The sequence below is a fragment of the Bradyrhizobium sp. B039 genome (assembly GCF_038965675.1).
Taxonomy (GTDB): Bacteria; Pseudomonadota; Alphaproteobacteria; order Rhizobiales; family Xanthobacteraceae; genus Bradyrhizobium; species Bradyrhizobium diazoefficiens.
This window is the reverse complement of sequence record NZ_CP152416.1, coordinates 7103498-7564870: the sequence shown is the minus strand read 5'-3', so window position 1 is coordinate 7564870 and position 461373 is coordinate 7103498. Positions and strand designations below refer to the sequence as shown.

The following is a 461373-nucleotide window of genomic DNA, read 5'->3' as shown; positions in this document are numbered from 1 at the left end:
AGCGTCAATTGCCAAGTATCTGGCCTTCTACAATCAGGGACGCCCTCACTCGAGCCTTGACGGGCGCACGCCCGACGAGGCTTACTTCGGCACGCAAGCTATGGTGATGGCCGCATGACCGTCGCCGACGATTTTGTCGTCGCTCTGGTCGGGCTACGCCCTCCCGACGCAACGACAAAATCGTAAAGCCCCGCGTTCAGCATAACCCGGCAGGAATCCACTTAAATCCAGCGGGGCGCTGTCCAAACAACCGGGGCCAGCTCTTCTACTTCACCATCTAGCCGCGTCAGATTCGGAAGGCATGCTGCGGTTGGGTAGGAGACTGCAAGCACATGAGCAGCCACCGAACCGCTTGTATCAGCGATAGGAACGAGATGACGGGCCGCCTCGACTCGCCCTTCGCGCCGCCGCACATTGCCCACGACGCGGATGTTGAATGCCTCCAACAGAGGCCGCGGCGCTTCCAACCGACCAGCTGCATCATGGTTGCCAGCAGCGATCACCATAGCCATGCGCGGATTCGCGCGGCTCAGCCGCATGAGCGTATTGTAGAAGAGCTGTTGCGCTTCCCCAGAGGGGTTTTGGCTGTCAAACACGTCGCCAGCGATGATGAGGGCATCGACATCCCGCTCCACAACGATCTCTTCGAGCCGCTCAAACACCTTGCGGTGCTCGTGCTCCCGAGAGAACCCGCGTAAAGTTTGACCGATATGCCAATCGGCCGTGTGAAGGATACGGATCATTGTGTTTATTATTCCTCCGGATCATGCACCGGAGGAGCGCCCGACCATTCTTCGGAGATTGCGCCCCAATCGACGCCACGCTCTTCGGTAAGCGTCCACACCTTCCAGAAATCCGGGTCCGCCGACTGCGGCCGCTGCGCATCGGGCAATTCATCGACCTCAACCAGCACCGGGATCGGCGCTGCCCAGCCCAAAAGAACCGCTTGGCGGGACGGAAGACTCGGCAGTTCACGCAAGAGTCCACCTACATTGTCTGGGACAAGGCGTGCGACGAGGTTCTGGTCCGCGTCATTGACGATACGGTGCAGCACAAACGTGTTGCATTGGGCGAGAACCGTTGGAGAGAGCTCCGATGGTCGCTGCGACGAAAGGACGAGCCCGAGCCCGAACTTGCGCCCCTCTCGAGCGATACGCTCGAACACCTCGCGACAAAGTTGGGTTGGAGATGACGCAGGACCATCATCATCTTTACCGCGTCGAACGAATGTGTGGGCTTCCTCCAACACGAGTACGGTCGGCAAGGTCTGGCCCTTCGGATGGCCACGGCGATATCGCTGAAGCGATTCGAAGACCAGCCGCGCCAAAACTGAAACGACGATGTGGACGATTTCGGACGGAACAAGAGACAGATCGACAACCGCGATCTGGCCGTTACTCGCCCCGTCGTCGCCGATATAGTCCTTTAGCCAGGATTCAAAGGAAGTCGGTGGATCGCGACCGATCACGGCGCCGAGCCGCTGATCAGCGAGCATACCGCGAATCCGCAGCCCGAGCGTCGAGATAAACCCCGCGAGATTACCTCCTTGCTCGGTTGCCACCCGGTCAAGATGCTCGGCGAGAATATTTACGTCGAAGAACTGTGGGGCGTCCTCACTGATAAGGGTTGCGTGACCGATATCCGGCAGCGTTTGAGCCAATGTGTCCAGCGCACTGCGGATCGTTTCGAGGTCGGAAATCGTAAAATCGTTGAAGAAATTACCTGATCGCCGGCCATCTACAATTCCCGTGATCGTCGTGGAAATCGCTGCAAGAGCGCCACTAGCGGTACCGAGGGTCTCCCCGCCAAACTGCGAACAATCTGACGCGATCGTTTCAAGGAGCCGTGCGCACTCGAATCTTGCTTTTGCTGCGCCCCCGAAAGCCTGTGTGCCAGTGTTCAGCATCGCCGAGATCCGAATCGAATAAGAACCAAGGTAGCGCCGAATCATCGCCTCTCTGGGAACTCCCTCCGTTTGGCCGGCCTTCAGCTCCCTCAGCCCCTGCATCAGCAACGGGCGTTGTGCCCCTGGCTGGGCGTGAGCGACTGCGGTCCACTCGTGCCCGCTCCAGAGCCACGCAGGGACATCGAGCGGCCGCTCTCCTCCCGTCACGGGCGGAACACGAAACAACCGCAGCTCGTCTCCGCGATCAGCGAAAGCTCTGGCATATTCGCCATTGGGATCGAGAACGATGAACCGCGCGTTGGGCACCCCCGTCTTGCCAGCCTCCTTGAGGGACTTCTCTGCGGCCTCCATAGACCATCGAATCAGACCCGCCACCGTGCATGATTTACCGCTACCGGTGTTTCCCAATACGGCCAGATGCCGACCGAAAAGCTTGTCAGGGTCCACCATGATGGCCGCGCTCGACGCCATCGGCGACGATCCTATTCTGACTCTCTTATCGTCGTCCCTCGCGCCCACGATGGCTTCGATCTGCGGGGCGGTCGGGATAAGAACTTGGTCCCCCACTGACGGAAACGCGACCACGCCACGGGAGAGTTCGTATCTGGTCATACCCGAGGCGCGGTCGCGCCGAGAGGTCAGCGTTCCCACCGGCGATAGCGACATCTTTCGGAGCGGGAATGGAAGATCAATCAGGCCGAAGTCTTTCAGGCCAGAGCGCTTTGGATAAGGAGAGCGTTCGATCCCAATCCAGGTTATGTAGGCGACTGTCGCGCCCGCTTCATTTGGGATGAGCACATACCCATTGAGACGCGGAAACCCCGCCGGAACTCCAGTATTCAATGCCGTGGAGTGCGGAGCGTCCAGTTCAAGAAGCGCCCGAACTTCGTCAGGCGCAACCGATTCGACGACACCGACAACAAGGCCCGACAATCGTTCGATTGGAGTTGTCATGATCGCCTCATATCGGCCCGGTTGCAGTCGCTGAAAGCGGCACAGTAGCCAGATCGTTGAGTTTCGGATCGCCTGGGCGATGCTTCAACAATTCCGTCACTCGACCCGATATGTAGTCGAGCGCCGGTTTTGGCAGGTAGTTTGCGACCAACGTTGCAAGATCCGAGAAATGCGGCCCGATCAGCAGCGAGACCTGTGCATCGCGCGTCTTTTCAACAAATGCTTTGAGGCGATCGTCCGCCGCATAGGCCATGATCACCAAATGGGTCGACGGAATCGTGAGCATATCGAATAGCACCCGATTCACGTGATCGTCGCCGAACCCATATCCGTAGGTCACGACAACGGCGTTAGGTCGGCAAGCTGCGGCCGCAAAATCGCGAAAGAGCTCCGCATACGGATATTGCGTTGTTTCGACGTCCTTCGCAGGATTGGGGTAGATCATGACCGTATCGACGGGTTCTTTGGGAATGTCGGTATGATCCGCAGGCGCTCCGAATGGGATGCCCTTGCGATAGATCCGCCGTTCGTCCTTATCAAAAAACCAGTCCAGTGAACCATGGAGCTTAGTGAGGCGAATGACGCCCTCCATGAACCGCGGCTCACCCCGAATGCCGGGTGGATTGTAGTGGACATCAACTTCAACGCGCGACGCCCGGAAGACCGGGTTCAGGGCACCGACAAATCTATCGATGATCCGAAGACCTGCAAAATCGCAACCATGTTCGATCAGGCGGTCGTAGTTTGTTGTGAAGACGTGCAAACGTTCACGAGATGCAGCGCGGCTCGCAAAACTCAGCAGGAATGATTGCAGAGCACCTAGGGCAGCATCTTTTGAAGCGGGATCCTTTCCAGCAACAATCCCGCTTTCCGTCTTCAACAATGAAGTGAGAAAGCCAGACATCTGGGCGTCGATGCCCTTCTTGAGGGTGTTTTCTGCTCCCTTGTCGATGACCCCCAACCCCTCGAGCAGAGCAAGCGCACTTCGAAACTGATCTTCGATGTTTGCCGCACCTCTTTTCATCGCCGTCGCTCCGGCCTGGGCGTGCGCGTCGATCGCGGCGTCATATGACGTGCCAAATGTAACCTTGGCCATGCCTGTGGCCCCTACGCCCCCCAGGTAACCAACCGCTGTGGTGAACCCACTGCCGAGCAGCAGGTTGAGGTGCTCTGCTTGGAAAACAGCAGAGAGCCACGGCTCGATATGCTTTCGAGCGCTATTGGTCAGGGAATCCAATTCATCTGGGTCAGTGGGTAGATCGTCCCAGGCGCCTGAGTGACTGCCTACGCGATAAAAGTGCTTCTTATCCATACTTACCCCCAAACCGCGATCGCGGCTCTTTTCTTCGTCAATCGCGCCATGCGGAACGGAGTAAATTTATGATCCCGCTATGCCTCATCGATTGCTGCTCCCGGCGACCATGGCCCGCTCGGCGGCCAAATTCGTTCTTCTTTCAATCCGACGACCAGGGGCATCAAGAAGAGGCGGAGATCGGCGACGGTAACGGCAAAAGCATCCGGTGCGGCTGCCATCCGATCGCGCTCCAGGAAGGCGCGCCACTGGGCGGCCCATGTTTCCGCGAATTCATCGGTCAGACCGACCGGGACAACGGATGGGAGGACCGTTCCGCGTCGCTCGAAGGTCCGCTGAATTGCCTCGGCAAGAGCGGCCCGGCGAAGCTCGAATGTTCGGGAGATTACCCAGAGATCATAGAAATCCTTGAGCCGACTGTTGGCCACGCCGAGCGTCACGAGCGCTGCGAATTTCTCAGCTACCACTGTTTCGACCGGATATGCGCGAAGGTGCGGCGTTGGGGCGTCCAGCAGGGTGGGATAGTCGATCTCGACCGCCGCGGGTGTAATGGCGTCGCCGAAACCGATGTCGACCTGGATCGGAATACGCGCCCCGGCGATAGTTGCCGTTGTGCGGACCCGCACGCCACCATATTCCAGCTCCTCACGAATCGGGGTCGCCATCAGCGCTGCGACATCAAACGTCACACCGTCATCGACGACCGGCTGCGCACAAATGGCCCGGAAGGTTTCGGCAATGGCTTCGGTGTCGCGGTCGCCGTGGCCAAGCAGATCCAGATCGCGCGTAGGCCGAAACGGATCGGCTATCCAGGTCACGAAGAGCATCGCACCTTTGAGGATGAAGCGGTCGCGGTGCGGCGACGCGCTTAGCCGGTAGAGCAGACGCTCGAGCGCATATCGCGTCAGGAGAATCTGGAAGTCCGATCGCTCGGCACGTGCCCGATCGAGGAGCCGCGCTCGCACTGATGCGCCGATGTTGCGAGGCTCACGCGCCATCGGACACCATTGCTTCGACGTAGGGACGCATGACCGACCAGACCCGCGCCTTGCGAGCGTAATGCCAGAGTTGATCCGGCTTGCATCGGCGACGGCGGAGGCCTTCGCGCAGCCCCTCCATCGCGACGTCAAGGCCGATCTTGGTTCGGTAGCGAAAGCAATCGACAATTGTCCTCGCCGGATCCGTGATAGGAACGTCGACATTCTCAATGCGGTGACGCTCGATCCCTTCGGTAAGCGCCGATCCGGTGAATCGCACGAACCGGATAGGTGGATAATCGATCTTGGGTCGCCAGGCGGAGCGATCGATCGCCATCCATACAGCCGACGGCATCTGCAGCGTCAGTTCGTGGTATTGGAGGGCCGAGGTAAGACAGACCACACCCTTTGGAACCAGAACTGCTGCCTCGGCGAGGGTATGGGCAGCCTCGAGGTGGGCGTCGGGGAGTTGATAGAGCCCACGTGCTGGGCGGACGACTGCCTCCTCCCGAACAAGACGGGCAAGCGTCTCCGGGCCGATGCCTTCGGCGATGAAATCCTTCAGCCGGAGCATTCCTCGGGTCTTCAGGAGGTCGAGCGCGCGAAGTCGCTGGGCGCTGGTGGACGGCATGGAGTGTGACGTTTCCTCTGATCTGGAAAGATATAGCAGATGTTTTATCACAAGGTCGTTGGCTTGAAAATCCCCGAATCATCGCCCATCCCCATCCTTCCTCGAAGCTTGACCGAGTGGTGTCGGACGACGACGGCATCGTCGCCGACTTAATATTTTCCTAGTGCCCGGTGAGACGGGAACGCGCGGCGAAACGCTCATGACCGGCAGTGGCTATCCTGTCAGCGTAATCCGGCCGTCCTTCAGCCGATGCCGACTGGCTTGTGCCAGATTGACCGTATTCCGCACGAAATCGAGCCGCGCAATCCCAGCGTGGTAGGCTCGAAACGCCTCGCTCAGGGCATTATCCGTCACCTCAGGCGAGACTTGATCATCCTTGCCTGTCGTGAGCGGCACATTGTCGAGTGATAGCCCGCGCCCGCAAAGAAACGTCGTCACGATGACCTCGAAGGTCATCGGTGGACGGTGATCCATATGCCCCTCGTCCTGCGCGATGCGTTCGCCCGTCACGGCGCAGGAAACCAGACCGTCAGAACCGCTGTGGGTGGCGAAGAGATTATCGCGGGCCTTGTAGAGATCGAAGCGCACCGCGCGTCGAAAGGCTTGGGCGACCTCCTGCTTACGGCTGGGTGGTCGCTGGGAGATGCAGTGCGGATAGGAGAAATCCGTGCCGCTGCCGTCGGTGCGGATGATCCGGAAGCATTGCGTCCCATGCTCGGTCATCATAACCTGAAAATGGCTGACGCCACAGCCCACCTTGGCAACATATTCGGTGTGGCGTTCGAGAAGAGCGGCAACGTCGAGGCCATCCTCGTCGCTCACTCGCTCACCGGGCTGGTGGCGGTTCAGCATGGCCTTGAAGAACGCCGTTGCGTCGCCTTGCTTCTCGAAGCTGCGTGTCGCCAGCTCGACGGGTCTCGAACGCCCCCCCCATTCAAGCCGCCCCTGCTGCTGCCGCAAACTCGAACTGCGCCTCGCAGCCATTATGCGCACATACCGGCTTTTTGAGAGTAAAGGGCCGCTGGAATTTCGTTCGACTGCACTTCTTGCAGGCAAACTGGCTGCGGAAGGTCTTGAACTCCTCCCAGCGCGCTTTCTCGTCACCAATCGAACTGTCGCCATAGGGCCCGTCCTGGAAGTGGCTGCCGAAATTCTCGATCTCGCCCTTCACCAGACTGTCGAGGAAGCGGTTGTTGACGCCCGGCACCAGCGCCGGCACTAGCTTGGCATCCTTGAGCAGGCCGGCGAGCGCAGAGGCCAATTCGCTGCGTTCGTAGGAATAGGCCCTCTCCAGCGGTCGGATGCGGACGCTGACCCCGAAATCCCGACAGATGCCGAGAAGCCACTCCTCCTCCGCCTGGCGCATCTCGTTGGCCGCCGACTGGCCCGCCGCCCAACGCGCCTCGATCATCTCATCGCTGACCTTGTGATCAGCGAAACGCGGCCCGTAGGCCGGATCGAGGCCAATGATCCGGGTGAAGTGCCACGCTTTCGCCTCGAGCTGATCCTTCAAATAATTGAAGAACCGCTCGTCGTGCGTGGTGATCAGGATCTGGCAGTCTCCGAACATGGTGGCGATGAGTCCGGCAATAGTGCGCCTATGATCCGCATCGTAGGAGGTCACGATGTCGTCGAGCGCGATGATGGGCGCGCCTGCATTAAATTGCTTGATTGCAGCCATGCGCAACGCCAGCGCCACCGAATGGATCTGGGAGTCGCTCAAATAGCCACCCGGCTGCACGCCCGTGCGGTTCTTGGCGAAATCGATCAGGAGGTTGAGCCGCTGCTGGTTCGTGTCGTCTTCCGCCGGCAACTCCAACCGGATTGGCGCGGCGCCAGCGCCCTGGATCCGCTTGTAGATGTCGTTCATCGGCGTCTGAAGCTTGTCGAGCAGAGTCTGCACCTTCTTGCGGATCTCGGCCGAGATTATCGTCGCCTGCGCCGTCAACGCGTCGGAGAGTTTCCCCAGCTGTGTTCGCGTCCGTAGGGCGAGGTCCCGCTCGCTCTGTAGCTCCAGCAGCCGATCGATCTTCGTCTTGGCTTTGATATAGGTGTGGTCGCCTTGCTTCGACTCGATGTCGACGATGGCCTGATCGAGCATAGCGAGCAGCTTGGCGATCGAGGCAACGATATCGGCCGAAGCCGGCACGGCAGCCTGAGGCCAGCCGGCGATGCCAGTTTGATATGCGATGAGATCGGCTTTCAGTTTCGCTTCATCGTCGCCGAGGAGGCCAATAAGCCCCGGTAACGCCGCCACCAATTGGGTATGAGCTTTGGTCGCCGCGGTCTTGGCTGCGTCGAGCACCTTCTTGGCGGCGGCATAATCGGCCAGCTCTTCCAGATGCTTGGCGATATGTTCTCGGATGGCCCCGGCACTGCCCGCCGCCGAGTCGGTTACGGGCGTTTCACAGACTGGGCATACAGCAGGCGCCGGTACACCTTCGGCGAAAAGCGGCTCTGCGGCTTTCCACAAAGCCTGAAACATAGTGCTCGCCGCCTTGCCGCGCTCCTCCGCTTCCTCCGCGACGGCGGCCGACAGCGCCCCCAAGGCCGCATCAAAGGTCGGAATAGCGCCGCCGACGACGGTCTTGCCGCTCTCCGCGTCCGTTACCTCAGACCACAAAGCGGCCGCCGCATTGCTGATCTGACGCAGGCCTGCAAGCCCTATCTTGTTCTCTTCGGCCTTGGCTCGCACTTCCAGCTCGATATAGGCCGGATCACCAGCCGTCAGCGCCATCAGCACTAGCACCGCGTCGAGCGGAGCCAAGACCGACGTGTTGGCGTAAGCGAGGATCGCCACCGAATCCCAGGCTTTCACCACCTGGGCCGTCTTCCGAGCAAGCTGGGTGTCTGCGCGCTGCAGTGCCGTGCCGTCCTCTGAGGCAGCCTTCACCTGCGTGCGCAGCGCGCGAATATTCTTCTGCACCTCGACCAGCGGGCCAAGCTGCAGCCAATTGGCGACATCCGTGTAGCGCTGTTCGGGCGTGTGGATTTCGACGAACGTGCGCAGCGCATGCCCGCGGATGATCGGCGGCACCGCGAAGCAGGCGTTCAAAGTCGTGGCCACCGCCGGTATCGGTCGCTTCGTCCCCGTCGCCGGTCGGCTGCCGTTGGTGGCATCCTTGCCCGAAACGACGCCAATCGTGACCGCCGGAGCGATCTTCGCCTCCTCCGACAGATTGTGCGCCATTGCGACGGGGCCGGCCTGATTGTTGATAGTGCGCTGCCCGAGCCTTTCGAGTGTGCCATCCTTGGAGAACATGAATTCCAGCGCATCGATGACACTGGACTTGCCGCTGCCATTCGGCGCGAAGATCGCCAGACAGCGTTTTTTGCTGAAATCGAACGTCTTTGGTTGGAGATACGCGCGGAACCCGGAAAGTCCCAAGGATTGGAGGAAGTAAGGGTCAGCCATTGGCCACCTCCGGTTTTGGAGGATTGGCACGTTCGCCTGCGAGTTTCAGGATGGCATCCTTGGCCTGAGCGACGGGGTTCTGAGCGGGCGCCGCCTTCAGGATGTACGTCTTCAGGATCTCCGCTAGGCCGGCATCGACACCTTCTCTTTGCTTCAGGCTTTCTCCCAATGTCGTAAGAAATGCCTCCGGCGAATCTGCCGGCTCTGCTTCACCTTCCACGCATTTAGCCCCCAGTTGTTTGCTTCTGACAATACACCGCGACTAACCAAAGGAGAATGACGCTTCCTTGAAACTACGTGCCTTTATGGGGAAAGCTTTCCCCTGCGGCCGAGCCGAGGTCTCGGCCGACCCCTTCTGCGGGGAAACCCCGCAATGCCCCATTAGAGTGAGAGGGCGGACCGGCTTCGCCATGACGGGTTGAAGAACGGAGGAGAGGCCTCCGGCGCCTGTCGTGGAGATGAACCATGATCCAAGTCGAAGTTCTGAGCGCTGGCCGCGACCACGTCGGCGGCTACAAGGTGGACGTGACCCGCGGCGAGCGCGTCGGCCGCGTATCGTCGGAGTGGTTCTCGCGACCAGCGGATGAGCGTTATCTCTCGCTGTCAGACCTCTACGCCGCCGTGCACCGCCGGACCGAGCGTAGCCGGATCCGAACGGTCGACAGCGCTGCGATTCGGGTTGATGCCAACCGCGGCAACCCCGAGCGCCTGACGCTGACTCTGCCCGGCTCCGACGCGCCGATCGCACCGACGCACTGGAGCTTCGGCCAACTTGCCAGCCTGGTTGGAGCGCCGGCGGCTTACCTCCGTCAGCTGCCGGCGCCGCTGGCCGGCATTAACCTGCAATACGGCTTGACCTCTCGTTCCGCCGAGCAGATGAAGACGCTCGAGATCGAAGAGGGTCGAGTCGAGCTACGTGCAGTCACCGGGCCCACCTACGGGCGCATCTTTGACCACGAACTCGTGGCAGCCGTTCAGCGCATCGCCGGCAATGGCACGGGCGACACACGCTGGAAGGTGCCTGGCGTGCTCGACTGGTCGACTGGCGTCTACAATCCGAACGTTGATATCAGCCAGGATACGACGACGCTCTACGCGTCCGATCGTGATGTCTTCCTGTTCCTGGTCGACGATCTCAATCCGATCGAGGCCGGCCGGCTGCGCGACGGTTCGCCCGACCTCTATTTCCGCGGGTTCTACTGCTGGAATTCCGAGGTGGGAGCGAAGACGCTCGGCATGGCGAGCTTCTATCTCCGCGCCGTCTGCCAGAACCGCAATTTATGGGGCGTGGAAGATTTCGAGGAGATCACCATCCGCCACTCCAAATACGCCGCTTCGCGGTTTGCCCACGAGGCGGCCCCGGCGCTGGCCAGCTTTGCCAATTCCTCACCGATGCCCTTCGTCAACGGCATCAAGGCCGCACGGGAGAAGATCGTCGCGCGCACTGACGACGACCGCAACGAGTTCCTGCGCAAGCGCGGCTTCTCGAAGGCCGAGACGGCGAAGATCATCGAGAGGGTGTTAACGGAGGAAGGCCGCAAGCCCGAAAGCGTGTTCGATTTCGTGCAAGGCATCACAGCGGTTGCGCGGGGCAAGACCCATCAGGATGCACGACTCGATATGGAGGCGCGCGCGAAGACGCTGCTCGACCGCGCAGCCTGATACCCGGAAAGCCGAAAGATGCGGAAAGGCGTGTCTCCGGCTTCGTGCCTTTCCGTTTGTCCTGATCGTCGGTTTGCGACGCTGCCCTTGAGAGGAAGAGGGCGGCGCCGCGCTTCATGACGGGTTGGAGATCCAGAGAGAGACTTTGGGTTGCCCGTCGCGGAGTATCACCCATGGCTACTGCCGTTCAGAAGATCACCCTGTCGTCCTCGCGCGACATTCCCTTCAATAAGCTGGTGCTCAGCCAGTCAAACGTCCGGCGTGTGAAGGCCGGCGTCTCCATCGAGGAGCTGGCCGAGGACATCGCCCGGCGTACCCTGCTCCAAAGCCTCAATGTCCGGCCGGTCCTCGACGCGGAGGGCGAGACCGGCATGTTCGAGATCCCGGCCGGCGGACGCCGCTATCGGGCGCTGCAGCTGCTGGTGAAACAGAAGCGCCTGGCCAAGACCGCGCCGGTGCCCTGTGTCGTGCGCGATCCGGCGACCGGCATTCTCGGCGAGGACGACTCGCTCGCCGAGAACGTCCAGCGCGAGCCGCTGCACCCGCTCGACCAATTCCGCGCCTTCCTGACTCAGCGTGAGAAGGGCCGGACCGAGGAGGACATCGCGGCTGCCTTCTTCACCTCGGTCAACGTCGTGAAGCAGCGCCTGCGTCTCGCCTCGGTCTCGCCCGCGCTGCTCGACGTCTATGCCGACGACGGCATGTCGCTCGAGCAGTTGATGGCCTTCACCGTCACCGCGGATCACGGCCGCCAGGAGCAGGTCTGGCAGGCCATCTCTAGCTCTTGGCAGAAGGAGCCCTATCAAATCCGCCGCATGTTGACGGAGAAAACGGTGCGCGCCTCCGACCGGCGCGCCGTGTTTGTCGGCCTCGACGCCTACGAGGCGGCCGGTGGCGTGGTGCTGCGCGACTTGTTCCAGTCCGACGATGGCGGTTGGCTTGAGGACATCGCTCTGCTCGACCGTCTGGTCGCTGAGAAGTTGAAGGCGGAGGCGGAAACGATCGCCGCCGAAGGCTGGAAGTGGATCGAGGTCGCGATCGACTTCCCCTACGGCCATGCTCGCGGCTTGCGCGAGCTGGACGGCGTACTTGCCGATCTCACCACCGAAGAGCAGGCGGCCATCGAGGCGCTCGAGGCCGAATATGTCAGGCTCCAAGCCGAGCATGACGGCGCGGATGAGCTACCCGACGAGGTAGACCAGCGACTTGGCGAAATCGAGACGGCCCTCGGCGCCTTCAATGATCGACCCGTCATCTATCAGCCTGCCGACATCGCCCGCGCGGGCGTGTTCGTCGGCATCGACGCCGAAGGCAAGCTCTTGGTTGATCGGGGCTACGTCCGACCCGAGGACGAAGTGCCCGTGACGGAGCCAGAGCAGGGCAGGGGCAGTGAACCCGATGCCGCGGCCCTGGACGGTGCTGAACCATCAGCGCCGGCTATCCAGCGCGCCGTCATCACCATCGGCGGGCAGGATGAGGAGCCCGAGGACGAGGATGATGATGCGGTGAAACCGCTGCCGGACCGCCTGCTCACCGAGCTCACGGCGGAGCGGACTTTGGCGCTGCGCGACAAGTTGGCGATCACGCCTTCGGTCGCTTTCCAATCGGTGCTGCACAAATTCTGCCTCGACGTCTTCATCCGCTATTCCTCCTACGGAACGGCAATGGAGGTCTCAGTGCGCAACGCTAGCTTCCCGGTGCAGGCGCCGGGTTTAAAGGACAGCTCGGCGGCCAAGGCAATCGACGCGCGCCACAAGACCTGGGACGAGCGCCTGCCCAGGGACAAGGCCAATCTCTGGGACTGGCTCAGCGGCCTCACCGCCGACGAGCAGGCGGCGCTCTTCGCGCACTGCGCCTCATTCGGCGTCAACGCGCTCTACGAGAAGGGCGACCGCTACGGCGGCGGCATCACGCCGCACACCGTCGAGCACCGGATCACTGAGGCCGATCGCATCGCCCGGGCCGTCGATCTCGACATGGTGGAGTCCGGTTGGCGCCCGACCGTCGAGAACTATCTCGGCCGCGTCCCGAAGCTCCGCATCCTGGAGGCGGTGCGGGAGGGGGCCGGCGAGCAGGCCGCGCAGCTCATCGATCATCTGAAGAAGGGCGACATGGCCAAGGAGGCCGAGCGCCTCCTGGCCGAGGCCGGCTGGCTGCCCGAGCCCCTGCGGATGCCCGACGCCCAACTGGCGGCGGCTGTCGATGCCGCTGAGCCCGAGGGCGATGGCGAGGCGCTGCCGGAATTCCTCGCCGGCGACGACGAAGCGGACGAGTCGCGCATGATCGCGGCCGAATAGCTCGAGCACGCGGGGCGGCTTCGGCCGTCCCGCGTCTTTTCACTGCCATTCTCACCAAAGCCTGGCGCGAGCCGGGCTTTTGCATTCTGGAGGCTATCGTGCCCTTCTTCACCATCGAGACGACCTATCATTTGCCGATCTATCGGCAGCGAACCTACGAAGCCGAAACGCTCGACCAAGCCTGCGATCTCGCGATCGCCGACGAGGGCTGGGACGACAACAGGTCGGACGTTGAAACGTCTGGCGATACCTATGTTACCGGTGCCTGGGAAGGCCGCGACGCTGCCTTTAGCGGCCGGCGCCTGGCGTTTCCCTCACGTTTCGGCGAGCAGGTCCAGCGCAAGGCCGGCCATTTCGAGGTGCTGCTCGGTCTGCTCAAGATACTCATCCACGCTCCGGAGGAAGGCTCAGTGGATGTCGAGCTTTGGCGCCGACGCGCGGACGTCGCCATCGCAAAGGCCGAGGCCATTCTGGCGGGCGAAAATGATCCGATCGAGGGAGCTGCGTCGTGACGAAATACATCGTCATCTTCGTCGAAGGCGACGAAAACTACCGCGCGGAAGCGGTCGCCGTCGCTGATGACGGCCAAGCCTCGCCATCTTGGCTGCTCGGATACTGATGAATGCTCCGTACACGGCGCGCCGCCATCCGGGGGGCGCCGTTTCTCATGTCGGGCACCGCCTTGATGCTGAGAGGGAGAGGACGGCCGGGACGGGTTTGAGCCGGCGCGGTCAGAGAGAGCGCCGATCGGCTCGCCCGTTCCCGCTCTCCTGAAGGCTTCCTCCATGACTGACCTTTCCCCGATCGCGGCCGATCAGGCCGCGCCGATCTCGCCTGTTCGCGCTCCCGAGGGCGCCAGTGTCATCATCGCTGCCGCGAGTCATCTCCTTCCGCATCTCGAGCGTGGTCGGCGCATCGACGCCGCGATTCTCCGCGCAGCAATGGAAGCGGCCTCCGGCGCATCCGATGCGACGGGCGCGTGGGACTGGAAGATGACCTATGACGCTTGCGAGGTCGCCACCGTCTTGTTCCTACGCAAATACGGAAAGGCGCTCTTCCGCAAAGCCGCTTCTCCGGCTTCTCGACTTTCCGCCTTGGACAAGATCGCGGGGCTCCTGCCGACCCACACGCGCCGCTCTGTCGAAAGCGAGACTTTCCAGCAATTCTCGACACCGCTCCAGCTCGGCCTGACCGCGCTGACCGCGGCCGCCATGACGGCGGCCGATCGCGTGCTCGAGCCGTCCGCAGGCACGGGGCTACTCGCCATTCTTGCCGAGATCGCCGGCGGCGGCCTCGTTTTGAACGAACTGGCCGAGACTCGGGCCGCGTTACTTTCTTCCCTCTTTCCGGCCATTTCCGTCACGCGCTTCGACGCGGCCCAGATCGACGATCACCTCGATCCCCTGGTCGTCCCAGGTGTCGTGCTGATGAACCCGCCGTTCTCGGCGATGGCGAACGTTTCCGGCCGCATGCCCGATACCGCGTACCGTCACATCGCCTCGGCCCTGGCGCGTCTTGCCGATGGCGGCCGGCTCACGATATCAGGCGCAAACTTCTCACCCGACGCTTCAGCCTGGCGCGACGCCCTCGTCCGATTGCAGGAACGCAGCCGCGTGGTGTTCACCGCCGCGATCGCCGGCGCGGTCTATGCCAAGCACGGCACCACCATCGAAACACGTCTCACCGTTATCGACAAGGCGCCGGCCGATGACCCGAACGTGTTCCCTGAATCGCCGGGAGTGGCGCCCGATGTCGCGACGCTGCTCCGCTGGATCGGCGAACGCGTTCCACCTCGCCTGAGCGTCGCATCAACCGGCGCGCTTCCCATGTCAGTCTCGTCAGCGCCTCGCACCGTGCGCGGCTATCTCGCGCCGGCCACCACGCAGTCGGTCAGCGCGTCGGTCGCGGATCCCGAGGCCGTCGACCTCGCGTATGAGACATTCGACTGGATCCCGCCCGAGGGGGCGTGCCTCAGCGATGCCATCTACGAAGAGTACCGGCTCCAATCGATCCGGATCCCCGGCGCGCAGGCGCACCCGACCAAGCTGGTGCAGTCGGCTGCGATGGCCTCGGTCGTGCCGCCGAAGCCGAGCTACAGGCCCCGGCTGCCGGCCAGCCTCGTCAGTGATGGCATCCTCTCCGACGCCCAGCTTGAGACGGTCATCTATGCTGGCGAGGCGCATGTTGACTATCTTGCCGGCTCTTGGACGGTTGACGAGACCTTCGACCTGGTCGCGGCCGCCCGCGACGACGCGCCGAACGCGGTCCGTTTCCGTCGAGGCTTCATGCTCGGGGACGGCACCGGCGCCGGCAAGGGTCGCCAGTCCGCCGGCATCATTCTCGACAATTGGCTGCAAGGCCGGCGCAAGGCGGTCTGGATCTCGAAGTCCGACAAGCTGCTCGAGGACGCGCAGCGCGACTGGTCGGCGCTGGGCATGGAGCGTCTGCTGGTCACGCCGCTCTCGCGCTTCCCTCAAGGCTGCGAGATCCGGTTGGCCGAAGGCGTCCTATTTTTAACCTACACTACGGTCCGACGACCGCGGCGAGAAGCTTTCGCGCGTCCGGCAGATTGTTCAATGGTTGAGCTCCGACTTCGACGGCGTCATCATTTTCGACGAGAGCCATGCCATGCAGAATGCCGGTGGGGGCAAGGGCGAGCGGGGCGATGTCGCGCCCTCGCAGCAGGGTCGTGCGGGCTTGCGACTTCAGCACGCGCTGCCCAATGCCCGCGTTGTCTATGTCTCGGCCACCGGCGCCACCACCGTCCACAACCTCGCCTACGCCCAGCGGCTCGGCCTGTGGGGCGGCGAGGATTTTCCGTTCGCCACCCGCGCTGAATTCGTCGAGGCGATCGAGGAGGGCGGCGTCGCGGCGATGGAGGTGCTCTCCCGCGACCTTCGCTCGCTCGGTCTCTACACCGCCCGCTCGCTTTCCTACGATGGCGTCGAATACGAGCTCGTCGAGCACCAGCTCACCGACGAGCAGCGGCGCATCTACGACGCCTACGCCGGCGCCTTCAGCGTCATCCACAATCACCTCGACGCGGCAATGCAGGCCGCCAACATCACTGGCGAGACTGGCACGCTCAACCGCCAGGCGAAGTCGGCCGCGCGCTCGGCCTTCGAGTCAGCCAAGCAGCGTTTTTTCGGCCATCTGCTCACCAGCATGAAGACGCCGACCCTGGTCCGCTCGATCGAACGGGATCTGGCCGAGGGCCATGCCGCTGTGATCCAGATCGTGTCGACCGGCGAGGCGCTGATGGAACGCCGGCTTGCCGAAATCCCACCTGCGGAATGGAACGACGTGCGCGTGGACATCACGCCGCGCGAGTACTTGCTGGATTACCTCGCCCATTCCTTCCCGGTGCAGCTCTATGAGCCCTTCACCGACGCCGAGGGCAATCTCTCGTCGCGGCCGGTCTTCCGTGATGGCCAGCCGGTCGAGAGCCGCGAGGCCGTCGCCCGCCGTAATGAGCTGATCGAGCGGCTCGCTTCGCTTCCGCCCGTTCCCGGCGCGCTCGACCAGATCGTGCAGCGTTTCGGCACCGACCTCGTGGCGGAAGTGACCGGACGTTCGCGACGCGTGGTGCGCAGGGGTGACCGCCTTGCCGTCGAGAGCCGTGCCGCCTCCGCCAATCTCGCAGAGACCGCCGCCTTCATGGATGACCTGAAGCGCGTGCTTGTCTTCTCCGAGGCTGGCGGCACGGGCCGCAGCTACCACGCCGAACTCTCGGCGCGGAATCGCCGGCTTCGGGTCCATTATTTGCTCGAGCCGGGCTGGAAGGCTGACGCCGCGATCCAGGGTCTCGGTCATACGAACCGCACCAACCAGGCACAGCCGCCGCTCTTCCGGCCGATCGCGACCGACGTGAAGGCGGAGAAGCGCTTCCTGTCGACCATTGCGCGCCGGCTCGACACGCTGGGTGCGATCACGCGCGGCCAGCGCCAGACCGGCGGCCAGGGCCTGTTCCGGCCCGAGGACAATCTTGAGAGCCACTACGCCCGCGATGCGCTGCGCCAGCTCTATCTGCTGCTGGTGCGCGGCAAGGTCGAAGGCTGCTCGCTCCAGACCTTCGAGGACGCCACGGGCCTGAAGCTCATGGACGCGAACGGCATCAAGGACGAGCTGCCGCCGATCACGACGTTCCTGAACCGGCTGCTCGCGCTCACCATCGATCTGCAAGGTGTGCTGTTCACGGCGTTCGAGGAGCTCCTCAATGCCAAGGTTGAGGGCGCCATCGCCAGCGGCGTCTACGATGTCGGGCTGGAGACCCTGCAGGCCGAGAGCTTCATCATCACCGATCGGCGCCCGATCTACACGCACCCCCCGACCGGCGCGGAAACCCGGCTGCTCACCATCATCGAACGCCGGCGCAATCGCCCCATGACGCTGGATCAAGCGTTCGATTATCTCGCCGATGCTCGCGCGGTGCTACTCGTCAACGAGCGCTCGGGGCGCGCCGCGGTGCAGATTCCGGCGCCAAGCCTCATGCTCGATGACGGCGAGATCGAGAGCCGCGTGCGGCTGATCCGCCCGATGGAGCACCATCATGCTTCGATGAAGATGATGGACGAAAGCCACTGGCAGCCTGCAGAGCGCGAGACGTTCGCCGCAGCATGGAACGGCGAAGTCGTCGACGTCCCCGAGTTCGCCGAGAGCACCCTTCACATCGTCGCCGGCTTGCTGTTGCCGATCTGGAAGCGGCTGCCGAACGAGTCGACACGAGTCTATCGGCTCCAGACCGACGAGGGTGAGCGCATCATCGGTCGCAGGGTCTCACCAGCCTGGGCGGCGAACGCTTGCGCGACCGCTACCTGCAGCTTGACCCCACCCGAAGCCTTCGCAGCGCTGATGGAGGGGCGCACTGTCCTCGACCTCGCCGAGGATCTGCAGCTTCGCCGTGTCCGCGTGATGGGCGTCCATCGCATCGAGCTGTCCGGCTTCACTGATGCAATGCGTGACCGGCTGCGCGCCTACGGCCTCTTCAGCGAGATCATCTCGTGGAAGCTGCGCATGTTCGTGCCATCAGATGCGACGGGCGCCGCGGCGTTGGCAAAAGTGCTCGACCACTATCAGGTCGTGCGCATCGGCGAGCGGGAGGCCGCCTGATGGCCCGCGACAACGCATCTGAGCTGGCCCGCCGTCTCGCGCGTGACGCCGAGGCGGTGTGCCGCCATTATCTGTCCAACGGAAGGCGCCAGGGCCGCTACTGGACAGTGGGCGACGTCCGTAATACGCCCGGCCGGTCGATGTTCGTCCGGCTCAGCGGACCGGAATCCGCTCCTGGCGCCGCCGGCCATTGGCGAGATGCCGCCTCGGCCGAACATGGCGATCTCCTCGATGTGATCCGCGAGAGCTGCGGTTTCACTAGCTTTCGCGATGTCGCCAATGAGGCACGACGCTTTCTGAGCTTGCCGCGTCCAGAACTGGAGAATGAGCCAGATCGCATCCGGTCGAGAACATCGCCCGCGCCCCTCGGATCGCCGGAGGCGGCGCGGCGACTCTTCGGCATGTCGCAGTCGATCGCAGGCACACTTGTAGAAGCGTATCTCCGCAATCGTGGCATCACCGCTTTGCACGAAACCGGAAGCCTGCGCTTTCACCCACGTTGTTACTACCGGCCCGACGACCACAGCCCGACCGAGACCTGGCCGGCGATGATCGCCGCCGTCACCGATCTGAACGGCCACCTGACCGGCGCGCATCGCACCTGGCTTGACCCCGGAGGCTTCAGCGAGACGACGCTCGGCAAGGCGCTGATCGACACGCCGAAGCGGGCGATGGGTGACCTGCTTGGCCAAGCCGTTCGATTTGGCATAGCGGGTGAGGTCATGGCGGCCGGCGAGGGCATCGAGACAATGCTGTCGCTTCGCTGTGCTCTGCCGACCATGCCGATGGTCGCAGCCCTCTCGGCGGCGCATCTCTCTGCCATCCTTCTCCCGGACACGCTCCGCCGGCTCTACATCGCCCGCGACAACGATCCTGCCGGTGACGGCGCCATGGCAACCTTGATCGATCGGGCGCAGGAGGTCGGGATCGAGCCGATCGTGATCTCGCCACGGCTTGGCGACTTCAACGAGGATCTTCGCCTGCTCGGATTTGACGCCCTTCGAGCCGCGAGCCGCGTGCAGATCGCGGCGCGGGACGTCGCGCGCTTTATGGAACTGGCGGCATAGCCGGAACGGGGATGAGGTGCGACGCAGCCGCTTCGTTATCGCGAGGCCGGTGATCGTGTTCCCCTCAGCGCCGGAGAGGACCTCCCCACGGCCTTCTGAGAGGGCGATCGGGCGGCAAGCGGCCCGGACCGGCAACCTCCGTGGACCGACTATTTTCCGTCGGCGGCGGAGCCGCCTTTACATCGCGAGGCAAAATAGTCGGCCCCCTTCGGCCCTCCGCTAAGGCTGCGGCCCTCCGCTCGCGCTGCGGGTGCAAGTCCGTTCCGCCCGCCGCTTTCGTCGCCATGAAGGCCGCGATGGGCGCGGTCGATCCGACGAGGGAAAGCCGCAATGACCACCGACCGCGACAACAACTTCGAGCACCACGGCTCATCCCCAACCGACCACGTCCTCCAGGAGCTCCAGCTCTATGGCTACCGCCCCTTCCAGGACGAACCCGATCCGAGGCCGCTCCCCGAAACGCACATCCTCGCCGGCAGCATCGCCGACATCTTCGGTGCCCTGGTGGTGGCGCTGTCCGATACTCGCCTGGAGCCCGACCTTGAAGACCTGCTCTGGTCGACGGTGAACGTCTTCCATCGCGCTATCGACAGGATCGAGCGCGAGCTCGACGATAACGAGCTGGCGCAGCAGCGCTCGCAGCAGGAGCAGGACGGCAGCGAGATCAAATCCGTCGAGCTGGAGCGACTGACGGCGGAAGGGCAGACGCTGATCGAGCGACGAGGCGCCTTCGAGCTGATGCGCGACCACGCCGCCGACGAATTCGAACGCCACACCCACTCCGCTTGGCGGCCGCGCAACGGATCGAGGGTCAATCACCGCAATCTGACCTCAGCGATGATCGACAGCCGCGATTTCCTGGCCGCGAAGAAGCGCGCCGACAACCAGGTGCTCATGCCGCCCGGCCCGAAAGTCGCGTTGACAGGCGGTCTCGAATTCAACGATTACCGGCTAATCTGGGCTAAGCTTGACCAGGTGCACGCCAAGCATCCGGACATGGTGCTGCTGCACGGCGGATCGTCCAAGGGCGCTGAACTGATCGCCGCCAAATGGGCCGATAGCCGCAAGGTCCCGCAGATCGCCTTCAAGCCCGACTGGACGAAGCATGCCAAGCCTGCTCCCTTTAGGCGCAACGATGCGATGCTGGAGACGCTGCCGATCGGCGTGATGCACTTCCCCGGCACCGGCATCCAGGACAACCTCGCGGACAAGGCAAAGAAGCTCGGGATTCCGGTCTGGAAATTCGGCGACGCGTGAGCGCTGCCGCAAATTCTAGCGGTCAAGAGCCTCCGGCTCGCTCGATGCCGCTGATCGTGCGACCAGCGGCGGGCCCACATGCGTTCGCCGCAGCCTTGCACCGGGTTCGCTCGGATCACACGAAAAACCTGGCATGAAAGCCAGGGCTCGTGATGAAACGGCGCCTATCCGGCCGCGACGATCGACTGCTAGTTGGCATGAGGTTTTTTGAACAAAATATGACTCTGCGGCGTCCATTCTTGAGTGTCGCGCTGATATACGTCGCCACCATCGATCGTTGGCCTTGCGATGTAGGTTAAAGTTCTATGGGACTTTCTAGTCCCGCAATGAACCGTTGTTGGCTGCACGAGAGGCAGGCGCTTCGCAATAATTACCATAGGTCGGTGGGAGATTCTAGTTTGTTGAGTGCCACGAACACGCGATCGCCCGCAGCTTCTCATTTCCGAGCCAACCTGAAACGTTGCCGCGTTTCCTCAACTTGAGGACGCTTGCATTGAAACTAGAGCTGGCCCCGCAAATTCGGACAGTAGCTTGAGTGGATTTTCTGCCTGACAGTGGCGAGGCTTCTTGCCGCGAATCAGGAGCGAAGATTGCCAAACGCCATCCGGAACTGCCCCCTTTGCGTTATGAAGAACTGCCCCCACCATCTGGGTTATTATCTCGGTTGAAGGTTGTTTCCGCCGGTGACGGGCCGGAGGAGGCAGAGCCGACCGGAGGGCCGTCACCAGCGGGCGGCGGCTGGATGAGGCCGCTCTTGCGCTTGGCGCGGAGCCGGTAACTGTCGCCGCGGATCGTCAGCACGCGGCTGTGGTGCAAAAGCCGGTCGAGGATCGCGGTGGCGACCACGGGATCGGCGAACACAGTGCCCCATTCGGCAACGCTGCGGTTCGACTTGATCAGCATCGCGCCGGTTTCGTATCGGCGGCTGACCAGTTGGAAGGGCCGCGTCAGGTTCCAGCGGCAGGTAGCCGAGTTCGTCGACAATCAGCAGCTTCGGCTTGGCCAGCGCGAGCAGTTTCGCGTCCAGACGCCGTTCGCCATGCGCCTTGGCAAGACCCGCGACTAGCGTCGTCGCCGTGGTGAACTGCACCGTGTATCCGGCCAGGATCGCGTCTCGTCCGAGCGCGATCGACAAGTGCGTCTTACCTCAGCCTGGCGGGCCGAGCAGCAGCACGTTCTTTCCGTTGGCTATCCAACGTGATGCGGCAAGATCACGGATCTGCTTTGGATCGATTGACGGCTGCGCCTGCGCCTCGAAGTCGAAGCCAGCAAGCTCCTTCACGGCCGAGAAGTGTGCGAGCTTCAGCGCCATCTCTATGCGGCGATGGTCCTTGGGTGCGATCTCGCGCTCGGATAGCAGGATCAGCGTCTCACGCGCCGACAGTTTCGCGCGCGCCGCCTCGTCGAGCAGGCTGTCGAGCTGATCGCGGATACAGAGAGCTGCAGTCGCACCAGCATGGCATCGAGCGGATCGGTCGTTGCTTCCATTATCTTCTTTGCCCGCGCCATCAGAAGCTTCCTCCCACCACGGCTTCGTGTTCGGCAAGAGGGCGCAACAACGACAGCGATGAGGACGGCGTCAGGACCGCCGCCGCGATCTCAGCCCAGCGGACCGCGCTATTGCGACCAGCAACACCATCGAGATGGGGGCGGTGTCGATGATCCGCAGCCGGCGTCCATCCGATTGCTTGTGGATCGCAACCTGGTGCATGCCATGGCGGATGCGGACCTCGCCGGCCGCGACCGTCACCGCCACGCGCTCGCCGATCAGCCGCCACGGCACCGAGTAGCCGTTCGTGTCGATCTCGACGGCGCAATCATGGCCGACGACGCGGGTCAGTTCGCGCAACGATCCGAACGACGGCTGCCCGCAGAGCGGTTTCAACCGGTGTGCCTCGTCACGCGCGAAGCGGACGATCGGCGCCTCGCCGGTCGTGCCGTGGATACGCACGTTCGCTACCTCACGCTCCCACTCGACGAGATGCGCCTCGAATGCCTCCCAGCTCGCGAAGGAATGCCCCGCAATCGCGTTCTTCTTCACGTAGCCGACGCCGTTCTCCGTCTTGCCCTTCGTGCGCGCCCGATACGGCGCGCAAGCGCGAGGACGGAAGCCCCAATGCTTCGCGAACGCGATGAGCCTGTCGTTAAACTGAACCAACCGGCTCACCGCGTCATGGCGCACCACGAGCGCGCGGGGATTGTCCATCAGCACTTCCTCCGGCACGCCGCCGAAGATCGCGAATGCGCTCTCGAGCCCGGCGAACCAGTGCTCTTGCTTCTCGGCCCGGAACGCACGGACATGCAGCAGCCGCGAATGCCCGAGCGTCGCCACGAACACAAACGCCTTGATCTTCACCCCGCCGATCTCGACCAGACGCTCGCCGAAGTCGATCTGCAGCTGCCGGCCCGGGGCGTCTCGAAGCGCGTCGTCGCCAGCGCTTCGGCCTTCAGCGCCTGGCGATAGGGCTGCGCGGCGCGTTGCAGCGTCCGCCGGCTGACTGCCACGCCTCGCTCGGCCAACAAGTCCTGGCGCCCACGTCGGCATTGCCGCGATGCCGAATGAGCCTCTCGCGCAGCCAACCTTCAAGGCCGTCGAGCTGCTTCGGCCGCTCAGGCGACTTGAACGGCTTCACCCCGCCCGCCGCCACGTAGTCCTTCACCGTGTGATGGCTGCAGCCCAGATGCCGCGCAATCGGCTTCACACCCCACCCGCACGCCTCAGGCGCAACATCTCCGCCACGTCATCCGGCGTCTTCATCACCTGCCCCCGTGGATCGCTCCATGGCGAGCCTTCAGCTCGTTCTTGCTTCATTCACTCTCTCCTCAGCTATCCGAGGAGGGGGCAATTGCTCGTGACGCTGAGGAGGCAGCTTTCCATGGCGCGCGACACGAAGATGACGAAGAAAAGCCGGCGGGCGCACTCTCCGGCATTCAAGGCGAAGGTTGCCTTGGCTAACTAGCTCCTGGAAGGCGCCGCCGGCATGTTTGGGGATGACAATCATCACCGACGATCCCGACCTGTTGCCGGGAGTCCGCCTTCGCCGCAAGACTGAACCGGCTGGTGCTGCAGGGGCTCGGCAGCTAGTCCAAACACGTGCCACGCTCCACTGCCCGCCCTTGCGGGTAGCCACGAGGTCGGCGGCGCGCTGTAACCGCTGCTCGGCCTCGATCATGGCGCGGTTGGTAAATCGTGCCTCGCCCCGTTCGTCATTGCCGAGGTCCACGAGATCAGGCGAGGCAGTCACCGCATTCATCACCTGGTTGAATGGTCCAGTCCGTCCGAATGACGATGCGCGAACATCGCAAGGTCACGCCCGGTGAAGGGCGCCTGCTGGTGGGTGATGGCGTCCAGTGCAACATGAGGGTCCGCGATAATCCGCTCGCCATTCTCCCGCGCAATTCGTCGATAGTCCTCGGCGCCCTTGGCCTAAAGACCTTCCGTCTCCATCCGCTGCCGGGGCTGCCAATCTTGTGCTGCGGCTCAAGCGCGATGCCCTGGGCCTCAAGGCTGCGGTGATCGATCCGTGCCATCGATCGAGTTCAGCCAATCGCTCGTTAACATGCTCGGCCCATTGCTCGCGCCCCCGCTCGACAAGCTCCGTGCGATTCCACTCCCACAGCTCGGGACCGAACCTAGGCTCGCCATCCTCGCCAATACTCACGCCGCGCATGGTGAGTATGACATGGGCGTGGGGTTTCGCCATGCCGTCCGTGCCGATATATCCCAATGCAAAATGAGATCAGCGGTCATGCCGGCCTCCACGAACTCGGCCACTACGAAGTCGCGGGCCAGTGTGATGCCCTGTTGCTGGTTCATCTCCTGCGAAATGGCAAACTCCACCTCGCGGGCAAGCTGCGCATCCTTTCTGATCTCACGAGCTTCAACCTCGTTCCAAAGCTGTTCACGGTCGCGCCAAGCTTCCGGCGCGTGCTCTGGCAGCATCACTTCGGAATGGACAATGCCGCTCTTGTTGGAAAAGTGCTGATCGCGGTCGATACGCGCGTCATGCAACCGCGAGCCTGAGCGGTAGGCGGCCGACGCAATCGCGCGCTGTCCTTTCGCGCGGCTGATGACTTCGACGCTGAGGTGATAGATTGCCATGACGGCAATCCAGCTACTATCAACAAGCGCACGTCGGAACGACGTATAAGCGCCCCTTGAAAAAAATTCTCGGGACGGCTCACCATAGTTCGCAATCCACCGGCTGCCTCTCCACAGGCGCGTGGCTATTCTCAGGTGCATCATCAATCGATGGAGACCGAAGATGCGCAAACGACAGGACGTTGATGCGGAGTTGAAAGCATTCGCCAACAGGACGAAACAACTGAGGGAATTGCGCGTGCGGCTGCTCGGAGAACTCGTCGTGCCGGAGCGTCGGCCAGCAAACAAGAAGGCCCAGCCGTGAGGCCGAGCCTTCTTGCGTCAGTATCTCCCGACTCTTACCTCGCTCCAAGTATCGGCAGCTTGTAGTTCACGCCAAGGCTAACGGTCTGTACGGTCGTGCTGTTGGGTGAAAGCGGTACGCTGCCAAGCCCGGCGGTGGTAAAGACGGGCGACTTGCCGAAGTCGTAGTACTTGTACTCCAGCGCCATCGACCAGTTGGGCAGCAGCGCGTATTCAAGACCGCCGCCGACCGTCCAGCCCCAGTTCGTGTTGCCATTCGTCAGTATGGTGCCGGAAATACCGCCGGTGTTGAACTGGTTAGTCTGACGATCCCAGGCGGAGCCGCCCTTGACGTACAGCAACGTGCGGTCAAACGCGTACCCGACGCGCCCGGTCAGAGCGCCAAGAGCGTCGATCTGGCTGCCGCAGTTGAAGCCGGCAATCTGCGGGCTCGGGAATGCACCAAAGCAGGTGTTGGTGCCTTGGACGTTGGCCCAGTAACCCGAAGCCTCAAGACCCAGGACCCAAGAGCCCGTCTGGTAGTTGATGCCGATCTGACCGCCGAACATGGCACCACCCAGATCAGCGTAGTCGCCCGACACCGGCGTCGGGAACGGATCCGCATAGTGGCTTCTGCCCTTGCCCGCGCCGATCGTGCCGCCGAGATAGACGCCGGCCCAGTTCGTGGGCATCACTGGTGGGGGCTCCTTATCGATCCCGTTTGCCTTGGCCTGGGCGGTGTCGAGTTCGCCGGACTTGTAGGAGGCCTGCAGGAAGCCGCCATAGCGCTCCGAATAGAACTTCGTTGTCTGTGGTGAGCCACCGGGAAACTGGGAGTAAGCGCTATCGGTTGTAAAGAACCAGTAGCGGCCGCCCACACCAACGCTGAAGCGGTCGGAGACGGCATAGGACAGCACGGCCTCGAACTGTGTGCCCCAGCCGTGGCCCGGATCAGGCGTGGGATTGATATCGGCACGGAGCCAGTGGTTGTCGAAGCCGGAGCGGCTAGCGTAAGGCAGGTAGGCAGCATCGACTTCAAGCTTGAGCCTGTCGGACAGCCTCGCCTGTGCATTGATGCCGATAGCAGCCGCCCGCCAAGTCTCGGTTTCGCTTAGGACCAGGAAACTCTTCGAAGCCTCTAGCGGGGGCCCGTTGGTCGCCTGTTGTTGGATACCAAAGCCGTTGGCGCGCTCATAGAACGAGTGATAGCCGACGTACGCACCAAGCCTGCGGCCGTCGTCGTTGATGAAGTTGTAACCGACGTCCGCGGTGCCATACGTGAACCTACCACTCTTCATGTCCGAGTTCGTGTTGGAGTAGTTGATGTAAGGGAAATCCTCATCGTTCAGCTTGCCGTCGACGAGAGGCCCGAGGCCAAGATTGCCCCTGGCGAAAAACCCGCTCTTGTGATCGAAGCGGAAGAAGGTTTCCGCGGCATGTCCGGTCTGATCGCCATAGATCAGGCGAGAGACCAGGTGTGTGGGCCGCAAGCCGTACAGGTCCTTCTGCATGCGGCCCGTGCTGCCAAAATAGCGACTCCCGGCTTCAATCGTCCAGCCGCCAAGCAGCACTGGCGTCGTCGCCGCATCGGCCCTGGCATTCAGGATCGGCCCGCCAAGGCCATAATTGACGCCTGCCTTGATCATATCAAACCGTTGCCTGAAGCCGACGGTCGAGGCGTTGTTGAACTGGTCGACGTAGTTGGAGTCCTTGCTGCCGAAATCAAAATGATCGTATTCGACAAACGCTGACAGATTCGGGCTGAATGCGTACTCAAGTCCCAATCCTCCCATCCAACCCCAACGCGTGCCGCTCTGGTTGAACTTGTTGATGTAGTGACTGGTCCGGGCATCGCTCTCGTCGGTCGCCCACGCCGCGCCGGCCTTGCCGTAAATCAGCAGATTGCCCCAGGTCTGTCCTAGCCGGCCAGCAATCGTGCCGAGCGAGGTGACGCGATTGTCGCAGGTAAAGCTGATCACGCCGTAGCGGTTGTCCGCACGATTCGCGCATTTCGCAAAGCCGTCGACATCGGCGGCGCTTGCCGCGATCTCCAGTCCGGTCACCCAAGTGCCAAACTGATAGTTAACGCCGATCTGGCCGCCGCCAAGCAGACCTTCGGCGTTGCCGCTTCCGGGGAAACCTCTGTTGGAGAAATCCGCCTGCAGCCCGGTGGCGGTCTGCCAATCGCTTGAACCGAATGCGCCCCCGAGATGCGCGCCGACGTAAATGCCGGTCCAATTCCACAGGGTCGACGGCGCTGCCGTAATCGGCGGCGCGGTCTTGACCGGCAGGTCCGCCGCGTGAGCCGGACCGTAAAGGCCCGCCATCCAGCAAATTGAGTTGCTGGCAAGCAATGCCTTCAACCAGCACGGACGAGAAAAACGAAACCGATCATGCCCCATGGTTATTGGTACGTCCCTGGTAGACTGGAAAAGTGTGAAATGGATCCGCGGAGCGGGACCGGCCCTGTACGCTGCCGGCTGATTTCGCATACAGCGGCCCGTCGGACCATTGCGCGGCCTCTTGGTCCGCACCAAAGCGGTAGTTCAGGCCAAACTTTCCGATGTGATAGTTGCTGGTCAGGCTGGTTGTGTCCGCCGGCAGAATCGCAAACGGAAGTAACTGCACTGTCGAAGCCGTCGCGACACTCGTGCCGCCAAAATGCCTTGGCTGCGCTGCTCGCGACGAGCGCAATTGGTGTCGCTCCACAAAAGATAATTCTAGATCGCATCAAAGTTTGTCCTGCACTTCCCAGTTCACGACGCGCCTCCTTAAGTATCGCCGCACGACAAATCGTCGGAGCAGACCAGACCCGCGGCAACGCGCGCCAGGTCCGTCCAGAAGACCACCGCACTGCGATTGGTGATGGTGCGCGAATGAAGCAATGCATGTGCCAAACTGAATTCGCATGTTTTGCAGGGGCTTCGGAAGAGTTTGTCGTCAACTTGCCGACTGTTGTCTCAAATTCGACAATGTGAGCTTTCGGCAGTCTCTCCATAGCCCGACATTTGCGAGGGCAGATCCAATAGGCAACGTTTATAGTTGCGTGGAATAGTTGCGCGCCGCCAAAACGGAAAACAATCAGGGCTTTGGAGTGAGTGGCGATTGTGATCCCGGATGCTCAAAAGCAACCCATACGATGGGGTGGCCGCCGAAATGGAGAAGAACACAGGACTTCCTGAAACTGATTGCGCTAGGTGATTTCAACCGGTAGGCGCCCAGTTGAAGATCACAAAGGGTCAAACGCCGATTCCACGAGCCTTTTGGGCGCAAGCTCGCGCTAATGACAAAAAATGCGCAACTTGATCTGTGACGATTCCGTCGCCGCCGTTTGCTGCTATACTGCGTTCGCGCCGCGGTGGTGGTGGAAGGCGCGACCGTCAGACCTTTATCTCACGGAGCCCACCACCATGATCACCTTGGGACCACTGCTTGTTTTCCTCGTCATAGGGTTCTTCGCCTGGCTGCTCTTCACGCTTGCAGTCTTCGCGTTGCCCGTCTTCGCCGGGGTAACGATTGGTCTTTGGGCCTTCCACACGGGAGCCGGCGCTCTGGGCGGCATCGCTGTCGGCCCCGTGGCTGGCGCCGCAACCTTCGGCATCGGCCAGCTCGCACTCGCCCTCGTGACTTGGACTTGGCTCCGGCTCTTCGTCATCATCTTCTACGTCGCACCAGCCACCGTCGCCGGTTACAGCGCTACGCATGGAATTGCCCAGATGGCGATGTCTTCACCCACGTGGCAGACGGTTTTCGCGGTCGTCGGAGCCGTTGCCATCAGCATCACAGCTTTCATCCGCTTCACTGGAATAGCCGCGGACGGACCAGCAAGACAGCGCTTGCCGCGGGGCTGATATGTGTACTGGGGCGGCGGCCTAGTACGACCCAGTCACGACGGTATCGCTTCGCCGGCGATCGATGTGGACGCGGACACGATCAGCATCATGGGCCGTTCGAGTTCTTCGGCCAATTGCGGCATCTGCTGGATCTGCTCGTGTGTCGGGGCAAACTCCTCGACCCGCCGAACTTGAACCAATCCGTCCGACGTTCACCCTCGACGGAATTCGATTGACAGGCCAAGTCTTGCGGCCCTCCTCATCAGAAATCCAGTGCGGATGTGCCGCTGCCATGAAGATCGGATGCTCAATTGTAAAGACGAAATGCCGTCAGGAACCAGCGCCTTGCGGATCAAGCGCACGAGGCGGCCTAAATCCTGAACATAGTGAAAGGTCAGTGCGCTGTAGGCGAGGTCGAAAGCCGTCTCAGGTAGGTCCAGTGTGTCGAGATCGGCGATGCGATACTCGATGGCAGTGTCCGCTGTGTGCGCCCTGGCACGCTCGATCATGTTCCGCGACAGATCGAGACCAAGAACCGAGGCCGCGCCCTGCTCGCGCATCCAGCGCGAGGCCCAGCCGAAGCCACATCTTAGACCGACGACGCGTTTCCCGCCCAGATCGGGCAGCATAGCCCGGATCGCGGGCCATTCAGGAGCGCCGTCGCGTCCATACATCTGCCGGGGCAACTGGCTGTAGCCAGCGAAGAAATCGGGATTGTCGTAAATATTCTGCGCCATGTCTGCCTGCTATTCGGCTTTTCGCCTTGCCCGGGACGTTCCTGCTGATCCAAGCAGAATTGTCGCAGTGGGCTGCGACGCGTCATGATCCGAAATCAAGCTGCACAAAAAGACATCTTAAATCTTAAATCGGGCTTCTCGCGCCGAAAACGAAAAACCCCGGCATGAAAGCCGGGGCCACGTGATGCCACGGCGTACATCCGGCTGCGACAACCAGGCGACAGTTAGCACGCGGTTTTCGAAGAAAATGTGACCTTGCGTCGTCGTTCCTGAAGTCGGCCGATTTCAAGGTGCTTGAACTTCGCACGACCATCACGTGGGGCCTTCTGTCCAAGACCTGCGATCGAGCGAGACAACGGATTCCTTTCCACTTCGCGCAGAGACTTGCCGCCGGTTCGTTGATTGATTTAGATGAGAAGGTGGTTTTTCTTTTTGGAGCAAATGACGTGGCGTTAGGTACCGTTAAGTGGTTCAACCCGACGAAAGGCTATGGATTCGTTGCGCCGGACGATGGTGGCAAAGATGTTTTCGTGCACATCTCTGCGGTAGAGAAGGCCGGCTATACCTCGCTTGTTGAAGGCGCGAAGGTCGGCTACGAGCTGGTGACGAACCGCAGCGGCAAACAAGCCGCAGAAAATCTCCGCCTAGGATGAGGCGGAGCTCGAATGCTGGCATTCTTTGAGCTAGTCCGAATCTCGCGCTTTTGAGACATTTGGAATATATCTCAGTTGGCACTCGAGGGCGGCCAAAGTCGAACGGGCTGAATCCAAAGGTGCAGTCGCCTCGCTTAGGTTGGCCCACGATTCGTCCCGCCGCGAGACAGCTACCAAGCCAATCTCAATGCTATCCTTGAGAGACCTCGGGTCTTCGCTGCATAAGGCGCGCCCCAACTCAAGCAGTGTCCTGGTCAGTGCTCGATGCGCGGAACGTTCCTTTCGCTCCAGGCCGTCGACCACGGCGAGGGCCCCGCGATAGTGCCGTATCGCTTCGATGGTTCTGTTTTCGAGGTTGCTATTGTCGCTCATCCGGTTCTCTTCTCCCTCGAGCTCTAGCGGGCATCGTCCTGCGCGAGATCCTCCTTTTGGGCTGCGCGGCTAATATGTCGTAACCGCTGCAGGGCCGGCCGGGGAAAGGCCTGGCGACGGCTGATAGCGTCACATTGAAAGGGGTTGACCGGATCAGGCATTCAGCGTGCTCGCGATTCTTCCTTGAGATACAGTGAGAGCGGCCCAGGCGTCGAGGCTCGACCGATCATCGCAGAGTGGCAGTTTCGTGGCAGTCCTTGGGCGGCGTCGACCAAATGGCGACGGATCACAGATACGGCCAGCCGCTCTCGTCAACGGGGCGTCCAGCCGATCCGAGATCGCGGAAGCGGAGATCCGTCTACCTGCAATAAAGAGAGCTCATCACCATTAGATTCGGTTGCGCCAACTCTTTCAGTGGACTCGCAGATCGCCACGTTCTCTTTGATGTCAGCTCTGTTCGGACCGAGCGCACCAAACGGCCTCTTCGATGGATTGATCTGGCCGAAGGACGGCTGACGCCTCGACCGCCTATGGCGCAACGGCGCCGATCGACTTTCTTCCCCTGCCGGCTGCGCCGTCATTCCTCGCGAAACAAGAAAGTCGCTTGGCTGCCATCCTCCGCTGACGCTTCGGCCCCTTCGGGGTGCGCCGTCGATCGCCTCCGGCCTGTCGATCACCATCGAGGCCGCAAGGTGCGGGCTCGGAAAACAGAGATCAAGGAGAACTACCATGGCGACCATCGGCACCTTCAAGAAGACCGGCAACAACGAGTTCAACGGCGAAATCGTCACCCTCTCGCTGCAGGCGAGGAACGTCCGCATCGTCCCCGAAACCAGCCGCTCGGGCGACAACGCCCCCAGCCACCGGATCTATGTCGGCCGGGTTGAGATCGGGGCCGCCTGGTCCAAGCGCTCCAATGAGGGCCGCGACTATCTCGGCCTCAAGCTCGACGACCCGAGCTTCACCGCACCGATCTTCGCGAACCTCTTCGCCGATGAGGAGGGCGAGGGCTTCAGCTTGATCTGGTCTCGTCCAAACCGTCGGAACGGCGACTGATCCGATCCGCAATGCCTCGCCCGGCTGGCCCGGGCGGGGCATCGCTAAGCTCAAGAGCTGGCCCGTGCAGAGCTTGGCGAGCCGATACACATGCCGGATCAATCCCGATCAGCGAGCGCGAGTTTGCCCCGCCTTGATCGGCCGTCTTTGATTGGCCTCTAATACGGTATCGACGATGTCCTCCCAGTCGGGGCAAATTGCGACCAACTGATCCAGCACAGTGGGATCGCGCTCGATCTGGCCGAGCGCCTGAGCGCGCCATTGGTCGTTGAAGCTGATGCTCATCAACCCCAAACATTCGACGACCGAACTGTCAGGCGGCAAGTGTTCCAAGATTGCCGTCACTATGCCGGTCCATTGTTGAAGTAGACGCCGATACTCAGCGGCGGGTCCGCTCTCCAACTTCTCTTGAAGGAGATCAATCAGCAAGAGGAAGCGAATCCGCCAAGGTTGGGGCCTGAGGTCCCCGACGTAAGCGTCCATGACTTCGCGGATGTCGGCTGGCAAGTGCTCGGACAAGGTCATAAAGCTCACTCCATCTCACTCAGCACGCCCTTCCGTCCCTGGACAGGTATGCGTCTCTGAAGACAGACCAGATTTACATAAGTCGCCTATCAACTAGGGTCTGTACCTAAATAGCGCCACGTGATTCTCTTGCCTACGTGTTGATTCGGGGGCGAGAGAATGCGCGCTGGTTTGTTTTGGCTGAACGACAGGCAATGGGCGCGTATCGAACCGCATCTGCCGAGGGGACTGACGGGGCCGGATCGGGACGACGACCGACGCATCGTCAGCGGCATCATTCACATGCTGCAATCGGGTGCACGATGGCGTGATTGTCCACGTGAATACGGCCCTTACACGACGATCTACAATCGCTTCAATCGCTGGGCCAAGCGAGGACGATGGTGCGCAATCTTCGAAGCGCTGGCCAAGCCTGGCGAAGACGGCGTCGTACTGTCGCTCGACTCGACCTCGATTAAAGCTCACCGGTGTGCCTCCGGCGGAAAAGGGGGGAGCACAATCAAGCAATCGGCCGCTCGCGCGGAGGCCGCACGACAAAAATCCATGCGCTGAGCGATCCGCTCTGCCGGCCGGTCGTCCTGCATCTGACTCCAGGCCAGGATGCCGATATCGCTGCGGCTCCCGATGTCCTGGCGCTCGCGCCACCCATGAGCGTGCTCCTCGCCGACAAAGGGTATGATGGCGACAAGCTTCGCGGCGAAATCATTCGTCGTGGCGCCAAGCCCGTAATCCCCAATAAATCTAACCGTGTCGCATCCATCGCTTCAACAAACGCGCCTACAAAGGACGAAATGTCATCGAACGCTGCTTTGGCAGGCTCAAGGACTTCCGGCGCATCGCCACGCGATATGACAAGCTCGCCCGTAATTTTTTGGCCGCTGTTCATCTCGCCGCTCTCGTCGCATATTGGCTCAATTGAGTCTGGACCCTAGTGCAATCGTGCGTTCCACCAACTACCGATATCACTGCCAAGGACTCGATTGTCTGGTTCGGACCAATGTCCACAACCGGACGCATGTACCATGAACAAACCCGCTTGAGGATCTCCATCTTCGAGCAGCACGCAGCTTGCTTCGTTTGCGCAGGCGCTCGTTATTGGACAGGAAGGGGCAGCGGAGTGCATGATGCGATCTGGAGTTCGTCTTTGGGAAGCCACAACCATTGCGCTTCTAGCCCGCGGCAGGCCGGCCCGGCCGACTTTGGGCCAGCAGTGAAGCTGTGTCTGATCCTCTGGCACCAATCCGCAAACGGCGGAGCAGAACACAACATTGGCCTCTGGCCCCGACGGTTGCGTTATTCGCGGCTTCGGCCTGAGCCTTCCCATTCTGCACATCAACGGTTTCACCCGCTCGCGCTTCACCGCATGGCTCCCGGCCCGCATAATGGCCGTCATGCGCCGGGGGGCGTGAAACGGCCGATTAGCAAGCAGCTGGCATATTCGCCGCAACAACAACAGATCAGCATCCTTCGGAGTAGGTCGCAGCTGACAGATATCGGAACGACCCACGCGAACCAAGTGGCATGGTCGGCGGACCGACAGTTCGTCAAAGCTTTGGCCAATGAGCGCGGACTGCTCGTGTTCCTGATCCCTTTGCTGAAAAAGCTGCCGCCCAAGATCGCCTATCGGAGACGCGGAGTTTCTCCGCGATCGGCATTTCGCGCTCCGCCCATCGCGCTGCTGCTGCTCCTGGGCTCTCGCAGCTTGCTCCAGTAGCTGTGCTTCCAGGCATAGTTCGGTTCGGATGAACCTGATAACCCGTCAGATCAGCCATCACATGCTTCCGCAAACCTTCCAGCGCGACGCCTTCAGCACGAATTCCCTGGGCCGAAGCGAGGCCGACTTGAAGAGATTTCAGCGTAGCGGTTCGCGTCGATTGCCGAGGGTTTCTGCGCAACCGCAAGAGGGCTGGAGCCAGTGCCACGGCTCGATGCCGAGAATTTAAGGTAACGTGTTCACCATTTTCCTGCTCGCTGTTGTGGCTAGTTGTATCAGGACGTCAAGTAAGTGTGAGTTCATGCAACTGGAGACTTCGGTCTGGCCGCCAGTCTGCGTTGGCCGCTTCATCAGATTGTTGGCCTTGCTGACCCGACGGAAAGGTTAGTGGCTGTGGCTGCGCATCGTCACAAACTGACTGCGGTTGCGCCAGGGCACGATCCGTGGCTCTTCACGTCGCTAGTCTGCGACTGCTTGCTTGCCATAGCCGTTGTCATCGCGACTGGTTTCGGCCCCGTCGTAAAGGCATCGGCGCAGAACGTCTCCTACAATACGCAGCCGCCGCGTCCGAAGCCGCCGAAGGCCGCCAACGACAACCAGATGCTGGTTCAGGCGACCGAGGTCGTCTACGACTACAATAATTCGCGGATCTCGGCGGTCGGTAACGTCCAGCTGTTCTACAACGGCACCAGCGTCGAGGCTAACAAGGTCGCCTACGACCAGAAGACCAAGCGGCTCCATGCCGAAGGCAACATCCGCATGACGGATGCCGAGGGCAAGATCACCTATGCCGAGACGATCGATCTGTCCGACGACTATCGCGACGGATTCGTCGGTTCGCTCCGGGTCGATACCGCCGACCGGACACGGATGGCCGCAACGCGCGCCGACCGTTCCAGCGGCAACTACACCGTGTTCGAGAACGGCGTCTACACGGCCTGCGCTCCGTGCAAGGACGATCCGAAGAAGCCACCGCTCTGGCAGGTCAAGGGTGCCCGCATCATCCACGACCAGCAGGAGAAGATGCTGTACTTCGAGACGGCGCAGCTCGAGTTCTTCGGCGTGCCGCTCGCTTACATGCCCTACTTCTCGACGCCCGACCCGACCGTGAAGCGCAAGTCCGGCTTCCTGATGCCGGGCTTCACCTCGAACACGGGCTACGGCTACGGCGTGGAGGTCCCGTTCTACTGGGCGATCGCGCCCGATATGGACGTGACCTTCAACCCGCGCATCACCTCCAGGCAGGGCGTGCTGTTCCAGGCGGAGTTCCGCCAGCGCCTGATGGGCGGCGCCTACCAGATCCGTGCTTACGGCATCGACCAGCTCGATCGCGGCGCCTTCGCCGGGCAGCCCGGCGACCGCCAGTGGCGCGGCGCCGTCGAGACCAAGGGTCAGTTCGCGCTGAACGACAAATGGGTCTGGGGTTGGGACGGCGTCGTGATGTCCGACTACTATTTCTTCTCGGACTACCGCCTGTCGCAGTACCGTGACCCGCTCGGTTCGTTCCTGAACCTGCCGACCGACGCGGTCTCGCAGCTCTATCTGACCGGCGCCGGCAATCGCAGCTTCTTCGACGCACGCACGATGTACTGGCGGAGCTTCTCGGGCAACCAGGACAAGGTCCCGATCGTCTACCCCGTGATCGACTACTCGAACGTGCTCAACTATCCGGTGTTCGGCGGCGAGTTCAGCTACAAGACCAACTCCGTCAACCTGTCGCGTGACAGCGCCGTGTTCGATCCGATCACCACGCTCGCCAACACCAACAGCCTGTGCACGACGGCGTCGGCCGATCCGCTCGCGCGCACGCCATCGCAGTGCCTGCTGCGCGGCTTCCCCGGCACCTATACCCGCCTGTCGGCGGAAGCGCAGTGGCGCAAATCCTTCACCGACCCGCTCGGCCAGATCTGGACGCCGTTCGCCGGCCTGCGCGCCGATGCAATCAACTCCTCGGTCTCGAACCAGCCGGGCGTGTCGAACTACCTACCGGTCGGCGACACCCAGGCATTCCGCCTGATGCCGACGGTCGGCCTCGAATACCGCTATCCCTTCATCAACGTTCAGCCCTGGGGCTCGACCACCGTCGAGCCGATCGCGCAGATCATCATCCGCCCGAACGAGACTTATGCCGGCAAGTTTCCCAACGAGGATGCGCAGAGTTTTGTATTCGAAACGTCGAACCTGTTCAGCGTCGACAAGTTCTCCGGTTACGACCGCGTCGAGGGCGGCGGCCGCGCCAATGTCGGCGTGCAGGCCACCACGCAGTTCGACAAGGGCGGCGCGGCCAAGGTGCTGTTCGGCCAGTCCTACCAGCTGTTCGGCATGAACTCCTACGCGGTCCGGGACTCCATCAACACGGGCCTCGATTCCGGTCTCGACAAGCCCCGCTCCGACTACGTGGCGAGTATCGACTACTCGCCCAACCGCACCTACACCTTCAGCGTCCGCTCCCGCATGGACGAGCAGACCTGGAACGTCCAGCGTTTCGAGGCCGAAGGCCGCGCCAACTTCGATCGCTGGTCGATCAGCGTGATGTACGGCAACTACGCGGCACAGCCGGAGCTCGGCTATCTGACCCGCCGCGAAGGCATCCTCACCACCGGCTCGCTGAAGGTCGCGACCAACTGGGTGGTCACGGGCTCGGCGCGCTGGGACCTCGAGGCCAACGAGATCAACCAGTATGTGGTCGGTGCCGGCTATGTCGACGATTGCTTGGTGCTGGGATTGAACTATCTGAAATCCTACAATTATACGGTAGGCGGCGTGCCCCCCGTCTTGAATGAGACCTACATGCTAAGTATAGGTCTACGAACATTCGGGACGATCGCAATCGGCTTCTGAGGCACGGATAGCGGCGCATGCGGGTCACGTCGGGGGACGTCACCACCACGACCGAGGCGCGCAATAGCGGGCAGGCGGTCACGGCTGTGCTGGGAAAGCTCGAGTTCGACGAACGCGCAGAACTGTTCCACTTCAGCCATGTCGGTTTTGGGCGCGCGAGATCGCGGCTTTGGGTCATGACGTCAAACTGCTGCTACCTCAATATGTGAAGCCATTCGGTCCGCCCCGACGGCGCGTATTACCAGTGGAGGAAGGATCCACCCAGAGAGTTGTCGATTGATCTGGTAGCTGACGAGCGGTTTGGACGAGCAATCGGACGGATCGAAGCCTCGTGACAAAGGTCGCTTTAGGCGGCCGAGCAATCCAGCGGGCCGTAACGTGAGTGAAGCCTGAGCACGCCTCGAAAGTTACGATGTGAATGCCGACCCGATCGTATGGCGGGGAAGGCCGTGCGGACAGGGAAGCAATCGACGCACGCACCTGTCTGGTTCACCGGGGTAATGGGCACGGCACGTTGGAAAGGTAGTACGGGTAATCGGGGGAGACCCGTCTTGGTCGAAGGTCGCGCCTTCAGCATTGAGTAGTCGATGGACCGGACGGGAGTCGGACAGGGTCAAAGGTACCGATGAAACCGGGTAATTCCGGCGGAGGAAAGGACCCTGACTTCAGGTGCGCTTTTGAAGATGGCGAGGGAAAGGGTAGATTGGCGATGAGCCTTGAAACGCCCGATAAGATCAGGAGCCTTCAGAGAAAGAAAGCTTTATTGTAAGGCGAAGGCGGAGCCTGCCTTCCGCTTCTACGTGCTGTACGACAAGATCTGCCGCGAGGACATTCTGAGCCATGCCTACAAGCTGGCCCGCGCCAACGCGGGTGCGCCGGGAGTGGACGGAATAACTTTCGAACAGATCGACGCGTCGGGACTCGAAGCATGGTTGGCTGGCCTGCGCGATGAACTCGTCACGAAGACCTATCGGCCCGATCCGGTGCGGCGGGTGATGATCCCGAAGCCCGGCGGCGGCGAACGTCCGCTCGGTATCCCAACAATCCGGGACCGGGTCGTCCAAGCTGCTGCAAAGATCGTGCTGGAACCGATCTTCGAGGCGGATTTTGAGGACGGAGCTTATGGATATCGCCCGCGCCGCAACGCGGTCGATGCCGTCAAGGAAGTGCACCGGCTTATGTGCCGGGGCTACACAGATGTTGTTGACGCCGATTTGTCGAAATACTTCGACACGATACCGCACTCGGACCTCCTCAAATCGGTGGCCCGACGCATCGTCGACCGGAATGTGCTGCGGCTGATTAAGTTATGGCTGCGAGTACCGGTCGAGGAGCGGGATAGCAACGGGAAACGGCGCATGAGCGGCGGTAAGAGCAACAAGTGTGGCACGCCACAGGGGGGTGTCATCAGTCCGCTGCTCTCCGTCATCTACATGAACCGGTTCCTGAAGCATTGGCGTCTCAGCGGTCGGTGTGAAGCATTCCATGGCCAGATTATCTCCTATGCCGACGACTTCGTCATTCTCAGCCGCGGCCACGCGGAAGACGCATTGACGTGGACGAAAGCGGTGATGACCAAGCTTGGGCTGACACTCAACGAGACTAAAACCTCGGTGAAGAATGCCCGATTGGAAAGCTTTGACTTCCTTGGGTACACGCTCGGACCCCGCCACTTCCGCAATGGGGGGCGGTGGTATCTTGGCGCGGCTCCGTCGAAGAAAAGCGTGCTGCGGATCAAGAGGAAGGTCAGCGAACTGCTGACGCCGGGCAACAAGGGCGCTTGGCCCGAAGTACAAGCACGACTGAACCGCCTTCTGCGCGGCTGGTCCGCTTACTTCAGCTATGGCTCGCTTGCTACGGCTCATCAGGCCGTTGATCGACACGTCTTTGACCGCGTGCTCGCCTTTCTGCGCAGACGACATAAGACGCCAGGACGTGGCGTCAGACGGTTCTCTGATCAGATCTATGGGAACCCTGGCGTACTTGTGCTGAACCGCGTGCGCAAAGTGTCGCCGACGTGCGCCTTGTGACGAAACCTGTCGGAAAGCCGGATGCGGGAAAACCGCACGTCCGGTTTGATGAGCGGGGAGAGGAAACGGAACGCGCAACAAGCGCATCACCGCGCCTCTCCTCGACTCTACTCAAGCGCGGGAAGACTGATGCTGCCGACGCAGAGGCGATCAGCGAAGCTGTCGCGCGCAATACCATGCGCTTCGTCCCGGTTCGTCGAACACTGCAATCACGTCCGCTATCATGAGAGCATCGACAACCTCACTCCTGTCGATGTCTACTTCGGCAGGGCTGAGGCGATCCTTGCAAGCCCGCAGCAATTGGCTCTTCCATTCGGTCGTCCCCCATCGCGGGTGTCAAGCCGCGCACGCGGGACCGCGATTTTAATCGACCCGAAGCTACCGGTCAGCGACCGCGGCTGGCTGCCGTGTCGATGCCCGTAACGGGGCGTTCCCTCATGGCCGGCCTTCATGCCGCGTCCGTAGCGCGGCCGCGCAAGGGCCGCATCGAGCTCGCTGCGGAGCAATTCCTCTAATGAGTTCCCGCGTTGGTTTCCGCACCGCCGTTTCAACCGGATCGAACCAATTTCGAAAAGCTGCGGAGCCGTCTCTCTTTCACACGGCGGGGAAATGCATCTTTGTGACATTGCTGGTCATGGCATGGTCTCCGATCCGGCGCTCCAAACGGCGGATGATTCGAGGTTGATCACCTCAGAGACTACGCCGCTTTCAATTCCAACCAATCCTGCGGCGGGACCCTGTCTGAAATCCGCCAGCCTGTCGGGAACGCAACCCGGAGCGCGAGAAAAATAGCACGTCTGGCTCTGCGCATAATGGCCCAACTCTTGCGAGGGGCGAGCGGGCAAAGGTCAGGTTGGAGATTGAGAATGGCGAGCGTGTCAAAGCTAAAGGTGTTTGCGGCCCTGAGTGCGGCCAGTGTTGCGCTTGTGCCAATATCGGCAAAAGCTCCGATATGGAGTTCGAGCGCTCAATACGGGAGCTTTTCAATCGATGGCTACAGTTGGAACAACGACGTATGGGGCAGGGGCGCAGGACCCCAGACTATCTCGGTGAGTGCTGTCAACCAGTGGGGGGTGTGGTCGAACCAGCCTGATACTGGTGGCATCAAGAGCTATCCCCACGAGGGTTTCAATGTCGGCAAACCGCTCAGTTCGATCAACACTCTGATCTCGAACTTCAATCAGGAAGTTCCGACTAGCGGCGCCTGGGACGTCGCCTACGATATCTGGGATAGCTCAAATCAGTATGAGATAATGCTCTGGACGAATTACACCGGCAATCCCGATGGTGGCGGCAACGTCAAGCCCATTTCTTACAAGTACGCTTCTTCCGGGGCGGCGATACCGATCTACACAAATGTCGATGTAGGCGGAGCGACTTGGAACGTGTTTCAAGGAGAAAATCACCATAAGGTCATCTCATTCCTGCGCACTTCGAAGACCAACAGTGGGACGGTGGATATCAAGAGTGTCCTGCAGTGGATCAAGTCTAAAGGGTACTTTGGGGAGATAAACGTCGGCAACGTCCAATACGGCGTTGAGATCACCTCCTCTCCAGGTGGGATGAACTTCAACTTCAATAATTGGACCCTGACATCGAGGTGAGTACCCACGGTCGGTGAGGTGAAGTGGCCTCGGATTTTGGACCGGCGGCTCAGATGGTGCGGATGCCGTTTTGTTTTGATAAACGGAGACCATGAAGAAGAACGAGACGGAAAATCGAAGCAGCGCTGAAGGCAAAGATCGCCTTGGAGCCGCTGCGAGAACAATCAAAGGTGACGGATCTGGCGCTACCAGCGGTGGAGAGAAAATTACGTGAGGCAACAACTCAGTTCAGGAACATTTTCGGCCAGGCAATGCGACAGCTCCCTAGCAAACATGTGGAGCTGATCGCACCGGACGAAAATCGATTCGCACAATGCTCACGCTGCGTGGGCAGCCCGTCGGGGGCTGGGTGGTTTGTTGCGGGGGCGACGTCGAGAAGTGGACTCTTCGCCTAGTCGCCCTCGATCTTCGTTCGCAATCCCCCGAGGAGAGAAACATGTCGTGGGACGACCAGCAATTCTAACGGACGAAAGCTGTGCCGCCGCTCCTACCTTGCAGTGCGCCCGTTTTTCACAAGCTCAAAGAAATAGCGAGCGAAATACGCAATTTTGGATTTTCGCATCACCACCGAACTTTCGGCACTGTTCTTGAAACGGGCCATTCCGCACCTCGCCGAGTTGGGTGAGAACGATCAATGCCCGCTGCGCGACCTTTCGTGAGCGAAGGTAGCGGGAGATGTCCCGATCGCTGTTGAGCGCCGCGCTCGTGACGTGGGCAACGGGCTTGATCGTCATGCGATCGTGGTGAGCTTGAAGGGCCGCACGCAGAACCGACGATTTCTTATGCGCCTTCAATCATCGGAAACCCTTGTTGGCCTCGATCATGCCGGCCGCGACCCATCGCAAGGTCATACCGGCATCCCGCCGGCGTTTGACGTTGCGCGTGACCCGGCGAATGGTGCCCTGAAATGGACCCCGGTTTTGGGACGAGAGGCCAGGTTGGAAAAGGGCCGCTCCGTTTGATCGACGGAGGGCATGATGACGAAGAAGACGCGACGGAAGATCGACGCGGTGTTGAAGGCAAAGATCGCACTGGAAGCGGTGCGGGAGCAGGCGACGGCTGCCGATCTGGCCCAGCGCTATGAGGTTCACCGAACCAGATCTATGCTTGGAAGAAGCAGCTGCTGGACCAGGCGGCCCGGCTTTTGACGTGGGTGTCGGGCGCGAGAGCGAAGGAAACGCGCGAACGCGAGATCGAGAAGCTGCACGCCAAGATCGGACAAACTGACGGTCGAGCGCGAGTTTTTAGCGCGGAGGTCCGGAAGATGAGCACGCCGGACCGTCGAGGAATGCTCGAGCGCGTCGACCAGGCGCTGTCGATCCGTCGGCAATGCATGTTGCTCGGCATCGCCCGTTCTAGCGTCTACCGGCCGCTACAGCCGGCCAATTCAACGACCTTGCCCTGATGCAGCGGATCGACGAGCTGATCACCGCCTGGCCATTCCTGGGCTCGCGGCGAATGACCGCGATGCTGAGGCTGAGGGGCTTGCGGTCAATCGCAAGCGCGTGCAACAGTTGATGCGCAAGATGGGCATCGCCGCGCTGGGACCGAAGCCGAACACGACAAAGCCGGCGCCGGGCCACAAGATCTCTGTCCCGATCTGCTGCGCAACATGAACGATCGACCGGCCGAACCAGGTGTGGGCGGCCGACATCACGTATCTGCCCATCGGCCGCGGCTTTCTCTATCTCGTCGCCATCATCGACTGAGCGAGCCGTGCGGTTCTGGCGTGGCGGCTGTCGAATACGATGGACGTCTCGTTCTGCGTGGCGGCTCTGGACGAGGCGCGGCGACGTACGGCACGCCGGAGATTTACAACACCGACCATGGCAAAGGCGTTCTCCGATCGCATCCGCCAGCGCGCTTCCGCTCGCGGTTACAAATGGCATCTGGACGAGGTCGTTATTTCGATCGCGGGCGAACAACATTGGCTCTGGCGCGCTGTCGACCAGAATGGCTTCGTTCTCGACGTCTTGATCCAGCCCCGAAGAGACTCGCGCGCTGCGCAGCGGCTCATGAAGAAGCGCTTGAATCCGCCGGCACGCCGCTGCGCGTGATGATCACGGACAAGCTCCGTTCGTACGGCGCTGCGAGGGCGAGCATGGGCTTTCACGTCGGACATCGCCCGCACAAAACTCTCAACAATCGCGCCGAGAATTCTCATCGGCAGACGCGGCGACGCGAGCGGATCATGAAGCGTTTCAAAGCGCCCCATCAGGCTCAACGGTTTTAGTCAGTTCACGATCAGGTCGCGAACGTTTCCGCATCCCCTATCTCGGAGCTGTCGCCGCCGACCTCCGTCGTGCTTCGCGCGAACGAGCCTTTGCGACTTGGCGCGAAATCTCCGCGACAAGCGCTATCGCCGAATCTCGGACCTTTGAAAATCGCCTCCTTCGTCTCGGCGGTCGATTAAGTTGACGATGCCATCCATGCGTCGCCCACACGTTCTTCCTTGGCCTTCTTGCATCATGGCCGACGAAGACCGAGATGCAGCCCGCAAAGCTGATCGGCCGCTACGGCAGGACGTTCTGGTGTGTTCGAGGTCAGACATACGGCTTGCCTCAACAATCGCTAGCCTTGTCGCGTAAGCGACATAGCTATCGGAAGCCGTCGGGAATGCGCATCGCTTCGCTGGCATGGAGTCTGCTCACCACCAGGGGCGTAGAAGCGACGCCACGACATCGAACGTCGTTGCGGATGGCGCGCACATGTGTTGTTCGTGAGGTGATATGCGACCTGGAGTTCTTATACGGGGCGCGGCAGCAGTTACGCTTGCCGCTTGCGGTGGCGCGAATTCGGCGGATCTCGATCCAGCGGTGAAGGTTTCATCCGACACTGTGGAGCTGGACCGGGAATTATATTGGCGTGCACGGCGGTGGCGGCTATGCCGGACATCTTCAGTGACCCCTAGGCCCATCTATCTATGGCGACGTCGTCCATACCCCTGCATCCCTGGCCGGGGGCCAGAGCGGTGATCACAGCTTTAGACCGTGCCGCCCAGTCGCCCACTCAGGTGTCTGGGAGATCGGAGCCTGATTCTGGCCCAAGACTTGCGTGCAACGTTTAGGACGCTTTGTGCGCAAGGGTCAGTGCTGGGCTTTGGAGGAGACACTGAACGCAGCTGCGCCAATTTCGTGAGGTCAACCCCAGCCTCCGTTATCCCCACACAACGAGGACGAGTGAACGATCATGTACAAGCTCGGCGCTTTCATGCTTGCGCTGCTGGGTCAGCAGGGATTGGCAGCCGCGCAGGCTCCGGCCGACAACATTGCAAAGCCGCTGCTGGTGCCGTCCGATTACGAGCGAGCGCTAACGATCGGCGCTCAATATAACCAGCTCACTGTCAATATGCCCGACGTTCCGTTCTGGCTCGCAGAGGGCGAAGCGTTCGTCTACCGACGGACGACTCAAGGCAAGCACCAGTTCATGCAGGTCGATGCTGCCACTGGCGGAAAGCAGCCGGCTTTTGATCATACCCGCCTCGCGGCGGCGCTGGCCAGGGCAAGCCTCGAGAACTATAAGGCCGACAATCTGCCGTTCGACCGTTTCGAGCTGGCCGACGATGCTCGCATGATCACCTTCAACATCGACAACACCCGGTGGACATGCGACCTCGTAAGCTATGGCTGCACAGCCAATGCCATGCACCCGGACGTCCATCAACAGATGGGCTATGACCCCACTCCGCCCGCGGAGAACGATCCGGAGAACACAAGCATATCCCCTGACGGCAAATGGTTGGCCTATACTACAAAATACAATATCTTCCTGCGCAGCGAGGACGGCTTGCAGGACATCCCTTTGACCTGGGACGGATCGGAAGGCAACTACTATGCTTTCTCGACGCTAAGATGGTCTCCAGATTCGCGTCACCTCGCGGCTTACCGCATCCGTCCAGGCCACAAACGTCAGATCCACTACATCGAATCGTCCCCGACGGACGAGCTTCAACCTAGATATTCGACGATGACGTATCCGAAGCCGGGTGATGCCTTGCCGCTGCTCCAGCCGGTGCTGTTTGACATCATCATGCAGAGCAAGATTGAAATCGACAATGCTTCCTTTCCAAATCCCTACCACCTTTCGCCGATCAAGTGGTGGAAGGATGGTCGCGGGTTCACCTTCGAGTATAATCAGCGCGGGCACCAACTCTATCGACTTGTCGAGGTGGAAGCTGCTGCGGGTAAGGTGCGCTCTCTGATTGATGAGCGCAGCATTACCTTCATCGATTACCAGCCTCTGGTGATGGACCAGCAGAAAACTGGAAAGTTCTTCCGCTACGACGTTGAGGACGGAAAGGAGATCATCTGGGCGTCCGAGCGCGATGGATACGAGCATCTGTACCTCTTCGATGGCCGAACCGGCGAGCTCAAAAACCAGATCACTAGAGGAGATTGGGTGGTTCGCGCGGTCTACTACGTCGATCCGGTCAAGCGCCAGATTTGGTTTGGTGCGAGCGGGAGGGACAAAGGGGAAGATCCCTATTTTGTCCATGCTTACCGTGTCGACTTCGATGGGAACGGACTGACCGCGCTCACTCCTGAACCGGCCAACCATCACATTGAGTTTTCGCCTAACGGCCGCTACTATGTCGACCTGTGGTCACGCATCGATGTCCCGCCGCGCTTGGCGCTGTATCGCGCCAGTGATAATGCCGAGCTGATGCAGGTTGAGAGCGCCGATATCTCGGAACTCATCGCCTCCGGCTGGCAGCCGCCCCTCAGCTTCCATGCCAAGGGCCGGGACGGCGAGACCGATATATGGGGGGTTATTCACAAGCCCCTCAACTTCGATCGAAACAAGAGATACCCGGTGGTGGAAAACATCTATGCCGGCCCTACGGGTTCTTTCGTTCCGAAGTCGTTCTCGGCCTTGGTTGAGCCGCTCACCCAAATGGGGTTTATCGTCGTTCAGATCGATGGAATGGGTACGAACAATCGCTCGCGCGCGTTCCACGACATTGCCTGGAAGAATTTAAAGGACGCCGGCTTTCCCGATCGGATTCTATGGCATAAGGCGGCGAGCGCGAAGTATTCATGGTACGATATTTCGAACGTCGGCATTTTTGGCGGGTCCGCCGGCGGGCAGAACGCGGTGAGCGCGCTGCTCTTCCATTCTGATTTTTACAAGGTGGCGGTGGCTAACAGCGGCTGTTACGACAACCGGATGGACAAGATATGGTGGAATGAACAGTGGATGGGTTGGCCGGTTGGTATCGAATATTCGCTGTCCTCCGCCATCGACAACGCCCACAGACTACAGGGTAAGTTGATGCTCGTTGTCGGCGAAATGGACCGCAATGTCGATCCGTCCTCTACCTTCCAGATGGCTGATCGGCTCATCAAGGCAGGAAAATACTTCGACATGCTTGTGGTACCCAGTGCAGATCACGGAGCGCCCGGCAATTATAGCGAGCTCAAGCTTCTGGACTTCTTCGTTCGCAATATTCTTGGGCAGATACCACCTAACTGGAACGCCCTACCGATTGAGCTGCTGAAACCCAATTAAGGGCCATGATTGCGCGAAGAGCTATCATCATTTAGGTCCAACGCCGTGGCGACTCGAACGAGCGCCCTCCGATTTCGCTTGTCTCTCAGCATTAGTAAGCAAAAGCACAGTCATCTATGACTCTTTGGGAGTTTTGGGACAGGCGCTGAACCTCCTCCGAATGAGTGGACACCTGTAGTAGGCTCATTGAGCCCGGAGGTGTCGAATGGAACGTCAACGTCGGTCATTTACCGAGGAGTACAAGCGCCAGGCCGTCGAGTTGGTGGTGTCCAGCCGTCGCACGGTCACGTCGGTGGCCAAGGAGCTCGGTCTGCGCGACTCGGTGCTGCGGCGCTGGGTCGACAAGCTCCGGCAGGAGCCGGCATCGGCGAGGTGGCGCCCCACCACGCAGGTGACGCCGATGTCGGCGGACCAGGCTTCGGAGATCGCCCGGCTGCGCCAGGAGACCGAACGAGCGCGACATTTTAAAAAACTGTCCAGAGCCGTTGCACGCTGCGCGGGTTAGAAACAGCCTTGTGCTATTCTCTGCGGCCGGGAGGGCAGCGGCCGTCAGCTTATTGGAGGCGCAATAGCTTCTTCCATACCTTGAAGACCGAACTCGTTCATCATCGCAACTACAAGACCCGCGCCGACGCCCAGCGTGATATCTTCGCCTTCATCGAGGGCTTCTATAACCGAACAAGGCTCCATTCCGCCGTGGGATATATCGCCCCGATCGAGATGGAGCTAAACGTCGCCTAAACCCGTCTAATTTTTTGGGGGAAGATCATACGGGACATTCACCGTTCAGCTGTTGCTGCCGCTAGCACCCCTGCCGGTTAAAACTCGACGGCGTTCTCAACATCGAACCAAGCATTGGGCCGAGGCTCGTCAGCTTCTCGGAAGCTAGCGCCCCATTCTGAGATCTCTGGACACTTGACCAACGCAATGCCTTCGAAGCGGCTCTTGGCTCGGCCGGTAAATTGCAAAGGTGAGTGTCGATTTCGCCGGGCTGTTGTTTTCGAGCGCGTCAATCAGCTTCTCGAACTGAACCCTCCGTAGCTCGCGCGGAGGATCCGAGCTTAGCTCGGAGGTTGAGAAACCTCTACGTTCTCCAATGAGCGTGGTGAGTCGATCGTTAATAAGCCGAATTGGGCTGAACTGGACAGTTGAGCGTTGGCCAGAGTGAGAGCAGGAAGAGGGACAAAAGGTCTCTGAGCCAAGCCAGGACACGGCGGAGGTTGTGGCCAACGGCCGAGAGGAGAACGTTAGCGGCATCTCCGGCGCGGCCTTTGAGATAGCAGCGGCCAAGGTGACCTTCGTTCTTCATGTGTCCGATGATGGGCTCGATGGCGGAACGGCGGCGTAGCTCGCGCTTGATGACGCCGAAGACGCCGCGCTTCTGGCCCGAGATGAAGACGCGGCGGGGATTTTGTGTGTCGTGGCCGCGATATCCCTTGTCGACATAGGCCCGTTCGATCGGGCAGCCGGTGAGGCTCTCGGTGCGCTCGATGACGTTGCGAAGGGTGTGACCGTCGTAGGGGTTGTCCGGCAGCGAGCAGGCGTGGAGCACGAACAAGCCGCCCGGAGCTCTTTGGTTGTTGGTGACGATGGAGGCCTTCACGCCGAACTCATAGGGCGGCGGCCTTGCCCTTGCCGATGCACTCGACCTCCGGAGCATGGAAGGAATACAACTTCCAGCCGCGCTGGCGCTGCTGCTGCGAGCCGATCTGGGTGGCTCGGCTCAGCGGCAGGGCGAATGCCCCCTCCAATGCGGCCTGGCCCTCGGTCTTGCGGCGAATGTCGCGGATGATCCGGCCCAGCCGGCTGCGCAGGATGCGCAGCTGTCGCTGATGCCGGTTGAATTGTTTGGCATGAGCGTAGCGGCCCGCCATCATCGCCGCGCTTTTGGCCACGCGAACATAGGATTGCCGGAGCCTGACCCCGTGCTTCCTCGCCAGGCGGTTCAACCCGCGGATCGCTGCATGCAGCAGCTTGGCGTCGGTCGGGAAGCTGATGGCCTTCGGTTGGACGGTCGTGTCGACCGTGACCCGCTTGAGGTCCTGGCTGCGCAACGCACCGCTCGCGTGCGCCACGCGAAGGCTCTCGGCCAACAACCGCTCCAGCTTGTCGCCGAGCCGCTTGCGCCAGTGGCTCAGGTCTGAGCGCTCATGCGGGAAAACGTGCTGGAAAAACTCTTCGCCGGTGAAGAACTGGAAGTACGGATCGTGGACCCAGCGCTCGCACACCCCCTCGTAGATGTGCTTGAGCAGCAGCAATCCGATCATGAAGCGGGTCGCGATACCCGGCCTGCCGTTGTCGCTGTAGAGCGGCGCGATCTCGCCGTCGATCCAGTCCCAATCGACCCTGCCGGCGAGCAGAACCAGCTCGTGTCGCATGTTGATGATCTGGTCCAGCCGGGACCGGAACAGATCGTTCGAGCCTGTCGTCCTGTGCTTCTTTGGTCGCATCGGTCCCTCCGATGCAGCACAGAATCACGGTTCGCAGCGGCAGGGAAATCCAAAATCGAAATTGCAGGTTTTTGCTGTGAAGCCCCAATCCCCTGCAATCTCAAATGCCGCCGCAACCGGAAAACAGACTCTCAATCAAGTGCTTGGAGGCTTGTTCACGGACAACTGGTGAGGATCAGAACAATCGAGCCATGGAACCTGACAGGCACTCCAAATCCAGCGTTGACCAGCCCGACGAGAAGCTTCGCGGCCGAGCGAGGCCCTGACCCTACGCGTCGGCATAGCAATCGTGGACCGGTTCATCATATCGTTTTACAGCTTAAGGGAGATGCAGTGAATCGTGAGGGGCTCTATTCTTCGATGTCCGCCGGATAAATTTGGAAATGCGGCAAATGATGATCGAGGACGATAAGGGGATTCGCCCCGGCATCGAAACGATGCGCGGGTTGCCTGCATTTTATGATGGTGCAGTCGTGACGACATCGTCGCTCACGAATGTAAGTCTATGTGTCGATCTGGACGCGGCGAAGCAGTTGGATCGATTACAGCCGATGATCGAACCGATAAACTACACGACGCTTTGGCAGCTGCAACCTGTGTCAAACAGTTGAAGTTCGATGCGGTTTCTCCTTTTCGCCCGATGAAGTAGTCTACGAAAATCGAGCGATGCAGTTCGTAGCGCATATTTAAGCTATCTAATGCGGAACGAACGCCGCATAAACTTCATCGGCTCCACTAGGGTTGGCGCGATTATCGCCGCCGCTTCGGCCAAATATCTCAAACCATATATGTTGGAGCTTTGGGCTCGACGCCGTTGATTGTGCTCAACGACGCGGGCGAAAAAAATGACAAGGCTGGCGCGAGCGCCAAGCAAAGGAGACAGGCGAGGGGTGTGGCCCTGCGAAGTGCACACCGCAGTTTTCCTTATTCGCGCGGGAGGGCCACTGGCGTGGAGCGTCGGTCGAGATAGCCACCAGGGAACGCAGTCAGGGGAAGGATTGGCGTATATGGATGCCATAACGCGAGCCCAACCAGCCGCGCGTCAAGCCGTACGATCAGTTTGCGGGCGATCATGTTAGCTATCGCCTCATCAATCTCGCCCTGCATTACATTCGCCGCGCCCGGCCGATCGCACAGGCGAGTTTCAGGCGAGCCTTCGTCCGCGGCCAGAAGAATTTCTCGCTCGAGGCCTCTGACGCGGTGTTCGCGCTCGATTGCTATGGCTCGCGTGTCCTCGACTATGATTTCGTCGCCGTTGTCCTGCATCGACAGCATAGAGAAAGTCGGCCCCCTCCAGGCTTTCAGCCAGGCATCGATGCCCTTGGCGACGGCATTTAGCCCCGGGCGGTTTTCGTCGCGCGGTGTGAAATGGCCGCCGACATCGTGGTCTTCGCTGTCTTCGAAGTAGTATACCTGTTCCGAGAGATCGCGCTCCGACAGCGGATACACGTAGCGATAGGGGGCGGCCGGGAGCAGCTTCAGTCCATGTTTCTCAGCTGTGTAATGATAGGGGCTGTAGCGCTGGTATCGCAAGCGTACCGCAGGTCCCGGCTGCAGATGATGCAGCAACGGCAACCAAGAGGCCATTTCCGCATACCATGCATCACACTCGCCGGGAAAGCCCCACAATAAACTCCAACTGACCCGCACGCCGTACTGACGGCACCACTTCAACAGCTGAACATTGTGCGCTGAGGTCGTTCCTTTGCGCATCAGCTTCAAAACACGAGTATCCAGGCTCTCAATACCCGGTTGAATCCAGCGGACGCCGGCGGCAGCCAGCTTTTCCACTTCGTGGCGCTTCAGGTTGGCTTTGACCTCAAAGAAGATCGCGAGCTTCTCGGGTAGCGCGGTGAGGTGAGGGAGCGCCTTTTCAAGGTAGTCAATGGCCATAATATTGTCTACAGCTTCGATGCGCGACGAGCCGTAGCGCGCCGACATCTCAATCATCTCCGCTGCGGCCTGCCCCGCGGGCTTCTGGCGGTAGGTCATCGATCCGCCGTTCAGCCCGCAAAACAGGCAATGACTGCGCTCGCCCCACCAGCAGCCGCGAGAGAACTCCATCGGCAGCCCAGCATGGATGCGGTCGGCGTAGAGCGACGCCTCAACCTCCGCAAAATAGTCCGAGAAATCCGGCAGCGGCAGGTCACGCATGTTCTCGATCACGGCGCGGGGCACTAAGTCGCGCGTCGACGCCGCGGGATAGCCGGCCTCGCGATGCGTCGGGCCGAAAACGCCAAATGGCAGGTCAGCAGGCGGGATGTCTCTGCCGCGATTTAGGATGTCCCAACACAGCGGGCCGATCAGTGCGTCGGCCTCGCCCGACACGACATAGTCGACCCATGGGAAACGCGCGTGAGTGCTGCGCCCCATTACCGACTCGCAGTTCGCTCCACCCATGAGGGTGACAAGATCAAGTGAGCGCTCGCTCAGCCGGCGCAGCAACGCGAGCGAGGGGACATGCTGGGTGAAGGTCGAGCTGCACCCGACCATAGCCGGCCGCTTCGCCAATATCTTGTCAGCCGTCCAGTCGATAAACCCGCCGATGAGCGAGCGCAGCCTAAGGAAATTCGCGCGACGCTCGGCCATACCTTTGCCTGCGTGTATCGGGTTGCGCTCGAAATAGAGGTCGAGGAAGGCGTTTTGTTCGGGTTCGAAGCCGGGAAAAGCAATGCCCGCGAACAGCCAATCAACCAGTGCCTCCTCTGGCGGGCAATTCTCAAGAGGTCCATAGTCGGCGATGCCTATGTATTCTAGAAACCAGATGTTGGCATATGCTATGGTGGATTGCAGTCCAGCCTGGGTCAGCGCTGATTTCAGCAGACCAAGCGCCAGTGACGGCCTTTCGACTGCCGACACAGGCATGTTGACTAGTACCCACTTTTCTTGGAACGTGAGTCGTGATTCAAGGTCGGGATGATACCCGAAGCAAGAGAAGTCCACCTTTCGAGGAAAGATCGCAAGGTGCTTGAGGCGTGCTGTCGCTCACCGGTGACGTTGCAGCGCGATTTGAAGCGGGCGCGGATAGTTCTGTTGGCGGCGGATGGGCGCAGCACCCGGTCGATCGCCAAGGAAGTTGGGGTCCAGCCGCGGATTGTCAGCCTTTGGCGGCATCGCTATGCCGACCATGGCCTTGAAGGGCTGCAAGACAAGCCGCGGCCTGGCAAGCAGCCGATCTATACGAAGACGACCGACAAGCGGATTCTGAAGCTGCTGGATAAGCCGCCACCGCAAGGGTTTGCGCGCTGGACCGGCCCCCTGCTGGCCGAGGCGCTGGGCGATGTCGATGTCCAATATGTCTGGCGGTTCCTGCGCAGCCACAAGATTGACCTGGTGGCTCGCAAGTCCTGGTGCGAGAGCAACGACCCGAACTTTACGGCCAAAGCCGCCGATGTTGTCGGCCTCTATGTCGCGCCGCCGGCGAAGGCCATTGTGCTGTGCGTGGACGAGAAGCCCTCGATCCAGGCTTTGGAGCGAGCGCAGGGTTATCTGAAGTTGCCCAATGGCCGCGCCTTAACCGGCCAAAGCCACGATTACAAGCGGCATGGCACCACAACATTGTTTGCGGCGCTCGAAGTCGCCACCGGAAAGATCATCGCGACCCATTCAAAACGCCGGCGCCGCGTCGAGTTTCTCGATTTCATGAACAGCGTCACCGCGACTTTTCCGAACCGCAAGCTTCACGTCATCCTCGACAACCTCAACACCCATAAAAAGAACGAGGACTGGCTCAAGGCCCACCCCAACGTGCAATTTCATTTCACGCCGACAAGTGCGTCATGGCTCAATCAGGTCGAAGTATGGTTTTCCATCTTGCAGGGGCAGTCGCTCAGCGGCACCTCCTTCACGAGCCTCAAGCAGCTTCAGGAACACATCGATGCCTACGTCAACGCATACAACGACAGAGCCGAGCCCTTCGTCTGGACCAAGAAAAAGGTCCGTCAACGCCGTTTCAAAGGCCGCCGTATCACTCAGCTCTGATTCCGGGTACTAGGACGATTGGCACAGCGATACTCATAATCATTCCACGTTATTCATGATGTGCGCACAGGTGCGTTCGCCATGCCATAGTCTCATGCGCCGGACGGCAAAGTGAATTCTGCGCGACTCCTGACCGGAGCCGTGAACATGAAGTCGCTAATTCGGCTAGTGGGCAGCCCGCTTCGAGCCACGATTTCCGCGTCACGTTCGTTGCCCGGCGACTGGACGGCATGAGCAAGCAGAGAGTGCTGGAGCCGAACGGGGAATAATTGCCTGCACGCGGCTCCGCTCTGGTATTTAGCGGCGCCACCCTCGAGTGAGACTCGCTGTTTTTCATCATTGATGAACGGACTGACGTCGTCATTCACATGGACCTATCAAAGTTTCAGGCGCGTCGTCGTCCGCTAGCAGGGATCACCGCCAGTGCAAGTTGCAGTGGCGCGCCACGAAAAGCCACGACCTCTCCGGAACCAGCGGCACCGTCGTCTGGCAGAACCATTTGATTGACCACTGGGCGGGGCAAGCCATTCTCGACTTAACCGCGTGCGTCCCAGTCGTGCACCGCTGATGCCCGAAATGAGGGCTTGGCTCGAAGCCGCAAGCGCGGAACCCCGCTGGTCTTCTTTTGTCACGCCGGTTGTGCACGCCACGAAGCCAGGGACCGTGGATGCGGAGCGGCATGTCATCGCGCTCAGCACTGCTGGATGGTGGGATGCTGCTGTCGCTTGAGGCTAAGTAGTGCCTCAATGCGAATCGGCACAATCTGCACCCGTATGGGAGGACGCGTGTTTGACTCCTTCGATGCGCCTCGTCGTCCAGTCACCGGTCTGCCAGATGAAGCAGTCGTCGAGGTCTTCTTCGATCAGCCCGGTCATGTACAACTGATCGAGCAAGTCGGCGACCCCAAGGAGGGTTGTTCCGTCAGCTGCGACCCGAATAACCAGCTCCGACATTGTGCAGTTGCCGTCCGCGATCAAAGGGCCAACGGAAATCGGGGCGATGTCGTCGAGCACGCGGTGTTCCATGTTGCGTGAGCGAAGATGAAAGCACCGGTTCCCTGCCTTATATTGCAGGTCCCTGCGGAAGCGGATCGGCAGGTCATGGGCTGGGCTCTCGAGCATATACTGTTCGATCATGCTCTGCAGCCCGCCCCGGAAACCGTCAGGCGTGCTGAAGAAGCGTTCACCCAGAATGCGGGTACCCGAGAGGCCAGCGATCGCTACCCGGCACCGGCGTCACCAGTCGTAAACGCCCCTGCCGCATATTTACGAGGAAGCCGGAAACGCAGGCGATCGTCGTGTGATTGCGTTCCAGAAAGGCGATTGCACCGTCCTTGTTAGCGCCCCTGCGCTTCTCCTTCCGCTCGCGCGCGCGCCCGACCATGGCCTTTGCTGTCTGCGCCTCCTTGCCCTGCAGGATGAGTTCGACTCCTAGCAACTCCTCAGGCGAAAAGGCCGTGTGAACCTGATTAAGATGGGCCCTGCTCAGCACGGAGAAACGATTCGTCGTCGTGCGATATAGATTGAAGAGCCCGAGCACGTGCCTGGTGAGTGCCGGATCCTTGAGTGGGGCTGCGGTTGTTGTTTGCGGTAACGCGCCCGTAATCTGATAGTAGTCGAACAGAAAGCGATCGTAGTGTGGGTTGTCCATAGGATCTGTGGCCCAGTAGCAGAAGCCCGTGCGGACTGCAGAACCAAACATTTCGCTCGCGACACCAACCACGCCCCGCCAAAGCGCTGCATGCTCTTTGCTATGTCGTAATAGCCTGTAAAGCGATCGGCCGAGAGGCCACAGAACCAACAACCGACGCTGCAGCCTTCGCTTAGCTCGAAAGCGATTATGGGGTGCGTGAGCGACGCCGCCGACACGCCCAATTGGTCATTGCAGCGCCGGATTTGCCGCTCGCGCCAAGCATGAAAGCGAGGATTGATCGTCGACATCTCGCCTTCGTCGCGCAAGAGGTCGCGATGACGCATCATCTCGCGGAGATACTCATCCCACATCACAGCCAGCGGCCACGGCGCAGACTCCGGCTTGAAGCGGTATTGTTGGTAGCCACCGCGCCAGAGCGGCAGCACCTCCATTGGATCCACATTGATGCCGTACCGCTCTGTTACCGCTCGAGGGGTGGCGATTGCCTCCGCAAGCGCCCTGCGGAACTCCTCGTCACCGACTAACCGCTCCATGAAGCGTTTGAGATGCGATAGCGTGCGCAGTTGCTCCGGGGTACGCCGGTCAAAAATCTGTCGGTAGTGCTCGGCGGCAGCGTGTGTCATTGACGAAGCTTACTTCATGTTTTCATCGCACTTCATCGCACTTCATCGCCTCCTCGAGCAACCACCCGATGCGGTCAGAGCGAAGGCATGTCAGACCTCGGCCACGACCGCTACAATAACAACCACAACAACTGCAACGGGCTCAACTGCTGTGGCGTGGTCAGAGGCCGCTTCCGCGGCTTGCGCGCCGCTCGTGGCCACCTCTGCAAGGGCCTGAACAGCGCCGGTCGAGATCGTATCACTCGAATTAAAAGTGCCACCGGCGAGCGGTTTAGTCGTCAACTTCTGTCGAGCTCGAATGCAACTTTTAGCTTCATCAGGTGTGAAGCTGTAGCCGAGGCTCTTTCCGATCGCGACAATCGATGCAAGGCCGGTAGCAATTGGTTTTACGCGTTCAAGCAGACCACCGTCGTTCCCCAGATCGTTGACGAATCGCTCTACGTCAGTTCGCGACACAGCCAGTCTCCGTGCCTTTGCTCAAAGTCGCCAAATCATCCATCTCGGGCTCACAAGCGATTGGTGCCGACGCCGTTAACAGGGCAAGAGGCGTGCCGAATTGAAGATTGCTGATTTTTCGTTTTTCTGACCCTGCGTATCGTCCACTTGGTGACACTTTGTTGCCGAACTGACAATCGGCCCGCTACGCGGGACGAGGTTTTCGTTGACAGTATCCAAACGGAGCAGGTTCTTCACGGCTGCGCCACAACGACGGAGGCAATCCGTCGAACAATACAAAATAGTCAAGAGAGCCTGGGGGCGCTGTCCAAGCGTTATGGATCAATCCGAAGACCGTCGCAAAATGGAAGAAGCGCGGTTCGGTGGCCGATCTTCCGACCGGCCCGAGAGAGCCAAAATCCACCAGTTTGTCGCTTGAGAAGGAGGCCATCATCGTCGCCTTTTGCAAGCATGCGCTGCTGCCGCTGGATGACTATGACTGCCTTTATGCTCTCCAGGCGACAATCCCGCATCTGACACGCTCATCGCTTTATCGCTGTCTTCAGCGCCATGGCATCTCACGGCTTCCGACGTGGAGGATGGCAAGGGCGTAAGGCGCAAGTTCAAAAGCTATCTCGGATACTTCCACATCGACATCGCCGAGGTTCGCACCGCGATGGGAGGGCTTTATCTCTTCGTCGCAATCGATCGAACCTCGAAGTGCGCCTTCACCGAGTTGCACGAAAAGCCACGAGTGTCACAGCCGACTTCTTGCGGAACTTGATCAAGGCAGTCCCTTACAAGATCCACACCGTTCTGACGGACAACGGCACCCACTCACCGACCCAAGCGGTGGGAGTTGGACTGTGGCCGATATCAAAGCCATGATCGAACGAAAGCAACCATTTTGGGCTCATGCCTTCGAGGTGGCCTGCGCCCGCAATGATATCGATCGTTGCCTGACCAAGCCTAAGCATCCCTGGACCAACGGCCAGGTCGAGCGGATGAACCGCACCATCAAGGAGGCCACAGTCAAGCGCTTCCACTACGACACGCATGACGAGTTGCGCAGCCACCTCGCCGACTTCGTCCGCGCCTACAACTTCGCTCGCCGGCTGAAGACCCTGAAGGGCCTCACGCCCTACGAATACATCTGCAAATGCTGGACTTCCCAGCCAGAACGATTCAAACTTAATCCGCTCCAGCAAATGCCGGGACTAAACACCTAGTTTGGAAACGCAGTCGCTGTTGGAGCTTGCATACGGACGGCGCGGGCCGCTCGCCGTCGAAGGAGAGCGGCAATCGCCGTTCTTGAACCGGGCCCGTTTCTTGAGCCGCTGGTTGGCTGCTTTCGGGCAACGCTCCCTGTTGCTGATCGCGCTGCTGCTCCTCTGGTAGGCAGCTTCCAGGTTTGGTTTGGTAGATCCGGTCTTCCTGCCACCGTTCACGGAGGTCATCGTACGCTTGCGCAAACCGGCGATCATTCACTACTCTTGAGCACAGCCAGCGAATTCACACGGCGCTTTGCGCCATCAGCAATCGATATGGCCATCTTCTCCGGAAATCCTTTTGGAAGCGCATTCAGCACCTGATCTATGGCCTTTGCGGCTGTATCGCCGAGCTGCTGGATGACAACCTTGACTGTTTTGTCGGGTAGACCGCAGCTTTTCGCAGTCTGCACGAAATGTCGGCCGAGAACCGTGTGGACGATGTAATGCCGGTTGCTGCCGATCGCCATGGCCAGCTTCATTTGGTTTTGGCTGATCTGTCCAGCGTCCAAGCTCGGTTGGGTCGAAATGATGTCGTAAAGCGGTGCAAGATGAAAACGACCGCCCGGCGCCAAATGAATGCTAAAATTCTTCGCGTGGCCATCGGTGGCGGCAAGCAGCCAGAACACGATCTGCGCCTTGAAGAAAATGGCCTGGTCGTCCTCAGGCGTATCGCTGCCCTTGAGGAAATCCGAGATTTTGCGGATGCCGGGTCCGCCATCGGATTCATACTTTCGCGCGGGTGGAACGGACAGCGCCTGGCAGCAGTCTTCCTGCGGCAGCCGCAACAGGCGGCCGTCGCGCGTCCAGATGCGATCGAACCGCTCAACTGCGAGCACGCGGCGCCCGGCGAAATCGATGATGCTTGATTTGGCGACAGGCAAGCCGAGTGCCGCAACCAGCTCAAGGCACAGATGCTCGTTTTCAACGCTGCCGGTCAGGTCGATTCCGTTCGGCAACTTCCCGATCTGCGGCTTGATAATGTGCGTAGTTGCGGTCGTGCCATGAGGCACGTGCCACTTGTCTTTCCAGTAAAGCAGCGCTGTCTTTTCCTGCGCGCCCGCGAGAGAAATGCGGAAGTCCTGGTCGGGGCCGATGCCGAGCGGATTGCTGGCAAGGTTGCCGAGAATGGCGGCGATCTCCTGATCGCTAGCGGCGCGGCCATCAATGGCGCCGGCGCCCCCGGGTGCGGCACTGTCGGGAAGGAATTGCAGCGCCCCGATGCAATCGCGGCCGATGGCGGAGAGCAGGCTGTAAGCATCGGCGCCATCAGCATGCGCGCGTTCGGCGACGCGTCGGCGGATGTCGTCATTATCGGGCAGAAGATTGTCAAAAACAGCGACGACGGGATCGCCGATATAACGATCCTCCCGCAATGGCAGCGACACGGAAACGGGGATGGCATTTTCCCACGCGAGCCACTGCTTGTCATACTGGAAATCGATTGCGCCACTGCTCTCGCGCCGCAGCCGCCCGACCAGCCGTGCGTTGAGGTAGACGTTGAGCGGCGCGCGGGCAGGGCGACGCGCCATCAGAACAGATCCTCAATCGCTTCAGCCGTCAATTTGGTGCGCGGCCGGATGACCAGCTCGAGGTCGAGCGCGGCCAGCGCATCCATCAAGATGCGCAGCTGCGTTGCAGGTTCACCGGCCTCCAGCTTCGAGACCGTCGCTTGACGCGCATGCATCTTCTCACCGAGGTCCCCCTGGGTGAGCTTCTTCTGCCGCCGGTAGCGCCTGATCCCGGCGCCGATTTGCTGGGGGGTGCGGGCAATCGTATCCATAAAGGCATGATACGCAAACGCGTATAATTTGTCAATATACGCGACCGCGAATATCTACAGATCATACGCTTTCGCGTATACTAGGCATATTGAAATTACTAAAAAGCTAAAGCTGATGATCGATGTAGAGCTGGGCTCGAATCTGCCGGTGGGCGAGAGAGCCTCCTCGACATGTCGAACGTTCGTATCACTATCGTGCCAAGCAACTCCTTGTATCCATTTTGCCGCAATAGTAACAACAACAAATTCAATGACTTGAGGCCGGATTGTTCCCGATCTGAGACCGGACACTAGCTCCGATCGGACCTTTGGAGTCTCGACAGCGATTGAGCTGGAAAGCTATATTAGAACATACTAAGAACTGATCTTCCGGTTGTGTTTTCAAGACCCACTCTCACTAACATTTTGCCCGGCAGGCCGTGCATTTAGTGCCGCCAACTCAGGATGAGGTCGGGCCCAGGAGCCGCGTCATTGACCTTGTTCCGCCATTTGCATGACGACGCCTTTTTAGCTTTTTCGCGCGATCACAAGCACCTGTACGCAGCGTGTCTGCTGGATCTGCACGAACGCTTCTTTTCAGGCGCGCCGTCGTTCCCGACGCCGCAGCAGGTGGTCCACGCCATCTACGACGTCATGCGCGCCAACCCCGTCCTCTGGAACGAGGGCGATGATTTCGGCAGCCTGCCGGAAATGATCTCCGCGAGACGCCGCCGGATCCGGAAGGCCGACGTCGCGCTCGCTTCCGAGAAGGGCGACAAGGCGCTCGGTCTTGCCCGACAACTATACGCCCGGCTGCTCGTCTGGGGATGGCTTGAAGAGGAGGAATACGGGCTTCGCGTCACTGTGGACATGGCTATGGGACCGCTGCTCGTGCTGCAACGGCTCGCGAGCCTCAACAAGGATCTCTCGCAGCGATTCGGCGGCTTGATCGTGCAAATCCGCCTCAACCTGGAGGCCGTCGAAAAACTGAGGCCTGAGATCACCGACCGCAAGCAGCGCGAAGCCGCGCTCGCCGTCCGCGAGGCGCGCAATCAGGCCGACCAGTTCACTAAGAGTCTGCGGGCCATTCTGGCCGACCTGAAGCGCGTCCGACGGACCGTCATGGAGTCGAAAACAGTCGCTACCCGGCTCGAAGCCTTTTTCGAGGAGTTCATCGAACAGCTCCTGCTGAAGGATTTCGAGTCCATCCTCACCGTCAACCATCCATACCGCTTCCGCGACGCCATCGTCGATCTCGCGCGGAGGATCTCCTACAGCCCGGAAACCATGCAGGTCCTCGCCGAGGAGTACATAGCTTCCAGCATGGCAGCCGACATCGAGGACGGTCGAATGGCCGCGGCCGACGACCTGCTGGCTATCGAAAGCATCTTCGATCAGATCGGGGAGATGTTCGACAGGATCGAGGCCTTCCGCAGGCAGCTCGAAGCCCGGGTCCGCAACACCATTAAGTACGCCGAGCGGGGCGGGCAGGGACTCGTCGGCCGGGCCGGCGGCCTGGTGCGGCGCCTGGATGCCTTACTGCGCGACGGCAGGCACCACAAGGCGACAATCGAATGGAGCATCGAGCCGCTGCGGTCGCCCTGGTCGGAGCACCATCAGGCGCCGGCCAGGCAGCCGCGCCGTCCCGTCGAAGCAAGGGAGCTCGCCGAGCCGCCGTCGGATCCGTTGTATGAACTGCGCAAGAAGCTCCGCCTCGAGTACATCGCTCGCATCGCGCCCCGCCCCGAGGATGTCAGACGATTCCTCGAGGGCCAGGTGCCGCCATTCGCGACCAGGGAAGCCCGCTTCATGGAAATCGATACCGTGGACGACTTTCTCGCCTTCGATTGCGCCCGCCGATATGCGCTGACAGGCGAGGTTCCGGCGCAGGTCGCGGCCGGGTTCGAACTCGAACCGTGCCCCGACACGCCCCCACACGACAGCGAATGGCTCCGTTGCGCCAACTTCCTGGTCAAGCGATCGGGCGCACTCCGGAAGGCGAGGCGGCTCATGCTCAGTGAGTTCGAAAACGTCGAGCGCTCCTTCGGCGCGGAAAAGGCAGCCGACCTCCGCAAAGCGCAGCACTTCCTGCTACGGCGGCAGTTCGTGTTCGCGGGAGACCCCCGGACCGGGACAGTCTACAACACGATCATGGACGGCCGCTTCCGCGACGTGGTCGACGGCTTCTTCGATAGTTGCGGATACCGCGTCCACCGCGATCCGGAGGCGCAGTGGGCCGGCATCGTCGCCATGGACGAGGACGTGCCGCTGCCCCGGATGAAGCTCGACGAAACCATCGTCATGCTGGTGCTGGCGGCATACTGGCAGCAGGAGGTGAACGTCGGAGCAGTCGAGGACCGGGCCGTCGTAGTGGCCACTTTGAACGACCTGTTCGATCGCTACCGCGAGATGGCGCAACACGGCGGCGGTGGCGCGATCTCGGCCGCCCGGTTCCGGGACATCCTGCGCGAGGTCGCCCAACGCAGTTTGGTCGAGATCGGTGATTTTGACGACGAGCAGCAGGACTGCGAGATCAGGATCCGTCCGATGATTAAGCTGATCAGTGGCGGCGATGCCCTCCAACGGCTCGAGCGCTACGTCCGTAGCGAGGAGGCGCGGTTTCCGCAGCCCGCAGGAGACGAGGCATGATGGAGCTACGCCACCTGACGATGGTGAACTGGCACCTATTCGACGTCGCCGACATCGACGTGAGGGGACACGTCGGGGTCCTGGGCGAGAACCGGTCCGGCAAATCCACAATCCTCGACATGGCACAGGTCGTTCTCACCGGCGGGAGCCGGCGGTTCTTGCGCCTGAACGCGGTCGCCGGCGATAGCGGAAAATCGCGCAGCGGCTCGAAGCGCAGCGTCGTCGATTACTGCCTTGGGACGCTCGGCGAAGATCAGCGCCGGCGCGACGAGGCGCGCACCTACATCGCGCTCGGTTTCGAAGACACGGAAGGCGCCCGGTCACCGGTCACGATCGGCATGGCGCTCGAGGCGCGCAAGTCCGACAGCAGGGAGACCGTGCTGGCACTCTTCGTAGCCGTCGGGACCGTTCTGAGCTCCAAGGACTTCATCGAGCAGCGAGGAAAGTCGCAATTCCCGGCGCAGTGGGAGGACGTGCGCGCCCGGATCGTCGCAGCGGTCGGCGAAGGCAACTTCGTCAATCATCGCGACCGGGCGAGCGACTATGTCCGCGAGTACATGCGCCATCTTCTGCCGCATTCGTCCTTTGGCGAACAGAACGCCAGCGCCCTGCAGAAATCAATCGTCAACGCGATGACGCTCGATCACAACCAGACGGCGACGCAGTTCGTGCGGAACTACATCCTCGAGGACAGTCCGATCGGCATCAAGGAGCTGCGCGAGTCGATCCAGACATACCGCAACATCAGCGAGACCATCCGGAAAATGCGCCTCAGGCTCGAAGCCCTAAGGGCGCTTCGGGGCGTCCTCGCCGCGCTTGAAGAGGCGCTCGAGACCAAGTTCAGGGAGGAATGGGTCGCAAAACGCGCGACTTGGCTCGCGGCGCGCGCGACAAACCTGGACTTCAAGACCAAGCGGCGTACCGAGATGGCGCGCCGGGACGCCGCAGCAAAAGAACTCGAATTCATCGACGACGACGTCAAGGCCATCGATAAGGAGATCGAACGCCTCACGGCCGCGATCGCCGAGCACGATGCCAAGACCGGCAGAAAGTCCCTGCAGCAGACCGCCGATGTGGCCGGGCAGGCGGCGCACCGCGCCTCGGCGGACTTCAAGGCTCGCATGGAGAACATCCGTCGCCTGGAGCCGCTACGCGCGATGTGCGCGGACGGTTTCGAGGACTTCGTTCCTGCGCTTGAGCGTCTTCTGACCGCCACCGCCGGGGCCGACATCGGGGGCGTCTCCGACGAGGTCACCGCGGCCGAGAAGTCCTTCGCGGCAAGCGGCGCCAAATGGCTGCCGAAGATCGACGAAGCGCGTCAAAGGATCATCGCGGAGCTTTCCGGCCTCCGCGGCAGGCGCGACGAGGTGCTCGAACGGATCCGACAGCACGCCGCCGGAGGGGCGCGCGCCTATCTCGGCGACGACACTGAACTCCTCTGCCGCAGGCTGCGGCAGGGTGGAATGGTCCCGCGCGTACTCTGCGACATCATCGAAGTCGCCGAACCCGAGTGGGTAGGAGCCGCCGAGGCGCTCCTCGGTCGCGACCGGGAAGCCGTGTTCGTGGACAGAGCGGATATCAGCGCCGCCACGTCAATCTTCAAGGAAGGTCGCCGCGAGTTTCGCCATGCATCGCTCGTGAGCCTAAACAAGCTCGAGCAGTTCAGGGCCAAGCCGGAGCGCGGCACTTTCCCCTCGATCTTCCGGAGCCAGGATCCGGACGCGATGGCCTTCATCATGCGCCGCTACGGCAACGTCCGTCTCGCCGACACGCTCGACCAGTTCAACAGGCCCGGCCGGGCGATAATGAAGGACGGCCTCTACGACGACGGACTCGTCCGGAGCCATCGCTGGATCGAATCCTCGCAGTATAAGATCGGAAAGGCAGCCCAGGCGAACGCCCTGCGATCCCTGCAGGATCAGGCCGAGGAGCTGGGTCGGATCCTGATCGACAAGGGGAAGGAGGCCCATGCCGCGGAGCAGGCTTTTGCCGCTCTGAAGAACATCTGCGAGGGACGTAATGATCTGGGGGCTTGCGCGGCCGCCTTCGCGGCCGCGCAGACTGAGGTCGCTGAAGCTCAGGCCAGGCTCGATGCCCTCGACGGCGCGGGGGACGGCGGGCTTCGCGACAAAAAGAGGGCGCAGCAAAAGCTGAAGGAGAAGAGGCTGGAGGAGAGAAAGACACAGCAGAAGGCGTTCGGCGAGCATGACGGCGAGGTCAGGTCGGCGGAGAGGAGGCTCGGAGAGGGCGAGAACGTGCCCGGCTCCGAACTCAACCTCAGGGTCGCCCGGTCGATATACCGCAAGTTCTTCCCACTCTACTCCACCGCGAAAGGCAGGGCCGTCTACCGCGACCGCCTCGATGCCGCAGCCCAAAAGGGCTTCGCTGAGAAACACCGGGCCATCGCCGAGAAGGCCTTGAAGGATGCGAATGTGTCCGACAACGAGCGCGCCCGGATCGAGCGACGGGTCCGCGAGCTTCTTTACGATTACTTCGACCAGTTCGGGATGAGTTCGCAGGTCGGTGCGGAAAGCGAGCCGCTGCGGGAGGTGAAGCCATGGATGGAGCAGCTGATCTCGGATATCGAATCCAATGAGCTGCGCCAGTACGAAAGGCAGGCGCGGGATGCGGCGGAAAAGGCCTCTACCCTGCTGCGCGGCGAGTTCATCAACGCGCTCACGGCCCGGATCGGAAAGATGGAGCGGGAGCTGCAATCGTTGAACCGTAGCCTCTACGCACATCCGTTCCATAACGAGCGATATTCATTCCATCGCACCCAGATGGTGGAATTCCAGCCCATCCTGAAGATCATCGAGATCGCCAAAACCTCTCCGGAGGCGCTCGATATGCTGTTCCGGGGCGACGTGCCCGATGACTTCCCGCACAAGGATACGATCGTCGCACTCGAGGCGCTGCTCGAGGACCCCGACAAGGATTTCACCCAGTTCGAGGACTACCGCAACTTCTACACCTTCGAGATCCACATGGAGGATGTTGCCACCGGCCGCTCGACCCGCTGGGAGCAGCGGCGCGGCACCGGGTCTGGCGCCGAACAACAGGTGCCTATCTACGTTGCCATCGGCGCTTCGCTGGCCGCCGTCTACGGCAGCGCGGAGCGTCGTGCCGGCAAGCCCGCCGGTTTCGCGCTCGCCATGTTCGATGAGGCCTTCTCCAAGATGGACGGCAAGAACCAGCGGCAGATGATGAGCTTTTACAAAAACCTCGGCCTGCAGTTCGTGATCGCGGCGCCGTTCGAGAAGCGCGTCGCCGTGCTCGAGCACATGGACACCATCGTGGAGGTGGACCGCATCGGCGAGCAGTCCAGGGCCACTGTGGTGGAACTGAAAGAGAAGGCCAAGCGCGAGCTGATGGCCATCGATCCGGACCTGATGTCCGAAGATGAGCTCGCCACCCGTCTGGCCGCCGAGTAGCCATGGCTCGGCGTTTCACGGATGCGATCGGCCTGCTGAACGACCTGCTCAACCGCTTCGAGGCGGGGGCCGCAAGCCCGATCGCCCACCCGGACTACCCCGCTTTCCCATCAGTAGTCGCGGCGGACGCCTTCCTGAAACAGATCAGGGAAGCCGAAAGCGCCGGCGCGGTCTCCCTTGGTTGGGGGCGGGGCCCCATGCGCGACCAAGTGGCACATGTGCGGCTGGCCTCGGCGGAGATCCTATACCGATATCTCCGCCGTACCCCCGCGTCGCGCATCGCGGAGGATGCCGCTGTGCGGCTTGTCGCCGGGGCGGCGATGCACGACTCTCTGAAGAACAGCGCTTCCCAAGTCGCCGAGGTATGGGGGCGGGGGAAAACGTGGCACGGGGTTGCTTCGTCCGATGTCGAGACACTGCGCGACGCGTTCGTTCTCGCCCAGGCCATCCTGGCTAACAAACATCTTGGCGTCGACTACAAGACCTTCTCGAGACGAACGGTGGGGCACAGCAAAACGCTCGAACGGATCGAAGGCGCGGTCGTGCGGCTCCTGAGCGGCATCCTGGAGTTTCCCCCCGGCGCGCGGCCACGCGAGGCGCTCCGGGCAATCGGCCTTGAGCGCTTCGCGCCACCGCTGCTGATCGCGGGCAAGATCGACCTCGATGGAGCCGACCTCTCCGGAATCTCTCCGCTGTATCTCGGAATCACTCCCAAGGAAGCAGATCGCGTCCGCTTCCGGGAGCCGCCGGCCTACGTGCTAACGATCGAAAATTTCGCAAGCTTCAACCGGCACATCGCCGAGGCGGACCCCGGCCGATTAGGAACGACCATGTATGTCGGAGGGTACCCCTCGCTTGCCACCCAGCAGGCGCTGCGGACGATCGCAGGATTGGTATCCGAACAGACGCCGATCTTTCATTGGTCGGACATCGATCCGGACGGCACCTGGATCTTCCACACCATCGAGCGCGCCGTCGACCGGCCGATCCGTGCCCACCTCATGAGTGTCGAAGTTGCCGAGCGTTTGGGACAAGTGCCGTTCAAAAAATCCGCACCCGCTCGATGTCCACCGGACTCCGGTATCGCAGCTCTGGCAGCGTACCTGGCGAAAGATGGAGCCAAGACGCTCGAGCAGGAAGAACTCGATCCAGTCCTGCCAGAGTTTCATTAGAAAATGCGCGCGGACGCTCGTGGTTGCTGCTTTGGCTGTCTCGCTCAGGACGTCATTTGTTTCAAGCGCGACAACAGCACCGCCCGCAACTACGTGCTGCGGGCAAACCGACATCGTTTCTTCATAAAAACGCTCAACCAGCATTGGCATGCCAGTTGCTTGAAGATGGGACGAAACCACCTGTGACTATGATGCTCGTTCAGCATCCGGTTGAAGTATTGAGATGAAATATGCCCGCTTGATCGATGGCAGAGGTCCCCCGATGCGCTTTCCAAACCGGGCGCCTGCCTCGCGAACTCTGCCATCTTGGGATCGCGCTCCGGTTTGCCGGGCAGAAGCCGATTGTCTTGGGGGCTCGCAACGAATGGTGGTTCTCAGCAAGAACGCCAGCGTAAAGGCGTCCTCAGGACGATCGTTTGGCATCGGATTAGCCCATGGTTCGGGGTGGGGCATCTGCGACATGCAGAGCCTGCGCTCTTGAAGCTAGGTGTCGGCCTTGCATCGGGGCTTGCAGATGGTCAATGAGCTAATGCAGAACGATTGGGATCTTGAGAACATACTCAGGCAACAGGACGAGCTCAAGGTCAAGCTGCTTCGCGCCCAATCGGTTGTCGCCGAATGTAAGGCAGGATTGGCGGATCTGGAGCGGAGGCTTGAGTGTCGAGCGGTCTCGATCGATGAACGCCAGCGCAACTCTGCGGCAAACAATTCAATACGCAACGCACGGCCGCCTAAATCGCGAAGCCTCGATAATCCTGTTAACCCGGATGCTGCCGTGGCGTTTTCGCCTCGATGGGACCGCTGAAAGCTGCCGCCGCGCACGTTAACGGCGACAGGTTTTGGGACGGACCTGGCGAAGATCTCGAGACGCATGGTGTTGCGAACCCGGCGGGCGAACTGGACAATTAGGTGCGGCCTTGCCGATAGGCTCGGCTTTTTGGCTGATCGCGGTGCGTCCGCCAGGGATGCGCGCAGAGCAGCACCAGATAGGGGACGTATCGCCGCGTCTTTGGCTAGAGCCTCCTGTTTCGGGGCTGCTCACGTAGATGTCCTGAATCGAGTGTCAAGAGCTCTCCACTTCCAGCCAGTTCGGTCGTCTTGTCCGTCTTTAAGTCGTTGAAATTTCCGATTAGGCGTCCATGGAGGGGGCGCGAGCGGGCGCGTTCAATGACCACGATGGTCCGCTATGGCCGTTGGGCAGGCGACGTGCCGAGCGGTGCTGACCGCGGAAGCCGACCATGCCTCCGGCATCGCATGGATGATGACGGAACTCACTGACTATGTCCCGCAAGCGATCACTCCGGAACAGGGCGGGTAACGGCAGTCATCTAAAAATTCGTGAGACACCAGGAAGAGGGGATCCGGTGCGAATGCGATCCGGTGCCGGCCGTAGCCTCGTCAGCTTCTCGAAAGCTTTCCCGAATACTCACTGCCCACCGATCCTGGACGAGAGGCTGCGTGGACTCACGCGCAATTGGAGTTGCACAAATGAAATCGGGGACCGGTTGGGAGCTCAATCAGTGTGAGCAGGCTGACGTTACGAAGTTGTTGGATTTTCGTACTATCGCAAAACGCTTCATCTTTTTCGCGCATAGGCAAGGTGCTGCTGCGCGATCTCAAGTCCAGGCGTCTACTGCGTCGGATAAATGTCATCTTGTGCGCGCCAGTGACGCACGCGGCGACTCGATCAAGCCAGCGCTCAATACCAGAAAAGGCACGCGACAATGATGCGCGTGACAAAAGCACGAGCAGGTCAATGACAAAGCGTTTTCGCAACTGGGCCCTATTGTCCATACTCGCCTCCATGGTTGTCGGCCCCGCCGCAAAAGCGCAAGACCGCCGGACTATCGCCGAACCTGTTGCACCTGATACGGTCTGTGATCGCCCTGTGCCTTCCGGCAAGAACGATACAGTTAGCCTACAGGAGGCCATTGAACATTGCCCCGATGGCGCTGCAGTTTATCTCGGGCGCGGCGAGTTTCACTCAGGTCCACTCGAGATGAAATCGGGCGTGACCTTATGGGTCGGACGCGGTGCGACACTGATCGCCATCCCCGAACCTGCCGCTTACGACAAGGGCCTCGGACAATGTGGTCGCATTGCGGAAAAGGGCGACGGTTGCCGGCCATTCATCAGCTTTTCTAAAACGCGCGGCGGCGGTATCTACGGAGAGGGCATCATCGATGGTCAGGGCGGCGCGCTGATCGGCGGCGGCGCGGAAACCTGGTGGCAGCTAGCCCGCCGCGCCCAAGCCCAGGGCGGCAATCAGAACGCCCCACGCTTGATCCAGGTCGATCATGCGCAGGATATCACGTTCTCTGGTGTCACCTTGCGCAACGCTGCCAATTTTCATGTCGCGATGAACCGGGTTGAAGGTGCCACGTTTTGGGCCCTCACGATCGATTCGCCGGCGGATGCCCGCAACACCGATGGCATCGATCTTGGCGCCAGTCAGGATGTGACCATCACCCACAGCTGGATCCGTACGGGTGACGACAACGTCGCAATCAAGGCCGGCGACAATGGTTCAAGCAGCCATATCTCGATCATTGATAATTATTTCGGCTGGGGGCATGGCATGTCGATCGGCAGCGAGGTGAATTCCGGGGCCAGAGACATATTGGTGCGTAATCTGACACTGGATGGTACGACGTCGGGCCTGCGCATCAAGAGCGATGTTGGTCGAGGCGGTCTGGTCGAGAACGTGACTTATGAGTACGTGTGCCTGAGGGGCAACCGGTGGCCGCTGGCTTTCGATGCAAAATATGATCCGCGCGCTCAAGGCACGAGGATTCCGGTCTATCGGCAAATCGTTCTCCGTCATGTGCATGGCGACACTGGTGTGCTGCTGATGCGCGGCATAGACGAGCGGCATGCCCTGGACGTGACACTCGAAGATGTTCGATTTGCCAATTCCGCGACTTGGCAACTTGAACATGCGAACGTCAGCGCAAATCACTCTGACGTATGGCCCCCGCTGCCCGGACGAGCTACACAACCGCCGCTGCGCGGATCGGAGGTATGTTCCAAGGCATTCCGCGACGGCAATCGGTAAGCACTACACGCGGCGCCGAACTCAGGTGGTGAGTTCCGCATCTGGGGCCAAGATTACTGGTGTGACGAAGGTCGGGCTCATGTCCCGAGTTGGTTGCTATTGGCCGACAGTTTTGCAGGGCCGGAAATGTCAAGGTGACGCAGGTTCTGATTTGGCGATGAAAATCTTGTGTCGATGCGCGACGGCTATCCCGCTGAGAAACGAAGTGTAAGATCACATGCGAATTTTCGTTTCCTCCGCTGCACTTCTGGCGGGATGTTTCTGCATCGCCGCGGCGTACGCTCATCCACTGTTGGTGTCGCATGCCGGAAATGCAGACTATCACTCCGTGCAGCAAGCCATCGACGCATTGCCGGCGGAAGGCGGAAACGTCCGGATCGCGCCAGGCATCTATCGCGAGAAGGTTAAAATCACGAAATCCGGTGTTCATCTCGCAGGGACTGGCAACAAGCCGGAGGATACGGTCATTGTGTATGGCGACGGCGCGGTCAATGTAGGAGGAACGGCCCGTTCGGCGACGCTGGATGCCCCTAGCGATGACTTCCGGCTCGAGAATCTGACCATTCAGAACGACTATGCCCTCAATCCGGCCAATCCACCTTCGCAGGCGGTAGCGCTGTCCGTTACCGGAGATAGGGACGTCATTACGCGCGTCCGCCTGCTCGGCGCCCAGGACACGCTGTTTGCCGGCAAGGGACCAAACGGTAGAATGTCACGACAATACTTCTCGAACTGCTACATCGAAGGGCATGTCGATTTCATATTTGGCAACGCCAAGGTCTGGTTCCGGCAATGTGAATTGCACGGCATCGCCAATCAAGCGGTCATCTATACCGCTCAGAGCAAGGCAACGCCGGATGAGGACAGTGGCTATGTTTTTGATCATTGCAGGCTAAGTGCCGACCCTGCTGCGCGCTATATCGCGCTTGGCCGCCCCTGGCGCTCCTACGCCACAGTGGTCTTCCTGTCGACAAAGATAGATGCACGAGTGATTGCGGAAGGCTGGCGCGAATGGGCTCCCGGCGAGACCAACAAGTTGAGCACGAGCTATTATGCCGAATATAGATCCTTCGGCATCGGTGCTAACCCATCAGGCCGCGAGCCTCATTCCCATCAACTGAAAGATGGCGAAGCTGCGAGATGGTCGCTGAGAGTGTTCTTCGCGGGTGTCACAGATTGGCTGCCCACGAACCATCAGGTTCGAACAAAGAGCAATGTTCACGGTGAAGGGGTTCCACGGCGATCCTCGGATGAATGAGGGGAGCGAGCCTGATTGTGATGGAGAGTCTTGTACAGCAACCCAACCGCCGCCGGAGCCAAACCGACGGAAAGGGGGGCCGGCGCGACGATCTCATCTGTTCGCCGTCCACCCACATGCGCCCGCTTCAGCTCGCAGATCATCTTGTCCGTTTTGGCGGATCAGTGTCGGCAAGCTCTACGGACCGTCACGTCAGCACGTCGTCATCGCTCGGGAACGGCTGATTTGCCTGTTCAGCGCCTTGCGCAGATCTCCGGAGAGCGAAGTGGGCTGATGCTTCGCGGCTATATTCGTTCGGTCGGTGAGCGACGAAAATTCCCGTGCGCGAGGCGAGGGCGCCTATCTGCGCCCCGTCGAAAGTTGCTTCGGAACGAGAGCTCAGTCGGTCGAAAAGTTGTTGAGGAGACCAAGGCGCGCCGCGGCGAAATCATCGGTTACGGAGGCGCTGCCTCAGCCAACCAACTCGGTTGACGAGGCCGCAGACTGTTCGGCAGGTTTATTTGACTTCGGGGGCGTTCCGCGAGCTCCATCTTGGCAAGCAAGTTGTGGAGTTCAAGCATGCACCGCGTTGGCAGCTTACGATGGCCAAGCCGTCGTGCAGGTGAGGTCGTGCGCGCTCGAGCGGGGCGGTCCCGAGACTGCAAGAGAAGCCTTGCGGTCCCTCAGTCAAAGACTGAGCCCGATTGAAGTGAGCGAATCGAAGTCTGCCGGATCTTCATTGCCAACTTGGCTTGCCAGGCACCGTTACTGCTGCGAACTCAGGACGCCCTGCACATCTTCTCGAAAAAGAATGTTTGGGGTCGTTTTGATGCCTGAACGCGCTCGTCGCCACTGGGCGAGAATCTCGTCTCCGAGCGGAACGTCCCTTTCGAAGGCTTACGGCGCAATTCGCCGTTTCTCGTACGACGTGGATCTCACATACGGCATTCGAGCAACAGCTCCGGACCCGGTGGACAATTTGGTCCCTCAGAACCGCAGTCAAAGCAAAAGTGCTAACGCGCGAGAACGCCTCCGGTCTGCGTCAAGGAAAAGACGTTGTGCGTCATCAATGAACGCCTGCAATAGGACAAGCTCAAGGACGACAAGATGCACGTCACGTATGATCCATTGGAGACGGTAGCGGCTATGTAAGTCCCGCCGTGATGCTTGAATTCGGCGCACGATCGACCGGCGATCCATTGTTAGATCGGTCGACCAATTTCGTCAGCTCGAACACGAAACCGGCGAAGAGGTGCGATAAAATTGGAGCAACTCCGTCCGTCGTCAGGCGGGTGCCGATGCGACGCCGGTCTCGCGCGCAGCAATATCCTGATCTCGTCAGCTTCTTGAAAGGTTGCGGCTACAACAATCGAGAATCTGAAGAGCTGCAATCTCGCCGTAATCCAGGCCGTACGGATTGCTGCAGGGTCTCTACAAACATGAGGAGAGCAGGATGGATCCGATTGACCCATTCTTCGATTCAGGAGCCTGGATGCGGGAGTACGCCGCGCTGCCGGGGCGGGCGGGTCAGCGACGGGGCGACTCAAGCGAGCAAGGCGACTTTGAGAAGCGTATGGAGGATTTGCATCTCGATCCGTCTGATCAAAGCAAGTCAACTTCACCTGATCGGCCTCCCGCAGGAGGTGGTCGAGCAGTCCGGCGGGACGATTTCGGCGGTTCGATGCGGGCGCCGCCGCACTCCACTTTTAGGGAGAGTGCGCTAGGCGACACGCGCCGGAGCGTAGACATTCCCAGCTTTCAGCTTACCGCTGCGACGCAAGTGCCGCAGTCTAGTTTGCGAGATGATCTGTTCAGCAGCGCGCGCTAAAGCTTTCCGGACGCAGAGTCTGCCGCGTCGGCCAAAAGCGGAAAAAGCCGCAGATTATGGTCACGCTTCAAGTCGGGAATCGGCAAGGCGCTTGGCCGGAGCAGCAGTGAAAATTCGTCGCGCGACGCTGGGCAATCTGACGTCTTTTCGACGAATTTACGAATTGATTATGCGAGGCAGCCGGGCCGGACGCGCGGGGTCCCTGCGGCCGATGAGGAGCTCATTAAAGATTTCCGAAACAAGGCGGCGGGTAACCTCACCGACGGCACGATCAAGAATGCGGCAACCGATTTGCGCCATTTGAGCGTGCTCCTGAGCGAGCACGGCAGGCCCTCAATTGCGGATCGAATAGCCGGGAATTGGAAAACGCGCAGCAGGACAATCCGGAGGTGGAAAACCACCAGCTGGAAGCTGAGCTCGATGAGGAGGTCGACAGGTACGCAGGCCGCCGCGGCACGCGCATCAAGGCGGCCTTGAAGAAGCTCCGTGAGGTCGGTGCCGGAAACGCCCTGGCGCCTGATCTCCGCCGACTGGCTCCTCACGGCGCGGACGCAACCCTCATCCACATGTGGGCGGCGGCGGAAAAGGCAACACACAGGATCGAGCCGAAGACGATCGACAGGCAAGCTCGCCGCATGTCTAAGCTGAGTGAGTGGCTGCGGACCCATGATAGGCCACCGATGGCCGGCCGACTTTCCACCCCCGCGTTTGTCCGGGATCTCGAGGAGTACAGGCGCGAAACCAACGACAAGAAGATCAATGCTGATCTGGTCAAACTTGGCGGATACGAGCAAATCCTGGAGGCGAACAGGGCGCTTGGATTGAGGCCTCCTGAGGATCCGGGCCAGCCTTCTTGGGAAGCTGCTCGACAGCCGCATGCACTGCAGGGTCCTCCCGCAACGCCAGCTAGCCCGAGCGCGGGCGCCTGGGATTGGCTTGGCGAGCAGATCCACGGGCCCAACATATCGATGCCAGCGCCGCCCAGCCATTGGCAGGCCGGTTCGTCGCAGCAGCTTCCCGCAACCCCGGCGACGCCGAGCGCCGGAGCCTGGAACTGGCTTGGCGAGCAGATCCAAGGACCCGCCTCACCAGAGCCAGCGCCGCACTGGGGCGCGCAAGCTCATCCGCCGCTCGAGCTTCCTGCTACACCGGCCACCCCCAGCCAGGGAGCCTGGGCCTGGCTCGGGCAACAGATGCAAGACTCCGCATCGCCGTCGTGCGTGAGGCCTCGATCGTCAAACATCTACGGCGGTCTCGACTCCTTCGTTGATCTGGATCCACCCCACACCCCACGACTTGCGTGACGATGCGCGCTCTGCGCCAGCATCTGAATTTGCAGCCGCCTCGTCGTTCGCAGGACCGCCGGGGGCGGCTCCGGAGCTGCGGGATATAGGAGCGATCGTTGGCGCCGGCTGGCGCCACGGCTCCCAGGCGGCTTCAGTCGTGTTGATCGATGTATTGGGAAATATGCATCTGCTGCCAAACCAGTTCGGGCCAAGTCAGTTTGTGATCAATGGGGAGCGCTATTTTCGGCTACGGTGGACCAGGAGGCCGCAGGGATGTTCGCCTGATCCATCATCCCCGCGTGAGCCAGCCGGATGAACCAGGCCCGTCTCAGTCGCTCTATCGTCCCCGGCCGATCGTGCCAGCCGTGCAATCCGGTGAGGGGCCCGTTGATCTTGGGTATCTGATCCGCGGGGATGGGAGCACCGAGATCGATTCCTTCCGCCCTACCTCGTCCGCGCCCTGGAAGGCCAAGGCATCTTGCCGCGGGCGGGCCAACCAACCTATTTCGAGATCCGCGGAGTGCCTTACAGGGGTGAATTGGTGGAGAGCGAAGGCCGCCAGCGCGTACGCATTTATCCTGAACGTGGCTGAAGAGGCAGCAGGGCCTGCAATCGAGCTTTCGGCGGGGCAGCTCGCGTAAGGCGTTCTATAGCGAGGCTGTTGGCAGGCGATGGATCCGTTGCAGGGGCACGGCCTGAACCGTCCAGCCTCCTCTTTGTAGAATCTGCCAAGCGATTCTACCAATTTGGTGCGTGCCCGGACATGCTTTCTGCATCCCTGATCCTTTCACATAGTCCGCCAATTCTTGTCTTGAAAACCGCAGCTACCACAGATCGAACGCATTCCTGATCGAGGGAGCACCGGCGCCGAGCGCAGGCGATGGCCAAGCGCCAAGAACTTGGCCACCAAACGAAAGTTTGCTGACAAAGGCTTTTCCTGATGGCCGCCCAAATTCCTCGGCGGGCGCGGTATTTCGCAACCTGCATAGCTTAAGGCCTCATGCCCAGTTCAGTTATTGCGCTATGCAAAGGCCCCTCGCGCTGCGTTGCAAACACCTGGTCCGCTCGGGAGCAGAGTGCAAGTGCCCACTGGACCTGGGAAGCCGATGACAGCGAGCTTGGTGCGATAAAAATCGCTAAGGTCAGCTTCCTCCCAGCGCTTTTCCCAAATAATCTCGAAAAGGATCAATGAGGACAGAGTGTGCGGGCGGCCGCCGGCGCTCAGGCTCACCGCCCGCAGCAAGCCAGCGTTCGATAGTCCTCACGCTCATGGCGATCTGCGGCGCGATCCCGCGCGGCGACAGACCGGTGGCGCGCAAGTCGAGGATTTCGGCATGAAGTTGCGCGACGATTGAGAGCCGCGGGCGACGGCTCGTCAGATTCTCGAAAGTTTGTTCATAGTAGGACTAGCTCAATTGATTGCATGACGAGAGGCTAATGTGGAACCGCACAATTTTGACGTAACTGCCGGGCCGCGGTACAGGTCTCGCAAGAGCATCAACCCGACCGATCCGGGCAAGACGACTTTGAGCAGCAATTAAACGAGGTGCGCGAAGCCGATAACGCGATCCCTGACGGTGGGCCACGCGGTAGGCCCTCTACCAATGTGTCTAGCTACACCAGCAGTCCCCGGCCGAGCCGATGAGTGCACTTGCCAGGAGCAACCTCTTGCCAAGCGAGGTCCTCATCAACGATGAGCGTAACACAGCTGAGTTGAGAGCAGCGAAGAGGCCAAGGGCCCTAAAAAGTCCGCAAGGCGTTGCCATTGAGCAGCAGCTGAGCGAGTTCGCCAATTCAGGCGGTGGTGGAGCAATGTCAGCAGCCTCCGCGATGCAGCCGGCTCAATCAACTGGGATTGTGGTACGGGGGCATCAGTTGGACAAGCGGCCTGTTTATCCGAGGATGCTCCCGAAATCTTGAGGCTTGAGGAGGCTCTCATCAAAGGCGGGATGGTCGCCGGTGGGGCGAAGCAACATGCAGGCGCTCTTCTTAGCTTTAGCCGTTGGCTCTTCGCAAAACGCAGACCGAGCATTGTTGCTCGGCAGGACAATAAGTCGCTGAGCAATGGCGGTGACGTATACGAGTTCGTCGGAAAGGGAAATCCCAAAATCCTCCTTGTAGCATTAGACCATCTCCGCACCTTTCGGTCGACGGGCGAAGTCATCGTACGCCAACGGAGCGGTCGCGCCCGCCCCCCGAACGTGGCCCCCATCCATCCCGAAAGCGCGGCACTGATGGAACCGACGCTCATCGGCGACGCCGCTGCACAGCACAGGGCCTCGTACGAAGCTAGCAGTCGGCGAGAGGAGCTTCGGGACGGGCAGGAGGATCAACCCGCCCCGTCGGCTTTCGTCCAAGGGCACGTCGCGATCAATCCCGAGCAGCTTCATCAGTGGGAGCTTTTGCAAGTGCTGGATCATCTTGATCATCAACCCATTCCGTCACCAGCCTCCGTCCCTTCGGACAAGCTTCAGCGACTGGAAAAGGACTTACAGGGCGAGTTGCACCGACACCCTGCCGCGTCGTTCTCCGCCGATCCAGAAGAGTTTAGTTTCGATCTAAAGCAATTCTCTCTAGGTGCCGCGCGGCGAACAGGATGGAAGTGGAGCGTCGACCATGATGAGAGGGCTACGCCGGGCTCGTGACGCAGGGAGGGCGTAGCCCGACCGGAGTTACGAGCCCGGCGTCGGCGCGATCCACAGCGGACCGCGCCGACTGGTGATCGCGGCCGGCTGGTTATGCAAGTGGTTCTTCCGCCAAGAGGAATCACTCGCGTGCCAGGCCGACACATTACCGATCACCAAATGAGGCTCTACATGAAGTACCGTCAGACCGATAGCCCACCCGTGGCCGCCGCCAAGGCTTCGTTCAGCACCTCGACCGCTTACCGGATCGAGAAGGATCGACGCCTTCCGTCGCAGAAGAAGGCTCCCCGCGGCCGTCGCCGGCCAGATCCCTTGGCCCGCGTATTTGAGACAGATATCGCGCCGATGCTGAAGGCCGCCCCCGGTGTGCGGCCGGTCACGATCTTCGAGGAGTTGCTCCGACGCCATCCCGAGCTCGGCGCCGGCATCCGTCGCACGCTGGAGCGCCGGATCCGGGCCTGGCGGGCGATCCACGGCGAGGAGCAGGAGGTCATCTTCCGCCAGACCCACGAACCCGGTCAGCGCGGCCTGTCCGACTTCACCGACATGGGCGAATTGGGTGTCACGATCGCGGGCGTACCGCTCGACCATCGTCTCTATCACTTCCGGCTGGCCTATTCCGGTTTGAGCACGCCCATGTCGTGCTCGGCGGTGAGAGCTTCGTCGCTCTGGCCGAAGGCCTGCAGAATGCCTTGTGGTCACTCGGTGGGGCGCCACGGGAGCATCGCACCGACAGCCTGTCGGCCGCCTTTTGCAATCTCGACCGCGACGCCAAAGACGATCTGACGCGGCGATACGAAGACCTCTGTGCCCATTACGGCATGCGGCCTTCCCGCAACAATCGTGGCATCGCCCACGAGAACGGGGCGATCGAGAGTTCGCATGGTCATCTCAAGCGAGCGATCGGCGACGCGCTGTTGCTGCGTGGCACCGCCGACTTCGACGATCTAGCTGCCTATCGTGGCTTCATCGATGAGATCGCCAGCCGCCGCAATGCCCGCAACGCCAAGCGGATCGACAGTGAACGTAGCGCACTTCAGGATCTGCCGGACCGCCGCACGTCGGACTATGAAGAGGTGATCGTCCACGTGACGTCGTCCGGCGGCTTCACCTTGCGCAAGGTGTTCTACACGGTGCCGTCGCGCTTGATCGGCCATCGGCTGCGGGTGCGCCTGTATGACGATCACCTCGACGTGTTTGTCGGCGGCACGCATCTCCTCACCTTGCCGCGCGGGCGGCCGCATCCCAATGGCAAGCACGATCAGGTCGTCGATTATCGGCACGTGATCCATTCCTTGCGGCGCAAGCCGATGGCGCTCCTCAACCTGGTCTACCGCGACCAGCTGTTCCCCCGGGAAGCTTACCGCCGAGCCTTCGACGTCTTGCGCAAACGCTTACCGGACAAGAAGGCCTGCCGGATCATGGTCGATCTCCTCGCACTCGCCCATGAGCGCGGTTGCGAGGCCGAACTCGCCAATCAGCTCACGGCTGACCTGAACGACGGCCGGCTGCCCGACCTCAACCGGCTACGTACTCACTTCGCCCCGGATCCCGCCCAGGTGCCGAACGTCGTGGTACGCCTCGCACCGCTCGCCACCTATGAATGCCTCATCGGTACCGCCGAGATCGGAGGCGCCGCATGAGCACAACCAACGTAGTCGACACCGCGCGCCTCAATCTGTTGCTCAACGAGCTGCGGCTGCCCGCCATCAAGGCGCTGTGGCCGCAATTTGCCGAGCAATCCGATATAGAAGGCTGGCCGGCGGCGCGCTTCCTCGCCACCATTGCCGAGCACGAGATCGCTGAGCGCGGCCGCCGCCGCATCGAGCGCCATCTCGTCGAGGCGCGGCTGCCTACCGGAAAGACCTTTGACAGCTTCGACTTCGAGGCCGTGCCGATGATCTCCAAGGCGCAAATGACCGCACTCGCCGCCGGCGACGGCTGGCTCGGCAAGGGCGCCAATCTGCTGCTGTTTGGTCCGCCCGGTGGAGGCAAGAGCCACTTGGCGGCAGCAATCGGCTTGGCCCTCATCGAGAACGGATGGCGCGTCCTGTTCACCCGCACCACCGATCTCGTGCAGAAGCTCCAGGTGGCTCGCCGCGAGCTCAACCTCGAGGGCGCCATCAACCGCCTCGATCGCTTCGATCTCGTCATCTTGGACGATCTTGCCTATGTCACCAAGGACCAGGCCGAGACCAGTGTGCTGTTCGAGCTCATCAGCGCACGCTACGAGCGACGCTCTTTGCTGATCACCGCCAATCAGCCCTTTGGAGAATGGAACAAGGTCTTTCCGGACCCAGCTATGACCCTCGCGGCGATCGATCGCCTTGTTCACCACGCCACCATCGTCGAGATGAACGTCGAGAGCTATCGCAGGCGGACTGCCCTCGAGCGAAAGCGTGGTCCAGGGCGGCCACCGGAGCACGCGACACAAAAAACGCTCGCTTGATTGACGCTCCGCGACAATCAAAGCAAACAAAACTCTTGCGCGCGACAATCATCGCGGCGATCATCATCGCGCCGCGACACTGACTCGCCATCCTGATCGCCGCGCTCTTCCGACCCAGATCGTCGCGCTATACTAGGGGAGCTTCGGCGATTGCTTGATAATCAATCCATGCCGTCCCCCGTCTCCGTCCCCTCAGAGGAGCTTCAGCGACTAGAAAAGGACTTGCAGGATGACTTGCGCCAACACCCTGCCCCGTCGTTCTCCGCCGGTCCAGAAGGGCTTAGTTTCGATCTAGAGCAATTCTCTCCAGGGGAGCTTTGGCGATTGCTCGATGATCAATCCATACCGTCGCCAGTATCCGTCGATCCAGATGACTCGGCTCTAAATTTAGGGCAGTCTGATCTTCCCCGAAAGAGTGGAGGGGTTTAAGCGGCTTTTAGCTCCATCTCGATCGGGCGATATATCGATTGCGGAATGGAGCCGGGTTCGGCTCGTAGAAGCCCTCGATGAAAGCAAAGATAATGCGCTGGGCGTCGGCGCGGTTATGGTTGCGATGACGAACCAGTGTATGGAGGAAGCTCTCCATCGGGGCATTGTCGTAGCAAACGGCCTCGCGGCTCATCAACGCGGTGATGCCGGCGCCCGCGAGACCGCCTCGTCTCATGCAATTGGGTTCTTTGGTGAAGGTTGCGGAATTCACGGGCGCGAATAAGGTCATAAGATCAGAATCGCAATCGATGCCCGCGATTCGCCCTTGCTCCATGCCTTCCGCTCGCTGGTTTCCCCCGAGCTTACGATCGTCCAGGTCCTTCCCCATGCCGATAAAGTGGTGCTCGTTGCTCGGTCGAAGGTCGCGCTCTCGTTTCTGTCACGCTTAGCCGACTTGCCGTGGTAGGGTTCGGTCCCATGCGTCACGATAACGTCGGAGCAGAACGGCGCTTGCGATGATCAGAAGAATATCAACGTAGATATCAACAGATTGAGCGCGTGTTCCGTTTGGGGCGTGTGTGTGATGATTGTCGGGTAATGAATGTATGACAGTCCGACGCTTGCATATATCCCCGGAGCGAGATGCGCGATGTATGTTCCCGTGACTGCTGTGCTATCGCGGTGCGCAAGCTGGCCTTTTGCCAGAGCAGCATCCACTGCAAGCTTACTCCAGGCCGTGTTGGTCGCCACGAGAGCAATCAGATCACTGGGCCGGCTATCAAAAGGTCCCTTTGCATAAAGACGAAGCTCGTAATACCGGCTGATCCTGTTGCGCTCAGGTGGAGCTCCCATGACGGAGAAGCCGCCGTAGATGCCGCGAGACGGCGACCCAAGGGCGTCACTCTGCCAGAGCTGCCTGTCCGCAGCGATGTAGTGAAAATTATTTCCGCTCTCCCTTTGTTGCTTGGGATCCGCCAAATTCGTGTAGCGGCTCCTGTTCAAACCAACGCCCGCCCGCAGCCACGTGTCGGGTACGCCGGGAGCAGCCTTGCTCTTGTAGCCGGCTTCTTCGACAAGAAGGATGCCTGCATTGGCCGTGCTCCATTTCAAGCCGGTGGGATTCTCGGTTATATGGGCATAGGCACCATCTGGACTGATTGAGCGCTGGACGGAGACCTTGTTGTACAAGCGAGCGTCAAAATTGTACTTCAAGTTGGCCGCTGGCGTGGGCGCGGCATTGGTGCTCATCCCAGCCTGGAACAAGGCAGACATGTTCGATCCTGTGATTCCTCCGAACAATGTGCCGGTGAATTCATTCTGGTTTCTGAGGTAGCCAAGTTTGAGTTCTAGTGTCCTGTTGAAGAAAGTCTGGTAGTAGGCGAGCGTATTGAGTCCCACCCGATCTGGCCCTGGGCGATCCCACGTCCAGTATTGCTGCTCGGCCCCTACGACAATCTGTCCGTCGGCAATGCCAAACCGGCTCAGATCGTAGGTGACGATCATGAAGTTCGCCGACGCGAAAGTCGGATTCTGGCCCATATAGAGCTGGTTTGCGATAGTGCTTCTGGCTGCATGCGGTAGCTGGTTGCTTGCAAAGGAGTTATGTGTCCACCCGATATAGCCGATGCCGACGTCCGCCAGCGCAGATCTAACGCCCCCCTTGTCCTGATCAATCGTATCTGCAGGACCAGGGATGGGGAACCACAACCCTTTTTCCCGCAGATTGTCGTACCTTTGGAAGGGATCGATCGTTTTTTGCGGTCTCGTCTGAGCAGCCCTGTCCGCATTGCCGCGCTTCTCCAAAGGCACTCCGGGACCTGCTGCTCGCGCCGGGGCAGGAGGGCGGATTGCCTGACAGATCAGGTCGATCGGGAGCTTTGCGGCCCGGTCGGAAGTCTTTCCTCTTTTGCTGGCCTGATCCACAGGGTGGTTACTAGGATCAAGTCCGCTCGCGGTTTGTGCCAGTACGGGATTGCCGACCAGACAAGCCGCTAGCGAAAGTGCGATAGCAAGCCCAGATTGCTTGCCCCTTGGTCTTAAATTGAAAGAAAGTGCTGCCGTAGCCGAGTATGTCCGGGGCGAGGTCGTCGCAAGAAGGCAATCACGCATGGCGTAGTTCGGGTCCATGTCTGCCGGCCATGAATATGCGGCCTGATTGGCCCGAAGTGAGCTCGCGGCGGCGTGTGGCACGCGCCTGCTTCCACATCGTCATTGCAAGCGCAGCCAAGCAATCCAGACCCCCCCGCAGTGGCAGTCTGGATCGCTTCGTCGCCAGCGCTCCTCGCAATGACGAGCAAGCGGCATCGCGGCTGTCGTTTCGCGTCCGTGGGGGAGGGGGACGAGCCAGAACTCGATCTATCCGAACAGAGCCACTCAGGCTTCCTGAACCTCTCAGCTCGCGGCGCGAGGATGATCTGGTCCGAAACTTTGGTTGTGCGTGACGCCGGTGCGCCCAGAGCCAGCGGAGAGCGCTGGCTCGGCAAATGCTCACGAGCGCGCGGAGCGTTCTGTCCTGGCCGCCAAAGCGTTGCGAATGTCCACCTTGCTCACTGTGCGTCAGGCGAGTCTGGCGGTGGTGCGCATCTGCATCGAAGGCGGCTTTCTGGACCAAACGGCAGCCACCCGAAAGCAAGGCTAGCCGTGCAAGAGGCTTGGCTTCACGAAGCGTTTCATTGGTATCGTTGTCACCGAAACACGAGACGATCGGCGGGCTTGAAGGCCGAAGAGCTTTTGGATTTGCGCGCGCGGCAACCACACCACAACATCCAACGTGATAGCCCAGGGGACCGGAGGAATCAGCCATCGAGCAGCTTTGGCGGATATCGGCGAGCAGTTGCTTTCTGCCGTCGGCGCGGCAAAACCTGTCTTGCATCCAAAACCTTGATGTGCGCGGCGTTCGTTGGTTACGCTTGCCACGTGCCCGTCATCTCGAACAACCTGCCGGAACTGGTAGTTGATCAGGTGCAATGTTTGCCGGTCCAATCGCGCCATTGCGGCTCGGCCGATCAGCCGTGGCGCTTACGTGGCGCGTCCCAGACGAGGTTGCTGGTCTGGGCAATGCGTGAGGCGGGGCTCCATCGAACACTTGCAGGAATCAGTGGACGGTTTGCATTCGTGCCGGGGCACGGTAAAAAATCTGCAAGGTTCTTCTGAATGATGAGAGAATGCTGCGCCATCGCCGACTACGACGAGAACCATTGCTCGCTGGTGGCGCTATCATTGAGAACGCGCGCAAATTGTCGCGTTGCTCAAGAAGGAGCGTTTCATAGGAGTAGGCGCAGCCGATCGGGAAGCTCACCATAGATTGATTATTGTCGACGCTGGCAGCTCCTGGAACGCGGGAGCATCGCGAGCTATCGCGTCGACAAAATAAGCCTGCTGGAACGAGATCTTGAGCGAGGGACAATGGACTTGATTGATCAAGCGGCCGCTTCAGACTTGCGGCCGCTCTTGCACGGGCCGTCAAGACGGATTCTCCCGGTTTTGGTGCTCCCGCTTATCCTCGTCGGCTCGTGTGCTGCTAGCGCCTGGCTTTGGGCTAACCTTGAAGAGCCTGTCGAGACGCCGGAAAGCAGCGAAGTCGCTTCAACGATGAGCCTGCCACCGGAGGACAGGGCATCCTTGTCCGAGATAAAGTGGGCACAGCAGAAAAATGGTGATGAGATCGCAGAACTCAACCGCCGGATCGATGCCCAGCGGGATGTCCTCAAAGGGGTCCTGGATCAGATCACCATACTGACTTCGCGGATCGATGCGCTGCAGAGTTCAACACCTGTCCCTTCTGCTGCTTCCGAGCCTCCTTTGTCGCCAGCCCGGGCTGTTTCGAGCGCCGCCAGGAAACGCTTCGGGCGGTCCAAACCACAGGGACCTGTTTCCGTCGGAGGCGCGCCAGTGATCGCCGGACCGAAGACAGCCGAGCCTTGAGTCTGGGACGCTGCAGGCGTCGTCGAGTGTCCAACTGTGCTCGAGGAGGTGGACCGTAGCTTCGCAAAGCTGCCTCCAGCCGTAAATTTCCCGAAGCTGGTGCGGGCGCCGGCGTCTCCAGCGGCACGTCGCTGAGGCCGTCACCATCATCAAGAGCAGTCAAGGGGAGGTGGGGCAGAGCCCTTTCGGCATGATCGAGCCGTGGCCCTGAACGGCGGAATCCGCTGCGCTTCTCCTTCAAATCAGCTTCCCTTTAGTCAGCCCTCCCGGTTTGAGGCCATATCTGAAAGATCGTTGTCATGACACCGCCGCTGCATCCTCGAAATCTGGCCTGTCTGCCGGAGGTGCCTCTTCAGATCATTCCGTCGCGAAGAGCTTAAATGTTTGAGATCTGCTCACATGCGCGGCTTAGTTAATAGGGATACGGTCGAGATAGGTGTCGAATGCGGCAGCAACAGCACGAACGAGAAACCTGTGTTCCTGCTTGACCCGAATGAATCCCTCTTCAATGTCCACTATCCCGTCTTCGGCGAGCATTCCCAGCCGGTCGGCCGAATTGAGAAGAGGAATTGGATCAAATCCGTGAGCAGCACAGATCGCTGGTACGTCGGCCTGCAAATCGCACATCAGACGCTCGATAATTGCGGCGCGGAGGCGATCTTCGGGGGAGAGGCAGTAGCCTTTTGAGGTTGCCGGACGACCAGCCTGAATGTGTTGGTGATAGGAAGCGGTTGCGCTCTCGTTCTGAACGTAACCCTCACGCAGACGGCCGATGGCTGACGGACCTAAGCCGATCACGGTTTTGCAGGTATCAGCCGAATAGCCCAGGGAGTTGCGGCGAAGCTGACCGGCTTTCTGCGCCAGCGCGAGCTCGTCGTTGGGCAGGGCGAAATGGTCGAGCCCGATCTGGCGGTAGCCAGCCGAGACCAGCGTATCTGCGATAGCCGCGGCTTGCTCGGCGCGGGCGAGATTATCCGGCAGCGCCGTCTCATCGATCTGGCGCTGACGTTTCATATAGGAGGGGACGTGAGCATAGCCGAAAACTGCAAGCCGGTCTGGCCGCATGGCCAGAGCCGTCCGTGTAGAGTCCACGCAAGATCGCACCGTCTGATGCGGCAGTCCGAAGAGGAGGTCGAAATTGATGCGGCTTATCCCATGCTGGCGAAGGCTTTCGACGACAGACGCCGTCTGCACCTCGCTCTGGACGCGGTTGACCGACCTCTGAACCACCCCGTCGAAGCTTTGCACGCCGATGCTCGCGCGATTGACGCCGGCCACTTGTAATGTTTCAACCATCTCGGCCGTGAACGCACGTGGGTCGATTTCTATGGCGATGGTAGCTGATTTGCTGAACGCGAAGCAGCGTCGCAGGAGTGCCATCAAGGCGAGAAAATCGGCCGGTGCAATAGTAGTCGGCGTCCCGCCGCCGAAATGCACGTCGCTTACCGGCAGCGCGCGAGGCGCTTGCTCTGCGACCAAACGTATCTCGGCATGCAGCGTCGCCAAGTACTTGCGGATCGGTCGCTCGCTGCGAGTGAGGCTTGTAGGGAAGCCGCAATACCAACAGATAGCACGACAGAACGGAACCTGGATGTATAGCGACACGGGATCGTCGGGCGGCAGCCGCCTCAACCATGTCTCACAAGTCTTGGCACCGACGGTCGCGGAGAAATCCGGCACGGTCGGGTATATGGTGTACCAAGGCAGGCGAGCGTCGCAATACTTGTTCAGGAGAGACGTCTGCAAAGCCTAACTTTCTCATGGTCGAGCGGCATAAAGCTGACCGATGCCCACTGTTATGTCTTTGCGTTATGTCAAACGCGTCTAACGGTTCCTGAGATCTGGCCTGCTCTCGACGTCACGGCCAAACGCAGCGTTGGGGTTCATGCCTGGAAGTGAGCGCCGCTCGTCCGCAATTATTCGGACGTTTATGGTGGCATATGAATTTCTACGAGGACGCTCGAATTAGCGCGGTGTACCGCGACTAGCCGTGCGCAGTATCAATCGCTCATCGGGCAGCGTCGTTTCCGCATTCCCCCTGGCGTGCTGCCTTTTTGCGACGGAAACAGGGATCTTAAAACCTCAGCAGGGCAGCTGAGCTTGTTGCTGGACTTCCGAGGAAAGGCCGACGTGGTTGCTCCGCAATCGACGGATGCCTCCCGTTCAAGGCCGGAGCGTCACGGAGATAAGTGACTTGCTAGAGCAGAGCGCGATGTGCGATGTGCGATTGCAGCACGTGACGCTGCGTGCGATTCAAGTCTTTTGTAGCAGCTCACGAAAAACTTTTTTGGTTTCCAGCATAAAATCAATGAGCCTCAATTCCGCCACGCTGCTTGTCTCATTGCCGCAAGCATCATCACGGATGTACTGATGATGTTGGGGTGGCCCCGGCGCACTTCACGCCCCCGGCAAAGTGCGTCGGGACGCCTTGGTTCGCCGGCGTCTCGTTCAGATCCAAATACATGTCACTAACTCACAACGAGTTGGACGTCGTGCTGATGGCAAACGCGAGCTCGGAACGATTTGCTGTACTTTCTATTCTGCTTCATCGGTTGAGGCGTTTTGTTTCTGATAACGCCGTTGCAGCTGTTGATCGGCCAGATCGCATATCTATGCAGCGAGTCTTCATTGGCGTCGCATCAATGCGATGGACCTCCAGATTCGGTTCCACATAAGTCGCCTGGTGAGGCGTCGATCATCCCGTCACAAAACATTCCTACGCTGCGAGCTGGAGGCCATGTATGCAGGAGCCGGGGTGTAAGGTTGTGCCTCATGATTACAGAAAATGGGATTCGCATCCTGGCGTTCCAGTCCATTCACACTGGATCGATAAAGTGTCTGTTTCGAAAACCAATCGAGCGTGGACATCATCTTCGTAATATTCTCCATGAGGACGCAGCCCACACGCGCGCGAGAAAGGAGATTGCGCGGCCTTGCAGAAATACTATATTGAGAGTTCATCGCCCTATCGCTCCTAACCAAGTCGAATGCGCACCCTGGCGCGGTCCTCAGGGTAGTGAGAGCTTGCCGGATCGCCATCGATCAGGTGCTCTTCGTCCGGCACGCTTGATTGAAGCGTCGCGCCAGGCCATAGCCGAGATCGGCGTACGCCTCGTTTGCTCGCCCGGCCTGCCCGACGTTGATCCTGCAGGTCGATTGGAAGCGCGAATCGGATGCGATCTAGTACTGACCGTCCGCCTCAGGACGATGCGGAGCGCGCTCGGATCCGCCTCACCCTCGCTCGACCCTACGGCTTTTCGCGATCGTGTTGGCGGCTTTCAGTGTTGGGCAAGGCGCTCGGACCAGGCTTGAGCCGCGGCTCGCAGAAACCTTGTACTTCGATCTGACCGCGCTGGGATCGCCCGCATGAAAGATGCGCGTTTCCACTTTAAGCGCGAACCAATTGAATGCCGGCAACGAGCAGAACGGCCGCCAGTATGAATCTGATGGCTGTCTGGCTCAACCATTTCAGGCCGATTACTGCTCCAGCGACCGCCCCCGCCAGCGTGAAGATAGCGTATAGAGCCAAATCCGGAGAGGGAAATTGCCCGGTGAAAAGAGCTCCGACGAAGCCGACTGTGGAATTGGCCAGGATAAAAGGGGGTGATAGCGCGACGGTCTGCCTCGGTGATGCCCAATTCAGTGCGATGAGCGTCGGGGCGAGGAACACACCGCCGCCCACCCCAGTCAGGCCAGAAACGAGGCCAAGGACCGCGCCAATGCTCACGCTTTCCCGGAGCGGAATTTCGCCGACGCGATCGACAGCTCGTCCCCGCTGCATGATCATCACTGCGCTCGCCAGAAGAAGAACGAGTCCGGTTAGTGTTTTGTACATGTGCTCCTCGAGCACAATCAAGCCACCGGCAAGCGACGCTGGCATTGACGAAAAGAGAAGAGGGCGCAGGATTGTCCAGTCAACGACCTTGTTGCGGTTGAACAGCCAAGTAGAATAAGCCGCGACGACAATGTTGAGACCAAGCGCCGTGGGGCGCGTCTCTGTCGATGACATACCAAAAAAAGCCATTAGCGAGAGGAATGCAGTCCCGCCAGCCTGGCCAACGCTCGCATATAGCAGGGAGATGATCGCGAAGAGCAGGGAAGTCATGCTTCACATATCTTGGCGACGATCTTCGCCCGTTTTATTAGCAAGCCCATCATGATTCGTGCATCTGGTGCGGCCTAATTGTATTTCCGCTCGGGGCGGATCTAAGCGGTTCGCCGGAATCGTGCGGCCGGAGGTGTAGTCAGTTCAAGTTCCTTAGCGAGTGCCATGTGTGGACCCTCCCATCAATTGCCGAGGTTGGTAGTTGACTGGGCCCCAATAGGGGGCGTTTGAGGCCCTGAGAGGACGGCACTCGAGGGGGCGGCCGAGGTGAGCTGCCGAGGTGAGCTGCATTTGTTGCTGTAGCTTACCCCGTGCCGCAGCTCGCAATGGTACTGTCGCCTTCCCTCCCCATGTCATGAATGCTTCGAGGCACCTACCTCGCAACCAACCGTCCGCATTCGAAGTCCTTTTGCGACGATTGATTTTGGCGAAATCAACAGTTGGTATGGCACTTGCTAGTCCGATCCGGGGGCCTCTCCTTCTGGAATGCGCATGCAAAGTGTCTTCCGCATCAAACAGGTTTCGCGACTGCGCCTATCGCTTGTTGCGTTTTTGACGTGGCCCATTTCTGTCCGTTCGGTTCGTTTGTACCGGGCCTGCCGGACGGGCCCGATGAAATGCCGGACAACGATGCGGGGAGTATGGCGTCTGCATCGGATCTTCCGTTCAGCTCATCGATCGCGTCACCGACGCTGTCACACGCCGAGAATCAGCGACAGGTTAGCGATGGATGATTCGCAAGATTGGGAAAAAAGATGACACTTCTGTTGTCTTCATCTCAAAGCAGGGAATTGGTACTGACAAGACGCAGATCGAGTCTCGCACTGAAAGGTGCGTGCTCTACCTTACGTGTAGTTCAGAGCCCAAGATCTCCTCGTGCTCGCCCGAGAGACAAAGCGAAGCACCGTTCGGACGCGACTGCGTTTTCTCGCCATGCAAGCTAAACCGACCCAAGCATCTAGCCGTGCGTGCGCTCGGTTCTTGTCGCCAGCACAGTCCCGGGGCCCTCGGCCCTTCTATCACTGCCGGCATGAGTAAGATGGAGCATCCTTGTGTTCGCATGGAGTCGATCCGCACGGACGACAGGCGATGATCTCCGAGTTCGCCAGCTCGCCATCAGCGAGCACTTTGTCGATCGCCTCGGAGCAAGGATGATGACGCTATTCGGTTGTTTGACGATGCGATCATCCTGGCGCAGTCGCCGGCAGAGCAACGAATGCGGCCAATGGCGTCAGAGAAGGAAAATCGTTATGGGAAATTGGGATGATCCTGGAAATCAGCGAGAATGCAGTCAATTTTCATGTCAAGAATACGATGGGAAAGCTGGGTGCGACCAGCCGGATTCAAGCAGTCGCGATAGCTATTCGCCTCGATGTTCTTTGAATTCAATTGAGGAACGACCGCCAACTGTCACATCTTTGGCTTCCAGCTTCTGGCAAGTTGAGCACGGTGCTTTCGGTGAACTCGCAGATATAACCCTCCTTTGGGCAAGTCTGCATCTCGCGCTGGGTGAGGTTCTGGGGCTTCGTAAGGTCGGTAAGATGTGGAATCGGCCGATCTAATGCTCACTGGTCGGAGCATGGCTCTCTCCACCAGCGGGTGATTCTTTGCTCAGATGAGCCCGCACCGCTTGCTCGGGACGTCGGACAGGGGTCTAGGGAGAGGAACAGCTGAGGAAAGAACCCCGACCGCGGGCCGGGGTCCCGATTCATCCAAACGCGTGGAGATCTTTATCTGGCGAACGGCCAGCCAAACTTGTAGTTGAGCCGTGCCGTGATGAGATCGACGTCCTGGTGCGCGCGATCCGCGCCAAGGGCCGCTGGGAAGCTTATGTTGCTGCGCTGCATGAACAAGTGGTTATACTCGACGCCCGCTGACCAGTTCGGCGTGAGGCTGACTTCGGCACCGGCGCCCAGCACGCCACCCCAACGCACATCATTGTTTTTGCCAAGCTCGGTGCCGGTTGCCACCGAGTTGACGTAATAGGTGTTGCTGGTCACCGCAGCACCGCCCTTGCCATAAAGGAGCACAGCATTGAACGCGTATCCGATATGGCCCGTGAGTAGGCCGAATGCATCTGTCGTGGTGCCAACGGTGTCTGTCGGGAAGGCGGTGCTGACATTGGAGCCGCGGAAGTCGGCCCAGTTGCCCTGGCCTTCGAGGCCGTACACCATGTTGAAGATTTGCCAACGATAGCCGATCTGGCCGCCAACGGTACCGCCAGTCGAATTATGGCAGCCCTCGGAAGTGATGCCATTGAAATCCCAGCAATTGTGGCTCGTTCCCCAGCCACCGTTTGCGCCCATATAGTAGCCGGACCAATCGATAATCGGGGCCGCGACCGGCAGCGGTGCCGCCTTGACCTTGACGGGCTGCCCGGCCAGATCCGTGCCGAATGAGGGGGCGGCCGCACAGAGTGCGCCGATGCATGCAGTCAGAATAAGAATCTTTTTCATTCGCGTGTTGTTTCCTTTAGGTGCCCCAGGCACCGTGCCGTTTAACAACATGAACGCGAATTGCTGTAACTGGCGCACAACATGTCTTGGAAAGAAACGTGCCCAATCGCCCGCGGCGTCAGATTGCGGAGCTCGCGGTTTCCGCTGCTTTGCTTCTACCGAGACGCTGTGGCTCGGCAGTGGTCGCCTCGCGCGGATCATCCTCTTTGAAAATGATCGTTCATGATCACCTGCGACGCGGAGCAAAGCCAAAAGGTGTTCGGCTCCTTCCGTCGCTAAGCTGCGGCAACGCCCAGCCGCACTTACAGTACTGGATCGATGGCACGCCTCAGGCGCTTAAGGTCATTCTTCCGGCAACACGGACGTGCTATCGCTTGCAATCGCGAGCAACGCGATGCCGATCGATTGCAGGCTCGATCGCTTTGGCTCTGGAACGACCACAAGTCTAGCTCGATGGTCCGTCAACTTCGACCTTGATTGATGGGTCGGGAAGCCCACTGCGTGCTAGACAGTGCTCTTGCTTGAAGTTGCGCAAGATCGTGCCGAGCTCAAGGTCACCGTGGTCGGTTTCCTGGCGCGAGCGAATACCAGCGCGGCCGCCCCGTCTCGCCGCCGTCTGGGCCTGGTGTTCAGCTTCCTGGTCTCGGCCGCCAGAGGAGCTGCAGAGGCAACAGCTTTCTCGAGCGCTCTCGTTTCAGCGGGGCCGCACATGATTAGAGAAAAGTCTGCTCGACCACGCACTGGCCCGAATTTTCCACCGTATGAGGCGCCCTAAATGCCTTAACGGCGCCGGATGCTCTCGCCGCAATAGGCACAAGCGAGTCATTGCCCGGTCGACGGTGCCAGTTCAGCCCGCAAGTTGCGTATCGCCTCGTTGGCCAGATTCAAAGCATTCCGTTCGCCGTTTCTTATCGAGCACTCGAGGTAAGTGCGCAATCGGCTATGAAGGACGGCCTTCAGATTATGTGCCAGCAGCGGATCCTTCTCGACAAAGCTCCAAGCCTTGTCAAATGCGACGCTCACAACGGCATCTGGCACCTGCACCTGCTCGGAAAAGATCTGATCCATCTCTAACGCTCCTCGACATCCTGATACAAGGAAGTACCTTCTCAAAAGCAACCGGATTGTGTTGCGTGTCTCAGCACGAAAGACATCTGCTCTTCAACCTCTTCCACGCTACTCCCGGGACTTCAGGAGAGGATATAGATGCTTGTTGAAGTTGCGATGACCGAACGCCGTAATGCCCGCGCAATTCGAAGAAATTCTGAAAAGAGTGAAGCGAGTACGAGTTGTCGTGCCCTTCATTGCCGTCGTGGGCCTCTTGGTCGGTCACCAAATTGTGGCTTTTCCTTCATTCGGAAGATCGGCCCCCACGGGTTGCGGTTAAAGCCCAGCATGATGAAAAAGGCCGCCTACTCTTTTCCCACTCTCAAGAAGCGTTCAAACCGCAATGGCGCTTGTGACGTCGGATTTGGGGTGATGTAGCCTGTTCCGGATGAGACTTGTCTGCTTTGCGACAAGTCTCGACGCCTATTGCCGTGTGATATTCACCTGCGCGTGGCTTTCTGCTCCGGCCGTGGTGTTTGTTACCGGTCAGGCGCCTAAGAGAGGGAACGAGATGCAAGGGCAATTGCACTTTCCCCACGGCGGATTCTTAGTCGTTTGGCAAAGAAGGGCCGGGCGCCGTCGGTGTGGGTTCAATACGGAGTTGCGTAGGAAAGCCGGCGCAGCGTGGGATCGGCGGCGCGCTTCCGAGCTTTGGATACTTGCAGCTCGTGAAAGGCGTCGAGGGACAGCAAGGCCCAGCTAGATCGAATGCGTCGCCGGCGGCGTGAGATAGAGCAAGCCTGATTTCGAAAGTGGTGGCGAACTGTTGCCATATGAAAGGCCAGCGGAAGCGGCGCGCTTACGGACGGTGAGCCCATAAACAGCAAATGTCGATCCCTGGTGTGTGCGGCCTAAGTGTAACTGTCAGCCCAGCCATAAACGTCCGCTCAACGCCATCAATCTCCAAAAAGCGCAAATGAAATCTCAGTCCGCTGCCGCACGTGAAAGAATGAGCTTGGCGATCGTCAATCGATTGGCGGAAGTCCGCAGCGCGGCCGGTAATGCCGCCACAGTCTGATCAAAAAGGCGTCCCAGAATCTGAAGGTCCTCGGGGTGGTAAACGCCACGGTCTTGCGACAATCGCATTCGTCCGTGGCCGGTTCTTGTATCGCCAAGCTGGCCGAGCTCCAGTTCCGCGGTGATCATTTGGCCTATGAGGGCATTAAGTAATCGGATCGCTTCCAGCTCGTTGCCTTCTTCGCGCATGAGCCCAGCCACGATGTCGAGTTGCAGGTCGACGCGATCCTCGAGGTTTTGTATGCGTGAATTGGAAGGGTCAAGTTCCACGGTATTTCTCCAAAGTGGTGAAATGCAAGACAGGCGGAGTAGAGGTATCGTTTCCCGTTCGCCAAACGGCGGACGCTTCGCTGGACAAATGACTGCTGCACAGGAGGCGCTTCCGGTCCCCTGGAAGAGGGGGCACATATGTGCCGCGAAAGGATTGCAAAAGTGCAATGAGCGTCTAGGGAAAAACGAAAAGCGTTGCCGATGGCGCGGGATTTGAATGGATTCTCGAGCCGCCCAGTGCGTTCGGCAACAGCGGTGACTCTGTTCGGGGCCACACAGCTGATTGTACTGCTCTGCTTGGAGCCGCGGCAACAGCGCCGGACTGTTGAGGCGACCCGCCTGGTCAGAGCGAAAGGTCCAGCCCGCACCCCTGCGAAGGCCAACTCACCTGCCCGAGTTCTACGCTGCGGAGGCATTTACCATCGCCGAGTGTGCGTGATAGCTGTCTTCTTAGAGCAATCAAGTATCATGCCCAAAGGGGCAGGCAACGTCGTGTAGATTGCGCGCCAACTGCGACTGGTCACCGCACTGCATTCGTGCCCCCACGTGTCTTGCCGTCAAACATTGCTCGAAGCAGCCAAGAAGCACGTGATTTGCTCTGCGACCAAGTGATCCATTATCACGCGACATTCGTGAACACTGCCTTCCGTAAGCCGGCGATCGACTTATGCGGTGTTTGGCTTCAATTAGTAAAATAGAAAGTGTTGATGGGATGCATCCAGTTCGTTGATAGCGCAGGCGAGCAATCTCACCGCCTTCATCGGAGCCGGTTGATTGGTTCTCCTGCTATCCGGGCTAGGAAGCATAGGGAATGCCCGGGCAGGCGGCTGAGCCGCTGATGACCCGCCATGCTTGAGAGCGCACGAAGTAGCGGAACGAGTAGCGTTGACTTGGACGCCAAAACCTTGGTGCCCCCGCGGCCAAGAGAGACATGCATCCCGGCGCCGGCTATCCACCAGCTCTCGCTACCCGTATACTCGGCTATAGTCTAGGTAGTGGGCCTGATTGCTTCGTGCCGTCCCGCTGTCTCTTCCATTCGTGGATCTGAGATTGCGCGATATAATCCAGGCTAGAGAATGCGTAGATGCTGGTCGGGCACGAATCTGACAGAAGGCGAACGCCTCCAACAAAATCCGTGCTTGTCCATAAAGAATCGTTAGCTTCGCTTTCCTAGTCCTCAACCTTCGATCACTGGCTGCATAAGGGGCATGCCTTCAAACCTAGCAGAACGGTAAATGGCCGCCTCCGAGGCCAGTGCTGCAGACGGGATCAGACAAGGGGGCTGCTATTTGTCTATCATCGGGCGTAGCACCTTCGGCAGGGCGGCGCTCGGTAGCTCTGCGAGCGCCGCAGCGAGCGCGAAAAACGCTGCAAAAGCAGCGAATATAAAAGCGCTAGCGAGCATTGCTGCGACAACGTTCTGAGGGCGTCTCATCATTCGAGATACTTCGCGTGGGGAATGCTGCGTTGCATGAAAATCAGTACTTCTTGACACGCTCGACATGACCGTCGCGCCAGCGATAAACCAAAAATCCAGAAGCCGAGTTGTCCCTCCTTTTGTCGAACCGGTCGATCGGTCGGGAACGAAGCGCGCTGGCGACCCGGTCAGCATTGAAGGAGCCGCTCCGGTTCACCGCCTCTGCCCAGGCTTGCACAGCGGCACAAGCGTATAGTGTGTAGCCTTCACCGGGCAGCCCGGAAGCTTTGAGTCCGGCGACCGCACTGGCAGCATTGGCGTTCCCAGCGGGGTTGGGCATGAAGGTAAACAATGTGCCATTCCCAGCGCTGCCGGTAATGGCCCAGAATTCGGAGGTCATCAGCGGATCGTTCGCCATGACCGTGAGGTCTGCTTTTGCTTCTGCTGCCTGGGCGTACCAACAATCCGACTTCGGTGTGGTAGCCGCCGATATAGGCGACGCGCAGCCGGTCCTTCTCCATTCTTGAGAGCAAGGCTCTGAAGCCCCTTTCACCGGCAACATAGCTTTGCCGGCTCACCTGCCGTCCCAATCGATGAAGCCGGGCTTCAACCACGTCGACAATCCCCCTGCCAGCAGTCCTCTTGTCGTCCAGCACCGCGATTTTCTCGAGGCGATAATTCGTGTGAATGTACTCGGCGGCAACGGCTCCCTGTTGGTCGTCGGGCCGCAGATCCGAAAGACAGTCTCAAGGCCGTGCTCTGTTAGTTGAGGAGTTGACGAGCCTGGTAACACCTGGACGATGCCAGCTTCGCGTAGATGTCGGAGGCCGGGATCGACGAAGAGGAACAAAAATGGCCAACCACCAACAGGATCCGCTCTGTCGTGAGCTTATTCGCGACTGCGACAGCTTGCCTAGGGTCGCAGGCGTCGTCAGCGACGCTCAATATAGTTTTGGCATTATCGGGAAGCTGGCCTGAGGCGTTCAGGACCTCGACCGCCGCAGCCGCACCATCGCGCATTTGCGCGCCGAATGCAGCGCTGCTTCCGGTCATTGGGCCAGCCACGGCGATCTTTATTTCAGAGCCGCGCGCAGACGGAGCGACGAGAGCGCAGAAGAGAAGCGCCGCAGGCGCAAGAGAGGCATGCCGCTTATTTACCATTGTAGAGCTTCCAATGCTCACCTGAAGTGAACCGCAACTGGTTGTAGTCAACCACGCCTGTAGACAGGCGTTGCTTGCTGGGCAAACCTGCGTTGGCCGGGCGAGCCGCCAACTACGGTAAGATCTACAACTTGACGTTACGTGCGGATCAAGCCCTTTTGGGAAGAGCGATGGAGGCGTCAGGGACGCGGATCGACCGGCGGTGACAATCCTTCCGTTTGATTCCGTAAAACTCCAAGCCGCGTCGGAGAGCGGCCGGTTCACCTAGCGTTTCTTAGCTTGCCCTAACCGGCGTGTGGAACCCGCCATGAATGCGTCAGTAAGGCTGATCCTCCAATCCGCCAAGGGCAAGATCGAGATATTGCATTAGACAGGGATCCCAACCAGCCAGACTGCGGGGCGCGCTTAATCGTGCAAGTACCTTCAGGATCATCGAAACACGTGAATCGTCGCCGGCGATTTCGCTGATCAGCAAGCGTGCTGCAACCGCGACAGCCTTTGCGCGCTCTCCGCAAGGGTGCTCGCCCCCATCCATGCAGTCGCGAAGATCATCACGGATTCGCCGCCAGCGGTCCTCTCGCTCCGCAGCTAAATTGCAGGTGCACCGGGACGTCTGACTCCGCGTCTCGGCGCGCGACATGGCGTTCAGGGTGGCAGGCAGCTCATCCACACTTACCTGCGCCTCGCTGTCGATGGTCATGTTGCGCAAACGGTCGCGCAACAGAGTTGTGCGCGCGACTTGGACTTCTATGCGCTCTAGATGTTTGCGCAGCAAGTCCGTGAGTGAGGTCGTCCCCTCCATAGCTTTACGGATCTCCACGAGCGAGAAGCCAAGCTCACGCAGCGCGCGAATCTGATGAACCCGTTGCCCGCTTTCGCGGTCATACATCCGGTGACCGCCCTCAGTGCGCTCTGTCGCTGCTAGCAGTCCAGTGTGCTCATAATGGTGCAGCGTGCGCACCGTTACTCCGGTCGCCTCTGCAAGTTCGCCAATGCGCCATCGACGCCGTCTTGGTGTAGCTCTGTTCATGTTGTTCAATTTCAAAGCCTACAACCTGACGTCACGTATGATTCAAGCGGATTTCTAAGCTCCAGTTGAATCGCCTTTAATTCATGCGCGCGAGTGGTGACTATCCTTAGAATGGCGGCTGATCAACCCTCAGGAGAAAGGGTGATCAACAAGTTCGCCAGGCGTGCCAGTTCAGCCTCGCCAGCCGCCGTACGCTCCAGGATAAGTTTGGCGATTGCTGCGCAGTTTTCTGGACTCCGCATCGACGGAGGTAGCGCGTCGACGGCGCCGTCATAAAGCCGTCCGAGGGCAGATAGCTCTTCTGGATCGAACACCCCGCTGCAAAGCTTCAACGTTCAGCTCCTTGTTTGAAATTGAGTCAAGCGCAGCGCACGTCGTCAAGACGTTTGGCTGCGGTAGGGCCAAAAGAAGTCATACCTGCGGCGCAAAGCGATGAGGATGTGATGTGCTGCTGTGTGATGCGTTCAGGCCACACGCGTTCGCGATGCTAGCTTCGACGGCACGGCAAGTCCGACGATCTCTATGCTCACAATGAACGGTGGTAGGAATCCGAATAAGCTGATCATCTCCGTTCATCGGGAGCAACTACCGACCCAGGGAGTTGACGGCAAGAGCTCCGTGCCTGGCCTACCTTCTTGAGAGAGCTGCGCCCTGCCGCGGCCGTTGCAACGTAAACGCCTAGCTTCAGTGCGAAGGCATTGCTCCGTCGCTCGCCGGCCCCGTTCCGTTCCCGTCCCTAAAAGCATCAAGTCGGCAGTCTGCCGTTTCTCGCCCCCGAGGCGGAGGTGCGAAGAGCGAAAGCGCCTCTTGCCTGCCGCAAGGATCCTTTCCCCCGGCAATAAGAGCAAGCCAGGCGAGCAGGAATTGTGTGTTGAGACAAGTGTTGGAATGTGAGGTTCGTAGACTTCGCGAATGTGCTTACGGCAACGGTGAGACGGATCGCACGAAATGTCCCGGGGGCTCCGCGTCTTCCGGGCTGCTGGTCACACGGAGCTCTTGTGTAGTTGCCATGCGGGTGGCCTCCTGAAACAAAATGTCCCTCATCCACAGACTTCCCGGGTCGCTGTTGTGAAGTGAGGGCCATTGGACCGCCTCGGTGAAGGCGGGGAATGGATGCGGAAGCTCAACGATCCGAAGGGGCATCGTTCTTTGGAAATGCCTCACGAGCCCTAATGGCATCGTGCCTATGCGGTTCGTCCCAACTATGAGAGGCGGGATCATGCTGAAGCTCTGCACGAGGATGTCGATGCGCCGCGTGGGTCCGAGATCAGTCAAAAAGGAATGCTCAACTGGCGTCCGGGGCGCACCTCCGTGCTTAACTGCAACGTGACCCATCGACATATATCGATCGAATGTAAGCCGGGGTTGTAATTCCCTATTGGTGCAGCAGCCTACGCAGACGAGTCGCTCCTCGAATAGGGCCGCTCTGGGGTGCGTGCTGGACATGAAAAAATCTGGCCGGATAACAAAATCGACTTCACCGCGGCGGAGGAGCAGCTCGTGTTCATCGGTCGGCGCAGCCAATTCGAAGCTGACGGCGGGGGCTTCTCGCGTGACGCGTGCTACGACATTTCGGAAGAGCACAACTGTTACGAAGTCAGAAAGGACGATCCTGAATCGGCGGTTCAATCGAGCTGGGTCGAACGGATGTCGGGCCATAATCGAGAGTTCAATGTGCATCAGAGCCTCGCGCACAGGAGCCGCGAGCCCTTCCGCGCGTGAGCTCAAGACAAGTTCGCGCCCCCTCATTCCAAACAGTTCATCACGGAAATGCTTGCGCAGCCGGGCAACGGCTGCGCTCATTGCCGGCTGACTAAGATTGATCTTGCGTGCGGCTGACGAGAGGTTGCGCTCAGTTATTAGAGCATCCAGCGCGACCAGAAGATTTAGATCCAGACCTTTGAAACGCATCTCTTCCTATCCGGCACAAACGTCGTTGCTGCGCAATAGCGTGCGGTGGCGCCAGCGCCTGGAGCAATCGTCTTGGCCCGCCCCAATGGACATCGGCTCATTCCTGCGCCCGGGAAAGGAAGCTTGCGAGATGACCGCAACAATGGAGAGCAGGCGGAAAGCCGATCGGCAGCGGCGGGAAAGCGTCGGGAGCTCCAAGCTAATTGGTCTTGCCGGTTCCGGCCGGCCACGCAGCAGGGTCGTTCAGTCCGCTGATGGCAGATCAGCCCAGTGTTCGTCAGCGTGCCAAAGCGCGGTGTCGACAGCTGGGTCGTGCAGCGCTTGTCACGAGAGCAACCTACAACCTGACGCAATGTGCGGTTCAAGACATTTTAGTGATAGAGCCAAACATTTGCACGGCAGGCATATTCTTCTGCGATGGTTGCCGGACGTAGCCTGAATGCGTCGTGAGCGCATCAAACCGCACCTTCGAGGTCACCACGCGCACAACTGGAAAAGGCTTCGCGACCGATCGTCGCATTGCGCGTCTGTGGCTCCTTCTCACCTCCATACCCTGGAGAGACGAAAGAAAACGGGGCACGTCGAAGGTTCTACAGTGTGCCGGGGATGTTCAGAGCGCAGCTTAAGGTAAGCCTAACAGCGCCTGCGAGTTGGAGGCTCCTGGTCCCCAGATGCCATGTTGGATGCTTCCTCGAGCAATATCCGACGCATCCAGATGCTCGCGGGGTCGGTATTGTGGAATGAGGGCCACTGCAGGGCCTCTGTGAATGTGGGCAGGGGGAGGGGCGGTTGGATGATCCGCAACGGCATCCGCTTTTCGAAGTGCCTGGCCAGTCGTAAGGGCATCGTGCCGATACGGCTCGTGTCTAGCAACAGGGGCGGAATCAGGCTAAAGCCCTGCACGACGACCTCAATTCGTCTCCTCAGGCCGTGCTCAAGCAAAAACCATTCTTCGAGGTTCGGTCTCAGTGCGCGTCCGAACTTGGCAGTAACGTGCCCCATCGAGATGTATTGTTCGAACGTAAGCTGCCGGGATAGCTGCTTGTTCGCGCGGCATCCGACGCATACGAGGCTCTCGTCGAACAGCGTCGCCTTAGGGTGCGCGCTCGACATGAAAAGTTCCGGCAGAATGAGAAAGTCGACCTCGCCCCGCCGCAGCAGCTCATCCGGTTCATCAGAAAATGGCAGCAGTTCGAAGCGCACCGCGGGGGCTTCTTGCGCCATGCGGTCCACAATTCTGCGGAAAAAAACGATCGTCATGAAATCTGAGAGAATGACCCTGAAGCGTCGGCTCGATTGAGCAGGGTCGAGCGCGTCCCGCGATATGATTGAGAGTTGGATGTGCAGCAGAGCCTCGCGAACCGGACCTGCAAGCGCTTCCGCGCCAGGTGTCGGGACGAGTTCGCGACCTCTCATAGTAAAGAGTTCATCGCGGAAATAGGTGCGCAGCCGTGCGATCGCAGCGCTCATAGCAGGCTGGCTCAGATTGATTTTGCGAGCCGCCGCTGTGAGGTTGCGCGCCGTCATCACGGCGTCGAGCGCAACGAGAAGATTTAGATCAAGTCCCTTGAACCGCATGTGATGAGTCTATCCATCGTGTGGATGTGTTCTATCGAAACAATCGATTTTACCAAACTGGGGGAGGTTGGATAGCAAACTGAAGTTTGGAAAAAGCAATTAGACGCGCCACGATGGTTTCCGGTCGTTCACGTGAGCTAAGAGAAGAGCTCCCAGACGTGGGAGCGCACCATGGGCGCGCGTTGTTGTTTCTCCTTAAGCGTGGCCGTTCGAACGCCAAGCGCGTCCCGATAAACGTTGGTATGCGGATATCATCCGTTTCCATATTTCAGGTTTACCCGCGTACAATTGAGGGCGCGTTCAGCCTCATTCTAGTGTCGAAGAATAGAGGCAGACGCAGGTTGCGGATGCCAAGAATTCCAGGCGCCGTTCCAAATGGCTCGCCTGTCCAGTGCATGTGGGGCGTGTCGAAGATGTATAAAAGCCAGTGTGATCTGATGCCGCTCCGATGCGCCATCGATGAGGCTTGCGCGCCGATGGCCGGCCCTCAGACGTCAAAGCGCCGGAGGGCGATGCGACTGCAGGCACAAAAGCTCGCTGGTGCAGACAGGTTCTGGCTAGCCCAACCGCCTCGTCGGCAGCTTCCGAGTTATCGTGAGCGCGGCATCAACCGCACGAGGGTGCAATCAAGCGATCGCTCCGTCGCGCAAAGGCCAGCGGCGCGGAGTAGGCGAGCAGTGCCGAGCTCCGACAGAGCATGGCGGCGCATCTCAGCATTCATCGGCGGTTCGGCGAATAGCGAATTGACGTGACCATCCCCGCTCTTCATTCCACCGGCGCAAGGAAGCTCGCCATGAACATTGCCGTCTCCCCGACTGCGGAAGGATCTTCTGGGCGCGCTCAAGTGCAGTGGAGCCTTCGTTGGGAAAGTGAACTGCAGCTCGCCGATCATGCCGAGCTCGCGGAGTTCTTCCGCAAGAGTTACGGACCGACGGGTGCGTTCAATGCGCAGCCGTTTGAGCGGAGCCGAAGTTGGGCTGGAGCAAGACCCGAGCTCCGCGTAATTGGTTACGACGCGCGCGGGGTAGCGGCTCACATCGGGCTACTGCGCCGCTTCATCAAAGTTGGTGAAGTCGATCTCCCTGTGGCCGAACTGGGGTTGTATGCGGTGCGCCCCGATCTCGAGGGGCACGGGATAGGCCACGCAATGCGCGTGATGTATCCCGCACTCCAGGAGCTCGGCGTTCCATTCGGATTTGGCGCGGTTCGCTCGGCCCTCGAAAAACATTTGACCCGACTGGTCGAAAGGCAGGGGCTCGCCACCCTGATGCGTGGCATTCGCGTCCGCTCCACCTTGCCGGATGTCTATCCAAATTTATCGCCGACGCGCATCGAAGACGTGATCGTCGTGGTGTTTCCGGTCGGACGCTCGATAAGCGAATGGCCGGCCGGGACTGTCATCGATCGTAACGGGCCTGAGTTGTGACAGAGCGTTCCACCCTATCTACTGTCCGCTGCGACTACGCTGACGCGGGCGGAAGTCGAGCTGTCCATTTGACCTTTGACGATGGGCCAAATCCATTTTGTACGCCAGAGGTGCTCGATGTCCTGGCGCAACATCGGGTCCCCGCGACATTCTTCGTCATCGGGACGTACGCGACGGAGCATCCTGAACTCATCCGACGAATGATTGCGGAAGGGCATGAGGTTGCGAACCATACGATGACCCATCCTGATCTATCCAGATGCGGACCTACGGAGCTACACGACGAGGTGCTGACGGCGAGCGAAGCCATCCGTCTGGCGTGCCCGCTGGCCTCGCCCAGGCATATGCGAGCGCCTTACGGCATATGGACGCGAGATGTGCTCGCAGTGGCGGCGAGCGCTGGTCTCACGGCTCTGCACTGGTCGGTCGACCCTAGAGATTGGTCCCGCCCCGGGGTTGATGCAATTGTGAATTCCGTACTGGCGAACGTACGCCCGGGTGCAATTGTGCTCCTGCACGACGGATATCCTCCCGATGAGGAGGGATTGCCCAGTGGCTCTACGCTGCGCGATCAGACCAGGACGGCGCTGGCATATCTCATTCCAGCACTACAACGGCGCGGGTTTGTAATCCGTCCACTCCCTCAACTCCACTGAAAAAACGACACCCCATGGACCTGCTCGCGACGACCAGTGCTGCCGCCGTTTCATCTTATGCGCTCCTATCGACGATCTATAAGAGCGTGCAAGCGCTTTATGCTCAGCCGGCGATCAACTCATCGCTGGACAACCTTGGACAAGCCGAGGTGGTCGTTCCTGCTGTGGACGTGATCGTGCCGTGCTTCAACGAGAATCCGAACACACTCGCCGAATGTCTGGAGTCGATTGCCAGTCAAGACTACGCCGGAAAGATGCAGGTATATGTGGTCGATGACGGATCGGCAAACCGCGACGTTGTCGCGCCTGTACACCGGATATATGCGAGCGATCCGAGATTCAGTTTTATCTTGTTGGCGAACAATGTGGGAAAGCGCAAGGCGCAGATCGCAGCGATACGCAGCTCATCCGGTGATCTGGTTCTCAACGTCGATTCCGATACGATACTTGCTGCCGACGTCGTCACGAAGCTTGTATTGAAGATGCATGACCCGGGAATCGGTGCGGCCATGGGTCAGCTGATCGCGAGCAATCGCAACCAGACCTGGCTGACCAGGCTGATCGACATGGAATATTGGCTCGCGTGCAACGAAGAGCGCGCGGCACAGGCGCGCTTCGGTGCCGTCATGTGTTGCTGCGGCCCATGTGCCATGTATCGGCGTTCCGCGCTCGCCTTGCTTCTTGATCAATATGAAGCCCAATTCTTTCGTGGGAAGCCGAGCGATTTCGGCGAGGACCGCCACCTAACGATACTCATGCTCAAGGCGGGGTTTCGAACCGAATACGTTCCGGACGCCATAGCAGCCACAGTCGTCCCGCACAGTCTTCGGCCATATCTACGACAGCAACTCCGCTGGGCGCGAAGTACCTTTCGAGATACGTTTCTTGCTTGGCGCCTGCTGCCAGAGCTCGATGGTTATTTGACGCTAGACGTTATCGGGCAAAATCTCGGCCCATTGCTCCTCGCCATTTCATCACTTGCTGCGCTCGCACAGCTCCTGATCGATGGCTCTATACCCTGGTGGACGGGATTGACGATTGCTGCAATGACTACGGTCCGGTGCTGTGTGGCAGCGCTTCGTGCCCGCGAGCTGCGGTTTATCGGCTTCTCGCTCCACACGCCGATCAATATCTGTCTCTTACTGCCTTTGAAGGCCTATGCGCTTTGTACATTGAGCAATAGCGATTGGCTATCTCGGAAAGTCACCGATATGCCGACGGAAGAGGGGAAACAGCCTGTCATCCTGCACCCGAATGCCGGACGAAGTCCTGCTGGTGTAGGGGGGCGCCTGCTCCTATTCGTAAGGCGGCGTTATCGCAGCCTCCATCGAGCCTGGCGGCGACGGAGAGTGTTTCCGGTCGCGATCGTTCGACTGTCTACAAATAAGTGGTCGGCTGATGACTCAGGACGAAAACCATCAGTTATTAGAGCGAGAGTTGGCTGTCGACGACCCGTGGCGCCTCGACACTAGTGCGTTCGAGCAGCAGCGATACGCGCAAATGCTCCGGATGTCGCGCCGCGACGGAGATGCGGCGTCTGCGCTCGAAGTAGGATGTGCAGCCGGTGCATTCACGGAGATGCTGGCGCCGCTATGCGAGCGACTTACGGTCGTGGATGTCATGCCGCAGGCAATCGAGCGAACGCGACTGCGGACCGGGAAATGGTCACATATTAGTTGGGTGACCTGCGACATTCAGCGGTTCTCGACCACTGAGCAATTCGATTTGATTGTCGTGGCTGAGGTTCTTTACTACCTCAGGGACGTCGTCGAGATGCATGCGGCTATCCGCAACCTGGTGAGTATGCTTGCGCCAGATGAGACTCTCATTTTCGGGTCTGCGCGTGATGAAATATGTCAACGCTGGGGGCATGCTGCCGGTGCTGAGACGGTGATCGCTCTCTTCAATGAGAGCCTATCAGAGATCGAGCGCCGGCACTGCTGCACCGGGTCGGCGAGCGAAGACTGCTTGATCGTCCGGTTTCTGAAGCCGGGCGGCGCGTCGGCACAATCAAACGCCGGTCATTAGGCCAGGAGGACGTATGCGCATCTGCGGAATAAAGTTGACACATGACGGAGCAATTGCTGTCGTCGAGGACGGTCGGCGTCTTTTTTGCGTCGAGCAAGAGAAGCGCGGCAATGGTCCTCGCTATCAGTCCGTCGACAATCTCGATGCAGTCGTCTTCGCCTTGGCGGAGCATGGCCTGAATCCGCGCGACATCGATCAGTTCGTGATTGATGGCTGGGACGGGGAGAATGAATCGCAGTTCCAGCTCCTAAGCGGAGCGGTGCCGGTCGCGCTAAAAGGCGCGCCATATGTCGAGCGTCATGCTGAGGGCCTCCTTGATTCCGTCGACGGCTATGGCCTCCTCCTCGGAGGCGAGGAGTTTCCATATAAGAGCTACCCGCATGTCACGGGCCATGTCGCCTCAGCATATAGCACCAGTCCTTTCGCCAGCGCGGGGAAACCCGCGTTGTGTCTGGTATGGGACGGCTGTATCTTTCCACGCCTTTACTATGTCGAGCCCCAGGGCGCGCGGCTCATCGGATCGCTGTTTCCGATGATTGGCCATGCCTATGCCGCCGCGGGCCTTCACTTCGGCCCATACCGGCAGCCGAACCGCTCCAGTTGGGATTTGGGCATTGCTGGCAAGCTGATGGCCTACATCGAGCTTGGTTCCGTGGACGAACGCATCGTGGAAGTGTTCCAGGAGCTTTATGAAACGCGCTCAGCGGCTGACACGGAGCAGGCTCGTCGCTACCGCGAAAACATCAACAATGCGGAAGCGTCTCTCGCAGTTATTCACGACTTCTTCGAGTCAAGCGCATTGCGCCTGAAGGCCAAGCGCGCGGAGGACGTCCTCGCGTCGTTTCATGTGTTTCTGGAACGTCTTCTCGTTAAGGAGATCGCGATGGTTCTGCTACGGCACTCGTCGCTTCCGGGAGCGCGAAATCTATGCATCGCCGGAGGTTGCGGTCTCAACATCAAATGGAACAGCGCGCTTCGCGCGACCGGATTATTCGATGATGTCTGGGTGCCGCCGTTTCCAAATGACAGTGGCTCGGCAATCGGCGCGGCGTGCGGCGCTATGGCAGCGCAAGATGGCTTCGAGCCGTTGGAATGGTCAGTTTACAGTGGCCCCGCCCTGCAGGAGAGCGAGGTTCCGCCGGACTGGGAGGCGGCGCCGTGCAGTCTGCCTGAACTTGCCTCGATTCTTGCTGACAACAAGCCCGTCATCTTTCTTTCCGGGTGTGCCGGGCTCGGGCCGCGGGCGTTGGGCGGTAGAAGCATTCTTGCGGCCCCAACGTCCCCGGAGATGAAGGATCATCTCAACGACATCAAACGGCGCGAACACTTCCGGCCGGTGGTGCCGATCTGTCTGGAAGATCGTGCGCCGGAGATCTTCAGCCCGGGTACGCCAGATCCTTACATGCTATTCGATCACCAAACCCGGGCGAATTGGCGCGACAAGATCCCGGCAGTGGTACATCTCGACGGCTCGGCGCGGCTGCAGACAATTTCCCGCAACTCTCCTCACAAAATTGCTGCGCTTCTCATCGAATTTGAGCAACTCACCGGCATTCCGCTGCTCTGCACCACGAGCGCCAACCTCCATGGACGGGGATTCTTTCCCGATGCTGCGGCGGCATGCCAATGGGGGCGCGTCGAGCATGTGTGGTGCGAGGGCATGCTCTGGAGCAAAACGGTCATCAAGAAGTCATCGCCTACGGAACGACTTCTGTCAGCCTAAGATGAACATGTCCAATATGGCGATCGACCTTGTCGGCGTGAGAAAGTCATTCGGGGACAAGGTTATCGTCAATGACCTGTCGTTCTCGGTTGCGCGCGGAGAGTGCTTCGGGCTGCTTGGGCCAAATGGAGCTGGCAAAAGTACGATTGCACGCATGCTCCTCGGCATGATTTCCCCCGATCGAGGCAAGATTACGGTCCTCGATGAGCCTGTGCCTTCCCGCGCTCGTGCGGCGCGCGTGCGCGTAGGCGTGGTGCCGCAGTTCGATAACCTTGAGCCCGAGTTCACCGTGCGGGAGAACCTGCTTGTGTTTGGCCGCTATTTCGGCATGAGCGCTCGCACGATCGAAGCGGTTGTGCCCTCGTTGCTTGAGTTTGCGCGGCTTGAAAGCAAGGCGGACGTGCGCGTCTCCCTTTTGTCCGGTGGTATGAAGCGGCGGCTGACGCTGGCGCGCGCTCTGATCAATGATCCACATCTACTCGTGATGGACGAGCCGACGACGGGGCTCGATCCGCATGCTCGCCACCTGATCTGGGAACGCCTGCGGGCTCTTCTTGCGCGCGGCAAGACGATCCTCTTGACCACTCACTTCATGGAAGAGGCCGAACGCCTTTGCGATCGGCTATGCGTGCTTGAGAGTGGATGCAAAATCGCCGAAGGCAAGCCAGACGCCTTGATCGACGAGCATATCGGCTGCAACGTGATCGAGATCTATGGCGGTGATCTAGATCAACTCCGGGAGCTGATCAGGCCGTATGCGCGGCATATCGAAGTGAGTGGAGAGACGCTTTTTTGTTACGCGCGATGTCCGGACGAAATCAGCGTGCACCTGCGCGGGCGAACGGACCTTCGCGTTCTGCAGCGCCCCCCGAATCTCGAAGACGTGTTTTTGCGGTTGACCGGGCGCGAGATGGAGAAATGAGCGATGGATGATGGTTATGCGTCGGTCATGCCGGCTAATGCGTACAATTGGACCGCGGTATGGCGTCGAAATTACTTGGCATGGAGGAAAGTCGCGCTTGCATCGCTTCTCGGCAACCTCGCAGATCCCATAACCAATCTGTTTGGCCTTGGCTTTGGGCTCGGACTCATTGTGGGACGGGTTGAGGGGACTTCGTACATTGCGTTTTTGGCGGCGGGTATGGTCGCGATTAGCGCTATGACATCCGCGACCTTTGAAACTCTGTACGCAGCCTTTGCTCGGATGGATGTCAAGCGCACCTGGGAGGGAATTTTGTTCACACAGCTCACGCTTGGCGATATCGTTCTAGGTGAGTTGGTGTGGGCGGCCAGTAAGTCCGTTCTAGCCGGGACAGCAATCGGGATTGTCGCTGCCACCCTGGGTTATGCATCCTGGACGTCGGTTCTTTGTGCGATACCGACAATCGCCCTTACGGGCCTTGTCTTCGCCAGCCTGGCAATGGTCGTCATATCTCTTGCGCCAACTTACGATTACTTCGTGTTTTACCAGTCGCTCGTCCTTACGCCCATGGTGTTCTTGTGTGGCGCGGTCTTTCCGACGAGCCAAATGCCCGACTCATTTCAGCACTTTGCCGGCTTGTTGCCGCTGGCACATTCGGTCGACCTTATTCGCCCAGTGATGCTTGAGCGCGGCGCCGACAATGCCGCCCTACACGTAGGCGCGCTCTGCGTTTACGCGGTCTTGCCCTTTTTCGCGTCGATCGCGTTATTTCGGCGCCGCCTGCTGCGTTGACGTGAGTTCAGCGAAACGGAGAAGTCAAAGCGATGCAGTGTCATGATGCGTTCCGCGGTAGCTCGCGAGTGACCTGGTCTGTCAGAGCAGCTTGTGAAACGGCCTTGAGAAGCCGCGATCGAGCCAGCTCTACGGCCGCCTGTTCGGCCGATCGGACCTTGCAAAGTCGTGTTGTGCTGCCTGGCACGCGCACCGGCTGCGCGTGACTGTACAGATTAGATCGGTGGGACGGCATGGCCTTCCATGGAGAACGGGATGTTGAGCATAGGACTGAGTGGCGGCCTTGACAGAATCTATGAAAGCTCTCCGGAGCTGCCGAATACATTTCTTCACGATGGCGCTGCGGTACTTGTGCAGGACGGCCGCGTAATTGCTGCTGTCGAAGAGGAGCGCCTCAACCGCGTCAAGCACTCCAACAAGTTCCCCAGCAATTCGATCCGATACTGCCTTTCTACCGCAGGAGTCGAGCTCGGCGACATCGACCGTATCGCGTTCTACGCGACTGAAGCTTACTGCAAAGCCATGCTCGAGCGCCTTTCTGTTTCTCAGCCCGTTCCGTTGGACCCCAAACTGTTGCTGCGGCAGCTGTTGGCACGGGAATTCGGGGCCGAGATCGATCCGTCCGGGTTTCCTTCGTGAATCACCACGAAGTACATGCCGTGAGCGCGTTTGCCATGTCCGGGTTCGAGCAAAGTCTGGTGTTTGCGATCGACGGCGGGGGCGATTTTCTCTCAGGCTTAATGGCGGTAGGGTCCGGGACCGTAATTGCGCAGCTTGTAAGTTTCCCGGAACACAACTCTCTTGGGCTGTTCTATCTCGAGACGATCCGATATCTCGGCTGCGGGATGTTCGACGAATACAAAGTGATGGGGCTTGCACCGTATGGTGATCCCGATCGCTATCGCGAGCTCTTCGCGCAGTTCTACGAGTTGTTGGACAGCGGTGGCTATCGCGTTCACCTGGATCGAATCGGACCAGCCCTTTTGCGCAACATCCAGGTTCGGCGAAAGGGAATGCCATTCACCCAACAGCATCGAGATGTCAGCGCGTCGCTGCAGGAAGCGCTGGAGCGGATCGTGTTTCACACCCTGCGGCACCATCGTAAAGCGACGGGCATGACACGCCTGTGCCTAGCTGGCGGGGTGGCCCATAATTGCACGCTGAACGGTAAGCTGCTTTATTCCGGGCTATTTGACGACATCTTTGTTCAACCCGCGGCGCACGACGCCGGTTGCGCACTCGGCGCTGCATTAATGGTATCAAGCGAGCTAGGCAGGCCAGCGCCGCGCGAGCGACTGCCGGACGTTTATTGGGGGCCCGATCTTGGGAACGAGCAAGCCACAGAGCTTGAGCTCAACGCATGGTCAGGCCACCTCGACATTCAACGAAGTGATGACATAGCATCCAGTGCGGCGGACTGGATGGCAAATGGCGCTGTAATCGGCTGGGTTCAGGGGCGCTCTGAGTTCGGCCCACGTGCGCTTGGTAACCGCAGCATTCTAGCGGACCCGCGGCCTGCGGAAAACAAGGATCGCATCAACGCGGTGGTCAAGAAGCGCGAGAGCTATCGCCCCTTTGCGCCATCTGCATTAGAGGAGGATGCGAGCGAGTTCTTTGAGCTCCCCGACGGCACGCGGCAGCTCCCCTTCATGAACTTCGTAGTTCGCGTGCGTGAAGCCAAGGGTAACGTGCTCGGTGCGATCACGCACGTTGATGGGACGGCTCGGCTGCAGACCGTATCGCGCAAGACAAACCCCGCCTACTGGGACGTCATTAATGCGTTCAAGAAGCGAACGAGCCTTCCGATTCTTCTAAATACCTCATTTAACAACAATGCCGAGCCGATCGTGCAGTCCGTGTCAGATGCGATCACCACGTTTTTGACGACTGATCTGGACGGACTTGTTGTTGGGCCGTTCCTCGTCAGGAAGCGGCCAGCATCACTGCAGGATTGGAGTGCGCTGGCTGCGTCATTGCCGCCGTACGCATCCCTTCATCGTGTTCGCTCCCACATAGCGCCAGATCGGCAGGAAACGGTCTGCGAGATCCGCATGGGACATTCCGCCCACTCTAGTATGCGTATCTCACCTGAGCTTTTCGAGATCTTGATGCGAATCGAGGGCGAGGCGTCGCTCGGGTCGCTTTTCGACACAGCCCTGCTGGACCAGGCCAAGCGTGAAGATCTTGTGAAGGAATTGCGGCTCGTATGGGAGCTTCGGGGCGTTCGCCTGCATCCGCTGCACGCGGCTTGCCGTCACGATAATGTACAAAGCGGAACATAGCCATGACTCATGCGCATGGCCACGCCCATGCGTGCATGTGAGGGGACCAGGCCATCCGATGCAGAGCGGGGCATCGGGCATCGGGCTTCGGGCAGGTCGATGCAACACCGTTGAAGAAAGGACGATCGTATTGAGAGAACGCGGCCCGTCACGGATAGCCCTGCTATGAAGTTCTACCGATGCAGCTCGCCGGCACCGCGATTTCAGGCCGTGACGCCGGGCGAGAAGATACGCGAGACGTCTGTACTGACGTCTCTTGTCCAACCAGGAGCGCGCGAAAAGGCAAGGCAGATGGTTAGCGGTTCGAGCAATGATCGGTTCGTAGTGTCCCGGCGACGTACGGGGTTTGGCGACTGTCTGTGGTCACTCGCGGCAGCCTGGCGATTTGCAAAGCAGACAGGACGGACGCTAGCCATTGATTGGCGGGGATCTTGTTATCTTGATGAACCATTCACCAATGCCTTTCCAGTCTTCTTCGAACCGGTTGAAGACATTGGCGGAGTGCGAGTAATTTGCGATGACGACATCAATACGCGTTCGTTTCCAGGACCATTCTTTCCAACATGGTGGAACAAGCCATCTTTCGATTGCATCTATCGACCGGACGAGCAGATTTTCAGGGAACGCGATCAACTCGATCAACTGTTCCAAAGTCAGAGAGATAGTGACGCTAACACGGTTGTGTGTGATGCCTGCCTGATGTGGCGCTGCGATCAGGAAGCGGAACGCGAAATCTTCCGGAGTATTAAGCCGCGGCCTGAAATTCAGGCCCGGATTGATGCTATCTACCGCGAGCACTTTGAGCCGTACAGCGTAATCGGCATTCATGTCCGGCATGGCAATGGCGAAGATATTATGGGGCATGCCCCTTACTGGGCGGACACGGAGCGCGCCTTGCGGCAGATCTACAATGCCATTGATGAGGCCAGGAGTTTATCCCACGCAAAACCTGTGAGGGCGTTCCTGTGCACGGACAGTGCGCTCGTCCTCGAGCAGGTTTCGGTTAAATTTCCCGATGTCTTCGCGATTCCAAAGCAGTTCCAGGCGCCTCAAGCGGGCCCATTGCACCATCCCGCCCTCGGAGCTGAAGGCGGCTTTTCTGCCCTCACCGAGATGTATCTCCTTGCCCGCTGCGACACGGTGATCCGTTTTCCGCCAACGAGCGCTTTTACGCGCTATGCGCGTCTTTTCGCCCCACGCGTTATAGAATTCGATTTGAACGATCCGGGCCGGTTGATCCTGATTGAAGACAACTCGCAAGCGCTTATGGCTTCGTGAAAGTCGCAAACCCGCGTGATCGATCTCACCGCCGCTCTTTACGTCCGATAGCCGTGGAAGTTCTTCTCCGGGCGACGATTTTCTGGCCCGCGGGCTGTCATTGCCGCAACGTTCCAGGGGCGAAGAGAACGAAGCCGCGGCCGAATGCGTTCGGCTAAGGCGCGGCTTCGACAACAACGGCCCTAAAGTGCCGCTGCGTTTTACAGAAGGAGCACGCCTTCGTCTTCGCTTCGGGCGGGCCGCAGACGGAAGCTAAACAACGCTCAATCACGGATGAACATTTCAGCTCGCCAGCTCATGCTTGGAACTAGCGCCGCGAAATCCAGTGCCGCTCAGAGCATGGCGCGATAGATCAAAAGTGGCCGCCGACGAATCTAACGTGCAAGCTTGGTACATCAGTTTTATGTTGGGGCGGCTAATGGCCGTGGCCGTTATCCCCGGGCATTTTTCGACTTCGACGAGAGGCGCCGGCCAGCCGCAGGCTCGTACGGTTGTGCGATCGTGAAAGCGAACGCGGGCTGGGTAGCCCTTTCATGAAGCGGGCGAGTGCTCGCGAACTTACGTAGCAGAGTCACCATCGCTGTCAGAAAGCTCACCTCCGCTGTCTTGAATGCGCCAAGCATTCCGCGTGCGCGACATTAGGACGCAAAACGGAAGCGCATTTACGTACATCGCAGTGACGCAAATCCTGCTACGCGTGCGCGGGCGCAAAAGTAGAGGAGGCGGCCGTGGGTCTCGATCTGCCAAATGACAATCTGATCCGAGGTCCGCTGCCCGAAGCACATTTGGATCGCCTCGTTGACGCCGTTAATGCGCGCGTTGATCGTGGAGAACTGAAGGTGATGTTACTCACCGGCGCATCGCGCGGAATTGGCCATGCCACTGCCAAGCTATTCTCGGAGGCAGGCTGGCGCATCATTTCTTGCGCACGCCAACCGTTCGACGGCGAGCGATGCCCCTGGGAGGCTGGGAATGACGATCATTTCCAGGTCGACCTCGGCGATCATCGAATGCTGCCGCGCGCAATCACCGAGGTTAAGAAACGCTTGGCCGGTGCGCCCTTGCACGCGCTGGTGAATAATGCGGGTGTGTCGCCGAAAACGCCCACAGGCGATCGGATGACATCGTTGACCACCTCAACCGATACCTGGATGAGGGTCTTTCATCTTAATCTGGTGGCTCCGATCCTGCTGGCGCAGGGTTTGTTTGATGAGCTAAGAGCCGCGTCAGGATCGATCGTGAATGTGACTTCAATCGCGGGCTCGCGGGTGCACCCATTCGCCGGTAGCGCCTATGCGACCTCGAAAGCTGCGCTTGCGAGCCTCACACGCGAATTGGCCCACGACTATGCGCCGCATGGCATTCGCGTCAATGCGATCGCGCCCGGCGAAATCAGGACCGACATGCTGTCGCCCGACGCGGAAGCGCGCGTCGTGGCAAGTATCCCGCTGCGCAGAGTGGGTACTCCGGACGAAGTGGCCAAGGTCATCTTCTTCCTATGCTCGGATGCGGCGAGCTATGTTACGGGTGCCGAGGTGCCGATCAACGGTGGCCAGCATCTGTGAAGCGGCCGGCCCGGCGGCGAAGCTGACTTGAGCTTCCCAACGGACTCACGTTCTCCGCTGACCACGCGCATACAATCAACAGAAAATGAATCGAAGGCACACGGCAAGTTTACTGTCGTGCCATGAAAAAGTGTCACGGTTCGATGTCATCTCGTCAACACTTGGCGCTAGATCGAGAGTGACATGCAAAACGAACCTCGCCAATCCGGACATGGGTCCAGGGAGGATGATCAAGGAAACGGAGACAGGCTTATGCTGCATATCCCCTCCTCGAGCGAAAGACCTGCCTCGCAGCCGGAACCGGAGCGTGCCCCCCCGGGGGAGCCGTCGCATGAGAGCGCGCTGGCCGGCATCTACGAAATATCGAAAATACTAAATGCTCCCGGCCGGCTCGAAGTCACCTTGGCCAACGTTCTCGGTCTTCTGCAATCGTTTGTGCAGATGCGACACGGCCTCGTCTCGCTGTTCAACGATGACGGCGTTCCAGAACTTACAGTTGGCGCCGGCTGGAGCGAAGGCACTGACGAACGTTACCGGACGTGCGTGCCGCAGAAAGCAATCCACGAGATCGTAGCGACAGGCAGGTCTCTTATGGTCGAGAATGTAGCCGCCGAGACGGCCTTCAGCGCTGCCGACCGGGAGGTTCTCGGCGCCTCTGATAGTATACCGGTAGCGTTCATCGGGGTCCCGATTCGCGTTGATTCGACGGTCGTTGGTACGCTGACGATCGACCGTATCCCGGAAGGCAGTTCAAGTCTTCTCGAGTACGATGCGCGGCTGCTCGCCATGGTCGCGAACGTGATAGGACAAACGATCAAGTTACATCGCTTGTTCGCCGGCGATCGCGAACAATCGTTGGTGGACAAGGACCGGCTAGAGAAACAGACAGTTGATCGTGGGCCGCCCGCTCGCGAGCGCAAGCAGCTTCAGGCACACGGGATCATTGGCGACAGCCCGGCGCTGAGCGCACTGCTTGAGAAGATTGTCGTTGTAGCCAGATCAAACAGCACGGTTCTGCTGCGTGGCGAATCCGGTACCGGGAAGGAGCTGGTAGCCAAGGCCATTCACGAGTCGTCCGTTCGTGCTAAGCGGCCGTTCGTTAAGCTGAATTGCGCGGCGCTCCCCGAGACGGTCCTGGAATCGGAATTGTTTGGCCATGAGAAAGGTGCCTTTACCGGTGCTGTCAGCGCCCGCAAGGGGCGCTTCGAGCTTGCTGACAAAGGGACGCTATTTCTTGACGAGATCGGAGAGATCTCACCTCCGTTCCAGGCGAAGTTGCTGCGAGTTCTGCAAGAGCAGGAGTTCGAGCGCGTCGGCAGCAATCACACGATTAAAGTCGATGTTCGGGTGATAGCTGCGACCAACAGGAACCTTGAAGAGGCTGTGGCAAGGAGCGAATTCCGCGCGGACCTCTACTATCGTATTAGCGTAGTTCCCTTGTTGTTGCCGCCGCTTCGCGAAAGACGCAGTGATATTCCGCTGCTCGCAAGAGAGTTCCTCAGAAAGTTTAACAGCGAGAACGGCCGCTCTCTTACTCTGGAGGCGAGTGCGATCGATGTACTGATGAGCTGTAAATTTCCGGGAAATGTCCGCGAACTCGAGAACTGCATCGAGCGGACCGCGACACTCAGTGCCGGAACATCGATTGTAAGAAGTGACTTTGCATGCAGCCAAGGCCAATGCCTTTCCACGACGCTTTGGAAAAGCACATCGTATGGCAAGACAGACCCGGCGGCACCGATGCAACCGGTGCCTGCAAAGTCCATCATCCCGCTGGCTGAAACGGCCCCTCCGCCGCAGGCTGTCTGCGAACCGGGCTCATTGGCACCTTCCGGCACAGTTCTCGTTAGTGGTGCGAGAATGGCTGATCGCGAGCGGGTCGTTGCGGCTATGGAAAAGTCTGGCTGGGTGCAGGCCAAGGCAGCGCGCCTACTCGGGCTAACCCCGCGCCAAGTCGGCTACGCGCTGAGGAAATACGGAATCGAGATAAAGCGGTTCTGAGCGCCCCGCATCGGCCTGGACTGATTCCGCCAAATCGATAAGTGAAGACGGTCCGCGTAGTTAATCTAGCAATCTGAGGGGAATGGACCGCCGGGGGCGTCGGCTTGCCACGACCCCGAGAAGGGCTCAACTATTCAGCGACAGATGGGGCGGAGAGCCTCACTTGCGAGTCGCACAATCGCGAACCGCCGGTTGCTCGAAATGCAAAGAGCTATCATCCTTATCTCAATCAAGCCGGATTGGCGAACGCAATGCTTAATGACCCTCGACCGGTCCGGGCCTGCAGGGGATTAGCGGCAGTCAATCCGCAAGCAGTCCCGCCGCCACTTGCCAGCGTGGTGCTGCGAAACAGCGCTGTCCGAGCCTGCTTTGTGCCGGCATCCCTTTCAGGAAGCGCGGGGTAGAGAGGGCGCACTACCCGGTGTTAAGCCTTGTGACAGCGAGCGGTCCCAAGCGGCGGGGATGGTACAAGACTTGCTGTTCTCTTCCCAACTGACGTAACTTTAGGAGCAACACCTTGCATAATATTGTCTGCATCAAGCAAGTTCCGGACTCGGCGCAGATCCGCGTGCACCCCGTGACCAATACAATCATGCGTCAGGGAGTGCCGACCATCATCAACCCGTATGACCTATTCGCGCTCGAGGCCGCGCTGGGGCTGCGCGATCGGTTCGGTGGCGAAATTACCGTGCTTACCATGGGGCCGCCATCGGCAGAGGAGTCGTTGCGAAAGGCGCTGACTTATGGTGCTGATCGCGCCGTCCTACTTACTGATCGCTGCTTTGCGGGCTCGGATACGCTGGCCACTACGTATGCGCTTGCAACAGCGATCCGGAAAATTGGCAAGGAATATGGTCCGGCAAACCTCATCTTCACGGGAAAGCAGACCATCGACGGCGATACAGCGCAGGTTGGTCCTGGCATCGCGAAGCGACTGGGCGTAGGGCAGCTAACTTACGTTGCGAAGGTCAGATCCGTGGACGTCGCCAATGAAACAATTGAAGCGGAGCGGCGCTCGGAAGGCGGTGTGCAGGTTCTGCACACTAGGTTGCCCTGCCTCATCACCATGCTTGAGGCGACGAATCAGATTCGGCGAGGCGCGATGGCGGATGCCTTGCGTGCCGCGCGAGCCAAAATCGTGAAATGGAGCGCGCAAGATGCAGGTGTCGAAGACATCTCCAAATGTGGGCTCAAGGGCTCGCCGACTGTCGTCAAACGTGTGTTCGCTCCCCCTGCGCGGGCCGAGAGGGCGGCGCTGGTTGAGTCCGCCGAGCAGCCGGCGCAGGCGCTAATAGACGCAATCTTCTTGAATCAACCGAAGCTCGAAACCGATCTGGCGACACTTGCTCGTGACGCCCGATCTGGACTGTCCGGGCAATGTTAGCAACGCGCTCCAAGAAATGTATCAACGCTCGCACCCGAGTCGATGAGAGCGCAACATGTCGTTGTGCAACGCGGTAAGCTACCATAAGAGTTTGCTATGCCATCCGTCGATCTCGCCATCGGCTGAGGCCGCATGTTCCGTAGAGCACGTTATCGCTACGATCGAGTCCGGAGCCGCCCAGGATTGCCGGGGCACGGCCAAACAGGCCTGCGCATATTTCAGATCTTCCGTTTTGTCGTGTTCGACCGTGGAAGACCATTGCGTCCTCCGTACCGGTCGCGAGCAAAGACGGAATACGTCAGCAACCCGGGTCACCATGCTAGCGCTGCCGTCTGCACGTCCAAAGCCCTGTCGCTGGCTTTAAGGAGCAAAGCCAACCTATGCGGCGCCTTTGAAGCAATCCGCCAATTCAGCAGCCGTGTGTATGTGAACAGCCGCTGTTTCGTTCCTGACGGCGGTGCGCAGCCTCTCAAGTGCTATGCACTTGCTATGAGGATAGGTCACAAGTGTTATACCAGCTTCTTCGGAATCTGACGGAGCAAATTCAAGAGTTGGCATGATGGTTGCTGTTAGCCAGTAAAAATTAAGAGGGGGTAACCGCGAATGCGAAGAACAGGCGAGCGGCATGCCACGAACGACCTGAGGCCCTGTGAGGTCGGTAGGCACGAATTGGATTTTACAATGCTGTACCAAGTTGACAGCGGTTCGATGAAATGGCGGCAGCAGCAACCGCGAGGGCTTCATTCATTTGCTCAGGCAGCCAAAGCTGCACCGCGCGACTAGGCGTGTCATTCGCGCATGCGGCATTAGCATCAGAATGGCATGCGCGGCGAAGTATCCAAGACGATTCTCCGCGCGCATGCTCGCCGTGGCTGCCATTGCGGCATCGGATTGCTGCTGGACTGGAAGCCAACCGGATCCTCGCCGCTCCCTCAATGAACGAAGTCCCTTCGATGCGCATGACCAGGACAGAGAAGACCGCAATCTGCCGTGGCCAGGAGAACGACGAAAGTTTGCGTGAAAGGTGAACGCAACATTAGGCCCTTTGAAGCCAATGAACTCAGCGCGGTCAATAGTCGGCCCGGACATGAAGGTAGCTTCGTCAAGGACCGTTTCGCTTCTCATCTGCAGGGAGTCAAATGATATCTCAAGCGTCTCGATTTGCACCGGATCAGCCTCCGAAGTTATCCTGCGAGTACTTGACTGAGCGAGTGCGAGCCTTGTTCGGCCCGCATCCGTTCGCCTCCCAGATGTCCGGAGACCAGGTCGCCAGCCTGCTGCCTGAATACCTAGCGATGTCACAGGCGTTCCCGTACCTGCAGGCAGGGTCGCAAAGGGACCTCATATTCGATGCAATGCATCAAAATCGGGACATTGGGAGGGACATTGAACTGACCAGCGTGGTCGCGAATTTTATCTGCTGGGATGAGACCGGTGGCCATGGCGGGATTCTCCGGGGCGGCAAGGCGGCGTTGCCCGATATTCTTTTGACAGAAAACTTTCACTCCAACCTCTTGAGAAAGGATGCTGCACGACTACTCGGCAGAGCGATAAGGCCCAACTATAGCGACAGGACGAAGCAGTACCTGCATTCTCTCTATGCCGGATTGTCATCGAAAGACCCCCTGGTTCGTTGCGCCTACATGGTCGCCTTTGAGCTCCATGCTGCAGACATGATCCAGTCGCTGTGGACCACTCTGGTCAAAACCTTCAAGGCGCGGCCGGACGATCTTGAGTATTTTCGCGGCCATGTCGGCGGAGAAGATCCCGCGGAGAAGTACCACGGAGAAATGACAGGCCGGCTGATTGGTGAACTTGTGCAGCCTGGCCTTAATGATCGCTTTTTGAATGAATTCGGCCGAGCCTATCGGCTCAGCGTCCAGTGGTGTCGCGATCTGCTCGGAACGGCGGCGCGTACGGGAGATGATCACTCCGAGATGCAACATCATGGCCGTTGTCATTGCGGCGCTATCAAATTCTACGTCAATGCACCTCGAGAGCTCTCTGCAGTTCGATGCAATTGCTCAATTTGTCAAATGTCTGGATTTGTCCACTTGCTCGTACCTGGCGATAAGCTGCGCATCGAGTGCGGCGAAGAGTTCCTCACGACATACCAGTTCAACAAGAATATTGCGCGGCACACGTTTTGCCGGCTTTGTGGCGTAAAGCCATTCTATAGGCCGAGGTCGAATCCCTCCGGGTACAGCGTAAATATCCGATGTCTGGATAGAAAGACCATCGAGCACTTAAGAATATCTGAGTTCGATGGCGCGCATTGGGAGCAAGCATTCCTGTCAATGCAGCAGGACCCGGAGTCATGCTTCGAAGATCAAAGGAGTGAGCTCGAATGGCGCGCGCAATGAAAGATAAATCCTGTCTTCTTTCAGAAGAAGTCCTGACAAAGTACCGGATTGAGCTGCTAGTAAAGGGGTCCGTCGTAATCGCCCCGCAAATGTTATTCACTCAAGACGACATAGCCAGGATCGATCAGCTGCAGGCTGAGATTCCGGAAGAAGAAGTGCGGGAGGGAGATGCGGGCGACTTGCACAGCGTCTTTGTCCAGCGCGTGAGGGTAGACCCGCCCGGCCACGCGCCTAGCAACGTGAGTGGTACTGCTTCGGGTCAGATCATGGAGCTGCTCGAAAGTAGAGATCGCAGCTTCGCGCTAAGAAAGATCTTCGGAGCATCCGCAGATTACGTGGTTCGCCGATGCCAGATGCATCGTATGCCGCCGGGGTCCTTTATCGGCATTCATTTGGATGCGGCGAGTGATCCGGATTTCGAGTACTCGGTGATTGTGCAGCTAGCGAGAGACTTCGACGGCGGTGAATTCGTGGTATATCCAACCGGGTACGAACAACACGTATTCCGGCCGCCATTTGGCGCTGTGCTTGTCACAACCTGTAAGGTCCGGCATGAGGTAAAGCCGGTATCAAGCGGGGAGCGCCGATCCCTCGTATACTTCTGTTCAAAACGCAGCGGCGTGAACCGCCGGATCATCGAGGGTTCTAACGCTCGGCCCTAGCGTGCCGCGCCTGATATGGGTCTCTGCAAATCGTGGGCTGAGCGAGCTCTCCGGGGAATTGATGGCTTTCCCATCTTGCGGGTCCTTCGTGAGGTCCGACACGAGTCTGGTCGCAAGCGATGGCTTACATTGATCGTACGCGTCCGGTGACGGCCCCTAGTTGGGCGTCTTGAGCGGATGGCCGACCTCGCTCATGGGGCATGAGCGACGTTCTGAGGTTACCAATTCCGGGCGTGAGTTCGTGGACGCGCTTGGCGAGATGATCCAGCAGGCAGGCCAGCACAAGCCTGTGGATCTAGGGCTTGGCTGTGGCGATGAAGTGATCGCTTTGGTCGTGTCATTGTTACTCCAAGCTCTGCGCCCCGATCCGGGCCTTTTCCTCGCCCGTCCATCGTCGGCGACGATCCCAGTGATCACCTCGACGCGACGATCACCTTGCTACTGGCTCGAGCATGGTATTTGCCATCGTTCCTCCTCCACGGATCCGCTCATGCCGAGCTGTATCGCGGGCGCCGAAAGGGGAGCGGTTGGGGCCTCACGCCGTTACAATGGGCCGAATATTTCCACCACAATCACCACAATCACGAGGAGAGTGGTCGCAAAGGCCATGATGACCATTCCGCTGCCCGCAGGTAGGAGGCTGAGAGGCGAGGCGATAGGATTGCAGATCGACGGCATCACACGGGGCGGGAGATTGAGCCTCTCAGTGCTATCGAAGATATAGCTAGTCGGGCGTCGGGACTCACGGACCACACATCCAAAGCTGGGTTGCATCCCCGCGGAATTGTCAGCCAGCTGGTCCCGACCGGGGTTGTCCGGCGGCTGCCCGGGAACGAGCGGCGTTTGGCTGTAGTAGGGACCACCATGCTTGGAGCTCGGTGCCACCTCGCGCAGAGCAGTCTGCCTGACAAATGCGGAACTTGCGCCAGCGGCCACATTCATGGCTTTTGCAACTCCAGATGCAAGCAGAATCAAAGCCAAGTCGAACAAGATCAATCGGATCAGCCTCATTGGGGCTCCGAAGATAGCTGCTGCGGCCGCGTTCTTTGCGGCAACTCCTGCTCCTATGCAGCAATTTACGTGCCGGCAAAGTGCGGTCTTTTGGGGCCGCTTATTTCATAGTGAAACTCGCATAAACCCAAGCCAGCGAGTGCAATCGCGCATCGTATTGTCGAGTTTCAACGTAGGCGTCGCAAATCGGCCAAGCAGGACGTGCAATGCGATTAGCTTTTGGGGTCGGCAACTGCGCTGGCAGCCTTACGCCATGACGCTCGTCGCTGTACAAGCTTCGGCGCACCGCTGGTCTCGTCCGGGACGAACAAGAGCACTCTCATAGGGCCACCATTCATCGTCCGACCAAAGCTTGCTCGGTGATTGGGGCACCTTCGTCGCCACGTGAAGGAAGGGAGGCGCGCGTTCCCGGTGCGCGATGGTGTATCCCAGGCTTCGAAGCGATGAATTGAGCGGCTGACGATGTTTGCTACGACTTCAATAGTCGGTGTTGCTGATCGTGGGCCGCGGGCCTGTTCGGCGCAATCACAACGCACTCCACAGTGCCAGCCTTTTCATCGGCAGCAAGCGGGATCACGCCCTCCTTACGTGTGTGGTCGAATATAAGTCCATCCTTGACGAGACGATCATGCGCCGCCCGGAAGGATGCTGATCGCACATTTCTCACAGATAAAATAACGTTACAGCCGAAATAGTCGACGCCTAGCAGCCGGACGGCAATGTCGTGTAACACCGAGCCGCCACCCCAGCGGCCGTTCGCTTCATTGAACAGCAACCGCCCGTCTTGTGCGAAAATGGCGTCGATGTTGATCATTCCGCGATACCCCAGGTCTCGCGCGAGTGCCACAAAACGGTAGGCATGGGCCTGGGCAGCTAACAATTGCTCTTCCTCCAAGTCGCTTGGAAGCTCAAGTCCCGTCCGGATCAGAGCTCTTTCGGATCGGTCTGCGCTTTTACGCAGACGTATGCTTCCACTATTGACAAAAGCGATTGATGCATCATCCTGGATTGTATACTCGAGATAGAATAAAGATCGGGCCAAGTGGTACGATTCCACGACCAGCGTCTTACACGAGGCTGTTGTCATCTCAGACCACAATGCTTCGGGATCAAACGACGGCCACGAAACCCACCGAGTATCTCTGGCTCCAGGTAGCGGATCGCTCTTATTGCTGGTCAGGATGACGTTTCCAACTCCACCAGCTCCATTATCCAACTTTACAATGACCGTGCCGGTCTCGGATTTGAGGGAGGTGACGGCTTTGAACAGTCCATTTGGGTCTGTCGCGACTGATCCATGGGGGAGCGGAAGTGCAACGCTTGTTGCCAATTGACGGAAGTGGCTCTTGCGATTCAACAGATCAGGCCCGCGCTGCAAAGCGAAGTCGTCACCGGTCTTCGGTATGCCTAGAATGGCCGCCAAGCGTGCGACGCCTTCAGTAGAGTAGCAGGGATACAATTGCCAGTCTGATTTCTGGCGAATATGTCTTTTGAGCCGCTCGACAACAGTTTTGGACAGTAACGTACAATCATCGAGGATTGTCGATTGGCGGCTCGCAGGTACAAGCAGGCGAAGAGCCGATGAATGGAAATTGAGCGTTCCGCCAATGAAGGATAACAGATCGGCCGGGATCACTACCGGAGAGACTATCAGGTCGCCCTCCTGAGCAAACCACGCTGAACGAAATGCCGAGTTGGCGGCCAGCGAAAGTTGAGCTTTTGTTAGGTGGGCGCCCGACATCTGAGGCGTACCGGCATTCATAATCAGGATTCGCGGCATTCTCGACCTCCGGACATCTGGTCGTGATCAGGATGGGATCGTCATGGCAACCACGAAGTCGTTGCCATGCCGTGGCAAGGCTCTGGGAGAGGGGAGAATTTGCGCCATCTCGATGTCACCTGCGATGCAGCGGGAGAGAACGGCCCGCCTCGAATCTGCCGATCTCAATTTATGGCTCGGCCGCGTATGAAATGATCTCGCAGAGCCCGATAAACGGGCTCTGACCAAACATGGGCGATCAGCGCTTGCGCCTCGATCCGGCAGTCGCCGCCGCTTGGTCACATAAGCGGCGGGTGCGTCTTCCCATCGAGCAACGGCTCGACCGACCAGCATTCGGCTACATTTGGATGTTCCGTAAGCACTCGCTCTATTCTTGCTGGAAAGATATTCTCGCTTGAAATAATCGAGAGTTGTTTTGCCGCGGTGAAGCGGAATAGATCCATCGGCCTCGCAGTGTCCATTGTCGCCGGCGAGGCTGGGGATCTCGAGTCGGGCTCCTCTCATGGCTCTCCAAGGCGCGAGCGATCCGCTCAATGTATCGATTGAGGATGACATAGCTGGACGGCTTCCGTTCGAAATGAATCGCGGTCTTGTCAAAGGTATAGGTAGCGCTTCCCTCGGCCGGGGTGGAAAAATTCAGCTTGCTATTCATGCGTGTCAGGTCCGCGCATTCTGTTTGCGCCACCCGCAACGGCCCCCCAAATCCTGACGAGGCCCCGGTCATATGCTTCGGCTGGCGCTTGTACAGGCTGTGCTCACACGGTCTTGGCGGAAGCCTTCTTTTAATGGCTGTCATGGGGTGCGAACGATGGATATCGCTCGAGGGAAATCTGCCGATCGATCGATCACTCCGCTCTGCTCAGCTGCGGTGTGCATCTTCCGGTAATGATCGGCACACCACGAAGAGGTCTTCTTGCCGCGTTTTTGATATACAGGCTCGCCGCACATATAGGCCGCTCTCATATCTCCATCTTTGAAATCGATGATGCAACGGCACTGGCCTTCAACATGATGAACTAACAGGACCTTCTTAAGGCCATCGCGGTCTTTCAACTTGCTGCTCCAGCCTGCCAAACAATTTCTTCCGATGCCGCGCTGGTCACGCGGAGTCGCCCGCGCGGGCCACTCGTCGAAACCCGCGCGGGCTCACCATCTGCCAAACCTTGCACGGTCGAAACGCCTTGCCAGGTGCGGAAAGGAGCTTGAAGGTGGCGGGTTCGGCGAACTGAGTTTTGTGCGTTGCTGCGCGAGACGAGCAGCTTCAGGAAGCGGGCGCCACCTAAGCGCTTCCGATAGACTTCCACGTCGATCAATTCTGACCTTATCGGCTCCCGTGGCGAAGTGGCCGCCGGCGGCCATATTGTCAGGATCAGAAATGCCGAACCATTTAGAGCTACGTGCGAGCTCTGGCGCCGCGATCGGAACTCGCTGCACAGCCCTCCCGAGCGAGGGACTATAGACAATGAGGAGCATGACCGGCCATCGGTCAGCGGATATGACCAGCTGAGGCATTCGCAGTCCCTCACACGATAGGTGCCACGCCCGAGAGCGTACGATTTAACGTTACGTCAGATTCAAGCCCCTTTTTTGCGGCCTATGAAAACGTGACCAAGGTAATGCTGGCCCAAGCAGTCCCCCAAGGGGCTATCGCGAACATGTAGCGCCGCCGTGAGGGGGGCGAGCCCCAGTTAATGAGGGCCATTGAGGAGAGATCCAGCGAACGCGTCGGCGGCGTACCCAACGCACGTCGCCGCTCGCTTCCGGCGAAATTTGGAGTTGCTCAGGGGGCGTATGCGGGAATCACCATCGGCGGTCAGTCTGAGAAGGCGAGATATCGAAGCCAAGCTTGGCAAGTGTTTTTGGCGTTTGCGTAAAGCGCCACGCTGGCCTGCCAGTCTCTCGGCATGTAGGCGGCAACGGCGCACCTAATGCGCTCTCAGCAGAACACGTCGTTTTGCCTCGAAAAGATGCTCATCCAGGGTATCGTGCAGCGCACGCCGCAGCTCTGGCGGGATGGAGCTATCTGTATCGATCAATTCCCGAAACTTCCGGATGATGTGTTCTATTGTTGCGATCGTTCCCAGTGTTTCCATCCTCTGCCAGGGCATCATCCATTGTCTCCTTTGGCGCGTAACGCACGTTGCGCCGCGGGTCCTCACCTCAGCAACCGGGCCGAGAACAGCCTCTAGTCGGCAAAGGGGTGGCTGTCGGACACCTGCTCAGCGCGAGTTGTTTCGTCAGCGGCGCTCACTCAAATTCCGCAGAAGTGGCGCGCATTTGCAGCTGCAATATTCTTGCGCACGTAAGCTGCACTCTTGATCGCATTAGTCGAGCCTCAGCCAGCTCAGCTTTAGGCGTTTGAAACCGCAATCAAGCGAGTCAGCCGGGCGGCTGCAGCGCCGTGATCAAGTGATTCTTGGCCAAGTGCCACGCCTTGCTGTAGGTTCGAGGCACGACCGGCCACCACCAGTGCCGCCGCCGCGTTCAAAAGTGCGGCATCACGAAAAGGGCCTGGGAGGCCGTCGAGCACTTTCTCTAACGCAATGGCATGAGACTCGCAATCACAGCTCTCCAGCGCATCGGCGCGGTAGCGGGGGAGCCCGGCTTCTTCCGGCGTCACTTCGAACGTGCGGACTGTACCGGCCTCGACCGCAGCAACAAAGCTTGTCCCGGCGAGGGATATTTCATCGAGCCCGTCCGAGCCATGAACAACCCATACCGAATCGGCACCCAGGTTCTTCAAGACGTACGCCAATGGCTGCACCCATTTGCGAGCGAAAACTCCAAGGATCTGCCGCTTGACGCCGGCCGGATTAGACAAAGCCTCGATTAGATTGAACATTGTGTGGGTTCCAAGCACGCTTCGGATCTGGCTGATGCGCTGCATCGCAGGATAGCCGGCTGACGCAAACATGAAGCCAATGCCGGCTTCGTGCACACAACGTGCGATCGCATCAGGCTTGAGATCGACCTTTACGCCTAGACTCGCCAACACGTCTGCGGTGCTTGAACGCAAAGTCGCAGCGCGGTTAACATACTTGGCGACAGGAACGCCGGCCCCGGCGACGATGAAGGAAGCGCACGTCGATACGTTGAGCGGACGCATCGCCCCGTCGCTCGCACCAGTGATATTGATGGGGTCGCATTGCATTTCCACCTTGGGCATTAAATTCCGCATTGCGGACGCGGCGCCGGTGACTTCTTCGACTGTTTCGCCGCGGACTCTCATCCCAATCAACAAGCCACCGATCTGCGAGGGAGTTGCGTCACCCGACATCATGCTGTCGAACGCTGACGCAGCCTCCTCGCGCGTCAGTATGGCGCCCGTGGCAACTTTCGCGATGATCGACTTGAGCGGTTCCATCGAACTGTGCACGTCCCTTGTCCAATCTGAGCTGCGACCGTTCAGCCAGACGTCTTTGCAGCCGAGTGCCTTGTTGCAGCTGCCTGTCTATTCGCACTCGCTATGCCGCACTTGTCCAACAGGCGGCCGACAGATGAAACGTGAGCATCTGTGGCGACGCTACAACCTGACGCTACGTGAGGGTCAAGCCCTCTCCATTCGATGGTGCCCTAGATAGGACGCCGGCGGCTGGTCAGAGGACTGCAGTCGCTTGATACCAGAACAATAGCGTCGTCTCGAGCCTGCTTGCCGGCGATATTAGGAGGGTCACAAGGCTTTTGGCTTCCGGCGCCGCCGTGGCGGGGGCCGCCGGTTAACCTTCGTGCGATGTGCTGCACGTGAGCTGGGACGACTTCTGGTAAGGAGCCGGGCGGACAAGTCGTAGCACCTTCACTTCGATCTGCTGCTCTGATTGCCGATGTCCCGCCCGGAGATCACGTATCGGCATTGCTGACTGAGGCGATCTTGCTTGGATCTGAGGCAGACAGTGATAGCAAAGCGATCTGGTATATGACTACTACAAAGGCGTAACACGTCTTCCATACAGGCCTCTTTCTCCTCTGCGGTCGGCGCTTGATCAAGCGCGTTGGCTGGCGCGAGCATGACCGTTGTCATTGCCAGGCCAAGAGCGATGGCGCCGTAGCGAAGTCCGAGGTCCGAAGCCAACTTAGTTCGTTGTTTCTGAATCATAACATTCCTTCAATTCGGGTGGGGTGACGTTTTGTTCTTGCTGTGTGCGGAGCGCATCATCTGCCAACCGGAAAGCTGCGGATCTGCTTAGCTGGCTGTCGGCAAGCTCGTTATTCTACTTTGCGGTTCTCATTGTACGGAGCCCGTCATCCGCCGGGAATGACATTCGATGAATCGGGGGTAGGCCTGCACCGGATGGTGTTAGGCTCTCTATTTCGTCGTCCTGGGCTAGCGTACATATTTGAAGCATTCGCAAATGTCGTGATGTCAGGAATCCCCTGGCTCTCAGTGGTGATCCCCACTTGTCCCAACTCGTACAATCTAACGATGCATGCGATTCAAAGTCTCTTCATAAGACCGATGGTCTAAAGCTGTCGGGGGCTGTGGACTAGGGATCGACCGCTTCGGCAGCCGAGCCACGAGCGTCGCTCCTACGTGATGATACGGAGCGTAGGTGTCGCAATTGTTTGATCTACGAATTGCATGCTCTCGGCATGAATCCGAAAAGCAAACTCTACCAACCCGATCACTGGCGAGGCCGCGCGCAAGCAACGCGAAAGAAGGCGGCAGCGCTCGTTGACGGGAAAGCAAAAGACAGGTTGCTTAAGATTGCCTTCGAATACGACAAGTTAGCGCAGCGCGCCCTCGTGTGGCGGATGCGCAAAAATGAGGACGATACGTGGCCTGAGCAAGAGCTGTAAGCGCTGCTACGGCCAATCAAGGCTTCAGCCTTTTGAACTATACCCAACCCAAGGGCGAGGCTGATATCGCTCAACAAGCAAGTCAATCCCGCCTGCTCCGAGCGTTGCGGGAGCGAGGAGCGAGGCGGCCGGGCCGTCCTATGCCATAGGACGTGAGGGCGGAGCCGGCCGCTTGCCCAACGTTCCTTCAGGTCTCTTTGCTTCGTCAGCTTCTCGAAAGCTAGCTTTCACATAACGGTAATGCGGAGTACCAGTTCTCACTTGCAGTCAATCCGTTGCGCCTAACGAGGAAGCCCGGATGCCACCTGCGCGGTACGTCGAGCTGCTACTGGTCATTTTTGGCACTTAGCCGCGGCCGCAACGGCATATCAGTGTCTTTCATTTCAGACATCTGGGTTATGCGTCGGAATTCCTATTGCGGTCGCCGGAACAGCGCACTCTAAATCCAGGTCGCAGCGCGAATTGCGCGCCGGCATCAGGTTATTCGCAGCCGTGGCGGCTGCAGCATGCGATAGGCCCTAGAAGCCTCGCGCGGTCGCCATGCACGGGAGGCTGTCAGAAGAAGGCTGTGATGACCAAGTAGATTCCAGCCCAAAGCACCGCATTTATGAGAAGTGCGACGAGGAGCTCCCAGTTCCACCTTCTCTGCGGTTGCAAGGAGGGACGATCGGCGCCGAAATGCTTGATCATTGGGGGCTTTGTTGCGCGCGAATGTACGTCTCATTGCGCTGAGCGCCGGCCAACAGAAATATGCCAAGCTTTGCATGCCTCCTATCACTCATAAGCTAGCAGTCCTCTCTTCATAGGGCGGTAGGAGAAACGATGTTCGTTGCGTCGCGACCACTCGGCCGATTGATTGCTCGTGTATCTTCGGAACGGCAAGGTCGCGTTCGGCCCACGCAGCAAGCTACATGCCAGAAGGTAGAACTGTCGGCAGCGCCTTTCATTTGATGGGTTGGTCAAACGGAGCCGCTGCGCGACGTCGGAGTCGCGACATTCCTGTCGGAAACAAAACCCGCATTACCGTGTGCAACGAACACCGGCGGCGACGCCGGTGATGCTGTGTTGAAGATGGGAGTTTGGCCTCCCGGAGCCGGCCTTCAGGGGCAGGCTTCAAACCACCTCATGCTGCCGCGTTCAAAAGGCGCGGTGGTGAGCGATGAGGAAAAAGGCGGTGAATGAAACCGTCAGGTAAGTGACAAGAAGATGAGTGCAAGCGAACCGCCGATGACGTATCGAAATGGGTTCAAGATGCTGTCAAGACGGGCGTGGGGTAGTAGCGCTCGGAGGAGTGTGGGCGGAGCCTGTTTACGGCCCACGCGGCAGCCGGTGCATAGGCGGCATGATCTCGTCACAGGCTTCAACACGGAACGTCGGAACCTGACGCAATGCGTCAGGGGCGGAGCAACCCGTAATAGTGAGGAAGCGGCTGTAATGGCCGTGGAGCAAAGGGGTTGCGTTATCCTGCCGGCGTCACTGCGCCAACCGGGAAGACCGGGAGGAGCACGGTGAACTCCGGCAAACCGTTGCCCATCACCAAGCGGATGGTGTGGGAAGCCTATAAGCTTGTGAAGAAGGGAAAGGCGGCGGGCGTCGATGGCCAGAGTCTCGAAGACTTTGCCGGCGATCTTGAGAACCACCGCTACCGGCTGTGGAATCGGTTGGTGTCAGGAAGTTACTTCCCGCCACCAGTGCGGCGGGTCGAGATTCCTAAGGCCGGCGGTGGGATTCGTCCTCTTGGCATACCGACGGTCGCGGACCGTATCGCCCAGATGGTGGTCAAACGGTGTCTGGAGCCGGTGTTGGATGGAGAATTTGATCCGGACTCCTACGGCTACAGGCCCGGAAAATCGGCCCATCAGGCCATAGAGCAGGCGCGTAAGCGGTGCTGGCAGCACGACTGGGTCGTAGATCTCGACATCAAGAGCTTTTTCGACACGATCGATCATGAACTCTTGATGCGCGCGGTCTATCGACACACGAAAGCTGACTGGATCCGGCTCTACATTGAGCGGTGGCTTAAGGCTCCGGTCGAGATGCCCGATGGATCGGTTCGGGCGAGGACGACAGGCAGGTCTCAAGGGGGTGTGGTCAGTCCAATCCTGGCAAACTTGTTCCTGCACTACGTGTTCGATGTTTGGATGAAGGGGTCTTATCCCCACATTCCGTTCGAACGCTACGCCGACGACATCATCTGCCATTGCCGCACGCGGCAGGAAGCGGAGGAACTCAAATCGGCGCTGGAACGACGGTTTGCTGACTGCCATTTATTGCTGCATCCGGAGAAGACTAAAGTGGTCTACTGCGCTGACAGCAATCGACGGCGGTCCTACCCGCAGATCCATTTTGACTTCCTGGGCTTTAGCTTCCGCCCCCGTATGGCGAAGAACCGGTGGGGCAGGATCTTCACCTGCTTCCTTCCGGGCGTGAGTCCGAACTCTCTCAAGGAGATGAGGGCTCGCATTCGAGGATGGCGCTTGCCTCAGCACTCGCCGCTTCCGCTTGAAGACATCGCGCGTAGTCTCAGCCCCGTCCTTCGGGGCTGGGATCAATACTACGGGCGATTCTACCCGACGGAACTGCGTAGGCTCTATGAGTACTTCGATGAGCGCCTCGGCGCGTGGCTTCGGTGCAAGTACAAGCAACTGAAGGGCCATCGGGGACGGTCGTTGCGGAAACTCAACGAGATGGCGAAGCAAAATCCAAAGCTCTTTGTCCATTGGCAAAAGCTTGGACGGGCTACGGTTGGATAACAGGAGCCGGATGATGCGAGAGTATCACGTCCGGATCTGTGAGCGGCCGAGGGTGAAACTCCCTCGGCCTACTCGACAGCAAAAGGTGAGCGCCTCGCGAGCGTCATGCCGTATGACCTTGCCCCGTGGACTTAATCCAGATTGAAGTTCGCTCTGGCCGATATGAGGACCAGAGCATGAAGCGCAGCCGCTTTACGGAAGAGCAGATCATCGGGATTTTGAAGGAGTACGAAGCTGGCGTGTCGGTTGCCGATCTGTGCCGGAAGCACGGCGTCAGCGATGCCAGCATCTACAAATGGAAAGCCAAGTTTGGCGGGATGGAGGTCTCGGAGGCCAAGCGGCTGAGGACGCTGGAGGATGAGAACACGCGGCTGAAGCGGCTTTTGGCCGATCGTGGACGCCCACGGGATGAGCGAACGGCGGGCGTGTAAAGCCATCGGCTGTTGCCGCATGACCATCAGATATCGGACGACCCGGGCGGACGACGCGGCCCTACGCCAACGCATGAGAGCGATTGCCGAGGTGCGCCGTCGCTTCGGCTATCGGCGCCTGCATGTTCTGCTCAGGCGGGAGGGCTATCTGGTCAACCACAAGAAACTGTTCCGGCTCTACCGGGAAGAGAGGCTCGCGGTCCGTCGCCGTGGTGGCCGCAAGCGGGCGCTCGGGACCAGGGCGCCGATGGTGGTGCCGATAGCGCCGAATGACCGCTGGTCGCTCGACTTCGTCTCGGACCAGCTCACCGATGGCCGCCGCTTCCGCATCCTGACCGTGGTCGACGAGTGCACGCGCGAATGCCTGGCGTTGGTGGCCGACACCTCACTCTCCGGCACCCGTGTGGCGCGGGAGCTGGACCGGCTGATGATTGAGCGCGGCAAGCCCAAAATGGTGGTCAGCGACAACGGCATCGAATTGACCAGCAACGCCATCCTGACATGGGCCGACCAGAGCCGTGTCGACTGGCATTACATCGCGCCCCGCAAGCCGACGCAGAATGCCTTCATCGAAAGCTTCAATGGCTGTCTCCGAGACGAATTGTTGAACGAGACGCTGTTCACGTCGCTGGCCCAGGCCCGCGTCGAACTCGGACATTGGCGGGCCGACTACAACGATACGCGACCTCACTCGCAACTCGGATGGAAAACACCATCGGAGTTTGCCTTCACCTGCAACCCGCGACGGGATCTGGCGCTGCGCTATGCCGATGGCTCCGCGCCAGCTCCCGCCGCTGCCACCGCCCAACCGAGCAAATCCAACAGCCGGGGCGAACTCAGGACCGGATAAAACTTGATGTGGTGGAACGGCCCGCTCCAACAGCATCAAAGTGCTAGAACGTGGTCGTTGTTCGAACGCCACAAAGGAGGGACCGTTCCGTGAAACAGGTTATCACCATCGGGCTGGATCTGGCCAAGCACGTTTTCCAGGTTCACGGGGCGGATGCCGAGGGCTCACCCGTGTTCAACCGGAAGCTACGGCGCAGCGAAGTTCTGCGTTTCTTTGAGAAGCTGCCAGCATGCCTGGTGGGGATGGAAGCATGCGGTAGCGCCCACTATTGGGCGCGCGAGATCGCAGCTCTCGGTCATGAGGTCCGGCTCATTCCGCCGGCTTATGTCAAACCCTTCGTCAAGCGTGGCAAGACGGATTCGGCGGACGCTGAGGCCATCAGCGAAGCGGTGACCCGAAAGACCATGCGCTTCGTGCCGATTAAGACGGCTGAGCAACAGGCTGCCGCGATGGTGCTGAAGACCCCGCGCTCTTCTAGTGCGGCAGCGAACGCAATCGGTCAACGCGTTGCGCGCGCATCTGGCAGAATTGGGGATCATCGCCACCGCCGGCCTGGCAAAGGTTGAGGCGCTGGTCGCAATCATACGGGATGAGACAGATGCACGCCTGCCCGCAGCAGCGCGCTTCGCGCTGATGGCTATTGCCGACGAGATTGAAGCTTCAGCCGACCAGATCGAGAGGCTCGAGCGCGCAATCGTCGCGGAGGCCAAGCACGACGAAGGACATGCGTCGGTTGACCACGATCCCTGGCGTCGGCGCCATTACGGCGGCGACCATCAAAGCGCTTGTGCCGGATCCCGGCGGGTTCAAGTCGGCTCGCCACTTTGCCGCCTGGCTGGGATTGACGCCGCGGCCTCATTCAAGCGGAGGCAAAGAGCGGTTGGGACGAATATCGAAGATGGGAAATCCAGAACTCCGCTCTATCCTCGTTGTCGGGGCAACGGCCGTCTTGCGGCTTGTCCGAAACGACGTTCGGGCGCGGCCGTGGCTGAAGGCGCTTCTCGCCAGACGCCCCTTCAAGGTTGCCGCCGTCGCGCAGGCCAATAAGACGGCGCGGATCATCTGGGCGCTCCTGGACAAGGGTGAAATTTATCGGCGTCCCGACCCATTGGCGATTGCCGCGGTGACGCAGTGACCGCCAAAACGATCTGACCGGCGCAGGCCGGCAGAGGGCGAGGTGCAACAACAGGCGATGAACCCATGGGACGAAATCCCGAAACGAGTGAAGCTACTGCCCCCAATGCGCTCAAGCGCGTAAACTTGATTTAGCTCCTCGTTCCGCGGATCTCATCGAGGCCAGCGGCCATATTGTGCCGCGCGCAAAGGCCGGACATATGACCGCACCGTTCCAATGTGTGAAATCGACTGAAAAAGCTCTTGCCTCGCGGGCCGTTCCACATATGGGGGCAAGGTCACGTAGCCAACGCGTTAAGGGCCGCATCTTAGTGAGGCCTATAAATCGAGCGATATTTGCAGTGGCAGCCAATGAGATCGGTTAATCATTGTTCCTGACCGTTAGCTGACGATCGAGGTCGCAGCGGTCCGCTGGATGTGCCAGCTAAGAAGTGCATTCCAGACGTCTGCGGCTATGTACGAGCCGATTTGGACGCCATAAAACTGAATGGTTTTCACATAATTGACGCATTAGGACTGTTCAGCCTTTGCGAGAAGGCCGCAAGGGATCAAGTACACTCCCGCAGAAGCAGCAATGTCGCCCGGAGCTATCTGGTGCGGCAACTGCGAGCATCATGAAGTCTGGATTCCGCCGCCAATAGGAGAGCATGGCATGATGAGGGACAATTCATTGAAGACGAGATGAGGCCTCAAGAGCCGCCGACTTCGCATGCTCAAGCGTGATGTGCGCTCTGCCGGCGATGAGCAGTGAATGCCTGGCACCGATCAAGACTGCTTCGCCGCGGAGAGGCTCAATGGCGGACTTACATAAGTAGCGGGAAGATTCGATCGGCGGGTCGCCTAACTCAACGTACAGATCGTGCCGCCGCCCGTCCTCAGGCAACCGGCGGCACCGAGCGCAATTCGAGCACCAGAGGCATAACTAGAGGAGCGTGAGTGATGATAGACATCTACCGCTTTTGCGGATGGTGCGTTGTAGAGTGGTTCAGGAAAGCTGGGCCGAGAATCGCGGAGGTTGACTTGTTGCGCGACAACGTCCTCTACGTAGAGTTCAGGGCTATCCGAGAGGCAAAGGAGCGGGCGTGCGAGCGCAGGTGGTAGACAAGCTGGAGGCGGGCCGGGTGCAGCATGGCCGGTTCGCGACTGCTCCGGGATCAGGCCCTTGCGGTCTCTTCTTTGTGCAGGGGCCTTGCGGGTGTGAACTAAAGATAAGTGCATTTGTCCGTCCTGGGTGGGAGCATGTCGCTGTTTCGACACCGCGGCGTTGTCCAAACTGGGAGGAGATGTGCTTTGTCAAAGACATGTTCTGGGATGAAGAAGAGTGCGTCATGCAACTGCATCCGCCACATTCGCGTTATGTGAATAACAGCCGATATTGCCTTCATTTGTGGAGACCCATTTATCGAGACATTCCGATGCCGTCTCCGAGCTTCGTAGGCGTCGTTGGATTGAGTCCCTCAGATGCGGCAACGTTGTTCGCGCGGATGAGCGCGACAGCATGACGGACTGAGTTTACAATATCCGAGCACAAGGTGAGGCCGAGCGGGTGCACAAGCACCGGTTCGGCGTCCCGATGAGAAGCGGGTGTATGTCAGGCTCGCTCGGCCGTTGCGGCGTGCAAGGCGGGCTGAGATGAAATGCCGCTGTCAAACAGGAGCAGCCTCAGAGCGAACAACAGCATCTCGCTCGCTGATAGCCGATCACGGGGCGAACTGGGGACGCGAATTGCGCGCTCTTTGGAGGCGAAGTTTTGGGCGCCGGGCGGCGCGGCACGATGAGGGTGAGATCGATCTCAAGCCCACGACCGAGCCTGGTTTGGTGAAGGCATCGTCTAACGCAGCCATCATCCTGACTGAAGCTGAAATTACACGAGCGCGACCTCTTTCACTGTGCAAGAGTCACTAGCTGGTCGGCCACCGCCTCACACCTGCAGCAGCGCCCGGAAGCTGGGACTGTCGCACAGCCAATTTGCCATGACGGCGATAGCTTCCCTAAGCTTGTGTGGTGGCCAGCTCCTCGTCAGTTTGCCGCGATATCGGTCGCAGGCAAGATGTGAGCAGCGCGCCCTCTGAGGAGACGCACGCGGAAGAAGCCGGTGAACCAGCATGTATAATCGAGTCGATGGCGAATACGCACATACTGAGCAAGCTGAGGAATCGAGTTGGCCCGCAGACGGTAGCGAATGTGCCCAAACACTCACCGAAATCGCGCGGCTGGAGAGCCTGGCGCCCGGCGAATTGTTCGATAGAATGGGGCTCTGCTTCAGCAAGCCGCATACCTCAGATGCAATCGATGATAGTTCAAACACCTCGGGCCTCAGCACATCCTCTCTGTCCTCCAGCTCCGAGTTATCCGTTGCCACTAGCCCTGTCCGTCCTCTGTTCGATTACAGGACGGCGGAATTGCCCCAAGCCAATGTCAGTGGAATCTGTGTTGGATTGGCCGCGGAGTGGCTCCTTGATCTCCCAAGCAGCGCTTCCTCCCGAATGGGGGTTCTGCTCCCGGGCACGGAAAATCACCGCTCGGCGGCAAGACGGCAGGAACAGTCTGAAAAGCTTAAGACTCAATTGAAAGAGGATAAGGCGGAAGGGTCTCACAATTTCCAAGCAAAAAGCACAATCTTGCGTGACGCCGGCCTAGAACCATCTGCTGAAGAGACGCGATATAGGTTTGGTACATCTTCGTGCATCGACAAGATCGTAAACGAGCTTGCGCAGGATCCATCCGTCCATTTGGTCAGCTTGAAATTCGTCCAACCTGGCGCCGGCACCCACACGATTGCAACGGCAACGTCGAATGGAACGACGATCCTCTCTGATCCTAACTATGGCGAATTTACTGTTCCGTCAGATCGGGTCGGAGGGTTGTTTAAGAGTCTTGCCGAGCGCTATAGCACCCTGAACAAACGTGATATTTCGGCGGTCGTCACACAAAGGATCAGGTATGGGCATCCCAATGCAACGGACCTTGCCCTATTCCCGCGCGCGGAACCTCATCGGTAGACACGAGGCAGCCGCATCGCCCGCCTTGTTTCACCCGCCGCGGTTTCTGTGGATGTTCAATCGATGCTCTCGATGGAAGTTCTCTGGAAGTAGTGCAGAGAGGGGAATGTTTAGCGACATAGGTTCGCCGGTCACTGAGGTTTGTGAGCCCCGCGCCATCGCGTGTCAGAGCAATCGCCTGCGCTTCCTCTCAGGCCGGACCGGCGGCCCGTTAGGCTAACCTCCTCGTAGGGTTGCGTTACCCGACGCCCAATCGCGCTCAGGGGGCCGGTCGGCAACCAAGCATCCACAGAGTCGGCACTAGCTGGAGCCGATCTGCTTCGGAATCACCGCCAGCCGCTTTTATAGTGAGCTCACCAACCAAATAGCTGCTGCCGGGGGCATCGGCTTGCCGTCGCACCGGCGCCTCAAAGCCAGTCATCGCTCGCCACGAGCTCCGCGACAATCCGCCTTCTCTCGTCGCTGGACTTGATTGACGGCTTCGGTGAGGACCTCATCCGCGATCTGACTCAGTGATATTGCAGCGCTGTGTTGTTCCAAGCTTCTCAATGGAATTGTGCGCCGAGCTGGAGCACTCTTTCACGGATTAAAGTGCCGAATAGTGCGAGTGACATCGCGAAGTTTGGACGAGGAGTTCCTGCGCGGAGCGCTCGCATGGGGGGTATTTAGCTAATTCGGATGACCGGCGCCCGGTAGCGTGGATCCGATTACGCGGGAAGCAGCGGGGGCGCTGGTCGGGTGGATGGATCAGACGCTGTCTCTGCCGCGCATGCGCGACTGGTTGAAGTTAGCAGGAGCGTGACTCGGCGCCGAAATCCCCACGCATACTCGGGGCGAGCGCTGTCCCTACCACGCGCCGCTAACTTCAAGAGTCATTGTACACCGAATAGCTGTCCAAAAGCTGACGAACCCGACGGCATGCATCCGGCGAGAGCGCCTGCGCGGGTTCATGCCCTGCTGCCTAGCACCCAGCCATCTGCCTAGTGGACGACCAACGTAAAATATCGTTAGCATAGACACATTCCATCCCCTCAGCGCGTCGTGCCGGACGCGGTCCTGTCGCCGCCAAGGAACGGTCACAAGCAAGTTGAGCCGGGGCCTGCCGCCGCGCACATGGATAGGCCGATAGGCCCATGGGCTGTATTCTTCGTCGACTGGCAGGCTACAGACCGCTCGCTGCAAAAAACCCTGACATTATCGCCAGGGTTTTGCATGCCATCGAGAATTTAAGGAGGCCGATCAGAAGTCCATACCGCCCATGCCGGGGGCCGCAGGCATTGCTGGACCAGCCGTAGCCTTCTTCGGCAGCTCGGCAACCATCGCTTCCGTCGTGATCAGCAGCCCGGCCACCGAAGAGGCGTTCTGGACCGCGATGCGCACGACCTTGGCCGGGTCAATGATACCCTTGGAAACGAGGTTGCTGTACTCGCCTGTCTGGGCGTCGAAACCAAAAGAGTACTGCTCGTTGTCGAGGACCTTGCCGACTACGATCGAACCGTCCTCGCCGGCGTTGATTGCGATCTGGCGGGCCGGCCAGGACAGCGCCTTACGCACAATCTCGACGCCGGTCTTCTGGTCGTCGTTCTCGGTGCGCAGACCCTTGAGCTGCTCGGAGGCACGGAGCAGGGCGACGCCGCCACCCGGGACGATGCCTTCCTCGACTGCCGCGCGGGTCGCATGCATCGCGTCATCGACGCGATCCTTGCGCTCCTTCACCTCGACCTCGGTCGCGCCGCCGACGCGGATCACCGCGACGCCGCCTGCGAGCTTGGCGAGACGCTCCTGGAGCTTCTCACGGTCGTAGTCCGAGGTGGTCTCCTCGATCTGCGCCTTGATCTGGGCCACGCGCGCCTCGATGTCGGCCTTCTTGCCGGCGCCGTTGACGATCGTGGTGTTCTCCTTGTCGATCATCACCTTCTTGGCGCGACCGAGCATGTTGAGCGTGACGTTCTCGAGCTTGATGCCGAGATCTTCCGAGATCGCCTGGCCGCCGGTCAGGATCGCGATGTCCTGCAGCATGGCCTTGCGGCGATCGCCGAAGCCCGGAGCCTTGACGGCCGCGACCTTCAAGCCGCCACGGAGACGGTTCACGACCAGGGTCGCGAGCGCTTCGCCTTCGACGTCCTCGGCGACGATGACCAGCGGCTTGCCGGTCTGCACCACGGCCTCGAGCAGCGGCAGCAGCTCGTTCAGCGAGGAGAGCTTCTTCTCGTTGATGAGGATGTAGGCGTCGTCCATCTCAACGCGCATCTTGTCGGCGTTGGTGACGAAGTAGGGCGAGATGTAGCCGCGGTCGAACTGCATGCCCTCGACGACGTCGAGCTCGGTCTCGAGCGATTTGGCTTCCTCGACGGTGATGACACCCTCGTTGCCGACCTTCTTCACCGCGTCGGCGAGGAATTTGCCGATCTCCTGGTCGCCGTTAGCCGAAATTGCGCCGACCTGGGCGATCTCCTCATTCGAGGTGACCTTCTTGGAGTTCTTCTGAAGGTCCGCAACCACAGCCTCGACCGCAAGGTCGATACCGCGCTTGAGGTCCATCGGGTTCATGCCGGCGGCAACCGACTTGGCGCCTTCTCGCACAATCGCAGCGGCCAGGACGGTCGCGGTGGTGGTACCGTCGCCAGCAGCATCCGCAGCCTTCGAAGCGACCTCACGCACCATCTGGGCACCCATGTTCTCGAACTTGTCGTCGAGCTCGATCTCCTTGGCGACTGCAACGCCGTCCTTGGTAATTCGAGGTGCGCCGAACGACTTGTCGAGCACGACGTTGCGGCCTTTTGGACCGAGCGTGACCTGCACGGCGTTGGCGAGAATGTCGACACCGCGCAGCATACGGTCCCGCGCGTCTACTCCGAACTTCACTTCTTTGGCTGACATACAAAATTCCTTCAGTCCCTATTAATTCATCCTTTGGCGCGCCCGATGGGCTCTCCTCAGGAGGGGTGAGCTGCGAGCTGTGAATTAGGCGGCTTTCTTCTTGGAGAAGACATCGGTGAGAACACCCATCACGTCGCTCTCCTTCATAATCAACAGGTCTTGCCCATCGATCTTGACCTCGGTGCCGGACCACTTGCCAAACAGCACGCGATCACCGACTTCGATGTCGATCGGAATTAGCTTGCCGCTATCATCGCGGCCTCCCGGGCCAACTGCAACGACTTCGCCCTGCGATGGCTTTTCCTTGGCAGTGTCGGGGATGATGATGCCGCCGGCGGTCTTCTCTTCTGCGTCGATGCGCTTGACCACGACGCGGTCGTGAAGCGGACGGAATTTCATAGAGGTCTCCTGAGCGTGTGAACAAGTTGAAGTTAGGCACAATGTGACAAGCAGCCCGTAGCAAGAGTCAGGCCAGAAATGCGCTAAGCGATCTGCCCTTCCAGTACTGCTGAAGCATTCAGCGGCTGCGATTGTGTTGTCCAGAAGCAAACGCGCAGAGGTGCACCAGCCCGCCCGGCTGTCGTGAAAATGACATTGCGTTTCTTCGAATACTGCATTGATCCCGGGAAGACTTCAACGTTGCTCCGGTGGTCGTTGAACAGGTCGAAAGGCCTCGCGTGTTGGCGGCGGTGCTGGCATTGCACATGATTGCCTGACGGCACCATCTAGCAGCTGTGGCGGGCAAAGCGTGCGGTCCACAAACGGTGTCCAGCGGCGGTGCTCAAACCCTACTGACTTCACCCTGGTCATCGTGCCGGCAGCACTTGAAGAAATTTGCGCGCGCCGCGAAAGCTTGATTGCGCCGGACATCGCGCACCGCGGTGCTTTCACCGGCCGCGTTCCTCGCCGGCGATTCCGCGGAAGAGATTGACGGGAGCTACTATCTGAGATGGCGGCCATCAGCCGACAGCGCACATTTTTGCGCAATTGTCATCGAGATGAGGGGCTGTTGCTATGCATAAGGGGCCACTCTGCTCGGCACGTGCCATAGATCATATCCGGCAGGTGGCGCTTGAACGAAAGCGTTCTTTCGGCCGGCGAAAAGCCAGGACGGCGATCTAACTCACTGAGGCCGCATTTTCCGGCGATAGGGTCGAGATTGCATCGCGAGGTGCTCGATAGATTCCCTCTACTTGATGTCGATGGCATCCAAACAGCTGTCGAGGATCGAAGGGATTGGCGGATATAAGAGCAATATACCTTGATATACGTTGTGCAGCTGCTTCCGGCGTGTGATCGGCTTCCAAGTCGAAATTCATCCGATCTCCGCGCACCATGGAAGAGCATCTGTGTCATCCGTAGAAGTACATCAGCACATCGTCTCACTTCTGCAGAAGCCGAATCCCGTCATCCTGGATATTGGCTGCAATGATGGGACTGATACGCAAAAGTTCCTCGAGCTGTGCCCGCAACCCGAGCTTTACTGCTTTGAGCCCGACCCCCGAGCGATCGCGCGCTTCAAGAAGAAGCTCGGTCCATCCCTCAATAAGGTGAAGCTGCTAGAAATCGCCATCAGCGACCGAAACGGGACGATCGACTTCCATCCGAGTAATGCAGATGGGGATGCGAAAGATTGGGACCTGTCCGGCTCAATACGCCGCCCAAAGAACCATCTTACCGAGTATGATTGGGTCCGGTTTGATCGGCCTGTCTCGGTTGAAACACGGCGGCTGGACGACTGGTGCAGCGAAGCCAAATTGGACGGAGTCGATTTCATCTGGATGGACGTTCAGGGAGCCGAAGCCGACGTTATCGCCGGCGGCATGCGGACCTTGAGCAACACGCGCTTCATCTACACCGAATATAGTGATCGCGAGCTCTACGAAGGGCAGTTGAGCCTGCAAGCCATTCTTAGCTCATTGCCATCATTTGAAGTGGCGGCTCACTATCCGCGCGCAGTGGAAGGTGATGTATTGCTCAGGAATACGCGTGTCTAGCAGCTACTCAGATCTAGCGTCTCATTCATGCAGCGCCTGATCAGCGTACTCTGTGATGGCCGTAGCTGCACAACGGTGATCGTCAAGGCGGGCGGCTATCGTTAGCCCGATTGGTGTGCGGTTTCGAGCCGGCGTGAACGCCAGCCGGTCCATAGGGAGCGGCCAGCGCCATGGTAGTCAGCGGGTCCATCCGATCCTGAGGAGCTAAGGCCGTGGTGCCGTGGCGATCGAACAGCCGATGTAGCAGCAAGGCGTTCGCACATTCATGACGTCGCTTCGTCGGTTCCGCTCTACCGGCAGTCGCCAGGATCTACTGCCGATCACGCCAAACCATCGCGCGGCCTCATCGGCGCGCCCCAAACCGGTCTAGCTTGCTAATGTCACTCCATCCCAACGGCAGAGGGCTGGCTGTATTGGAGGGCTGACATGGGTCTCTTCAGCCGGAAGATGGCCGGTTAGGCGATGCGCGATCTCATGCGGCCGCAGCGTCTCTTCCGCGCCGTCGATGCCGATCCGCCAGCCGCGGCCAAGAGCCAGATTGATCCATCATTCCGATGGAGGTGCACGGTACGCTTCACATCAATGTCGTACTGCCCTTGCCAGTGTCGGCGTGCCGCATCGATAAGCGCAAGGTTGAGTGCCAGGATATTGCGCCGTGCAGTGCTGCACGGTGCGCCCAGGCGGCACAGCCCGTGAGAGTCGAGCCCCGTCGCTCGGTGATTTGGAAAGTTCGTGGGTTGCCGTTGCGCAGAAATTCAGGTCGATCCCGCTCGGCAATCCATTCGCGTGGCCTGTGGTTTGCCCGCGCCTGATCCCTTTACTTCATGGAAAGCCGGGCTGTATTGCAGTTCCGAGCAGGGCGAGGCCAGCACTCTGAAGCGTTCCCTCGTTTAAAGCTGCGTGCTGGGCAACCACGAAGCTGTCGCACATGGCGCGTGCTAGGTTGCTGCTGGTATAGAGCGCCTCAGTTCCAGCAAGACCGCTCGAGATCCTGCAGACCTCAGCGCCCTGCCGCGCGGCGTTCGTCGCGGCGAGCCGCACTTGCATCGTGGTGCTCAGATTTACCCCGCCCGTGAGCGCTTGCTTCCACAGCTCTTCCGTGGCCTCGTAAAAGAAGGAACGAGCGGAACGTAGCATAGATTCGGCTTTGGCGATTTCAAGTTGGACATAGCCGCGCTCAGCCATCACGGGCGCTCCAGTGATCGAGGCGCGGCTTCCGGCCATGGCGATCACCTCGTCTATTGCGGCTCGCGCAATCCCGATGCCGACGACCGCATGCGCCTGCGCAGCGAAAGCGACGGACGGATAACGATAGATCGGCCCATCAAGTGTTGCCGGACCGCCGCGGATCAAGGTCCATTGCTCTGGCACAATGACGTCGCTGACGACAACGTCGTGGCTTCCGGTGCCTCGTAGTCCGATGACGTCCCAATTGGGCCGGATTGTCACCTTCTCTGCCGGAATCACCGCTACACGCGGGAGGTCTCCGGCCGGATCGTCTTCCAGTTTTATACCAACTCCTATCAAATCCGCCCCGGGCGAGCCGCTAGCGAATGGCCACACGCCGTTCACGACAAATCCGCCGGCGCATCGCCTGGCGGGCTGGAGCGGGAAGAGCGCACCCGCCAATACGACGTCAGGTCCATTGGCGTACACTTTTCGAAGCGTGTCGTCCGGAAGAGCAGCGAGGTAGCGAGCTCCATCCCCGAAGCTGGCGACCCAACCGGCGGATCCGTCGGCCTCGGAGATGCGCTCGATCTGGCGGCAAAATTCGGCTGGTGTTCGCTCCTCGCCGCCGAATCGCTTCGCGACCATAGCCCGATAGATACCGATGCGCCTGAAGCCGTCGATGATCTCTTTTGGAATTTCCTGCGCGGGGCCAAACTCGTTGCGACGCGCACGGATCTCGACAAGTAGCGGCGACAGATTATCCCAGGTCGCAGCCGCGGTGTGGGATACAGGACATTGCTTTTCGGGTGAAGCGTTCATAGATCGTCCTCCGCGTCTTGTGCCGACCATGGTCGTGCGTCAGCCATTGACTGCGCACGGGGCGAAGCTGGGTGATACGATACCGGCTGGAGGACATTCTCAGAGCTGTCGCAGTTGATATCGCTTGCATGAGATTGCGCACGGTAGCTTCCCAATTTAAGGGCCGGGAAGCCAGACTGAGATGTAGCTGTTGCCGTTGCATGGAGGCTGGCCGGCAAAACAGCCGGTAGACGGCGGCGCGACATCGGCCCGTGGTTGCCGGGCTGGATCTCCGGCGGCTGGTCGGGGGGGCATGCGATGTCATGTCTTCTCCATGGACGTGTGCTCATACGTCGGACAAGCCGGGTCGAGCCAAGTTTGGAGTTCCTGAGCTATGCTCGGGAGGGCGCTCAAGCCTGCGACTTAGTTTTCCATCGTCTCAGCAATCGGCGTGCCATTAAGCATGTCTGCCGGCCTTGTCCGAATCTCGCGAGATCATTCCGCCGCGCCGTGCCACACATGCTCGTGTCTTCGTGTATACTTTCCGCCAATGTCATTGACTCAACAAGCCGCAAGCAAACCGACAGAAGCGGACCTCGATCGCCGACCGGCCAGATTCAACGTTAGTGCCAAAATTAAGACCCGCTCCGATCTCCCGATGCTACCAACAGCCCAATAGCTGTTCGTGCGACTGCGGGGAGCGCCTGGTTAGAAGCGGACCTCCAGACAGCTGGTGTTCAGCAAACGCACGGAGCTCAAGACGCTGAATTACGCGATCAAATCTGTTCGAGGCACTGCAAGAGTACCCGGCTCATGCAAGCAAAGACAAGGCGCGCTTCGAAGAGGCCCCGGGGAGCTTAGGAGGCTCGTTGCAGCACACGAGCCGTCTACCTTCTGTCCTACAGGACGCAAGAAATTCGGGCAGAATTCTGACCTGTCGACCTCTTTTGCAGCCGCCGGCGCCTCCCTCTTCGGCGGTTTTCCAATGCTGAGATTTTGGCCGAGCTTGCCAAATTCGCGCAGCATGCCTGCGCCACGAGCGTTACGACTGATGAGGGATCCACGTTCTGAAGCTAGTCTTCTGTTTCCTACTGAGCGACGCCGTGGTTGAAGAGCTTGCTTGCCAAATCTATCGGGTGTTAGATGATTTCTGGCTGGCAGACGCGGTGCGCAACATTTGAATCATTGTTCTGGTATTCGCCTGGGCGGACAAATCTGGCACAACTTACTGTGTCCGCAGCGACTAACAACCTGATGGGTTTCGCGTACACGCTATGCAATTTGCGAGCTGCCAGTTTCGTCTCGTGTCGAACTCGTTATGGAGGACGGATAGTAAATTGTCCAAAGCGGGCGGGTCGCGCGACTGTGTGCAATATCAGGCAGCGCATGCGAGATCGTGGTGAAAACAACCATGCTTTCAACGGCCTTATCATTGCGGGCCGGGTCCTTGGCGGCGAACGAGACTATCATAACGAATGATGGCAGTCCTGCTGGTTGTTCTATGTGATCTGCAGCCCTGGCTGAGCTTGGTGATAAAGCAACACCATTCATGGCGTGCTCGATCGGAGCTAGAAGATCTCAGGATCGTCGCCGGCTCTGGAGTTCACAGCCAGGCAATGCGCTTCATCGCTATCTGCTACCGGAACCACGCTATTGGGTTTGCAACTCAATATGGAGGCATGAACGCTGTCGGACGCGTTAGGTGCGTTTCTTGATGCTCGCCGCGTGTTGCTAACATGAGTAGGTAGAACATGAGGAGAATCAAGACGCCACGCATACCGAAGGACTTCCCGAAGTGATCATTATTATGGAGCGGATGGTATCCGGGGCATTTGTCGCAGACGGTGGACCAAACAGCGGAACGGAAGGGCCGTATCACACGGCAGATGATTCGCCTCGGGTGTGAATGTGCTAGCGTCAGCTGACAATATCGACCTTACCGGTGCCGATCCGATACAGGCCTCCGACGACTTTCAGCCGGTTCTGCTCAACTGCAGCCGTCAGAATCGGGCCCGTCGATCTGAGTTTGTTCACATTGTCGATCACATTTTTTCGGGTTGCGTGGGCGGATATATCGCCGGCTTGCCCTAGAGATGCGTTCACCGCGGGAGCAAGTGCGGTCACCAGGGATGAAATGTGCCCTGGCGGCGGCTTATCTTGATGGAGCGACTTGATCGTAGCGTCTATCGCGCCGCAATGATCGTGGCCTAGTACGAGGATTAGCGGCGTGTTCAGTACTGCGACCGCATATTCCATACTGGCGAGCGTATCATCATTAGCGAAGTTGCCGGCGACGCGGCAGACAAACAGATCACCGAGCCCGCTGTCGAACACAAGTTCGGGCGCCACGCGAGAGTCGGCGCAGCTCAAAACCGCCGCATATGGATTTTGGCCTTCGACCAAAGCCGAACGCTCGCGCCTGAAATCGTCGGCTCGCGATGTACCCTGGACATAACGATCGTTTCCCATCAGCAGCCGCTTCAGGGCAGCATCTGGCGACAGCAGGTTATCTGGCTTGGGCGTGCCTTTTGCTTCCCTTGCATCGGCAATTTTATTGCCGAATCGTAGGAAAACTGTCGAAGCAGCAAACAACAACAGCGAACGGCGCGAACGCGCAGTGCTGGTTAAATGGTTCATATTTGGAGAATTGGCTGCATGCATGTGTCGCCTCATCGCACGGCCTTACGCCACCCGGTGGCTTCGGCTTCCGCTTCGCTACAAAGCCAGCGTTCGCTGCGCTTCTTCGTCATATCGATTAGTTCGTAGCTGGCTTGCCCTGGCAGGTGATAAATCCGCTCGCCGCTGCGCTCGACAGTGCCTTTTATCAGGCACTCGGGGGACGGTGGTTCCGACAGCAGGACTGATCCGAGCAGTACTTCCTGCGCGTCGATCGGAACCGACCACGCGCCGATGATCATCGTGCCCTTATTGCGGCGAGGCCAGTCCCACGGAGCGATGAACGCTCCCGACCACAGTCCGGCATGGGCTGTGCTTGCCGACAACTCATAGACAGCGTGAGATGCAGCAGCCGATAGTGCCCAGCCCGAGCGTACCATCCAGACATTCACATTCTCGCCTTCGATGAAGCAGTTACCGAGGGCTCGTCTGTACTCATCGACTCTCTGGGTGTGACAATCCCAGGTTCGCCCATTTGAATGCTTGATAAGCTCGTCGCGAGCAGCTACGCCGCAGGCCCATTTGCGACCGTTGGTGTCGAGACAAATCTGGTCCGTCTCAGGAGCTTCGATGCCTGAGAGCCGAACGTTGGTTTTCTCGATCTCGATCGTATTGCCGTCGAGGATGCGCGGAGCACCGCTGAGCGTCGCGGCGCAGACCGGAGATGTGACGAGAGCGAGCAATGCGAACATAATTCCGCGGTTCACCGACAATAACCTTTCGCTCCTGATCCACGTTTCACGCACGATACGGTGCCGATACATTCGACTGCTTGACAGCATTATGTGCGTTATTCCGCCGGCATTTCCGAGCGCTCTATGAGCGCTTCGCCGGAACGCGAACCTACGGCCTGACGCTGCGTAAGGATCAAGTGATTTCTTCGGGGCGGGCGGCGGTATTCTTCGAGCATCGGCTCTCTCACTAGGACCGCGCTGTACCCTCCACCTGAGGGGGAAATCCTCGCGGGCGGGCCGAACGGGCGATGCTGAACAAACCCGAACCCCGGAATGTTGTGTTTTGCAAAAAAGGAGACCGACTATGAAGCGCCGGCGCTCGCGGTGGAGTCAGGCGTTGAGGAGCAACCTTGTTCTGGTCGGCCACGGCTCCCAGCGGCAATCTTGCCGCTGCCGACGGTTCTGCGATGAAATTTCGCATTTCACACGAAAAGATGTGAAAAATCTTGTCTGGCTCGCTCTGACCGATTTAGAAGAAGACGCAATGGAGTTCAGCGTAGACGCCCGCGCATAACTTAGCTCCTTGCGCGAGCAAACCGCGCAAATCCGATGCCTTTTCCGCCCGGCAGGATGATCGTTGATGTCGACCAGGGCAGGTGGAGCACAGTTATAGAAGTGTTTTCCATGCTTCGAAATCCGGATCTATGACGTGCAGACGAATGGGTGCCAGATAAGCTAGGGCCGAGCCAGTCTGGTCCTCGACGTTCTTGCGTACGGCTCTGAGCTTCCCGGTCTGCACGCTCCGAAATGCGCAAGCGCCCAGCGGTATGCTGGGTTGCTACCGGTGAACGGTTTCCGGTAACTTCCTCGCCGGCTTCGTCTCAGCACTCATTTCCTGGTGCCTTCGACGTTGCTACGCAAACTGATGTCCTCACACCGGGTGGAGTGAAGGCGGGAAAACCACATCTCGCAAGCTCGTGCGCGCCGCTGACACTAGGCGGAACAAACGGAATCGCGCGGCCCGACCTTCTTGCGACGGGACGGACTGCTGCGAGAAAGGCACCCGGACCGTTGCGGATGCTAAAACAAAGCAAGTGTAGAGCGCGTATGTCTTGCAATAGGTTCGAGGCGCTCCGCCACTGCGGCAAGATGTTGCTCTGCGGCGGTTTACTCAGGCCTTGGCTCTCCTAAGTCTTCCTCTTCTTTTGGCTCGGTGCGTTGGAACCAGGAGCCAGGGGGAAATTTCGCGATGCGTTTGGCAAAGGAGGATTGTGGCTCCCAATCCTGTCCTTCTCTCTTCTCGAAAGTGATGACCCCGTTGTGTGTAAAATAACGTGGTCCTTGGATACTACAATTCACCAAGAGCAGAACGCGCCACACGCCACCCTTCTCGGCCGGTTTATCATTCCGCTTCGGTAAGTAGTCCACTCCAACTGGTTCAATGATAGTGCAGCGGCCCTGCCGCAGAAGATCGCCGAGCCGGCCTTGCGGGGTAGTCACAAAGTTGAAGTTGGCCGGATCATGCAGAAAGCGAAGATTTGCGTCCCTTTCGCCATCTGCGACTTCACTGGCGATTAGGGAGAGCGCCAGGGCGCGCCAGCCCAATTCCATCGGCTTCGCATAAGTCGACGCAAGTTCAAGCGTGCCGTCGAGGGCGATCTTCCAGGCGATAACGTACTGTTCGTCCGATTTGTTGTCCCGGTGTCTGGTCCACGAAACGAAAATAAAGTCGTTTTGGCCAAGTTCAACAACGCCCCACATTTGAGGCACGAACTGTGCCACCTTCGAGACATTGGAGATAATTTGTTCTATCGTCTCACCATCTTGCGCTCGCCAAGTTGACTTCAGTCGTTCGACCAGGGGACTGTCGCTGGCCCGAATATTATTGCTCATGGCAGCCGGCCAGGCGAGGCAGATTAAAAATCCGACCACGCTAAGCCATAGCGCGGGTCTTCCAGGCATTCTCTTCATAACCCTCGGCCTATCGCGTTTCATCCAAATATCTTGTGAAGCAGGCAACCTCGAACCTGCTATGCCATCGCAAGAAGTTTACGGGGATGCACCCGCTAGCTGTCCCGCGCGAGCAGGCGCTCCCCTCTATGTCATGCGCAGCTAACTTCCCCGGCAGCGACTGCGTCAATTGGCTGAGCTGGACCTGCCCAGAGGAGGAGACTGGGCATTCCGAGGGTCTGCATTCTTCGTGCCAGGCAATAGGCGGAAAATTTCACGGAGTTTGTGTCACTCTTGTCGACTTTCCGACCTTTGCATGTTTTCGATGTTTCTGTTTGGCGTATCCGCCGCAGCTTGTGCATCCATGTCCCGCACCGGATATTTAGCAGAAGAGTTGAACGCCTCGATGCCGGATGCCTGTGGACGGAAGTGGGTTTGCCGCCATTGAGCTGTGTGGTTCGCTATCGTGCCGCCCGCGTTCGAGCTGCGTGATTGCCAAGCACCAAGCCGGCTTGATCCCAGCTCTGAAGTCTGGGTGGCACGCAAATCAACCCCTCGCCAGTTGCTAAATTTCGCCACGTGCCTTGGCCTATTCGCCGCAGATCCTTTAGTTGAGCGAAGAGCTGGCTAGCTGAGGTGCTGGGCGAACCTCTGGAAATCGCAAAGCCGCATTGAAAGCGCTCTGATATAACGTCGGTACTCCCGCCGGCAGGCTGCTTCTGTCCCTTTCATCAATTTAGCGTGCGGCTCCGCCTCAAGGCAGCTCCGATGCTTATCCGGCATCTGAGAAGGATATGTCTGATTATGGCATCTCTGATGAGAGAATGTTTCTAGATGGTGAAGTCACAGAGATGCACGGTCATTCGGCTAGCGGATGTCGCAGATTAGCTTGCACATAATCTGAGAGGTTGACGGAAGAGTTCTCCTGCCGATAATCCAAGTCGTCGAGGTTCTCCGGTTCCCATTGATCCGGAGCTAAGAGGGAAGCCGGTGCAAATGCCGGCTCTGCCCCCGCAACTGTGAGCGGCGAGCCGCTGTCCGACGATGTCGCTGAAGCCTGCACGGCTTCGGGAAGGCCGGACAGCAGCGATGACCAGCAAGCCAGGAGACCGGCCCCGACAATATATTGGTCCACGGGCGGGGTGTCTCGGTGGTGCGCCAAGCAGCCGTCGCACGCGCGACTTCTCCTGCCTGCGTCCGCCATGGCCTTTGTCCCCAACAGGGGTTAACGCTATGTCTCCTCTCTCTCTTCCAGTTGCTACGCTCGGAACGCCACGCATCGGCCCAAGGCGTGAGCTCAAGCTCGCTCTAGAAAGCTACTGGGCTGGAAAGATTAGTGAACAGCAGTTGCACGAAGACGCATTCGGCCTACGCGCAGCGAACTGGGCTCGTCAAAAATCGCTCGGCGTCACGATCATTCCGTCAAACGACTTCTCGCTGTATGATCAGGTGCTCGATACAAGCGTCATGGTTGGCGCAATCCCGGAGATCTACGCCGCGAACGGAGAATCCGTTTCGCTCCAAACGTACTTCGCCATGGCCCGCGGATCGCAATGCGGCGAGCAGGATGCGAGTTGCGCCCAGAGCCCGCGGGGATCTGGCGTGCCCGCGCAGGAAATGACCAAGTGGTTCGATACCAACTACCACTACATGGTTCCTGAGTTTTACCGGGGACAGGCGTTCAGACTGTGCTCTCGCAAACCCGTCGAAGAGTATGAGGAAGCGAGGGCTCTTGGCTTTCAGACCCGCCCTGTCCTGATCGGGCCGGTCACATTTTTAAAGCTCGGCAAGAGTACCGATAGTGCGTTCCAGCCCCTCTCTCTCCTCGATGATCTGATACCCGTCTATATCGACCTTCTGCATGAATTAGCCAAACGAGGGGCAAGTTGGGTCCAGTTTGACGAGCCCTGCCTGGTCCTTGATCTGGATGAGGCGGCGCGAAATTCGTTGCTGCACGCCTATAACCGGTTCGCAAAGGAGGGACCCGCTATCAAGATCATGCTTGCGAGCTATTTCGGCGCCCTAGGCGACAATCTGGATACTGCCTTGAGCCTGCCAATTTCCGGTCTGCACGTCGATTTGGTTCGAGCGCCAGAACTATTGGATCAGATCGTTGCTGACGGCCGAAGTGATCTCGTCATGTCGCTCGGTGTCATCGACGGCCGGAATGTGTGGCGGTCGAACTTGCCGTCGCTCCGTCAGCGGCTGAAGCCCTCGATTGCGAAGCTTGGCAGGCACCGTGTACAGCTCGCTCCATCCTGCTCGCTGCTTCACGTGCCGGTCGATGTTGAACTCGAGACCGGGCTCGCGTCCGACGTCAAGAGCTGGCTTGCTTTCTCGGTTCAGAAGATGCGTGAGCTTGCGATCCTGGCGCGGGTACTCGCAGGCGACCAGAATGTTGGGCTAGCTCTTGCCGAGTCGGAATGCGCTGCGACTGCCCGCCGGACCTCGCCGAAGATCCATAATGCCAACGTCGCTGTCCGAATGAGGGCGATCGATCAGACGATGCGCCAGCGCGCCACCCCGTTTGCCCGTCGTTCCGAGATCCAAAGGGAACGCTTTGGACTACCGGCTTTTCCCACCACGACGATAGGATCGTTTCCGCAGACCACAGCGGTGCGAAATGCTCGCGCGGCGCATGCGCGAGGTGCGATGAGCGAGGAGCAATACGACAGGTTCCTCAAAGAGGAGATAGCCCGCGCCGTACGTTGGCAGGAGGACATCGGTCTTGACGTCCTCGTTCATGGCGAATTCGAGCGTAATGACATGGTGCAGTACTTCAGCGAGCAACTCGCCGGCTTCGCATTTACAAGGAATGGATGGGTTCAGTCCTATGGTTCGCGCTGCGTTAGGCCCCCGATCCTGTTTGGCGATGTAGTGCGGCCGAAGCCGATCACCGTGGAATGGTGGCGCTACGCGCAATCACTAACTAGTAAGCCGATGAAGGCGATGTTGACCGGACCGGTGACGATCCTGAACTGGTCGTTTGTTCGCGATGATATTCCTAGAAGCGAGGTCTGCCGTCAGCTTGCGCTCGCGATGCGCGATGAAGTCCGCGATCTCGAGAATGCCGGTGCGGCGATGATACAGATCGACGAAGCTGCACTTCGCGAAGGATTGCCATTGCGCCGGTCGGACTGGAAGGCATATCTCGATTGGGCCGGAGATTGCTTCCGCATCTGCTCATCGGGCGTTACCGATCAAACGCAAATCCATACACATATGTGCTACTCAGAGTTTAACGACATCATCGGTGCGATCGCTGCAATGGATGCGGATGTCATTTCAATCGAGACGTCGCGATCGAAAATGGAGCTGCTGGATGCGTTCAGGAGGTACGAATATCCAAATCAAATCGGACCGGGCGTGTACGACATTCACTCTCCGCGCGTTCCCGAGACGGACGAAATGAAGGAGCTGATCGTGCTAGCTCGGACGCGCTTGCAGGATTCTCAGCTCTGGGTCAATCCGGACTGCGGCCTAAAAACGCGCAAATGGGAGGAGGTTCGGCCTGCGCTCGCCAACATGGTCGCTGCCGCGCGCGAACTGCGCGCTGCATCCGATCCGCAAATCCGTTGATCCCGAGCTCCGGTCTGTTCTCGACAAAGCTAATTGGGTTATGGTGATTTACGCTTTCCACATTATCGAGGCTATCCTTGCCGCTGACAAAATGCCCGGTCCACTTCGTGGACCGGGGAAGGTACGGTCTCGGAGAAAAGATGGTGACGCGTTACGCTAGTTTCGTCGGCCGCGGGAGAATTGCCGGCTGCTCGATCAAGGCGACGACATTCGCCGAAAATCTGCGACCCATTCAAGCAGAAGTGCCGCAGCTCAATCATGCCATGGTACGCGGCCGTCTAGGCTGTGATTTGTCGCTCATGGGCACGTTGGCAACGGCCGCGACAGCAATGAGAAAACTAATGCTTGACGGACACCGCAAGGCACCGGCGCGGATTCGGTCCGCTCGGAGATGCCGTCAGGCTCCCTCAATCAATCCACGCTAGATAGTTTCCGAAGAGAGGACGTCAAAGGCACTCCGTACCCCAACTCACGCCAATCCATTTGGAATAACGGCTATCCGGGCCAGATACGCCAATGCGTCGGCCGCACAGCGATTTGCTCTCCGGTATTCGCGTTGATCCATCCGCCGAAGATCCGGCGGCAAGGAAAGACCACCCGGTGAATTGAATTACCCTCGATCACGGCAATCTCCAGATCCTGATCGAAGGGCGGCGCCTTTCCAAGCTGCTCCCATGTCAGATCATTAGATGCTGGGCGGTGTTCATAGCTGCGGGGTGACAAATTCAGATAACCTTGTTAACACCGCGCACATCGCTTGGGTTCTGCGCGGACGGGCCCAAGCCGATAACGTTCGGATGGCCCGCGTTCTCGATCGCGTCAGCCGCGGCGGAGGGCTATCGGCCATGCGCTGTTGTGACGAAACATGATCCGCTCGCGAACTGAAATATTTAGATCTGCGCCACGAAACGACATCTGAGCTTTGGTCGAATTGATTTGGATCAGCTCAAGGCCTCGGCCGTTGATATTTGTAGCTGTGCTGCACAAGTTAGACTGGACTCCAGCTCCAGTAATCCGGCCCGGAGCAGGGTAAATGGTCCGGCCGTCTGTCATATCACGTCCCTTGTTGGTGAGACACATCTCCTTATCCTCCGGCGTCATCGTGTTGGTTGTGTGTGGGGGGCCTCCCTCACGCGCGCATTTTCTTAACACCGTTAGATGGGCGGCATCGCTCTGAGCCCATAGCAGGGCCGTCCCGCAGGCCGATAAAGTAGATGCCGTCGCAAGTCGGCGCAATTTATCATGTGGCCGGTCATTGGCCGCCGCGCGGCTGCGGCTGCGTCTGGTAGCAGTCCTAGGAACGGCAGCGGGTACCCGGGCAAGAAAGCATCATGGGCGTCAAGCATTTCGGTCCGCCGTGCGTCTGACCTTACTAGAAGACCACTTCTATCAGAGGCAGCCGCTGCAGCATTGATGCTTGTCAAAAAGTTGTGCGCGTCCGGGATCGGAGGCTCGTGACCGCTACCAGCCGCAGACGCTCGTCGACATGTTCCGAACTCGCGCTTCAGCCAGCGCCTCGCGTTCTCTGCAACAGACCAACGCGTTGAATTGAGGTGCAACCCACGCCCATGGCTAGGACAACTTTTCGCCATTGCTCCGTGCACGCCGACGGTCAATTGATGCTTCGCCTTTCACTCGGTGGCCTTGCCGGGCGCTGATAGACCTTAAGCTCCGGCGCTGAAGTCCTGGACCGGGCTTATCGAAACGTGGGCTAGGACAAGCGTGATGAGCGGCTTCTGCAATCGCGTCTTCAGGTGGACCGCCGATGCAAGTTCGGGGTTCTTGGTGCCCAGCGATCGCTTGCGCGCATAGCCGCCGGCGCATGGCAGAAATCAGCCCGCGATAAGCCTGCACTTGCGGCAGTCGTTCACAAGACTATCGCGGACAACTCGTAAAGTTCACGGCGGACTTTCTTGGCCTATCTTCGGAGGATCAGACAGACCTCTTGGGATGCTCCTTGAGGCAAATCAAATACTCCCCGCGCGAATGGCAGAATAGTGGATAAGCAAACCACACAAAGAGAGGGGGCATGCCTTCATTTAGCGTCCGGTTTATGAAGATCGTTTGCGACGATGCCGGCGGCGAGCATCGTGCGTGCCAGGCAGCATTCAAGGTCGATGCCGCCTCGCTGAGTGCTGCTGCTCAGCAGGCGGAGACCGATTTCTGCCGGCAAAGGCGGGTCCGCGATTGGACAATCTTCGCCGATGTACTGGAGCTTCGAACACCGCCTGCATGAGCCAATCCGTCCACATCATCTTCGAGCATTCCGCGAGGACGAGCTCTCCTGAGTTGCAAGGGCGTCGCACTTTCCGGGTTTCCAAGGAAGTTTAAGGTCTTCAACTCCGGCCAATGCTCTCAGTTCACGCCCGTGACATTCACCGGCGTCCTCGCCAGTCATGGTATTCTTCGGCTATGGCATCCGGCGCGACGACGTGTTCGTCGAGCATGCCTACGACATTGTGTCCGGCTCCGCGTTTCAATCGGATGAGACTTTGCCCTTTTACAGTGACCGGCGTCCACTTCGAACCTTGGCAGCGGTGCTCCGCATCAGCCTTACTTCCGCCCGCTGCCATTCCGTGCGGTAGCCTTACTGTGGCAAACGTTCCAATTATACAATTTGAACCACGCCGGCAGCCGTATATGGAATCCCGAAGGGACGGCAAATACGTCATCCGCCGGCGAACCTGCCAGGTCAGATAGGTTGAATTCGTGGTGTAGAGCACGTATCCGGCAATGGTGTAGAGCGCATCTGACCAGCCGGCCAAGGCGGGATCATCCCAGTGGGTAGAGAACAGACGATCGCGCTGCTCCGCGTCTGTCCTCTGCGGCAGCGGGCACACAAGCTGGCACGCGGGTCCGCCATCGGATCAAGGACCGCTACCTGGACGAACTGAATGAGGACGTCGAAGGAATTGTGAACACGTTGCGGAAGCTTAACGTGACCGTGCATCGACCGATGACACTCGATGCGTCCACCGTGGAGGTTCGCACCCTTGCTTGGTTGGCCGCAGTCGTGCCGCCGCTCAATGTCCGCGACATAGCGTTAGTGGTTGGAGACGAATTGATCGAGACCCCTCCTATGCTCCGCTCACGATACTTCGAGACGCAATTTCTCAAGCCAATCTTCGCGTCCTATTTCGACCGAGGCGCGCGATGGTCAGTGATGCCGCGCCCGTTGATGACTAACCGTTCATTTGACCGCTCCTACGCCCTGTCAACGACCGGTGGTCCAACGGAACCGATCCACCATCCCGGAACACATCCCTATGACGTTGGCCTCGAGATGATGTGGGACGGTGCGCAGTGTTTGCGTGTTGGACGCGACCTCGTCGTAAATATCGCTACCAAGAATCACGCGATGCCATGTGATTGGCTTGAGCGCCATTTGCAAGGACGATTTCGGATCCACCGTGCCTACAAGCTCTGCGATAGCCATATTGATAGTATGGTCATAGCGCTTGCGCCGGGGCCGCTGCTCGTGCGGTCTCGCGAGGTGGCGGACTATTTGCCAGAAGCAATGCGCAACTGGGACATGATAGTAGCGCCCGAGCCAACCAAAAATAGCTTTCCGGCTTACAACGACGACGATCTGCTGTTGTCCAGTCTTTACATTGATGTCAACGTCCTCTCGGTCGCTCCTGACGTCGTCTTAGTCAACGACGCCTGCCCCGAGCTGGCTCGGATCCTTGAACAGTACAGCTTTCAGGTTGTCCCGGTTCGGCGCCGCCATAGACGGATCTTCGGCGGTGGGTTCGTTCCATTGCGTTACTCTCGACACGGTTCGCGAAGGCGGGCCGGAGGATTACTTCAGCTAGTACCGACGATCGTCTGCTTTCCGGGCAACGATCTGCTAAGCCGCTGCTTTGGGAGCCTCATACCTGGCGAAGCTTATGCTGCATCAGCTAGTTGGGAGAAAAATCGTAGCGTAGGCTGGCATTGCCGTAGTTGAGCCACCTAGATAGACTCTCCGCCGCGTTTGAGGTCGACATTGACGGGTGCCTCTCCGGGCGCCGTAAGTCGGGACGTGCACACGCTCACATCTTGCGGCACCATTGTGCGCGTGACCGTCTTCCCTTATCAGGACGGGAGCTTTTGAATGTCATTTGATCGTCCAGTGACTTAAAGGAAACTGTTGCTTCGATGTCACCAGATCGGTGAACAGCCGATCTACGCTTGTGCGAAAAAGAGCCACCACATGTTCGATATCTATTTGAACCAAAGAAACGATCTTTTGGTCGTGCCGAGAGGCTTTGCGATCCCCGCGGGATTGGGCGGGAATTGGAAACGAAAGAAGCGGGCGGTTCGTTTCGTGAGCGACGTCATTCGTCAGGATGTACAACGGCGTGGCTACTACCGACGTCGTTTGATCTCAAGTCGGTCGAAGTCGGCAGTCGAGACCACCTCACGCTCCTAGTCAACGCAGCTATCTAATGCTGAACCGTTCTTCGGAAGAGTCCTGGCAAGATGCAGTCGAAAAGCGTTGCTTACCGCGGCGACGGCAGGCGGGTGTCGTGCAATCGGCTTTAGGAGGAAGCTCTCTTTTGAAAAGCGGCTCGCAGCTCTGGAGCTTACCTCAAAATATGTAATATGGGCTTTTCCTTAAGTCGATGGCGTGCGCGAGTTTTCAGTTGTCGATACTGAAGATACTCGCCTGCAGCCGCACGGTCTGGCGAGTATCGAAGTCGTTAAGCAGCATTTGGCTATCTATTTTAGCAGCGGCCCGGAGTGGACGGACCGTATGAAGCGGATTGCGAGCCGCGCGACCCCACTCGATGTTTTCGGCCAAAAGCTGATCGAGCGGAAGGCCGGGTGCTGGATTATCACCGAAGAGGGAAGAGAGTACTTGAGGCGCTCGAAAACTTAGATCGGGGTACTATGCAGGCGCAGGTTGAGCGAGAGATCGCGCAAGAGCCGAAAGCTGAGCTGCCGCTCCCTTTGGTTTCTCGGCTGGAAGCGAACACGGGCAGAAAGCGTCCCACGGCATGCGATTGAGCCGACGTAAACCGATGTCGACGTGGAGGAAAGCCGCTTGAACCCTTGCTGGTGGTGATGCAGTTCGACTGGATTGCGAAGTTCAATCTAGAAACAGTGTCGTTGTAATCAGTGTTGTGGAGTCGTTGAACGCGACCAAAGATATTGACCTGAGGGACGAAGGATTTGGCCTCTTCGTGCACATCAGTGTCATCGAGACGGTCGGCTAAACTGATTTCCCGGAAGGCATCCGGGTCAAATACGAGAAGGGGACCAAGAACCCCATGTATTGGTTGGCGAAGGCAGCCGACGAAGGTCTCTGCTCGTCTTTAAGCGGTCTACGCCTGTGGTGTCCTGATCGGCGGTGGACGCCAGTCGTGCTGGATTTTCAGCAAATTTCTTATCCCGAAAATTGGGCATGATGATCTTGCACTGGAATTGAGGGCATCACTGGCAGCGGGCTGCACTCGGAGAACGAGCTCGACATATGAGCATTTTGGATGTGAGGCGCGGCGCGCGTGAACTTCACCAATAACCTACCACTTCAGTCGAGGCCATCAAGCGGCGGCGCTCTTTGCGCGAGTTGAATACGACCAAAAGCGAACTTGACAAAGAGCGCGTGATCAAAGGTGAGTGTGCCTTTAATCATTCTCGTCAGCCACCTCTCTAAGCAATATCGCGGAGACACAACATCTTTCCGTTCTCTGGGCGCACCTCCTTATTTGGACCTGTTGATCTCTATCGCGATTTGGCTCTCGCTTATTCGAGAGCGTGTCGGTTGTTTAGCTCCGGATATAAAGGCGTCGATTGGAACGCTATCAGAACGCGACGTGCGTATGAAGTTTACAATTGCGCAGCTGCAACAGTGCAGACACCTCGCTTCGGAAGACATGCCAAAGCTTACACTTGGCGCGATGTCCTATAATATTGTCTATTTTTTTACCGTCGTCGCGCCGAGAAAACTATGTTACAAGCCGCTCCGCTAAAAAGGAGCATTCATCGTGAAGAAAGCAACTAAGAAAAGCGTTAAGCGGCGCGAATGGACGAAGGCAGATATCAAGGAGCTCAAAGTCCACTCGAAGGCCAGGACCCCGGTGATAAAAATAGCAAAGATGACCAAACGCAGTGTCGGTGCGCTCCGCCAGAAGGCCTTAAATCTTGGAATCGGACTCGGACATCAGCGGTAGCTTGGGCCGCGCTGGTACTTGCACGGTAGGGCGGCTCGCAGGCTGTCATTCGGCCTGCAATATTGACCCCCTAAGCCGGGGGATCGGCGTCCAAAATTGACCCCCTATAGGTTGGTCTGTTGCGCTGCCTGCTTTGGAATGAAGCAGGTGGTCGAGGATGCTGATCGTGGAGACGATTGCGCGGATTCGGCGCGAGCACTTCATCAAGGGCAAGACGATCAAGGAGATTGCCCGTGACCTGAAGGTGTCGCGGAACACGGTCCGGAAGGTGCTGAGGTCAGGAGAGACCTCCTTCGAGTACGAGCGGCAAGTGCAGCCGCGGCCAAAGCTGGGACGATGGGCAGTAGAGCTCGACGGACTGCTGGCGGCGAACGCGGCCAAACCGGCTCGTGAACAGCTGACGTTAATCCGGATCTTCGAAGAGCTGCGCAGCCGTGGCTATGACGGCGGCTACGATGCGGTGCGGCGTTACGCCAGGCGGTGGAGCAAGGAACGCGGGCAATCGACCGCGGCTGCTTATGTCCCGCTAAGCTTTGCCCCAGGCGAAGCCTACCAGTTCGACTGGAGCCACGAGGTGGTCTTGCTGAGCGGCACCACGGTGATGGTGAAGGCCGCCCATGTCCGGCTCTGTCACAGCCGCATGCTGTTCGTGCGGGCCTATCCGCGGGAGACGCAGGAGATGGTGTTCGACGCCCACGACCGGGCGTTCGCCCTGTTCAAAGGCACCTGCACCCGCGGCATCTACGACAACATGAAGACCGCCGTAGAGACGATCTTCGTCGGTAAAGGGCGTCTCTACAATCGCCGCTTCCTGCAGATGTGCAGCCACTATCTGGTCGATCCGGTCGCCTGCACGCCAGCGTCGGGCTGGGAGAAGGGGCAGGTCGAGAACCAGGTCGGGCTGGTCAGGGAACGCTTCTTCACGCCGCGGCTGCGGTTCAAAAACCTCGACGAGTTAAACGCCTGGCTGCTCGACAAATGCATCGCCTACGCCAAGGTTCATCGCCATCCGGAGCTGGTCGATCAGACGATCTGGGAAGTGTTCGAAGCCGAACGCCCCAAACTCGTTCCCTATGCCGGCCGCTTCGACGGCTTCCATGCGGTGACGGCATCGGTCTCGAAGACCTGCCTGGTGCGCTTCGACAACAACAAGTACTCGGTCGCAGCCAGCGCAGTCGGGCGACCGGTCGAGGTTCAAGCCTATGCCGATCGCATCGTGATCCGTCAGGATGGACGCATCGTTGCCGAGCACCCGCGATCCTTTGGCCGCGGCGATACCGTCTACGACCCCTGGCATTATGTGCCGGTGCTCGCCCGCAAACCCGGCGCCTTGCGCAACGGTGCTCCCTTCAAAGACTGGGTGCTGCCAGCCGCGATCGAGCGGATCCGGCGCAAGCTTGCCAGCACCGACGACGGCAATCGACAGATGGTCGACATCCTCAACGCGGTGCTGACTGACGGTCTGCCCGCGGTGGAAGCGGCCTGTGCCGAAGCGCTCAGTCACAGCGTCCATTCGGCCGATGTCGTTCTCAATATCCTGGCCCGTCAACGTGAACCCGCCCCACCGGCCAACATCATGACGCCGGCCGCACTGACGCTCCGTCATGCACCGATCGCCGATTGTGCCCGCTACGACAACCTCCGGAGGACCATCTGATGGAACGAACCCAAATCTTCGACCTCATGGGCGAACTCAAGCTCTACGGCATGAAGGCTGCCTTCGACGAGATCATGGCAACTGCCGTCAAGCGCCAGCACGAACCTCAGCGCATTGTCGGCGACCTGCTCAACGCCGAGATCAACGAGAAGCAAGCCAGGTCGATCAAATACCAGCTCACCATTGCCAAGCTTCCGCTTGCCAAGGACATCGCCGACTTCCAGTTCGACGGCACGCCGATCAATCAGACACTCGTCAATGATCTTGCTGGCGGCGGCTTCATCGCCCAACAACGCAACGTCGTGCTGGTTGGCGGCACCGGCACAGGCAAAACCCACCTGGCCATTGCCATCGCCAGAAGCTGCATCCGATCCGGTGCCCGCGGCCGCTTCTTCAACGTAGTCGACCTCGTCAATCGCCTCGAGACCGAGACCCGCAACGGACGGCAAGGACGGCTCGCCGAGCATCTGACCCGGATGGACTTCATTGTGCTGGATGAACTCGGCTATTTGCCCTTCGCCCAGTCCGGTGGCCAGCTTCTCTTCCACCTCGTCAGCCGGCTCTATGAGCGCGCCTCCGTCATCGTGACCACCAATCTCGCCTTCGGCGAATGGCCGAGCGTGTTCGGCGACGCCAAAATGACCACCGCGCTGCTCGATCGGTTGACCCATCACTGTGACATCGTCGAGACCGGCAATGACAGCTGGCGCTTCAAAAGCCGCGACGACGATCACGCCACCCGCGCTCGTCTCGTCTCCGCTATCCCGGCCAGCTCCAACGAGCCGAGCGCTACCGTCAAACCGCGGCGCACGAAGGGGTCAAAATTGGACGCCGATGAGGGGTCAAATTTACAGGCCGATTGACAGCTGTCCGTGATGTCGATGACTTCCTTGCGCTTTCTCCCGTCATCGTACCGCAATTCGAACGACACTCCCGATCCAGATGGGGCAAAGGGCTCAGGCGTAAGGCTGATCCACCCCGCCCCCAAATTCAGAATGATCGGTCGATCCGCCCGGAATCGCGCGTCGAGCAGCACCAAGTCCAATCGAAGAGACTGGAGCCGCACGTTGAGCCGTCGCCGCACGCCATCACGTGGCCAGATACGCAGTGTGTGAGCGAACGTCTCCATGATGCCACCGTGACAAACCTGCCCAAAGATGGGATCGTCGGCAACGATCGTCGCAGCAGCGCGGACCGCCCCACAAAATCCCAGGTCGATCTCGCACGAGTAATACCACGTTCCACGGTGATGCGGCTGACCGAGCCATGTGGTGCCGCTCGGCGCCGGCTCGAAGCCGCCACCGGCCGCGCCGTCATTCTCCTCGCCCGGATACCAATAGCCATGACCCGCCGACGCAGGGCCGCTGTTCAGCAAAGCCCACGCGCTGAGTTGTGAGGCATAGCCGAGACGAAGGAGCGGATGCGGGTCGTCTGCATCGTTCAGCGCATGATCAAGCAGCGCCCAGCCACCCATCTGCGCCATGTAAGTCAGCGTATAGGCGTCGCCCGCAGTGTGGCGATAATCGCTGCCCAGATAGTAATAAGCAGGTTCCAGCCAGCCACGGCAGAACAGATTTGCAGCGATCTGACGCTCCGAGAAGGCACGCGCCGCCGCCTTCGAAACCCCCATGGCGACAGGGTCGTCAAGGGCCGAGCGCGCCAGTGCCTGCGTTGATTCGAAGGCTGTGGAATCGAACGGATATTCAGACTTGAACAGGTCCGCCTTCGGATCGACGAAGGCGCGCACCTTACGCGCCCAGTGCGCCTCCAACGTCGCCGCCCCGCGTGTCAAGCCCGCCGTCGTGAGCGCCGAAACCAGTTCGGGGATCACACATTCGTTGTAGAAGCCGGTGCGGTAGGCAGACCACATCACCACGCGCATCGGCACCGTGAACATGGCCAGCGCCGTACCGTAGGCGCGTACCAAATAATCTCGTGCGCTCTGGCGGGTGGGTATCGCGGGATGGTCACGCGCGATGCGGTGCATGGCCAAATACATCGCGAAGATGTGCGGATAGACATAAGGCCGCCAGATATGCAGGCGACCCTTCGGGCCGGGATCGCTGCTTTCCCTGTTCTGCTTCCAATCGGGTATGCCGTAGAGGCCGTAGGCGTATGCCTCCTGTGTGGTACGTTGCAGCCCGCCCCAGACGAACGTGTCTATATACCGATCCAGCGCCGCCACTTCCGCCACATCAGGATGCTCGGCATTCTTGGTCGCGAGGTAAGCGGGCTTGCTCAGCCCGGGATCATCACACGTCACCTCGTAGATGCGCCAACCCTTGATCCGGTCGTAATTGTCCGGGCCAAGCAGGACCTGCGTCTCCATATTCCACTCGCCAAACAAACCGTCGTACCATTTGGACGGGTCACGATGCTGCCGCTTCACGATGAAGGTTGCGCGCTTCTTCATCATCGTCTCGACGGGCTCGGTAGCGGAGAATTCAAGAAATGTCTGGCGCGCACCCGGCTGGTGCAGGGTCAGCCGGTTCTCGCCCAATCGCGAAAAGCGAACCCGCCACAGGCGCCTGCCAGCCCGATCCGGCAACCGTTGCACCACCGTGTCGCCGGTAAATTCCGCTTCGATTCGCTCCACCGGAATGGAGGACGCGAGCGCGATGTCGACATGCAGGTCATTGGGAACCGTCATGCCCGGCATCACTTCCACGTCCACCAGACCGGCGTCCGCGATAGCCCTGCGCGCCGCCTCGTAATTGGCAACCCATTGGAAGCGGAGACGGTAACGCCGTTGCTCGGCCGGCGACAGGGACAGGGAATGCGTCGGCTGTCGCCAGCGAGTCCCCGCCGCCACTGCCTCGCCGGCGGCCGCTCCGCCCAAGATGTAGGCGCACCACGTCCCACTGGCTTCGGCCGAATCCTTGTGGACATCCCAATATTCCAGTGACGTGTCCGCTTCCGGTAAGAGCATGAGGAAGGGGCCGGTGCTGTTGCCGCGAATCCAGAAGATGTGCGATCCATGCCCCGAGACGAAGCTGTGCTTCAAAACAGCCACCGATGCCGGTTGCCCTGCCGGAAATTCGGTGTTCATCGGCATGGGAAAATAGAGGTCGCCAACCTCCACGCTCGCCATGCCGTCGTTCCGCAGCATGATCTCCCACGTCAATCCAGCCTCGTCGACTGCGAGGCGGGTCGTGAGAAGGACGCCGGCATCGCGGGCTGCTAGTTCAAGGGCCGCGCTATGCATCGGCTTCGTTGCATCAACGCCGGTTCGAAGCGTATGCCACTCGGATCCGGCACGCCGAACTCTAGCGTGAGCCGTCCCCAGCACGGCTCCAGGCAGAACATAATCCGTGTCATACGCATCGTTACGATAACGCAAGGAGGTAATGCCGTCTTGTGTGCACCCAACGACGAAGGGAGAGTCGACCGCCTTCAACACCATGGCAACCTTGCGCTGCGGCCGATTGGGTGTAGGCAGCGTAACGCCCCCGAAAAACGCGCTACCCAAGAAGCTACTGCCCAACAGCATCGTACGACGCGTATACGTCCAGGCTTTAGACATGGCTTTAGACTTCGTCATCAACCGTATCCGGTATCGCTCCATACGGATGATCAAGGCGTGCCGTTTCCCGCCGTAAACGTCAACGCGACAAAGCGACATACGTTCTCAAGTACCCAGCGTTCGGTTGCCACCGCTTCGTCACCATCGGTCCTCACGGTGCCCTTGGACACCAGAGCTTGCTCGCAAGGAGGCCAAGCTGCTCTTGGGCCTAGTTGCCAATGGCAAAGACCCGGTCGATGACAAAGTTCACGGCGCGCCTGAGGCATTCGGCCGAGCGCCGCCCCTCGACATTGCGCGGCTTCCACTGCCTGCTCACTACTGCGTAGTCTTACTTAATCAGAGTGTCGCGGCTTTTACCGAGAAGATTCCTATTTTTGAGAAGACTCATCTATTCGGCGTGCGGAGAGGCTGAGATGGGTCGGGTAAAATGGGGGACGTCGCGTCGAGGTTTTCGGCGTATGTTGAGGGTTTTACGAGCGTGATCGGGGACGGAGGCTGAGCCAAACCGCTTCGCGATTACTCCGCCGGTCTGATGATGCCTTGCGATCGCAAGAGTGTCGAGCCGATGGCCGCCATCACGGCTCCTGAACGGAGAGCAGCGCAACACCAGTCGTTGTTACATTTTGCCGGTCAAGGCGACTGGTTGGGTCAGCAAGTAAATTTTGTGATTTGTAGTGCGTCGGAAGGACTGGATGTAGGCCAGCTTGGGACATGAGGAACATTAATCGTGAGCTCCGCGCTCGCGAGGGCGCCATTCCGGCACCAGCGCGAGGCAGGCTGAGCGTCGACGACTTCTGTGCCCTCAAGGAAATCACCAAATATTGCCGATGCGGTTGCGGAGGCAGCGCGCGCTCTCTGCCGCGCAATCGTCTGATGCTTTGCGACGTCACCACGACTTTCACGAGATGGGCCTGCCGACATTTCGATGTCGTCGAAATCAACACTCTCTTGGGCCGAAATCTTCCGGACCTGGAAGCTCTCGCCGTTGCACAAGTGCAACGACATTTCGCTGCGATCGGCGAGGCAGACGAACGCTGGGTGGGCGATGGTATGCATCGCATCGAGGGCGAAGAGACTGAGATCTGTCCCTTCTGCGCTCAGGACCATGCGAATTCGCCGCGCATCGAGACTACCGCGCGTACTTCAGTGAGGGCTAAAGACGGCGGAGCAGAGCAATATTGTTGAAAGATACAAAAAGAGAAGGAAGGTTTATCGCGAAATGACAAGAACGCGTAGTCAAATAGCGGACCAAAGTAATGTGTTTAGTGAATGAGTGAAGGACTTGATTCCCTTTCCAGAAAGAACAAATGTTGCCGAGAAAATACAAGAGATTCTAACAAGCGCGGCGAACCGGGCGCCGGAGGAGCCTATTTTTTGACGAATATCGAAACGTTTGCGAGGCGCCGCCGGCGCACGAAGTCGTGCCTCGCGCGCTTTGCTTGTCACCTGAGCATAGGGACGTCCTTTTATGGATCCAATCAGGGCAGCAGAAGACAGCCGATGAAATTGCCGAGCTCAATCGCAACGTCGATGCGCAGCAAGCCGAGCTAAGGCGGATCTCGGATCAGATCGCAACCCTGACCCAAAGAATCGAGGGGCTGCAGAATCCGGCGCCTGTTGCTTCTCCTGCTCCTGCTGCTTCTTTGCCCCCCGCGCGCACCACATCCAAGCCGGCCAAGAGAGACGTCCGGCCCTCGAAACCGCAGGGGCTGGTTTCCGTCGGAGGCGGGCCGCTGACTGCAGAGCCAAGCACGGAACAGCGCTGATGACCACAAAATGCCTGCCATATGAGGCTTCGCCTTCCAACCACGTCGAAAACCGACGGTCCACCATCTTGATTGGCAGGCCGAGCCTCTCATTGCGCCGCGCGGTTTCGGAAATCTTCTGCGAGTCGCAAGAAGTTCATGAGCAGGACGTGCCCCTGTGAGGTAAGTATCGACTCGGGATGGAACTGGACCCCATAGGTGGGATAATAGCCGTGCGTGAGGGCCATGATCTCGCCTTCCTCCGAACGCGCTGTCACTATGAGGTTCTGCGCACATGATTGATCAAGCTCGACGATAAGTGAATGGTAGCGTCCGACCTCAAGCGGGGTTGGCAGCCCCTTGAATAACCCTCGGCCGTCATGCGCAACGTATGAGCGCCGACCGTGCATGGGCCGACGCGCACGCCCCACCCGTCCTCCGAAAACACTCGCAATACACTGATGTCCAAGGCAGATGCCGAGAATTGGTACGCGTCCTGAAAGTTCGCGAACTACTGCTGTCGATATTCCTGCCTCAGTGGGGGTGCAGGGGCCGGGCGATATGACCACCGCGCGCGGGTTGAGACCAACGAGCTCGCTGATGCTGATAGCGTCGTTTCGGATCACTTCCGTTACTTCACTGAGCTTGTGGAAATAGCGGGCAATGTTGAACACGAAGGAATCGTAATTATCGACGATGACAATCAAAATGCACCAGCTGGTTCAGAACCAAATGCATCAAAGATTCGCGCTGCCTTGGCGAGCGTTTCCTCGTATTCGCCCTCGGGCTCCGACAAGGCCGTTATACCGCTGCCCGCATGAAACACAGCCAGGCCGCCGTCGATGGTGACAGTGCGGATCGCAATACTGGTGTCCATGTGCCCGTTGAAGCCGATGAAGCCGATCGCCCCACAATAGACCTCTCGCGCTATGCGCTCGATTTCTGTAATAATTTCCATCGACCGCGGCTTTGGCGCTCCCGTAATGGAGCCGCCGGGAAAGCAAGCACGGAGCAGGCTAACAGCGTCTTCGTCTCCGGCAAGTGTCCCCGTAACGATCGACACGAGATGGTGCACTGAAGCATAGGACTCGAGATTGCACAGGGCCGGAACCCCGACCGAATGCGCGGTGCAAACGCGTGACAGATCGTTGCGCAAAAGGTCGACAATCATCGTGTTCTCGGCATGATCCTTTTCGGAAGCGAGGAGAACAGCCGCACGGCGCTGGTCTTCCTTGAAATCAGGAGAACGCGCGATTGTGCCCTTGATAGGTCGTGTCTCGACTTGTCGCCCCTCAAGTTTCAGGAATCGTTCCGGCGAACTTGATGCGATGGTCAGCTTTCCCCATCGCAGCAGGGCCGCAAAGGGCGCTGGATTCAATGATCGTAGCTGGCAATAGAAGGCGAGCGGATCAAACGAGGTCGACAGGCGGGTGCTGAAACGCTGCGCAATATTCGTCTGGAACACGTCACCCGCGAGGATCAAGTCGATCACGTGTTGTACCGCCGCGATGTACCCCTCGCGGCTGAAGTTCGAGTGCCATGCGCCCGCTTTGCTGGGACAACCCTTCTGTGGCGCCTTTGCACCGGCAAGCAATGCTGCAAACTCGTCGGCTCGACGAAGCGCTCGTTCGCTCCGTCGCACGCTATCCTGCTCCGGCCATCCGGTCGAGACGATCCAGCATTTGTTATCCCGGTGGTCGAAGCTGATGACCACGTCATAGAAATGCAAGATAGATTGGGGCAAACCCAGACCGGCAATTGCCGGCGCAGACAATCGCTCCAATGTCCTGTTCATGTCGTAGGCAAGGTAGCCTGCCGCTCCTCCCTGGAATGGCGGGAGATCGGGACGATGCTCTTGCGGGTACTTCGCGAGTAGCGTGCGAAGGACCTTCCATGGTTCGGCCTCGAAAGTCAGTCCGTTCCAACTGGCTCGGCCGTTCGTGACCCTGTAGGTGCTGAACGGGTCGCACGTTAGATATGAGTAGCGCCCAAGCAGCTCGTGCCTTGCCGCGCTATCGAGAAACGTGAGATGCGATCGATGCCCGAGACGTCGCATCGCCGTGACAGGTTCAACCCACTGCAACTCGCGAACGTACATCGGGTTATCGGTCACAGGGGGCTGACGTCGTGAAGGTGCCGTTCCATCTGTTGCCCCACCGATGAGAATGACGCTTGTCTGCGATGGGCCGAAACATGAGGCCCATTGCCAAGTTAACCCGGCGGCGGACTTTTTGCTGCGACAGCACCAGGATCATCCTGCCGTGGAGGCGAAAGGGGTATCTGTTGATACATCGAAGTCGGCCGCGAACCGCAGCTCGCGGAGCGGTCGGACCCGTTTAATCGACTCCTGGTAGAGCTCGTGCGCTTTGTACGCTGCGAGCTCCGTCTCGCTGTCGAACTCACCATAGACCACGATGTCGATATCGTTGCCGAGCTGATCGGTCTTGCGGTTGCGGGCAACCTCAAGCCGGCGCGCATGTGGTATCGTGGTGAGAAGCGAAAGACCTTCGATGATCTGGTCGATATGCGCCTCGTCCTTGGCGCTGAAGAAGACGATGTGACGAATCATGGCGGTCCGTGGAGATGTCGCTAGCGGGTGCCATAACTATCTGGGAATAGAGCCGGTTGCAATGAGGCTAGTCGCTTGCCGCATGATCGTCGCTTGCAATCGTCGGCGATCCGGCAATGAAGCTTGCCAGATTTGCTCAGGGCGCCGGAAGGGCAAGGCGCTCAATGGTTTGAATGTGCCGCGTGAGCAGGTTACAGGCGTGATCGACGTTGCGCGTTCGCAAGGCTTGCAGAATCAGGCGGTGATCTTGATTGGAGCGCGGTCGCCAGCCCGCCGATCGCGCCATCGCGAACACCAATCGAGAATTGGCAAGCTGCAATCCATCGAGGCTCGCGAGCAGACGCGGCATTCCGCACGGCGCGACCAAGGCTTGGTGAAAGGCGCGGTTGGCCATCTCAAACTCCTCGATCGTCTTTGCATTGTCTCCTTCGATTAGGGCGAGCTCGATTTGAGCCAAATGAGATGTTGTCAGCCTTGGCCCCGAATGGCGCAATGCCACCACCTCGAGCGCGGCGCGCATTTCGGCGATCTCTTTCACTGAACGGGTATCGAGCGGGGCAACCCGAACACCGCGACGCGGCACAGCGACAACAAGATGTTGTGCCTGCAGGTGCCGAAAGGCCTCGCGCACGGGGACGTGGCTGGAATTGAATTCTCGTGCAACGTGATCCTGACGGAGTGGTGCGCCTGGCGCTAAGGCGCCGCTGATAATGCGCTCAGCGATTGAGTCCGCGATGCGCGCGACCATCGTCATGTTGTCAGCAGTGATCATAGATTATCTACCGCAATAATCGGTGCATTTGCGAGGCAGCTCGATTAGCATCTCTTCGAGAGCGATGACTATAGATAATTCACGCGATTATCTACAATTGAGCGGGATTGGGTTATGGATGCTGCTGTGCAAGTCCAACGGAAGGAAGCTAGCAACGGGGCGCGGGTTCGTAATCATTGGAACGTCGAAGAGGTTAAGGCGCTCTACGACCTTCCTTTTGCCGACCTGATGCTTCAGGCGCAGCGCGCTCATCGCAAGAACTTCGATCCAAACCACGTCGAAACTGCGAGCCTGCTCAGCATCAAGACCGGCGGCTGTCCGGAGGACTGCGGCTACTGCTCGCAAAGCGCGCATTATGCGACCGGCCTGAAAGCGACCCGCCTGATGCGTTGCGCCGATGTGGTTGCGACCGCACAGCGCGCGAAGGATGCCGGCGCCACGCGCTTCTGTATGGCCGCGGCCTGGCGCACGCCAAAAGATCGCGATCTTGATTCTGTCTGCGACATGGTCAACGCGGTCAAAGGTCTCGGCATGGAAACGTGTGTCACGCTCGGCATGCTGACACAGAAGCAGGCCGCGCGCCTCGCCGAGGCCGGCCTTGACTTCTACAATCACAACGTCGACACATCGCCCGAGTTTTACAGCAAGATCATCACCACCCGCAGCCTGCAGGACCGCATCGATACGCTGGCGCATGTGCGCGATGCCGGCATCAAGATCTGCTGCGGCGGGATTATCGGCATGGGCGAGCGCGTCGAGGACCGCCTAGGTATGCTCGTGTTGCTCGCCAATCTTCCCAACCATCCCGAAAGCGTGCCGATCAACCTGTGGAACAAGATTGGCGGCGTGCCGGTGGAAGACACCGCGGAGCCTCCCGATTCGATCGCGCTGGTCCGGCTGCTGGCGACCGCGCGGGTCATTATGCCGAGGAGTGTGGTTCGCTTGTCCGCCGGGCGGCAATACATGACCGATGAATTGCAGGCGCTTTGCTTCTTGGCCGGCGCAAATTCAATCTTTGTCGGCGACGTGCTCTTGACCACCAAAAACCCGAAAGTTGATCGCGACGCGGATTTGCTGGCCCGGCTCGGCATCACGTCCGGGCTCGCCTGACGGAAGCAGTGCGCGCAATATGTTGCCCCTACATCCAGCCTAGGTGAGAAATGCAGATAACTTTGATGAAGGGCGAGATCCATCGCGCCTCATTGACCGAAGCCGATCTGCACTATGAAGGCTCGATCTCGATAGATCGTACGCTCCTGGAGGCAGCAGGAATGGTGATCAACGAGCGCGCCGAAATCTACAATGTCGAAACGGGGACGCGCTTTGCCACCTACGTGATCGAGGCGCCGCCGATGTCTGGCACGATAAGCCTGAACAGTGCGGCCGCCCGACTGGTGATGCCCGGAGACAAGATCATTATCGTTGAATATGCCTCATTCGACGAGGCCGAAGCAAAGATGTTCAAGCCGCGCATTGTGCGTGTGGACCGAGACAATCGCATCCTGGCAAGTTGAACCTAACGGGCCATCCTTCCTTCTTAAACGGCCAACGCATTTTTGCGCGATTTGATGCGATCCTCGGAGTGATGAATGCGGTCGATCCAAATAGCTAGACTTAGTCCCTACGTCGCAGCGTTGAATGCCTTGAATGAAGATGAACGGCTGCGCTGCCTCAAGCCGCGCGTGGGGATCGATTTCGCATCGAACGACTATCTGGCGCTCGGGAACGCCTCGCGCATCAAAAAGGCGATGGTCGCCGCGCTCGAGGCGGGCACTCCGGTTGGAGCCGGCGGGTCGCGGCTTCTGCGCGGCAATTGCGAGGAGCATGAACGGCTCGAAACAGAAGCGGCTCAGTTCTTTGGCGCGGAGGCAGCGCTTTTCTTTGGAGGCGGCTACATCGCAAATTTTGCCCTCCTGACAACGCTCCCGCAGCGCGGCGATCTGCTCGTTCTCGATTCGCTCGTGCACGCCAGTATTCACGAGGGGGCGCGGGCCGGTCGCGCAGAGTGTCGAATTCACGCGCACAATGATCCCCAGTCAGTCGAAGACGCAATTCGCGCCTGGCGAAACAAAGGTGGAGCGGGCCGCGTGTGGATTGTGGCCGAAAGTCTCTACAGTATGGATGGCGACTTCGCTCCACTCGAAGAGCTAGTGGCAATCGCCGATCGCCAAGACGCGTTTCTGATCGTGGACGAGGCACATGCCACAGGCGCTTACGGGCATCAAGGACGAGGGCTCACGGCCCCTTATGACAAGCGCGAAAATCTCATCGTCGTTCATACCTGCGGCAAAGCGCTCGGTGCGGCGGGTGCACTTGTTACGGCCTCCGGCATCTTGCGCGATTTCATGGTCAACCGCTGCCGTCCGTTTATTTTTGCCACCGCCCCATCACCATTGATGGCCGTTGCCGTTCGAGAGGCACTCCTCACCCTGCAGAAAGAGCCGGAGCGGCAGCAACGGCTGGCCAAACTCGTTGCGTTCGCGCATCGGCAGATCACCTCGCTTGGTTTGCGCACACCATCGACCTCTCAGATCGTGCCCTACATCGTAGGTGACAATGCTCATGCAATGCGACTTGCCTCTGCTCTGCAGGCGCGCGGCTTCGATATCCGCGGAATTCGGCCGCCAACCGTCCCTGCAGGCACCGCCCGCTTGCGAATTTCGTTGACACTCAATGTTGGCGAAGCGGACGTGCGCGCGATGCTCGATGCGCTGGTTGAGGTGACGAGGGGCTCGTTTCGATGAATAAACGGATCGTCGTGACTGGTACGGACACCGGCGTCGGCAAAACGGTATTCTCCGCAGGGCTCGCCGGGCTTCTCGGCGCGAATTACTGGAAGCCGGTCCAGGCTGGACTCGAACAAGAGATCGACTCCGAGTGCATCCGCCGCCTCGGTGGCCTCTCGTCCGATCGGATTGTCCCGGAGCTCTATCGACTTCGGACGCCCGCGTCGCCCCATCACTCAGCGGAGATCGACGGCGTTCGCATAGATACAGAGACGCTTGGACTGCCGGACAGCGGCGAGCGGCGACTCGTGATCGAAGGCGCCGGCGGACTCATGGTGCCGCTGACAGCGCGCACGCTTTACATCGACATCTTCGAGCGCTGGCAGCTTCCCGTCGTGCTTTGCGCAAGGACGGGACTGGGCACAATCAATCACTCCCTGCTCTCCATAGAGGCTCTGCGGAAGCGTCAGATTCGAATCCTTGGGATTGCGTTCATTGGCGAAAGAAACGCCGAAACTGAAAGCGCGGTTTGCGAGATCGGGAGAGTGCGTTGGTTGGGACGGCTCCCGTGGCTTGTTCCCCTCACAAACGATAGGCTGCAGGCCGCTTTCAAAGACTCCTTTGTTAGCAGCGATTTCCTGAACCTATGAAGACAGCTAAGAGGTCGCCGATCTGGCATCCGTTCACGCAGCATGCTCTACAGCGGGACATGACGAAGGTGGTCCGGGGAGAAGGGGCCTATCTCTACACCGAAGATGGCCGACGCCTTATCGATGCAATCTCCTCCTGGTGGGTCGTGACCCACGGCCATTGCCATCCATGCATCGTGAACGCGATCCGAGAACAGGCAGGCAAGCTCAACCAGGTCATCTTCGCCGGATACACTCACGACCCGGCTGAGCAGGTTGCGACGGAACTATTGAAGGTCACCTCCGCAGCGCTCGAACATGTGTTCTTCTCCGATAGCGGGTCCACCAGCGTCGAAGTCGCGCTGAAAATGGCGCTCGGCTACTGGCGCAATACCGGAAGAGAGCGAACCAAAATTGTGGTGATGCAGCACTCGTACCATGGCGACACGATCGGGGCGATGTCGGTAGGTAGCCGAGGCATCTTCAATGCGGCCTACGGGGCGCTGATGTTCGAGGTGACCTCGATTCCGTTCCCGGCAAGAGATTGTGAGCAAAGAGCTCTCGATGCGCTTGAAAACGCGTGTCGAAACGAACATCCCGCAGCCTTTATCGTGGAGCCCCTGATATTGGGTGCCGGTGGAATGCTGATGTATTCGCCCTCGGTGCTAAGAGAGATGAAGCGGATTTGCGAAGCCTTTGACGTCCTGTTCATTGCGGACGAGGTCATGACAGGCTGGGGCCGGACGGGTACCTTGTTTGCGTGTGAGCAGGCCGATGTCACGCCCGATATTGCTTGCTATTCGAAAGGCCTCACGGCTGGGGCGCTGCCGCTCGCCGTCACACTGTGTCGTGCCGATATTTTCGATGCGCATTATTCTGAAGATCGCACGCGTACGTTTTTTCATTCGAGCTCATATACGGCCAATCCAGTGGCCTGTGCCGCCGCCAAGGCTAATCTGGACCTATGGCAGGATCAGGAGTATCGCTGGCGGCTGGCATCCTTGGCGAGGATGCAAGAACAGGCACTCGCGCCGTTCCGCCTCGATTCACGGTTCGCAAACGTGCGGCGCACAGGAACAGTCACAGCGGTTGAACTCAACACGCGCGATGCCGGCTATCTGGCGGACATCGGTCCGAGGCTTTTGGCTTTCTTCCAAGCGCGGGATCTGCTGTTACGCCCACTCGGTAACACGATCTACGTGATGCCGCCTTACTGCGTTACGGCGGCCGATCTTGATGAAATCTATACTGCCATCCGCGACGCTGCTGACTTGCTGATGTGAGATGCACGAGACTGTGCGATCGTCTGCAGTGACAGGATCTTGGAAGGGAAAGTGCCCGTATTGCTGCTTTTGATAGTGCAACGAGGATGCAGCCCCCAACTTAAGCGCTCCCGATCCAACTGCCGCAGTAATTCTGCGGGCTAGTCATGCAAGGCGCAGCATTTGACCGAAATGTCGAGCGAATTGCGTAAATCACGATAGAGAAATCAATTATCTTGACCAAATTCTCGGCGAGGCTATCTGCGGAAAGTACTGCTTCGCGAGGCAGCCGCACATCAGAGTCAAGGCTCTTGATGGCTGCAACAACCAGGAAGACGGACCGCCGGGCGGGCCGCACCTTCGGTGCGCGCGTGGTGCTGTGGTCAGAGGGCAGCGGGGCTTCCCAGGTAAATGTCTGACAGGAGGCGAGAATGCACATTGGCTTCCGTAATTCCCTCGACCATTCAGCCACTTGCTGCGCGATATGCGGCGGAAAGTTTGGGCTGATCCGCCATTACTGCTGGCGAACGGCTCTTTGCTCGAAGAGATGCGTCAACCGCTTCAAGGCGCGGCGGGAGGCCGATCAGAAATGGCTTCGTTGGCTTCGAGCGGCTTAGGAATGGACTGAGTTGTGCCGGTACGGCCCTGGTCAGAGAATTCGAGTGGCCCTCTAGAGCACGTGGAAATCAAGTGACAGAAACATCGGCGAAAATAATCGACTTCACGGCCTACAGGGCCAGCAGGCTGGCGCGGTCTGAGCGCGTTCGCGACGACATCTACTCGACCGCGACTCTCGCTGCGCTTACGGCGGCCTGTCACCTTTGGACGTTCCTGGCCTGCCATCCGTTTGCTTTGCTCGGTGCGCAGGCGCCGAAGGAGGAGTCTCACGAGTCCCCCTAGCGGGCAGACACGGAGATGTGCCCTAAAGACGAAGTCCCCACTGCGCGCATCTGCGCTCGGTCCGGTCGCCGTCACCGTTTGGAGAGACTGCAATCAGCCCAGAAACGCGTGCAGATGGTGGCTCGTCGCGAGCGCCGCTCCTCGATTGAGGGCGCGGCTGGCATAGCCGCTGAAACTGCACGTGAAGACGAGCCATCGGGTGGTGAAATGGATGAGGAAGGTCTTGTCTCATGGTTGCGCGACCATTGGACTGTTTTTGCGCTGTTCCCCAGTTCTAGACAACTGGGATCTCCATCCTCCATGCCATTGACAGGTTTCTCCCGCGTTCTCTAGGAAGCGCCGACGGTGTGTGCGGAGCGGATTCAATATGAGCCACAGTTCAGAGCAGCCTCTAGAGCGTGTCACGATTCCGGCACTGCAGCATTGGAAGGATAAAGGACGGCGTGTCGTGATGACCACCGCCTACGATGCGGTTGCGGCGCGCATCGCGGATCCCATTGTCGATATCATCCTGGTCGGCGATAGCGTTGGAAACGTCTGCCTGGGATTCGACAACACGCTGCCCGTCAGCGTGGCCATGATGAATCATCACCTGGAGGCTGTTGCGCGCACGAGGCCTCATGCCTTGCTTGTGGCCGACATGCCCTTTCTCAGCTTTCATGTCGGTTCTGAGGATACGATTCGCAATGCAGGAGGTTTTTTACAGCGTGGCGCCGATGCTGTGAAACTCGAGGGTGGTGCCAAACGCATCGAGATGGTACGCGCCTTGGTCGATTGCGACATTCCTGTGATGGGACATCTCGGTCTGACCCCGCAGAGCGTCAACGTCATGGGTGGATTCAAAGTGCAGGGAAGGACAACAGATACCGCCTTGCGGTTGCTCGATGACGCGCACCGTCTGCAGGAAGCCGGTTGCTTCGCGCTTGTCCTGGAGGGCATTCCTGCCGAGCTCGCGGCGCGAGCGACCGAATCTCTCACGATACCCACCATCGGGATCGGAGCAGGACCCGATTGCTCGGGCCAAGTGCTCGTGTTTCATGATGTCTTGGGGCTAACCGAAGGCCATCGCCCCAAATTCGTTCGTGCCTATACAAATGGATTCCAGTTGTTCCAGGAGGCGCTGTCGCGCTGGGCTGCCGATATCCGCAAAGGGGCGTTCCCGGGCTCAGAGGAGTGCTATCGGCTTCCTGATCAGCTTCGGCATGCCGTCGCCAACTGGGTGCCCTCCAGTTCAACCTCAAGGTAAGAAATGAAAGTAATTACGAAGGTGGCTGAGCTGCGTCGCGCCCTTGCAGACGTTCGCAATGCCGAAAAGCGCATCGGATTCGTTCCGACGATGGGATACTTGCACGACGGCCACCTGGCCTTGATCTCGGCCAGCCGGGAACACTGCGACGTCACTGTCGTTAGCATCTTCGTCAACCCCACTCAGTTCGGCCCAAATGAGGATCTCAGCAGGTACCCCCGCGACTTCGCGCGCGATGAAGCGTTATGCGGCAGTGCCGGGGTCTCCATCATCTTCGCGCCAAGTGCAGAGGAGATCTATCCGGCTCAATTTGAGAGCTTTGTCGAGCCGGGCGAACTCGCAAAGCCGCTCTGCGGAGCTTTCAGGCCTGGACATTTTCGTGGTGTAGCGACCGTCGTCTGCAAGCTATTCAACATGGTGCAGCCGGACGTCGCGTACTTTGGACAGAAGGATTTTCAGCAATGCGCGGTAATACGCCGCATGACGGTTGATCTGAATCTTCCGATCGAGATTGTCACTGTGCCAACCGTGCGGGAGCCAGATGGGCTGGCAATGAGCAGTCGCAACCGTTATCTCTGCCCGGAAGAACGTGATCGGAGCTTGGCGATCAGCCGTGGCTTGTTCGCCGCAGCGCATGAGTTTGCCTCAGGGGAACGCGACGCCGCAACGCTGATTGCGCTTGCAAGAAGGCATTTGGAAAGGGTCGATCGACTACAGTACCTTGAGCTTGTCGACCCTGGGACTCTAAGGATTGCTGACAGCCCTCTGCGCTATCCGGCGGTGCTCTGTGTCGCAGCGTACGTCGGCTCCACGCGGTTGATCGACAATGTAGTCCTGTCCTGGTCGCCATCGTAGCGAGATCCGCAAGTGATTGCGCTCAGGAGCAGTCGAACCGGATGGGCTGGCCCTGAAATCCTCAACATCCTGGAAGAACTCTCGAAGACGATCCGGAACTGCCCTTTGCGTGCTGAACAACTCCCCCACGCTCGAGCTCATGATGTCGGTTGGAGATTGGCTCTGCCGCTGACGGGGTGGAGCGAGGCGGGGCCGCTCCACGCTGCCGAGATCATCCGCCTGCAAGCGGGCATCGCCAAAGGAGATTCGCTCAAAATCGTGTGCTGCCAATACGTGCGATTATGGATCAACAACCACGCGCCCATGACCATGAAATTACTTCACGATGGCGCAGACGACCTCGTCAAGCTGCAAAAAGCCGAAGCTCCCTAAGAGCGGCCAGGGGCGAGTCAAGGGGGCAGTGAAGCGCGGGCGCCGGATCCTGGCCCGATTTCGTCGCCAGACGTCGGGCGGGCGCTGGTTTTTGACGCAAAGATATGCTTCACCGCAAGAATTGGTCGCGATGTCCCTCTACAGTGTAGGATGCCAGGCGCTCGGGTTTGGAGCCGATAGGTGCCGTCTTGTGAAACGACATCGGAGCAGTGGCAAGCTATTTCTACCAACTCCATCGGGGCAGGTATGCCGAAGCGCAGCAGGCGCGATAAACGGCAAATCCTCTGGCCGCAATTGAACCTGATGAGGCTCGGCAACGAGCTAGCACCGTGCGAGCATTGGCCTGCGGCAGCCGCCCAGTCAGTCCGGCGCGCAATAGATGGCCGAGCATGCTGTACATCATCGCAGAGCATGATCGCAGGGAGCTCACATTGGCCTCTGAGCTCTAGCAAGCTTGTCTGCTAGGCCCAGACGGCCGACGAGAAGACAAACGCAGGCCGATCAAGCGAGCTGCCGCAATGGATCAGCGATCGCAGAGGTGCTGGACATTGCACCGCGCTGGAAATCGGCCGACCGGCAGTCGCGGAGGCTCATGCGATCCGATGTACTTGAGTTGCGGTCCAGCAAATGCCCATTATCTTCCCCGATGGTATGAGGGAGATCTCTCAATGCTGGACGTTGGCACGATCACGCTTCTGCGCACGATCCTGGATGAGGTTTGCGTGAGCGTCCCACCGTATGACGCCGGCGTCCGCGCCTACGTTGCCTCCAGAATCCTGGAGGCCGCCACCAGAGGTGAGACGCGCCCCGATCTGCTTAAACAGATCGGTCAGGAAGCTCTTTCCAGAGCACCAACGATGTGGCGATAGATCTAGGACATGGCTTGTCATTGAGGTGAATTTCCAAGTCACAGTGCTGAAGATCCAGCTCGCAGAGTGTATCGTGGTCGCAAATCGATGGTGGCCTAACGTCATCCAAGACGCGGCGTTATCTGATGTGAATCGGTTGGCGCGCTGCTCGGTGCCCGGCCGATCCTTGAAACGAGAGAGCAGCTCGCACAGCAGACGCCGCATCCAAGCCTTGGCGCACGCACCCTTGCGCGCCACGATGCCGGTGAGGCGACGCTCCAATAACCTTCGTCCGGAAACGGGGGCGAAGTCAGTGTTCGGCGCCGGAGCGCCGTCAACTCACGCGAGCCGGTGCGCCGTTGCTGTTTACTCCTGTGTGAGCGCCGCAAGTGCCCTTTCGATCACTGTGATGTCTTGACTGACCTGAGCGATCGCTGGCTTCGGATCAATGCCGGTAACGCAGTTCAACTGCTGCAGCAACTCCCGCCGATGCGCCAGAAGGTTCTCCAGCGCGCTGCGGTTGTTTAGTTTCACATAGCCGTCGACAATCAGTCCAATCGAAAGAGACATCGAAACTCTCAAACAAAGCTGTTCTCAACGAAGATGCGTATAGCACATCGGCAAACGATGTTCAGCTCCTCGGAAGAGAATACTGACGGGCGAGCTTGTTAGCGACAAGCGTCCGGCGCCGGGAGCGTGACCGACTATTCCTTGCGCCTTCCAAGCGCCCAGCTCTGTTTGAGCGACTAGCCGAGCAGAAAGACGGCGTATGGTGAGCCAAGAACGCTGCGGGTCGTGGCGATGGAAATGCTACGCTAGCGGAAGGAGTGTTGTCACGAACTGCCATTGTCCTTATCTGCCCGCCGAACGGCTTCCGAGATGCGATGGCGGGTGGCGCGTTGATCGACGACATGCTCGCCTGAATATCTCTTCGTAGAGATTGCGACGACCTCAGGAGCGTCCAGGATGCTCGATGAATATTTGGCCCGCATTCGTGCTCACCGCACAAACATCCACCGCTATCGTCGCCTGCTGAAGTCGAACCTGTCGGATGTCGAACGTCAGTTCATCGAAAAACGCCTCACCGAAGAGCAGACCGCGCTGGAGTTGCTTTCAGCCGAGACCTTCCCGCTCGCGTTTAGCCTCCGGAAGGGGCGGACATGCCGGCAAACTAGTCGCGGAGCCGCGAACGACGCGCGCGTTCCGGGCGGCCTGATCCGAGGCGCGGTGGGACCCCACGGCTGACCCTCCCAGCTGCGCATCCTCAAAAACCGCTCTGTACCGCGGGCTGTACCTAATTTGCGGGTTCTGATCGCGGCGGGCTTTGTCGAGTCCGATCGCCAAACACTTTCGAGCAGCATCACTGACTTCAATCCGGGACCTCTTCACCAGCGGATTAAAAAGCACCACTGTTCGACCGGTTCTCGCTCAGGACTTGTTTGTACTCGGCCATATCTCGGCAGTTTGTTAGATTGGCTACACGCCTAGCCAAATCGTTCTCACTAGCCAGCTGAGACAGCCACAACTTCATCGTTCATCGGTCTGCGACCACGGCATGAGATTTGCTCTGCTGGCTGAAACGCTGCGGAACCGTATTCGCGGCGAGAGGCACAGCAAGGAAGGAAACGACTTGCCAAATCTGCGAGTGGAGACAGTTTATGTCGGCGGCAGTATCTCCAGCAGCATTCTGGTGAATACACAGGCAAGCGGCGGTACCGCCCGAGACGTGGTACATCAAGTTGGTACGCGCCGATCGGCTGCGAAATACCCTCGTACCGATATTTTTACTAGTCGCCGTCGGGCAAATGGCAGGCCTTTTGCGTGTAGCCGATCCCGTAGGACTACTGCCCAGGTTCTCCGCGGCCGACGGTCGGTTGTTTCGACGGAGACCGCAGTCGGCCGCGCGACAGGGAAGGCGCCGTTCCGGAGCAGAACAACGGCCTCCAGCTTTTGGATCAATCAGAATCGGGCAACACCATGATTGTGCGTAGTCTGCACGACATTGAAGCAACCGATCACTTCGTCGATTGGGGGCAATGGTACGAGCCACCGCCTTCTGACGGATAAGGACGGCATGGGTTTTAGCATCTGCCACACCATCGTGCGCGCTAACACCGTTTCTCTTCTGCAATACCGGAATCATCTCGAAGCCTGCTTCTGCATCGGTGGAGAGGGCGAGGTCGAGGACATGGACGGCAATGTCTTTCCTATTCGCCGGGGCGACATGTATGTGCTTGACAAGCATGACAAGCATCTCCTGCGCGGGGGACCGGACAAGGACATGATCCTCGTTAGCATCTTCAACCCGCCCCTCACCGGAACCGAGCGCCACAAGCTGGACGACCCGGCAGGCTCCACATATTGAGCGATGCGAAGAAACGCCAATCCAATATGAACTGCCGCTAATTGCGAGAAACATTTACTCGAGCGATCCAGCACTGGCTCGTACCGCACGCGCGGACTTTTTACGAAATGCCCACGCGATGCGGTTAGGTTGAGCTGACAAATTTACTTTGGCATTCCAGGTCCCTTTTTTTCTTGTCCGGAATACCCGGCGGGCGGGGTCTTGTGCGATTGATAGCGCGCTCAGTTGTACGATGTCTGGCGACGCTGTTGGACAGCTGACACAGCACCGCTGTGGCTATCGCATTGATTGCACTCGATTTCACCTTTGGCCCGATACATGCGTAATCGTCTAAAGGGCGCCATAGAGGAGAAGTCGTTCGATGAGAACGCTTACCAGAAACGCTGACGCGCTTGAGTAGCAGCTGCGATACCGCCGCCACCATATTTGGTGGTGCGGAACGTTGGCGGAAGATTGAGTGATCCGCTTTGGCGAAGGGTTTCGTCACATCAATGCAGGCCAGCCAAAGCCCGAAAACAGATCCGAACCGATGTGAGCGATTTGCGTGAATCAAGGAAGACGCCTTCCGATCTTGAGCGATGATCAGGTGCAGAGCATATCTGCCGCGGATGAACTGCGGGCGCGTGGGGAGGAGTTTTGGCGACGGCGGCTCGAGCAGTTTAGCAGATTGCATCCTCCTTTCGTGTCATCGTCCGTGGCTGCGGCGCCGTCCCGATGGCAGTCGAGTTCATGGTTTAGCCCAAGCGGTTTGGCTATTTCCCCACAAGATCGCTCGGAATATTTGGTAGCAGCTTGGCTGATCTATCTCGCTCGGATCATGGGGCAAAAAGAGTTTCAACTGGGATGGAAGACTGCATGGGACCGATTGCAAACTGGCTCCAAACTCGTGATGGCCTCCGTCGTGCCGATGGATGTTCGCATTGAGCTTGCTCATGATTTTGAAGAAGTGCGCAAAACCGTAGCGGCCGAAGTCGCTCAGCTGAGGGCGCACGCAAGCTTTGCCCGAGATCTTATCGCGCGCTACCCGACATTGCGAGGAGTGGAGGCACTACGGGCGCGCCAGCCTTGGCCGATTGGCATTGCAATCACGACAGAGAGCTGTCCCGTCGCTGATGCTCTGACGACGAACCGCAAAGCTGGTCATGCCTTGTGCGGCGATTTGCTGACCTTTGAGGTTTGCGCTCTGGATGGGACGTTCCGCTGGCATTTTGATGCCGCTCGATTAGCTCCGAAGCAGATCGACCGCATGACGCAGCATTTGCAAACTTTGCTACGCGGCGTGATGGCCGATGCTGGTCAGCCTGTCGGCCGAATAGACATTCTGGCCGCCGACGAACGCACGTATCTACTTGAGGATTTGAATCGGACGGCGGCGCCTTATCCGTTTGAGCTATGTATCCATGAGCTGTTCGAGGCGCAGGTGCAAAAGGCACCGGAAGCGGTGGCGGTGGTCTATGAGAAGGAGAGACTGAGCTATGGCGAGCTCAATGCGCGGGCCAACCGGCTGGCGCATCATTTGATCGAGCTCGGGGTCAAGCCGGACCAGCCGGTGGCGATCTGCCTCGAACGCAGCCTGGCGATGGTAGTTGGTCTCTTGGCGATCCTGAAAGCGGGCGGCGCGTATCTGCCGCTAGATCCGGCTTATCCGTCGGCGCGGCTGCGGCAGATTGTTGGCGATGCAGAACCGAAACTGCTGCTTTGCGATGTCGCCGGTCGAACCGCATTGGGTGCCGAAGCCGTGGCCGGTGTGACGGTGGTCGATCTGGAGACGGCGACCCCGACTTGGGACGAGCGGCCGCCTTCGAACCCGGACCCGGGCGCGCTTGGCCTCACATCGCGCCATCTCGCCTATGTCATCTATACCTCCGGCTCAACCGGAATCCCCAAGGGCGTGGAAATGTCCCATGGCGCGCTTGTGAATTCGCTTGCGGGGATTGGCACGTCAAAACTGCGCACACTTCAATTCGCGACCCTGAACTTCGATGTGTCCTGTCAGGAATTGTTCATCTGTTGGAAGGACGGCGGAGCGCTTGTGCTCGTGCGGGAAGAGACCCGGAGGCACTTCTCCGACCTGCTGGAGTTTATAGAGCGGGAGGCGATAGAGCGGCTTTTCCTCCCGTTCGTGGCATTGAATCATTTTGCGGAAGTCTGGAGCGCGCAGCGCGTGCAGCTGCCCTCTTTAAGAGAGCTTTATACAGCCGGCGAGCGATTGCAGGCCACTCCACTGCTTAGGACGTTCTTCGAAGCACATCCGAACGCGAGATTGATCAATCAATATGGGTCCACGGAAATCAGCGTCATTTCCGAGCACCACCTTGCAGCTGATCCGTCATGTTGGCCCCAGATGCCTCACGTCGGGCGTCCAATCGTCAACACGCGGGTGTACCTGCTGGATGGCCATGGCGCGCCCGTGCCGTTCGGTGCGGTCGGCGAGCTTTACATTGGCGGGGCGGGGGTGGCACGGGGCTACCTGAACCGCCCTGAGCTGACCGCCGAGCGGTTCATCGCCAGTCCCTTTGTCGAGGGCGATCGGCTGTACCGGACCGGCGACCTTGCCCGTTATCTGCCGGACGGCAATCTTGAGTTCCTGGGCCGCAACGACGATCAGGTGAAGATTCGCGGCTACCGCATCGAGCCGGGTGAGATCGTCGCGCGGCTTTGCGAGCACGCCTGGGTGCGCGAGGCGGTGGTGCTGGCGCGCCAGAACGGCGGCGGCCACAAGCATCTGATCGCCTATGTGGTCTGCGCGCCCGAGGCCGGCTCGGATGAGGGCGGTGGAGGCGCGCTTGCGGGCGCCTTGCGCGCGCACTTAAGTGCGCGACTGCCGGACTACATGGTGCCGAGTGCGTTCGTGCGGCTGGCCGCGCTTCCGCTGACGGTGAACGGCAAGCTCGATCGGAACGCACTGCCGGCGCCGTCCGATCAGGCCTATGCGCTGGCGGCCTACCAGTTACCGCAAGGTGAGGTCGAGACGGCGCTGGCGCAGATCTGGGCCGAGCTCCTTGGTGTCGAGCGCATCGGGCGCAACGACCACTTCTTCGAACTGGGCGGCCACTCGCTCTTGGCCGTGCAGATGTCGAGCCGGCTGTCACAGGCTGTCGGGGTCGAACTGCCACTGTCGACGCTGTTCGCAAGGCCAGTGTTGAGTGACCTGGCGGCAAGCATCGTCGAGCTGTTGAGCTGCTCGGGTCCGCAAGAGCTGCCGTCGATTGCAGCCGTGTCGCGGCATGAGCCGCTTGTGCTGTCGTTTGCGCAGCAGCGGCTATGGTTTTTGGCTCAGCTGAACGAAGGCAGCACCAACTATCACATTCCGCTGGCCTTGCGATTGCGCGGGATGCTCGACCGCAGCGCCTGGCAGCGCAGCCTTAACCGTCTGTTTGCACGTCATGAGGCGCTGCGCAGTGTGTTTGTCGCGACCCAGGGCAAGCCCCGGGTTGAGGTTTTGCCGCCGGACGCGGGTCTGCCAATAGTTGAGCATGATCTGCGGGAGAGATCGGATGCGGAAGCGGCATTTTTGGATCTGTGCCATGAAGAGGGGCGCACGCCGTTCGATCTTGCGCGCGGTCCGCTGATCCGCGGTCGGCTGATCCGCACCGCCGACGAGGAACACGTCTTCCTGCTGACCCAGCATCACATCGTCTCGGACGGTTGGTCGATGGGCGTGCTGCTGCGTGAACTTAGCCAGCTCTACCGGGCATTCCAGGCCGGGCAGGACGATCCTCTGCCGCCGCTTGCGATCCAATATCCGGATTACGCCGCCTGGCAACGCCAATGGCTGTCGGGGGAACGGTTGCAGCAGCAGGCGCAGTATTGGCGCAGCGCGCTGGCGGGCACAGCCCGTCTTGTCTTGCCGACGGACCATGCGCGGCCTGCCCAGCAGTCGTTTGCCGCGGCCGCGGTCCCGATCACCGTCGATGCGGATTTGACGCGGGAGCTGAAGCGGCTGAGCCTGCAGCATGGCTCGACGTTGTTCATGACGGTGCTGGCGGCCTGGGCGGCGGTGCTGTCGCGTCTGTCCGGGCAGGACGATCTTGTGATTGGCGTGCCGAGCGCCAATCGGGGGCACCGCGAGATCGAAGAGCTGATCGGCTTCTTCGTCAACACTCTGGCGCTTCGGCTGGACCTGTCGGGCAAGCCGCGCGTGTCGGAGCTTCTGGAGCGGACGCGGCGCACGGTGCTGGCTGCGCAGGAGCATCAGGACCTGCCGTTCGAGCAGGTGGTGGAGATCGTGCAGCCGCCCCGGGCTCTTGATCACACACCGTTGTTCCAGGTGATGCTGGCCTGGGAGAACAATGCGGTTGGGCCATTGGACCTGCCGGGGCTGAGTGTCGAAGCTGCCGGGGAGGAGATTGATCAGGCCAAGTACGATCTGGAGCTGAGCCTTGGCGAGCATGGCGAGGAGATCGCCGGAACGCTGGGTTATGCCACGGCGCTGTTTGATCAGGCGACGATCGAGCGGCAGCGTGGTTATCTGCTGGCGCTGCTGCGGGCGATGGCAGCCGATGCGCAGCAAGAGGTCCACCGGATTGAGCTGCTCTCGACTGCCGAGCGCACGTATCTGCTGGAGGAGCTGAACCGGACGGCGGCGCCGTATCCTGCGGAGCGGTGCATCCACGAGCTGTTTGAAGTGCAGGTGCACAAGGCGCCGGATGCGGTGGCGGTGGTCTGCGAAGATGAGCAACTGAGCTATGCCGAGCTCAATGTGCGGGCCAACCGCCTGGCGCATCACTTGATCGCCCTCGGGGTCAGGCCGGACCAGCCGGTTGCGATCTGCGTCGAGCGCAGTCCGATGATGGTGGTGGGGCTTTTGGCGATCCTCGAGGCCGGCGGGTCGTATATGCCGCTGGATCCGGCCTATCCGTCGGCGCGGCTGCATCAGGTGCTCGACGATGCGGCGCCGCCGCTGCTGCTGGCCGATGTGGCCGGCCGTGCCGCCTTCGGCGCGGATGTGCCGGCCAAGGTGAGCGTGGTGGAGCTCGATGCTGCGGCGCCGGCCTGGGCCAGCCTGCCGGAAGCGGATCCTGATCGGCGCGCGCTCAGCCTGACCTCCCGCAATCTCGCCTATGTGATCTACACCTCGGGATCCACCGGCAGGCCAAAAGGGGCACAGAATGAGCATCGGGCTATCGTTAATCGCCTGATCTGGATGCAGGACGCCTATGGTCTGAAACCAACAGACGTCGTGTTGCAGAAGACGCCATTTAGCTTCGATGTCTCGGCCTGGGAGTTCTTTTGGACTTTGCTTGAAGGGGCAACGCTGGTACTGGCGCCGCCCGGTGCGCACAGAGATCCCGATACGTTGGTCGACTTGATCGTCAGCCAGCGCATCACGACGGTTCACTTCGTGCCATCCATGCTGGTCAGCTTTTTGGATGCGAAGAGTGTTGACCGCTGCACATCGCTGCGGCAGGTTTTATGCAGCGGCGAGGCGCTCCCTGCCGCCAGTGTGTATAGGGTTCGGCGCGTATTGCCCTGGACGCCCTGCACAATCTTTACGGTCCGACTGAAGCCGCGATCGACGTGACATCCTGGAGCTGCCCGGCTGAGTTTGATGAGGCCATCGTCCCGATTGGCCGCCCTATTGCCAACACGCGGGTCTACTTGCTGGATGGTCATGGCGCGCCTGTGCCGTTCGGTGCGGTGGCCGAGCTCTGCATTGGCGGGGCGGGGGTGGCGCGGGGCTACCTGAACCGCCCTGAGCTGACCGCGGAGCGGTTCATCCCCAGTCCCTTTGTCGAGGGCGACCGGCTGTACCGGACCGGCGACCTGGCGCGCTACCTGCCGGACGGCAATCTGGAGTTTTTAGGGCGCAACGACGACCAGGTAAAGATTCGCGGCTTCCGCATCGAACCGGGCGAGATTGCGGCGCGGCTTTGCGAGCATGCCTCCGTGCGCGAGGCGGTGGTGGTGGCGCGCGAGGATGGTGGCGGCGAGCAGCGGCTCGTTGCGTATGTCGTTGCCGCCGGAGCTGAGGAATCTGATCTTGCCGGCGGTTTGCGGGCGCATGTGAGTGCGGGGCTGCCGGACTACATGGTCCCGAGTGCGTTCGTGCGGCTGGCGGCGCTTCCGCTGACGCTGAACGGCAAGCTCGATCGAAAAGCGCTACCGGCCCCGGGCGACGAGGCATATGCGCGGCGGACCTACGCGCCGCCTCAGGGCGAGATGGAGACGGTGCTGGCGCAGATCTGGGCCGAGCTGCTGGGGCTGGAGCGGGTCGGACGGCACGACAACTTCTTCGAACTGGGAGGGCACTCGCTCTTGGCGGTGCAGATGATGGAGCATCTGCGGCGGCGGTCACTGCGCATCGAGGTGCGCACCTTGTTCGTCAAGCCAGTGCTCGCGGATCTGGCCGCACGCCTGGGCCGCCATCACGAGGTGGCAGTCCCGGCCAACCTGATCACCGAGCGGAGCGTGGCGATAACGCCGGAGATGTTGCCGCTGATCGAGCTCGCGCAGGACGAGATCGACCGGATCATCGCCACGGTACCCGGCTGCAACATCCAGGACATTTACGGTCTGTCGCCGCTGCAGGACGGCATCCTGTTCCATCATTTGCTAGCGGCAAAGGGCGATCCATACCTCCTGGTGTCGCAGATGGCGTTTGCCGAGCGTGGGCTGCTCGCGCGCTATCTTGCCGCGATCCAGCGGGTGGTAGATCGGCATGACATCCTGCGTACCTCGTTTGTCTGGGAGGGGTTGTCGCGGCCGGTCCAGGTGGTGTGGCGGAAGGCGCGACTGGAGGTGATCGAGGTCCAGCTGGATGGCGCTGATGGCGCTGGCGCTGAGCAGCTCAGGAACCGGTTTGATCCGCGCCGGCACCGCATCGAGCTCGGCCGGGCGCCACTGCTGCGGTTTGTGATTGCGCGCGAGCCCGGCAGCGCGCGCTGGCTGTTGCTGGAGCTGCAGCATCATCTGATCGGGGATCACGCAACCCGGGACGTGATGCATGCTGAAGTCCGGGCCAAGCTGGAGGGGCGCGAGCATGAGCTGACGGCGCCGCAGCCATTCCGCAATCTGGTGGCGCAGGCGCATCTACGCGGTGATGCCAAGGCGGATGAAGCGTTCTTCCGGGAGCTGCTGGCCGGCATCGACGAGCCGACCACGCCCTTCAACTTGAGCGAGGTGCGCGGCGACGGCGGCGGGGTTCGTGAGGCGTATCGGATGCTGCCGCCAGCGCTCCATGCGCGGCTGGCGGAACAGGCGCGGCGGCTGGGCGTGAGTCTGGCGAGCCTGTGCCATCTGGCGTGGGGGCAGGTGGTGGCGCGCAGCAGCGGCCGCGAGCAGGTGGTGTTCGGCACGGTGCTGCTGGGCCGCCTGCAGGGCAGCGCCGGCGCCGACCGCGCCATGGGACTGTTCATCAACACCCTGCCGCTGCGGCTTGATCTTGATGGGACCGCCGTCGAGGCGAGCGTGCGGACCACGCACGCCCGGCTGGCCGAGCTGCTGACACATGAGCATGCCTCGCTGGCGCTGGCGCAGCGCTGCAGCGCTATTGCGGCGTCGGCGCCGCTGTTCAGCACGCTGTTGAACTATCGTCACAACAAGGCGCCGGCTGTGCCCGGCTCCGGGACGGATGATGTCTTGTCGGGTATGGAATGGCTGGGCGGGGAGGAACGCACTAACTATCCGCTGACCCTGTCGGTTGAGGATTTTGGCGAGGCGCTGGGCCTCACTGTGCAGGTGGCGGAGCCAATCTCGGCGGATCGGATCTGCGGCTACATGCAGCGGTCGCTCGAGCAGCTGGCAGAGGCGCTGGAGCATGCCCCGGATACGCCGGTACGCGAGCTCGACATCTTGCCGGCTGAGGAGCGCACCTATCTGCTGGAGGATCTGAACCGGACGGAAGAGGCCTATCCAACAGAGCAGTGCGTCCATGAGCTGTTCGAGGCGCAGGTGCAAAAGGCGCCGGAGGCGGTGGCGCTGGTCTGCGAAAACGAGCGGCTGAGCTATGGCGAGCTCAACGCGCGGGCCAACCGGCTGGCGCATCTTCTGATCGAGCTTGGGGTCAAGCCGGACCAGCCGGTGGCAATCTGCCTCGAACGCAGCCTGATGATGATGGTTGGCATCTTGGCGATCCTGAAGGCGGGCGGTGCCTATCTGCCGCTGGACCCAGCCTATCCCAGCGAGCGGCTGCGTCAGGTTGTCAACGATGCCGCGCCGCGGCTGCTGCTATGCGACGTCGTCGGTCGCGCAGCACTCGGCCCCGAAGTGCTGACCGAGGTGACGGTCATTGATCTGGAGACGGCCACGCCCGCCTGGGCCGAACGGCCGGCTTCGAACCCAGACCGGCACACGCTTGGCCTCACATCCGGCCATCTCGCTTATGTGATCTACACCTCAGGCTCAACCGGAACCCCAAAGGGGGTCATGGTCCAGCATCGGGGGTTGGTCAATCTGCTGTCGGCTCAGGTCGGCCTCTTTGGCGCTTCTTCCAACAGCCGAGTCGTGCAGTTCGCCTCCATCGCTTTTGATGCAAGCGCTTGGGAGCTTCTTATGGCGTTTGGCTCCGGAGCGGCTTTGCACTTGCCTGCGGAAGAGATCCGTCAAGCGAGGAACAAGCTATCGGATTATCTCCGAAGCGAAGCCATCACCCACGCGACACTACCCCCAGCGTTGCTTCAGACGAGCAAGGATCCGGAACGTTTGGCTGCGCAAGTTCTCATTCTTGCCGGAGAGCTGCCTAAGCCTGAACTCATCCGAAGTCTGGCCCCAGCATCAATGGTCAATGCTTATGGCCCGACCGAGGCAACAGTCTGCGCGACGATCTGGACTTGCCCGGCTGATTTCAATGGGTCGGTGGTCCCGATCGGGCGCCCAATTGCCAACACGCGGGTGTACCTGCTGGATGGCCATGGCGCGCCCGTGCCGTTCGGTGCGGTGGGCGAGCTTTACATTGGCGGGGCGGGGGTGGCACGGGGCTACCTGAACCGCCCTGAGCTGACCGCCGAGCGGTTCATCGCCAGTCCCTTTGTCGAGGGCGATCGGCTGTACCGGACCGGCGACCTTGCCCGTTATCTGCCGGACGGCAATCTTGAGTTCCTGGGCCGCAACGACGATCAGGTGAAGATTCGCGGCTACCGCATCGAGCCGGGTGAGATCGTCGCGCGGCTTTGCGAGCACGCCTGGGTGCGCGAGGCGGTGGTGCTGGCGCGCCAGAACGGCGGCGGCCACAAGCATCTGATCGCCTATGTGGTCTGCGCGCCCGAGGCCGGCTCGGATGAGGGCGGTGGAGGCGCGCTTGCGGGCGCCTTGCGCGCGCACTTAAGTGCGCGACTGCCGGACTACATGGTGCCGAGTGCGTTCGTGCGGCTGGCCGCGCTTCCGCTGACGGTGAACGGCAAGCTCGATCGGAACGCACTGCCGGCGCCGTCCGATCAGGCCTATGCGCTGGCGGCCTACCAGTTACCGCAAGGTGAGGTCGAGACGGCGCTGGCGCAGATCTGGGCCGAGCTCCTTGGTGTGTCTACCTGGGGCTTCTTCGAACGCATCACTGAAGAATTTGGCGCGAGAGTTTGTTTTGGATCGTTGTGGAACCTTGCGCGATGAATATCGCGAGGTTTTAGAACGCGACACGGAACAATGTTCCATCTCTGAGTTGCTCGAAAAGGCGCAGCAAACAGGAGCGTTAGCTCCAGATCACGATCTTCACAGTGACGTCTCGATGTATCAAAGGGCCGCGGCATTTCAACGGGCGCTACAATCGTATCGCATTCCGTCGCTCCCAATTGAAATATACCAGTTTTATGCCAGTGAGCCTCTTAGTCGTTGGGTACCGCCTGACAAGCAATCTGGTCGCGATGCAAACCTGCCAAAGCTTGGCTGGGACCTGGTCGTCGATGCGGGGGCCATTCATGCGGTACCTGTTCCAGGCAACCACGCGACAATGGTGAGCAACCCAGAAAACCGCCAAGTTCTCGCTCATGCTATTTCAACGGCCCTAATCGGCACTCTTGAATAGGCTCAAAGAATTTCTCCGAAGGCTCAGGTTCGAAGTTTCGTTTCTAGACTAGCCCCAAATATCCATCCCACAAGACAGACCGGGAGTAGATGTTGCGGGTAATCGTACCCGACGATGTTCCATTCAGCGACGCTGACGACGACACGTGCCCGAATGTGTTGATAGTCCCGTTCGTGGTGGAGGGACCTGAATACGGGCCACTCAAGATCGGTCCAGCATACTGCTGCTGGACCGCAGTGTCACCGACGTTCAGGACTAGCACGCCATCAATGTTGTTGGTCGCAAGCCCCTGACGAATTTCTGCATGGTGTACGTCCGCATTGGTGGAAACAACACCAACCCATCTTCAGCAACGACGCCGGCTTTCTTCCTTCCTCTGAGATAGTCGCCTGAATGCTAGAAACTAGAGCGGGGGCCCGCGACGTAAGCGGCTATCCGATTGACCGGTTCGGAGGGAAGGTCCCGGCCTGCATACCTTTTGTATGGATGTTGTGATGCATCCTGCTAGTGTCGTCGCCGCAACGGCTAAGGCGAGGAGCGCAACCCCCCAGTGAAGAAATCGCTGAACTGAACCAGCCCCGCCCCACAACAACTATCGAGTTATCTTTTTTCGATACTCGTCTATCATTGCTGTCGTAACATCACCCAGGTAGCACAGCGGTGCCGCGCCGCCCGGCCGCGAATAGGCGCTTCTGCTGCCGCATGCCCGGCCATTGCGCATCGTGTCATCCGGGCAGGCGCAGGGTCTGCCGGTTGCGTGATATTGATCCCGGCTGGCCTTAATCAGGATCGCGGCGATGGCCGCGGCGGTCAGCGCAACTTCGATCTTGCGTTTTGTGTCGGTTTGCTGTGGGGCGGGATCTTGCAGTGTCTTGGGTATTGCGGTGGCGCCACGCGGGCCGGGCGGAGCAGTCTTGGAAGCTTGCGGCTGCGAAGGGCTGCCCGGCACCGCCGTTAGCGCGAGCGGACTTGCTGGGGGGCTGGTTAGCTGCGCTACCATTGCAGGCGCAGAAGTAGAGGGTCGCCCGTCCTGACGGCCGACGGAATAAGCTCCTATGGCTGTAAGGCCCAGAAGCACGATCACAGTCCAGCCCCGCATGAGGACATTCAAGCGAAGCCGGAGCGATCGGGCAAGTTGCAAATTGTAAATCGAAGGCAAGCCCCCGTATTTTCCCGGAAGTGGCCTTGATGGAGGATTAATTGGGCACGGCCCGTCCGGCCAAAAGCGCATGCTTAGACGTTCGTCGTGTTGTTTCGAATGAGCTTCGGACACGAAAACGTACCGGCGTTTATGCTGTACAAATGAACAGGCGTGCCGACCTTCTGGGTGATTTCGCCTTTGAGACGTTGCGGCGCGCGTGAAACCCGAATGCATTCCATTCGAGATCGAAACGGCGGTCGAGTCTATTGCAATGGTTTGCCGTCGTCACCGGCGTTGGCTCAAGGGCCTGTATGATCCGGCGGTGTTTACCGGCACCGCCCGAAGGTACATCGCAGCGTTCGGGAAATAGCACTCGATAGCTGATTGGTTGCGCCTCGGAGGTGAGATCAATTTTCCTGAAAGTGCGGTAGTTGCTGCGGGCGATCCTAACCGCGACCGAAGCTTTTCACGCCGTCCGCATGTTAGCTTTGCAGGTCAAGGCTCGCGAGCCGCTGCCGGTCCAGAATCACGATCTCGCGTTGGGTATTGCCGATGAAATCGAGGACACCATCAGTGTGCAATTGCGACACTGCACGCGAAACGGTTTCGACGGTCAAACCAAGGTAATCGGCGATGTCGCGCCGAGACATTGGGAGCGAGATCACGTCAGCAGCCGTGAGTCGTTCATCCATCTCGTGCAAGAACGCGGCAACGCGCTCCAGAGCAGTTTTACGTCCGAGCAGCAGCATATGGTCTTCGGCGTGTTGCAAGTTATTCGTCGTCAAGCTGAGCAAGGTGCGCCAGACAACCGCGTCATTCTCGGCGACCGTCTCAAGGTGTTGCCGCCTGATCAGGCGAACAGCGGTTTGGATGATCGCTTCCGCCCTAAATCGGTGGACTCCGCCGTTCTCGAGTCCAAAAATATCACCCGGCAAATGAAATGCGCCAATCTGGCGCCGCCCATCGGAGAGTAATTTGCAGGTCCGTACCGCGCCTTTCCTGACCTGGTAGACGTACTCGGCTGGCTCACTCTCGATGTAGATGGTTTTACCTTTCTTGTAAGTGAATTCACTCAAGCTGACGATCGGATTCGAGCCGCTCGATATGCCGAGCTCACTGAGCGAATTGATTAGGGATCTATGGTCTGTGGTGATGCTCACGAACATGGTCCGACACTCCTGAACCAGAATATACGAAGGGGAGCCTCGCGAATTGATCCGGCGCAATCTATGGATGTCATTGTAACAAGCGGCCATGAAGAGGAGAAGTCGTGTCATTGTGACGCAGTGCGCGCGCAGCAGTTGAGGTGACGCAATGTGTTGTCATCCGGTCGAGGGGGGGCCCGCAACGCGCGTCGGAGCGAACGAAGCGATCATGGATTGAGTGCCATACGAGTGTTCTGCTGCGCGAAGGCGACAAGTCGCGCTTAAAAGATGCGTTTCACTGCGGAGTATCTTTGAAAGGCGGCTTCGGATCGCGAGCGAGTGTGTCCAAGACCAAGGACGGGTGCGGATAATCGGCTCCGGCCCTCTTAAGCCCACCCTGATATCCAACGTCTGCTCAAGAGCCCCCGTCGAGGCTCTGCCACGGGTGATTGTCTCGCTGACGATGGTCCAACTGGACCCGACACCGGCAATTGACTAAGATCAAACCTCTAATACGGATGCTCTATCCTTCAGCGAATTAAGGAGGCAAGAGATCTCATGCCTTACCTTCTCGCTACCGGAATCCTAGCACTTCCTATCCTCGTCAGCTTTGGATCAGATTTGACCGCTGCTTCACGGGTTCATTCGTACACCCCACCGGCTCGCCAAGACGTTTATTGCCTGCAGGGCCGAGCCTGGGGATATCCGGGCAACTGCCAGTTCTCGACCTACAGTCAGTGCATGGCTACCGCATCCGGCACCTACGCTTATTGCGGTATCAATCCGATGTACGCCTTCGAGCGACAGGGAAGGCAATTGCGCTGAGGCGAACGTCGTCAGGTCAGCCAAGCAGCGTTGGATGACGGACGGACCGTTCAGACTCGTGTCGCGGTTCGCTCGACCCCAGCCGCTGAATCGGCTGATTGGTCCGTTCGTTCGACTGCGCCCGGTGCCATCCTTGCATCTGGACGGCGATATCCGCTCCTGGGGCGGGGCGACACTATTCGAAACGGATCTTCTGGCTCAGATCTCTCGGAAGATAGCAGAAGGCCCGCGCTCTTCCCAGTACTGTCTCAATCTGTCTCAGAGTTCAGCGCGGCGTGCAGCCGAGCCTTCTCCAACCGAGACCTGAGTCCATTCAAACAGGCGGCCAGTTTGGCGAACTCCTGAATGCTGACATAATCAAAGACGAACTGCTCAACCTCTTTCTGCTGCTCGTAAGGATCTTGCGAGCGATGCCCGTGAGCGACAAAAGGACGTACCTGGCATCATTCATGTCGGATTTCCGGCGCACGAACTGCTTACCTCAAGCTCCCTCGATTGCTTGGTGATGAAACCCGACTCGACTCTCATCAGCTTCGCGACAGCATTGACGGGAACACCATCTTCTTCCAGCTCCGTCAGAGCCATCAAGATCATCATTTGCGGACCAGTAATGCCAAGCGCATTCGCGTGGTAGGACCGAAGATCGCAAGACATACGTCGATTGATCTGATCTACCATGTAAAGCGCCTGAGTAGATCCTGACTGACGCGCGGCGCCTTCCGGGAGCGTGTTGCCAATGCAGGCAGCTTGGGTGGCATCTGATCTCAGGAGCTCCAGCCTCAAAATATTGCTTGCTGGCTGGCTGGCTTCAGCAAAGAGGACCGGTCCTCGCTGATCACTTTGACGCGCCCAAAGCGCCCCGATCAATCAGTCGCCACAGCTAGACCATTCGTTCCGGTTCGATTTATGAGGATATTGCCCCCTCCCCAGTGGCGATCACCATAGCTTCAACCCAAGATCGAGGCCATCAAAAGTACGCCTAGCGACGTTGATGGACAGGATCGGAGAGGTCGTCGACGGGCAGTGGCGGAAATTCGCCATTTATAAGCCCGTCAGGAAACCCTTGCAAAATTATAGCAGTAGTGCTATAAGAGAAGGGCGAATGACCACACAGAAGCCCGTAGTTTGGATCGGATCGTCAAAGGACGATCTACGAGCTTTCCCGGACGAGGTTCGCCGCGTCATGGGGTTTGCGATCAATGATGCACAAAACGGCGACGAGCATCCTCGTGCCAAGGCCTTAAAGGGCTTTGGTGGCCGGAGTGTACTGGAGGTCATCGACGATGAAGATGGCGATACGTTCCGTGCCGTCTACACCGTACGCTTCGCTGGCGTTATCTATGTCCTTCATGCCTTCCAAAAGAAGTCGAAGAAGGGGATTGAGACTCCGGAGCACGACATCTTGGTAATTCAGGCCCGGTTGAAGGCAGCCGAGGCTCATTACCAAGAGAACTACGGAAAAGGAGGCAAGAAATGAGTAAGGCAATTAAAGCAACCGCAGGCAGCGATAATATTTTCGCTGACCTTGGCTTTGCCAATCCTGAGGAAGAACTCCTCAAAGCCAAACTTATTCGTGAGCTTCGTGCGATCATCAAACGTCGCAAGTTGACTCAGACAAAGGCTGCCGAACTGCTAGGCCTTAAACAGCCTGATGTATCTGCCCTAGTGACCGGCCGCGTAGGGAAGTTCTCGATCGACAGGATTGTTCGATGCCTAGATCGGCTTAATTATCGTGTGGACGTCGTTATCCGTCATAAGCCCGTTCGTCGCGCATCCTCGCGAGCTGCGGCCTAAGAGTGGGAATGGATGGATATTGACGAACTTCGGGATGCTGAAATCCAGCTACATGGTTTGACCAAGGCCGACGGCGTCTATACGTTTTATCACGATGAGACCAACAATATCCGCAAGTTGTATATTGACGATGGACGTTTGAACGTTGCTGAGCTGAAGGTATTCGTCCTCGGCGGCATTGTGCATGAAGGAGCACCGCGACCGATTGAGATTCAATCGCTTCGAGAAGCGATGCGTATCCAGAAGACGGCTCCGGAAATCAAACTGGAGCATGTCGCCAAGGGTAACTTTCTTGACGTTCTTCGCTCCCGAAAGCTGACCACGTTCCTTCGATGGCTTATCGATAACGGGTTGATGATCCACTATCACGAGCTGGATCCATTCTACTGGTCAGTTGCAGATATCATCGATTCGATCGTGCCTGAACTTGGCAATCCGATGCTCTTGCAATACCACGTCTTGCTGAAAAGCGACCTCGTCGCAGTGCTGCGCTGCGAACTGGCCGCAACCATCCAGCTATTTCACGATTTCGGCTATCCGGGGTTATCACCCGAGGGGCGGAGACCCTTCCTCGACAGGCTCATTGAGATTCTCGAACGTAACAGTGATGTCCTCCGGCATTTCAATGCAATGATGTTGAAAGGTGTACTGCAGGCCGGACGGGCGCTGGAGAGTCTGGAGTTCATTGAAGGTTATTACCCGAACCTGCTCATCGATGAGTTCAGTACCTTTTACCAGGGACGTATCGCGATCTTCAAGAATTCGACCCACATCTTCGACATGGAGAAGGTCATCCACGACCGCCTGCTGGAAACACCTCTGACCAGCCAGGGGAAACCGGTTGCGAACTTCCGATTTGCGGATTCCAAAGCCGAGCTAGGGCTTCAGATCTCAGACGTTATTGTGGGCGTCTTAGGAAAGATGCACACCTACTTTACGAACACGGGTCATGAGGACGTCGCTGCGGATCGAGAGGCTCTGGCCGGGACGAGCCTGGAGAACGCAAAACTCTTGTCGGACCTCATCTCAGCTTCGCATGCAGCCAATGTCACGTTCCTTCATCATGTCGCCAGTGTGCACGACATAGATAAGCTTGATCTGTTTCTTCGCTTTCCAGATGGGGCTCACGTTGCATGAACGAGGCGATCAATAATCGGCATTCGCGAGGGTGGGATACTTCGAACTTCTCAGCTGAACGTCGGGAGTATTTAGATGGTGATCTTGCCTTTGAAGCAATTGCAAGATCTATAGCGTCAGAGCTGGCCCCGGTTGTTTGGACAGCGCCCCGCTGGATTTAAGTGGATTCCTGCCGGGTTATGCTGAACGCGGGGCTTTACGATTTTGTCGTTGCGTCGGGAGGGCGTAGCCCGACCAGAGCGATGACAAAATCGTCGGCGACGGTCATGCGGCCATCACCATAGCTTGCGTGCCGAAGTAAGCCTCGTCGGGCGTGCGCCCGTCAAGGCTCGAGTGAGGGCGTCCCTGATTGTAGAAGGCCAGATACTTGGCAATTGACGCTCGCGCCTCGGACACGCTGTCGTAGGCGCGGAGATAAACTTCTTCGTATTTGACCGTGCGCCAGAGCCGCTCGACAAACACGTTGTCGCGCCAGGCGCCCTTGCCGTCCATGCTGATGGCGATCTTCGCGTCCAGCAGCACATCGGTGAACTCGAGGCTGGTGAACTGGCTGCCCTGATCCGTGTTGAAAATCTCGGGCCTGCCGTGCTTCGCCAACGCCTCCTGGACCGCTTGGACGCAGAAGGCCGCCTCCATTGTGATCGAGACGCGATGGGCCAGGACCCGTCGGCTGAACACATCGACGACCGCCGCGAGATAGACGAAGCCACGCCGCATCGGAATGTAGGTGATGTCCATTGCCCACGCATGGTCGGGCCGCTCGATCTTCAATCCGCGCAACAGGTACGGGTAGATCTTGTGACCCGGAGCCGGCTTGCTCGTGTTCGGGCGACGATAGACCGCCTCGATCCCCATGCGCTTCATCAGCGTCGCGATGTGGCGGCGACCGGCGTATACCCCCTCCCGCCGCAGCAACGATCGCAGCATACGCGCTCCCGCGAAGGGATAATCGAGATGCAGCTCATCGAGCCGACGCATCAAGGCAAGGTCCTCGGCCGAAACTGGCCGAGGTTCATAGTAGACCGTGCTGCGAGCCAGCTTCAGGACCTTCGCCTGGCGCACGATAGAAAGATCATGACCGCGGTCGATCATCGCTTTGCGCTCAGCAGGCCCGCCTTGGTGAGCGCGCCGGACAAAAAATCGTTTTCCAACGCCAGCTCGCCGATCTTGGCATGTAACGCCTTCAAATCGACCGGCGTCTCGGCCGATGTCTTGTCATGCCCAAACACGCCGGCGGCGCCTTCCAGGAGCTGGTTTTTCCAGATCGTGATCTGGTTCGGATGAACATCAAACAGTTGCGCCAGCTCCGCCAGTGTCTTGTCTCCTTTGACCGCAGCCAAAGCAACCTTCGCCTTGAATGCCGGAGAATGCGTCCGGCGGCTCTTCTTCGTCATCTTCGCTCCTGATTCGCAGCAAGAATCCTCGCCGCTGTCAGGCAGAAAATCCACTCAACTACTGTCCGAATTTGCGGGGCCAGCTCTATATCGCGAGTAAGCTAGGTCACATTGTCCGCGTACGGAAAGAACACTACCGATCCGGCGACACTCTGTGAGTTGGGTCTTCATCGATATTTCTGCTCGGTCTCTCTTGGATAGCGCCGGATAACATTTTGGCGTTCCTGACTACGTCCGCGAAAACTCTTCGTAGATATCGAGTTCTTCATTGATTTTGCCCCGAGCTTGCGGCCGGCCTCGTCGAGGTAGAGCTGATTGATCAGGCCGCCGTTGTGGGTCAGAAAATCACGCGAAGCCTTCATTTCAACGTCGGTCGCGACAAGATCGGGCTTGAGCTGGATCGAAAGCACTTCCGCCGTCTTCGCCAGATACTCGGATGGATTACCGAACATCAGATCCTGGCACCGCAGGGCGATATAGGCTTCTTCTCCAAATAGCGGTACAGCGCCAAGGCGTCTTCTTCGACGACGCCAATGTGGCCGCGGAGAAGCACTTGCTCGAAAACCATTTCCACAACCAGCTCAGGGCCAGGCTACTTGGCTGCGAGGCGATCACCCAGCTCGTGCGCAGACCGCCATTGCCCCGCGCGAATACCTCAACAGCAAGGGCGAGCTTTCCCGCAAGATGCAGGATGACGCACCGTCGCGTGGAATCTCACGACTGGTGTCTATTACAAAGCGGGCGAGAAGCCGTGGTCTCTTGCCGACATCCGGGATGGCGTCTGCTACACAGTCCTCGTCTTCAAGCGTACAAACAACCCGGTCGAAGCGAAGGAGGCGTGCTGTGGCGCGCAGATGTTCCCTCATACCGGCGAAGGCATCGAACGCCGCGGCTGCGAAGACCGCCCCCGTCAATGGCCCGAACCTCGGCCGGCGTTCTCCGGACGCTGCCGTTCTATCGACGTTTTGCGGCGAGGAACGGGCAGCTCTTAGGGGACCTCTTATCGCTTCGGTGTCAGTGACCGTGCATTCGAACAGATTCCTATTCATCGGGCAGCGGACGCAAGAGCAAACGCTCAGCGAAATACAACGCTTTCGCCGCGGTCAACTACCACTGCTAGCAATTGATCGAACTAGGGATTTGTTCAATATTCGATGAAGCGGATGCTGCGGTAACCTTTTCGAAGTCGCGTGAGTTCAAACGGGAGCCACTCGCTACCCATAGATGATGACGGATCCAGCTAGCGGTCGCCGCTCGCGCTGGTCTGCCTGGTCGAGCGGATAGTGTGGCCTAGGGGCTACGCAAGATGGGACCATGACTGCAATGATCTTGTCGGACAATGTCATTCCTCGCGCCGATGTCATTAAACGCGCAGTGCGCATCGGCGCAGAAATCCGAAATGTCAAACTGTCAGGCGATTTACCGGAGCAGACGATTGCCTCGATCAATGGGCTGCTTTTGGAGCACAAGGTCATCTTCTTTCGCGGCCAGCTCCACCTCGATGATGCGGAGCAGGAGAGCTTTGCCATTCGTTTCGGAGAGTTGACACCTCATCCAACGCTCGGTGCGATCAAGGGAACAGCGTCGATCATCGAGCTTGATTCCACCCGTGCAGGTAGCCGGGCGGATCTCTGGCACACTGATGGAACCTTCGTCGATGCCTACCCTAAGATCGCCGTGCTGCGAGGCATTGTGATGCCACCTTTCGGTGGCGATACGGTCTGGTCAAACACCGCCTCGGCCTACCTCGACCTAGCGCCGCCGCTCCAAGGGCTTGCAGACAGGCTATGGGCCGTTCACAGTAATGCCTTTGACTACGCAATACTTGCCCGCGTCAGCGAGCTCGACAAGAAGCACTTGGACGAAGTCTTCACTAAAACAATCTATCGGACTGAGCATCCCGTTGTGCGCGTGCACCCGGAGACTGGCGAACGCACGCTCGTGCTCGGCGCTCTGGTGCAAAACTTCGTTGGCCTGCCGAAATACGATGGCCAGAAGCTGTTCGATTTGTTTCAGTCTCATATCACTGCGCTCGAAAACACTGTGCGTTGGAGTTGGAGGGATGGTGATGTAGCGATCTGGGACAATCGCGCTACACAACATTATGCAGTGAATGACTACGGCGACCAACATCGCCTCGTTCATCGCGCAACCGTCGCCGGTGAGGTGCCAGTCAGCATCGATGGTCGGAGTAGCGTAACGCGCATAACGGGCGACCACCAAGCTGTCTAGATAAGCGACAACATTGGCTACGACACGCACAATGGAAACTCTGCGGTTGTGCGCTCAATCGCTCTCTGCAATATTCGGCAGCTAGGTTCCCGTCGCAGTCAAAATATGAACCCGATGCGGCGCCTCTCAACTTGAAAAGCAACAACTGTTCTTCACAGGCCGCAAGAGGTTCAGCAGCTGCTCGTAGCGGTACAATAATCATTAGAGCGGCCGGGGAGTGTTCTCGTCGGCAGATGCTGAGTCTCGATCGGCCACATGGCCGGGGGCCTTTCCAGGAATGCTCCGCTCGTACGTTTTTGAGCAATCCCATACGATCTGTCCTTTCTTGGGGTAATGGCCGCGACATTATAGCTGGTTAGCACCGCGCTTTATCGTGCCTTACAACGCTAAGGAAGTTGGGATGCAATATGGATCTGCCTGCACCAGCATGCGTGAGGGATCTACCGTCTCGCCATCCGCAACAGTTTACTCTTACACCGATCGGTTCCTCCTCATGAACGCGGCTGGCGCACTTTCCCGCGCATCCTCAAAGCCGCAGCCCAAGGTCTCAGCGCCCAGTGACCACCCATCGTCTCGGAAGAGTTCTGGCGCAGACGCGCCTGCTTCCCTCGGCTCGGTCGGAGGAACGTCTAGCTGGTTATTGCCCGTTACGACCGTATCTGAGAGAGGCGGCTCAATTTATCGAAGATGAGGTCATCCACCTCTACAAGCACCACAGTGGCCGCCTCGCGTCTTATGGCGGTCCGCAAATGGCGTGCAGTGTTAAGCGTGAATTGCGGTTCCTCGATCAATAAGACTGACTTGTTGACCACAACGTCGGACCCGGTAGTGCTCTTGTCGGGAGGTGCCTCCTCGCTCGCCTCGCCGGCGGTGGGCCGCCACGTCCGATAACCATGATAGCGCCGAAAATCATGGTAATAGCCGGGGTCGTAGCGATAGCCATATCCCCTGAACGCGCTCACATGTTTCTGTGGTGCTTTGTGGATATGCGGCTTCGCCGGCTGCGAAGCAGGACCCTGGTGGGCGCAACCGGCCGCAAGCGCGCAGAAGAGGACAACGAGTATCGCCTGAACCTGCCGGAAAGCGGGGCCGAGCCGATGCAGCCCGTTGGAAGCGCAGGCCGGTAAGGAAAGCATGACCATCGATCGGCACCTGCGTCGCAAGGATCTGGGAAACGTTGACAGTGGCGCCGAGCCATCCGCGGTATCTGTCGACGGCAGGTCCGCTCGTGAGCTTGTAGGTGAAGCGAGCCTGCGCGCCGGTATCGTTGACCGCACAAGCGATATTGCTGGCGCCGTTTCCGGTCTCGACGTGCCACGTGCACCCTGCAATGCGATAGCCGGGCTCTGCAGGGAACGTCTCGGCATAGTCTGCAGTATGCTCTGCAAAGACGACGGGGTGGTCGTCCTTGGTTTTATCCACCGTATAGGAGCGCTCGATCTGCTTCGGTTCGTCAAGCTGTGATACCGGCACGTTCACGATAAGGCGGCGGTCTTCGGGCAGTATCGTGTGGATCGCTCCGGCAAGAATTTCGGGGATCTTCACCCCAGCGTTGGCTTGGGTCTGCACATGCGTGGAGTTCAGCTTGCTCCAGTTCTCAAAGAAGATCGTCGTGTCAACCCATTTCGTCCAGCAGACAGAGGGTTGTGGTAGGGCTGCGATCATGCTGTAGAGCGGGCTTGCGGTGATCACGGTCGCTGGAATGATGAAGTTGACACCGGAAACCTGCGCCTCGTTCCACTTGACGATGCCGCCACGCCGAACTCGTTGAATGCAGGTCCGCCGCTGTTGCCGACATTCATGATTGTGTCGGTCTGCCGTCGGCCGTTCGGGCTCGTCTGGCTGCTGATCAGACCGCTCGAAATGCTCAGATCCAGATCGAGAGGATAACCTAGCAAATAGATCGGGGCCTGCTGGTTGTCGTTGATCACAGGCATCGGGCAACGAGAGGCGCCACGGCTATTGCCGGCGGACTGCGACAGCTCCAAAGAGCCAGGTCCCTGGCATCGTCGCGATGAACCGCAGTGACCTTGATGGGATTCGCATTGCGCGACCCGAGGCGGGCATTGACGTCGAAGCTCTTGTAGTTCTCCTCGCGTCCGATCACATGGCTGTTGGTCAGCACGAGGCTGTCGCCGATGAGCAGCCCGGAGCCGCCGCCGACTTCCTGCTTGTCGTTGTACATCACGCCAACGTACTGGACGTGAACCGTCCTGACATTGTAGCGCGCAGCAATCTGCACCGCCGCGCGATCGGCCAGCGCGGGCGCGCCCATGGATAGTAAGAGACCGAGTGTCGGGAGGGATAGAATTTCCTGACGGCGGCGATATCGAGTGGGCTGAGTTGTCCTTTCCGTTCCATGCTGGATTACAATAGTTCATTATTGAATCGAGATCGTATTGGGTGACCTTATAATCGCCGACCGAGCCGGAAGCTTTTTCGTTACGGCACGCCTCCGGCGCATCGTCGCGGTTCTGTTCATGCGTAAAACCGAGGGCATGTCCGAATTCGTGGACAGCGACAACGCGAATGCAGAACTCGCGCCGATCTCGGAGCCTTTGCTCCAATGATTGAAGCTGAAATTGAGAGTCATGCCTGACGGCTTGCGGTCGAGATACTCCACCCTCCTGTATACTGGCACCAAAACCAACCTTTGGACCCCCAGTATGGGTTGCTGGCAGTGCGTGGACGCGGGCAGACCGGGATCAGACGCACAGCCGACAAGCTTCAGGCGGAATTGGTTGAGGCGGAGATCCCCCAAGCGCTTCCGTCAATGCTGGCCAGATCCTGGCTCAGGGATCAGCGGCGCGCCGCCAACGGAAATTGGCCCTTCTGGCTTAGAGGGCTGGACCGCTCTTTTCGCCAGCTTCGAAGCTGATTGGGCTGCAGGCGGAGAAGAGACTGGCGGCGCAGACGCAGCAGCGAGTGAACTCTGCAAGGATTCGATCTTCGCGGTCAACGCTTCGATTTGGTCCGTCATCCGCTTCAAATCGGCTTGCTGCGCACCGATATTGCGATTGAGTTCTGCGATTACATCGCTCGCCCGTTGTTGCTCGGATCGAACCTCCAGCAGAGCTTCCCTAACCTCAGGTGACAAGCCATGCATCGGCGCGGGCCCAAGCACTTGCGACCTCGCCAAAATTGTCTCCATGTTAGTCCAAACACAGGCTGCCGCGGCACACAAACCAAAGAAGACCAAGAGGACGAGAATCCAAGACGAGCGCCGGGAGGATTTGTGCAAAATGCGCGGTAACTCCGAGGCGTTCGCCTCAGCAACCACATCCATCATTCTCAGCTGCCATTCCCAAATTTTGACGCCTCTCGTTCACGCAATAATGGGCATCAGTCAAGAGCTGCGGGCGAGGTACGATACTGAGCGCAAGCTCGCCGGAAGTCCCGCTATCGCTGTCGGCAATCGCCTTTCGCGTTTTTAGATCGGACTTTCGACCGAGCAGCTTACCGACCGATCATGGCTCGGGTCCGGCTGCTTAGGCCGACAGGCTAGCGGATGCAGGGCCGTGAAGCTGAAGCGGCGTCGAGATCCAGCATGAACTCGCCCATATGCGCCGCAATCCTTTGCTAAACGGGGGATAAGAGCAGGCAACGTCACCTCAGATTGTACCAGGCTCGACATCCGAATTACGATTTTGGCGAACACCTTTGGGGCATCCATTCGCGTTCGTATGGACGCGGCGACACTAGATCGAACACTCGTCCTCGAAACCTGTCTCTTTGAGAGGCGCAAACTCCGTTTTGCCAAGCTTTGGGCTGTCCATGATCAGGCCGGTTCGACGCTTGACAGCCCGACAGCCTTGCAGGAACGAGCGAGGAATAGAATCAAAGGGCCTCCCCAGCTCGACAAGGACGGTCTACATTTGCGTCCCAATCTGCCGGATCCGCATCAGCATTTGTTTTGAGGTTCTTGTTTTAAAGTGGAGCGCGGGGTCCGGCAGGTGCCGCTAAGATTTGCGGCTTTGGTGCTACCGCGTTTGGTTGGAGAAAGTGAGTTTTCAGGTCTCGATACTTAGGATTCTCGCCGGCCAACCGGAGGGCCGGGCGAGCCTTGCCGTCCTCAAGGATTACCTGGCGGTGTTCTACACCAGCGGTCCGGAGTGGACGGATCGTACGAAGCGATTGGCGGCGCAGACGCCGGATCTCAATATTTTCGGACAAGGGCTGGTTACGCGGGAACCCGGACAATGGATCATAACGGACAAAGGGCGGGCCTTTCTTGCTCTTCTGGAACAGAAGAGCGTACCTGACTCTCAGGAGCGAACGCTCGAAGGCATGGTTGAGAAACCCCTTGCAAGTAGGCTTCCCGCGCTTGCGCCGGGCCGACAAGACCACAGTGCCAGTCGCCGGCACCTCCGCCGGAAGCCGCTGAGGGCGCGCGATGGGCGTTCCAGCTAGCCCCTCCCTAAGCTCACGCCCGGCGACGATGTTGCTCCATATCGTGCCGGAGCAACATTGCATACCCCGCGCACCGGCTTGATGCCCTTCGCAAACCATACTTAGATCGCTGTTGTTTGAGATGGAGACATTGTAGTGGCAACCGGTATTGTGAAGTGGTTCAGCGCGACAAAGGGTTATGGATTTATCAAGCCCGATGATGGCGAAGCCGACGTATTCGTGCACATCAGGTCAGTCGAGAAGGCCGGATACACCTCCCTTGCTGAGGGGGCCCGGATCAGCTTCGAGCGCAAGACCGGCAGCTCCGGCAAAGTGTCCGCAGACAATCTGCGTATAGGATAGCCTTCTTTCGCGACGAGGGGAGACATGGTTCTCTAAGGACCAAGCCACCACGATTCGAGACGGATGGTAATCGACGCAAGCAATTGAGATATCGTCACTAAATCAACGTAGAAATATTTCTGTGCTAGCATTTGTGCTAAATCAGCGACTTAGACCTGCCTGAATGTGATAGATGTCACACTTTGAGGCAGCATTCTTGACGAGGCCCCAGCCGGGACGGATGGTCTGCTATCGCCTCGCTACCGAGCTCATCTGCCGGAGCTATACCCTCTCCCATACCCTCAAAGGCAAATCCTAGCCCCGGAGAGCCTGCACTGCTTGCCATAGCTCGGTAACGGCCGGATCGTCTAAACCCACATCGTGCAGGCCTTCAAAATTCCTCCTCACATAATCCAGTGCACTGCCACTAGTGCCTCGGGCCTTGAGGATCATCTCTGCCTTCTTGGCAGTGCTTATCGTCGAACCGAGCGGGTTTACTCCCTCATAGATGTATACCTTGGCGTCTACCGAGCGCCCGTCGGCCAACAGCACCTGCAGATCTGTCGGATCACACGCTTCTCTTTTTCGCAGAGCACGTAAGAGGACCGGTATTTTGTCATTGTCCGGAAACTCAAAAGCGGCTCCCTCACAGCTGGCCCCATCAAACGGCTCCAGATTCAGCGTGATGCCAGGGTTCTCTTTGGTCCCCCAGTTAACCACTGACTTCTTATTGAAGGTTCGACGATAGCCACGAAGCGTTGCGCGCTGAGACCCCGCGCAGCCGAACTCGGACTGCCATCCATCAAAGGTGAGAGACCCGAAGCCAAAGACCCAGACCACGATCACGCCTCCATCTGGGCCAAGGTTTGCTCGAACAGCATACTCACCAGTCTAGTCCCGATAGGGCGTGCAAAGGTCGGAGGCTAGCTGATCAGACACGCCTGTAACCCGCTTCTGGATAAACTCCGGAGTGAAATCCTGAAACCTATCGCTATTCGCTCGCAGCTTAATGATCGCCTCAGGGTCAATCTTCAGAAGTTCCTCCACATAGCCCAACACCTTCACATAAGAAGGGGCGTTCACGTGCCTTGGCCCAACCAGGTTTGCAAACAGGGTGGCAATTCCCTCCTCAATGTTAAGGGCGGCGCCACCCCCGTTCGGGGTAAGGAGGTGCACTATTTCCTGAGACAGTTCGAAACGCGCTTGCTCTTCATTCGACTGACAAGTGTCGCTCAGATGAATCACCACGCATCTGCTTTCCTGCGAGTACTGCGGAAACCAAACACCAGGGCGAGGGCCTCCCACCTCAATTCCAAGGATCGTCCAGCTCCGATCACGCGTGCCGAATTGCCTCTCTGCCTGATTCAACCAATCCCCCAGTAAAGTTGTGAGGGTGTATGTCCAGCGCTTAGACTCCTCCTGCCAAGTCCTAACGAATCCAACCGTCGGCGACGTAAGCATCTATTCAGCCTCCCTTTTAGGGAACCCTACGCTAAAGCTCCGCAGCGGCCAACAGAGATACCCCTCAATCTGCGCACGCACTTGGGACGAAAGGCCGGACTTTACCCACTCGCTCAAACCGAAGCCCCACTCGTAACTCCCGATGCCTTCCTCTTCGCTTTCGCCCTTAGGATGGGAACAGGCGACACGATGGTTAGAGCTGGCCCCGCAAATTCGGACAGTAGCTTGAGTGGGTTTTCTGCCTGACAGCGGCGAGGATTCTTGCTGCGAATCAGGAGCGAAGATGACGAAGAAGAGCCGCCGGACGCATTCTCCGGCATTCAAGGCGAAGGTTGCTTTGGCTGCGGTCAAAGGAGACAAGACACTGGCGGAGCTGGCGCAACTGTTTGATGTTCATCCGAACCAGATCACGATCTGGAAAAACCAGCTCCTGGAAGGCGCCGCCGGCGTGTTTGGGCATGACAAGACATCGGCCGAGACGCCGGTCGATTTGAAGGCGTTACATGCCAAGATCGGCGAGCTGGCGTTGGAAAACGATTTTTTGTCCGGCGCGCTCACCAAGGCGGGCCTGCTGAGCGCAAAGCGATGATCGACCGCGGTCATGATCTTTCTATCGTGCGCCAGGCGAAGGTCCTGAAGCTGGCTCGCAGCACGGTCTACTATGAACCTCGGCCAGTTTCGGCCGAGGACCTTGCCTTGATGCGTCGGCTCGATGAGCTGCATCTCGATTATCCCTTCGCGGGAGCGCGTATGCTGCGATCGTTGCTGCGGCGGGAGGGGGTATACGCCGGTCGCCGCCACATCGCGACGCTGATGAAGCGCATGGGGATCGAGGCGGTCTATCGTCGCCCGAACACGAGCAAGCCGGCTCCGGGTCACAAGATCTACCCGTACCTGTTGCGCGGATTGAAGATCGAGCGGCCCGACCATGCGTGGGCAATGGACATCACCTACATTCCGATGCGGCGTGGCTTCGTCTATCTCGCGGCGGTCGTCGATGTGTTCAGCCGACGGGTCCTGGCCCATCGCGTCTCGATCACAATGGAGGCGGCCTTCTGCGTCGAAGCGGTCCAGGAGGCGTTGGCGAAGCACGGCAGGCCCGCGATTTTCAACACGGACCAGGGCAGCCAGTTCACCAGCCTCGAGTTCACCGATGTGCTGCTGGACGCGAAGATCGCCATCAGCATGGACGGCAAGGGCGCCTGGCGCGACAACGTGTTTGTCGAGCGGCTCTGGCGCACGGTCAAATACGAAGAAGTTTATCTCCGCGCCTACGACAGCGTGTCCGAGGCGCGAGCGTCAATTGCCAAGTAATCTGGCCTTCTACAATCAGGGACGCCCTCACTCGAGCCTTGACGGGCGCACGCCCGACGAGGCTTACTTCGGCACGCAAGCTATGGTGATGGCCGCATGACCGTCGCCGACGATTTTGTCGTCGCTCTGGTCGGGCTACGCCCTCCCGACGCAACGACAAAATCGTAAAGCCCCGCGTTCAGCATAACCCGGCAGGAATCCACTTAAATCCAGCGGGGCGCTGTCCAAACAACCGGGGCCAGCTCTGTAGCACAGAGAGGTGAATCGTCATGTATGATCGAATCGGTGGCTCATCTACACGCACTAGCCAAACTGACGAACCGAGCCAGTCGGTGGATAGCGGCAGCTTTACAGAAACACTTGCAGATCTCGCGCCCCAGTGGAGCTCACGATCGGGGGAGTTGCCTGACAAGATGGGGGCCTGCTGCAGCAAGCCACATACCTTGGATGCAAACGTTCAAACCTCTAGCGCCTCCGAACCCAGTACATCCTCTCCAGAGAGTCCGGCCACCTCCTTGTTCGAATACAGAACGGCCGACCTGCGTGATGCGAATGTGGACGGCATCTGCGTCGGGCTGACTGCGGAGTGGTTCCGCAATCTTAGCAACAGCCCATCAACCCGAATGAGTGCGCTTACACCCGGATCGCAAACGCACGCCTCAGCGGCTGAACGGCAGCAGCAATATCAAGGTCTTAAGGATCAGTTACGAAGCAGGGGAGCAGGATCTTCTCAGGCCGACCTTCAGGCACAAAATACCATTTTGGAGGAAGCAGGCTTGGAACCGGCTGGAGAAGAGAAGAGATTCGCATTCGGCAAGTCTTCGAACGTCAAGTCCATGGTGAACGAAATCAATGAAGACGGATCGAACCATTTACTCAGCTTGTATTTCGCTGAAGGCGGCGCCCACACAGTGGCGACGTCGGCCTCGAATGGAACGACCACGCTTTTCGACCCTAACTATGGAGAATTTACTGTTCGATCAGATCCTGACCAGATGGCTTCATTGTTACAAAGCCTCGCCAATCGTTACAGGAATCCCAACGGGCAGCATTTGTCGACAATCACGACGCAAAGGATGCAGTGAGTTGGGCCTTCAGGCCGCGGTGATTGACGCCTTCTGTGAAGGCGCGGATGCGTCGGCCGGCGCTTGCGTTCGGTCGCGGCGGGGGCAAATCTGCAGCGGATAGGCGGCTGCGTGCCGGCTTGCGATTGTGCCGGCATCGAAAGCGGGGGGGCGGCACCCCGCTATCCATGACGGTCGGCACAAATTGCAATTCTGTTTCGCAATGGCCGCCTGCGGTTTGCTCAACTGACGTCGCCAAGAAACAATTGCTGCGGCGACAATCCATGCCGTCCGCTATCGAACCACGCGCTTGATCCAGACCGACTGTGCGCAGAATATGACTTTCCACGACATCAACTTTGAAGCACGCAAAGCCGGCGCATCGATATTGGTCCAGCTGTGACTCTTACAAGCAGCTTCATCCTGAAAAGCCAAAGTCTTGATTGACAAGGCACCTTATCTTCGAACGGTGAAAGCGTCGGAGTTTTCCAAATTGCCAGGGTGCTCCCTGCAGGACCTGAGGGGCGCGACTCCAGCGATTGCGCCGCTGCGGGCGGCGCCACAGAATGCACCCCGGCGCTGGTCGCTAATCTAGGGTCCAGACTCAATTGAGCCAATATGCGACGAGAGCGGCGAGATGAACAGCGGCCAAAAAATTACGGGCGAGCTTGTCATATCGCGTGGCGATGCGCCGGAAGTCCTTGAGCCTGCAAAAGCAGCGTTCGATGACATTTCGTCCTTTGTAGGCGCGTTTGTTGAAGCGATGGATGACGACACGGTTAGATTTATTGGGGATTACGGGCTTGGCGCCACGACGAATGATTTCGCCGCGAAGCTTGTCGCCATCATACCCTTTGTCGGCGAGGAGCACGCTCATGGGTGGCGCGAGCGCCAGGACATCGGGAGCCGCAGCGACATCGGCATCCTGGCCTGGAGTCAGATGCAGGACGACCGGCCGGCAGAGCGGATCGCTCAGCGCATGGATTTTTGTCGTGCGGCCTCCGCGCGAGCGGCCGATTGCTTGATTGTGCTCCCCCCTTTTCCGCCGGAGGCACACCGGTGAGCTTTAATCGAGGTCGAGTCGAGCGACAGTACGACGCCGTCTTCGCCAGGCTTGGCCAGCGCTTCGAAGATTGCGCACCATCGTCCTCGCTTGGCCCAGCGATTGAAGCGATTGTAGATCGTCGTGTAAGGGCCGTATTCACGTGGACAATCACGCCATCGTGCACCCGATTGCAGCATGTGAATGATGCCGCTGACGATGCGTCGGTCGTCGTCCCGATCCGGCCCCGTCAGTCCCCTCGGCAGATGCGGTTCGATACGCGCCCATTGCCTGTCGTTCAGCCAAAACAAACCAGCGCGCATTCTCTCGCCCCCGAATCAACACGTAGGCAAGAGAATCACGTGGCGCTATTTAGGTACAGACCCTAATGCGCCCTACGCTAAAGGCCAGAACCGAGAGGCATCTCCGTAGCTACTTTTGGAAGCGTTTGGTTCAAGAATTGCGTCGCTCCCATGCGAGCCTTATCGTGCCGAACGGATGCTCGACTGTCTCGCGATGCTGGCGCATCGCCTCTGTGTTTGCATCAAGGCGCTGCTGCACGGCCTTGAGCAGACGCTCATGCTTGCGTGCTTCCAGAGTGCCGATCTTGTCCTTCAACTTCGCTGCCGGCACCCCCTCAAGGATAGCTTGAATCGCCTTATCTAGCTCGCGCTCAGTCCACTCCCGGCATCGTGACGCTGCGACCGCGCCCCGTCCCCGAGCTTCCGCATCTAGGTAACCAGAGCCACGAAGGCGGCGAGGTCTTGCCCTCCGGACAGGCTGACGCGATCGCGTTCGATGACCCCGGCGGCATCGGAGTGGTTTCCGGCGAACCACACCTGCTGCAGCCAATCCAGATGCTTGAAATTTCGCGCAAGGGCTGCCCCGCACATTCAGCGCGAGAGCAGGCCTTTGTCGGGCACTTGCTGCGCCCGTTGTCGGCATTGAGACTGAATGCCAGAAACCTGACACTACGCGCAGCTATGTAGTGCCTGCTGAGCCTGCGAATTCACTTCGGCACGCGATTTGCTCTGTTCACGGTGTGGGACTGGTCCGGAGGCTATATTGGCGGACACATCGGGGGCACGGTCGAACCTCCTTCACCAATCCGTACGGTCAGTCGATCTATGGCGATGCCGACAGGTTCGATGTCACCCGGCGGCGCAACCCGCACCTGTCGTTCGGCCAGGGGCCGCATTTCTGCCTGGGCGCAGCGCTGGCGCGTCTAGAATTGGGCTGCGCCTTCCCCGCGCTGTTCGTGCGGCTGGAGCATCTGGCGCTGACCATCGCCGCGGAGGACGTCGTCTACATGCCGTCTTACGTCATTCGCTGCCCGCAGCGCCTGCCGGTCACCTTCCGCCCTTCCATCGCTTAGAGAGTGAAGTGCCACCATGTCCGAACAACAACCCTTGCCGACGCTGCCGATGTGGCGCGTCGATCACATCGAGCCCCCGCCCGAGATGTTGGCGCTACGCGCCAGCGGTCCGATCCACCGCGTGCGCTTCCCCTCCGGGCACGAAGGCTGGTGGGTGACAGGCTATGACGAGGCCAAGGCGGTGCTGTCCGACGCGGCGTTCCGGCCCGCGGGAATGCCGCCGGCGGCATTCACCCCGGATTCGGTGATTCTCGGTTCGCCGGGGTGGCTGGTCTCGCACGAGGGGCGCGAGCATGCCCGGCTACGCGCGATCGTGGCGCCGGCCTTCAGTAACCGCAGGGTGAAGCTGCTCGTGCCGCAGGTCGAAGCGATCGCCGCGCACTTGTTCGAGACGCTGGCGGCCCAGCCCCAGCCCGCCGACCTGCGGCGCCACCTCTCCTTTCCGCTTCCGGCCATGGTCATCAGCGCGCTGATGGGCGTGCTCTACGAGGATCACGCCTTTTTCGCCGGGCTGTCCGATGAGGTGATGACGCACCAGCATGAAAGCGGCCCGCGCAGCGCGTCCCGCCTGGCCTGGGAAGAACTGCGCGCCTACATTCGCGGCAAGATGCGCGACAAGCGCCAGGATCCGGACGACAACCTGCTGACGGATCTGCTCGCTGCGGTCGACCAGGGCAAGGCGAGCGAGGAAGAGGCGGTTGGCCTGGCGGCGGGCATGCTGGTGGCGGGGCACGAGAGCACCGTCGCACAGATCGAATTCGGCCTGCTAGCCATGTTCCGCCATCCGCAACAGCGCGAACGCCTGGTCGGCGATCCGTCCCTGGTCGACAAGGCGGTAGAGGAAATCCTGCGCATGTACCCGCCGGGCGCGGGCTGGGATGGCATCATGCGCTATCCGAGGACCGACGTGACCATCGCGGGCGAGCATATTCCCGCGGAGAGCAAGGTGCTGGTCGGCCTGCCGGCAACGTCGTTCGATCCGCACCATTTCGACGACCCGGAAATCTTCGATATCGAACGCCAGGAAAAGCCGCACCTGGCTTTTTCCTACGGGCCGCACGCGTGCATCGGCGTGGCGCTGGCCAGGCTGGAGCTCAAGGTGGTGTTCGGTTCGATCTTCCAGCGCCTTCCCGCGCTGCGCCTGGCCGTGGCGCCGGAACAACTGAAGTTGCGCAAGGAGATCATCACGGGCGGGTTCGAGCAGTTCCCGGTGCTCTGGTGATGTCGCGGACGCCACGGGCGATCTCGATCTTCTCCGGAATCTGCCGCGCGCCGGTCAGATCAGCCCGCCAACAGGTAACCAGGATGGACGTGCAAGAAACCACGGCAGCATGCCGGGACGCCTTCGCCGAACTGGCGTCGCCAGCGTGCATCCACGACCCGTATCCGTTCATGCGATGGTTGCGCGAGCACGATCCGGTGCATCGCGCGGCGTCGGGCCTCTTTTTGTTGAGCCGCCACGCCGACATCTACTGGGCGCTCAAGGCCACGGGCGATGCGTTTCGGGGTCCGGCGCCCGGCGAACTGGCGCGCTATTTCTCGCGTGCGGCGACCAGCCCGTCGCTCAATCTGTTGGCGTCCACGCTAGCGATGAAGGACCCACCGACGCATACGCGTCTGCGCCGGCTGATCTCGCGCGATTTCACCATGGGCCAGATCGACAACCTGCGGCCGAGCATCGCGCGCATCGTCGCAGCGCGCCTGGACGGCATAACGCCCGCGCTGGAGCGCGGGGAGCCGGTGGACCTGCATCGGGAATTCGCGCTGGCCTTGCCCATGCTGGTTTTCGCCGAACTGTTCGGCATGCCCCAAGACGACATGTTCGAGCTCGCTGCCGGCATCGGCGCCATTCTGGAAGGCCTGGGCCCACACGCCAGCGATCCCCAGCTCGCCGCGGCGGACGTGGCCAGCGCCAGGGTGCGGGCCTACTTCGGCGACCTCATACAGCGCAAGCGCACCGATCCCCGCCGCGACATCGTGTCGATGCTGGTCGGCGCACATGACGACGATGCCGACACACTGTCGGATGCGGAGTTGATCAGCATGCTGTGGGGCATGCTGCTGGGCGGTTTCGTCACCACTGCTGCGAGCATCGACCATGCGGTCCTGGCGATGCTGGCGTATCCCGAACAGCGGCACTGGCTGCAGGGAGACGCCGTGGGGGTGAAGGCATTCGTCGAAGAAGTCCTGCGCTGCGACGCGCCCGTTATGTTCAGCTCCATCCCGCGTATCGCCCAGCGCGACATCGAACTGGGCGGCGTGGTGATTCCGAAGAACGCGGACGTGCGCGTGCTGATCGCGTCCGGCAATCGCGACCCGGACGCCTTCGCCGATCCCGATCGCTTCGATCCCGCGCGGTTCTACGGCACCAGTCCAGGCATGTCGACCGACGGGAAGATCATGCTGAGCTTCGGCCACGGCATTCACTTCTGCCTCGGTGCGCAACTGGCCCGGGTGCAGTTGGCCGAGAGCCTGCCGCGGATCCAGGCCCGCTTCCCCACGCTGGCATTTGCCGGGCAGCCGACCCGGGAGCCCTCGGCGTTCCTTCGGACGTTCCGCGCGCTGCCGGTGCGGCTGCATGCGCAGGGGAGCTGAGATGCGCGTCATGGTCGACCAGGATCTGTGCGGAACCAGCGGGCAGTGCGTGCTGACGCTGCCGGGCACCTTTCGCCAGCGCGAACCGGACGGCGTGGCCGAAGTGTGCGTGGCGACGGTCCCGCATGCGCTGCACGCCGCCGTGCGGCTCGCGGCCAGCCAGTGCCCGGTCGCCGCCATTCGGGTCATCGAAAGCGACGCTGGCGATGGCGAGCCCGCCAGCGCCGACCCTGCGCCTTCTCCAGCGGAGGCCGAGCGGCATGCCGCGAAAGACCAGCACAATCTAGGATGACACGATGGGACGGTTTGAAGGCAAAGTGGCCGTGGTGACCGGCGCCGGCGCCGGCATCGGCAAGGCATGCGCCCTCGCCATCGCGCGCGAGGGCGGCAGAGTGGTGGTGGCCGACATTGATGGCTCGGCGGCTATCGCCTGCACCGCGCAGATCGCGGCCGAAGCGGGCCACGCGCTCGCCCTGGCGATCGACATCGCCGATGCGCAGGCGGTGGCAGCGCTGTTCGAGACGGCGGAGCGGCACTTCGGCGGGGTCGACCTGCTGGTGAACAACGCGAGCGCGATGCATCTGACCCCGCGCGACCGCGCGATCCTCGAGCTGGAGCTAGCGGTCTGGGATCAGACCATGGCGACCAATCTGCGTGGCACGTTGCTCTGCTGCCGGCAGGCCATCCCCCGGATGATCGCCCGCGGCGGTGGCGCGATCGTCAACATGTCGTCGTGCCAGGGGCTCAGTGGTGATACCGCACTGACATCCTACGCCGCGTCGAAGGCGGCGATGAACATGCTGTCGTCCTCACTTGCCACCCAGTACGGTCATGCGCAGATCCGCTGCAATGCGGTTGCGCCGGGTCTCATCATGACCGAGCGACTCCTCGCCAAGCTGGACGCGTGCATGCAAACCCATCTGCGCCGTCACCAGCTCCTGCCGCGCATCGGCCGCCCCGAGGACGTGGCCGCGCTGGTGGCGTTCCTGCTCTCCGACGATGCTGCGTTCATCACTGGCCAGGTCGTGTGCATCGACGGCGGCATGCTGGCGCATGTGCCGACATACGCCGACGGTGGCAACAGCCGCGCCGCGCGGCCTGCCGGCGAGACCGCAGAAGCGGACGCGGCGCCGCGCTGCTGATGGACATGCTGCTCAACCCGCTGAACCGTCGGCATCGGCTGCGGCACGACATCCCGGTCGTGCCCGGCGCTTTTCCCTTGGTCGGGCATCTTCCCGCCGTCGTCTGCGACCTGCCGCGCCTGCTGCGGCGTGCGGAACGGACGCTGGGCAGCCACTTCTGGCTAGATTTCGGCCCTGCCGGACACCTGATGACCAGTCTGGATCCGGATGCTCTCGCACTGCTCCGGCACAAGGACGTGTCCTCGGCGCTGATCGAAGACATCGCGCCCGAATTGTTTGGCGGAACGTTGGTCGCCCAGGACGGCATCGCGCACCGGCAGGCGCGCGATGCGATCCAGGCGGCGCTTCTGCCCAAGGGGCTGACCCTGGCCGGCATCGGCGAGCTGTTCGCGCCCGTCATCCGGGCGCGCGTGCAGAGGTGGCGGGAACGGGGCGACGTCACCATCCTGCGCGAAACCGGCGATCTAATGCTCAAGCTCATCTTCAGTCTCATGGGAATCCCCGCGCAGGACCTGCCGGGATGGCATCGCAAGTACCGGCAACTGCTGCAGTTGATCGTCGCGCCCCCGGTCGACCTGCCCGGACTGCCCTTGCGGCGGGGCCGCGCCGCCCGCGACTGGATCGATGCGCGGTTGCGCGAGTTCGTCCGCGCCGCGCGCGAACATGCCTCGCGCACCGGGTTGATCAACGACATGGTGAGCGCCTTCGATCGCAGCGACGATGCGCTTTCCGATGACGTCCTGGTCGCCAATATTCGCTTGCTGCTGCTTGGTGGTCACGACACCACCGCCTCGACGATGGCCTGGATGGTGATCGAGCTAGCGCGGCAGCCTGGGCTGTGGGACGCCCTGGTCGAGGAGGCGCAACGCGTAGGCGCGGTGCCGACTCGGCACGCGGACCTGGCGCAGTGTCCGGTCGCCGAGGCGCTGTTCCGCGAGACGCTGCGCGTGCATCCGGCGACGCCGCTCCTAGTGCGTCGCGCACTGCGTGAATTGCGACTCGGCCAACAGCGCATTCCTACGGGCACCGATCTGTGCATCCCGCTGCTGCATTTCTCGACCTCGGCGCTGCTGCACGAGGCGCCTGATCAGTTTCGGCTGGCGCGGTGGCTTCAACGCACCGAGCCGATCCGGCCGGTGGACATGCTGCAGTTCGGTACCGGCCCACACTTCTGCATGGGCTACCACCTGGTATGGCTGGAACTGGTGCAGTTCTGTATCGCCTTGGCGCTGACCATGCACGAGGCCGGGGTGCGGCCGCGGTTGCTGAGCGGCGTCGAAAAAGGCCGGCGCTATTACCCGACCGCACATCCGTCCATGACTATCCGCATCGGATTCTCATGAGCTGGCATCGCATGCCCCGTGTGGTGAGGCAGCGGCGCCGGCGACGCGCGGCATTGCTGCACTCGGCGCGCGCGCTCGGTGCGAGGCCGGCAACACCGCGGCGGCTCGCCGCTCGCCGTGGCCGTCTCCTGGCAGGTACAAGGACATGAACAACATGCAGACTGGTTCCACGCCACACGACGACCGAGCTGGCGTTTCCGCGAACGGCATATTGGGCGCGCAGGCGCGCGGCGCATCCGGCAGGCTGCTGCCCGAGATCTGGATGCAGGACGGCGCAAAGCGGGTCGAAGAGGCGCTGGCGCGTCTTCTCTGCGCCGAAGACGACGGTGAGACCGAGCTGATGGCGGCGATGCGCTACGCCACCTTGCATGGCGGCAAGCGCACCCGCGCCTTGCTCTGTTTGGCTGCCGGCGCACTGGCCGACACGCCGGCGCACATGCTCGATGACGTCGGTGCCGCCATCGAGATGATGCACGCCTGTACGTTGGTCCACGACGATCTGCCCGCGATGGACGACGACGTGCTTCGCCGCGGCCTTCCGACCGTGCACGTCAAGTTCGGCGAAGCCACCGCGATCCTGGTCGGCGATGCGCTGCAGGCGCACGCCTTCCTGACCCTGGCGAGCCTGAATGCGCCGGGCGACACCCCTATCGCGCTCGTGCGCGAACTGGCGCAGGCGGTGTCCGCCGAGGGGGCCGCAGGCGGGCAGGCCATAGATCTGTCGCTGGTTGGAAAGCACGTCGAGCTGGACAGGATCGTGGCGATGCACCGGATGAAGAGCGGAGCGCTAGTGCGCGCGTCCGTTCGCATGGGCGCGCTATGCGCTGTCGGCGTGAATGCCGCGCACGCTGCACTTTACTGTGCGCTGGATCACTACAGCGCCTGTTTCGGCCTGGCGTTACAGGTGATCGACGACATTCTCGACGTGACAGCGGATACCGCGGCGCTGGGCAAGACCCCCGGCAAGGACGCGGCGGCGCAGAAGCCGACCTGCGCGTCGATCATGGGACTGCAGGAAGCACGCCAGTTCGCGCTGGATCTGTTGCGCGATGCCGGCGAGGCCATCGCGCCGCTGGGGCCGCGTGCGGAACGGTTGGCGCAACTCATACAGTGGGCCAACGCGTATCTGTTCAAACACGCGCCACGCGCATGAGCGCGCCCGTCCGCATCGAGTCGCCCCTGTGCCGCTGCGATCGGCCGGCGGCAGAGTGCATCCTGCACTGTGTCCGAGTCCGCGGCGCCGATCGCAGCGGTTGCCCGCCGCGGCGCACGTTTCTGCAAACGGAACATCCCGCGTGAACGCGCTGTCCGAACATATCCTTTCCGAATTGCGCCGCCTGCTGAGCGAAATGAGCGATGGCGGCAGCGTCGGTCCGTCCGTCTACGACACGGCGCAGGCGCTGCGCTTCCACGGCAACGTCACCGGTCGGCAGGACGCATACGCGTGGCTCATCGCGCAGCAACAGGCCGACGGCGGATGGGGAAGCGCGGACTTCCCGCTGTTCCGCCATGCGCCCACGTGGGCGGCGTTACTGGCATTGCAGCGTGCCGATCCTCTTCCCGGAGCTGCGGACGCAGTCCAGACTGCAACGAGGTTCCTCCAGCGCCAGCCCGATCCCTACGCACATGCGGTGCCAGAAGACGCGCCGATCGGCGCGGAGCTGATCCTGCCGCAGTTTTGCGGTGAGGCCGCATCCTTGCTGGGTGGCGTAGCGTTTCCGCGCCATCCTGCGCTGTTGCCATTGCGGCAAGCGTGCCTGGTCAAGCTGGGGGCGGTGGCGATGTTGCCGAGCGGCCATCCGTTGCTACACTCCTGGGAAGCCTGGGGGACGTCGCCGACCACCGCATGCCCGGATGACGACGGCAGCATCGGCATCAGTCCGGCGGCCACCGCCGCGTGGCGTGCCCAGGCCGTGACACGGGGGAGCACGCCGCAGGTCGGGCGCGCCGATGCGTATCTGCAGATGGCATCGCGGGCGACGCGCAGCGGCATCGAAGGTGTCTTTCCCAACGTCTGGCCGATCAATGTGTTCGAGCCATGCTGGTCGCTGTACACCCTGCATCTGGCCGGGCTTTTCGCGCATCCCGCGCTCGCGGAGGCGGTTCGCGTGATCGTCGCGCAGCTCGACGCCCGTCTGGGCGTGCACGGTCTGGGCCCGGCCTTGCACTTCGCGGCTGATGCGGACGACACCGCCGTTGCGTTGTGCGTCCTGCACCTTGCAGGCCGTGACCCGGCGGTCGATGCGTTGCGCCATTTCGAAATCGGCGAGCTGTTCGTCACCTTCCCCGGCGAACGCAATGCCTCGGTGTCGACCAACATTCATGCCCTGCATGCGTTGCGACTGTTGGGAAAGCCCGCCGCGGGCGCCAGCGCGTACGTCGAGGCCAATCGCAACCCGCACGGTCTATGGGACAACGAAAAATGGCACGTTTCGTGGCTGTATCCCACCGCGCATGCGGTCGCTGCGCTGGCGCAAGGCAAGCCCCAGTGGCGAGATGAGCGCGCGCTGGCGGCGCTGCTGCAGGCGCAGCGCGACGACGGTGGCTGGGGCGCGGGTCGCGGGTCCACGTTCGAGGAAACCGCCTATGCGCTGTTTGCGTTGCACGTGATGGATGGGAGCGAAGAGGCGACAGGGCGCCGGCGCATCGCGCAGGTGGTGGCGCGTGCGCTGGAGTGGATGCTCGCCCGCCATGCGGCGCATGGATTGCCGCAGACGCCGCTGTGGATCGGCAAGGAACTGTATTGCCCCACTCGGGTCGTGCGCGTGGCCGAACTCGCCGGGTTGTGGCTGGCGCTTCGTTGGGGGCGGCGCGTCCTGGCCGAGGGGGCAGGAGCGGCGCCATGATCCAGACTGAACGCGCGGTGCAGCAGGTGCTGGAGTGGGGACGTTCCCTGACCGGATTCGCCGACGAGCATGCCGTGGAAGCGGTCAGGGGCGGCCAGTACATCCTGCAGCGCATCCACCCGAGCCTGCGCGGCACCAGCGCCCGCACCGGTCGCGATCCGCAGGACGAAACGCTGATAGTGACGTTCTATCGCGAACTGGCGCTGCTGTTCTGGCTCGACGATTGCAACGACCTTGGCCTGATCTCGCCGGAACAGCTCGCCGCGGTGGAGCAAGCGCTGGGGCAGGGCGTGCCGTGCGCGCTCCCCGGATTCGAGGGTTGCGCTGTGCTGCGCGCTTCGCTGGCCACGCTCGCCTACGATCGTCGCGATTATGCTCAGCTTCTCGACGATACCCGGTGCTACTCCGCGGCGCTGCGCGCCGGACACGCGCAGGCGGTAGCGGCGGAACGCTGGTCCTACGCTGAGTACCTGCACAACGGCATCGATTCGATCGCCTACGCGAACGTGTTCTGTTGCCTGTCCTTGCTGTGGGGGCTGGATATGGCGACCTTGCGCGCGCGTCCGGCGTTTCGCCAGGTCCTGCGGCTCATCTCCGCGATAGGGCGTCTGCAGAACGATCTGCATGGATGCGACAAGGACAGGTCGGCCGGCGAGGCCGACAACGCGGTGATCTTGCTGCTGCAGCGCTATCCAGCTATGCCTGTGGTGGAGTTCCTCAACGACGAGCTGGCCGGCCATACGCGCATGCTGCACCGGGTGATGGCGGAAGAACGCTTTCCCGCGCCGTGGGGACCATTGATCGAGGCCATGGCGGCCATCCGCGTGCAGTACTACCGGACCTCGACCAGCCGCTACCGCAGCGACGCTGTGAGGGGAGGCCAGCGCGCGCCGGCCTGAACGCGCAGGAGGCGGCGGCGTGCGCGCGCTGCCGTCGGCCCGATCCGACGCAACGCCGCCGCCCGATGGAGCGAGCATGAGCGACACCGCCCTGAGACTGCACGTCCACGACCAGTTCGCCAACGGCCGGCGCTTCCGCATTCTCAACATCGTCGACGACGTCACTAAGGAATACCTGGGCGCCATTCCGGAGACGTCAATCCGGGGCGGCGGGTGGCCCGCGAACTGAAGGAAATCGTTGAGCGACGCGGCAAGCCAGGAATGATCGCGTCCGACCATGGCACCGAGTTCACCTGCAACGCCATGCTGGCCTGGAGCAAGGACACGGTCATCGACTGGCACTTCATCGCGCCGGGAAAGCCGATGCAGAACGGCTTCATCGAGAGATTCATGTATAGACGGCCGCGCGGATGCAAGGGATTTCAGCAGCAATTTGGATATCGGTCGGGTGCGTTCATGTATACGGCCTATCATTGCGACCGATAGCATGGCCGCTCGCCCTGATGGAGATCGCGGATCGAGGCCTCATCAACGGGTCGCGCTTGTTGCGCTTAAAACTCTTCTGTCAATCGGCCCTTTAATTGCGGATTATTGTCAACTCTCTTTTTTTGAAGCCATTCGGCAAGACGGTAGCGCTCGACCTCCCCGTCGGCCCGATTCGGCGCGCGCCAATTGTGCACACAATCGGCGAGAAATGGGGGAGCGTGCTACGACCTGTTCACAGCCCTTTCTGTCGCGGGCCATGTCGCGCCGAGCAGCCGGGAGTTGTTGGCAATCGCTGGAATTATCGGGTAATTTTGCGCAACAGGCGCAACACGATGTCGACGAACAAATGCGGACTAAGTTATTGAAATAATTGGTGATCCCAGCAGAACAAGCACATCAGCCGGTATCAATGGCTTAGATTGGCAAACCGCCCGTTCGGGCAAGATTGATCCGCAAGCGCTTTTTCGCGCACTGGCAATCAAAAGCCGCCGGATGGTGGGCCAAAAATGCGAAGGGCCGCCTCGGCTAAGGCAGCCCCAGATCGCAATCAAAAGTCCAGTAGCCTCGAATTTAGCACCCAGTCTCCCGAGCCGCAATCCGGAACCGCCATGCAAGCTGCCTTCGCCGCTGCCCTGGCGCGGAAGATGGTGCGGCCGTGAGTGCAATTCTCGACAAGGACCGGACCCGGCGAAAGCTCCATCTGTTAACGCGCGCAAATGGCGATCTACGCATTACCGATCAAGACTTCCGGGTGCTTTGGTATATCGCCGATGCGATCGATCACGAGACCGATCTAGCCCGCCGCAAGCAGGCCACCATCGCTAAAGATCTTGGGAAGAAGGGCGTCCGCGGCGTGCAGTTGAGCCTCGGACGGTTAGCCGAGTTCGGCTACCTCAAGTTCGAGGTCAAGGAAGGCGGGACCTACGTCAATGCCTATCGCCTTCTTCTCGAAGAGGCGAATGTGGGTTCGCCTTCTTCTGACCAGAAGGCGAACAATGGTGAGCCTTTGGATGACCAGAAGGCGAACGTCGGTGCGCTTTCTGCCGGTGCAGTCCCCAAAAAGGCGAACGAGCGTGACGAAAAAGGCGAACCGTCATTCGTACATGATCCCTTATCTGTCCCTGAAGTAGCTGCAGCCGCGCGCGATGACTACGAATTCTATGCGGCGGGGGCGATGCATTGCACTAACTAACCCCCATGCGGCTCGTAGTACGCCCGCATCGCCTTCAGATGCTCTGCCTGCTGGCGGGAGTAGTGCCGGATCGAACGAAGCTCACCGACCATCTGACCGAATGCGAACAGGATGACAGCTGGGATCGAGAAGCACACCGCAGCCAGGAATACTCCCAAGTGGAATAGTAGGTCTGAACCTATGGTCGGTGGTGCTGGAGTGCGAAGCGCGCCAACAAAGACGAGCCACACGACAAACAAATAGACCCCCGAAACAACCTTCAAAAATGTAGCCACCGGTGCCCCCCTTGGCGGCGATCATTCAATCGCAACCAAAGCGCGAGCGCAAGCCGTAGCGCACTAGATCTCGCTTTCCGCAGCAACGGACTTGCGATATGACGGGCGATGCCGCGGAACACAAACCGTACCCTGCCGAATTCGGCAGATCTCTGTTGGTTGCCAAAGACGAGCTATTTGCTGGTCGCCGGATAGTCGTTGCCCTGTCAGCAGGGCCTCGCCTCAGTGGCCGGAAAGGGGTCATCCTTGGACCGGGAGCGACTGCCACCCAAGTCAAGGTGCTCCTAGACGGTGCCAAGGGCTATGTGACCCTGCATGTACCTCGATCTTCTGGAGGATCGTCCCAGGTAGCGCACCGAGGCCGTCGGCTGCCCGCGTTCTGCGCGATTAAGCTGTCTGATGGGCTTTCATGTACGGTCCGAAAAGGCGTGGAGCTTCTTCGTAGAACTTGGTTATCGCCATGAACTCGTCTCCGCGCTTTTTGACCCATGTCGGACGCTCCGGATCGATGAGATTTTGCATCATCGAGTTGGCGAGGTTTAGGTTGATTAGATGCAGACGGATCTTTTCCAGGTATTTCTGAACGTCCTCGCCGAAGAAATAGGGCACGCGATCGATCGCTCGTCCGTACCGAAAGAATAGCTCGTCAGGAGCGGTGCCGCTACGGCATGCCTCACCGACTATCCCTCTAATCTCCTCGAAAATGGCGAGCCGCTTATCAAAGAGATCAAGCACTATCTTTTCGTTCGATGTTTTCCAATTTCGTTCTGCGATATCCGCTTGAACCTTGGCGACCGCGATTTGGCTCTGACCAAGCCGGTAGGCAATCCAGCCAGCAGTAATTGCAGCGAAGACCGTTGCGGCCGGGCCGGCGAAGTCTTTGAAGCGTGCAGGATCGCCCACCAGTAGGCCTACTATCAACCAGAAGGCAGTAGCCACTAGTGCCCCGAGCGCGACTTCAGAGACGCCTTTATGCTTCATCGTCGTGCTCAAGATAGCCCTCGATAAGGCGATCCAGGTCAATCTTTCTAATCGACGCCGCGATCAATCGGTCCACCTTCATATCTATTGGGGCTTTCCACAGAACTCAATCAGATAATTGATTAGAGCTCCCCCAACTCCTGCGGTCTGAAGGTTAGGACGGGTCGAAGCAAATGCGCGAACATTGTCTGCGAGCTGGACGTTTGTCATTTTGCTCTTCGAAATGCAATTGATAATGCGTGCCTGCCTTGGCATCTTGCTCGTCAGAGGCAACGCTAATCAGCGCGTCGTAGAAACCGGCCATGTAGGCAGCGCGGATCTGCGCAGGTAACGACTCCCATCGGAAGTAAGTGAAGTAAACGGCATTCGCAGGCGCGGTGATCACAAGCGGAGCCGCTACCAATATGATTCTAATCAAATCTGCCTCGTGATGCCGTGGATTAACAACTGATCGCCGTTGCGTCGCCCCGACTCGGGCGAAGATCATCCGCCCAGCAGACGTGCGCCTCAGTTTTCGCGGGGGTGGATCGGATAGTTGGGTCAAGCTCCGGTGCAGCACTCGTTCACAAACTCTGAGGCTAGCCCACCGTTACGGCATCCGCAGCAAGCAGGTCATCGATCAGCTCGGCAAAGCCCTCTCGTACAAGAAAGCGCCGGCTAAATGCCAGGCGCTGATGGTAGGGAATTAGATATCGATCGAAGCGGTCAGATTGAAGTTGGCGTGCCTCGCGCGCCAGCTCGTCCGTTTCAGGTAGGCCTTGTTCCTTGATTGCGACCAGGAGGTCCTTAAGGTCGGCCGCAGATGTTTTTTCGACAAAGACGGCAAAGTTTTCGATCGAAGCCTTTGCGCCCTCTCGACGTAAAGCCAGCACCATTGTCTGAGCGAGGCGTGCACCTGACCAAGGAAATACAATGACGTCCTGACCGTATTGCAGAAAGCGGTGCCTATCGAGATGGTAGTCGCGGTAGGCTTTGCGCCCTTCCTTGATCATAGCTGCTGTTGCCTCATTCACATCGAGGCCTTTCGAGGAATGACCGTCGTAGATCGATTTCATACGCGCAGCAACCAAGCCGCTTGGCGCTTGGGCTGTACCGCCATAACGGGGCGCGCCAGCAGATGAGGCTTTGGTGACCGTCAACCTGCGGCCGGAATCGTTCACGTTCAGAACGCGCCAGCGCCCGCCAGATTCGACGCGACCATAAAGATTTCTGCACCAGGCTTTTCCAGCACCGAGAACTGGGCGATGGTTTGCAGAGGCGCAACGCTGATCATGCATGGACCAGAAAGCGAATTTGCGGCTAAGGCCGCGTCTTAACAGGGCGACGTCATGATCCCCACACCCTATAATTTTGAGCCAGCCCTCACGGATGCTGAGTACGCCAAGCTCGGCGTCCTGGCTTTGCGCTGGTCCCACATCGAGCACATCCTGGGAAATTGCCTGAAAGTCATTCTTCGCCTCACCGATGATGAAGCAGTAATAGTCGTTTTCACCCTGAGTGCAGACCAGCGGGCGGAAAAGATTCACCAGCTGTCGAAGCTTTCCGAATTACCGGCCCCAGCGCAGAAGGCTTTCGATGAACTAAGGCCAATACTAAAAGGCATCCACTACGTCAGAAATAACGTCGTTCACTCTATCGCTGGGGAGTATGAAGGCGACGACTTCGTCTTTCACCTTCGCTCGAAAAAGCGATCTCTGACCAAAGCCCAGGTATTCAGCACTGAAGAACTAACGAATTATGCCGCACACCTCGTCATCGCCTTCCGCTATGGCTTGGGTTTCAAGGATGGCGCCCCACCGACTGAGTATGCGTGTCCCACGCGCCCTGAGATGCCCGAGTTCCTTCGCTCGATTATCCATTTCAAGCCGTAGACCATTAGCAAGCTAACTCCTTTCAATTACCCATAGTTGTTGCCTCGATTGCGGCTCCAAGTTCGATGTCGTTCAGCCGCGAGAGTCCGCGCCAGATCACGGTACTTCCTGGAGGCGGATCGTTGGCTCGGGCCAAGTATCCTCCGAGCCGCGCGATCTTGACGACATAGTACGAGAGCGTGCTTCGTCGAGAGCAATTACCACCCCGGTCTTTCACCAAATGATCAAGAAGCTTGATTTCGGGATCCGTCAGCGCCGTTTGCGGTATGGCATTCGGCGAGGAGCGATTGAGCATCGTCATCCAGAACACGCGCCAACTCACAATGCAGAAGACCGCGATCAGATTGACCAGACGCTCAGCAGTTCGCAATTTTGAGTCCTCTGCTTTGCAGCCCGATTTGAGGATCTTATGGAAGACTTCGATCTTCCACCTCAACGCGTACCATTCGATCTTCTCGATGGCGTCCGTGCGCGATTGGACCGGGAGATCGGTGAGGAGCTTCCACTCGATTTTCTTTCGCCGCTTCGGCCTTCCCCGCTCTTGAGCATGGATCACGGTCAGAGTGAGTGCGGGATATTTCGTCTGTTTGCCGATCGGCGGCAGGACGCGTATCTTGCGATACCTGATCTCAAGAACGGCGTCGTCGGGATCGCCTTTGTCGTCCTTGACCTTGATCCGATGCAGACCCTTGATCGTAACCTCGTCCATTTCGTCGGCAATTGTATGATTGCCGTCCCCGGCAAGCCGATCAACACAGGTTCGCACCAGGAAATGCGTTCCAACCTCCTCGGCCAGGCAAAACAGCTCATAGATGTCGCTCTCGCGATCACCAATATGAACGCATCGTCCAGGGGCAGCAAGAAGGTCGGTCGATTGCCGTAAATTCTCGAGCCAGCGGATGCTCTCCTTCTGCTCGATCGGCACCCGTGTGTCGGATTGATCCTTCGCTTCAGCGCCGTCGTCCCCTTGAACTTCTTGCGGGTCCAGAACTTGATTGCCGACAGTCCTAGCGGAAGCCCCTCGGTCGTCACGGCGAGACTCGAATGCATCAGGATGCCGCACTGCGTGCGTCCTGCCGTCTTGCCCGTAAAGCCGATCAGATCCGGCTTCTCGCGCTTGAGGCTGAATTCCGTCGTGTCATGGAGGACGAGGATCGGTCCCTCCCTCGCCGCTACGCGCTCGCGCGTCGCCTCGAAATGACCGCCAAGAATATCCGCCTCGTCGACCCGCTCGTTGGAGAAGAATCGATAGGCGGCCTTCGTGTTGGCCCAATCCTGACAAACCAACGGGATGCTTTGACCCATGTCGCTCCCGATTTGTGCGAGCAATTTGCAGAACCGGCGACCAAGCCGCTCATCCTTAAACTCGCATCCCGCAACTTCCCGATCAACCCACGTCTCGATACCGGTCGTCAATCGCTGAGCACGCGCCACCGCGCGTTCCTTCACCAAGCCCATCGAGCACCCCGCACTTCCGAATCAGGTGCTCAACAACGAATCACAACAGATTCTACTGATTCAAGATTTCGACCGCGGCGCCCCGCTCAAATCCGACGTCAAGTGTGGGTAATTGAAAGATCTCTTTGCCGCTTACAATGCGCGCGCGGCCGAGCCGAGAATCTGATCAAGCTGCATATGACGCAGCTCGCCTCCGACCGCACCAGCTGCCGTTCGGCGCTCGCCAACCAGGTCCGTCTCGCGCTCCATACGGCCGCTTATTGGCTGATGCTGACCGTGCGCGAGGCGATTCCCAAAGTCCGGGAATTGGCCGCTGCCGAGTTCGCGACGCTGCGTCTTCGTCTCTTGAAAATCGCTGCCCGTGTGGTCGAGACCACGAGCCGCATTCGCCTTGCGTTTGCCGCGGCATGTCCCGAGCCGACCTGATCCGCCGTTTGCCAGGCGCGCTGCTGCCGCTCGGTCCTTGACCGGCGGGGCGTCCGCCCCCCGTTCACCCACCCCATCCCTCAAGCGCGTTGCAAAGTACGGGTCGTCAGGCGGTGAAAAGCCGAAGGCAATCCTGTGCGCCTCGCCAGACAAGATGTGCGGCCGCATCAATCGGGCCCAAAAGCCGCCCTCTGACGAATAGGCCGGGCTAGCAGTTGACGGTGCTCAGACCGTGTAGCGGCACACGGTATATGCATGTATATGCATGTATATGCATGTATATGTAAAGAAATGCGACAGATGCGTTAATAGAATTGCAGAATCCTACATGTCGAACGCGATGCTCAAATCCAGCTGCGCCTCCCCGAATTTACCGCCCCCCAACGCCTTTCCCGAAGACCCCGGGTCGCTGGCTGCCAAAGAGGTCGCGCGACTGAGCATTCTTGACGGCATGCGGGGAATTGCTGCCATCTGTGTCGCCGTTTTACATTTTTATGAACCCTTTCAGTTCGGTCCTCAGAACCGGATTCCTCACGGTTATCTCGCTGTAGATTTTTTCTTTTGCTTGTCAGGGTATGTAATGGCATTTGCCTACGACCCTTCTCGCGTAGAATTGTCACCCACAGAACTTATTAAAAGGCGTCTGATACGACTGCATCCGCTCGTCGTAATTGGCTCCTTGTTGGGCTTCGTTGTGGTTGTAATCGGACGATTCTATGCGCCTATGGCTGCCGCGTTATTCAATTTTAGTGTCACGGAGTTTTTTATTCTCCTCACCTGCAGCGTACTTCTGTTGCCGCACTTATTTGTCCACGATCCCAGCTTTCCTATTTTTCCTTTTGTCGCTCCCGCCTGGTCATTGCTTTGCGAGTATGTGGCGAGCCTAACGTTTGCTCTTTGTCTGCGCCAACTATCGCTTCGATGGTTGCTAGCGATGCTCGCCTTCGCCGCGGTTGCAACGGCATACACGTGCTACGATTTCGGAAGCCTAAACGGCGGTTTCGACCGCAGAACCTTCTGGATTGGCTTTGTACGGGTAGGTTTTTCATTTATCGCGGGCGTTGTTGCTTGCCGTATTGGCAGGCAACCGCTGTTGCCAGGGGCAGCATATTACCTTCCGCTTATCATGCTTGCGACCTTTTTTTGGCCCTTCCTTTGGAAGCCCTACGATTTCCTGATCGTCACAATCGTATATCCGCTCCTTGTTTGGCTGGGCGCTAATGCAATCGGGAGTCCGTCGATCAACCGTTTTAGCGAGTTTATCGGAGATCTTTCATATCCGCTTTATATGACCCACTACGTTCCACTCATGCTATTGTTCGGCGGAACTTCGGCAGGTTGGGTTGCGCAGATCCATGCAGCGCTAGCGGTACCAAGCATGACTCTAGTTGCAATCGCTTTTAGCTTTCTTGTTAAGCGATATATCGACGAACCGATCCGTGCCACTTTGCGTCGCAGATCATTTGAGCACCTCAAAGGCTAATGCAGGCACTGCCGCAGGTATGCACGGATGTGCTTATCCTGTTCTGCTCTCAGAAGCGCTTTCGCCCCCTCTGGCCTTCCAGCTTCAGGGTAATTAACTAGGTATGAGATGTGGGTAATTGAAAGAGCTAACTCAGGCAGACCACATGTTTCCCATTCACAATATCTTCCCGAAAGAGATGGCGATAATCGGCCGCACCCTGCTGAATTACGGCGAGCTTGAACTCGACCTGATGAATTGCATCCAGGTCGTCCGCCAATACGACATGAACTCCATCTTGAAGGCGTTTCAGGATTCGGGGAGAGAAGAGCCGCATTCAGATCGCGGACGCTCTGGGCCGCGTACCCGAGCAGACACACATGCGACCTAGACGGGACGTCAGCGTCTCAGTCGCATTCCCGCGAGCGCTCCGCCAAAAAGTACATTCAGGTGCCCGTGCAAATGCAGCCTACGCAGCGATCTTGTCTTCCTTGTCTGCGCCGCGCATGACGATCCTCAGGGCGTCGTTGGGCAGCGGGCGCTGCAGCGCCTTTGCCTCATCCCAGGGAGTGTGCATCCAGATGTCGCGCTCCTCCTCGGTGGTCAGGATCACGGGCATTGCTTTCGGATGGATCGGCTCGACGACCGCATTGGGTGACGTCGTCAGGAAGCCGTAGACAAGGTGGGGCCGGGGATCGGCTTCGACTTGGTGCCGCGGTCGCCTCTGAACTCGGTCCAGATGCCGCCGAAGCAGAACAGCGGCCGGCTCTCCTCGAGCGCGAACCAAACCACATCTTTCTTCTTCGTCTCGGGATTTGGCGGTACTGTCCAGAATCTTTCGCACTTTTGATCAGGCGACGGCTCCGGTTTCAGAGAGTTGTGGCTGATAGAGCGGTCGCATGTTCATGTAGCATTTGGTCGACCACGCCGTTCCGGCAATGTGCCGCAGCCGGGCCGCCGCCAAATTGAGACAGGATTGACCGTCGGGGAAGGCGCCGACGACACGGGTTCGTCGCCGGATCTCCTTCATGATGCGCTCGAGCGGATTGTTCGTTCGAATCTTCCGCCAATGGATGTCAGGAAAGGCATAGTAGGCGAGCGTCTCGTGAACCGCCTGCTCGACGAGATCAGCAGCTTTGGCCATACGGCTTGCCCGCAGATCCGCGATGACGGTCCTGGCTTTCTCGTCGGCCGCGGCGCGGCTCTCCTGGGCATGAATGGCCTTGAGCATGTGGCTCACCTCGTGGACCCGGGTCGACGGCACGTGGCTGAAGACATTGCGATAAAAATGCACCATGCAGCGTTGATAGCGGGCCTCCGGCAGATAATCCGCAACGCTTTCGACAAGACCTCGGCACGCATCGGAAACCACCAACTGCACGCCCCTGAGACCGCGATCGACGAGATGCCGCAGAAACGAGGACCAGCCGGATTTGTCCTCCTTGGCGCCCTCACAGATGCCGAGGATCTCCCGGAACCCCTCAGCATTGACCGCCGAGGCCACTAGCAGCGACACGTTGCGAACCTCACCAGCCCAGCTGCGCTTCATCACGATGCCGTCGAGGTAGAGATACGGATGCTCGCCTTCGATCCTGCGATTCCGCCGCGCCTCGATCTTGGTATAGATCTTCTTGTTCAGGTTCGACACTGTGCTCGGGCTGACCCGGGTGCCCCACAGCGCCTCCGTGATGTCTTCGACCCGCCGAACCGAAATCCCGGCCAGATACATCTCGATCAGCGCCTCCTCGACCGAGCTCTCCCGCCTCCAGTAGCGCTCGATAATCGCCGTCTCGAAGGTTTGCCGACGTAGCTTCGGAACCTTCAGATTGACGTCGCCCGCCTTGGTCTGCAGCGTTCGCTCGTAGCTGCCTGCCCGCGTGTCCTGCCGGGCCGGGCTGCGCTCATAACGCCCAGCACCGCACAGCTGGTCCGCTTCGGCCTCCAGCATGGCGTTCAGTGTCTCTTCCACCGTCCCGCGGACCATCTCGCCCAGGTGATCTCGAATCCGGGCCTCATCAATTTGGATCACCTGACCCATGGCATTCCCATCGTTCATTCAAAGCTCCTTCATTCTAGAGGAAGCCGTCAATCCTGAAAGTGCGAAAGACTCTGTACGTTACCGAATGCAAAGCAGTTTTGAGATGGCGTGCAATCTTTTGACAAACATTTACGGGGCAATGCAATGAGTTCGAAAAACATCAGAATTTCATCGACATCGGTGACCAGACAGGAATGGCGTGCTGTCGACGCAGTCGTTAACACCAAGGGCAGAGATGCAACATCGTTTCATGCCGAACCGAGTGCCGCAGTAGTTACCGAACGCAGATTAGCAAGTCTGGGGCCTTCACAAAAATTACCGTCTCAATCGAGCCGGCCAATGTGTCGACGCGACAAGCGATCCGCCGGCTGAATGATGAACTGGAGGGGCGAGTCTCACCTTCGGATACGTTCGCATCCAAAACTGCATCCTGATCCGCGCTCATGCTTGGCCCATGCACTTTGCATATGAGACAACGGCGTTCTCGAGCACGGAGTTGATGCAAGGGGACGTTCTGCGAAGGACGCTAGAGCTGGATGCTCTACTGGAGGCAGTTCATCCTCATTTTTTCCACCATCCGAAGAACTTATTCTTCATCGTGCTAACGCAAAGTTGCGACCTAGTACCTCGCGGGCCAGCGGGCGGATGCAAGGCACCGTACATTGCCATTGCACCGGTGCGCAGTCTCGAATTGGTCGTAGAACGACAGGTCGGTCAATTCCAGGCTCCTGCTGTGAAATCCGATCTCCCTATCGTTGGACTTCGGGCGAGAAATAAGATCTCGGAGTTTATGGGCCGGCTTTTGAATTACAACGAGCCTGGCTATTTCTTTCTGGATTCCGAGGGCACAGATCTCAGGTAGACTGCATAGCGTTTCTCAAACTTTCCATCGCTGTGAAGGCCGATCTCCACCTAGCAACCTGCGTTGCGGCGAAGATCTTGCAATTGACAGACACGTTTCAGGCAAAACTTGGTTGGCTAGGGTCTGTACCTAAATAGCGCCACGTGATTCTCTTGCCTACGTGTTGATTCGGGGGCGAGAGAATGCGCGCTGGTTTGTTTTGGCTGAACGACAGGCAATGGGCGCGTATCGAACCGCATCTGCCGAGGGGACTGACGGGGCCGGATCGGGACGACGACCGACGCATCGTCAGCGGCATCATTCACATGCTGCAATCGGGTGCACGATGGCGTGATTGTCCACGTGAATACGGCCCTTACACGACGATCTACAATCGCTTCAATCGCTGGGCCAAGCGAGGACGATGGTGCGCAATCTTCGAAGCGCTGGCCAAGCCTGGCGAAGACGGCGTCGTACTGTCGCTCGACTCGACCTCGATTAAAGCTCACCGGTGTGCCTCCGGCGGAAAAGGGGGGAGCACAATCAAGCAATCGGCCGCTCGCGCGGAGGCCGCACGACAAAAATCCATGCGCTGAGCGATCCGCTCTGCCGGCCGGTCGTCCTGCATCTGACTCCAGGCCAGGATGCCGATATCGCTGCGGCTCCCGATGTCCTGGCGCTCGCGCCACCCATGAGCGTGCTCCTCGCCGACAAAGGGTATGATGGCGACAAGCTTCGCGGCGCAATCATTCGTCGTGGCGCCAAGCCCGTAATCCCCAATAAATCTAACCGTGTCGTCATCCATCGCTTCAACAAACGCGCCTACAAAGGACGAAATGTCATCGAACGCTGCTTTTGCAGGCTCAAGGACTTCCGGCGCATCGCCACGCGATATGACAAGCTCGCCCGTAATTTTTTGGCCGCTGTTCATCTCGCCGCTCTCGTCGCATATTGGCTCAATTGAGTCTGGACCCTAGTTGGCCAAATGTATTCGCCCGTCGGAACGCAGGATATGGATGCTGACAAAGCGACAAAAAATTGCGGACTCTCAGAAGAGCGTTGCTCTGTGGTTCGATGACTCAAAAATCAAAGCGGTTGAATCAAGGTTCGCCGAACTCCGTCAGTTGGATCCCAATAAGAGTATGTCAGAGGCTGAAATTGCGGCGATGATCCGCGCCGTCCCATCCGTCCGAAAAGAGGTGATGACCCGAGCGACGGAAATCATCAAAGATACGCTTGGCGAGAACCAACAGGGAGCGGCTCGACGCTTAAGTTCAAGATTAGCGAGCGACGCTGCGCTAAAGAAGCTTTTGCGGTAGATGTCACATGTCGCGGTGACGTGACAGTCGAGCGAGCAACCAGTAGCTGGATTTCGCCGCGCAGGGCATGATCACGATCACGGATTGGTCACCTCACGCTTCGTTCGGCTCCTAGGACGCAAAGCGTCTGTGGACCCATCACGACTACTGACTTCGTAAAGTCACATAGGCGACCGACCTAGAATACTGAACCTTGTGCGCTGGTGCTGATGGCGATGACATCGCCACGGCGGCAGATCTTCGCGACGGCGGCGATGTCGCCGTCCGAAGCTCCACCCTGAAAGAGTATTTGCGCAGAAGATCGACAATAGGCCGACGGCTCAGGAGCGGCTTTGGGCGCGGCCGGAGCAGGCGCCTGACCATAAGCCGAACCCACGAGGGCCATGCAAAGCGCCGCAGGCCAATGTCTCAGCATGATCTCCGTACCTACTTCTTCGTGCCGTAGGGGCTTTGGTTCGTCGGAGCCAGTGAGATTCCTTCCTCAGATGCTTTGTTGTAGATCGCGTTTTCGGTTCGGCCCAACTTCAGGCCGATCACTCGCGTCGGTGTGTTGCCCTTCACAAGTTGTTTGAGTTGGCTCACTTCGCCTGACGTCGACTGCTTGCCGCTATTCCGGGTCGACTTCGCCATTGCGCTTCCTCTTATTGGTGGGTGCCGTAACGGTTCCCGGTGTTTGAATTCACATAGGTCCCGCCGCGGTGCAACGATCCCGAGCCGCCTGAAAAGCTGCCGCCGTGGCTTGAGGTGTGGTGTCCGCCGCCATAGCTGACACGGCCCCCGTGACCTCCTCCGCGAGCATCGGCCGGTCCAATTATTCCGATTGCCAAAAAAAGCCCGGCAACGAGCGTTGCTGCCCTCATATTGTTCCCCCTCAAAAACGTCTCTTGTAAATTCGCTCCTCTATCCAACTGCAACCGATGCGGGAGCGCAAGCCGTAGTGCACCGATGACACTTTCTCCACTGGTGTGTGGATGTGAGACTTTGGACCTAGGGAAAAATACGGGTAAGGGGCGACCTTAAAGGTGCAGACCGATGATAAACCGGATGGCAAAGAAGGCGCGCCCCCGGCGACCACGGCAGTGGCGCTAATCGCGAACACTACTCTCCAACCCTCGTCCATTGTGCCTCGCGATAAAACGACCCCCGCGGGGGCAACGCGGAGGCCGCTGTTGGGGCGCTCCAAGGCAGGGGGTCCTGAAGCGATACGGCAACGTGCACGCGGTCGGAGGGGTTCCTATGAAGGGCAGATCCTCAAAACGCGGTGGATTTCCGCATCAGCTTCAGGAATATCTCGATGAGGTCTCACTGCGAGGAGCGAACATCTCCGCCGCCGAGTTGGGCCACCACCCAATCCGCAAAAGCTCGTACCGACGATCTTTGTCGGCTTGCGCGCGGGTAGATCAAGCGGTGACCGACGTAGCGGATATCGTTGGCGCGTCCGGCCAATGGAGCGACCAAGCGCCCGCACGCCAGTTCGCGTTCGGCCAGAAGCGTTGATTCCAAGGCCACGCCCAATCCCTCTGCAGCCGTCGCGATCGCAAGAAAGCTTCGGTCGAATCTCATGCCGTGAAGCGCAGGTGCTTCTAACCCATTCGCGGTGAACCATTGATGCCACTGCACCCGCTTCACGTCGGAGCGGATGAGCGTCTGATCGAGGAGATCGGCAGGCTTCCTGATCGATTTTGCGAGCGAGGGCGAGCAGAGCGGCGTGACCGTCTCCTCCGGCAGAGGGACAATTTCGACGCCCTCCGCGCGTGGCGGACCGTAGACGATGTCGATATCGAAATCATCGTTGCTGAAGCGCGCATAGTCCGTGCTTGCAGCCAGCCGAACCTCGAGCTTCGGGTAAGCAGCGAGAAACTGTGCAAGCCGTGGTGCCAGCCATTGCGCAGCAAAGCTGGGCGCGGAATGGACGCGCACCAATTGTGGTCCGCGCGCGGCAACTTCCTCTAGGCCACGGCGGAGCTGATCGAATGCCGCTCCCGTGTGACGCATCAGGTTCTCGCCGGCCGGCGTAAGTCGCACGGATCGTGCGCTGCGCTCGAACAAAGCGGTCCGAAGGGTGCCCTCCAGCTTGCGGATGGCATGACTAACGGCACTCGGTGTCAGGTGAAGCTCATTCGCCGCATCGCGAAACGATCCGGTGCGGGCAGCCGCTTCAAAGGCACGAATTGCCGATATGGGGATATTCGACAGCATCCCATAAGTGAACCAGATTCATCGATCCGTGACAACTGCGCGTTTGTCCGTTGGCGGTCGGCGGGTCATTCCTAAGCGCCAAGGAAGAACAATTTGCGGGAGGAACTGATGCTGCTCAGCGGTAAGACGGCCATCATTTCGGGCGCGGCCTCGCCGCGCGGGATCGGGCTTGCCACCGCCCGGCGGTTCGCCGCCGAGGGCGCTCGGGTCGCCATTCTGGATATTGACGCCGGCGCTGCGACGGATGCTGCGGCATCGCTCGGAAATTCCCATATCGGACTAGGGTGCGACGTCGCCGACAAATCGTCCTGCGAACAGGCGGTCGCCCGCGTGATCGAATCCTTTGGCGGCACCGATGTTTTGATCAACAATGCCGGCATCACCCAGCCGGTGAAGTTCCTGGAGATCTCGGCAGCCGATTGGGATCGCATTCAGGACGTCAATCTCAAGGGCATCCTGTTTCTCTCCCAGGCGGTGATCCCGCATATGCGCGGACGGAAAGCCGGATCGATTGCATGCATGTCGTCGGTCTCGGCCCAGCGCGGTGGTGGAATTTTTGGCGGCCCGCACTATTCGGCCGCGAAGGCCGGCGTACTTGGTCTCGCCAAGGCGATGGCCCGAGAGTTCGGCCCGGACGGCATTCGCGTCAATTGCGTCACGCCCGGCCTGATCGGCACCGATATCACCGCGGGCAAGCTGACCGACGAGATGAGGGCGAAGATCCTGGAAGGCATTCCGCTCAATCGTCTCGGTACGGCCGAAGACGTCGCCGGTATCTACACCTTCCTGGCCTCGGATCTCTCCGCCTACGTAACCGGCGCCGTGATCGACGTGAACGGCGGCATGCTCATCCACTGAGCCAGCGAGACAAGGGTCAGATCGATGGAAACCTCGACCAACGCGCTTACGAACACGCCCAAGCTGACGGACCGCGCCCACAATATTCGCCGCAATGCCCTGCGCATGGGCGAAGTTCAGGGCCAAGGCTATATCGCACAGGCGCTCGACATCTCTGACGTTCTCGCCGTCGCCTATTTCCATGCGATGCGCTACAGACCCGAAGATCCGTCCTGGGAGGAGCGAGACCGCTTTCTGCTCTCCAACGGGCATTATGCCATCGCGCTCTACGCGGCCTTGATCGAGGCGGGGATCGTCCCCGAGGAAGAACTCGAAACCTATGGCAGCGACGAGAGCCGCCTGCCGATGTCGGGCATGGCCTCCTACACACCGGGAATGGAAATGTCGGGCGGCTCGCTCGGGCTCGGACTCAGCATCGCCGTCGGCATGGGCCTGGGACTCAAACGCAAGAAATCCGGAGCGCGGGTATACACCTTATTTTCCGATGGCGAGCTTGACGAAGGCTCGGTCTGGGAGGCGATCCAGTCGGCAGGCCACTACAAGCTCGACAATCTGATCGGCATCGTCGACGTCAACAATCAGCAGGCGGACGGTCCTTCCACGCAGGTCATGGCGTTCGAGCCGCTGGTCAAGAAGCTTCAGGCCTTCGGCTGGTTCGTGCAGCGCGTCAACGGCAACGATCTCAATGCCGTGGTCGCCGCCTTCGACGCGGCCAAGTCCCATCCCGAACTCAAGCCGCGGATCATCGTCGCCGACACGCTGATGGGGAAGGGTGTTCCCTTCCTCGAGCAGCGCGAGAAGAGCCATTTCATCCGCGTCGAGCCGCACGAATGGCAGCTCGCGCTTGCCGCGCTGGAAGCCGGGAGGCAGGCATGAAGACCGTCAGATCAGCACCGCAGCCGGGCAAGCCGCGCCTGACCACCTCAGCGATGATCGCATCGATCGCAGCCGAGGGGCAGAAGACCAGACCGGGGCCGTTCGGACACGCGCTCGTCGAACTCGCGCGCCACCGCCCTGAGGTGGTCGGCATGACGGCCGATCTCGGCAAATACACCGACATGTACATCTTCGCAAAGGAGTTCCCGGACCGCTATTACCAGATGGGCATGGCCGAGCAGCTTCTGTTCGGCGCCGCCTCCGGCCTCGCTGCCGAAGGCTTCATGCCTTTCGCGACCACTTACGCGGTGTTCGCGTCTCGGCGGGCTTACGATTTCATTCACCAGACGATTGCGGAGGAAGACCGCAACGTGAAGATCGTTTGTGCTTTGCCCGGCCTGACCTCGGGCTACGGCCCGAGTCACCAGGCCGCAGAGGATCTCGCGCTATTTCGTGCCATGCCAAATATGACGGTCATCGATCCCTGCGATGCCCACGAGATCGAGCAGTTGGTGCCTGCCATCGCGGCGCATCAGGGGCCAGTCTACACCCGCCTGCTGCGCGGCCAGGTGCCGGTCGTTCTGGACGAGTACGACTACAAATTCGAGCTCGGCAAGGCCAAGCTGATCCGCGACGGGAAGGACGCCCTGGTCATCTCATCCGGCATCATGACCATGCGCGCGCTCGAAGCCGTACAGACCTTGAAAGACGACAGCATCGATATTGCGGTGCTGCATGTTCCAACCATCAAGCCGCTCGATACCGAGACGATCTTGCGTGAAGCCGGCAAGTCGGGCCGCCTGGTCGTCGTTGCCGAAAACCACACAACGATTGGCGGTCTCGGCGAGGCGGCTGCCGCGCTTCTGATGCGTTCCGGCGTCCATCCGCCCTTCCGCCAGATCGCATTGCCGGACGAGTTTCTTGACGCCGGCGCACTTCCGACCCTGCACGACCGCTACGGGATTTCCACCGCAGAGGTCGCACGGCAGATCAAGCGGTGGCTTTAGTGTACCGGCGCTAAGCGCCAACTTAGCCAAGCCCAGGTGAGGAGCTACGCCCGTCGCATGTTGCGGCGGCGAGTGATTGCTCCTGCCCAAATGCCGGTGGTCGAGAGCCGGCAAGCGAAGAACCCGGAAAGCTGCACGTCAGCCTGCGCTGATGCAACGGGCAGCAACGTCAATGAAGGACCAGGAGGAAAACATGACTGCATCGAAGCCCGGAAGCATCAGTCGCCGTTCGCTGTTGATGGCCGCCACCACCGTTCCTCTCTGCGGGATTCTCACCCGCCCGGCGTCTGCCGCCGAGTTCGTCTACAAGTTCGCGACCGGACAGGACCCAACGCATCCGGTGAATATCCGGGCGCAAGAGGCGATCGACCGTATCCGCGAAGCGACGAGCGGTCGGCTGGAGATCAGGCTATTTCCGGCCAACCAGCTCGGCTCCGACACCGAGCTTTTGACCCAAGTTCGCAGCGGCGGCGTCGAGTTCTTCAACCAATCGTCCTCGATTCTTGCCACCCTCGTACCTAGCGCAGGCATTGTGAACACCGGCTTCGCATTCGCCGACTACGACAGCGTATGGAAGGCGATGGACGGCGACCTCGGCACTTACATCCGGGCGCAAATCGCCAAGACGCCAATCATGGCGGTTTCGAAGGCCTGGGACAACGGCTTTCGTCAGGTGACCTCGTCGGGCCGCGAGGTCCGGACGCCGGATGATCTGAAGAATTTCCAGATCCGCGTTCCGCCCGCGCCGCTGCTCACCTCGCTCTTCAAGGCGCTCGGCGCCGGGCCGACGCCGATCAACTTCAACGAGGTCTATTCCGCGTTGCAGACCAAGGTCGTCGACGGCCAGGAGAATCCGTTGCCGATCATCGCGACCGCGCGTCTTTACGAAGTGCAGAGCACGTGTAGCCTCACCGGGCACGTCTGGGATGGCTACTGGATTCTGGGCAACAAGCGCGCCTTCGAGCGCCTGCCCAAGGATGTGCAGGAGATCGTGACGCGCGAGCTCGATCGCTCCGCGGTCGATCAGCGGGCAGACATCGCAAAGCTCAGCCAGTCCCTGCGCGCCGATCTGTCGACCAAAGGTCTCAAGTTCATCGACGTCGATCGTGCCGCTTTCCGCCAGGCGCTGTCTAAGACCAGCTTTTACGCCGACTGGAAGGGCAAGTTTGGCGAGGAGGCATGGTCTCACCTTGAAAAAGCCGCGGGCCAGCTATCATGACCAGCGTGAGCCATACGCCGCATGTGGATACCGGGCTCGCGGCCGGCAGATCTCAAGCGAATTCGCGCCGATGGGTGGTGACAGCGAACATGGTGCTTGGCCACGCTGTCGCAGTCCCGGCGGCCTTGCTCGTGCTGGCGGAGATCGTGGTGCTGTCCGCGGGCATCGTGGGCAGATACGTATTCCGCTCGCCGATCGTCTGGTCCGACGAGTTTGCCGGCATTCTCTTCCTCTGGCTCGCCATGCTCGGGTCTGTGATTGCGTTCCAGCGCGGCGAGCACATGCGGATGACCGCCATCGTCGGCGTGCTCAGTGCGGAGCTCCGCGCGTTCCTGGATGTCATAGCGGCCGCGGCGTCGCTGGCATTTCTCGTGCTCGTCGTTTGGCCGGCCTATGAATTCGCCGCCGACGAGGCCTTCGTCACCACTCCGGCGCTCGAGATCGTCAACACCTGGCGTGCGGCAGCGCTGCCGATCGGCATCGGGCTGATGCTGATCGCAGCCGTCCTCCGGCTCATCCGCATCGCGAGCCTGCGCAGCTTGCTGGCCTCCCTGGCGATCGTCGCAGGCATCATCGGAACGTTCATTCTGCTGGCGCCGGTCTTGAAGGCACTTGGCAATCTGAATCTTCTGATCTTCTTCGTTTTCGTGGTCGGCGCGATGGTCTTTGCGGCCGTGCCGATCGCGTTTGCATTTGGCCTCGCCACGGTCGGCTATCTCGCCCTGACAACCAGCACGCCCGACGTCGTGATGATCGGACGAATGGACGAGGGCATGAGCCATTTGATCCTGCTTGCCGTGCCTCTCTTCGTCTTTCTCGGCCTTCTGATCGAGATGACGGGCATGGCGCGCGCCATGGTCAGCTTCCTGGCAAGCCTTTTGGGCCACGTGCGTGGCGGACTGCACTACGTGCTGGTCGGGGCGATGTATCTGGTCTCAGGCATCTCCGGCTCCAAGGCGGCGGACATGGCTGCGGTGGCTCCAGTGCTGTTTCCCGAGATGCGGCAGCGTGGGGCCAAGCCCGGCGATCTCGTTGCGCTCCTGGCCGCGACGGGGGCGCAGACCGAGACGATTCCCCCGTCACTCGTTCTGATCACGATCGGCTCGGTGACCGGTGTGTCGATCTCGGCGCTGTTCACCGGCGGGTTGCTTCCGGGCGTGGTGCTCGCGATCATGCTCGCGGCCGTGGTGTGGTGGCGATACCGCCGCGAGGACCTGTCTCACGTCAAACGGGCGACGGGGCGGCAGATTGGCCGCGCCTTTGTGATCGCGATACCGGCCATCGCGCTGCCATTCGTGATCCGGACCGCCGTCGTCGAAGGCGTTGCGACGGCAACGGAGGTCTCGACCATCGGGATCCTGTACTCGGCCTGTGCGGGACTCTTCATCTATCGGCAGTTCGACTGGCGCCGCATCTATCCGATGCTGGTCGAGACGGCTTCGCTGTCGGGGGCGATCCTGCTCATCATCGGCGCGGCGACGGGCATGGCCTGGGCGCTGACCCAGTCGGGATTTTCTGCCTCTCTTGCAAAGTTCATGACCAGCCTTCCCGGCGGAGTACCTGTCTTCCTTGCCGTGACGATCGTGACCTTCGTGATCCTGGGCAGCGTTCTGGAAGGGATCCCGGCCATCGTCTTGTTCGGCCCGCTCCTGTTCCCGATCGCGCGGCAGGTCGGGGTGCACGATGTCCACTACGCGATGGTGGTCGTTCTCGCGATGGGCATCGGCCTGTTCGCGCCACCGTTCGGCGTCGGCTACTACGCGGCTTGCGCCATCAGCCGCATCAACCCGGACGAGGGCATGAAGCCGATCGTGGGCTACATGATCGCGCTTTTGATCGGCACGCTGATCGTCGCGGCCGTGCCCTGGCTATCGATCGGCTTCCTTTGACGCATCTGCGGGACGCCTTGCGGGACAAAACCGCGAGGCACCTCGTCAGGCGAACTTCGGCAGATGCAGCGGCAGGCCCTCGCAGGGCATATCGATCTCTTCGACTTGCCCCTTGCCGACTTCAGTCACGCGTAGCTTCTTGCCCTCGAGCGTGAAGGCACAATTCGTCGGCTGCGGCCCATCCAGGATCAGCCGGTCGACGACTTCACCCCGTCGGTCCAGCACCCTGACGTTCTTCTGGTTGTAGACCGTGCAATAGAGGCGGCCATCCGTGCCGAAGGCCATCCCGTCCGGACCTTTGAAATCGGGATTGGCATTCGGTTGCAGGACGTTGCCGAAGACCTCGCGTCTAGGCGAGGCTTCGCCGAGCACGTCATATCGGTAGATCTCGCCGGTGAAGGACGCGTTGGCATAGAGGTGATTGTCGGAGCCGAAAGCAATGCCGTTGGTGAAGCGGATCTTCCGATCGAGCACGCGTAGCACCTTCATGGCCGCCGGATCGATCTCATACACACGGCCGTCCCAATCAAGGTCCATATAGCCGTCGACGAAGGCCTGGCCGTTGATGAAATCTTCGGCCGCCATGCCGGAGTCGGTCAGGTAGAGCAGTCCGTTCGGGCCGAAGCAAAGATCGTTCGGAAATAGAAAGCGGTCCGTACCTTCGCCCTGCATGCGCCGGATCTCGTTTCCGCCGTCGTCGATGCAGATCAGCGCCCGGAGGCCTGCTTCCGCGATCCAGATCCGGCCGTGGCCATCAGTCGTCAACCCGTTCGGACGCCCGCCAGTCGTCCGGATCACCCTGCGATTGCCGCGAGAGTCAAGCCGTGTGATGCAAAGGGTCGACGCGGACATTTCGGTCACATACATCGATCCATCGGGCAGGCACACCGGCCCCTCCGGAGCTCCAATTCCGGTGGCAAACAGTCTCGACGCCATTTTTTCCTCCCGTTCTCCAGATTGCCGGCGCTCGTTACGAGATGACCAGGCCGCTGGCCGGATCGATCAGCACCACGCGATTGAGGTCGATGGCGAGGTTGATCCGCTCGCCATGGCTGCTGACGTCATGAGCCTGCAACTCCGCGACCGCATCGACGCCGCCGATCTTGATGGTGGTGAATGTACGGGTCCCCGTCGGCTGAATGAGGTCGACGACGGCCGAATAGGAGACCACCCCGTCGCGCGGAGGTCCGCCGCCAGCCCGGCTGAAGTGCTGGGGTCGAATGCCCACCAGAACTTCTTGGCCATCCGCACCTGTCCGCAATTTGGCTCTTGCATTCGGAAGCGTCAGCGCACCGCCGGACTGAAACACAACTGCGGCGCAGCCGCCGCTTGTCTTGAGGTCGCCGGGACGAGGTTGATCGACGGAGACCCGAGGAAGCCGGCCACAAAGCCCGTACGAGGCTGCTCGAACAGTTCAAGCTGAGCCCCCTGCGGAAACACCTTCATCCTGAAGCCGTCGGAACGTGATCCATCCGCTTCGCTAATCATGGCGGAATGGCTGAAGGAAGCCGGCCTGCCGGATGGCGTCTTCAACGTGGTGCAGGGTGATAAGGAAGCCGTCGACGCGCTACTGCATCATCCGAACGTCTCGGCGGTCAGCTTCGTAGGGTCCACGCCCATTGCGCAGTACATCTATTCGACCGCCGCGAATACCGGAAAACGCTGTCAGGCTCTCGGCGGCGCCAAGAACCACATGATCGTGATGCCCGATGCCGACATGGATCAGGCGGTTGATGCACTGATGGGTGCCGCTTACGGCTCCGCCGGCGAACGCTGCATGGCGATTTCTGTTGCCGTGCCGGTCGGCGAGGGGACCGCGGACAAGCTGATCTCAGCCTTGGAGCCGAAGGTTCGAGGCCTGAAGGTCGGGCCGGGTACCGATCCCGAGGCCGAGATGGGTCCTATCGTCACGAAGCAGCATCTGGACAAGGTCCGAAGCTACATCGATGCGGGCGTTGCGGACGGCGCGAAGTTGCTCGTCGACGGACGCAAATTCAAAATGCAGGGCTACGAAGACGGCTTCTTCCTGGGCGGGACTTTGTTCGATCACGTCAAGCCGAGCATGAAGATCTACAAGGAGGAGATCTTCGGGCCAGTGCTCTCGGTCGTGCGAGCACCGGATTATGCGACGGCCGCGCGGCTGATCAATGAGCACGAGTTCGGCAACGGGACATCGATCTTCACACGTGACGGCGATGCTGCTCGTGAATTTGCTCACCAGATCAAGGTCGGCATGGTCGGCATCAACGTTCCGATTCCGGTGCCGATGGCCTTCCACTCCTTCGGTGGATGGAAAGCGTCGATCTTCGGCGATCATCACATGCATGGACCGGAAGGCGTCCGCTTCAACACGCGAATGAAGACAGTGACAAGCCGCTGGCCAACCGGAATACGGGCCGGTGCCGAATTCGTCATGCCGACCATGTCATGACGGCTGCCGGATACTGCTTTTGTCTGTTCTCCCAGACTGCGAGGGCCATCGGCCCTCGTTCTTTTCATAGGTCATTCTAACGGCCTCTGTCTTAGAGAAATGCTCGAGCATGCCGCAGACAGTTGTGTTCGGCCGTAGCTCGAATGGCGGGTTTTGGCGCCCAAGAAACTTAAAAATGCTTTATCTTTCATTTGGGATTGACTGACACTCTCTCCGTCATTGGCGCGATTTTGTACGCCTCCGCATTTCGACTGAGGTCGACCGCGGGCGCCGAAAAAGTTGGGGTGCGGCCACGCATACTCGGGCCACAGCGACATACGCCTTGCGGCGGCCGATCTTGTCCGAAAGACTGACGAACACGACATACAGAGGCACGGTGATGATAGTCGCGCCGATAAGCATGTAGTTCGCCGTCAGATTCTCGACGCGGAGCACTTTGGCCAACAAGAAGAGCGAATAGAATTGACCTGTGTACCGGATCACGGCCTGCGCTGGCGCGAATTCAATTCAGTATTGGTCAAGCCGGTCTAACATTTCGCGCACACGAAAAGCGAGTTTTGCCTGAGAGATCGGCTTCTCTAATAGCTCGACGCCCTCATCAAGGCGCCCTTGGTGGACCACGGCATTTCGCGAGTAACCTGTCATGTACAGGATCTTGATGCCTGGGCGGATCTGCTGTGCGCGCCGGCCCATCTCCCGTCCATTGATTCCCGGCATGACGACATCCGTCAGCACAAGATCAACCTTCGGCTCTTCCTGCAGAAGGATGGTCAAGGCAGCCTGGGCGCTGGATGCCACAACCACGCGATAATTTAAATCTCGCAGAAGCTCAGAAACATATGCACGCAGGTCCGTATCATCTTCGACGACGAGTATCGTCTCCAGTTTCTCACCTTCCGGGCGAAACTCGTCTGCATTACCCTCGGCGGGTCGAGCATCTCCATGGTAGCGGGGGAAATACATTCTGATGCTGGTACCTTGGCCGACTTCGCTGTAGATCTTCACGTGCCCACCCGACTGCTTTACGAAACCATAGACTTGGCTAAGTCCGAGGCCTGTCCCTTGCCCGAGCTCTTTCGTGGTAAAAAAAGGCTCGAAAGCATGATTGAGGACGTCCGCGGTCATCCCGGTCCCAGTGTCTGTTACGCAAACGATGACATAATGGCCCGGGGAGAGCTCAGGATTCACTCGGCAATAGTCCTCGTCAGCTAATACGTTCATAGCCTCGACCGTGAGTTTACCGCCATCCGGCATCGCGTCGCGTGCGTTGATACCGAGATTGATAATGGCAGACTCGAGGTGGTTGGTATCAGCCTCGATCGACCAGAGACCCGCACTTCCGACGGTTTGAACTTCGATGCGTTCACCGAGGGTACGTTGCAGAAACTCCTGCAATCCATTCAGAAAAATATTCAGATTGATAGGCTGCGGATCCAGCGCTTGCCGACGGGAGAATGCGAGCAGGCGGCTAGTCAGTGCTGCGGCACGCTGCGCGCCGCGCTTGGCATTGGAGAGTGCCCGCTGAAGATTCGTGCTGTTAGTCAGGCCGCGGCTGTTCCGCTCCGCGGTCTCAAGGTTGCCAAGCACGATCATCAGGAGATTATTGAAGTCGTGCGCGATCCCGCCGCTGAGCTGGCCTACCGCTTCGAGCTTCTGAGAGGCGGCTAACTGCTGCTGAGTGCGCTGGAGTTCGTCCTGGGCCTGCTTTCGCTCGGTTACGTCACGCGTTACTTTTGCAAACCCAACCAATTCGCCGGCCTCGTCGGTGATGCGATCGATGACAACTGACGCCCAAAAGCGACTGCTGTCCTTTCGCACTCGCCAACCTTCAGCCTCGAAGCGTCCCAATTTGGCCGCTTCGGCGAGCGCCCGTTTCGGTACGCCAGTTTGAATATCTTCAGGCGTGTAGAAGCGACTGAAGTGCTGACCGATAATTTCATCCGGATCGTAGCCTTTGATGCGCTGTGCACCCGGATTCCAGGTGGTTATATTGCCGGCAGGATCCAGCTGAAAAATCGCATAATCGACAACAGCCTCGATCAATCGACGGTATCGTCGCTCGCTCTCCAGCAGATCGTTGTGGGCCTGCTGACGTTCTGTGATGTCGCGCGTGACCTTTGCAAAGCCGATCACCTGACCTTGCTCGTCGCGGATCGCATCCACGACGACTAACGCCCAAAAGCGGGTCCCGTCTTTGCGGACGCGCCACCCTTCGGAACTGAACCGGCCGGTCTCTGCCGCAATTTTCAACGCTGTTTGGGGAAGCTCTTTCGCGCGATCCTCGGGCGGATAAAACAATGAGAAGGACTTGCCGATGATCTCGTCCGCTGAGTAGCCCTTCAATCGCTCGGCACCGGAGTTCCAACTGCGCACGGTGCCATCTACATCGATCATGTAGATGGCGTAGTCCACGATGGAGTCGATGAGCAGTTGAAGCGGCCGCGCGTCGGCGACCCCGTCGAGCTTTGTTTGCAGTGTTTTCAACGGGTGGAGCGCTCCCAAACAGGTTCAACGTATTTGGATGCGGGATTGTTCCGTACACCGTGGCATTGTGCCCCTGTCGCCGTGGCCGGCCGAGCAATGCTTAAGACCACAGGATCGCAAGTGGTGAGTATCGCCGTCGAGGCTCCGGCTTGGCCGGGGAACCCTGCCCGGGAGCAGAAGTTTCCATAAATCAAAGGCGGCTCCGCCTGCGGCGAAACGGGGGTTGATATGGATGAGGAAAAGCGGTTGCTCGACGGCTGTGAGCTCCCGAGGATTTCCACCGGAAATTTTGGTCTAGATGACATTCTCGGAGGCGGCTTTGATCCCGAGAGAATGTATCTGTTTGAAGGCCAACCCGGTTCAGGCAAGACAACCCTCGCTCTGGAATTTTTGCTGGAAGGAGTTCGCGTCGGCGAACCGACCCTCTACATCACGCTATCGGAGACTGAGCAAGAATTGCGTCTGGTCGCAAAGCGTCATGGGTGGTCGCTCAACGGCATTACAATCTTTGAATTGATCCCGCCTGAGACCACGCTGGATCCGAGCCAGGAACTCACGGTGCTGCATCCGGCCGAGATGGAGCTTAGCGAAACCACGCAGATGATCTTTGACCGGGTCGAGGCACTGGCGCCGGCGCGAATTGTACTCGATAGCCTGTCGGAGCTTCGCCTGCTGGCACAAAGCCCCCTTAGATACCGCCGTCAGATCCTCGCGTTGAAACACTTCTTTTCAGGTCGCAAGTCCACTGTGGTTTTGCTTGATGACCTTTCATCACAGCAGAACGATCTGCAATTGCATTCGATCGCCCATGGCGTTGTGCTTCTTGAACAGTTGGCAATCGATTACGGCGCGCAGCGGCGACGCCTTCGTGTCGTGAAGATGCGTGGTATCGAATTCAAGGGGGGATTTCACGACTTCACCATCCGGCATGGTGGTCTCATGGTTTACCCCCGACTTGTCGCAGCAGAACATCATAAGGAATTCGACAGCGACGTCGTCTTGAGCGGCAATCCGGAACTGGACACTCTTCTGGGCGGTGGCCTTGAGCGCGGAACGAATGTGCTCCTCATCGGTGCGGCGGGCGTTGGAAAATCATCGCTGGCGCTTACCTATGCGATCGCAGCCGCAGCCCGAAACGAACGCTCCGTGATTTTTGCCTTCGACGAAGGACGCGGCACTGTGAGTGCGCGAGCGAAGACGTTGGGACTTCCACTTCAAGACGGGCTCGATAAAGGCTTGATCGATTTTCAGCAAATCGACCCTGCTGAAATGGCGCCAGGCGAGTTTGCCGACGCGGTGCGGAGCAGCGTAGAACGTGCTGACGCGCGGGTAGTGATAATCGACAGCCTCAATGGCTATCTCAATGCGATGCCGGATGAGCGCTTTTTGATTCTTCAGATGCACGAGCTGCTGAGCTATCTCAGTCATCGCGGCGCCCTGACCATCCTCGTGCTGGCTCAGCATGGCCTCGTCGGACCGATGGATACGCCGCTGGACATTAGTTATCTCGCCGATGGCGTGCTGATGCTGCGTTATTTCGAGTTTGATGGCAGCGTGCGGCGCGCACTGTCCGTCGTGAAAAAGCGAAGCGGCAATCACGAACATACGATCCGAGAATTCAAACTGAGCCACCAAGGCATCACCGTCGGACCCCCGCTAAAGGGTTTCAGTGGCATTTTCGGCGGTACGCCGGTGTACAAGGGGGAGGAGGCACCTTTGATGCCTCGGGACACCGATGGTCCGGCCTGAAACGCCAAAAGGCGTGGTTTTGGTCCTGATGCCCATTGGACGGGACGCGGCAACTGTTGCCAAGTTGATCGAAAGGGCAGGCTTACGTCCCGTGGTCTGCAACACGCTTCAGGAAGTGATAGAGAATCTCGAGTGGGTCATCGAAGTCGTGGTTGTGGCGGAGGAGGCGCTCTACGGCAATAATGCCCGCGTTCTGGAGGACTGGGTGGGCCGTCAGCCACCGTGGTCCGATCAACCCTTTGTCGTACTGACCAACCGCAATGAAGGTGGCAAGTTTGCCGCGTTCAGGCGGGAGTTGGTCATTCGCCTGCGTAACGTGGGCTTTCTCGAGCGCCCCTTGCAGGCCATCACGCTTCAGGCCACGGTACTTTCCGCAGAGCGCGCTCGAAGACGACAGTATCAAACTCGTGCGTACCTTGAGGCGCAGCGCGGCGCCTCTGCCGAACTGGAGCGTTTGGTTGCGGAGAGAACGGCTGACCTTGAGCGGGCGAACAGTCAACTCCGGGAAGAAATTGCGGGTCGCGAGCGGGCCCAGGCAGCGTTGCTGCAGGCACAGAAAATCGAGGCGTTGGGCCAACTTGTCGGCGGGGTCGCGCACGATTTCAATAACCTGCTTATGGCTGTCATCGGCAACCTCGACCTGCTTTCGAAAAAACTAGGTGAAGATGCTCGACTTCACAGGCTCCTGGATGGCGCCATGGAGGGCGCCCGCCGTGGCGCCACTCTAACACAAAGGCTACTCGCTTTTGCGCGCAAGCAGGAACTGAAGGCGCAAGCTACAGACGTCCGAAGTCTTGTGGAAGACATGATAGGCCTCATAGATCGTTCGGTGGGTCCGATGGTTCGGATCGAGCTTCACGCCGAAGACAATATGCCGGTCGTCGACGTCGACCCGAACCAGCTCGAAATGGCTCTGCTCAATCTCGCCGTGAATGCCCGGGACGCTATGATTACTGGCGGCGTCCTCACGATCGGGCTGTCCGAGCAAATTGTCGACATCGACGATCAGCTTGGTGTCCAACCAGGCCGATACGTGGTGCTCTCGGTGCGAGATACTGGAGAAGGAATGGACGCACAAACGCTGGCCCGGGCCGTAGAACCTTTCTTCTCAACGAAGGGAGTCGGCAAGGGCACGGGTTTGGGTTTGTCCATGGTGTTCGGCCTGGCGCAACAATCCGGAGGTGCCCTGCGGCTCGAAAGCACCCCCTCAAGCGGGACAACCGCCAGACTTTGGCTTCCCGTTGCCAGTGAAACGTCGCCGCCTTCCGGACGCGCGCCGAACATCGTTACCCAAGCCTCGGCGCCAGCGAAGATTCTTTTTGTAGACGACGATCTTCTGATCGCCGGCAGTACTGTCGATCTGCTGGAAGACCTGGGACATCAGGTGATTGAAGCGCATTCCGCCATTGAGGCGTTGCGGCTTCTTGAAAGTGGCTTAGCTGCTGATCTTTTAATAACCGACCACGCGATGCCAGGAATGACAGGAATCGAATTGGCCCGAGAAGTGCGCCGCCAATATCCTCGACTTCCGATCTTGCTTGCGACGGGGTTCGCTGAACTGGAAGGAAGCGAAGTGGTAGACGTCGCACGTCTCGCGAAACCTTACACGCAAGCTCAACTTGCGACGGAGATCGCGCACCTCCTGCCGAATGGAAGGGATGGCTTCTAATGCCGCTCAGCGGCAGCGTGCACCTGCCGGGTAGACGGATTTCGAGCCGTCCCTTCAGGTGGTTTGTGCGCGCGCCGTAGAAAAGCGGCGCTGCGGCCTTCCGCCGGGCGGGTTCATCGTTTCCCCCATTCGATGACGAGTGGGGGTAGTGCCTGAAACGCCGGGCCGTTATACGCGTTCGCTCAGGCCGCCTTGGACTCGATCTGGTGCACGTTGGCCTGCGCCGCGCCATTGATGGCGATGCGCAACGGCGGCGGCGTGAACTATGTTTTTTGGGGCCCGGCGCGCGGCGAAGTTCAGCTTGTGCTTCTGCTTCTCCCAACGGGCGTTGCTTACGAGCGCCCTCCAATGCGGCCCGCTCGGCCTCGATAGCCTAGTCGAACTAGCCCAGCGAGGCTTGATTGGTTCTTCAGCTTTCTCGCCCATGAGACCGGCTCGCTAGTCTGCGGGCGGGATCGGCGGGGCCGCGTTAAGAAGCTGCGATATCGCGGTTACGATCTGAGCAGGGGCAAAGGGCTTTGCAAGCAGTAGGCTGTTTGGGACGCCCTCGGACGCCCATTCCTCCCCGTGAGTGCCGGTCATGTAGATGATGGGCATCGTCGGATCGATCTCCCGGGCAGAGCGACCGACCTTCCATCCATCGAGCTTTCCCAGCAGGTTGATGTCGGTCACGACCGCCCGGAATTTGGATTCGTCGTCCTGCCTGCAAAAGAGTAATGGCTTCCTCGCCAGACGCCGTCAGGGTGGACGCAAAGCCGCCGTCTGAAAGAGCTTCTTCGACCATAGCCCGAATAAGCTTGTCGTCCTCGACGACCAGAATCTTAACCGCATCGGTCAAAGCCAATCTCCCCCTGGCTCCCTCGTCGCAGTCGCGCGGCAGGGTAAGACGTGGTGGAACAGTAAGTTCCATAATTGAGATCCTACTAGGGTATTTTCCAGCAAGGCCGCGCCAAGCACTAGACGCTAGGAAAGAGGTTAGGCGCGTAACTTATCATGCTACAAGCCGAAGGCGGGCCAGCCAGGGTTCGAAGGGACGAGTTCATGCCAACCCTCACGGGGACAGAATCCGTGACGTCTCCCGTCGCATCGACCGGGGCAACCAGACAGGAACTTCCGTACCGGTTGAGGCAACAGTCCTTGCTGGGCGAGTTCGGCCGAACCGCGCTGCAGACCCGCGACATCGGCCAGATACTCCAACGAGCGACGCAGCTCTGTGCCCAGGGTCTCGAAACACCTTTTGCCAAGGTCCTGGAGTACATGCCGGAGGAAAAACGGTTGCTGGTGAGCGCAGGCGTCGGATGGGCGCCGGAGACGATCGGCCAGATATCCCTGGGCGTCGATCTGGAGTCTCCCGCCGGCTACGCGTTCCATACCGGCCAAATCGTCATTTCCAACCACCTGCAGGAAGAAACCCGCTTTCGAACGCCGAAACTACTGTCGGAGCACGGCATCAAGCGCGCCATCAACGTTCTCATCGCGCGGGGCGGCGAAGGTCATCTACCGTTTGGTGTTCTGGAAGTCGACAGCGCTGACTCGGGTCAGTTCGATCTCGCGGATGCTGATTTCCTTGCCGGCTTTGCGGGCCTGCTCGGCATCGCCATTGAGCGGCAGCATGCCGACGCCGAGCTCCAAAAAGCCCTCGAGCACCAAGCCATGTTGACTCGAGAGATGAGCCACCGTGTCAAGAACAGCCTGGCGTCGGTGGTAGGCCTGCTCCGCGTCCAGTCCCGCAGCGCACAGTCCGAGGAAGTTCAAAACGCGCTCAAGGACGCCGCTTCCCGCATCACGACGATCGCCCAGGTTCACGACCACCTGTGGCGCAGCACCAGGATCGGGTTTGTCGATATTGCGGACTTCGCGGGCGAGCTTTGCAGGAAGCTGCAAGAAACGCTCGCCTACAAGATTGACTGTAAGTTCGACCACCTGATGATTCCGGCGGACAAGGCAATTCCGCTTGGCCTCCTGATCAATGAGCTTGTCACGAACGCGGCGAAGCACGCCTACTCCGACAAGTCCGGCGAAATCCAGGTGGCGGGCGCGGGGCGCGGAGCCGATTTGCATGTCGTGGTAGCGGATCAGGGCGTGGGACTGCCGGCGGATTTCGATATGGACCAGCCGCGAGCGAGCCTGGGCTTCAAGGTGATCAAGAGCCTGCTTGCCCAACTCAATGGACGCATCGCGGTCTCATCAAACGAGCCAAAGGGCACAACAATCCAACTTGATGTGCCGCTCGATTAGAGGAAGTTCCGTCCATCCTACATCCCGGACCTGTCATGGCTTCACGAACTGATAGGCGAAGCGATCGGTCTCGCCCTTGATCGAGGGATCGAACACCTTCATCGAGTGCGGATCGTCCTTGTTCGCGAGCATTGTGCTTTCCGCGTCCAGTACGAAGCCGGCCGCCTCCACCTCCTCGCAGTGAGATTCATGCACTCGTGGATGCCAACGGCCTGCCGGTCCGGCTGGCGCTGACGCCCGACGAGGCTCACGAGAATCGGCTTGCCAGAAAGCGACTATCTTGTCTGAAGCGCGGATCGATGCAGCTTTCTGACGTGGCTACGACGCCGACTGGATTAAGGAGCTCGCCACGAAGAACGGCGCATGGGCCAACGTCCCGCCAACCCGATCTGCTTCGCTCACCGTGCACCAAGATGGTGCACCATGTTTTGCCGGCGCCCCACTGACCCGACAGCAAGCCATGCCCCACCGCTGGCATCAGCCGTTTGATTAGCCATGCCTTGAGCGGCCGCGGATCTGCATCCCCGTGTGAATTGTGAATAAAGTGCGGCAACTTCGGATCCTGCCGCGACGCCTCATCGATTTCGTCGAGATCATCCTCAATATCGTCTTCGTCTGGATCTGGCGCCGGTGTCTCCGGTTTAGGCGAAATTGGCTTGAGTATCTCCCGCGGCGCGTTTCGACAATTTTCTCGGGCGCCTTCATGCCGTCGAGCAGCGGCAACGCCCTATCAGTGTACTTGCTGGCGCTCCTGGAGATCTCGCGGGAAGTCGACCCTCTGCGAAATAGCGGCCGGCAACCTACTCGTTGCGTTGCCACACGCACGCTCGATGTTTCAGCGAGCGCCGTTCTCGTTGCGAAAGGCAGCAATGAAATCGCAACGAATTGGGTGAAACGACCGTGAACAAAACGGGACGAGGACGATCACCACACCAAGAAAGATCAATAACTTAGAAGATGCTCACTGCGTTCGGGACGCCGTGGTCTTAAGCCATCAGATCGCAACTTGAACCGAATGTCGGTATCGGTGGTTGCGCCTCCGCAATTTGAACCTGCGAAAATCTTGCCCGACCAGGCCGAGAACTGCGCACCGCTATGCAACCGAGCTCGGCGAATTGCTTAGCTAGGTACCGTAGATACAGGCCCTATGAGAAAACTTTTCGGTCGCTCCGTCAGTACGGTTCAACCAGAAGCATTTCGTACCGAAGTCAGCAGTTCGGACGTTAAAGTGGGTAATTCCGCATCCCTTCTTGGCCTCGGCATCGGGATGGTGCTCCAGTGCCGCTCGTAGAATCACTGTGTCATTGGCGCCAACCCGATCGCCCACGTCGTACCGGTGAAGCATGTCATTCAAATAAGCAACGGCGTCACCTCTTTTGGCGAAGTGCAGTGGGCCGAGGTCGATCGGCTTCGCGGGCATGTGAAACCTCCATTCCAATCAAGCGGTAGAATTGCTGTCCACGTCGTCGAGCGGCAGAAGCCGCTCGCGTAGCTCGCGGACGATGATGACCGGGAAATCCATGGCTTCGAGCTGACCTTCGCGTTCGGTGACCCACGCCACGCATTCCTCCTTACTGAGATCGGTCTTCTCGTACAAGGCAACCGCGCTCATGCGGGAGAGACCGAGTTCCATGAGTGAGAGGAGGGTCCTCGACGAAATACCAAACTCAAGTTGTGTGCCGATGTCCAAGCCGTGATCAATCAGGTCCTCACGGTTGATCTGGCGGAGATGCATGTGCAGGACATCCATGTAGGCGGACAGATACTTCGGCGCCTTGAATCGCGCGACTTGCTCGACCAGCTCCATCGTGTTGCGGATCTGCACCGGAAGGCTGTAGGTCCTACCGGTGGTACGGTGCCACTCGATGTTCCCGCGGATCATCTCGGCCAACCTCAAGGACTCGGGCGCCTATCTGCTCACCACATTCATGCGGCTCGGGTCCATTTCGGCGGCCAGTCTCTCGAAGCGCCACGATGCCGCGTCGATGGCATATTGCCGAAGTGGAACGCGACCCCGCGTTCAACGAGCGGTGCAAGGCGGAAGTTGGGGCGTACGCCCTTCCGGGCGAGGTCGGCGAGCTGTGCAAGCTCCGGATCGATTGAGCCAGGCTGAGGCAGGAGCTGGCTAACCAGATCGGCGACATCCTCCGACTCTCCGGCGCCGTTCGTGTAGACGAGCGTTCCGCCTCTCTGGCCCGCCGCTGCGGCGATGAAGGCGAGGCGCTTCCTAAGTCCCGCTGGCGTGCTTGCGAGCTGGAGCGTTCCGACTGGAAGTGTCGAACCCTGCTGTCGGACGGTCAGGTTCCAGAGCTTCGGCTTGCGTGGGGTTTGGTTCGCGACGATCAGGTTCTGGAGAACGGTGGGAGCGTCGCTGTCGACGGCGACAGTCTGCACACCGTCGGGCGCGTCCGTTAGCAATGCCTCCGGGTTCTGTGTCGCGGGGCTGATGAATACGACCTTCAGCTTCGAGTTCGCACGGCTAGCCCGCTCTACGGCGTCCTGCAAGATCACGCCGCGTTGGCTGTCCTCGATTTTGTGCGCCTCGTCCACGATAAGCAGGTCAATTGAGAACGCGTCGCCGAGCACGTTGGCGAGAAGGTGCAGCCGCTCCTGCGTGGAGACTAGAATTACTTGCGCGCCTCCAGCGCGCGCCGCTTCGTACTTGTCACGGAGGGGAAGGGACGACACCTCGATGCGCTTGGTCTTGCCGAGAAGACCTTGGAGAGTGGTCTCGATCTCCGAAACTAACACGCGGGTAGGGGCGAGGTAGACTGCGACCCGGGTGTCACCCGCGCTTAGTTGGTCGATCAACCACTGAAGGACGAGAAACGTCTTCCCGGAGGCAGTGGGGGCGGACGCCGAGAGCCAACTTCCTCCGCCCGCATTGGCCAGAAGCGTTGCTGAAAATCGTTCACCTGCAGCCAAGCGCCGCTCGATTCCACCAGGATGGAACGGTCCATCTCGCGCCGCTGGGATTCAAGGCGCAGCGCCACACCTAGCCGTCCGGTCGAGACCGGCCGTCAGTAGGTGGCGATCGTTGGCTAGCGTGATGGCCCGGTAATTGGAGAGCTTGCCCAACAGGACAGCGCCCGCGTCCTTGAGTGCTTGATCGTCCGTCAGAGAGATCGCCGCAGTTGCGATCCGGAGCGCGGCCTCCTGGTCGATCCGTTGATCGGACCGCGCCAATATGCTGCCGGCGAGCAGCAGCCTTGGCCAATCGATCGCCACGGCAGAGGGGGCGGCGGGTTCGGGCACTAGGTTGTCAAGTTCGGTGCGCACGGTGAGTCGAATGATCGCATCGAGATCGTCGCGAATTCCTTCCTGAAGAAGCCACGACTGGAGACCGACTAGGCTCATTCCGTCTTAATCCCCATCGCTCTGAGAAATGCGGCGCGGAAGCCGTCGGCCGACGGCAGCGGGATGCAAAACAGCTCGATTTCCATCTGGTCGAGCTTCTCCGACTTGAGCCGCTCGCCGATCCTTTTGCTCCAAACGGCCAGTTCCGCGCGTGAGGCCTCAACGATCTCCTCCGCGATCGCCTTTACGTCATCTTTCGGATAGAACGGCGCGTCGAAGCCCACCAGGGCCACGCCGCAGTATTGGACCCGCTTGGACATCACCGACGACTTGTCAAAATACTTCTTCAGCGCGTCGGTGAGCGTCGCATCACTGAGGTCGGCCTTGTCGCTCAGGAGCACCAGATCGCGTTCCCTGTCGGTTTCCTCGTGTTCTGGTTCAATGAGGAAGGGAGCGAGTGAGGCGAGGCAGTCGCGGATCGCGGCTCCCGCGTCCTTGTAGATTTTGGATTCACCCCAGTAGAGCTTCGGGATGCCTTCCGGCATCACGCCAGCGTACACCCCATCGGCTCCATGGTAGTGTAGGCGCGTGTCTGTCTTGAGATCCATCTTGCACAGAATCTGAGGCAGCTTGAGGAAGCGCTCGGCCAATAAGAACAGCAGCATCTCGCCGCCCTCTCCGGTCTTCGCCAAATCGGTGAACGACCGCTTGGCGCGCTCGACGAGTTCGGCGACCGCCTCGGTGCTATTGTACTTGGCGTCGCGCGCTTTCGCTGCAGCGAGCTTCGAGCGCGGTATCGCATAGTCGACTACGGCGTTCCGCATGAACTCCGCCAGCCGGTGCGGCTGGACGCGGCCGTTTCCATCCACTGTGAGGCAATGACAGTGGATCTTGACCGAATGACCCTCGATGAGGACGTCGCGCTCCACCAACATGAGGTGAACGTCGAGTGCTTCCGGATTCCCTGTCAGCGCGGACGTGAGATCAGTCGCGGTGATGGTCGACAGACGGCCTACCCCCTTGTTCGTACGCCCGTCTGCCCCCAGACGAGTCAACCCATAATTGTAACCACCTAGACCTCCGCAGTCCATGTTCGGCGGGAATTGCCATCGAATCCGCGATGATCGCGAGCGGCGCTTTCATGCGCTGCGGACTAGACCAAAGCCTTCACGCGCGTCGTCGCTGTTGCTCGCAAGTCTAGAGCAGCATCGCATGCTCTTTACGAAAACATGCTCGGCAATAACGCGCCTGCCGTCTGCTCTTGGATGGTTGGCTTCTCGGAAACGACTGACCAAGGTAGGAGCCGATGTGCCCCTATTGTGCCCCCGCTTTTTTGGGGCACATTACAGGGGAAGCCAGCGACTAAATCATTGAATTCAGGTTTGAAATGGTGGGCGCACAAGGGATCGAACCTTGGACCTCTCCCGTGTGAAGGCCGGACCTGCAATTGATGCAATTCGCCAATTTCCCGCCAAGCTGCGTTTCCCCGTTCTTTTCCCGTGAGGCAATGAGCAAGCCCAAGGCCCAGCCGCTGCCCGCCAGACGAAAGGGCGACCTTCTGGGTAACTTCGCCGAGAGCGCCGCCATCCACCGACCGGCCGGCCTTTGCCCGCCTTTTGGAAGTGAGACCGGTGGCCAAGAACGGCCGCGAGCACGTTGTGCCACGCTCAGACGCTGCGCTGGCCATCCTCAACGGGTCGGGCAGCGGGACGGCCGCCATCGTGTCTTTTGCTCGGGCAAGGGCGGCTGTTCCGGATGGTGCAAGGCGAAGCAGGCCGCTGAGGGCGTGATCACGAACCGAGAGCGGAAGGTTGCGGAAAGCTTTCGCCGGAACTTGCCAGTATTACGAGAACGTGACAATTCTGCTACTCCGCTGATACCAATCAAGTTTACCGGTATGTAGCGAGAAGTTGATACACATGGGTAAATTAGGTCAAATCAATGGATCCTGTCAGAAATCCCTATGCGCCTGGCGCGGGAACTCCACCGCCGGAGTTGGCAGGCCGCACCGAATTAATATCAGAGGCGACTGTATCTCTGCGCAGGACTGGGATCGGGCGAAGTACGCAGAGTCCAATCTTGGTTGGCTTGCGGGGAGTCGGCAAAACAGTACTGCTGGTCAAAATCAAGGACATTGCTGAAGGCGAAGGCTTCCACACGATCTCCGTCGAGGCGCACGAGGGAAAGAGGCTGCCGGAACTCCTTCTGCCCGGCATCAGAAAGGCCCTTCTTTCGCTCAGCACAATAGCATCCGCGGTGGAGGCCGGCCGCCGCGGCCTTAGAGTGCTGCGTAGCTTCATCAGCAGTGTCAAAATTTCAGTCAACGACGTGGAGTACGGGTTGTCTATCTCGCCCGAGGTCGGCACCGCTGACAGTGGAGATATCGAGGCCGACTTGCCAGAACTGATGATGGCTCTGGGCGAGGCTGCCAAGGCGGCAAAAAAACCAATCGCAATCTTGATCGACGAACTGCAATACCTTTCGACTTCCGAATTTAGCGCGTTGATAATGTCTATTCATAAATTAAATCAGGCGTCATTGCCGGTAATCATGATCGGAGCCGGCCTACCTCAAATTCTGGGACTTGCCGGCACGTCGAAGTCCTATGCCGAGCGACTGTTTAAATTTCCTACGATCGGCGCTCTCGACGAGAAGGATGCCGTGAATGCAATTGTTAATCCTGCCCGACGAGAGGGCGTCGGTTTTGAAGGCGCCGCTGTTCAGCAAATTCTCAGCGTGACCGAACGCTACCCTTACTTTTTACAACAGTGGGCCCACGAAGCGTGGAATATAGCGGATGGCCACTCCATCAAGGCTAAGGACGTAGTAGAAGCGCATAACAATGCAATCAGCGTTCTGGACGAAAGCTTTTTTAAAGTTCGTTTTGATCGTTGCACGCCTTCCGAAAAGAAATACATGCGAGCCCTAGCAAATTTCGGGAGCGGATCTCACCGCTCGGGTGACATTGCATTCCTGCTCAAGGTGAAAACTGCAAGCGTGGCACCGACGAGAAGTAAGCTTATCAAGAAGGGAATGATTTACTCACCATCGCATGGCGACACGGCCTTCACGGTGCCGCTGTTCGACCAATACATGAAACGAGCGATGGAGTTTAAGTAGGGGACAATCTTACCCGAACATCATCCTTTTCCGAACGTCCGCTCCATAATCCGAAGGGAGGCCCGTGTGCCTGCCTATCTTGTTCGCATAATCAAGAACCGCGACATGGTCGGCATCTTCGTCGCCGACGACGAGGACGACCTCGCGTTCGTGATGGACGAGTGCACGGATGCGCCTGGATGCGAATACGTTGAGTTGCCCGCCGGCGGCATCATGTGGGAGAGCCCCGCAAAGCCTGTGCCCCTCGACGCAGGGGATCCCGAAGATGACACATCGCCCGTCGAGGAATTTCCATGGAATGGCGCCTCGCTCACCGAGGGCTGGTGGTACATCGCCTATGGGCTTGAGGACGTCGAGTGGACGCCATTCGAAAACGATATGCCTGTCCCTCCTCAGAGGCCGCCCACGCGAAGGCCATTGGGCCCTGGGCGGGTGATCCAATTTCGGAAGCGGCGCGGGGATTAGCCTGCTGATTAATGCAGGATCCTGGCGGCTTCGGCGAGCCAGCCCCCTCTCTCTCTCAGATTTTCAGATTTCTCGATTGCGCGTGCATGAAACGAACCGTCGAGGGCTCCTGCAAAAGCCGTTCGTTAATTGGGCGCAGGCGTCGCGGCGAATAAAGTTCAATTGACTGAATCCGAACACTCCGGCATCAGCTTTCGACTTTTCAATTTGCTGATTGGATAGAATCGTGGACTTGAAAGAAGTTTTGAAGGGCGGCGGCCAGAATGCCGTCATCAGCTGCGTCGCTGTGCTCCTCGGTATCGGAGCGATGTTCCTTTTTGCCGGTCCGAAAAGCCCCTCCTTCAAGGCGGGGGTGATGCCAAGGTGCGAGAGCGAGTTTGCTCGAGACCTCTTGGTCAGGGCAATCCAGCAGTCGCCGGCCGCACAACAAGGTTTCAAAGTTGTTCGGCTTGGCGAGACCACAACCTTTATGAACATGGCCAACAAAGATCAATCTGGCTACAAGCCGGGCAACATCGAACTCATGATCTGCGAGGGCAAGGTCTACACCAACGCAGGCGAGATGCTGACCAGCTTCAACATGAAGTGGATCGATCCTTCCAAGAAGGACGAGGTCTGGTTGGAGATCGCTCGGCTGGCGCCATAGAGTGCTGCGGCCAACGGCTCCCCACCTTTCAGCCGACCTCGAAGCAGAGGGCCGTCCTTTGCGGCAATAAGAAGGGCGAGCTTGGTTATCGACCCGTGCGCCAGTTGCGTTTCACCGTGCGAGCTCGGGGCACTGGCAACAAGTCCGCGCGGCGCGCCTCTGCGCTCGCCATCGTGTGCTTGTACCGGTCCGCCGAATCGGGGTCCTTCCATCGCCCTGTGCGCGTCAGCCCATAGGTATCTAGCCCGCCATAACGATGCATCCAGGTGCCGTACGTGTGGCAGAAGATGTGGAAGCCCCGCATGCGCTTGGGCAGAACTACGCCAGCCCGGTCCAGCGCAAGGTAGAGCATCCTGTAGAGCCGGCCGCCCTTGCAGAATCGGAACAGTTTTTCGTCGGGGTGACGCTCCAGGAACGGCACGCCAGCGCCTTGGCGCGACCGGCCGGCTGCACCGTTCGCCAACACCATCCCGGCGGCCTTGCGGGGGCGGGTGGGGCGCGGCGGCTGTTTCCGGAAGGCTTGCACCACGATCGGCGGCAGATGCACCGGGCGGGGCTCGCTGTTCTTCGTGGCGCCGAGATAGAGCAGCGCCTGGTCGAGCCGGAGGCCGCGGAGGAGGGCTTCCTCGGTGGCATCACCAAGCCGCATACCGGTGTAGAGCAGGGTCAGGCAGAACAGGCCGAACTCCGGCTCGATCTTGTGGGCCTCGGCCACGACGGCAAAGGCCTGCTCCGGCTCGAGCCATTCGGTCGCCTTCGAGCCGCGCCAGCCTTTCGGCCGACGGATCTTGCGCTCGATGCCAGCGTGCTTCAGCACGGCCGAAACTGGTGTGTGAAATTGCCGGTTGAGCGTGGTGGCGGGGGCTAGCGGGTAAACGCCCCGGGCGGCGTTATCGATCGCGATCTGATCGATTTCGGTGAGTGGCATGTCCCGAAGTGCGTGTGGGCCGGTAGCTTCGATGATCTTGCTGAGAAACTTGGCCTCGCCGCCGGCCTTGAGATATGCGAGCGCAGCATCCGCAAAGGTCGGGGGCCGCGGAGCCTCGGCTACTTCCGGAGCGGGACGATAGTCCCCGCGCTCGATGGCGTCCTTGATGTCCTTGAGGATCCGCTTGGCGACCCGCAGTTCAGGAGTACCCGCAGTTCGTTCAACGTAGATTCCGAGGTAGGTGCCCCGGATCGTGTAGTTCGGGCTCTTGCCTTTGCGCGGCGGTCGGAGGCTGAGGGGCATGGTTTTGACAGAGCGTCCTTGAGGCGGGCCAGGTCCTCGGGGAAAAAAAGCTTCCGCCGGCCTATCGTCCGGTAAAATGGGTGCGTGTGCAAGAAGTCTTGGAAATAGCGGCGAGAGACCCGAAAATAGGCTGCCGCCTCGTTCAGGGTTTTCGGCGGGTCGATCACGGTAGCTTCCATAGGACGGCTACGGCGCTGATCAGGGCGGACAGTACGCCGACCCCGCAGGTGATCCACTGCGCGCGTAAGATCGTCTTCCGACCGCGAATTTGGTCGGCCAGACTCTCCATCATGGAGTGGGTGAGGAGGTCGAGCTTGAGATGGACGGGATCCTGATCTGTCATGCTCAATTCGCTCCGGCTTCCGAAGTCATGAGTCTCAAGGCGGCTCCATACCCCTCGGCAAGTGCGCGCCAACCGTCACGCTCGAGGGCGGCCTGATGTTCCGCGCGTTCGGCTCGGTCAGCTTGTGCAGCCGATCGAGTGGCATTCGTCAGGGCCGCGTCGCGGGCTTTCTCAGCAGCCGCCAAGTTCAAGACGAGGCTCGCGATCGTGTCACGCAGCTCCTTGAGTTCGCGTATGGCGTCGCGCGCAGAAAGGGGCGGACGCGACTGGCCCGGGGCCAGAGCCGCCGCGTCCGCCTGCGATCCGATGTCAACGGGGGGAGCTGACATCGAAAGCCTATCGGCCTTTCGCCAGACGTGCGGCGAGGCGTTTGCTGAGCGAAGACACCTGATATGGGTTCAGGCCATATTGGTATTCAGGCTTTGCTCGATCGAGGCGCGTGAGAAGCCGAATAAAATCCGCGGCCAGTTTGCAGTCTTGGAGCGATGCCAGTTTGACTGAGCAAGCCTCAAAGAGAAGCGATGAGAGCAAAAAGCGGCGTGCGCCGGCGTCAACACGAAGGGCCCACAAACCAGACGTGCACTGATCCTCGAGAATGGCTTTCGTCTCCTGCTGGAGCCGTTCCAACTTGAAAACCTTTTGGCTCTTCAGATAGGGGACGTTGGCGTGTCCCTGGCCGCTCGCCTGGGCATCCTTGATCCGGTCGTCGTAGAAACGGATGATTTCGCGTGGAAAGCTGGTTTCCCGACCGGATTGGTCCAATTGAATGCTTGGATAGGGCAGCTTCTGATTGTCAGGCAACAGGGCTTCTTTTTGCTTGAGGCGTTCCTGAGCCCTTACGAAGCCTCGATATGCCTTCTGCGCATCCGAGAAAACGACGACAGCGGATGTTTTGCCTGCGCGCGCCTTACGCATGGCGCGCAGTAGCGCTGTGCTACGGGCCATCTTTTCCTGATAGAAGAGATCATGAAAAACGACTTGCTTCTTCAGCGCCGTGCTTGGCTCGGGATACTTGATTGGCTGTGCAGCGATAACCGGCGGCACGTTCGAAATGGGGCGCGCTGCAAAGTCCGTTTTAGAAGACGTACGCGGGAAAAAGACGGGCGGCGTAGCTAAAGCTTGAATTGTAGCCATGATTTTCTGATCCTATCCGGCGCGGGTATCGAGCTTGCGGAGCACTTCGGCCACGTTCCGCATCATGAATTTCAGTTGACCTTCGCCCGGCGTGAAGAACACGCTGCGCATTTCATCGCGGCCTGCGTAGGCCATCAGGTCTATGACCTCTTCGATAGTGCGGGGTCGGAAATTGACGATCTCGTCTTCCACCGCCGACCACGCCCTATGCGCCTTGCTGAGCATATGCTTGGCGTGATCGAGGCCGCGGGGCTTGTGCTGGTCTCGGACGGCGATCTGAGCATCCCAATCGGCCAGTAGAGCAGCGAAGCGCGCTTCAATCTCTTTGCGCTCGGCATCGCTGCCGACGCTCGCAAGCGCCTTCTGACGATCATCTTCGATCGCTTCGCGAGAGTGATAGAACCAATCTCCACCCTCGAGCTCGATATCAGGCTTGCCGTCCATGACGATCCGCGACGGCGGACGCGTGCCGCCCTTCACCTTCGGTGCGGGCCCGGCAGCCTCGCGAAATTCGTCGCCAAGCCGCTCCTCGCGCGGCGACCACTTCTCGACGTCGGCAACCGCGGCGCTGAGCTCGTCGATGAGGGTCGCGAGGCTCTTGCTCTTCGGCCTGCGATCGGCCGCGCTGGCGAGGCGGCCGGTGGGGAGAACGAGATTCGGAGTTGACATCACGCAGCCCTCCGCACTTCCGGCCAATCGAGCGTCCAGCCGTAAAGCTGCCCCCACAGGGGTTCGACCGCGGTGATGAAGTCCGACAGCAGGTCGGATTCCATGACGTTGACCTGCGCGGCCTCGTCGGCAGTCAGGTGCGAATGGTCATAGCTCTGGACGCCGCCGATAACGCCGAGCTGCACGGCAAGGATGCCGACTTGCCGTTGCTGACCGGGCGTCAGCCGGTCCCATGCGGCTGCGGGATCGAAGGCTTTGATTTCAGGGAAGGTGGGTAGGCGATCGTCTGGTGAAACAAGCATGTTGGCCCCGTCCGTTGAAGACGGGGGAAATATAGCCGATTGGCTAAGTTGTGTCTATCTCTATTTAGCCGGTCGGCTATGTTTGGACGCCTGCTCCAGTTCTTTGATCAGCTCTCGTGTTAGTTTAGGCGCAAAAAGCGCCTGTTGAACGACGGCAAGGATTTCGATTTCGAAATCTTTGATCGGGGGACCATTGAGGGGCTTGGCTGTGAATTTGCCCTTCGCCCGTGCCCGATCAAGGATCGCGATTATGTGCCGTTCGACGCCTTTCGGCCGGATTAAGCAGAGTGAATCGACATAGTCTTCATACGGATCGTCGTCTACGCCAGAGCAGATAGATAGGAGGATGGCATCACCGAGCCGGAAAACTGGATAGAGTGAGTCATCGCCGACCAAGCACCAGTAGTCTCCAGCTTGATTTCGCTGATTCGTTCGAATTTCGAGCGGAAGATCGTCCTTGGATTTCAGGGCGTGGCTCTCGCCGTTGCTTATGATGCTCTGCACGTAAATGATTGCTTTTTTGTCATCCAAGTAACTGAGGCGAGGCGTGATTACGCGCAGCGCTTCTCCGATTTTATCGGCCCATTCGTGGGTTAGCTGCATCTTCCCGCGCTCGAGCTTGGACACCGTGATCCAGTGAGAGCCGATCGCGTCAGCCAGTTGCTGTTGCGTCAAACCTCTCTTTTTTCGCCACTCGGCAATTCTGTTGGGAGCCTCTGCCATATAGCTTTTTCGCTTATTGCCCCTAGAGCGTCTATAGCCGATCGGCTAAATATTCCTGGCTGGCGGCTTGCAGTTGCATAGCCGATCGGCTATATGCTCGCATATGCAAGCGATCACACCTAGATCATGGCGTAAGTCCCAGGGTCTCTCCCTAGCGGCAGCTGCGGCTATCTGCGGTGTTTCAGGAAAAAACCCGGCTAGAACCTGGCAGCGCTGGGAAACAGGCGAGCGGGAGCCATCGATCAAGGCCATAGCCGCGGTTGAACAGGCTAGCTGCGGCCAGGTCAAGGTTTGCAGTTGGAATGTGATTCGACAGATTTTTCTTAATGAACAGAAAACTGCATCGCCCGATAGTACAGCGGGCCATGCCGTTGGATCATCTCAGCATCCCACGCCCGAAACCGAACAATCGCCGCCAGCTGATCAATATCCCGGGGCCGATGCTCGGGAAGTTTCGCGCGGTGTCTCGTCTTCATCCGAACAATCCTCGATCGCGCAGGAGAAATCCGGCGCCGAATGACTTTCGCGGGCCCGACCGTCGGCAAAACTGAACGGTCCGCGAACAGAGTGTCCGTAGCGTAAGCGTAACGAATGCTCCGTGCTCTCCTGGAAACAGGAGTGGCACGGATGCGATCGGAAAAATCCGACAAGACGTCGGAGGTCAGACAAATGGGGCGTCAGACGACTGTGAGTGAGGCGTCGCTGTTGCTGCGAGAGATCGCAGGTACTCGCGCCGCCGGCGAATCGATCAAGGGCGTCCTGAACCGGCTTCACAGGAAGTTGGTCGATTGGTCGCCCGGTCGCGTTCGGGACGTTTGGTACGCGGATGCGCGCGTGCGCCTTCGCGCCGAAGAAGTGGAACAACTCCGCGCGCTTGCTAAGCCGCGCGATGCCGGGACCGATGATGAACTCACCGAACTCAGAACCCGTATTGCAAGGCTCGAACGTCTCCTGGAGGCGGCGAGCGCGCCGCTGGATCGCTAAGGCGCTGCTCGGATTGGGCTTGGCCGGCGCGAAATGGGCCGAGCGTCTAGCGCTTTGGATTGATCCGACCCTTGAGACGGAGGCTCAACCGTGAGCGGTGACGTCGTGCAGCTCGAAACCAAGGCAGAACGCGCGTGGCGGGAGTTCTGCAATGCACGCGAGAAGGCCATGACCTCGTCTTCGATCGAGGATGGTTTAGCGGCGGGCCGCGCTTGGTCTCGATTTCTTTCGGAATTCGTAGGCGACCGAGAAACACGGGCGGCTGTTCATGGCGGGGCGCTTAGCCGCAAATGAACGCTCCAGCAATTCCGCCGCACAATATCGAGGCAGAGCAAGCGCTGCTCGGCTCAATCCTCTTGAACAACAAGCGCTACGGCCTTGTGGCCGGTGCGATCAACCCAGCCGCCTTCTTCGAACCGCTTCATGCTCAGATATTCTACCAAGCCAGCCAGCTCATCGCCGACGGCAAGGTCGCCAGCGCGGTGACGCTAAAGGATGCATTTCCCGGCATCGAAGTCACGCAAGGGATGAGCATTAGCCGATATCTTGCCAAGCTCTCCACGGAAGCGGCTGCAACGGATTCCGAGTTGCGAACCCTCGCCGGAATTGTCAGCGATACGGCCCAGATGCGGGCAATTATCGGCGTAGCTGGTGAGCTTCAGCGCTCGGCCGCGGACGGCGTTTTCCCGAGCGTCGCTGTTAACAGTGCCTGGGGACATCTCGACGAGCTCCGAGCCGCCGGCACACCTGATACGGTCGTACGCGGGTATTTCGGCGATCTGATGCCTGTGTTGATGGAGCAGGAGGGGTCCTATGTCGTTGCGTCCGGTCTCGCCGACCTGGACCGCACCATCGCCGGAGGCTGGCGTTCGGGGCGGCTCTACATCCTCGCTGGGCGGCCTGGGATGGGGAAAACCGTACTCGGTACGGCAGCGGCGCGACGCATCGCCCGGAAGGGCGTCGGCGTGTCGTTGTTCTCGCTTGAGATAGACACCAAGGAGATCATGGCCCGGCTCGTCGCCGACGAGCTTTCGCGCGGATCCTTCCCGGTACCTTACCGCGATATCGTGGCCGACGGCCTTGACGACGGCGGACGCAAGCAAGTCGCCCAAGCTGCCGAGCGGCTTGCCAAGCTCGGCATCAGGATCGACGCCAGCGGTGGGCTCTCTATGGCTGAGATCGAAGCGCGATCGCGGATTGACCGTGAGGTTCTCGCAAAGCGCGGCATGCGGCTTGGCGCCGTCATCATCGACTATCTGGGCCTGATCAAATCGTCAGACCGCTACCGTGGCCAGCGTGTCCACGAGCTCGGAGAAATCGCGCTCGCCGGCAAGACGATGGCCAAACGTCTCGACTGTGCCGTGATCATGCTTTCTCAGCTCAACAGGTCCGTCGAAAGCCGCGACGACAAACGCCCCACGATGGCCGATCTTCGCGACTCTGGGAATATCGAAGAGCACGCCGACTTCGTCGGGCTGCTTTACCGACCATTCTATTACATCGAGCGTTCGGCGGGTTGGCGCGATCAGGTCCTGGAAGTGATCGAGGATGGCGAGCGGCAGAAAGACAAGCTCGAGCTGATCGTTGGCAAGAACCGGCTTGGCTCGACGTCGCTGATCAAACTCTGGTGCGATCCCTCACTTTCGTCTGTTGACAATCTATCGAGGTTCGGATGAGCGAGCGGGGAGTTTTTGCGGTCGACCGCGGGATCTTCGAGCATCCGATGTTCAAGGGACCGGACGAGGAGTTCACGCGCTTGGAGGCCTGGCTGTGGTTGCTTGCTGCGGCTGCTTGGAAGGCCCACACCCGCTGGATATCCGGGCGTCCGCTCGCGGTTACTCGCGGCCAAGTCGTTGCTGCCACAAGGACTATGGCCAGGGAGTGGCGTTGGAGCGAGGCAAAGGTACGCCGCTTTTTGGAGGTGCTCAAAACCGACGCACTGGGCGACGCGATGATCGACGCAGATACCGACGCAGGCATAACCGTCATAACTATCAGAAAGTATGACGAATATCAGCGTGTAAGCCTTCCGCGTGACGCAGCGGGCGACGCAGATAGCGACGCACAAACCGACGAGCCAGCGACGCAGCAGCGACGCATTAAAGAAGACATTAAAAACATTAAACACACTAGGACGAGCGCGAAGCGTGCTTCGAAAGGCGTTGGTAGGTTCGAGGAAGTTTGGTCGGAGTATCCGCGCAGAGACGGACCGAATCCGAAGAAAGCGGCGCGAGAGATCTACCAGCAGGCGGTGAACGCGGGAGCCGACGAGCAAGCGATCATCGACGGGGTCAAGCGATACCGCTCCGATTTGCGGAGACGGGGCGAGGAGGGGTCGCGGTTCGTTGCGCAGGCGAAGACGTGGCTTCGCCAGTGTCGTTGGGAAGACGATCTGCCGCCATCTGCATCGCACGGGCGCAACCCGCCGCCGATCACGCCAGCGTCGCCGAATGGCGCTGCGGAGCCCGTCGATTGGCACAAGTGGATGCAGGGCTATATGCGCCTGCCGGCGCATTCGCGTGTCTGGTACGGGCCGGCTGGTGAGCCTGGCTATCCAGGCTGCGAAGTGCCTGCGAGCATCCAACGAGAGTACGGGTTCACGCCGGTCCCGTGGGTCCGTCGAGCGGACGGCAAGCAGTTCGGCAAGGACGAGGGAGACGAAAGCGATGAGCGATCAGCCAAAGCCAGTAATCGAACCACCGACGACGGGGTGGCTACCGAATCCGCACTACCCGGAATGCGAGGAGTATGTTGACCACAATGGCGACCACATCGCAAGGATCGAGGATTTTGGATACGCGGCCTATCCGTCGGCCCTTAACGCTGCCACCGGCAATTGGGAGCGAAATGGTCCAACGCGGGACCGCATCGCGGGTAAGCTGTGGGCGGAACGTGTGGCGGGCGTCCACCCCATCAAGCCCGGAGATGAACGACCGCCGTTCTACTACTCCAAGAATGGTTCAAGTTGGTGATCATTCTTCCGCGCTCATGGAGCGGTCAGGGGTACCCGCTCCGAAATTTCCTCGCCGGCTGAGCAGAATGGAGAAGCAGCATGACAGAAATCCGCATTGATGCAGCAAAAGCTGAGCGCATCTTGTCTCAAACGCTTCGCGACAGCTATGGGCTATTGCCGGCAAAGGCAAATGAGGCGGCCGCCGAACTCATGCGCCGTTTGAATTGCTCAATGCAAACGCCGAGCAACCAGCCGTTTCAGGGTTATCGTCTCATCCGGTCTCGTCCGCCATCAGCATCGTCCATAGATCTCGAACTCTGGAAGAGAGTTTACGACCTGGCTGAAGATCTGCCGCCAAGCGTAGCTGACGCGGTGAAATGGTGATGTCGCTCATGGGGTGTTCAGAGCGGATCGCGAAGGTCGTAGCGGCGCTTCAAGCGCCGTGTCGCCGTCTGAGCAGCCTGATGGATGCGATCTATATCGGCATTCTCCGATGCTACGACATGAAGTCTCCAATCCATCCCGGGGGGCTGACTGGGATCGCGCTCGACTTCGACCGAAATAACGTGCTCGCCTCCCGCGTAACTACGAATTTCCTGCAGCGCGATGCGCTCAAGATCCGCTTTCGAGATCGGCGTATTGAACACCGTAGTCCTCCCTGGTGGATTCGACTAAGTCATGTCGAATTCGCCCTGCATCTTGGTTATGGCAATCATCTGGAAAACTGTCTTGAGGCGGCAACGTTCCTCCGTTTCCAGCTGGCCGTAAAATGTGGGAGGGGAGAATGACGGTCGCGGCATTGACGAGCAAACAGAGGCAGGTCTGCGAACTCGTCGCCGAGGGGCTATCGAACAAGGAGATTGGCGTGCGGCTCGGCATCGGCCATCGCACGGTCGAATTCCATCGCGCTCAGGTCTATCGCAGGCTCGGCGTGCGCAACGCCGTGGAATTGGTCAGGAAGCTTTTGGAGGGCAAGGCAGCATGACGACGCCGAGGGAGTATTGGGCGGTCGCGCAGGTGATTACTGGTCGCGAGCACGTCGTGAGGTCAGAGATCGAGAATTCGAACTACGGGGCCTTTCTCGCGACCTACGGGCAGTCGGGCGTGAGGCGCGGTCTGCGGTTCGCGCGAGAACGACCGCTGCTCCCTGGTTACGTGCTGTTCCACACGGGCCCCGAGTCGTGGGGTGGCGTCGCTGCGATCGATGGCCTCATTCGCGTGGTCAACTCCCAAGGCAAAGCCAGCCCTGTGCAGGACAGCGAAATGATCCGGCTCGTCCTCGGCCATGCAGGTGGAGCCCACAACGAGATCGCGCACGCATCTAGTGCCGCGCCGCGCACCCGCCGGCGCAAGCCGCGTCCCGGCAAGAGACTGCGTAAGGTTACTAGCTAGTAGCAGCACGAGTATGAAAGACGAGGCGAAGCAGCCATGGTTGGTGCCCAACAGAAGCGATGTGGTCACTGGCCTTTCCGCTCCTGGGCAACCGAATGGAGTTGCCGCATTGGATAGCTATGCGCCGAATCAGGATGCTCAGGCCGAACGATGTCCGTCAGCGTAACCGAGAGCATGACGCCAGGCGTAGGACAGCCCAGTCATGGCGCAGGCTATACAGCACAGCTAGGTGGCTGACACTGAGGGAAGCCCAGCTTAATCTGCATCCACTGTGCAAGCGGTGTGTGGACAGAGGCAAGGTGGTTGAGGCTACCGTTGCGCACCACAAGGTAGCGCACAAAGGAAATCCAGAGTTGTTTTTTGATCCGAACAATCTCGCCTCATCCTGCAAGCCATGCCACGACATAGACGAGCAGCGCATCGAGCGTGGTGGGCAGGCAAGGCAATCGATTGGCGATGATGGTTGGCCTCTCGAGAAATAGAATTTCGCGAAAGAAGATTTCTTTTTTCCGTGGTGGGGGTGGGTCGAATCTCTCCGACCGTTTCCTTTCCAGACCGGTGGCGCACTGAAAAAGGCAATTCCGCAAGTTTTGAGGTCGGGGGTCTGTTTTGGGGAAGAGGGGACCAAAGCCTAAGCTGGCGGCGCTCTCGAAATTGGACGGTAACCCTGGAAAACGGGTGATCGAAGAGAGCGGCATCGAGGCGCTCGGCGAGCCGTTCATCCCGGAGCATCTGTCCGACGACGCGCGCGGCTGCATCGAGGTCATCAAGGCGTCGATGCCGTCGACGGTCTACTCCGCGCTCGACAGTTTCCTTCTTTCCGCGTTCGGCACTGCCTGGGCGCTGCACAAGCTGGCGGCCCACAAGATCAATGACCCAAGTTTCGAGCACGTCATCACCGTTGGCGACAATGGCGCGGAAGCGCAAAGCCCATGGCTGGCGATTCTAAACAAGCAGGCGGCGCTGATGGCAAGCCTCGGCGACCGGCTCGGGCTCGATCCAAAAAGCCGCGCCGCGCTCAAGCTGCCGGGCGCAAAGCAGAAGAAAAGCAAGTTCGCCGGGCTGCTCGGGCAGAACGGGTCATCGCCTTCATTGAGCAACTAGTCGTCCCGTCCGGCGAAGGACAGGGCGGCCGGTTCAAGCTTCGTGAGTGGCAGAAGAAATTCATCAGGGACATCTACGAGCCGCACAGTAAGGCGGGCTTGCGGATCGTCCGGCGCGCCATTCTCTCGATCGCGCGAAAGAACGGTAAGACGGCGCTGATCGCTGCCCTGGTGCTGGTACACCTGATCGGGCCGGAGGCGATCCAGAACGGTGAAATCTACTCCGCGGCGAACGACCGTGAGCAGGCCGCGCAGGTCTACAAGGTCGCTTCGCAGATCGTGCGGGCCGATCCTGAACTGTCCGACATCCTTCGGTGTGTCGACTCGACCAAGACCATCGCGTGCTACGCGAACGGCAGCTTCTATCGCGCGATGTCCAGCGAGAGCGGGACGAAGCACGGCCTGAACCCGACCTTCGTCATCTTCGACGAGCTCGCGCAGGCAAAGAACCGAGAACTCTATGACGTTCTCGACACCTCGATGGGCGCGCGCGCCGAGCCGCTGTTCGTGGTCATATCGACTCAGTCGAATGATCCTGAGCACATTCTGTCGAAGCTTATTGATGACGGCATTGGTGCGCGAGATCCTCGGATCGTCTGCCACCTCTACGAGGTGCCGGAGGACTGCAAGGACATCTTCGACCCGCGCGTCTGGAAGAAGGCAAATCCGGCGCTCGGTGACTTCCGGTCGCTCGCGGACCTGAAGGCGATAGCGGACAAAGCTGAGCGGATGCCGGCCGAGGAGCCGAAATTCCGCAATTTGTACCTGAACCAACGGGTCGCGCCGATCGCGTCGCTGATCTCGCGCAAAGAATGGACGGCCTGTGCAGGGCCTGCGGATTTCGCGGAAAAGGAAGACGTCTATCTGGCGCTGGATATGTCGGCAGTCGTCGACCTTACCGCGCTTGTCATGGGCAGCGCCGGCGAAAAAACGAAGGTCAAGGCGTTCGTCTGGAAGCCGGAAGACCTTCTGAAGGATCACAGCGACCGCGACTTCGGATCCGGTAACAACCGATATGGCGAATGGCACAAGGACGGGCATCTGCTCGTCTCGCCAGGCCGCTCGATCGATCCGGCCGTTGTGGCGCGCAAGATCGCCGAGCTCTGGCAGACCTATACGGTCCTCGGGCTCGCATATGACCGGTGGCGCGTCGCCGATCTCCTGAGGGAATTCGATCGTCTCGGCTTCGAGGCGTGGGAAGACAAGGGCGGCGACAGCAAGCCCGGATCAGGGCTTCGCCTCATTCCTTGGGGGCAGGGCTTCAAGGACATGGCGCCGGCGATCGACGCGCTCGAGCTGGAAGTCGTCAACCGACAGCTTGAGCAGCCGGCAAATCCGGTTCTGACCTGGGCCATGGCGAACGCTGTCGCATCGATGGACCCGGCCGGCAACCGGAAGCTCGACAAGGACAAGGCGCGGTTTCGCATCGACCCGGCCGTCGCGCTTACGATGATGGTTGGTCTGAAGTCGAGAGACCGAAAGAACAACATCGTCCAGACGTCGCCGTGGGATGATCCGAATTACAGTCTGGTGGGCTCGTGAAGCTTTTCAATTTCGAGATCCGCCGGTCTGAAAAGCGAGCTTCTCCGGAAGACCCGCGCGTTCCGGTGAGCGCAGAGAATTTCCTGTCCTATTTCGGGGTGCAGTCCGGCAATCTGCCGTCCGTCACGATCGACAGCGCGTTGCAGGTGCCGGCCGTTGCCGCTGCGGTTTCATTCGTGTCGGCGAGCCTCGCGAACCTGCCGCTGCACGCCTATCGGTCGAAGGAAGCCGGCGCCGAGCGGATCAAGGGCGGAATTCAGCGGCTTCTGAACGAAGCGCCGAATCCGGAATGGACCAGCTTCGGCTGGCGCAAGTATTTCTGGCAGCAGGTGTTCACCGGCGGCCGGGGTCTCTCCTGGATCGAGCGCGTCGGCGGAAACGTCGTCGGAATCTGGCCGATGGACCCCGGATTTACGTCGGTCCAGAGGGTCAACGGTCAAAAGACCTACCAATTCGGGGGGAAGACGTACCCTGCGGCGGACATAATCGACCTGCCGTTCATGCTTCGGCGCAATCAGCTAGGGGTCTATGGGCCCATCATGCTGGCGTCGAAGGCCATCCAATTGGCGCTGGCGATGAATGATTACGCCAGCGGGTTCTTTGCCGGCGGCGGCGTTCCGCCTCTCGCGCTCGTAGGTCCGATGCCGGCGGGGCCGGACGCGGTTAAGCGGGCTCAAGGCGACATCAAGCGCGCGATTGACGCCGCAAAATCGAACAGTGAGCCGGTGTTTCCGATCCCGGCCGGGTACGAATTGAAGCCGGTCGGCTTCGATCCGGCCAAAGGCCAGATGACAGAGGCGCGGCAGTTTCAGGTTGTCGAGATCGCGCGTGTCTACAATCTGCCGCCGGTCTTCTTGCAGGATCTGACGCACGGAACGTTCTCTAACACCGAGCAGCAAGATCTTCACCTCGTCAAACATCTGATCGCCCAATGGGCGAGCGCGTTCGAGGAAGAGATCAATCTCAAGGTCTTTGGGCAGAAGCCGGGCAATCGTTATGCCGAGCACAATCTCGACGCGCTGATGCGCGGTGACTTCAAGAGCCGCATCGAAGCTCTCGCCCGCGGTGTACAGACGGCGCTCTATACGCCCGACGAGGCTCGCGCTCTCGACAACCGCCCGCCCATGGAAGGCGGCGACAAGCTGTACATGCAAGGGGCAACCGTTCCTCTCGGCACCACGCCGACGGCGTCAACGCCGCCGGTTACCACGCCGCCGGCGGCTGAGCCTGGCGACAACGGAGATGACAATGAGCCTGGAACGACGGGCGACGACGAGCCCGCCTGAAGTCCGCGCGAGTGACGCTGGCAAGGTCGCTAAGGGCTATGCCGCGCTGTTCAACAACAGAACGGACATCGGTGATTTTTTCACGGAGACGATCGCGCCAGGCGCGTTCGCTGAGACGCTGAAGAACTCCGACGTCCGGGCTCTGATCGACCACGACAGCGGGCGCGTCATCGGCCGATCATCGGCCGGTACGCTGCGGCTGAAGGAGGACGATAAGGGCTTGGCAGTCGAGATCGACTTGCCCGACACCACCGATGGCCGCGACCTCGCCGTTCAATTGGAGCGCGGCGACATCTCCGGCATGTCGTTCGGCTTCCGCGTGACGCATGACGAGTGGGACGAGTCCGGCAAGATGCCGGCGCGCACCATTCACAAGGTGGAATTGTTCGAGGTCAGCGCCGTGGCCTTCCCGGCCTATGACGACACCACCATCGCGCTGCGGTCGCTCGACGACGCGCGCAAAGAGCAGAAGCGCAAGAATTTCAACGCGGCGGCGCACCGCCTCCGCATGAAAACCACCCTCGATCTGCAAACGCGGTCGCGGAGTAAAGCCTAGGCATCCCGCCGAAGCCCAACGAAACGGCGCGCCGCGCCATTTTTTTGGAGAGCATCCATGACCATCAAGGAACTGCGGGAGAAGCAGGCGAAGATCGTCGCCGAGGCCCGTGAACGTCTCGACCAGATCGACAAGGCCGACGAGGCCCGCGCCAAGGAGCTGGAAGCGGCTCACGACACCGCCATGGCGGAATACGACCGCATCGACAAGCAGATCGAGCGCGAGGAAAAGCTCGCCGCGATCGAGAAACGCGCGGATGAAGCGCGCAAGCGCGAGCGCCCGACCAATCCGGACGGCGAGGCGCGTGGCGAGGACGACGGCGAGAAGCCGACCTATCGCAACGTGTTCCACAAGTTCATCGCGCGCGGCGCCGACCTGTCCGAGCTTTCGGGCGAGGAGCGGGCGGTTCTGAAGGCTGGCGTCCAGTCCAAGAACGAATTCCGCATCCAGACCGCCGGCACCACCACGGCGGGCGGCTATACCGTTCCGGTCGAACTGGCTGACCAGATCATCCGCTCCATGAAGATGTGGGGTCCGATGTACGACGAGGCGATCTGCACTGAGCTGGTCACTTCGTCCGGCAACCAGATCAACATCCCGACCATCGACGATACGTCGAAGTCGGCCGGTGCACACACCGAGGGCACGGCGCTGACCGATGACGGCAGCGAGGACGCGACGTTCGGCCAGAAGCGGCTGGACGCCTATGTCTTCGATACCGAGTTCGTCAAGTTCAGCATGGAACTGGCGCAGGATTCCATCTTCAACATGGAAGCGCTGCTTGGTTCGCTGCTGGGCGAGCGCCTTGGCCGCACTGCGAACACGCAGCTCACCACCGGAACCGGCTCGTCCGCGCCGAACGGCATCGTGACCGCGTCGACCCTCGGCGTCACCGCCGCTGCGGTTGCGGCGATCACCTTCGACGAGATCATCGATCTCGAGCATTCGGTCGACCCGGCTTATCGCCAGTCGCCGAAGGCCGCCTATATGTTCAACGACGGCACCCTGAAGGCGGTTCGCAAGCTGAAGGACGGCCAGGGCCAGTACATCTGGCAGATGGGCGACGTGCAGAAGGGTGTCCCCGGCACCCTGAACGGCCGCCGCTACTACATCAACCAGGCCATGGCGGCGCTCGCCACCGGCAACAAGACCATGATCTTCGGCGATTTCGGCAAGTATTTCGTCCGCAAGGTCGGTTCGCCGATCATCGGTGTGATGCGTGAGCGCTTCTGGCCGGATCTCGGTATCGCCGGTCTGATCCGCTTCGACGGCGAGCTCGGCGACACCGCCGCCGTCAAGCACCTGATCCAGGCGTAATCCAACGGGGCGGGGCCTTCGGGCTCCGCCTCCCCATTCCCGTGAAATCTGGAGGCGCGCGCCAATGGCCGACGCAACTTATGGTCCGAAGGTCTACAAGAAAAGCGGCGGCGACGAGCTTGTGGTCGCTTCCGGAGGCAAGATCACTTACGAAGGCCAGGCGGCCGTCACGCAGGCGACCAGCATCACCACCGGCGTGACCTGCAATGCCATGACCGGTGTCATCACCACGGTAAGCCAGACGGTTGCCGCTGGTGCCGAGGCCGAATTCACGGTCACGAACAGCCAGGTCGCCGCGACCGACGTTGTCGTGCCTTGCATCAAGACGCACACTTCGGCCGGTACCTTCGACGTCTCCGTGTCCGCGGTCGCGGCCGGGTCGTTCAAGCTTCGGCTGACGAACCTGGATGCGTCCGTCGCCGGCAACAACGTGCTGGTGATCAACTTCCTGGTGCTGAAGGCAACCGCGTGATCATCGAGATGACCGTCAGCCTTTCGGGGCCGGCTTACTTGCTCGAGCCCGGCGACCGGCGCGACTTCCCGCAGGACGAGGCGCTGCGCCTCGTCGCTGCTGGCTTCGCTGTGCCGGTCTCCGAGCCCCAGATCGAGCGTGCCGTCTCGGCTCCTGCCGTCGAGACGCGCTCAGACTTCGTCCACCGCAAACACAAGCACCGGCGCTGATGTGGTATCCGGCAACGATCACGGTTGCGGCTTCTTCCGAGCCGGTCACTGCCGCCGAAGTGAAGGCGCAGGCCGAGATCGATTTCACGGATGACGACACGCTGATCACGCTGCTGATCGCCGGGGCGCGCGCTTTCACCGAGAAGTATTGCGGGACGCGCTTCGCAACGCAGACAATTTCGGTGAAATGTGACTGCTTCCGGGACTTCGCGAAGTTCGCAGAGGCGCCCGTTCAATCGGTCACCTCGATCACCTATGTCGACACCGACGGCGCGACGCAGACGCTAGCGACCTCGGTGTACGAGGTCCGAAATGACGGACTCGAGGTCTCGATCGCGCTGAAATTCGGCCAGGTCTGGCCGATCACGCAGGCCGGATCGCGGATCACCGTCGTGGCTGTTGTCGGCTATACGGCCGTTCCGGATGACGTGAAGCGCGCCCTGTTGCTGTACATCGCCGGCGGATACGCCAATCGCGAGAACACTAAAGACAGCGACTGGACGGCCTTCGATAGCCTGCTCTGCAACCATCGGCGGAACGCCTGATGATCCGCGCCGGCTCGCTCGACCGTCGCGTGACAATCCAGCGGCGCACGATTACGCAATCGTCGTCGGGCGAGGCCGGCGAGACATGGGCAAATGTTTCGGTCAGGCGCCCGGCCTCCATGTGGCCGCTCAAGGGCGATGACGAGAGTTTCAGGTCACCTGAGAAGGTGGCTTATGAGCGCATCGAGTTTCGCATTCGCTATTCGGACGATGTCGCCGACCTATCGCCGCTCGATCGCGTCATCCATCCGGCCTTGACGACCGCGCAGGCTGCGGACCCGAACTACGTCATCCCGACACGGTCAATTTTTGACGTGCTTGGTACCCTGGAAATCGACCGACGCCGCGGCATCAGGATCATCACCCAGCGGCGCGCCGACGTGACTACGTAATTCCCCATCCGAGAAAGGAATACCTATGACCGATCTTGTCATTACCGCTGCAAACGTGCTTCCCGGCACCGGCGCTGTCACCGAAGACGGCCTTGCGGGTGCCACCATCACCGCCGGGCAGGCCGTCTACCGCGATACGGACGGCACCTACAAACTGGCTGATGCCGACGGCGCCTCGGCGCTGATCCGCACGGCGCGCGGAATCGCGCTGAACGGCGGTTCTGCCGGCCAGCCAATCCGCATTCAGAAGTCTGGCGAGATCACGATCGGCGCCACGCTGACCGGCGGCGTGACCTACTATCTCTCTAACACGGCTGGCGGCATCTGCCCGCTCGCGGACGTCGGCACCGGTGAGTATTTCCACATCGTCGGTATCGCCAAGTCGACCACCGTCATGCTGATGTCGCTGGCCTATTCGGGCGTGTCGGGCTGATGATGGATATCCGACCAGGGCTGTTCGCCTTCTTTGCGGCGGACAGCGTCATCGGGCCCCTGGTGACCGCGAGCGGCGTCTCGCGGATCTTCCCCATCGTCCTGCCTCAGGGAGTGAAACTCACCAGCATCGTCTATACCCGCATCTCGGGGCAGGGCGATTACACCATGCAGGGCGCGAGCGGCTACACGGCTCCGCGCTACCAGATCGCAGCATGGGCGCCGACGGCGGACGCCGCTGTGCGCCTCGCAAACGCGATCAAGGATGCCTTCGACGGCTTCAAGGGCGCGATCGGGACCGGAAACGATGCCGTGGACGTGCAGGGCGTCTTCTGCGGCGATCAGCGTGAGACTTACGACGATATCGTGCAGATGTTCGGCGTGATGCGGGATTATTTCGTGCACCACGGTGAATTGTGATGGCTAGGCAGACCTTCAAAATCGAAGGTCTCGCAGAGCTTGACGAGGCGTTGACCGAGCTGCCCAAGGCGACCGCGCGGAACGTGCTGAAGCGCGTCTTGACGGAGCAAGGGCAACCGATCAAGGACGACGGCGAGCGCATGGCGCCGCGTGATAAGGGTGGTCTGAAGGCGTCCTATACCGTCACCACGAAGCTTTCACGGCGCCAAAAGGGGCTGAACCGGAAAGAGAGCGACGTCGAGGTCTATATCGGGCCGGGCCCGGCGGCGAAGTCGGTCCAAACCGAGTTCGGTAACGCTCACCAGGCAGCTCATCCGCATCTCCGGCCGGCCTTCGACGGCAACGTGATGAAGGTGCTGAGCGGCATCAAGACGAGCCTCGAAAACGAAATCGAGAAGGCGCGCCAGCGGCTGGCGAAGAAGGCCGCCAAGATTGCCGCAAAGATCGCGGCCGGACAGTAATTCTCTTCCCCAATCCCGCCGGGGCGTGTCGCGGGCTTCCTTCAAATTCTGACATGGAGATATCGCGATGACCACTCAGGCGCGCATCGGTTACGGCACGCTGTTCAAGTCTGGCAACGGCGCCGTACCGGAAGTGTACACCACGCTGGCCGAGGTGACCAATATCACGCCGCCCGCCATGGCGCGCGACACGGTCGACGCGACCCACGAGGAAAGCCCCGGCGCTTGGCGCGAATTCATCGCTGGCCTCAAGGACGGCGGCGAGGTCTCGCTCGAGTTGAATTTCGTTCCCGGCGGCGCAGCCGCGACGGCAATGATGGCAGAGCTCGATCTCGACGGGGCGCTTGCCAGCAAGAACCGCCAGATCCTGTTCCCGGACGGCTCCTACTTCTCGTTCGCCGGCATCCTGACGGCCTTCGAGCCGGACGCACCGATCGACGACAAGATGTCCGCCTCGGTGACCTTTAAGGTCTCGGGCAAGCCGACCTTGGTGCAGGCGTAACCTATGGCGAACCCGCATAAGGGCGAAGTCGAACTCGTGGCCGGCGAGGCCACCTATACGCTTCAGTATTCCATCGATGCGCTCTGCTCGATGGAGGCAGCGCTGGACAAGAACTTCACAGCCATCGCTGCCGAGATGTCAAATCCGGCACGGATCTCGGTGTCGATGGTGCGCCAGTTGCTCTATAGCGGCCTCCAGGAGCGGCATCCGGAACTGACGCTCAAGGAGGCGGGCGAGCTGATCCCGGCCGCCGGCGGCCATGCTGAAGGTCATGACGAAGGTCACGGAGGCGATCCGCGCAGCCTTCCCGGATGCGAAGGAAACCAAGCCGGGCCCTCGGCAGGGGCCGCGCCGGGCTGGGACTGGCCGGCCCTCCTGACGGATTGGGTGGCGTGCGGGCTCGATCCGGACGCCTTCTGGTCAAAGACGCCGCGGCAGGTCTCCCTGATCTTCGCCGGCAAGCAAGCCCAGTTCACGCGCGAGCACAACGACCTTGGCTTGGCTGGCCTGGCACACCGCGGCCCTCCCGCGGTTCAAGAAGTTCCCCAAATTGCGAACGCTGCTCGCGCGCGAGCGCAAGCCGCAATCCCCCGACCAAATGCTGGCGATCGCCAAACAATGGACCTTGCTGCTTGGCGGCGAGGTCAAAGGCAAGCCTAACTGAGGGCCAATAATGGCTGGTGGCGCTGTCATCGGTGCACTCCGGGTCGTGTTGGGAGCGGATACAGCCGCTCTCGACAAGGGCCTGAAGGACTCGCAGTCCGGCCTTGCCGCGTTCGGCTCGGCGGTCGCCACCGGCATGGCCGCGGCGGCGGCGGCTGTCGTAGCGGCCGGCGTCGCCATCGGCCTGGCGCTCCAGCACACCATTGACGATGCGGATAAGCTGTCGAAGACGTCGGCAAAGCTCGGCGTGCCGATCGAGCAGCTTTCCGCGCTCGCCTATGCGGCGGACCTCTCGGATGTCTCGTTTGATGCCCTGAGCAAGTCCGTCGGCAAGCTCTCCAAGAACATGACGGAGGCGGCGGCGAAGCCAACCTCTGAGGCCGCGAATGCGTTCCGCGCGCTCGGCATCTCCGTTACCGATTCCAACGGCAGGCTGAAATCATCTGACGATGTCCTCGGTGACGTCGCCGATAAGTTCTCGGGGCTGAAGGACGGCGCCGGCAAGACCGCCGTCTCGATGGCGATATTCGGCAAGACCGGCGCCGATCTGATCCCGATGCTCAATGACGGCCGCGACGGCCTCAAGGAGATGAAGGACGAGGCCGAGAAATTCGGGCTCATCATCGATTCCAAGACCGGTAAGGCCGCGGAGGACTTCAACGACAATCTGACCAGGCTGAAGGCGATTTGGACCGGCCTCATCACGCAGTCGATGACGCAGGTGCTGCCGTCGATGGTCGAGATCAGTAACGCGATGGTCGAGTCCGCGAAAAACTCGGGCTTCCTGAGCACTGCGCTCACCGTCGTCTCAACCGCCATGAAGGCGCTTGTCACCAGCGGCGTGATCGTTGGGGCGGTATTCAAATCCCTGTCGGAGTACATCGCGACCGTATCGGCCGCGATCTCGCTAGTGTTGAAGGGCGAATTCACCTCTGCCTTCGACAAGGTGAAGGGCGGCGTTGCCGGCGTCGAGGAGACCGCAAAGACGACATTTGGCGTCATCGAAAAGCTTTGGACTGGCGCACAGACCGGAGCTGACGCCTCCGCGGAGTCGACCGACAAGGCGTCGAAGGCGCAGAAGGATTTCAACTTCTCCGCGATGGGCGGCAAGAACGCCGTAGATCAGTTCATCGATTCTCAAAAGAAGTCGCTCGAATCGCAAAACGCTGAAATCCAGACGTTCGGAAAACTGGCTGGTGAAAAGGAGGCGCTGAAGATCCAACTTCAGGCGCTCTCGATCGCGACTGCCAATCATACGGTAATCACCGCGGCGCAACAGGCTCAGCTCGATCTGACCAAGCAGAAAGCGCTGGACTATGGGATGGCGTTGGCCGGCCTGCAATTGACGCAGGAGAACCTGACGCCCGCGCAACTGTATCAGCAAGAGCTGATCAAAATTCAAACGCTGTTCGACAACGGAAAGATCAGCGCAGAGAATTACGAGCAGATTATGCAGAACGTCTCCGAGAGGGCGGGGACTGCATGGAATGTCGCTGGCGCCAATATTGCCGGAAGCTTCGCGACGATCTCGGCGGCCTTCGGAAAAGAAAGCGCGGGAATGGCGAAGGCTGCCCAGGTATTCGGCGCCATCCAAGCCACCATCTCGATGTTCACCGGCGCCGCGAAGGCGCTGGAGTTGCCGTTCCCTGCCAACATTGCGGCAATGGCCGCGGTGCTGGCTAAGGGCGCGACGCTGGTTGCTCAGATCAAGAGCCAGTCGGTCCCTACGGGCTTCAAAGACGGCCTGTCTATGACGGTGCCGGGTGGTGTCGGTGGCGGCGACAGCAAGCTGTTTCAGGCCATGGTCGAGCCGGGCGAGCAGATCGACATCACGCCGAACCGCGGAGGCAACGCGGGCGCGTCAAAGGGCGGTGCATCAGGCGGCCAGACGATCGTCATGCAGGGATTCATGTGGGGCCGTGATCAGGTCCGCGACATGTTCGAGGCGTTAAACGAGGGGATGCGCGATGGGCACAAGCTCAACGTGCAGTTTACCGGCTGATGTCGATTGTCATCTCCAGTGCGGTTGTTCTCGCCGACGTCGCGGACGGTCTGTCGCTCGATCATCCGGTGATAGGCTGGCACAATGTCGTAACGGCATCATCGATCGTTTCGACACATGTCGACGCCAATTACCCGGCGTCGAATCTCGCTAATCCGGCGACGCATCTGCAATGGCGTTCGAGCGACGATGGCGGCCAATTTCTGACGATCACGACCAATGAGGTTGATCCAATCGATTATCTCGCCGTCGCCGGTCATAATTTCTCATCCGGGGAAATCGTGACCTCGGTTGAGGGTTTCATCGGCGGCGTATGGACCAGGATCGTTGATGAGGTCATGCTCCCAGACGATGGACCGGCGCTGTATCGTTTCGAGGAGCAGTCGCTATCTGAGATCAGGCTGGTGATGAGCTCGCCGGCTGGGGTTTTTCCCCGCGCTGCGGTGCTCTATGTCGGCAAGCTCCTGGTTATTGAGCGCAAGGTCTACGCCGGTCATATGGCGATCACCGATGGAATCAAGGTCAGCGTCGCTAACGGTCGGAGTGAGAGCGGAAATTTCCTCGGCCGTATCGTGCTCGGCGAGTGGCGCGAGACGACAATTCCGCTTTCGCTGATCTCTCCTGATTGGTTTCGGACCTATATGCGACCGTTCCTTACCGACGGGCGCGATCTGCCGTTCTTCTTCGCATGGCGCCCTCAGACCTATCCTCGTGAAGTGGGTTTCGGTTGGCTGATGGACGATCCGGCGCCGACGCCTGACACCAGCAGTCATTTGCTGGCGTTCGATCTCAAGGTTAGCGGCATAGCCTGATGAAGTCCCTGACCTATATCGAATTGGATGTTCCGTTCTGCACACGGACCTATGGCGTCGCGCCGTGTACCGCTTCGATTCCGACCACTGGTAGCATCAAGTGCTTCAACAGCAAGAACACGTGCCAGGATACTGCGCATTTTCTGGCGTCTGACGTTACCTGGCGCTTTGCGAAGCCTGCATCGTACCTGCCGACAAATATTGACATCGTCGCTGCTTCGATCCTCGACATCTCGTACACGCCGGCGACGATCTCGCTCGGGAAGAACCTCGGAACGCGGGCCACGCTCAGTATCACGTTCAAGGACCACCCTCATTCCGACACCGGCGAGGGGTTCGACAAGTACCTCGCCGATCGGACTTATGATCCATACAGTCAGGGCACGTTCTGGGGAAAGTTCCGCGCTCGTCAGCCGTTCGTTCGCGGTCAGGAATTGCGCTGGATCACAGGACTGCTCGGCGACGATCTCGCAGATATGGAGACGCGCTATTTCGTCGTCGACAGCTTCGACGGTCCTACGCCTGAAGGCAAGTACACCATTATCGCAAAGGACGTGCTGAAGTTTGCGGACGGGGACCGCTCGCAGGCGCCGGATTTGTCCAATGGCTTCCTCGCTGCGGATATCACGGCGTCCGCGACAACCGCAACCCTGCTTCCGACCGGCATCGGTAATGCGGAGTATCCGGCCGGAGGCTCTGATTTTCTCTGCATCGGCGGCAACGAGATTGTGCAGTTCTCGCGTAGCGGAGACACGCTGACCTTGGTTCGTGGTGTCCTAGGGACCACCGCAACGACGCACAAAGCGCAAGATCGAGTCCAGCTCGTGCTCCGCTACAATGGCGCAGATGCCGCCGATATTGCTCAGGAGCTCCTGGAGCGGTACGCGGACGTTCCGTCAAGCTATATCACTGTTGCGGATTGGCGGGCGGAAACCGCGGCCTATCTCGGCACGGTCTACACTGCTGTGATTTGCGAGCCGACGTCGGTATCGACCTTGCTTTCTGAATTGGCTGAGCAGGCCGGGCTTGCGATATGGGACGACAATCTCGCCCAGCAGGTCCGGCTGAAGGTGCTCCATGGCGTTGTGACAGATGCATTCACGTTCACGCCGGACAACACGCTTGAAAAGTCGCTGACGATCAAGGAGCAGCCTGACCAGCGCTTGTCACGCGTGCAGGTCTATTTTGGGCAGAAGGATCCGACAAAGCCGCTTTCGAATCTGGATAACTATCGCTCGACGTCGCTGACGATAGACAATGAAGCAGAGGCGGACTATGGGTCCGCATCGATCAAGACCATTTATTCTCGATGGATTCCGGAAGCTGGGCGGTCAGTCGCCGACCGGCTCGGTGCCATCCTTCTTGGGCGCTTCCGCGATCCGCCGCGACGCGTGACGTTTGCCACCGCTCGCTACGCGTCCACCGACGTCGACCTCGGACAAGGATATCGTGCGGAATCCTTCTGCGTGCAGGACGCGACCGGCGCACAGGACAACATCCCGATCCAGATTACGCGGGTTAATCCTGGTCCAGATAGGTTTGCCGTCGAGGCAGAGGAAATGCTTTGGACCGCACCTGATGCTGACCTGTCAGACAGGCAGATCATCTTCGACGCGAACAACTTCAATATCAATCTGAGGTCCGCGCACGATTCGATTTACCCGACGCCGCAGTCGGGAGATGTCGTCACGTTCACGATAAATTCGGGCGTTGTCATCGGATCGAATTCATATGGGCTCCCAGCCGTCGATGTCGGAAGTTGGCCGGCGGGGGTCACTGTCAACTTAACCGTCGTTGGCCGCATCCAGGGCGCTGGCGGTTATGGCGGCGTCGGCGCGGTCATTGGCGCAGGGGCTGATGGCGGAGCGGGCGGTCCGGCGCTTTATCTTCGCTATGCCGTTACCGTCAATGCGTCCGCTGGTGCGATCTGGGGTGGTGGTGGCGGTGGTGGTGGCGGCGCGGGCGCTGGCAATCCTGGCGGCGGCGGCGGTGGCGGCGCGGGCGTCATTCGCGGAGATTTCGGAACATCCTCGGCGACCAGCGGGGCGCTCGGCTCTGATACTTCGGGCGGCTCCGGCGGCGCCGCAGGAGGCCCTGGTGGCGGCGCGGGCGGGGCCGGCGGCGGTCCCGGCCTCGCAGGCAGCGGCGGTGGTAGTGCGGGAATTTTTAATACCCCTGGAGGCGCTGGAGGCGCGGCTGGCCGTGCAATCGACGGCGTCTCTCACGTCACGTTCAGCCCGGCCGGCGGCGATATCCGCGGCTCTCAAGTAAACTGAGGCGAAGACATGACCTTGGCGCGTCACCAATTCACTATCCAGGACTCAGACGGCAATGTCGTTCCCGGAGCTCACGTCGAGGTTCGCTCGGACATACCTGGGCAGCCGCTGGTCGCGCTGTACAGCGACCGCGACGGAACGGTCGCGGCAGGCAACCCGATCGATGCAGACGCTAACGGCTACGTCTATTTCTACGTCGTCGGCGGCTACTATCAAATTCGTGTCTATACCGGCGCGAGCGGTGCGCCGACCACCGAGCATATTGACCGCTATGTCGGCATCGGCCTAGCCCAAGGCAGCGATTTGGCGGCATCCGGTCATTCGGAGCGCGAGGTCACTGCGGCTGGCGCAGTGACCGTGACCAACTCCGACGCGGACGTGATCCTGATCAACAAGACCGTTGGCGCTGCGACCGCGGTAAGCCTGCCGGATCCGTCGACCACTACCAAGCCGGTTCGTATCGTCGACCGCAAGTACGATGCTGCGACCAACAACATCACTATCACCTCGGCCGGCACGTCGAAGAAGATCATGGGCGGCACGTCCTACATCATCGATTCCAACGGCGGTTCGATCACTTTGACACCTCTCAGCGACGGCACCGGCTGGGTCTGATCTCTTCTCCACTTCTTAGGATATCGAAAATGAAGCTTCGCGGCATCATTGCGCTTGCGTTCGCCCTGGCGTGCGCGCCTGCCTTTGCCCAGACCAATCCTGGCTCGTCGCCATTGTCTGGCGCGAAGGGAGGCACGAATAACTCTTTCATGCAGTTCACCGGGCCGGCATCGCCGATCAAGACCTACACGCTGCCGAATGCGAGCGACACCCTGGTCACGCTCACGGCAACGCAGACCCTGACGAACAAGACGTTGACGAGCCCAGTGCTGACGGCGCCTAGCCTTGGCGTCGCATCCGCGACATCGCTCGCGCTCGGCGGATGTACCGTCGGTAGCAATGTGATCTGCGTAACCGGCACGTCGCAATTCACCGGAACTGTGACGATCACATCGAATGCCGCCGCTGCCCTTGCAGTTGGCAGACAGGGTGCGACCAGTCCGGCGTTGTATGTCGATGCGTCGATCGCGTCATCTGCTACAGGTATCAAGATCACCGGAAAGGCTGCTGGGGGCGGCGTCGCGCTCGAAGTCGCATCGCCGAATGCGAACGAAGGCATCAATTTTGATTCGCGCGGGGCATCTCCTATCGTTATCGGCGCGATCTCCACCGGCGGCGTCCAGCTTGGCGCTGGTGGTGGCGGTGTTTCTATCGGCTCTGCGCTGACCTATGGCGGTGTTACGCTATCGAACGCGGTGACGGGGACGGGCGCGATGGCGCTGGCAACGTCGCCGTCGTTCACGACGCCGACGCTTGGCGTAGCTTCGGCGACCTCGATCAACAAGGTGGCGATTACGGCGCCGGCGACGGGGGCAACGCTGACGCTGCCGGATGGTGTTACACTGACGGGCCCGGCGGCCTCCGGAACGGCCATGACGCTCGGCAATGCCGAGACGGTGAGCGGCGCGAAATCCTTCAACGACGCCACGCTGATCCTGAAGGGGGCGACCAGCGGTACCACCACGCTCAAATCAGGGGCGGCGGCCGGCTCGTCCGTCATTACCATGCCGGTGGCGACCGATACCCTGATCGGCAAGGCAACGACCGACACGCTAACGAACAAGACGTTCGACACAGCCGGGGTCGGCAATAACTTCAGCATCAACGGACTGGCCGCGACCGCCAACACCGGAACCGGATCGGTGGTTCGTGCGACCTCGCCAACGCTGGTGACGCCGGCGCTCGGCGCGGCGACCGCGACAAGCCTCAACGGCAACACCTTCACGACCGGGACCTATACGCTGACTGGTTCGGCCAGCAAGACGCTGACCTTCAGCAACTCGCTGACCTTGGCCGGTACCGACGGCACAACGCTGACCTTCCAGGGCACCGATACTTACGTCGGCCGCGGCACGACCGACACTCTGACCAACAAGACGCTGACGAGCCCGACGTTGAATACGCCATCCGTGTCGGCACCTTCGATCAGCGGGGTGGCAAACTTCACCGGTGCGCGCAAGGACTCGACGCAGTCGGCGCCGTCGCAGATCACCTCCAATCAGAACGACTACAATCCGTCGTCGGTCGTTTGTTCGTCCAGCTCGACACTGCTGATCAATTCCGATGCAGCGCGAGATATTACCGGCATCGCGGGCGGCGTCGCCGGCTGTGACTTGTTCCTGCTCAACAACGGCAGCTTCCCGATCACGCTAAAAGATGGCAGCGCGTCGTCGACGGCGGCGAACCGGCTGGATCTCGGTGCCGATTTCGTGCTCGCCTCGAAGGCTGCCGCGCATCTGAAGTATGATGGAGGTTCATCGCGCTGGCGCAACACGACGGGGTCCGGTTCCGGCGGTGGTGGAGGCGGCACCGTCACCTCGGTGACGTGCGGCACCAATCTCTCCGGCGGAACGATCACGACGTCGGGGACATGTACTCTCGACCAAAGCGCATGGACGACTTTTTCTCCGAGCGCCACTTGCTCCGGCACGACATTCACGGTGAACAGCGCTCGATACAAAAATTGGGGTGCAGCAGTGTTCTGGTCGATGGACATTTCCGTCGCGTCTGGATCATGCGCCATTGGCTCAAATATCAATTTCACCATGCCGTTCACTGCTCAATCTGGCGCTGGGGGCGGCGGCTTTGAATTTGTCTCTCAGGGCGTCACCGTGCCTTGTTACATCGCGGCTGGCGGAACGACGCTGATCTGTAGAAATACGTCGGCATTCGGCGCTGGCTCCCGGTTCGATATCTCGGGATTGTACGAGCGCACGTGAGGCGCTGCGGCGCGCTAAACACGCGGCATCAAAACAAAGCAACCTGTAGGAGAATACCATGACGTGGCGCCTCGCCCGCGCGCTCGAGCAATTGCGCGCGCAAGTCAACCAGAAATGGCCGCAGCGCAGCAAGGAAAGTGATGGATCAATCGGCGACGAGCACCATTCCGCCCGGCTATCGGACCACAATCCGGACGGCGCCGGAGTAGTGCACGCGATCGACATCACCCACGACCCGAAGGGCGGTTTTGATAGCTACGCCTTCGCCGATATGCTGCTGAAACGGCAGGACCACCGGCTGAAGTACGTGATCTCGAACCGTCGGATCGGGTCAGGCCCGGCCGGTCCTGCGCCTGGCGTGTGGCGTCCCTATACGGGCATCAACCCCCACGATCACCACTGCCACGTCTCGGTCATGTCCGGCCAGCTCGCCGACGACATGTCGGCCTGGAGCATCGACGGGGTGGCGGTGCCGTCCCCAGTGGCCGCAGCGGCCTACGTGCAGCCTCCAGCCACCCTGCGCCCCGGCGCCACCGGCGCGCTCGTCCAGACGCTCCAGGGCCGCCTGAACGCCCATGGGGCCTCGCTGAAGGTCGATGGCGACTTCGGCCCCGCCACCCTGGCGGCGCTGGTTGCCTTCCAGAAGTCCACCGGGCTGGCCGGCGATGGCATTTGCGGCCCGATGTCCTGGCGAGCTCTCGCCTGATTTACCGCGCGTAGCGGCCTCCTACGCAAACTGCCCCCCCACATCCCCAAAGGTGAAACATGAAGCGCTTTCTCAGCGTGGCCTTGGCCGCGCCCATCCTCCTGCTCGCCCTGACCGGTACCGTCTCGGCCGCCACGATCGACATCGGCCAGGCCTTCACCGGCGGCATGGTCGACGCCATCAACGGCGCCGTGATGGCGCTCATCACGGCCGGGGTTGGCTGGCTTGGCGTGGTCCTCAAGAGCAAGTGGAATATCGACATCGAGGCCAAGCATCGCGAGGCGCTGACCGCGTTCCTCAACCGGCAGGCGTCCAGCCTGGTCGCGAAGGGCGCCGTGAAGGTGCAGGGCCTCAAGGTCGAGGTCGGCAGCGATGCGCTCGCGGTCGCGGCAAATGCGGCGCTGCATTCGATCCCGGACGCGCTGAAGTTCTTCGGTCTGACGCCTGAGTCCATCCAGAAGCGCATTCTCGATCTCCTACCGCAGCAGCCTGCCGTCGCGCAGGCGCAGGCGGTCGCGCTCGACGTCGCCAACTCAGCCACGCCCAGCAAGGCAGCCTGATATGGGATCGGCTATTGCCGCGTGGTTCGCGAGCAAGGGCGTCGGGCTTCTGCTCGGCGCCCTCGCAAAGCTGATCCTCGACGGCTGGAACGAGTACCGGAGCGATCAGGCGCTCAAACAGGCCGGATCGGCTGAGGTTGCGGCCAAAACCAACGCGGAAACCGTGGAGATCCAAGATGAGATGGCCGGCGTTGCTCGCCCTTCCGATGATGCTGTTGCTGACAGCCTGCGATCCGGGAAGTTCTGAGGTCGTCATCAAGACGATCTGCCCGCGGATCAACGAGTACGACGCCAAGACGCAGGACCGCGCCTTGGCAGAATACAATGCGCTGCCGGCTGGGTCTGCGCTCCGATTGTTCATCGGGGACTACAAGCAGTTGCGAGAGCAGATTCGGGTTTGCCGGGCGCGCGGCGCTGCCACGAAGTAAACTAGACGGGCCGCCGCGCTGGTTGCACAGCACGACGACCCTAACCCGCAAAGAGGCGTGAACCTCAGTACAGGCTTGGAATAGAATGCCTCCTAAGGGTGAACAATCTATGCACGAGAATGACGTCAGAACCGTTGTTGCAGAAGTGCTCGCCGAGCAGAAGCGGCTGCACAACAACGAAGTGGACGAGGTTGTCTTGAAGACCATCGCGACCATTCTGACGTCATTTGGAATCGAGGAAGAGGACCGCGTCGAGCTGCGCGCCGATTTCATCCACCTCCGCAAATGGCGCAAGAGCGTCGAGCAGGCGCAGACGATGACGTTCAAGGTCGTCGTGACCGCGATAGTCACCGGCGTCGTCGGGGCCTTCTGGCTCGGCTTCAAAGCCCTGATGGGCAAGTAACCTTAAATCGAAAGCATCACATGATCTCCCGCCTTGTTCTGGCGGCGCTGGCGTTCGCCTGTGCCGTTACTCCGTCGCGCGCCGAAACCAGCATTGCCTCTCAGTATGGAGTCGGTGACGGCTACCACGGAAAGCGCACCGCGAACGGGTCTCGATTCAACACCTACGCGACCAGCCCGTACACTGTGGCGCACAAGACGCGCCGCTTCGGGTCGGTGCTCCGCATCACCAATCTCTCCAACGGACGCTCCATCTCTGCCGTCGTGACGGATCGCGGTCCGTTCGTCAGGGGGCGCTGTGTCGACCTGGGGCGGGCAGGGGCCAACGCGATCGGCATGGGCGGCACCACTCGGGTGTCGGTCGAGTGAACGAGCGCGGCGCCAATCTTCTGGTCACCGCAGCAGCGTTTCGCGGCGAGCTCCAAAAGATGCTGCTCGCTCTCGGGATCGTGCTGCTGATCCTGATTTCAGTATGGCTAATCGAGGAGTGGCGCATGCGCAAATTCGGTGCGGCGATGGGATGGGTCGGCTTCTCATGCCTTGGGGTGTTCGGTTTGTGCGCTGCGGCGCTTATCACGGTGGGGCTCCTATGAAGGTGCAGGCTCTCGGAATTCGCTCCCATTGCAGGTCGGGTCCGGCCAGTTTTCGCGCGTTTTGACCCAGAGCGGCCCACACGGTTGACCACCTCTCTCGCTGCGACCTTGTTTCGCGGGTCACGGGCGGGGACAAGCGTGTATCGTGCCGTTGCACAGGCGTAACGCACCTTTAGGAGGAGCGTCGCATGATCGATAGACGAGGCCTCGTTGCAAGCGGGATTATTATCACTGTGCTTGCGCCGCGATCGGTTAAGGCGCAGAGACCAGGAAAAGTATGGCGAGTGGTTTTCTTTTCGGTTGCGGCGGGTCCGAACCCTCTTGCTGATTCCTTCACGCGAGGATTGAAGGAGTTAGGTTATAGTGAGGGGCGCGACATCTCGATCCAGTACCGTTGGATGGCTGGTCATGAGAGCCAATATGACGATGTGGCGCGGGAGTTGGTCCAGAGTGAGCCGGACGTGATCGTCACGGCCGGCCATCCGCCAGCTGTTGCTATCAAGAAGGCTACAGCACAGATACCAATCGTCGCGCTTGCCGTCGTTAATCCCGTAGGAGGTGGCCTAGCTACCAGCATCTCTCATCCCGGTGGCAACTTGACTGGATTTTCTTTGGAGGTCACGCCGGAAACAAACGCCAAAATGCTCGAGCTTCTGCACGAAGCAGCCCCTAAACTGACTCGAATTGGCGCACTTTGGAATTCTGCGAATCCTGGCAGCCGTTTCTACCTTGATGCGGTGAAGCAGGCAGCACAATCGCAAAAGCTTACTTTCAACGCTTACGATGTGCGGCGAGCCGAAGACATCGACACTGTGTTCCGTTCACTTCGCGGAAACGTCGAGGGGCTCATTGTTTTTCCAGAGGGGCTCCTATGGACGTATCGGCGCAATATCGTTGATGCTGCGCGGGAGGCACAACTAGCGACGATTTTTGGTTATCGCGATGCGGCCGAAATGGGAGCACTGATGAGCTACGGCCCCGATCTCGTCGATCTCTTCAGGAGAGGCGCAGCATACGTCGACAAGATCATCAAAGGCGTCAAACCTGCCGAGCTTCCGATTCAACAGCCGGCAAAGTTCGAGCTGGTGATTAATGTCAAGACGGCCAATGCCTTGAACATCGGGATACCGCCAACGTTGCTCGCCCGCGCGGATCAGGTGATTGAATAAACGTATTAGTCGTCCCGGTGCATTAGTCCGCACATGGCCCGTTGCTGACCTGCGTGACGAGCGCGCCGAAGTCCGGTTTGTGGGGTGGAGCGGACTAGCACCTGATGCATTGGCGAGGTCGCCTGTTGACCCCGAACGGACATTGGGTCGCAGCGTCTCGAGTCGATTGGCTGCGTCGGCCAACCTAGGGGATAAGCGCCGTCGGCATTGGTCCGGTTGGCAGCGGCACAAACTGACGCTGCTGCCCCCTTACCATTGCCAAGAGCGCCAATATGATTGCAACGACCGCCAAGAGTCTGACCATCAAATTCAGACCTGCTGGAATTGTGTTCGTACGGACGAGACCTGGACTTTGGACATGCTTGGAAAAGCAATCGTTCAACTCACGGTCAAAACATGCATGCTGAGGAAACCAGCACCGTGAACATGTCGACGTCAAACTCGCGCTCCAAGCTCATTCCGAACCGCCCAAGCCACTTGTCCTGAGCCAAATATGCCAACTTCTCTCGCGCCCTCGGGCATTCGAACGTGAGCTTGGCCAGGTTCTGGAGGTGATGGACCATTTCGTGGACCAGGATCGATTGTTCGGCTGGTGAAGTCCCAGTCCAGTCATCAGGGAGCAGGATCGTTTTTGACCTGTTGTTATAGAGGGCGACGACCTGACGCTGAACCAGTTCATCGAATGCGTCGTTCTCCGTGAAACTTTCCGAAAGGGAACCATCTCCGAACCGCATCGTCGCGAGTTTCATCTTCGACGCAAATTCGATGGCTGGACGTTCCTTGATGGCCGGCAGATCGAAATTCGAAGCGAGCCAAGTCACAATTTCATCCAACAAGTCTTCCGCGGCTCGCGTTGCGTCGGCACGCGACGGAACCGAAGGCGAACCGGTGGGCGCGGTGGGCTCCGACCCTTCACGACAATGGGCTTGAGACGAAGCCGCTAACGTTAGAGAGGCTATGACCGCGAGCAAAAGAAATCGCTTGAACATGAAAACCTCCTCGGAGGTCGTTCGAAACAGAAACCCTTTTGAAAAATCAGTCAGCAATTGAACTTGCTGCAAGCATAGCATTCGCGTCACGACGCGGTTGTGAACCCGTTCACACTCGGAATCGTGGCGCGCAAGGCGCTTAGTAAATCAAGCTATCGGCAGAGGACGAGTATGACTTAATGGTGATCGCGGTGGCGGCAACAAGGAGAGCGACAGCCACAAAGCCGGTGATCGCGCGATGCTTCATGATGGGAAACCTCAGTCTCCGAAGCCCACAGAAGTGAGCCCCGGAAATCCCGAAAAGGTTCAACCGGATGACCAACTCGATGAGGGTCACGTGGCTGCACTTCTGGCGCTGGGCTGCAGTGTAGTCCGCAGGTGGCCGTTAGCGGACCGCCAAAATCGATGCCGTCAAATCAGCTGCTGGATCCTAAGCGGACATCCAGCTGGCCACAAAAAGACCCACAGTGTTTTCAAAACTGCGGGCCTTTTAATGGGGTGGCTGGCTCATGCGCTGCCTAGCGTATTGAGCCACCTCGCGACTCCCAGTAACTAGGTGTCCCGTAGTACTGGTGGGTCCGCGTTTCCCAGTCTCGATCCTGCCACGAGTCATCACTGAACTCAGGCGCGTCCTTCAGCTGTTGTTCGGTGATATTGGTTCGAAAACCACTAAGCGACGTATCGTATGTTAGAGCTCCCCAAGGAATGGGGTAATGGCTGTGGCCCAACCCAACAAATCCGCCAAAGCTCATGACGGCATAGGCCACACGACCTGACACCTTGTCGATAATGAGGTGATCAATCTCACCGATGTTCTTTCCATCTGCTCCATAAACCTCGGTCCCTTGAATGTCTTCGCTTGAGATGCATTGATGATCCGGATGGGCTGTTGCGCGGGCCATGGCTTCGTCTCCCTGACAGGTAGGTTTTATCGGCTTAACTCGGCCGCTCCAGGGGTGTTCCTAACTTCGGAGAACATGTCGCACGCCAATCATCAATCTATCGTCGTCGACATCGATTCAAACAACCTCCAGCTCCGATCCCATGGCGAAAACCTGTATCGGAAGGCGAAGTGGGCAAAAGACGAGGATAATGAGGCTGCCAACTGAGCGGCCTTATTTTAGGTAGGCGATTTTAGCCCCGGTGAACTCAGCCACTCGTCAATGTTGGCGCTGCTCTCGCGGGTCCGGAACGAAAGGCGCCATCCTTTTGTTCAATCGTCCAGAGAGTTCAAAGGAGAAGGACTATGATCGCTAACAGACTTATGATCTTGGGGGCGGTGCTCGCCTTCAGCGCCAACTCCGTTTATGCCGGTCCCTGCACCACGGTGAGCCGCGATGCAGGATCAGGGAATGTCCCGGGCTATACGGGACAAACCACTGGTTCCACAGCAACTGATTCCAAGCAGCAACCGCCGACATCTTCGATGAGCAAAGCCTCGGAGAATACCGCAACGTCGTCGGAAGATGCGCAGCGCCAGATGCAGAGCCAGCCCACCGCTGCCGAACAATCAAAGGCGACCCACCCCGCACCCTCTGCGCAGTCACCGGATCGGACGGCAGGCACCGTCGAGCAGACCCGCCCTGCGCCCACTGAACAATCAAAGAAGGCAACGGCAGGCACGGCCGAGCCTGCACCGTCCCAGAAAAAGGTTACGGCGGCCGACCAGGACTGCGAGTAAGCGCGCGGGTCAATGGTTTCAAGCCCCAGGCTGGCGGGAAAGCGAGACAGTCTATGTCGCGGCTAAGGGCGTGCCGACTGGTCGACGCTCGCGCACCTAGCCTACGTCGGCTTGTGGCCCGTAGCCGAACAACGGTCTAGCATTTGCCACGTCGGCTGACAGCGGTAGGCCGGACATCGGCCGCGACGGCGGACTCCCCATCCGGGATGGGCGATATGAAATCTCTGTGCAGGCAAGTTGGTCTTCGGGCGCCATCGAACAGCACAGTGATGCCCGTCGTCCGGCGGCTCACTTCGGTGACGATGCCACTCCGGTTAGCCAGCCCTGGGCATCGAGCGGCACTAAGCTTGCTCATTCTGAAGCGCGTACCGACAGCAAGAGCGCGCGGCTTTCCTCCGGCTGGCATCACGCGGCACCTTGCAGCGGCAGCGCGAGCTGCACGTCGAAGCGCCTGGTGGCATTGGCGGCGATGAAGTCCTGTAGCGCGGACGGGACCTCGGCGTCGCTGTCAGTTGCGCGCTGCGCCAGCGCTTCGGCGACGTCGGACGTGGCGTCCCGTGACCAGCCTTCGCCCGGATTGAAGCACACAATCCTGACCGGATAGGCGTATTGGCCGGATAGGAGATCTCTGAGGACAGTCTCGAGGTCGGTGTCGGTTTCGTCGGTCTCGCGCCAGGCGCAACCGGCGCGGACGCCGAAGTCCTCGAGGACCAGATAAATGTCGCGGTCGAGGCGGTCGGCCGGCACGATCGGGGGCGAGGTACGCATACGCAAACTCCAACACAGACCGTGGCGGAGAGACGGCCCCGGCTTCAGGGTGGCTCCGGTGGTAGGCCGAGGCCGCTCCGCCAGCTCGGACAGCGAGCCGGCGAGATTCAAATGCCGCGCGCTTGCGTGGTTCCTGCAAGGAATATCAACCCGTAATTCGCGGCTCCATCTGCGCGTATCCTGATTAGGACAGCAGCGCTGGCGCTTTATGGCCCGCCGGTCAAAATTGCTCAGACTTCGACCTGCCGTAGGTGTTGAAATGATCCATCACCGCGCGGTCCCTCGGGCTCTATCGGTGATGAGAACGCCATCACGCGCTCCCGCCTTCAAGAATGGAGCCGTGCCATGCAGCGACGCCACCTCAAGCAAACTACGTCCCTTGAAGAGCGCCTTGCCGAACAAGCCCAGCGTCTCCGTCAGGAAGCCAAATCGCTTCCACCTGGTTTCGAGCGCGAGCAAGCAATCCGCAAAGCGCGGCAAGCCGAGACCGGCGCGCATATCAGCGAGTGGCTAAACTCGCCCGGATTGCAGCCGCCTAAGTAGCCGCCTCCATCGGTCTTTGATTTAGCTCAATGACCCCGATTGGTCCCGCCTATTCGCTGGACCATGAACCAATCCGACAAGCCGGATTCAGCTAAGCCGCCAGCTCCTCAGCCGACACGCTTGGATGAGGTGCGCCAGGCCGTTGAAGAATACGCTGCTGACCTCCGGGAAATGATCAGAAAGCTCCGGCAGAGGCTGCTGCATTGAGGCCGGCGTCCAGCAAGGTCGCCAGCTTCCGGTCGTTCGTTGCGCAAGAGTTTGCCATTCCTGTCCGGAACACTACTGCCAATGTTGGGAAACGAACAGAACGGCGCTCGGAGCTGTGAGTAAGCTCGGAGCTGCTTGAGCTTCCCCAAGGTCCAAGCACCCACGGCCCCGGCCTCAACGCCCACCACGACACCCCACGGCCGGGGCCGTTTTTCTCCGCTATCGATAGCCCATTGCCGGCATCGGCGGCCTGACCCAATCAAAGTTTGGCCTGACCTCGGCGCCACGCCCGCCGCAGGCGGTGCAGACGAAGCGCGGCTCGATATCTGACAGCCGGACATCGTCGCGCCAGCGATCGGCGCTGAGAGCAACGTGATGACCGCAATGGCAATAGACGAGGACGCCGCGCAAGCCCATCTCGCGCATCTCGCCGAAGGTGATCTTGATCGGTCGACCGTCGACGTGCGTAGGCGTGTGGCGGTGGACAGGGCGAGGCATGCCGAGATCAAAAGCGGCGTCGCAAGCACGTTGCAAATTATCGATTCCTAGTAGCACGGCGCGAGCGCGAGCTACTGCCGGTCGTGGGTTAAGTGCCTTGTGCGCAGGCCGCCGGTTCACGCTGGCGGGCCACAATCGGCGCACAATTTTGGATTGTGCGACCAGGTTGTAGGTGCTACGTTTTCCCGTGCTATGTGGAGCGAGATACTAGTTCGTATCGCCATTATCTGTGTAGGGCTCACACCTGTCGTGGCGCTAGCAATGCTGACGTTCTGGAAGTAAGGCCGTTTCAAGTTGGCGGGCCTACTCTTCGGCGCGATCACCCTGGACGGCGAGCAGCTCTCTGATCCACGCCACTTTCTCTTTGGCGCTGATCGGTCCCTGTATGGTCTTCCGGATGTCCTCGACCAGGCCTTCTAATCTTAGTCGATGCGCGCGGTCGGCTTCGCGGCGGCTGGCATCAGCAATCTCATCGAGAGCAACCATACGGCGAGTATTGCTGATTTTTCCCGATGCGTCAAAGCGCCGTTGGCGGCCCCTGACCTGATCGGCTCCTCGAAAGGCCGCCCCGGCCCGCCTTCATCAGGCCTGCTTCACGCTCTCCGCGATTGCGCGTTCAACTTCTGAGGCGAGAACCGTCAGGTGATCGGCCAGCTTCGTAAAAAGCTCTCGCTTCTTCGGGTCAGTCGCCAGGTCACGGATGAGGGCGCACTCGGCGGCGTCTGTGCGAAGCTTTTCCAACTGAGCCTGCATGTCTTTCATTGCGATCAGTTCCGTTCCCGAGCGGGAACCATACCGCTTATGTACGAAAGCGGATAGACCTGATTGCCAGTTCTTCCTAAGGTAGGGATGCTTAGCGACCCATTACCGCCGAGCAAACCTCCAACGGTCCCAGTATAGGGGTATGCTGGGGCCGTTTTTATTGGGCCTCAGCCTTGATCAGCCGCACGAAGGTCCCGCTTTCGTGCAGCTCGAGCCAGCCGCGCTCGATCGCAAATTTGAGGCCGGCGCCGAATTCGGCACCTGTCGCCTGGCAGCCGTTCTTCGACAGAAACGGCGCGTTGATCTTCTCGATGTGGATGCGCCCGTTTATAGGCTCGACGTCGGCGGCGAGCTCGAGGAGCTTGCGTGCGGCGACTTGCGGATCTGCGAAGGGGCGGGTCTCGGCGAGCTTCATGCGCTGGCGCCGGCGAGCTTGTCGCGCTCGATGCGGGCCAGCTCTTTGGCCTTGGTCTCGGCCTCGCGGCACGTCAGCAGCTCCGGCTGAAGCCGCCGGCCTGGCAGATCGTCCCAGTAGAAATAGACGCTCGGCCGGCCGTCAGCGAAGCGGACCTCATAGCTGCCGGTGCCTGGAACGGCTTCGTGCTTCTTGATGGCGATGGGCGCGGTCATGGGCGGCTTTATTGGTTGCTGGCCGAAATAGGCTACTCGCAGGGAAATAAGCCACTGGCTCGTCGGCGTAAACAGTGTCTACTCGGCTGTTTGCTGCGCCCACGCAGCCGTGCTGCGGCACCTCGAACCGATCAAGATCGAACCGGAGAAGGCCGCCAACTGAGGCGGCCTGCACTAAGGCAGCCATTCGTCGAAGGCACTCTCCGGAATGCTCGGCTGCGTCTCCGACCATGCGATCTCGAAGGCCTCGCGCGTGGCTTCGAAGGTGGCGGCTATCCTTCTGCATGTCAGCTTCCGATCTCGACGCTCAGCGGCGGTGTCGGAAATTTCCGAGAGCTAGAGGGCTTGCGCCTATCCTTGTCTTGATAAACCATGTCACCCTTTGCTTATAAAGCTTGTACATGGCCTTCTCCCTTCGATTTTACCTCTTTGCTGAAGACGGGCTAAAGCGCATCTCGCAGCGCGTGATGATGGCGCTGGTGCACGCCCAAGACGCGATGCCCCAATATGCGGGCACGAAACAAAAGGTCGCTAACGTAATTCTTGAGGTGGACAACGCAAAGCCGCTTCGCATTGAGCGAATTGAGGGGAGCTTTCTCAGGTTCGATGACAAGGGACAAGTCCACAAGGATCTTGTCGCCTCAGGGTTTGCGGCCCTCGATACAGGTCTTGCACTGCAACAGGCTCTTCGAAGGCCGACTGGCAAAGTCGTTGACCTTGCTCCGAAGCTTAACCGCGAGAAGTGGGAACGCGAGAACCGGTGGACTCCGACTAAAGAAGATCTGGAAGCAATTGCGGATGATATCTGGCGCAAGCGTGCTGGTGAGCCTCGCATCGAGCAAGCGAAAGGCGCTGCTCCCAAACCCCCAAGGGTGACCTACGAGGCGAAGGAAGCGGTACGTGAAATTCTGAGCCTCGTCACGAGCATTGACAATAAGCTGAGGTGGCTGAGCGAAGTCGATCTCAAGGGCTTCGCGTTCGAGGCTCGCGAGGTCTCGAAAGGTGATTCGAGCCGCCCAGTCTGGCTCGGCATTGCTCAGCTCGCGGATCATTACCGTGAGATACTCACCCGCCGCCGCACTGGTCGCGGAACGTGGTACGCGGTCTTGCACATTATGCGCTGGGATACGACCCGTCGCACTGCGGAGACTACAGCGTCGTTCCACAAGCGGTGCGGCTCGAAGGCAGAAGCAGAAGAGGCGGCCAGGGCCCTGTTGGTCGAGCACGCCAAGGATTTTAGCGGGGATATCTCAATCGAAGCTGAGGTTCTTTGCGATCTTGAATGGGATGCGGAGGAGGACACGAGACTGCTCTGAAGTCCGGAACGTCGCTAGAACAAATTCCCCTGAATTTCCCCGCCTGTTGCTGCTTAGTTCTGCCCTCCAGTGCCTTTAACCGCCAGATGCGCAATAAGGCAGGAGACGGAAAAGCTCTATGATTTAAAGGGTTTTAATGGTGGGCGCACAAGGGATCGAACCTTGGACCTCTCCCGTGTGAAGGGAACGCTCTCCCGCTGAGCTATGCGCCCGGGACCATCATGCCGACGGCCGGACTTTCGGCCGGCCGGCGTATCAGAGCCCGCGATTTAGAAGTGCGGGCCGAGGGTGTCAAGTTTCGAGGCGTCCTCCGGCCCGAAAACCTTCCGTGGATCCCGCAATCCAGCGGTGAAGCCGGGTTTCGGCCCGCTTAGGCGCCCTGCTGGCGGGCGCGGGAGGCGTGGGCCTGGAGCGCGCGGATGCGCTCGGCCAGTGTTCCGCCGCCCTCGGGCAGGGTGCCTGCGGCCGCGCCGTTGGCCGCGGCGTCGTTGGCCGGGCGCGGCGCCGGCTTCGGCGGCTGGCCGGCCTCGGCCGCAAGCAGCGCCTCGATCGGCGAGTTCGGGCCTTCGAGCTGCATCGCCAGCTTTGCGACCTCGGCGGCGATGTCGTTGATGCGCTCGCGCAGCAACGCGTTCTCCATGCGCTCGGTCGCCCAGGAGCTTTCTGCCTGCTGCTGGATCGCGTTGATGTCGCGCTGGAGCTTGGCGCGCTCGTCGCGCGCGGTGCGGAGCTGCTCCTCCAGCGCGGCCTTTTCCGCGCGCAGCTGCTCCACGGCGGCCGACGATTTGCCGCCGCTCAAGGCGGCGATCTCGACGCGGAGCTCCTTGATGGTGCGCTCGGAGCCCTCGCTGGCCTGGCGGAGCTGGTTGTTCTCGTAGTCGCGCTCGGCGAGCAGCTTGCCTTGTGTGGCGAGGCGTCCCTCGAGGTCGGCGACGCGGCCCGAGAGCATCTCGGCCTCCTTCACCTGCACGATGAGCTGGCGATCGAGCTCGTTGACGCGCTGGCTCAGATTCTCGACGCGTCCGCGTGCATCGCCGAGCTCGCGCGAGGCGGTCTCGGATTCGGTTCGCTCCTGCGCAAGCCGCGCCTGCGTTGCGGCAAACTCCTTCTCGGCATCGCCGACGCGGTTCTTCAATTCCTCGATCTGCGCGCGCACCGCGACCAGCTCGACCTGGCGGCTCTCCGCCATCATCGAGCGGTTGGACAGTTCGGAGTTGATCTTTGCCAGCTCGTTCTGCTTGTCGGTCAGCGCATTCTCGGCGCCGCGCAATGCTTCGGTCTTGGCGCTGAATTCCTCTTCGGTGGCGCGGAGCTGCTCCTTCACCGCCTTCTCGCGCGCCTCCAGCGCGAAGATCGTGGCGTTCTTCTCGCCGAGCTCGATCTTCATGCGGTTGATGGCATCGCTCTTCTTGCCGAGCTCGGCGAGCTGGCTCGTGGTCTTGTTCTTGAGCTGGTCGACGCTCATCTCGAGCCGGCGCGCCGACATGGCGAATTCGGCGCGGAGCTGGTCCTTGTCGGCCTGGATCTCGGCCATCGACAGCGGGGTGGCGGCCTCGAGCCGGCGCGTGGTCAGGCGCACCGCGCGGTTATGCACCAGCGGCACGATGGCAAGCCCGCACAGCATCGCGAGCAGGAAACCGATCGCCAGGTACATGATCGGTTCGACCATGGGCCAGAACTCCCAAAGCTAAGGAAAAATTTACCAACGACAATGCATGGCGGGCCGGCAAAAAGCCAGCCCCGCCCTGTTGTTAACGTGAATCCGGAATTGGACCGGTGGAGGGAGTCCTAGAACGGGTTCCAGGTCGCGCGCGGCGTGTATTTCAGGTAGCCGATATTGGCTCCCAGCCGCAGGCCGAGTCCGGACCGGATCGGCACCAGCACGATGTTGTTGGCGGTGAGCGCCGTCATGCCGAAGCCGCCGATGATATAGGCCGAGCCGTCGAGGCCGGCGAAGCGCTGGTAGATCGCGTTGGTGGCGGGCAGGTTGTAGACCAGCGTCATGGTGCGCGCGCCGTCGCCGCCCCAGTCGAAGCCGAGCGAGGGGCCCTGCCAGTAGACGCGCAGGTCGCCGGCGTTCTTGGTGTAGAGCGTGCCTTCGCCATAGCGCAGGCCGGCGACGAACGCGCCGGAGCCTTCCTCACCCAGGATATAGCCGTTCGGCAGGCCCCATTGGCTGACCGCCTTCTCGATGATCGAGGCGAGCCCGCGCGAGACGTTGCCGAAGAAGCGGTGGCCGGCGGTCACGAGCTCGTCCGGCCCATAGGTGGTGGGCGTCGGGGTCCGCTGCGGCGGCGGCAGATTGGGCGGCGGTGCCTGCTGGGCGGAGGCCGGCACGATCCAGCCGACCATCGCGGCGAGCGCGAGCGCAGCAAGGCGTGATGCGAAAGTCATAAAAGAACCCCTGGTATCGAATCCGATCGCTTCCTTAACCTGACGCCAACAGGCACGGCTCTAGGTTGCGCCGGATGTCCCCTCGACTCGGATGTTATCCGCAGCAACTATGACGGCACAACGGCAGGAAGATAGCCCTTTGCGCCCCGGAATTGCCTTGATCGGCCGCCTCGTCTGCCTGCTGGCGGGCATTTGGATGGCCTGCGCATGGTTGCCCGCCCAGGCTGCCACCACCGAACGGATCGTCGTCAACCGCTTCAGCGGCGTCGCCATCGAGGGCTTCGATCCCGTCGCCTATTTCGTCGATGGCAGCGCCGTGCAGGGGACGGCTGAGTTCGAAGCGAACCTCTGGGGTGCGGTCTGGCGCTTCCGGAACGAGGGCAACCGGGCCTCCTTCCTGGCCCATCCCGAGATCTATGGGCCGCAGTTCGGCGGCTATGACCCTGCCGACATCGCCCGCGGCGTCACCATCGCCGGCAACCCCCGCTTCTTCGCGATCGTGGCGCAGCGGCTTTACCTGTTCAGCCGGGAAGCCAATCGCGACGCCTTCGCCGCCAATCCGGAGCGCTTCCTCTACGAAGTCGGCAAGCGCTGGCCGGCGCTTCAGGAGCAGCTCAGTCAGTAGCGGTCTACCGCCTGCGGGTCGCCCCAGGCGATGAACTCCGGGATAATGAAGCCGGTGTCCTGCCGCTGGCCGAACAGGATCTCGCCGCCCTTACCGTCGGTGACCTTGCCGCCGGCCGCGGTCACGACCGCGCAGCCGGCCCCGACATCCCACTCCGAAGTGGGCCCGAAGCGGGGATAGATGTCGGCGCTGCCTTCCGCGATCCGGCCGAATTTCACGGCCGAGCCGACCGTCCTTCTGACGGCATTGGGCCTGTTGTCGATGAACGCTTCGCTTTTGGGATCGCCGTGCGAGCGGCTCACCGCCGCGACCCAGGGCTCGCCCGGCGCCGGCAGCTTGCGGGTATGGACCGGCTCGGCGGCACCGATGGTAGCGCCGTCAAATCTGACGCGCTCGGCGCCGCGGCCGACGATGCCGCGCCAGAGCAGCCCGAGTGCGGGTGCGCTCACGATGCCGAGCAGCGGCACCCCGTGAGTGACGAGGGCGAGGTTGACGGTGAACTCGTCACGGCCGGCCACGAACTCCTTGGTGCCGTCGAGCGGATCGATCAGGAAGAAGCTGTCGCGGAACGGCGGAGCGGCGAGCTGGGTCCGTTCCTCCGACAGCGTCGGGATGTCGCCCGCGAGCTGCGCCAGGCCGTCCGCAATGACGCGGTCGGCGGCAAGGTCGGCCTCGGTCACCGGCGAGCCGTCCTGCTTGCCGTCGACCCGCATCGCCGCGCGGTTGACCGCGAGGATCGCTTCGCCCGCCTTCACCACCAGCGCGGTGAGCGGCTCCATCAGGTCGGATGCGGCCGCGCCGTCGATGATCCGCTTCACCTGCATGCCTCATTCATCGGCAATTCCGTTCCTGCTCGACTGATTCGCCCTGGCTTTATGGCCGCCCCGAACCGATCGCAAGCTAGCTGCCGCAGGCTTGCGAATGTTAGAACCCGCAGCATCCGTCAAGCATGCGTGATTCGCGGCGTCCAGCGCCGTGCAATTCCAGGAACCCTCCAGGACCCCATTATATGTCTGACGCCTCGTCGCCCGCGACCGTTACTGCTCCCGATATGCTCGAACTCGCCGCGCTGCTGTGCTCGCGGGTCTGCCACGATCTCATCAGCCCCGTCGGCGCCATCGTCAACGGGCTCGAAGTGCTCGACGACGATCCCAAGCCCGAGGACCGCGAGTTCGCGCTCGACCTGATTCGCAAGAGCGCCAAGACGGCCTCCGCCCGCCTCCAGTTCTGCCGTCTCGCCTTCGGCGCGGCCGGCTCCTCCGGCGCCCAGATCGACCTCGGCGATGCCCAGACCATGGCGCGCGGCCACATCGAGGACGGCAAGTGCACGATCACGTGGAATCTGCCGCGGCTGCTGCTGCCGAAGAATCGCGTCAAGCTGCTGCTCAACATGCTGGTCGTGGCCCAGCATACGATCCCGCGCGGCGGTACGCTGACGATCGATCCGGTCGGCGAGGGCGAGACGATGAGCTTTCGCATCACCGCGACCGGACACAACGCGCGCCTGCCGCAGAACATCGCCGAGCTCCTGAGCGGCGAGCGCGGGCCCGCTGCGGATGCGCACGCGATCCAGCCTTATTATACGCGGCTGCTCGCGCAGGCCTGCGGGCTCACCGTGACGCTGGCACCGGAAGGCGCAGCCATCATCGTTACTGCTTCGTAAACGCGCGCATCGCTCTCAAGACGTTAATCGAATCTTTACGAGGCGCTTCGGCTTGTCCGGAGCGCCTTATCTCTTTGTTGGTTCCGTTCTTTTCCACATACTCAACCATTATTAAACGCTTTGCGGTGAAGCTGGCCTCATTCCGAAATGGCGCATCACGCCTCGTGCGCGCCCTCCCTGTATGAAGGCCTGTTTTCATGGATGATCTGTTGCGGGAGTTCTTGACGGAGACCAGCGAGAGCCTGGACACCGTCGACAATCAGCTGGTGAAGTTCGAGCAGGAGCCGAACAACGCCAAGATCCTGGATAACATCTTCCGCCTGGTCCACACCATCAAGGGGACGTGCGGCTTCCTCGGCTTGCCGCGACTGGAAGCGCTGGCGCATGCCGGCGAGACGCTGATGGGCAAGTTCCGTGACGGCATGCCGGTGACGGGGCAGGCGGTGACGGTGATCCTGTCCTCGATCGACCGCATCAAGGAGATCCTCGCCGGCCTCGAGGCGACCGAAGCCGAGCCCGAGGGCACCGACCGCGATCTCATCGACAAGCTGGAAGCGATGGTCGAGCAGGGCATGGCGGCAATGGCGGCTGGCAGCGCCGCTCCCGTTGCTGACGCCCCGCCGCTGGTGCCGGAAGCGCCGGCCGCCGCTGCGCCCGCACCGGCCAAGGACATGACCACGGGTTCGCTGATCGACCAGACCCTGGAGCGCCCGCTGCGCCCGGGCGAGGTGTCGCTGGACGAGCTCGAGCGCGCCTTCCGCGAGACCGCGATCGAAGCCCCAATCCCCGCACCCGTTGCCAAGGCCGAGGTCAAGGCTGAGCCCGCGCCGGCTCCGGCCCCTGTTGCCAAAGAGGCTGCCAAGGAAGCGGCCAAGCCTGCCGCCAAGGAGAAGGCCGCGCCGAAGAAGTCGATGGCCGACGAGGGCGCCTCCGAGGGCGACCGCATCGCCAACCAGTCGATCCGCGTCAACGTGGATACGCTGGAGCATCTGATGACCATGGTCTCCGAGCTGGTCTTGACCCGCAACCAGCTGCTGGAGATCTCCCGCCGCAACGAGGACACCGAGTTCAAGGTGCCGTTGCAGCGTCTCTCCAACGTCACCGCCGAGCTGCAGGAAGGCGTCATGAAGACGCGCATGCAGCCGATCGGCAATGCCTGGCAGAAGCTGCCCCGCATCGTCCGCGACCTGTCGAGCGAACTCGGCAAGCAGATCGAGCTGGAGATGCACGGCGCCGACACCGAGCTCGACCGCCAGGTGCTCGACCTGATCAAGGACCCGCTCACCCACATGGTGCGCAACTCCGCCGACCATGGCCTGGAGACCCCCGCCGAGCGGCTCGCGGCCGGCAAGGGCGAGCAGGGCACCATCCGCCTCTCCGCCTATCACGAGGGCGGCCACATCATCATCTGCATCGCCGACAACGGCCGCGGCCTCAACACCGAGAGGATCAAGGCCAAGGCGATCTCCTCGGGTCTCGTCACCGAGGCCGAGCTCGAGAAGATGAGCGAAGCCCAGATCCACAAGTTCATCTTCGCGCCGGGCTTCTCGACCGCGGCCGCCATCACCTCGGTGTCGGGCCGCGGCGTCGGCATGGACGTGGTGCGCACCAATATCGACCAGATCGGCGGCACCATCGACATCAAGTCGGTGGCCGGCGAGGGCTCGAGCGTCACCATCAAGATCCCGCTGACCTTGGCCATCGTCTCCGCGCTGATCGTCGAAGCCGCCGGCGACCGCTTCGCGATCCCGCAGCTCTCCGTCGTCGAGCTGGTCCGGGCCCGCGCCAACAGCGAGCACCGCATCGAGCGCATCAAGGACACCGCCGTCCTGCGCCTGCGCAACAAGCTGCTGCCGCTGATCCATTTGAAGAAGCTGCTCAAGATCGACGACGGCGCGGCCAGCGATCCCGAGAACGGTTTTATCGTGGTGACGCAGGTCGGCAGCCAGACCTTCGGCATCGTCGTCGACGGCGTCTTCCACACCGAAGAAATCGTGGTCAAGCCGATGTCGACAAAACTGCGTCACATCGACATGTTCTCCGGCAACACCATCCTGGGCGATGGCGCCGTCATCATGATCATCGACCCCAACGGCATTGCCAAGGCGCTGGGTGCCGCCGGCTCCTCGGCCCATGACATGGGCGACGAGAACGGGGCGCATCACATCGGAAGTGGCGAGCAGACCACTTCGCTGCTGGTGTTCCGCGCCGGCTCGTCCCAGCCCAAGGCGGTCCCGCTCGGGCTCGTTACGCGCCTGGAAGAGCTCCCCGCCGACAAGATCGAGTTCAGCAACGGCCGCTACATGGTGCAGTACCGCGAGCAGCTGATGCCGCTCGTCGCCATGGAGAGCGTCACCGTTGCGAGCCAGGGCGCCCAGCCGATCCTGGTGTTCGCCGACGACGGCCGCTCCATGGGCCTCGTCGTCGACGAGATCATCGACATCGTCGAGGAACGCCTCAACATCGAGGTCGGCGGCTCCAGCCAGGGCATCCTGGGCTCGGCCGTGATCAAGGGGCAGGCCACCGAGGTGATTGACGTCGGCCACTTCCTGCCGATGGCGTTCGCCGACTGGTTCACCCGCAAGGAGATGAAGCCGTCGATGCACTCGCAGTCGGTGCTGCTGGTCGACGACTCCGCGTTCTTCCGCAACATGCTGGCCCCCGTCCTGAAGGCGGCCGGTTACCGCGTCCGCACCGCGCCGACCGCGCAGGAGGGCCTGGCCGCGCTGCGCGCCCAGAGCTTCGACGTGGTCCTGACCGACATCGAGATGCCCGACATGAACGGGTTCGAGTTCGCCGAGGTGATCCGCTCCGACAACAATCTCGGCGCGATGCCGATCATCGGCCTGTCCGCGCTGGTGTCGCCGGCGGCGATCGAGCGCGGCCGTCAGGCCGGCTTCCACGACTATGTCGCCAAGTTCGACCGTCCCGGTCTGATCGCGGCGCTGAAGGAGCAGACCGCGGGCGCCGCCGGCGCCTCCGAGCTGAGCCGGGCAGCGGCGTAAGAGCATGATCCGGAAAAGTGTGAAGCGGTTTTCCGACGAGATCATGCTCAAAACGAAAAAGCGGGATCAGGAGATACGCTGATGGCCAACAAGACCCAGTCCACCGAAGGCGCCATGGTCGAATACGTCACCGCGATGATCGGCGGCCAGCTGTTCGGCCTGCCGATCTCCCGCGTCCAGGACGTGTTCATGCCCGAGCGCGTCACCCGCGTTCCGCTGTCCTCCCGCGAGATCGCCGGCGTCCTCAACCTGCGCGGCCGCATCGTCACCGTGGTCGACATGCGCGCCCGCCTCGGCCTGCCGAGGCCCGAGGACGGCAAGGTGCCGATGGCGGTCGGTGTCGACCTGCGCGGCGAATCCTATGGCCTGCTGATCGACCAGATCGGCGAGGTGCTGCGCCTGCCCGAGGACGGCAAGGAAGAAAACCCCGTCAACCTCGACCCCCGCATGGCCAAGCTCGCCGGCGGTGTCCACCGCCTCGACGGACAGCTCATGGTCGTCCTCGACGTCGATCGCGTCCTCGAGCTCGCGCCCGAGATGATGGCGGCCTGATACGGCGGCACTGCCGCCGACGGACTTGCAATTGGAAGTGTCCCCGCGAAGGGGACAGGAAGCAGAGGTTCACATGCGCACTTGTCTCGTCGTTGATGATTCCAGCGTCATCCGCAAGGTCGCGCGCCGGATCCTGGAGGGCCTCGACTTCCAGATCCTCGAAGCCGAGGACGGTGAGAAGGCGCTGGAGGCCTGCAAGCGCGGCTTGCCCGACGCGGTGCTGCTGGACTGGAACATGCCTGTCATGGACGGCTACGAGTTCCTCGGCCATCTCCGGCGCATGCCCGGCGGCGACCAGCCCAAGGTGGTGTTCTGCACCACCGAGAACGACGTTGCGCACATCGCGCGTGCGCTTCATGCCGGCGCCAACGAGTACATCATGAAGCCCTTCGACAAGGACATCGTGACGGCGAAGTTCCAGGAAGTCGGCCTGATCTGAGCGACCGTCCGGAGGCTGAACGGCTCCTTCGGCGTTTGTTTTCAACTGAACCGTTTCAGTCTGAGTTGGTGAGTAATGAGTGTTGCGTTCGCAGGTAATTCGACCACGGGTTCGTCGCGTGAAGCGGGACCGCTGCGGGTGATGATCGTCGATGACTCCGTCGTCATCCGCGGTCTGATCTCGCGCTGGGTCGGTGCCGAGCACGACATGGAGGTCGCAGCCTCGCTGCGTACCGGGCTCGAGGCGGTCAACCAGCTCGAACGCATCAACCCTGATGTTGCCGTGCTCGACATCGAAATGCCCGAGCTCGACGGCATCTCCGCGCTGCCGCAATTGCTGGCGAAGAAGCGCGATCTCGTCATCATCATGGCCTCGACGCTGACGCGCCGCAACGCGGAGATCAGCTTCAAGGCGCTGTCGCTCGGCGCGGCCGACTACATTCCGAAGCCGGAATCGACGCGCGAAGCGTCGGCCGCGGACATCTTCCATCACGACCTGATCCAGAAGATCCGTCACCTCGGTGCACGGCTGCGCCGGAAGCCCGCGGTTGCGAGCCCGCCGCTGGCGCCTGTGAGCCCCGCTCCGGCTGCACGTGCACCGGTTGTCGCGCGGCCCGCCGCGCCTGCACCGGCCGCCAATGCCCTGTCGTCGGGGGCGCTGTCCACGCGCCCGTTCTCGACCCAGGCCCCCAAGGTGCTGCTGATCGGCTCCTCGACCGGCGGTCCGCAGGCACTGATGGCTCTCGTCACCGAGCTCGGCCCGGTGATCGACCGCTTCCCGGTGCTGATCACCCAGCACATGCCGCCGACCTTCACCACCATTCTTGCCGAGCATCTGGCGCGTTCGAGCCGCCGGCCGGCAGCCGAGGCGGTCGACGGCGAGCCGGTGAAGCCGGGACGGATCTATCTCGCGCCCGGCGGCAAGCATATGCGCGTGGTGCGCAGCGGTGCGGACGTGGCGATCGCGCTCGACGACGGCCCCGCCGTCAATTTCTGCAAGCCCGCGGTCGATCCGCTCTTCACCTCCGCCATCGACATCTGGCACGGCGCCATCCTCTCCGTGATCCTGACGGGCATGGGCTCGGACGGCATGCGCGGCGGCAAGGACATCGTTGCCGCCGGCGGCAGCGTCATCGCACAGGATGAAGCCTCCAGCGTCGTCTGGGGCATGCCGGGCGCGGCGGCCAATGCCGGCATCTGCGCGGCGATCCTGCCGCTCAACCAGATCGGCGCCAAGGTCAACCGCCTGTTCGCGGGAGACCGCTCGTGACGCCGGTTGACTACGAGTATCTGCGCAAGTTCCTGAAAGAGCGCTCCGGCCTCGATCTCTCCGCCGACAAGCAGTATCTGGTCGAGAGCCGGCTGCTGCCGCTCGCCCGCAAGGCGAGCCTGCCCGGCATCCCCGATCTCGTGCTGAAGATCAGGAACGGCGATGGCCGGCTTGCGACCGACGTGGTCGAAGCGATGACCACCAACGAGACCTTCTTCTACCGCGACAAGATTCCGTTCGATCATCTGCGCGAGACCGTCCTGCCGGGCCTGATCCAGGCGCGCGCCGCGCGCAAGTCGCTGCGCATCTGGTCGGCGGCGTCGTCGACAGGGCAGGAGCCCTATTCGATCGCGATGTGCGTGAAGGAGATGGGCGCGGCCCTGGCCGGCTGGCGCGTCGAGATCGTCGCGACCGACCTGTCGCAGGAGGTGCTGGAGAAATCCAAGGCCGGCGTCTACAGCCAGTTCGAGGTGCAGCGCGGCCTGCCGATCCAGCACCTGATGAAGTACTTCACGCAAGTCGGCGAGCTCTGGCAGCTCAATGCCGACATTCGCGCGATGGTGCAGTTCCGCCAGCTCAATCTGTTGCAGGACTTTTCCCATCTCGGCACGTTCGACGTGATCTTCTGCCGCAACGTGTTGATCTATTTCGACCAGGATACCAAGGCGGTGATCTTCGAGCGCATGGCGAAGGGGCTGGAAGCCGACGGCACGCTGCTGCTTGGCGCCGCCGAATCCGTCGTCGGCATCACCGATGCGTTCCGTCCCATCACTGAGCGCCGCGGTCTCTATCAGCTCAACCCGGCGCGCTCCGGCCGCCCCATGGGCGGACTGATGCCGCAGCCGCTGAAGATCGCCGCGGCGCGGTGATTGCCGAATGACAGGCGCTCTGAGAGAGCGCCGTCGTTGCGAACGATCGACAACATCTGACGAGATATCTTCCGTCATTGTGCGCGACGCTTCACGAGCGCTTGAGCCCTGCGAGTTACTCCGCTACCGCGCAATAGACCTCGCGCCGCGATGCAGCACGGTCGTGACCCTGACCAGCATCTGAAAGACCTGCTATGCTGCCGAGGGTCCCGCGGACGCGGGACCCCATTCCATCATGAACGGATTTAAGGAGGACACACCATGCGAATAGCTTGTGCCTCGTACTTTCTGTTGGTTGCGCTTTCGTTGCCCACGACTGCTCGCGCTGGTGAGCAAGTGCTCGAATTCAAGCTCGTCACCAGGCCGGTGGACGTCAAGGTCACCGAGGTCGCGAATGTTGAAGGTCAGACGGTCATGTCCGGCAAGATGTTTGGCGTTGCCTTTTTCAAGGATGGCCGCATCGCCGTGAAGGACTTCGTCAACTCCAGTGATTTGCTCAAGGGCTCGGGGCCCATGTTCGGCTACAGCACCTACACCTTCGACGATGGCTCCTCGATCACGGCGCGCTACGCCGGTGCGATCAAGGACGGTAAGGCAAAGGGCGAATATACGATCCTGTCGGGCACCGGAACGTACGCAAACGCGACAGGCACTGGCGGCTTCGAAAGTGTGCAGAGTGGGTTCAAGGGCGCCTTCCTGTACGACGGACGATTCATCATCAAGACGCCCTGAGCCGACACGAGGACCTTCGCGCTCGCGTGCCCTTGCCGACGGCGTCGCGAGCGCATTTCACAAGATCGCATGCGGAAGAAAACGCGAGCCGTTGCCGGTGATCGGACTCTCGTCTTCGCGGATCGACAGGCCGCAGGGTTCGTGGTTCACCAGCCAGCTTCCGATCACCGGATAGAAGCCCGAGAAGTTCGGCAGTGGCGAGAGCGCCTGCCGCACGAAGCCTTCTGCACCATAAGGACCTGCGTGCTCGTCGAGCGGCGTTCCGCCGGACACCAGCGTGACATTGGCGCCTTCGCGCGACAGCAGCGGCTTGCGCACATAGGAGCTGCCGAGCTCTGCTGCCCGCACATCGTCCTCGAAGAAGGCCGGCAGCAGGTTAGGATGGTTCGGAAACATCTCCCAGAGCAGCGGCAGGATGCCCTTGTTGGAGAGCACCGCCTTCCACGGCGGCTCGATCCAGCGCGTCGGCGCGCCCTCGAGCTTTGCGCCGAAGGCGTCGTGAAACATCCATTCCCAGGGATAGAGCTTGAAGGCGAGTGCGATGTCGCGATCGTCGAGATCGACGAAGCCGCCAGCCTCGTCACGCCAGCCGATCGCTTCAATGTCGAGCAGCGTGGTCGAAAGCCCCGCCTGGCGCGCGGTGTCTTCGAGATAGGCCAGCGTGCCGGCGTCCTCCTCATTGCCGGTGGTGCCGGTGAGATGGACATGGCGGCCTGCGGCAATCTCTTTCCAGGCTTCGATCAGCCGCTCGTGGATGGAGTTGAACTGGTCGGCGCGCACCGGGATGATACGGCGTTCGATCGCTTGTTCGAGCCAGGTCCATTGGAAGACGGCGGCCTCGAAGATCGAGGTCGGCGTGTCCGCGTTGTATTCGAGCAGCTTTGCCGGCCCCTTGCCGTCGAACTTCAGGTCGAGCCGGCCGTAGAGGCTGCGGTCGTCCCGCTCCCAGCTCTCGGCGATCAGGCTCCAGAATGCCTCCGGAATCTTCAAGCGCTGCAGATGGCGCTCGTCGCCGATGATGCGACCGGCAAGCTCGAGGCACATCGCGTCGATCTCGCCGGTTGGCGTCTCGATGCCGCGCTCGATCTCGTCGAGCGTGAAGGCGTAATAGGCGCGTTCGTCCCAATAGCGTTCGCCGTCGATGGTGTGGAAGACGAAGCCGCATTGCGCTGCGGTTTCTCGCCAGTCGTCGCGCTCGAGACAGATGATGCGTCGCATGGATCAGCCACCGCCCGAGAAGCCATGGCCAAACGAGCCGAAGCCGCCGCGGCTCACGCTGCTGTGGCCCGAGTCGGATGACGTGCTCGACGAAGAATGGCTGGAGGAATCGCTGCTGAAGAAGCTCGAGCGCGACGACGAGCCCGAGCCGCCGCTGCCGCCTGAAGAGCTGCTTTTGCTGCTGCACGCGGTGCTCGTCTGCACCGCTGGATCCGTCCCGGGAGGAGAGGGCTCGCAAGTCTGCCGCGGCATCAGCGTGTAGGCGGTGGTGCCGACCGCGATCGTGCCCATCACCAGGAGTGCGACATGGCCGGAGCGCTTCACCGGCGCCCGCGGTGTCGGGGGCACCGGTCGGCGTTTCCCGAACTCCCTGCTGGAGCGTTTGTCGGCCATGTCAGTAGATCATGCAGGCGGCGTTCAACAGGCCCGCGGCCAGCGAGGACAGCCCGAGCCAGATCGCGGGGGCAAGCTCGCCGGCGGCGATCCGCGTCGACAGGTTCGGCACCGGGACCTTCACGAGAAAGAACGCGATGATCTGGACGATCAGCGCGATGGCCGCCCAGATCAGGCAGTCCAGCACATTGGCCGAATGCGCGATCGCGCTGATCAGCGGGGCCACGAAGCCGAGCAGGCTGAGGCCGAGCGAGATCGCCGCGGCCGGCTCGTTGTCGCGGATGAGCTGGAACTCGTTGTACGGGGTGATGCGGGTGTAGACGAACAGATACGCCACGATCGCGATCAGCCCGGTGCAGAAATAGACCAGGAAGGCGGGCAGGCCGGCGAGTGATTGCAGGATCATCGTTCCCCCATCGTGCAGCGACCATTCGTCGGCGGGGGGAGGATAGCGGTTCAACGGCGGGACGGCGACGAAGCCGCGTTCGCGTCCCCAAAAAACAAAACCCCGCCATTTGCGGCGGGGTCCAGGCTGGGAGGAGCGAGCCCTGCGGCTCGCGACGTAAACCCAGGATCAGGCGGGAATGCGCTCTTCGTGCTCGTGCGGCTCGCGCAGCACGTAGCCGCGGCCCCACACGGTCTCGATGAAGTTGCGGCCTTCGGAGGCGTTGGCGAGCTTCTTGCGGAGCTTGCAGATGAAGACGTCGATGATCTTCAGCTCGGGCTCGTCCATGCCGCCATAGAGGTGGTTGAGGAACATTTCCTTGGTGAGGGTCGTGCCCTTGCGGAGCGAGAGGAGCTCCAGCATCTGGTATTCCTTGCCGGTCAGATGCACGCGCTGGCCGCCAACTTCGACCGTCTTGGTGTCGAGGTTGACGACGAGGTCGCCGGTCTGGATGACCGACTGGGCATGGCCCTTGGAGCGGCGCACGATCGCGTGGATGCGGGCCACCAGCTCGTCCTTGTGGAAGGGCTTGGTCATGTAGTCGTCGGCGCCGACGCCGAGACCCTTGACCTTGTCCTCGATGCCGGCGAGGCCGGAGAGGATCAGAATCGGGGTCTTGATCTTGGAGACCCGGAGTTGCTTGAGCACGTCATAGCCGGACATGTCAGGCAGGTTGAGGTCGAGAAGGATAATGTCGTAATCGTATAATTTACCGAGATCGACGCCTTCTTCCCCCAAATCGGTCGTGTAGACGTTGAAGCTCTCAGACTTCAGCATCAGCTCGATCGACTGCGCGACGGCGCTGTCATCTTCAATCAGCAAAACGCGCATGCCAGTTCCCCATAGTCGCCGCTCCTGGGCGTCAGGTCGGCCGCATTCGCGGCACTCAACAAAACGCCTTTGAACAACTGATTCGGATCCTGACAACAGATGGTTAACAAATCCTGATTCTGGAACGCAAGTCCCCCCGGTGCAATTTTTGTCGAATCGCCCTAAGGTCTTGCGCAGGAAGCAGCTTTCGTTATCCGGCTCCGTTCAAGTTCCACTTTAAGAGACGGGCCTAACCGACTCCCGCGACTCAGCCTTCTTCTGAAGGGGAGTCACGCTCAGTCACAAAGACAGTGACGCAATGATTAACGATGCGGGTAAACACGAAGTTAAGCGCCGTTCAGAAATATGGCGAAACTTAAGAGTTTCCCCGTGAAGGCCCGGGGATCACGACGACGACCACCTTATGAAGGCCCCTCCTATGAAGGCGCGCCGCTTATGAAGGCCCACCGATGAAGGCTCTGGCCGAACAGATCGGCGACATCGACGGCGTCAATATCTATGGCCGTGTGGTCGGTGTGCGCGGCCTGATGGTCGAGGTGGCCGGCCCGATCCATGCGATGTCGGTCGGCGCGCGGCTGGTGATCGAAACCGGCGCCAACCGTTCCATCCCCTGCGAGGTGATCGGCTTCTCCGGCAACAATGCTGTCGTGATGCCGTTCGCCGGTCTCGACGGCGTGCGCCGCGGCTGCAAGGCGGTCATCGCCAATGCCGCCATTCAGGTGCGGCCCTCGGCGGCCTGGCTCGGCCGCGTCGTCAATGCGCTGGGCGAGCCCATCGACGGCAAGGGGCCGTTGCCGCAGGGGTCCTCGCCGATGCCGTTCCGCAATACGCCGCCGCCGGCGCATTCGCGCAAGCGCGTAGGTAGCCCGCTCGATCTCGGCGTGCGCGCGATGAACACGTTCCTCACCTGCTGCCGCGGCCAGCGCATGGGCATCTTCGCGGGCTCCGGCGTCGGCAAATCGGTGCTGCTCTCGATGCTGGCACGCAACGTGGACGCCGCCGTCAGCGTCATCGGGCTGATCGGCGAGCGCGGCCGCGAGGTTCAGGAGTTCTTGCAGGATGATCTCGGCGAGGAGGGCCTGGCGCGCTCCGTCGTCGTGGTGGCGACCTCCGACGAACCGGCGCTGATGCGCCGCCAGGCCGCCTATCTGACGCTCGCGGTCGCCGAATATTTTCGCGACGAGGACAAGGACGTCCTCTGCCTGATGGACTCGGTGACGCGCTTTGCCATGGCCCAGCGCGAGATCGGCCTGTCCGCTGGCGAGCCGCCGACCGCCAAGGGCTATACGCCGACCGTGTTCACCGAGTTGCCGAAGCTGTTGGAGCGTGCCGGACCGGGCCTGGGGGAGGGCGCGATCACCGCGATCTTCACGGTGCTGGTCGACGGCGACGACCACAACGAGCCGATCGCCGACGCCGTCCGCGGCATCCTCGACGGCCACATCGTGATGCAGCGCTCGATCGCCGAGCGCGGCCGCTACCCCGCCATCAACATCCTCAAATCCGTCTCCCGCACCATGCCGAAATCGGCCGATCCGGAGTTCTGGCCGACCATCCAGAAGGCGCGCCAAGTGATGGCGACCTATGCCGACATGGAGGAATTGATCCGGCTTGGCGCCTACCGGGCCGGCTCCAGCCCCGAGGTCGACGAGGCGATCCGGCTGCACGAACCCCTGGAAGCCTTCCTGCGCCAGCGCAAGGACGAAAATGCCTCATTGGCGGACGGTTACCGCCAGTTGGCGCAAATCCTCGGTAATTTGGAAACGGAACGCTAACTTTGTCAGGTCATCATCCGATCCTACAGAGTAGCAGAGCCGGTCTTGGCCCCAATTGGGCCTGTGGGGAGACCGGTGTTGTCCCACGTGCAGCCAGGGGACTTCTGGGGAGTACGAGTCGATGAAGTCACGTGATACCCTCATTCGCCTGAAGAAGTTTCAGGTCGACGAGAAGCGCCGCCGGGTCACCCAGATCGAGACCATGATCGCCGACTTCCAGCGGATGTCGGTCGATCTCGAACGCGAGATCCAGACCGAGCAGGAGCGTGCCGGGATCAACGATCCCTCGCACTTCGCCTATCCGACCTATGCCAAGGCCGCGATCCAGCGCCGCGAGAACCTGACCCGCTCGGCCGACGAGCTCAAGGGCCAGCTCGACGAAGCCAAGGCCGCACTGGCCGAGGCCTTCGAGGAGCTGAAGAAGGTCGAGCTCCTCGACGAGCGCGACCAGGCCCGCGAACGCGCCGAGGAAAACGCCCGCGAGCAGGCCGACCTCGACAGCATCGGCCTGATGCGGGCTCGCATCGGCGCTGTCGCCTGAGGCGCTAGCAGCAAGAACCGCCGAAAATTCGCGAAACCCGGACCCGCAAGGTCCGGGTTTTCGTATGCGCTGTCCACAGCGTGGCGCCACGCCCCTTGGTGGTCGGCTTGGCCGCGCGCTATGGTGGTGCAGTGCCGGGGGCCTGCGCGGAACGCGCCTGAGCCTACGCGTTGGGGGGCTGAATGCTGACGCCAGCAGAGCTGGTCGGGCTGATTGAGGTGGTGGCGAAGGGCGATCAGGCCGCGTTCGAGCGCCTTTACGTCGCCACGCGCGCGAAACTCTATGGCGTCGTGCTCCGTATCTTGCGTCGGCAGGATCTCGCAGAGGAGGTCATTCAGGAGACCTACGTCAAGATCTGGAACAGCGCCGGCCAGTTCAATCCGGCTCTGTCCTCGCCGATCACGTGGATGGCGTCGATCGCGCGCAACCGCGCGATCGATATCGTGCGCAAGAAGTCGGAAGTCTCCATCGAGGAAGAGCCTCAGGCGATGGAGGTTGCAGCCGACAGTCCCGATCCGCTGGCGCGCCGGGAGATGACCGAGGAGCTGAAGCGGCTCCTTGAATGTATCGGCCGGCTCGAGCCGGACCGTCAGAGGCTCGTGCTTCTCGCCTATTACAACGGCTGGAGCCGCGAGCAATTGGCGGAGAAATTCGCCGCGCCCGTCAACACGGTGAAGACGTGGCTGCGGCGCAGCATGTTGGATATCCGCGAGTGCCTCGGACTATGAGGGTTTATGCTGTGAGGGTGGTTCTGGACTGCAAGTGATGGCCTACACGGAGGACCATATCGCGCTCGCCGCGGAGTATGCGCTCGGTACGCTCGACGCCGATGAGCGCGCGCAGGTCGAGACCATGATGGCGGTGGACAAGGCGTTCGCCGATGTCGTGCAGGCCTGGGCCTACCGGCTCGGCGTCCTCAACCAGATGGTCGGCACGATCGAGCCGCGCCCGATCGTGTGGGAGAACATCAGGTCCGAGCTCGCGCGGACCGGCTTCGCACAGAAGTCCCAGGCGCTGTCTGAAGCTTCGCCGCCGCCACCTGTACCGGCGTCTTCTTCGTTCGAAGCCGTCACGCCGGAAACGTCATCGGACCGCATGGAGCAACCGGAGCCGCTGCCTCCCGAAGCAGCGCAGCCCGAAGCAGCGCAGCCCGAAGCCGCGCAATCCGAAACCGCGCGACCGCCGTCCGATGCGCTTTCCGACGTCGCGCCGATCTTCATGCCGCAGGTCCATGCGCCCGATCCGGACGTCGCGCGCGCGCCGCCGGCGCCCGTCGTGGACAACACCAATGTGATCCGGCTCGAGGGCCGCGTGAAGCGCTGGCGCACGATCGCATCCGCCGTCGGCGCGCTCGCGGCAGCGCTGCTGGTGACGCTGTCGCTTCAGATCTTCCAGCCCGACGCGCTGCCGGGGGCCTTGCGTCCTGCACCGCGCATCCAGACGGTCGAGGTGAAGACACCGGCGCCGCTCGCGGCGTCTGCGCAATATGTCGCGCTGTTGCAGGGCCAGGCCGGCGGCCCGGCCTTCATCCTCACCATCGACGGCGCGACACGGAATTTCACCGTGCGCAAGGTCGGCGCGACGCCGGAGCCCGGCAAGAGCTTCGAGCTCTGGCTGATCTCCGACAAGCTGCCGCGCCCGCGCTCGCTCGGCGTGATCGGCGGCGGCGAATTCACCGCGCGTCCGCTGCTCTCCTCCTACGATGCCGATGTCGTCAACGGCGCGACCTACGCCGTCACCGTCGAGCAGGCCGGCGGCTCGCCCAACGGCCAGCCGACCTCGGCGCCGGTATTTACCGGCAGGCTGATCGAGACCGTGCCGCCGTCTCAGCCGCAGGCGCCGGCGAAGAAGTAGGTTTTCCATCGTCGTCCTGGCGGAAGCCTGGACCCACTACCCCAAGAGCTTGTTGCAAGAGTGAGCTGTGGCCGCACGGGCGAGCAACCGCACAATCCTGTGGTAATGGGTCCTGGATCGGTGCTCGCTCCGCTCGCTGGTCCAGGACGACGCTTAGAGGCATTGGGCGCGTCACCATCGTCGCGGCAGCGCCTGATCGACGCATGTCGCCCCGGTCCACCCCGCTGTCGCATTCCGACAAGCTCGGCCAAATCCAGCCCCGCTTTGAACCTCTCCGCAATTCGCGGCGTCAAATCCCCGGAATTCAGGCGGCGCATGCCGATCATGGTGCCGGAGAGGGGCGAGAAATCAAATGGATGCAGCGAAAACGCCGGGCATCTTTGTTCACCAATATGCGGGCCTGCCGATTGGTCCGGCCTTCGAACAATGGCGCGATCGGGCCTTCGGGGCCTGCGGCCTCGACATCGGGCCGAGCCATGGCGACAGCATCGATTGCCGGCTCCAGATCAGCGTGGTCGACAATATCGCGCTGGCCATTCCCGAAGGCGCCTCCGCGCAATATACGCGCACCCAGAGCCACCTTGCCGACGGCAGCGACGATCTCGTCCTGATCGCGGCCCATGCGGGCCTCGTCCGCGTCGGGCAGAACGGCCACACCGTGGAGCTTGCGCCCGCGCAGATGGTGCTCGTCGACATGGGCATCACCGGCACCGTCGGCCATACCGACGAGGATCGCTTCACCACCATCCGCATGCCGCGCCGCGCGCTGCTCGACATCAATCCGCGCGCCGAGGAGAAGCTGTCGCAAGTGCTTGCCGACGGTGCGGTCGCCGAAACCATCTTCCGCTACCACGCGCTCGCCGCCAATCACGGTCCGCATCTCGATGCCGTCGGCCAGCGCCTGACCGCGCAGCACATGGTCGATCTCGTCGGCCTCCTGCTCGGGACCGATGCCGAGCACGCAAGCCTTATGCGCGGCCGCGGGCAGGCGGCGGCCCGTCTCGATCTGATGCGCGCCGACGTGATGGCCGCGCTTGGCCGCAACGATCTCTGCCTGGCGGAAGTTGCGACGCGCTCGGGCCTGAGCCCGCGCCAGGCGCAGCGCCTGTTCGAGCAGGCCGGCACGACCTTCACCGAATTCGTGCTTGAGCAGCGCCTGTTGCTGGCGCGCAAGCTGCTGGGCGATCCCCGCGCGAGAACGCGCAAGATCAGCGACATCGCGCACTCCTCGGGCTTCTCCGACCTGTCCTATTTCAACCGCGCCTTCCGCAAGCGCTTTGGCGCGACGCCGTCGGAACTGCGCGAGGCGTGAGCCGGGATTTTGTGCGGCGGCGCGCGCCGCCGCAGTTGGTCGGCAGGGGCTATTGAGCTATATCTGTCTGCGCGGGCAGACCGCAGGATTCCGTTGGAAAGCACAGTAGGCGGACATGACGCGCATCGTCGTGCTCGGCGCCGGGTTTGCAGGCCTGTGGGCGGCCATCGGAGCTGCGCGCAAGCGCGACGAGATCGGCGCTGCCGGCCGCGACATCGAGATCCGTGTCGTCGACCGCAATCCCTATCACAACATCCGGGTGCGCAATTACGAGGTGGACCTCAGCGAGGTCGCGCTTCCGCTTGGGCAATTGCTCGATCCGATCGGCGTCACTCACGGCCTCGGCGAGGTCGAAGCCATCGATCCGGCACGGCGCGAGATCTCGCTGGTCACGAGCGACGGCGAGGAGACCTTGGGCTACGACCGGCTTGTGCTCGCGCTCGGCAGCGAGGTGACGCGTCCCGACATTCCGGGCCTTGCCGACCACGCCTTCGACGTCGACACCTACATTGCGGCCCTGCGCCTCGAGGATCATCTCGTCTCGCTCGGGCGCAGCGTGCCGTCGCCGGGGCGTTCGACGGTCGTGGTGGTCGGCGCCGGCTTTACCGGCATCGAGGTCGCGGCCGAGATGCCGGACCGGCTGGCGCGTGCCGGGATCACCGGCAGCCGCCGCATCATCCTGGTCGATCCGAATCCGACGGTCGGCGCTACCATCGGCGCGCACGCGCGTCCCGTCATCGAGACGGCGTTGTCGGCGCTCGACATCGAGACACGCCTTGGCGCGCGTGTCGCATCGGTCGAGGCGGCCGGCGTTCACTTGAGCTCGGGCGAGTTCATCCCGGCCCAGACGGTGATCTGGTGCGCCGGGCTACGTGCGAGCCGGCTGGCCGCGAGCCTTCCAGGCGCGCGCGATCGCCTCGGGCGCCTTCTGGTCGATCCGTTCATGCGGGTTGCCGATCTGCCTGGCGTGTTCGCGGCCGGCGACGTCGCCTCCAGCGTGGTCGACGGACTGCATCCCACCGTGATGTCCTGCCAGTTCGCCCGCCCCATGGGCCGCTTCGCCGGCCACAATGTCGTGGCCGATCTCCTGGGCCTGCCGATGCTGCCGCTGCGGATCGACTGGTACGTCACCGTGCTCGATCTTGGCAGTTGGGGCGCGCTCTATACGGAGGGGTGGGATCGCGAGGTCCGCACCACCGGCGCGGCCGCGAAGGCGACGAAGCAGACTATCAACCGCAAGCGCATCTATCCGCCGCTCAACGGGAGCAAGGACGAGCTGTTCGCTGCCGCAGCTCCAACCGTGCAGACGCCGCCGCCGACCTATGGGGCGCGGTAGTGTCCCACATATCCGGTGTCATCGTCCGCGAAGGCGGACGATCCAGTATTCCAGAGACTGCAGGGGGATACGGAGAAGCCGCGGCGTACTGGATTCCCCGCCTTCGCGGGGAATGACAGCGGTGGTCTTGGCGGCATCCCGCGTGACATCCGCGGTGAAAAACATCACCCCAGACGTGAGAAAGCGCCCGTGGGGGGCGGGCGCTTTCTGTAGTCGACTTGGGGTTGGGGTCGTCTACATATCCACGTGGCGACTTTGGGGGGCTGGTAAAGAGCCGCGTGAATTCAAAAAACTCGTCAGATCTCCTTAGCGAACGAGGGATGCGTTCGAACTGGTGATAACAACCGGCTTGCCGGCCTTGATGACGCGGGCCGTCTGGGTCAGACCTTCGTCCGAACCCGTGCGTGCCGTGATGCCGAAGCCTGCCACCGCGATCCCTGCGACGAGGGCTACGACCACGATCTTCAGGTGGGTCGAGCGATCTGCGCTGTAAATCGAGTGGTTCATGGAAGGCTCCTGCCGCCATCTACCCGAAGTAGTCGCTACCCTGTTCAGGCAGGTTCATGCTTCCGGTGCCCAACAACCTAGTATTGGGGGGATTCGTTCCCAAGGGGCGATCACAAGAGCGTGACAGGACGTGAAAGATCGCGATCAAAAACGATCCTTCATCGTGTAATTTCGTAATTATTTCAATGTCGTAATGTGCTTGTCAGGCGCCTTTTCCGCATTTGGTCGACAAGGCGCCAGGAACTCAAAAACCATTTGCCTGTGGCCGAAAAACACACGGCTTCTTAAGGCAAATCAGATGCTTCCGACCGTTTTCAACCTCGCCCTGGGGTGGATTTCAGCCTGCGACAGCACGGTCGTCTGAGCGCGGAACCGCTCGACGAGAGAGCGGACGAAGGGACGAATTGCCGCAGAGGTGACCAGCACCGGCGCCTCGCCTTCGCGCGCGGCGCGCTCGAAGGCCTCGCGTACGGCGGTCATGAACTCCGACAGTTTCGAGGGCTGCATCGCGAGGCTGCGCTCTTCGCCCTGGCCGATGATGGATTCGGCGAAGGCCTGCTCCCAGCGCGCCGACAGCGCGATCAGCGGCAGATAGCCGTTGTAGGAGGTGTTCTGCGCGCAGATCTGCCGCGCCAGGCGGGCACGGACGTGCTCGACCATGGTGGTGGGATTGCGCGAGAAGGCGAGCGAGTCGGCGATCCCCTCGAGGATGGTGGAGAGATCGCGGATCGAGATGCGCTCGGCGAGCAGCAGTTGCAGCACGCGCTGGATTCCGGAGACCGTGACCTGTCCGGGGACGATGTCCTTGACCAGCTCGCTCTGCTCCTTCGGCAGCTCCTTGAGCAGCTTCTGCACCTCGCCATAGGAGAGCAGGTCCGACATGTTGGCCTTGAGCAGCTCGGTGAGGTGGGTCGAGAGCACGGTCGCGGCGTCGACCACGGTGTAGCCCTTGAGCGAAGCCTCTTCCTTGAGGCTGGCATCGACCCAGGTCGCGGGCAGGCCGAAGGTCGGCTCGGTGGTGTGGATGCCGGGCACCTGAACCTGGCTGCCGCCGGGGTCCATGACCATGAACTGGTTCGGCCAGATCTTGCCGGTGCCGGCGTCGACCTCCTTGATCTTGATGATGTAGGTGTTGGCTTCGAGCTGGACGTTGTCGAGGATGCGCACCGCCGGCATCACAAAGCCCATCTCGATCGCGAGCGAGCGGCGCAGCGCCTTGATCTGCTCGGTGAGGCGGTCGGTGCCGTCGGGGCCGTTGACCAGCGGCAGCAGCGCATAGCCGAGCTCGATCTTGAGGTCGTCGATCTTGAGCGCCGCCGAGATCGGCTCTTCGGTCGCAGCGGTGCCCGGCGCACCGGGTTGACCTGCCGCGGGCGCGGCCTTGGCAATTTCGTCAGCCTTGGCGGTTGCGCGGTTGCGGTTGCGCGCGGTCCAGGCCAGCGCACCGGCGCCGGCGCCGAGCGCGAGGAAGGGAATGGTCGGAATGCCCGGCAGCGCCGCCAGCACCAGCATGACGGCCGAGGACATCGCGAGCGCCTGCGGATAGCCGGAGAACTGCTTCATCAGGGCCTTGTCGGCGGCGCCGGAGACGCCGGCCTTGGAGACCAGCAGGCCGGCCGCGGTCGAGACGATCAGCGCCGGCACCTGGGTGACGAGGCCGTCACCGACGGTCAGCAGCGTGTAGCTGCGCCCGGCGTCGGCGAAGGACAGGCCCTGCTGCGCCACGCCGATGATCATGCCGCCGACGACGTTGATGAAGACGATCAGAAGGCCGGCGATGGCGTCGCCGCGGACGAATTTCGAGGCACCGTCCATGGCGCCGAAGAAGCCGCTCTCGTCCTCCAGCGCCTTGCGGCGCTCCTTGGCGACCTTCTCGTCGATCAGGCCGGCGGAGAGATCGGCGTCGATCGCCATCTGCTTGCCGGGCATGGCGTCGAGGTGGAAGCGCGCGGCGACTTCGGCGATGCGGCCCGAACCCTTGGTGATGACGACGAAGTTGACGATGATCAGGATGGCGAAGACGATGATGCCGATGACGAAATTGCCGCCCATCACGAAGCTGCCGAAGGCTTCGATGACGTGACCGGCGGCATCCGTGCCCTCGTGCCCGTGCGACAGGATCAGGCGGGTCGAGGCCATGTTGAGCGACAGCCGCAGCATGGTCGAAATCAGCAGGATGGTCGGGAAGGCGGAGAATTCCAGCGGCGCCTGGATGAACAGCGACGTCATCAGGATCAGGATCGAGAGCGTGATCGAGATCGCCAGGAACAGGTCCAGCACGATCGCGGGCAGCGGCAGGATCAGGACCACCAGGATGGTGAGGATGCCGAGCGCCAGCGCGATGTCGCCGCGCTTGAGGATGTTGACGATCTCGGTGAGGGTGGGGACGCCGGCGTTTGTGCTCCCTACGCCCTGTCCCGCGGTGACGTCGACCATGGTAGCTGCCTCCCCGCGCGACTGCCGGCCGCGCGCCCCAAACGTCTGCGCGGCGGCCGAAGGGCCGCCGTTCCGAAAGTGAGGCACCGCACTGGCGTCCACGGGGGACCTCCCGTTTTACGCGGCTGACGACACTCGACTTCACCCGGCAATTCTTGCCGGGTGTATGGTTAGCAAAGGGTTAACGAGGGGGCGGCGGGAGGTCAGCGGGGTGTTTCGGCCTTCCGGGTCGTCATTCCGGGGCGGTGCGAAGCACCGAACCCGGAATCTCGAGATTCCGGGTCTGGTCCTGCGGACCATCCCGGAATGACGGGGTAGGTGGCAAAGCTACTTCGCCTTCTCCATCTTCGTCACCGTGTAGCCCGAAGCCGCCTCCTCGGCTTCGAAGGTGACCTTGTCGCCGACCTTCACCTGCTTGAGCAAAGCGGGGTCCTTGACGCGGTAGACCATGGTCATGGGTTCATCCATGCCGAGGCTCTTGGCCGGCCCGTGCTTGAGCGTGATCTTGCCGGCGCTCTCGTCGATCTTCTTGACCTCGCCGCTGATCGAGGCGCCTGGCGCCGCGGCGGCACCGAAGGTCAGGCCGAGCGTCAGCGCGAGCGCGGCGGCGATGCGGGTGATCGATTTCATGGCTCTCTCCATTGCTTCACTTGACGGTGACGTGGCCGACCATGCCGTAGTCGCGATGGTCCGGGATCAGGCAGGAAAATTCGAACGTGCCGGCCTTGCTGAACTTCCAGAGGATCTCGGCCGTCTTGCTCGGGGCGAGCCGGACCCCGTTCGGGTCGTCGTGCTCCATGTGCGGATGTTTCTTCATCACCTCGGCGTGCTCGAGGTTCTCCTTGGTGGTGGCGAGCAGGAATTCGTGGTCTTCCTTGCCGCTATTGCGCAGCACGAAGCGGATCTGTTCGCCGCGTTCGACCGTGATGTTCGACGGCTCGTAGGACATCTCGCTCATCGCGATCTCGACGGTACGTGCCGGCTTCTTGGGATCGCCGGGCTCGCCGGCCGAAAAGGTCTCATGACCGTGCTGGTCATGAGCAATGGCCGGCGCGATCGAAAGCGCAGCCAGCGCGAGGGCGAGTTTGATCGTCTTCATCTTGTTCTCCAGTTGGTGGTTCATCGAAACGCTCACATCTTCATGTTCTTCATCGGCGGCGTGCCGCCTTGCTGCCGCGCCGGTTCCGCGGCCGGCGGCGTCACTTCGTAGGCGACGGTGCCTTGCGGGAATTTGTACGGGCCGGGATCGCGGTAATCGTCGCGCGCGAGGTCCTCGCGGATCTTCATCACCGTGAACATGCCGCCCATCTCGATCGGGCCGAACTGGCCGGTGCCGGTCATCATCGGCAGCGTGTTGTCGGGCGCGGGCATCTCCATGTTGCCCATCGCCATGCCGGTCGAGCCCATCGCCATGCTGTCGGGTGCGAGCTTGCCGACGGCCTTGGCGAGATCCTTGCGCGACACGCCAATGAGGGTGCGCACCTCGTGTCCCATTGCGTTCATGGTGTGATGCGACTTGTGGCAGTGGAACGCCCAGTCGCCGGGATTGTCGGCGAGCACGTCGAACACCCGCACCGCGCCGACGGGGACGTCGGTGGTCGTCTCGGGAATCTGCGCGCTCTCCGGAATCCAGCCGCCGTCAGTGCAGGTCACCGCGAAGCTGTGGCCGTGCAGATGGATCGGATGGTTGGTCATGCTGAGATTGCCGATGCGCACGCGTACCTTGTCGCCGAGCCGCACCGGCAGCGGATCGATCCCCGGAAACACCCGCGAATTCCAGGTCCACATGTTGAAGTCGGTCATCTCGTTGACCCGCGGCAGGTAGCTGCCGGGATCGACGCGATAGGTGCTCATCACGAAGACATAGTCGCGGTCGACGGGCCGAAAATTCGGGTCGCGCGGATGCACGACGACCATGCCCATCATGCCCATAGCCATCTGCACCATCTCGTCGGAATGCGGGTGGTACATGAAGGTCCCGCTCTTCTTCATCTCGAACTCGTAGACGAAGGTCTTGCCCGGATCGATGTGCGGCTGATTCAGCCCGCCGACGCCGTCCATGCCGCTCGGCACGATCATGCCGTGCCAGTGAACGGTGGTGTATTCGGGCAATTTGTTGGTGACGAAGATGCGGACCTTGTCGCCCTCGACGGCCTCGATGGTCGGGCCCGGCGACTGGCCGTTATAGCCCCACAGGTTCACCTTCATGCCTTCGGCGAACTCGCGCACCACGGGTTCGGCGACGAGGTGGAATTCCTTCCAGTCACCGTTCATGCGGAACGGCAGCGACCAGCCGTTCAGCGTGACCACGGGGCGATAGTCCGGGCCGCTGATCGGATGCAGCGGCGGCTGCATCACCACCTTGTCCATGTGAGGTGCTTCCGGAATCGACGCAGCCTGGACGCGGCCGCTGATGGCCGACGCGCTGGCAAGCGCGGCAGTGCCCAAGAATCCTCGGCGGGAATACATGCTGGCCTCCATCTCAGTGGTCGCCATCGGCAGACGCTGCCGCGGCGATGGTGGTTGACGTGTCGCCGCCGGAAGCGAGCGAACCGCCGCCATTGACGGCGGTCTGCAAGTCGGACTGGGCGAGGAAGAATCTTTGCCTGGCATCGATGGCGCCGCGCAGCGACGCCAGGCGCTGTCGCGCCTCGGTGAGCAACGCAAAAATGTCGACCTGCATGCTGGAGAAGCGCAGCTGCATCTCCTCGGTGATGATTTTGCGCAGGGGGATGATCTCGCGCTGGTAATGACTGGCGATATCGTAGGTGGACCGGTAGGTCCGGTAGGCATCGCGCGCCTCCGAGCGAACGTTCACGGCACGCTCGGTCAGGCGATTGAAGGCGAGATTGTAAGTCTCCGCCGCTTGTCGCACGCGCACCTCACCGCCGTCGAAGATCGGGATCTGGAACTGCACGTCGAAGCCGCGTTCGCGGAACGGCGCCCCTTCCGGATCCTGGGTGCGGCGGGAGATGCCGGCGAGATCGAGCAGCGTCACGAAGCGCGTCGCCTCGGTGAGATTGAGCGATTTGGCCAGCGCCGTCAGCTCGAGCCGCGCGATCTGCAAGTCGATGCGATGGGCGACCGCGTCGGCCTCGATCGAAGGCAGCGCTTGTGGCCGGCGCGGCAATGGCGGCAACTGGTTGGGCAGACGGAAATCGAGGCCGTCGTCCCATAGTCCCATCAGGCGCGCGAGCCTTTCGCGCGTGCTCGTCGCGGCCTGCCGTGCGGTCGCGAGGTCGGCGGTGGTCTCGGCGTAGAACACCTGTTCGCGGGCCTGGTCGAGCTTGTTGATCGAGCCGGTTTCGCCGAGCTTTACGGCGAGTTGGGCCGTCGATTCCGCCGTCGCTTTCGCGTCCGTCAGCAGCACCGCCAGCTCGTTGCAGGTGACCGCGCGGACATAGGCGCGGCGCACGTCGGCCGCGAGCCGTAACGTCGCCAGTGCCGCGCGCAATTGGGCCTGGCGGAAGCGGTCGCGGGCGATGTCGGAGCGGAACGGCAGGGTCGCCAGCGCGAGGATGTCACCGACCACCTGGCGCTCGATCTCGTTCGCGCCATTGCCCGAGATCCGCGAGATCGAGAACACGGGATTGGGCGGCAGGCTCTGCTCGACCTGCTCGGCTTCGGCCAGCGCCAGCTCGTTGTAAGCGGCTTGCAGCCCCTTGTTGTTGAGCAGCGCGATCTGCACGGCGGTCTCGGCGGTCAGCGTGCGCGCCAGCAACCGGTGGACGGTCGCGTTGACAGCCTCGGCGCCTTCTGCCGATCGGACGAAGGCGACGTCCTTGTTGATGGTCTGGCTGGCGAGGTCCGAGACCGTCGTCATGCCGCCGTCCGGCGAGAACGCCATGCAGCCGGAGAGTCCGAACGCTGTGAGCATGAGCAGGCCCCGCGCAGAATGCTGTGTCATGGCGGGTTCCTAGCGGTCTTGCTTCGGCTGCGGTGTCACGGCGTCGTTGCGGTCGCGCCATGGCGCCGGGGTCGCAGGCCGCAGGCTGGTATAGGGCGCGACGGTCGACCGATAACTGGCGCGGGCGACCTTTGCCGAGGGATCGGCAGGATCGGCGTCGGCCACTTGCGTGGTGGCCGGCATGCAGCCGGACAGCGCGAACGCAATCACGGCCAGCAGCGGCCAGCCAATTAGAAAGAGTCGTCCACGCACCGCGGATGCGGCGCCGGACTTCGCCCCGGAAAGGGTAAGCATGATTCATCCCTGAACTGTCGTGAGACCACAGGCCCGCGCGCGCAGACGCGCGCTGGCCCTGACGTCATCGTGTCAGATCAGGCGATGGGGGGACGGTAGAGCAGGGGCGGCGCCTCGCTACGCAGGCTGGCCACGATCTCGGGCGCGCAGGCGGAGATGGGCTGAAGCGGCTTGGCGACGACGGGCAGATCGGCCGGCAGCGCACTCACGCACATCATCGCGCAGCACGGGCCGACTGTTCCCTTGCCGTCATGATGATGCGGTGCAGGCGCGTCCTGCGCCGCGGTCTGGGGATGCGCATGCGGTCCGGCGTGGTCATGCGAGGCGCCGTCGTGCATGTGGCCGGCTGGCATCTGATGATGCACCGGCACGGGGTCGGCGAGGAGCGCGTCGTCGAGGCACGGCGCCGGACCATTGCCCCAGGCAAGGCTTGCGGCCGGCGCGAGCACGCAGAACAGATAGGCGAGGGCGATGATCCGCCCCACCCTGATCCGCATCGATCGTGTCAATCGCAACAGCATTCCGCCGATAGGCTCCTCGCGCGGCAGTCTTGCACACGCAGATTGCAAACTAATGGCAAAACGCGCATCCGCCAAGCATCTTCTTACCGCAGTGCACCGCGCATGCCCAATATCACGCCACGAAGCTTGACCGTGTTCCGATCCGCGGGCCATGGTTCGGCCCGTGCACGCCCCAAATCATCCCGGACAAACATCAGACTCATTAGACTCATTCAGCCCTGATTCCCGTCAGGCCTGGGTGCGGCTTGTCATTGCGCTTCTGATCGGATCGATCGGAGGCGTCGGCATGTGGGCGATCGTGGTCATGATTCCCGCGGTCCAGGCCGAATTCGCCGCCACGCGCGGCGCGGTGTCGCTGGCCTTCACCCTCATGATGTTCGGCTTCGGGCTTGGCGGCGTGATCGCCGGCAAGATCACCGACCGATTCGGCATCGTGCCGGCGATGGCGATCAGCATCGCCTTCCTCGGCGTCGCCAATGTGCTCGCGGGCCTGTCTGGTCAACTCTGGCAGTTCGTGGCGGCGTATTTCCTGATCGGGCTCGGCACCTCGGCGACCTTCGCGCCGCTGATGGCGGAGGCTTCGCACTGGTTCGAGCGCTATCGCGGGCTGGCCGTGACCATCGTCGCGAGCGGCAATTACGTCGCCGGCACAATGTGGCCGCCGCTGGTGAATTGGGGCCTGCAGACGATCGGCTGGCGCATGACCCATATCGGCATCGGTCTCGTCTGCGTGGGCTTGATGACGATCCTGGTGCTGGTCCTACGCGCGCAGATGGGCGGCAACAAGGTTCGCGATCATGCCAATGCACCGCCGCCGCGGGTCGATCTCAAGCTCTCGACCAATACGCTGACGGTGCTGCTCTCGATCGCCAGCATCTCCTGCTGCGTCGCCATGGCGATGCCGCAGGTGCATATCGTCGCCTATTGTGGCGATCTCGGTTATGGCGTGGCGAGGGGCGCCGAGATGCTGTCCTTGATGATGGCCTGCGGCATCGTCAGCCGCATCGGCTCGGGCTTCCTTGCCGACAAGATCGGCGGCGTCCGCACGCTGCTGGTCGGGTCGCTGGCGCAGGGCTTTGCGCTGGTGTTCTACCTGTTCTTCGACAGCCTCGCCTCGCTCTACCTGATCTCCGCGATGTTCGGACTGTTTCAGGGCGGCATCGTGCCGAGCTACGCCATCATCGTGCGCGAGGCGATGCCGGCCGGCGAGGCGGCGACTCGTGTCGGCATCGTGATCTTCGCCTCGGTGTTCGGCATGTCGTTCGGCGGCTGGGTGTCGGGCGTCATCTTCGATGCCACCGGCTCGTATGCCGCGGCGTTCGCAAACGGCGTGGCCTGGAACGCGCTGAATATAGCCATCGTCCTCACCTTGCTGATCCGCGCGCGGATGAATTCGGTCAAGGCAAGACCGGGTTTCGCGACCTAAACCGCCTGTCCCGCCTTCAGCAGCGAGCAGCCGGTGATCTTGTAACTGCCATCGGCCTGCTGCTCGAGCGTGTAGAGCGCCTCCCAGGCCTCGCCATTGGCGTCGACGATGTGGACGCGCTGGGCGATCCAGTTGCCTTCGGTCTTGCTGTCGCCGAACTCGAAACTCTTGTGGCGGTAGACCGGCGCGTAGCCGTTTTGCACCATGGACATGAAGATGTCGGGCGCCGGAAAGATCTCCTTGATTGCCGGTGCGGCATAGGAATAGGCGGCCGTGGCATCGTCGCGGACGAACGCCTGCTCCTGGGCGCGGATGATGCCCTGTGCCGCGGCGACGTCGTCGGCCAGTGCGCAGAGCGGGCTGAGGACAACAGCGAGAAGGAGAAGCAAGGCTGCGACGCGCACGACAGATATCCCGGCGGCCTTGATCCTAGCACGATTTTGCAGAACGCGGGACGCGCTATCGCTTCCGCTTGGGCGCCGGCGTCGCGGGCTTGGCGGCGGAGCGCGCCTTGGCCTTCGCGACGGGCTGCACGCGCAGCCCGTCGACGAACACGTCGAGCATGCGCAGCACCGAGGATTGCCAGCCGGGCTGGTCGTGCATGTAGCACATGCCGATCAGAGCCCTGAGCAGGTCTTCCGGGCTGACATCGGCACGCATCTCGCCGGCCGCGACGGCGCGGTCGAGCAGCGAGCCGATCGCCTTGGTCAGCCGGTCCATCGAGAAGGCCGCAAGTTCCGACGAGCTCTGGAACGTCAGCGCCAGCGCTGCCGACATGCCTTTTTTCGTGGCCACGAATTCGACCCCGGAACGTAGCCAGCGGCGCAGTGCGTCGACCGAGTCCTTCGCATTCTTCAACTGCTCGGCAAGCTCGCTGAGCTGTTCGACTTCGCGCCGGTATACCGCCTCGAACAGATCCTCGCGCGTCGGGAAATGCCGGTAGAGCGTGCCGATACCGACGCCGGCGCGTTTCGCCACGGCCTCCAGGCTCGCCTCCGGACCGCCCGCGTTGAACACGGCCTTGGCCGCCTCGAGCACGCGCTCGCGATTGCGCACGGCATCGGCGCGGGGCTTTCGGGTCTGGTCGGTGTGATCGTCCATGCCGGCAATGTAGATCACGAATTGGTTAGATTGAACCCTTGGCTAGCTGCATCGCGTTGTCTGCGCATGGGCTTTTGACGAATTCCAAATATTTTTCGGCGGCCCTTGTTAAGCGGAGGGTGCCTCCGTATCTTCGTTGGGATGTTGCCCGGCTTCGCCCGGTCAACGCTGGAATCGACGGCGGCCACGGCGGTGGCGCGCCGCGCGATCACTCATGTCCATATCTGATCGGAGCCTTGTATGAACCACTCCATCAGCCTCACCGTGAACGGTGCGCGGCGCGACTTCGTCCTCGACGATCCGCGCGTCACGCTGCTCGATCTCCTGCGTGAGCGCCTCCATCTGACCGGAACCAAGAAGGGATGCGACCGCGGCCAGTGCGGCGCCTGCACCATTCTCGTCGACGGCAAGCGCATCAATTCCTGCCTCGCGCTCGCCGTCAGCCATGACGGCGCCGACATCCTCACTATCGAGGGCGTCGCGCGCGGCGACCAGCTTCACCCCGTGCAGGCCGCCTTCATTGCCCATGACGGATTTCAGTGCGGCTTTTGCACGCCCGGCCAGATCATGAGCGCGATCGGCATGATGCGCGAGGCCCAGGCCGGCGACGATCCCGAACGCATCCGCGAATGCATGAGCGGCAATCTCTGCCGCTGCGGCGCCTATGCCGGCATCGTCGACGCCGTGCGCGAGGCGCAAGAACGCATGGACGAATCCAGCCAGAGGCGCTCCGCATGAAACCGTTCTATTATGTCAGGCCGGCCACGGTTACTGAAGCCGTTGCCGCCGCCGGCCAGCCGGGCGCTGTCTATCTCGCCGCCGGCACCAATTTGCTCGATCTGATGAAGGGCGGCGTCAGCGGTCCGGATCGCCTGGTCGATGTCACGCATCTCGAAGGGCTCGACGCAATCGAGCATCTCGCCGACGGGTCGCTGCGTATCGGCGCGCTGGTGAGCAACGCCGATCTCGCGCACGATGCCGGCTTCGCGAAGTCCTATCCGGCCGTCGCCGAAGCGCTGCTCTCCGGCGCATCGGCGCAATTGCGCAACGCTGCGACCGTCGGCGGCAATCTGCTGCAACGGACGCGCTGCGCATATTTCTATGACACCGCCAGCCGCTGCAACAAGCGCGAGGCGGGCAGTGGCTGCGACGCCCGCGACGGCGAGAACCGCACCCATGCCGTGCTCGGCTGGAGCGAGAGTTGCATCGCCACGCATCCCTCGGACTTCTGCGTGCCCCTGGTTGCACTTGACGCCATCGTCGAGATCGAGGGCAGGAGCGGGCGTCGCGAGATCGCACTGGACGAACTGCATCGCCTGCCCGGCGATACGCCTCAGCGCGAGGCCGCGCTCGAACCCGGCGACCTGATTGTCGCGGTGCGCCTGCCGGCTGCGGCGCGCAGCTTTGCGGCGCATGCGCGCTACCTCAAGGTTCGTGAGCGCACATCTTACGCCTTTGCCGTCGTCTCGGCCGCCGCTGCGTTGCAGATCGAGAACGGCAAGATCAGGGAGGCGCGGCTCGCGCTCGGCGGCGTTGCCGCAAAGCCCTGGCGTGCCCGCGCCGGGGAAGACGTGCTCAAGGGTGTCGCACCCACGGCCGACGCCTTCCAGGAAGCCGCCTGGCGCGCGCTCACCGACGCAAAGCCGTCCGGCGACAATGCCTTCAAGATCGAGCTCGCCCGCCGCATCGTCGTGCGCGCGTTGACTCTCGCCGCCGCCGGTACGCCGGCGCGCCTGCCGGCGCTGCCGGCCTCTCCCTTTGCCTCGACCTCCGGAGCCATCCATGCCTGAGCTCAATCTCACCAGCGCTCCCGCCCATCTGCGCCACGGCTCGAGCATCGGCCAGCCTCTGACCCGGCGCGACGGCCTCCTCAAGGTCAAGGGTCAGGCGACTTATGCGGCCGACAATCATCCGCCCGGGATGCTGTTTGCGGTGATGGCGGTCTCGAGCATTGCGCGCGGCCGCGTGGTCTCGCTCGATGTCTCTGCTGCCAAGCGCCATCCCGGCGTCGTCGACGTCATGACACCAGACCACAAGCCGCCACTCGCGATCGACCCCGAGATCAAGACCAACCCGTTCGTGTTCCGGATGGAGGTGCTGCAGAGCGACGAGGTCCGCTACGCCAACCAGCCGATCGCCGTCGTGATCGCCGAGACGCTGGAAGCGGCAACGGAAGGCGCGGTGCTGCTGGCGCCGCGCTATGAGGCGCTGCCTGCGCTCGTCGGCCTCGATGCCGGCGAGAGCTACGTGCCGCCGGTCGTCGGCGTCGGCAATCCCACGGAAAGCCACCGCGGCGATGTCGAGGCGGGCCTTGCCTCGGCCGAGAAGCAGATCGATGCGGTCTACGAGACGCCGCCGCAATATCACAATGCCATGGAGCCGCATGCGATCGTGGCCAGCTGGGACGGGGACAATCTGTCGGTCGACATGCCGACCCAGGGCCTGATGCTGTCGCTCGGGCGCATCGCCGAGCTGTTCGGCATTGCGCCTGACAAGATCCACATCCGCAGTCCGTTCCTCGGTGGCGGTTTCGGCTCCAAGGGGCTGATGTCCGGCCCGCCGACCCTCGGCATCATGGCTGCCAAGCTCGTCGGCCGGCCGGTGAAGCTCGTGCTGCGCCGTGAGCAGATGTATGGCCCGGTCGGCCATCGCGCACCGACCCGCCAGCGGCTGCGCATCGGCGCCGACGGCGAGGGGCGCCTGACCGCGCTCGATCACCATGCGCGGACCGTGTCGAGCACGTTCGACGATTTCTACGAGCCCGCCGCCGATGCCTCGCACACGCTCTATGCGGCGCCTGCGATCCGCACCTCGCACGATGCCGTGCGCGTCAACACCGGTACGCCGCTGTTCATGCGCGCGCCGGGCGAGGCGACCGGCTCGATTGCGCTCGAGAGTGCGATCGACGAGATGGCCTGGGCCTGCGGCATCGATCCGCTCGCCTTCCGTCTGAAGAACTACGCCGAGGTCGAGCCGATCACGGGAAAGCCGTTCTCATCCAAGGCGCTGCGTGCCTGCTACGCGCAGGGCGCCGCGCGCTTCGGCTGGGCCAAGCGCTCGCTCCAGCCGCGGCAGATGCGCGACGATGCCGGTCTTCTGGTCGGCTGGGGCATGGGCACCGCGACCTTCCCGGCGCTGATGTTCCAGGCGGAAGCGCGTGCCGCGCTCCGCCGCGACGGCACCGGTGCAATGGAGATCGGCGCGCATGACATGGGGCAGGGCGCCTGGACGGCACTCGCCCAGATCGCAGCCGACGGTCTCGGCCTCGATATCGATCGCGTCACGTTCAAGGCCGGAACGTCCGACCTACCCGACGCCGGCATTGCCGGCGGCTCGGCGCACACGGCGACCGCGGGCGCCGCGATCCACAGCGCCGGCGCGGCCGTGATTGCAAAGCTCGCCGCTCTTGCCACCGGCGACGAGCGCTCGCCGCTGTTCGGCGCCGGCAATGCCGGCGTGGTCGCGCGCGACGGAAAGCTGTTCCGGCGTGACGACGAGAGTCGCGGCGAGAGCTATGCCGAGATCCTCGCGCGTGCCGGCGTCGCGGAGGTCGAGGCGCGTGGCACCGGCGCGCCAAATCCTGCGGCGATGGAGGAGTATGCCATGCACGCCCATGGCGCGGTGTTCGCGGAGGTGAAGGTCGATCCCGAGCTCGGCCAGGTCCGCGTCACGCGCATGGTCGGCGCCTTCGCCGCGGGGCGCATCGTCAATCCGCATCTGGTGAAGAGCCAGCTGTTCGGCGGCATGATCTGGGGGATGTCCTTCGCGCTGCACGAGGAGGCCATCACCGACCGCCGCAGCGGCCGGATCATGAATGCCAATCTCGGCGAGTACCACATCCCCGTGAATGCCGACGTGCCGCCGCTCGACGTCATTACTGTCGAGGAGCACGACCCGCATGTGAATGCGCTCGGGATCAAGGGCGTCGGCGAGATCGGCATCACCGGCAGTGCGGGCGCGGTCGCCAACGCCGTCTGGCACGCGACCGGGGTGCGCGTGCGCCGCTTTCCGATCCGCATCGAGGAATTGCTGACGCAGCCTTGAGCGCTGCGGCGATGTCAACGAGAGCCGCGCGGAGATCGCCGCACGGCTGGCGCCCCGCGTCGAAGCGTCAGTTCATCTTCCGCCGGAGGGCCTTGATCGCCTCTCTCTGCGTCTCGATGTATGCGGCGATGGCCTCGCGCAGCTCGCGCGAGTGGAGCTTGTCGGCATCGCGCCGAACTTCGTCGAGCGCGGCTTCTGCATTGGCGAGCGTGATCTTCATCGGCGAGCCCTGTTACGAAGCGGCCCCGGAGTGCCTAGGAGTCCGGGGCCATAACCTCAGCACCTCTGCGCCAGGCTGCTCGGCTACGGCTCGTAATATATAGAGGTTCGGCTCGCGGAAATTGAGATGGCTCAAGCTCCGTAGGAAACCGGTGGCTCCGTAATATCCCGGAGGATTTTGATCCGCGTCAAAACGTCGGCGGCGTGCAGGCCGAGATCACTTCGCACGGCTTGCCGCCGACGCAGCGGAAGCGATGCGGGCGGCGGCTCTCGAAATAATAGGCATCGCCGGGATTGAGGATGCGGCGCTCGTCCTCGACGGTGACTTCGAGCTTGCCTGAAATCACGATGCCGCCTTCCTCGCCGTCATGGACGAGATGCACGCGCCCGGTGTCGCTGCCGGGCTCGTAGCGCTCTTTCAGAATCTGCAGGCTGCGGCCGAACAGATTGTCGCCGACTTGCCGATACGAGATCGGCTTCTTGCCGACCTCGGTCAGCTCTTCGGCGCGATAGAAGATCTTGCGCCGGCTCTCCGGCTCCAGTGCGAAGAACTCGGCGAGCCCCATCGGGATGCCGTCGAGGATGCGCTTGAGCGCGCCGACCGACGGGTTCATCTGGTTGGATTCGATCAGCGAAATCGTCGAATTGGTGACGCCGGCGCGCTTGGCAAGCTCGCGCTGCGACAGCTTCTGGCGCGCCCGGATGAATCGCAGCCGTCCACCGATGTCGACGCTCATGCCCCTGGTCCCTGTTGCAGGTGTTGCGGATCGCGCAAATATGGACCAGCGGCCCCAGTGAAATCAATGGCTTGCAGGTCACCAGAAAAGGACTTGTTGCGCCTTGGAAGCCGTGCCTCTGCTATCTCGTCAGCAAAGGAGCGCGGCCGTGACCCTTCATCAGATTCCGAACACTATCAAGACCGACTCGTTCTGGATGCCGTTCACGGCCAACCGTCAGTTCAAGAAGGCGCCGCGCCTGTTCTCCTCGGCCGAGGGCATGCACTACACCACCGTCGACGGCCGCAAGGTGATCGACGGCTCCGCCGGCCTCTGGTGCGTCAATGCCGGCCACGGCCGCAAGCAGATCGCCGCCGCGGTCGAGCGGCAGCTGATGACGCTGGACTTCGCGCCCACGTTCCAGATGGGCCATCCGCTGGCGTTCGATTTCGCCGAGCGGCTCGCCGAGATCGCGCCGAAGGGCCTCGACCGGATCTTCTTCACCAATTCCGGCTCCGAGTCGGTGGACACCGCGCTCAAGATCGCGCTCGCCTATCATCGCGCCACCGGCCAGTCGAGCCGCACCCGCCTGATCGGCCGTGAGCGTGGTTATCACGGCGTCGGCTTCGGCGGCACGTCGGTCGGCGGCATGGTCGCCAACCGCCGCGCCTTCGCGACCCTGCTGCCGGGCGTCGACCACATCCGCCACACCCACGATCTCAGCCGCAACGCCTTCGCCAAGGACCAGCCGGAGCATGGTGCCGAGCTCGCCGACGATCTCGAGCGCCTGGTTGGCCTGCACGGCGCCGAGACGATCGCCGCCGTCATCGTCGAGCCGGTGCCGGGCTCGACCGCGGTGCTGCCGCCGCCGAAGGGCTATCTGCAGCGCCTGCGCGAGATCTGCGACAAGCACGGCATCCTGCTGATCTTCGACGAGGTCATCACCGGCTTCGGTCGCCTCGGCACGCCGTTCGCCGCCAACTTCTTCGGCGTCACGCCGGACCTGATGACGACGGCCAAGGGCATCACCAACGGCACCATTCCCTGCGGCGCGGTGTTCGCGAGCCGCAAGGTGCACGACGGGATGATGGTCGGCCCCGAGAACCAGATGGAGCTGTTCCACGGCTACACCTATTCGGCGCATCCGACCGCCTGCGCCGCCGGCATCGCGACGCTCGACATCTACAAGGACGAAGGCTTGCTCACGCGCGGTGCGTCGATCGCCGAGTACTGGCGCGATGCGCTGCATTCGCTGAAGGGCCTGCCGAACGTCGTCGACATCCGCAATTGCGGCCTGATGGGCGCGGTCGAGCTGGCGCCGCGCGCCGGCGTGGTCGGTGCGCGCGGTTACGACGTGATGGTCGACTGCTTCAACACCGGCCTCTATTTGCGTATGAGCGGCGATAGCTTCGCGATGTCGCCTCCGCTCATCGTCGAGAAGAGCCATATCGACCAGATGGTCTCGATCCTCGGCGACGCCATCAAGAAGGTGGCCTGATAATTGCTCTCGCCGTTGCGGAGTTTCTTCTTGGCAGCGGCGAGCGTGATGCCGCGGGAGTTTGACGAAGCGTGAAAGTTCTGATCCTCGGCAGCGGTGTCATCGGTGTCACCTCTGCCTACTACCTTGCGCGTGCCGGCCATGACGTGACGGTCGTCGACCGTCAACCGGAGCCGGCACTGGAGACCTCTTTCGCCAATGCCGGCGAGGTGTCGCCCGGCTATTCCTCGCCTTGGGCTGGGCCCGGCGTGCCGGTGAAGGCGGTCAAGTGGCTCTTGATGAAGCACGGCCCGCTGGTGATCCGGCCGAAGCTCGATCCGGTGATGTGGGTCTGGCTGCTCAAGATGCTGCGCAACTGCACCAGCGCGCGCTACGCGGTCAACAAGAGCCGGATGATCCCGATCGCGGAATACAGCCGCGACTGCCTGCGCGACCTGCGCCGCGACATCGGCATTCAATATGACGAGCGCTCGCAGGGCACGCTCCAGCTGTTCCGCCACCAGGCGCAGCTCGACGGCACCGGCGAAGACATCGCCGTGCTCAAGCAATATGGCGTGCCCTTCGAGGTGCTGGGCCGCGAAGGCTGCATCGCGGTCGAGCCGGCGCTCGCCGGCGTGAAGGAGAAGTTCGCCGGCGGACTTCGCCTGCCGGAGGACGAGACCGGCGACTGCCACATGTTCACGCAGGCGCTGGCCAAGCATGCCCAGGCGCTCGGCGTGCGCTTCATGTTCAACACCGGCATCGACCGCATCGTCACCGACGGCGCACGCGTCAGCGGCGTCGTGACCAGCGCCGGCGTGTTGCAGGCCGACGCCTACGTCCTTGCGCTCGGAAGCTGGTCGTCGCGACTCGTTGCGCCGCTCGGTATTTCGCTGCCGGTCTATCCGGTGAAGGGCTATTCGATCACGGTGCCGATCAAGGACGCTTCCGGCGCGCCGGAATCGACCGTGATGGACGAGAGCTACAAGGTCGCGATCACGCGCCTCGGCGATCGCATCCGCGTCGGCGGCACTGCCGAAATCTCGGGCTTCTCGAGCAAGCTCTATGACGCCCGCCGCGCCACGCTGGATCACTCCTTGACTGATCTGTTCCCGCGCGGCGGCGATCTGTCCAAGGCGACGTTCTGGAGCGGCCTGCGTCCGATGACGCCGGACGGCCCGCCCGTGATCGGCCCGACGCAATACGCCAATCTCCACCTCAACACCGGACACGGCACGCTCGGCTGGACCATGTCCTGCGGTTCGGGACGGGTGCTCGCGGACATGCTGTCAGGCAAGAAGCCGGAGGTCGACGTCAGCGCGCTGACGGTGGATCGGTACACGCACCGGTTCGGGTGATTGACGCTGTCATTCCGGGTCGATGCGAAGCATCGAATCCGGAATCTCGAGATTCCGGGTTCGCCTCTTCGAGGCGCCCCGGAATGACGGCAATTGACTACCCCGCCCCCGTCACGCAATTCACCCACAGCACCACGGCCTTGGCATCCTGCGCCGGATTGGAAAACCGGTGTGGCCGGCGGCTGGCGAAGCGAAAGCTGTCGCCGGTCTTCAGCGACCACGTCTCGCTGTCCACCGTCAGCATCATCTCACCTTCAAGCACGAGGCCGGCTTCCTCGCCGTCATGGGTGTAGAGCTCGTCGCCCGCGGAGCCGCCGGGATCGATGTGCACCAGGAACAGGTTGAGCCGGTTGTCGCTGCCCGCGGCGCTCAGCAATTGCTTCGAAATTCCGCTGCGCCAGAGTTTCAGTTCCGGCCGCTGAAGCCCGCGCGTCACCACCTGGTCGGAGGCACCGTCGGCACTTGGGTTCGAACCGAACAAAGCCGCCATGCCGACGCCGAGCACGTCGGAGAGCGTTGCCAGCGCGCGCAGCGACGGCGACGACAGGCCGCGCTCGATCTGGCTGAGGAAGCCGATCGACAGGCCGGTGCGCGCGGCGACCGTTTCCAGCGAGAATTGCCTGACGCGCCTGATATCGCGGATGCGGCGGCCGACCGCGACGTCCATCGCGGGCTCGGCCGGCTTGGTCATCGCCTTGGCCGGCACCGTCTTGGCCTTCAGCTTCCTGGCCGGCTTTGCGGCGGCCGGTTTGCGCATTCTTTTGCCACCGCTCACGTCAAACCGCTTCCTTCATGTGCATGAAAACCGCTTGCATCACCTGCGAAAGTGTGACCAAATTTTCATATTGGTGAAAATAGGCCGAAACGGCTTGGCCCGCAATGTCTGCGATCAAGACATCTGCGAGCGCCGCCAGCGGCCGGACCCAAAGGGGGATGCGATGGCGTTGAAGCGTTTTGTCCAGGCCGCAGCCGCGGCGCTCGCGATTGCCGCGGTCGTGCCGGCCTCCGCGCAGCAGGTGCTGAAGGTCGGCTCGACGCCGACGGGCATTCCCTTCACTTTCCTCGACACCAAGACCAATACCATCCAGGGCATCATGGTCGATCTCATCACCGAGATCGGCAAGGACGCCGGCCTCAACGTGCAGATCGAGCCGATGTCGTTCTCGGCGCTGATCCCGTCGCTGACCTCGAGCAAGATCGACATCATCGCGGCCGCAATGTTCATCACTGCGCCGCGCAAGGAGGTCGTCGACTTCTCCGACCCGATCTACACTTATGGCGAAGGTCTGGTGGTGCCGAAGAACGACACCAAGGCCTACGCCACGCAGGACGACCTGAAGGGCGAGACGGTCGGCGCCCAGGTCGGCACCGCCTTCGTCGACGCGTTGAAGAAGTCGGGACTGTTCGCCGACGTCAAGGCCTACGACACCATTCCCGACATCCTGCGCGACGTGAACACCGGCCGCCTCAAGGCCGGCTACGCCGACTATCCGATCCTCGCCTACAATCTGAAGCAGGGCGGCTTCCCCGATGTGCGGCTCGTCGACAGCTACAAGCCGGTCACGGTCGGCTCGGTCGGCATCGGCGTGCGCAAGGGCGACAGCGCGCTGCTCGGCAAGATCAACGCCTCGCTGGCCAAGCTCAAGGCCAACGGCACCATCGACAAGATCCTCGAAAAATGGGGCCAGAAGGCCCAAGGCTGATTGCTAGAGGCTGATCGAAGGCTGCCCGATGAAAGGCTTTTGGCACGACGCTGCCGAGTTCTTCCCGATCCTGATGAGCGGCGTCGCGCTGACGATCGTCGTCACCATCGGCTCGCTGCTGCTCTCGACGGTGCTCGGCCTCGTCTGGGCGATGATGCGGGTCTCCGGCATCAAGGTCCTGTCGATGCTCAGCGCCAGCCTGATCAACGTGATCCGCGGCATCCCGATCATCGTGCTGCTGTTCTACCTCTACTTCGTGATGCCCGATCTCGGTGTCACGCTGTCGGCCTTGCAGGCCGCCATCCTCGGGCTCGGCATCGCCTATTCGGCCTACCAGGCGGAAAACTTCCGCGCCGGCATCGAGGCGATCGACAAGGGCCAGATCGAGGCGGCGCAGTCGATCGGCATGGGCTGGTGGCTCACCATGCGCCGCGTGGTGCTGCCGCAGGCGGTGCGCATCGTGCTGCCTCCCTACGGCAACGTCATGATCATGATGCTGAAGGATTCGTCGCAGGCCTCGACCATCACGGTCGCCGAGCTTGCGCTGCAGGGCAAGCTGATCGCGTCCTCGACCTTCAAGAACACCAGCGTGTTCACGCTGGTGGCGTTGATGTACCTGACTATGAGCATTCCGCTGATCCTGCTGGTTCGCCACTTCGAAAAGCGGGCGGGCAAGAAATGATCGAGCTCACCGACGTTCACAAGAGTTTCGGCAAGGTCGAGGTGCTCAAGGGCATCACGGCGAAGGTCGAGAAGGGCGAGGTGGTCTGCATCGTCGGCCCGTCCGGCTCCGGCAAGTCGACCATCCTGCGCTGTATCAATGGGCTGGAAAGCTACGATCGCGGCGAGATCAATGTCGAAGGATTGAAGGTCGACCGCGATGCGCCGTCGATCGTGAACGTCCGCACCCAGGTCTCGATGGTGTTCCAGCGCTTCAACCTGTTTCCGCATCGCACGGTGCTGGAGAACGTGGTCGAGGGCCCGCTCTACGTGAAGAAGGAGGCGCGTGCGCAAGTGCTCGAGCGCGGCCGCGCGCTGCTCGCCCAGGTGGGCCTCGCCGAAAAGGCCGACGCGCACCCGCCGCAGCTTTCCGGCGGCCAGCAGCAGCGCGTCGCGATCGCGCGCGCGCTCGCGATGCAGCCCAAGGCGATCCTGTTCGACGAGCCGACCTCGGCGCTCGATCCCGAACTCGTCGGCGACGTTCTCGGCGTGATGCGCAAGCTCGCCGACGACGGCATGACCATGGTCGTCGTCACCCACGAGATGGGCTTCGCCCGCGACGTCGCCGATCGCGTGCTGTTCATCGACGGCGGCGTCATCGTCGAGCAGGGGCCGGCCAAATCGGTGCTCAACCAACCCCAGCACCCGCGCACGCAGGATTTCCTGCGCCGGGTGCTGCATCCGCTCTGATCGGTCTTCGCCATGACTGCGCGCCTGCCTCTGCCGCCCTCGATTTATGCTGACACCGCCGTTGCGCCGGTCGCCACGCCGCCGCTCGACGCCGACAAGACCGTCTCCGTCGCGATTATCGGCGGCGGCTACACCGGCCTGTCCACCGCGCTGCATCTGGCGGAGCAGGGCGTCGAGGCCTTGGTGCTGGAGGCGCAGGAGCCGGGCTGGGGCGCGTCCGGCAACAATGGCGGCCACACCAATCCCGGCCTGAAGCACGATCCCGACCAGATCGAGGCCGATTTCGGCACTGAACTTGGCCGCCGCATGATCGAGTTCTCGTACGGCGCGCCGAATTTTACGCACGAGCTGATCCGTCGCTACCAGATCCCGTGCGAGGCGCGGCAGAACGGAACGCTGCGTGCGGCCTATAACGAGGCCAGTGCCGCTGCGATCGAGAAGACCGCGCAGCAATGCATCCGCCGCGGCATGCCGGTGACATATCTGAACCGCGAGCAGCTGCGCGAGATGACCGGCACCGACCGCTATATCGGCGCCATGCTGGACTCGCGCGGCGGCGACCTGCATCCCCTCCGCTACGCCCGCGGTCTCGCGCGTGCCGCGATCTCGGCCGGTGCAAAGGTGCATGGCGAGACGCCGGCGCTGTCGCTGCGCCGCGACGGCGCGCATTGGCGCATCGAGACGCCGCGCGCGGTGGTTCGTGCAGAAAAGGTGCTGCTCGCCACCAATGGCTTCACCGATGATCTCTGGCCGGCGCTTCGCCGCACCATCGTGCCGGTGTTTTCCTCGATCGTCGCCTCCGCGCCGCTCTCCGAGGAGGTCGCCCGCTCGATCATGCCGACGCGTCCCGTGCTCTACGAGAGCGGCCACATCACGGTCTACTACCGCATCGATCAGCACAACCGCCTCTTGATGGGCGGCCGCGGCCCGATGCGCTGGATCAGCTCGCCGTCAGATGTCTCCTATCTCATCCGCTACGCCGAGCGGCTATGGCCGCAGCTGAAGGGCGTCGCCTGGACCCATGGCTGGAATAGCCGGCTCGCGATCACCAAGGACCACTATCCGCATGTGCACGAGCCCGCCGAAAGTATCCTGATCTCGCTCGGCTGTAACGGCCGCGGCGTCGCGCTCTCGACCGCGATGGGCGCGCAGCTCGCCCGCCGCCTGATCGGCGGCGCCAAGGCCGAGATCGACATGCCCGTCACCGGCATCAAGCCGATCCCGATGCATGCGTTCTGGCCGGTGGGGGTGACGACCGCGGTCATCACAGGGCGCGTGCGGGACCGGCTCGGCATATGAAGAAGGCGCCGCCTTGTCAGGGGCGGCGCCTTGCAGGAATTGTAGATCGCGTCAGCAGCGGCCCTGCTTCCACAGTCCGGGCGGGCACCCGTGACCGCGCCAGCCGACCTTGCGTCCATGCGACCATCCGGGCGGCGTGCCATGGTAATGATGGCCCATCGCGTGGCCGTAACCGTGGCCGTGACCATGACCACCCTTTGCAAACGCAGGGTTGGTCAGTGTGAAACCCGCCGCAATGATCAGCGACGCGGCGAGCGCAAGTTTCTTCATCATGTTCTCCAGTGGGGCGAGCGCACTTGTCCGATCAATGAACGGACTGTGCGCAGCTAAGTTCCCTGCAAATGTGGAGGAGTCGTGACGCTCGCGGAGATGCGCGATCGCGCATCGGCTCAACGCGTGCTGGCACATCCGCGCTTGCGACGTGCCCGCGGTTCACCGCTGGCACGCTCTCTCGTAAACGGACTCAGGCCTCCGCCACCGCATCGGCCCACGGCTGGAAGATCTCGACCGCGCCGGAATTGACCTCGCCCTCGCGCATCACCACGCTCGGGCAGGCGAATTTCTGCGGCAGCGCCTGCACCCGGCTCTCTTCATAGTCGAAGCGTGCGGCCAGCGCCTTGCGTGTGTCTGCCGGCAGTCTGACATCGCCGATCACGACCGCGCCCTCGCTGGCGTCGATGCGCGGCTGGTGGATCGCCGCGTCGAGGTCCATGCCGAAATCCATTGCGAACGATGCGAGTTGCATCACCGCGGGCAGGATGCGGCGGCCGCCGGAGGCGCCGATGGCGAGACGCTTGCCGTCCCTGGTCTCGGCGATGACGGGCGTGTAGTTGGTGAGGCAGCGCTTGCCCGGAGCGAGCGAGTTGGTGGTGCCGGGCGTTGGATCGAACCACATGATGCCGTTGTTCATGGCGATGCCGGTGTGCGGCGTCACGTATTTCGAGCCGAAGGACGAAAGCAGTGTCTGCGTCACCGCGGCGACATTGCCGTGGCGGTCGACGACGGAGAAATGCGTGGTGCAGGCTGGTGCCAGATATTCGGCGCCGAGCGAGCGCTTGCCGTCGGCATCGCCCATGTCCTTGAGCCGTTCGCGATAGGCAGCTTGCAGGGCGAGCGCATATTCGGCGTAGGTGGCGGCATCGGGTGCACCTGCCGGTTTCAGATTTAGCTGCAACAGGCGCAGCGCGTGCGCCAGCGTCGGTCCGGCGGTGAGCTCCGGCGTCGCAAACACCTTGCCGCCGCGATAGGGGATCGCCAGCGGCTCGCGCAGATGGGCGCGGAATGCGGCGAGGTCCTCGACCGACAGCGAGCCGCCGTCGGCCTTGATGTCGGATGCGATGCTTTTGGCGAGATCGCCCTGGTAGAAATCACGCGGTCCGGCTTCGGCGAGGTGCGATAGCGTTGCCTTCAACTTGTCCTGCGGCAGCCGCGTCTCGGACTTGATGCCCCATGGCGCGGTCGGCGGCAGGCCGTCCTTCAGGAACGCTGCCGCGCTCGCGGGATAGCGCCGGAGGTCAGCCGCCGAGCTTGCGATCGTCAGTGTGGTCCACCAATCGGCCAGCAGGCCTTCGCCGGCGAGCGCGGCGGCCGGCGCGACCAGGTCCTTCCACGGCAGTTTGGCGTGGCGGCGATGCGCTTCCTCCATGCCGGCGACGACACCGGGCACGGCGATCGCGCCGGGGCCGTGGATGTTGCGATCGTCCTTCACCCGCGGCCAGGGAAAGAGATCGGACGCTGCGCCTTCGCCGCTGAGCGGATAGTCCGCGACGCGCAGGCTCTGCGGGGCGCACATGCCGTAGTCGATCACCTCGGTGCGATTTTCCCTGGCGCGGTAGAGCACCATCGCGCCGCCACCGCCGATGCCGCTGTTCCAGGGCTCCAGCACGTTCAGCGCCATGGTGGTCGCGACGATCGCGTCGACGCAATCGCCGCCCGCGGCCAGCACTTGCGCGCCCACTTCGGCGGCCCGGCGCGATTGCGCGGCGACGATACCGCCCTTGGTCTTGACGGCAGGCTTGCGGACGGTTTGGGCGAGGCTGAACTGATGAGGCATGATGCGGTCTTGTGTCTGTCTTCGGTGGTCTTGGCTTGGTGGTGCCGACTTGAAAAGCTCCGCATTTGGCGAAGCGCGCGGACAATGGCACATTGCGGCCAACGAGAACATCCAAAGGGAGAAGCGGCATGGCTGGTGTGAAACAGGCGCGGGATGGCGCGGTCGGGATCCTGACGCTGGACGAGCCGGCGAGCCTGAACGCGATGACGCCGGACCTGCTCGGCGCGCTGGCTGTCGCCATCGGCGACATGACGCAGGACGAGGGCGTTCGCGCGCTGATCCTCACCGGCGCCGGGCGCGGCTTCTGCTCGGGACAGAATTTGAAGGCCTCCGAGGCGCTCGGCGAGGACATCGCCGCCGGCGTGATGCGCTTCTACTGGCCGGCCTTCAAGGCGCTCCGCGAATGCCGCGTGCCCGTCGTCGTCGCCGTCAACGGGGTGGCGGCCGGCGGCGGCTTCAGCCTCGCGATGGCCGGCGACATCATCGTCGCGGCGCGGTCGGCGAGCTTCATCCAGGTGTTCAGCCGCATTGCGCTGGTGCCCGATCTCGGCTCGACCTGGCTGCTGCCGCGCCTGGTCGGCCGGCAGCGGGCGCTCGAGCTGATGCTGCTCAACGAGCCGCTGACGGCGGAACGCGCCCAGGAGATCGGCCTGGTGCGGCAGGTCGTCGACGACGAGAAGCTGATGGGAGAGGCGCTGGTGCTGGCGCGCGGCCTGGCGGAGGGCCCGACGCGCGCTTTGGTCGCAACCCGCGCGCTGGTCGAGGAGAGCGAGCACGCGACCTATGAGGCCCAGTTCCGCCGCGAGATCGAGCTTCAGGCCACGATCCGGAAAAGCGCCGACGCCATCGAAGGCCGCAATGCCTTCGTCGAGAAGCGCAAGGCGAAGTTCACCGGGCGGTGACGAGCCGAAGACGTCAATGCCCGGGAGCTGCCCGGGCATAGCGAGTTTGGAGAACCGGTTTGCGGCAAGCGGCGAGACGACAGCTTCAGAGCGCGCGGTTCAGACGGCTGGCCTGATACTTGGCGTGCCATTTCGGGCCGGGGCCGCGCATGTAGTGCAGCTCGGGGCGGTAGGGGTCGCCGGCGACCCTGACCAGCGTCAGCCATTTGGTGGCAACGAAGTTCAAGGGCTGGCGGAGCAGGCTCAAGGACGCGATCAGCATGGCATCACCTCAATGCGGCTTGCCGAGCATGGCGGTGAAGGGGAGGTCGAAAATCTCCTCGCCGTCGTCGCCGCTGACATGGATCACCCAGTCGCGCCAGTCTTCCGCACCGGGCGTCAGGATCATCGAACGCATGATCTGGGCGGCGCGGTCGCGTGCCTCGGTCAGATTGGCTACCGCCGTGCCGTACCGATCGATCAGCGTGCCTTCGGTATTCGAGCAGTGGAAATACATCTGAACCATACACGCCTCCTGTAGAAAGCGATTGGGACGGCAAACCGATACCATCGGAAACGGTCGAAAAATATTCGGGTCGAGCCCGGTAAGGGAATCTACGGAGGTTGGTCGGCACCAAGGTCGTTACAGGTTTAATCACAGGCGGGTGATCGGCAACTGGACGGCGCGCAGGCGGCATGGAACAACCCTGGACGATACGTCCGGGAGGCCGCTGTGAACGACTTCACATTCCGCTGTGAACGCCCGAGCCTGCGCTTGCTTGTGGCGGCCGTCGTCGCAGTGCTGCTCGGCCTGGCCCCGGCCTCGTCCGAGTCGGTCAGGAAAAGCGGCTACGCGATCGGCACGGAAAGCTGCGGCAGCGGCGATCTCGCTTTTCCAAGACTCCAGATCGATATGAAGGCGGGATTTTGCGCCGGCCTCGTCGCCAGCGAGGAGGATCGCCTCAAGTTTCCGCGTTCGATCGTCCAGGTGCCCGGCCGCGACCTGTTCGTGGTCGCCGACATGGGGGGCTGGGGCCACACCGATGGGCGGCTGCTGCTGCTCGATCCGCATGCGCCGCCGGGGCAGCGATTCAAGGAACTGCTGACCGGCCTCGAATATCCGTTCGGCCTCGTGATCGGCCCGGACAAGAAGCTCTACGCCTCGACCGCCGAGACGATCTTCCGGTTCGATCCGCTCGCGGACAATCCGCGCGGTACGGTCGAGACCATCATCCGTCACATGCCGGGCCGCCGGATCACGCTGCCCGACGGCACCAGGCTCGACGAGAGTGCGCATCCGCTCAAGCAGTTCGTCTTTGACAGGAACGGCCGGCTGTTCGTCAATGTCGGCTCGCACAGCGACGACTGCATCACGCCTGCGCCGATCACAAAGCCCTGTGCGGCGGCCGAGGGGGCCTCCGCGATGGCCGCGATCTGGCTGTTTACGCCGCAGTCAGGCGGCGTCTTCCCGGCATTGAGGCCAAACGACCCTGACCCGCCGCACACCGTCTACGCGCGTGGCCTGCGCAACTCGATGGCGCTGGCGCTGCATCCGAATTTCCCCGATGCCGGCTATGCCTTCCTGCAAGGCGAGAACGGCCGCGACCTGCCCGACATCTTCAAGCCCAACGAGGAGATCAACGCGATCGAGCAGGGCAGGCACTATGGCTGGCCCTATTGCTACGACCTGTCGACGCCGAGCCCCGAGTTCAGGAGCGTGCTGCAATCCGGGACCTACAAGTCGCTCTGCACGGCCAATGCGCTCTACAAGCCGCCGTTCTCGCTGCTGCCGCCGCACGGCGCCCCGCTCGCGATGCTCTATTATCACGGCGCGAAATTCCCGGAGCTCGAGGGCAAGCTGCTGGTGGGCCTGCATGGCTATCGCCCGACCGGCAGCCGTGTGCTCGCCTACGATGTCGACGACCACGGTTTTCCCAGGCCGAGCCCGGCGCCAGTGCGCTACCATGTCAGCTGCGCGGCTGATCCGACCCACAGCTTCCAGACCGACGCCGGCGAGGTCGCTGCCGCGTCGTTCGAGGAGCTGATTGCAGGCTGGCACCGCGTCAACGGCGCGCGGCCGCAAGGCGCGCCGGTCGGCATGACGGTCGCCGAGGACGGCGCGATCTGGCTGGTCGAGGACAAGAACCAGACGGTGATCCGCATCGACCGTGCCGCGGGCGACGCGCCTCAGCCGCTGCCCTGCGACACGCGCAGCCAGGCGATGATCGACCAGCTCGCGGCCTTCATCGCCAGGGACGCGCAGAACAGCGTTCGCCTCACCACGCTGCGCAAGGGCCTCGTCGAGAAGCATTGCCTCGGCTGCCATTCGGATTTCGGCCTGAAGGCAGGACAGTCGGAAGCGGAGAAGGATGCGACGGTGCTCCGCTTCATGCTGTCGCAGGACGGCTGGATCTATCCGGGCGACCCCGATTCCGGCAGGCTGCGGACGCGCCTTCGCGGTCTCGGCGCCGAGAAGCTGATGCCGCCGGGCGGCGAAAGCCTGCCGAAGACCGAGCCCGGTTACGCACGCCTGCTCGATACCGCTGACCTGCTCGTTGCCAGAATGGTTCCGGGAACGCGGATGCGGATCAAGGCCGGTCCGCCGCAACGCAGGTTCTTTGGCAAAACCAACAAGGAATGCGGCGAAATACCGGCTGCCAAGGTCGTTGTCGTGACACAAAGGAGCGCTGTAGACAAACCCGGCTTCAGCCGATTCTTCCGGCCGGCCGATCCCTATCTGAATGGCGAGTGCACCGACGACGATGGCTATTACATCCGGCAGGAATTTCTGGTGCCTGTGCAGTAGCATCTTGCTCATCGCGGCGCCGTCCGCTGCTGCCGAAACCAAGCTTTTCGACAGCGTGCAGGTCACGCCCGCCAGCGAATACACTTTCGGCATCGAAGGACCCGCCGCCGATCTCGACGGCAATTTGTTCGTCGTCAATCTCGGCAAGGCCGGCACCATCGGCAAGCTGCCTGCGGGCGCTGCGGCTTCGGAGCTGTTCACGACGCTCCCCGAAGGCAGCGTCGGCAACGCGATCCGTTTCGATCGGAGCGGCGCGATGTTCATTGCCGATTACAAGAAGCACAACATCTTCACCATTGCGAAGGGAAGCACCGAACCTGCAGTCTGGTTTCACTCCGACGAGATGAACCAGCCCAACGACATCACGGTCGCGCGCGACGGCACGGTCTATGCGAGCGATCCGAACTGGAAGGGTCGCGAGGGCCACATCTGGCGCATCGCGAAAGCCGCCGACGGAACGGTGCAGGGGCAGGTGATGACGGCGCCCCGCGCGATGGGCACCACCAACGGCATCGATCTCAGCCCCGATGGCAAGACGCTTTATGTTGGGGAGTCCAGCTCAGGCCAGATCTGGTCCTATACGATCAGCGGCAACGAGCTCACCGGCGCAAAGCTGGTGAAGTCGTTTCAGCCCGACACCGTCGACGGGCTGCGCACCGACGTTGCCGGTCGCCTCTACGTCGCGCGCATCCTCAAGGGCACGATCGCGCTGATGAAACCCACTGGCGCGGTCGAGCGCGAGATCGCGCTGAAGGGCAAGGAGCCGACCAACCTCGCCTTCGGCGGCAGCGACGGCAAGACCGTCTTCGTCACGCAGCGTCAGGGCGGCTTTGTCGAAGCCTTCCGTACCGATCAGCCGGGCCGCGAGCACTGCCTCCAGCGCGGGCGCTGCTGAGCATCAGGCGCGATCTGCTTGCGACGCAGAGCGGTGCGACAGAGGCGGCATTCTTCTTGCTTGCATCTGGCCGCCGCAGCGATCAAGAATCTGTGGCACCGTCAAAGCGACCACGGAGTGTTTGAGTGAAAGCCGTCCATACCGAACTGCACCGCAGCCATGATCCGCAATTCTTCCTGGTTCGCGGTGTCGTCAAGCGCACCACCGAGCAGCCCGAGCGCGCCGACCGCCTGCTCAAGGGGTTGAAGGACGGCAAGCATCAACTGGTCGAGCCGACGACATTCGGGCAGGGACCCCGCGCGCGCATCCACAGTCCGGAATATCTGTCGTTTCTGAGCGAGGCCTGGGACGCCTGGACCGCGCTCGGCGATTCCGGCCCCGAGATGATCGGCAACATCCATCCCGTGCGGCATGCCGCGACCTATCCGACCCACATCGTCGGCAAGCTCGGCTGGCACACGGCCGACACCGCAGCGCCGATCGGCCCGGGCACCTGGGCCGCGGCCTGTGCTGCGACGGATGCTGCGGTCACCGCCGCGCAGATGGTGATGGATGGCGAGGACGCGACCTACGCGCTCTGCCGTCCGCCCGGCCATCACGCCTATCGCGACATGGCCGGCGGCTTCTGCTTTCTCAACAACAGCGCGATTGCAGCCGCGCATCTGCGGCTCAAGCACGAGCGCGTCGTGATCCTCGACGTCGACGTCCACCACGGCAACGGCACGCAAGGCATCTTTTATGCGCGGCCGGACGTGTACACGGTGTCGATCCATGCCGATCCTGTCGCATATTATCCTTATGTCTGGGGCTATGCGCACGAGCGCGGCGAAGGCCCGGGCCTCGGCACCAATCTCAACATCCCGCTGGCGATCGGCACCGGCGACGACGGCTACATCCAGGCGATGGATGTCGCGCGCAAGGCGATCGAGTCCTTTGCTCCCGGCGCCCTCGTCATCGCGCTCGGCCTCGATGCCTCCGAGCACGATCCACTGAAGGGCCTTGCCGTTACCACGCCGGGTTTCCGCCGTATCGGCCAGGCCATCGCCAGGATGGGCCTGCCGACCGTGTTCGTGCAGGAGGGCGGCTATCTCTCGGATATCCTGGGTGCGAACCTGACCTCGGTGCTGGCAGGGTTTGAAGAAGCGCGGTGATATCTTCGCCTCTCCCCGCGTGCGGGGAGAGGCCGGAATTTGCGACAGCAAATTCCGGGTGAGGGGGACTCTCCGCGAGTCCGACTGTCACAGCCCTCGCGGAGAGCCCCCTCACCCCGCAAGCGGGGAGAGAGGGAAAACTCAGAACATCCCGCTCGCCGCAAGCGCCTTGCAGACGTGCTGCATCTCGGCCTCGTCCGCGACCATGTCGAGCATGATCGTGGTCAGGCCCTTCGCCGCGAAATCCTTCAGCTTCGCGCCGATCTCGGCATAGCTGCCGACGAGATAGGGGCAGTCGGCCTGGAAGGTCAGGAACGGCAGCAGCCAATAGCCATTGTCCGCGAGCTCGCCGCTTTGCCCCTCGTACAGCCGCCGCTTCCACACGGAGTCGCTGTTCTCCACGGTGAGCGCGAGCAGCTCGCGATCATCGGGATTGTCGCGAAAGCGCGCCCTGGCCGCCTGCCGCGCCTCGTCGCGGCTCTCGCGCGCGAAAATGCCGAAATTCATGCCTGATACATCGAGCCCGCGATCGAGGTCCGGCGGCAACATCTGCATCTTGATGCAGCCGGTCTCCTTCGCCACGCGCTGTGCCGCCTCGGACTGGCCCGCGATCAGAAATTCCGGCATCAGCTCCGCGGGCAGGCGGGGGCGCAGTTGCAGGTTGCTCGCACGGTAGAACCGGCCCGCGACATTCACCGGCCGCGGGCTTGAGAGCAACTGGCGCATCAGCGCGACGAATTCGCCGAGACGGACGTAGCGGTTCGCATGGGACTGGTCGTCGCCGAGGCCATGCAAGTCGCTGACCGCGGTGCCCGTGATCATGTTGAGATAGACCTTGCGGCCGTAGAACTGCGCGAAGGAGGAGACGAATTTGGCTGCCGTGAACGGGTGCATGTAGATGGGGTTGACGGCGATCAGCGGCGAAGATCGCGTCGTCCCTGCCATGATGTGCTGGGCCATTGCCCAGGGCTCGACGAACACGTCGTTGCCTTCGAACAGCAGAATGCCTTCGAAGCCGTTGCTGTCGGCGAACTGCGCCACCCGCATCAGCTCGCCGACATATGTCCTGGGGTCGCGGTTGCGCGAGATCGCGGGGAAGACGCGCAGCCGCGAGGTCGTCATTCAGCCGCTTCCTGGAGCGGCCAGGCGTTGCGGCTGATGGGAAGGCCGCCGTCCGCACGGGAGCCGTCGGCAATCGCGAGGCGATGCGAGGGGGAGGGCGAGCACAGCGAGAAGCGCCATCCCGACGGATCGTCGGCGATGTCGGGTTTGAAGCTGATCTCGATGGCCTCGCGCGACACCTGCATCGCGAAGGCGTCGAGCGGCAAATTGAGGCCAAAGCCCCTGGCCTTCAGATAGGCCTCCTTGAGCGTCCAATAGTCGAAGAAGCGCTCGATCGCCGCCGGCTCCGGCAGGCTGCGCAGCGTTTCGACCTCCTCCGGCGCAAAGAAACGATTCGCGGTGGAGAGCGGGGCGACACGCCGCGACACGGTTTCGACGTCGACGCCGACGGCCTCATGCCCGGACACGACGCAGGCGACGCAGCCATCGGCATGCGACAGGCTGAAATGCAGCGCGATCGAGGTCGCGGGCGCAGCGACAAACGGTCGCCCGTAGCGGCCGGCCCCAAAAGACCAGTCGGAGGGAGCGACGTTGGGCGCGACCCGCGACAGTGCCAGGCGCAGCATGGCATGCGCGAAAATATATTGCCGCCGATGCCGCTCGAACACGAAGCGGTCGGCGCGGACTCGTTCGTCGACCGAGAGCAGGCGCCGGCACGCATCGGCCGCGCCCGGCGCGTCAATAGTCTCGATCAGTCCGACAAACAGTTCAATTCTGTCGTCTGCCATCAATCAGGCCCATGGCGTCAGGCGGAGGCCAAATCCCCCGGTCCTGACGGAAGAATCAATTGAGCAAGAACCAACTGAGCGGAGCGTTGTTATCGGTCCACCCGGGCGAATTCTTGTCGATTTGCAGGCCGGTTTACGAGCTCAAGCTTGTGCGAGACCCCAACTCGCAGGCGAGCGGCCCGTTTTCCGAAAGATTCGTGCGGCGTCCCGGCCGACGAGTCTTACTTTTTCTTCTTGGCCTTCTTCGAGCCGCCCAGCATGGAAAGGCTGGCGTCGACGTCCTTCAGCGCGGACTGGAGCTTCTTCTTCTCGTCGGTCAGCAGCTTTTGCAGGGCCTTGCGGTCCTTGTCGCTCAACGAGGTGCCCTTGGTAAATTTGATGAAACCCATAACACTCCCCCGGATCAAAATAATCGTCCAAATCGAAACGCGAGAATAATCTTGCGCGCTGGCGCCAAATAATCAAGATGCAACTTGGTCATTCACAGCTTTGACGAGTGAACCTGTATTCGCCCGTGCTGTACAGGCGGTCAAGCAGCCCTGCGATCGAGCAATCGGTCGAGCGGCGTGTTTGGTTGGGCGGCGGCGGCCCCCAGCAGCGCGACGAAATCCTCCATCCACTCGCCGACCATACGGGCCTCGAGCAGTTCGCCCTTGTAATTGCATGAACCGGTGATTCCGGTCGGGCGCTCCTTGAGCATCAGCGACAGCCAGGTCTGGTCGATCGGCAGCACCGGCTGCCCCTCGCGCGCGATGTTTCCGATCGATTGCACCGCAATCTCCGGCAGGTCGAGCGGCTGGCGCAGCGGATTTTGCAGCGTGAAATAGACTTGGAGCAGCGCGGCCGGGTCGATCCCCTGCTGCTCCAGATGGTCGGCCAGCATGTTGAACGGCAGCTCCTGCCGCGCATGCGCATCGAGCACGCTCTGGCGCACGCGGACCAAGGCTTGGGCGAACGACAGATCCGGCGTGATTTTCGTGCGGACGATCACCGTATTCTCGAACGGGCCGACGATTCGGTCGGTGTCCGGCTGGGCGCGATTGGCCATCGCGGTGGCGACCGAGATGTCGGTACGGCCGGTCCGTGCCAGCAGCAGGGCCTTCAGGCCGGTGAGCAGGCACATGAACAGCGTGGCGTTATGCTGACCGGCGAACGCCGTGAGCCGCGCGATCAGGTCGGGTTCGAGCCTGAGCTGATGGTGACCGGTGGACGCGCCCGGGTTCGCGTCGCCGTCGAAGATTGGGGCCGCGCCGCGCAGATTCTCCGTCCAGTCGGCGGCCTGGCGGCGGGCGGCGTCGGTGCCGCACCACCAGCGCTGCCAGCGTGCGACGTCCGAAAAGGCCGGCGGCAGCTTCGGCAGCGGCGCCGAGGGACGTCCGGCCAGCGCCGCATAGCGGCTCGACAATTCCTCGAACAGCACGCCGATCGACCAGCCGTCGGCAACGGCATGATGCAGCGTCAGCAGCAGCACGTGATCGTCGGCATGGAGCTGCAACAGCCGTGCCCGCAACAGCGGCGGCCGCGCGGTGTCGAACGGGGTGTAGGTCTCCTGCTCGATCAGGAGATCGATCTTCCTGAGTTCGAGCGCCTGGCGCCGCTTGTTGTTGTGCGGCCGCCCGTCGCCAATGACCTCGACGGTGAGGACCGGCCCGAGTTCGCTGGGTGTGGCGATGCGGCTGACCGGCTCCCCGCCGCTCCAGCCGAACGCGGTCCGCAGCGATTCGTGGCGACGCACGATGTCGCCGAACGCCTGGGCGAGGGTGGCCGGATCGAGCGGGCCCTGGAGGCGGAAGGCGAAGGGCAGGTTGAACAGCGGCAGCCCCGGCAGGCTCTGCTCGATGCGAATCATCTGGTCCTGCGCGATCGAGAGCGTTGGAGGGCCGTTTTCAGCCAGCCTTGTTTCAGTGAGTCTTGGCAGGCTTGCAGCAGGCTTGTGCGGCTTCGCCGCCACGGCCTCGTCGACCCGCCGGGCAAGTTCCTCGATCGTCGGCGCCTCGAAGATGGTCTTGATCGGCAGCGAGACGCCGAGCGCGCGGGCGACGCGCGCCATCGCCTGGCCCGCCAGCAGCGAATGGCCGCCGAGATCGAAGAAATTGTCGGTGACACTGAGGTTCTCGACCTTCAGCAGATCGATCCAGATATCCGAGAGCACCTTTTCGGTGAAACGCCGCGCCGGCACGGCCGCATCCGGCTCGGATGCCTCTTGCTGTGCGGGTGCCAGCAGCATGGACCGGTCGATCTTACCATGGGCGTTGAGCGGCACCTGATCCATGAATAGGAATGCGGACGGGATGGCATGGCCGGGCAGTCGGCTCTTCAGGAAGTCGCGCAACTCGCTGGCGCTGACCCGGCTGCCGGGCCTTGCGACGATATGGGCGATCAGCCTGACGTCGCCGCTGGCCTCGCGGCGCGGCTCGACGATGCCGGCGCGCACACTCGGATGGTCAGCCAGCGCATTCTCGATCTCCTTGAGCTCGATGCGGTAGCCGCGGACCTTGACCTGATGGTCGGCGCGGCCGAGGCACTCGATCGTCCCGTCGGCGCGGCGGCGGGCGAGGTCGCCGGTCCGGTACAGCCGGCTAGCGGCCTGGCGCAAGAACGAATCGGGCAGGAAACGTTGCTTGTTCTGCGCGGGATCGTTGATATAGCCGCGGCCGACGCCCGCGCCGCCGATGCAGAGCTCGCCGGTCACGCCGACCGGCTGCGGCTCAAGGTTTGCGTCGAGCACGTAGAGCTGGGTGTTCGGCAGCGGCGCGCCGACCGGAACGTTGCTCGTCGCGGTCGCGGGCGGCTTGGTCAGGCGATGCAGGGAGACGTCGTCGGAACATTCCGATGCGCCATAGGCATTGATCAGCGGCACTTTCGGGCAGCGGGCGAACCAGGCGCGGCAGAGGTCGACCGGCAGCGGCTCGCCGGTCGAGATCAGGAGGCGGAGCCTCGCGAAGGCGCGCAGGATCGGCGCTTCGTCCATGCGATCGACGATCACGCGCAGCAGCGACGGGACGATCTCGAGCACGGTGATACCTTCGCGCTCGATCTCCCGCGCGAGCAGGATCGGGTCCTGCACGATCGCGTTGCCGCAGACATGCACGCGCGCGCCGACCATCGGCGCGGCGAGGAACTGCCAGACCGAGATGACGAAGCTTTGCGGCGCGGTTTGCGCGATCACGTCCCTGGCCGACAGCTTCAGCTCGGAAATCAGCGACGCCAGATGGTTCGACAGCCCGCGCTGCTCGATCATGACGCCTTTCGGCGCGCCGGAGGAGCCGGACGTATAGATGAGATAGGCGAGGCTGGATGCCGCGCGCCGCGCGGCGCGGGCCGGCTTGGTCGCCCGCGGCGCGATCGCGTCGTCGAGCTCGGCCACCTGGATGCGCTCGACCAACGGCTCGAGCAGTGCCTCGACCATGGCCGATTGGGCACGCCCGATCAGCAGCACGCGGGCGCAGCTCGATCCGAGAATGGTCGCAAGCCGCGCCGGCGGCTGGTCGGGATCGAGGTTCAGGAAGGCCGCGCCCACGCGTTGCACCGCGATCATTGCGGCGAGCAGATCGGGTCCGCGCTCCGCGAGCAAGGCGACCACGCTCTCGGCACCGACGCCTTCGCGGGCCAGCCAGCGCGCGGCCGCCTGGCTGCGCCGGGCCAGCTCGCGATAGCTCAGCGATGTGTGTCCGTCCGACACCGCAACAGCGTTCGGCGTTGTCCTGGCCTGACGGTCGAAGCGTTCGCTCAAATTGCCGCGCGTGGTGAAATTGGCCGGCACGCCGTGGCCCTTCGCCAGCAGTTGCCGGCGTTCGGCTTCGGTCAGCAGCGGCAGGCGCGAGATGCGCTGTTCCGGATTGGCGATGACGGCCTTGAGCAGGGTCTTGAATTGAGCAGCCATGTCTTCGATCGTGGCCGCATCGAACAGATCGGTGGCGTACTCGAAGAACCCGGTGAATCGGCCGTCGGCCTCGACCAGCTCGAGCGTGATGTCGAAGCGCGCCACTTTTGGATCGACCTCCAGCCGCCGCGTCGACAGACCCGGAAAGCGTGCCGCCTCGATCGAGGCGTTCTGGAGGATGAACATGATCCGGAACAGCGGATTGCCGTCGCTCCGGCGTGCGATCTGCAACGCACGCAGCACCTCCTCGATCGGGAGATCCTGATTGCGGTAGGCATCCAGCGTGACCTGGCGCACCCGCCGCAACATCTCTCCGAAGCTGGGATCGCCGCCGAAATCGTTGCGCAGGATCAGGGTGTTGGCGAACAGCCCGATCAGACGCTCGCTCTCGATCTGGTTGCGGTTGGCGATCAGCGATCCGGTCGCGACATCCTCATGCGAGGTGTGACGGAATAGCAGGCACTGAAACACCGCGAGCAGGATCATGAAGGGCGTGACGCCCTGGTCCTGGCTCAGCGCGCGGACGTCGCCCGAGAGGGCCCTGGAGAATTCGAAATAGTGACGGGCGCCGTGACCGCTCCAGATCTCAGGCCGTGGCCGGTCGGTCCGCAGCGGCAGCGTGGTGACGCCGTCGAGCTGCGTCCGCCAGTAATCGAGCTGTTCTTTCGCCGCCGGCGTTCGCGCCCAGCTCTGCTGCCACAGTGCGAAGTCGCGGTACTGGAAAGTGGGCGAGGGCCGCGCTGCCACGCCCTTCTTGCGTGCCGCGGCATAATGGGCGGCGAGCTCCTCCCAGAACAGCCGCTGCGACCAGCCATCGGTGACGAGGTGATGCAAATTGACCACCAGCGCGTGGCTGGATTTGTCGAACGACAGCAGCGTGACCTTCAGTGGCGGCTCGTGCGCCAGGTCGAACGGATATTGCGCGAGCTTGAGCGTCTCGCGCCGGACGACCGCGACCTGGTTGTCCGCAGGGCAGGGCTTGAGCTTGATCCGCTCGAATTTTGGCGGCGATTGCAGCACAAGCTGCGCCGGCTCGCCCTGCCGTTCGACGAAGACCGAACGCAGCGCCTCATGGCGGGCGCAGATCGCGGTGAGGCTCGCAGAAAGCGCGGCGACGTCGACCAGGCCTTTGAGGAGCGCGACTTCGACGACATTATAGTTGTAGCGGGTCGGATCGAGCCGCGAGAGCAGGTACATCCGCTGCTGCTGGTACGACAGCGGCGCGTCCGCTGTCGCAGCTCCGGCCCGGCGCCAGGCCGGCAGCGCCGCTTCGCGATGGGTTGCGGCGGTCTCCAGCCGGGTCGCAAGCGCGGCGACCGTAGCGCAGTCGAAGATGTCCTCGAACGAGAAGTCGACGTTGAAGCGTTCGCGCAGGCGCGAGCGCATCTGCGTCACCGCGAGCGAGTCCGCGCCGAGCGCGAAGACGTCCTGATCGATGCCGACCTGCGGCAGCTCCAGCAGACCGGCCCAGATCTCCGCGAGCTGCGTCTCCAGCGTGGTGCGCGGCAGGCGCGCCGCATCGGCGTCCTCCGCCGTCGCGATCAGATCAGCCAGTGCGTTGCGCTTGACCTTGCCGCTGGCGCCCTTCGGCAGCGCCGCCACGCTGCGGATCAGACTCGGCACCTTGTAGGCCGCGAGACGCTTTCGCGCGAACTTGCGCAACTGGTCCGAGGTCGCCTCGGAATTCGCTAGCAACACCACGACGGCGGCGACGTTCTCGCCGAGCTTTGGGTGCGGAACGGCAAAGACGCCGGCCTCCAGCACTGCCGGATGGCTGAGCAGGACCTCTTCCACCTCGAGCGGCGAGATCTTCTGCCCGCCGCGATTGATGACGTCCTTGATGCGGCCGACGATGAAGAGATAGCCGTCGGCATCGAGATAGCCGAGATCGCCGGTCCGGAACCAGCTGTCGCGGAAGGCGGCCTGCGTCGCCGCCTCGTCATTATAATAGCCACGGCTCATGTTCGCGCCGCGCAGCACGATCTCGCCGTGTGCGCCGCTCGCAAGCGCGCGGCCCGTCTCGTCCATGATCGCGATCTCGGGCCCCGCGGCGCGGCCGACCGATCCGAGCTTGCGCAGCTCGAACGGGTTGGCCGCGATCTGCGAGGCCGCCTCCGTCATGCCGTAGGTTTCGAGCACGGGGACGCCGAACGTCGCCTCCAGTCCGCCAAGGATCGCGGGCGCGAGCGAGGCCGAGGCCGAGCGGATCACGCGTAGCGACGAGGCCCGGGCGCGGCCCGGATCGGCTTCCGCCGCCGTCAGCAGCGCGCGATGGATGGTCGGCACCGCCGTGTACCAGGTCGGTTGCAGCTCCCGCATCCAGCCGAAGAAGGACGCGGCGTCGAAGCCGTCGGTGCAGATCACGCTGGAGCCCGCGGCGAGCGCCGTCAGCAGACCCGAGATCAAACCATGGGCGTGAAACAGCGGCAGGACGTTGAGCAGGCGATCGTGGGACGTGAGCGACAGCACGCGGCCGGCATTGGTGGCGGACAGGCAGACGTTGCGATGCGTGAGTGGCACCATTTTCGGCCGCGCCGCCGTGCCCGAGGTCAGGAGGATGAACGCATCATTGTCGCCGCGCGAGGCGCCGCTCGCGCTCGCCGGACCGACCGCCGGGCCAACGAACGCGCAGCCTCCGAGATCGTCTTGCGGCCCCGGCACGAAATCGATCACCGCGATATCGAGCGCCCTGGCGACGTCGCGACTGGCCGAGTTCATGTCGGCCCGGGTGACGAGCGCCGTCAGCTTCAATTCGCTGAAATAGCGTTGCAGCTCGTCCGCGGTCAGATCGGGATTGACGGGGACGCAGGCGCAGCTTGATGCGACCGCGATCAGTGCCAGCGCGCTGTCCGCGCCGCGCGGCAGCGCAACGGCAATCCGGTCAGCCGGCGCAATGCCGAGCCCGCGCAGCGTGCGGACCAGATCCTGCGTCCGCTCGCCGAGCGCGCCGTAGGTGAGGGCCGGCCGGCCAGGGGCGAGGAGGGCGGGCGCCGCCGGCGTCCTGCGGGCGTAGAAGTCGAGAAGGCCGCCGATATGGGAAAAGATCTTCGTTTCGCCGCTCGCGCCGACCGATCCCGCTCCGGATGCAATGTCCGACAATGCCATTCCTTTTTGATCTGATTGAGCTATTCTTCCTATGAGTTAGGGAACGCGTCCAGTCTGAGGTGAAGTTCGGGCCCCAAAATCTGTGGTTGAGGGGCCTAAAGCCCTTCGACGGAGTGATGGTCGGGCAGAATCACCATGCTGGAGAATGAGCCGGGCACGGGAGCGGAAGGCGGGCTGAAGCGCTGGCTCGAAGGCATCGGCCTTGCGCACTACTCCGATCTCTTCGCGCAGCACCGCCTCGATCTCGATGTCATGGCGGATCTCACCGAATCCGACCTGGTCGAGCTCGGATTGCCGCTTGGTGATCGCAAGCGGCTCCAGCGAGCGATGGCGGCGCTGTTCCAGGCTGAAACCGCGGAGGCGCCGGCCGCCGCGGCGCCCCCGCAGGCCCGGGCGGAGGTCGGGGCCGAACGACGTCAACTCACCACCATGTTCTGCGACATGGTGGATTCCACCTCGCTCTCGGTGCAGTTCGATCCGGAAGACGTGCGTGACTTGATCGCGAGCTTCCGCGAGACCTGCGTCCGCGTGGTCAAGCACTACGAGGGCTTTGCCGCTCGGTTCGTCGGCGACGGAATTTTGGTCTATTTCGGCTATCCGACTGCACATGAGGACGACGCCGAGCGCGCGGTGCGTGCGGGGCTCGAGATCGTGCGGGTGCTGTCGACCGCACGCGCGATCGAGCCGCGTGGCGCGCTCAGCCACTCGCCCGCCGTCCGCATCGGGATTGCGACCGGTCTCGTCGTGGTCGGCGATCTCGTGGGACAGGGCACCGAAGAGCGCGACTCCGCGGTCGGAGAAACTGTCAATCTCGCCGCGCGCCTGCAAGCGCTGGCGCCGCCCAATGGCGTGGTGATTTCGGCCTCGACGCAGTCGCTGCTGAAGGGGAAGTTCGACTACCGCAATCTCGGCGTCCATGCGCTGAAGGGCATCTCGGAGAAAACGCAGGCCTGGCATGTGGTGCGTGCCTCGCGCGTGGAGACCCGGTTTGCCGCCGCGATGGGCACGCGGCTGACGCCGCTCGTCAACCGCGAGGAGGAGATCGCGCTGCTGATGGGACGCTGGCAGCAGGTCAAGGATGGCGACGGCCAGGTCGTGGTCAAGTTCGGCGAGCCCGGCATCGGCAAGTCGCGCATCATTCAGGAGATCTTCGAGCGGATCGCAGGCGACCGCCACGGACAGGTCTCGTTCCAGTGCTCGCCCTACTACACGTCCACCGCGTTCTATCCGTTCGCCGAGCAGCTCAAATTCTCCCTCGGCCTCGACCGGGAGGATGCGTCCGCGCACTCACTGGCGAGCCTGGAGACCGCTATCGCCGCCGCCCATGGCGACATCGAGCAGGTCACGCCGCTGTTTGCCGCGCTGTTGTCCATACCGACCGGAGACCGCTATCCGCCGCTCGAACTGTCGCCGCAGCAGCAGAAGGACGCGACGGTCGTGGCGCTGGTCAATCATTTCCTCGGCCTCGCACGCGAGATGCCGCTCGTGATGGCCTTCGAGGACCTGCACTGGATCGATCCGACCTCCCGCGAGGTCATCGATCTCTTCGTCGACAAGGTGCAGAACGAGCCGATCCTCGTCATCATCACGGCGCGCTCCGAGTTCCAGCCAAGCTGGAATGCGCATTCGCACATCACCACCCTGGTGCTGAACCGCCTGAGCCGGCAGTTGCGCACGACGATGGTCGAGCGCGTCGCCGGGAGAGAGCTTCCCAAGGAGGTCGTCGAGGAGATCATCGTCAAGACCGACGGCGTGCCGTTGTTCCTGGAGGAGCTGACCAAGACCGTTCTCGAATCCAACCTGCTGACCGAGCGGCACGGGCGCTACGTGCTGTCGGGCCCGTGGCGGCAACTCGCGATCCCGGCAACCCTGACCGACTCGCTGATGGCGCGTCTCGACCGGATGGGGCCGTTCAAGCGGATCGCGCAGATCGGTGCCACCATCGGCCGCGAGTTCTCCTATGAGACGCTGCACGCAGTCGCCAATACGCCTTCGGAGCAGATCGAGGCGGCGCTCAATCACCTGGAGGAGGCGGGGCTGATCATGCGCCGCGGCCATCCGCCGGACGCGCTCTACTCCTTCAAGCATGTGATGATCCAGAACGCCGCGCATGCGAGCCTGCTGCACAGCGAGCGGCGCAAGCTGCATGCCCGCATCGTCCAGGTGCTCGCCGAGATGTATCCGGAGAAGACCGAGCGCGAGCCGGAGCTGCTCGCCCATCATCTGACCGAATCCGGCCAGAGCGAGGGTGCGGCGAGCTTCTGGCTCAAGGCCGGCAAGCAGGCGGCCAAGAGCGGCGCCAATCTCGAGGCGATCGGCCATCTGCACCGAGGCCTCAGCGTCGTGCAGGCCAATGCGCGCATGCAGGGCGCCGACGAGATGGAGCTCGAGCTGCGCATCGCGCTCGGCAACGCGCTGATCGCCGCCAAAGGCTATGCGGTGCAGGAAGTCGAGGAGAACTACGTCCGTGCGCTCGAGCTCGGCCGGCAGCTCGACGATGAGGAGAATACCTTTGCTGCCACGCGCGGGCTCTGGGTGTGCCACTTCATCCGAGCGGATCTGACGCGCGCGCACGATCTCAGCGTCGAACTTTTGAAATTCGCCAAGCGCGAGCGGCTGAGCGAGCGGACGCAGCCGGCGCAGCAGACCGGCTATCTGATCGAGGCGCATCGCGCGATCGCGATGACCATGCTCTATCGCGGGCGCTTTGCCGCCTCGCAGCATCATTTGCACCGCTGCATCAATCTCTACAGCCCCGATCTGCATTCCGACCTGATGGTGCGCCACGGCACCGATCCCGGCGTGGTCTCGCTGTCCTATCTCGGCTATCTCCTGTGGTTCCTCGGCCGGCCCGACGCGGCGCGCCAGCACAGCGAACAGGCGATCGCGAACGCCGAAAAGATCCGCCATCCCTTCACGCTCGCTTTCGCGCTGGTGTTCGGCGCCTATCTCTGCCAGCATTTGCGCGACGTCGAAGGCACGCGCGATCACGCCAACCGTGCCATGATCATCGCCACCGAGCACAATTTCCTGCACTGGAAGCAGCAGGCCGCGATCCTGCGCGGCTGGGCGCTGACCCAGCTCGGCGAGGCCGACGAGGGCCTCAGCCAGATGCGCTTCGGCCTCGACGAATATGAGGCGATGGATTCCTGGCTCGCCGGCTGCTGGTTCCGATGCCTGCTCGCGGAAGCCTACGCCAAGGTCGGCCTGCGCGACGCCGCCCTTCGCGCGCTGGACGGAGCGCTGGCGACCGCAAGGCGGACCGGCGATCACTCCTACCTTGCCGAGGTCTATCGGCTGCAAGGCGAGATCACCCTGTCGGACGGCAATCCGGCGTCGGTGCAGGAAGCGGAAGATCTGTTCGTGCTGTCGCTGGAGACCGCGCGCAAGCAGGGCGCGCTGTCCTGGGAGCTCCGCACCGCCGTCAGTCTCGCGCGCCTGTCGCACGATGCCGGCAAGGGCGAGCATGCGACGCTCCTGCTGACGCCGATCGTCGGCAAGTTCAGCGAGGGCTTCCTCACGCCGGACCTGAAGCAGGCGATGCAGCTCGTCAACGACCTTCGCGCGGACGCGTCCGTTCGGGAACGGGTCGATCCCTGACATGAGCGATCTCGCCGCCGCGCGTGCGCGCTACGTGGAAAGAATCGCAAAGCGCGAGCGGATTTCCTCCAAGCGCCTGCTCGAAGCGCTCGCCGCCGTGCCGCGCGAGGATTTTCTGGCGAGAGGGCCCTGGCGCATCAAGAGCGAGGCGGCGCGGAGCTATCGACTGACACCCGACGCCGATCCCGTTCATCTCTACGACAATGTGCTGGTCGCGATCGACGCGCGCCGCAAGCTCGACTCCGGCCTGCCGAGCCTGTGGGCGCATTTCATCGATTTGCTCGACGTCGGGGACAAGGACCGCGTGGTCCAGATCGGCTGCGGGCTTGGCTATTTCTCGGCGGTGCTGTCGAAGATCGTCGGTCCGAAGGGCAGCGTGCGTGCGATCGAATGCGACGAGCGGCTTGCAGCCCGTGCCGCGAACTTTCTTCGCGCCTATCGCAATGTCGAGGTCGTCCAGGGCGACGGGTGTGAGGACATCGGCGCGCCCGCCGACGTCATCATCGTGCATGCCGGCTTCTCGCATCCGCATCCGCTCTGGCTCCAGTCGCTCCGCCCGCGCGGCCGCCTTCTGGTGCCGCTGACCCAGCGGGACCGCGAAGGTGCCGTCATCAGGATCACGCGCAAGGGCAGGGGGTTCGAGGCCGAGCCGGTCCAGCAGGTCCGGATCTTTCCCGGCCGGGGTCGCGGCACGACCGCGCTCGACGACCGCGTCGCCGACTGGTGGCAGCGCGCCTCCGCGCTGGCGCCGCTGCGGTTTCGCGGCATCGAGCAGGGACTGCCGTCGGATGGCTGATGCTTCGTTTCATTTTACCTTGATTGCGAATGTGAGTATCCAGCGCCCCCCGGTGCGGTTATGACTGTGGCTTGATGGCCATTCGAGCACGCTCCATGCATTCCGTTGCACTGCTGACTGCCAGCTATGCCAAGGATATCGAACGCTTTTCGCTGCTCAGCGAGAGCATCGACACCTGGCTGACGGGATATACGCGGCATTATGTTCTCGTTAACGATGAGGACGTGCCGCTGTTCGAGCGGTTCGCTTCCGACAAGCGCGTCATCGTTCCGGCCTCGCGTTACCTGCCGAAATGGCTCTGGGCGCTGCCGCCGGCGCTCCAGTTCGTCAGCAAACGACGCGTCTGGCTGTCGCTGCTGTCGTCACCCGTGCACGGCTGGCACATCCAGCAGTTGCTCAAGATCGCCGGCGTCCTCAATGCGCCCGAGCAGCGCGTCTGCATCCTGGATTCGGACAATCTGTTCTTCCGTGAATTCGATGTCGGCCAATATGCCGGCGGTGAGAAGACGCCGCTGTTTGTCACGCGCGGAGGGATCGACGCCGACCACCCGTTACATGTGCTGTGGCTCCGCACCGTCGATCAGCTTCTCGGTATCAAGGGGCGCTCGTTTCCGGCAGACGACTATGTCGGCAATGCGCTGGTCTGGGACAAGGACACCGCGCGCGCGATGACCGACGCCATCAAGTCGGCGACTGGCTTCGGCTGGGCTCTCGCACTGTGCCGGAAGAAGAAGTTTTCCGAGTACCTGCTCTACGGCCACTTCGTCGCCAATTCGCCGGAGCATCTGGCAGCACATCGGGTGACGGAAGACAGCATCGCGGTCTCGCATTGGGATGACACGCGTCTCGACCGCCCGGCCATCGAGGCGATGATGCGCGCCGCCTCGCCCGGGCAGGTCGCGCTCTGCATCCAGTCCTATTCGTCGACCTCGATCGACGACATCCGCGACGTGTTCCGTCTCAGCTCGCGCGACCGTCGCGGACCGAGCCTGTCTCCCGATCATATGGGGGACGAAGCCGAGTTCGAGACGCCGAGGACGCGCTAGAACAAGCTGCCCTCAAACGTCCTTCGTGAACCTGCTGATGACGTCCATGAACGGCTTCGGCCTGAATTCGCCGTCGAGCGGCAGGGGACGGTTCGGCTGCTTGTCCGCGCGGGCGAAGGTGCCGTTGATCCAGCTGTAGCGATCCGAGAGGCCCCAGGTCAGGATCGAGCGCACCGGGCCGCTGGTCGAGATCGCGGTCAGGAGATCATCGACACGCTTGGCGACGATCTTGTCGCGCTCGGCCGGACTGCCGGTCAGCTTCTGATCGTCGACGTCGAGCTCGGTGACGAGAACTTCCAGCCCCCACGAGCGCAGCTCGGTGACGAATTCGGCGAGCCCATGGGTGTCGATCTCGAGCTCGGCATGCAGATGCGACTGCAATCCCACGGCGTGCAGCGGGACACCTTGGTCGAGCAGCTCCATGATCAGGTTGCGGTAGGCAGCGCGCTTGGCGATGAAGGAGTCCTTGGCCGACTCGATGTCGTATTCGTTGATCGCGAGCTTGACGAAGGGGTCGGCCGCGGCCGCCGTGCGGAAGGCGAGCGGGATCCAGTTGTTGCCGAGATGCTGCGTCCAGAACGTGTCGCGCCGATCTTTCTGACTTTGGGGATTGTCCGGGATCGGCTCGTTGACGACGTCCCACGACGTCAGCTCGTCCCTGTAGTAGGAGACGACGGTGCCGATGTGGTCGAGATACGCACGCTCGACGCCTTTGGCGTCCTTGATCTGCTTGGTCCAGTCTGGAATGTCGTGATACCAGGCCAGCGCATGCCCGCGCATCGTCAGATCGTTCGCCCGCGCGAAATCCAGGATCGCGTCGGCGCGCTCGAAGGCAAACGTGTGCGCGTCCGGGCGCAGCATCGGCCATTTCAGCTCGAGCACCGGCACGACCTGCGTGCAATAGGTGCTGATGGCTTCGCCAAGCCGCGGATCGGCCTGCAGGTCCCAGAGCGTTGCCGCTGCACCAAATCCCGGACGGCGCTGGGCAAGTTTCGACGCCGGCAAGGCTGACGCGGATCCGCCCGCCGCAAGCGTTGCGGCCGTGCCGAGAAGGAATTCGCGTCTGTCGAGCCTCGCCACGGCATTCCCTCGGGAACCAATGCGCCATCGTACCAAGCGGCGCCGTGCAATGCCGGGGTTTCGTCGTGTTGGGTTAACCTTTGCCGGATGTCAGGTGCGTCAACCCATGGGCCGCTGCATCGCTGTTCCAGCGCGTTCACGCGCTGGAAAGCGTCTTAAGGCGCCTGAATGATGGTCTCTTATCGGTGATCTGCGGCTCCGGTTCGAGGAAAGGACAAATTTAACGCTAACGCGCGAAATCCGCCGTGCTGCTCCATTCGCGGCCCGATTTGCAGACTTATGTGACACTCTTCGGGGATGCTGCGGCGCAGTCCGATCGCCACCCCAAGGTCCAACTGATCAACGGCCGCAAAACTCGCATGACCGCTTCCGGTCCCGTGCCCGCATGCTGAACCGCCATTTCTCCATCTACCTGGTCGCCTATATCCTGCCTGCGGCGGTGGGCTTCTTCGCGGTCACCGCCTACACGCGGCTGCTGACGCCCGCAGAGTACGGCGTCTATGTCGTCGGCATCAGCCTTGCCGGCATTCTGGGTGCGATCTTCTTCGCCTGGATCAAGCTGTCGGTGTCCCGCTATCAGGCGATGTCGGCGGAGGTGGATTTTCGCGCCACGGCGATGGTCGCCTTTGGGCTCACGGCCGCGGTGCTCTGTGCCACGACCCCGCTGGTCTTCCTGTTCCGCAGCGACGTCAGCGTCGAGCTGCTGCTCGCCAGCATGTTCGTCGCGATCATGGCCAATGCGGTCGATGTCGGCCAGGAGTTCGAGCGCGCCAAATTGCGCCCTTACCGGTTCGCGGCGATCTCGATCGTGCGCAGCGTATCGAGCGTGGGCTTCGGCCTGCTCGGGATCTGGCTCGGCTGGGGCGGCATGGGCCTGCTCGCGGCGTTCGGGCTGGGCTCGCTGACCGGCATCATCCTCAATCTCGTCGGCGACCGCACCAGGATCGCGCCTTTCCAGCGCAGCCAGTTCATGCAGCTGGCGCGCTACGGCCTGCCGCTGACGCTGGCCGGTCTCTCGGTCGCGCTGTACTCGACCTGCGACCGCCTGATCGTCGCTTATCTCCTCGGCAAGGACGCCGCCGGCATCTTTGGCGTCGCCGCCGATCTGCCGCGCCAGTTCATGGTGATGATCGCCTCCAGCGTCGCCGCGGCGACCGTGCCGCTCGTGTTCCGATCGCTGTCGGAGAAGAACAATGAGACCACGCGCGAGCGGTTGAACGAAAGTCTCGAACTGCTGCTCGTCGTCGTCGCGCCCGTCGCGATCTGGCTGGCGCTGGCGGCGGACCAGGTCGCAGGCACGCTGGTCGGCGTCGACTTCCGCGCCGGCGTGTCGGCGCTGCTGCCGACCCTGGTGCTCGCCCGCTTCTTCGGCATCGCCAATCAGTTCTACGTCCAGATCAGCTTTCAGCTCGCCGAGCGGCCGTTCATGCTGGCGGCGCAGTCCTTCCTCACGCTCGTGGTGAGCGTCGCGCTGATGTTCGCGCTGGTCGCAGGTTACGGCCTCAACGGCGCGGCGCTGGCGACGCTTGCGACCGAGGCGATCGGCCTCGTCGTCGCACTCGTCCTGATGCACCGTGCCCATCCCGTGCCGTTCGACGTCAATCGTCTCGCCGGCGTTGCCGCCTCCGCCGCAGCCATGGCGGCTGCGATCCTCGTCGCGCGATCGCAGGTCGACGGCACCGGGCTCGTCGCGCTGATCATCGTGAGCCTTGCGGGCGGTTTCGCTTACGCCGCCGCGGCGTGGCTTCTCAATGTCGCGAACGTGCGAACGCTGTCGTTGCGTGTTCTGCGCACCTTCAACCGGAAGGCGCTGGGCGTCTAGCCGGAGCTGACGAGGCAACCGGGCCGGGCTCCAGGCGGCGGGAACTTTGCTCGAGCGAGCAATATTGACCAGTAACTTCGGCCCCGGCGGCTCATGCTGGCTGTATCACCGCCCCTTATCGGCATCTATCGGTGACTGAGAGTGCTGTAACGCTCCCGCCTGATCTCGAGGGCGCATCGCATGCATTTGCAACATTCCCACTCATTCGGTTCGTCACTTGCATCAGACCGGCGGCCGCGCTGTCCCAGGTGCGGCGAACCCATGAGCTTGGTGAGGATCCCCGGCTCATCCGCCTTTGACATCGGAACGTTCGCGTGCGCCTGCCATCACATTCGTGCTGCCGCAGTCGAAACCGATCCGATGAGATCGGCCGCGGCCCTCTGGCTCGCCAGTCACGATTTGAGGCCACCGACCTGAGCGGGTGCCCCCGAATGGAGGACCTGGAAGACTTCATCCACCTCGAAAACCTCAAAATCCTCAGACGGCAGATCGATCTGGCCAAAGACGACGTCCGGCGGCAATGGCTCATGATACGTCTGGCCGAGGAGGAGGCGAAAGGCCGGGTTGCGACCCGATAGGCGGTCGCCGGCGTACCGCCAAAGGGCCGTCGATGGGAGATGTGTGGTGAGCGGATACATATTCAACAACAGGGGAATCCGCGCCGGGGTTCTGAACGGCACATCGATCTTCGACCTCACCGGCAAGAAAGTCTACGATCTCCGGGGGAACAATATCTATCGTCTCTCGGGCGAGTTGGTCGGCCATACGCTCGACGCGTCGGGTGCTGACAAGCGTCTGGACCGCGACAGCGAAGCGCTGCTCTCCGTCCTGCGAGCACCGGAGCCTGACGAGCCCGAGAACCGTCCCGCTCCGCAAAGGCAGCCATCTGACAGCTTTGCGGAAGCAATACGTCTGCGCCGGCAGGTCTCGGACACCCCGTCCGATCGTCCCAAGAAAGGATGATCCTGCATTCCGAGAGCTTCACGAACACTTCGCACAGGCCCGCAACGACACCCGATGCGGGCCAGGTCACGCCGAAAATCTATTGCAGCGGCGACCGCATCCCGGTCGCAGCATCGTAGACCAGGATTTGCAGCATTGGGAATCTGCCGAGCAACTCGGCGCCGGCTTCTCGGGCAGCAGTTTCGCTGTCGTAACGGGTCTTGAAGTGGCCATCGACCACAAGCGTGAAGCCATCGGCCGGTGCGACATCAGCCCTTTGAATGATTCTCGGCGCGATCTCGTCGACGTGCGCGGTCGGCTTTTTCATGGGGTACCTTCATATCGTTGCAGGAGGCGGCTCGAGGCGTTCTTGCCCCCAACTGTCTCAGTCGTCCCTCACGATCTCAGGCTTGTCATACAAGACCGCGTTCAGGAGGGAACTGTGAACCTCGATCTTGCCGTTGTAGGTGATAAAGCCGAGCTTGCGAAATTTGTTCATGAAAAAGCTGACGCGTGAGCGGGTCGTCCCGATCATCTCTGCGAGCGTCTCCTGACTGACCTGCGCCGTGATGGGCTGCGTGGCGCCATCCTTGCCAAAATTCGCCAGGAGCAGGAGAAGACGCGCAAGCCGCTTCTCGCTCGAATTGAACAACTGGTCGATCAGGTCTTCTTCGATGCGGCTGTTTCGACTGAGCAGATACTCCATGAACAACTCGGAGAACTTTGGCTCGCCCTTGAGTATCGCAAGCATAGCCGATTTCGCGATCGACGTGACCAGGCATTGCTCCATCGCCACCGTTGTCGAAATCCGCAAGGGATGGCCGTTCAGGCAACCTTCGCCGAAGAATTGTCCGGGCTCCATGATTCCGACCACGGCTTCCTTGCCCTGCTCGGAGACGACGAGAACCTTGATCCTGCCCTTCTGGATGTAGAAAACCGTGTCCGCGGCGTCGCCCTGCGAGAACACGACCTGGTTCTTGTCGAATTTCAGTATGGCTTTGCCCTCGCCGACCTTGGCGAGAAAGAGTTTTGGATCGAACGAGCTTTTCGCCGCTTTTAGCATAACGTCGTCAAGAACCTGATGGAGGGGGCTTCAGTTTAGCAGGGCCGGGGCCGGGCGCGTTAGGCAAATCTTGCGTCCGCCTTCGGGCCCCCCGGTGATCCCGGCCAGGCAATTGTGGCGGCGGCCTCGGCCGGCTCGCCATACGGCTCGCCTGCGCTCTCAATGCCGTACGACCGTCTGATGCCGGTCCTTCATGAGTGCGGCATCCAGCTCCGTTTGGCTGACCGAGTAGAACTGGATCAGTAATTGGGGGGCAGACCTCGCGGGCGGCTGAAGCAGCGTCGCCACGCGCCGATAGGCGATCCTCGACAACCCTTCGATCTGCTCGTCGTCAGTGACGACGACATATTCACCGGCGGGCTGAGTGCCCTCCAGGCCCTGAAGGACGAAGGGATTGGCGAACGAAACGGTGGTCCGTGTTGTTCTGATAGTCAAGGTGAGATCTCCTGGACGAACTGCAGAGGCGTCAGCCGCGCCACTTGTCGACCCCTCTTCGTGCCGGTCGAGGGACGGCCATCAGAGAGCCTATCGGTTGGCTCGCTCTGCTGCAGAGCAAAATTGCTCAGCTTTGAAGGAATGGTCCGCAACTGATCCTGAGCCGCGCGCCGATCATACGATCGGCATCTGAGCAGTTTTGCACATCATCCGCCCTTGCCCGGGTCTAGTCTGACGGGTGACGGAACACTGCTTGGTCGTCCGTTGGTGAGGTGAAAATGAACATATCTGGTGAAAGCCTTCTCGTCATATTGGCTGTGGGCATCGCGGCCGGTTGGCTTGCGGGCCAGATCGTCATGGGTACGGGCTTGGGCCTGGTCGGCGATCTCGTCGTGGGAATAGCGGGCGCCTTCATCGCGAGCTGGTTATTTCCGCAGCTGGGAATCCATCTCGGTTCGGGGATCGTCTCGCAGATCATCGACGCCGCGGTCGGCGCGGTCTTGCTGCTCATGATCATCGGGCTCGTCCGCGGACGAAGCCGATGGGGCGGAAGCTGGGGCGGCGTTTGGCGCAAACGCTGGTAGGCGGGCATCGTGAGAGTCTGCCTGGAACGAACGTCGCCGGGACTACTTGGTGATGGCGACCGGATATGATGCCCACTCATCATACCCGATGAATGGCGGCCCCGGTTCGCACCCCCGTGCTGGGGCCGCTTCCTTGAGCGTTCCCCTTCAGCTGCTATTTGGCTGATCTCATCGGGTCGTCCATGGATATCTTGTGGACGTTCCCGCATTTGGCACATTCGAAGATTCGAAGATTGGGACCGTCGCAGCTTGCCCCGACGTGGATCAGCATCATGCGGCTCTGGCAGGCCGGGCAGAGTGGCCGGGGTATCGGAATCAGCGTCGGTTCTGGACGAGCATAGACCTCGGACATATGAAGCTCCTGCCCATATGGCGGGGTACGCTGTACCCGAAGCCGCCGCCGATGACAGCCGATTCGCCGGCTGCGTCATGGCCAGCATGCCGCGCTCGCGTGTCAGCTTCAGTTCAATATTGCTCACATTGCCGGAAAATCGCCGGCCGGTCGGTGAACATCTCCGACCTGCGTCCCTTCCCATCTCAGTCGCGGTGTGTCATGGGGGGCAGGCCAATTCGGCGGGACGCCGGCTCCCGGCGTGAGCAATATTGCTCAGCAGGACATCCAGGCTCGGATCAATATGAGTGCGTGCGGGGCAGGACCTCAGAACTGCTGCCGGAGGCGTCCGTGGGCGATAACGATACTTCTTCGGCGGACATCGGGAACAGACCAGAAATGACTGAGAGAACGCCGGAGATCCGCGCGACGGCGCGGATGCTCGCCCGCTACCGCGAGCCCGACAGTGCGCGCGGTGTCCTCGAGCTGGCGATCACGGCGGTGCCGCTTGTCATCATCTGGGTTTTGATCTGGGCCGCTCTTGACCACGGCTATTGGTTTGCCCTGCTGCTCGAGGTGCCCGCGGCGGGTTTGCTGGTCCGTCTCTTCATGATCCAGCACGATTGCGGACATGGCTCGTTCTTCCGCGGCCGCGTTGCGAACGATTGGGTCGGCCGCGCCATCGGCGTGATGACACTGACGCCATACGATTACTGGCGACATAACCATGCACGCCACCATGCGAACTCCGGCAATCTCGATCACAGGGGCTCGGGCGACATCGATACGTTGACCGTGCGCGAGTTTCGCGACCAGCCCCTATGGGGTCGGATGCTGTACCGTTTGTATCGCCATCCCCTCGTGATGTTTGGCGTCGGTCCCTCGTATTTGTTCATCTTGAAGCATCGCTTGCCGGTCGGGCTGATGCGCGGTGGCTGGAAGCCCTGGCTGAGCACAATGGGCACGAACGTCGCGATCGCGGTTCTCGTCGGCGCGATGATCCGGCTGGTCGGCTATGGGCCGTTCCTGCTGGTTCACCTGCCGATCATCGTTCTGGCGGCGTCTATCGGTGTCTGGCTGTTCTATGTCCAGCACCAATTCGAGCACACCCACTGGTCCCACGACGACAACTGGAATTTTCACGACGCTGCGCTGTACGGCAGCTCGCACTACCAATTGCCGGGTGTCTTGCGATGGTTCACGGCGAATATCGGCGTCCACCACATCCATCATTTGTGCAGTCGAATTCCCTGCTATCGCCTGCCGGACGTGTTGCGGGACCATCCGCAGCTCGCCGGCGTCGGACGGATTACGCTGCTCCAGAGCTTGCGGACCGTGCGGCTGACCTTGTGGGATGAGGAGCGCTTGCGGCTTGTCTCCTTTGGAGAGGCAGCCTTGACCTCAACCGCCTCGCCGGCGGCCGCCTCGCGGCGAGGCCGCTGAGGGTCGTGAAGGTGCGCGCCCCGCAGTGGTGTTTACTGCCGAGGTTCGGCCGGAAGGTGCCGGGCGTTTAGCCACCATTCTCAACCAAAGCCTGCCGGTTCAAAGAATATAGGCCGGTTTGCGCCGCACCGTTGTGATCCGGGTCGTGATCGCCGCGGCGCTCCACCGCAACGGGGGGAAAACCGGCGGATCCGCCCCCTCCAAGGCGGACATTCTGCCGCAGCGATCGCCGCCAGCCTCGGACCAGCCTTGGCCGGGAGCCACCCTTCCGCCCGCGCGAGCCGTCGTATATGAGAGATTTGTCGTTGGAACGTGCCGAATATCGCCACAGACGGAACGTATGGCGGCTGCGATTTCTTAATCCAAAGATCGCAATCTGAGACCTAATCGACATGAGCGCGGACTGGCATTTCGACCGGGGCATGGCATGAAAAACCGACTGACGACGGCGCAATCCACCCTGGCGATGCGGCGTTGGGCCCCTCCCGGCAGGATCGCGCTTGCGGCGTTGGCCGTGCTTGCCGTGGTGAACCCGGCGGCCGCGGCCAAGCAGGCGCGCCAGCCGGCCGAGGCGGTGGCGCCGCGCGAGGCCGGCGAGCCGATCATGGCGATCGTGTCGATCAAGAGCCAGCAGGTCACCTTCTACGACGCCGACGGCTGGATCCTGCGTGCGCCGGTGTCCACCGGCACCACCGGGCGCGAGACGCCGGCCGGCGTCTTCGCCATCGTCGAGAAGGACAAGGACCACCACTCGACCATGTATGACGATGCCTGGATGCCCAACATGCAGCGCATCACCTGGAACGGTATCGCGCTGCATGGCGGGCCGCTGCCGGGCTATGCCGCTTCGCATGGCTGCGTGCGGATGCCCTTCGGCTTTGCGGAGGGGCTGTTCGACAAGACCAACATCGGCATGCGCGTGATCATCTCGCCGAACGACGCGGCCCCGGTCGATTTCACCCATCCCTCGCTGTTCGTGCCGAAGCGCGAAGCCATCGCGGCGGTACCGAACCGGGCCGACAAGCTCTCCGCCGAGGCCGAGGAGGCGACCCGGGCCGCCGACGATGCCAAGAAGGCCGCGGCGATCGCCGCGAAGGAGGCCGCCTCGCTTCCCGCCTCGCTGCGCAAGCTGGAACAGCAGAAGGCCCGCGCCGATGCCGAGCTTGCTTTTGCCGACAAGTCGCTCGCGGCGGCAAAGACCGATCAGGCCCGCGCCAAGGCCGAGGAGCTGAAGCAGAAGGCCGCCACCAAGGCTGCGGATGCGACAACGCAGCTCGACACCGCCAAGGCCGCCGCGCAACCGAAGCGCGACGCCGTCGCCGCCACGAAGGAGGCCGCGAAGGCGGCTGCGACCAAGAAGGCCGAGATCGTGAAGGCCGCGACCGACGCAAAGCTCGCGCTCGAGCCGGTCTCGGTCTACGTCAGCCGCGCGACGCAGAAGCTCTATGTGCGGCGGAACACGCACAAGCCGGCGCCGGATGGCGGCGGCGAGGTGTTCGACACCAGCATCGAGGTCCCGGTCACGATCCGCAATCCCGACCAGCCGCTCGGCACGCATATCTTCACGGCGATGGCGAAGAACGACACCGGCCTGCGCTGGAGCGTTGTGACGATCGAAAGCGGCGACGACGCCAAGGACGCGCTCGACCGCATCACCATTCCGCAGGACGTTTGGGATCGCATCGCGCCGACTGCATTGCCGCGTTCGTCGATCATCATCTCGGACGAACCACTGAGCAGCGAGACCAACTACCGCACCGAATTCGTCGCGGTGCTGAGCAACCATCCCCAGGGTGGCTTCATCACGCGCAAGCCGACCGCGCCTCCGATGGACATTGCGAGCGACGACAGCTGGGACAATGGTGGCAACGGCTTCGGCTTCTTCTTCCAGCGCGATCCGAACCCGCAACCGGTCAATCCGCGCCGGCAGCGCGGCGGCCAGTACCCGTATTATCAGCCGGCGCAGCCGATGCCGCGGAGCTTCTGGTAAGGTGCGCAGCCGTCGGGGAGCGAGCTCTCCTTCGACTAAGGTCGCGCCGTGATCACCAGGGCCTGAATCCTGGCTTCGACGGGGCCGGGCCCATGGCGCATTCGGATTGCCTCGGCAACGGCGTCCGTCGCGGCCTCAAGCTTGCTCGCGTCCCTTGCCTCGATCTCGTTTCGCAGCGGCGTCCCCTGGCAGTATGCGAACGCCACATATTCGGGCGTCGGCGCGCGGCTCACCGCGGGAAGCGTTTCGATCGAGATGTGACGGAAGCCCGCTTGCTCCAGATCGGCGTTGATGACGGCCTTGTCGTGATAGCCGTGCGGCGTCCGCGCCATGAAACGCGGCGGATCGTCGGGAAAGATCTTTCCGAGCACGGCCGTCGCCTCGTCGGCGAACACGTTCTCCTCGATGCGGTCCCAGACGTTGAACACGAACGTGCCTTCCGGCCGCAAGACCCGCTTCGCCTCGGCGTAACCCTTGATGCGATCCGGAAAGAACATGGCGCCGAACTGGCAGCAGACCACGTCGAACGCGGCGTCGTCGAACGGCAGCGCGGTGGCATCCGCCGGGCGCCAGGTAATGCGATTGTCTTCGGCCTGGCGCTGCGCCGCGATCGCGAGCATCGGCTCGTTGAGATCGGTCGCGACGTAACGGATGCCGGGAGGCAGCGCCGCCGTCACGGCCCGCGTCACGGCGCCGGTGCCCGCGGCGGTTTCCAGCAGCGTTGACGGGGAGAGCGCGGCGACACGCCTGGCGATGTCGGCGGCGTAGTGGGCGAAGATCAGCGGGACGAGATACTCGTCGTAGATTTTCGGGATCGAGCCGGCGAAGACCTTGTCGGTAGAGGACATGTTTGCCTCGCTGAAGGTTCGGACACGGGGCTCACGTTAGCATGGTTTCCCCACTGTCGCGCCAGCAACGAGACAAATCCCGCCGCTCCATTCCTGGCCGTGCGCTTCGAGCAACATCGCAAGGCCGACGACCGATCCTACGATCTCCCGCCGACAACCTCCCGGATCGGCCGCGTGCCGTCCCAGTTCATCGCCGCCTGCCGGACCTTCTCGAAGAACGGCCCCTTGGTGCCGCTGGTGTCGGAGATCTCGATCACTGTTCCCGGATGCGCCTGGGTGTCGAAATAGGCAAAGCGTCCCTTGTCGCCGCCGATCTGGCCCTCGTGGCCGATCCTGTAGCCGAGCGCGAGCGCCTTGTCGTAGAGCGCCTGATAGTCGTGGCTCCAGTACGACATGTGCTGGAGTCCTTCGTGGCCGGCGTCGAGGAATTCCTTGTACAGCGAGGGCGCATCGTTGCGCTGCTGGATCAGCTCGATCTGGAGGTCGCCGGAATTGGCCAGCGCAATGCTCATCTCTATGCGAGAGTCCTGGCCGCGATGGCGGAACCAGTCGGTCCTGACGCGATCCATGTAGTACCAGGGACCGACGCCCATCACCTCGATCCAGTGCTTCATCGCGGCGTGGATGTCCCGCACCACATATCCGTTCTGGCGCACCGCGCCGAAGATGCGGCTCATGCCCGCGCTCCTCTTCTTGGCCGATTCACTTGACCTCGATGCCCGCGTCCTTGGCAACCTGCTTCCAGGCCGCGATGTCGCGGGCGTTGATGTCGCGCTGCTCCTCGCCGGGGACGAATTGCGGCGTGATGCCGAGCGCCAGCAGCTTCTCCTTCACCTCGGCATCGCCGAGCGCGTCCTTCAGGGCCGCCGAGAGCTTCTTGGCGACCGGCTCGGCAAGGCCCGCCGGCGCATACATCGCCCAGGACAGGCTGCGGTCGAACGCCACGCCCTGTTCCTTGTAGCTCGCGACGTCGGGCAGGCTCGGCGAGCGCTCGCCGCAGGCGGCCAGCGCCTTGATCGAGCCGTCCTTCACCAGCGGCGTCGCGGTCGCCATGTCGAGTGTCGCAAGCGAGATGTGGCCGCCGAGCAGGTCGCCGGCGAGTTTCGCGATGCCGTTGAAGGGCACGTGATCCATCTTGATGCCGCGCTGCTGCATCAAGATCTCCGCGCAGAATTGCCCGGTCGAGCCGACGCCCCAGCTGCCATACTGGATCGGCTCGCCCTTCTTGGCGAGCGCAATCAGGCCCTTGATGTCATTGGCGGAAAAGTCCTTGGTCGCCACCAGCATGATCGAGGAGGTGCCGACGCGGCCGATCGTCGTGAAATCCTTGATCGGATCGTAAGCCAGCTTTGGATAGATCGCGGGCGCCAGCACATGCGTGGTCATGCCGCCGACGGTGATGGTGTAGCCGTCGTTCGGCGACGCCGCGACCATTTGCGTGCCGAGCGTACCGGCCGCACCCGTGTGGTTCTCGATATAGATGCTCTGCCCGAGCGTCTTGCCCATCCTGTCCGCGAGCAACCGGCCGACCACATCGCCGCCGCCGCCAGCCGCGTAAGGAAGCAGCATCCTGATCTTGTGGGTGGGGTAGGCGGCGGGATCCTCGGCCCGGACGGGCAACGCCGCCGACAGCAATGCGAGAAACGAAAGCGTGACGGTGCGCAGCATGATGGCTTCCCCTAATCCTCGAAACGAAATCTGTAAGTGTCGCCATGCCGGATCACGCGTCCGGCGGTCGGCGCGGGAAAATGGCCGGTGAGCAGATAGCTCGGCGTATCCGCGAGCTCTTCCAGCAGCGCCATCCGCGTCGCGACCGCCGCGGCTGGATCGACATCGGCGGCATTGGACAGCCACGGTGCGGCGCACTGGATCGGGTGATGGATGACGTCGCCCGACATGACGGCGTGATCGTGGCCGCCGTTGAGGTGGATCTGCATGTTGCCGGCGGTGTGGCCCGGCGCCGGCGCGAAGCGCAAGGCCGCGTCGCGATCCTCGAACAGGCGATGGTCTGTCTCGACGAATTCGGCGAGGCCGGCCGCGACCACCGGCAGCACGGAGTCTTCGAATGAGCCGTGGTTCACCGGGCTCTTCGGCGCCGCATTGTGCGCGGCCTCGAAATGCCGGTACTCCTCGCGTCCCATCAAATAGCGCGCGTTGGGGAAGGTCGGCACCCAGCGGCCGTCGAGGAGCCGCGTGTTCCAGCCGACGTGATCGACATGCAGATGCGTGCACATCACGAAGTCGACCTCTTCAGGCGCAACGCCAAGCACCCGCATGTTTTCGAGATAAGGCTGGTTGAGGTCGTTCCAGACCGGGACCCGCGGCCGTTTCTTGTGATTGCCGCAGCAGGTATCGACGATGGCGGTCCAGCGCGGCGCGCGCACGAGATAGGAGTGATGGCTGAGGATGAAACGGCCGGTCGCCGGCTCGATATAGCGGTGATCGAGCCAGCTCCGGTTCTCCGCGATGACGGCGTCGGTGACGTTGGCGAACAGCCAGCTCTTGTCGAAGGCAAGCGAAGCGATCTCGCTGACGAGATCGACCCGCATGCCGCCGACCGTGACCTGCCGCATCGCTCAGTTCTTCAGGAGTTCGCCGAACGGCACCCAGCGCGTGCCGTCGAAGCGGATCAGCTGGAGGCTCGTCATCGGCGTATAGCGCTCCGGCGAGTTGTTCACCGTGGTGCCGTTAATCAGCATCGGCAGCTTGACGTCCTTGAGCGTCGTCGCCTGCTTCATCACATTGGCGCGGGTGAGGTCGTTGCCGGATGCCTTCAGCACGGTGACCAGCGTCTGCGCGATGGTATAGCCATAGACGTTGAGCCAATCGCTCTTGTTGGCTTCAGGCAGGTACTTGTCCATAAAGGCGAGCCACTCCTTGTAGCCGGCATCGTCCTTCAGCGCGGGGTCGGTCGCATCCTTCAGGTACTGGCTGGAGATGATTCCGGTGGAATTGTCCCTGCCGGCCGGCTCCAGCACGCCGCTGATCGAGGCCGAGACGTTGGAGATGATGGTCACGGGCTTCCACCCGATCTCGCCGATCTTGCGGATCGCCTGCGCCGCAAACTTCGGTGTCGCCGCAACCAGCACCACATCGGCGCCAGCAGTCTTCAGTTGCAGGATCTGCGTGTCCACGGTCGGCGCCGTGGTCTCGTAAGCGGCGCGCGCCACGATCGCCTCACCACCGCCGAGCCCTTCCTCCAGCGCCTTCAGATAGTCCTTGCCGAGATCGTCGTTCTGGTAGAGCACGCCGATCTTCGCATTGGCATGGCTTGCCTTGATGTACTTGGCATAGGCGATCGCCTCGTCGCGATAGGTCGGCTGCCAGCCCACGGTCCACGGAAAGTTCTTCGGGTCATCCCACTTCGCGGCGCCCGAGCCCAGGAAGAGCTGCGGTACCTTGCGGTCGTTGAGGTATTTGTGCACGGCGCTGTTGGTCGGTGTGCCGACGCCGCCGAAGATCAAGAGCACTTCCTCGCTCTCGACCAGCCGCCGCGTCTGCTCCACCGTCTTCGGCGGGCTGTAGGCGTCATCGGCGATGATCATCTGGATGCGCCGCCCGTTGACGCCGCCGTCATCGTTCACCTTGCGGAAATAGGCCTCGGCGGATTTCGCGATCTGCGCGAAAGCCGAGACCGGGCCGCTCAGCGGCGCGGTGGTGCCGATCTTGATGGTCTTGTCGTCGGCGCCGGGATCGTATTTTGCGCTTTGCGCCTGGGCGATGCTTGCCGCGAGCATGGGCAACAGGATGCAGGCCGCGGCCAGGCGAAGGCGGGCAAAGCGCGCCATGAGGTCGTCTCCCCAGATTTGCTCTCCGCCTCTCAAGGGAGCGGAGTTGAAACGCGAGAACAGGGCCCGCAACCGGATTTGCGGGCCGCGACCGTAGCCGCCAGACTGGCAAACGAACGATCGTTCGTACGGTTGACTAGCGAACGATCGTTCGTTAGTCAAGTCGCATGGCTGTCCACACCTCCAGCGCGGCGGCAGCGGCTGCGCCCACCACCCGCGAGCGCATCCTCTCTGAAGCGCTCAACCTGTTCGCGCAGAGCGGCTATGGCGGCGCCTCGATGCGCGAGCTCGCGCGCCGTGTCGGCATTCGCGAGAGCAGCCTCTACAATCATTTCGCCGGCAAGGCCGCGATCCTGGAAGCGATCGTTGCCGAACACGGCCCTGCCAGCTCGGCGAGCCGGCTGGAGGAGCCGCGCTACAAGCAGCTTGCGCGCCAGCCCGCCGCGTTCTGCCGGCAGTTTGCCTTGGACCTCGTCGAGCAATGGTCCGATCCGCGCGAGCATCAGTTCCAGAAGGTGATCACCGCCGAGCGAAATCGCGTCCCCGGCATCCGTGCCAAGTTCGCCGACCATTTTTACACGCGCGAGCAGAGCCTGATGACGGATTACTTCCGCGGCTTTGCGCTCGCGGGCCTCGTCTCGACGCCGGATCCGCGCGAGACCGCGCGGCTGTTCGCGGCGGGCCTCATCTATATCCGCCTCGAACATTACGTGATGGGCGCGACGCCGTCGTCGCGGCCGAAGGTGATCGAGGCGATCGACCGCTACCTCGCCTTCTTCCTGTCGCTGATCGCGGCAGGCAATGACGACAACAAGAAACGAAAACCCAAGGGAGAAACGCGTGGCAAGGCTGCCCCTGATTGATCCGGAGACGACGAGCGGCGACATCCGCGCCTCGTTCGACCGCATGCCGGTCAAGCTCAACATCTTTCGCATGATGGCTCATGCCGAGGCCAACATGATCCCGGCGATGCGGCTCGGCAATTCGATCCTGCACAAGCAGAAGCTCAGCGCCGTCAACCGCGAGCTCTTGATCCTCCAGGTCGCCCAGCTCGAAGGCGGCGCCTATGAGTGGCGCCAGCATGTTCCGATCGCGCTCGGTGTCGGCTGTACGCAAGCGCAGATCGATGCGGTCGAGCGCAGTGACTACGATGCAGCCGGCTTAAGCGAGGCTGAGCGCGCGCTGCTCAAATTCGGCCGCGAGGTCGTCGAGAACGTCCGCGTTCCCGAGGCGACCTTTGCCGCCATGCGCCGCCACTTCAGCGACCAGGAGGTCGTGGAATCCATCGTCGCGCTCGGTTTCTACATGATGATGGCGCGCGTCACCGAGGCAACGGAAACCGATCTCGATCCCGCGGCGGGCATGAAGGTCTATGACGGCGGTAAGAAGCAGGGCGGCTGAGATGACGGAAACCGAGACCAAGCCGGAGCGCTACGTCCGCCCGCCGAGCGCGGAATCGCTGGGCGAAGCGCCGGGCAGGGGGCGCCTGAGCGGCCGCCGCATCCTGATCGTCGGCGGCGGCCAGCGCGTGTTCGATGCCTTAACCGATCCGATCGGAAACGGCCGCGCCATGAGCATCCTTTGCGCGCGCGAGGGTGCGAAGGTCGCGGTCGCCGATCTCAACCGCACCTCGGCCGAACAGACGGTGAAGCGCATCACCGCCGAAGGCGGCGAGGCATTCGCCATCGCGGCGGACGTCACGTCCGAGCCCGACGTCGTCCGCATGATCGACGAAGCGCACCGCGCGATGGGTGGGCTCGACGGCATGGTGCTCAACATCGGCACCTTCGGCAAGGTCGGTCTCGATGCCGTCAGCCCCGAGGAGTGGAACAGGATCTACGACGTCAACGTCCGCGGTCCGATGCTGTGCTGCCGCGCCGCCATGCCGAGATTCGACGATGGCGGCGCCATCGTCTTCATTTCCTCGATCGCCGCGCTGAAAGCCGGCTCGCAGATGGCGGTGTACGATTCCTCCAAGGCCGCGCTCGGCGGCCTCATGCGCAACATCGCCCATCTCGGCGCGCGCCGCGGCATCCGCGCCAACCTCATCTATCCTGGCCTCGTCGACACTCCCAACGGCCGCGAAGCCGGCGCCGGCCGCCCATCGCGCGGCAAGGGCCATGTCCCCTTCGGCCGCCAGGCGACCGCGTGGGAGATCGCCTATGCGGTGCTGTTCTTCCTGTCGGACGAAAGCGTCTATGTCACCGCGCAGACGCTCGCGGTGGATAGCGGGTTGAGCGGGATGTGATCGGACCGGTCACTGCGTGGCGAGGCTACGACCGCGACGAGTGCCTGGAAGCACGATGCCCCTTCAGCGTCGCCCCGGCGAAAGCCAGGACCCATAACCACCGTCGGATGTGGTTACGGGAACTCGCAGTTGCCCCTTCGCACCACAACCTCTCCCTGGGCTAATAGGTCCTGGCTTTCGCCAGGACGGCGGCGCTTCCCCAGATTCAGATTGCACGCGCTAGCCATTCCCTCTAATTACTTTGTACAACTGACCAAATAAGATGGTCGCGCGCCGAATGGCGCGATCGAGGATGGAAGCGCAGCATGTCGCAGGACGGATTTGGACTGGCGGGTATCATGGGCATGCCGGTTGCGCATTCGCGCTCGCCCGTCATTCATAATTATTGGCTGAAGGCGCACGGCATCCGCGGCAGCTATGTCCCGCTGGCGGTGAAGCCGGAGCGGCTGGAGGATGCGCTTGACGGGCTGATTGCGCTCGGGTTCCGCGGCTGCAATGTCACCATGCCGCACAAGCAGACGGCGATGCCGATGCTCGACCGCGTCCACGAAACGGCAAAACGCATCGGCGCCGTCAACACCATCGTCGTCGAGGCGGACGGCACGCTCTCGGGCTTCAACAATGACGGCAACGGTTTTGTGCAGAGCCTGCGCGACGCCAAGGCTGACTGGCGCGGCGATGCCGGGCCGATCCTGCTGCTCGGGGCAGGCGGCGCCTCGCGCGCCGTGGTGGTGGCGCTGCTCGAAAATGGCGCGCGCGAGATCCGCATCGCCAACCGCACCGCGGAGAAGGCGCAGGCGCTCGCAAAGGATTTCGGTTCCGCCATCAGCACCGTCGCGTGGGACGACCGCGGCGCCGCGCTCGGCGATGTCGCGCTGCTCGTCAATTGCACCGATCGCGGCATGGTCGGCAAGGCCGCGCTGGAGATCGACCTGTCGCGCCTGCGGCCGGAAACGCTCACCGCCGATCTCATCTACACGCCGCTGGAAACGCCGTTCCTCGCCGAAGCCCGCGCGCGCGGCTGCGTCACGGTCAACGGGCTGGGCCTGCTGCTGAACCAGGCTAGGCTCGCCTTCAAGGCTTGGTTCGGTGTCATGCCCGACGTGACGCCCGAGCTGATCAAGGCCATCGAAGCGACGTTCTGAACCGCCGGGGAGCTTTGCGCCATGACGCTGCCGGTGTCCCCCAGGATCGACTGCCACATCCACGCCATCGATCCCGCCCGCTTTCCCTATTCCGCCGATACGCCGTACCGGCCGAGCGGGCAGGAGATCGCGCCCGCGGCGCAGCTCATCCGCGTGTTCGACGCGTTCGATATCAGGCACGCGCTCGTGGTGGCCACCAACACCGGCTACGGCAGCGACAGCCGCATCCTGCTCGATACGTTGCAGCAGGGCGGCGGCCGCTTTCGCGGTGTCGCCGTCGTCGAGAACGACGTCGACATCAGCGAGCTCGAACGGCTGAAGGCGGCCGGCGTGATCGGCGTCGCCTTCAACGTGCCGTTCCACGGTGCCGCTTACTACCAAGAGACCGCACCACTGCTGGAGAAGCTGACCAGCCTCGGCCTGTTTCTCCAGATCCAGGTCGAGCAGGACCAGTTGCTCGACCTGTTACCGCTGATCGACAAATCAAATGTGCGTCTGGTGTTCGATCATTGCGGCCGGCCCTCCGTTGGGCAGGGATTGCAGGGCAAGGCCTTCCAGGCGCTGCTCGCGATCGGCCGCGAGCGCGACGCACACGTCAAGCTCTCCGGCTATTACAAGTTCTCGCAGCAGCCGCATCCGTATCAAGACGCCTGGCCGTTCATCACGGCGCTGGTCGAGGCCTTCACGCTCGACCGTTGCGTCTGGGGCTCGGACTATCCGTTCCTGCGCGCCCCAGAGCGGCTCGATTACGGTCCGCTGCTCGCGGTGCTGACACAACTGTTTCCCGACCCCGGCGATCAGCATCGCCTGTTGTGGCGAACGCCGGCACGGCTGCTCGGCTTCGACGGCGGGACGGATCAAGCGAGATAACAACAGAGCAAAATGGGAGGGAGGACGTCATGAGGCATTTTGCAGGGCCGGTTAGCATCGCGGTTGCGGCATCGCTGTGGGCGAGCGCGGCCTGCGCGCAGAGCACGGTCTACATCCCCGACGTCATCGAGCTGTCCGGCCCCGGCGCCGTCTCCGGCACCAACTGGCGCGACGGCGTCGCGCTCGCGGTCGACGAGATCAACAATGCCGGCGGCATTCTGGGCCGGAAAATCCAGACCGAGCATCTCGACACCCAGAGCAATCCCGGCATCTCGCGCGCGCAGGTGCAGAAGGTTTTGGACAAGGACCCTTACGTCGTGCTCGGGCCGATCTATTCAGGCTCGGTCAAGGTCAACATGGCGCTGACGCAGGCAGCCGAGATTCCGCAGATCGTCGGCGCCGAGGCCGCCGACATCACCACGCAAGGTAACCCCTGGATATTCCGCACGGCCTTCGGTCAGCAATTCTCGATGCCGAAGATCGCCAACTATCTGCACGACAAGCTCAAGGTGAAGACGGTCGCGCTGGTCTGGGTCAACAATGATTTCGGCAAGGGCGGCCACGACAACTTTCTGAAGGAGATGAAGGCGCGCAATATCGAGATCGCGGCCGATATCTCCACCGAGCAGGGCCAGGTCGATTTCGGCTCCGACGTCATCAAGCTGAAGAGCGCCAAGGCTGACGCGATTTTCGTCTATACCAATGAAGAGGAGTGCGCCCGCTTCCTGATCGAGGCGAAGCGGCAGGGCTTGTCGACGCCATTGTTCGGCGAGACCACGCTGCTGAGCCAGAAGGTGGTCGAGCTCGCCGGCCCCGCCGCCAACGGCGTGCGCGGCCATGTCGGCCTTTCCGCCGACGCTCCGATTCCCGCCATCGAGGACTTCACGAAGAAATTCAGCGAGCGCTACAAGTACCGGCCCGACCACAACGGCATCAAGGGCTACACCGCGGTCTATCTGGTCAAATACGTCACCGAAAAGATCGGCAAGTTCGACAGCAAGGCTTTTGGCGCCGCGATGAAAGGCCTGACCCTGAGGCCCGACAAGGCGCCGGGCATGCTGATGGAAGCGAGCTGGGACCAGAACGGCGACATCGACCGCGCCAGCTTCCTCGCCGAGATCATCGACGGCAAGCAGAAGATCATCGAGACATTGCCGAAGCTGAAGGCGGGCAAGGGCGAGTGAGGAACGCCTCGCCCGCGCGATCGCTCCGCCCTCAGAGTTCGTCGAGCGCAGCCCAATGCGGGACGTGCGCGGCGAGCTTGTCGAGCAGGCGCTCGAATTCATTGCGCTCGGCCCGCGTGAGGCACGCGAGCATGGCACGCTCCCGCTCGCGCAGGGCCGGGATGTATTGTGCGTAGAGCGCCCGCCCGGCCGCCGTCATGAACAATTGCTGGCGGCGGCTGTCCGTCTTGTCGGCGGCACGCCGTATCAGCTTCTTCTTCTCGAGCGCGATGATTCCGCGGCTGATGTTGGCCTTGAGATGGCCGGAGAATTCGCAGATCTCGCTCGCGGTCACGCCCTCTCGGAAATTCAGGAAGATCAGGGTGACGATCTCCGGTCGCGTCAGGCCGAATTCCATCTCGATCCGCCGGAATGACGGCTCGCGATAGAAGTTCAGCACGTAGCCCATCCTGTAGGCGATCTGGAGTTCGGTGCCGCCTATCACCGCCGCGAGCGGTTTTCGCTCGGGTGAATGGCTCCCGGTGGTGCCGTTCGTCGATTTTCGAGATGGTCTCATATGAGACTTTCTGGTTGCTTTTCGATCCGGCTTGATCTTAACATCGCTGCGAGGCCCGCAAGAACGGCCGTCGACGATAGTTGTGGAGGATCGCAGGAGCATGCCGCTGGCCGGGCAGAGGGTGATGGACCTGTCGTGCGACGGCGAGGTCCGGTGCTTCCATGCGGGAACGCCGGAGCATCCAGTCTATGTCGACCAGGTGCGATCGTCCCACGTGGCCTTGCGCAAAATGCCTGTTGTCATGGTCCATGGCGCCGGTCACACCGGGACCTGCTATCTCGCCACGCCGGATCGGAGACCGGGTTGGGCGCCGCGCTTTGCTGCGGCTGGCCGGGACGTGTTCGTGCCGGACTGGCCCGGTCACGGCCGTTCGCCGTCAGGTCCGGACTTTTCGCGGCTTGGAACGCGGGATGTGGCGACGTCGCTGCTGGAGGCCGGAGCCGACTGCTCGGTCGTCGTGCCGAACCGCATCCCGTATCCTCTGGGCGAGGTCGAGAATTTCATCACGGTGGACGACTTCATTTTTGAATGGCTCGACGCCAAGCTTGGAGCTGCCCGTCGCCTCGATCCCGTCACCTATCTTTAGCCCGTGATCCGCATGACTGAGCCGCGGTCTTCTCGCGACGAACGCGGCGCAGTCATCCGGAGACAACGACCCGAAGCGCGCCGAGGATTCTTTCCCATGCCGTCGCGCCTTGGCTGCGTCGTGAAGAACCGCGTATCATGACACGTCGATAGCCAGTAGCCGTGCAGCGAGCCGGGCATTCTTGGCAATGGTCGCGAGCGCGGCATTCAAATCGGCGAGGGTCTTCTCGTCGAGCTCGTTGAACATGGTCGAATTCAGGGCGAGCTTCCGCTTGGACAGTTTTTCGATGTCCGTCGTCGCCTTTTCCGTCAGCGACATCAGAACGAAGCGGGCGTCGTCGGCCGCTGGCCGTCGCGACAGGAACCCGTGCTTCTCGAGGCTCTTGGTCTGGTTGGTCACGAAGGCGGGGTGGACGCGCAGCTTGTTCGCGACGTCGATTCCGGCGACGCCTCGTCCCTCGTCCAGCTCGGTGATGGCCATCAGGATCAGCCATTGCGGCTCGGTGATGCCCAGCAGTCCGGCCCAGCTGCTGTGGATGTCCTCGAGCTGAGAGTGGATTTCAACGACGTTCCAGATGAAGTCTGTAATCGCCCGGTCGAGCTTCTTCTCGATCATATGGCTTCCCCCTTGGTCATTTTTCTTTTTGTCTTTGATCAGCCTTTTAGCGGGATATTGGGAAACCGTCTCGCATATCGTGCGCGGAACTCTTCATTGGGGAAATCGTGTCGGCACTTAATGCTTGCAGAAAACAATTGATTAAGTTATGTCGTACTCACTCAGAATTTGCTGCTCTTGACCGCTGTCAACGACCAGCGATGTGAGACCTCCAAGAAAGCCCTCGGGATGCCCCCTGAGGGCTTTTTCTTTTATTTCAGCTACTTGTGTCGCGTCTTTCGCCTCCTGTTGCTCGCAGGCAACATCCCCTTTCCAACTTGCGATTCACTAAATCAATGAATTGAGACGATTGTTTTTATAAACTATACGTGAAGCACGACGGAGGGGGGGCACCTCGCTGTCGTTTCAGTCCGGACCTTCAGTGCGGATCTGAATTGAACGGAAATTGATGTGGGTAACGCGGCCTCCAGCGAGGAGCCGAGCCCCCGAACCGACCTGGAGGTTTACTAATGAAGTTGACGAAGACGCTCTTTCTCGGCTCGGCTGCCGGCCTGATGGCTGTCTCCGGTGCGTTCGCAGCCGATCTTCCCGTGAAGGCCAAAGCGGTCGAATACGTGAAGGTCTGCTCGCTGTACGGCGCCGGATTCTACTACATCCCGGGCACCGACACCTGCATCAAGCTCGGCGGCTATCTGCGTGCCGACGCCGTGCTCGGCTCCAACTCGGACTTCAATCCGAACCAGAGCGGTACTGCCGGTGCTCGCAACCGTCTGATGAACTACTACACCTTCCGTGCTCGTGAAGACCTGAACATCGACACCCGCACCGCGACCGAGTACGGCGTGGTCCGCACCTTCTTCGACGGCGTGTTCACCTGGACGACCGGCAACTATACGCCCACCGGTTCGGCAACGGGTGGAACCCAGTACAGCGGTACGCTCGGTCTCAACGCTGCGGGCACCGGCCTCGTCGGCTCGAACGGCTCCGGCTCGGTGAACGGCACCGACGGCAACACCTCGGCCGGTGCGCTCGGCGTGTACTACGCCTTCATCCAGTTCGCTGGCTTCACGATGGGTAAGGCCGTGTCGCAGTTCGACGCGCCCTGGACCAACTATCCCGGCAACATCACCGACAACCTCGTCGGCGGCAGCGGCACCGTGACCGGCGTCACCCAGTTCACGTACACGGCCGACTTCGGCCAGGGGATCACTGCGTCGTTCTCGGCTGAAGATGCGACCCAGTACTATCAGGCCGGCAACCTCAACATGACCGGCGCGACCGCGGCTGGCATGATCGGCGGTTCGTACGGCACCAACGCCATCGGCGGCTCGCGTTCGCCGAACCTCGTCGGTCAGGTGCGTGTCGACCAGGCCTGGGGCCTCTTCCAGGCGTCGGTGGCTGCGCATGACAACCACGTTGGCTATTACGGTGCGAACGAGACCACCGGCCACCCCGACGACAAGTGGGGTTGGGCGGTTCAGCTCGCTCTCTCGATCAAGAACATCCCGACCGGCGCGGGTGACACGATCAACATCCAGGCCGTCTACACCGACGGTGCGACCCGCTACAACTTCCAGAATCTGTCGGGCAGCTCCTACGCGCTGTACGGTAATTCGGGCGTTGCTGGCGCCTACGGCAGCATCGGCTTCGCCAACGCTCCCGACACGGTGTTCGTGACCGGCAGCTCGCAGGAAACCGTCAAGACCTGGGGCTTCCGTGGCGCTTACACCCACAACTGGGATGCGGCCTGGAACACCGCGATCTACGGTGCCTACGCTCAGGCCCAGTTCGGTACGCTGGCCAAGACCACCCTCTGCGGCGCCGGCGGTGCTGGCGGCGTGTTCGGTGGCCTGGCGGGTGTGACCAGCTGTAACCCCGACTTCGCGATCGGCCAGCTGGGTCTCGTCACCCGCTGGACCCCGGTCAAGAACCTGACGTTCTCGGCCGACCTCTCCTGGACCCATCTCGACCAGAAGTACTCCGGTACGGTTGGCGTCACCCCGAACGTCGTGACCGCCAAGCCGGCCGCGACCTACGAGCTGAAGGATCAGGACTCGATCGCCATGATCCTCCGCGCTCAGCGCAACTGGTAAGATCTATCGAACCAAACGAACGAACACCCGGCGGGAAACCGCCGGGTGTTTTTTTGCGCCTGGATTGCATCCGCCTTCGCTAGAGCTTCGGCGGACAAGTCGCTGCGCTCGCAATGACGGTGTGGAGACAGCCTCGTTTGCCCGACGGGCAAAACACCCGCGAAGCTGTCAATCCGCATCGACAAAAATATTCCACTTTACCGAAATTCGGATTTGGCGTATTTGTCGCCCATCCCGGCTTGACCTTGAGGGGCGATCTTGTGTCGTCACGTTTCGCGAGCCGGGTTGCGGTGGACGCGGCAGCGTCGGCACGACATGGTGCGGGCAGGGCGGGTAGTCCCTGTGAGCCCGAAACCGCGTGCGGATGAGCGGCGCTGAAAGCTCGTCTCGCCAACATTTTTTCCCGCGACGTCGACGGCGCGGGAGAGCCCTGTGGCGGTCGGCGAATGCGCGTACGGCAAAACCGTGTGGTCCTGGCCGTCGTTGCTACGGTCAAGCCTTTTGCGGAGGTGCACGCGAGCCCGACCGGGCGGACGGCATCGTCAATTCGCGGGGTGAGGGAGGCCAGAAGGAACTCGGCTCCCGGGAGATCACGGCATAAGCCGTCAGACCACTGCGCAGGGAAGGCCGAGTGTTTTGGCTGCACCTGTATGCCGCTGTGCATCTTTTCATGCGCTACACGCGCACAGCGGACCGCGGGTGCCAGCCGGCACCCGGCCTTCCCTGCGCCCTCTTGGCTGAAAGAGGGTGGAGCGATGAAGCAAAGCTCGGGCGAAATGCGCCGCGGGGACGTGAAGGCGTGTCTGCGAGTCGAGAAGCGAGCCAGAAGATGACGACGATTCGTCTTGCTCCGTCCTTGCGAGCGCAGCGGCTTGTCCGCCGAAGCCTTAGCGAAGGCGGAAGCAATCCAGAGTCTTTCCGCGGAGGGATTCTGGATTGCTTCGCTGCGCTCGCACTGACCATGTGGAAACTACGGGCGCTTATCTCTCGCCGTTGTGCGGGGATGACGGAGCTGATACTGCCGTCATTGCGAGCGCCGCGAAATCTTACACAAGCTTTGGCCGCGCCATCGGTGCGGAAGTTGCGCTCAGGCTGCGGGCCTTCGCCTCATCCCTGGCTCGCCACGCGCGCACGGTCGAGATGCGCCTCGATCTTCGGGCGGTCGCGGGTGCGCTCGAAGCTGGTGCAGAGCAGTTCGGTTTCCTCGAGCGAGACGGGGGCGCGATACAGCCGGCACATGAATTCGGCGGTTGCGCGTCCCTTCGCGGCGGCCGGGCCGATGCCAGGGCTGCGTTCGGCGAGAAACATGCAGTCCCGGCAGATGCTGGCATCGAGCCGCTGGTGAGCTGCGTCGAGGTGATTGAGGATCTCCCGCAGCGAGTTGCGCAGCCTGATGCACTCCTCAGTTCCGAGCGCCGTGACCGCATTCACCACGTGGTTGATCGGGTCGTGCTGGCTCAGGCACTTCTCGCCCTGCGCGGTGACGTGGAGCACCACGGAACGCTTGTCCTCGTGCGAGGGCTTTCGCACCAGGAAGGACCTGCTCTCGAGCGTCTTCACGATCTGCGATGCAGTCGCCCTGGTGGAGCCGATGAAGCCGGCGAGCGCGGACGGTGTGCGCGAAAACCTGTTGGCGCGGCCGAGAAAGCGCAGCGCCATCCATTCCCGATCGCGCAATCCATGCTGATTGCCTTCGAAATACCAAGCCCTCGCCGCCTGGACCAGCAGCTCGACGGCTTCTCGTGCCAATGGCATGGATTTACCTCGTCCCCGGAACTTCGTCTGCGGCGTCCCGAAGCCGCCTGGCGCCCTGGTTCGCGAATACTTCGAAAGAGGTCAGACCTCCGGAGATGCCCGATGAGTACGTCATGCCCGATTCCTGCTCGAAGGCACGGACCGCAACGCGCCCGAGCTGAACCAGCGTGCGTCGCGTCGTCCGGAGCGAGAGGCCGCGTCGCCGATGACATGCCAATTGCGTCGTCGTCGCACGGGAGCCCGAGTTGCCGTCACGAACGGACGATGGACGGGAATTGTTCAACCGAAGCCCCTGAGTTCAAGTCACAAGCAGACGTTTCTTGATATTCCACCGAAACGATGAATGAGCTTCTCAACAAAATCAAGTAGAGACGCTCTCGGAGACTGGATGTCGTTGCAGGCGAATGTAACGTTCAAGACAATCTCGCTCTTAGGGACACATGGTAGTGAACGCAATACGTTGTCCTACGGGCAGCATGCCCGCAAGTATACGACGGTTTAATTGCAGGGCACGTCGTTGTCCGACGTTGATGCAAGTTGATGGAAGCTTGTGCATGACAAAAGCTGATGCGCGTTGATGAGTCATCCACAACTTGTGCAATGCGTCCGGAGAATCGCCGAGAGAACTTGTAGGGATTACACGCGGCGGTTGTTCCGCTCGCGGAGCCGTCTCCGCTTCCGTCGCGGCCGCCCGATGAGTCATCCGAACGGTTGATGCGCTCACGACGGGTCGCGGTGGCGGTGACGGGAGGCATGCGCCGGCCGCGTGATTGGATGCGCGACCGACTGTAGAAACAATGAGAAGGGCGAGATCGCGGGCGCGTCGTGCGCCGTCTCACCTGCTACTCGCCCTTGAGCATGTCCCTCAGTTCGCGGAACGGATCTGCGCTCGGCTGAGCCGATGCGTCTTGCCGCATTGCGCTGTAGATTCTCGGAACCAGGTCGATCGCCTGGTCGAGGCCCGAATCACGTCCCGACTGGTATCCGCCCATCAGGCGAAGATCGCGCGTGTCCTCGTATTTGGCGATCATGGTGCGCAGCTTGCTCACCAATTCGCGCTCTTCGGGGTCCCAGACGTTATGGGCGAGGCGGGAGACCGAGGCCAGAACGTCCACGGCCGGATAGCGCGCCTGGTCGGCGATGTGCCTGGAGAGCACGATGTGCCCGTCGAGCGTGCTGCGAATGGTGTCGGCGATCGGCTCGTTGTGATCGTCGCCGTCGACCAGCACGGAGAAAATTCCGGTGATCGTTCCGGATCCCTCCTCGCCGGGGCCGGCGCGCTCCAGAAGGCGCGGCAGGTCCGTGAAGACCGTCGGCGCGTAGCCGCGCGCGACCGCGGGCTCGCCGGCGGCGAGCGCGACCTCGCGGGCGGCGTGGGCGAAACGGGTGATCGAATCGACCACAAGCAGAACCGATTCGCCCCGATCGCGGAAATATTCGGCTACCGCCATGGCCGTCTTCGGCGCCAGCCGCCGCATCATCGGGCTCTCGTCGCCCGTCGATACGATGGTGACCGCACGATTGCGATTGGCGCCCAGCACGTCCTCGATGAATTCGCGCACTTCGCGGCCGCGCTCGCCGACGAGCGCCAGCACGACGGTGTCGAAGCCCTGGCTGCGGGCAAGCATCGCGAGCAACGTCGATTTGCCGACGCCGGAGCCGGCAAAGATGCCGACGCGCTGGCCGGCGCAGATCGGGGCGAACAGGTCGATGACGCGCACGCCGGTGCGCAGCGGCTTGTGGACGCGCGCGCGCTTCATGGCCGAGGGCGCCTCGGCCTCCGCCGAGACGGCGCGCGATCCCGGCGTCAGCGGACCTTGTCCGTCCAGCGGGGCGCCGAGCGCGTTGATGACGCGGCCCTTCCAGCTCGGATCGGGCGCGAAAGACAATGGCGGCATGCGGTAGGCGACGGAACCGAGGCCGCCGGCAAATTGCCGGTCGAACGGCTTGGCGATGATGCCCTCGCTGTCGATCCGCACCACCTCGCCGATCTGGGGCTTGCCGCCGGAGTTGACGCCGATGAGTTCACCAAGCCTGACGAAGCGCGACAGGCCGGAGACACGGAAATGCGTCGGCGCGATCTCGGAGATCGCGCCGCTGACGCTTGCCAGGGGAGTGCTCTGCTGAAGCTCCAGCAGCGCCCACTCGAGTTGCCGAAGAGCGTTCAAAGAAACCGTCCACCCTCATTGCGCACGGGGCGCACTCTACTTGCCGGGCTCGCCCAGCGTCCGGATTGCGTTCTGGAGCGAGCTCTCGGTGCCCTCGATCATCGAATTGGTGCCGTCGAAGGCGCGCGAGGCCGCCATCAGCTTCGTCAATTCCATCATCGGATTGGCGCCGGAGCCCTCGACATAGCCTTGCTTGAAGCCGTCGCGGGAGAAATCGGCGATGGCGGTCGCAGGCCGGTCGGGCGTCACGCCCGAATTGCCGTAGCGCTCGAGATTGGCATCAGTGGGAATGTTGAACAGGCCGATGGTGCCGATCTCGTTGTTGTCCTGGGTGATCGCGCCGCTGCGTGCGATCGAGACCGGCCCGCCGTTCGGGTCGAGCGTGATCTGCGCGCCGCCGGCATCGATGACGGGGAAGCCGGCCACCGTCTGAAGGTCGCCGTTGGCGGCGATCTGGAGCCGGCCGTCACGCGTATAGACCGTGCCGTTCGGGCCGGCGAAGGCGAGCCAGCCCTGACCGACCACGGCGACGTCGAGCGGATTGCCGCTCTCGGTGATGTTGCCGGTCTCGCGCGAAATGATGTTGTCGCCGGGCGAGGAGAACGCGACCGGGTTCGCGCCGGCCTTGGACAGCACGGTCTCGAACTTCACCACGTCGGTGCGGAACGCCGCCGTGTTGACGTTGGCGACGTTGTTGGCGATCGTCTGGAGGCGCTTTTCGAGGGCGACCTGCGCCGACAATCCCACATAGAGAGCCGATTGCATGACTTACTTCCCGAACCGGATGGATTGAAGCTTCGTGAGCATGTCGGTATCCAGGCTGGCCGACGTCGCCGCGCCGCCGATCAGGACCAGCGCGGGGTTGGTCGAGTTGTCGCTCTGGGCCTGGGTCGCGTCCCACATCGCCGCGAAGCGCTGCACGAACTTGGTGACCTTGGTCGGGTCCTGGAAATCGGTGAGGTCGATCTTGTCCGTGATCATCTTGGCCTGGGCATCGATGTCGGACGAGCTGATCGTCGACGACCAGCCCATGGCGGTCTGGACGACCTGGGTCAGCGCCTTGTCGGCGAGGATCTGGTAGGCGTTCGTGATCGTGGACGCCTTGCGGGTGAAATAGAGCGCCAGCCGCAGGCCCTCGTTCTGGTCGCCGGCCTTCTGCTCCATCGTCTGCGTGACGTACTGGGTGGCCGTGCCGGTCGTGGCTGCGGTGGTCTGGGTCGCCTTGTCGCCGAGGGCGGCGAAATTGAAGGCGGTGGCGAATTCCCGGTAACGGGCGTCGGTGAGCTTGTTGGCGAAGGCGTCCTTGTTCGAGACCCCCTCGGTCAGCACCTTGCGCATGAACGCCTTGGCGTAGGTCATGTCGCTGAGGCCATAGGCCTTCATGGCATAGGTGTAGAGGCGGTAGTCCTTCAGGAAGTCGTCGATCGTCTTCACGTTGCCGATATGGCTGAGGAAGTAATCGGTCTCGCGGCTGACATCCGGCTGGGTCGCGACCTGCGTCATCGACTTGCCCAGGTCCTTGGTCAATCTGGTGTAGTCCGCGATCGTGGATAGCATGACCCGCGCCCCTCTGGTCGCCATTGCGACATCGTCCCAAGCTGCCGTGAATTGCTTGCGCGGGGCTGGCGAGCGGGAAGCCAGCTTCGCGCAAGCGTCGCCGACTAGATATTCCCGGTGGGATCGGCGATGGAGTGGCGCGTTGCTCAGTTTCGTGGGGATTTTCATCACGGTGGCGGCGCTGCTTGGCGGATTTGCCGCCATGGGCGGGCATCTGGCCGTGCTGATGCAGCCGTGGGAGTTCGTGATCATCATGGGCACCGCGGTCGGCACCTTCATCGTGGCCAACCCGTGGAAGACGGTCGTGGATACCGGGGTAGCCTGCATGCAGGCCATCACCGGCGCGGTGCCGGGCCAGCGCTACTATCTCGACCTGCTCGGGGCGCTGCATGCCCTGATGCGCGAGCTGCGGGGCAAGGGCCGCAACGAGGTCGAGGCGCATATCGACGACCCTGCGTCCTCCGAGATCTTCAAGGCGTTCCCGAGCGTGCTCGGTGACCCGTCGCTGCTCCAGTTCATCTGCGACTATGTCCGTCTCATCATCATGGGCAATGCGCGCACGCACGAGATCGAAGCGCTGATGGACGAGGAGATCCACACAATCGTGAAGGGCAAGCTGGCGCCCTACCATTCGCTGGTGACGGTCTCCGAGGCGTTGCCGGCGCTCGGCATCGTCGCCGCGGTGCTCGGCGTCATCAAGGCGATGGGCGCGCTCGACCAGTCGCCGAAGTTGCTGGGCGGCTTCATCGGCGCCGCCCTGGTCGGCACCTTCGCCGGCATCTTTCTGTCCTACGGCATCATTTCGCCCTTCGCGATCAAGATTAAGATGACGCGCGAGAAGAAGTGCCGGCCCTACATCATCGTCAAGCAGACGCTGCTGGCATTCATGAACGGCGCCATGCCGCAGATCGCGGTCGAGCACGGCCGCAAGATGATCTCGAGCAGCGAGCGTCCGTCGATCGATGTCGTCGAGAACGAGACGATCGCGGGTCCGAAGGCTGTCGTGGCTGACGCTGAACCGAAGGCGGCACGCGCATGACGATGGAAGACGTCGAGGTCGATCAGCGGAAGCAGTTGCCGAACTACCTGCTGGACGCGGCCGGCATATCGATCGAACGCATGCCGATGCTCAATGTGATCTTCGATCGCATGGCGGCATCCTGCACCGACAGCCTCCAGCCGATGGCGGGAACGCCCTGCTATTTCTCGGTCAACGGCATCACCAATGATCGGGTCGGCGACATCATCAAGGACTACGAGGCCAACGCGGTCGCCGCCGTGCTCTATGCCGAGCAGTGGGACTCCCGCATCATCATCATGCTCGACCGCGATTTCGTGTTCACGATGGTCGAGGCGATGTTCGGTTCCGATGGTGCCGAACCGCCGCTCGACGTCGAGCGCTCGTTCTCGAACATCGAGATCCGCCTGGTCCAGGCGCTGTTCGAGCGCTTCGCCAAGGCGCTGCAATCCGCCTTCGCCGGCACGTCCAACGTCACCTTCCGTGTCGAGCGGGTCGAGACCGCGATGGCCTCGCTGGCGATCGGGCGGAGCGGCAACATGTCGATCTGCGCGAACATCATGCTGCAGGCGCTCTACCGCGGCGGCCAGATGTTCCTCATCATTCCGCACTCCGCGCTCAACCCGCTGCGCCAGAAGCTCGCCCATGTCGTCGTCAGCGACGGCCGTGCGTCCGATCCGCGCTGGCGCGAGCAGATGGAGAGCGAGGTCCACCGCACCGAAGTGACGTTGAGCGCGGTGCTCGATGAGAAGATGGTGACCCTCGGCGACGTCGTGAAGTTCCAGGTCGGGCAGGTGCTCGAGCTCGAAGCCACGCCGCGCACGCTGGCCCGTCTCGAAAGCAACAACCAGGTGCTGTTCTGGTGTCAGATCGGCCAGCTCGATGGCTATTACGCCATGCAGGTGGCAGATCCCGTGGATCAGAAACGGGAGTTCGTCGATGATATCCTATCTCGTTGATGCGGTGCTGCTGATTGCGCTTGCCTTCACCAGCATGCGGGTGACGCGGATGCACCGCGAGCTGGCGCGGCTGCGCAGTTACCAGGGCGAATTCTCGACCATCGTCCACGAGACGGCGGGCGCCTTCGACACGGTCATCACCGCGGCGCATGATTCGACCGCAAATCTCGGACGGCTCGCCAACGTGCTGAGCACGAAGATCGACCAGGCCCACGAGGCGATCGCGGCGCTCGACGCCAGGAGCGGGCTCGCGTCCGCAGCGACCGGGAGCGGCGCCGACGTGAACAAGCACTGAAGCCGGGGCCGGCGAACCAGATACGACCGGAACGCCGTGGCGCTCCGGGAGCGGAAATACCAAGAGGCGATACCAAATGGCGCAATCCTTCGACTATGAGTCTGCATCTGCATCTGCATCGGAAGAGACCGAGACGTCTCCGCTGGAGCGGCTGGCCGAGATCGCCGCGCGCACGGCGGAGGAGAGTGGCAAGTTCGCCAATGTCGATGCCATCCTGCGCATTCCCGTCACCATGCAGGTGGTGCTGGGTTCGGCTACCATCCCGGTGGCGAACCTGATGAAGCTCGGGCGCGGCGCGGTGGTTCCGCTCGACCACCGGGTCGGTGAGCCCGTCGACGTCGTCGTCAACGGCCGTATCGTCGCCCGCGGCGAAGTGGTCGTCGTCGAAGAGGACAATTCCCGCTTCGGTGTCTCGCTCACGGAGATCGTTGGACCGCTGGGGCAGGGTGATACCTGACCATGGCGGCACAGGTCGGCATCGCTCCCATCAAGCAGCGAGGCGTTGCCACGCTGGGCGGAACGGAGAAGGTCGCGGCACTCCTGCTGGCCATGGGCCGGCAGGCGGCCGCGAGCGTGCTCGCGCAGTTCGAGCCGCAGGATATCCGCATCGTGACCAAGGCCGCGGCCGAGCTGCGGCCGATCACCGCGCAGGAGCTGGAGGGGATCGTCGAGGAGTTCGCCCAGCAGTTCTCGATGGGTGCCAACATTCTCGGCACGCTCGGCGGCCTCGAGGCCGTGCTTGGCGACGTGCTACCGGCCGACCAGGTCTCGGCGATCATGACGGACCTGCTCGGCAATTCGAGCCGGTCGGTGTGGGATCGTGTCTCGTCGGTGTCGGAAAATTCGCTGGCCACCTACCTGTCCAAGGAGCATCCGCAGACCGCGGCCCTCATCCTGTCCAAGGTCAAGCCGGCCTGTGCCGCCAAGGTGATGAGCCAGTTGCCGTCCAGCCTGCGCAACGAATTGATGCGGCGCGTGCTCAGCCTCAAGCCGATCGCCGACGACGCGATGAAGGTTCTCGAGAAGACGCTGCACGAGGACCTGACGCTGAACTTCGCCCGCAACCTCGGCGCGGACACCTATGCCCGCGTCGCCGACATCATCAACAAGATGGAGCGCGGCCACATCGAGGACATGCTGAAGAGCCTGTCGGAGAAGCGGCCGAAATCGGCCGAAGTGCTGAAGGAGCTGCTGTTCACCTTCGACGACGTGATCCACCTGACGCCGAAGGCGCGCACCATGATCTTCGATCAGGTGCCGACCGATCGCATCGTCATCGCGCTGAAGGGGACCGACAAGAACTTCCGCGAGCTGATCCTGTCGTCGGTCGCATCGCGCGTCCGCCGCGTCGTCGAGCACGAGCTCGCGATCGGCGAACCGTCGAACCAGCGCGACGTGCTGGAGGCCCGGCGCGTGATCACCGATCTCGCGCTCGACCTCGCGGAGAAGGGCGAAATCGAGCTCAACCCCGAGCAGGAGGATGAGCTGGTCTTCCGCTGACCGCTGAACGGGCATGGCAGAAACAACCGATCAGGAGAGCAAGACAGAAGAGCCGACCGAGAAGAAAGTCCGCGATTCGCTCGAACAGGGCAAAATTCCGGTCTCTCGGGAGGCTTCCATCTTCGCGTCGATGGCGGCGCTGATGGTCATCCAGATGTTCCTGATCGGCCAGGGCGTGCAGCAATTGACGCCGACCCTGAAGAGCCTCCTCGACGATCCCGAGGGCTTCCCCCTCGCCACCGGGGCGGACGCGCAGAACCTCCTCACCGTGGTGGGACTCGAGGCGCTGCGATTCCTGGTGCCGCTGCTGGTCGTTTTGCTCGTGTTCGGGCTGGCATCGTCGCTGCTGCAAAACGCGCCCAACCTGGTGCTTCAACGCATCATGCCGGACCTTTCGCGAATCTCCCCGGTGAGCGGCTGGAACCGGCTGTTCGGAACGCAGGGCCTCGTCGAGTTCGCCAAGTCGCTGTTCAAGCTCGCCTCGGTGACCGTCGTCGTCGCCTTCGTGCTGCGCTCGTCCGAAGCGAAGGCGTTCGAGGCGATGTACACCGACCCCGTCGCGCTGCCGGAGATGATCCTCAACATCGCGATGCGGATCGTCTCGGCGATCTGTATCGCGACCATCGTCCTGGTCGCGATCGACCTCGCCTGGGCGCGCTTCCACTGGCGGCGCGAGCTGCGCATGACCCGGCAGGAGATCAAGGACGAGCACAAGCAGGCCGAAGGCGACCCGCTGGTCAAGGCGCGCCTGCGCTCGCTGGCGCGCGACCGCTCGCGACAGCGGATGATCGCCTCCGCATCGCGCGCGACGCTGGTGATCGCGAACCCGACGCACTTTGCGATCGCACTGCGCTACAACCGCGAGGAAAACCCGGCGCCGCTCGTGGTGGCCAAGGGCATGGACGTGATCGCGCTGAAGATCCGCGAAGTCGCGGAGAAGAATAGAATCCCCGTGATCGAGAACAAAGTTCTGGCGCGCGCGCTCTACGAGGCCGTTCAGGTCGATCAGGTGATTCCGGCCGAATTCTTCCGGCCCGTCGCCGAGATCATCTACTTCCTGCAGTCGAAGCAGACGACCCGGCCCGAGAAGGTCCAGTAGATTTCCGAGGATGGTGCTTCGCCCAACAGCTTGACGAAAGCTTAACGCCCTAGGCTTCTCCTCGAATGGACCAGAATGGGACTGTCGTGGGACCGCTTTATCTCTTCGAACTCGCATCGTCGCAAGCGCGGTACCTCGAACTCCGCCAGTCGACCATCGCCACCAACGTCGCCAACGCGAATACGCCGGGCTTCAAGGCGCGCGACGTCGAGCCGTTCAACAAGGTGCTCGACGGAATGCCGGTCAGGCTCGCGACGACGTCACCGACGCACATGCAGCTTTCCGCGACCGAGACCGACACGCGCGCGACCTCCAAGAAGGACAGCTGGGACGTGGTTCACTCCGGAAATTCCGTCAGTCTCGAGCAGGAGATGATCAAGGGCAACGACGTCAATCGCGACTACTCGATGAACTCGGCGGTCGTGCGGTCGTTCCACCGCATGCTGCTGTCGAGCGTGAAGACCTGAGGTGAATTGACATGCTGGACTCACTGAGCGCGTCCCTGACGGTTGCGAGCTCCGGGCTCGAAGCGCAGTCGACGCGCATGCGCATCGTCTCGGAAAACCTCGCCAACGCGACGTCGACGGGACGGACCGCCGGCGCCGATCCGTATCAGCGCAAGACGATCACCTTCGATGCCGCGATGGACCGTGCCTCGGGCGCGCAGCTCGCGAAGGTCAAGGAGGTCGGCGTCGACACTACGCCGTACCGCGTGGAGTACGATCCGGGGCATCCCGCCGCAGACAAGTCCGGCTACGTCAAGCTGCCGAACGTCAACATGATGATCGAGATGGCCGACATGCGGGAAGTCAACCGGTCCTATGAAGCCAATCTCCAGGTCGTGAAACAGGTGAGGTCGATGCTGGGCATGACCATCGACCTTCTGAGGAGCTGACAATGCTTGAGGCAATTTCGTCCACGGCGATCTCCGCAGGCCGGGCGGCGAGCCGCGCAACCGAGACGCAGGCGATCGCGCCCGCGGCGCCGACCGCGATCCAGTCCGGCGGCGACGTCGGCTTCGATTCGGTGATGAAACAGGTGACGACGGACGCGATCGGCACGCTGAAGGCGGGCGAGGCGGCGTCGATCTCGGCGATGCAGGGCAAGGAATCGACGCGGCGCGTCGTCGAGGCGCTGATGTCGGCCGAGCAAGCCTTGCAGACGGCGGTCGCGGTTCGCGACAAGGTCGTGCAGGCCTACCAAGAAGTCGTTCGTATGTCGATTTGATCTGAAGGAGTCACATTGTGAAATCGCTTGCCATTGCGGCCACGGGCATGAATGCCCAGCAGACCAATATCGAAGTCATCGCCAACAACATCGCCAACATCAACTCGACGTCGTACAAGCGGGCGCGCGCGGAGTTCACCGATCTTTTCTACCAGATGGACCGGATGCAGGGCGTCGCGAACGTCAACGGCTCGTCGCCGATTCCGGAAGGCGCCAATCTCGGCCTCGGCGTCAAGTCGGCGGCGATCCGCAAGCTGCACATCCAGGGCGCGCTCACCCAGACCGGCAATCCCTACGACCTCGCGATCAACGGCCGCGGCTGGTTCCAGGTGCTGGGCCCGAACAACGAGGTGCAATACACCCGCGCGGGTTCGTTCAACACCAATGCCAACAGTCAACTCGTCACCACCGACGGCTACCTGCTGGATCCCGCAATCACGATCCCGCAGGGGACGGTCGAGGTCACGGTCAACCAGACCGGACAGGTGTTCGCCAAGCTGGACACGGAAGTGAACCCGCGGCAGATCAGCCAGCTCAACCTCGCCAACTTCGCCAACGAGGCAGGCCTCGAGCCGCTCGGCAGCAATCTCTATCGCGAGACCACGGCGTCCGGCACGCCGGTCGTCGGACTGCCGGGCGATGCCGGCTACGGCAAGATCAACCAGAAATATCTCGAGGCCTCGAACGTCGATCCGGTCAAGGAAATCACCGAGCTGATCTCGGCGCAGCGCGCCTACGAAATGAATGCCAAGGTCATCCAGGCTTCGGATGAAATGGCCTCGACCGTATCGAAGGGCCTTCGCTAGTTCCGGTGTGTCCATGTTGAACAGGGTGGGCCTGATCGTGCGCGGGTTGGCCGCCGTGCTGCTGGTTCTCGTCTCGGCGCGCGTCGCTGCAGCCGAGGAGAAGCGGCTTCCCGTGCCGGCCGTGTCGATCCGCGCCGGCGAGCTGATCCGGGACGACATGATCACGGAGCGCGCCTTCGCGCCGAACCTGCTCGGCGTCGCCCAGTTCATCGAAGGACGCCAGATCCTGGTCGGCCGCATGGCCCGGCGCGCGCTGCTGCCGGGCCAGCCCATCCCGACCAACTCGGTGGAAGATCCCTGGACCGTCGCCCGCGGCGCCATGGTCAAGGTCGTCGTCGAGGACAGCGGCCTGTCGATCGTCACCTACGGCTCGGCGATGCAATCGGGCGCCGCCGGCGCACTGATTCCAGTGCGAAACACCGACACCGGCGTGATCATCAGGGGCGTCGTCCAGCCGGACGGCACCGTCAAGGTCGTGGACGGATCATGACCAGGCTCCTGCTTGCGCTCATCCTTGTCGTTTCCGCGGCCAGCGCCCAGGCCGCCGTCCGCATCAAGGACATCGCGGACATCAAGGGATTGCGTGAAAACCAGATCGTCGGCTACGGCCTCGTCATCGGCCTGAACGGCACCGGCGACACGCTTCGCAATGCTCCGTTCACGGAGCAGTCCCTGCAATCGATGCTCGAGAACATGGGCATCAATGTCAGGAACGAGACCACGAGCACCACCAACCCCGCGCGCCCGACCACCCTGCGCACGCGCAACGTCGCCGCCGTGATGGTGACCGCGGACCTGCAACCTTCGATCGGGGCAGGCGAGCGGATGGACGTGACCGTGTCGTCGCTCGGCGATGCGACCTCGCTGCTCGGCGGCACGCTGGTGATGACGTCGCTGCGCGCGGCGGACGGCGCGGTCTATGCGGTGGCACAGGGCGCGGTCACGGTCGCCGGCTACAGCGTGGGAGGTCAGGCGCAGAACGTCAGCCAGGGCACCCCGACCGCGGGCCGCATTCCGAACGGCGCGCTGGTCGAGCGAGAGGTGCAGGGAAGCCTCCATGAGATGGAATTCCTGGTGCTTGAGCTCAAGAACCCGGACTTCGTCACCGCAACGCGCATCCTCGATGCGATCAACCGCTACGCCGGCGGCCGCTATCGCGCGCAGATCGCCTTCGAGCGCGACTACCGCACCATCGTCTTGTCGAAGCCGCGCCATATCGGCCCGGTCCGCTTCCTCGCCGAAATCGGCGAGCTGACGGTCGAGCCGGACACGCCGGCGCGGGTGGTGATCAACGAGCGCACCGGCACGGTGGTGATCGGACGGGACGTGCGGATATCGACGGTTGCGGTGACGCACGGCAATCTGACCGTCCGCGTCACGGAGATGCCCGTGGTGTCGCAGCCGGCGCCGTTCTCGCGCGGGCAGACGGTGGTGGTTCCCCAGACCGTGGTCGAGGCCAACGAGGCCGGATCGCAGGTGGCGATCCTGAGCGGCGTCGATCTCCAGCGCCTGGTGCGCGGATTGAACCAGATCGGCCTCAAGCCGTCAGGCATCATCGCGATCCTCCAGGCGATCAAGACGGCCGGCGCGCTCCAGGCCGATGTCATCGTCCAATGACGCATAAGCGTCGTGCAAGCTTGGTCGCTCAATGCTCAGGTCTCGACCGAGAATCGCACGCGGCCCGATGTTGAAGCTGGATCACAAAGCCAAACTCCTCCTCCTGGCCGCGGCCGCGGCGCTTGCGAGCGCTTCGCCCGTGCTGGCGCTGGATGAGGCCAGATCGTCGAAGCCGCTCAACCTGCTTTCCTTCGCGCGCGCCCGCGCGCCCGGACCGCAGAAGCCGCGCGCGCCGATCCAGGGTGACAATGCGGCCACCCGGGCGACGGCGTGGGCGGCCGAAGATACCGGACCGGCGATCACCGGTGCGGTGCCGGCTTCCGAGACGCCTGCACCGGCGCCAGTGCCCGCACCCGCGCCGCTACGTCCGGCCAAGCCCGGCAGTGTCACGGCGCCGCCAAAGCCCGCACCGCCGCAGGCCGCTGCGACCGCGGACAACGAGGTCGCGCTGTTCTGCAGCAACGTGGCCGATCCCGCCGTCGATGCGAGATTGGCCTGGCAGCTCAAGGAGCTGGAGAAGGCCGAGACCCAGCTCCGCGAGCGGATCGCCGAGGTCGAGGCCAAGCGCGCCGAATACGAGAAGTGGATGGCGCTGCGCGACGACTTCCTGAAGAAGGCCGAGGCCCAGGTCGTCGAGATCTACTCGCGCATGAAGCCGGACGCCGCGGCCACCCAGATCGCCGGCATGGCGGACGAGACCGCCGCCGCCGTGCTCGCCAAGCTCAGCCCGAGGAGCTCGAGCGCGATCTTCAACGAGATGGATACGGCGCGCGCCGCGCACCTCGCCGATTTGCTCGGCGGAATGCGTCGCGTGGATGACGGAAAGACCAAATAGATGAAGAATCTGATCCTCATCCTGCCGCTCTTGATGCTTACCGGATGCGTCGGTGATCCGGCGGACGCCCTGACCGGCCCGCGCTTGTCGCCGGTCGGAAGCGGCCTGAGGACGCAGGCCGACCCGATCCCGGTGACGCCGCGCATGCGCACGCCGGTCAGCTATCGCTCGACCTGGGACGACGGCACCGATCTCTACCGCGATCCCCGCGCCCGGCGCACCGGCGACGTCGTGACGGTGATCATCTCGATGCAGGACAAGGCCAAGCTCGACAACAAGACCGGCCGCTCGCGCGATTCGCAGATCAAGTTCGGGCTCGACTGGCTGATGGACGTCGCAGGATGGGCCGACAAGGGGCAAACCACCGCCAACCTCAGCACCAACACCCAGATCAAGGGCAACGGCCAGATCGATCGCACGGAGGACATCAAGCTGTCCATCGCCGCCATCGTCACCGACGTGTTGCCGAACGGCAATATGATGATCAGCGGCTCGCAGGAGTTCCGCGTCAACACCGAGATGCGCGTGCTCAATGTCGGCGGCATCGTGCGTCCGCGCGATATCTCGCGAACCAACACGATTTCCTACGAAAAGATCGCGGAGGCGCGCGTGTCCTATGGTGGTCAGGGAAATCTGTCGGACGTGCAGCAGCCTGGATGGGGACATCGGATCTATGACGCCGTGGCACCGTTCTGAGGTTCGCGCCGGCCGGGCCGCGTCGCGAGGGCAGGGGACGTGATGCGCCTGATTGCCGCCATCGTGGCGCTGACCCTGGTCGCGATCGGTGCCGGCGCCCTTGCCGGCCTGCATCTGTTTGCAGCCGCCGAGCGCGTCGCCGACGCGAAGAAGAGCCCTACGCCGCCGCCGCTTGCGTCGAGCTACGCCGGCAGCGCGCGGCTTCGAAAACTGTCCCCGATCGTGACCAATCTCGCCGCGCCGGCCAACAACTGGGCCCGTGTCGAGGCCTCCATGGTGACCGACAGCATGAGCGACGAGGACGCCGGCATCCTGGCCGCCCATATCAGCGAAGACATCGTCACCTATCTGCGATCGGCCTCGGCTGCGCAGTTCGAGGGATCGCGCGGGCTCCAGCATCTGCGCGATGACCTCGCCGAGCGCGCCAATGTCCGCTCGTCGGGCAAGGTCCGCGAATTGATCATTGAGACGTTGGTGATTCAGTGAAATTGAGAGTCCTGCTGCTCGCGTTGATTCTGGCGGTGCTGCCCGAAATGGCGTTCGCCCAGATTCCGGACCTCAACTCCCTGCTGCCGCCCGGCAACGGCTCGACCAGCGGCCGCATCATCCAGCTGATGGCGCTGATCACGGTGCTGTCGGTGGCGCCGGGACTGCTCATCATGGTGACGAGCTTCACGCGGTTTGCGGTGGCGCTGTCGTTCCTGCGCTCCGGTCTCGGCCTCCAGACCACGCCGGCCAATCTGGTGCTGGTCAGCCTCGCGCTGTTCATGACGTTCTACGTGATGGCGCCGACCTTCGACCGCGCCTGGGAGACCGGCGTCCAGCCTCTCATGAAGAACGAGATCTCGGAGGAAGAGGCTTATCTGAAGATCACCGATCCGTTCCGCGAGTTCATGCTGGCGCATGTTCGCGACAAGGATCTCCAGACCTTCGAGGCGCTCGCCGCGGAGAGCTTTCGCAAGAAGTTCGACGACAAGCGCATCGATTTGCGCGTCATCATTCCGGCCTTCATGATCTCCGAGCTCAGGCGTTCGTTCGAGATCGGATTTCTCATCATGCTGCCGTTCCTCGTGATCGACATGATCGTGGCGACGCTGACCATGTCGATGGGCATGATGATGATGCCGCCGACGATCCTCGCGCTGCCGTTCAAGATGCTGTTCTTCGTGCTGATCGACGGCTGGAACCTGCTGGCCTCCGGACTGGTGCGGTCGTTCTCGTAGCGGCGGCGACCGCCGGCCGGCCGGGTCATGGTTAGCAAGAAGTACCGGCTTATGGTTACCGGAGGGTAATGGTAACCATATGATATTGCTGAGAAATTCAAGCCGATCTTAATCTCGGCGCAAGATTCGGCGTGCTAGCAATGCGGCACGGCGGGTTGGACCCCACCCACATCAGTCCAAAGGCATGATGCCGCCCCTCCGTACCGGTGAAAGCCCGGTATGTCCCCTCGTGAAAATGTAACGCGTACATAAAGGGACATTCGCAATGTCAAGCCTGCTTACGAACTCGACCGCCATGACCGCGCTCCAGACCCTGCGGTCTGTCAGCTCGCAGCTCTCCACCACGCAGACCCGCATCTCCACCGGCCAGCGCGTGTCGACCGCTTCGGACAACGCTGCCTACTGGTCGATCGCAACCTCGATGCGCTCCGACAACGCGGCGCTCTCCGCGGTCTCCGACTCGCTCGGTCTGTCGGCTGCGACCGTCGACACCGAATACACCGCTCTGAACACGGTCATCGGTGACAAGGACTCCGGCCTGACCAAGCTCCAGGCGCTGCTGGTCGAAGCCAAGACCGCCGGTATCGATCGCTCCAAGATCCAGGCCGACGTCACCCAGATCCAGAATCAGCTGAAGTCGACGGCCGACTCGGCGACGATCAACGGCATCAACTGGCTGAGCATCGACACCACGCCCTCCTCGTCCACGGCCACGCCGACGAGCTTCAACCTCGTGTCGTCGTACTCGCGTGTCGGCAATACGCCCACCATCGGCTCCATCACGGTGACGACCGCCACCTACGCGCTCTACACCACCGGCGGCTCATCCACCACCGGCATCCTGGATGCGGTGGTTGGCGGCTCCACCGGCGCGTCGGTCTCCTCGATCAACATCGGCGCGCTGACCGACTCGGCGACTGACCAGACCAAGCTCGATGGTTACATCGCGCAGGTCACCGCTGCGATCGGCTCGGTCGCCTCGGCCGCCGCCAATCTCGGTGCCGTCAAGAACCGCATCTCGACCAACACGGAATTCGTCAAGAACCTGATGGACTCCGTGGATCGCGGTGTCGGCCAGCTCGTCGATGCCGACATGAACCAGGAGTCCACCCGCCTTGCGGCCCTCCAGGTCCAGCAGCAGCTCGGCGTTCAGGCGCTCTCGATCGCCAACAACAGCAGCCAGAGCATCCTGTCGCTGTTCCGCTAAACCTCAACTCATCTGGGGGAGGGCCGCGCTTCTCGCGAAGCGCGGCCCTTTCTTTGTCAGGCGTGACGCCGCGTCGACGCCATGATCCGGCTCGGTGTTGCAACCGAGTCACAGAGCCACAAGCCTCACACAAGCTTCGGCGGGTAGCCTCACCGCTACGACAGATTGGGTCCATCACACGCATTGCCGTGGCCCAAAGGCATGATGCCGCCCTGTCGTACCGGTGCAAGTCCGGTATGTCCCCAAACTCAATTCAATCGTCAAAGGGACATCAAAATGGGTTCTAGCCTCCTCACCAACTCGTCTGCAATGACCGCGCTGCAGACCCTCCGCAATGTCAGCACGCAGCTCGCGACCACGCAGAACCGGATCTCGACCGGTCAGCGCGTCTCGACCGCTTCGGACAATTCGGCCTATTGGTCGATCGCAACCTCGATGCGCTCCGACAACGCCGCGCTGTCCGCAGTCTCCGATTCGCTCGGTCTGTCGGCCGCGATGGTCGACACCGAATACACCGCTCTGAACACGGTCATCGGCGACAAGAACTCCGGCCTGACCAAGCTCCAGGCGCTGCTGGTCGAAGCCAAGACCGCCGGTATCGACCGGACCAAGATCCAGGCCGAGGTCACCCAGATCCAGCAGGATATGAAGCTCAAGTCCGACTCGGCAACGATCAACGGTATCAACTGGCTGAGCATCGACATCACGCCCTCGTCGTCCACGGCCACGCCGACGACCTTCAACCTCGTGTCGTCGTACTCGCGCGTCGGCGGTACGCCCACCATCGGCTCCATCACCGTGACGACCGCCACCTACGCGCTCTACACCACCGGCGGCTCATCCACTACCGGCATCCTGGATACGGTGGTCGGCGGCTCCACCGGCGCGTCGGTTGCCTCGATCAACATCGGCGCGCTGACCGACTCGGCGACTGACCAGACCAAGCTCGACGGCTACATCAACCAGGTCACCGCTGCGATCAACTCGGTCGCCTCGGCCGCCGCCAATCTCGGTGCCGTCAAGAACCGCATCGCGACCAACACGGAATTCGTCAAGAACCTGATGGACTCCGTGGATCGCGGTATCGGCCAGCTCGTCGACGCCGACATGAACGCGGAATCGACGCGCCTGCAGGCGCTTCAGACCCAGCAGCAGCTTGGCGTTCAGGCGCTCTCGATCGCCAACCAGAACAGCCAGAGCATCCTGTCGCTGTTCCGCTAAGCCGCGGCTTCGAAAACGACCGTGCTCCCTCGGGAGCACGGTCTCCGCCATGAACGGCGGATATGACGGCACAAGATGTGCCCGCAATCGATCCCCTGACGCCAGATTTCAAGTAACACGCCGCAGCCGATCGCACCGCGGTGCATCCGGCCGTGCACCTGTTGCCGATCCTCGCGATAGCGTCCCCCGACTTCTTGTAAAATTACAACGCCTCGCCCGCGAACCGACACATTCGTGTTCCTGCGCAACCTTCAGACAAGGTTGGCAGCGGAATGTCCCATATGTTCGCATTGGTACGAGGTCATATGCTGTTCAGTCGTGCGCAGATACAGCAACTGCTCAACAATCTGCTGGAGCTTGGGCCGCGACGCCTGATGGCCCTGGGATTGATCGGCTTTGCCGTTCTCGTCACCGTCGTCGGCGGCGCCTATTATCTGAGCCGGCCTGAATTCGAAACGCTCTATACCGGCCTCTCCCGCGAAGATGTGACGCGCATGGGCGCTGCTTTGCGCGAGCAGAATATTGCCTTCGACGTCAATACGGCCGGAGACGCGGTCTCGGTGCGTCCGAGCCAGACCATGCAGGCGCGAATGCTGCTCGCCGAGAAGGGGCTGCCGACCAGCGCCAATTCCGGTTACGAGCTGTTCGACAAGATCGGCTCGCTCGGTCTGACCTCGTTCATGCAGGAAGTCACGAAACTGCGCGCGCTCGAAGGCGAGATCGCGCGCACGGTGCAGTTGATGAAGGGCGTGAAAGCGGCGCGGGTGCATATCGTGATGCCGGTGCGCGGCTCGTTCCGCGCGACGCAACAGCCGCCCTCGGCGTCGGTCGTGCTCCGCACCGACGGCGCGATCGAGGCTCGTACGGCGCAGTCGATCCGTCATCTCGTCGCGGCCGCCATCCCCGGCATGAGCCGCGACAAGGTAACGGTGCTGGATGCCGACGGTTCGATGCTGCTGGCCGAAGAGGACGAAGCCACCGCTGCCCCGACCAAGATGGCAAGCCTCCAGAAGACGGTCGGCGGGATGGTTCAGGAGAACATCCGCAAGGCGCTGACGCCGTATCTGGGTCTCGACAATTTCGAGGTGAGCGTCGCGCCGCAGCTCTCCACCGACAAGCGGCAGACCAACGAGACCGTCTACGATCCGGAGAGCCGCGCCGAGCGTTCCGTGCGGAACGTGCGCGAGAAGGAGTCGTCGCAGAACGCCGACCGATCGACGCCGACCACGGTGCAACAGAACCTTCCCGACCAGCAGGTCAACGCCGGCGGCAGCAAGAACTCCAGCGAGGACAAGACCCGTCGCGAGGACGTCACCAATTTCGAGGTGTCGTCCAAGACCACGACGACGGTGAGCGACGGCTATCTGGTCAAGAAGCTCTTCATCGCCGTGCTGGTCAACCGCGCGCGCCTCGTTGCCGATCTCGGCGACAAGAGCAATCAGGCCATCGTCGACAGCAAGCTCGCCGAGATCAGCCAGCTCGCGGCGACGGCCGGCGGACTGGACAAGCAGCGCGGCGACCAGATCCAGGTCACGGCCGTCGACTTCATCGAGGGCTCGCGCGAACTGGCGCCGGTGCCGCCGATCAGCTTCGTCGAGATGATCAACAAGCAGCTCGGCAGCGTCATCAACGCGGTGACGATCCTGGCCGTGGCTTCGATGCTGGTCTGGTTCGGCCTTCGCCCCGCGGTCAACGGCATTCTGACCCACCGCGCGGCGCAGGAGCAGACCGAGGCGGCGGAGGCTGCTGAGCTTGAAGCTGCCACAGCCCTTGCATTGGCCGAGAGCCAGGACCCCGAGCTCAACCTCGTCGAGGACCTCGAAGGCAAGATGCAGCGCACGCCGCAGAAGCGGCTGGAGCAGATCGTCCGGCTCGATCAGGCGCAGGCAGCAGCGATCCTTAAAGACTGGATGCGACGCGAGGAGGCGGCATGAACGCGGCAATCGGAAAACTCCTGACGCAGTTCGACGCGAACGGCCGGGTCAAGTCGTCACCGCCGCCTCCGCCGCCCAAGATTCAGGACGTGCTGACCAGGCCGAAGGAAGTCCGGCGCGAGCCTCAATCTCAACCGCAGCCTCAGGCCCAGTCGCAGCCTCAGTCGCCGCCTCCGGCGCCCGCGACGGAAGCCCCGCCGGTCAATCTCCTGGACGATGCCTATCGGCGCGGCCATGCCGCCGGCGTCGCGGAAGGCGATGCCAGGGTTGCCGAGGAACGGGTGCGCAGCGCGATCCGGCTTGGCGAGGAGCGGGCCAAATGGTCCGACCAGCAGGCGGTCGCGATCGTGAGCGGCTTCGAGGCGGCTTGCCGCGAGATCGAGACCAACATTGCGAGCTCCGTTGCCCGAATATTGCTGCCGTTCCTCGCCGATGCGGTCCGCGACAAGGCGATCGGGTCGCTGGTCGAGCAAATCGCGGCGCTGACCGGCAATTCGCCGGTGCCGGTGTTCAAGATCACCGGGCCTAGCGAACTGCTCGACCTGGTGAAGACGCAGCTCGAGACGGCCCGGCGAACGGGCATCGAGTACGAGGCCGCCGAGACTTTCGAGGTCCGTGTCGTGGCCGACCAGACCGTGATCGAGACGAAGATCGCGGCCTGGAGCGACCGCCTCAATGAGGCGCGCCGGTAACCCGCCATGGAGGAGGTCAAGCAAGAGCTCGTGATCGTCCGCCGGCGCAGTGCCTTCGCCGAGGAGGCCCATCACGGTGGCGTATGGAAGATCGCCTATGCGGACTTCATGACCGCGATGATGGCGTTCTTCCTGGTCATGTGGCTGCTCAACGCGCTCAACCAGGACCAGAAGCAGGTGGTCGCGAGCTATTTCAACCCGATCAAGCTCGCGGAGAACGCACCCGCCCCGAAGGGCCTCAAGGATCTCTCCAAGAAGGAGCCGACGACGTTCGAGGGCCAGGACGGCAGGCGTCAGCCGGCTGGGCCGAGCGAGGAGCGGCGCGGTGACTCCCCGACGGCCGAGAAACCGCCCTTCTACGAAGAGAAGGTTCTGTTCCGCGATCCCTATGCGACGCTTGCCGAGATCGCCAATAGCGCGAACCAGGCTTCGGGCCAGCGCCGCGCCGGCGCCCTGACGTCCGCGGAAGAGGACGGCCTCAAGGGCGGCGACGCCTACCGCGATCCCTTCGATCCCGGCTATTGGAAGCTGGCGCCGCAGGCGTCCAAGGATTCGGATCGCATCATCGAGAGCGAGCCCAAGCCGAATGCACCCGTGCGCGACAACGCGACCGGGACCGGCCAGGGCGAGCCGCAGGCGCGCCGTGCCAAGACGGACGACGCCGGCGGAAGCGTGGCGCCGAACGCCGATGCCTCGTCCGCAAGCCTGTCGCCGCTGCTGCCGCCGGGGCCGGCGCCGTCGCAGTCTTCGCGCGAAGGCAGCGCGCAGGCGAACGCGCAATCGGGTGCTCAGGCCAGTGCCGCTGCGCAAGGGCGTCCCGGCGATACGCCGAAGGATTCCGAACCGCGCGACGCCGCGCAAACGCAGCAGCCGACCGTCAAGCAGCTCCAGTCCGCGATCGCGGAAGCGCTGTCGGACATCAAGGCGGGCGCCGGACCGGCGGCCGAGGTGCGTCAGGTCGAGGAAGGTCTGCTGGTCAGCCTGACCGACGATGCGAGCTTCGGCATGTTCGCGGTCGGCTCGGCCGAGCCGAGGCCCGAGCTCATCCGCGTGATCGACAAGATCGGGCCGCTGCTGATGAAACGACAGGGCACGATCATCGTCCGCGGCCATACCGACAATCGGCCGTACAAGTCGGAGACCTACGACAATTGGCGGCTGTCGACCGCCCGTGCGCAGATGGCCTATTACATGCTGGTCCGCTCCGGCGTCGACGCGCAGCGGATCGAGCATGTCGAGGGCTACGCCGACCGGCGGCCGAAACTTCAGAACGACCCGGCGGCCGCGCAAAATCGCCGGATCGAGATCTTGATCCGGGAGAAGCGCCCTTGATCAGGCCGCTCCTCCGTGCCGCCCTGCTGGTGCTGCTGCCGTTCGCGGCGGCACGCGCGTTGGCCGATCCGGCGCCGGCTCCGGCGTCGACATCGGGCGAGCCCTATGAGCTCGTGCGCGCATTGCAGGCCGTGCAGGACGGTATCGCCAACGGCGACACCGCGGCGCATGGCAGCCACATCGCGCTGATCCGGCAGATCGGCGAGAAATTTCTCGCCGCCGATGCGAGCGTGTGGAGCAACGCGCAGAACGGCCAGGCCGTCGTCATCTACCTGCTCAGCGGCGGCGCCCCGCAACTGGTCCGCAAGCTGCCGCGCGACAAGATGAATGTCGACGGACGGCTGTTCGATGGCGCGCTCGCCTATGTCGAGGGCCGACAGGACGAAGCGCGCGAGCTGCTCAAGGACGTCAAGCCCAGGACGATTCCGTCGGGCCTGGGCGGACAGGTCGCGCTGGTCCAGGGCGCGCTGTTCGCTCGCACCGAGGCCTCGCTCGCGATCGAGCGTCTGGACGATGCGCGCCTGCTCCTGCCCGGCACGCTGGTGGAGGAGGCGGCGCTGCGGCGCGAGATCCTGCTGGTCGGGCAGGCCGAGGATTTCGACAAGTTCGAGTTCCTGACGCTGGCCTATATCCGCCATTACCGCAACTCGATCTATGCCGGCGATTTCTGGCAGCGCTTCTCCACCGGCCTGACGCAATCGAGCCTCGCTCTCGACGAGCGCCGCTTTGCGCGGATCGTCACCATGCTGGAGCAGATCGATCGCGGAAGCCGCCTCAAGCTCTATCTCGTGATCGCGCGCTCCGCGATGGTGCGTGGACGGATGGCCGTGACCCGGCTTGCCGGCGAGCGGGCGCTGACGCTCAGCGCCGATGCCTCGGCAGAGCGCGAGCGTGCGCATTTTTTCCGTGGCGCCTCGCGGGTACTCACCGACGAATATGACGGCGGCCTCGCCGAGCTGAAGGCGCTCGACCGGTCGAAGCTGCCCGAGCGCGATCTTCCTCTCTTGAATGCAACGGTCCAGCTTGCGCTTGATGTGCGCAAACCGTTCGCGAGCGGATCTGCCGCCACCGCCGACAAGCCTCCGGCCACGCCGGCGCGTCTCGATCTCGCATCGTCGACCGCGACCCTCGCGCGTGCGCGGAAGGAGCTCGGCGAACTCGAACTTCTCACCAGGGATCGCCGCCCATGACCAAGCTCAGCGGAACCGCCGGACAGGCTTTTTCGGGGCTCGCCGAGAGTCTCAATATGCGCGGGACGTCGCGCTCGGCGAAGAGCGCCGGGACGAAATCGCAGGCTGATTCGTCGTTCAACGATCTGCTCCACACCGTCTCGAACCTGGCCAAACGGGCGCTCAAAGACGAGGGCAGCGATACGGCCGTGAAGGCGGGAACGCTGCGCACGCGCCTTTCGCATCCGGCCGAGAAGGACGAGACGGTGCATGATCGCACCGAGGCGGCCGACGAGACCAAGTCCAGTCACAAATCGTCCGACGAGTCGGAGACGCAAGATCCGCTCGACCAGGCCGCGAAGGCTGACGTTTCGAGCCGGCCGGGCATTGCCGCGATCGTCGGACAGGAGCTCGCCGCCGTGCCGGCCGTGAAGCTGCAATCGCCCGCGGGGGACAGGAAGGATGCGTCGGCGCGCGACGGGCGTTCCTCCACGAAGGGCGAGGTTCAGGCGACGGGCATGGCGAAGGCCGCCGCCGCCGATTCCGCGCCGCTCTCGGCAGGTCCGACAGGCGCGCGCTCACAGGCCGCGGCCTCGCAGGCGGCAGCCGCGCAGCAGGGCAACGAGAGTTCGTCAAAGGCAATGCCCGCGACATCGGGCTTCGAGGCCGTCACGGCCAATGTCGAACGCGCCGTCAAGGCCTCGGCCCGGGACGCATTGCCGGAGGCGACCAAGGTCACCGTGGTCCAGCAGGAGACCCATCTGCCCCCGGCGCAGTTCAACGCTCCGCAACAGGTCGCCAATGCGGTGGTCGCCGAGCTGAAGGAATCCTCGGCGCCGACGGCGTCCGCAGCCCCCGATCTCGCCGGGTCCCAGACCAATGCGCCGGACCAGCCGCTCAAGATCCTGACCGTCAACCTCGAGCCGCCGTCGCTCGGCAATGTCACCGTGCGCCTCCGCCTCGTCGGCTCGGAGGTCTCCGTCCACCTCGCGGCCGAGCGCAAGGACACGAGCCAGATGCTGGACCAGCAGCGCGACTCGATCCGCGAGCTGATGCAGTCGGCCGGCTACGTCGCCGACGTCGCCCCCGTCCAGCACGGCTCGCTGGACGGATTCCAGAGCGGGTCCGGCCAGTCGCAGCCGCAGCCCTCGGGCCAGCAACAGCCCTCGTCACAGTCGCAAGGCACGTTCGACGGCGCCGGCACGTCGTCGGGACAATCGGACGGCGATGCGAGACAGGCCCGGCAGGAGCGCCAGTCCAACCAGGAGACGCGTCATGACCAGGACGTGGCGCCGCAGATTCGTCGCGGCCCTGTTTATCTGTAACGCCGGCGCCGCCGAGGCGGCCGCCGACAGCGCGCGCCCCTGCGAGCGCGAGATGGCGCGTGCGGCCCAGCAGCACGGCATCCCGCTCGGCATTCTCTACGCCGTCGGCCTCACCGAGACCGGACGGCGCGGGGCGCTCTATCCTTATGCGCTCGGCGCCGACGGTCAGACCGTGTTCGCCAAGGACATGGAGGACGCGATCGCGAATTTCGAGGCGATGCGAGCCAAGGGCATCAAGCTAATCGACCTCGGCTGCATGCAGATCAACCACTACTACCACGGCGACAAGTTCACCTCGGTGCGGGCGATGTTCGATCCCGCCCGGAATGTCGACTACGCCGCGCGCTTCCTGAAGGAGCTGAAACAGCGCGAGGGAAGCTGGACCATGGCGGTCGCCCGCTACAATGCGGGCCCCAACAACCAGCCGGCGCAGAAGCGCTATGTCTGTCACATCGTCGCTCATCTCGTCTCGAGCGGTTTCGGCGCGTGGACAGACAAGGCGCGCTCGTTCTGTCAGCCGAAAACGACCTGACAACACGAAGTTGTGCACGGTTCCCAATCATCAGCCCCGCGCAAGCAAGAACCCTCATTGTAGCTGCAACCTACCAAAGGAGCCCAATCCATGAGCCTGTATGGTGTTATGCGCACCGGCGTTTCCGGCATGTCCGCGCAATCCAACAAGCTGTCGACGGTCTCGGACAACATCGCGAACGTCAACACCACCGGTTACAAGCGGGCTTCGACGGAATTCTCGTCACTGATCCTGAAGAGCGGTTCGGGCAATTACGATTCCGGCGCCGTCGAGACGACTGTCCGCTACGCCATCAGCGACGCAGGACACACGCAGTTCACCACGTCGACCACGGACCTCGCGGTCCAGGGCAACGGCTTCTTCGTAGTGTCGAACGCCAACAACACGCAGCAATATCTGACGCGTGCCGGCTCGTTCGTGCCTGACGCCCAGGGTAATCTGGTCAACGCGGCTGGCTATTACCTTCTGGGGCAGCCCGGTAAAGTGACCAATTTCTCGCAGAACAGCCTGTCCGGCATGCAGATCGTCAACATTGCCCAGGTTTCGCAAGTGCCCGTGCCGTCGACGGCGGGGACGCTCACGACCGGCAATCTGGATCCGAAAGCGGCTGTGATCGCCGGTCCGCCCGGCCCGGCGTCGTACTCATCGAAGAGCTCGATCGTGGCCTACAACAATATCGGCCAGGCCGTTACGCTCGACGTCTACATGTCCCACACTGCGACGGCCGCCGGCTCGGACACCTGGCAGATCCAGGCTTATAACTCCGCGACGGGTACGTCGGTCGGCGCCGCCACCACCTTCACCTTCGATACCACGGCAACCGGCAAAGGCGCGCTGGCCGCGGCGAGCCCGACGACTCTTTCCTTCACCGTTCCCGGCGGTGCGGCGGTAACCATGGACCTGTCGAACATGACGCAGACCGGAACCGACTTCAGCTTCAAGGCAACCGTCAACGGCAGCGCCCCCGCCGCGATCGACAAGGTCGACGTCGACGACGCCGGCCACGTGACGGCCATCCTCAAGAACGGGCAGCAGCTGACGCTCTACACGATCATGCTCGCCGACGTCCCGAGCCCCGACAATCTGACGCCGGAGCCTGGCAACGTCTATTCGACCAATATGAACTCCGGCAACGCGCAGGCCGGGAATGCCGGCACCGGCGGACTCGGGACGATCCAGTCCGGCGCCCTGGAAGACTCCAACGTCGATCTCGCGGATGAGCTCACCGGGATGATCGAGGCCCAGCGCGGCTTCACCGCGAACTCGAAGTCGTTCCAGACCGGCGCGGATCTGCTCGACGTCGTCGTCAACCTGAAGCGCTGAATTCCTCAGCGCCCATTTCGGGCAAGCGCAAATCATGTCCCTTACCGCTGCTCTCGACTCCGCTCGCGCTTCGCTCATGGCGTCGGGCATCCAGTCCTCGACGATCTCGCGCAATATCGCCGGTGCCAGCGCCGCCGGCTATTCGCGCAAGATCGCCGTGCTGGACAATCTGCCCGGGGCCGGCGTCTATGTGGCGTCGATCCAGCGCGCCGCCAGCTCAGGTCTCTACAACAACGTCCTGACCGCGACCTCGTCGTCGGCCAAGCAGGGCGCGATCTATGACGGTCTCCAGAAGATCGCATCTGCCACGGTGGACGATACGGAGCTCGACCAGTCGCCGACGGCGCAGCTCAATGCGCTGAAGAAGGCGCTGCAGCAATATGCCAACGCCCCCGACAACACCACGCTGGCGCAGGCGGCGATCACGTCCGCCAAGGACATGGCGACGGCGCTCAACCAGGCGACCAATACCGTGCAATCGGTCCGTGAGGGCGCGGACGCCGACATGGCGACCTCGGTCGCCAACATCAACCAGCTCCTTACGCAGTTCGACAAGGTCAACAACGCGGTCGTGAGGGGGACGATTGCCGGTGACGACGTCACCGACTACCTCGACCAGCGGGACAGCATCGTTTCGAAACTGTCGCAGGAGGTCGGCGTCTCGATGTCGATCCGCGCTAACGGCGACGCTGCGCTTTACACCGATAGCGGTGTCGTGCTGTTCGACAAGACGGCGCGAACGGTCAGCTTCACGGCGACCAACATCTATACGGCGGGCACCACCGGCAATGCGGTCTATATCGACGGTGTGCCGGTAACCGGCGCCAATTCGGTGATGCCGCTGAAGTCGGGTAAGCTCGCCGGCCTCGCTCAGCTGCGTGACCAGGACTCCGTCACCTATCAGAGTCAGCTCGACGAAATCGCGCGCGGCCTGATCAACACATTCAGGGAGAGCGATCAGACCGCGGCGGCGCTGCCCGACGTTCCCGGTCTCTTCACCTATCCCGGCGCGCCGGCGATACCGGCGAGCGCCACCGTCTCGGTCGGCCTTGCCGGCCTGATCAGTGTCGCGGCGTCGGTCGATCCGGCGCAGGGCGGCAATCCAAATCTGCTGCGCGACGGTGCGATCAGCGGTAACGTTGCCTACCGATACAACACCGCCGGCAACGCCGGCTACTCGGCCCGGCTACAGCAGCTCATCGGGGGCATGGATGCGTCGCAGCCGTTCGATGTGACCACGCAAGGCAAGCCGAGTGGCAGCTTGATCGACTTCGCGTCGTCGTCGACGAGCTGGATCGAAAACCAGCGCAAGACCGCGGACTCCAACGTCACCTACCAGAAGACTCTGCTCGACCGCAGCACCGCGGCGCTGTCCAACGTCAGCGGCGTCAACATGGACGACGAGATGTCCTTGATGCTTCAGGTCGAACGCACCTATTCGGCCTCGTCGAAGATCATCTCGACCGTCGACCAAATGTTGCAGAGCCTGCTGGCCGCCGTGGGGAATTAAGCCATGATGAGCGCGAACTACATCTCGACCTTGATGCTGTCTTCGTCGTTGAGGACCTCGATCACGAACAACCAGGCTGCGCTGAGCAAGGCGTCGAAGGAGGCGACCACCGGCCGTTTCGCCGATGTTGGCCTCGAGCTTGGTGCCACGACGGGAAGCGACGTCACCCTGCGGGCGGACTGGAGCTTCGCCGATCAGCTCGTCGATACCAACGAGCTCGTCTCGGGACGCCTCGACGTGACGCAAACCCGGATCACCCAGCTCGGCACGACCGCAACGGACTTCCTCAAGGACTTGATCGCGGCCCGCAGTACCGACAACGGCGGGCGGATCGTCCTGCCGCCTGCGTCCGCCAACCTCCAGGATCTGATCGGCGCGCTGAACGTCTCGTATAATGGCTCGTATCTCTTCTCGGGCATCAACACGCAGAACACGCCGATCACCGCCTACGCCACGGGCTCCGCCAGCAAGAACCAGGTCGACGCCGATTTCCTTGCGGCCTTCGGCTTCTCGCAATCTTCAGCGGGCGTCAGCGGCATTACCCCGGCCCAAATGCAGACCTTTCTCAACACCACCTTCGATGCCGAGTTCGCGAGCCCGGCCTGGAATACCAACTGGTCATCGGCCACTGACCAGGTCATGCAAAGCCGTATCTCCACGACCGAGGTCGCCGATACGTCCGTCAGCGCCAACCAGACCGGCTTCCGCAAGCTCGCCGAGGCCTACACCATGATGGCGGATCTCGGGAATGCAAAACTCAGCCAGGAGACGTTCCAGGTCGTCGTGGACAAGGCCATCGGCCTCATTGGCGGTGCGATCACGGACCTCGCCACGCTCGGCGGCGGCGTCGGCACGGTCCAGCAGCGGATCACCTCAGCAACGAACAAGCTCAAGACGCAGCAGGACATTCTGAACAATCAGATCGTCGGTATGGAGAAGGTCGATCCAACCGAGGCATCGGTCCGGGTCAACACCTTGCAGACCCAGATCCAGACGGCGCTGGCGCTGACCTCGCAGCTCCAGAAGATCAGCCTCATCAACTATCTCTGAGCCAAGGCTCATTGCAAGGTTCGCTCCTTTTGTCTTGCTATTCGGTTTTCCCGCAGAGTGGTCCTGATGACGTTTGAAGCCTATGAAGCTGTCGTTGAAGAGAGCGGCTATCAGGAGAGAGGCCGCGAGCGACAGGCGCTCAGCCTCGGCATCGACCGGCTCGAGCGGATCGAGAAGGGGCCCTTTAGTTTCGAGGATCTGGTCCAGAGCCTGCTCTATGTGCGCCGGCTGTGGACGATCTTCATCGAGGATCTCTCGCACCCGGAGAACGGCCTCCCGGACAAGCTGCGCGCCGACATCATCTCGATCGGCTTGTGGGTCATCAAGGAGGCGGATCGCCTTCGCGAAGAGAAGTCGGGCGACGTGATGCAGCTCATCGAAATCAACCGCCTGATCCGAGACGCACTTTAATGAAGATCTCCTTGCGGGCGGGCGAACGGATCTACATCAACGGTGCGGTGCTGCGCGTGGACCGCAAGGTCTCCGTCGAGCTCGTCAACGACGTGATGTTTCTGCTCGAGGGGCAGATCATGCAGGCCTCCGACGCCACCACGGCGATGCGGCAGCTGTATTTCATCGTCCAGCTCATGCTGATGAACCCCACCGATGTCCGCGATGCCTCGGCGCTCTACGGCCAGCATCACGCGGCCCTGGTTGCGGTGTGCGAAAGCCGCGAGATGCTGGACGGGCTTGTCGCGATCGACGAGCTGGTCGGGGCAACCCGTTACTTCGAGGCGCTGAAGCGGATCCGGGCGCTGTTCCCGGTGGAGCAGGCTATCCTGGCCGGCGTCGCCACCGACATCCCATTCGAGGCTGCCTGACAGCGGAGAGGCTACATGAACGTCACCAGCGCGACCGACAGCACCAGCAAGTCGTCCAGTTCGACCAGCTCCACGACGTCCACGTCGAGCAATAGCGTCGACTACAATACCTTTCTTCAACTTCTCGTCGCCGAGATGAAGAACCAGGATCCGACCAATCCGATGGATACCTCGCAATATATGAGCCAGTTCGCCCAACTCTCGACGGTCGAGCAGGCCATGCAGACCAACACCAAGCTGGATGCGCTGCTGTCTTCGCAGTCGTTGTCGCAGGCCGACGGGCTGATCGGAAAGACCGTCAGCTTCACCGACGCGACCGGAGCGACCTTCTCAGGCAAGGTCAAGTCGATCTCCATCAACAGCGACGGCTCCGTCGCGACCCTCGAGAACGGCACGAAAGTCGCGGTCGGGCCTGGCCTCACGATCAGCCAGTCATGAACGAGAGAGACGCCCTCGACATCGTCCAGGCGGCGATCTGGACCATTATCGTCGCCTCGGGGCCTGCCGTCGGCGCGGCGATGCTGGTCGGCACCATCATTGCACTGATCCAGGCCCTGACCCAGATCCAGGAGGTCACGCTGACCTTCGTTCCGAAGATCATCGTCATCCTGGTGGTCGTCGCGATCTCCGGCTCCTTCATCGGCGCGCATCTCTCCACCTTTACCGAGATGGTCTATTCGCATATCGAGCGCGGCTTCTGATCCCGCGGGCCGACCGGCCACCACCCTCGCGTAAGCTTTGCACGGCAAATTACCGGGCGGACCCTCTGCCGGTGACCCATGGCCGATACGTTAGCTGCTAGCCTGCCAAACCCGCGACGACTCGGGGCGGATGCCTTTTTTGCGGGCGGCATCGTGGCCATGCTCACGATCCTGTTCCTGCCGATACCGCCGATCCTGATCGATCTCGGCCTCGCGTTCTCGATCGCGCTGTCGGCGCTGATCCTGATGGTCGCGCTGTGGATCCAGCGGCCGCTCGACTTCTCCGCATTCCCGACCGTGCTGCTGATCGCAACGATCCTGCGGCTGGCGCTCAACGTCGCGACCACCCGCCTGATCCTGTCGCGCGGCGGGGAGGGCGAACAGGCCGCGGGCCATGTCGTCGCCGGCTTCTCGAAATTCGTCATGGGCGGCGACTTCGTCATCGGCCTGATCATCTTCGCGATCCTGGTCACGGTGAATTTCGTCGTGATCACCAAGGGTGCTACGCGTATCGCGGAAGTCGGCGCCCGTTTCACCCTGGACGCCATCCCCGGTAAGCAGATGGCGATCGACGCGGACCTGTCCGCGGGCCTGATCGACGACAAGGAGGCCCAGCGCCGGCGCCGCGAGCTCGAAGAGGAGAGCGCGTTCTTCGGCGCCATGGACGGTGCTTCGAAATTCGTCCGCGGCGATGCCATCGCCGGCCTGATCATCACCGCGATCAACATCTTCGGCGGCATCATCATCGGCGTCACCCATCACGGCCTGACGCTGTCGCGCGCGGCCGACGTCTATACGAAGCTCTCTGTCGGCGACGGCCTGGTGTCGCAGATGCCGGCGCTGATCGTGTCGCTGTCGGCGGGCCTGCTTGTTTCCAAGGGCGGCACCAGGGGCTCGGCGGAGCAGGCCGTGCTGCGGCAGCTCAGCGGCTATCCGCGCGCGGTGTCGGCCGCCGCATTGATGATGTTCGTGCTCGCCATCATGCCGGGGCTGCCGATGGCGCCGTTCGTGCTGCTCGGCGGCGTCATGGCCTTCGTCGGCTACACGCTGCCCAGGCGTCAGGCGGCGCGGGATCGGAAAGAGGATGCGCGCAAGGCCGACGAGCGCGCCCAGACCGCGGCCAAGGAATCGGTCAAGGAATCGCTCAAGACCGCCGAGATCGAGCTGGCGCTCGGCGGTCATCTTTCGGTCCATCTGCTGGGATCGCGCACCGAGCTCGGCCATCGCGTGGCCAAGATCCGCAAGAAGTTCGCCAAGCAGTACGGCTTCGTCATTCCCGAGATCAAGCTCACCGACAATCTGTCGATCGATCCCAAGGGATACCAGATCCGGATCCACGACACCCGCGTCGCGCATGGCGAGCTCAGGCTCGGCGAGGTGCTGGTGCTGGTCGACAAGGACGGCAAGCCCGACGTGCCCGGCGAGGAGGTGATCGAACCCGCCTTCGGCATGAAGGCGCTGTGGGTGACGGAGGCTTTCACCGACGAAGTCAAGCGACAGGGCTGCAAACCGGTCGACAATCTGTCGGTTCTGCTCACGCATCTGAGCGAGGTGATCAGGGCGAATCTCGCCCAGCTCCTGTCCTACAAGGACATGCGCGGGCTGCTCGACCGGCTCGATCCCGAATACAAGCGCCTGATCGAGGATCTCTGCCCGTCACAGATCTCCTATTCGGGCCTGCTGGCGATCCTGAAGATCCTGCTGGCCGAGCGCGTGTCGATCCGCAATCTCCACCTGATCCTCGAGGCGATCGCCGAGATCGCGCCCCATGTGCGGCGCTCCGAACAGGTGGCGGAGCATGTCCGCACGCGGCTTGCCCAGCAGATCTGCGGCGACCTCTCCGACAACGGCGTGCTCAACGTGGTCCGCCTCGGCAATCGCTGGGATCTCGCCTTCCACCAGAGCCTGAAGCGCGACGCCAAGGGGGACGTCGTCGAATTCGACGCCGATCCGCGCCTGATCGAGCAGTTCGCGACGGAAGCCAGCGCCGCGATCCGCAAGTTCACCGAGAACGGCACCAGCGTGGTGCTGGCGGTGACCCCGGAGGCCCGTCCCTATGTCCGGATGATCCTGGAACGGGTGTTCCCGACACTGCCGGTCCTGTCGCATGTGGAGGTCGCGCGCAGCGCCGAGATCAGAGCGCTCGGAGCCATATCGTGATCAGCAGCCTCGCCGACAGCGTGCTGGTGACCTTCATCGTGTTCTGCAGGATCGGCGCCTGCCTGATGTTCGTGCCCGGCTATTCCAGCGTCAACGTTCCGGCCCAGGTCCGCCTGTTCATCGCGCTCGTCACGACGTTTGCACTGACGCCAATCCTGATCGCGGTCCTGAAACCTCTGACGGACCAAGCGGCGCCGCTGACGCTGGCACTCCTGATCGGCACCGAGGTCCTGGTCGGAAGCGTTATCGGCCTCGGCGGGCGCGTGTTCTTCCTGGCGCTTCAAACCATGGCGACCGTGATGGCAAGCGCGATCGGGCTCAGCAATATCCCGGGCACGCCGATCGGCGACACCGATCCGGCGCCGGCTCTGGTGCCGCTGATCATGGCGTCCGTCACCACGCTGTTCTTCATGACCGACCAGCACTGGCAGGTGCTGCGCGGGCTGATGAACTCCTACGACGTCTGGCATCCCGGTGCGAGGCTCGGCGGCAGCATGGCGCTCGACCAGCTGGTCAGCCGCCTGTCGGAGGCGTTCGTGCTGACGCTGCGGATCGCCAGCCCGTTCATCGTCTATTCGGTCATCGTCAACCTCGCGGTCGGCCTGATCAACAAGCTGACGCCGGCGATTCCCGTCTACTTCATCTCCGTGCCGTTCGTGCTGTTCGGCGGCTTCCTGCTGCTCTATCTCACCAGCGACGAGCTCCTGACGCAATTCATGCTGGGCGTCTCGTCCTGGCTGTCGGAATGACCGTCATGAGGTCGCGCGCAGACAAGCTCGGTCGGATGGTCTCGCTCGTGAAGCTCCAGCTCCGGCTGTCCGAATGGCAGCTCGCGCACTTGCGGCAGCAGGAGCGCAGCCTGCAGGACGAACAGGAATGGCTGGTCGGGGCGCTGAACGAGGGCAAGCCGCCGGCGGGGTCGTCGAGCGCGTCGATCGCGCGGCGCCTCAACAGGACGAGCGTCGGCGCGCGCGCCGTGAATGAGCAGGCTTCGCGGCAGCTCGACCAGGTTCGTGCGGAGAGCCGGCGCGTGAAACAGCTCGAGGAAGTCGCCAAGGCGGCGCTCGCGGACAAGCTTCGCGAGGCGGAGAAGCGCTCGCTCGAGGAGATGACGGGAACAAGCCTCACCGTGCGCGAGTGGACGCCACGGCCAGCCAGCCGGAACAAGACATGATCGTGACAGCGACACCCGACCTCGTTCTCGACGTTATCGAGGCCGCCGATCCCGTGACGCAACGCGCGGCGACCGCGAAGCTCGATGCGCTGAAATCATCCGCCGCCGATTTCGCCGCGACGATGGACGCGGAGGCCGGCAAGGCCGCGGCGGCTGGTGCCGATCAATCCGCGGCGAAGGTTTCCGAAGCGCAGTCGGGTGCGGTGAACGGGGCGCCGGTGCAGGTGATCAAGGCGCCAGCGTCCGGCGAGGTCTATCGGAAGTTCGAGGCGTTCATCCTCCAGACCTTCGTCGAGACGATGCTGCCGAAGGAATCCGAGGAACTCTTCGGCAAGGGGACCGCCGGCAGCGTCTGGAAGTCGATGCTGGCGGAGCAACTCGGCAACCAGCTCGCGAAGGGCAAGGGCATCGGCATTGCGAGGCAGCTTGCCGGCGCGCATCCGGCGGGGCCGGACGTGACGGGGAAGGCCGGATGATGATCCGAGGAATGGGTGACAGAAGTTGAGGGGTGAATTTCCAATGCAGGCACAAGAAGGCGCGGCGGTCCTGGTGATGGAGCAGCCGGTCGTGGACGCCGAGGCGATGACGGTTGAAGCGGCATCGAGCAATGCGCTGTTGCCCGTGCTGCTGCCGAATGTCGGCGGCGAGGCGGTGGTCGACAGGGCCGAGGCGGCGAGAGCGGACGAAGTGCGCGGCCTGCTGGCGGCGATCCGCAGGCTCGAGAGTATCGTCGAGGAGGAGACGGTTGCGCTCGCGACGGGCAAGAAGATCGATTTCGACGATTTCAGCGCCCGCAAGAGCCGGAGCATGCTCGAGTTCGTCCGCCTGATGCGGGCGCGGATGCATCTCGGCAGCGAGGTCGAGATCACCGAGGAGGTCCAGCGGCTGCGCGAGAAGCTGGAGCGGAATCGTTCCATCCTCGAAATGCATTACGACGCGGTGCGCGAGGTCGCGACCATCATCGTCAAGGCAATCAAGGATGCCGATTCGGACGGCACCTATACCGGTCGCGCAACGCAGGACGGAAAATGATCAGACTCGTGCTTGCCGGGCTCTGGGTCTGCATCCTCACGGCAGGCACGAGCTACGCCGTGGCCTATTGGAAGGAAAACGGCAGCCTGCTGCCGGCAAAGGACGCATATCTCGACGGGCTCCAATACCAGAAGACGCGGGCGCTGAGCGTGCCCATGGTCGAGAATGGCAATGTGCAGGGCTACATCGTCGCGCGCTTCGTCTACACCGTGGAGGCGCGGACCATGCACCAGCTCAACGTTCCGCCGGAGCCGTTCGTCGTCGACGAGGCCTTCCGCAGGATCTATGCCGACGACCGCCTCGATTTCAGGAAGCTCGCGCGCTACGACCTCTCCATCCTCACGACGGGCATCAAGCAGCGCGTCAACGAGCGGATGCAGGCCGACGTCGTCCAGGACGTCCTGGTCGAGGACTTCAACTACGTCTCGAAGGAAGAATTCCAGCAGAAACCCTAGCGCATGGCCCGGACAGGCGCGAAGCGGCTTTCCGGAAGGATGCTCGACCAGGAAACCAAAGCGCGCCCCCGATCTCGCAGCGCTTTGGTATGGCGGCGCCTCGCGCCTCGGGGCCTTGCGTTCTGCCGTCTCAGCCGCCGAAAGTACAACGGCCTCTGCGAAGGTGCTCCGCAGAGGCCGTTGTCGTTTTTCGCGGCAGCGCTCAGCCGCGTCAGTTACCGGCCGGATAGGCCGCCGGGGCGATGTGCGCCCGGTTGAGGAGGATGCCGACCTCGTCGAGCTCCTGCATCGGCACGTCGACGGTCTCGCCGGCGGGAATGTTGAGGCGGTATCCGACATAACGCCGGGCCACGATCGCGTCGAAGCCGAGGCGGTCGCGGAGCTTCTTGCGCAGTTTGCTGACGTGGCTCTCGATCACACTCTCGTCGAAGGTCGACTCGAAGATGCCGTAGACCGCGTTGAAGATCTGCGTCTTGGTGATCCACTTGCCGTGGTTGCTGACCATATATTCGAGAATACGCAATTCACGGCGGGGCAGGGTGAGGGCGTGGCCCGCGATCTCGGGGTCGCGCCCGTTGAAGAAGACCTGGATCCTGGTCTCGCAGGGTCTCGGCAACTCGCCCACCCGGCGGCGCGCGATCGCGGCCGTTCGGGCGAGGATCTCGCGCAGGTGAATCGGCACGTACACGACGTCGTCAACGCCCGATTCGAACAGCTCCAGCGTGTTCTTGAGCATCTTCTGGCCGCTCATGGCGATGATGGGAGCCGAGGAGCGCTTGCGCATCGCCCGCGGCAGGCTTCCGCGGGCGTCGCAATCCCCGAGGAGGAAGGCGTCGACCGCTGCCAGGTCCGATTCACTCGCAGATTGCAGCCAGTCCCAGAATTCTCCGGAGGAGAAGCCGATCGACGATACGCCTTCGCGAACGAGCCCTCCAACGTAGCTGTTCGTGACGCTCTCACGATCATCAACGATAATATACATCAGTCTTTCGCCCCTGTTTCGCACTTATCGCGGCCGGTTGGTTGTTGTGATGCCCGGCTCGGCGACCATGCTGTTTGACGATATTTCCATCCCGCGAACCGTTGTTATGGTTTCGATATTCGCGGGCAGCCCTACGCATTCAGTGCCTGCGTTTTCCGCGGGCCTGTTACTTCGACTCGATACTGAACGCTTACTGCGTGAGGCTCGGCGGGTGTCTTACGGATCACCTCGCGGAGCGGATTGAGACAGCGACCTAGAACAGTTGCGCCAAGTTGCTTATCGCGTCCGAACGCTACTGAACCTTGCCGATCTCCTCGCCAACTGGCGAGAATCACTTGGATAGGACCGTAACAATTGCCGATTTCCGATCAAGCGCGCGCATCAAAGCGATTGCTATGTGTGTTTGATGCTGTTGGTTTGTTTCGAGTTGTTTCTTGATATATTCAATCGCATCAGTTGATTTGGATTTTGAACTAGTTTTGCACCGTGACGGATCTATAGTTCCGCATCCCCGTATAATCACAGCTATTTCGGGTGGTGCTGCGGGGTAGGCGTATGGAGGGGTTTTCAACCCCGGATTGACTCTCTCCACCGGTTTTCCACATGCGACAATTCGACTCATGTGTGGCGAGGCGACTCCAGCTTGGCGAAATCTTGGCGAGGGTGTGTCTTTCGAGTCGCACTCTCGCCACGTGCGTGACGCGTTTGACTCATGCGACGTCGCATCGTGCGTGATGAAAAGTTTTCGATGCGCACGTTTCGGGCAAGCTTCGACAAATAAATTCGTCGTTCGATAGATCTAACCGAACGGAGCATTCTCGCATGTTGTCCGATGGAAAAGCTCGTCCCAACGAGACCGCTGACGTTTCCTCGGCGGCGAAGCCGGCTCCGGAGCCACGCAATACAAGGGACAGCGCGACGCAAACAGCCAAGCCGGCCGCGAGCGCAAAGCGTGCGTCGGCTGCGGCGAGCGACGAAGCGCTGGCGAAAGAGGCGCTCGAGGGGCTGAAGCGCATTCGCGCCAAGGCGCGCCTCGACAAGATGGCGATACCCAAGCCCGCGCCGGTCGTGATGAAGCCGGCCGTGATCGTGGCCAAGCCGCCGCCGCCCCGTCCGACCTGGGTCGCGCCGCTCGCAACGTTGGCGGTCGCCGCCATCCTGGTGGTCTGCGCCTGCACCGGTGTGATCGCCTATCTCACCACGCAGCCCGCCCAGAACAATGTCGCGGCCAATACGGAGATCAGGAATCTGCGCGAGACGGTCGCCCAGCTGCGCAAGCAGGTGTCGGGCGTGTCCGAAAATCTCGACGGCCTGCGCACCGCGGTCGATCAATCGAGCAAGGCGACCAACGATCGCTTCGGCAGGTTTGCCGAGAATCTGGACCGCATCGAGCGGGTGAGCTCGTCCTCGACGGTAAAGCTCGACAAGCTCGCCCAGGCGCAAGCCCAGGCTCCGGCGCCGACAGTGGCGCAATCGCAGCCGTCGTCGCAGGCCGCGCCGATGATGGCTTCGCTCGCAGCGCCCGAGGTCACGGGCTCGGTGTCTCCCTCCGAGCGCGCATCAGTGCCGCGGAAGGTGGTCAAGGGCTGGTCGGTGCGCCAGGCCTATGAGGGGATTGCGATCCTGCAAAGCCCGAACGGCGTCATCGAGGCCGTGCTGGGGCAGCAGGTGCCCGGCCTTGGCCGCATCGAGGAGATCCGGAACGAGAACGGGCGCCTTGTGGTCGAATCCAGCGGGGGCGTGATCTACTCGTCGCGCAAGGCAACGCCGTGATCGAGCGCCGCCTCTATTGGCGGTGATGCTCGAAGCTGGTGCATAGCAGATCGACCTCCGGCTCCGCGATTGGCGCGCGAAACAGGCGGCAGCTGAACTCGACCGTCGTCTTGCCGTCCGCCGCGGTGCGATCTTCCCGGAGGAAGATGCAGCGCTTGCAGACGTCGGTATGGTGCCGCTGCTCGGCCGCGTCCGACTGGTCCAGCACGTGGCGGAGCGCGTCGCGGAAGCGGATCTTGGCCTCGTCGTCGAGCACGGCAATCGCCTCGACGAGAACGTTAACGGGATCGCGCGCCAGGAACTTCTTGCCCGGCTGCGTAACGCTCAGCATCACCGACCGCTTGTCCTTGGCCGAGCGCTTTCGCTCGAGATAGCCGAGCCGTTCCAGCTCGCCGATGATGAACGAGGCGGTGCCGCGCGTGGTGCCGACGTAACTCGCGAGCGCCGACGGCGTGCGGGAAAACCGGTTGGCGCGGGAGAGGAAGCGCAGCGCCATCCACTCGCGATCGCGCAAGCCGTGCTTGGTGCCTTCGAACCAGAGGATTCGTGCGACCTGCTCCAACAGTTCAATCGATTCGCGAGCCAAATTCATTTCACTTCCAAGTCGGATAAAGCTTTATTCAACTGAGCCTTCGGGGGAGCGCAATCGGGGTGGACGAGAATGAAACCCGCGGGCGATCCTTGGTCGGACGGCGCGCCCACTGGGAAGACGTCCTCCGTTTCCGGAGATGGAACTTCCGGCCGTGGAACTAGAGCGTCACAAAGAAAGTTCGAGTAAACCGCGCGGCTCAACTCTTCTGAAAATTTCAGTCAAATGACGGCGGCTCGCGCGCGGGATTCCGATAGCGCGCAACATCCCGGCAACATGATGTGTCGTTGCGGCCGCGATGGAGCCCATTTGTTGCGGCGAAGCGTTTCGAATTGCGCGAGGGGTGGAGTGTCTGCAGCTTCTGACCGCGTGAGGTGCGGCGGAAGAACCCCTATTTTCGGTTAATGGATGTTGCGCCGCAGCGCAGCCACGCGGTTAAATCGGGCACACGATCAAATCCGGAAAGCTTGCGCGTGGCCTTGCGCGGACGATCGCCGGCCAGCGGCATCATCTCGATTCAGCTCAGGCAGGACATGGGGGAGCGGCGTCAGGGACATGCCTGAAGACCGCATGCTCGCAGGCTGGTGATTTGCGTTTCCCCGGCGACTCTTGGCGAATGCATCGCCCCCCGGGGGTACCATTGCAGGCAGCAGGAAGGGATAGACTGATGAGTTTCGAAACGATCATGACATCCGACGTCGTCGGGCTGACGAAAGTTGCCCCGGTCTCGCGTCGCGGATTCATGAGCGCCACCGCGGCCGTCGCCGCCGGCTACACGCTTGCGGCAGGTCCCGTCCGTGCCGAGGTGATCGCGACGGATACCAAGGGCCTCCAGGCCGGCGACGCCAGGATCAAGGTCGGCTCCGAGGAGATGCCTGCCTATTTCGCCCGCCCCGCCGGCAACACCAAGGCGCCGGTGATCATCGTGGCGATGGAGATTTTCGGCCTGCACGAATACATCAAGGACGTGACGCGGCGCCTGGCCAAGCTCGGCGCATTCGCAATCGCGCCCGACTATTACTTCCGCAAGGGCGTCGACCTGACCAAGGTGACCGACATCAAGGACCTGTTGGCGGTCGTGAATGCCAAGCCGGACGCCGAGCTGCTGTCCGATCTCGACGCGACGGTGGCGTGGGCGGGATCGCAGGGCGGCGATACCGCCAAGCTCGGTATCATCGGCTTCTGCCGCGGCGGGCGCTCCGTCTGGGAATATGCCGCTCACGGCGGTACTCTCAAGGCGGGTGTCGCCTTCTATGGGACGGTGGTCGACCCCGCCAATCCACTGTGGCCGAAGAGCCCGCTCCAGCTCGCACCCGAGATGAAGACGCCGGTGCTCGGCCTCTATGGCGGCGCCGATACCGGCATTCCCGTTGCGCAGGTCGAGCAGCTCAAGGCGGCGCTCGAGCAGAACAAGAAGACGGCCGAATTCAAGATCTACCCCGAAGCGCCGCACGGCTTCCATGCCGACTACCGCGGCAGCTACCGCAAGGACGCCGCGGAAGATGCCTGGAAGCAGGCCGAGGACTGGTTCAAGAAATATGGCGTCCTGAGCTGACGCCGGAGCATGATCCGGAAAAGTGTGCAGCGGTTTTCCGACAAGATCATGCTCAAGCAATTCAAGAGGGCGGCCCGCACGGCCGCCCTTTCTGTTGTGTGCCGAGTATGAGCGACAGCTTGGAGGTGGAAGTCCTCTATCCAGCCTGATGGCGGCGAAGGATTAGCGAAGCGCAAGGGCGTCATCGTGAGGTGGGGTCTGAAGAAAGCGTGGAGCAAAGCCGCGGCCCGATGGACAAACACCGGATAACGAGGCCTACCCGGCCGGACGAGCGAGCAATTGATCGCGAAGTCCAAGGTCATCAAAGGTCGGGGTGGTAAATTCGGCGGGCGTGCGGTGAAGGCGGTCGGTCTTACCTCGGGAGGTCTGCGCTGTGTCTCGGCAACGAGACTGAGACCGTCGCAAGACGGCCTGACCGCAGCGCAGAAGTCAGCCGAGGGCGTAGTAGGCGGCAGCGCGCCGCTGAAGGCCTGAACGGTGGAAGTGGTCAGTAGAGCGGCGATCTCGTGCGAGCCATGCGGCAGAAGAATCAGGTCGAGCTGAACTTGAGCCCCGGAGCGGAGGGTGAAGCCCGAAGCGCCGGCGCCCGAGAGCCTGAAGCGCGTGCGGCGGAAGTCTGTCTCGAACGCCCGGCGGTCGCAGGACCGTCGATGGAAGACGTTGTCGAGAGTGAGAATCTGAAGGCAGCGTTGGCGCAAGTAAAGCGCAACAAGGGCGCGGCGGGCGTCGACGGGATGACCGTCGGCGAGCTGTCAGCCCACCTGAAGGAGCACTGGCCTGCGATCCGAGCCCAGTTGCTTGACGGCACCTACAAGCCACAGCCGGTGCGGCGGGTGGAGATACCGAAGGCGTCGGGCGGCCTGCGGCCGCTCGGCATTCCGACGGTGCTCGACCGCTTGATCCAGCAGGCGGTGATGCAGGTGCTGCAGGCGGATTGGGATAGGACGTTCGCCGAGACGAGCTTCGGCTTTCGGCCGGGGCGCTCGGCACATCGGGCGGTGGAACGGGCGCAGGCGTACATTGCGGCCGGCCACAGCATCGTGGTGGACATCGACCTGGAGAAGTTCTTTGACCGGGTCAACCACGACATCCTGATGGGACTGGTTGCCAAGCGGGTTGCTGACAAGCGCATCCTGAAGCTCATCCGCGCCTTCCTGAATGCGGGTGTGTTGGAAGGAGGGCTGGTCAGTCCGACGGAAGAGGGCACGCCGCAGGGCGGTCCGCTCTCGCCGCTGTTGTCGAACCTGATGCTGGATGTGCTGGACAAGGAACTGGAGAAGCGCGGCCACCGCTTCGTGCGTTACGCCGACGACTGCAACATCTACGTGCGCAGTCAGCGGGCGGGCGAACGGGTGCTGGCTGGCGTCGAGAGGTTCCTCGAAAAGCGCCTCAAGCTCAAGATCAACAAAGCGAAGAGCGCGGTTGCCAAACCGAGTGTTCGCAAGTTCCTGGGCTTCAGCTTCACCGGCGGGCAAGAACCGCGGCGGCGCATCGCGCCGCAGGCACTCGCCCGCTTCAAGGCGAAGGTTCGGGAGCTCACGCGACGCACGCGTGGTCGATGCCTCGTGCAGATCGCCAAAGAACTGTCGACCTACCTGATTGGGTGGCGCGGCTACTTCGGCTTCTGTCAAACCCCGTCGGTGTTGCGCGTGCTTGACCAGTGGATCAGGCGACGGTTGCGCGCCGTTGCCTGGAAGCAATGGAAGTATGGACCCGCTCGCTTTGCCGAGTTGCGACGCCGCGGCGTCGGCCGGGATCTGGCGGCGCAAACCGCCGGCAGCCCACGTGGCCCTTGGCGGCTCGCGAACAGCCCCGCGCTCACCATTGCTCTGCCAAACGGCTTCTTTGCCTCACTCGGCTTGGCTTCCGTCGCGGCACGGCGACCCGCATAATCCGCTGAACCGCCGGATACGGACCCGTATGTCCGGTGGTGTGGGAGGGGCGGAGCCGCGAGGCTTCCCCCTATCCCGATTCAGCGTGCCGATCTCACTTCACCATCGCGCCATAGACGATGTCCTGGACCTGCTCGCGATAGTATTTCCTGAGCTCACCGGGCGCCGCCGTCCCGACCACCACGACGAGACGCTCCTTGGGATCGCAGAAGAACTGCGTTCCGAACGCGCCGTTCCAGGTGAACTCGCCGGGATTGCCGGGGACCGACGACACCCCTTCGCCGGTGCGGACCGCAACCGCGAGGCCAAAGCCGAAGCCGGCGCGATGCGGCTCGATGACCGCCACGTTGTTCTTGATCTCGGGGCCGAGATGGTTGGTCGTCATGTGATGCACGGTCTTCGGGCCGAGGATGCGCTGGCTGTCGAGCTCGCCGCCGTTGAGCAGCATCTGCCCGAAGCGGATGTAGTCGCCGACCGTCGCGAACGAACAGGCGCCGCCGCAGTCGAACCTGGTCGGCGTGTCCAGCAGCTTGATGGCTTGCGGCTTCCCCGTCAGCGGATCGTTGGCGAACGGGCGGGCGAGGCGAGGGCGCTGCGCGTCGGTCGGGTGGAAGGTCGCGTCCTTCATGCCGAGCGGCAGCCACACATTGGCGGCGAGATAGTCGCCGAGCCGCTGTTCGCTCACCTTCTCGACGACGGCGCCGAGCACATCGATCGAAAAGCCGTATTCGAACTCGGTCGAGGGCTGATGCGCCAGCGGCAGCTTTGTGATGCGGTCGACGAAGGCCTGCGTGTCGCCTTCGATCGCCGGCGCGACGCCATCAGGGTATTGCCGCGCCACCGGGCTCGATGAGTCCGGGCGACCGCCATACATCAATCCGGACGTATGCCGGTAGAGATCGTGGATGAAGATCGGCGAGGCCTGCGGCTCGAGCTTGAGCGAGCCGTCGGCCTGCTGAACGCCGACCTTCATGTCGGCAAAGCCGGGATAGTAGTCGGACAGCCTGGCCTGGAGCGGCAACTGGCCCTTCTCCATCAGCGTCAGGCCTGCGACTGCGGCCATCGGCTTGGTCATCGAGGCCAGCGCGAAGATCGCGTCGACCGACATCGGCGTGCCCTTGTCCGGATCGAGCAGGCCATAGGCCTTGTAGTGCACGAGCTTGCCGTCACGCGCCACTGCGACGACGGCGCCGGGCACGCGCTTTGCGGCGATTTCGCGGGCGAAGAAACTGTCGAGCCGTGCAAGACCCTGCTTCGAGAAACCGGCGTCGTCAGGATTGGCTTCGGGCAGCGGTGCGGCGCGCGCTGCACCGAATGCGATGACGGCAGCCGCCGCCGCGATCATGGCGATCGTCTTCTTCATTGTATCCTCCCAAGGCGAGCTCGTTTCGTTGTGGCTCGCGCGGCACCTAGATCACGATCGCACTGGGGCGAAGTCAAGCGCAGGCAGGGCATGTCTGGGAGGCGTCGGAGGTGGATCCTATCGTCCTTCGCCCGCGCGCCACAGTGCATCCAGGGCGTGGCGGTAGGTCGGATAGGCCAGCGTGACGCCGAGCTCGCGCTTCAATTTCGCGTTGGAGACGCGAGCGCTGCTGGCATAGAAGCTGCGCGCCATCACCGACATCTCGGCGGTCTCGAACGCCTCTTCGGGCGGCGGCGCGACGCCCATGAGCTGGGCGGCATAGGCGATCACGTCCTGCGGCGGCGCGGGCTCGTCGTCGCAGACGTTCCAGGTGCCGCTGCCCTGGTGACGAACCGCGGCCATGATCGCGCTTGCGATGTCGTCGGTGTGGATGCGGTTGAAGACCTGTCCGGGCTTGATGATGCGCCGGGCCGTTCCGGCGCGCAGCGTCACCAGCGCGTTGCGGCCGGGACCGTAGATGCCTGCAAGCCGCAGGATCGCGACATCGCCGCGCCCGATATCCGTCCAGGCCTGCTCCGCTGCGAGCCGCATGCGTGTGCGGTCGAGGGCGGCCTGCGGCGGCGTGCTTTCGTCCACCCAGCTACCTGCGTGATCGCCATAGACGCCGATCGTGGACAGGTAGATGATCTTGCGCTGACGGCCAGCGGCCAGCACGTCCGCGCAGGCCGCGATTGCGGGATCGCCGGCGCTGCCGGGCGGGATCGAGATGAGAAGGACATCGGCGTCGCTGATACGTTCGGCCGTCTCGCGAGCCGGGCGGCTGCCGGAAAACGGGTGCACCTCGATGCCTGCAAGGTCATCCCGTTTCGCGGGATCGCGCACCGTGCCGGCGATGTGCGAGAACGTTCCGCCGAATCTGCGGACGAAATGCCTGGCGCTATAGCCGAAGCCTAGAATGAAGAGCCGCATGCCTCTCCCGTGCAGGTCGGAGTTCCCGTCGCGCCAGCTGCGCGCTTCCGCTCATAAGGGATTTTTGGGTCCGGCAAAAGATATTGCAATTTTACGCGCCCGCCAGTGCGGGCGATGATCGCTCGTCACGGAGATGTCATCAGGGAAGCGTCGATCATGCAGGCAGAAGCGACCGCCATAGCGCCATTGGACGCCGCGGAGCTGATCCGGCGCGCGGCCGCGCTGATCTTCGATGTCGACGGCACCCTGGCCGAGACGGAGGAACTGCATCGGCAGGCCTTCAACCATGCCTTTGTCCGCCACGGTCTCGACTGGCATTGGGACCGCGCCGTCTACAAGGACCTGCTGCGGGTGACAGGCGGCAAGGAGCGAATTCGCGCTCACCACGCTCGGCTGCGGATTGCCCGGCCATTGTCAGACGAAGACATCGCCGAACTCCACCGCGTCAAGACCGCGCATTACGCCGAGCTGATCGAGACCGGCTGTTGCCCGCTGCGGTCGGGCGTGACGGACCTTCTCGCCGCGGCGAAGGCGCGCGGCCAGCGGCTCGCGATCGCGACCACCACCTCGCACGGCAACATCGATGCGCTGCTGTCGCGGGCGCTGGGGATGCGCTGGGCCGCGGACTTCGATGCGATCGTTGCCGGTGACGACGTCCGTTACAAGAAGCCTGCGCCGGATGTCTATCTCGAAGTCCTGGCGCGGCTGACGCTGGAGGCCTCCGACTGCGTCGCAATCGAGGATTCCGCCAACGGCCTGATTGCGGCATCGCGGGCGAACATCCCGGTTCTGATCACCCGCAGCATGTTCTTCCGGGACGATGATTTCGGCGCGGCGCGGTTCGTGCTGGACGATCTGTCGGGGCTTCGATGAGGTCGCCAACTAAAAAACGGAAAAACAACCCCATGCACAGTAGAACGGGCCGGCGGGCCTGCCGCCTTCAGTGGACGCGGTGACTCGTTCTATCGTCTTCAGCCTGCTCGACAATCTGCGCAATCGGGCTCGACTGATGGTGAACCAGGCGCCAGTCGTCGCCGACGCGGCGAAAATGGTTGGCAGCGGCCAAGGCGGTGCCGTCGACGATCTCGATGCAGAGCACGCGCGCGCAGTCGCCGTCGACGATGGCCTGCGGCTCGGCGCAGACGATCTGCGGTCGCTCCGGATTTTGCAGGATGTCGCGCCAGCTCCCGATCACGGTGGCCCGCCCGATGATCGCAGGCCAGCCAGGATGGATGCAGGAGATGGCGTCGTCATCCGCCCACATCTGTTCCATTCCGGCGAAGTCGCCCGTTGAAAAGGCGGCGTAGAAGGCCGCGTTCGCGGCGATGACCTTGCTGTCCTTTGCCATGGCTCTCGGGTGAGGCAATGGCAGGCAAAAATCAAGCGCGACTTCCGTCGACTTTGCGTTCGATTTGGACTGCAGTGCAGCATTACTGCCCTGTTTGTGGTCACGCAGAAACGTGCGTCTCCACCGCCCGCCGCGCGCCGTCCGTATAGAGACGGCCGAGCGCCGCGATCACGGCCTCGCGCAGGCGCGGCTCGGCACCCAGCGGCCCGAACACTTGTCCGACCCCGAGCAGTGCGGGCGCGAGCCGTTCGGCGACAGGGCCCGCCTCGAGCGCCAAGCCTGCGAACTCGCCGGCGAGGGGATCGCGCACGTCGATGGCGCGGCCGTGCTCGTCGCGCGCGGTGACGTAGCGCATCCAGCCGGCCACCGCGAGCGCATGCGTCGCGATCGGCAGGTTCTTGGCGAGGCGATCCCGCATCGCGCCGAGCAGCCGTTGCGGCAGCTTTTGCGAGCCGTCCATCGCGATCTGCCAGGTGCGATGATGCAGCGCCGGATTGGCGAAGCGCTTGAGCAGCGAGGCGCGATAGGCGGCAAGGTCGGTGCTCGCCGGCATCGTCAGCGTCACCGCGGCCTCTTCCATCACCTGCGCGGCGAGACGCGCGAAGTGCGGATCCTGCATGGTGTCGGCGATGGTCTCGTAGCCGGCGAGATAGCCGAGATAGGCGAGCGCGGAATGGCTGGCGTTGAGCAGCCGAAGCTTCATCAGCTCGAACGGCTTGACGTCGGTGACGAGCTCGACGCCCGCGGCGGCAAGATCGGGCCGGCCCGCCGCGAAGCGGTCCTCGACCACCCATTGCGTGAAGGGCTCGGTCATCACCGGCCAGGCGTCGCGGAAGCCCAGCGCGGATGACACCGCATCGCGGTCGGCATCCGTCGTCTCCGGCACGATGCGGTCGACCATGGTCGAGGGAAAGGCTGCGGTATCCGCGATCCACTTGCCGAGATCCTTCGAGCGCAGCGCCGCGAACTGCGTCACGATCCGTTGCACGGTGTGGCCGTTGGCGGCGAGGTTGTCGCAGCACAGCACGGTGAAGGGCGCAAGCCCCTGCGCCCGGCGGCGCGCCAGCGCGGCCACGATGAAGCCGGGGGCCGAGCGCGGCGCGTCAAAATTGTTGAGATCGTGCACGACGTCCGGGTGCCGCTCGTCGAGATCGCCGGTCTGCGGCGTATGGCAATAGCCTTTCTCGGTGACGGTGAGCGAGACGATGCGAATGGCGGGATCGGCCATCCGCTCGATCAGCCGCGCCGGGTTCTCGCGTGCGACGACGCTGTCGAGCAGCGCGCCGATGACGCGATGCTCGGTGCCCTCAGTGGCACGAACGGCAACGGTGTAGAGATGATCCTGCGGGGCGAGGGCATCGCGCGTATCCGGGCTGCGCAGGCTCGCGCCGACGATGCCCCAGGATGCGGCCCCGGTGGCAAGGCAATCGTCGATGACGACGGCCTGATGCGCGCGATGAAAGGCCCCGAGGCCGAGATGCACGATGCCGGGCGTGACGCGCGAACGGTCATAGGCCGGGCGGCGGATGGCCGGCGGCAGCCGGTCGAGATTGGCGCGGCCAAGACGCGTTGAATTATGGCGCATGGTCGTCTCTCCCTGTCTTTGGCCGCTGCTTGACATGGCGCCCCTCCTCGGTCAATGCTCCGGTCAATTGGTAAGGCCAATTATCCAAAATTGGCGGGCGGCGGGTTTGGACGACCCCGCGCGACCCTTTCGGGGAGGACCAGCGTGCCGCTGGAAGCTGTGGAGGCGAGACGGCTCTATCGCCAGGTCGCCGATCAATTGCGAAGCCTGATCGACAGCGGCGAGTACGCGGTCGGCAGCCGCTTGCCGACCGAGCGCGAGCTCGCCGAGCAGCTCAAGGTGTCGCGGCCGACGGTGCGCGAAGCCCTGATCGCGCTCGAGGTCGAAGGCCGCCTGCGCATCCGCGTCGGGTCCGGCATCTATGTGATCGAGCCCGCGGCCGTTGCGGCGCCTGCGACCGCTTCCGTCATCGAGGGGCCGTTCGAGCTGTTGCGCGCCCGAGAATTCCTGGAAAGCGCTATCGCCGAGCAGGCCGCGCGCGTCGCGACCAAGGACGACGTCGCGCGCATCGACGCGTCGCTTCTCGCGATGGAGAATGTCGAGCACCCCGGCGAAGCCTCGATGGTCCACGACCGCGCGTTCCATGTCGCGATCGCCGGAAGTCTCGGCAATGCCGTCCTGGTGCGCGTGGTCGGCGAGCTGTTCGACCAGCGCCTCAATCCCTATTTCGCGCAGCTTGCGCATTATTTCGAGAACCCGGGCACCTGGCGCACCGCGCTCGACGAGCATCGCGCCGTGCGCGACGCGATCGCCGCGCATGATCCGGACGCCGCGCGCGAGGCGATGCGCAATCACCTGGCGCGCTCGCAGGAGCGCTTTGCGCAGAATTTCGGCGCCGTGGCCGCGGCAGGATCGTCCCCGGCACGATCTCCGGAAACGCCGGCAAAACCGGAACGGGCGCCGAAGAAGCAGGCCGAGAAACAGGCCAAGAAGCAGGCCAAGAGCGGCAGCGCGCGGCGGCGATGAGATTGGGCGGCCCGCATTCCTTGCAGGCGGGCGAACAAGAAGCAGACTTGAACGATGGAGGAAAAGTCAGTGTTGAAGAAGATGACGATGATGCTCGCGGTCTCGGCCGCGGCGATGTTCGCGACGACCCAGGCCGGCATGGCGCAGACCAAGCTGAAATGGGCCCATGTCTACGAGACCTCTGAGCCGTTCCATACCGCTTCGGTCTGGGCCGCGCAGGAGATCGGCAAGCGCACCAACGGGCGCTATACGGTCGATGTCTATCCGGCGTCCCAGCTCGGCAAGGAAGCCGACATCAACCAGGGCCTTTCGCTCGGCTCGGTCGACATCATCATCTCCGGCTCGAGCTTCGCGGCCAAGAGCTTCCCGCCGATCGGCGTGACCTACTATCCCTACACCTTCCGCGACGCCGATCATCTCCTGGCCTACACTAAGAGCGACATCTTCAAGGAGCTCGCCAAGGGCTATGAGGACAAGAGCGGCCACCACATCGTCGCCGTGACCTATTACGGCGTGCGCCAGACCTCGTCGAACAAGCCGATCAAGAGCTGCGCCGACCTCAAGGGCCTGAAGATGCGCGTGCCCGACGTTCCGGCCTATCTCGCAATGCCGCGCGCCTGCGGCGCCAACACCGCGCCGATCGCGTTCGCCGAAGTCTATCTCGCGCTCCAGAACGGCACCGTCGAGGCACAGGAGAATCCGCTGACCACGATCGAGGCCAAGAAGTTCTACGAGGTGCAGAAGCACATCGTGCTGACCGGCCACATCGTCGACCACCTCAACACGGTGGTGGCGGGCGCGCTCTGGAAGAAGCTCTCCGACGAGGACAAGAAGATCTTCACCGACGTCGCGCAGGAGGCCGCCGCCAAGGCGACCGCGGAGATCAAGCAGAACGAAGCCAAGCTGGTCGCCTTCTTCAAGGAGAAGGGCCTGACCGTGACCGAGGTCGACAAGAACGAGTTCCGCGACACCGTGCTGAAGAACGTCGCGTTCGAGACTTTCGGTTACCGCAAGGCGGATTGGGAACGGATTCAGGACGTTAAGTGACGACGTAGTCGTCATTCCGGGGCGGCTCGAAGAGCCGAACCCGGAATCTCGAGGTTCCGGGTTCGACGCGTCGCCCCGGAACGACGATTTGGAGAGAGGTAACCCCATGTCGACCGCCGAAATACACCGGCAGATCACCGCGGACGAGATCGCCCACACCTTCGGGGAGGAGGCGGCGCCGAAGGTCGATCTCGGCATCTACGCTTTCGAGGACTGGGTGGCGCTGGCGATCTTCTGGGTGATGGCGCTTGCCGTCTTCCTCCAGTTCTTCACCCGCTACGTCCTCAACGACAGCTATGCCTGGACCGAGGAGATCGCGACCTACTGCCTGATCGGCGTGGTCTTCATCGGCGCATCGATGTGCGTAAGGCTGTCGCGGCACATCCAGGTCGATCTGATCTACCGCTATCTGCCGCATCTCGTCGCGCGCACGCTGTCGACGGTCATCGACCTGATCCGGATCGCCTTCTTCGGCTACGCCATCAAGCTGGTCTGGGTCTACATCCAGATCATCGGCGACGAGTCCATGACCACGATCAATCTTCCCAAGGACTACGTCTATTACGCCGTGCTGGCCGGCTTCGTGCTGATGTTCGTGCGCTCGGTGCAGGTGGCGCTGCAACATCTGCGACAGGGCTACTCGATCCTCGAACGTCCCGGCGCCTACGACGGTTTTGAAGGGTAAGGTCATGCTGCTGTTGCTTGGTGGTTTTCTCCTCCTGATGCTGCTCGGCGTTCCCGTGGCGATCGCCATGGCCGCGTCGTCGCTGCTCTACATCCTGGTCAGCGGCGTGACGCCCGACGTCACGCTGGCGCAGCGCATGATCGCCGGTGTCGAGAGCTTCCCGCTGCTCGCCGTGCCGTTCTTCATCCTGGCCGGCAATCTCATGAACATCGCCGGCGTGACCGGCCGCATCTACAAGTTCGCCGTCGCGCTGGTCGGCTGGATGCGCGGCGGCCTCGGCCACGTCAACATCATCGGCTCGGTGATCTTCTCCGGCATGTCCGGCACCGCGATCGCGGATGCCGCCGGTCTCGGCACCATCGAGATCAAGGCGATGAAGGACCACGGCTACTCGACCGAGTTCTCGGTCGGCGTCACCGCGGCGTCCGCGACGCTCGGGCCCATCATCCCGCCGTCGCTGCCCTTCGTGATCTACGGCATGATGGCGAACGTCTCGATCGGCGCGCTGTTCCTGGGCGGCGTCATTCCCGGCATCGTCATGACGCTTCTGATGATGGCCACCGTCACCTACTTCGCGCACAAGAACAAATGGGGCAGCGACACGCCGTTCTCCTGGCCGCAGCTCGGCTCGGCCGGCCTCGAGATCGCCATCGTGCTCGCTTTCCCGCTCGCGATCTGGCTGATGGTGGTTGCCGGCATGTCGACCAACATGGCGGTCGTCATCGGGCTCGGCGTGCTGCTCGCGATCGACTGGTACTTCGACTTCTCGGCGGTGATGGCGCTGATGGCGCCGGTGATCCTGATCGGCGGCATGACGCTGGGCTGGTTCACGCCGACCGAGGCCGCGGTCGCCGCCGTGATCTGGTCGCTGTTCCTCGGGCTCGTGCGCTACCGCACCATGACGCTGAAGACGGTGGCGAAGGCGACTTTCGACACCATCGAGACCACGGCCTCGGTGCTGTTCATCGTGACAGCTGCGTCGATCTTCGCCTGGCTGCTGACGGTGTCGCAGGCCGCCCAGATGCTCTCGGACTGGATGCTCAGCATTACCCACAACAAATGGGTGTTCCTGGCGCTTGCCAACGTGCTGATCCTGTTCGTCGGCTGCTTCATCGACACCACGGCGGCGATCACCATCCTGGTGCCGATCCTGCTGCCAATTGTGCTCAAGCTCGGCATCGATCCGATCCATTTCGGCCTGATCATGACGCTGAACCTGATGATCGGCCTGCTGCATCCGCCGCTCGGCATGGTGCTGTTCGTGCTCGCCCGCGTGGCAAAGCTCTCGGTCGAGCGCACGACGGTGGCGATCCTGCCCTGGCTGGTGCCGCTGATGCTCGCGCTGATCGCGATCACCTACATCCCCGAACTGACCCTCTGGCTGCCTAAATACATGGGACTCTCCAAATGACCTCCACTGCTCTCGCCGCAACCCTGTTCGGCCCCGAAGACCTGCGCATGATCGAGCATCCCCTCGACAAGCTCGCATCAGGCATGGTGCGCATCCGCTTCGGCGCCGGCGGCATCTGCGGCTCGGACATGCATTATTTCCGTCATGCGCGGACCGGCGATTTCGTGGTGAAGTCGCCATTGGTGTTGGGGCATGAGATCTCCGGCGAAGTCGTGGAGATCTCGGGCTCCGCAGCCAATCTGAAGGTCGGCGACCGCGTCGCCGTCAATCCGTCGCGCTGGTGCGGCCATTGCGTCGCCTGCCGCGAGGGCCGGCCGAACCTCTGCGAAAACATCTATTTCATGGGCTCGGCCTCGAAGACCCCGCACATGCAGGGCGGCTTTGCCAATTACTTCGACGCGATCCCCGCGCAATGCGTCAAGATTCCCGATCACGTCTCCTATCAGGCGGCAGCGCTCGCCGAGCCGCTCGCAGTCTGCCTGCACGCGGTGGCGCGCGCCGGCAACATCGAGGGCAAGCGCGGGGTCATCTTCGGCGCCGGCCCGATCGGGCTTCTGACCATGCTCGCCGCGCACCGTGCCGGCATGGCCGACGTCACGGTGGCCGACATCGCGCCGGCGCCGCTCGCCTTTGCGAGCCGGCTTGGCGCCACTCATGTCGAGAACGTATCGGGTGGGGAAGAAGGCCTGAAGGCGCAGGCTGCTTCACGACCCTATGACGTCGCGTTCGAGGTCTCTGGCACGGCCGCGGGTCTCGCCAGCGCGATCGGCATCGTCCGGCGTGGCGGCGTCGTGGTGCAGATCGGCAATCTGCCGGGTGGCCAGATCCCGACGCCGTCGAATGCGGTCATGGCCAAGGAGATCGACCTGCGCGGCTCGTTCCGCTTCGGCTTCGAGTTCATGACGGCGGTGCAACTGATTTCCGCTGGCAGCGTCGACGTGCTGTCGCTGGTCACGGCCGAGCGGCCGCTCTCGACCGCACCCGATGCGCTGCGGCTGGCGCTCGACCGCTCGCAGAGCGTCAAGGTCGTGCTGACTGCGAACTGATCCGGGAGAATCTCGATGATGTTGCAAGGATGGCGCTGGTACGGACCGGACGATCCGGTCTCGCTCGATGACGTCAGGCAGGCCGGGGCGACGGATATCGTCTCGGCGCTGCATCAGGTGCCGATCGGGGAGGCCTGGACGCGCAAGGCGGTCGAGGAGCGCAAGAACTTCATCGAGCGCGGCCAGCCCGGCCGCTCGCAACTGACGTGGTCGGTGGTGGAGTCGATTCCGATCCCTGACGACGTCAAGCGGCTCGGCGGTAAGGCGACGAAGTCGATTGAGGCGTGGATCGCGAGCCTTGAGGCCGTGGCCGCTTCCGGCATCAATATCATCTGCTACAATTTCATGCCCGTGGTCGACTGGTGCCGTACCGATCTGGAATGGGAGCTGCCGAACGGCGCCCGCGCCATGCGGTTCGACCAGGATCGCTTTGCCGCGTTCGAGCTGCACATCCTTAAGCGTCCGGCCGCCGCGCAGGAGTATTCACCGGAGCAGCAAGCGCGCGCGAAAACGCTGTTCGACCAGATGAGCCAGGCCGACATCGACTATCTCGTCATGGTCATCGCCAGCGCGCTGCCCGGCTCGACAACCGAGCCGATGACGATCCCGCAATTCCGCGACCGGCTCGAAACGTACCGCGATATCACGCCAAAAATCCTGCGACAGCATCTCGCCGAGTTTTTGGAGCGCGTCACCCCCGTTGCGGAACAGCTCGGCGTCTCGCTGACCCTGCATCCCGACGATCCGCCGCGTCCGCTGTTTGGACTACCGCGCATTGCCTCCTCGGCCGACGACTATCAGGCGCTGTTCGACGCCGTGCCGTCGAAGGCCAACGGCATCTGCCTGTGCACGGGCTCGCTCGGCGTGCGGCCCGAGAACAATCTGCCTGAAATGGCCGAGCGCTTCGGCCCGCGCATCGCGTTTGCGCATCTGCGCGCGACCAAGCGCGAGGCGGACGGCCTGTCATTCTACGAATCCGATCATCTCGACGGCGACGTCGACATAGTCGCCGTGCTCAAGGCGCTGCTGAAGGAGAACGCGCGGCGCTCGCCCGACAAAAGAATCGTGTTCCGCCCCGATCACGGCCACCGCATGCTGGACGATCTCGCCGCCACCAAGCGCACCAATCCCGGCTACACCGCGATCGGCCGCCTGCGCGGCCTCGCCGAGCTCCGCGGCGCCATCAGGGCGATCGAGCATCGGTGACGGCGTGGTGCGCTTCGCCTCTCCCCGATTGCGGGGAGAGGGGGCAACTAATAGCACGCGGCCATCGCGCCGAGTTTCGGATAGAGCTTGTCGATCGCGGCGATCTCGCTTTTCATCTGCGCGATGATCCAGTCGCGGATTTCAGTGGCGATGGGGCGCATCGGCCGGTTGCGCGGCGGCAGGAATTCGCAGATGCGGCGCGTGGTGGTGAGCGTGTCGGACGCCGGCACCAGCGCGCCGGTCAGGAGCCAGTGCGAAGCGACCGTCAGCCAGCCGAGCGCAATGCCCTGGCCGAGCAGGGCAGCCTGCATCACGACGGCATAGTCGGTGAAGCTCAGCGCCTTGGCCGCGCCGCGGCGCCCGGTGAGAAGCGAGGCGTAATCCGCGGCCCAGTCGCCCGGCGTCTCGGCGAGGCGGATGATGGTGTTGCCCTCGGCAGGATCGGTCTCGTCGAGATAGCTGGGGCTGCACATCGGCAGCATCACTTCCTTCATCACCAGCGTGCCGCCGGACGACGGCTCGTCGCGGTCGCGAAAGCGCATGCCGAGATCGACATTCTCCACCGGCCCGCGCAGCGCGCCGGAGATCAGCTGGAAGCGCAAATCGACCTCAGGAAACTGCCGCTGCAGCTTGTCGATGCGCGGCATCAGCCAATGCGTGGTGAAGGCGGAGGAGACCGACAGCGTCACCGTCTCGGTGCCCTTGCGCCGCCGTTCGATCTCGACGAGGCCGCTCTCGATGCTGCGAAAGCCTTCGAGCACACGGCGATAGAGCAACTCGCCTTCCTCGGTGAGCACCGCGCGGCCGGCCTTGCGGTCGAACAGGCGGACGCCGAGATGCTGCTCGAACTGACCGAGCATCCGGCTCACCGCGGGCTGCGTGACGTTCAATTCGGCGGCTGCCGCGGTGAAACTGCCATTGCGCGCTGCTGCGTCGAAGACGAACAGGGCGTTACTGGACGGCAGCATCCGGCGGAGCTCGGGCATAAGGTCATGTTATGAGCCGGGTGAGAATTTGGCAATTGCCGAGTTTTGCCAAGTCTGGTGTCATTCGCATGACAGCCTAAAGACAGGGGCTTCGAGCAAAGGATTGGTTGCAGTGCACGCTGCAACCAGGAGTGCTCCAAATCCCTGTCTATAAAGCAGGCTTATGGCGCGCAGTGAGGCACGCCGGCTCAGGACATGGCGAGGTCGATCGTTGGACAAACGAGCGGAAAGCGTCGAGATCAGGTCCGCAAGCAAGGCTTACGGCGCGGTTCGCGCCCTCGACGACGTGTCCCTCAATGTCGGCGCCGGTGAGTTCGTCTCCCTGCTCGGCCCGTCCGGTTCCGGCAAGACCACGCTGCTCGGCATCCTGGGCGGCTTCATCCTGCCATCCAGCGGCACCATCCTGTTCGGCGGCCGCGACGTCACTTACATGCCGCCGCACAAGCGCGACATCGGCGTCGTGTTCCAGAACTACGCGCTGTTCCCGCACATGAGCGTCGGCGAGAACGTCGCCTTCCCCCTGCGTGCGCGCCACCTGCCGAAAGCGAGCTGGCCCGAGAAGGTCCGCGCCGCGCTCGCGATGGTCGGCCTCGTCGGCTACGAGGAACGCGGCATCGCGCAGCTCTCCGGCGGCCAGCGCCAGCGCGTGGCGCTGGCACGCGCCATGATCTTCGAGCCGCGTCTGATCCTGATGGACGAGCCGCTATCCGCGCTCGACAAGCAGCTGCGCGAATCCATGCAGATCGAGCTGCGCGCGCTGCACCGGCGCATCGGCGCCACCATCATCTACGTCACCCATGACCAGCGCGAGGCGCTGACCATGAGCGACCGCGTCGCCGTGATGAAGGACGGCCGGCTTATCCAGATCGACGAGCCCGCGCGCCTGCACGACCATCCCGCCGATTCCTTCGTCGCAAGCTTCATCGGCGAGGCGACGATGTTGCCAGTCCGCCGCGTCGATGCCTCCAGCGTGGCGCTCGGCAGCGCCCTGTTGCGCAGTGCCCGCGCCATTCCCGACGGCGACGCCCTGATGCTGGCCGTGCACAGCGAGAAGCTGCTGATCGACGACGGCGCGCAGGATGCCGCCTGCAACCGGCTCAGCGGCACCGTCACCGACATCGTCTACCAGGGCGAGAGCCTGCGCATCTTCCTGGCGCTCGAAGGCGGCGTCGCGCTCAGCCTGCGCCAGCCGAGCTACCATCAGGCCTACAGCCGGATCCCGCCGCTCGGCGGCAGCCTCACCGTCACCCTCCACCCCGAGGACACCATCGTCGTGCCCAGGGTAGGGGACTGAATCCAGCCTAGTCCAACCCGAGAGAAGAGACCAACATGTCGTCCCAAGCCGCGTTCAGCAATTTCAAGGTCCTCACCTTCGACGTCGTCGGCACCTTGATCGATTTCGAGGCCGGCGTGCTCTCCGCGGTGCGCAAGATCTCGGGCAAGTCGCCGGCCGAGCTCAGCGACGAGCAGATCTTCGAGCCGTACAAGCGCGGCCGCGACAGGCACTATGAGCGCTCCAGCGAGGCGATGTTCCACGTCTATCGCCATCTCGCCAAGGAGCTCGGATTGCCTTCCGACGATGCGTGCTGCGACGTCTTCCAGCTGTCGGTGCTGCGCTGGGGGCCGTTCGCGGACTCGGTCGAGGCCCTGAAGCGCCTGCGCACGAAATTCCGCCTCGTGGCGATGACCAATGCGGATCGCGTCGCGCTGTCCTGTTACGCGCACGCGCTCGGCAATCCCTTCGACGACACCGTTTGCGCCGACGACACCGGCGTCGCCAAGCCGAACCCGGAGTTCTTCGCCTACAACAAGGGTCGCCAATCGGCCTTCGGCTACAAGCAGTCCGACATCCTCCACGTCGCGCAGAGCCAGTACCACGACATCGGGATCGCTCGGAAGCTCGGCTACAAGGTGTGCTGGATCGAGCGCCGCCAGGGCATCGCGGGCTTCGGCGGCACGCCGGCGGTGGAGACGCTGACCAAGCCGGACTTCCATTTCCCGACGTTGAAGGCACTTGCCGACGCGGCGATCGGGCCGGCGGCCTAAATCGGTGAGCGCGGGCATGACACGGGACTGGAGCGCGCTGCCATCGGCCAACTCGCTGTGGGAAGCCACGGCGGAACCGGCGCGCGCGTTTCCGGTGCTGTCGGGCGAGAGCCAGGCGGACGTGGTGATCATCGGTGCGGGCTATACCGGCCTCTCCGCCGCGCACCACATCGCCAAGAGCGGCCTGTCGCCGATCGTGCTCGAGGCTAACCGCCCCGGCTGGGGCGCGAGCGGGCGCAATGGCGGGGTGATCACCGCAAAGTTCCGCCTCTCGTTTCGCGAGATTGACGCCGTGCACGGCCGCGCCATGGCGCGGCGCATGTACGAGATCGCGCATGAATCCACCGACATCGTCGAGGAGCTGGTGTCCGAGTTCGGCATCAGCAGCGCCGCGTTGACGCGCGCCGGCCAGGTCAAGGCGGCGCATAACGAGACGACCTTGAGGGCTGCGATCGACGAAGCCAACTGGATGACGCGCGAGATGGGCGATGTGGAGGTCCGCATCCTCGACAAGCGCGGCGTGCGCGAGGAGACCGGCTCCGACATCTTCGTCGGCGGCGTGCTCAATCCCGGCTCCGGCGGCATTCATCCGCTGAACTATCTGCGCGGTCTCGCCGACGGCGTGGCACGCCGCGGTGTCCCGATCTTCCAGGAATCGCCGGTGCTCAAGCTGAGGCGAGAGCAGGGCGGCATCGTCGCGGAGACGCCGCAGGGCGCGGTGCGGGCGAAGCAGGCCATCATCGCCACCAACAGCTACTCGGACCTCACCGGCGCCACCGCGCAGATGCAGCGCACGCTGATCCCGTTCCGCAGCGCCATCATTGCGACCGACAAGCTGCCGCGCAATCTCGCCGGAAAACTGATGCCGACGGGGCGCACCTACACCGAGACCAAGCGCATGATGCGCTGGTTCCGCATGGTCGACAACCGCGTCATTTTTGGCGGCCGCGGCGCCTTCGGCAAGCAGGACTCCGAAGCCGCGTTCGACGCCTTGCGCAAGGCGATGGTCGGCATCTTTCCCGATCTCACTGAGGTGCCGCTCGCCTACAAATGGTCGGGCCTCGTCGCCATGACGCTGGACTCGGTGCCGCATATCGGCCGGCTCGACGACCGCACGCTGTTCTCGATGGGCTACAACGGCGCGGGCGTTGCGATGTCGAGCCTGATGGGGCGCTACCTTGCTGCCTTCGTGCGCGGTGAGACGCCGGATGTCGGCCTGCTCGACGCGCGGCGCATGAAGGCGATTCCGTTCTATCCGCTGCGCGAGCCGGCCGTGCGCATGGTCGCCGGCTGGTACCAGTTTCTCGATGCGATCGGTCAGTGAAATCACTTTGGCGATGGAGGAGGCGAGGATGACGACGAAACAGAATTCCGCATTGGGCTACGCCCTGTTGGGCGCGATCGCGTTTGGCGGCACGGCGGCAAGCGCAGCCGAGCAGATCACCTTCGTCTCGCAAGGCGGCGCCTATCAGGCGGCGCAGACGGTGGCGATCCTCGATCCCTCCGCCAAAAAGCTCGGCATCACCATCAACCAGGATTCCATCCCCGACGCCTGGCCCGCGATCAAGACGCAGGTCGGCAGCGGCAAGCCGATCTGGGATGTCGTGGACACGCCAACCGGCTATTGCCTGCGCGGTGGCGAGCAGGGGCTGATCGAGAAGCTCGACTTCTCGAAGATCCCGAACGCCGCGGCGATGCCGGAGGCCTATCGCAGCCCTTATTCGGTGTCCTACGAGTTCTATTCCAGCGTGCTGGCCTACAGCCAGAAGACCTTCCCGAAGGACGCGCCGAACAGCTGGGTCGATTTCTGGGACGTCAAGAAATTCCCCGGCCGCCGCGCGCTGCGCAATCACCCCATCGCCACGCTCGAGGCGGCGCTGATGGCCGACGGTGTCGCGCCCGACAAGCTCTACCCGCTCGACGTCGATCGCGCCTTCAAGAAGCTGGAGGAGATCAAGCCGCACATCACGGTGTGGTGGACCTCGGGCGCGCAGTCGGCACAGCTCCTCAACGATGGCGAGGTCGACATGGAGATGGCCTGGAACGGCCGCGTCAGCGCGGTGGCCAAGGAGGGCGCCAAGGTGTCCTTCACCTACAACCAGGGCATCCTTCAGAGCACCTCGCTCTGTATCCTCAAGGGCGCGCCGAATCTCGAGACCGCGGTGAAATTTCTCAACGAGGCCGTCGATCCCGTGCACCAGGCCAATCTGCCGCTGCATATCGACTACGGTCCGGGTAATCCCAAGGCGTTCGAGACCAATGTGATCAAGCCCGAGCGCGCGGCGCAATTGCCGAGCGAGCCGGCCAACGCGGCCAAGCAGGCGCTGATGTCCTACGCCTGGTGGTCCTCGCCGGCCGGCGAGGCGGCCGAGAAGCGCTGGGCCTCGTTCATGCAGAAGTAGACGAAGAGCGAAGCGAGGCAGCGTTGACGATATCAGTGCCAGATCCCTCCCAAAAGCATCAGCGTCGCGAGCACGGCCTGATGCTGGCATTGGTGTCGCCGGCGCTGCTGGTGATCCTGGCTCTGATCGTGCTGCCGGTCGGCTGGCTCGTCTTGCAGTCGGTCTACCATGACGGCTTCACGCTGGAGAGCTATCGCCGCGTCTTCACCGAGGACATTTACTGGCGCAGCTTCGCGCTGACCTTCGAGATCAGCCTCGCGGTCACCGGAATCGCGCTGCTGCTCGGCTATCCCGTGGCCTATCTTGCCAACTCTGTCCCGAAAGGGTGGAGCATCCTCATCCTCTCGCTGGTCGTGCTGCCGTTCTGGACCAGCGTGCTGGTCCGCGCCTATGCGTGGCTCGCGCTGCTCCAGCGCACCGGCGTGATCAACCAGTTCCTGCGCTATCTCGATGTGATCTCCGAGCCGCTCGCGCTGGTCCACAACACCTTCGGCACGGTGGTGGCAACCGTGCACATCCTGCTGCCGTTCATGGTGCTGCCGCTCTATGCCACCATGCAGAAGATCCCCGGCGACCTGATGCAGGCCGGCGCCAGCCTGGGGGCGAGCCCGTCGCTCACTTTCGTCCGTGTCTTCCTGCCGCTGTCGCTGCCGGGCGTGCTCGCCGGCTGCACCATGGTGTTCGTGCTCTGCCTCGGCTTCTACATCACGCCGGAGTTGCTCGGCGGCGGCCGCACCGTGATGGTGTCGATGCTGGTGAGCCGCAATGTCGAGCTCTACAACCAGTTCGGGGCTGCGAGCGCCGTCGCGGTGGTGCTGCTCGTCAGCGTGCTCCTGATCTTCCTCGTCGTCAGCCGCTTCATTTCGCTCGATCGCATATTGGGGCAGAAATGACGCGATTGTCCCCCGCACGGATGGCCCTGTACGTGATCAGCGCGCTGGTGCTGGTCTATCTGATCCTGCCGGTGCTGATCATCGCGCCGATCTCCTTCTCCAGCGCGCGCTTCTTGACCTTCCCACCGCCGTCCTTCTCGCTGCGCTGGTACCAGCAGTATTTTTCAAACCCGGCCTGGATGCAGGCGACGCGGGTGACGCTGACGGTCGCGCTGCTGACCGTTCTGATCGCGACGCCGCTCGGGGTTGCCGCCGCCTACGCCATCAGCCAGTCCAAGCTGCGCATCATGCGCCTCATCCACATGATGCTGCTGCTGCCGCTGGTGGTGCCGATCATCATCACCGCGGTCGGCATCTTCTTCGTCTATGCCAAGGTCGGCCTGGTCGCGACCCTGCCGGGCCTCGTGCTCGCCAATGTGATGCTGGGCCTGCCATACGTCATCATTTCGGTGCTCGCGGGCTTGCAGAGCTTCGATCCGGCGCAGGAGATGGTGGCGCGCAGCCTCGGCATGAACCGCCTGCGCAGCTTCTTCGCGGTGACGCTGCCGCAGATCAAGTCCAGCGTGGTGGCCGGCGGCATCTTCGCCTTCATCTCGGCGATGGACGAGACCATCGTTGCGCTGTTCATTTCCGGCGGGCAGTACCAGCCGCTGACCAAGCGCATGTTCACCGCGCTCCGCGACGAGATCGACCCGACCATTGCCGCGATCTCGACGTTGATGACGGCGGCCTCCTTCATGCTGGTGCTGCTGGCGAGCACGCGGGGGAAGCGGAGCGGGTGATTCTTGTTCGTCGTCCTGGCGAAAGCCAGGACCCATTATCCCAGGGAGATGTTGCCGCACGAGCTGGTAACCCCGAGTTTTCGCCAAACTGCGTTCGGTGGTTATGGGTCCTGGCCTTCGCCAGGACGACACGGAATATTTGGCGCTATTCTCGCCGCTTTACCCCTTCGCCCCCAGCCACGCCAAAATCATCTCCACGATCTGCGTCCGACTCCTCGCCAGCATCCTGGGTTCGCTCAGGTCGCGGTCGAACAGGGCGCCGAAGGTGTGGCGGTTGGCGACGCGGAAGAAGCAGTAGGAACTGATGGCCAGGTGCAGGTCGATGGCGTCGACGTCGTCGCGGAAGACGCCCTCAGTGCGGCCGCGCTCGAGGATGCCGTCGAGCGTCGCGATCACGCTGGCGTTGAGCTGGCGCAGTTGCAGGTTCTGCTTCAGGTGCTTGCCGTGATGGATGTTCTCGATTGAGACGAGGCGGATGAAGTTCGGGTTGCGCTCGTCGTGGTCGAAGGTCGCCTCGATCAGCCGGCGCAATCCCTCGCGCGCATCGCAGCTTTCGATGTCGAGCTGATCCTCCAGCGCGCGGATGCTGCGATAGGCCTCCTCCAGCACCGCGAGGTAGAGCTGCTCCTTGCCGCCGAAATAATAGTAGATCATCCGCTTCGACGTGCGCGTGCGGGCCGCGATCGCATCGACGCGGGCGCCGGAATAGCCCTCCGAGGCGAATTCGGCCATCGCCACTTCGAGGATGTCGCGCTTGGTGCGCTCGGGGTCGTTGGTGCGCTTCGATGGGGGCGGCATGCGCTCGAGCATCACTGTTTCTCCCGCCAGTTTCCACGGATCACCTTGAAGGTGAAGGCAAATTTCACCCGTCCGTGCCTTGATCCAACGCGTATTGCATAAACGTACTAGTTCGTACATTATCCCTCCAAACCACGGTTGCGGCAACCAGAACCACAAAACGCGCGCGCGGCGGACCGCCTGACGCGAGCCGCGCCGGACACATGGGGAGGACTTGCAATGACGTTGACGTCAACCGCATCGCTGCACGCGTCATCCGCAGCGGAGGCAACACCGGGCAAGCTGCCGAAGCGCGCCGCGCTGGTCAGCTTCGTCGGCAGCATGCTCGAATACTACGACTTCTTCATCTACGGCACCGCGGCCGCGCTGATCTTTCCAAAAGTGTTCTTCGCCAATGTCGATCCCTCGACCGGGACACTGCTCGCGCTCCTCAGCTTCGGCATCGGCTACATCGCGCGCCCCGTCGGCGCCGTCATCCTCGGCCATTTCGGCGACCGCATTGGTCGCAAGACGGTGCTGCTGTTCACACTGGTACTGATGGGTGGCTCGACGCTTGCGATCGGCCTGTTGCCGGATGCCAAGGCGATCGGCAATGCCGCGCCCGTCATCCTGACGCTGCTTCGCCTGTTACAGGGCCTCTCGGCCGCCGGCGAGCAGAGCGGGGCGAACTCGCTGACGCTGGAGCATTCGGCCAACTCCAACCGCGCCTTCTTCACGAGCTGGACCCTGAGCGGCACCCAGGCCGGTGCGATCCTGGCGACGCTGGTATTCATTCCGGTATCGAGCCTGCCGGAGGACCAGCTTCTGAGCTGGGGCTGGCGCGTTCCGTTCCTGCTTTCCGCTCTGGTGCTGCTGGTCGCCTACGTGGTGCGGCGGACCATGCCGGAAACGCCCGTGTTCGAAGACATCAAGGGCAAGGCGCAAGTTGCGCGCTTCCCCGTCGTCGCCCTGCTGCGCGACTACTGGCCCGACGTGCTGCGCGTCATCGTCTGCGCGCTGATCGCGACCGTGAGCACGATGACCGCCGTGTTCGCGCTCGGCTATGTCACCAGCAAGTTCGGCGTCGCGCGCCCGACCATGCTGTGGGCCGGCGTGCTCGGCAACGTCACGGCGCTGCTCACCCAGCCGCTCTGGGCCCTGCTCGCCGACAAGATCGGCCGCAAGCCGGTGTTCATCGGCGGCGTGCTCGGCTGCGCGGTGCTGCTGTTCCCGTACTTCATGCTGGTGACGTCAGGCAACACGATCGCGATCTTCGCCGCCGCGATGATCCTGTCCGGCATCGTCTACGCCGCGCCGAACGCGATCTGGCCGTCGTTCTACGCCGAGATGTTCGAGGCGCGCGTGCGCTATTCCGGCACCGCGATCGGCACGCAGCTCGGCTTTCTCGTCGCCGGCTTCACGCCGCTGGTGAGCGCGAGCCTGGTCGGGGAGGGGCCGAACGGCTGGGTCCCCGTCGCGATCTTCGTCGCCTGCTGCTGCGTGATCTCGGCAGCCGCTGCGGCGACGGCGCGCGAAACCCACACCGTCGACATCGCCGATCTCGGCAAGCGGCGCGCTTGAGTGAAGACGAGGCACGCATGCTGACCAGCGCAGTTCAGACCACGAGTGGCCCCGTCGTCGGCACCACGCAGGCCGGTATGCGTGCCTTCAAGGGCGTGCCGTTCGCAACCGCGCCGCGCTTTGCCAAGGCAATGCCGCCGAAAGCGTGGACGGAGCCGCTCCGCTGCACGGGCTACGGTGCTTACGCGCCGCAGCCGGGCCATCTCGATCATGCGGACGAGGCTGCCTGTCTCAGCCTGAACATCTGGACGCCGGCAGAGGCCGATCGGCCGCTGCCGGTGCTGGTCTTCATCCATGGCGGCGCCTTCGTCACCGGCGGCGGCGCCGACTATGACGGCGCATTCCTCGCCGCGCACGGTCCGGCGGTGATCGTCACCATCAACTACCGGCTCGGCCCGCTCGGATTCCTGCAATTGCATCGCCTTGGGCTCGGCGAGGCCAACAACCTCGCGATCTCGGATTCGCTCGCCGCGCTCGGCTGGGTGCGCGCCAATATCGCGGATTTCGGCGGCGATCCTGACGCGATCACGCTGTCCGGCCAGTCGGCCGGCGCCTCGATGGTGATCGCGCTCGCAACCCTGCCGCAGGCCAGAGGCAAGTTCATTCGCGCCCTCGCGCTCAGCGCGCCCGGGCGGAACATCATGAGCGCCGATCATGCCGACGACGTTGCACGCCGCGTGCTTGCCGAGCTCGAATTAGCGCACGACCCAACCGCGATTGCCTCTTTGCCACTGCCAAAGCTCTTCGCGGCGGTGGAGCGCGTCAGTCGCAGGCTTGCGGACGAGACCGAACAAGGCACCGTGTTCGGCCCGGTGCTCGACGGAATCGTGATTCCGCGCGAGCCGCGGGACGTCTTCGCCGAAGGAACCTTGCGCGACATTCCGCTCTGGCTCGGCTCCTGCCGCGACGAGATGGTGATGTTCCTGAAGAGCACGCCGCCGGCCGCGATGATCCGCACCACCGAACGACAAGTGCGCGCCGCAGTCGGCGATGCCGGCTGGCAACGTCTGCTGGCGTATTACCGCGCCACAGCGCGCGTCGACGAGGATCCGTACGAGGCGCTGCTGTCCGACGCGTTCTGGCATCGCCCCATGGCAGATCTTGCGCGGCTTCATGCCGCGGCTGGCGGCGCGGTGTGGCTGAGCCGGTTCGACCATCGCCCGGCGCTGGAGCCGTTCCTGTCGCAGGGGCCGACCCACGGTGCCGACAATGCCTGCCTCTGGGCGCACCCGCCGGATTTCATCGACCGCCCGATCCTGAAGCGCAAGGGCGGGCCGATGACGCCCGAGGATATCGAGGTCGCCGCGCGGTTTCAGGCAAGCGTGCTGCGCTTCGTCACATCCGGCGCGCCCGACATCGCGGAAGCCTGGCCGCGGTTCGAGCCGGCCAAGGAGCCGCTCGCAATCTTCGGCCAGCCGTTCCACATTGTGCCTCTCAATGAAGGCGTGCGCTCCCGCCTGTGGGCGGAGCTATCGGCCCAACGCGGCGCGCCGCAGGCTCCGGCCGCGCGAGCGAAGATCGGTTGATCGCAGCACCTTGGTCATGTAAGCGTTCGTCCAGCGCCGATTTGATCCTCAGCTTGCGGGCGCTTCTAAAAATGCAGCTAAAGAGACCCGCTATCCCTGCATCGTCCCGCATTGGGTGAATCGTCGGCCATCTCGAATGGAGAGGCCAAGTGAAATTTGCTGCCATCGCGGATGTGCACGGAAATCGTCCGGCGCTCGAAGCCGTCCTTGCGGACATTGCTGCGCTCGGCATCAACGAGGTCGTGAACCTGGGCGACCATGTTAGCGGTCCGCTCGAAGCGGCCCGAACGGCTGACCTGCTGATGGAGCGAGGCTTTCCGTCCATCAAGGGCGATCAGGACCGCATTCTCGTGGAGCTGTGGCAGGCCGGCACATCGGCGCGCAGCGATTTCCGAGAGCTCGAACGCAAGCATTTCGAGTGGATGGCAAGCATGCCGTCCACGCTCATGTATAGGGGGCGGGCGTTCCTGTGCCATGGATCGCCAGGGAATGATGCTGCGTTCTGGCTCGACCACATCGCGGGCGACGGCTGCCCGCGTCCGAGCCGGATTGATTCTATTGAGGCCGGCGCCGAGGGGATCGACGCCGAGATCATCCTGTGCGCACACACGCACATTCCGCGCGTGGTGCGTCTGAAGGATGGCCGGCTGGTCGTCAATCCCGGCAGCGTTGGATTGCCCGGTTACGACGGGAAGATGCCCGTTCCCTACGTGGTCGAGGTCGGCACCCCTCATGCGTGTTACGCAATTCTGGAGCATGCCAACAGAGGCTGGTCCGCGACGCTCCGCTACGTGGCCTACGACACCACGGCCATGGCAGCATTGGCGCGGGCCAGGGGAATGCTCACCTGGGCGAGCGCGATTGCAACGGGCTGGGTGCAGCGGGATCACCTGTAATCTGCTTCACACGCGAATGCGCCGAGTAACGCTAGATGAAGTGAGGCCTCGCTTCCGCGCGGCCCGCTTCGGAGCTGGCGATGATTGCTGCACTGGCAAGAGCAATATCCCGCGCGACGGGAACCAATGTCGATGTCGAGACTCTGAAAGTCGTCGTCATATTCTCGGGAGCGGGCCTGCTGCTCTCACTCGTTGCTGCAATGATCTACGGACAGGCTGTCAACGCCGCCTTATTTTAGGCTCCTGCGCGTTCATCGCGCGCCTCGCCGCCTGTCCCGGCTGGTTCAGCGCAGGAACGGCACGGGATGGGCCGCGCGATGGAAGAAGTTGATCAGGGTGTTGATGTCGAACACCGGCAGACCCGACACCTCGGCGACGTCCCGCGAGAATGGGCACATGTTGGTGCACTCGAACAGGATCGCGCCGGGATTTTTGCAGGACGCCATGAAGGCTTCCGTCATCTCGATCATCTCGGCGCGCAGCACGTCAGTGTCCAGCTCTTCGCGGCCGAGAATGTAGGTTGCGGGAAACTGCGCATCGGGCTTCATGCCCTGGATTTGAACGAGAATGTCGTCCGGCGACCAGCCGACGCCGCGGAAGTGCCCTTCGTTCATGTGGTGGCCGCGTTCGGTGAAGATGCCGATGACCTTGCCGGGCGGGAGCATGGCGTGGATCAGCGGCGCCTGGATCAGGCTCGAGGTGAAGACCGGGATGTTCACGGCAGCCGCGAGCTGCTTCTGGAACGGCGCGAGGAAGTCGCAACTCGTCGTTATCGCTTTGACGCCGTCGGCTTCCAATTCGCGGGCCGCGGCGATGAACGGCTCGAGCAGGGTCGGATCGGGCTGGTCGCCCATGATCCTTGTGGCGTGCGCGCCGCGCACGATCTTGTAGCGCACCGGGAAGTCGTAGGAGAGCGCGTTGCCGATGTCGCCGCGCGGGCGCGGGAAGCGGGTATCGAGCATCAGAATGCCGATCGTCTCGCCGTAATTCGTGAAGCCGCCGCGGAGTTTCATGGTTCGTCCCACCGATTCGGGATGGTCGTGGCCGGCAGTCTAATGCGTTTCGTGAAACCGGCTGAGGAGGGACTTCCGCCGTTCGCTGCGCGGCTGGCGGATCATCTCCTCTGGCGTACCGATCCCGGCCATGACGCCATCATTCATGAAGCCGACGCGGGCTCCGGTACGGCTTGAGCACCGCGAATCCCCAGACATACATCGCGGATTGGCGCTCAGAACTGCACTTCGCCGGGAATGTCGTCCGCGCCGAGACCTACGGCTTCGAAACCCTTCAACATCCATTCGCGGGTCTGGCCCAGCGAGCGGTTGTAGTCGGCCCAGGCGCTGAGGAAGTCCTTGTAGCGCCGGTCGCTTTCGGCGCGGATGCCCATGTTGGTCGGCAGCGTGAGCAGCGGACGTGGCACCGCGAGCTCACCGAGCGTCGGGTTCTTCTTCAAGGTCGCGACCGAAAGCACCGCCAGCGAAATGTTGCAGTCCGCGCGTCCGGTTGCGACGGCGAGGATCGCCTCGTTGCGCTCCTTGAAGCCGAGGATCGTCGCCTTCGGGCAATAGCGGCGCGCGATCGTCTCGTGGGTCGAGCCGATGTCGACGGCGATCTTGACCTCGGGCTTGTTCAGCTCGGCCCAGGTTTGCGGCTTGGCAAAACCCTTCTTGGTGATGACGGTGAAGGAGTGCACCAGGATGGGCGTGGAAAAGTCGATGACCAGCGAGCGCTCCGGTGTCGGGTTCACGGCGAAGGCAAGGTCGATCTTCTCGGCCTGGAGATCCAGGATCTGGTTGCCCCAGGTCGATTCCAGCGTCTCGACCTTGGCACCGAGCTTGCCGGCGATGTCGTTCGCCATGTCGATGCAGGCGCCCGACCATTGATTGGTGGTGAGGTCCTTGTGGAAGTAAGGATCCTGGCCGGCGATGACGGCGATCCGCAGCACGCCGCTCTTCTTGATCCGTTCGAGCGTCGAGCCCGGCGCGGTGTCGGCCTTGGCCGAACCGGTTGCGGCGATCGCGGCTCCGGCGAGGGCGACAGTGGTGAGTGCATCCCTGCGATTCATGGCAGTCTCCTGGGCAGTCGCTTCTGGACATTCGAACCCGGCGTCTGGACTATTTCTGTATTCAGATTAAAATGCAATACGGTATTTTAAACTGGACAGGAAAGACAGGCCCGTGCGCGCTCTCTTCGTCGATGCCAATGACACCCTTGCCGCGGTGACCGAGAAACTGCTGCGCGGGGACAGCCTTCCGGTCGGCATCAACCGCAACCCCGCGATCACTCCCGACGACCTGCCACGCCTTCTTGACGGTGTGGAGATCATGATCGTCGACCATACCGCGGTGCCGACGGCGATTGCCGCGAAATGTCCTGCCTTGAAGCACGTCGTCTTCCTCGGCACCGGCGCGCGCAGCTACATGAATCCGGAGGAGCTGGGCCAGCGCGGCATCTCGGTTCACACCATCAAGGGCTATGGCGACACCGCCGTCGCCGAATGCGCGATCGCCCTGATGTGGGCCTCTGCAAAGAGCTTCGGAGAGATGGATCGCGGCATGCGCGAGGGCAATTGGCTGCGTCGCGATGCGCTGCAGCTCACCGGCAAGACGCTCGGCCTGATCGGCTTCGGCGGCATCGCGGCGGAAGCCGCGCGCATGGCGCTTGGCTGCGGCATGAAGGTGATCGCCTGGAACAGATCGCCGAAGACGCATCCGGGCGTCGAATTCGTCCCGCTGGAGAAGCTCCTCGCGGACAGCCACGTCGTCTCGCTGCATCTGCTCCTCAACGACGAGACCAAGGGTTTCCTGTCGCGCGAGCGCATCGGGATGATGCGCCCGGGCAGCATCCTGATCAACACCGCGCGCGGCGCCGTGGTCGACGAGGAGGCGATGTGCGATGCGCTGCGTTCGGGCCACATCGCCCATGCCGGCCTCGACGTCTTCACCGTCGAGCCGCTGCCCCCGGGCCATCCGCTGACCAAACTGCCGAACGTGACGCTCTCGGCGCATTCGGCGTTCCGCACGCCGGAGGCGAGCGATAACCTGATCGGCGCGGCGCTGGATCATTGCCGCCGCATCATCGCGAATGGGCGGTAGTGCAAACAGCAGGGGCGGGCATGACGCCTGCGCAGGGAGCGGGAAGCCTTTCGATCTTGCACCTCCTGTTGGCCTGTCCTACGCCACCTGCGAACGAAATTTCCGCGAGGCGCTCGAGCGTGTCGCCAAAGCCTGCAGGGAGCTGTCATGACCATTCGTAACACCCGCACCGGGGGCCAGATCCTGATCGATCAGCTCGTTGCCCAAGGCGTCGAGCGCGTTACCTGCGTGCCGGGCGAGAGCTATCTGGCGGCGCTCGACGCACTGCATGACAGCCCGATCGACGTCATGATCTGCCGCGCCGAAGGCGGCGCCGCGATGATGGCGGAGGCCTATGGCAAGCTCACGGGGCGTCCGGGCGTCTGCTTCGTCACCCGCGGCCCCGGCGCGACCAATGCCAGCCACGGCGTCCACATCGCGATGCAGGATTCGACGCCGATGATCCTGTTCGTCGGCCAAGTCGATACCGGCATGCGCGAGCGCGAGGCGTTCCAGGAGCTCGACTACAAGGCCGTGTTCGGCACCATGGCGAAATGGGCGGTCGAGATCGATCGCCCCGACCGCATTCCGGAACTGGTCGCGCGCGCCTTCCGCGTCGCGATGCAGGGCCGTCCGGGCCCCGTGGTGATCTCGCTGCCGGAGAACATGCTGACCGAGACCGCCGCCGTCGCCGATGCCATGCGCATCGAGCCGGCGGTGAGCTGGCCCGCGCCCGCGGACATTGAGCGTGTCAGCGCCATGCTCGCGAGCGCCAAGGCGCCGCTCGTCATTCTCGGCGGCTCGCGCTGGACCGATGAGGCGACCAGGAGCATTGCGCGCTTTGCCGAGCGGTTCGACCTGCCGGTGGCGACCTCGTTCCGCCGAGCCTCGCTGATCGACGCCGACCATTCGCATTATGCCGGCGATCTCGGCATCGGGCCGAGCCCGGGCCTGAAGGCGCGCATCGACGGCGCCGATGTCGTTCTGCTCATCGGCGGCCGCATGTCGGAGATGCCGTCCTCGTCCTACACGCTGCTCGACATTCCGACCCCGCAGCAGAAGCTGATCCACGTGCATCCGGGCTCCGAGGAGCTCGGCCGCGTCTATCAGCCGGCGCTCGCGATCCAGGCGACGCCCGCCGCGTTCGCCGCGGCCGTCGAGACGCTGAAGCCCTCCGGGGCGGTTGCCTGGAAGGGCGAGGCGGCCAAGGCGCATGCCGATTACCTCGCCTGGACCGAGAAGGCGCGCGAGCTGCCGGGCACGTTCCAGTACGGCCAGGTCATGACCTGGCTGCGCGACCGGCTGCCGAAGGACGCGATCGTCTGCAACGGCGCCGGCAATTATGCCGGCTGGATCCATCGCCATCACCGCTTCCACAGTTTTGCCTCCCAGCTCGCCCCGACCTCGGGCTCGATGGGGTACGGCGTGCCGGCGGCGGTGCTGGCAAAGCGCCAATATCCGGATCGCACCGTCGTTGCCTTTGCCGGCGACGGCTGCTTCCTGATGAACGGGCAGGAGTTTGCGACCGCCGTGCAGTACGACGCGCCGCTCGTCGTCATCGTCGTCGACAATTCGCAATACGGCACCATCCGCATGCACCAGGAGCGCGACTATCCCGGCCGCGTCGTCGGCACTCAGCTCAAGAACCCGGACTTTGCGATGTACGCCAAGGCGTTCGGCGGCCACGGCGAGCGCGTCGAGCGCACCGAGGAGTTCGCGCCGGCGTTCGAGCGCGCGCTGGCTTCGGGCAAGCCGTCGATCCTCCACTGCATCATCGATCCGCGCGCGATCTCGGTCGGCAAGGATTTTGTGCCGTCGGTGAAGGCGTAAGCGATGTCCGAAGGCCGCCACGTCGCCATCATCGGAGCCGGCGCGGTCGGTGTGATCAGCGCCATCGAGGCGCTGCGCGAGGGCCATCGCGTCACGCTGATCGATCCCGGCGAGCCCGGTGGCGAACAGGCGGCGAGCTACGGCAACGCCGGCTGGCTCTCCTCGCATTCGGTGATTCCGCCGGCCGAACCTGGCATCTGGAAGAAGGTGCCGTTCTATCTGATGGACCCGCTCGGCCCGCTCGCGATCCGCTGGTCGTATTTGCCGAAGGCGCTGCCCTGGCTGATCAAGTACCTGCTCTCGGGCTGGACCGAGGCGCGCGTGGAAAAGACCGCCTTCGAGCTCCGCGATCTCCTGAAGGACGCGCCGCTGCTGCACCGTAAGCTCGCGGAAGAAGCCGGTGTCCCCGAATTGGTCGAGCGCAACGGCGTGATGCATGTCTTCCCGTCGCGCGGCAACTTTGACCACGATCTCGGCTGGCGCCTGCGCAAGCGTGTCGGGGTCGAGTGGCTGGAGCTCAATGCCGACGAGATGCGTCAGCGCGAGCCGGACCTGCATCCGCGCTACAGCTTTGGCGTGGTGGTGGAAGAAGCCGGCCGCTGCCGCGATCCCGGCGCTTACGTTGCAGCATTGGCCAATCACGCGTTGGCCAGCGGCGCGAAGCTCGTGCGCGCCAAGGCGACGGGGCTGAAGCTGTCCGGCGACAAGCTTATTGCTGTCGTCACCGAGACCGGCGAGATTGCTTGCGATGCTGCGGTGGTCGCCGCCGGCGCCAGATCGAAGCAGCTCACCGCGTCCGTCGGCGATTCACTGCCGCTCGAGACCGAGCGCGGCTATCACGTCATGATCGAAAATCCCGAGTCCGGTCCGCGCAGCTCGATGATGGCGTCCGACGCGAAAATGGTCGTGAACTGGACCAACAAAGGCCTGCGCGCCGCGGGCACCGTCGAGATCGCCGGCCTCGAGGCCGCGCCGAACTGGAAGCGCGCCGAGATCTTGCGCGACCATCTCTTCAGCATGTTCCCGAAACTTCCGAGGGACATTCCGGCCTCGCGCATCAAGACTTGGTTCGGTCATCGTCCCAGCATGCCGGACGGACTGCCCTGCATCGGCCACGCGCGCGCCTCGCGCGACATCGTCTATGCCTTCGGCCATGGCCATGTCGGCCTGGTCGGCTCGGCCCGCACCGGGCGTCTCGTCGCCCAGCTTCTGAGCGGCAAGCAGCCCGAGATTCCGCTCGCGCCGTTTTCGCCCACTCGCTTCCTCTGAGGTCGCACCATGACCACTCCTGCCAGCTCATCCTCCCGCATCGCCCGTGGCGGCAAGGCCATCTATGGCGCGCCGCTCGGTATCCTGATGCTGGAAGCGCGCTTTCCGCGCATTCCCGGCGACATGGGCAACGGCACGACCTGGCCGTTCCCCGTGCTCTATCGCGTGGTGAACGGCGCCTCGCCGGAGAAAGTAGTGCTGAAGGGTGCGGCCGGCCTGCTGCCTGATTTCATCGACGCGGCCAAGGACCTGGTGCGGCTTGGTGCGGAGGCCATCACCACCAATTGCGGTTTCCTCTCGCTGTTCCAGAAGGAGATCGCGGCGGCCGTCGGCGTGCCGGTTGCGACCTCGTCGCTGATGCAGGTGCCGTGGGTGCAGGCGACCTTGCCGCCCGGCAAGCGCGTCGGCCTCGTCACGGTGTCGGGCTCGACGTTGACGTCGGCGCATCTCGAAGGTGCCGGCGTGCCGCTCGACACGCCGCTGGTCGGCACCGAGAACGGCAAGGAATTTTTCCGCGTCCTGATCAAGGCCGAGAAGGACGACATGGACGTCGGCTTGGCCGAGCGCGACGTGGTCGAGGCGGGCAAGCTGCTGGTCGCAAAGAACCCCGACGTCGGCGCCATCGTGCTCGAATGCACCAACATGCCGCCTTATGCGGCGGCGTTGCAGGCCGAGGTCGGGCTGCCGGTCTATGATATCTATTCCATGATCACCTGGTTTCATGCTGGACTGCGCCCGCGCGTCTTCGCCTGATTCCGGGTGTCGTAAAGCTCTGAACAAACGCTGCTAAGCTGTCCTTTGCATTGCAATCGTCTTCACAGCCCCGGTATATTGGGCTGTGTTCGGGCATGAATGCAGCTTATGAAAAGCAACGTGGAACTGGCTTCCGATAGCATCGTCGATCGCGTCTATGAGCAGCTCAAGGCGATGGCCGTGAGCTACGAGTTCAAGCCGGGCGAACGGCTCAACGAAGGCGAGCTGGCAAAACGCCTCGGCGTCAGCCGCACGCCGCTGCGCGAGGCGCTCAACCGTCTCAACACCGAAGGTTTCCTGCGCTTCACGCCGGGCAAGGGCTTCTTCTGCCGCGAGCTCGACGCACACGAGATCTTCGATCTCTACGAGCTGCGCAAGTCGATCGAGGTCGCTTCGGTGCGTCTCGCCATCAAGCGCGCCAAGGACGAGGATATCGACGCGCTCCTGAAATTTCTCGAGGCAACCGGTCCCGATCCCGGAGAGCGCTCCTCCGTGGAGCTGGTCGAGCTGGATGAGACCTTTCACGAACGGCTGATGGCGATGTCGAACAACGCCGAGATGCTGCGCGTGCTGCGCAACGTCAACGCCCGCATCCGCTTCGTGCGCTGGATCGACATGGACCGCGTCAACCGCTCCAACACGCAAGCCGAGCACCGCGCCGTCGTCGAAGGGTTGAAGGCGCGCAATGAGGAGGCCTGCGTCTCCGTGCTGGAGAAGCACATCGACCGCCGCCTCGACCGCATCACGTCTGCGATCAAGGAAGGCTACGCGCAAATTTACATGCCGGCCGCGAGGTCGGCGGCGAATTGAGCAGCAAGCCTCGATGATGGTGCCCTCCCTTCTCCCCTTGTGGGAGAAGGTGGCGCGAAGCGCCGGATGAGGGGTATCTCTCCGGGAATTACAAACGCGCATGAGTGCGCGGAGACAAACCCCTCACCCAAGTGAGCTCGCGTCAACCTGCGGTGATGCCCTCTCCCACAGGGGGAGAGGGCGCAGCAATGCGCATCGCGCTCGTATTAGATTCATCCGAAAGAGCGTCAGCTATACAATCCGTCGATACCAGATCGTGCCAGACGGTCAGAGCTTTCGCGCGCGAACGTCGCTAGTTTGCCGCTCGAATTTCACGGAGACAAGCGGTGCACAGCCCTCAACCTCATCTCGAAACGCGGACCAGTGACGATTGGCCGTCCGAGCTCTATCGCGTCCTGAAGGCCGTCGACGTCAGGCAGATGTCATACGTCCCGGATGCCGGCCACAGCCAGCTCATCCGCATGTTCTCGGCCGACCGCGATGTCACCACCAACGTGCTGACGACGGAAGAGGAGGGCGTCGCGATTGCCGCGGGCGCCTGGCTCGGCGGCCAGCGCAGCGTGCTGCTGATGCAGTCGAGCGGGGTCGGCAATTGCATCAACATGCTCTCGCTCTCGGCGATCGGCCGCTTTCCGCTGCTGATGCTGGTGACGATGCGCGGCGAATGGGCCGAGTTCAATCCCTGGCAGGTGCCGATGAGCCGGGCCACGCAGCCCTCGCTGGAGGCGATCGGGCTGAAGGTGATGCGCGCGGAGACGCCGGAGGATCTGGTCGAGACGGTCGAATCGGCGGCATCGCTTGCCTACGATTGCGATCAGCAAATCGCAGTGCTGATCGGGCAGCGCCTGATCGGCAAGAAGAAGTGGTGATGTCAATGCAAGCTCAACTCGATCGCCGTGCCGCTGTCGCTGCGCTTCTCAGGAACCGCAAGGACTCGCTGGTCGTCGCCGGTCTCGGCTCCCCGACCTATGATCTTCATTCCGTCGGCGACCACGATGGCAATTTTTATCTCTGGGGCGCGATGGGCGGCGCCGCGCTGATCGGGCTTGGACTGGCGCAGGCGCAGCCCGGAAAGCGCGTTCTCGCTTTGACCGGCGACGGCGAGCAATTGATGGGCCTCGGGGGTCTCGCCACCATTGGCGTCGCGCGCCCGCGCAATCTCGACATCGTCGTGATCGACAACCAGCATTTCGGCGAGACCGGGATGCAGGCGAGCCACACCGGGCGCGGCGTCGATCTCACGTCCATCGCCATGGCCTGCGGCTTTGCCGCGACCGGAACCGCGCGGACAATCGCCGAGGTGGAACGTCTCGCCGCGCAGATCGCCTCCCCGGGCGAGGGGCCGCGACTCTTCGTCATCAAAGTGCTGGCGGAAAATCCGCCGCGCTCGCTGCCCTCGCGCGATGCCGTCTTTATCAAGAACCGGTTCCGTGCTCATCTCGGATTTGCGGCGGCCCGAGCCGGGTACCTGACCCGGCGATAGCCTGCTGTCCAAGCAGCTACTCTGGAGTGAGACCATGAAACTATCCGGCAAGGTCGCCGCCATCACCGGCGCGGCACGCGGCATCGGCAAGGCCTGCGCGAAGAGATTCCTGGACGACGGCGTCAAGGTCGTGATCTCGGACGTTGATGCCGAGGGCCTCGCCGCGACGGCCGCCGAGCTTGGGCGGCCGGATGCCTTGCGCGCCGTCGTCGGCAACGTCGCCAAGCGCGCCGACGTCGACCAGCTCGTTGCGACCGCCGTGAAGGAGTTCGGCCGGCTCGACATCATGGTCAACAATGCCGGCGTCGCCCGCAACCGGGACATCCTCGAGATCTCCGAAGAGGAATTCGACGAAATCATCGGCATCAATCTGAAAGGCGCCTTCTTCGGCGTGCAGGCGGCTGCCAGGCAGATGATCGCGCAGGGCGGCGGCGGGGTCATCATCAACATGTCCTCGGTGAACGCGCTGCTGGCGATCCCTGCGCTTGCGACCTACGCGATGTCGAAGGGCGGCATGAAGCAGCTGACCTCGGTCGCCGCGGTCGCGCTGGCCCCGCACAACATTCGTGTCGTCGCGGTCGGGCCGGGCACGATCCTGACCGACATGGTGGCCTCCGCGATCTACACGTCCGAGGATGCGCGCAAGACCGTGCTGTCGCGTACACCGATCGGCCGCGGCGGCGAGCCGAGCGAAGTGGCCTCTGTTGTTGCGTTCCTGGCGAGCGACGATGCGTCCTACATCACGGGGCAGACGATCTATCCCGATGGCGGCCGGTTGATTCTGAACTACACGGTGCCGGTGAAGGAGAAGTAGGGGGCGGGCGGCATCGCGAGCGGAGGACGAAGCAGTCGGCGATGTCTTCGATGTCGTCCTGGCGAAAGCCAGGACCCATTACCCCAGAAAGATATTTGGCGAAAACTCGACGTTCGGTACGACGACCAACCGCGCTCGATAGATCACGCGGTATGGGTCCTGGCTTTCGCCAGGACGACTCGGAGAACTATCGCTCACTCCGCCGCGATCGTCATCCCGTAGCCAAGCCGCTTCGAAATCCCGCCGGCGCAGTCGCGCAAGGCATGCGCGATCGGGCTGTCCCAGCGGGCATCGAACGTGCCTTCCGGCCCCATCGCGGTGATGACCAGCGCGACATGGCCGGCGTGATCGAACACTGGTGCCGAGAACGCATTGACGCCGGGCAGGGGATCGCCCAGCGCGCGGGCGAGGCCGTGCTTGCGGACCTCGGTGAGCATGTCGGCGACCTTCGCGCCTTTCACCGCCCGCTTCGGATTGTAACCGACGCCGTGACGGTCGAGGCCGCTTTCGAGCGCGGCATTGACGGTCTTCTCCGGCAGGAAGGCCGCAAAGGCGCGGCCGGTTGCGGTCTCCAGCAGCGCCATCACCGAGCCGGCCCGCATCACGATGTGCACGGGCTGACCCGGCTCTTCGAGCTGCACCACGGTCGGACCATGCGTGCCCCAGACGGCCAGCGAGACCGCATGGCCGATCTGGCTCGCAAGCGCCGCGATCTTTGGTCCGGCGATCCGCACGCCGGAGAGGCGGCGCAGGCTGATGAGGCCGAGCTCCAGCGCCAGCGCGCCGATCTCGTAGCGGCCGGTGGTCTCGTCCTGCTCGATCAGCCCGATGCGCGAGAAACTGGCGAGATAGGGATGCGCCTTGGCCGGCGTCATGCCGGCCTCGCGTGCGAGATCGCGCAGCATCATCGGCTCGCCGCTGCGGGCGAGGGCGCGGAGCAGTTCTCCGCCGACCTCGATCGACTGGATGCCGCGGCTTTCTCTCTTCATGCGCCTCCTGGCGTTCCGCTTACGCCGCGTTGCGCTTGGCGGCGCTGTCGGCGAGATGACGGCCGGCAATGTAGCCGAAGGTCAGCGCCGGCCCAAGCGTGATGCCGGCGCCGGGATAATTGCCCCCCATGATGCTCGCCATGTCGTTGCCGGCGGCATAGAGGCCGGGGATGACCCGGCCTTCGGCGTCCAGCGCCCGCGCGTTCTCATCGGTGACGATGCCGGCATAGGTGCCGAGGTCGCCGATCACCATCTTGATGGCGTAAAACGGGCCGTTCTCGATCGGCGCGACGCAGGGGTTCGGGCCGTGCAGCGCATCGCCCTGGTAGCGGTTATAGGCCTTCGAGCCCTTGCCGAAGGCGGCATCGTGTCCCAGCGGCGCGGTCGCATTGAACTGCTTGATTGTCTCGGCGAAGGCCGTGGCGTCGATGCCGGCTTTCGCCGCAAGCGCCTCGAGCGTGTCGCCGCGCATGAGATAGCCGGTACTGAGGTGATGACCCAACGGCATCGGGAAGGGCGGCACGCAGCCGAGTCCGTACTTCCGCAGCGTCTTGTGATCGCAGACGAGGTACGCCGCGATCTCCTCGCCGGGCTTGGCCGCCTTGACCATGGCTTGGACGAAGTCGTGGTAGGAATTGCCTTCATTGGCAAACCGCCTGCCGTCGCGCATCACCGCGATCACGCCGGGCTTGGCGCGGTCGATGAAATGCGGCATCACGCCCTTTGAGCCGTCCTTGCGCGTGGTGAGCGACACCGGCACCCAGGCCGCGGCATTCGGCAGACGGTCCTCGACATGTCCGCCGGCGCTTTCCGCAAGGCGCAAGCCGTCGCCGGTGTTGCCGGTGGGACCCGGCGAAAAATGCTCGTTGCCGGTCGGCGCATGCGGAAACATCTTCTTGCGGCGTTCGACATCGTGCGGGAAGCCGCCGCAGGCGAGCACGACGCCCTGCCTTGCGCGAACACGCACCTCGCGTCCCTCGCGCGACACGATCGCGCCGGTGACAGCTCCGTTCTCGACCGTCAGCTCGCGCACCGGAGAAGACAGCCACATCGGAATCTTGAGATCGAGCGCGGATTTCGCCAGCCGTCCCGCCAGCGCATTGCCGTTGGTCAGCGTCATGCCGCGGCCGTAGCGCAGCACGTCCATCAGATGCCGCGACAGTCGCTTTGCGACATACACCGCCGAGGTC

General features: G+C 61.7%; 393 protein-coding genes, 1 tRNA gene, 27 pseudogenes and 2 riboswitches (2 of these 423 only partly in view). Of the genes and pseudogenes, 265 read left to right on the top strand and 156 right to left on the bottom strand.

Features of this window, described 5'->3' with window-relative positions; all coding sequences use genetic code 11:
* Positions 1-118, top strand: a protein-coding gene (locus AAFG50_RS35800) for an IS3-like element ISRj2 family transposase (RefSeq protein WP_109866565.1); it begins 1012 nt to the left of the window's first position. Within the gene, positions 1-118 belong to an annotated coding region that runs on past the window's edge; the region does not span the whole gene.
* Between the two features lie 103 nt (positions 119-221).
* Here the strand turns inward: AAFG50_RS35800 and sbcD are convergent.
* The 8 genes from sbcD to AAFG50_RS35760 form a co-directional block, all read right to left on the bottom strand.
* On the bottom strand, positions 222-743 hold the full coding sequence (gene sbcD / locus AAFG50_RS35795) for an exonuclease subunit SbcD (RefSeq protein ID WP_011084725.1): 522 nt from the start codon (positions 741-743) through the stop codon (positions 222-224).
* Positions 744-751: 8 nt separating this feature from the next.
* A complete protein-coding gene (locus AAFG50_RS35790) occupies positions 752-2860 on the bottom strand; it encodes a DUF87 domain-containing protein (RefSeq protein ID WP_011084726.1) in 2109 nt (702 codons plus the stop codon).
* Positions 2861-2867: 7 nt separating this feature from the next.
* Positions 2868-4172, bottom strand: coding sequence for an SIR2 family protein (locus tag AAFG50_RS35785; protein WP_028176022.1), 1305 nt, complete (start codon positions 4170-4172; stop codon positions 2868-2870).
* A gap of 77 nt (positions 4173-4249) precedes the next feature.
* Positions 4250-5170 carry a nucleotidyl transferase AbiEii/AbiGii toxin family protein gene (locus tag AAFG50_RS35780; RefSeq protein ID WP_018647871.1) on the bottom strand — a complete coding sequence of 307 codons (921 nt, stop codon included), beginning with the start codon at positions 5168-5170 and terminating at the stop codon, positions 4250-4252.
* On the bottom strand, positions 5160-5780 hold the full coding sequence (locus AAFG50_RS35775; RefSeq protein WP_026312796.1) for a type IV toxin-antitoxin system AbiEi family antitoxin domain-containing protein: 621 nt from the start codon (positions 5778-5780) through the stop codon (positions 5160-5162). Before AAFG50_RS35775 ends, AAFG50_RS35780 begins: the two co-directional genes overlap by 11 nt.
* Before the next feature lie 213 nt (positions 5781-5993).
* Entirely contained in the window at positions 5994-6740 is a 747-nt protein-coding gene (locus AAFG50_RS35770; RefSeq protein WP_018647872.1) for a DCL family protein, read from the bottom strand.
* Complete coding sequence (locus tag AAFG50_RS35765; protein ID WP_231166584.1) at positions 6715-9195, bottom strand: AAA family ATPase; 2481 nt, start codon at positions 9193-9195, stop codon at positions 6715-6717. The genes AAFG50_RS35770 and AAFG50_RS35765 overlap by 26 nt, the downstream gene beginning before the upstream one ends.
* Positions 9188-9415, bottom strand: coding sequence for a hypothetical protein (locus tag AAFG50_RS35760; RefSeq protein ID WP_131234255.1), 228 nt, complete (start codon positions 9413-9415; stop codon positions 9188-9190). Before AAFG50_RS35760 ends, AAFG50_RS35765 begins: the two co-directional genes overlap by 8 nt.
* Before the next feature lie 245 nt (positions 9416-9660).
* Between AAFG50_RS35760 and AAFG50_RS35755 the strand changes: the two genes are divergently transcribed.
* The 6 genes and pseudogenes from AAFG50_RS35755 to AAFG50_RS35730 all read left to right on the top strand — a co-directional run bounded on the left by AAFG50_RS35755 (position 9661) and on the right by AAFG50_RS35730 (position 20587).
* Positions 9661-10857 (top strand): hypothetical protein, encoded by a 1197-nt coding sequence (locus AAFG50_RS35755; RefSeq protein ID WP_011084732.1) that lies wholly within the window; start codon positions 9661-9663, stop codon positions 10855-10857.
* 173 nt (positions 10858-11030) lie between these two features.
* Complete coding sequence (locus tag AAFG50_RS35750; RefSeq protein ID WP_028176021.1) at positions 11031-13154, top strand: ParB/RepB/Spo0J family partition protein; 2124 nt, start codon at positions 11031-11033, stop codon at positions 13152-13154.
* Positions 13155-13252: 98 nt separating this feature from the next.
* The gene (locus tag AAFG50_RS35745; protein WP_028176020.1) at positions 13253-13666 is read left to right on the top strand and encodes a hypothetical protein; all 414 of its coding nucleotides are present in this window, start codon (positions 13253-13255) and stop codon (positions 13664-13666) included.
* Between the two features lie 273 nt (positions 13667-13939).
* Positions 13940-18263 (top strand): annotated as a pseudogene (locus tag AAFG50_RS35740) (strawberry notch family protein).
* The gene (locus AAFG50_RS35735; RefSeq protein WP_011084736.1) at positions 18263-19330 is read left to right on the top strand and encodes a toprim domain-containing protein; all 1068 of its coding nucleotides are present in this window, start codon (positions 18263-18265) and stop codon (positions 19328-19330) included. The pseudogene AAFG50_RS35740 and the gene AAFG50_RS35735 overlap by 1 nt, the downstream one beginning before the upstream one ends.
* A gap of 330 nt (positions 19331-19660) precedes the next feature.
* On the top strand, positions 19661-20587 hold the full coding sequence (locus AAFG50_RS35730) for a DUF2493 domain-containing protein (protein ID WP_011084737.1): 927 nt from the start codon (positions 19661-19663) through the stop codon (positions 20585-20587).
* A 655-nt stretch (positions 20588-21242) separates the two neighbouring features.
* Here the strand turns inward: AAFG50_RS35730 and istB (AAFG50_RS35725) are convergent.
* The 4 genes and pseudogenes from istB (AAFG50_RS35725) to mobQ form a co-directional block, all read right to left on the bottom strand.
* A pseudogene (istB, locus tag AAFG50_RS35725) lies at positions 21243-22075 on the bottom strand (IS21-like element helper ATPase IstB).
* A 91-nt stretch (positions 22076-22166) separates the two neighbouring features.
* A complete protein-coding gene (gene istA, locus AAFG50_RS35720) occupies positions 22167-22952 on the bottom strand; it encodes an IS21 family transposase (protein WP_231166748.1) in 786 nt (261 codons plus the stop codon).
* The gene (locus tag AAFG50_RS35715) at positions 22940-23092 is read right to left on the bottom strand and encodes a hypothetical protein (RefSeq protein WP_231166761.1); all 153 of its coding nucleotides are present in this window, start codon (positions 23090-23092) and stop codon (positions 22940-22942) included. The genes istA (AAFG50_RS35720) and AAFG50_RS35715 overlap by 13 nt, the downstream gene beginning before the upstream one ends.
* A gap of 611 nt (positions 23093-23703) precedes the next feature.
* Positions 23704-24689 (bottom strand): annotated as a pseudogene (mobQ, locus tag AAFG50_RS35710) (MobQ family relaxase); the annotation flags it as partial.
* Positions 24690-24852: 163 nt separating this feature from the next.
* Here mobQ and AAFG50_RS35705 point away from each other — a divergent pair.
* Positions 24853-24993, top strand: a complete 141-nt coding sequence (locus AAFG50_RS35705; protein WP_156149859.1) for a hypothetical protein — start codon at positions 24853-24855, stop codon at positions 24991-24993.
* 34 nt (positions 24994-25027) lie between these two features.
* Here AAFG50_RS35705 and AAFG50_RS35700 read toward each other — a convergent pair whose 3' ends face one another.
* Positions 25028-27373 (bottom strand): outer membrane beta-barrel protein, encoded by a 2346-nt coding sequence (locus tag AAFG50_RS35700; RefSeq protein ID WP_232675247.1) that lies wholly within the window; start codon positions 27371-27373, stop codon positions 25028-25030.
* Between the two features lie 1008 nt (positions 27374-28381).
* On the opposite strand from AAFG50_RS35700, the gene AAFG50_RS35695 reads away from it, so the two are divergent.
* Positions 28382-28822, top strand: a complete 441-nt coding sequence (locus AAFG50_RS35695; RefSeq protein ID WP_026312808.1) for a hypothetical protein — start codon at positions 28382-28384, stop codon at positions 28820-28822.
* A 35-nt stretch (positions 28823-28857) separates the two neighbouring features.
* Here AAFG50_RS35695 and AAFG50_RS35690 read toward each other — a convergent pair.
* A pseudogene (locus AAFG50_RS35690) lies at positions 28858-29541 on the bottom strand (class I SAM-dependent methyltransferase).
* 446 nt (positions 29542-29987) lie between these two features.
* Here AAFG50_RS35690 and AAFG50_RS35685 point away from each other — a divergent pair.
* A complete protein-coding gene (locus tag AAFG50_RS35685; protein WP_026312807.1) occupies positions 29988-30194 on the top strand; it encodes a cold-shock protein in 207 nt (68 codons plus the stop codon).
* A 1101-nt stretch (positions 30195-31295) separates the two neighbouring features.
* Positions 31296-31622: a DUF736 domain-containing protein gene (locus AAFG50_RS35680; protein ID WP_011084751.1), complete on the top strand. Its 327-nt coding sequence runs from the start codon at positions 31296-31298 to the stop codon at positions 31620-31622.
* Positions 31623-31730: 108 nt separating this feature from the next.
* Here AAFG50_RS35680 and AAFG50_RS35675 read toward each other — a convergent pair whose 3' ends face one another.
* Positions 31731-32147, bottom strand: coding sequence for a hypothetical protein (locus AAFG50_RS35675; protein ID WP_026312806.1), 417 nt, complete (start codon positions 32145-32147; stop codon positions 31731-31733).
* Between the two features lie 137 nt (positions 32148-32284).
* On the opposite strand from AAFG50_RS35675, the pseudogene AAFG50_RS35670 reads away from it, so the two are divergent.
* The 4 genes and pseudogenes from AAFG50_RS35670 to ltrA (AAFG50_RS35655) all read left to right on the top strand — a co-directional run bounded on the left by AAFG50_RS35670 (position 32285) and on the right by ltrA (AAFG50_RS35655) (position 38732).
* Positions 32285-33066 (top strand): annotated as a pseudogene (locus AAFG50_RS35670) (IS5-like element ISBj2 family transposase).
* A 1269-nt stretch (positions 33067-34335) separates the two neighbouring features.
* Positions 34336-36702, top strand: a complete 2367-nt coding sequence (locus AAFG50_RS35665; RefSeq protein WP_223153708.1) for an LPS-assembly protein LptD — start codon at positions 34336-34338, stop codon at positions 36700-36702.
* A gap of 17 nt (positions 36703-36719) precedes the next feature.
* The gene (locus tag AAFG50_RS35660) at positions 36720-36911 is read left to right on the top strand and encodes a hypothetical protein (protein ID WP_014497849.1); all 192 of its coding nucleotides are present in this window, start codon (positions 36720-36722) and stop codon (positions 36909-36911) included.
* Between the two features lie 507 nt (positions 36912-37418).
* Entirely contained in the window at positions 37419-38732 is a 1314-nt protein-coding gene (gene ltrA / locus AAFG50_RS35655; RefSeq protein ID WP_074076608.1) for a group II intron reverse transcriptase/maturase, read from the top strand.
* 276 nt (positions 38733-39008) lie between these two features.
* On the opposite strand, the pseudogene AAFG50_RS35650 reads toward ltrA (AAFG50_RS35655), so the two are convergent.
* A pseudogene (locus tag AAFG50_RS35650) lies at positions 39009-39305 on the bottom strand (IS256 family transposase); the annotation flags it as partial.
* A gap of 293 nt (positions 39306-39598) precedes the next feature.
* On the opposite strand from AAFG50_RS35650, the gene AAFG50_RS35645 reads away from it, so the two are divergent.
* A complete protein-coding gene (locus AAFG50_RS35645) occupies positions 39599-40336 on the top strand; it encodes a hypothetical protein (RefSeq protein ID WP_014497847.1) in 738 nt (245 codons plus the stop codon).
* A gap of 695 nt (positions 40337-41031) precedes the next feature.
* Here the strand turns inward: AAFG50_RS35645 and AAFG50_RS35640 are convergent.
* Positions 41032-41238, bottom strand: a pseudogene (locus tag AAFG50_RS35640) (IS256 family transposase); the annotation flags it as partial.
* 75 nt (positions 41239-41313) lie between these two features.
* On the opposite strand from AAFG50_RS35640, the gene AAFG50_RS35635 reads away from it, so the two are divergent.
* The 6 genes and pseudogenes from AAFG50_RS35635 to AAFG50_RS35610 form a co-directional block, all read left to right on the top strand.
* Positions 41314-41484, top strand: coding sequence for a hypothetical protein (locus AAFG50_RS35635; protein ID WP_162130978.1), 171 nt, complete (start codon positions 41314-41316; stop codon positions 41482-41484).
* A gap of 116 nt (positions 41485-41600) precedes the next feature.
* A complete protein-coding gene (locus AAFG50_RS35630) occupies positions 41601-41741 on the top strand; it encodes a hypothetical protein (RefSeq protein ID WP_154694111.1) in 141 nt (46 codons plus the stop codon).
* Positions 41742-42168: 427 nt separating this feature from the next.
* Positions 42169-42749: pseudogene (locus tag AAFG50_RS35625) on the top strand (IS6 family transposase); the annotation flags it as partial.
* A gap of 776 nt (positions 42750-43525) precedes the next feature.
* Positions 43526-45844 carry a S9 family peptidase gene (locus AAFG50_RS35620; RefSeq protein ID WP_011084771.1) on the top strand — a complete coding sequence of 773 codons (2319 nt, stop codon included), beginning with the start codon at positions 43526-43528 and terminating at the stop codon, positions 45842-45844.
* Between the two features lie 205 nt (positions 45845-46049).
* Positions 46050-46349, top strand: a complete 300-nt coding sequence (locus AAFG50_RS35615) for a transposase (protein WP_011084772.1) — start codon at positions 46050-46052, stop codon at positions 46347-46349.
* Positions 46350-46414: 65 nt separating this feature from the next.
* Positions 46415-46585: pseudogene (locus AAFG50_RS35610) on the top strand (IS3 family transposase); the annotation flags it as partial.
* 376 nt (positions 46586-46961) lie between these two features.
* Here the strand turns inward: AAFG50_RS35610 and AAFG50_RS35605 are convergent.
* Positions 46962-48294 (bottom strand): annotated as a pseudogene (locus AAFG50_RS35605) (IS5-like element ISBj2_B family transposase).
* A 392-nt stretch (positions 48295-48686) separates the two neighbouring features.
* Here AAFG50_RS35605 and AAFG50_RS35600 point away from each other — a divergent pair.
* Positions 48687-48905, top strand: coding sequence for a hypothetical protein (locus AAFG50_RS35600; protein ID WP_223153707.1), 219 nt, complete (start codon positions 48687-48689; stop codon positions 48903-48905).
* A 313-nt stretch (positions 48906-49218) separates the two neighbouring features.
* Here the strand turns inward: AAFG50_RS35600 and AAFG50_RS35595 are convergent, their stop codons facing one another.
* The gene (locus tag AAFG50_RS35595) at positions 49219-51159 is read right to left on the bottom strand and encodes a RiPP maturation radical SAM C-methyltransferase (RefSeq protein ID WP_049832623.1); all 1941 of its coding nucleotides are present in this window, start codon (positions 51157-51159) and stop codon (positions 49219-49221) included.
* Between the two features lie 51 nt (positions 51160-51210).
* Here AAFG50_RS35595 and AAFG50_RS35590 point away from each other — a divergent pair, with 51 nt between their 5' ends.
* Positions 51211-52275, top strand: coding sequence for an IS630-like element ISRj1 family transposase (locus AAFG50_RS35590; RefSeq protein ID WP_011084514.1), 1065 nt, complete (start codon positions 51211-51213; stop codon positions 52273-52275).
* A gap of 743 nt (positions 52276-53018) precedes the next feature.
* Here the strand turns inward: AAFG50_RS35590 and AAFG50_RS35585 are convergent.
* The 3 genes from AAFG50_RS35585 to AAFG50_RS35575 form a co-directional block, all read right to left on the bottom strand.
* Entirely contained in the window at positions 53019-53411 is a 393-nt protein-coding gene (locus tag AAFG50_RS35585) for a hypothetical protein (protein WP_011084778.1), read from the bottom strand.
* A 46-nt stretch (positions 53412-53457) separates the two neighbouring features.
* Entirely contained in the window at positions 53458-53925 is a 468-nt protein-coding gene (locus AAFG50_RS35580) for a hypothetical protein (RefSeq protein ID WP_026312699.1), read from the bottom strand.
* Positions 53926-54641: 716 nt separating this feature from the next.
* Positions 54642-55007 (bottom strand): Nif11-like leader peptide family natural product precursor, encoded by a 366-nt coding sequence (locus AAFG50_RS35575; RefSeq protein ID WP_011084781.1) that lies wholly within the window; start codon positions 55005-55007, stop codon positions 54642-54644.
* Between the two features lie 213 nt (positions 55008-55220).
* Between AAFG50_RS35575 and AAFG50_RS35570 the strand changes: the two are divergent.
* Positions 55221-56215 (top strand): annotated as a pseudogene (locus AAFG50_RS35570) (IS481 family transposase).
* A 251-nt stretch (positions 56216-56466) separates the two neighbouring features.
* Here AAFG50_RS35570 and AAFG50_RS35565 read toward each other — a convergent pair.
* Both AAFG50_RS35565 and AAFG50_RS35560 read right to left on the bottom strand, forming a co-directional pair.
* Complete coding sequence (locus AAFG50_RS35565) at positions 56467-57786, bottom strand: type II toxin-antitoxin system HipA family toxin (RefSeq protein ID WP_011084785.1); 1320 nt, start codon at positions 57784-57786, stop codon at positions 56467-56469.
* Positions 57786-58037, bottom strand: a complete 252-nt coding sequence (locus AAFG50_RS35560) for a helix-turn-helix domain-containing protein (protein ID WP_011084786.1) — start codon at positions 58035-58037, stop codon at positions 57786-57788. The genes AAFG50_RS35565 and AAFG50_RS35560 overlap by 1 nt, the downstream gene beginning before the upstream one ends.
* A 471-nt stretch (positions 58038-58508) precedes the next feature.
* On the opposite strand from AAFG50_RS35560, the gene AAFG50_RS35555 reads away from it, so the two are divergent.
* From AAFG50_RS35555 to istB (AAFG50_RS35510), 10 genes and pseudogenes are all read left to right on the top strand, one after another.
* Positions 58509-60665: a Wadjet anti-phage system protein JetA family protein gene (locus tag AAFG50_RS35555; protein ID WP_342714082.1), complete on the top strand. Its 2157-nt coding sequence runs from the start codon at positions 58509-58511 to the stop codon at positions 60663-60665.
* Positions 60662-64096 carry an SbcC/MukB-like Walker B domain-containing protein gene (locus tag AAFG50_RS35550; RefSeq protein ID WP_018647407.1) on the top strand — a complete coding sequence of 1145 codons (3435 nt, stop codon included), beginning with the start codon at positions 60662-60664 and terminating at the stop codon, positions 64094-64096. Before AAFG50_RS35555 ends, AAFG50_RS35550 begins: the two co-directional genes overlap by 4 nt.
* Before the next feature lie 2 nt (positions 64097-64098).
* Positions 64099-65268 carry a Wadjet anti-phage system protein JetD domain-containing protein gene (locus AAFG50_RS35545; protein WP_011084791.1) on the top strand — a complete coding sequence of 390 codons (1170 nt, stop codon included), beginning with the start codon at positions 64099-64101 and terminating at the stop codon, positions 65266-65268.
* A 514-nt stretch (positions 65269-65782) separates the two neighbouring features.
* Complete coding sequence (locus AAFG50_RS35540) at positions 65783-66073, top strand: hypothetical protein (RefSeq protein WP_014497834.1); 291 nt, start codon at positions 65783-65785, stop codon at positions 66071-66073.
* Between the two features lie 951 nt (positions 66074-67024).
* Positions 67025-68323 (top strand): glycosyl hydrolase family 28 protein, encoded by a 1299-nt coding sequence (locus AAFG50_RS35535; RefSeq protein WP_014497833.1) that lies wholly within the window; start codon positions 67025-67027, stop codon positions 68321-68323.
* A gap of 217 nt (positions 68324-68540) precedes the next feature.
* Complete coding sequence (locus tag AAFG50_RS35530) at positions 68541-69581, top strand: pectinesterase family protein (protein ID WP_011084794.1); 1041 nt, start codon at positions 68541-68543, stop codon at positions 69579-69581.
* A 2166-nt stretch (positions 69582-71747) separates the two neighbouring features.
* A complete protein-coding gene (locus AAFG50_RS35525; RefSeq protein WP_018647405.1) occupies positions 71748-72692 on the top strand; it encodes a hypothetical protein in 945 nt (314 codons plus the stop codon).
* 1898 nt (positions 72693-74590) lie between these two features.
* Positions 74591-75319, top strand: a complete 729-nt coding sequence (locus AAFG50_RS35520) for a hypothetical protein (RefSeq protein ID WP_018647403.1) — start codon at positions 74591-74593, stop codon at positions 75317-75319.
* Positions 75320-75412: 93 nt separating this feature from the next.
* Positions 75413-76962: pseudogene (gene istA / locus AAFG50_RS35515) on the top strand (IS21-like element ISBj11 family transposase).
* Positions 76959-77768 carry an IS21-like element ISBj11 family helper ATPase IstB gene (gene istB, locus AAFG50_RS35510; protein WP_014497900.1) on the top strand — a complete coding sequence of 270 codons (810 nt, stop codon included), beginning with the start codon at positions 76959-76961 and terminating at the stop codon, positions 77766-77768. The pseudogene istA (AAFG50_RS35515) and the gene istB (AAFG50_RS35510) overlap by 4 nt, the downstream one beginning before the upstream one ends.
* 436 nt (positions 77769-78204) lie before the next feature.
* Here the strand turns inward: istB (AAFG50_RS35510) and AAFG50_RS35505 are convergent, their stop codons facing one another.
* The 3 genes from AAFG50_RS35505 to AAFG50_RS35495 all read right to left on the bottom strand — a co-directional run bounded on the left by AAFG50_RS35505 (position 78205) and on the right by AAFG50_RS35495 (position 81188).
* Positions 78205-78585: a transposase gene (locus AAFG50_RS35505; protein ID WP_011084799.1), complete on the bottom strand. Its 381-nt coding sequence runs from the start codon at positions 78583-78585 to the stop codon at positions 78205-78207.
* Between the two features lie 131 nt (positions 78586-78716).
* A complete protein-coding gene (locus AAFG50_RS35500) occupies positions 78717-80324 on the bottom strand; it encodes a carbohydrate porin (RefSeq protein WP_223153702.1) in 1608 nt (535 codons plus the stop codon).
* 507 nt (positions 80325-80831) lie between these two features.
* Positions 80832-81188, bottom strand: coding sequence for a hypothetical protein (locus AAFG50_RS35495; RefSeq protein ID WP_161966254.1), 357 nt, complete (start codon positions 81186-81188; stop codon positions 80832-80834).
* Positions 81189-81602: 414 nt separating this feature from the next.
* Here AAFG50_RS35495 and AAFG50_RS35490 point away from each other — a divergent pair, with 414 nt between their 5' ends.
* Positions 81603-82121: a hypothetical protein gene (locus AAFG50_RS35490; protein ID WP_011084803.1), complete on the top strand. Its 519-nt coding sequence runs from the start codon at positions 81603-81605 to the stop codon at positions 82119-82121.
* 408 nt (positions 82122-82529) lie between these two features.
* Here AAFG50_RS35490 and hemN read toward each other — a convergent pair whose 3' ends face one another.
* Together hemN and AAFG50_RS35480 are read right to left on the bottom strand one after the other, a co-directional pair.
* On the bottom strand, positions 82530-83867 hold the full coding sequence (hemN, locus tag AAFG50_RS35485) for an oxygen-independent coproporphyrinogen III oxidase (RefSeq protein WP_018648293.1): 1338 nt from the start codon (positions 83865-83867) through the stop codon (positions 82530-82532).
* A gap of 1642 nt (positions 83868-85509) precedes the next feature.
* Positions 85510-86226 carry a sulfite exporter TauE/SafE family protein gene (locus tag AAFG50_RS35480; RefSeq protein WP_011084806.1) on the bottom strand — a complete coding sequence of 239 codons (717 nt, stop codon included), beginning with the start codon at positions 86224-86226 and terminating at the stop codon, positions 85510-85512.
* 1263 nt (positions 86227-87489) lie between these two features.
* Between AAFG50_RS35480 and AAFG50_RS35475 the strand changes: the two genes are divergently transcribed.
* Positions 87490-87609, top strand: coding sequence for a LuxR C-terminal-related transcriptional regulator (locus AAFG50_RS35475; RefSeq protein WP_018646991.1), 120 nt, complete (start codon positions 87490-87492; stop codon positions 87607-87609).
* Between the two features lie 347 nt (positions 87610-87956).
* Here the strand turns inward: AAFG50_RS35475 and AAFG50_RS35470 are convergent, their stop codons facing one another.
* From AAFG50_RS35470 to nodD1, 9 genes are all read right to left on the bottom strand, one after another.
* Positions 87957-88682: an outer membrane beta-barrel protein gene (locus AAFG50_RS35470; protein WP_014497822.1), complete on the bottom strand. Its 726-nt coding sequence runs from the start codon at positions 88680-88682 to the stop codon at positions 87957-87959.
* A gap of 822 nt (positions 88683-89504) precedes the next feature.
* A complete protein-coding gene (locus AAFG50_RS35465; RefSeq protein WP_011084811.1) occupies positions 89505-89750 on the bottom strand; it encodes a hypothetical protein in 246 nt (81 codons plus the stop codon).
* A gap of 963 nt (positions 89751-90713) precedes the next feature.
* Positions 90714-91076: a hypothetical protein gene (locus AAFG50_RS35460; protein WP_014497821.1), complete on the bottom strand. Its 363-nt coding sequence runs from the start codon at positions 91074-91076 to the stop codon at positions 90714-90716.
* A 1478-nt stretch (positions 91077-92554) separates the two neighbouring features.
* On the bottom strand, positions 92555-92911 hold the full coding sequence (locus tag AAFG50_RS35455) for a hypothetical protein (RefSeq protein ID WP_231166580.1): 357 nt from the start codon (positions 92909-92911) through the stop codon (positions 92555-92557).
* A 344-nt stretch (positions 92912-93255) separates the two neighbouring features.
* Positions 93256-93654 (bottom strand): ABC transporter substrate-binding protein, encoded by a 399-nt coding sequence (locus tag AAFG50_RS35450; RefSeq protein ID WP_014497820.1) that lies wholly within the window; start codon positions 93652-93654, stop codon positions 93256-93258.
* Positions 93655-93970: 316 nt separating this feature from the next.
* On the bottom strand, positions 93971-94684 hold the full coding sequence (locus tag AAFG50_RS35445; protein ID WP_026312621.1) for a MerR family transcriptional regulator: 714 nt from the start codon (positions 94682-94684) through the stop codon (positions 93971-93973).
* A gap of 122 nt (positions 94685-94806) precedes the next feature.
* Positions 94807-95016: a hypothetical protein gene (locus tag AAFG50_RS35440; protein ID WP_014497819.1), complete on the bottom strand. Its 210-nt coding sequence runs from the start codon at positions 95014-95016 to the stop codon at positions 94807-94809.
* A gap of 586 nt (positions 95017-95602) precedes the next feature.
* Positions 95603-96595 (bottom strand): transcriptional regulator NodD2, encoded by a 993-nt coding sequence (gene nodD2 / locus AAFG50_RS35435; protein ID WP_011084818.1) that lies wholly within the window; start codon positions 96593-96595, stop codon positions 95603-95605.
* Positions 96596-97228: 633 nt separating this feature from the next.
* Positions 97229-98173 carry a transcriptional regulator NodD1 gene (gene nodD1, locus AAFG50_RS35430; RefSeq protein ID WP_018646994.1) on the bottom strand — a complete coding sequence of 315 codons (945 nt, stop codon included), beginning with the start codon at positions 98171-98173 and terminating at the stop codon, positions 97229-97231.
* 793 nt (positions 98174-98966) lie between these two features.
* Between nodD1 and AAFG50_RS35425 the strand changes: the two genes are divergently transcribed.
* From AAFG50_RS35425 to AAFG50_RS35360, 14 genes and pseudogenes are all read left to right on the top strand, one after another.
* Positions 98967-99599 (top strand): NodA family N-acyltransferase, encoded by a 633-nt coding sequence (locus AAFG50_RS35425; RefSeq protein ID WP_011084822.1) that lies wholly within the window; start codon positions 98967-98969, stop codon positions 99597-99599.
* Positions 99596-100255 (top strand): chitooligosaccharide deacetylase NodB, encoded by a 660-nt coding sequence (gene nodB / locus AAFG50_RS35420; protein WP_011084823.1) that lies wholly within the window; start codon positions 99596-99598, stop codon positions 100253-100255. The genes AAFG50_RS35425 and nodB overlap by 4 nt, the downstream gene beginning before the upstream one ends.
* Before the next feature lie 14 nt (positions 100256-100269).
* Complete coding sequence (gene nodC / locus AAFG50_RS35415) at positions 100270-101727, top strand: chitooligosaccharide synthase NodC (protein WP_011084824.1); 1458 nt, start codon at positions 100270-100272, stop codon at positions 101725-101727.
* Entirely contained in the window at positions 101654-102283 is a 630-nt protein-coding gene (gene nodS / locus AAFG50_RS35410; protein ID WP_014497813.1) for a nodulation methyltransferase NodS, read from the top strand. Before nodC ends, nodS begins: the two co-directional genes overlap by 74 nt.
* A gap of 13 nt (positions 102284-102296) precedes the next feature.
* Positions 102297-104006, top strand: a complete 1710-nt coding sequence (gene nodU / locus AAFG50_RS35405; RefSeq protein WP_018646997.1) for a nodulation protein NodU — start codon at positions 102297-102299, stop codon at positions 104004-104006.
* A 1-nt stretch (position 104007) separates the two neighbouring features.
* Complete coding sequence (nodI, locus tag AAFG50_RS35400; RefSeq protein ID WP_011084827.1) at positions 104008-104928, top strand: nodulation factor ABC transporter ATP-binding protein NodI; 921 nt, start codon at positions 104008-104010, stop codon at positions 104926-104928.
* Between the two features lie 3 nt (positions 104929-104931).
* A complete protein-coding gene (locus tag AAFG50_RS35395) occupies positions 104932-105720 on the top strand; it encodes an ABC transporter permease (RefSeq protein ID WP_011084828.1) in 789 nt (262 codons plus the stop codon).
* A gap of 255 nt (positions 105721-105975) precedes the next feature.
* Positions 105976-108002: pseudogene (locus tag AAFG50_RS35390) on the top strand (carbamoyltransferase).
* Positions 108003-108167: 165 nt separating this feature from the next.
* On the top strand, positions 108168-109280 hold the full coding sequence (locus AAFG50_RS35385; protein WP_011084832.1) for a nodulation protein NodZ: 1113 nt from the start codon (positions 108168-108170) through the stop codon (positions 109278-109280).
* A gap of 728 nt (positions 109281-110008) precedes the next feature.
* Positions 110009-110845, top strand: a complete 837-nt coding sequence (locus tag AAFG50_RS35380; RefSeq protein ID WP_018646999.1) for an SDR family oxidoreductase — start codon at positions 110009-110011, stop codon at positions 110843-110845.
* 183 nt (positions 110846-111028) lie between these two features.
* On the top strand, positions 111029-112846 hold the full coding sequence (nifA, locus tag AAFG50_RS35375; RefSeq protein WP_011084834.1) for a nif-specific transcriptional activator NifA: 1818 nt from the start codon (positions 111029-111031) through the stop codon (positions 112844-112846).
* A 517-nt stretch (positions 112847-113363) separates the two neighbouring features.
* A complete protein-coding gene (locus AAFG50_RS35370; RefSeq protein WP_011084835.1) occupies positions 113364-114230 on the top strand; it encodes an electron transfer flavoprotein subunit beta/FixA family protein in 867 nt (288 codons plus the stop codon).
* Between the two features lie 1211 nt (positions 114231-115441).
* Positions 115442-116593, top strand: a complete 1152-nt coding sequence (locus AAFG50_RS35365; RefSeq protein ID WP_014497805.1) for a GFA family protein — start codon at positions 115442-115444, stop codon at positions 116591-116593.
* Positions 116578-117255 carry a 2OG-Fe(II) oxygenase gene (locus AAFG50_RS35360; RefSeq protein WP_014497804.1) on the top strand — a complete coding sequence of 226 codons (678 nt, stop codon included), beginning with the start codon at positions 116578-116580 and terminating at the stop codon, positions 117253-117255. Before AAFG50_RS35365 ends, AAFG50_RS35360 begins: the two co-directional genes overlap by 16 nt.
* A 543-nt stretch (positions 117256-117798) precedes the next feature.
* On the opposite strand, the gene AAFG50_RS35355 is transcribed toward AAFG50_RS35360, so the two are convergent.
* The 5 genes from AAFG50_RS35355 to trpD all read right to left on the bottom strand — a co-directional run bounded on the left by AAFG50_RS35355 (position 117799) and on the right by trpD (position 123410).
* Positions 117799-118266: a hypothetical protein gene (locus AAFG50_RS35355; protein ID WP_018647484.1), complete on the bottom strand. Its 468-nt coding sequence runs from the start codon at positions 118264-118266 to the stop codon at positions 117799-117801.
* A 469-nt stretch (positions 118267-118735) separates the two neighbouring features.
* Positions 118736-120046, bottom strand: a complete 1311-nt coding sequence (locus tag AAFG50_RS35350) for a peptide ligase PGM1-related protein (RefSeq protein ID WP_018647485.1) — start codon at positions 120044-120046, stop codon at positions 118736-118738.
* Positions 120047-120838: 792 nt separating this feature from the next.
* Positions 120839-121099 (bottom strand): hypothetical protein, encoded by a 261-nt coding sequence (locus AAFG50_RS35345; RefSeq protein ID WP_131234242.1) that lies wholly within the window; start codon positions 121097-121099, stop codon positions 120839-120841.
* Positions 121100-121971: 872 nt separating this feature from the next.
* A complete protein-coding gene (locus tag AAFG50_RS35340; RefSeq protein ID WP_014497801.1) occupies positions 121972-122157 on the bottom strand; it encodes a hypothetical protein in 186 nt (61 codons plus the stop codon).
* 239 nt (positions 122158-122396) lie between these two features.
* Positions 122397-123410 (bottom strand): anthranilate phosphoribosyltransferase, encoded by a 1014-nt coding sequence (gene trpD / locus AAFG50_RS35335; protein ID WP_028175834.1) that lies wholly within the window; start codon positions 123408-123410, stop codon positions 122397-122399.
* A gap of 1196 nt (positions 123411-124606) precedes the next feature.
* Between trpD and AAFG50_RS35330 the strand changes: the two genes are divergently transcribed.
* The 6 genes and pseudogenes from AAFG50_RS35330 to AAFG50_RS35305 all read left to right on the top strand — a co-directional run bounded on the left by AAFG50_RS35330 (position 124607) and on the right by AAFG50_RS35305 (position 133010).
* Positions 124607-124840, top strand: coding sequence for a hypothetical protein (locus AAFG50_RS35330; protein WP_014497799.1), 234 nt, complete (start codon positions 124607-124609; stop codon positions 124838-124840).
* A 1508-nt stretch (positions 124841-126348) separates the two neighbouring features.
* Positions 126349-127593 carry a group II intron reverse transcriptase/maturase gene (gene ltrA, locus AAFG50_RS35325; protein WP_014497798.1) on the top strand — a complete coding sequence of 415 codons (1245 nt, stop codon included), beginning with the start codon at positions 126349-126351 and terminating at the stop codon, positions 127591-127593.
* Between the two features lie 176 nt (positions 127594-127769).
* Positions 127770-128874: pseudogene (locus AAFG50_RS35320) on the top strand (IS3 family transposase).
* 89 nt (positions 128875-128963) lie between these two features.
* Positions 128964-130009: pseudogene (locus AAFG50_RS35315) on the top strand (IS110 family transposase).
* 938 nt (positions 130010-130947) lie between these two features.
* Positions 130948-131109, top strand: a complete 162-nt coding sequence (locus AAFG50_RS35310) for a hypothetical protein (protein ID WP_014497793.1) — start codon at positions 130948-130950, stop codon at positions 131107-131109.
* A 1004-nt stretch (positions 131110-132113) separates the two neighbouring features.
* Entirely contained in the window at positions 132114-133010 is an 897-nt protein-coding gene (locus tag AAFG50_RS35305; RefSeq protein WP_011084854.1) for a YopT-type cysteine protease domain-containing protein, read from the top strand.
* 1239 nt (positions 133011-134249) lie between these two features.
* On the opposite strand, the gene groL is transcribed toward AAFG50_RS35305, so the two are convergent.
* Both groL and AAFG50_RS35295 read right to left on the bottom strand, forming a co-directional pair.
* Entirely contained in the window at positions 134250-135890 is a 1641-nt protein-coding gene (gene groL / locus AAFG50_RS35300) for a chaperonin GroEL (protein WP_014497791.1), read from the bottom strand.
* Positions 135891-135974: 84 nt separating this feature from the next.
* Entirely contained in the window at positions 135975-136289 is a 315-nt protein-coding gene (locus AAFG50_RS35295) for a co-chaperone GroES (protein WP_014497790.1), read from the bottom strand.
* Positions 136290-137239: 950 nt separating this feature from the next.
* On the opposite strand from AAFG50_RS35295, the gene AAFG50_RS35290 reads away from it, so the two are divergent.
* A complete protein-coding gene (locus tag AAFG50_RS35290; protein ID WP_011084858.1) occupies positions 137240-137887 on the top strand; it encodes an FkbM family methyltransferase in 648 nt (215 codons plus the stop codon).
* A gap of 822 nt (positions 137888-138709) precedes the next feature.
* Here AAFG50_RS35290 and AAFG50_RS35285 read toward each other — a convergent pair.
* The 5 genes from AAFG50_RS35285 to AAFG50_RS35265 form a co-directional block, all read right to left on the bottom strand.
* Positions 138710-139876 (bottom strand): flavin-dependent monooxygenase, encoded by a 1167-nt coding sequence (locus AAFG50_RS35285; protein WP_014497789.1) that lies wholly within the window; start codon positions 139874-139876, stop codon positions 138710-138712.
* A 1896-nt stretch (positions 139877-141772) separates the two neighbouring features.
* Positions 141773-142516, bottom strand: coding sequence for a carbonic anhydrase (locus AAFG50_RS35280; RefSeq protein ID WP_026312601.1), 744 nt, complete (start codon positions 142514-142516; stop codon positions 141773-141775).
* 8 nt (positions 142517-142524) lie between these two features.
* Entirely contained in the window at positions 142525-143238 is a 714-nt protein-coding gene (locus tag AAFG50_RS35275; RefSeq protein ID WP_014497787.1) for a thermonuclease family protein, read from the bottom strand.
* A 1134-nt stretch (positions 143239-144372) separates the two neighbouring features.
* Positions 144373-145098 carry a hypothetical protein gene (locus tag AAFG50_RS35270; RefSeq protein ID WP_014497786.1) on the bottom strand — a complete coding sequence of 242 codons (726 nt, stop codon included), beginning with the start codon at positions 145096-145098 and terminating at the stop codon, positions 144373-144375.
* Between the two features lie 345 nt (positions 145099-145443).
* Positions 145444-145734 (bottom strand): hypothetical protein, encoded by a 291-nt coding sequence (locus tag AAFG50_RS35265; RefSeq protein ID WP_131234261.1) that lies wholly within the window; start codon positions 145732-145734, stop codon positions 145444-145446.
* A 351-nt stretch (positions 145735-146085) separates the two neighbouring features.
* A riboswitch (cobalamin riboswitch) is annotated at positions 146086-146288 on the top strand.
* Positions 146289-146388: 100 nt separating this feature from the next.
* Here AAFG50_RS35265 and metE point away from each other — a divergent pair.
* The 5 genes and pseudogenes from metE to istB (AAFG50_RS35240) all read left to right on the top strand — a co-directional run bounded on the left by metE (position 146389) and on the right by istB (AAFG50_RS35240) (position 157412).
* On the top strand, positions 146389-148734 hold the full coding sequence (metE, locus tag AAFG50_RS35260; protein ID WP_011084864.1) for a 5-methyltetrahydropteroyltriglutamate--homocysteine S-methyltransferase: 2346 nt from the start codon (positions 146389-146391) through the stop codon (positions 148732-148734).
* 2029 nt (positions 148735-150763) lie between these two features.
* On the top strand, positions 150764-150970 hold the full coding sequence (locus AAFG50_RS35255) for a hypothetical protein (RefSeq protein ID WP_026312600.1): 207 nt from the start codon (positions 150764-150766) through the stop codon (positions 150968-150970).
* 702 nt (positions 150971-151672) lie between these two features.
* Positions 151673-152683, top strand: coding sequence for a glycine amidinotransferase (locus AAFG50_RS35250; RefSeq protein WP_198046591.1), 1011 nt, complete (start codon positions 151673-151675; stop codon positions 152681-152683).
* A gap of 2366 nt (positions 152684-155049) precedes the next feature.
* Positions 155050-156540, top strand: a pseudogene (istA, locus tag AAFG50_RS35245) (IS21 family transposase); the annotation flags it as partial.
* An 8-nt stretch (positions 156541-156548) separates the two neighbouring features.
* Positions 156549-157412 (top strand): IS21-like element helper ATPase IstB, encoded by an 864-nt coding sequence (istB, locus tag AAFG50_RS35240; protein WP_039183785.1) that lies wholly within the window; start codon positions 156549-156551, stop codon positions 157410-157412.
* A gap of 824 nt (positions 157413-158236) precedes the next feature.
* Here the strand turns inward: istB (AAFG50_RS35240) and AAFG50_RS35235 are convergent.
* Positions 158237-159754 (bottom strand): annotated as a pseudogene (locus tag AAFG50_RS35235) (DUF5695 domain-containing protein); the annotation flags it as partial.
* Positions 159755-160604: 850 nt separating this feature from the next.
* On the opposite strand from AAFG50_RS35235, the gene AAFG50_RS35230 reads away from it, so the two are divergent.
* Positions 160605-160787: a hypothetical protein gene (locus AAFG50_RS35230; protein WP_122975537.1), complete on the top strand. Its 183-nt coding sequence runs from the start codon at positions 160605-160607 to the stop codon at positions 160785-160787.
* On the top strand, positions 160784-161257 hold the full coding sequence (locus AAFG50_RS35225; protein ID WP_011084884.1) for a hypothetical protein: 474 nt from the start codon (positions 160784-160786) through the stop codon (positions 161255-161257). The genes AAFG50_RS35230 and AAFG50_RS35225 overlap by 4 nt, the downstream gene beginning before the upstream one ends.
* A 670-nt stretch (positions 161258-161927) precedes the next feature.
* Here AAFG50_RS35225 and AAFG50_RS35220 read toward each other — a convergent pair.
* From AAFG50_RS35220 to AAFG50_RS35205, 4 genes are all read right to left on the bottom strand, one after another.
* A complete protein-coding gene (locus AAFG50_RS35220; protein WP_018646910.1) occupies positions 161928-162524 on the bottom strand; it encodes an aminodeoxychorismate/anthranilate synthase component II in 597 nt (198 codons plus the stop codon).
* Positions 162521-163915, bottom strand: a complete 1395-nt coding sequence (gene pabB, locus AAFG50_RS35215) for an aminodeoxychorismate synthase component I (protein ID WP_026312597.1) — start codon at positions 163913-163915, stop codon at positions 162521-162523. The genes AAFG50_RS35220 and pabB overlap by 4 nt, the downstream gene beginning before the upstream one ends.
* 153 nt (positions 163916-164068) lie before the next feature.
* Positions 164069-164386, bottom strand: a complete 318-nt coding sequence (locus tag AAFG50_RS35210; RefSeq protein ID WP_018646908.1) for a Dabb family protein — start codon at positions 164384-164386, stop codon at positions 164069-164071.
* A 136-nt stretch (positions 164387-164522) separates the two neighbouring features.
* Entirely contained in the window at positions 164523-165158 is a 636-nt protein-coding gene (locus AAFG50_RS35205; protein WP_018646907.1) for a GntR family transcriptional regulator, read from the bottom strand.
* Positions 165159-165272: 114 nt separating this feature from the next.
* Here AAFG50_RS35205 and bioB point away from each other — a divergent pair, with 114 nt between their 5' ends.
* The 9 genes from bioB to AAFG50_RS35160 all read left to right on the top strand — a co-directional run bounded on the left by bioB (position 165273) and on the right by AAFG50_RS35160 (position 174017).
* Positions 165273-166268, top strand: coding sequence for a biotin synthase BioB (gene bioB, locus AAFG50_RS35200; RefSeq protein ID WP_018646906.1), 996 nt, complete (start codon positions 165273-165275; stop codon positions 166266-166268).
* 50 nt (positions 166269-166318) lie between these two features.
* Entirely contained in the window at positions 166319-166672 is a 354-nt protein-coding gene (gene panD, locus AAFG50_RS35195; protein ID WP_018646905.1) for an aspartate 1-decarboxylase, read from the top strand.
* 75 nt (positions 166673-166747) lie between these two features.
* The gene (locus tag AAFG50_RS35190; RefSeq protein ID WP_018646904.1) at positions 166748-167902 is read left to right on the top strand and encodes an 8-amino-7-oxononanoate synthase; all 1155 of its coding nucleotides are present in this window, start codon (positions 166748-166750) and stop codon (positions 167900-167902) included.
* Positions 167899-168534, top strand: coding sequence for a dethiobiotin synthase (gene bioD / locus AAFG50_RS35185; RefSeq protein WP_011084893.1), 636 nt, complete (start codon positions 167899-167901; stop codon positions 168532-168534). The genes AAFG50_RS35190 and bioD overlap by 4 nt, the downstream gene beginning before the upstream one ends.
* The gene (locus AAFG50_RS35180; RefSeq protein ID WP_018646903.1) at positions 168531-169796 is read left to right on the top strand and encodes an adenosylmethionine--8-amino-7-oxononanoate transaminase; all 1266 of its coding nucleotides are present in this window, start codon (positions 168531-168533) and stop codon (positions 169794-169796) included. Before bioD ends, AAFG50_RS35180 begins: the two co-directional genes overlap by 4 nt.
* Before the next feature lie 1246 nt (positions 169797-171042).
* Positions 171043-171921 carry a 3-methyl-2-oxobutanoate hydroxymethyltransferase gene (panB, locus tag AAFG50_RS35175; protein WP_028176029.1) on the top strand — a complete coding sequence of 293 codons (879 nt, stop codon included), beginning with the start codon at positions 171043-171045 and terminating at the stop codon, positions 171919-171921.
* A 3-nt stretch (positions 171922-171924) separates the two neighbouring features.
* Entirely contained in the window at positions 171925-172776 is an 852-nt protein-coding gene (panC, locus tag AAFG50_RS35170) for a pantoate--beta-alanine ligase (protein ID WP_011084897.1), read from the top strand.
* Positions 172777-172788: 12 nt separating this feature from the next.
* On the top strand, positions 172789-173148 hold the full coding sequence (locus tag AAFG50_RS35165; protein ID WP_011084898.1) for a hypothetical protein: 360 nt from the start codon (positions 172789-172791) through the stop codon (positions 173146-173148).
* Between the two features lie 668 nt (positions 173149-173816).
* A complete protein-coding gene (locus tag AAFG50_RS35160) occupies positions 173817-174017 on the top strand; it encodes a hypothetical protein (RefSeq protein WP_014497761.1) in 201 nt (66 codons plus the stop codon).
* Between the two features lie 345 nt (positions 174018-174362).
* Here AAFG50_RS35160 and AAFG50_RS35155 read toward each other — a convergent pair whose 3' ends face one another.
* Positions 174363-174566, bottom strand: coding sequence for a hypothetical protein (locus AAFG50_RS35155; RefSeq protein WP_014497760.1), 204 nt, complete (start codon positions 174564-174566; stop codon positions 174363-174365).
* Positions 174567-174962: 396 nt separating this feature from the next.
* Between AAFG50_RS35155 and AAFG50_RS35150 the strand changes: the two genes are divergently transcribed.
* Both AAFG50_RS35150 and AAFG50_RS35145 read left to right on the top strand, forming a co-directional pair.
* The gene (locus AAFG50_RS35150; protein WP_018648581.1) at positions 174963-175241 is read left to right on the top strand and encodes a hypothetical protein; all 279 of its coding nucleotides are present in this window, start codon (positions 174963-174965) and stop codon (positions 175239-175241) included.
* Positions 175242-175973: 732 nt separating this feature from the next.
* Positions 175974-176361 (top strand): annotated as a pseudogene (locus AAFG50_RS35145) (ectoine synthase).
* Positions 176362-176485: 124 nt separating this feature from the next.
* On the opposite strand, the gene AAFG50_RS35140 reads toward AAFG50_RS35145, so the two are convergent.
* Positions 176486-177034 carry a hypothetical protein gene (locus AAFG50_RS35140; RefSeq protein ID WP_162185877.1) on the bottom strand — a complete coding sequence of 183 codons (549 nt, stop codon included), beginning with the start codon at positions 177032-177034 and terminating at the stop codon, positions 176486-176488.
* Between the two features lie 144 nt (positions 177035-177178).
* Between AAFG50_RS35140 and AAFG50_RS35135 the strand changes: the two genes are divergently transcribed.
* The 3 genes from AAFG50_RS35135 to AAFG50_RS35125 are packed head-to-tail and all read left to right on the top strand — an operon-like array spanning position 177179 to position 186319.
* The gene (locus tag AAFG50_RS35135; protein ID WP_250637786.1) at positions 177179-181885 is read left to right on the top strand and encodes a non-ribosomal peptide synthetase; all 4707 of its coding nucleotides are present in this window, start codon (positions 177179-177181) and stop codon (positions 181883-181885) included.
* Complete coding sequence (locus tag AAFG50_RS35130; protein WP_250637787.1) at positions 181882-185907, top strand: amino acid adenylation domain-containing protein; 4026 nt, start codon at positions 181882-181884, stop codon at positions 185905-185907. The genes AAFG50_RS35135 and AAFG50_RS35130 overlap by 4 nt, the downstream gene beginning before the upstream one ends.
* A complete protein-coding gene (locus AAFG50_RS35125) occupies positions 185897-186319 on the top strand; it encodes a hypothetical protein (RefSeq protein ID WP_157789304.1) in 423 nt (140 codons plus the stop codon). Before AAFG50_RS35130 ends, AAFG50_RS35125 begins: the two co-directional genes overlap by 11 nt.
* A gap of 1623 nt (positions 186320-187942) precedes the next feature.
* Here the strand turns inward: AAFG50_RS35125 and AAFG50_RS35120 are convergent.
* The gene (locus AAFG50_RS35120) at positions 187943-188626 is read right to left on the bottom strand and encodes a helix-turn-helix domain-containing protein (RefSeq protein ID WP_026312933.1); all 684 of its coding nucleotides are present in this window, start codon (positions 188624-188626) and stop codon (positions 187943-187945) included.
* Positions 188627-189163: 537 nt separating this feature from the next.
* Between AAFG50_RS35120 and AAFG50_RS35115 the strand changes: the two genes are divergently transcribed.
* Entirely contained in the window at positions 189164-189430 is a 267-nt protein-coding gene (locus tag AAFG50_RS35115; RefSeq protein ID WP_018648598.1) for a DUF3551 domain-containing protein, read from the top strand.
* A 447-nt stretch (positions 189431-189877) separates the two neighbouring features.
* Here the strand turns inward: AAFG50_RS35115 and AAFG50_RS35110 are convergent, their stop codons facing one another.
* Complete coding sequence (locus AAFG50_RS35110) at positions 189878-190297, bottom strand: hypothetical protein (protein ID WP_223153697.1); 420 nt, start codon at positions 190295-190297, stop codon at positions 189878-189880.
* A gap of 235 nt (positions 190298-190532) precedes the next feature.
* Here AAFG50_RS35110 and AAFG50_RS35105 point away from each other — a divergent pair, with 235 nt between their 5' ends.
* Genes AAFG50_RS35105 through AAFG50_RS35095 form a run of 3 tightly spaced genes read left to right on the top strand, consistent with a single transcriptional unit; the run spans position 190533 to position 192361 of the window.
* Complete coding sequence (locus AAFG50_RS35105; protein ID WP_035668596.1) at positions 190533-190907, top strand: type II toxin-antitoxin system RelE/ParE family toxin; 375 nt, start codon at positions 190533-190535, stop codon at positions 190905-190907.
* Positions 190904-191224, top strand: coding sequence for a helix-turn-helix transcriptional regulator (locus tag AAFG50_RS35100; RefSeq protein WP_011084909.1), 321 nt, complete (start codon positions 190904-190906; stop codon positions 191222-191224). Before AAFG50_RS35105 ends, AAFG50_RS35100 begins: the two co-directional genes overlap by 4 nt.
* Positions 191225-191236: 12 nt before the next feature.
* Positions 191237-192361, top strand: coding sequence for a DUF3800 domain-containing protein (locus tag AAFG50_RS35095; RefSeq protein ID WP_011084910.1), 1125 nt, complete (start codon positions 191237-191239; stop codon positions 192359-192361).
* Between the two features lie 264 nt (positions 192362-192625).
* Here the strand turns inward: AAFG50_RS35095 and AAFG50_RS35090 are convergent.
* Together AAFG50_RS35090 and AAFG50_RS35085 are read right to left on the bottom strand one after the other, a co-directional pair.
* Positions 192626-193755 (bottom strand): IS3-like element ISRj2 family transposase gene (locus AAFG50_RS35090; RefSeq protein WP_085967575.1). Its coding sequence is split into 2 segments (ribosomal slippage): positions 192626-193503 and positions 193503-193755, totalling 1131 coding nucleotides; the frame shifts between segments, so codons are not numbered across the junction.
* A 167-nt stretch (positions 193756-193922) separates the two neighbouring features.
* Entirely contained in the window at positions 193923-194207 is a 285-nt protein-coding gene (locus tag AAFG50_RS35085) for a hypothetical protein (RefSeq protein WP_018648303.1), read from the bottom strand.
* Positions 194208-195069: 862 nt separating this feature from the next.
* Here AAFG50_RS35085 and AAFG50_RS35080 point away from each other — a divergent pair.
* Positions 195070-195987 (top strand): TauD/TfdA family dioxygenase, encoded by a 918-nt coding sequence (locus tag AAFG50_RS35080; RefSeq protein ID WP_011084919.1) that lies wholly within the window; start codon positions 195070-195072, stop codon positions 195985-195987.
* A 909-nt stretch (positions 195988-196896) separates the two neighbouring features.
* Here AAFG50_RS35080 and AAFG50_RS35075 read toward each other — a convergent pair.
* The 3 genes from AAFG50_RS35075 to AAFG50_RS35065 form a co-directional block, all read right to left on the bottom strand.
* Positions 196897-197931 carry a hypothetical protein gene (locus AAFG50_RS35075; protein ID WP_232585982.1) on the bottom strand — a complete coding sequence of 345 codons (1035 nt, stop codon included), beginning with the start codon at positions 197929-197931 and terminating at the stop codon, positions 196897-196899.
* A complete protein-coding gene (locus AAFG50_RS35070) occupies positions 197915-198262 on the bottom strand; it encodes a trypsin-like peptidase domain-containing protein (RefSeq protein ID WP_231166576.1) in 348 nt (115 codons plus the stop codon). The genes AAFG50_RS35075 and AAFG50_RS35070 overlap by 17 nt, the downstream gene beginning before the upstream one ends.
* Positions 198263-198757: 495 nt before the next feature.
* Positions 198758-199276 carry a hypothetical protein gene (locus AAFG50_RS35065; RefSeq protein ID WP_011084916.1) on the bottom strand — a complete coding sequence of 173 codons (519 nt, stop codon included), beginning with the start codon at positions 199274-199276 and terminating at the stop codon, positions 198758-198760.
* 1256 nt (positions 199277-200532) lie between these two features.
* Between AAFG50_RS35065 and AAFG50_RS35060 the strand changes: the two genes are divergently transcribed.
* Positions 200533-200739 (top strand): cold-shock protein, encoded by a 207-nt coding sequence (locus AAFG50_RS35060; protein ID WP_011084914.1) that lies wholly within the window; start codon positions 200533-200535, stop codon positions 200737-200739.
* Between the two features lie 294 nt (positions 200740-201033).
* Here AAFG50_RS35060 and AAFG50_RS35055 read toward each other — a convergent pair whose 3' ends face one another.
* Both AAFG50_RS35055 and AAFG50_RS35050 read right to left on the bottom strand, forming a co-directional pair.
* On the bottom strand, positions 201034-201564 hold the full coding sequence (locus AAFG50_RS35055; RefSeq protein ID WP_018648300.1) for a gamma-glutamylcyclotransferase: 531 nt from the start codon (positions 201562-201564) through the stop codon (positions 201034-201036).
* A 45-nt stretch (positions 201565-201609) separates the two neighbouring features.
* Positions 201610-201966 (bottom strand): hypothetical protein, encoded by a 357-nt coding sequence (locus tag AAFG50_RS35050; RefSeq protein WP_223153695.1) that lies wholly within the window; start codon positions 201964-201966, stop codon positions 201610-201612.
* Between the two features lie 496 nt (positions 201967-202462).
* Between AAFG50_RS35050 and AAFG50_RS35045 the strand changes: the two are divergent.
* Positions 202463-203593 (top strand): annotated as a pseudogene (locus AAFG50_RS35045) (IS3-like element ISRj2 family transposase).
* Positions 203594-203762: 169 nt separating this feature from the next.
* Entirely contained in the window at positions 203763-204578 is an 816-nt protein-coding gene (locus tag AAFG50_RS35040; RefSeq protein ID WP_028153672.1) for a YopT-type cysteine protease domain-containing protein, read from the top strand.
* 583 nt (positions 204579-205161) lie between these two features.
* On the opposite strand, the gene AAFG50_RS35035 is transcribed toward AAFG50_RS35040, so the two are convergent.
* Both AAFG50_RS35035 and AAFG50_RS35030 read right to left on the bottom strand, forming a co-directional pair.
* Positions 205162-205922 (bottom strand): IS5 family transposase gene (locus AAFG50_RS35035; RefSeq protein ID WP_231088440.1). Its coding sequence is split into 2 segments (ribosomal slippage): positions 205162-205583 and positions 205583-205922, totalling 762 coding nucleotides; the frame shifts between segments, so codons are not numbered across the junction.
* A gap of 92 nt (positions 205923-206014) precedes the next feature.
* Positions 206015-206181, bottom strand: a pseudogene (locus AAFG50_RS35030) (IS5/IS1182 family transposase); the annotation flags it as partial.
* A gap of 460 nt (positions 206182-206641) precedes the next feature.
* On the opposite strand from AAFG50_RS35030, the gene AAFG50_RS35025 reads away from it, so the two are divergent.
* The 11 genes and pseudogenes from AAFG50_RS35025 to AAFG50_RS34975 all read left to right on the top strand — a co-directional run bounded on the left by AAFG50_RS35025 (position 206642) and on the right by AAFG50_RS34975 (position 217477).
* The gene (locus AAFG50_RS35025) at positions 206642-206974 is read left to right on the top strand and encodes a cytochrome P450 (RefSeq protein WP_269466507.1); all 333 of its coding nucleotides are present in this window, start codon (positions 206642-206644) and stop codon (positions 206972-206974) included.
* Between the two features lie 16 nt (positions 206975-206990).
* Complete coding sequence (locus AAFG50_RS35020) at positions 206991-208196, top strand: cytochrome P450 (protein WP_028176033.1); 1206 nt, start codon at positions 206991-206993, stop codon at positions 208194-208196.
* Positions 208197-208279: 83 nt separating this feature from the next.
* A complete protein-coding gene (locus AAFG50_RS35015) occupies positions 208280-209569 on the top strand; it encodes a cytochrome P450 (protein WP_018647444.1) in 1290 nt (429 codons plus the stop codon).
* 1 nt (position 209570) lies between these two features.
* Positions 209571-209861, top strand: coding sequence for a ferredoxin (locus AAFG50_RS35010; protein ID WP_018647445.1), 291 nt, complete (start codon positions 209571-209573; stop codon positions 209859-209861).
* A gap of 4 nt (positions 209862-209865) precedes the next feature.
* Positions 209866-210711 (top strand): SDR family oxidoreductase, encoded by an 846-nt coding sequence (locus tag AAFG50_RS35005; RefSeq protein WP_018647446.1) that lies wholly within the window; start codon positions 209866-209868, stop codon positions 210709-210711.
* Positions 210711-212054, top strand: coding sequence for a cytochrome P450 (locus AAFG50_RS35000; RefSeq protein ID WP_018647447.1), 1344 nt, complete (start codon positions 210711-210713; stop codon positions 212052-212054). Before AAFG50_RS35005 ends, AAFG50_RS35000 begins: the two co-directional genes overlap by 1 nt.
* Positions 212055-212208: 154 nt before the next feature.
* The gene (locus AAFG50_RS34995; RefSeq protein WP_026312706.1) at positions 212209-213207 is read left to right on the top strand and encodes a polyprenyl synthetase family protein; all 999 of its coding nucleotides are present in this window, start codon (positions 212209-212211) and stop codon (positions 213205-213207) included.
* 142 nt (positions 213208-213349) lie between these two features.
* Entirely contained in the window at positions 213350-214900 is a 1551-nt protein-coding gene (locus AAFG50_RS34990) for a hypothetical protein (RefSeq protein WP_026312707.1), read from the top strand.
* On the top strand, positions 214897-215799 hold the full coding sequence (locus tag AAFG50_RS34985) for a hypothetical protein (protein ID WP_011084944.1): 903 nt from the start codon (positions 214897-214899) through the stop codon (positions 215797-215799). Before AAFG50_RS34990 ends, AAFG50_RS34985 begins: the two co-directional genes overlap by 4 nt.
* Before the next feature lie 103 nt (positions 215800-215902).
* Positions 215903-216189: pseudogene (locus AAFG50_RS34980) on the top strand (DDE-type integrase/transposase/recombinase); the annotation flags it as partial.
* Between the two features lie 751 nt (positions 216190-216940).
* Positions 216941-217477, top strand: a complete 537-nt coding sequence (locus AAFG50_RS34975) for a helix-turn-helix domain-containing protein (RefSeq protein ID WP_018647449.1) — start codon at positions 216941-216943, stop codon at positions 217475-217477.
* Positions 217478-218139: 662 nt separating this feature from the next.
* On the opposite strand, the gene AAFG50_RS34970 is transcribed toward AAFG50_RS34975, so the two are convergent.
* Positions 218140-218745 (bottom strand): hypothetical protein, encoded by a 606-nt coding sequence (locus AAFG50_RS34970; protein ID WP_131234258.1) that lies wholly within the window; start codon positions 218743-218745, stop codon positions 218140-218142.
* Positions 218746-219311: 566 nt separating this feature from the next.
* Entirely contained in the window at positions 219312-219893 is a 582-nt protein-coding gene (locus AAFG50_RS34965) for a hypothetical protein (protein WP_131234259.1), read from the bottom strand.
* Between the two features lie 168 nt (positions 219894-220061).
* On the opposite strand from AAFG50_RS34965, the gene AAFG50_RS34960 reads away from it, so the two are divergent.
* Positions 220062-220604: a hypothetical protein gene (locus tag AAFG50_RS34960; RefSeq protein WP_018647455.1), complete on the top strand. Its 543-nt coding sequence runs from the start codon at positions 220062-220064 to the stop codon at positions 220602-220604.
* 22 nt (positions 220605-220626) lie between these two features.
* Here the strand turns inward: AAFG50_RS34960 and AAFG50_RS34955 are convergent, their stop codons facing one another.
* A complete protein-coding gene (locus tag AAFG50_RS34955) occupies positions 220627-221667 on the bottom strand; it encodes an IS4 family transposase (protein WP_224516920.1) in 1041 nt (346 codons plus the stop codon).
* A gap of 221 nt (positions 221668-221888) precedes the next feature.
* A pseudogene (locus AAFG50_RS34950) lies at positions 221889-222062 on the bottom strand (transposase DNA-binding-containing protein); the annotation flags it as partial.
* A gap of 138 nt (positions 222063-222200) precedes the next feature.
* Here AAFG50_RS34950 and AAFG50_RS34945 point away from each other — a divergent pair.
* The 3 genes and pseudogenes from AAFG50_RS34945 to AAFG50_RS34935 form a co-directional block, all read left to right on the top strand.
* Positions 222201-222529 (top strand): annotated as a pseudogene (locus tag AAFG50_RS34945) (transposase); the annotation flags it as partial.
* Between the two features lie 287 nt (positions 222530-222816).
* Positions 222817-223971: an acyltransferase gene (locus AAFG50_RS34940; protein WP_231088510.1), complete on the top strand. Its 1155-nt coding sequence runs from the start codon at positions 222817-222819 to the stop codon at positions 223969-223971.
* Between the two features lie 145 nt (positions 223972-224116).
* The gene (locus AAFG50_RS34935; RefSeq protein ID WP_018647460.1) at positions 224117-224341 is read left to right on the top strand and encodes a hypothetical protein; all 225 of its coding nucleotides are present in this window, start codon (positions 224117-224119) and stop codon (positions 224339-224341) included.
* Between the two features lie 78 nt (positions 224342-224419).
* On the opposite strand, the pseudogene AAFG50_RS34930 reads toward AAFG50_RS34935, so the two are convergent.
* A pseudogene (locus AAFG50_RS34930) lies at positions 224420-224769 on the bottom strand (SOS response-associated peptidase family protein); the annotation flags it as partial.
* Between the two features lie 31 nt (positions 224770-224800).
* Positions 224801-225988, bottom strand: a complete 1188-nt coding sequence (locus tag AAFG50_RS34925) for an IS256 family transposase (protein WP_174719465.1) — start codon at positions 225986-225988, stop codon at positions 224801-224803.
* A gap of 1044 nt (positions 225989-227032) precedes the next feature.
* Between AAFG50_RS34925 and AAFG50_RS34920 the strand changes: the two genes are divergently transcribed.
* Both AAFG50_RS34920 and AAFG50_RS34915 read left to right on the top strand, forming a co-directional pair.
* Positions 227033-227793, top strand: a protein-coding gene (locus tag AAFG50_RS34920; protein ID WP_110115815.1) for an IS5-like element ISBj2 family transposase whose coding sequence is annotated in 2 segments (ribosomal slippage) — positions 227033-227372 and positions 227372-227793 — 762 coding nt in all. Because the reading frame shifts where the segments join, the coding sequence is not laid out codon by codon here.
* Between the two features lie 52 nt (positions 227794-227845).
* Entirely contained in the window at positions 227846-228148 is a 303-nt protein-coding gene (locus tag AAFG50_RS34915; protein WP_014497718.1) for a hypothetical protein, read from the top strand.
* 426 nt (positions 228149-228574) lie between these two features.
* Here AAFG50_RS34915 and AAFG50_RS34910 read toward each other — a convergent pair whose 3' ends face one another.
* Both AAFG50_RS34910 and AAFG50_RS34905 read right to left on the bottom strand, forming a co-directional pair.
* Positions 228575-228778 carry a hypothetical protein gene (locus tag AAFG50_RS34910; RefSeq protein ID WP_014497717.1) on the bottom strand — a complete coding sequence of 68 codons (204 nt, stop codon included), beginning with the start codon at positions 228776-228778 and terminating at the stop codon, positions 228575-228577.
* 672 nt (positions 228779-229450) lie between these two features.
* Entirely contained in the window at positions 229451-230347 is an 897-nt protein-coding gene (locus AAFG50_RS34905) for a LysR substrate-binding domain-containing protein (RefSeq protein ID WP_011084956.1), read from the bottom strand.
* Between the two features lie 108 nt (positions 230348-230455).
* On the opposite strand from AAFG50_RS34905, the gene AAFG50_RS34900 reads away from it, so the two are divergent.
* From AAFG50_RS34900 to AAFG50_RS34880, 5 genes are all read left to right on the top strand, one after another.
* The gene (locus tag AAFG50_RS34900) at positions 230456-231205 is read left to right on the top strand and encodes a glucose 1-dehydrogenase (RefSeq protein ID WP_011084957.1); all 750 of its coding nucleotides are present in this window, start codon (positions 230456-230458) and stop codon (positions 231203-231205) included.
* Positions 231206-231229: 24 nt separating this feature from the next.
* Entirely contained in the window at positions 231230-232081 is an 852-nt protein-coding gene (locus tag AAFG50_RS34895; protein ID WP_018646979.1) for a transketolase, read from the top strand.
* On the top strand, positions 232078-233088 hold the full coding sequence (locus AAFG50_RS34890) for a transketolase family protein (protein WP_014497715.1): 1011 nt from the start codon (positions 232078-232080) through the stop codon (positions 233086-233088). Before AAFG50_RS34895 ends, AAFG50_RS34890 begins: the two co-directional genes overlap by 4 nt.
* 193 nt (positions 233089-233281) lie before the next feature.
* Positions 233282-234307, top strand: coding sequence for a TRAP transporter substrate-binding protein (locus AAFG50_RS34885; protein WP_014497714.1), 1026 nt, complete (start codon positions 233282-233284; stop codon positions 234305-234307).
* The gene (locus AAFG50_RS34880; RefSeq protein WP_018646980.1) at positions 234304-236196 is read left to right on the top strand and encodes a TRAP transporter large permease subunit; all 1893 of its coding nucleotides are present in this window, start codon (positions 234304-234306) and stop codon (positions 236194-236196) included. The genes AAFG50_RS34885 and AAFG50_RS34880 overlap by 4 nt, the downstream gene beginning before the upstream one ends.
* A gap of 45 nt (positions 236197-236241) precedes the next feature.
* Here the strand turns inward: AAFG50_RS34880 and AAFG50_RS34875 are convergent, their stop codons facing one another.
* The 3 genes and pseudogenes from AAFG50_RS34875 to AAFG50_RS34865 all read right to left on the bottom strand — a co-directional run.
* Positions 236242-237132, bottom strand: coding sequence for an SMP-30/gluconolactonase/LRE family protein (locus AAFG50_RS34875; RefSeq protein ID WP_011084962.1), 891 nt, complete (start codon positions 237130-237132; stop codon positions 236242-236244).
* A 34-nt stretch (positions 237133-237166) separates the two neighbouring features.
* Complete coding sequence (locus tag AAFG50_RS34870) at positions 237167-237424, bottom strand: hypothetical protein (protein ID WP_231166575.1); 258 nt, start codon at positions 237422-237424, stop codon at positions 237167-237169.
* Positions 237425-237460: 36 nt separating this feature from the next.
* Positions 237461-237505: pseudogene (locus AAFG50_RS34865) on the bottom strand (hypothetical protein); the annotation flags it as partial.
* Positions 237506-237625: 120 nt separating this feature from the next.
* Here AAFG50_RS34865 and mmsA point away from each other — a divergent pair.
* Positions 237626-238627, top strand: a pseudogene (mmsA, locus tag AAFG50_RS34860) (CoA-acylating methylmalonate-semialdehyde dehydrogenase); the annotation flags it as partial.
* Between the two features lie 507 nt (positions 238628-239134).
* Here the strand turns inward: mmsA and AAFG50_RS34855 are convergent.
* Complete coding sequence (locus tag AAFG50_RS34855; RefSeq protein WP_231166574.1) at positions 239135-241111, bottom strand: PAS domain-containing sensor histidine kinase; 1977 nt, start codon at positions 241109-241111, stop codon at positions 239135-239137.
* A gap of 228 nt (positions 241112-241339) precedes the next feature.
* Here AAFG50_RS34855 and AAFG50_RS34850 point away from each other — a divergent pair, with 228 nt between their 5' ends.
* On the top strand, positions 241340-242860 hold the full coding sequence (locus tag AAFG50_RS34850) for an ATPase domain-containing protein (protein WP_018646982.1): 1521 nt from the start codon (positions 241340-241342) through the stop codon (positions 242858-242860).
* The gene (locus AAFG50_RS34845) at positions 242847-244529 is read left to right on the top strand and encodes an ATP-binding protein (protein ID WP_014497707.1); all 1683 of its coding nucleotides are present in this window, start codon (positions 242847-242849) and stop codon (positions 244527-244529) included. Before AAFG50_RS34850 ends, AAFG50_RS34845 begins: the two co-directional genes overlap by 14 nt.
* 438 nt (positions 244530-244967) lie before the next feature.
* Here AAFG50_RS34845 and AAFG50_RS34840 read toward each other — a convergent pair whose 3' ends face one another.
* Entirely contained in the window at positions 244968-245201 is a 234-nt protein-coding gene (locus AAFG50_RS34840; protein ID WP_014497706.1) for a hypothetical protein, read from the bottom strand.
* Between the two features lie 321 nt (positions 245202-245522).
* Here AAFG50_RS34840 and AAFG50_RS34835 point away from each other — a divergent pair, with 321 nt between their 5' ends.
* Together AAFG50_RS34835 and AAFG50_RS34830 are read left to right on the top strand one after the other, a co-directional pair.
* Positions 245523-246767, top strand: coding sequence for a histidine kinase dimerization/phosphoacceptor domain -containing protein (locus tag AAFG50_RS34835; RefSeq protein ID WP_011084970.1), 1245 nt, complete (start codon positions 245523-245525; stop codon positions 246765-246767).
* A 179-nt stretch (positions 246768-246946) separates the two neighbouring features.
* Positions 246947-247149, top strand: a pseudogene (locus tag AAFG50_RS34830) (transposase); the annotation flags it as partial.
* Between the two features lie 741 nt (positions 247150-247890).
* Here AAFG50_RS34830 and AAFG50_RS34825 read toward each other — a convergent pair.
* Genes AAFG50_RS34825 through AAFG50_RS34805 form a run of 5 tightly spaced genes read right to left on the bottom strand, consistent with a single transcriptional unit; the run spans position 247891 to position 251119 of the window.
* Complete coding sequence (locus AAFG50_RS34825; protein ID WP_018646984.1) at positions 247891-248187, bottom strand: DCL family protein; 297 nt, start codon at positions 248185-248187, stop codon at positions 247891-247893.
* A gap of 18 nt (positions 248188-248205) precedes the next feature.
* Positions 248206-248649 (bottom strand): hypothetical protein, encoded by a 444-nt coding sequence (locus AAFG50_RS34820; protein ID WP_026312617.1) that lies wholly within the window; start codon positions 248647-248649, stop codon positions 248206-248208.
* A gap of 44 nt (positions 248650-248693) precedes the next feature.
* A complete protein-coding gene (locus tag AAFG50_RS34815) occupies positions 248694-249692 on the bottom strand; it encodes a DEAD/DEAH box helicase (RefSeq protein ID WP_014497703.1) in 999 nt (332 codons plus the stop codon).
* A 51-nt stretch (positions 249693-249743) separates the two neighbouring features.
* A complete protein-coding gene (locus AAFG50_RS34810) occupies positions 249744-250124 on the bottom strand; it encodes a hypothetical protein (protein WP_011084976.1) in 381 nt (126 codons plus the stop codon).
* Positions 250121-251119, bottom strand: a complete 999-nt coding sequence (locus tag AAFG50_RS34805; protein ID WP_231088509.1) for a DUF1837 domain-containing protein — start codon at positions 251117-251119, stop codon at positions 250121-250123. Before AAFG50_RS34805 ends, AAFG50_RS34810 begins: the two co-directional genes overlap by 4 nt.
* 886 nt (positions 251120-252005) lie before the next feature.
* Between AAFG50_RS34805 and AAFG50_RS34800 the strand changes: the two genes are divergently transcribed.
* The 3 genes from AAFG50_RS34800 to AAFG50_RS34790 all read left to right on the top strand — a co-directional run bounded on the left by AAFG50_RS34800 (position 252006) and on the right by AAFG50_RS34790 (position 254295).
* Complete coding sequence (locus AAFG50_RS34800; RefSeq protein ID WP_342714079.1) at positions 252006-253184, top strand: AAA family ATPase; 1179 nt, start codon at positions 252006-252008, stop codon at positions 253182-253184.
* Between the two features lie 66 nt (positions 253185-253250).
* Entirely contained in the window at positions 253251-253649 is a 399-nt protein-coding gene (locus AAFG50_RS34795) for a hypothetical protein (RefSeq protein WP_342714078.1), read from the top strand.
* A gap of 226 nt (positions 253650-253875) precedes the next feature.
* Entirely contained in the window at positions 253876-254295 is a 420-nt protein-coding gene (locus AAFG50_RS34790; protein ID WP_342714077.1) for a hypothetical protein, read from the top strand.
* Positions 254296-254380: 85 nt separating this feature from the next.
* On the opposite strand, the gene AAFG50_RS34785 is transcribed toward AAFG50_RS34790, so the two are convergent.
* The 6 genes from AAFG50_RS34785 to AAFG50_RS34760 all read right to left on the bottom strand — a co-directional run bounded on the left by AAFG50_RS34785 (position 254381) and on the right by AAFG50_RS34760 (position 258697).
* The gene (locus AAFG50_RS34785) at positions 254381-255526 is read right to left on the bottom strand and encodes a site-specific integrase (RefSeq protein WP_342714076.1); all 1146 of its coding nucleotides are present in this window, start codon (positions 255524-255526) and stop codon (positions 254381-254383) included.
* A 163-nt stretch (positions 255527-255689) separates the two neighbouring features.
* Entirely contained in the window at positions 255690-255869 is a 180-nt protein-coding gene (locus AAFG50_RS34780) for a hypothetical protein (RefSeq protein WP_342714075.1), read from the bottom strand.
* Between the two features lie 336 nt (positions 255870-256205).
* Positions 256206-257003, bottom strand: a complete 798-nt coding sequence (locus AAFG50_RS34775; RefSeq protein ID WP_342714074.1) for a hypothetical protein — start codon at positions 257001-257003, stop codon at positions 256206-256208.
* A gap of 12 nt (positions 257004-257015) precedes the next feature.
* Entirely contained in the window at positions 257016-257672 is a 657-nt protein-coding gene (locus AAFG50_RS34770; protein ID WP_342714073.1) for a hypothetical protein, read from the bottom strand.
* Complete coding sequence (locus AAFG50_RS34765; RefSeq protein ID WP_342714072.1) at positions 257672-257974, bottom strand: hypothetical protein; 303 nt, start codon at positions 257972-257974, stop codon at positions 257672-257674. The genes AAFG50_RS34770 and AAFG50_RS34765 overlap by 1 nt, the downstream gene beginning before the upstream one ends.
* A gap of 60 nt (positions 257975-258034) precedes the next feature.
* A complete protein-coding gene (locus AAFG50_RS34760) occupies positions 258035-258697 on the bottom strand; it encodes a helix-turn-helix transcriptional regulator (protein WP_342714071.1) in 663 nt (220 codons plus the stop codon).
* A gap of 627 nt (positions 258698-259324) precedes the next feature.
* Between AAFG50_RS34760 and AAFG50_RS34755 the strand changes: the two genes are divergently transcribed.
* From AAFG50_RS34755 to AAFG50_RS34585, 35 genes are all read left to right on the top strand, one after another.
* On the top strand, positions 259325-259681 hold the full coding sequence (locus AAFG50_RS34755) for a hypothetical protein (protein WP_342714070.1): 357 nt from the start codon (positions 259325-259327) through the stop codon (positions 259679-259681).
* Positions 259682-259771: 90 nt separating this feature from the next.
* The gene (locus tag AAFG50_RS34750) at positions 259772-259975 is read left to right on the top strand and encodes a hypothetical protein (RefSeq protein WP_342714069.1); all 204 of its coding nucleotides are present in this window, start codon (positions 259772-259774) and stop codon (positions 259973-259975) included.
* Positions 259972-261357 carry a DnaB-like helicase C-terminal domain-containing protein gene (locus AAFG50_RS34745; RefSeq protein ID WP_342714068.1) on the top strand — a complete coding sequence of 462 codons (1386 nt, stop codon included), beginning with the start codon at positions 259972-259974 and terminating at the stop codon, positions 261355-261357. The genes AAFG50_RS34750 and AAFG50_RS34745 overlap by 4 nt, the downstream gene beginning before the upstream one ends.
* On the top strand, positions 261354-262436 hold the full coding sequence (locus tag AAFG50_RS34740) for a hypothetical protein (RefSeq protein WP_342714067.1): 1083 nt from the start codon (positions 261354-261356) through the stop codon (positions 262434-262436). Before AAFG50_RS34745 ends, AAFG50_RS34740 begins: the two co-directional genes overlap by 4 nt.
* Positions 262437-262733: 297 nt before the next feature.
* On the top strand, positions 262734-263018 hold the full coding sequence (locus AAFG50_RS34735; RefSeq protein WP_342714066.1) for a hypothetical protein: 285 nt from the start codon (positions 262734-262736) through the stop codon (positions 263016-263018).
* A gap of 80 nt (positions 263019-263098) precedes the next feature.
* Positions 263099-263422, top strand: coding sequence for a hypothetical protein (locus AAFG50_RS34730; protein WP_342714065.1), 324 nt, complete (start codon positions 263099-263101; stop codon positions 263420-263422).
* The gene (locus AAFG50_RS34725; RefSeq protein ID WP_342714064.1) at positions 263419-263619 is read left to right on the top strand and encodes a helix-turn-helix transcriptional regulator; all 201 of its coding nucleotides are present in this window, start codon (positions 263419-263421) and stop codon (positions 263617-263619) included. Before AAFG50_RS34730 ends, AAFG50_RS34725 begins: the two co-directional genes overlap by 4 nt.
* Positions 263616-264026 carry a transcription termination/antitermination NusG family protein gene (locus tag AAFG50_RS34720; protein WP_342714063.1) on the top strand — a complete coding sequence of 137 codons (411 nt, stop codon included), beginning with the start codon at positions 263616-263618 and terminating at the stop codon, positions 264024-264026. Before AAFG50_RS34725 ends, AAFG50_RS34720 begins: the two co-directional genes overlap by 4 nt.
* A gap of 59 nt (positions 264027-264085) precedes the next feature.
* Entirely contained in the window at positions 264086-264508 is a 423-nt protein-coding gene (locus AAFG50_RS34715) for an HNH endonuclease (RefSeq protein ID WP_342714062.1), read from the top strand.
* A gap of 196 nt (positions 264509-264704) precedes the next feature.
* Positions 264705-265130 carry a P27 family phage terminase small subunit gene (locus tag AAFG50_RS34710; protein WP_342714061.1) on the top strand — a complete coding sequence of 142 codons (426 nt, stop codon included), beginning with the start codon at positions 264705-264707 and terminating at the stop codon, positions 265128-265130.
* Positions 265131-265228: 98 nt separating this feature from the next.
* On the top strand, positions 265229-266671 hold the full coding sequence (locus AAFG50_RS34705; RefSeq protein ID WP_342714212.1) for a terminase TerL endonuclease subunit: 1443 nt from the start codon (positions 265229-265231) through the stop codon (positions 266669-266671).
* Positions 266668-267957 (top strand): phage portal protein, encoded by a 1290-nt coding sequence (locus AAFG50_RS34700; RefSeq protein WP_342714060.1) that lies wholly within the window; start codon positions 266668-266670, stop codon positions 267955-267957. The genes AAFG50_RS34705 and AAFG50_RS34700 overlap by 4 nt, the downstream gene beginning before the upstream one ends.
* Positions 267920-268513, top strand: coding sequence for an HK97 family phage prohead protease (locus AAFG50_RS34695; protein ID WP_342714059.1), 594 nt, complete (start codon positions 267920-267922; stop codon positions 268511-268513). The genes AAFG50_RS34700 and AAFG50_RS34695 overlap by 38 nt, the downstream gene beginning before the upstream one ends.
* A gap of 57 nt (positions 268514-268570) precedes the next feature.
* Complete coding sequence (locus AAFG50_RS34690; protein WP_342714058.1) at positions 268571-269830, top strand: phage major capsid protein; 1260 nt, start codon at positions 268571-268573, stop codon at positions 269828-269830.
* Positions 269831-269894: 64 nt separating this feature from the next.
* Positions 269895-270302, top strand: a complete 408-nt coding sequence (locus AAFG50_RS34685) for a hypothetical protein (RefSeq protein ID WP_342714057.1) — start codon at positions 269895-269897, stop codon at positions 270300-270302.
* On the top strand, positions 270299-270511 hold the full coding sequence (locus AAFG50_RS34680) for a hypothetical protein (RefSeq protein ID WP_342714056.1): 213 nt from the start codon (positions 270299-270301) through the stop codon (positions 270509-270511). Before AAFG50_RS34685 ends, AAFG50_RS34680 begins: the two co-directional genes overlap by 4 nt.
* Complete coding sequence (locus AAFG50_RS34675) at positions 270511-271056, top strand: head-tail connector protein (protein ID WP_342714055.1); 546 nt, start codon at positions 270511-270513, stop codon at positions 271054-271056. Before AAFG50_RS34680 ends, AAFG50_RS34675 begins: the two co-directional genes overlap by 1 nt.
* Positions 271056-271448, top strand: coding sequence for a head-tail adaptor protein (locus AAFG50_RS34670; RefSeq protein WP_342714054.1), 393 nt, complete (start codon positions 271056-271058; stop codon positions 271446-271448). Before AAFG50_RS34675 ends, AAFG50_RS34670 begins: the two co-directional genes overlap by 1 nt.
* Positions 271449-271473: 25 nt before the next feature.
* The gene (locus AAFG50_RS34665) at positions 271474-271881 is read left to right on the top strand and encodes a hypothetical protein (RefSeq protein ID WP_342714053.1); all 408 of its coding nucleotides are present in this window, start codon (positions 271474-271476) and stop codon (positions 271879-271881) included.
* Complete coding sequence (locus tag AAFG50_RS34660) at positions 271881-272300, top strand: DUF3168 domain-containing protein (RefSeq protein WP_342714052.1); 420 nt, start codon at positions 271881-271883, stop codon at positions 272298-272300. The genes AAFG50_RS34665 and AAFG50_RS34660 overlap by 1 nt, the downstream gene beginning before the upstream one ends.
* Complete coding sequence (locus AAFG50_RS34655; protein ID WP_342714051.1) at positions 272300-272761, top strand: HK97-gp10 family putative phage morphogenesis protein; 462 nt, start codon at positions 272300-272302, stop codon at positions 272759-272761. Before AAFG50_RS34660 ends, AAFG50_RS34655 begins: the two co-directional genes overlap by 1 nt.
* Before the next feature lie 67 nt (positions 272762-272828).
* On the top strand, positions 272829-273263 hold the full coding sequence (locus tag AAFG50_RS34650; RefSeq protein ID WP_342714050.1) for a phage tail tube protein: 435 nt from the start codon (positions 272829-272831) through the stop codon (positions 273261-273263).
* A gap of 3 nt (positions 273264-273266) precedes the next feature.
* A complete protein-coding gene (locus AAFG50_RS34645) occupies positions 273267-273923 on the top strand; it encodes a hypothetical protein (RefSeq protein ID WP_342714049.1) in 657 nt (218 codons plus the stop codon).
* 13 nt (positions 273924-273936) lie between these two features.
* A complete protein-coding gene (locus tag AAFG50_RS34640; RefSeq protein WP_342714048.1) occupies positions 273937-275928 on the top strand; it encodes a phage tail tape measure protein in 1992 nt (663 codons plus the stop codon).
* Entirely contained in the window at positions 275928-276740 is an 813-nt protein-coding gene (locus tag AAFG50_RS34635; RefSeq protein ID WP_342714047.1) for a hypothetical protein, read from the top strand. The genes AAFG50_RS34640 and AAFG50_RS34635 overlap by 1 nt, the downstream gene beginning before the upstream one ends.
* Positions 276740-279016 (top strand): hypothetical protein, encoded by a 2277-nt coding sequence (locus AAFG50_RS34630; RefSeq protein ID WP_342714046.1) that lies wholly within the window; start codon positions 276740-276742, stop codon positions 279014-279016. The genes AAFG50_RS34635 and AAFG50_RS34630 overlap by 1 nt, the downstream gene beginning before the upstream one ends.
* 9 nt (positions 279017-279025) lie before the next feature.
* Positions 279026-279631 (top strand): hypothetical protein, encoded by a 606-nt coding sequence (locus AAFG50_RS34625; protein WP_342714045.1) that lies wholly within the window; start codon positions 279026-279028, stop codon positions 279629-279631.
* A gap of 29 nt (positions 279632-279660) precedes the next feature.
* Positions 279661-281850: a hypothetical protein gene (locus AAFG50_RS34620; RefSeq protein WP_342714044.1), complete on the top strand. Its 2190-nt coding sequence runs from the start codon at positions 279661-279663 to the stop codon at positions 281848-281850.
* A 58-nt stretch (positions 281851-281908) separates the two neighbouring features.
* Entirely contained in the window at positions 281909-282556 is a 648-nt protein-coding gene (locus AAFG50_RS34615; protein WP_342714043.1) for a peptidoglycan-binding domain-containing protein, read from the top strand.
* 59 nt (positions 282557-282615) lie between these two features.
* Positions 282616-283116, top strand: coding sequence for a hypothetical protein (locus AAFG50_RS34610; RefSeq protein WP_342714042.1), 501 nt, complete (start codon positions 282616-282618; stop codon positions 283114-283116).
* A gap of 1 nt (position 283117) precedes the next feature.
* Positions 283118-283363, top strand: a complete 246-nt coding sequence (locus AAFG50_RS34605) for a hypothetical protein (RefSeq protein WP_342714041.1) — start codon at positions 283118-283120, stop codon at positions 283361-283363.
* A 290-nt stretch (positions 283364-283653) separates the two neighbouring features.
* Positions 283654-283947 (top strand): hypothetical protein, encoded by a 294-nt coding sequence (locus AAFG50_RS34600; RefSeq protein ID WP_342714040.1) that lies wholly within the window; start codon positions 283654-283656, stop codon positions 283945-283947.
* 20 nt (positions 283948-283967) lie between these two features.
* Positions 283968-284315 (top strand): septal ring lytic transglycosylase RlpA family protein, encoded by a 348-nt coding sequence (locus AAFG50_RS34595; protein ID WP_342714039.1) that lies wholly within the window; start codon positions 283968-283970, stop codon positions 284313-284315.
* Positions 284312-284539: a hypothetical protein gene (locus tag AAFG50_RS34590; protein WP_342714038.1), complete on the top strand. Its 228-nt coding sequence runs from the start codon at positions 284312-284314 to the stop codon at positions 284537-284539. The genes AAFG50_RS34595 and AAFG50_RS34590 overlap by 4 nt, the downstream gene beginning before the upstream one ends.
* Before the next feature lie 188 nt (positions 284540-284727).
* Positions 284728-285708, top strand: a complete 981-nt coding sequence (locus AAFG50_RS34585) for an ABC transporter substrate-binding protein (RefSeq protein WP_342714037.1) — start codon at positions 284728-284730, stop codon at positions 285706-285708.
* Between the two features lie 389 nt (positions 285709-286097).
* On the opposite strand, the gene AAFG50_RS34580 is transcribed toward AAFG50_RS34585, so the two are convergent.
* Both AAFG50_RS34580 and AAFG50_RS34575 read right to left on the bottom strand, forming a co-directional pair.
* Entirely contained in the window at positions 286098-286697 is a 600-nt protein-coding gene (locus tag AAFG50_RS34580; protein ID WP_342714036.1) for a DUF6647 family protein, read from the bottom strand.
* A gap of 518 nt (positions 286698-287215) precedes the next feature.
* Entirely contained in the window at positions 287216-287599 is a 384-nt protein-coding gene (locus AAFG50_RS34575; protein WP_342714035.1) for a PRC-barrel domain-containing protein, read from the bottom strand.
* A gap of 344 nt (positions 287600-287943) precedes the next feature.
* Here AAFG50_RS34575 and AAFG50_RS34570 point away from each other — a divergent pair, with 344 nt between their 5' ends.
* Positions 287944-288378: a hypothetical protein gene (locus tag AAFG50_RS34570; RefSeq protein ID WP_342714034.1), complete on the top strand. Its 435-nt coding sequence runs from the start codon at positions 287944-287946 to the stop codon at positions 288376-288378.
* Between the two features lie 405 nt (positions 288379-288783).
* Here the strand turns inward: AAFG50_RS34570 and AAFG50_RS34565 are convergent, their stop codons facing one another.
* Positions 288784-289146, bottom strand: a complete 363-nt coding sequence (locus AAFG50_RS34565; RefSeq protein ID WP_342714033.1) for a hypothetical protein — start codon at positions 289144-289146, stop codon at positions 288784-288786.
* 345 nt (positions 289147-289491) lie between these two features.
* Between AAFG50_RS34565 and AAFG50_RS34560 the strand changes: the two genes are divergently transcribed.
* On the top strand, positions 289492-289689 hold the full coding sequence (locus tag AAFG50_RS34560; protein WP_246740601.1) for a hypothetical protein: 198 nt from the start codon (positions 289492-289494) through the stop codon (positions 289687-289689).
* Positions 289690-290115: 426 nt separating this feature from the next.
* Here the strand turns inward: AAFG50_RS34560 and AAFG50_RS34555 are convergent, their stop codons facing one another.
* From AAFG50_RS34555 to AAFG50_RS34535, 5 genes are all read right to left on the bottom strand, one after another.
* The gene (locus AAFG50_RS34555; RefSeq protein ID WP_342714032.1) at positions 290116-290394 is read right to left on the bottom strand and encodes a hypothetical protein; all 279 of its coding nucleotides are present in this window, start codon (positions 290392-290394) and stop codon (positions 290116-290118) included.
* Between the two features lie 303 nt (positions 290395-290697).
* Positions 290698-290880: a hypothetical protein gene (locus AAFG50_RS34550; protein WP_161534718.1), complete on the bottom strand. Its 183-nt coding sequence runs from the start codon at positions 290878-290880 to the stop codon at positions 290698-290700.
* A gap of 96 nt (positions 290881-290976) precedes the next feature.
* Positions 290977-291156: a hypothetical protein gene (locus AAFG50_RS34545; protein ID WP_161534719.1), complete on the bottom strand. Its 180-nt coding sequence runs from the start codon at positions 291154-291156 to the stop codon at positions 290977-290979.
* Positions 291157-291313: 157 nt separating this feature from the next.
* Positions 291314-291571 (bottom strand): hypothetical protein, encoded by a 258-nt coding sequence (locus AAFG50_RS34540; RefSeq protein WP_342714031.1) that lies wholly within the window; start codon positions 291569-291571, stop codon positions 291314-291316.
* Positions 291568-291786 carry a hypothetical protein gene (locus tag AAFG50_RS34535; protein ID WP_342714030.1) on the bottom strand — a complete coding sequence of 73 codons (219 nt, stop codon included), beginning with the start codon at positions 291784-291786 and terminating at the stop codon, positions 291568-291570. Before AAFG50_RS34535 ends, AAFG50_RS34540 begins: the two co-directional genes overlap by 4 nt.
* A 401-nt stretch (positions 291787-292187) precedes the next feature.
* Between AAFG50_RS34535 and AAFG50_RS34530 the strand changes: the two genes are divergently transcribed.
* Entirely contained in the window at positions 292188-293102 is a 915-nt protein-coding gene (locus AAFG50_RS34530; RefSeq protein ID WP_342714029.1) for a hypothetical protein, read from the top strand.
* A gap of 137 nt (positions 293103-293239) precedes the next feature.
* On the opposite strand, the gene AAFG50_RS34525 is transcribed toward AAFG50_RS34530, so the two are convergent.
* The 3 genes from AAFG50_RS34525 to AAFG50_RS34515 all read right to left on the bottom strand — a co-directional run bounded on the left by AAFG50_RS34525 (position 293240) and on the right by AAFG50_RS34515 (position 295496).
* Positions 293240-293314: transfer RNA gene (locus tag AAFG50_RS34525), tRNA-Val, on the bottom strand.
* 158 nt (positions 293315-293472) lie between these two features.
* Positions 293473-294771 carry a hypothetical protein gene (locus tag AAFG50_RS34520; RefSeq protein ID WP_028176027.1) on the bottom strand — a complete coding sequence of 433 codons (1299 nt, stop codon included), beginning with the start codon at positions 294769-294771 and terminating at the stop codon, positions 293473-293475.
* Positions 294772-294890: 119 nt separating this feature from the next.
* The gene (locus AAFG50_RS34515) at positions 294891-295496 is read right to left on the bottom strand and encodes a DUF1134 domain-containing protein (protein WP_028176026.1); all 606 of its coding nucleotides are present in this window, start codon (positions 295494-295496) and stop codon (positions 294891-294893) included.
* A 139-nt stretch (positions 295497-295635) separates the two neighbouring features.
* Between AAFG50_RS34515 and AAFG50_RS34510 the strand changes: the two genes are divergently transcribed.
* A complete protein-coding gene (locus tag AAFG50_RS34510; protein ID WP_028176025.1) occupies positions 295636-296121 on the top strand; it encodes a YHS domain-containing (seleno)protein in 486 nt (161 codons plus the stop codon).
* Here the strand turns inward: AAFG50_RS34510 and cysQ are convergent.
* Positions 296115-296945, bottom strand: coding sequence for a 3'(2'),5'-bisphosphate nucleotidase CysQ (gene cysQ / locus AAFG50_RS34505; RefSeq protein ID WP_028176024.1), 831 nt, complete (start codon positions 296943-296945; stop codon positions 296115-296117). The two genes, AAFG50_RS34510 and cysQ, sit on opposite strands and share 7 nt — an antisense overlap.
* Before the next feature lie 185 nt (positions 296946-297130).
* Here cysQ and AAFG50_RS34500 point away from each other — a divergent pair, with 185 nt between their 5' ends.
* The 7 genes from AAFG50_RS34500 (at position 297131) to AAFG50_RS34470 (ending at position 304650) form a co-directional block, all read left to right on the top strand.
* Positions 297131-297784, top strand: coding sequence for a histidine phosphotransferase family protein (locus AAFG50_RS34500; RefSeq protein WP_028176023.1), 654 nt, complete (start codon positions 297131-297133; stop codon positions 297782-297784).
* Between the two features lie 197 nt (positions 297785-297981).
* A complete protein-coding gene (locus tag AAFG50_RS34495) occupies positions 297982-300789 on the top strand; it encodes a hybrid sensor histidine kinase/response regulator (protein ID WP_074076616.1) in 2808 nt (935 codons plus the stop codon).
* A gap of 81 nt (positions 300790-300870) precedes the next feature.
* Complete coding sequence (locus tag AAFG50_RS34490; protein WP_011084983.1) at positions 300871-301341, top strand: chemotaxis protein CheW; 471 nt, start codon at positions 300871-300873, stop codon at positions 301339-301341.
* A 73-nt stretch (positions 301342-301414) separates the two neighbouring features.
* Entirely contained in the window at positions 301415-301780 is a 366-nt protein-coding gene (locus AAFG50_RS34485; RefSeq protein ID WP_007600538.1) for a response regulator, read from the top strand.
* Between the two features lie 75 nt (positions 301781-301855).
* Positions 301856-303049, top strand: a complete 1194-nt coding sequence (locus AAFG50_RS34480; protein ID WP_028175154.1) for a chemotaxis response regulator protein-glutamate methylesterase — start codon at positions 301856-301858, stop codon at positions 303047-303049.
* Positions 303046-303918 (top strand): protein-glutamate O-methyltransferase CheR, encoded by an 873-nt coding sequence (locus AAFG50_RS34475; protein ID WP_028175155.1) that lies wholly within the window; start codon positions 303046-303048, stop codon positions 303916-303918. The genes AAFG50_RS34480 and AAFG50_RS34475 overlap by 4 nt, the downstream gene beginning before the upstream one ends.
* 291 nt (positions 303919-304209) lie before the next feature.
* Entirely contained in the window at positions 304210-304650 is a 441-nt protein-coding gene (locus tag AAFG50_RS34470; protein ID WP_232675548.1) for a hypothetical protein, read from the top strand.
* Between the two features lie 57 nt (positions 304651-304707).
* On the opposite strand, the gene AAFG50_RS34465 is transcribed toward AAFG50_RS34470, so the two are convergent.
* The 4 genes from AAFG50_RS34465 to AAFG50_RS34450 form a co-directional block, all read right to left on the bottom strand.
* Positions 304708-305868: a glutathionylspermidine synthase family protein gene (locus AAFG50_RS34465; RefSeq protein WP_028175157.1), complete on the bottom strand. Its 1161-nt coding sequence runs from the start codon at positions 305866-305868 to the stop codon at positions 304708-304710.
* A gap of 3 nt (positions 305869-305871) precedes the next feature.
* Positions 305872-306261, bottom strand: coding sequence for a hypothetical protein (locus AAFG50_RS34460; RefSeq protein ID WP_074076617.1), 390 nt, complete (start codon positions 306259-306261; stop codon positions 305872-305874).
* 1 nt (position 306262) lies between these two features.
* Positions 306263-306667, bottom strand: coding sequence for a DUF350 domain-containing protein (locus AAFG50_RS34455; protein WP_028175159.1), 405 nt, complete (start codon positions 306665-306667; stop codon positions 306263-306265).
* Between the two features lie 168 nt (positions 306668-306835).
* A complete protein-coding gene (locus tag AAFG50_RS34450) occupies positions 306836-307537 on the bottom strand; it encodes a response regulator transcription factor (protein WP_008138878.1) in 702 nt (233 codons plus the stop codon).
* A gap of 449 nt (positions 307538-307986) precedes the next feature.
* On the opposite strand from AAFG50_RS34450, the gene fliI (AAFG50_RS34445) reads away from it, so the two are divergent.
* From fliI (AAFG50_RS34445) to AAFG50_RS34420, 6 genes are all read left to right on the top strand, one after another.
* Positions 307987-309312 (top strand): flagellar protein export ATPase FliI, encoded by a 1326-nt coding sequence (fliI, locus tag AAFG50_RS34445; protein ID WP_028175160.1) that lies wholly within the window; start codon positions 307987-307989, stop codon positions 309310-309312.
* Between the two features lie 121 nt (positions 309313-309433).
* Complete coding sequence (fliJ, locus tag AAFG50_RS34440) at positions 309434-309853, top strand: flagellar export protein FliJ (RefSeq protein ID WP_011084990.1); 420 nt, start codon at positions 309434-309436, stop codon at positions 309851-309853.
* A 182-nt stretch (positions 309854-310035) separates the two neighbouring features.
* On the top strand, positions 310036-310581 hold the full coding sequence (locus AAFG50_RS34435) for a sigma-70 family RNA polymerase sigma factor (RefSeq protein WP_028175161.1): 546 nt from the start codon (positions 310036-310038) through the stop codon (positions 310579-310581).
* A 37-nt stretch (positions 310582-310618) separates the two neighbouring features.
* Positions 310619-311707, top strand: a complete 1089-nt coding sequence (locus tag AAFG50_RS34430; RefSeq protein WP_039185897.1) for an anti-sigma factor — start codon at positions 310619-310621, stop codon at positions 311705-311707.
* A gap of 352 nt (positions 311708-312059) precedes the next feature.
* A complete protein-coding gene (locus AAFG50_RS34425) occupies positions 312060-313019 on the top strand; it encodes an AraC family transcriptional regulator (protein ID WP_028175163.1) in 960 nt (319 codons plus the stop codon).
* A gap of 115 nt (positions 313020-313134) precedes the next feature.
* A complete protein-coding gene (locus tag AAFG50_RS34420; RefSeq protein WP_028175164.1) occupies positions 313135-314355 on the top strand; it encodes an NAD(P)/FAD-dependent oxidoreductase in 1221 nt (406 codons plus the stop codon).
* Positions 314356-314661: 306 nt separating this feature from the next.
* Here AAFG50_RS34420 and AAFG50_RS34415 read toward each other — a convergent pair whose 3' ends face one another.
* The 8 genes from AAFG50_RS34415 to AAFG50_RS34380 all read right to left on the bottom strand — a co-directional run bounded on the left by AAFG50_RS34415 (position 314662) and on the right by AAFG50_RS34380 (position 322020).
* A complete protein-coding gene (locus tag AAFG50_RS34415) occupies positions 314662-314862 on the bottom strand; it encodes a hypothetical protein (RefSeq protein ID WP_011084994.1) in 201 nt (66 codons plus the stop codon).
* A gap of 294 nt (positions 314863-315156) precedes the next feature.
* On the bottom strand, positions 315157-317298 hold the full coding sequence (flhA, locus tag AAFG50_RS34410) for a flagellar biosynthesis protein FlhA (RefSeq protein WP_028175165.1): 2142 nt from the start codon (positions 317296-317298) through the stop codon (positions 315157-315159).
* Positions 317299-317625: 327 nt separating this feature from the next.
* On the bottom strand, positions 317626-317928 hold the full coding sequence (locus tag AAFG50_RS34405; protein ID WP_028175166.1) for a copper-binding protein: 303 nt from the start codon (positions 317926-317928) through the stop codon (positions 317626-317628).
* 16 nt (positions 317929-317944) lie between these two features.
* Positions 317945-318397, bottom strand: coding sequence for a cupredoxin family protein (locus AAFG50_RS34400; RefSeq protein WP_028175167.1), 453 nt, complete (start codon positions 318395-318397; stop codon positions 317945-317947).
* Between the two features lie 32 nt (positions 318398-318429).
* Positions 318430-319767: a copper oxidase gene (locus AAFG50_RS34395; protein ID WP_028175168.1), complete on the bottom strand. Its 1338-nt coding sequence runs from the start codon at positions 319765-319767 to the stop codon at positions 318430-318432.
* A 13-nt stretch (positions 319768-319780) separates the two neighbouring features.
* Complete coding sequence (locus tag AAFG50_RS34390; protein WP_028175169.1) at positions 319781-321205, bottom strand: TolC family protein; 1425 nt, start codon at positions 321203-321205, stop codon at positions 319781-319783.
* A gap of 9 nt (positions 321206-321214) precedes the next feature.
* Positions 321215-321499 (bottom strand): hypothetical protein, encoded by a 285-nt coding sequence (locus AAFG50_RS34385; protein ID WP_028175170.1) that lies wholly within the window; start codon positions 321497-321499, stop codon positions 321215-321217.
* Positions 321500-321576: 77 nt separating this feature from the next.
* A complete protein-coding gene (locus tag AAFG50_RS34380; RefSeq protein WP_028175171.1) occupies positions 321577-322020 on the bottom strand; it encodes a hypothetical protein in 444 nt (147 codons plus the stop codon).
* A gap of 151 nt (positions 322021-322171) precedes the next feature.
* Between AAFG50_RS34380 and AAFG50_RS34375 the strand changes: the two genes are divergently transcribed.
* Positions 322172-323446 carry an MFS transporter gene (locus tag AAFG50_RS34375; protein ID WP_028175172.1) on the top strand — a complete coding sequence of 425 codons (1275 nt, stop codon included), beginning with the start codon at positions 322172-322174 and terminating at the stop codon, positions 323444-323446.
* Here AAFG50_RS34375 and AAFG50_RS34370 read toward each other — a convergent pair.
* A complete protein-coding gene (locus AAFG50_RS34370) occupies positions 323443-323850 on the bottom strand; it encodes a DUF4864 domain-containing protein (protein WP_028175173.1) in 408 nt (135 codons plus the stop codon). The genes AAFG50_RS34375 and AAFG50_RS34370 overlap by 4 nt on opposite strands.
* Before the next feature lie 55 nt (positions 323851-323905).
* The gene (locus AAFG50_RS34365) at positions 323906-324547 is read right to left on the bottom strand and encodes a TetR/AcrR family transcriptional regulator (RefSeq protein ID WP_028175174.1); all 642 of its coding nucleotides are present in this window, start codon (positions 324545-324547) and stop codon (positions 323906-323908) included.
* A gap of 240 nt (positions 324548-324787) precedes the next feature.
* Between AAFG50_RS34365 and AAFG50_RS34360 the strand changes: the two genes are divergently transcribed.
* From AAFG50_RS34360 to AAFG50_RS34350, 3 genes are read left to right on the top strand one after another with little or no spacing between them, the layout of a single operon-like run.
* On the top strand, positions 324788-325285 hold the full coding sequence (locus AAFG50_RS34360) for a (2Fe-2S)-binding protein (RefSeq protein WP_028175175.1): 498 nt from the start codon (positions 324788-324790) through the stop codon (positions 325283-325285).
* Positions 325282-326337, top strand: coding sequence for a xanthine dehydrogenase family protein subunit M (locus tag AAFG50_RS34355; RefSeq protein WP_028175176.1), 1056 nt, complete (start codon positions 325282-325284; stop codon positions 326335-326337). The genes AAFG50_RS34360 and AAFG50_RS34355 overlap by 4 nt, the downstream gene beginning before the upstream one ends.
* Positions 326330-328591 carry a xanthine dehydrogenase family protein molybdopterin-binding subunit gene (locus AAFG50_RS34350; protein ID WP_028175177.1) on the top strand — a complete coding sequence of 754 codons (2262 nt, stop codon included), beginning with the start codon at positions 326330-326332 and terminating at the stop codon, positions 328589-328591. The genes AAFG50_RS34355 and AAFG50_RS34350 overlap by 8 nt, the downstream gene beginning before the upstream one ends.
* A gap of 67 nt (positions 328592-328658) precedes the next feature.
* Here AAFG50_RS34350 and AAFG50_RS34345 read toward each other — a convergent pair whose 3' ends face one another.
* Positions 328659-328811, bottom strand: a complete 153-nt coding sequence (locus tag AAFG50_RS34345; RefSeq protein ID WP_165448138.1) for a hypothetical protein — start codon at positions 328809-328811, stop codon at positions 328659-328661.
* A gap of 187 nt (positions 328812-328998) precedes the next feature.
* Positions 328999-329547 (bottom strand): cupin domain-containing protein, encoded by a 549-nt coding sequence (locus AAFG50_RS34340; RefSeq protein WP_011085008.1) that lies wholly within the window; start codon positions 329545-329547, stop codon positions 328999-329001.
* A 148-nt stretch (positions 329548-329695) separates the two neighbouring features.
* On the opposite strand from AAFG50_RS34340, the gene AAFG50_RS34335 reads away from it, so the two are divergent.
* Both AAFG50_RS34335 and AAFG50_RS34330 read left to right on the top strand, forming a co-directional pair.
* Positions 329696-331024, top strand: a complete 1329-nt coding sequence (locus AAFG50_RS34335; RefSeq protein WP_039185890.1) for an aspartate aminotransferase family protein — start codon at positions 329696-329698, stop codon at positions 331022-331024.
* A gap of 71 nt (positions 331025-331095) precedes the next feature.
* A complete protein-coding gene (locus AAFG50_RS34330) occupies positions 331096-332361 on the top strand; it encodes a D-amino acid dehydrogenase (protein WP_028175179.1) in 1266 nt (421 codons plus the stop codon).
* Between the two features lie 97 nt (positions 332362-332458).
* Here the strand turns inward: AAFG50_RS34330 and AAFG50_RS34325 are convergent, their stop codons facing one another.
* Complete coding sequence (locus AAFG50_RS34325) at positions 332459-333118, bottom strand: XRE family transcriptional regulator (protein WP_039185887.1); 660 nt, start codon at positions 333116-333118, stop codon at positions 332459-332461.
* A gap of 181 nt (positions 333119-333299) precedes the next feature.
* Here AAFG50_RS34325 and AAFG50_RS34320 point away from each other — a divergent pair, with 181 nt between their 5' ends.
* From AAFG50_RS34320 to AAFG50_RS34305, 4 genes are read left to right on the top strand one after another with little or no spacing between them, the layout of a single operon-like run.
* Positions 333300-334064 carry an ABC transporter substrate-binding protein gene (locus AAFG50_RS34320; protein WP_074077668.1) on the top strand — a complete coding sequence of 255 codons (765 nt, stop codon included), beginning with the start codon at positions 333300-333302 and terminating at the stop codon, positions 334062-334064.
* 28 nt (positions 334065-334092) lie between these two features.
* The gene (locus tag AAFG50_RS34315; protein ID WP_028175182.1) at positions 334093-334746 is read left to right on the top strand and encodes an amino acid ABC transporter permease; all 654 of its coding nucleotides are present in this window, start codon (positions 334093-334095) and stop codon (positions 334744-334746) included.
* A complete protein-coding gene (locus AAFG50_RS34310) occupies positions 334743-335474 on the top strand; it encodes an amino acid ABC transporter ATP-binding protein (protein ID WP_011085014.1) in 732 nt (243 codons plus the stop codon). The genes AAFG50_RS34315 and AAFG50_RS34310 overlap by 4 nt, the downstream gene beginning before the upstream one ends.
* Positions 335475-335486: 12 nt before the next feature.
* The gene (locus AAFG50_RS34305) at positions 335487-336773 is read left to right on the top strand and encodes an FAD-binding oxidoreductase (RefSeq protein ID WP_028175183.1); all 1287 of its coding nucleotides are present in this window, start codon (positions 335487-335489) and stop codon (positions 336771-336773) included.
* 51 nt (positions 336774-336824) lie between these two features.
* On the opposite strand, the gene AAFG50_RS34300 is transcribed toward AAFG50_RS34305, so the two are convergent.
* On the bottom strand, positions 336825-337043 hold the full coding sequence (locus AAFG50_RS34300) for a hypothetical protein (protein WP_231166571.1): 219 nt from the start codon (positions 337041-337043) through the stop codon (positions 336825-336827).
* A 193-nt stretch (positions 337044-337236) separates the two neighbouring features.
* Positions 337237-338826: a gamma-glutamyltransferase gene (locus AAFG50_RS34295; protein ID WP_028175184.1), complete on the bottom strand. Its 1590-nt coding sequence runs from the start codon at positions 338824-338826 to the stop codon at positions 337237-337239.
* A 128-nt stretch (positions 338827-338954) separates the two neighbouring features.
* On the opposite strand from AAFG50_RS34295, the gene AAFG50_RS34290 reads away from it, so the two are divergent.
* On the top strand, positions 338955-339728 hold the full coding sequence (locus AAFG50_RS34290; protein ID WP_028175185.1) for an enoyl-CoA hydratase-related protein: 774 nt from the start codon (positions 338955-338957) through the stop codon (positions 339726-339728).
* An 85-nt stretch (positions 339729-339813) separates the two neighbouring features.
* Here AAFG50_RS34290 and AAFG50_RS34285 read toward each other — a convergent pair whose 3' ends face one another.
* Positions 339814-339990 carry a hypothetical protein gene (locus AAFG50_RS34285; RefSeq protein ID WP_166466030.1) on the bottom strand — a complete coding sequence of 59 codons (177 nt, stop codon included), beginning with the start codon at positions 339988-339990 and terminating at the stop codon, positions 339814-339816.
* A gap of 9 nt (positions 339991-339999) precedes the next feature.
* Positions 340000-340233, bottom strand: coding sequence for a hypothetical protein (locus tag AAFG50_RS34280; protein WP_028175186.1), 234 nt, complete (start codon positions 340231-340233; stop codon positions 340000-340002).
* Between the two features lie 207 nt (positions 340234-340440).
* Between AAFG50_RS34280 and AAFG50_RS34275 the strand changes: the two genes are divergently transcribed.
* From AAFG50_RS34275 to AAFG50_RS34265, 3 genes are all read left to right on the top strand, one after another.
* Positions 340441-342513 carry a PQQ-dependent sugar dehydrogenase gene (locus AAFG50_RS34275; protein WP_271555364.1) on the top strand — a complete coding sequence of 691 codons (2073 nt, stop codon included), beginning with the start codon at positions 340441-340443 and terminating at the stop codon, positions 342511-342513.
* On the top strand, positions 342470-343408 hold the full coding sequence (locus AAFG50_RS34270) for an SMP-30/gluconolactonase/LRE family protein (RefSeq protein WP_028175188.1): 939 nt from the start codon (positions 342470-342472) through the stop codon (positions 343406-343408). Before AAFG50_RS34275 ends, AAFG50_RS34270 begins: the two co-directional genes overlap by 44 nt.
* A gap of 125 nt (positions 343409-343533) precedes the next feature.
* A complete protein-coding gene (locus tag AAFG50_RS34265; RefSeq protein WP_028175189.1) occupies positions 343534-344559 on the top strand; it encodes a histone deacetylase family protein in 1026 nt (341 codons plus the stop codon).
* A gap of 141 nt (positions 344560-344700) precedes the next feature.
* On the opposite strand, the gene AAFG50_RS34260 is transcribed toward AAFG50_RS34265, so the two are convergent.
* From AAFG50_RS34260 to AAFG50_RS34245, 4 genes are all read right to left on the bottom strand, one after another.
* Positions 344701-345681, bottom strand: coding sequence for an LLM class flavin-dependent oxidoreductase (locus AAFG50_RS34260; protein WP_028175190.1), 981 nt, complete (start codon positions 345679-345681; stop codon positions 344701-344703).
* The gene (locus AAFG50_RS34255) at positions 345678-346409 is read right to left on the bottom strand and encodes a 4'-phosphopantetheinyl transferase superfamily protein (RefSeq protein ID WP_011085024.1); all 732 of its coding nucleotides are present in this window, start codon (positions 346407-346409) and stop codon (positions 345678-345680) included. Before AAFG50_RS34255 ends, AAFG50_RS34260 begins: the two co-directional genes overlap by 4 nt.
* Before the next feature lie 221 nt (positions 346410-346630).
* Complete coding sequence (locus AAFG50_RS34250) at positions 346631-346798, bottom strand: hypothetical protein (RefSeq protein WP_166466031.1); 168 nt, start codon at positions 346796-346798, stop codon at positions 346631-346633.
* 140 nt (positions 346799-346938) lie between these two features.
* The gene (locus AAFG50_RS34245) at positions 346939-353397 is read right to left on the bottom strand and encodes a non-ribosomal peptide synthetase (protein WP_028175191.1); all 6459 of its coding nucleotides are present in this window, start codon (positions 353395-353397) and stop codon (positions 346939-346941) included.
* A 135-nt stretch (positions 353398-353532) separates the two neighbouring features.
* On the opposite strand from AAFG50_RS34245, the gene AAFG50_RS34240 reads away from it, so the two are divergent.
* From AAFG50_RS34240 to AAFG50_RS34230, 3 genes are all read left to right on the top strand, one after another.
* On the top strand, positions 353533-356997 hold the full coding sequence (locus AAFG50_RS34240; protein ID WP_028175192.1) for an AAA family ATPase: 3465 nt from the start codon (positions 353533-353535) through the stop codon (positions 356995-356997).
* Between the two features lies 1 nt (position 356998).
* Positions 356999-357793 (top strand): rRNA adenine N-6-methyltransferase family protein, encoded by a 795-nt coding sequence (locus AAFG50_RS34235; RefSeq protein ID WP_028175193.1) that lies wholly within the window; start codon positions 356999-357001, stop codon positions 357791-357793.
* Positions 357794-357888: 95 nt separating this feature from the next.
* The gene (locus tag AAFG50_RS34230; RefSeq protein WP_028175194.1) at positions 357889-358839 is read left to right on the top strand and encodes a DUF6492 family protein; all 951 of its coding nucleotides are present in this window, start codon (positions 357889-357891) and stop codon (positions 358837-358839) included.
* 12 nt (positions 358840-358851) lie between these two features.
* On the opposite strand, the gene AAFG50_RS34225 is transcribed toward AAFG50_RS34230, so the two are convergent.
* Positions 358852-359919: an endo-1,4-beta-xylanase gene (locus AAFG50_RS34225; protein ID WP_028175195.1), complete on the bottom strand. Its 1068-nt coding sequence runs from the start codon at positions 359917-359919 to the stop codon at positions 358852-358854.
* A 385-nt stretch (positions 359920-360304) separates the two neighbouring features.
* Here AAFG50_RS34225 and AAFG50_RS34220 point away from each other — a divergent pair, with 385 nt between their 5' ends.
* From AAFG50_RS34220 to AAFG50_RS34210, 3 genes are all read left to right on the top strand, one after another.
* Positions 360305-361741 (top strand): oligosaccharide flippase family protein, encoded by a 1437-nt coding sequence (locus AAFG50_RS34220; RefSeq protein WP_028175196.1) that lies wholly within the window; start codon positions 360305-360307, stop codon positions 361739-361741.
* 431 nt (positions 361742-362172) lie between these two features.
* Complete coding sequence (locus AAFG50_RS34215; RefSeq protein WP_156149857.1) at positions 362173-362319, top strand: hypothetical protein; 147 nt, start codon at positions 362173-362175, stop codon at positions 362317-362319.
* Between the two features lie 46 nt (positions 362320-362365).
* Positions 362366-362704 carry a hypothetical protein gene (locus tag AAFG50_RS34210; protein ID WP_049832558.1) on the top strand — a complete coding sequence of 113 codons (339 nt, stop codon included), beginning with the start codon at positions 362366-362368 and terminating at the stop codon, positions 362702-362704.
* Between the two features lie 79 nt (positions 362705-362783).
* Here the strand turns inward: AAFG50_RS34210 and AAFG50_RS34205 are convergent, their stop codons facing one another.
* The 3 genes from AAFG50_RS34205 to AAFG50_RS34195 form a co-directional block, all read right to left on the bottom strand.
* The gene (locus AAFG50_RS34205) at positions 362784-363011 is read right to left on the bottom strand and encodes a hypothetical protein (protein WP_028175197.1); all 228 of its coding nucleotides are present in this window, start codon (positions 363009-363011) and stop codon (positions 362784-362786) included.
* A gap of 57 nt (positions 363012-363068) precedes the next feature.
* On the bottom strand, positions 363069-363746 hold the full coding sequence (locus tag AAFG50_RS34200) for a Crp/Fnr family transcriptional regulator (protein WP_011085032.1): 678 nt from the start codon (positions 363744-363746) through the stop codon (positions 363069-363071).
* Positions 363747-363905: 159 nt separating this feature from the next.
* Positions 363906-364181: a hypothetical protein gene (locus AAFG50_RS34195; protein WP_028175198.1), complete on the bottom strand. Its 276-nt coding sequence runs from the start codon at positions 364179-364181 to the stop codon at positions 363906-363908.
* Positions 364182-364459: 278 nt separating this feature from the next.
* Between AAFG50_RS34195 and AAFG50_RS34190 the strand changes: the two genes are divergently transcribed.
* From AAFG50_RS34190 to AAFG50_RS34180, 3 genes are all read left to right on the top strand, one after another.
* Positions 364460-364765 (top strand): GlsB/YeaQ/YmgE family stress response membrane protein, encoded by a 306-nt coding sequence (locus AAFG50_RS34190; RefSeq protein WP_038966522.1) that lies wholly within the window; start codon positions 364460-364462, stop codon positions 364763-364765.
* Between the two features lie 730 nt (positions 364766-365495).
* The gene (locus tag AAFG50_RS34185) at positions 365496-366539 is read left to right on the top strand and encodes a fatty acid desaturase (RefSeq protein WP_028175199.1); all 1044 of its coding nucleotides are present in this window, start codon (positions 365496-365498) and stop codon (positions 366537-366539) included.
* Positions 366540-366966: 427 nt separating this feature from the next.
* Positions 366967-368529: a L,D-transpeptidase gene (locus tag AAFG50_RS34180; protein WP_028175200.1), complete on the top strand. Its 1563-nt coding sequence runs from the start codon at positions 366967-366969 to the stop codon at positions 368527-368529.
* A gap of 35 nt (positions 368530-368564) precedes the next feature.
* Here AAFG50_RS34180 and AAFG50_RS34175 read toward each other — a convergent pair whose 3' ends face one another.
* From AAFG50_RS34175 to AAFG50_RS34155, 5 genes are all read right to left on the bottom strand, one after another.
* Positions 368565-369377, bottom strand: coding sequence for a class I SAM-dependent methyltransferase (locus AAFG50_RS34175; RefSeq protein WP_028175201.1), 813 nt, complete (start codon positions 369375-369377; stop codon positions 368565-368567).
* Positions 369378-369514: 137 nt separating this feature from the next.
* On the bottom strand, positions 369515-370054 hold the full coding sequence (locus AAFG50_RS34170; RefSeq protein ID WP_028175202.1) for a VOC family protein: 540 nt from the start codon (positions 370052-370054) through the stop codon (positions 369515-369517).
* Positions 370055-370079: 25 nt separating this feature from the next.
* The gene (locus AAFG50_RS34165; RefSeq protein ID WP_011085039.1) at positions 370080-371045 is read right to left on the bottom strand and encodes a tripartite tricarboxylate transporter substrate binding protein; all 966 of its coding nucleotides are present in this window, start codon (positions 371043-371045) and stop codon (positions 370080-370082) included.
* Between the two features lie 11 nt (positions 371046-371056).
* A complete protein-coding gene (locus AAFG50_RS34160; protein WP_342714028.1) occupies positions 371057-371950 on the bottom strand; it encodes an MBL fold metallo-hydrolase in 894 nt (297 codons plus the stop codon).
* A gap of 3 nt (positions 371951-371953) precedes the next feature.
* Positions 371954-373165, bottom strand: coding sequence for an ABC transporter substrate-binding protein (locus AAFG50_RS34155; protein ID WP_011085041.1), 1212 nt, complete (start codon positions 373163-373165; stop codon positions 371954-371956).
* 167 nt (positions 373166-373332) lie between these two features.
* Here AAFG50_RS34155 and AAFG50_RS34150 point away from each other — a divergent pair, with 167 nt between their 5' ends.
* The 6 genes from AAFG50_RS34150 (at position 373333) to AAFG50_RS34125 (ending at position 378612) form a co-directional block, all read left to right on the top strand.
* Positions 373333-374028, top strand: coding sequence for a TetR/AcrR family transcriptional regulator (locus AAFG50_RS34150; RefSeq protein WP_028175204.1), 696 nt, complete (start codon positions 373333-373335; stop codon positions 374026-374028).
* A complete protein-coding gene (locus AAFG50_RS34145; protein WP_028175205.1) occupies positions 374006-374566 on the top strand; it encodes a carboxymuconolactone decarboxylase family protein in 561 nt (186 codons plus the stop codon). The genes AAFG50_RS34150 and AAFG50_RS34145 overlap by 23 nt, the downstream gene beginning before the upstream one ends.
* A 1-nt stretch (position 374567) precedes the next feature.
* The gene (locus AAFG50_RS34140) at positions 374568-375413 is read left to right on the top strand and encodes an SDR family oxidoreductase (RefSeq protein ID WP_028175206.1); all 846 of its coding nucleotides are present in this window, start codon (positions 374568-374570) and stop codon (positions 375411-375413) included.
* Between the two features lie 305 nt (positions 375414-375718).
* The gene (locus AAFG50_RS34135) at positions 375719-376558 is read left to right on the top strand and encodes a shikimate dehydrogenase (protein WP_028175207.1); all 840 of its coding nucleotides are present in this window, start codon (positions 375719-375721) and stop codon (positions 376556-376558) included.
* A gap of 21 nt (positions 376559-376579) precedes the next feature.
* The gene (locus AAFG50_RS34130) at positions 376580-377428 is read left to right on the top strand and encodes an amidohydrolase family protein (RefSeq protein ID WP_028175208.1); all 849 of its coding nucleotides are present in this window, start codon (positions 376580-376582) and stop codon (positions 377426-377428) included.
* A 29-nt stretch (positions 377429-377457) separates the two neighbouring features.
* Positions 377458-378612 (top strand): ABC transporter substrate-binding protein, encoded by a 1155-nt coding sequence (locus AAFG50_RS34125; protein ID WP_028175209.1) that lies wholly within the window; start codon positions 377458-377460, stop codon positions 378610-378612.
* Between the two features lie 31 nt (positions 378613-378643).
* Here the strand turns inward: AAFG50_RS34125 and AAFG50_RS34120 are convergent, their stop codons facing one another.
* Entirely contained in the window at positions 378644-379168 is a 525-nt protein-coding gene (locus AAFG50_RS34120; protein ID WP_231166570.1) for a MarR family winged helix-turn-helix transcriptional regulator, read from the bottom strand.
* Positions 379169-379268: 100 nt separating this feature from the next.
* On the opposite strand from AAFG50_RS34120, the gene AAFG50_RS34115 reads away from it, so the two are divergent.
* Positions 379269-379754 carry an alpha/beta fold hydrolase gene (locus AAFG50_RS34115; RefSeq protein ID WP_231166569.1) on the top strand — a complete coding sequence of 162 codons (486 nt, stop codon included), beginning with the start codon at positions 379269-379271 and terminating at the stop codon, positions 379752-379754.
* A gap of 135 nt (positions 379755-379889) precedes the next feature.
* Here AAFG50_RS34115 and AAFG50_RS34110 read toward each other — a convergent pair whose 3' ends face one another.
* A complete protein-coding gene (locus tag AAFG50_RS34110; RefSeq protein WP_028175212.1) occupies positions 379890-380369 on the bottom strand; it encodes a MarR family transcriptional regulator in 480 nt (159 codons plus the stop codon).
* A gap of 509 nt (positions 380370-380878) precedes the next feature.
* Here AAFG50_RS34110 and AAFG50_RS34105 point away from each other — a divergent pair.
* Positions 380879-382462 (top strand): porin, encoded by a 1584-nt coding sequence (locus tag AAFG50_RS34105; protein WP_028175213.1) that lies wholly within the window; start codon positions 380879-380881, stop codon positions 382460-382462.
* A gap of 1107 nt (positions 382463-383569) precedes the next feature.
* On the opposite strand, the gene AAFG50_RS34100 is transcribed toward AAFG50_RS34105, so the two are convergent.
* The 4 genes from AAFG50_RS34100 to AAFG50_RS34085 all read right to left on the bottom strand — a co-directional run bounded on the left by AAFG50_RS34100 (position 383570) and on the right by AAFG50_RS34085 (position 387942).
* Positions 383570-384217, bottom strand: a complete 648-nt coding sequence (locus tag AAFG50_RS34100) for a MarR family transcriptional regulator (RefSeq protein WP_028175214.1) — start codon at positions 384215-384217, stop codon at positions 383570-383572.
* Positions 384218-385059: 842 nt separating this feature from the next.
* Positions 385060-386385 (bottom strand): flagellar protein export ATPase FliI, encoded by a 1326-nt coding sequence (gene fliI / locus AAFG50_RS34095; protein WP_011089623.1) that lies wholly within the window; start codon positions 386383-386385, stop codon positions 385060-385062.
* Between the two features lie 36 nt (positions 386386-386421).
* Entirely contained in the window at positions 386422-387150 is a 729-nt protein-coding gene (gene flgF, locus AAFG50_RS34090) for a flagellar basal-body rod protein FlgF (protein ID WP_011089622.1), read from the bottom strand.
* A gap of 3 nt (positions 387151-387153) precedes the next feature.
* Positions 387154-387942 carry a DUF1217 domain-containing protein gene (locus AAFG50_RS34085; protein ID WP_028175215.1) on the bottom strand — a complete coding sequence of 263 codons (789 nt, stop codon included), beginning with the start codon at positions 387940-387942 and terminating at the stop codon, positions 387154-387156.
* 142 nt (positions 387943-388084) lie between these two features.
* Here AAFG50_RS34085 and motA point away from each other — a divergent pair, with 142 nt between their 5' ends.
* From motA to AAFG50_RS33900, 37 genes are all read left to right on the top strand, one after another.
* The gene (motA, locus tag AAFG50_RS34080; protein WP_028175216.1) at positions 388085-388981 is read left to right on the top strand and encodes a flagellar motor stator protein MotA; all 897 of its coding nucleotides are present in this window, start codon (positions 388085-388087) and stop codon (positions 388979-388981) included.
* Positions 388978-389919: a FliM/FliN family flagellar motor switch protein gene (locus tag AAFG50_RS34075; protein WP_011089619.1), complete on the top strand. Its 942-nt coding sequence runs from the start codon at positions 388978-388980 to the stop codon at positions 389917-389919. The genes motA and AAFG50_RS34075 overlap by 4 nt, the downstream gene beginning before the upstream one ends.
* Positions 389900-390214, top strand: coding sequence for a hypothetical protein (locus tag AAFG50_RS34070; protein ID WP_011089618.1), 315 nt, complete (start codon positions 389900-389902; stop codon positions 390212-390214). The genes AAFG50_RS34075 and AAFG50_RS34070 overlap by 20 nt, the downstream gene beginning before the upstream one ends.
* 76 nt (positions 390215-390290) lie before the next feature.
* On the top strand, positions 390291-390671 hold the full coding sequence (fliN, locus tag AAFG50_RS34065; RefSeq protein ID WP_028175217.1) for a flagellar motor switch protein FliN: 381 nt from the start codon (positions 390291-390293) through the stop codon (positions 390669-390671).
* A gap of 2 nt (positions 390672-390673) precedes the next feature.
* Complete coding sequence (locus AAFG50_RS34060; protein WP_011089616.1) at positions 390674-391714, top strand: flagellar motor switch protein FliG; 1041 nt, start codon at positions 390674-390676, stop codon at positions 391712-391714.
* A 13-nt stretch (positions 391715-391727) separates the two neighbouring features.
* Positions 391728-392813: a flagellar biosynthesis protein FlhB gene (gene flhB, locus AAFG50_RS34055; protein ID WP_011089615.1), complete on the top strand. Its 1086-nt coding sequence runs from the start codon at positions 391728-391730 to the stop codon at positions 392811-392813.
* A 65-nt stretch (positions 392814-392878) separates the two neighbouring features.
* Positions 392879-393280: a flagellar basal body rod protein FlgB gene (gene flgB, locus AAFG50_RS34050; protein WP_011089614.1), complete on the top strand. Its 402-nt coding sequence runs from the start codon at positions 392879-392881 to the stop codon at positions 393278-393280.
* 11 nt (positions 393281-393291) lie between these two features.
* A complete protein-coding gene (gene flgC / locus AAFG50_RS34045) occupies positions 393292-393708 on the top strand; it encodes a flagellar basal body rod protein FlgC (RefSeq protein ID WP_011089613.1) in 417 nt (138 codons plus the stop codon).
* Positions 393709-393710: 2 nt separating this feature from the next.
* A complete protein-coding gene (locus tag AAFG50_RS34040) occupies positions 393711-394040 on the top strand; it encodes a flagellar hook-basal body complex protein FliE (RefSeq protein ID WP_028175219.1) in 330 nt (109 codons plus the stop codon).
* 17 nt (positions 394041-394057) lie between these two features.
* Positions 394058-394846 (top strand): flagellar basal-body rod protein FlgG, encoded by a 789-nt coding sequence (flgG, locus tag AAFG50_RS34035; RefSeq protein WP_028175220.1) that lies wholly within the window; start codon positions 394058-394060, stop codon positions 394844-394846.
* A 13-nt stretch (positions 394847-394859) separates the two neighbouring features.
* Positions 394860-395336 carry a flagellar basal body P-ring formation chaperone FlgA gene (gene flgA, locus AAFG50_RS34030; protein ID WP_161533556.1) on the top strand — a complete coding sequence of 159 codons (477 nt, stop codon included), beginning with the start codon at positions 394860-394862 and terminating at the stop codon, positions 395334-395336.
* Entirely contained in the window at positions 395333-396463 is a 1131-nt protein-coding gene (flgI, locus tag AAFG50_RS34025) for a flagellar basal body P-ring protein FlgI (RefSeq protein WP_028175222.1), read from the top strand. The genes flgA and flgI overlap by 4 nt, the downstream gene beginning before the upstream one ends.
* Before the next feature lie 67 nt (positions 396464-396530).
* The gene (locus tag AAFG50_RS34020) at positions 396531-397298 is read left to right on the top strand and encodes a MotE family protein (protein ID WP_028175223.1); all 768 of its coding nucleotides are present in this window, start codon (positions 396531-396533) and stop codon (positions 397296-397298) included.
* Entirely contained in the window at positions 397299-397994 is a 696-nt protein-coding gene (gene flgH / locus AAFG50_RS34015; RefSeq protein WP_011089607.1) for a flagellar basal body L-ring protein FlgH, read from the top strand.
* A 42-nt stretch (positions 397995-398036) separates the two neighbouring features.
* Positions 398037-398480: a flagellar basal body-associated FliL family protein gene (locus AAFG50_RS34010; protein ID WP_028175224.1), complete on the top strand. Its 444-nt coding sequence runs from the start codon at positions 398037-398039 to the stop codon at positions 398478-398480.
* Positions 398477-399217 carry a flagellar type III secretion system pore protein FliP gene (fliP, locus tag AAFG50_RS34005; RefSeq protein WP_011089605.1) on the top strand — a complete coding sequence of 247 codons (741 nt, stop codon included), beginning with the start codon at positions 398477-398479 and terminating at the stop codon, positions 399215-399217. The genes AAFG50_RS34010 and fliP overlap by 4 nt, the downstream gene beginning before the upstream one ends.
* A 265-nt stretch (positions 399218-399482) precedes the next feature.
* A complete protein-coding gene (locus tag AAFG50_RS34000) occupies positions 399483-400424 on the top strand; it encodes a flagellin (protein WP_011089604.1) in 942 nt (313 codons plus the stop codon).
* Between the two features lie 276 nt (positions 400425-400700).
* Positions 400701-401645, top strand: coding sequence for a flagellin (locus AAFG50_RS33995; RefSeq protein ID WP_011089603.1), 945 nt, complete (start codon positions 400701-400703; stop codon positions 401643-401645).
* Positions 401646-401950: 305 nt separating this feature from the next.
* Complete coding sequence (gene fliF / locus AAFG50_RS33990; protein WP_028175225.1) at positions 401951-403579, top strand: flagellar basal-body MS-ring/collar protein FliF; 1629 nt, start codon at positions 401951-401953, stop codon at positions 403577-403579.
* Positions 403576-404271 carry a hypothetical protein gene (locus AAFG50_RS33985; RefSeq protein WP_011089601.1) on the top strand — a complete coding sequence of 232 codons (696 nt, stop codon included), beginning with the start codon at positions 403576-403578 and terminating at the stop codon, positions 404269-404271. Before fliF ends, AAFG50_RS33985 begins: the two co-directional genes overlap by 4 nt.
* Before the next feature lie 6 nt (positions 404272-404277).
* The gene (locus AAFG50_RS33980; protein WP_028175226.1) at positions 404278-405603 is read left to right on the top strand and encodes a MotB family protein; all 1326 of its coding nucleotides are present in this window, start codon (positions 404278-404280) and stop codon (positions 405601-405603) included.
* On the top strand, positions 405600-406793 hold the full coding sequence (locus AAFG50_RS33975; RefSeq protein WP_028175227.1) for a chemotaxis protein: 1194 nt from the start codon (positions 405600-405602) through the stop codon (positions 406791-406793). Before AAFG50_RS33980 ends, AAFG50_RS33975 begins: the two co-directional genes overlap by 4 nt.
* Positions 406790-408097 (top strand): flagellar hook-length control protein FliK, encoded by a 1308-nt coding sequence (locus AAFG50_RS33970; protein ID WP_028175228.1) that lies wholly within the window; start codon positions 406790-406792, stop codon positions 408095-408097. The genes AAFG50_RS33975 and AAFG50_RS33970 overlap by 4 nt, the downstream gene beginning before the upstream one ends.
* The gene (locus AAFG50_RS33965; protein ID WP_011089597.1) at positions 408048-408629 is read left to right on the top strand and encodes a lytic transglycosylase domain-containing protein; all 582 of its coding nucleotides are present in this window, start codon (positions 408048-408050) and stop codon (positions 408627-408629) included. The genes AAFG50_RS33970 and AAFG50_RS33965 overlap by 50 nt, the downstream gene beginning before the upstream one ends.
* 90 nt (positions 408630-408719) lie before the next feature.
* Complete coding sequence (locus tag AAFG50_RS33960; protein ID WP_028175229.1) at positions 408720-409952, top strand: flagellar hook protein FlgE; 1233 nt, start codon at positions 408720-408722, stop codon at positions 409950-409952.
* A gap of 34 nt (positions 409953-409986) precedes the next feature.
* Positions 409987-411462 (top strand): flagellar hook-associated protein FlgK, encoded by a 1476-nt coding sequence (flgK, locus tag AAFG50_RS33955; protein WP_011089595.1) that lies wholly within the window; start codon positions 409987-409989, stop codon positions 411460-411462.
* 3 nt (positions 411463-411465) lie between these two features.
* Positions 411466-412512: a flagellar hook-associated family protein gene (locus AAFG50_RS33950; protein WP_028175230.1), complete on the top strand. Its 1047-nt coding sequence runs from the start codon at positions 411466-411468 to the stop codon at positions 412510-412512.
* Between the two features lie 66 nt (positions 412513-412578).
* On the top strand, positions 412579-412923 hold the full coding sequence (flaF, locus tag AAFG50_RS33945) for a flagellar biosynthesis regulator FlaF (protein WP_028175231.1): 345 nt from the start codon (positions 412579-412581) through the stop codon (positions 412921-412923).
* Positions 412923-413333, top strand: coding sequence for a flagellar biosynthesis repressor FlbT (flbT, locus tag AAFG50_RS33940; protein ID WP_011089592.1), 411 nt, complete (start codon positions 412923-412925; stop codon positions 413331-413333). Before flaF ends, flbT begins: the two co-directional genes overlap by 1 nt.
* A gap of 15 nt (positions 413334-413348) precedes the next feature.
* Positions 413349-413771 (top strand): flagellar hook assembly protein FlgD, encoded by a 423-nt coding sequence (gene flgD, locus AAFG50_RS33935; RefSeq protein WP_011089591.1) that lies wholly within the window; start codon positions 413349-413351, stop codon positions 413769-413771.
* Positions 413768-414034: a flagellar biosynthesis protein FliQ gene (fliQ, locus tag AAFG50_RS33930; protein ID WP_008130649.1), complete on the top strand. Its 267-nt coding sequence runs from the start codon at positions 413768-413770 to the stop codon at positions 414032-414034. The genes flgD and fliQ overlap by 4 nt, the downstream gene beginning before the upstream one ends.
* A gap of 78 nt (positions 414035-414112) precedes the next feature.
* Positions 414113-416194, top strand: a complete 2082-nt coding sequence (gene flhA, locus AAFG50_RS33925) for a flagellar biosynthesis protein FlhA (protein WP_028175232.1) — start codon at positions 414113-414115, stop codon at positions 416192-416194.
* Positions 416191-416943: a flagellar biosynthesis protein FliR gene (gene fliR / locus AAFG50_RS33920; RefSeq protein ID WP_028175233.1), complete on the top strand. Its 753-nt coding sequence runs from the start codon at positions 416191-416193 to the stop codon at positions 416941-416943. The genes flhA (AAFG50_RS33925) and fliR overlap by 4 nt, the downstream gene beginning before the upstream one ends.
* A 5-nt stretch (positions 416944-416948) precedes the next feature.
* Positions 416949-417368, top strand: a complete 420-nt coding sequence (locus AAFG50_RS33915) for a hypothetical protein (RefSeq protein WP_028175234.1) — start codon at positions 416949-416951, stop codon at positions 417366-417368.
* The gene (locus AAFG50_RS33910; RefSeq protein WP_028175235.1) at positions 417365-417844 is read left to right on the top strand and encodes a rod-binding protein; all 480 of its coding nucleotides are present in this window, start codon (positions 417365-417367) and stop codon (positions 417842-417844) included. The genes AAFG50_RS33915 and AAFG50_RS33910 overlap by 4 nt, the downstream gene beginning before the upstream one ends.
* 43 nt (positions 417845-417887) lie before the next feature.
* Complete coding sequence (locus AAFG50_RS33905; protein WP_011089587.1) at positions 417888-418400, top strand: hypothetical protein; 513 nt, start codon at positions 417888-417890, stop codon at positions 418398-418400.
* The gene (locus tag AAFG50_RS33900) at positions 418397-418855 is read left to right on the top strand and encodes a hypothetical protein (RefSeq protein ID WP_011089586.1); all 459 of its coding nucleotides are present in this window, start codon (positions 418397-418399) and stop codon (positions 418853-418855) included. The genes AAFG50_RS33905 and AAFG50_RS33900 overlap by 4 nt, the downstream gene beginning before the upstream one ends.
* A 211-nt stretch (positions 418856-419066) precedes the next feature.
* Here AAFG50_RS33900 and AAFG50_RS33895 read toward each other — a convergent pair whose 3' ends face one another.
* Positions 419067-419837, bottom strand: a complete 771-nt coding sequence (locus tag AAFG50_RS33895; protein WP_028175236.1) for a response regulator transcription factor — start codon at positions 419835-419837, stop codon at positions 419067-419069.
* Between the two features lie 822 nt (positions 419838-420659).
* Between AAFG50_RS33895 and AAFG50_RS33890 the strand changes: the two genes are divergently transcribed.
* On the top strand, positions 420660-421610 hold the full coding sequence (locus AAFG50_RS33890; protein WP_011089583.1) for a hypothetical protein: 951 nt from the start codon (positions 420660-420662) through the stop codon (positions 421608-421610).
* Between the two features lie 13 nt (positions 421611-421623).
* On the opposite strand, the gene AAFG50_RS33885 is transcribed toward AAFG50_RS33890, so the two are convergent.
* On the bottom strand, positions 421624-422202 hold the full coding sequence (locus AAFG50_RS33885) for a MarR family transcriptional regulator (RefSeq protein WP_011089582.1): 579 nt from the start codon (positions 422200-422202) through the stop codon (positions 421624-421626).
* A 664-nt stretch (positions 422203-422866) separates the two neighbouring features.
* Here AAFG50_RS33885 and AAFG50_RS33880 point away from each other — a divergent pair.
* Entirely contained in the window at positions 422867-423754 is an 888-nt protein-coding gene (locus tag AAFG50_RS33880) for a dienelactone hydrolase family protein (protein WP_028175237.1), read from the top strand.
* Between the two features lie 515 nt (positions 423755-424269).
* Entirely contained in the window at positions 424270-425646 is a 1377-nt protein-coding gene (gene ltrA / locus AAFG50_RS33875; protein ID WP_039185878.1) for a group II intron reverse transcriptase/maturase, read from the top strand.
* 94 nt (positions 425647-425740) lie between these two features.
* Here the strand turns inward: ltrA (AAFG50_RS33875) and AAFG50_RS33870 are convergent, their stop codons facing one another.
* Positions 425741-427009: a serine hydrolase domain-containing protein gene (locus AAFG50_RS33870; RefSeq protein ID WP_028174482.1), complete on the bottom strand. Its 1269-nt coding sequence runs from the start codon at positions 427007-427009 to the stop codon at positions 425741-425743.
* Positions 427010-427126: 117 nt separating this feature from the next.
* Entirely contained in the window at positions 427127-427978 is an 852-nt protein-coding gene (locus AAFG50_RS33865) for an SDR family oxidoreductase (protein ID WP_028174483.1), read from the bottom strand.
* 156 nt (positions 427979-428134) lie between these two features.
* On the opposite strand from AAFG50_RS33865, the gene AAFG50_RS33860 reads away from it, so the two are divergent.
* Complete coding sequence (locus tag AAFG50_RS33860) at positions 428135-428851, top strand: HAD family hydrolase (RefSeq protein WP_028174484.1); 717 nt, start codon at positions 428135-428137, stop codon at positions 428849-428851.
* Between the two features lie 67 nt (positions 428852-428918).
* On the opposite strand, the gene AAFG50_RS33855 is transcribed toward AAFG50_RS33860, so the two are convergent.
* Both AAFG50_RS33855 and AAFG50_RS33850 read right to left on the bottom strand, forming a co-directional pair.
* Positions 428919-429326, bottom strand: a complete 408-nt coding sequence (locus tag AAFG50_RS33855) for a nuclear transport factor 2 family protein (RefSeq protein WP_028174485.1) — start codon at positions 429324-429326, stop codon at positions 428919-428921.
* A 100-nt stretch (positions 429327-429426) separates the two neighbouring features.
* The gene (locus AAFG50_RS33850; protein WP_028174486.1) at positions 429427-430911 is read right to left on the bottom strand and encodes a mannitol dehydrogenase family protein; all 1485 of its coding nucleotides are present in this window, start codon (positions 430909-430911) and stop codon (positions 429427-429429) included.
* A 144-nt stretch (positions 430912-431055) separates the two neighbouring features.
* Here AAFG50_RS33850 and AAFG50_RS33845 point away from each other — a divergent pair, with 144 nt between their 5' ends.
* The 6 genes from AAFG50_RS33845 to uxuA all read left to right on the top strand — a co-directional run bounded on the left by AAFG50_RS33845 (position 431056) and on the right by uxuA (position 437272).
* Complete coding sequence (locus AAFG50_RS33845) at positions 431056-431877, top strand: FadR/GntR family transcriptional regulator (protein WP_028174487.1); 822 nt, start codon at positions 431056-431058, stop codon at positions 431875-431877.
* Between the two features lie 87 nt (positions 431878-431964).
* Positions 431965-432924, top strand: coding sequence for a sialic acid TRAP transporter substrate-binding protein SiaP (locus tag AAFG50_RS33840; protein ID WP_039186120.1), 960 nt, complete (start codon positions 431965-431967; stop codon positions 432922-432924).
* A 106-nt stretch (positions 432925-433030) separates the two neighbouring features.
* Positions 433031-433609, top strand: coding sequence for a TRAP transporter small permease (locus AAFG50_RS33835; RefSeq protein ID WP_028174489.1), 579 nt, complete (start codon positions 433031-433033; stop codon positions 433607-433609).
* A gap of 4 nt (positions 433610-433613) precedes the next feature.
* Positions 433614-435020 carry a TRAP transporter large permease subunit gene (locus AAFG50_RS33830; RefSeq protein WP_011089571.1) on the top strand — a complete coding sequence of 469 codons (1407 nt, stop codon included), beginning with the start codon at positions 433614-433616 and terminating at the stop codon, positions 435018-435020.
* Positions 435017-436066 (top strand): L-idonate 5-dehydrogenase, encoded by a 1050-nt coding sequence (locus AAFG50_RS33825; RefSeq protein WP_028174490.1) that lies wholly within the window; start codon positions 435017-435019, stop codon positions 436064-436066. Before AAFG50_RS33830 ends, AAFG50_RS33825 begins: the two co-directional genes overlap by 4 nt.
* Before the next feature lie 15 nt (positions 436067-436081).
* The gene (gene uxuA, locus AAFG50_RS33820) at positions 436082-437272 is read left to right on the top strand and encodes a mannonate dehydratase (RefSeq protein WP_074076634.1); all 1191 of its coding nucleotides are present in this window, start codon (positions 436082-436084) and stop codon (positions 437270-437272) included.
* Positions 437273-437319: 47 nt separating this feature from the next.
* On the opposite strand, the gene AAFG50_RS33815 is transcribed toward uxuA, so the two are convergent.
* On the bottom strand, positions 437320-438258 hold the full coding sequence (locus AAFG50_RS33815) for a LysR family transcriptional regulator (protein WP_028174492.1): 939 nt from the start codon (positions 438256-438258) through the stop codon (positions 437320-437322).
* Positions 438259-438469: 211 nt separating this feature from the next.
* Between AAFG50_RS33815 and AAFG50_RS33810 the strand changes: the two genes are divergently transcribed.
* The 6 genes from AAFG50_RS33810 (at position 438470) to AAFG50_RS33785 (ending at position 444381) form a co-directional block, all read left to right on the top strand.
* Positions 438470-439552: an ABC transporter ATP-binding protein gene (locus tag AAFG50_RS33810; RefSeq protein ID WP_028174493.1), complete on the top strand. Its 1083-nt coding sequence runs from the start codon at positions 438470-438472 to the stop codon at positions 439550-439552.
* 35 nt (positions 439553-439587) lie between these two features.
* A complete protein-coding gene (locus AAFG50_RS33805; protein WP_028174494.1) occupies positions 439588-440304 on the top strand; it encodes an HAD family hydrolase in 717 nt (238 codons plus the stop codon).
* A gap of 16 nt (positions 440305-440320) precedes the next feature.
* Entirely contained in the window at positions 440321-441628 is a 1308-nt protein-coding gene (locus AAFG50_RS33800) for an FAD-binding oxidoreductase (RefSeq protein WP_028174495.1), read from the top strand.
* Between the two features lie 28 nt (positions 441629-441656).
* A complete protein-coding gene (locus AAFG50_RS33795; RefSeq protein ID WP_028174496.1) occupies positions 441657-442706 on the top strand; it encodes an ABC transporter substrate-binding protein in 1050 nt (349 codons plus the stop codon).
* Positions 442707-442786: 80 nt separating this feature from the next.
* Positions 442787-443599, top strand: coding sequence for an ABC transporter permease (locus AAFG50_RS33790; protein ID WP_039185875.1), 813 nt, complete (start codon positions 442787-442789; stop codon positions 443597-443599).
* Complete coding sequence (locus AAFG50_RS33785) at positions 443596-444381, top strand: ABC transporter permease (RefSeq protein ID WP_028174498.1); 786 nt, start codon at positions 443596-443598, stop codon at positions 444379-444381. The genes AAFG50_RS33790 and AAFG50_RS33785 overlap by 4 nt, the downstream gene beginning before the upstream one ends.
* 159 nt (positions 444382-444540) lie before the next feature.
* Here AAFG50_RS33785 and AAFG50_RS33780 read toward each other — a convergent pair whose 3' ends face one another.
* Positions 444541-445191, bottom strand: a complete 651-nt coding sequence (locus AAFG50_RS33780; RefSeq protein WP_028174499.1) for a TetR/AcrR family transcriptional regulator — start codon at positions 445189-445191, stop codon at positions 444541-444543.
* A gap of 207 nt (positions 445192-445398) precedes the next feature.
* Here AAFG50_RS33780 and AAFG50_RS33775 point away from each other — a divergent pair, with 207 nt between their 5' ends.
* From AAFG50_RS33775 to AAFG50_RS33760, 4 genes are all read left to right on the top strand, one after another.
* Complete coding sequence (locus AAFG50_RS33775; protein ID WP_028174500.1) at positions 445399-446739, top strand: MFS transporter; 1341 nt, start codon at positions 445399-445401, stop codon at positions 446737-446739.
* A 17-nt stretch (positions 446740-446756) separates the two neighbouring features.
* A complete protein-coding gene (locus AAFG50_RS33770; protein WP_028174501.1) occupies positions 446757-448265 on the top strand; it encodes a carboxylesterase family protein in 1509 nt (502 codons plus the stop codon).
* Positions 448266-448288: 23 nt separating this feature from the next.
* Positions 448289-448367: riboswitch (SAM riboswitch) on the top strand.
* A gap of 47 nt (positions 448368-448414) precedes the next feature.
* The gene (locus tag AAFG50_RS33765; RefSeq protein WP_011089558.1) at positions 448415-449161 is read left to right on the top strand and encodes a metallophosphoesterase family protein; all 747 of its coding nucleotides are present in this window, start codon (positions 448415-448417) and stop codon (positions 449159-449161) included.
* Between the two features lie 80 nt (positions 449162-449241).
* Entirely contained in the window at positions 449242-449400 is a 159-nt protein-coding gene (locus tag AAFG50_RS33760) for a hypothetical protein (protein WP_165448172.1), read from the top strand.
* Between the two features lie 45 nt (positions 449401-449445).
* Here the strand turns inward: AAFG50_RS33760 and AAFG50_RS33755 are convergent, their stop codons facing one another.
* Both AAFG50_RS33755 and AAFG50_RS33750 read right to left on the bottom strand, forming a co-directional pair.
* The gene (locus AAFG50_RS33755; RefSeq protein WP_028174502.1) at positions 449446-450174 is read right to left on the bottom strand and encodes an aspartate/glutamate racemase family protein; all 729 of its coding nucleotides are present in this window, start codon (positions 450172-450174) and stop codon (positions 449446-449448) included.
* Between the two features lie 215 nt (positions 450175-450389).
* The gene (locus AAFG50_RS33750) at positions 450390-451226 is read right to left on the bottom strand and encodes a transporter substrate-binding domain-containing protein (RefSeq protein WP_011089555.1); all 837 of its coding nucleotides are present in this window, start codon (positions 451224-451226) and stop codon (positions 450390-450392) included.
* A 112-nt stretch (positions 451227-451338) separates the two neighbouring features.
* Here AAFG50_RS33750 and AAFG50_RS33745 point away from each other — a divergent pair, with 112 nt between their 5' ends.
* The 8 genes from AAFG50_RS33745 (at position 451339) to AAFG50_RS33710 (ending at position 459194) form a co-directional block, all read left to right on the top strand.
* Positions 451339-452256: an NAD(P)-dependent oxidoreductase gene (locus AAFG50_RS33745; protein WP_028174503.1), complete on the top strand. Its 918-nt coding sequence runs from the start codon at positions 451339-451341 to the stop codon at positions 452254-452256.
* Positions 452257-452403: 147 nt separating this feature from the next.
* Positions 452404-454065 carry a thiamine pyrophosphate-binding protein gene (locus tag AAFG50_RS33740; protein WP_028174504.1) on the top strand — a complete coding sequence of 554 codons (1662 nt, stop codon included), beginning with the start codon at positions 452404-452406 and terminating at the stop codon, positions 454063-454065.
* Positions 454066-454068: 3 nt separating this feature from the next.
* Complete coding sequence (locus AAFG50_RS33735) at positions 454069-455334, top strand: FAD-binding oxidoreductase (RefSeq protein WP_028174505.1); 1266 nt, start codon at positions 454069-454071, stop codon at positions 455332-455334.
* A gap of 9 nt (positions 455335-455343) precedes the next feature.
* Entirely contained in the window at positions 455344-456087 is a 744-nt protein-coding gene (locus AAFG50_RS33730) for an aspartate/glutamate racemase family protein (protein ID WP_028174506.1), read from the top strand.
* 120 nt (positions 456088-456207) lie between these two features.
* The gene (locus AAFG50_RS33725; RefSeq protein WP_231166568.1) at positions 456208-456897 is read left to right on the top strand and encodes a GntR family transcriptional regulator; all 690 of its coding nucleotides are present in this window, start codon (positions 456208-456210) and stop codon (positions 456895-456897) included.
* A gap of 326 nt (positions 456898-457223) precedes the next feature.
* Positions 457224-457766, top strand: coding sequence for a thiamine pyrophosphate-binding protein (locus AAFG50_RS33720; protein WP_028174507.1), 543 nt, complete (start codon positions 457224-457226; stop codon positions 457764-457766).
* Entirely contained in the window at positions 457766-458380 is a 615-nt protein-coding gene (locus AAFG50_RS33715; protein WP_028174508.1) for a thiamine pyrophosphate-dependent enzyme, read from the top strand. Before AAFG50_RS33720 ends, AAFG50_RS33715 begins: the two co-directional genes overlap by 1 nt.
* A gap of 34 nt (positions 458381-458414) precedes the next feature.
* Positions 458415-459194: an SDR family oxidoreductase gene (locus AAFG50_RS33710; protein ID WP_028174509.1), complete on the top strand. Its 780-nt coding sequence runs from the start codon at positions 458415-458417 to the stop codon at positions 459192-459194.
* Positions 459195-459388: 194 nt separating this feature from the next.
* Here the strand turns inward: AAFG50_RS33710 and AAFG50_RS33705 are convergent, their stop codons facing one another.
* Positions 459389-460183, bottom strand: coding sequence for an IclR family transcriptional regulator (locus AAFG50_RS33705; protein ID WP_028174510.1), 795 nt, complete (start codon positions 460181-460183; stop codon positions 459389-459391).
* A gap of 19 nt (positions 460184-460202) precedes the next feature.
* Positions 460203-461373, bottom strand: the 3' portion of a protein-coding gene (locus tag AAFG50_RS33700) for an FAD-dependent oxidoreductase (RefSeq protein WP_028174511.1). The gene runs 563 nt beyond the window's last position; the window shows 1171 of its 1734 coding nt (coding positions 564-1734); the start codon falls outside the window, past its right edge; its stop codon occupies positions 460203-460205.

Coding starts and splice junctions, on each gene's coding strand:
- sbcD (WP_011084725.1), bottom strand. CDS start 743: ATGATCCGTATCCTTCACACGGCCGATTGGCATATCGGTCAAACTTTA.
- AAFG50_RS35790 (WP_011084726.1), bottom strand. CDS start 2,860: ATGACAACTCCAATCGAACGATTGTCGGGCCTTGTTGTCGGTGTCGTC.
- AAFG50_RS35785 (WP_028176022.1), bottom strand. CDS start 4,172: ATGGATAAGAAGCACTTTTATCGCGTAGGCAGTCACTCAGGCGCCTGG.
- AAFG50_RS35780 (WP_018647871.1), bottom strand. CDS start 5,170: ATGGCGCGTGAGCCTCGCAACATCGGCGCATCAGTGCGAGCGCGGCTC.
- AAFG50_RS35775 (WP_026312796.1), bottom strand. CDS start 5,780: ATGCCGTCCACCAGCGCCCAGCGACTTCGCGCGCTCGACCTCCTGAAG.
- AAFG50_RS35765 (WP_231166584.1), bottom strand. CDS start 9,195: ATGGCTGACCCTTACTTCCTCCAATCCTTGGGACTTTCCGGGTTCCGC.
- AAFG50_RS35755 (WP_011084732.1), top strand. CDS start 9,661: ATGATCCAAGTCGAAGTTCTGAGCGCTGGCCGCGACCACGTCGGCGGC.
- AAFG50_RS35750 (WP_028176021.1), top strand. CDS start 11,031: ATGGCTACTGCCGTTCAGAAGATCACCCTGTCGTCCTCGCGCGACATT.
- AAFG50_RS35735 (WP_011084736.1), top strand. CDS start 18,263: ATGGCCCGCGACAACGCATCTGAGCTGGCCCGCCGTCTCGCGCGTGAC.
- AAFG50_RS35730 (WP_011084737.1), top strand. CDS start 19,661: ATGACCACCGACCGCGACAACAACTTCGAGCACCACGGCTCATCCCCA.
- AAFG50_RS35705 (WP_156149859.1), top strand. CDS start 24,853: ATGCGCAAACGACAGGACGTTGATGCGGAGTTGAAAGCATTCGCCAAC.
- AAFG50_RS35700 (WP_232675247.1), bottom strand. CDS start 27,373: ATGGGGCATGATCGGTTTCGTTTTTCTCGTCCGTGCTGGTTGAAGGCA.
- AAFG50_RS35695 (WP_026312808.1), top strand. CDS start 28,382: ATGATCACCTTGGGACCACTGCTTGTTTTCCTCGTCATAGGGTTCTTC.
- AAFG50_RS35680 (WP_011084751.1), top strand. CDS start 31,296: ATGGCGACCATCGGCACCTTCAAGAAGACCGGCAACAACGAGTTCAAC.
- AAFG50_RS35675 (WP_026312806.1), bottom strand. CDS start 32,147: ATGACCTTGTCCGAGCACTTGCCAGCCGACATCCGCGAAGTCATGGAC.
- AAFG50_RS35660 (WP_014497849.1), top strand. CDS start 36,720: ATGCGGGTCACGTCGGGGGACGTCACCACCACGACCGAGGCGCGCAAT.
- AAFG50_RS35645 (WP_014497847.1), top strand. CDS start 39,599: ATGGCGAGCGTGTCAAAGCTAAAGGTGTTTGCGGCCCTGAGTGCGGCC.
- AAFG50_RS35635 (WP_162130978.1), top strand. CDS start 41,314: ATGACGAAGAAGACGCGACGGAAGATCGACGCGGTGTTGAAGGCAAAG.
- AAFG50_RS35630 (WP_154694111.1), top strand. CDS start 41,601: ATGAGCACGCCGGACCGTCGAGGAATGCTCGAGCGCGTCGACCAGGCG.
- AAFG50_RS35620 (WP_011084771.1), top strand. CDS start 43,526: ATGTACAAGCTCGGCGCTTTCATGCTTGCGCTGCTGGGTCAGCAGGGA.
- AAFG50_RS35615 (WP_011084772.1), top strand. CDS start 46,050: ATGGAACGTCAACGTCGGTCATTTACCGAGGAGTACAAGCGCCAGGCC.
- AAFG50_RS35600 (WP_223153707.1), top strand. CDS start 48,687: ATGATGATCGAGGACGATAAGGGGATTCGCCCCGGCATCGAAACGATG.
- AAFG50_RS35595 (WP_049832623.1), bottom strand. CDS start 51,159: ATGCCTGTGTCGGCAGTCGAAAGGCCGTCACTGGCGCTTGGTCTGCTG.
- AAFG50_RS35590 (WP_011084514.1), top strand. CDS start 51,211: ATGATACCCGAAGCAAGAGAAGTCCACCTTTCGAGGAAAGATCGCAAG.
- AAFG50_RS35585 (WP_011084778.1), bottom strand. CDS start 53,411: ATGATCGAACAGTATATGCTCGAGAGCCCAGCCCATGACCTGCCGATC.
- AAFG50_RS35580 (WP_026312699.1), bottom strand. CDS start 53,925: ATGGACAACCCACACTACGATCGCTTTCTGTTCGACTACTATCAGATT.
- AAFG50_RS35565 (WP_011084785.1), bottom strand. CDS start 57,786: ATGGCGCGTCGCCCTGCCCGCGCGCCGCTCAACGTCTACCTCAACGCA.
- AAFG50_RS35560 (WP_011084786.1), bottom strand. CDS start 58,037: ATGGATACGATTGCCCGCACCCCCCAGCAAATCGGCGCCGGGATCAGG.
- AAFG50_RS35550 (WP_018647407.1), top strand. CDS start 60,662: ATGATGGAGCTACGCCACCTGACGATGGTGAACTGGCACCTATTCGAC.
- AAFG50_RS35545 (WP_011084791.1), top strand. CDS start 64,099: ATGGCTCGGCGTTTCACGGATGCGATCGGCCTGCTGAACGACCTGCTC.
- AAFG50_RS35540 (WP_014497834.1), top strand. CDS start 65,783: ATGGTCAATGAGCTAATGCAGAACGATTGGGATCTTGAGAACATACTC.
- AAFG50_RS35535 (WP_014497833.1), top strand. CDS start 67,025: ATGACAAAGCGTTTTCGCAACTGGGCCCTATTGTCCATACTCGCCTCC.
- AAFG50_RS35530 (WP_011084794.1), top strand. CDS start 68,541: ATGCGAATTTTCGTTTCCTCCGCTGCACTTCTGGCGGGATGTTTCTGC.
- istB (WP_014497900.1), top strand. CDS start 76,959: ATGAGCACAACCAACGTAGTCGACACCGCGCGCCTCAATCTGTTGCTC.
- AAFG50_RS35505 (WP_011084799.1), bottom strand. CDS start 78,585: ATGGGGAAGGACCTGGACGATCGTAAGCTCGGGGGAAACCAGCGAGCG.
- AAFG50_RS35500 (WP_223153702.1), bottom strand. CDS start 80,324: ATGGACCCGAACTACGCCATGCGTGATTGCCTTCTTGCGACGACCTCG.
- AAFG50_RS35495 (WP_161966254.1), bottom strand. CDS start 81,188: ATGGCGCGATTGGACCGGCAAACATTGCACCTGATCAACTACCAGTTC.
- AAFG50_RS35490 (WP_011084803.1), top strand. CDS start 81,603: ATGGACTTGATTGATCAAGCGGCCGCTTCAGACTTGCGGCCGCTCTTG.
- AAFG50_RS35480 (WP_011084806.1), bottom strand. CDS start 86,226: ATGACTTCCCTGCTCTTCGCGATCATCTCCCTGCTATATGCGAGCGTT.
- AAFG50_RS35475 (WP_018646991.1), top strand. CDS start 87,490: ATGATCCTGGAAATCAGCGAGAATGCAGTCAATTTTCATGTCAAGAAT.
- AAFG50_RS35470 (WP_014497822.1), bottom strand. CDS start 88,682: ATGAAAAAGATTCTTATTCTGACTGCATGCATCGGCGCACTCTGTGCG.
- AAFG50_RS35465 (WP_011084811.1), bottom strand. CDS start 89,750: ATGGATCAGATCTTTTCCGAGCAGGTGCAGGTGCCAGATGCCGTTGTG.
- AAFG50_RS35455 (WP_231166580.1), bottom strand. CDS start 92,911: ATGGCGAACGATCCGCTGATGACCTCCGAATTCTGGGCCATTACCGGC.
- AAFG50_RS35450 (WP_014497820.1), bottom strand. CDS start 93,654: ATGGTAAATAAGCGGCATGCCTCTCTTGCGCCTGCGGCGCTTCTCTTC.
- AAFG50_RS35445 (WP_026312621.1), bottom strand. CDS start 94,684: ATGAACAGAGCTACACCAAGACGGCGTCGATGGCGCATTGGCGAACTT.
- nodD2 (WP_011084818.1), bottom strand. CDS start 96,595: ATGCGTTTCAAAGGTCTGGATCTAAATCTTCTGGTCGCGCTGGATGCT.
- nodD1 (WP_018646994.1), bottom strand. CDS start 98,173: ATGCGGTTCAAGGGACTTGATCTAAATCTTCTCGTTGCGCTCGACGCC.
- AAFG50_RS35425 (WP_011084822.1), top strand. CDS start 98,967: ATGAACATTGCCGTCTCCCCGACTGCGGAAGGATCTTCTGGGCGCGCT.
- nodC (WP_011084824.1), top strand. CDS start 100,270: ATGGACCTGCTCGCGACGACCAGTGCTGCCGCCGTTTCATCTTATGCG.
- nodS (WP_014497813.1), top strand. CDS start 101,654: ATGACTCAGGACGAAAACCATCAGTTATTAGAGCGAGAGTTGGCTGTC.
- nodU (WP_018646997.1), top strand. CDS start 102,297: ATGCGCATCTGCGGAATAAAGTTGACACATGACGGAGCAATTGCTGTC.
- nodI (WP_011084827.1), top strand. CDS start 104,008: ATGAACATGTCCAATATGGCGATCGACCTTGTCGGCGTGAGAAAGTCA.
- AAFG50_RS35395 (WP_011084828.1), top strand. CDS start 104,932: ATGGATGATGGTTATGCGTCGGTCATGCCGGCTAATGCGTACAATTGG.
- AAFG50_RS35385 (WP_011084832.1), top strand. CDS start 108,168: ATGAAGTTCTACCGATGCAGCTCGCCGGCACCGCGATTTCAGGCCGTG.
- nifA (WP_011084834.1), top strand. CDS start 111,029: ATGCAAAACGAACCTCGCCAATCCGGACATGGGTCCAGGGAGGATGAT.
- AAFG50_RS35360 (WP_014497804.1), top strand. CDS start 116,578: ATGGCGCGCGCAATGAAAGATAAATCCTGTCTTCTTTCAGAAGAAGTC.
- AAFG50_RS35355 (WP_018647484.1), bottom strand. CDS start 118,266: ATGAGGCTGATCCGATTGATCTTGTTCGACTTGGCTTTGATTCTGCTT.
- AAFG50_RS35350 (WP_018647485.1), bottom strand. CDS start 120,046: ATGCCGCGAATCCTGATTATGAATGCCGGTACGCCTCAGATGTCGGGC.
- AAFG50_RS35340 (WP_014497801.1), bottom strand. CDS start 122,157: ATGATGCCCTGGCAGAGGATGGAAACACTGGGAACGATCGCAACAATA.
- trpD (WP_028175834.1), bottom strand. CDS start 123,410: ATGGAACCGCTCAAGTCGATCATCGCGAAAGTTGCCACGGGCGCCATA.
- AAFG50_RS35310 (WP_014497793.1), top strand. CDS start 130,948: ATGATAGACATCTACCGCTTTTGCGGATGGTGCGTTGTAGAGTGGTTC.
- AAFG50_RS35305 (WP_011084854.1), top strand. CDS start 132,114: ATGTATAATCGAGTCGATGGCGAATACGCACATACTGAGCAAGCTGAG.
- groL (WP_014497791.1), bottom strand. CDS start 135,890: ATGTCAGCCAAAGAAGTGAAGTTCGGAGTAGACGCGCGGGACCGTATG.
- AAFG50_RS35295 (WP_014497790.1), bottom strand. CDS start 136,289: ATGAAATTCCGTCCGCTTCACGACCGCGTCGTGGTCAAGCGCATCGAC.
- AAFG50_RS35285 (WP_014497789.1), bottom strand. CDS start 139,876: ATGAACGCTTCACCCGAAAAGCAATGTCCTGTATCCCACACCGCGGCT.
- AAFG50_RS35280 (WP_026312601.1), bottom strand. CDS start 142,516: ATGCATGCAGCCAATTCTCCAAATATGAACCATTTAACCAGCACTGCG.
- AAFG50_RS35270 (WP_014497786.1), bottom strand. CDS start 145,098: ATGAGCAATAATATTCGGGCCAGCGACAGTCCCCTGGTCGAACGACTG.
- metE (WP_011084864.1), top strand. CDS start 146,389: ATGTCTCCTCTCTCTCTTCCAGTTGCTACGCTCGGAACGCCACGCATC.
- AAFG50_RS35255 (WP_026312600.1), top strand. CDS start 150,764: ATGCCTTCATTTAGCGTCCGGTTTATGAAGATCGTTTGCGACGATGCC.
- istB (WP_039183785.1), top strand. CDS start 156,549: ATGGAACGAACCCAAATCTTCGACCTCATGGGCGAACTCAAGCTCTAC.
- AAFG50_RS35230 (WP_122975537.1), top strand. CDS start 160,605: ATGATGCCTTGCGATCGCAAGAGTGTCGAGCCGATGGCCGCCATCACG.
- AAFG50_RS35225 (WP_011084884.1), top strand. CDS start 160,784: ATGAGGAACATTAATCGTGAGCTCCGCGCTCGCGAGGGCGCCATTCCG.
- pabB (WP_026312597.1), bottom strand. CDS start 163,915: ATGTACGTTCGCGAGTTGCAGTGGGTTGAACCTGTCACGGCGATGCGA.
- AAFG50_RS35210 (WP_018646908.1), bottom strand. CDS start 164,386: ATGATTCGTCACATCGTCTTCTTCAGCGCCAAGGACGAGGCGCATATC.
- AAFG50_RS35205 (WP_018646907.1), bottom strand. CDS start 165,158: ATGATCACTGCTGACAACATGACGATGGTCGCGCGCATCGCGGACTCA.
- bioB (WP_018646906.1), top strand. CDS start 165,273: ATGGATGCTGCTGTGCAAGTCCAACGGAAGGAAGCTAGCAACGGGGCG.
- panD (WP_018646905.1), top strand. CDS start 166,319: ATGCAGATAACTTTGATGAAGGGCGAGATCCATCGCGCCTCATTGACC.
- AAFG50_RS35190 (WP_018646904.1), top strand. CDS start 166,748: ATGCGGTCGATCCAAATAGCTAGACTTAGTCCCTACGTCGCAGCGTTG.
- bioD (WP_011084893.1), top strand. CDS start 167,899: ATGAATAAACGGATCGTCGTGACTGGTACGGACACCGGCGTCGGCAAA.
- AAFG50_RS35180 (WP_018646903.1), top strand. CDS start 168,531: ATGAAGACAGCTAAGAGGTCGCCGATCTGGCATCCGTTCACGCAGCAT.
- panB (WP_028176029.1), top strand. CDS start 171,043: ATGAGCCACAGTTCAGAGCAGCCTCTAGAGCGTGTCACGATTCCGGCA.
- panC (WP_011084897.1), top strand. CDS start 171,925: ATGAAAGTAATTACGAAGGTGGCTGAGCTGCGTCGCGCCCTTGCAGAC.
- AAFG50_RS35160 (WP_014497761.1), top strand. CDS start 173,817: ATGCTGGACGTTGGCACGATCACGCTTCTGCGCACGATCCTGGATGAG.
- AAFG50_RS35155 (WP_014497760.1), bottom strand. CDS start 174,566: ATGTCTCTTTCGATTGGACTGATTGTCGACGGCTATGTGAAACTAAAC.
- AAFG50_RS35150 (WP_018648581.1), top strand. CDS start 174,963: ATGCTCGATGAATATTTGGCCCGCATTCGTGCTCACCGCACAAACATC.
- AAFG50_RS35140 (WP_162185877.1), bottom strand. CDS start 177,034: ATGCAATCTGCTAAACTGCTCGAGCCGCCGTCGCCAAAACTCCTCCCC.
- AAFG50_RS35135 (WP_250637786.1), top strand. CDS start 177,179: ATGGGGCAAAAAGAGTTTCAACTGGGATGGAAGACTGCATGGGACCGA.
- AAFG50_RS35120 (WP_026312933.1), bottom strand. CDS start 188,626: ATGTTCGTGAGCATCACCACAGACCATAGATCCCTAATCAATTCGCTC.
- AAFG50_RS35115 (WP_018648598.1), top strand. CDS start 189,164: ATGCCTTACCTTCTCGCTACCGGAATCCTAGCACTTCCTATCCTCGTC.
- AAFG50_RS35105 (WP_035668596.1), top strand. CDS start 190,533: ATGACCACACAGAAGCCCGTAGTTTGGATCGGATCGTCAAAGGACGAT.
- AAFG50_RS35100 (WP_011084909.1), top strand. CDS start 190,904: ATGAGTAAGGCAATTAAAGCAACCGCAGGCAGCGATAATATTTTCGCT.
- AAFG50_RS35095 (WP_011084910.1), top strand. CDS start 191,237: ATGGATATTGACGAACTTCGGGATGCTGAAATCCAGCTACATGGTTTG.
- AAFG50_RS35085 (WP_018648303.1), bottom strand. CDS start 194,207: ATGTTCGGTAATCCATCCGAGTATCTGGCGAAGACGGCGGAAGTGCTT.
- AAFG50_RS35080 (WP_011084919.1), top strand. CDS start 195,070: ATGACTGCAATGATCTTGTCGGACAATGTCATTCCTCGCGCCGATGTC.
- AAFG50_RS35070 (WP_231166576.1), bottom strand. CDS start 198,262: ATGGGCGCGCCCGCGCTGGCCGATCGCGCGGCGGTGCAGATTGCTGCG.
- AAFG50_RS35065 (WP_011084916.1), bottom strand. CDS start 199,276: ATGATGGATGTGGTTGCTGAGGCGAACGCCTCGGAGTTACCGCGCATT.
- AAFG50_RS35040 (WP_028153672.1), top strand. CDS start 203,763: ATGTATGATCGAATCGGTGGCTCATCTACACGCACTAGCCAAACTGAC.
- AAFG50_RS35020 (WP_028176033.1), top strand. CDS start 206,991: ATGTCCGAACAACAACCCTTGCCGACGCTGCCGATGTGGCGCGTCGAT.
- AAFG50_RS35015 (WP_018647444.1), top strand. CDS start 208,280: ATGGACGTGCAAGAAACCACGGCAGCATGCCGGGACGCCTTCGCCGAA.
- AAFG50_RS35010 (WP_018647445.1), top strand. CDS start 209,571: ATGCGCGTCATGGTCGACCAGGATCTGTGCGGAACCAGCGGGCAGTGC.
- AAFG50_RS35005 (WP_018647446.1), top strand. CDS start 209,866: ATGGGACGGTTTGAAGGCAAAGTGGCCGTGGTGACCGGCGCCGGCGCC.
- AAFG50_RS35000 (WP_018647447.1), top strand. CDS start 210,711: ATGGACATGCTGCTCAACCCGCTGAACCGTCGGCATCGGCTGCGGCAC.
- AAFG50_RS34995 (WP_026312706.1), top strand. CDS start 212,209: ATGCAGACTGGTTCCACGCCACACGACGACCGAGCTGGCGTTTCCGCG.
- AAFG50_RS34985 (WP_011084944.1), top strand. CDS start 214,897: ATGATCCAGACTGAACGCGCGGTGCAGCAGGTGCTGGAGTGGGGACGT.
- AAFG50_RS34960 (WP_018647455.1), top strand. CDS start 220,062: ATGATCCCCACACCCTATAATTTTGAGCCAGCCCTCACGGATGCTGAG.
- AAFG50_RS34940 (WP_231088510.1), top strand. CDS start 222,817: ATGTCGAACGCGATGCTCAAATCCAGCTGCGCCTCCCCGAATTTACCG.
- AAFG50_RS34935 (WP_018647460.1), top strand. CDS start 224,117: ATGTTTCCCATTCACAATATCTTCCCGAAAGAGATGGCGATAATCGGC.
- AAFG50_RS34925 (WP_174719465.1), bottom strand. CDS start 225,988: ATGGGTCAGGTGATCCAAATTGATGAGGCCCGGATTCGAGATCACCTG.
- AAFG50_RS34915 (WP_014497718.1), top strand. CDS start 227,846: ATGCTGACAAAGCGACAAAAAATTGCGGACTCTCAGAAGAGCGTTGCT.
- AAFG50_RS34910 (WP_014497717.1), bottom strand. CDS start 228,778: ATGGCGAAGTCGACCCGGAATAGCGGCAAGCAGTCGACGTCAGGCGAA.
- AAFG50_RS34905 (WP_011084956.1), bottom strand. CDS start 230,347: ATGCTGTCGAATATCCCCATATCGGCAATTCGTGCCTTTGAAGCGGCT.
- AAFG50_RS34900 (WP_011084957.1), top strand. CDS start 230,456: ATGCTGCTCAGCGGTAAGACGGCCATCATTTCGGGCGCGGCCTCGCCG.
- AAFG50_RS34895 (WP_018646979.1), top strand. CDS start 231,230: ATGGAAACCTCGACCAACGCGCTTACGAACACGCCCAAGCTGACGGAC.
- AAFG50_RS34890 (WP_014497715.1), top strand. CDS start 232,078: ATGAAGACCGTCAGATCAGCACCGCAGCCGGGCAAGCCGCGCCTGACC.
- AAFG50_RS34885 (WP_014497714.1), top strand. CDS start 233,282: ATGACTGCATCGAAGCCCGGAAGCATCAGTCGCCGTTCGCTGTTGATG.
- AAFG50_RS34880 (WP_018646980.1), top strand. CDS start 234,304: ATGACCAGCGTGAGCCATACGCCGCATGTGGATACCGGGCTCGCGGCC.
- AAFG50_RS34875 (WP_011084962.1), bottom strand. CDS start 237,132: ATGGCGTCGAGACTGTTTGCCACCGGAATTGGAGCTCCGGAGGGGCCG.
- AAFG50_RS34850 (WP_018646982.1), top strand. CDS start 241,340: ATGGATGAGGAAAAGCGGTTGCTCGACGGCTGTGAGCTCCCGAGGATT.
- AAFG50_RS34845 (WP_014497707.1), top strand. CDS start 242,847: ATGGTCCGGCCTGAAACGCCAAAAGGCGTGGTTTTGGTCCTGATGCCC.
- AAFG50_RS34835 (WP_011084970.1), top strand. CDS start 245,523: ATGCTACAAGCCGAAGGCGGGCCAGCCAGGGTTCGAAGGGACGAGTTC.
- AAFG50_RS34825 (WP_018646984.1), bottom strand. CDS start 248,187: ATGCCCGCGAAGCCGATCGACCTCGGCCCACTGCACTTCGCCAAAAGA.
- AAFG50_RS34820 (WP_026312617.1), bottom strand. CDS start 248,649: ATGATCCGCGGGAACATCGAGTGGCACCGTACCACCGGTAGGACCTAC.
- AAFG50_RS34810 (WP_011084976.1), bottom strand. CDS start 250,124: ATGAGCCTAGTCGGTCTCCAGTCGTGGCTTCTTCAGGAAGGAATTCGC.
- AAFG50_RS34800 (WP_342714079.1), top strand. CDS start 252,006: ATGGATCCTGTCAGAAATCCCTATGCGCCTGGCGCGGGAACTCCACCG.
- AAFG50_RS34785 (WP_342714076.1), bottom strand. CDS start 255,526: ATGCCCCTCAGCCTCCGACCGCCGCGCAAAGGCAAGAGCCCGAACTAC.
- AAFG50_RS34780 (WP_342714075.1), bottom strand. CDS start 255,869: ATGACAGATCAGGATCCCGTCCATCTCAAGCTCGACCTCCTCACCCAC.
- AAFG50_RS34775 (WP_342714074.1), bottom strand. CDS start 257,003: ATGGCTACAATTCAAGCTTTAGCTACGCCGCCCGTCTTTTTCCCGCGT.
- AAFG50_RS34770 (WP_342714073.1), bottom strand. CDS start 257,672: ATGTCAACTCCGAATCTCGTTCTCCCCACCGGCCGCCTCGCCAGCGCG.
- AAFG50_RS34765 (WP_342714072.1), bottom strand. CDS start 257,974: ATGCTTGTTTCACCAGACGATCGCCTACCCACCTTCCCTGAAATCAAA.
- AAFG50_RS34760 (WP_342714071.1), bottom strand. CDS start 258,697: ATGGCAGAGGCTCCCAACAGAATTGCCGAGTGGCGAAAAAAGAGAGGT.
- AAFG50_RS34755 (WP_342714070.1), top strand. CDS start 259,325: ATGCGATCGGAAAAATCCGACAAGACGTCGGAGGTCAGACAAATGGGG.
- AAFG50_RS34745 (WP_342714068.1), top strand. CDS start 259,972: ATGAACGCTCCAGCAATTCCGCCGCACAATATCGAGGCAGAGCAAGCG.
- AAFG50_RS34740 (WP_342714067.1), top strand. CDS start 261,354: ATGAGCGAGCGGGGAGTTTTTGCGGTCGACCGCGGGATCTTCGAGCAT.
- AAFG50_RS34735 (WP_342714066.1), top strand. CDS start 262,734: ATGACAGAAATCCGCATTGATGCAGCAAAAGCTGAGCGCATCTTGTCT.
- AAFG50_RS34730 (WP_342714065.1), top strand. CDS start 263,099: ATGGATGCGATCTATATCGGCATTCTCCGATGCTACGACATGAAGTCT.
- AAFG50_RS34725 (WP_342714064.1), top strand. CDS start 263,419: ATGACGGTCGCGGCATTGACGAGCAAACAGAGGCAGGTCTGCGAACTC.
- AAFG50_RS34720 (WP_342714063.1), top strand. CDS start 263,616: ATGACGACGCCGAGGGAGTATTGGGCGGTCGCGCAGGTGATTACTGGT.
- AAFG50_RS34715 (WP_342714062.1), top strand. CDS start 264,086: ATGTGGTCACTGGCCTTTCCGCTCCTGGGCAACCGAATGGAGTTGCCG.
- AAFG50_RS34695 (WP_342714059.1), top strand. CDS start 267,920: ATGAGCCTGGAACGACGGGCGACGACGAGCCCGCCTGAAGTCCGCGCG.
- AAFG50_RS34690 (WP_342714058.1), top strand. CDS start 268,571: ATGACCATCAAGGAACTGCGGGAGAAGCAGGCGAAGATCGTCGCCGAG.
- AAFG50_RS34685 (WP_342714057.1), top strand. CDS start 269,895: ATGGCCGACGCAACTTATGGTCCGAAGGTCTACAAGAAAAGCGGCGGC.
- AAFG50_RS34675 (WP_342714055.1), top strand. CDS start 270,511: ATGTGGTATCCGGCAACGATCACGGTTGCGGCTTCTTCCGAGCCGGTC.
- AAFG50_RS34670 (WP_342714054.1), top strand. CDS start 271,056: ATGATCCGCGCCGGCTCGCTCGACCGTCGCGTGACAATCCAGCGGCGC.
- AAFG50_RS34665 (WP_342714053.1), top strand. CDS start 271,474: ATGACCGATCTTGTCATTACCGCTGCAAACGTGCTTCCCGGCACCGGC.
- AAFG50_RS34660 (WP_342714052.1), top strand. CDS start 271,881: ATGATGGATATCCGACCAGGGCTGTTCGCCTTCTTTGCGGCGGACAGC.
- AAFG50_RS34655 (WP_342714051.1), top strand. CDS start 272,300: ATGGCTAGGCAGACCTTCAAAATCGAAGGTCTCGCAGAGCTTGACGAG.
- AAFG50_RS34650 (WP_342714050.1), top strand. CDS start 272,829: ATGACCACTCAGGCGCGCATCGGTTACGGCACGCTGTTCAAGTCTGGC.
- AAFG50_RS34645 (WP_342714049.1), top strand. CDS start 273,267: ATGGCGAACCCGCATAAGGGCGAAGTCGAACTCGTGGCCGGCGAGGCC.
- AAFG50_RS34640 (WP_342714048.1), top strand. CDS start 273,937: ATGGCTGGTGGCGCTGTCATCGGTGCACTCCGGGTCGTGTTGGGAGCG.
- AAFG50_RS34635 (WP_342714047.1), top strand. CDS start 275,928: ATGTCGATTGTCATCTCCAGTGCGGTTGTTCTCGCCGACGTCGCGGAC.
- AAFG50_RS34630 (WP_342714046.1), top strand. CDS start 276,740: ATGAAGTCCCTGACCTATATCGAATTGGATGTTCCGTTCTGCACACGG.
- AAFG50_RS34625 (WP_342714045.1), top strand. CDS start 279,026: ATGACCTTGGCGCGTCACCAATTCACTATCCAGGACTCAGACGGCAAT.
- AAFG50_RS34620 (WP_342714044.1), top strand. CDS start 279,661: ATGAAGCTTCGCGGCATCATTGCGCTTGCGTTCGCCCTGGCGTGCGCG.
- AAFG50_RS34615 (WP_342714043.1), top strand. CDS start 281,909: ATGACGTGGCGCCTCGCCCGCGCGCTCGAGCAATTGCGCGCGCAAGTC.
- AAFG50_RS34610 (WP_342714042.1), top strand. CDS start 282,616: ATGAAGCGCTTTCTCAGCGTGGCCTTGGCCGCGCCCATCCTCCTGCTC.
- AAFG50_RS34605 (WP_342714041.1), top strand. CDS start 283,118: ATGGGATCGGCTATTGCCGCGTGGTTCGCGAGCAAGGGCGTCGGGCTT.
- AAFG50_RS34600 (WP_342714040.1), top strand. CDS start 283,654: ATGCACGAGAATGACGTCAGAACCGTTGTTGCAGAAGTGCTCGCCGAG.
- AAFG50_RS34595 (WP_342714039.1), top strand. CDS start 283,968: ATGATCTCCCGCCTTGTTCTGGCGGCGCTGGCGTTCGCCTGTGCCGTT.
- AAFG50_RS34585 (WP_342714037.1), top strand. CDS start 284,728: ATGATCGATAGACGAGGCCTCGTTGCAAGCGGGATTATTATCACTGTG.
- AAFG50_RS34580 (WP_342714036.1), bottom strand. CDS start 286,697: ATGTTCAAGCGATTTCTTTTGCTCGCGGTCATAGCCTCTCTAACGTTA.
- AAFG50_RS34575 (WP_342714035.1), bottom strand. CDS start 287,599: ATGGCCCGCGCAACAGCCCATCCGGATCATCAATGCATCTCAAGCGAA.
- AAFG50_RS34570 (WP_342714034.1), top strand. CDS start 287,944: ATGATCGCTAACAGACTTATGATCTTGGGGGCGGTGCTCGCCTTCAGC.
- AAFG50_RS34565 (WP_342714033.1), bottom strand. CDS start 289,146: ATGCGTACCTCGCCCCCGATCGTGCCGGCCGACCGCCTCGACCGCGAC.
- AAFG50_RS34560 (WP_246740601.1), top strand. CDS start 289,492: ATGCAGCGACGCCACCTCAAGCAAACTACGTCCCTTGAAGAGCGCCTT.
- AAFG50_RS34555 (WP_342714032.1), bottom strand. CDS start 290,394: ATGCCTCGCCCTGTCCACCGCCACACGCCTACGCACGTCGACGGTCGA.
- AAFG50_RS34550 (WP_161534718.1), bottom strand. CDS start 290,880: ATGGTTGCTCTCGATGAGATTGCTGATGCCAGCCGCCGCGAAGCCGAC.
- AAFG50_RS34545 (WP_161534719.1), bottom strand. CDS start 291,156: ATGAAAGACATGCAGGCTCAGTTGGAAAAGCTTCGCACAGACGCCGCC.
- AAFG50_RS34540 (WP_342714031.1), bottom strand. CDS start 291,571: ATGAAGCTCGCCGAGACCCGCCCCTTCGCAGATCCGCAAGTCGCCGCA.
- AAFG50_RS34535 (WP_342714030.1), bottom strand. CDS start 291,786: ATGACCGCGCCCATCGCCATCAAGAAGCACGAAGCCGTTCCAGGCACC.
- AAFG50_RS34530 (WP_342714029.1), top strand. CDS start 292,188: ATGGCCTTCTCCCTTCGATTTTACCTCTTTGCTGAAGACGGGCTAAAG.
- AAFG50_RS34520 (WP_028176027.1), bottom strand. CDS start 294,771: ATGGTCGAACCGATCATGTACCTGGCGATCGGTTTCCTGCTCGCGATG.
- AAFG50_RS34515 (WP_028176026.1), bottom strand. CDS start 295,496: ATGACTTTCGCATCACGCCTTGCTGCGCTCGCGCTCGCCGCGATGGTC.
- cysQ (WP_028176024.1), bottom strand. CDS start 296,945: ATGCAGGTGAAGCGGATCATCGACGGCGCGGCCGCATCCGACCTGATG.
- AAFG50_RS34500 (WP_028176023.1), top strand. CDS start 297,131: ATGTCTGACGCCTCGTCGCCCGCGACCGTTACTGCTCCCGATATGCTC.
- AAFG50_RS34495 (WP_074076616.1), top strand. CDS start 297,982: ATGGATGATCTGTTGCGGGAGTTCTTGACGGAGACCAGCGAGAGCCTG.
- AAFG50_RS34490 (WP_011084983.1), top strand. CDS start 300,871: ATGGCCAACAAGACCCAGTCCACCGAAGGCGCCATGGTCGAATACGTC.
- AAFG50_RS34485 (WP_007600538.1), top strand. CDS start 301,415: ATGCGCACTTGTCTCGTCGTTGATGATTCCAGCGTCATCCGCAAGGTC.
- AAFG50_RS34480 (WP_028175154.1), top strand. CDS start 301,856: ATGAGTGTTGCGTTCGCAGGTAATTCGACCACGGGTTCGTCGCGTGAA.
- AAFG50_RS34465 (WP_028175157.1), bottom strand. CDS start 305,868: ATGCGACGCATCATCTGTCTCGAGCGCGACGACTGGCGAGAAACCGCA.
- AAFG50_RS34460 (WP_074076617.1), bottom strand. CDS start 306,261: ATGGCCGACAAACGCTCCAGCAGGGAGTTCGGGAAACGCCGACCGGTG.
- AAFG50_RS34455 (WP_028175159.1), bottom strand. CDS start 306,667: ATGATCCTGCAATCACTCGCCGGCCTGCCCGCCTTCCTGGTCTATTTC.
- AAFG50_RS34450 (WP_008138878.1), bottom strand. CDS start 307,537: ATGCGCGTTTTGCTGATTGAAGATGACAGCGCCGTCGCGCAGTCGATC.
- fliI (WP_028175160.1), top strand. CDS start 307,987: ATGAAGGCTCTGGCCGAACAGATCGGCGACATCGACGGCGTCAATATC.
- fliJ (WP_011084990.1), top strand. CDS start 309,434: ATGAAGTCACGTGATACCCTCATTCGCCTGAAGAAGTTTCAGGTCGAC.
- AAFG50_RS34435 (WP_028175161.1), top strand. CDS start 310,036: ATGCTGACGCCAGCAGAGCTGGTCGGGCTGATTGAGGTGGTGGCGAAG.
- AAFG50_RS34430 (WP_039185897.1), top strand. CDS start 310,619: ATGGCCTACACGGAGGACCATATCGCGCTCGCCGCGGAGTATGCGCTC.
- AAFG50_RS34425 (WP_028175163.1), top strand. CDS start 312,060: ATGGATGCAGCGAAAACGCCGGGCATCTTTGTTCACCAATATGCGGGC.
- AAFG50_RS34420 (WP_028175164.1), top strand. CDS start 313,135: ATGACGCGCATCGTCGTGCTCGGCGCCGGGTTTGCAGGCCTGTGGGCG.
- AAFG50_RS34415 (WP_011084994.1), bottom strand. CDS start 314,862: ATGAACCACTCGATTTACAGCGCAGATCGCTCGACCCACCTGAAGATC.
- flhA (WP_028175165.1), bottom strand. CDS start 317,298: ATGGTCGACGTCACCGCGGGACAGGGCGTAGGGAGCACAAACGCCGGC.
- AAFG50_RS34405 (WP_028175166.1), bottom strand. CDS start 317,928: ATGAAATCGATCACCCGCATCGCCGCCGCGCTCGCGCTGACGCTCGGC.
- AAFG50_RS34400 (WP_028175167.1), bottom strand. CDS start 318,397: ATGAAGACGATCAAACTCGCCCTCGCGCTGGCTGCGCTTTCGATCGCG.
- AAFG50_RS34395 (WP_028175168.1), bottom strand. CDS start 319,767: ATGTATTCCCGCCGAGGATTCTTGGGCACTGCCGCGCTTGCCAGCGCG.
- AAFG50_RS34390 (WP_028175169.1), bottom strand. CDS start 321,205: ATGACACAGCATTCTGCGCGGGGCCTGCTCATGCTCACAGCGTTCGGA.
- AAFG50_RS34385 (WP_028175170.1), bottom strand. CDS start 321,499: ATGCTTACCCTTTCCGGGGCGAAGTCCGGCGCCGCATCCGCGGTGCGT.
- AAFG50_RS34380 (WP_028175171.1), bottom strand. CDS start 322,020: ATGCTGTTGCGATTGACACGATCGATGCGGATCAGGGTGGGGCGGATC.
- AAFG50_RS34375 (WP_028175172.1), top strand. CDS start 322,172: ATGGTTCGGCCCGTGCACGCCCCAAATCATCCCGGACAAACATCAGAC.
- AAFG50_RS34365 (WP_028175174.1), bottom strand. CDS start 324,547: ATGGACGATCACACCGACCAGACCCGAAAGCCCCGCGCCGATGCCGTG.
- AAFG50_RS34360 (WP_028175175.1), top strand. CDS start 324,788: ATGAACCACTCCATCAGCCTCACCGTGAACGGTGCGCGGCGCGACTTC.
- AAFG50_RS34355 (WP_028175176.1), top strand. CDS start 325,282: ATGAAACCGTTCTATTATGTCAGGCCGGCCACGGTTACTGAAGCCGTT.
- AAFG50_RS34350 (WP_028175177.1), top strand. CDS start 326,330: ATGCCTGAGCTCAATCTCACCAGCGCTCCCGCCCATCTGCGCCACGGC.
- AAFG50_RS34345 (WP_165448138.1), bottom strand. CDS start 328,811: ATGAAGATCACGCTCGCCAATGCAGAAGCCGCGCTCGACGAAGTTCGG.
- AAFG50_RS34340 (WP_011085008.1), bottom strand. CDS start 329,547: ATGAGCGTCGACATCGGTGGACGGCTGCGATTCATCCGGGCGCGCCAG.
- AAFG50_RS34325 (WP_039185887.1), bottom strand. CDS start 333,118: ATGCGCAAACCGGCCGCCGCAAAGCCGGCCAGGAAGCTGAAGGCCAAG.
- AAFG50_RS34320 (WP_074077668.1), top strand. CDS start 333,300: ATGGCGTTGAAGCGTTTTGTCCAGGCCGCAGCCGCGGCGCTCGCGATT.
- AAFG50_RS34315 (WP_028175182.1), top strand. CDS start 334,093: ATGAAAGGCTTTTGGCACGACGCTGCCGAGTTCTTCCCGATCCTGATG.
- AAFG50_RS34310 (WP_011085014.1), top strand. CDS start 334,743: ATGATCGAGCTCACCGACGTTCACAAGAGTTTCGGCAAGGTCGAGGTG.
- AAFG50_RS34305 (WP_028175183.1), top strand. CDS start 335,487: ATGACTGCGCGCCTGCCTCTGCCGCCCTCGATTTATGCTGACACCGCC.
- AAFG50_RS34300 (WP_231166571.1), bottom strand. CDS start 337,043: ATGAAGAAACTTGCGCTCGCCGCGTCGCTGATCATTGCGGCGGGTTTC.
- AAFG50_RS34295 (WP_028175184.1), bottom strand. CDS start 338,826: ATGCCTCATCAGTTCAGCCTCGCCCAAACCGTCCGCAAGCCTGCCGTC.
- AAFG50_RS34290 (WP_028175185.1), top strand. CDS start 338,955: ATGGCTGGTGTGAAACAGGCGCGGGATGGCGCGGTCGGGATCCTGACG.
- AAFG50_RS34285 (WP_166466030.1), bottom strand. CDS start 339,990: ATGCTGATCGCGTCCTTGAGCCTGCTCCGCCAGCCCTTGAACTTCGTT.
- AAFG50_RS34280 (WP_028175186.1), bottom strand. CDS start 340,233: ATGGTTCAGATGTATTTCCACTGCTCGAATACCGAAGGCACGCTGATC.
- AAFG50_RS34270 (WP_028175188.1), top strand. CDS start 342,470: ATGGCTATTACATCCGGCAGGAATTTCTGGTGCCTGTGCAGTAGCATC.
- AAFG50_RS34260 (WP_028175190.1), bottom strand. CDS start 345,681: ATGACGACCTCGCGGCTGCGCGTCTTCCCCGCGATCTCGCGCAACCGC.
- AAFG50_RS34255 (WP_011085024.1), bottom strand. CDS start 346,409: ATGGCAGACGACAGAATTGAACTGTTTGTCGGACTGATCGAGACTATT.
- AAFG50_RS34250 (WP_166466031.1), bottom strand. CDS start 346,798: ATGGGTTTCATCAAATTTACCAAGGGCACCTCGTTGAGCGACAAGGAC.
- AAFG50_RS34245 (WP_028175191.1), bottom strand. CDS start 353,397: ATGGCATTGTCGGACATTGCATCCGGAGCGGGATCGGTCGGCGCGAGC.
- AAFG50_RS34240 (WP_028175192.1), top strand. CDS start 353,533: ATGCTGGAGAATGAGCCGGGCACGGGAGCGGAAGGCGGGCTGAAGCGC.
- AAFG50_RS34235 (WP_028175193.1), top strand. CDS start 356,999: ATGAGCGATCTCGCCGCCGCGCGTGCGCGCTACGTGGAAAGAATCGCA.
- AAFG50_RS34230 (WP_028175194.1), top strand. CDS start 357,889: ATGCATTCCGTTGCACTGCTGACTGCCAGCTATGCCAAGGATATCGAA.
- AAFG50_RS34220 (WP_028175196.1), top strand. CDS start 360,305: ATGCTGAACCGCCATTTCTCCATCTACCTGGTCGCCTATATCCTGCCT.
- AAFG50_RS34215 (WP_156149857.1), top strand. CDS start 362,173: ATGGAGGACCTGGAAGACTTCATCCACCTCGAAAACCTCAAAATCCTC.
- AAFG50_RS34205 (WP_028175197.1), bottom strand. CDS start 363,011: ATGAAAAAGCCGACCGCGCACGTCGACGAGATCGCGCCGAGAATCATT.
- AAFG50_RS34200 (WP_011085032.1), bottom strand. CDS start 363,746: ATGCTAAAAGCGGCGAAAAGCTCGTTCGATCCAAAACTCTTTCTCGCC.
- AAFG50_RS34190 (WP_038966522.1), top strand. CDS start 364,460: ATGAACATATCTGGTGAAAGCCTTCTCGTCATATTGGCTGTGGGCATC.
- AAFG50_RS34185 (WP_028175199.1), top strand. CDS start 365,496: ATGACTGAGAGAACGCCGGAGATCCGCGCGACGGCGCGGATGCTCGCC.
- AAFG50_RS34180 (WP_028175200.1), top strand. CDS start 366,967: ATGAAAAACCGACTGACGACGGCGCAATCCACCCTGGCGATGCGGCGT.
- AAFG50_RS34175 (WP_028175201.1), bottom strand. CDS start 369,377: ATGTCCTCTACCGACAAGGTCTTCGCCGGCTCGATCCCGAAAATCTAC.
- AAFG50_RS34170 (WP_028175202.1), bottom strand. CDS start 370,054: ATGAGCCGCATCTTCGGCGCGGTGCGCCAGAACGGATATGTGGTGCGG.
- AAFG50_RS34165 (WP_011085039.1), bottom strand. CDS start 371,045: ATGCTGCGCACCGTCACGCTTTCGTTTCTCGCATTGCTGTCGGCGGCG.
- AAFG50_RS34160 (WP_342714028.1), bottom strand. CDS start 371,950: ATGCGGCAGGTCACGGTCGGCGGCATGCGGGTCGATCTCGTCAGCGAG.
- AAFG50_RS34155 (WP_011085041.1), bottom strand. CDS start 373,165: ATGGCGCGCTTTGCCCGCCTTCGCCTGGCCGCGGCCTGCATCCTGTTG.
- AAFG50_RS34150 (WP_028175204.1), top strand. CDS start 373,333: ATGGCTGTCCACACCTCCAGCGCGGCGGCAGCGGCTGCGCCCACCACC.
- AAFG50_RS34140 (WP_028175206.1), top strand. CDS start 374,568: ATGACGGAAACCGAGACCAAGCCGGAGCGCTACGTCCGCCCGCCGAGC.
- AAFG50_RS34135 (WP_028175207.1), top strand. CDS start 375,719: ATGTCGCAGGACGGATTTGGACTGGCGGGTATCATGGGCATGCCGGTT.
- AAFG50_RS34130 (WP_028175208.1), top strand. CDS start 376,580: ATGACGCTGCCGGTGTCCCCCAGGATCGACTGCCACATCCACGCCATC.
- AAFG50_RS34125 (WP_028175209.1), top strand. CDS start 377,458: ATGAGGCATTTTGCAGGGCCGGTTAGCATCGCGGTTGCGGCATCGCTG.
- AAFG50_RS34120 (WP_231166570.1), bottom strand. CDS start 379,168: ATGAGACCATCTCGAAAATCGACGAACGGCACCACCGGGAGCCATTCA.
- AAFG50_RS34115 (WP_231166569.1), top strand. CDS start 379,269: ATGCCGCTGGCCGGGCAGAGGGTGATGGACCTGTCGTGCGACGGCGAG.
- AAFG50_RS34110 (WP_028175212.1), bottom strand. CDS start 380,369: ATGATCGAGAAGAAGCTCGACCGGGCGATTACAGACTTCATCTGGAAC.
- AAFG50_RS34105 (WP_028175213.1), top strand. CDS start 380,879: ATGAAGTTGACGAAGACGCTCTTTCTCGGCTCGGCTGCCGGCCTGATG.
- AAFG50_RS34100 (WP_028175214.1), bottom strand. CDS start 384,217: ATGCCATTGGCACGAGAAGCCGTCGAGCTGCTGGTCCAGGCGGCGAGG.
- flgF (WP_011089622.1), bottom strand. CDS start 387,150: ATGCAATCGGCTCTCTATGTGGGATTGTCGGCGCAGGTCGCCCTCGAA.
- AAFG50_RS34085 (WP_028175215.1), bottom strand. CDS start 387,942: ATGCTATCCACGATCGCGGACTACACCAGATTGACCAAGGACCTGGGC.
- AAFG50_RS34075 (WP_011089619.1), top strand. CDS start 388,978: ATGACGATGGAAGACGTCGAGGTCGATCAGCGGAAGCAGTTGCCGAAC.
- AAFG50_RS34070 (WP_011089618.1), top strand. CDS start 389,900: ATGATATCCTATCTCGTTGATGCGGTGCTGCTGATTGCGCTTGCCTTC.
- fliN (WP_028175217.1), top strand. CDS start 390,291: ATGGCGCAATCCTTCGACTATGAGTCTGCATCTGCATCTGCATCGGAA.
- AAFG50_RS34060 (WP_011089616.1), top strand. CDS start 390,674: ATGGCGGCACAGGTCGGCATCGCTCCCATCAAGCAGCGAGGCGTTGCC.
- flhB (WP_011089615.1), top strand. CDS start 391,728: ATGGCAGAAACAACCGATCAGGAGAGCAAGACAGAAGAGCCGACCGAG.
- flgB (WP_011089614.1), top strand. CDS start 392,879: ATGGACCAGAATGGGACTGTCGTGGGACCGCTTTATCTCTTCGAACTC.
- flgC (WP_011089613.1), top strand. CDS start 393,292: ATGCTGGACTCACTGAGCGCGTCCCTGACGGTTGCGAGCTCCGGGCTC.
- AAFG50_RS34040 (WP_028175219.1), top strand. CDS start 393,711: ATGCTTGAGGCAATTTCGTCCACGGCGATCTCCGCAGGCCGGGCGGCG.
- flgA (WP_161533556.1), top strand. CDS start 394,860: ATGTTGAACAGGGTGGGCCTGATCGTGCGCGGGTTGGCCGCCGTGCTG.
- flgI (WP_028175222.1), top strand. CDS start 395,333: ATGACCAGGCTCCTGCTTGCGCTCATCCTTGTCGTTTCCGCGGCCAGC.
- AAFG50_RS34020 (WP_028175223.1), top strand. CDS start 396,531: ATGTTGAAGCTGGATCACAAAGCCAAACTCCTCCTCCTGGCCGCGGCC.
- flgH (WP_011089607.1), top strand. CDS start 397,299: ATGAAGAATCTGATCCTCATCCTGCCGCTCTTGATGCTTACCGGATGC.
- AAFG50_RS34010 (WP_028175224.1), top strand. CDS start 398,037: ATGCGCCTGATTGCCGCCATCGTGGCGCTGACCCTGGTCGCGATCGGT.
- AAFG50_RS34000 (WP_011089604.1), top strand. CDS start 399,483: ATGTCAAGCCTGCTTACGAACTCGACCGCCATGACCGCGCTCCAGACC.
- AAFG50_RS33995 (WP_011089603.1), top strand. CDS start 400,701: ATGGGTTCTAGCCTCCTCACCAACTCGTCTGCAATGACCGCGCTGCAG.
- fliF (WP_028175225.1), top strand. CDS start 401,951: ATGCTGTTCAGTCGTGCGCAGATACAGCAACTGCTCAACAATCTGCTG.
- AAFG50_RS33985 (WP_011089601.1), top strand. CDS start 403,576: ATGAACGCGGCAATCGGAAAACTCCTGACGCAGTTCGACGCGAACGGC.
- AAFG50_RS33980 (WP_028175226.1), top strand. CDS start 404,278: ATGGAGGAGGTCAAGCAAGAGCTCGTGATCGTCCGCCGGCGCAGTGCC.
- AAFG50_RS33970 (WP_028175228.1), top strand. CDS start 406,790: ATGACCAAGCTCAGCGGAACCGCCGGACAGGCTTTTTCGGGGCTCGCC.
- AAFG50_RS33965 (WP_011089597.1), top strand. CDS start 408,048: ATGACCAGGACGTGGCGCCGCAGATTCGTCGCGGCCCTGTTTATCTGT.
- AAFG50_RS33960 (WP_028175229.1), top strand. CDS start 408,720: ATGAGCCTGTATGGTGTTATGCGCACCGGCGTTTCCGGCATGTCCGCG.
- flgK (WP_011089595.1), top strand. CDS start 409,987: ATGTCCCTTACCGCTGCTCTCGACTCCGCTCGCGCTTCGCTCATGGCG.
- AAFG50_RS33950 (WP_028175230.1), top strand. CDS start 411,466: ATGATGAGCGCGAACTACATCTCGACCTTGATGCTGTCTTCGTCGTTG.
- flaF (WP_028175231.1), top strand. CDS start 412,579: ATGACGTTTGAAGCCTATGAAGCTGTCGTTGAAGAGAGCGGCTATCAG.
- flbT (WP_011089592.1), top strand. CDS start 412,923: ATGAAGATCTCCTTGCGGGCGGGCGAACGGATCTACATCAACGGTGCG.
- flgD (WP_011089591.1), top strand. CDS start 413,349: ATGAACGTCACCAGCGCGACCGACAGCACCAGCAAGTCGTCCAGTTCG.
- fliQ (WP_008130649.1), top strand. CDS start 413,768: ATGAACGAGAGAGACGCCCTCGACATCGTCCAGGCGGCGATCTGGACC.
- flhA (WP_028175232.1), top strand. CDS start 414,113: ATGGCCGATACGTTAGCTGCTAGCCTGCCAAACCCGCGACGACTCGGG.
- AAFG50_RS33915 (WP_028175234.1), top strand. CDS start 416,949: ATGAGGTCGCGCGCAGACAAGCTCGGTCGGATGGTCTCGCTCGTGAAG.
- AAFG50_RS33910 (WP_028175235.1), top strand. CDS start 417,365: ATGATCGTGACAGCGACACCCGACCTCGTTCTCGACGTTATCGAGGCC.
- AAFG50_RS33905 (WP_011089587.1), top strand. CDS start 417,888: ATGCAGGCACAAGAAGGCGCGGCGGTCCTGGTGATGGAGCAGCCGGTC.
- AAFG50_RS33900 (WP_011089586.1), top strand. CDS start 418,397: ATGATCAGACTCGTGCTTGCCGGGCTCTGGGTCTGCATCCTCACGGCA.
- AAFG50_RS33895 (WP_028175236.1), bottom strand. CDS start 419,837: ATGTATATTATCGTTGATGATCGTGAGAGCGTCACGAACAGCTACGTT.
- AAFG50_RS33890 (WP_011089583.1), top strand. CDS start 420,660: ATGTTGTCCGATGGAAAAGCTCGTCCCAACGAGACCGCTGACGTTTCC.
- AAFG50_RS33885 (WP_011089582.1), bottom strand. CDS start 422,202: ATGAATTTGGCTCGCGAATCGATTGAACTGTTGGAGCAGGTCGCACGA.
- AAFG50_RS33880 (WP_028175237.1), top strand. CDS start 422,867: ATGAGTTTCGAAACGATCATGACATCCGACGTCGTCGGGCTGACGAAA.
- ltrA (WP_039185878.1), top strand. CDS start 424,270: ATGCGGCAGAAGAATCAGGTCGAGCTGAACTTGAGCCCCGGAGCGGAG.
- AAFG50_RS33870 (WP_028174482.1), bottom strand. CDS start 427,009: ATGAAGAAGACGATCGCCATGATCGCGGCGGCGGCTGCCGTCATCGCA.
- AAFG50_RS33865 (WP_028174483.1), bottom strand. CDS start 427,978: ATGCGGCTCTTCATTCTAGGCTTCGGCTATAGCGCCAGGCATTTCGTC.
- AAFG50_RS33860 (WP_028174484.1), top strand. CDS start 428,135: ATGCAGGCAGAAGCGACCGCCATAGCGCCATTGGACGCCGCGGAGCTG.
- AAFG50_RS33855 (WP_028174485.1), bottom strand. CDS start 429,326: ATGGCAAAGGACAGCAAGGTCATCGCCGCGAACGCGGCCTTCTACGCC.
- AAFG50_RS33850 (WP_028174486.1), bottom strand. CDS start 430,911: ATGCGCCATAATTCAACGCGTCTTGGCCGCGCCAATCTCGACCGGCTG.
- AAFG50_RS33840 (WP_039186120.1), top strand. CDS start 431,965: ATGATGCTCGCGGTCTCGGCCGCGGCGATGTTCGCGACGACCCAGGCC.
- AAFG50_RS33835 (WP_028174489.1), top strand. CDS start 433,031: ATGTCGACCGCCGAAATACACCGGCAGATCACCGCGGACGAGATCGCC.
- AAFG50_RS33830 (WP_011089571.1), top strand. CDS start 433,614: ATGCTGCTGTTGCTTGGTGGTTTTCTCCTCCTGATGCTGCTCGGCGTT.
- AAFG50_RS33825 (WP_028174490.1), top strand. CDS start 435,017: ATGACCTCCACTGCTCTCGCCGCAACCCTGTTCGGCCCCGAAGACCTG.
- uxuA (WP_074076634.1), top strand. CDS start 436,082: ATGATGTTGCAAGGATGGCGCTGGTACGGACCGGACGATCCGGTCTCG.
- AAFG50_RS33815 (WP_028174492.1), bottom strand. CDS start 438,258: ATGCCCGAGCTCCGCCGGATGCTGCCGTCCAGTAACGCCCTGTTCGTC.
- AAFG50_RS33805 (WP_028174494.1), top strand. CDS start 439,588: ATGTCGTCCCAAGCCGCGTTCAGCAATTTCAAGGTCCTCACCTTCGAC.
- AAFG50_RS33800 (WP_028174495.1), top strand. CDS start 440,321: ATGACACGGGACTGGAGCGCGCTGCCATCGGCCAACTCGCTGTGGGAA.
- AAFG50_RS33795 (WP_028174496.1), top strand. CDS start 441,657: ATGACGACGAAACAGAATTCCGCATTGGGCTACGCCCTGTTGGGCGCG.
- AAFG50_RS33790 (WP_039185875.1), top strand. CDS start 442,787: ATGCTGGCATTGGTGTCGCCGGCGCTGCTGGTGATCCTGGCTCTGATC.
- AAFG50_RS33785 (WP_028174498.1), top strand. CDS start 443,596: ATGACGCGATTGTCCCCCGCACGGATGGCCCTGTACGTGATCAGCGCG.
- AAFG50_RS33780 (WP_028174499.1), bottom strand. CDS start 445,191: ATGCTCGAGCGCATGCCGCCCCCATCGAAGCGCACCAACGACCCCGAG.
- AAFG50_RS33775 (WP_028174500.1), top strand. CDS start 445,399: ATGACGTTGACGTCAACCGCATCGCTGCACGCGTCATCCGCAGCGGAG.
- AAFG50_RS33770 (WP_028174501.1), top strand. CDS start 446,757: ATGCTGACCAGCGCAGTTCAGACCACGAGTGGCCCCGTCGTCGGCACC.
- AAFG50_RS33760 (WP_165448172.1), top strand. CDS start 449,242: ATGATTGCTGCACTGGCAAGAGCAATATCCCGCGCGACGGGAACCAAT.
- AAFG50_RS33755 (WP_028174502.1), bottom strand. CDS start 450,174: ATGAAACTCCGCGGCGGCTTCACGAATTACGGCGAGACGATCGGCATT.
- AAFG50_RS33750 (WP_011089555.1), bottom strand. CDS start 451,226: ATGAATCGCAGGGATGCACTCACCACTGTCGCCCTCGCCGGAGCCGCG.
- AAFG50_RS33740 (WP_028174504.1), top strand. CDS start 452,404: ATGACCATTCGTAACACCCGCACCGGGGGCCAGATCCTGATCGATCAG.
- AAFG50_RS33735 (WP_028174505.1), top strand. CDS start 454,069: ATGTCCGAAGGCCGCCACGTCGCCATCATCGGAGCCGGCGCGGTCGGT.
- AAFG50_RS33730 (WP_028174506.1), top strand. CDS start 455,344: ATGACCACTCCTGCCAGCTCATCCTCCCGCATCGCCCGTGGCGGCAAG.
- AAFG50_RS33715 (WP_028174508.1), top strand. CDS start 457,766: ATGTCAATGCAAGCTCAACTCGATCGCCGTGCCGCTGTCGCTGCGCTT.
- AAFG50_RS33710 (WP_028174509.1), top strand. CDS start 458,415: ATGAAACTATCCGGCAAGGTCGCCGCCATCACCGGCGCGGCACGCGGC.
- AAFG50_RS33705 (WP_028174510.1), bottom strand. CDS start 460,183: ATGAAGAGAGAAAGCCGCGGCATCCAGTCGATCGAGGTCGGCGGAGAA.